The sequence below is a fragment of the Bradyrhizobium sp. STM 3566 genome (assembly GCF_045571445.1).
GTDB classification, from domain to species: Bacteria; Pseudomonadota; Alphaproteobacteria; order Rhizobiales; family Xanthobacteraceae; genus Bradyrhizobium; species Bradyrhizobium vignae.
Window position 1 is genome coordinate 6747060 of record NZ_CP120692.1, and the last position, 458453, is coordinate 7205512.

At 63.0% G+C, this 458453-nt stretch carries 422 protein-coding genes, 1 tRNA gene, 1 other RNA gene and 9 pseudogenes (2 of these 433 cut by a window edge); 174 read left to right on the top strand and 259 right to left on the bottom strand.

Annotated features, from left to right (window positions below; translation table 11 throughout):
* The 9 genes from P6U27_RS32035 to P6U27_RS32075 form a co-directional block, all read left to right on the top strand.
* Positions 1–670, top strand: the final stretch of a protein-coding gene (locus P6U27_RS32035) for an HrpF/NolX family T3SS translocon protein (protein ID WP_407194519.1). The gene continues 1034 nt to the left of window position 1, outside the view; 670 of the gene's 1704 nt are visible here — the last part of the coding sequence; the start codon falls outside the window, past its left edge; it ends in the stop codon at positions 668–670.
* 869 nt (positions 671–1539) lie between these two features.
* Positions 1540–1836 carry a hypothetical protein gene (locus P6U27_RS32040; protein WP_160118921.1) on the top strand — a complete coding sequence of 99 codons (297 nt, stop codon included), beginning with the start codon at positions 1540–1542 and terminating at the stop codon, positions 1834–1836.
* A 71-nt stretch (positions 1837–1907) separates the two neighbouring features.
* A complete protein-coding gene (locus tag P6U27_RS32045; RefSeq protein ID WP_122405452.1) occupies positions 1908–2141 on the top strand; it encodes a nodulation protein NopA in 234 nt (77 codons plus the stop codon).
* 115 nt (positions 2142–2256) lie between these two features.
* Positions 2257–3147: a hypothetical protein gene (locus P6U27_RS32050; RefSeq protein ID WP_209294978.1), complete on the top strand. Its 891-nt coding sequence runs from the start codon at positions 2257–2259 to the stop codon at positions 3145–3147.
* A 33-nt stretch (positions 3148–3180) separates the two neighbouring features.
* The gene (locus tag P6U27_RS32055) at positions 3181–3720 is read left to right on the top strand and encodes a hypothetical protein (protein ID WP_122405454.1); all 540 of its coding nucleotides are present in this window, start codon (positions 3181–3183) and stop codon (positions 3718–3720) included.
* Positions 3721–3722: 2 nt separating this feature from the next.
* A complete protein-coding gene (locus P6U27_RS32060; protein ID WP_122405455.1) occupies positions 3723–4145 on the top strand; it encodes a histidine kinase in 423 nt (140 codons plus the stop codon).
* An 8-nt stretch (positions 4146–4153) separates the two neighbouring features.
* Positions 4154–6271, top strand: a complete 2118-nt coding sequence (gene sctV, locus P6U27_RS32065; protein ID WP_407193295.1) for a type III secretion system export apparatus subunit SctV — start codon at positions 4154–4156, stop codon at positions 6269–6271.
* A 217-nt stretch (positions 6272–6488) separates the two neighbouring features.
* On the top strand, positions 6489–6917 hold the full coding sequence (locus tag P6U27_RS32070) for a tetratricopeptide repeat protein (protein WP_244607815.1): 429 nt from the start codon (positions 6489–6491) through the stop codon (positions 6915–6917).
* A gap of 798 nt (positions 6918–7715) precedes the next feature.
* Positions 7716–8000: a hypothetical protein gene (locus P6U27_RS32075; RefSeq protein ID WP_407193296.1), complete on the top strand. Its 285-nt coding sequence runs from the start codon at positions 7716–7718 to the stop codon at positions 7998–8000.
* A 498-nt stretch (positions 8001–8498) separates the two neighbouring features.
* Here the strand turns inward: P6U27_RS32075 and P6U27_RS32080 are convergent, their stop codons facing one another.
* The gene (locus P6U27_RS32080; RefSeq protein WP_122405457.1) at positions 8499–8684 is read right to left on the bottom strand and encodes a hypothetical protein; all 186 of its coding nucleotides are present in this window, start codon (positions 8682–8684) and stop codon (positions 8499–8501) included.
* Between the two features lie 1184 nt (positions 8685–9868).
* Here P6U27_RS32080 and P6U27_RS32085 point away from each other — a divergent pair.
* The 11 genes and pseudogenes from P6U27_RS32085 (at position 9869) to P6U27_RS32135 (ending at position 24099) form a co-directional block, all read left to right on the top strand.
* Positions 9869–10579: a hypothetical protein gene (locus tag P6U27_RS32085; RefSeq protein ID WP_407193297.1), complete on the top strand. Its 711-nt coding sequence runs from the start codon at positions 9869–9871 to the stop codon at positions 10577–10579.
* A 427-nt stretch (positions 10580–11006) separates the two neighbouring features.
* Positions 11007–12353 carry a M16 family metallopeptidase gene (locus P6U27_RS32090; protein WP_407194520.1) on the top strand — a complete coding sequence of 449 codons (1347 nt, stop codon included), beginning with the start codon at positions 11007–11009 and terminating at the stop codon, positions 12351–12353.
* Positions 12353–13786, top strand: coding sequence for a M16 family metallopeptidase (locus P6U27_RS32095; protein WP_407193298.1), 1434 nt, complete (start codon positions 12353–12355; stop codon positions 13784–13786). The genes P6U27_RS32090 and P6U27_RS32095 overlap by 1 nt, the downstream gene beginning before the upstream one ends.
* A 511-nt stretch (positions 13787–14297) precedes the next feature.
* Positions 14298–15497 (top strand): IS256 family transposase, encoded by a 1200-nt coding sequence (locus P6U27_RS32100; protein ID WP_407121051.1) that lies wholly within the window; start codon positions 14298–14300, stop codon positions 15495–15497.
* A 12-nt stretch (positions 15498–15509) separates the two neighbouring features.
* Positions 15510–15764 (top strand): hypothetical protein, encoded by a 255-nt coding sequence (locus P6U27_RS32105; RefSeq protein WP_407193299.1) that lies wholly within the window; start codon positions 15510–15512, stop codon positions 15762–15764.
* Between the two features lie 665 nt (positions 15765–16429).
* Positions 16430–17179 (top strand): hypothetical protein, encoded by a 750-nt coding sequence (locus P6U27_RS32110; protein WP_122405458.1) that lies wholly within the window; start codon positions 16430–16432, stop codon positions 17177–17179.
* 60 nt (positions 17180–17239) lie between these two features.
* Positions 17240–17959, top strand: coding sequence for a hypothetical protein (locus tag P6U27_RS32115; protein WP_407193300.1), 720 nt, complete (start codon positions 17240–17242; stop codon positions 17957–17959).
* 2142 nt (positions 17960–20101) lie between these two features.
* Positions 20102–21156: pseudogene (locus P6U27_RS32120) on the top strand (cytochrome-c peroxidase).
* Between the two features lie 564 nt (positions 21157–21720).
* Positions 21721–22209: a hypothetical protein gene (locus P6U27_RS32125; protein ID WP_407193301.1), complete on the top strand. Its 489-nt coding sequence runs from the start codon at positions 21721–21723 to the stop codon at positions 22207–22209.
* A 13-nt stretch (positions 22210–22222) separates the two neighbouring features.
* Positions 22223–23368 (top strand): molybdenum ABC transporter ATP-binding protein, encoded by a 1146-nt coding sequence (modC, locus tag P6U27_RS32130; RefSeq protein WP_407193302.1) that lies wholly within the window; start codon positions 22223–22225, stop codon positions 23366–23368.
* Positions 23341–24099 (top strand): DUF2478 domain-containing protein, encoded by a 759-nt coding sequence (locus P6U27_RS32135; RefSeq protein ID WP_407120880.1) that lies wholly within the window; start codon positions 23341–23343, stop codon positions 24097–24099. The genes modC and P6U27_RS32135 overlap by 28 nt, the downstream gene beginning before the upstream one ends.
* Before the next feature lie 105 nt (positions 24100–24204).
* Here the strand turns inward: P6U27_RS32135 and P6U27_RS32140 are convergent, their stop codons facing one another.
* The gene (locus P6U27_RS32140; protein ID WP_407193303.1) at positions 24205–27273 is read right to left on the bottom strand and encodes a Ulp1 family isopeptidase; all 3069 of its coding nucleotides are present in this window, start codon (positions 27271–27273) and stop codon (positions 24205–24207) included.
* 1126 nt (positions 27274–28399) lie between these two features.
* Here P6U27_RS32140 and P6U27_RS32145 point away from each other — a divergent pair.
* Both P6U27_RS32145 and P6U27_RS32150 read left to right on the top strand, forming a co-directional pair.
* Positions 28400–28954 (top strand): peroxiredoxin, encoded by a 555-nt coding sequence (locus P6U27_RS32145; RefSeq protein WP_122405463.1) that lies wholly within the window; start codon positions 28400–28402, stop codon positions 28952–28954.
* A gap of 6 nt (positions 28955–28960) precedes the next feature.
* Positions 28961–29509, top strand: coding sequence for a carboxymuconolactone decarboxylase family protein (locus P6U27_RS32150; protein WP_407193304.1), 549 nt, complete (start codon positions 28961–28963; stop codon positions 29507–29509).
* Between the two features lie 196 nt (positions 29510–29705).
* Here the strand turns inward: P6U27_RS32150 and P6U27_RS32155 are convergent, their stop codons facing one another.
* From P6U27_RS32155 to nifH, 7 genes are all read right to left on the bottom strand, one after another.
* Complete coding sequence (locus P6U27_RS32155; protein WP_122405465.1) at positions 29706–30002, bottom strand: ferredoxin family protein; 297 nt, start codon at positions 30000–30002, stop codon at positions 29706–29708.
* 38 nt (positions 30003–30040) lie between these two features.
* The gene (locus tag P6U27_RS32160; RefSeq protein ID WP_407193305.1) at positions 30041–31348 is read right to left on the bottom strand and encodes an FAD-dependent oxidoreductase; all 1308 of its coding nucleotides are present in this window, start codon (positions 31346–31348) and stop codon (positions 30041–30043) included.
* 11 nt (positions 31349–31359) lie between these two features.
* Positions 31360–32469 (bottom strand): electron transfer flavoprotein subunit alpha/FixB family protein, encoded by a 1110-nt coding sequence (locus tag P6U27_RS32165; RefSeq protein WP_122405466.1) that lies wholly within the window; start codon positions 32467–32469, stop codon positions 31360–31362.
* A 990-nt stretch (positions 32470–33459) separates the two neighbouring features.
* On the bottom strand, positions 33460–33801 hold the full coding sequence (gene nifW, locus P6U27_RS32170; RefSeq protein WP_122405467.1) for a nitrogenase stabilizing/protective protein NifW: 342 nt from the start codon (positions 33799–33801) through the stop codon (positions 33460–33462).
* Positions 33802–34260: 459 nt separating this feature from the next.
* Complete coding sequence (nifV, locus tag P6U27_RS32175; protein WP_407193306.1) at positions 34261–35451, bottom strand: homocitrate synthase; 1191 nt, start codon at positions 35449–35451, stop codon at positions 34261–34263.
* A 296-nt stretch (positions 35452–35747) separates the two neighbouring features.
* Positions 35748–36536: a nitrogen fixation protein NifQ gene (locus P6U27_RS32180; RefSeq protein WP_407193307.1), complete on the bottom strand. Its 789-nt coding sequence runs from the start codon at positions 36534–36536 to the stop codon at positions 35748–35750.
* Between the two features lie 145 nt (positions 36537–36681).
* A complete protein-coding gene (gene nifH / locus P6U27_RS32185) occupies positions 36682–37566 on the bottom strand; it encodes a nitrogenase iron protein (protein WP_122406910.1) in 885 nt (294 codons plus the stop codon).
* 546 nt (positions 37567–38112) lie between these two features.
* On the opposite strand from nifH, the gene P6U27_RS32190 reads away from it, so the two are divergent.
* Positions 38113–38520, top strand: coding sequence for an arsenate reductase family protein (locus P6U27_RS32190; RefSeq protein ID WP_407193308.1), 408 nt, complete (start codon positions 38113–38115; stop codon positions 38518–38520).
* Positions 38521–38965: 445 nt separating this feature from the next.
* On the top strand, positions 38966–39709 hold the full coding sequence (locus P6U27_RS32195) for an OmpW/AlkL family protein (protein ID WP_407193309.1): 744 nt from the start codon (positions 38966–38968) through the stop codon (positions 39707–39709).
* Between the two features lie 445 nt (positions 39710–40154).
* On the opposite strand, the gene P6U27_RS32200 is transcribed toward P6U27_RS32195, so the two are convergent.
* The 14 genes from P6U27_RS32200 to P6U27_RS32265 form a co-directional block, all read right to left on the bottom strand.
* Positions 40155–40502, bottom strand: coding sequence for a ferredoxin (locus P6U27_RS32200; protein ID WP_209294984.1), 348 nt, complete (start codon positions 40500–40502; stop codon positions 40155–40157).
* A gap of 230 nt (positions 40503–40732) precedes the next feature.
* A complete protein-coding gene (locus tag P6U27_RS32205) occupies positions 40733–41107 on the bottom strand; it encodes a hypothetical protein (protein ID WP_407193310.1) in 375 nt (124 codons plus the stop codon).
* A gap of 819 nt (positions 41108–41926) precedes the next feature.
* Complete coding sequence (locus P6U27_RS32210; RefSeq protein WP_407193311.1) at positions 41927–42247, bottom strand: Rieske (2Fe-2S) protein; 321 nt, start codon at positions 42245–42247, stop codon at positions 41927–41929.
* 809 nt (positions 42248–43056) lie between these two features.
* A complete protein-coding gene (locus tag P6U27_RS32215; protein ID WP_122406911.1) occupies positions 43057–43416 on the bottom strand; it encodes a DUF3024 domain-containing protein in 360 nt (119 codons plus the stop codon).
* A gap of 15 nt (positions 43417–43431) precedes the next feature.
* Positions 43432–43671, bottom strand: a complete 240-nt coding sequence (locus P6U27_RS32220; RefSeq protein ID WP_122405474.1) for a nitrogen fixation protein NifZ — start codon at positions 43669–43671, stop codon at positions 43432–43434.
* Entirely contained in the window at positions 43668–43982 is a 315-nt protein-coding gene (locus P6U27_RS32225) for a nitrogen fixation protein NifZ (protein WP_407194521.1), read from the bottom strand. Before P6U27_RS32225 ends, P6U27_RS32220 begins: the two co-directional genes overlap by 4 nt.
* Positions 43983–44007: 25 nt before the next feature.
* Positions 44008–44244: a hypothetical protein gene (locus P6U27_RS32230; protein WP_407193312.1), complete on the bottom strand. Its 237-nt coding sequence runs from the start codon at positions 44242–44244 to the stop codon at positions 44008–44010.
* A 34-nt stretch (positions 44245–44278) separates the two neighbouring features.
* On the bottom strand, positions 44279–44503 hold the full coding sequence (locus tag P6U27_RS32235) for a 4Fe-4S binding protein (RefSeq protein WP_407193313.1): 225 nt from the start codon (positions 44501–44503) through the stop codon (positions 44279–44281).
* 10 nt (positions 44504–44513) lie between these two features.
* Positions 44514–46061 carry a nitrogenase cofactor biosynthesis protein NifB gene (nifB, locus tag P6U27_RS32240; RefSeq protein ID WP_407193314.1) on the bottom strand — a complete coding sequence of 516 codons (1548 nt, stop codon included), beginning with the start codon at positions 46059–46061 and terminating at the stop codon, positions 44514–44516.
* A gap of 602 nt (positions 46062–46663) precedes the next feature.
* Positions 46664–46867 (bottom strand): hypothetical protein, encoded by a 204-nt coding sequence (locus P6U27_RS32245; protein ID WP_407120856.1) that lies wholly within the window; start codon positions 46865–46867, stop codon positions 46664–46666.
* Positions 46864–47085 carry a putative nitrogen fixation protein NifT gene (gene nifT / locus P6U27_RS32250; RefSeq protein ID WP_122405479.1) on the bottom strand — a complete coding sequence of 74 codons (222 nt, stop codon included), beginning with the start codon at positions 47083–47085 and terminating at the stop codon, positions 46864–46866. Before nifT ends, P6U27_RS32245 begins: the two co-directional genes overlap by 4 nt.
* A gap of 5 nt (positions 47086–47090) precedes the next feature.
* Positions 47091–48248 carry a cysteine desulfurase NifS gene (gene nifS, locus P6U27_RS32255; protein WP_407193315.1) on the bottom strand — a complete coding sequence of 386 codons (1158 nt, stop codon included), beginning with the start codon at positions 48246–48248 and terminating at the stop codon, positions 47091–47093.
* 112 nt (positions 48249–48360) lie between these two features.
* Positions 48361–48507: a NifU family protein gene (locus tag P6U27_RS32260; RefSeq protein ID WP_407193316.1), complete on the bottom strand. Its 147-nt coding sequence runs from the start codon at positions 48505–48507 to the stop codon at positions 48361–48363.
* 79 nt (positions 48508–48586) lie between these two features.
* Complete coding sequence (locus P6U27_RS32265) at positions 48587–48907, bottom strand: iron-sulfur cluster assembly accessory protein (protein WP_122405481.1); 321 nt, start codon at positions 48905–48907, stop codon at positions 48587–48589.
* A 267-nt stretch (positions 48908–49174) separates the two neighbouring features.
* Between P6U27_RS32265 and P6U27_RS32270 the strand changes: the two genes are divergently transcribed.
* Positions 49175–49765 carry a hypothetical protein gene (locus P6U27_RS32270; protein ID WP_122405482.1) on the top strand — a complete coding sequence of 197 codons (591 nt, stop codon included), beginning with the start codon at positions 49175–49177 and terminating at the stop codon, positions 49763–49765.
* Between the two features lie 9 nt (positions 49766–49774).
* On the opposite strand, the gene P6U27_RS32275 is transcribed toward P6U27_RS32270, so the two are convergent.
* Positions 49775–50170: a Rieske (2Fe-2S) protein gene (locus P6U27_RS32275; protein ID WP_407120853.1), complete on the bottom strand. Its 396-nt coding sequence runs from the start codon at positions 50168–50170 to the stop codon at positions 49775–49777.
* Between the two features lie 503 nt (positions 50171–50673).
* Positions 50674–51297, bottom strand: a complete 624-nt coding sequence (locus P6U27_RS32280; RefSeq protein WP_245162785.1) for a host specificity protein — start codon at positions 51295–51297, stop codon at positions 50674–50676.
* 621 nt (positions 51298–51918) lie between these two features.
* On the opposite strand from P6U27_RS32280, the gene P6U27_RS32285 reads away from it, so the two are divergent.
* The gene (locus P6U27_RS32285; RefSeq protein WP_122405485.1) at positions 51919–52131 is read left to right on the top strand and encodes a hypothetical protein; all 213 of its coding nucleotides are present in this window, start codon (positions 51919–51921) and stop codon (positions 52129–52131) included.
* A 149-nt stretch (positions 52132–52280) separates the two neighbouring features.
* Here P6U27_RS32285 and P6U27_RS32290 read toward each other — a convergent pair whose 3' ends face one another.
* Complete coding sequence (locus P6U27_RS32290) at positions 52281–52553, bottom strand: helix-turn-helix domain-containing protein (RefSeq protein WP_122405486.1); 273 nt, start codon at positions 52551–52553, stop codon at positions 52281–52283.
* A 233-nt stretch (positions 52554–52786) separates the two neighbouring features.
* On the opposite strand from P6U27_RS32290, the gene hemN reads away from it, so the two are divergent.
* Complete coding sequence (hemN, locus tag P6U27_RS32295; RefSeq protein ID WP_407193317.1) at positions 52787–54139, top strand: oxygen-independent coproporphyrinogen III oxidase; 1353 nt, start codon at positions 52787–52789, stop codon at positions 54137–54139.
* Positions 54140–54237: 98 nt separating this feature from the next.
* Here the strand turns inward: hemN and P6U27_RS32300 are convergent, their stop codons facing one another.
* The 11 genes from P6U27_RS32300 to P6U27_RS32350 form a co-directional block, all read right to left on the bottom strand.
* A complete protein-coding gene (locus P6U27_RS32300; RefSeq protein WP_407193318.1) occupies positions 54238–54690 on the bottom strand; it encodes a hypothetical protein in 453 nt (150 codons plus the stop codon).
* Positions 54691–54755: 65 nt separating this feature from the next.
* Positions 54756–54965, bottom strand: a complete 210-nt coding sequence (gene ccoS, locus P6U27_RS32305) for a cbb3-type cytochrome oxidase assembly protein CcoS (RefSeq protein WP_122405488.1) — start codon at positions 54963–54965, stop codon at positions 54756–54758.
* On the bottom strand, positions 54956–57154 hold the full coding sequence (locus P6U27_RS32310) for a cation-translocating P-type ATPase (protein WP_407193319.1): 2199 nt from the start codon (positions 57152–57154) through the stop codon (positions 54956–54958). Before P6U27_RS32310 ends, ccoS begins: the two co-directional genes overlap by 10 nt.
* 11 nt (positions 57155–57165) lie before the next feature.
* On the bottom strand, positions 57166–57651 hold the full coding sequence (locus P6U27_RS32315) for a FixH family protein (RefSeq protein WP_407193320.1): 486 nt from the start codon (positions 57649–57651) through the stop codon (positions 57166–57168).
* A 17-nt stretch (positions 57652–57668) separates the two neighbouring features.
* Positions 57669–59135 carry a cytochrome c oxidase accessory protein CcoG gene (gene ccoG / locus P6U27_RS32320; protein WP_407193321.1) on the bottom strand — a complete coding sequence of 489 codons (1467 nt, stop codon included), beginning with the start codon at positions 59133–59135 and terminating at the stop codon, positions 57669–57671.
* A gap of 109 nt (positions 59136–59244) precedes the next feature.
* Positions 59245–60120, bottom strand: a complete 876-nt coding sequence (gene ccoP, locus P6U27_RS32325) for a cytochrome-c oxidase, cbb3-type subunit III (RefSeq protein ID WP_407193322.1) — start codon at positions 60118–60120, stop codon at positions 59245–59247.
* Between the two features lie 5 nt (positions 60121–60125).
* Complete coding sequence (locus tag P6U27_RS32330; RefSeq protein WP_129143753.1) at positions 60126–60290, bottom strand: cbb3-type cytochrome c oxidase subunit 3; 165 nt, start codon at positions 60288–60290, stop codon at positions 60126–60128.
* A gap of 13 nt (positions 60291–60303) precedes the next feature.
* Complete coding sequence (gene ccoO / locus P6U27_RS32335; RefSeq protein ID WP_407193323.1) at positions 60304–61038, bottom strand: cytochrome-c oxidase, cbb3-type subunit II; 735 nt, start codon at positions 61036–61038, stop codon at positions 60304–60306.
* An 11-nt stretch (positions 61039–61049) separates the two neighbouring features.
* Positions 61050–62699 (bottom strand): cytochrome-c oxidase, cbb3-type subunit I, encoded by a 1650-nt coding sequence (gene ccoN / locus P6U27_RS32340; protein ID WP_407193324.1) that lies wholly within the window; start codon positions 62697–62699, stop codon positions 61050–61052.
* Between the two features lie 353 nt (positions 62700–63052).
* Complete coding sequence (locus P6U27_RS32345) at positions 63053–63478, bottom strand: HPP family protein (RefSeq protein WP_407193325.1); 426 nt, start codon at positions 63476–63478, stop codon at positions 63053–63055.
* Positions 63479–63513: 35 nt separating this feature from the next.
* Positions 63514–64347 carry a universal stress protein gene (locus tag P6U27_RS32350; protein WP_407193326.1) on the bottom strand — a complete coding sequence of 278 codons (834 nt, stop codon included), beginning with the start codon at positions 64345–64347 and terminating at the stop codon, positions 63514–63516.
* A 204-nt stretch (positions 64348–64551) separates the two neighbouring features.
* On the opposite strand from P6U27_RS32350, the gene fixL reads away from it, so the two are divergent.
* From fixL to P6U27_RS32370, 4 genes are all read left to right on the top strand, one after another.
* Positions 64552–66069, top strand: coding sequence for a sensor protein FixL (gene fixL, locus P6U27_RS32355; protein ID WP_407193327.1), 1518 nt, complete (start codon positions 64552–64554; stop codon positions 66067–66069).
* Between the two features lie 3 nt (positions 66070–66072).
* Positions 66073–66690: a response regulator FixJ gene (gene fixJ, locus P6U27_RS32360; protein ID WP_407193328.1), complete on the top strand. Its 618-nt coding sequence runs from the start codon at positions 66073–66075 to the stop codon at positions 66688–66690.
* A 60-nt stretch (positions 66691–66750) separates the two neighbouring features.
* The gene (locus tag P6U27_RS32365) at positions 66751–67185 is read left to right on the top strand and encodes a response regulator (protein WP_407193329.1); all 435 of its coding nucleotides are present in this window, start codon (positions 66751–66753) and stop codon (positions 67183–67185) included.
* Between the two features lie 258 nt (positions 67186–67443).
* On the top strand, positions 67444–68145 hold the full coding sequence (locus P6U27_RS32370) for a helix-turn-helix domain-containing protein (protein ID WP_407193330.1): 702 nt from the start codon (positions 67444–67446) through the stop codon (positions 68143–68145).
* A gap of 319 nt (positions 68146–68464) precedes the next feature.
* On the opposite strand, the gene fdxB is transcribed toward P6U27_RS32370, so the two are convergent.
* The 30 genes and pseudogenes from fdxB to P6U27_RS32520 form a co-directional block, all read right to left on the bottom strand.
* The gene (fdxB, locus tag P6U27_RS32375; RefSeq protein WP_407193331.1) at positions 68465–68761 is read right to left on the bottom strand and encodes a ferredoxin III, nif-specific; all 297 of its coding nucleotides are present in this window, start codon (positions 68759–68761) and stop codon (positions 68465–68467) included.
* Between the two features lie 11 nt (positions 68762–68772).
* A complete protein-coding gene (locus P6U27_RS32380) occupies positions 68773–68973 on the bottom strand; it encodes a CCE_0567 family metalloprotein (protein WP_122405503.1) in 201 nt (66 codons plus the stop codon).
* On the bottom strand, positions 68970–69446 hold the full coding sequence (locus P6U27_RS32385; protein ID WP_209295008.1) for a NifX-associated nitrogen fixation protein: 477 nt from the start codon (positions 69444–69446) through the stop codon (positions 68970–68972). The genes P6U27_RS32380 and P6U27_RS32385 overlap by 4 nt, the downstream gene beginning before the upstream one ends.
* 6 nt (positions 69447–69452) lie before the next feature.
* Complete coding sequence (nifX, locus tag P6U27_RS32390) at positions 69453–69848, bottom strand: nitrogen fixation protein NifX (protein WP_122405505.1); 396 nt, start codon at positions 69846–69848, stop codon at positions 69453–69455.
* Positions 69845–71254 (bottom strand): nitrogenase iron-molybdenum cofactor biosynthesis protein NifN, encoded by a 1410-nt coding sequence (nifN, locus tag P6U27_RS32395; RefSeq protein ID WP_407193332.1) that lies wholly within the window; start codon positions 71252–71254, stop codon positions 69845–69847. The genes nifX and nifN overlap by 4 nt, the downstream gene beginning before the upstream one ends.
* Positions 71255–71263: 9 nt before the next feature.
* Positions 71264–72910 carry a nitrogenase iron-molybdenum cofactor biosynthesis protein NifE gene (gene nifE / locus P6U27_RS32400; RefSeq protein ID WP_407193333.1) on the bottom strand — a complete coding sequence of 549 codons (1647 nt, stop codon included), beginning with the start codon at positions 72908–72910 and terminating at the stop codon, positions 71264–71266.
* A 96-nt stretch (positions 72911–73006) separates the two neighbouring features.
* Positions 73007–74563: a nitrogenase molybdenum-iron protein subunit beta gene (gene nifK, locus P6U27_RS32405; RefSeq protein ID WP_407193334.1), complete on the bottom strand. Its 1557-nt coding sequence runs from the start codon at positions 74561–74563 to the stop codon at positions 73007–73009.
* A gap of 66 nt (positions 74564–74629) precedes the next feature.
* Complete coding sequence (gene nifD / locus P6U27_RS32410; RefSeq protein WP_407194522.1) at positions 74630–76132, bottom strand: nitrogenase molybdenum-iron protein alpha chain; 1503 nt, start codon at positions 76130–76132, stop codon at positions 74630–74632.
* A 462-nt stretch (positions 76133–76594) separates the two neighbouring features.
* On the bottom strand, positions 76595–77842 hold the full coding sequence (locus P6U27_RS32415; protein WP_407193335.1) for a cysteine desulfurase: 1248 nt from the start codon (positions 77840–77842) through the stop codon (positions 76595–76597).
* Positions 77839–79161, bottom strand: coding sequence for a Fe-S cluster assembly protein SufD (sufD, locus tag P6U27_RS32420; protein WP_407193336.1), 1323 nt, complete (start codon positions 79159–79161; stop codon positions 77839–77841). Before sufD ends, P6U27_RS32415 begins: the two co-directional genes overlap by 4 nt.
* A gap of 19 nt (positions 79162–79180) precedes the next feature.
* A complete protein-coding gene (gene sufC, locus P6U27_RS32425; RefSeq protein WP_407193337.1) occupies positions 79181–79933 on the bottom strand; it encodes a Fe-S cluster assembly ATPase SufC in 753 nt (250 codons plus the stop codon).
* A 62-nt stretch (positions 79934–79995) separates the two neighbouring features.
* On the bottom strand, positions 79996–81492 hold the full coding sequence (sufB, locus tag P6U27_RS32430) for a Fe-S cluster assembly protein SufB (protein ID WP_407193338.1): 1497 nt from the start codon (positions 81490–81492) through the stop codon (positions 79996–79998).
* Between the two features lie 194 nt (positions 81493–81686).
* Complete coding sequence (locus tag P6U27_RS32435; RefSeq protein WP_122405514.1) at positions 81687–81881, bottom strand: 4Fe-4S binding protein; 195 nt, start codon at positions 81879–81881, stop codon at positions 81687–81689.
* A gap of 660 nt (positions 81882–82541) precedes the next feature.
* Complete coding sequence (gene ald / locus P6U27_RS32440) at positions 82542–83654, bottom strand: alanine dehydrogenase (protein WP_209296496.1); 1113 nt, start codon at positions 83652–83654, stop codon at positions 82542–82544.
* Positions 83655–84044: 390 nt separating this feature from the next.
* Positions 84045–85091: a hydrogenase expression/formation protein HypE gene (gene hypE, locus P6U27_RS32445; RefSeq protein WP_407193339.1), complete on the bottom strand. Its 1047-nt coding sequence runs from the start codon at positions 85089–85091 to the stop codon at positions 84045–84047.
* Positions 85088–86230 carry a hydrogenase formation protein HypD gene (hypD, locus tag P6U27_RS32450; protein ID WP_407193340.1) on the bottom strand — a complete coding sequence of 381 codons (1143 nt, stop codon included), beginning with the start codon at positions 86228–86230 and terminating at the stop codon, positions 85088–85090. Before hypD ends, hypE begins: the two co-directional genes overlap by 4 nt.
* Positions 86231–86232: 2 nt before the next feature.
* Entirely contained in the window at positions 86233–86460 is a 228-nt protein-coding gene (locus P6U27_RS32455) for a HypC/HybG/HupF family hydrogenase formation chaperone (RefSeq protein WP_407193341.1), read from the bottom strand.
* A 1-nt stretch (position 86461) separates the two neighbouring features.
* Positions 86462–88714 carry a carbamoyltransferase HypF gene (hypF, locus tag P6U27_RS32460; protein ID WP_407193342.1) on the bottom strand — a complete coding sequence of 751 codons (2253 nt, stop codon included), beginning with the start codon at positions 88712–88714 and terminating at the stop codon, positions 86462–86464.
* Positions 88711–89667, bottom strand: coding sequence for a hydrogenase nickel incorporation protein HypB (gene hypB / locus P6U27_RS32465; RefSeq protein WP_407194523.1), 957 nt, complete (start codon positions 89665–89667; stop codon positions 88711–88713). Before hypB ends, hypF begins: the two co-directional genes overlap by 4 nt.
* Positions 89667–90008: a hydrogenase maturation nickel metallochaperone HypA gene (gene hypA / locus P6U27_RS32470; protein ID WP_407193343.1), complete on the bottom strand. Its 342-nt coding sequence runs from the start codon at positions 90006–90008 to the stop codon at positions 89667–89669. The genes hypB and hypA overlap by 1 nt, the downstream gene beginning before the upstream one ends.
* Positions 90001–91095 carry a hypothetical protein gene (locus tag P6U27_RS32475; protein WP_407193344.1) on the bottom strand — a complete coding sequence of 365 codons (1095 nt, stop codon included), beginning with the start codon at positions 91093–91095 and terminating at the stop codon, positions 90001–90003. The genes hypA and P6U27_RS32475 overlap by 8 nt, the downstream gene beginning before the upstream one ends.
* A gap of 100 nt (positions 91096–91195) precedes the next feature.
* Positions 91196–92059 (bottom strand): hydrogenase expression/formation protein, encoded by an 864-nt coding sequence (locus P6U27_RS32480; protein WP_407193345.1) that lies wholly within the window; start codon positions 92057–92059, stop codon positions 91196–91198.
* Positions 92056–92502, bottom strand: coding sequence for a hypothetical protein (locus tag P6U27_RS32485; RefSeq protein ID WP_407193346.1), 447 nt, complete (start codon positions 92500–92502; stop codon positions 92056–92058). The genes P6U27_RS32480 and P6U27_RS32485 overlap by 4 nt, the downstream gene beginning before the upstream one ends.
* A gap of 189 nt (positions 92503–92691) precedes the next feature.
* Entirely contained in the window at positions 92692–92982 is a 291-nt protein-coding gene (locus P6U27_RS32490; RefSeq protein ID WP_407194524.1) for a HypC/HybG/HupF family hydrogenase formation chaperone, read from the bottom strand.
* Between the two features lie 16 nt (positions 92983–92998).
* Positions 92999–93574 (bottom strand): HyaD/HybD family hydrogenase maturation endopeptidase, encoded by a 576-nt coding sequence (locus tag P6U27_RS32495; protein ID WP_407193347.1) that lies wholly within the window; start codon positions 93572–93574, stop codon positions 92999–93001.
* Between the two features lie 11 nt (positions 93575–93585).
* A pseudogene (cybH, locus tag P6U27_RS32500) lies at positions 93586–94295 on the bottom strand (Ni/Fe-hydrogenase, b-type cytochrome subunit).
* 4 nt (positions 94296–94299) lie between these two features.
* Complete coding sequence (locus P6U27_RS32505; protein WP_407193348.1) at positions 94300–96090, bottom strand: nickel-dependent hydrogenase large subunit; 1791 nt, start codon at positions 96088–96090, stop codon at positions 94300–94302.
* Between the two features lie 13 nt (positions 96091–96103).
* Complete coding sequence (locus P6U27_RS32510; RefSeq protein WP_209296513.1) at positions 96104–97204, bottom strand: hydrogenase small subunit; 1101 nt, start codon at positions 97202–97204, stop codon at positions 96104–96106.
* An 827-nt stretch (positions 97205–98031) separates the two neighbouring features.
* Positions 98032–99294 carry a serine hydrolase domain-containing protein gene (locus P6U27_RS32515; RefSeq protein WP_407193349.1) on the bottom strand — a complete coding sequence of 421 codons (1263 nt, stop codon included), beginning with the start codon at positions 99292–99294 and terminating at the stop codon, positions 98032–98034.
* Positions 99295–99372: 78 nt separating this feature from the next.
* Positions 99373–100062 carry a molybdenum ABC transporter permease gene (locus tag P6U27_RS32520; protein WP_162500643.1) on the bottom strand — a complete coding sequence of 230 codons (690 nt, stop codon included), beginning with the start codon at positions 100060–100062 and terminating at the stop codon, positions 99373–99375.
* Between the two features lie 1175 nt (positions 100063–101237).
* Here P6U27_RS32520 and dctA (P6U27_RS32525) point away from each other — a divergent pair.
* The 4 genes from dctA (P6U27_RS32525) to P6U27_RS32540 all read left to right on the top strand — a co-directional run bounded on the left by dctA (P6U27_RS32525) (position 101238) and on the right by P6U27_RS32540 (position 107463).
* The gene (dctA, locus tag P6U27_RS32525; RefSeq protein ID WP_209296506.1) at positions 101238–102548 is read left to right on the top strand and encodes a C4-dicarboxylate transporter DctA; all 1311 of its coding nucleotides are present in this window, start codon (positions 101238–101240) and stop codon (positions 102546–102548) included.
* A 1090-nt stretch (positions 102549–103638) separates the two neighbouring features.
* On the top strand, positions 103639–106314 hold the full coding sequence (locus P6U27_RS32530; RefSeq protein ID WP_407193350.1) for a PAS domain S-box protein: 2676 nt from the start codon (positions 103639–103641) through the stop codon (positions 106312–106314).
* Positions 106311–106991, top strand: coding sequence for a response regulator transcription factor (locus P6U27_RS32535; RefSeq protein WP_407193351.1), 681 nt, complete (start codon positions 106311–106313; stop codon positions 106989–106991). The genes P6U27_RS32530 and P6U27_RS32535 overlap by 4 nt, the downstream gene beginning before the upstream one ends.
* A gap of 46 nt (positions 106992–107037) precedes the next feature.
* Positions 107038–107463: a response regulator transcription factor gene (locus tag P6U27_RS32540; protein ID WP_129143786.1), complete on the top strand. Its 426-nt coding sequence runs from the start codon at positions 107038–107040 to the stop codon at positions 107461–107463.
* Between the two features lie 129 nt (positions 107464–107592).
* On the opposite strand, the gene P6U27_RS32545 is transcribed toward P6U27_RS32540, so the two are convergent.
* Together P6U27_RS32545 and glmS are read right to left on the bottom strand one after the other, a co-directional pair.
* On the bottom strand, positions 107593–108183 hold the full coding sequence (locus tag P6U27_RS32545) for a hypothetical protein (RefSeq protein ID WP_407193352.1): 591 nt from the start codon (positions 108181–108183) through the stop codon (positions 107593–107595).
* A gap of 609 nt (positions 108184–108792) precedes the next feature.
* Positions 108793–110619, bottom strand: a complete 1827-nt coding sequence (glmS, locus tag P6U27_RS32550) for a glutamine--fructose-6-phosphate transaminase (isomerizing) (protein ID WP_122406917.1) — start codon at positions 110617–110619, stop codon at positions 108793–108795.
* A 993-nt stretch (positions 110620–111612) separates the two neighbouring features.
* Here glmS and gmd point away from each other — a divergent pair.
* Both gmd and P6U27_RS32560 read left to right on the top strand, forming a co-directional pair.
* Positions 111613–112698, top strand: coding sequence for a GDP-mannose 4,6-dehydratase (gene gmd / locus P6U27_RS32555; RefSeq protein ID WP_407193353.1), 1086 nt, complete (start codon positions 111613–111615; stop codon positions 112696–112698).
* A complete protein-coding gene (locus tag P6U27_RS32560; RefSeq protein ID WP_407193354.1) occupies positions 112679–113638 on the top strand; it encodes a GDP-L-fucose synthase family protein in 960 nt (319 codons plus the stop codon). The genes gmd and P6U27_RS32560 overlap by 20 nt, the downstream gene beginning before the upstream one ends.
* A 294-nt stretch (positions 113639–113932) precedes the next feature.
* Here the strand turns inward: P6U27_RS32560 and P6U27_RS32565 are convergent, their stop codons facing one another.
* The 3 genes and pseudogenes from P6U27_RS32565 to P6U27_RS32575 all read right to left on the bottom strand — a co-directional run.
* A complete protein-coding gene (locus tag P6U27_RS32565) occupies positions 113933–115099 on the bottom strand; it encodes an MFS transporter (RefSeq protein ID WP_162500435.1) in 1167 nt (388 codons plus the stop codon).
* 982 nt (positions 115100–116081) lie between these two features.
* Positions 116082–119186 carry an efflux RND transporter permease subunit gene (locus tag P6U27_RS32570; protein WP_407194525.1) on the bottom strand — a complete coding sequence of 1035 codons (3105 nt, stop codon included), beginning with the start codon at positions 119184–119186 and terminating at the stop codon, positions 116082–116084.
* Between the two features lie 517 nt (positions 119187–119703).
* Positions 119704–119892: pseudogene (locus P6U27_RS32575) on the bottom strand (integrase core domain-containing protein); the annotation flags it as partial.
* A gap of 940 nt (positions 119893–120832) precedes the next feature.
* On the opposite strand from P6U27_RS32575, the pseudogene P6U27_RS32580 reads away from it, so the two are divergent.
* Together P6U27_RS32580 and P6U27_RS32585 are read left to right on the top strand one after the other, a co-directional pair.
* A pseudogene (locus P6U27_RS32580) lies at positions 120833–121091 on the top strand (integrase core domain-containing protein); the annotation flags it as partial.
* Positions 121092–121469: 378 nt separating this feature from the next.
* Positions 121470–123128, top strand: a complete 1659-nt coding sequence (locus tag P6U27_RS32585; RefSeq protein WP_407194526.1) for a recombinase family protein — start codon at positions 121470–121472, stop codon at positions 123126–123128.
* Here the strand turns inward: P6U27_RS32585 and P6U27_RS32590 are convergent.
* The 4 genes from P6U27_RS32590 to mnmA form a co-directional block, all read right to left on the bottom strand.
* Positions 123085–123161: transfer RNA gene (locus P6U27_RS32590), tRNA-Met, on the bottom strand. The two genes, P6U27_RS32585 and P6U27_RS32590, sit on opposite strands and share 44 nt — an antisense overlap.
* A 218-nt stretch (positions 123162–123379) precedes the next feature.
* Positions 123380–123736: a hypothetical protein gene (locus P6U27_RS32595; protein WP_122405536.1), complete on the bottom strand. Its 357-nt coding sequence runs from the start codon at positions 123734–123736 to the stop codon at positions 123380–123382.
* Between the two features lie 46 nt (positions 123737–123782).
* The gene (locus P6U27_RS32600) at positions 123783–124421 is read right to left on the bottom strand and encodes a class I SAM-dependent methyltransferase (RefSeq protein WP_122405537.1); all 639 of its coding nucleotides are present in this window, start codon (positions 124419–124421) and stop codon (positions 123783–123785) included.
* A 210-nt stretch (positions 124422–124631) separates the two neighbouring features.
* Positions 124632–125813: a tRNA 2-thiouridine(34) synthase MnmA gene (mnmA, locus tag P6U27_RS32605; RefSeq protein ID WP_407194527.1), complete on the bottom strand. Its 1182-nt coding sequence runs from the start codon at positions 125811–125813 to the stop codon at positions 124632–124634.
* Positions 125814–126163: 350 nt separating this feature from the next.
* On the opposite strand from mnmA, the gene P6U27_RS32610 reads away from it, so the two are divergent.
* The 9 genes and pseudogenes from P6U27_RS32610 (at position 126164) to P6U27_RS32650 (ending at position 135876) form a co-directional block, all read left to right on the top strand.
* Complete coding sequence (locus P6U27_RS32610) at positions 126164–127807, top strand: flagellar hook-length control protein FliK (protein WP_122405539.1); 1644 nt, start codon at positions 126164–126166, stop codon at positions 127805–127807.
* Positions 127808–127820: 13 nt separating this feature from the next.
* Complete coding sequence (locus tag P6U27_RS32615; protein WP_407193355.1) at positions 127821–128525, top strand: flagellar hook assembly protein FlgD; 705 nt, start codon at positions 127821–127823, stop codon at positions 128523–128525.
* 371 nt (positions 128526–128896) lie between these two features.
* Positions 128897–129172: a DUF1153 domain-containing protein gene (locus tag P6U27_RS32620; protein ID WP_002714638.1), complete on the top strand. Its 276-nt coding sequence runs from the start codon at positions 128897–128899 to the stop codon at positions 129170–129172.
* Positions 129173–129352: 180 nt separating this feature from the next.
* A complete protein-coding gene (gene fliF, locus P6U27_RS32625) occupies positions 129353–130966 on the top strand; it encodes a flagellar basal-body MS-ring/collar protein FliF (RefSeq protein ID WP_129144637.1) in 1614 nt (537 codons plus the stop codon).
* Positions 130967–130995: 29 nt separating this feature from the next.
* Positions 130996–132090, top strand: a complete 1095-nt coding sequence (fliG, locus tag P6U27_RS32630) for a flagellar motor switch protein FliG (RefSeq protein WP_122405542.1) — start codon at positions 130996–130998, stop codon at positions 132088–132090.
* On the top strand, positions 132090–132713 hold the full coding sequence (locus P6U27_RS32635; RefSeq protein ID WP_122405543.1) for a FliH/SctL family protein: 624 nt from the start codon (positions 132090–132092) through the stop codon (positions 132711–132713). The genes fliG and P6U27_RS32635 overlap by 1 nt, the downstream gene beginning before the upstream one ends.
* A gap of 3 nt (positions 132714–132716) precedes the next feature.
* Positions 132717–133067, top strand: a complete 351-nt coding sequence (gene fliN, locus P6U27_RS32640) for a flagellar motor switch protein FliN (RefSeq protein WP_122405544.1) — start codon at positions 132717–132719, stop codon at positions 133065–133067.
* Positions 133068–133118: 51 nt separating this feature from the next.
* On the top strand, positions 133119–134504 hold the full coding sequence (locus P6U27_RS32645) for a sigma-54-dependent Fis family transcriptional regulator (protein WP_122405545.1): 1386 nt from the start codon (positions 133119–133121) through the stop codon (positions 134502–134504).
* A gap of 223 nt (positions 134505–134727) precedes the next feature.
* Positions 134728–135876, top strand: a pseudogene (locus tag P6U27_RS32650) (M20 family metallopeptidase).
* Positions 135877–135963: 87 nt separating this feature from the next.
* On the opposite strand, the gene P6U27_RS32655 reads toward P6U27_RS32650, so the two are convergent.
* The 11 genes from P6U27_RS32655 to P6U27_RS32705 form a co-directional block, all read right to left on the bottom strand.
* A complete protein-coding gene (locus tag P6U27_RS32655) occupies positions 135964–136119 on the bottom strand; it encodes a hypothetical protein (RefSeq protein WP_164937050.1) in 156 nt (51 codons plus the stop codon).
* Between the two features lie 97 nt (positions 136120–136216).
* Complete coding sequence (locus tag P6U27_RS32660) at positions 136217–136798, bottom strand: flavin reductase family protein (RefSeq protein ID WP_122405547.1); 582 nt, start codon at positions 136796–136798, stop codon at positions 136217–136219.
* 32 nt (positions 136799–136830) lie between these two features.
* Positions 136831–137667 (bottom strand): ATP-binding cassette domain-containing protein, encoded by an 837-nt coding sequence (locus tag P6U27_RS32665; protein ID WP_122405548.1) that lies wholly within the window; start codon positions 137665–137667, stop codon positions 136831–136833.
* A 20-nt stretch (positions 137668–137687) separates the two neighbouring features.
* Entirely contained in the window at positions 137688–138494 is an 807-nt protein-coding gene (locus P6U27_RS32670; protein ID WP_129144635.1) for an ABC transporter permease subunit, read from the bottom strand.
* On the bottom strand, positions 138491–139657 hold the full coding sequence (ssuD, locus tag P6U27_RS32675; RefSeq protein WP_122406921.1) for an FMNH2-dependent alkanesulfonate monooxygenase: 1167 nt from the start codon (positions 139655–139657) through the stop codon (positions 138491–138493). Before ssuD ends, P6U27_RS32670 begins: the two co-directional genes overlap by 4 nt.
* Positions 139658–139665: 8 nt before the next feature.
* Positions 139666–140619, bottom strand: coding sequence for a sulfonate ABC transporter substrate-binding protein (locus P6U27_RS32680; protein WP_407193356.1), 954 nt, complete (start codon positions 140617–140619; stop codon positions 139666–139668).
* Between the two features lie 38 nt (positions 140620–140657).
* Positions 140658–141608 (bottom strand): sulfonate ABC transporter substrate-binding protein, encoded by a 951-nt coding sequence (locus P6U27_RS32685; protein ID WP_407193357.1) that lies wholly within the window; start codon positions 141606–141608, stop codon positions 140658–140660.
* Between the two features lie 540 nt (positions 141609–142148).
* Complete coding sequence (locus P6U27_RS32690; protein WP_407120799.1) at positions 142149–143315, bottom strand: cytochrome P450; 1167 nt, start codon at positions 143313–143315, stop codon at positions 142149–142151.
* A 126-nt stretch (positions 143316–143441) separates the two neighbouring features.
* Positions 143442–144248 carry an ABC transporter permease gene (locus P6U27_RS32695; RefSeq protein WP_407193358.1) on the bottom strand — a complete coding sequence of 269 codons (807 nt, stop codon included), beginning with the start codon at positions 144246–144248 and terminating at the stop codon, positions 143442–143444.
* Positions 144245–144841 carry an ATP-binding cassette domain-containing protein gene (locus P6U27_RS32700; RefSeq protein ID WP_129144634.1) on the bottom strand — a complete coding sequence of 199 codons (597 nt, stop codon included), beginning with the start codon at positions 144839–144841 and terminating at the stop codon, positions 144245–144247. Before P6U27_RS32700 ends, P6U27_RS32695 begins: the two co-directional genes overlap by 4 nt.
* 3 nt (positions 144842–144844) lie before the next feature.
* Positions 144845–145879 carry a Cj0069 family protein gene (locus P6U27_RS32705; RefSeq protein WP_407193359.1) on the bottom strand — a complete coding sequence of 345 codons (1035 nt, stop codon included), beginning with the start codon at positions 145877–145879 and terminating at the stop codon, positions 144845–144847.
* Between the two features lie 325 nt (positions 145880–146204).
* On the opposite strand from P6U27_RS32705, the gene P6U27_RS32710 reads away from it, so the two are divergent.
* Both P6U27_RS32710 and P6U27_RS32715 read left to right on the top strand, forming a co-directional pair.
* Complete coding sequence (locus tag P6U27_RS32710) at positions 146205–147386, top strand: YncE family protein (protein WP_164937049.1); 1182 nt, start codon at positions 146205–146207, stop codon at positions 147384–147386.
* Between the two features lie 22 nt (positions 147387–147408).
* Positions 147409–148221 carry a hypothetical protein gene (locus P6U27_RS32715; RefSeq protein WP_245509576.1) on the top strand — a complete coding sequence of 271 codons (813 nt, stop codon included), beginning with the start codon at positions 147409–147411 and terminating at the stop codon, positions 148219–148221.
* Positions 148222–148354: 133 nt separating this feature from the next.
* Here the strand turns inward: P6U27_RS32715 and P6U27_RS32720 are convergent, their stop codons facing one another.
* The 4 genes from P6U27_RS32720 to P6U27_RS32735 form a co-directional block, all read right to left on the bottom strand.
* Positions 148355–149215 carry a L,D-transpeptidase gene (locus P6U27_RS32720; RefSeq protein ID WP_162500436.1) on the bottom strand — a complete coding sequence of 287 codons (861 nt, stop codon included), beginning with the start codon at positions 149213–149215 and terminating at the stop codon, positions 148355–148357.
* A gap of 118 nt (positions 149216–149333) precedes the next feature.
* Positions 149334–150116 (bottom strand): helix-turn-helix transcriptional regulator, encoded by a 783-nt coding sequence (locus P6U27_RS32725; RefSeq protein WP_407193360.1) that lies wholly within the window; start codon positions 150114–150116, stop codon positions 149334–149336.
* 141 nt (positions 150117–150257) lie between these two features.
* Positions 150258–150752, bottom strand: a complete 495-nt coding sequence (locus P6U27_RS32730) for a septal ring lytic transglycosylase RlpA family protein (RefSeq protein WP_407193361.1) — start codon at positions 150750–150752, stop codon at positions 150258–150260.
* A 215-nt stretch (positions 150753–150967) separates the two neighbouring features.
* On the bottom strand, positions 150968–152173 hold the full coding sequence (locus P6U27_RS32735; protein ID WP_407193362.1) for an LLM class flavin-dependent oxidoreductase: 1206 nt from the start codon (positions 152171–152173) through the stop codon (positions 150968–150970).
* Positions 152174–152551: 378 nt separating this feature from the next.
* Here P6U27_RS32735 and P6U27_RS32740 point away from each other — a divergent pair, with 378 nt between their 5' ends.
* Positions 152552–153667 carry an ATP-dependent RecD-like DNA helicase gene (locus P6U27_RS32740; protein WP_162500438.1) on the top strand — a complete coding sequence of 372 codons (1116 nt, stop codon included), beginning with the start codon at positions 152552–152554 and terminating at the stop codon, positions 153665–153667.
* 51 nt (positions 153668–153718) lie between these two features.
* On the opposite strand, the pseudogene P6U27_RS32745 reads toward P6U27_RS32740, so the two are convergent.
* Positions 153719–153832 (bottom strand): annotated as a pseudogene (locus P6U27_RS32745) (tetratricopeptide repeat protein); the annotation flags it as partial.
* Between the two features lie 150 nt (positions 153833–153982).
* On the opposite strand from P6U27_RS32745, the gene msrA reads away from it, so the two are divergent.
* The 4 genes from msrA (at position 153983) to P6U27_RS32765 (ending at position 155915) form a co-directional block, all read left to right on the top strand.
* Positions 153983–154687, top strand: coding sequence for a peptide-methionine (S)-S-oxide reductase MsrA (msrA, locus tag P6U27_RS32750; protein WP_122405558.1), 705 nt, complete (start codon positions 153983–153985; stop codon positions 154685–154687).
* Positions 154688–154716: 29 nt separating this feature from the next.
* Positions 154717–155136, top strand: coding sequence for a peptide-methionine (R)-S-oxide reductase MsrB (msrB, locus tag P6U27_RS32755; RefSeq protein WP_122405559.1), 420 nt, complete (start codon positions 154717–154719; stop codon positions 155134–155136).
* A 107-nt stretch (positions 155137–155243) separates the two neighbouring features.
* On the top strand, positions 155244–155408 hold the full coding sequence (locus tag P6U27_RS32760) for a DUF3309 family protein (protein WP_162500439.1): 165 nt from the start codon (positions 155244–155246) through the stop codon (positions 155406–155408).
* A 213-nt stretch (positions 155409–155621) separates the two neighbouring features.
* A complete protein-coding gene (locus P6U27_RS32765) occupies positions 155622–155915 on the top strand; it encodes a hypothetical protein (protein WP_174221610.1) in 294 nt (97 codons plus the stop codon).
* A 196-nt stretch (positions 155916–156111) separates the two neighbouring features.
* Here P6U27_RS32765 and P6U27_RS32770 read toward each other — a convergent pair whose 3' ends face one another.
* Both P6U27_RS32770 and P6U27_RS32775 read right to left on the bottom strand, forming a co-directional pair.
* Positions 156112–156654 (bottom strand): DUF4112 domain-containing protein, encoded by a 543-nt coding sequence (locus tag P6U27_RS32770; protein ID WP_129144628.1) that lies wholly within the window; start codon positions 156652–156654, stop codon positions 156112–156114.
* Between the two features lie 58 nt (positions 156655–156712).
* On the bottom strand, positions 156713–157138 hold the full coding sequence (locus tag P6U27_RS32775; RefSeq protein ID WP_122405563.1) for a DUF5413 family protein: 426 nt from the start codon (positions 157136–157138) through the stop codon (positions 156713–156715).
* A 145-nt stretch (positions 157139–157283) separates the two neighbouring features.
* Here P6U27_RS32775 and P6U27_RS32780 point away from each other — a divergent pair, with 145 nt between their 5' ends.
* From P6U27_RS32780 to P6U27_RS32790, 3 genes are all read left to right on the top strand, one after another.
* Positions 157284–157526, top strand: a complete 243-nt coding sequence (locus tag P6U27_RS32780; protein WP_162500440.1) for a cysteine rich repeat-containing protein — start codon at positions 157284–157286, stop codon at positions 157524–157526.
* A gap of 38 nt (positions 157527–157564) precedes the next feature.
* A complete protein-coding gene (locus P6U27_RS32785; protein WP_162500441.1) occupies positions 157565–157771 on the top strand; it encodes a hypothetical protein in 207 nt (68 codons plus the stop codon).
* 246 nt (positions 157772–158017) lie between these two features.
* The gene (locus P6U27_RS32790) at positions 158018–158290 is read left to right on the top strand and encodes a hypothetical protein (protein WP_312016176.1); all 273 of its coding nucleotides are present in this window, start codon (positions 158018–158020) and stop codon (positions 158288–158290) included.
* Positions 158291–158363: 73 nt separating this feature from the next.
* On the opposite strand, the gene P6U27_RS32795 is transcribed toward P6U27_RS32790, so the two are convergent.
* The 3 genes from P6U27_RS32795 to P6U27_RS32805 form a co-directional block, all read right to left on the bottom strand.
* Positions 158364–159968, bottom strand: a complete 1605-nt coding sequence (locus tag P6U27_RS32795) for a hypothetical protein (RefSeq protein WP_129144627.1) — start codon at positions 159966–159968, stop codon at positions 158364–158366.
* A 37-nt stretch (positions 159969–160005) separates the two neighbouring features.
* Entirely contained in the window at positions 160006–161298 is a 1293-nt protein-coding gene (locus tag P6U27_RS32800; protein WP_122405567.1) for an adenylosuccinate synthase, read from the bottom strand.
* A gap of 155 nt (positions 161299–161453) precedes the next feature.
* On the bottom strand, positions 161454–161591 hold the full coding sequence (locus P6U27_RS32805) for a hypothetical protein (protein WP_160118923.1): 138 nt from the start codon (positions 161589–161591) through the stop codon (positions 161454–161456).
* Between the two features lie 133 nt (positions 161592–161724).
* On the opposite strand from P6U27_RS32805, the gene P6U27_RS32810 reads away from it, so the two are divergent.
* Entirely contained in the window at positions 161725–162657 is a 933-nt protein-coding gene (locus P6U27_RS32810; RefSeq protein WP_129144626.1) for a DMT family transporter, read from the top strand.
* Between the two features lie 91 nt (positions 162658–162748).
* On the opposite strand, the gene P6U27_RS32815 is transcribed toward P6U27_RS32810, so the two are convergent.
* Positions 162749–163138, bottom strand: coding sequence for a DUF1330 domain-containing protein (locus tag P6U27_RS32815; protein ID WP_174221651.1), 390 nt, complete (start codon positions 163136–163138; stop codon positions 162749–162751).
* A gap of 105 nt (positions 163139–163243) precedes the next feature.
* Here P6U27_RS32815 and P6U27_RS32820 point away from each other — a divergent pair, with 105 nt between their 5' ends.
* Both P6U27_RS32820 and P6U27_RS32825 read left to right on the top strand, forming a co-directional pair.
* Positions 163244–164179: a DMT family transporter gene (locus P6U27_RS32820; RefSeq protein WP_162500443.1), complete on the top strand. Its 936-nt coding sequence runs from the start codon at positions 163244–163246 to the stop codon at positions 164177–164179.
* A 232-nt stretch (positions 164180–164411) separates the two neighbouring features.
* A pseudogene (locus P6U27_RS32825) lies at positions 164412–165388 on the top strand (Bug family tripartite tricarboxylate transporter substrate binding protein).
* A 212-nt stretch (positions 165389–165600) separates the two neighbouring features.
* Here the strand turns inward: P6U27_RS32825 and P6U27_RS32830 are convergent.
* The gene (locus tag P6U27_RS32830) at positions 165601–167286 is read right to left on the bottom strand and encodes a methyl-accepting chemotaxis protein (RefSeq protein ID WP_407193363.1); all 1686 of its coding nucleotides are present in this window, start codon (positions 167284–167286) and stop codon (positions 165601–165603) included.
* Positions 167287–167538: 252 nt separating this feature from the next.
* Between P6U27_RS32830 and P6U27_RS32835 the strand changes: the two genes are divergently transcribed.
* The 5 genes from P6U27_RS32835 (at position 167539) to P6U27_RS32855 (ending at position 173488) form a co-directional block, all read left to right on the top strand.
* Positions 167539–168582 carry a C-terminal binding protein gene (locus P6U27_RS32835; protein WP_122405573.1) on the top strand — a complete coding sequence of 348 codons (1044 nt, stop codon included), beginning with the start codon at positions 167539–167541 and terminating at the stop codon, positions 168580–168582.
* Positions 168583–168669: 87 nt separating this feature from the next.
* Positions 168670–170019, top strand: coding sequence for an ABC transporter substrate-binding protein (locus P6U27_RS32840; RefSeq protein WP_129144625.1), 1350 nt, complete (start codon positions 168670–168672; stop codon positions 170017–170019).
* A 133-nt stretch (positions 170020–170152) separates the two neighbouring features.
* On the top strand, positions 170153–171109 hold the full coding sequence (locus P6U27_RS32845; RefSeq protein WP_122405575.1) for a carbohydrate ABC transporter permease: 957 nt from the start codon (positions 170153–170155) through the stop codon (positions 171107–171109).
* Positions 171102–172001, top strand: a complete 900-nt coding sequence (locus P6U27_RS32850) for a carbohydrate ABC transporter permease (RefSeq protein ID WP_129144624.1) — start codon at positions 171102–171104, stop codon at positions 171999–172001. The genes P6U27_RS32845 and P6U27_RS32850 overlap by 8 nt, the downstream gene beginning before the upstream one ends.
* Positions 172002–172132: 131 nt before the next feature.
* On the top strand, positions 172133–173488 hold the full coding sequence (locus P6U27_RS32855; protein WP_129144623.1) for an esterase-like activity of phytase family protein: 1356 nt from the start codon (positions 172133–172135) through the stop codon (positions 173486–173488).
* Positions 173489–173915: 427 nt separating this feature from the next.
* Here the strand turns inward: P6U27_RS32855 and P6U27_RS32860 are convergent, their stop codons facing one another.
* Together P6U27_RS32860 and P6U27_RS32865 are read right to left on the bottom strand one after the other, a co-directional pair.
* Positions 173916–175595, bottom strand: coding sequence for a mucoidy inhibitor MuiA family protein (locus P6U27_RS32860; protein WP_407193364.1), 1680 nt, complete (start codon positions 175593–175595; stop codon positions 173916–173918).
* Positions 175596–175753: 158 nt separating this feature from the next.
* Positions 175754–176362, bottom strand: a complete 609-nt coding sequence (locus P6U27_RS32865) for a response regulator transcription factor (protein WP_174221652.1) — start codon at positions 176360–176362, stop codon at positions 175754–175756.
* Between the two features lie 217 nt (positions 176363–176579).
* Here P6U27_RS32865 and P6U27_RS32870 point away from each other — a divergent pair, with 217 nt between their 5' ends.
* Positions 176580–177608: an AraC family transcriptional regulator gene (locus P6U27_RS32870; RefSeq protein ID WP_129144622.1), complete on the top strand. Its 1029-nt coding sequence runs from the start codon at positions 176580–176582 to the stop codon at positions 177606–177608.
* 259 nt (positions 177609–177867) lie between these two features.
* On the opposite strand, the gene P6U27_RS32875 is transcribed toward P6U27_RS32870, so the two are convergent.
* Together P6U27_RS32875 and P6U27_RS32880 are read right to left on the bottom strand one after the other, a co-directional pair.
* On the bottom strand, positions 177868–178518 hold the full coding sequence (locus P6U27_RS32875; protein ID WP_122405581.1) for a CoA transferase subunit B: 651 nt from the start codon (positions 178516–178518) through the stop codon (positions 177868–177870).
* Between the two features lie 67 nt (positions 178519–178585).
* Positions 178586–179293 carry a CoA transferase subunit A gene (locus P6U27_RS32880; protein WP_122405582.1) on the bottom strand — a complete coding sequence of 236 codons (708 nt, stop codon included), beginning with the start codon at positions 179291–179293 and terminating at the stop codon, positions 178586–178588.
* A gap of 272 nt (positions 179294–179565) precedes the next feature.
* Here P6U27_RS32880 and P6U27_RS32885 point away from each other — a divergent pair, with 272 nt between their 5' ends.
* Positions 179566–181494: an AsmA family protein gene (locus P6U27_RS32885; protein ID WP_209295134.1), complete on the top strand. Its 1929-nt coding sequence runs from the start codon at positions 179566–179568 to the stop codon at positions 181492–181494.
* A gap of 84 nt (positions 181495–181578) precedes the next feature.
* Here the strand turns inward: P6U27_RS32885 and dctA (P6U27_RS32890) are convergent, their stop codons facing one another.
* Both dctA (P6U27_RS32890) and P6U27_RS32895 read right to left on the bottom strand, forming a co-directional pair.
* Positions 181579–182964, bottom strand: a complete 1386-nt coding sequence (gene dctA, locus P6U27_RS32890) for a C4-dicarboxylate transporter DctA (protein WP_129144620.1) — start codon at positions 182962–182964, stop codon at positions 181579–181581.
* A 54-nt stretch (positions 182965–183018) separates the two neighbouring features.
* Positions 183019–184092 (bottom strand): 4-oxalomesaconate tautomerase, encoded by a 1074-nt coding sequence (locus P6U27_RS32895; RefSeq protein ID WP_407193365.1) that lies wholly within the window; start codon positions 184090–184092, stop codon positions 183019–183021.
* A 121-nt stretch (positions 184093–184213) separates the two neighbouring features.
* Here P6U27_RS32895 and P6U27_RS32900 point away from each other — a divergent pair, with 121 nt between their 5' ends.
* The 4 genes from P6U27_RS32900 (at position 184214) to P6U27_RS32915 (ending at position 188573) form a co-directional block, all read left to right on the top strand.
* Positions 184214–185194 (top strand): LysR family transcriptional regulator, encoded by a 981-nt coding sequence (locus P6U27_RS32900; protein WP_129144618.1) that lies wholly within the window; start codon positions 184214–184216, stop codon positions 185192–185194.
* Between the two features lie 182 nt (positions 185195–185376).
* Positions 185377–186762, top strand: coding sequence for an ABC transporter substrate-binding protein (locus P6U27_RS32905; protein WP_122405586.1), 1386 nt, complete (start codon positions 185377–185379; stop codon positions 186760–186762).
* Positions 186763–186852: 90 nt separating this feature from the next.
* Positions 186853–187725, top strand: a complete 873-nt coding sequence (locus tag P6U27_RS32910; RefSeq protein WP_122405587.1) for a carbohydrate ABC transporter permease — start codon at positions 186853–186855, stop codon at positions 187723–187725.
* Positions 187722–188573 carry a carbohydrate ABC transporter permease gene (locus P6U27_RS32915; RefSeq protein ID WP_122405588.1) on the top strand — a complete coding sequence of 284 codons (852 nt, stop codon included), beginning with the start codon at positions 187722–187724 and terminating at the stop codon, positions 188571–188573. Before P6U27_RS32910 ends, P6U27_RS32915 begins: the two co-directional genes overlap by 4 nt.
* Positions 188574–188797: 224 nt before the next feature.
* On the opposite strand, the gene P6U27_RS32920 is transcribed toward P6U27_RS32915, so the two are convergent.
* From P6U27_RS32920 to P6U27_RS32930, 3 genes are read right to left on the bottom strand one after another with little or no spacing between them, the layout of a single operon-like run.
* A complete protein-coding gene (locus tag P6U27_RS32920) occupies positions 188798–189610 on the bottom strand; it encodes an ABC transporter permease (protein ID WP_129144617.1) in 813 nt (270 codons plus the stop codon).
* Between the two features lie 4 nt (positions 189611–189614).
* Positions 189615–190529, bottom strand: coding sequence for an ABC transporter permease (locus tag P6U27_RS32925; RefSeq protein WP_129144616.1), 915 nt, complete (start codon positions 190527–190529; stop codon positions 189615–189617).
* Positions 190526–191698, bottom strand: a complete 1173-nt coding sequence (locus P6U27_RS32930) for an ABC transporter ATP-binding protein (protein ID WP_129144640.1) — start codon at positions 191696–191698, stop codon at positions 190526–190528. Before P6U27_RS32930 ends, P6U27_RS32925 begins: the two co-directional genes overlap by 4 nt.
* A gap of 124 nt (positions 191699–191822) precedes the next feature.
* Here P6U27_RS32930 and P6U27_RS32935 point away from each other — a divergent pair, with 124 nt between their 5' ends.
* Positions 191823–192038: a hypothetical protein gene (locus P6U27_RS32935; RefSeq protein ID WP_129144615.1), complete on the top strand. Its 216-nt coding sequence runs from the start codon at positions 191823–191825 to the stop codon at positions 192036–192038.
* On the opposite strand, the gene P6U27_RS32940 is transcribed toward P6U27_RS32935, so the two are convergent.
* Positions 192035–193495 carry a glycerol-3-phosphate dehydrogenase gene (locus tag P6U27_RS32940; RefSeq protein ID WP_129144614.1) on the bottom strand — a complete coding sequence of 487 codons (1461 nt, stop codon included), beginning with the start codon at positions 193493–193495 and terminating at the stop codon, positions 192035–192037. The genes P6U27_RS32935 and P6U27_RS32940 overlap by 4 nt on opposite strands.
* Before the next feature lie 39 nt (positions 193496–193534).
* On the bottom strand, positions 193535–196222 hold the full coding sequence (locus P6U27_RS32945; protein WP_122405594.1) for an EAL domain-containing protein: 2688 nt from the start codon (positions 196220–196222) through the stop codon (positions 193535–193537).
* 202 nt (positions 196223–196424) lie between these two features.
* Here P6U27_RS32945 and P6U27_RS32950 point away from each other — a divergent pair, with 202 nt between their 5' ends.
* Complete coding sequence (locus P6U27_RS32950; protein WP_122405595.1) at positions 196425–197528, top strand: NAD(P)/FAD-dependent oxidoreductase; 1104 nt, start codon at positions 196425–196427, stop codon at positions 197526–197528.
* A 166-nt stretch (positions 197529–197694) separates the two neighbouring features.
* Here the strand turns inward: P6U27_RS32950 and P6U27_RS32955 are convergent, their stop codons facing one another.
* Positions 197695–197874, bottom strand: a complete 180-nt coding sequence (locus P6U27_RS32955) for a YdcH family protein (protein WP_025034152.1) — start codon at positions 197872–197874, stop codon at positions 197695–197697.
* A gap of 328 nt (positions 197875–198202) precedes the next feature.
* Between P6U27_RS32955 and P6U27_RS32960 the strand changes: the two genes are divergently transcribed.
* The 3 genes from P6U27_RS32960 (at position 198203) to P6U27_RS32970 (ending at position 199018) form a co-directional block, all read left to right on the top strand.
* A complete protein-coding gene (locus P6U27_RS32960; RefSeq protein WP_008546179.1) occupies positions 198203–198409 on the top strand; it encodes a YdcH family protein in 207 nt (68 codons plus the stop codon).
* A 129-nt stretch (positions 198410–198538) separates the two neighbouring features.
* Positions 198539–198745, top strand: a complete 207-nt coding sequence (locus P6U27_RS32965) for a hypothetical protein (RefSeq protein ID WP_122405596.1) — start codon at positions 198539–198541, stop codon at positions 198743–198745.
* A 21-nt stretch (positions 198746–198766) separates the two neighbouring features.
* Positions 198767–199018: a hypothetical protein gene (locus P6U27_RS32970; protein WP_129144613.1), complete on the top strand. Its 252-nt coding sequence runs from the start codon at positions 198767–198769 to the stop codon at positions 199016–199018.
* On the opposite strand, the gene P6U27_RS32975 is transcribed toward P6U27_RS32970, so the two are convergent.
* Positions 199015–199746 (bottom strand): GGDEF domain-containing protein, encoded by a 732-nt coding sequence (locus P6U27_RS32975; RefSeq protein ID WP_162500444.1) that lies wholly within the window; start codon positions 199744–199746, stop codon positions 199015–199017. The genes P6U27_RS32970 and P6U27_RS32975 overlap by 4 nt on opposite strands.
* A gap of 142 nt (positions 199747–199888) precedes the next feature.
* On the opposite strand from P6U27_RS32975, the gene purE reads away from it, so the two are divergent.
* Positions 199889–200377, top strand: a complete 489-nt coding sequence (purE, locus tag P6U27_RS32980; RefSeq protein WP_122405599.1) for a 5-(carboxyamino)imidazole ribonucleotide mutase — start codon at positions 199889–199891, stop codon at positions 200375–200377.
* Positions 200374–201480, top strand: coding sequence for a 5-(carboxyamino)imidazole ribonucleotide synthase (locus tag P6U27_RS32985; protein WP_129144612.1), 1107 nt, complete (start codon positions 200374–200376; stop codon positions 201478–201480). The genes purE and P6U27_RS32985 overlap by 4 nt, the downstream gene beginning before the upstream one ends.
* A gap of 39 nt (positions 201481–201519) precedes the next feature.
* Here the strand turns inward: P6U27_RS32985 and aqpZ are convergent, their stop codons facing one another.
* Positions 201520–202242, bottom strand: a complete 723-nt coding sequence (gene aqpZ, locus P6U27_RS32990; RefSeq protein WP_129144611.1) for an aquaporin Z — start codon at positions 202240–202242, stop codon at positions 201520–201522.
* A gap of 262 nt (positions 202243–202504) precedes the next feature.
* Here aqpZ and rpsU point away from each other — a divergent pair, with 262 nt between their 5' ends.
* Both rpsU and P6U27_RS33000 read left to right on the top strand, forming a co-directional pair.
* Positions 202505–202801, top strand: a complete 297-nt coding sequence (gene rpsU / locus P6U27_RS32995) for a 30S ribosomal protein S21 (protein ID WP_027573137.1) — start codon at positions 202505–202507, stop codon at positions 202799–202801.
* Between the two features lie 223 nt (positions 202802–203024).
* On the top strand, positions 203025–203675 hold the full coding sequence (locus P6U27_RS33000) for a tetratricopeptide repeat protein (RefSeq protein WP_122405602.1): 651 nt from the start codon (positions 203025–203027) through the stop codon (positions 203673–203675).
* A gap of 26 nt (positions 203676–203701) precedes the next feature.
* On the opposite strand, the gene P6U27_RS33005 is transcribed toward P6U27_RS33000, so the two are convergent.
* The 10 genes from P6U27_RS33005 to P6U27_RS33050 all read right to left on the bottom strand — a co-directional run bounded on the left by P6U27_RS33005 (position 203702) and on the right by P6U27_RS33050 (position 213904).
* The gene (locus P6U27_RS33005; RefSeq protein WP_129144610.1) at positions 203702–204616 is read right to left on the bottom strand and encodes a hypothetical protein; all 915 of its coding nucleotides are present in this window, start codon (positions 204614–204616) and stop codon (positions 203702–203704) included.
* 91 nt (positions 204617–204707) lie between these two features.
* Positions 204708–204992, bottom strand: a complete 285-nt coding sequence (locus P6U27_RS33010) for a cupin domain-containing protein (protein WP_129144609.1) — start codon at positions 204990–204992, stop codon at positions 204708–204710.
* Between the two features lie 12 nt (positions 204993–205004).
* On the bottom strand, positions 205005–206102 hold the full coding sequence (locus tag P6U27_RS33015) for a calcium:proton antiporter (RefSeq protein WP_129144608.1): 1098 nt from the start codon (positions 206100–206102) through the stop codon (positions 205005–205007).
* 49 nt (positions 206103–206151) lie between these two features.
* Positions 206152–207486, bottom strand: coding sequence for a sodium:proton antiporter (locus P6U27_RS33020; RefSeq protein WP_407194528.1), 1335 nt, complete (start codon positions 207484–207486; stop codon positions 206152–206154).
* Between the two features lie 97 nt (positions 207487–207583).
* The gene (locus P6U27_RS33025) at positions 207584–208381 is read right to left on the bottom strand and encodes an alpha/beta hydrolase (protein WP_129144639.1); all 798 of its coding nucleotides are present in this window, start codon (positions 208379–208381) and stop codon (positions 207584–207586) included.
* A gap of 147 nt (positions 208382–208528) precedes the next feature.
* Positions 208529–209926, bottom strand: a complete 1398-nt coding sequence (locus P6U27_RS33030) for an NAD(P)(+) transhydrogenase (Re/Si-specific) subunit beta (protein ID WP_164937303.1) — start codon at positions 209924–209926, stop codon at positions 208529–208531.
* A gap of 39 nt (positions 209927–209965) precedes the next feature.
* Positions 209966–210283: a proton-translocating transhydrogenase family protein gene (locus tag P6U27_RS33035; RefSeq protein ID WP_091888212.1), complete on the bottom strand. Its 318-nt coding sequence runs from the start codon at positions 210281–210283 to the stop codon at positions 209966–209968.
* A gap of 11 nt (positions 210284–210294) precedes the next feature.
* A complete protein-coding gene (locus P6U27_RS33040) occupies positions 210295–211422 on the bottom strand; it encodes a Re/Si-specific NAD(P)(+) transhydrogenase subunit alpha (RefSeq protein WP_209295118.1) in 1128 nt (375 codons plus the stop codon).
* A 140-nt stretch (positions 211423–211562) separates the two neighbouring features.
* Entirely contained in the window at positions 211563–211715 is a 153-nt protein-coding gene (locus P6U27_RS33045) for an aa3-type cytochrome c oxidase subunit IV (protein WP_122405609.1), read from the bottom strand.
* A gap of 206 nt (positions 211716–211921) precedes the next feature.
* A complete protein-coding gene (locus tag P6U27_RS33050; protein ID WP_407193366.1) occupies positions 211922–213904 on the bottom strand; it encodes a M3 family oligoendopeptidase in 1983 nt (660 codons plus the stop codon).
* A gap of 127 nt (positions 213905–214031) precedes the next feature.
* On the opposite strand from P6U27_RS33050, the gene P6U27_RS33055 reads away from it, so the two are divergent.
* From P6U27_RS33055 to P6U27_RS33065, 3 genes are all read left to right on the top strand, one after another.
* On the top strand, positions 214032–215525 hold the full coding sequence (locus P6U27_RS33055; RefSeq protein WP_122405611.1) for a sigma-54 dependent transcriptional regulator: 1494 nt from the start codon (positions 214032–214034) through the stop codon (positions 215523–215525).
* A gap of 350 nt (positions 215526–215875) precedes the next feature.
* The gene (locus P6U27_RS33060; RefSeq protein WP_129144372.1) at positions 215876–218104 is read left to right on the top strand and encodes a murein L,D-transpeptidase; all 2229 of its coding nucleotides are present in this window, start codon (positions 215876–215878) and stop codon (positions 218102–218104) included.
* A gap of 285 nt (positions 218105–218389) precedes the next feature.
* Positions 218390–220009 carry a DUF882 domain-containing protein gene (locus P6U27_RS33065; protein WP_312016175.1) on the top strand — a complete coding sequence of 540 codons (1620 nt, stop codon included), beginning with the start codon at positions 218390–218392 and terminating at the stop codon, positions 220007–220009.
* 126 nt (positions 220010–220135) lie between these two features.
* On the opposite strand, the gene P6U27_RS33070 is transcribed toward P6U27_RS33065, so the two are convergent.
* From P6U27_RS33070 to P6U27_RS33085, 4 genes are all read right to left on the bottom strand, one after another.
* The gene (locus tag P6U27_RS33070; RefSeq protein WP_122405614.1) at positions 220136–220561 is read right to left on the bottom strand and encodes a DUF1801 domain-containing protein; all 426 of its coding nucleotides are present in this window, start codon (positions 220559–220561) and stop codon (positions 220136–220138) included.
* A 47-nt stretch (positions 220562–220608) separates the two neighbouring features.
* Entirely contained in the window at positions 220609–222375 is a 1767-nt protein-coding gene (locus P6U27_RS33075; RefSeq protein ID WP_129144374.1) for an adenylate/guanylate cyclase domain-containing protein, read from the bottom strand.
* An 85-nt stretch (positions 222376–222460) separates the two neighbouring features.
* Positions 222461–222733 carry a DUF2312 domain-containing protein gene (locus P6U27_RS33080; protein ID WP_018641571.1) on the bottom strand — a complete coding sequence of 91 codons (273 nt, stop codon included), beginning with the start codon at positions 222731–222733 and terminating at the stop codon, positions 222461–222463.
* A 194-nt stretch (positions 222734–222927) separates the two neighbouring features.
* Positions 222928–223233 (bottom strand): DUF1244 domain-containing protein, encoded by a 306-nt coding sequence (locus P6U27_RS33085; RefSeq protein WP_122405616.1) that lies wholly within the window; start codon positions 223231–223233, stop codon positions 222928–222930.
* A gap of 167 nt (positions 223234–223400) precedes the next feature.
* Here P6U27_RS33085 and P6U27_RS33090 point away from each other — a divergent pair, with 167 nt between their 5' ends.
* Entirely contained in the window at positions 223401–223994 is a 594-nt protein-coding gene (locus tag P6U27_RS33090) for a DUF1036 domain-containing protein (RefSeq protein WP_122405617.1), read from the top strand.
* Positions 223991–225427 carry a pyruvate kinase gene (gene pyk, locus P6U27_RS33095; RefSeq protein WP_122405618.1) on the top strand — a complete coding sequence of 479 codons (1437 nt, stop codon included), beginning with the start codon at positions 223991–223993 and terminating at the stop codon, positions 225425–225427. Before P6U27_RS33090 ends, pyk begins: the two co-directional genes overlap by 4 nt.
* Positions 225428–225579: 152 nt before the next feature.
* Here pyk and P6U27_RS33100 read toward each other — a convergent pair whose 3' ends face one another.
* On the bottom strand, positions 225580–226260 hold the full coding sequence (locus tag P6U27_RS33100) for a TetR/AcrR family transcriptional regulator (RefSeq protein WP_122405619.1): 681 nt from the start codon (positions 226258–226260) through the stop codon (positions 225580–225582).
* A 265-nt stretch (positions 226261–226525) separates the two neighbouring features.
* Here P6U27_RS33100 and P6U27_RS33105 point away from each other — a divergent pair, with 265 nt between their 5' ends.
* Positions 226526–227509, top strand: coding sequence for a phosphatase PAP2 family protein (locus tag P6U27_RS33105; RefSeq protein WP_129144375.1), 984 nt, complete (start codon positions 226526–226528; stop codon positions 227507–227509).
* Positions 227510–227622: 113 nt separating this feature from the next.
* Here the strand turns inward: P6U27_RS33105 and P6U27_RS33110 are convergent, their stop codons facing one another.
* Complete coding sequence (locus tag P6U27_RS33110; RefSeq protein WP_122405621.1) at positions 227623–227787, bottom strand: Flp family type IVb pilin; 165 nt, start codon at positions 227785–227787, stop codon at positions 227623–227625.
* Between the two features lie 302 nt (positions 227788–228089).
* Here P6U27_RS33110 and P6U27_RS33115 point away from each other — a divergent pair, with 302 nt between their 5' ends.
* From P6U27_RS33115 to P6U27_RS33130, 4 genes are all read left to right on the top strand, one after another.
* Entirely contained in the window at positions 228090–229580 is a 1491-nt protein-coding gene (locus P6U27_RS33115) for a hypothetical protein (protein WP_407193367.1), read from the top strand.
* Between the two features lie 104 nt (positions 229581–229684).
* A complete protein-coding gene (locus tag P6U27_RS33120) occupies positions 229685–230413 on the top strand; it encodes a hypothetical protein (RefSeq protein ID WP_407193368.1) in 729 nt (242 codons plus the stop codon).
* The gene (locus tag P6U27_RS33125) at positions 230329–231189 is read left to right on the top strand and encodes a hypothetical protein (RefSeq protein WP_407193369.1); all 861 of its coding nucleotides are present in this window, start codon (positions 230329–230331) and stop codon (positions 231187–231189) included. Before P6U27_RS33120 ends, P6U27_RS33125 begins: the two co-directional genes overlap by 85 nt.
* A gap of 64 nt (positions 231190–231253) precedes the next feature.
* Positions 231254–232249 (top strand): glycosyltransferase family 2 protein, encoded by a 996-nt coding sequence (locus tag P6U27_RS33130; protein WP_122405623.1) that lies wholly within the window; start codon positions 231254–231256, stop codon positions 232247–232249.
* Between the two features lie 119 nt (positions 232250–232368).
* Here the strand turns inward: P6U27_RS33130 and P6U27_RS33135 are convergent, their stop codons facing one another.
* The 11 genes from P6U27_RS33135 to tolQ form a co-directional block, all read right to left on the bottom strand.
* The gene (locus P6U27_RS33135; protein ID WP_407193370.1) at positions 232369–233814 is read right to left on the bottom strand and encodes a hypothetical protein; all 1446 of its coding nucleotides are present in this window, start codon (positions 233812–233814) and stop codon (positions 232369–232371) included.
* A gap of 186 nt (positions 233815–234000) precedes the next feature.
* Positions 234001–235923: an ATP-dependent zinc metalloprotease FtsH gene (gene ftsH, locus P6U27_RS33140; RefSeq protein WP_027573106.1), complete on the bottom strand. Its 1923-nt coding sequence runs from the start codon at positions 235921–235923 to the stop codon at positions 234001–234003.
* Positions 235924–236201: 278 nt separating this feature from the next.
* On the bottom strand, positions 236202–237260 hold the full coding sequence (gene tilS / locus P6U27_RS33145) for a tRNA lysidine(34) synthetase TilS (protein WP_407120775.1): 1059 nt from the start codon (positions 237258–237260) through the stop codon (positions 236202–236204).
* Between the two features lie 77 nt (positions 237261–237337).
* On the bottom strand, positions 237338–238411 hold the full coding sequence (ybgF, locus tag P6U27_RS33150) for a tol-pal system protein YbgF (protein WP_407193371.1): 1074 nt from the start codon (positions 238409–238411) through the stop codon (positions 237338–237340).
* A gap of 187 nt (positions 238412–238598) precedes the next feature.
* Entirely contained in the window at positions 238599–239087 is a 489-nt protein-coding gene (gene pal / locus P6U27_RS33155) for a peptidoglycan-associated lipoprotein Pal (protein WP_018641585.1), read from the bottom strand.
* Positions 239088–239431: 344 nt separating this feature from the next.
* Positions 239432–240196: an N-acyl amino acid synthase FeeM domain-containing protein gene (locus P6U27_RS33160; protein WP_209295110.1), complete on the bottom strand. Its 765-nt coding sequence runs from the start codon at positions 240194–240196 to the stop codon at positions 239432–239434.
* Positions 240197–240358: 162 nt separating this feature from the next.
* Positions 240359–242686: a bifunctional diguanylate cyclase/phosphodiesterase gene (locus P6U27_RS33165; protein ID WP_122405629.1), complete on the bottom strand. Its 2328-nt coding sequence runs from the start codon at positions 242684–242686 to the stop codon at positions 240359–240361.
* Between the two features lie 256 nt (positions 242687–242942).
* Positions 242943–244304 carry a Tol-Pal system beta propeller repeat protein TolB gene (gene tolB, locus P6U27_RS33170; protein ID WP_174221611.1) on the bottom strand — a complete coding sequence of 454 codons (1362 nt, stop codon included), beginning with the start codon at positions 244302–244304 and terminating at the stop codon, positions 242943–242945.
* Between the two features lie 23 nt (positions 244305–244327).
* Entirely contained in the window at positions 244328–245287 is a 960-nt protein-coding gene (locus P6U27_RS33175; protein ID WP_122405630.1) for a protein TolA, read from the bottom strand.
* Positions 245288–245291: 4 nt separating this feature from the next.
* Complete coding sequence (gene tolR / locus P6U27_RS33180; protein ID WP_122405631.1) at positions 245292–245744, bottom strand: protein TolR; 453 nt, start codon at positions 245742–245744, stop codon at positions 245292–245294.
* Between the two features lie 43 nt (positions 245745–245787).
* The gene (tolQ, locus tag P6U27_RS33185; protein WP_122405632.1) at positions 245788–246504 is read right to left on the bottom strand and encodes a protein TolQ; all 717 of its coding nucleotides are present in this window, start codon (positions 246502–246504) and stop codon (positions 245788–245790) included.
* A 473-nt stretch (positions 246505–246977) separates the two neighbouring features.
* Here tolQ and P6U27_RS33190 point away from each other — a divergent pair, with 473 nt between their 5' ends.
* Complete coding sequence (locus tag P6U27_RS33190) at positions 246978–247496, top strand: DUF2231 domain-containing protein (RefSeq protein ID WP_407193372.1); 519 nt, start codon at positions 246978–246980, stop codon at positions 247494–247496.
* Positions 247497–247609: 113 nt separating this feature from the next.
* Here the strand turns inward: P6U27_RS33190 and P6U27_RS33195 are convergent, their stop codons facing one another.
* From P6U27_RS33195 to P6U27_RS33215, 5 genes are all read right to left on the bottom strand, one after another.
* Positions 247610–248377: a serine acetyltransferase gene (locus tag P6U27_RS33195; protein WP_407193373.1), complete on the bottom strand. Its 768-nt coding sequence runs from the start codon at positions 248375–248377 to the stop codon at positions 247610–247612.
* Between the two features lie 221 nt (positions 248378–248598).
* Positions 248599–249090 (bottom strand): DUF2852 domain-containing protein, encoded by a 492-nt coding sequence (locus tag P6U27_RS33200; protein WP_129144384.1) that lies wholly within the window; start codon positions 249088–249090, stop codon positions 248599–248601.
* Positions 249091–249211: 121 nt separating this feature from the next.
* Positions 249212–249952, bottom strand: a complete 741-nt coding sequence (locus P6U27_RS33205; RefSeq protein WP_122405636.1) for a TetR/AcrR family transcriptional regulator — start codon at positions 249950–249952, stop codon at positions 249212–249214.
* Positions 249953–250146: 194 nt separating this feature from the next.
* Positions 250147–250512, bottom strand: coding sequence for a YciI family protein (locus tag P6U27_RS33210; RefSeq protein WP_122405637.1), 366 nt, complete (start codon positions 250510–250512; stop codon positions 250147–250149).
* Between the two features lie 74 nt (positions 250513–250586).
* Positions 250587–250991 (bottom strand): YciI family protein, encoded by a 405-nt coding sequence (locus P6U27_RS33215; RefSeq protein ID WP_122405638.1) that lies wholly within the window; start codon positions 250989–250991, stop codon positions 250587–250589.
* Between the two features lie 326 nt (positions 250992–251317).
* Here P6U27_RS33215 and P6U27_RS33220 point away from each other — a divergent pair, with 326 nt between their 5' ends.
* The 3 genes from P6U27_RS33220 to P6U27_RS33230 all read left to right on the top strand — a co-directional run bounded on the left by P6U27_RS33220 (position 251318) and on the right by P6U27_RS33230 (position 253432).
* Positions 251318–252106, top strand: a complete 789-nt coding sequence (locus P6U27_RS33220) for an SDR family NAD(P)-dependent oxidoreductase (protein WP_122405639.1) — start codon at positions 251318–251320, stop codon at positions 252104–252106.
* Between the two features lie 8 nt (positions 252107–252114).
* Positions 252115–252552: a hypothetical protein gene (locus P6U27_RS33225; protein ID WP_122405640.1), complete on the top strand. Its 438-nt coding sequence runs from the start codon at positions 252115–252117 to the stop codon at positions 252550–252552.
* 532 nt (positions 252553–253084) lie between these two features.
* Complete coding sequence (locus tag P6U27_RS33230) at positions 253085–253432, top strand: hypothetical protein (protein WP_407120766.1); 348 nt, start codon at positions 253085–253087, stop codon at positions 253430–253432.
* 107 nt (positions 253433–253539) lie between these two features.
* On the opposite strand, the gene P6U27_RS33235 is transcribed toward P6U27_RS33230, so the two are convergent.
* From P6U27_RS33235 to P6U27_RS33250, 4 genes are all read right to left on the bottom strand, one after another.
* A complete protein-coding gene (locus tag P6U27_RS33235) occupies positions 253540–253953 on the bottom strand; it encodes a VOC family protein (RefSeq protein WP_407193374.1) in 414 nt (137 codons plus the stop codon).
* A 33-nt stretch (positions 253954–253986) separates the two neighbouring features.
* Complete coding sequence (locus P6U27_RS33240) at positions 253987–254526, bottom strand: SRPBCC family protein (RefSeq protein WP_129144388.1); 540 nt, start codon at positions 254524–254526, stop codon at positions 253987–253989.
* 158 nt (positions 254527–254684) lie between these two features.
* Positions 254685–255971 carry an RNA polymerase sigma factor gene (locus P6U27_RS33245; protein ID WP_407193375.1) on the bottom strand — a complete coding sequence of 429 codons (1287 nt, stop codon included), beginning with the start codon at positions 255969–255971 and terminating at the stop codon, positions 254685–254687.
* On the bottom strand, positions 255968–256336 hold the full coding sequence (locus P6U27_RS33250) for a YciI family protein (RefSeq protein ID WP_024337611.1): 369 nt from the start codon (positions 256334–256336) through the stop codon (positions 255968–255970). Before P6U27_RS33250 ends, P6U27_RS33245 begins: the two co-directional genes overlap by 4 nt.
* A gap of 141 nt (positions 256337–256477) precedes the next feature.
* Between P6U27_RS33250 and P6U27_RS33255 the strand changes: the two genes are divergently transcribed.
* Together P6U27_RS33255 and P6U27_RS33260 are read left to right on the top strand one after the other, a co-directional pair.
* Positions 256478–257443 carry a 2-hydroxyacid dehydrogenase gene (locus P6U27_RS33255; protein WP_407193376.1) on the top strand — a complete coding sequence of 322 codons (966 nt, stop codon included), beginning with the start codon at positions 256478–256480 and terminating at the stop codon, positions 257441–257443.
* Between the two features lie 179 nt (positions 257444–257622).
* Complete coding sequence (locus tag P6U27_RS33260) at positions 257623–257811, top strand: hypothetical protein (protein WP_407193377.1); 189 nt, start codon at positions 257623–257625, stop codon at positions 257809–257811.
* Between the two features lie 32 nt (positions 257812–257843).
* On the opposite strand, the gene P6U27_RS33265 is transcribed toward P6U27_RS33260, so the two are convergent.
* Positions 257844–258506, bottom strand: a complete 663-nt coding sequence (locus tag P6U27_RS33265) for a TetR/AcrR family transcriptional regulator (protein WP_129144389.1) — start codon at positions 258504–258506, stop codon at positions 257844–257846.
* A gap of 106 nt (positions 258507–258612) precedes the next feature.
* Between P6U27_RS33265 and P6U27_RS33270 the strand changes: the two genes are divergently transcribed.
* On the top strand, positions 258613–259257 hold the full coding sequence (locus P6U27_RS33270; protein ID WP_129144390.1) for a glutathione binding-like protein: 645 nt from the start codon (positions 258613–258615) through the stop codon (positions 259255–259257).
* A gap of 118 nt (positions 259258–259375) precedes the next feature.
* Here the strand turns inward: P6U27_RS33270 and P6U27_RS33275 are convergent, their stop codons facing one another.
* The 5 genes from P6U27_RS33275 to P6U27_RS33295 all read right to left on the bottom strand — a co-directional run bounded on the left by P6U27_RS33275 (position 259376) and on the right by P6U27_RS33295 (position 266369).
* Positions 259376–261034 (bottom strand): hydantoinase B/oxoprolinase family protein, encoded by a 1659-nt coding sequence (locus P6U27_RS33275; RefSeq protein ID WP_407193378.1) that lies wholly within the window; start codon positions 261032–261034, stop codon positions 259376–259378.
* 2 nt (positions 261035–261036) lie between these two features.
* Positions 261037–263121, bottom strand: a complete 2085-nt coding sequence (locus P6U27_RS33280; protein ID WP_407193379.1) for a hydantoinase/oxoprolinase family protein — start codon at positions 263119–263121, stop codon at positions 261037–261039.
* Positions 263122–263263: 142 nt separating this feature from the next.
* Positions 263264–264070, bottom strand: a complete 807-nt coding sequence (locus P6U27_RS33285; protein ID WP_122405650.1) for an NAD-dependent protein deacetylase — start codon at positions 264068–264070, stop codon at positions 263264–263266.
* A 69-nt stretch (positions 264071–264139) separates the two neighbouring features.
* Positions 264140–264976, bottom strand: coding sequence for an SDR family oxidoreductase (locus tag P6U27_RS33290; RefSeq protein WP_407193380.1), 837 nt, complete (start codon positions 264974–264976; stop codon positions 264140–264142).
* A 73-nt stretch (positions 264977–265049) separates the two neighbouring features.
* Complete coding sequence (locus P6U27_RS33295; RefSeq protein WP_407193381.1) at positions 265050–266369, bottom strand: solute carrier family 23 protein; 1320 nt, start codon at positions 266367–266369, stop codon at positions 265050–265052.
* Positions 266370–266492: 123 nt separating this feature from the next.
* On the opposite strand from P6U27_RS33295, the gene P6U27_RS33300 reads away from it, so the two are divergent.
* A complete protein-coding gene (locus P6U27_RS33300) occupies positions 266493–267821 on the top strand; it encodes a dicarboxylate/amino acid:cation symporter (protein WP_407193382.1) in 1329 nt (442 codons plus the stop codon).
* Between the two features lie 234 nt (positions 267822–268055).
* Here the strand turns inward: P6U27_RS33300 and P6U27_RS33305 are convergent, their stop codons facing one another.
* The 9 genes from P6U27_RS33305 to P6U27_RS33345 are packed head-to-tail and all read right to left on the bottom strand — an operon-like array spanning position 268056 to position 276200.
* Positions 268056–268403, bottom strand: a complete 348-nt coding sequence (locus P6U27_RS33305) for a RidA family protein (RefSeq protein ID WP_122405654.1) — start codon at positions 268401–268403, stop codon at positions 268056–268058.
* 15 nt (positions 268404–268418) lie between these two features.
* On the bottom strand, positions 268419–269540 hold the full coding sequence (locus P6U27_RS33310; RefSeq protein WP_407193383.1) for an NAD(P)/FAD-dependent oxidoreductase: 1122 nt from the start codon (positions 269538–269540) through the stop codon (positions 268419–268421).
* Positions 269537–270955, bottom strand: a complete 1419-nt coding sequence (locus P6U27_RS33315) for an NAD(P)/FAD-dependent oxidoreductase (protein WP_129144396.1) — start codon at positions 270953–270955, stop codon at positions 269537–269539. Before P6U27_RS33315 ends, P6U27_RS33310 begins: the two co-directional genes overlap by 4 nt.
* Positions 270952–271248 carry a (2Fe-2S)-binding protein gene (locus tag P6U27_RS33320; RefSeq protein WP_407193384.1) on the bottom strand — a complete coding sequence of 99 codons (297 nt, stop codon included), beginning with the start codon at positions 271246–271248 and terminating at the stop codon, positions 270952–270954. Before P6U27_RS33320 ends, P6U27_RS33315 begins: the two co-directional genes overlap by 4 nt.
* 28 nt (positions 271249–271276) lie before the next feature.
* Positions 271277–272413, bottom strand: a complete 1137-nt coding sequence (locus P6U27_RS33325) for an NAD(P)/FAD-dependent oxidoreductase (RefSeq protein ID WP_407193385.1) — start codon at positions 272411–272413, stop codon at positions 271277–271279.
* Positions 272414–272421: 8 nt separating this feature from the next.
* Positions 272422–273228, bottom strand: coding sequence for an ABC transporter permease (locus P6U27_RS33330; RefSeq protein ID WP_122405659.1), 807 nt, complete (start codon positions 273226–273228; stop codon positions 272422–272424).
* Positions 273225–274100, bottom strand: a complete 876-nt coding sequence (locus tag P6U27_RS33335) for an ABC transporter permease (protein ID WP_122405660.1) — start codon at positions 274098–274100, stop codon at positions 273225–273227. The genes P6U27_RS33330 and P6U27_RS33335 overlap by 4 nt, the downstream gene beginning before the upstream one ends.
* A complete protein-coding gene (locus P6U27_RS33340) occupies positions 274097–275137 on the bottom strand; it encodes an ABC transporter ATP-binding protein (RefSeq protein WP_407193386.1) in 1041 nt (346 codons plus the stop codon). Before P6U27_RS33340 ends, P6U27_RS33335 begins: the two co-directional genes overlap by 4 nt.
* Positions 275138–275165: 28 nt before the next feature.
* On the bottom strand, positions 275166–276200 hold the full coding sequence (locus P6U27_RS33345; RefSeq protein WP_407193387.1) for an ABC transporter substrate-binding protein: 1035 nt from the start codon (positions 276198–276200) through the stop codon (positions 275166–275168).
* Positions 276201–276472: 272 nt separating this feature from the next.
* On the opposite strand from P6U27_RS33345, the gene P6U27_RS33350 reads away from it, so the two are divergent.
* A complete protein-coding gene (locus tag P6U27_RS33350) occupies positions 276473–277396 on the top strand; it encodes a LysR substrate-binding domain-containing protein (protein ID WP_407193388.1) in 924 nt (307 codons plus the stop codon).
* On the opposite strand, the gene P6U27_RS33355 is transcribed toward P6U27_RS33350, so the two are convergent.
* The 9 genes and pseudogenes from P6U27_RS33355 to P6U27_RS33395 form a co-directional block, all read right to left on the bottom strand.
* Entirely contained in the window at positions 277386–278759 is a 1374-nt protein-coding gene (locus tag P6U27_RS33355; RefSeq protein WP_407193389.1) for an amidohydrolase family protein, read from the bottom strand. The genes P6U27_RS33350 and P6U27_RS33355 overlap by 11 nt on opposite strands.
* Positions 278756–280339 (bottom strand): ABC transporter substrate-binding protein, encoded by a 1584-nt coding sequence (locus P6U27_RS33360; RefSeq protein ID WP_122405665.1) that lies wholly within the window; start codon positions 280337–280339, stop codon positions 278756–278758. The genes P6U27_RS33355 and P6U27_RS33360 overlap by 4 nt, the downstream gene beginning before the upstream one ends.
* Before the next feature lie 23 nt (positions 280340–280362).
* A pseudogene (locus P6U27_RS33365) lies at positions 280363–281020 on the bottom strand (aspartate/glutamate racemase family protein).
* 8 nt (positions 281021–281028) lie between these two features.
* Positions 281029–281913, bottom strand: coding sequence for a polysaccharide deacetylase (locus P6U27_RS33370; protein WP_122405667.1), 885 nt, complete (start codon positions 281911–281913; stop codon positions 281029–281031).
* Complete coding sequence (locus P6U27_RS33375) at positions 281900–282715, bottom strand: ABC transporter substrate-binding protein (RefSeq protein WP_407193390.1); 816 nt, start codon at positions 282713–282715, stop codon at positions 281900–281902. The genes P6U27_RS33370 and P6U27_RS33375 overlap by 14 nt, the downstream gene beginning before the upstream one ends.
* Positions 282716–282731: 16 nt before the next feature.
* Positions 282732–283496: an amino acid ABC transporter ATP-binding protein gene (locus tag P6U27_RS33380; protein ID WP_209295090.1), complete on the bottom strand. Its 765-nt coding sequence runs from the start codon at positions 283494–283496 to the stop codon at positions 282732–282734.
* Positions 283493–284350, bottom strand: a complete 858-nt coding sequence (locus tag P6U27_RS33385; protein ID WP_162500446.1) for an amino acid ABC transporter permease — start codon at positions 284348–284350, stop codon at positions 283493–283495. Before P6U27_RS33385 ends, P6U27_RS33380 begins: the two co-directional genes overlap by 4 nt.
* Positions 284347–285174, bottom strand: a complete 828-nt coding sequence (locus P6U27_RS33390; protein WP_407193391.1) for an ABC transporter substrate-binding protein — start codon at positions 285172–285174, stop codon at positions 284347–284349. The genes P6U27_RS33385 and P6U27_RS33390 overlap by 4 nt, the downstream gene beginning before the upstream one ends.
* 50 nt (positions 285175–285224) lie before the next feature.
* Positions 285225–286148: an N-carbamoyl-D-amino-acid hydrolase gene (locus P6U27_RS33395; protein WP_407194529.1), complete on the bottom strand. Its 924-nt coding sequence runs from the start codon at positions 286146–286148 to the stop codon at positions 285225–285227.
* Between the two features lie 184 nt (positions 286149–286332).
* Between P6U27_RS33395 and P6U27_RS33400 the strand changes: the two genes are divergently transcribed.
* Positions 286333–287259 carry a LysR family transcriptional regulator gene (locus P6U27_RS33400; RefSeq protein WP_407120743.1) on the top strand — a complete coding sequence of 309 codons (927 nt, stop codon included), beginning with the start codon at positions 286333–286335 and terminating at the stop codon, positions 287257–287259.
* Between the two features lie 39 nt (positions 287260–287298).
* Positions 287299–288018 carry a type 1 glutamine amidotransferase gene (locus P6U27_RS33405; RefSeq protein ID WP_122405673.1) on the top strand — a complete coding sequence of 240 codons (720 nt, stop codon included), beginning with the start codon at positions 287299–287301 and terminating at the stop codon, positions 288016–288018.
* 121 nt (positions 288019–288139) lie between these two features.
* On the opposite strand, the gene P6U27_RS33410 is transcribed toward P6U27_RS33405, so the two are convergent.
* The 8 genes from P6U27_RS33410 to P6U27_RS33445 all read right to left on the bottom strand — a co-directional run bounded on the left by P6U27_RS33410 (position 288140) and on the right by P6U27_RS33445 (position 293887).
* A complete protein-coding gene (locus P6U27_RS33410) occupies positions 288140–288607 on the bottom strand; it encodes a DUF1348 family protein (RefSeq protein WP_407193392.1) in 468 nt (155 codons plus the stop codon).
* 95 nt (positions 288608–288702) lie between these two features.
* Positions 288703–289152: a tol-pal system-associated acyl-CoA thioesterase gene (gene ybgC, locus P6U27_RS33415; RefSeq protein ID WP_027577544.1), complete on the bottom strand. Its 450-nt coding sequence runs from the start codon at positions 289150–289152 to the stop codon at positions 288703–288705.
* Between the two features lie 68 nt (positions 289153–289220).
* A complete protein-coding gene (locus P6U27_RS33420; protein ID WP_129144406.1) occupies positions 289221–290141 on the bottom strand; it encodes a metallophosphoesterase in 921 nt (306 codons plus the stop codon).
* Positions 290142–290270: 129 nt separating this feature from the next.
* A complete protein-coding gene (gene ruvB / locus P6U27_RS33425; protein ID WP_407193393.1) occupies positions 290271–291323 on the bottom strand; it encodes a Holliday junction branch migration DNA helicase RuvB in 1053 nt (350 codons plus the stop codon).
* Complete coding sequence (locus P6U27_RS33430) at positions 291320–291784, bottom strand: hypothetical protein (protein ID WP_129144408.1); 465 nt, start codon at positions 291782–291784, stop codon at positions 291320–291322. Before P6U27_RS33430 ends, ruvB begins: the two co-directional genes overlap by 4 nt.
* Positions 291781–292398 (bottom strand): Holliday junction branch migration protein RuvA, encoded by a 618-nt coding sequence (gene ruvA, locus P6U27_RS33435; RefSeq protein WP_407193394.1) that lies wholly within the window; start codon positions 292396–292398, stop codon positions 291781–291783. Before ruvA ends, P6U27_RS33430 begins: the two co-directional genes overlap by 4 nt.
* Positions 292395–292922 (bottom strand): crossover junction endodeoxyribonuclease RuvC, encoded by a 528-nt coding sequence (gene ruvC, locus P6U27_RS33440; RefSeq protein WP_407120738.1) that lies wholly within the window; start codon positions 292920–292922, stop codon positions 292395–292397. The genes ruvA and ruvC overlap by 4 nt, the downstream gene beginning before the upstream one ends.
* 218 nt (positions 292923–293140) lie before the next feature.
* Entirely contained in the window at positions 293141–293887 is a 747-nt protein-coding gene (locus P6U27_RS33445) for a YebC/PmpR family DNA-binding transcriptional regulator (protein ID WP_407193395.1), read from the bottom strand.
* Between the two features lie 219 nt (positions 293888–294106).
* Between P6U27_RS33445 and P6U27_RS33450 the strand changes: the two genes are divergently transcribed.
* Complete coding sequence (locus P6U27_RS33450; protein WP_407193396.1) at positions 294107–295855, top strand: methyl-accepting chemotaxis protein; 1749 nt, start codon at positions 294107–294109, stop codon at positions 295853–295855.
* A 269-nt stretch (positions 295856–296124) separates the two neighbouring features.
* Here the strand turns inward: P6U27_RS33450 and P6U27_RS33455 are convergent, their stop codons facing one another.
* The 3 genes from P6U27_RS33455 to P6U27_RS33465 form a co-directional block, all read right to left on the bottom strand.
* Positions 296125–296508, bottom strand: a complete 384-nt coding sequence (locus P6U27_RS33455; RefSeq protein ID WP_407193397.1) for a DUF5131 family protein — start codon at positions 296506–296508, stop codon at positions 296125–296127.
* 27 nt (positions 296509–296535) lie between these two features.
* Positions 296536–297297, bottom strand: a complete 762-nt coding sequence (locus P6U27_RS33460; RefSeq protein ID WP_129144410.1) for an outer membrane protein — start codon at positions 297295–297297, stop codon at positions 296536–296538.
* A 754-nt stretch (positions 297298–298051) separates the two neighbouring features.
* Positions 298052–298579, bottom strand: coding sequence for a Spy/CpxP family protein refolding chaperone (locus tag P6U27_RS33465; protein ID WP_122405684.1), 528 nt, complete (start codon positions 298577–298579; stop codon positions 298052–298054).
* A gap of 512 nt (positions 298580–299091) precedes the next feature.
* On the opposite strand from P6U27_RS33465, the gene P6U27_RS33470 reads away from it, so the two are divergent.
* Genes P6U27_RS33470 through P6U27_RS33480 form a run of 3 tightly spaced genes read left to right on the top strand, consistent with a single transcriptional unit; the run spans position 299092 to position 303073 of the window.
* Positions 299092–299556 carry a (2Fe-2S)-binding protein gene (locus P6U27_RS33470; protein ID WP_174221612.1) on the top strand — a complete coding sequence of 155 codons (465 nt, stop codon included), beginning with the start codon at positions 299092–299094 and terminating at the stop codon, positions 299554–299556.
* Between the two features lie 8 nt (positions 299557–299564).
* Entirely contained in the window at positions 299565–301733 is a 2169-nt protein-coding gene (locus P6U27_RS33475; RefSeq protein WP_407193398.1) for a molybdopterin cofactor-binding domain-containing protein, read from the top strand.
* Positions 301730–303073 (top strand): c-type cytochrome, encoded by a 1344-nt coding sequence (locus P6U27_RS33480; RefSeq protein ID WP_407193399.1) that lies wholly within the window; start codon positions 301730–301732, stop codon positions 303071–303073. The genes P6U27_RS33475 and P6U27_RS33480 overlap by 4 nt, the downstream gene beginning before the upstream one ends.
* Positions 303074–303127: 54 nt before the next feature.
* Here P6U27_RS33480 and P6U27_RS33485 read toward each other — a convergent pair whose 3' ends face one another.
* From P6U27_RS33485 to P6U27_RS33505, 5 genes are all read right to left on the bottom strand, one after another.
* Positions 303128–303952 (bottom strand): TIGR00282 family metallophosphoesterase, encoded by an 825-nt coding sequence (locus P6U27_RS33485; protein WP_407193400.1) that lies wholly within the window; start codon positions 303950–303952, stop codon positions 303128–303130.
* Entirely contained in the window at positions 303930–304526 is a 597-nt protein-coding gene (locus tag P6U27_RS33490; protein ID WP_407193401.1) for a 5-formyltetrahydrofolate cyclo-ligase, read from the bottom strand. Before P6U27_RS33490 ends, P6U27_RS33485 begins: the two co-directional genes overlap by 23 nt.
* Before the next feature lie 222 nt (positions 304527–304748).
* Positions 304749–304909: non-coding RNA, 6S RNA (gene ssrS / locus P6U27_RS33495), on the bottom strand.
* 333 nt (positions 304910–305242) lie between these two features.
* Complete coding sequence (locus P6U27_RS33500; protein ID WP_061025095.1) at positions 305243–305626, bottom strand: cell division protein ZapA; 384 nt, start codon at positions 305624–305626, stop codon at positions 305243–305245.
* Positions 305623–305943, bottom strand: coding sequence for a DUF4164 domain-containing protein (locus P6U27_RS33505; RefSeq protein ID WP_164937020.1), 321 nt, complete (start codon positions 305941–305943; stop codon positions 305623–305625). Before P6U27_RS33505 ends, P6U27_RS33500 begins: the two co-directional genes overlap by 4 nt.
* A 404-nt stretch (positions 305944–306347) precedes the next feature.
* On the opposite strand from P6U27_RS33505, the gene tkt reads away from it, so the two are divergent.
* The 8 genes from tkt to P6U27_RS33545 all read left to right on the top strand — a co-directional run bounded on the left by tkt (position 306348) and on the right by P6U27_RS33545 (position 315895).
* Positions 306348–308363 carry a transketolase gene (tkt, locus tag P6U27_RS33510; protein ID WP_407193402.1) on the top strand — a complete coding sequence of 672 codons (2016 nt, stop codon included), beginning with the start codon at positions 306348–306350 and terminating at the stop codon, positions 308361–308363.
* A 150-nt stretch (positions 308364–308513) separates the two neighbouring features.
* Positions 308514–309521 carry a type I glyceraldehyde-3-phosphate dehydrogenase gene (gene gap / locus P6U27_RS33515; RefSeq protein ID WP_122405691.1) on the top strand — a complete coding sequence of 336 codons (1008 nt, stop codon included), beginning with the start codon at positions 308514–308516 and terminating at the stop codon, positions 309519–309521.
* A 150-nt stretch (positions 309522–309671) separates the two neighbouring features.
* Positions 309672–310868, top strand: coding sequence for a phosphoglycerate kinase (locus P6U27_RS33520; RefSeq protein ID WP_122405692.1), 1197 nt, complete (start codon positions 309672–309674; stop codon positions 310866–310868).
* A gap of 39 nt (positions 310869–310907) precedes the next feature.
* Complete coding sequence (gene fba, locus P6U27_RS33525; protein ID WP_122405693.1) at positions 310908–311975, top strand: class II fructose-bisphosphate aldolase; 1068 nt, start codon at positions 310908–310910, stop codon at positions 311973–311975.
* A 240-nt stretch (positions 311976–312215) separates the two neighbouring features.
* The gene (locus P6U27_RS33530) at positions 312216–313241 is read left to right on the top strand and encodes a class I fructose-bisphosphate aldolase (protein WP_129144413.1); all 1026 of its coding nucleotides are present in this window, start codon (positions 312216–312218) and stop codon (positions 313239–313241) included.
* A gap of 3 nt (positions 313242–313244) precedes the next feature.
* Complete coding sequence (locus P6U27_RS33535) at positions 313245–313934, top strand: thiamine phosphate synthase (RefSeq protein WP_129144414.1); 690 nt, start codon at positions 313245–313247, stop codon at positions 313932–313934.
* An 8-nt stretch (positions 313935–313942) separates the two neighbouring features.
* Complete coding sequence (locus tag P6U27_RS33540; protein WP_129144415.1) at positions 313943–315019, top strand: tetratricopeptide repeat protein; 1077 nt, start codon at positions 313943–313945, stop codon at positions 315017–315019.
* Positions 315020–315103: 84 nt separating this feature from the next.
* A complete protein-coding gene (locus P6U27_RS33545; protein WP_122405697.1) occupies positions 315104–315895 on the top strand; it encodes an inositol monophosphatase family protein in 792 nt (263 codons plus the stop codon).
* Between the two features lie 136 nt (positions 315896–316031).
* Here the strand turns inward: P6U27_RS33545 and P6U27_RS33550 are convergent, their stop codons facing one another.
* Together P6U27_RS33550 and P6U27_RS33555 are read right to left on the bottom strand one after the other, a co-directional pair.
* Positions 316032–319184: a multidrug efflux RND transporter permease subunit gene (locus P6U27_RS33550; protein ID WP_407193403.1), complete on the bottom strand. Its 3153-nt coding sequence runs from the start codon at positions 319182–319184 to the stop codon at positions 316032–316034.
* Between the two features lie 219 nt (positions 319185–319403).
* Positions 319404–320597 carry an efflux RND transporter periplasmic adaptor subunit gene (locus tag P6U27_RS33555; protein WP_122405699.1) on the bottom strand — a complete coding sequence of 398 codons (1194 nt, stop codon included), beginning with the start codon at positions 320595–320597 and terminating at the stop codon, positions 319404–319406.
* Positions 320598–320937: 340 nt separating this feature from the next.
* Between P6U27_RS33555 and P6U27_RS33560 the strand changes: the two genes are divergently transcribed.
* From P6U27_RS33560 to P6U27_RS33570, 3 genes are all read left to right on the top strand, one after another.
* A complete protein-coding gene (locus P6U27_RS33560) occupies positions 320938–321954 on the top strand; it encodes a flagellar motor protein MotA (protein WP_129144418.1) in 1017 nt (338 codons plus the stop codon).
* Between the two features lie 150 nt (positions 321955–322104).
* Complete coding sequence (locus P6U27_RS33565) at positions 322105–323133, top strand: peptidoglycan -binding protein (protein WP_122405701.1); 1029 nt, start codon at positions 322105–322107, stop codon at positions 323131–323133.
* The gene (locus tag P6U27_RS33570) at positions 323133–323582 is read left to right on the top strand and encodes a GNAT family N-acetyltransferase (protein ID WP_129144419.1); all 450 of its coding nucleotides are present in this window, start codon (positions 323133–323135) and stop codon (positions 323580–323582) included. Before P6U27_RS33565 ends, P6U27_RS33570 begins: the two co-directional genes overlap by 1 nt.
* A 68-nt stretch (positions 323583–323650) precedes the next feature.
* On the opposite strand, the gene P6U27_RS33575 is transcribed toward P6U27_RS33570, so the two are convergent.
* On the bottom strand, positions 323651–325501 hold the full coding sequence (locus tag P6U27_RS33575) for an ABC transporter ATP-binding protein/permease (protein WP_209295083.1): 1851 nt from the start codon (positions 325499–325501) through the stop codon (positions 323651–323653).
* Positions 325502–325698: 197 nt separating this feature from the next.
* Here P6U27_RS33575 and rpmE point away from each other — a divergent pair, with 197 nt between their 5' ends.
* Entirely contained in the window at positions 325699–325926 is a 228-nt protein-coding gene (gene rpmE, locus P6U27_RS33580; protein WP_027573780.1) for a 50S ribosomal protein L31, read from the top strand.
* A 166-nt stretch (positions 325927–326092) separates the two neighbouring features.
* On the opposite strand, the gene P6U27_RS33585 is transcribed toward rpmE, so the two are convergent.
* Together P6U27_RS33585 and P6U27_RS33590 are read right to left on the bottom strand one after the other, a co-directional pair.
* Positions 326093–326602, bottom strand: coding sequence for a DUF1465 family protein (locus P6U27_RS33585; protein WP_407193404.1), 510 nt, complete (start codon positions 326600–326602; stop codon positions 326093–326095).
* A gap of 492 nt (positions 326603–327094) precedes the next feature.
* Positions 327095–327286 carry a DUF1192 domain-containing protein gene (locus tag P6U27_RS33590; protein WP_209295081.1) on the bottom strand — a complete coding sequence of 64 codons (192 nt, stop codon included), beginning with the start codon at positions 327284–327286 and terminating at the stop codon, positions 327095–327097.
* A gap of 111 nt (positions 327287–327397) precedes the next feature.
* On the opposite strand from P6U27_RS33590, the gene P6U27_RS33595 reads away from it, so the two are divergent.
* Both P6U27_RS33595 and P6U27_RS33600 read left to right on the top strand, forming a co-directional pair.
* The gene (locus P6U27_RS33595) at positions 327398–328396 is read left to right on the top strand and encodes an NAD(P)H-quinone oxidoreductase (protein ID WP_407120727.1); all 999 of its coding nucleotides are present in this window, start codon (positions 327398–327400) and stop codon (positions 328394–328396) included.
* 154 nt (positions 328397–328550) lie between these two features.
* A complete protein-coding gene (locus P6U27_RS33600) occupies positions 328551–331427 on the top strand; it encodes an EAL domain-containing protein (RefSeq protein WP_162500451.1) in 2877 nt (958 codons plus the stop codon).
* 269 nt (positions 331428–331696) lie between these two features.
* On the opposite strand, the gene P6U27_RS33605 is transcribed toward P6U27_RS33600, so the two are convergent.
* A complete protein-coding gene (locus P6U27_RS33605) occupies positions 331697–331960 on the bottom strand; it encodes a hypothetical protein (RefSeq protein ID WP_162500452.1) in 264 nt (87 codons plus the stop codon).
* 142 nt (positions 331961–332102) lie between these two features.
* On the opposite strand from P6U27_RS33605, the gene P6U27_RS33610 reads away from it, so the two are divergent.
* A complete protein-coding gene (locus tag P6U27_RS33610) occupies positions 332103–333599 on the top strand; it encodes a sensor domain-containing diguanylate cyclase (protein ID WP_129144422.1) in 1497 nt (498 codons plus the stop codon).
* A 108-nt stretch (positions 333600–333707) separates the two neighbouring features.
* Here the strand turns inward: P6U27_RS33610 and P6U27_RS33615 are convergent, their stop codons facing one another.
* A complete protein-coding gene (locus tag P6U27_RS33615) occupies positions 333708–334583 on the bottom strand; it encodes a UTP--glucose-1-phosphate uridylyltransferase (protein WP_122405707.1) in 876 nt (291 codons plus the stop codon).
* A gap of 202 nt (positions 334584–334785) precedes the next feature.
* Here P6U27_RS33615 and P6U27_RS33620 point away from each other — a divergent pair, with 202 nt between their 5' ends.
* Positions 334786–336165: a lytic murein transglycosylase gene (locus P6U27_RS33620; RefSeq protein ID WP_245162817.1), complete on the top strand. Its 1380-nt coding sequence runs from the start codon at positions 334786–334788 to the stop codon at positions 336163–336165.
* Positions 336166–336334: 169 nt separating this feature from the next.
* Positions 336335–338047 (top strand): SGNH family hydrolase, encoded by a 1713-nt coding sequence (locus tag P6U27_RS33625; RefSeq protein ID WP_122405708.1) that lies wholly within the window; start codon positions 336335–336337, stop codon positions 338045–338047.
* Positions 338048–338152: 105 nt separating this feature from the next.
* Here the strand turns inward: P6U27_RS33625 and P6U27_RS33630 are convergent, their stop codons facing one another.
* Both P6U27_RS33630 and P6U27_RS33635 read right to left on the bottom strand, forming a co-directional pair.
* A complete protein-coding gene (locus P6U27_RS33630; RefSeq protein ID WP_122405709.1) occupies positions 338153–338527 on the bottom strand; it encodes a CsbD family protein in 375 nt (124 codons plus the stop codon).
* Between the two features lie 64 nt (positions 338528–338591).
* Complete coding sequence (locus P6U27_RS33635) at positions 338592–339329, bottom strand: SDR family NAD(P)-dependent oxidoreductase (protein WP_122405710.1); 738 nt, start codon at positions 339327–339329, stop codon at positions 338592–338594.
* Positions 339330–339424: 95 nt separating this feature from the next.
* Between P6U27_RS33635 and P6U27_RS33640 the strand changes: the two genes are divergently transcribed.
* Both P6U27_RS33640 and P6U27_RS33645 read left to right on the top strand, forming a co-directional pair.
* Entirely contained in the window at positions 339425–340204 is a 780-nt protein-coding gene (locus tag P6U27_RS33640; RefSeq protein WP_164937019.1) for an SDR family NAD(P)-dependent oxidoreductase, read from the top strand.
* A gap of 201 nt (positions 340205–340405) precedes the next feature.
* The gene (locus P6U27_RS33645) at positions 340406–341293 is read left to right on the top strand and encodes a TauD/TfdA family dioxygenase (protein WP_129144424.1); all 888 of its coding nucleotides are present in this window, start codon (positions 340406–340408) and stop codon (positions 341291–341293) included.
* A gap of 350 nt (positions 341294–341643) precedes the next feature.
* Here the strand turns inward: P6U27_RS33645 and P6U27_RS33650 are convergent, their stop codons facing one another.
* Positions 341644–342288 carry a YqgE/AlgH family protein gene (locus P6U27_RS33650; protein WP_129146431.1) on the bottom strand — a complete coding sequence of 215 codons (645 nt, stop codon included), beginning with the start codon at positions 342286–342288 and terminating at the stop codon, positions 341644–341646.
* Between the two features lie 142 nt (positions 342289–342430).
* Between P6U27_RS33650 and P6U27_RS33655 the strand changes: the two genes are divergently transcribed.
* The 3 genes from P6U27_RS33655 to P6U27_RS33665 all read left to right on the top strand — a co-directional run bounded on the left by P6U27_RS33655 (position 342431) and on the right by P6U27_RS33665 (position 345927).
* Entirely contained in the window at positions 342431–343270 is an 840-nt protein-coding gene (locus P6U27_RS33655; protein ID WP_122405714.1) for a protein-disulfide reductase DsbD domain-containing protein, read from the top strand.
* A gap of 278 nt (positions 343271–343548) precedes the next feature.
* Positions 343549–344916, top strand: coding sequence for a flippase (locus P6U27_RS33660; protein ID WP_164937298.1), 1368 nt, complete (start codon positions 343549–343551; stop codon positions 344914–344916).
* 186 nt (positions 344917–345102) lie between these two features.
* Complete coding sequence (locus tag P6U27_RS33665; protein WP_122405716.1) at positions 345103–345927, top strand: sulfite exporter TauE/SafE family protein; 825 nt, start codon at positions 345103–345105, stop codon at positions 345925–345927.
* Between the two features lie 96 nt (positions 345928–346023).
* Here the strand turns inward: P6U27_RS33665 and P6U27_RS33670 are convergent, their stop codons facing one another.
* The 13 genes from P6U27_RS33670 to cysG all read right to left on the bottom strand — a co-directional run bounded on the left by P6U27_RS33670 (position 346024) and on the right by cysG (position 358671).
* The gene (locus tag P6U27_RS33670) at positions 346024–347145 is read right to left on the bottom strand and encodes an IS481 family transposase (protein WP_407193405.1); all 1122 of its coding nucleotides are present in this window, start codon (positions 347143–347145) and stop codon (positions 346024–346026) included.
* A 202-nt stretch (positions 347146–347347) separates the two neighbouring features.
* Complete coding sequence (locus P6U27_RS33675) at positions 347348–348136, bottom strand: 3-hydroxybutyrate dehydrogenase (protein ID WP_129145022.1); 789 nt, start codon at positions 348134–348136, stop codon at positions 347348–347350.
* Position 348137: 1 nt separating this feature from the next.
* Positions 348138–349313, bottom strand: coding sequence for a patatin-like phospholipase family protein (locus P6U27_RS33680; RefSeq protein WP_122405718.1), 1176 nt, complete (start codon positions 349311–349313; stop codon positions 348138–348140).
* 77 nt (positions 349314–349390) lie between these two features.
* Complete coding sequence (locus P6U27_RS33685) at positions 349391–349894, bottom strand: CAP domain-containing protein (RefSeq protein WP_122405719.1); 504 nt, start codon at positions 349892–349894, stop codon at positions 349391–349393.
* A 195-nt stretch (positions 349895–350089) separates the two neighbouring features.
* The gene (locus P6U27_RS33690; protein ID WP_122405720.1) at positions 350090–351124 is read right to left on the bottom strand and encodes a sulfate/molybdate ABC transporter ATP-binding protein; all 1035 of its coding nucleotides are present in this window, start codon (positions 351122–351124) and stop codon (positions 350090–350092) included.
* The gene (cysW, locus tag P6U27_RS33695; protein WP_122405721.1) at positions 351114–352037 is read right to left on the bottom strand and encodes a sulfate ABC transporter permease subunit CysW; all 924 of its coding nucleotides are present in this window, start codon (positions 352035–352037) and stop codon (positions 351114–351116) included. Before cysW ends, P6U27_RS33690 begins: the two co-directional genes overlap by 11 nt.
* Before the next feature lie 9 nt (positions 352038–352046).
* Entirely contained in the window at positions 352047–352832 is a 786-nt protein-coding gene (gene cysT, locus P6U27_RS33700; RefSeq protein ID WP_244608058.1) for a sulfate ABC transporter permease subunit CysT, read from the bottom strand.
* An 88-nt stretch (positions 352833–352920) separates the two neighbouring features.
* Positions 352921–353922 (bottom strand): sulfate ABC transporter substrate-binding protein, encoded by a 1002-nt coding sequence (locus P6U27_RS33705; RefSeq protein WP_162500455.1) that lies wholly within the window; start codon positions 353920–353922, stop codon positions 352921–352923.
* A 123-nt stretch (positions 353923–354045) separates the two neighbouring features.
* Positions 354046–354768, bottom strand: a complete 723-nt coding sequence (locus tag P6U27_RS33710; RefSeq protein WP_129145020.1) for a phosphoadenylyl-sulfate reductase — start codon at positions 354766–354768, stop codon at positions 354046–354048.
* On the bottom strand, positions 354765–355280 hold the full coding sequence (locus tag P6U27_RS33715) for a DUF934 domain-containing protein (RefSeq protein ID WP_122405725.1): 516 nt from the start codon (positions 355278–355280) through the stop codon (positions 354765–354767). Before P6U27_RS33715 ends, P6U27_RS33710 begins: the two co-directional genes overlap by 4 nt.
* Positions 355267–356922, bottom strand: coding sequence for a nitrite/sulfite reductase (locus P6U27_RS33720; protein ID WP_122405726.1), 1656 nt, complete (start codon positions 356920–356922; stop codon positions 355267–355269). Before P6U27_RS33720 ends, P6U27_RS33715 begins: the two co-directional genes overlap by 14 nt.
* Before the next feature lie 10 nt (positions 356923–356932).
* On the bottom strand, positions 356933–357250 hold the full coding sequence (locus P6U27_RS33725) for a DUF2849 domain-containing protein (protein WP_122405727.1): 318 nt from the start codon (positions 357248–357250) through the stop codon (positions 356933–356935).
* Positions 357247–358671 carry a siroheme synthase CysG gene (gene cysG / locus P6U27_RS33730; protein WP_407193406.1) on the bottom strand — a complete coding sequence of 475 codons (1425 nt, stop codon included), beginning with the start codon at positions 358669–358671 and terminating at the stop codon, positions 357247–357249. The genes P6U27_RS33725 and cysG overlap by 4 nt, the downstream gene beginning before the upstream one ends.
* Positions 358672–358915: 244 nt before the next feature.
* On the opposite strand from cysG, the gene cysD reads away from it, so the two are divergent.
* The 4 genes from cysD to P6U27_RS33750 all read left to right on the top strand — a co-directional run bounded on the left by cysD (position 358916) and on the right by P6U27_RS33750 (position 364539).
* Positions 358916–359710, top strand: coding sequence for a sulfate adenylyltransferase subunit CysD (gene cysD / locus P6U27_RS33735; protein ID WP_122406936.1), 795 nt, complete (start codon positions 358916–358918; stop codon positions 359708–359710).
* A gap of 22 nt (positions 359711–359732) precedes the next feature.
* Positions 359733–361649, top strand: coding sequence for an adenylyl-sulfate kinase (gene cysC / locus P6U27_RS33740; RefSeq protein WP_407120719.1), 1917 nt, complete (start codon positions 359733–359735; stop codon positions 361647–361649).
* A gap of 397 nt (positions 361650–362046) precedes the next feature.
* Positions 362047–364212 (top strand): malate synthase G, encoded by a 2166-nt coding sequence (locus P6U27_RS33745; protein ID WP_209295702.1) that lies wholly within the window; start codon positions 362047–362049, stop codon positions 364210–364212.
* Positions 364213–364338: 126 nt separating this feature from the next.
* Positions 364339–364539, top strand: a complete 201-nt coding sequence (locus P6U27_RS33750) for a CsbD family protein (RefSeq protein WP_162500456.1) — start codon at positions 364339–364341, stop codon at positions 364537–364539.
* A 146-nt stretch (positions 364540–364685) separates the two neighbouring features.
* Here the strand turns inward: P6U27_RS33750 and P6U27_RS33755 are convergent, their stop codons facing one another.
* Positions 364686–364841 (bottom strand): Thivi_2564 family membrane protein, encoded by a 156-nt coding sequence (locus P6U27_RS33755; protein WP_008546817.1) that lies wholly within the window; start codon positions 364839–364841, stop codon positions 364686–364688.
* 170 nt (positions 364842–365011) lie between these two features.
* Here P6U27_RS33755 and P6U27_RS33760 point away from each other — a divergent pair, with 170 nt between their 5' ends.
* On the top strand, positions 365012–365464 hold the full coding sequence (locus P6U27_RS33760; RefSeq protein WP_407120718.1) for a hypothetical protein: 453 nt from the start codon (positions 365012–365014) through the stop codon (positions 365462–365464).
* Between the two features lie 154 nt (positions 365465–365618).
* On the opposite strand, the gene P6U27_RS33765 is transcribed toward P6U27_RS33760, so the two are convergent.
* A complete protein-coding gene (locus P6U27_RS33765; protein WP_129145014.1) occupies positions 365619–366260 on the bottom strand; it encodes a DUF2865 domain-containing protein in 642 nt (213 codons plus the stop codon).
* Between the two features lie 16 nt (positions 366261–366276).
* A complete protein-coding gene (locus tag P6U27_RS33770; protein WP_209295700.1) occupies positions 366277–367074 on the bottom strand; it encodes a L,D-transpeptidase in 798 nt (265 codons plus the stop codon).
* A 208-nt stretch (positions 367075–367282) separates the two neighbouring features.
* Between P6U27_RS33770 and P6U27_RS33775 the strand changes: the two genes are divergently transcribed.
* The 5 genes from P6U27_RS33775 (at position 367283) to P6U27_RS33795 (ending at position 371508) form a co-directional block, all read left to right on the top strand.
* Positions 367283–368395 (top strand): AI-2E family transporter, encoded by a 1113-nt coding sequence (locus P6U27_RS33775; protein ID WP_164937102.1) that lies wholly within the window; start codon positions 367283–367285, stop codon positions 368393–368395.
* A 78-nt stretch (positions 368396–368473) separates the two neighbouring features.
* Positions 368474–368845 (top strand): YqjD family protein, encoded by a 372-nt coding sequence (locus tag P6U27_RS33780; RefSeq protein ID WP_407193407.1) that lies wholly within the window; start codon positions 368474–368476, stop codon positions 368843–368845.
* Positions 368846–368930: 85 nt separating this feature from the next.
* Positions 368931–369386 (top strand): hypothetical protein, encoded by a 456-nt coding sequence (locus P6U27_RS33785; protein ID WP_164937101.1) that lies wholly within the window; start codon positions 368931–368933, stop codon positions 369384–369386.
* Positions 369387–369573: 187 nt separating this feature from the next.
* Positions 369574–370716 (top strand): OpgC domain-containing protein, encoded by a 1143-nt coding sequence (locus tag P6U27_RS33790; protein ID WP_122405736.1) that lies wholly within the window; start codon positions 369574–369576, stop codon positions 370714–370716.
* 183 nt (positions 370717–370899) lie between these two features.
* Positions 370900–371508, top strand: coding sequence for a TetR/AcrR family transcriptional regulator (locus P6U27_RS33795; protein ID WP_162500651.1), 609 nt, complete (start codon positions 370900–370902; stop codon positions 371506–371508).
* Here P6U27_RS33795 and P6U27_RS33800 read toward each other — a convergent pair.
* The 15 genes from P6U27_RS33800 to urtA all read right to left on the bottom strand — a co-directional run bounded on the left by P6U27_RS33800 (position 371505) and on the right by urtA (position 385531).
* A complete protein-coding gene (locus P6U27_RS33800) occupies positions 371505–373163 on the bottom strand; it encodes an HWE histidine kinase domain-containing protein (RefSeq protein WP_129145011.1) in 1659 nt (552 codons plus the stop codon). The genes P6U27_RS33795 and P6U27_RS33800 overlap by 4 nt on opposite strands.
* A 300-nt stretch (positions 373164–373463) precedes the next feature.
* Positions 373464–374087: an urease accessory protein UreG gene (ureG, locus tag P6U27_RS33805; RefSeq protein WP_122405738.1), complete on the bottom strand. Its 624-nt coding sequence runs from the start codon at positions 374085–374087 to the stop codon at positions 373464–373466.
* A gap of 39 nt (positions 374088–374126) precedes the next feature.
* The gene (locus P6U27_RS33810) at positions 374127–374855 is read right to left on the bottom strand and encodes an urease accessory protein UreF (RefSeq protein WP_129145023.1); all 729 of its coding nucleotides are present in this window, start codon (positions 374853–374855) and stop codon (positions 374127–374129) included.
* The gene (locus tag P6U27_RS33815; protein ID WP_122405740.1) at positions 374836–375459 is read right to left on the bottom strand and encodes an urease accessory protein UreE; all 624 of its coding nucleotides are present in this window, start codon (positions 375457–375459) and stop codon (positions 374836–374838) included. The genes P6U27_RS33810 and P6U27_RS33815 overlap by 20 nt, the downstream gene beginning before the upstream one ends.
* Before the next feature lie 13 nt (positions 375460–375472).
* Positions 375473–375772 (bottom strand): putative quinol monooxygenase, encoded by a 300-nt coding sequence (locus P6U27_RS33820; protein ID WP_122405741.1) that lies wholly within the window; start codon positions 375770–375772, stop codon positions 375473–375475.
* Between the two features lie 142 nt (positions 375773–375914).
* The gene (gene ureC, locus P6U27_RS33825; RefSeq protein ID WP_129145010.1) at positions 375915–377630 is read right to left on the bottom strand and encodes an urease subunit alpha; all 1716 of its coding nucleotides are present in this window, start codon (positions 377628–377630) and stop codon (positions 375915–375917) included.
* 34 nt (positions 377631–377664) lie between these two features.
* On the bottom strand, positions 377665–378204 hold the full coding sequence (locus tag P6U27_RS33830) for an HD domain-containing protein (protein WP_122406939.1): 540 nt from the start codon (positions 378202–378204) through the stop codon (positions 377665–377667).
* Between the two features lie 57 nt (positions 378205–378261).
* Positions 378262–378567, bottom strand: a complete 306-nt coding sequence (locus tag P6U27_RS33835) for an urease subunit beta (RefSeq protein WP_129145009.1) — start codon at positions 378565–378567, stop codon at positions 378262–378264.
* A gap of 110 nt (positions 378568–378677) precedes the next feature.
* A complete protein-coding gene (locus tag P6U27_RS33840; protein ID WP_027553946.1) occupies positions 378678–378980 on the bottom strand; it encodes an urease subunit gamma in 303 nt (100 codons plus the stop codon).
* Positions 378981–379020: 40 nt separating this feature from the next.
* Positions 379021–379851, bottom strand: coding sequence for an urease accessory protein UreD (locus tag P6U27_RS33845; protein ID WP_129145008.1), 831 nt, complete (start codon positions 379849–379851; stop codon positions 379021–379023).
* A gap of 31 nt (positions 379852–379882) precedes the next feature.
* Entirely contained in the window at positions 379883–380578 is a 696-nt protein-coding gene (gene urtE, locus P6U27_RS33850) for an urea ABC transporter ATP-binding subunit UrtE (protein ID WP_091881260.1), read from the bottom strand.
* 3 nt (positions 380579–380581) lie between these two features.
* A complete protein-coding gene (urtD, locus tag P6U27_RS33855) occupies positions 380582–381343 on the bottom strand; it encodes an urea ABC transporter ATP-binding protein UrtD (protein ID WP_129145007.1) in 762 nt (253 codons plus the stop codon).
* Between the two features lie 5 nt (positions 381344–381348).
* Complete coding sequence (gene urtC / locus P6U27_RS33860) at positions 381349–382515, bottom strand: urea ABC transporter permease subunit UrtC (protein WP_122405747.1); 1167 nt, start codon at positions 382513–382515, stop codon at positions 381349–381351.
* Entirely contained in the window at positions 382512–384119 is a 1608-nt protein-coding gene (gene urtB / locus P6U27_RS33865; protein WP_122405748.1) for an urea ABC transporter permease subunit UrtB, read from the bottom strand. The genes urtC and urtB overlap by 4 nt, the downstream gene beginning before the upstream one ends.
* An 83-nt stretch (positions 384120–384202) precedes the next feature.
* Positions 384203–385531, bottom strand: coding sequence for an urea ABC transporter substrate-binding protein (gene urtA / locus P6U27_RS33870; RefSeq protein WP_122405749.1), 1329 nt, complete (start codon positions 385529–385531; stop codon positions 384203–384205).
* A gap of 479 nt (positions 385532–386010) precedes the next feature.
* Between urtA and P6U27_RS33875 the strand changes: the two genes are divergently transcribed.
* The 3 genes from P6U27_RS33875 to P6U27_RS33885 all read left to right on the top strand — a co-directional run bounded on the left by P6U27_RS33875 (position 386011) and on the right by P6U27_RS33885 (position 388385).
* Entirely contained in the window at positions 386011–387594 is a 1584-nt protein-coding gene (locus tag P6U27_RS33875; RefSeq protein ID WP_129145006.1) for a DEAD/DEAH box helicase, read from the top strand.
* A 23-nt stretch (positions 387595–387617) separates the two neighbouring features.
* Positions 387618–387905: a translation initiation factor IF-1 gene (gene infA, locus P6U27_RS33880; RefSeq protein WP_024340539.1), complete on the top strand. Its 288-nt coding sequence runs from the start codon at positions 387618–387620 to the stop codon at positions 387903–387905.
* Positions 387906–388172: 267 nt separating this feature from the next.
* Positions 388173–388385: a cold-shock protein gene (locus P6U27_RS33885; protein ID WP_122405751.1), complete on the top strand. Its 213-nt coding sequence runs from the start codon at positions 388173–388175 to the stop codon at positions 388383–388385.
* A 111-nt stretch (positions 388386–388496) separates the two neighbouring features.
* Here P6U27_RS33885 and P6U27_RS33890 read toward each other — a convergent pair whose 3' ends face one another.
* From P6U27_RS33890 to P6U27_RS33905, 4 genes are all read right to left on the bottom strand, one after another.
* The gene (locus P6U27_RS33890) at positions 388497–389111 is read right to left on the bottom strand and encodes a TadE/TadG family type IV pilus assembly protein (protein ID WP_407193408.1); all 615 of its coding nucleotides are present in this window, start codon (positions 389109–389111) and stop codon (positions 388497–388499) included.
* Between the two features lie 23 nt (positions 389112–389134).
* Positions 389135–389719 carry a TadE/TadG family type IV pilus assembly protein gene (locus tag P6U27_RS33895; RefSeq protein ID WP_122405753.1) on the bottom strand — a complete coding sequence of 195 codons (585 nt, stop codon included), beginning with the start codon at positions 389717–389719 and terminating at the stop codon, positions 389135–389137.
* 202 nt (positions 389720–389921) lie between these two features.
* Positions 389922–390425 carry a pilus assembly protein N-terminal domain-containing protein gene (locus P6U27_RS33900; RefSeq protein WP_122405754.1) on the bottom strand — a complete coding sequence of 168 codons (504 nt, stop codon included), beginning with the start codon at positions 390423–390425 and terminating at the stop codon, positions 389922–389924.
* A gap of 156 nt (positions 390426–390581) precedes the next feature.
* Entirely contained in the window at positions 390582–391409 is an 828-nt protein-coding gene (locus tag P6U27_RS33905; protein WP_122405755.1) for a sterol desaturase family protein, read from the bottom strand.
* Between the two features lie 267 nt (positions 391410–391676).
* Here P6U27_RS33905 and P6U27_RS33910 point away from each other — a divergent pair, with 267 nt between their 5' ends.
* The 10 genes from P6U27_RS33910 (at position 391677) to P6U27_RS33955 (ending at position 400594) form a co-directional block, all read left to right on the top strand.
* The gene (locus P6U27_RS33910; protein ID WP_122405756.1) at positions 391677–391841 is read left to right on the top strand and encodes a Flp family type IVb pilin; all 165 of its coding nucleotides are present in this window, start codon (positions 391677–391679) and stop codon (positions 391839–391841) included.
* Between the two features lie 75 nt (positions 391842–391916).
* Positions 391917–392057, top strand: a complete 141-nt coding sequence (locus tag P6U27_RS33915; protein WP_407194552.1) for a hypothetical protein — start codon at positions 391917–391919, stop codon at positions 392055–392057.
* A gap of 121 nt (positions 392058–392178) precedes the next feature.
* Entirely contained in the window at positions 392179–392703 is a 525-nt protein-coding gene (locus tag P6U27_RS33920; RefSeq protein WP_122405757.1) for a prepilin peptidase, read from the top strand.
* A gap of 129 nt (positions 392704–392832) precedes the next feature.
* A complete protein-coding gene (cpaB, locus tag P6U27_RS33925) occupies positions 392833–393630 on the top strand; it encodes a Flp pilus assembly protein CpaB (RefSeq protein ID WP_407193409.1) in 798 nt (265 codons plus the stop codon).
* A gap of 11 nt (positions 393631–393641) precedes the next feature.
* Positions 393642–395105 (top strand): type II and III secretion system protein family protein, encoded by a 1464-nt coding sequence (locus P6U27_RS33930; RefSeq protein ID WP_162500652.1) that lies wholly within the window; start codon positions 393642–393644, stop codon positions 395103–395105.
* Between the two features lie 20 nt (positions 395106–395125).
* Complete coding sequence (locus P6U27_RS33935) at positions 395126–395860, top strand: CpaD family pilus assembly protein (RefSeq protein WP_407193410.1); 735 nt, start codon at positions 395126–395128, stop codon at positions 395858–395860.
* On the top strand, positions 395857–397125 hold the full coding sequence (locus tag P6U27_RS33940) for an AAA family ATPase (protein WP_122405761.1): 1269 nt from the start codon (positions 395857–395859) through the stop codon (positions 397123–397125). Before P6U27_RS33935 ends, P6U27_RS33940 begins: the two co-directional genes overlap by 4 nt.
* Positions 397126–397146: 21 nt before the next feature.
* Positions 397147–398616 carry a CpaF family protein gene (locus tag P6U27_RS33945; protein WP_122405762.1) on the top strand — a complete coding sequence of 490 codons (1470 nt, stop codon included), beginning with the start codon at positions 397147–397149 and terminating at the stop codon, positions 398614–398616.
* 16 nt (positions 398617–398632) lie between these two features.
* Positions 398633–399610, top strand: coding sequence for a type II secretion system F family protein (locus P6U27_RS33950; RefSeq protein ID WP_122406940.1), 978 nt, complete (start codon positions 398633–398635; stop codon positions 399608–399610).
* Between the two features lie 9 nt (positions 399611–399619).
* A complete protein-coding gene (locus tag P6U27_RS33955) occupies positions 399620–400594 on the top strand; it encodes a type II secretion system F family protein (protein ID WP_129145004.1) in 975 nt (324 codons plus the stop codon).
* Positions 400595–400650: 56 nt separating this feature from the next.
* On the opposite strand, the gene P6U27_RS33960 is transcribed toward P6U27_RS33955, so the two are convergent.
* The 4 genes from P6U27_RS33960 to P6U27_RS33975 all read right to left on the bottom strand — a co-directional run bounded on the left by P6U27_RS33960 (position 400651) and on the right by P6U27_RS33975 (position 403556).
* Positions 400651–401478: a tetratricopeptide repeat protein gene (locus tag P6U27_RS33960; RefSeq protein WP_129145003.1), complete on the bottom strand. Its 828-nt coding sequence runs from the start codon at positions 401476–401478 to the stop codon at positions 400651–400653.
* Positions 401479–401590: 112 nt separating this feature from the next.
* Complete coding sequence (locus P6U27_RS33965) at positions 401591–401989, bottom strand: hypothetical protein (protein ID WP_245509615.1); 399 nt, start codon at positions 401987–401989, stop codon at positions 401591–401593.
* Positions 401970–403070, bottom strand: a complete 1101-nt coding sequence (locus P6U27_RS33970) for a metallophosphoesterase (RefSeq protein WP_245509614.1) — start codon at positions 403068–403070, stop codon at positions 401970–401972. The genes P6U27_RS33965 and P6U27_RS33970 overlap by 20 nt, the downstream gene beginning before the upstream one ends.
* 282 nt (positions 403071–403352) lie before the next feature.
* Entirely contained in the window at positions 403353–403556 is a 204-nt protein-coding gene (locus tag P6U27_RS33975; RefSeq protein ID WP_122405766.1) for a hypothetical protein, read from the bottom strand.
* 201 nt (positions 403557–403757) lie between these two features.
* On the opposite strand from P6U27_RS33975, the gene P6U27_RS33980 reads away from it, so the two are divergent.
* Both P6U27_RS33980 and P6U27_RS33985 read left to right on the top strand, forming a co-directional pair.
* Complete coding sequence (locus P6U27_RS33980; RefSeq protein WP_129145002.1) at positions 403758–405131, top strand: M17 family metallopeptidase; 1374 nt, start codon at positions 403758–403760, stop codon at positions 405129–405131.
* Positions 405124–405978, top strand: a complete 855-nt coding sequence (locus P6U27_RS33985; protein ID WP_129145001.1) for a C40 family peptidase — start codon at positions 405124–405126, stop codon at positions 405976–405978. Before P6U27_RS33980 ends, P6U27_RS33985 begins: the two co-directional genes overlap by 8 nt.
* 127 nt (positions 405979–406105) lie before the next feature.
* Here P6U27_RS33985 and P6U27_RS33990 read toward each other — a convergent pair whose 3' ends face one another.
* The 6 genes from P6U27_RS33990 to P6U27_RS34015 all read right to left on the bottom strand — a co-directional run bounded on the left by P6U27_RS33990 (position 406106) and on the right by P6U27_RS34015 (position 414602).
* Positions 406106–407743: an ABC transporter ATP-binding protein gene (locus P6U27_RS33990; RefSeq protein WP_162500460.1), complete on the bottom strand. Its 1638-nt coding sequence runs from the start codon at positions 407741–407743 to the stop codon at positions 406106–406108.
* Positions 407744–407747: 4 nt separating this feature from the next.
* The gene (locus tag P6U27_RS33995) at positions 407748–408926 is read right to left on the bottom strand and encodes an ABC transporter permease (protein ID WP_122405769.1); all 1179 of its coding nucleotides are present in this window, start codon (positions 408924–408926) and stop codon (positions 407748–407750) included.
* Complete coding sequence (locus P6U27_RS34000; protein ID WP_122405770.1) at positions 408926–410035, bottom strand: microcin C ABC transporter permease YejB; 1110 nt, start codon at positions 410033–410035, stop codon at positions 408926–408928. Before P6U27_RS34000 ends, P6U27_RS33995 begins: the two co-directional genes overlap by 1 nt.
* 2 nt (positions 410036–410037) lie before the next feature.
* Positions 410038–411924, bottom strand: a complete 1887-nt coding sequence (locus P6U27_RS34005; RefSeq protein WP_407193411.1) for an extracellular solute-binding protein — start codon at positions 411922–411924, stop codon at positions 410038–410040.
* 14 nt (positions 411925–411938) lie between these two features.
* Positions 411939–413837, bottom strand: a complete 1899-nt coding sequence (locus P6U27_RS34010) for an extracellular solute-binding protein (RefSeq protein WP_129144999.1) — start codon at positions 413835–413837, stop codon at positions 411939–411941.
* 210 nt (positions 413838–414047) lie between these two features.
* Positions 414048–414602 (bottom strand): cytochrome c family protein, encoded by a 555-nt coding sequence (locus P6U27_RS34015; RefSeq protein WP_122405773.1) that lies wholly within the window; start codon positions 414600–414602, stop codon positions 414048–414050.
* A gap of 235 nt (positions 414603–414837) precedes the next feature.
* Here P6U27_RS34015 and P6U27_RS34020 point away from each other — a divergent pair, with 235 nt between their 5' ends.
* Entirely contained in the window at positions 414838–415578 is a 741-nt protein-coding gene (locus P6U27_RS34020; RefSeq protein ID WP_122405774.1) for a 3-deoxy-manno-octulosonate cytidylyltransferase, read from the top strand.
* Between the two features lie 21 nt (positions 415579–415599).
* Entirely contained in the window at positions 415600–416457 is an 858-nt protein-coding gene (locus tag P6U27_RS34025; RefSeq protein WP_122405775.1) for a prephenate dehydratase, read from the top strand.
* Positions 416458–416561: 104 nt separating this feature from the next.
* Here the strand turns inward: P6U27_RS34025 and P6U27_RS34030 are convergent, their stop codons facing one another.
* Complete coding sequence (locus P6U27_RS34030) at positions 416562–417587, bottom strand: LLM class flavin-dependent oxidoreductase (RefSeq protein WP_129144997.1); 1026 nt, start codon at positions 417585–417587, stop codon at positions 416562–416564.
* A 397-nt stretch (positions 417588–417984) separates the two neighbouring features.
* Between P6U27_RS34030 and metF the strand changes: the two genes are divergently transcribed.
* Positions 417985–418905: a methylenetetrahydrofolate reductase [NAD(P)H] gene (gene metF / locus P6U27_RS34035; protein WP_164937098.1), complete on the top strand. Its 921-nt coding sequence runs from the start codon at positions 417985–417987 to the stop codon at positions 418903–418905.
* A 6-nt stretch (positions 418906–418911) separates the two neighbouring features.
* A complete protein-coding gene (gene metH, locus P6U27_RS34040) occupies positions 418912–422763 on the top strand; it encodes a methionine synthase (RefSeq protein ID WP_129144995.1) in 3852 nt (1283 codons plus the stop codon).
* A 325-nt stretch (positions 422764–423088) separates the two neighbouring features.
* On the opposite strand, the gene P6U27_RS34045 is transcribed toward metH, so the two are convergent.
* From P6U27_RS34045 to P6U27_RS34060, 4 genes and pseudogenes are all read right to left on the bottom strand, one after another.
* Complete coding sequence (locus P6U27_RS34045) at positions 423089–423718, bottom strand: glutathione S-transferase family protein (protein ID WP_122405778.1); 630 nt, start codon at positions 423716–423718, stop codon at positions 423089–423091.
* Between the two features lie 347 nt (positions 423719–424065).
* Positions 424066–424659 carry an N-acetyltransferase gene (locus tag P6U27_RS34050; protein WP_122405779.1) on the bottom strand — a complete coding sequence of 198 codons (594 nt, stop codon included), beginning with the start codon at positions 424657–424659 and terminating at the stop codon, positions 424066–424068.
* A 250-nt stretch (positions 424660–424909) separates the two neighbouring features.
* Positions 424910–426415, bottom strand: a complete 1506-nt coding sequence (glpK, locus tag P6U27_RS34055) for a glycerol kinase GlpK (protein WP_122405780.1) — start codon at positions 426413–426415, stop codon at positions 424910–424912.
* A gap of 113 nt (positions 426416–426528) precedes the next feature.
* Positions 426529–427610, bottom strand: a pseudogene (locus P6U27_RS34060) (ISAs1 family transposase).
* Between P6U27_RS34060 and P6U27_RS34065 the strand changes: the two are divergent.
* Positions 427603–428151: an endonuclease domain-containing protein gene (locus P6U27_RS34065; protein WP_244607825.1), complete on the top strand. Its 549-nt coding sequence runs from the start codon at positions 427603–427605 to the stop codon at positions 428149–428151. The pseudogene P6U27_RS34060 and the gene P6U27_RS34065 sit on opposite strands and share 8 nt — an antisense overlap.
* 99 nt (positions 428152–428250) lie before the next feature.
* On the opposite strand, the gene P6U27_RS34070 is transcribed toward P6U27_RS34065, so the two are convergent.
* The 6 genes from P6U27_RS34070 to P6U27_RS34095 form a co-directional block, all read right to left on the bottom strand.
* On the bottom strand, positions 428251–429024 hold the full coding sequence (locus P6U27_RS34070) for an SDR family NAD(P)-dependent oxidoreductase (protein WP_122405783.1): 774 nt from the start codon (positions 429022–429024) through the stop codon (positions 428251–428253).
* Positions 429025–429155: 131 nt separating this feature from the next.
* Positions 429156–430298: a pimeloyl-CoA dehydrogenase small subunit gene (gene pimD / locus P6U27_RS34075; protein WP_122405784.1), complete on the bottom strand. Its 1143-nt coding sequence runs from the start codon at positions 430296–430298 to the stop codon at positions 429156–429158.
* Positions 430299–430433: 135 nt separating this feature from the next.
* Positions 430434–431624 carry a pimeloyl-CoA dehydrogenase large subunit gene (gene pimC, locus P6U27_RS34080; RefSeq protein ID WP_122405785.1) on the bottom strand — a complete coding sequence of 397 codons (1191 nt, stop codon included), beginning with the start codon at positions 431622–431624 and terminating at the stop codon, positions 430434–430436.
* Positions 431625–431758: 134 nt separating this feature from the next.
* The gene (locus tag P6U27_RS34085) at positions 431759–432946 is read right to left on the bottom strand and encodes an acetyl-CoA C-acyltransferase (RefSeq protein ID WP_129142676.1); all 1188 of its coding nucleotides are present in this window, start codon (positions 432944–432946) and stop codon (positions 431759–431761) included.
* Positions 432943–434625, bottom strand: a complete 1683-nt coding sequence (pimA, locus tag P6U27_RS34090) for a dicarboxylate--CoA ligase PimA (protein WP_129142677.1) — start codon at positions 434623–434625, stop codon at positions 432943–432945. Before pimA ends, P6U27_RS34085 begins: the two co-directional genes overlap by 4 nt.
* Positions 434626–434750: 125 nt before the next feature.
* Positions 434751–436847 carry a 3-hydroxyacyl-CoA dehydrogenase NAD-binding domain-containing protein gene (locus P6U27_RS34095; RefSeq protein WP_129142678.1) on the bottom strand — a complete coding sequence of 699 codons (2097 nt, stop codon included), beginning with the start codon at positions 436845–436847 and terminating at the stop codon, positions 434751–434753.
* A 130-nt stretch (positions 436848–436977) separates the two neighbouring features.
* Here P6U27_RS34095 and P6U27_RS34100 point away from each other — a divergent pair, with 130 nt between their 5' ends.
* The 10 genes from P6U27_RS34100 to P6U27_RS34145 all read left to right on the top strand — a co-directional run bounded on the left by P6U27_RS34100 (position 436978) and on the right by P6U27_RS34145 (position 448525).
* A complete protein-coding gene (locus P6U27_RS34100) occupies positions 436978–437844 on the top strand; it encodes an IclR family transcriptional regulator (RefSeq protein WP_162500653.1) in 867 nt (288 codons plus the stop codon).
* Positions 437845–437910: 66 nt separating this feature from the next.
* A complete protein-coding gene (locus tag P6U27_RS34105; RefSeq protein WP_122405789.1) occupies positions 437911–438708 on the top strand; it encodes an ABC transporter ATP-binding protein in 798 nt (265 codons plus the stop codon).
* Positions 438705–439418: an ABC transporter ATP-binding protein gene (locus P6U27_RS34110; RefSeq protein WP_122405790.1), complete on the top strand. Its 714-nt coding sequence runs from the start codon at positions 438705–438707 to the stop codon at positions 439416–439418. The genes P6U27_RS34105 and P6U27_RS34110 overlap by 4 nt, the downstream gene beginning before the upstream one ends.
* A 232-nt stretch (positions 439419–439650) precedes the next feature.
* The gene (locus tag P6U27_RS34115; protein ID WP_122405791.1) at positions 439651–440529 is read left to right on the top strand and encodes a branched-chain amino acid ABC transporter permease; all 879 of its coding nucleotides are present in this window, start codon (positions 439651–439653) and stop codon (positions 440527–440529) included.
* Positions 440530–440531: 2 nt separating this feature from the next.
* Complete coding sequence (locus tag P6U27_RS34120) at positions 440532–441551, top strand: branched-chain amino acid ABC transporter permease (RefSeq protein ID WP_122405792.1); 1020 nt, start codon at positions 440532–440534, stop codon at positions 441549–441551.
* A gap of 37 nt (positions 441552–441588) precedes the next feature.
* Complete coding sequence (locus tag P6U27_RS34125) at positions 441589–442824, top strand: ABC transporter substrate-binding protein (RefSeq protein ID WP_164936772.1); 1236 nt, start codon at positions 441589–441591, stop codon at positions 442822–442824.
* Between the two features lie 119 nt (positions 442825–442943).
* The gene (locus P6U27_RS34130; protein WP_129142679.1) at positions 442944–444170 is read left to right on the top strand and encodes an ABC transporter substrate-binding protein; all 1227 of its coding nucleotides are present in this window, start codon (positions 442944–442946) and stop codon (positions 444168–444170) included.
* A 264-nt stretch (positions 444171–444434) separates the two neighbouring features.
* Positions 444435–445661, top strand: coding sequence for an ABC transporter substrate-binding protein (locus tag P6U27_RS34135; protein ID WP_407193412.1), 1227 nt, complete (start codon positions 444435–444437; stop codon positions 445659–445661).
* Positions 445662–445827: 166 nt separating this feature from the next.
* Positions 445828–447057, top strand: a complete 1230-nt coding sequence (locus P6U27_RS34140) for an ABC transporter substrate-binding protein (RefSeq protein WP_407193413.1) — start codon at positions 445828–445830, stop codon at positions 447055–447057.
* 184 nt (positions 447058–447241) lie between these two features.
* On the top strand, positions 447242–448525 hold the full coding sequence (locus tag P6U27_RS34145; protein WP_129142682.1) for a glycerate kinase: 1284 nt from the start codon (positions 447242–447244) through the stop codon (positions 448523–448525).
* Positions 448526–448655: 130 nt separating this feature from the next.
* Here the strand turns inward: P6U27_RS34145 and P6U27_RS34150 are convergent, their stop codons facing one another.
* A complete protein-coding gene (locus P6U27_RS34150) occupies positions 448656–449177 on the bottom strand; it encodes a MarR family winged helix-turn-helix transcriptional regulator (protein ID WP_122405797.1) in 522 nt (173 codons plus the stop codon).
* A 173-nt stretch (positions 449178–449350) separates the two neighbouring features.
* On the opposite strand from P6U27_RS34150, the gene P6U27_RS34155 reads away from it, so the two are divergent.
* Genes P6U27_RS34155 through P6U27_RS34165 form a run of 3 tightly spaced genes read left to right on the top strand, consistent with a single transcriptional unit; the run spans position 449351 to position 452894 of the window.
* Positions 449351–450391 carry a branched-chain amino acid ABC transporter permease gene (locus tag P6U27_RS34155; protein WP_162500463.1) on the top strand — a complete coding sequence of 347 codons (1041 nt, stop codon included), beginning with the start codon at positions 449351–449353 and terminating at the stop codon, positions 450389–450391.
* A gap of 5 nt (positions 450392–450396) precedes the next feature.
* The gene (locus tag P6U27_RS34160) at positions 450397–452166 is read left to right on the top strand and encodes an ABC transporter permease subunit (protein WP_122405798.1); all 1770 of its coding nucleotides are present in this window, start codon (positions 450397–450399) and stop codon (positions 452164–452166) included.
* Positions 452163–452894: an ABC transporter ATP-binding protein gene (locus P6U27_RS34165; RefSeq protein ID WP_129142683.1), complete on the top strand. Its 732-nt coding sequence runs from the start codon at positions 452163–452165 to the stop codon at positions 452892–452894. The genes P6U27_RS34160 and P6U27_RS34165 overlap by 4 nt, the downstream gene beginning before the upstream one ends.
* A 53-nt stretch (positions 452895–452947) precedes the next feature.
* Here the strand turns inward: P6U27_RS34165 and P6U27_RS34170 are convergent, their stop codons facing one another.
* On the bottom strand, positions 452948–453580 hold the full coding sequence (locus P6U27_RS34170) for a pyridoxamine 5'-phosphate oxidase family protein (RefSeq protein WP_129142684.1): 633 nt from the start codon (positions 453578–453580) through the stop codon (positions 452948–452950).
* A 120-nt stretch (positions 453581–453700) separates the two neighbouring features.
* Here P6U27_RS34170 and P6U27_RS34175 point away from each other — a divergent pair, with 120 nt between their 5' ends.
* A complete protein-coding gene (locus P6U27_RS34175; protein WP_129142685.1) occupies positions 453701–454585 on the top strand; it encodes a LysR family transcriptional regulator in 885 nt (294 codons plus the stop codon).
* Between the two features lie 53 nt (positions 454586–454638).
* Here the strand turns inward: P6U27_RS34175 and P6U27_RS34180 are convergent, their stop codons facing one another.
* Positions 454639–455058, bottom strand: coding sequence for a PaaI family thioesterase (locus tag P6U27_RS34180; protein WP_122405802.1), 420 nt, complete (start codon positions 455056–455058; stop codon positions 454639–454641).
* Positions 455059–455287: 229 nt separating this feature from the next.
* On the opposite strand from P6U27_RS34180, the gene P6U27_RS34185 reads away from it, so the two are divergent.
* Entirely contained in the window at positions 455288–456484 is a 1197-nt protein-coding gene (locus tag P6U27_RS34185; RefSeq protein ID WP_129146477.1) for an IS256 family transposase, read from the top strand.
* A gap of 290 nt (positions 456485–456774) precedes the next feature.
* Here P6U27_RS34185 and pobA read toward each other — a convergent pair whose 3' ends face one another.
* The gene (gene pobA, locus P6U27_RS34190) at positions 456775–457944 is read right to left on the bottom strand and encodes a 4-hydroxybenzoate 3-monooxygenase (RefSeq protein WP_129142686.1); all 1170 of its coding nucleotides are present in this window, start codon (positions 457942–457944) and stop codon (positions 456775–456777) included.
* 264 nt (positions 457945–458208) lie between these two features.
* Here pobA and P6U27_RS34195 point away from each other — a divergent pair, with 264 nt between their 5' ends.
* On the top strand, positions 458209–458453 hold the start of the coding sequence (locus P6U27_RS34195; RefSeq protein ID WP_129142687.1) for a TRAP transporter substrate-binding protein. It continues 772 nt past the right edge of the window; 245 of the gene's 1017 nt are visible here — the first part of the coding sequence; it begins with the start codon at positions 458209–458211; its stop codon lies off the right edge, out of view.

Sequence of the window (458453 nt, forward strand, 5' to 3'; positions counted from 1 at the left end):
TACGGGCTACAAAACCCACCATAAGTTCTTCGACTTCGGCGGCGGGCATACGGTCGATTCCGGCAACATCAGCAACAGCGACTTCAACCAGTTCTTCAACAACATGTCGGGTGCGAACCGCACCGTCCACCAAGTGAAGACGCATGCCGTCCGAACGCCTGCCGAGCAGGACGCGGTCGCGGACATGACGATGGGCGTGGCAGACCAGCCCGACATCAAGTCTCCCAAAAAGAACGGTGGCGCCTTTATGCACGCACTTAATGACGTGCTCAAAGTTGGCTCTAAGGTATTCGACTGGGCCGCGACAGCAGTCGGTGTACTTGGCTTCATTCCAGGTTTGGGTGAATTGGCCGATCTGGCGTCAATGGTGCTCGAAGCCGAGGCGCAAGCTGCAAATCTTCTTCACACTGCCATCAGTGGCGGCAACATAAAGCAAGCGCTGGAAGAAGCCGGGCTGAGCCTTGCGGCACAGGCGGTGGGCTGCATCGCCGGACCTGAGGTCAAATTAGCAATGCGAGAAGGCTTGGTGAAGCAGGCAATTCAAGAAGCCGCGACGGCCGGCATCAACCTGCCGGTTTCGGTGGCCCAGTCCTACGCGCAGGATTATTTGAATAACCTGAAGGCTCGCATCGAGTCCGAGCGCTTGCAAGCTGCAGGCGCCTACGCCTAGGCGGAGCGACGCTATCCTCTCAGGATCACGCTGGAAACTGAGCTTGCGCGACCTCCGCGCGGTTGGGCCTCTCTGCCGAGCAGTAGGTCGCGCAAGCTCCACCAGCATACTTGAGACCGCCCCGAATCCGAGGAACTTATTTCGGCCCTTCGCTGCGCACAAGCTATGTTGGCCGACACGATCGTCAGGCTGCCGCGGTGATGTTCCAGTGACTGCATACGCCGCCTGTCAACATCGCGATGCATTAACAATACCCGACAGACCGGCCACAGCCGCGGAGCCTGCCGGTTGCGCAAGAATCGAGAGCACATTGGTCCAGAGCGGTAGAGAAGGGCTCTTTCTCGAATAGCGGGCTCCTGCTCGGTCTCCGTGAAAGTGGGTCGCGATTGAAGGATCTGCCATGGGCCCGCCGGGGCCGATGGACCGCTCTGGCCGCTGAATCGGCCGTCACTCTGGCTTTCAGCCTCGCTTCCGACGACGTCAAGCTCCGTGCAGCATCGCCTGACCGCAAGCAAATTGTCGAAAGAGCTCGGAGGCATCGCAAGAGACATGAGCCCGAGATTGCAGCACGTTCAGCCCAAAACGCTTTTAAAGTGGTGGCTTTGATATTTCGCCAATTGAACGCTTTCGAAGATGAGCAACGTGCTCACCCGATCAAGCTCCACAAACGATTGTTTGTCTTAACCATCTGATCTCCAGCTTTCGCCGGCTACCTTTCAAATACGGTCTGCTGGTGAACCGTTTAGTGACGATCCACCATCGGCTCATTGTATTTTCTACGACTCGTCAGCTTGTCGAAAGCTAATCCTTGCAGAGTGGAGGGTGGAAACTGCCTCGATTGGCACATCGAATTGACATAGGAGAACCCGATGCGCGTTACGAGCTCTAGCGCCGCTGGGCACGTTGATGCTGACCTCCATGCGGCTGGCGGCAAAAGCGGCGGCAAAAAAGGATCTCACAAGCCTGGCGAGCGCGACGATCATGGCCGATCGCCTGATGCAAACATTCCCGTAAACGGCGGCGCGTCCACTCCGGGCGGTAACTCGCATGAAGCCGCTATGCAGCAAGCGTTCAACGTCGCTCTGGGAGCCGTTGCTCTCCAATTTGTGAATAGTGCAATGAGCCATTTCGACGATGTCATGGCCGAGACAGAGGAGGATTCCTGACGTCGCATGTTGCGACGCTAGGAAATAGGAGCCGCACGTGGCGGCGAAATTGAACACACAGGAGAAATAGGATGACTAAGAATGTTGGTGCGTCTCATACCTCGGCTGCAGGTGGAGCAGCCGGCACCGCTACTGCTGCAGCAGCTTCCACGGCTGCTGAAGCTGCTGGAGAGGCGGCATTCCAACGGCAAATCGCCGCTCTGACTTTGACCAGCACAAAGGCTGCTGAGAGGGATGTGGAACTTCGCGTCGTCTCGACCGAGCTCTCGACCGTCAAAAAAGCGGCCGATGAGCGGGTGCAGTAAGGGATGAGGTGGGGCGACGTCGCCCCACCACTTTCCCCGGCTGCTTAGTCTGTGAAGTCGCAACGGGCCGTACGGTTTTGCCGTACGGTCCCATTCGCTATTCAGGAAACCGACCGTGAATGAACCAAATTGCCTGCATTTCGAAGTGCTGTCGGGGTGTTATTCCGGGCTGACAAGTAAAGTGGGGATCGGACCGTGTCTGATTGGCAGCAGCCTCGATGCAGACTTAATCTTCGTCGAACAAGGCCTCGAACCGCACCATTTCCGTATCACCCCGCATTCCAATTCAATCGAGATCGAGGCCCTTGCGAGGGACGTCAGGATCGAGGGGCACGAGACTGTTTTAGCGAATGAGCCCATTGTTGTCCCTCTTCCTGTCGTTTTGCATGCCGGGGCGATGTCCATGCGCTGGACGATCGAGGACTACAAACAAGCTGGCTCCATCGACCGCCGGCGTATATCGCTCGCCGTTCTCACTTTTGTCCTGATCAGCTCTGCCGCGGTTGGCGCAGTCTCATCCAGTTTTGTCCAGACCGACGCCACAGTGGCGTCAAGTCCGTCGTCCCCTGCTACAGCCATTGCACCCAAGCTGGCGCTCAGCGCTCCTGATGCCCTGGCCACCGATGCAGCTGCCGAGCGGCTGCAAGAGGAAGTTGACAGAGCGGGCCTTGTCGGCATCAAGGTCGCCTCTGGGGCGGGCGTCGTCACCGCCGACGGCACCGTTACGCCCGCCTCGCTGGCCACATGGCGAGACGTCCAGCAGCGGTTTGATCAAAATAGCAATGGCGCTTATACGCTCGTCAATGCGGTCGCCATCAAGGTTGAGAAGACGCCCCCCGCAATTGAGGTCCAAGCTGTTTGGCGCGGGAGCGAACCCTATATTGTCATTGCTGGTCAAAAGTATTTCGTCGGCGCGCTCTTGAGCAATGGATGGACCGTCTGCGGGATTGAGGAAGGGCGTGTTCTGCTGAGCCGGGATGGTCGGCTTGCCACCCTACCCTATTAGCGCTTTTGGCCGCATGTAAGGAAGCAAAGTGCCATGACTAGGCTGCCCCCGAATCCCGTCAAGCCTGGCACCTCTTTTCAGGAGCCAAACGTCGATCATCATGCATCTGCCACCACGCCGGTTAGTTCTCGAGCCAAGTCCATCGGGATTGATCGGACCCGTGGCAATGATACCAAGAGCCACACCTCAATTTCTCGCCACAGCGACGTGCTGGATCCGTTGGTCGACGCCACGATCGAGAGCGCGCTCGAGCTCAGTTCGATCGATGCAGTCTCGCGCGTCAATCTCGACGAGGCGCGCGCCCCGCCCGGTCAGGTCGAGCCAGGCTCGGAACTCGCTTGGCTTAATGAGCCCAATCTCGCGCACGGTCTACTCTCCTTCGTGACGCCGCGCTTACGCCATTCGCATGTTCTGCGTCCAGAGCAACACGGCCTTCTTCTGGAGCGTTTGGCTGATACGCTATCAGCCGCGCCAGAGGATTTGGTGTCACGTGAAGGGGCCGCACTTCTGCAACTGGAGCTGCAGCGATTAATCCTGTTTCGCCAGAGTCACAACGGCTTGATCAAAGGCTAGCGATGGCCGGGCCAGACAAAGTGCAACACTTCACATCTACACAGCGCGTTTCCGAAGCCGGCGCTGTCGAACTGATCTCCGGGCCGGAGCGAGATTTGCTCTGCGTGCTTTCTTATGTCTACCTTGCGTGCGGACAGAGCGCCAAGAGCCTGGCTCTATTGCGGCTGGTCGCTCACGAACAGTCCCAAGACATCGGCCTGCTCCGCATCCTGGCCTACGCTCTCATCTCGGAGCGTCGCGGTGACGAAGCACTGTCGGTATTGGATAAGCTTGACAAACTGGATGACGAGCCGTCTTCGTGTCTGCCCTTGATGCTGATGCGCAGCCACGCCCTGCGTCACGCCGGCCGCATGACCGAAGCGCAAGCCGTCTTCAAACGCTATGTTTTGTTGCGGGGCAGCACAGCTGCAATCGAACAACAATAAGGCTTCTCATGGCCAACCTTCTACGAACTCTCATCACGCGCGCGCCGGCTCATCCGGATTTGATGGTCGCGTTGATGCTTCTTCTGGCGATCGGAATGATGATCATGCCGATCCCGATCATAGTGATCGATATGCTGATCGGCTTCAATCTGGGGTTTGCCATATTGCTGTTGATGGTCGCCCTGTATCTCAACACGCCGCTCGACTTTTCGTCCCTACCGGGCGTCATCCTGATCTCCACCGTCTTTCGTCTCGCTCTTACCGTTGCAACGACGCGACTCATCCTAGCCGAGGGCGATGCCGGCAGCATCATCCATACGTTCGGCGATTTCGTCATATCCGGCAACATCGCCGTCGGCATTGTCATATTCCTGATCGTGACCATGGTGCAGTTCATGGTTCTCGCCAAGGGCGCCGAACGGGTGGCGGAGGTATCGGCGCGCTTCACGCTCGATGCGCTGCCGGGAAAGCAGATGGCGATTGATGCGGAGCTGCGCAACGGCCATATCGATCAGCACGAAGCCCGCAGCCGGCGCGGCGCGCTGGAGCGAGAGAGCCAACTGCACGGCGCGATGGACGGCGCTATGAAATTCGTGAAGGGCGATGCCATAGCCGGACTCATAATCATCTGCATCAATATGCTGGGTGGCATCACGATCGGATCGCTCTCCAAGGGCATGTCCCTCGAGGAGGCGATGCATCAATACACCATCCTGACGATCGGTGATGCGCTCATTTCGCAGATTCCGGCCCTGCTGCTGTCAATTACCGCAGCAACCATTGTTACTCGTGTCAACGGTCCTTCCAAACTCAATCTCGGCGCTGATATCGTCAACCAACTTACAGCCAGCACGCAAGCGCTACGCTTGGCGTCCTGTGTCTTGCTTGTGATGGGGCTCGTTCCTGGCTTCCCTTTGCCCCCCTTTGTCATACTGGCCGCGCTCTTCTCCGCCGCCAGCTTTCTCAAGGTTAGCGTGCAAGAGGGCAAGACCGCTCCCAAAGCCGGCGCCGGTCCCACCGGTTCGGCTCCCGCTTCCGCACAGGGTCAGAAGCAAGCCGTGCCCGCGGAGGCACTTCCAATTACGCTGTTGCTAGCGCCGAGCCTGATGCAAGCAATCGACGTAGGGGAACTCGAGCAGTGCGTCGCTCGGGTTTCGGCACTGGTTTCAGCTGATCTTGGCATCACAATTCCACGCATTCCCGCCCAAAGCGCAAAGCACCTGGCCCAATCGCAATTCCGGGTGGATGTCGAAGGAGTGCCCGTGGAAGAGGGCGCCATTGACCCTACACAACTCTTACTTAATGACGACGTGGCGAACATTGATTTGAGCGGGATCCCCTTTTGGCACGACCCAGACACGAATCGGATCTGGATCAAACAAACCCATGCGCCTGCTCTCAAAGCTGCCGGAATAGGGCACCACCGTCCGAGCGAAGTCATCGCCTTGCGCGTCCAGTCAACGTTGACACGCTATGCACAGCGCCTGGTGGGCATTCAGGAAACGCGTCAGTTGCTTGGCCGGATGGAGCAGGAATATGCCGATCTGGTGAAAGAGGTGCTGCGCACGACACCGATCCCTCGCATTGCGGATGTCCTACGTCGCTTGCTGGACGAGGGCATCCCGATCCGGAACACCCGTTTGGTTTTGGAAGCGCTTGCAGAATGGAGCGAACGGGAACAAAATGCCGTACTGCTCACGGAATATGTGCGCTCCGCTCTGAAGCGGCAGATCTGTCACCGCTACGCCAACGCCCATCGTGTTGTGGCGGCTTTTATCATTGAGCGCGAGACCGAGGATATCGTGCGCAGTGCGGTGCGCGACACCGCTGTCGGCCCCTATCTCGTTTTGGAGGATCGGCAAAGCGAGATGCTGCTTTCACAATTTCGCCAGATCCATTCAAGCATCGCACGCAGTCAGAACCAGCCAGTTATCCTGGGCTCGATGGATATCCGGCGCTTCGTCCGCGGCTTTCTCACCCGGAATGGAATAGACCTACCTGTTCTCTCCTATCAGGATCTCGCTTCGGATTTCACCGTCCAGCCGATTGGCTCCGTCAAACTTGCGCCCGGCAAGGACAACACTCCTACAGGCGGCCATCGTGACCTCCTCCCTGCGGCCGGCTGACGAGCACGGGTTTAGGGTCGTGAGGTCGCTTATGAATTCATGTAAGATTAACGTTCTGCGGCGCTGGTGTAACTTTCGTCGCCATTCGTGCTCGGCCTTTCTCCCCATGCTTGCTATTGTGCTGCTCGCGGGTTGCGTTAACTCGCACAAGTCGGGTCTTTCACAGCAGCCGGCGTCTACGGCAGAGTTGGTCGGGGCCAAGGAGGTCGATCCAGCTATGCGCGAGCGCATCGCTCACGCTCTCGGCCAGGATGCTGACGAGAAGGCTTTGCGCGATGCGCTGAAGCAACGACCGGACAATGTTGATGCCGCGATTCCTCTTGCGCGGGCTTTGCTGGCACGCAAATGCCCGAATGATGCGCTTGATGTGCTCGATGGGATCTTATTGGCAGCCCCTGGCGACCTGCGCGCATTGAATGCCAAAGCGGTTGTTCTCGATCACGAGGGCCGACATCGGGAGGCCCAAGAACTCTATCGCCAAGCTCTCGCGGTGGAACCCGCAAACCCGATGCTGCGCAATAACTTCAAACTGTCCCTCGCCCTTGAAGGTAAGATTGGCGGCGCCAACCCTGCACCGCAGGCGGACGGCCGGCACTTCGCGGCGCTATCTCGAACGAGCCAATGCGGGAGCGGATCGGAATGGTGACGTCTTGATGCTTAGCTGTCAGCATGCCGACAGCTAGGCTTACCATCAACGCGGAACACTCAATCGGCGGCGGGCCCCCGCGACCTCGTCGGTACAACTGGCAGGCTTCATGTTTCAGCGCACCGGCAATTTATCCGATACACAATGCGCTTCCGAGGCCAATGAAATGAGAACGAGCGCGACTAACGACCGGTACTACGCGCATCGCCAACGATTCGCCGGATATACTCTCCTCCCTGAACTCGGCGCCATCGAGTTTCTCCTCTGATCATTTTTCGACTGAAGTCCCGCCATACGCGCTGGTTGACGAGCCGACCGGTGGTTGAGATCTCAAGATCTTCATTCGAGAACAAGCTGGCAGAGTTTTATGGCGGAGACATAGAGCATATTGCTGCGAATCCGCAGCGATACTCTAGCTCGGCTGTCCCGAAAGGCTCAACGCACGGCGGACATTGCGTTTTGCTTCGGCACGAACTCTGGTTCAGAGAAAGCGCGATATTTCAGCTATCAGCTCGCGAACAAGAGCGCCGGGCTCCTGAGAACGAAAGCCGGAGGTCGCCCCAGTGAGCTGTTCAAGCGCAAGAATGATTGACGCGAACAATTTCCTGGGTGAGATGAACTCACCTCAATAATAGATTTCCGGGCTACTCATCCGGTTGTCGATAACACGGGCGATCTCTTGCTTTAACATCAGCCCCGGATCGATGCCAACGAACCGCTCGTCCTCTCTCAGTCTTTCAATCCGGAAGCGGAAGCCCGCGCAGCAGCGTTTGGCTTGTTGAGGTAAGTGACTCGATCATGGTGCTTGATGCGACCAAGCACGAGGACAAATGGAACAACAAAGGATGCAAATTGCAACGAGCGGGTAAACCGCCTTTGTATCTTGCCGCAACTGAAGACAATAGCGGCGATGCCAAGTGTACCGAAAGTGCAGCAAAGCCCACGAACGATCCGTATGATGATGACAATGATTTATGTAGAGCGTACAGCCTCTACATGAAGATAGCCCACCTCATTGACCAGATTGACTTTGGCGAGGTCAGCCTCGCATCTCACGCACTTCGCCATATAACTCTTGAATGATTTCTGCATCCGCAAGGATGGCGGAATCCCGCTTTTGATAAGCCGGAGTTTCCGTTTTCCTTGCGCGGCGCAACATCGGATCTTGCGGCTGACCAGCGCGCGCCGACATTCATCAGGCGATCACACATCTGAGCTCCCGGCGCTAGCAGATTTACTCGGCATGCCCCTCTTACGTCGGCTTTAGGGCTTAATGTTTGCATGGCACCGCGACGCACGGTGCCGAACCAAGGACTCCTTCTTGCCGAAAGCGAAGGCATCATCTCTCCGTGCAACGGAACGGCGCCCTTGGCACAGCGTCGGCGAGGGCGGAAGCAATAGAGCTAAGCTATCCGGTGGCTGGACGAGGGCCCGGGATGTGCTGGCGGAGATGATGAAGCTGTTTGGGCGTTCTATTCGAAGCTCCCGCCGATCAATTCCCAGCGCGGCCGCTTGCGCGACTGGATCGTTTGGCCGACCTATTGGCCAGACGGTGGGTTCTTTTCATCGTCGAGCGCGCAATCAAGCAGGACGTGCAGCAGAACAACTGAAGTATCTCTCGATCTCCGCGATCGCGCGTTCCTCCCACTCTGCAGCCTGCGCTAGCAATGAGTCCCGTTGGATTGGCCGAAATGCGGCGGACTGACGGCACAACGAAGCTATCGCGCGATAGCGGCGCACGTTTTCCATGACGGCCGGTCCGGTCATGTGTGGATCTCCTCCCCTGCTATCCCGGGCAAGAACTTGCTCGAAAACCGTTTTCGATCCGTTAGCAGTCGGAGTGGAGGCCGTGAATAGTTGGCAGAACCTTGCCGGCATGACGGAGGCCGATAATGAATGTCTTCCACAAGGAGCACATCCACATAAAACCCGGCTCGGCAGTGCTCCATCCGGGCGCTTCTGCACCCCGTTGGCTCAGTTTATTGGTTGGATAGCGGAGTTAGCAACAGCTAGCGCGAGAGAGGCACGTTTCGGCCTGCAATCTCAATCAGGATGACTGTGAACTGGCCTGTCTTTGGAATCCTCACTAACTCGTTTGAGCAATCCGTTTATTGGTGATTTGAAGGACAGAGAGCCGGTGCTTTGTCGCCATCCTTTGGCAGCAAACGGCACGCAACTGTGACTTCCTCCGTCTCATCGAAGCTAGCGAGATTGAGCAGTTGTTTACCTCGCCGGTCGACACCGAGGTGCTGCTTAGCGACGGATTCTCTCAATCGCGCAACCCTATGCAATCTAGCGTAAGTATCGCATAACGTTCCGCGTCTCTTCCGTAGCTCCGTTTACTTGACTTAGCGGTGCGCTTGCGCGGCCGGAGTGCACGGGGGTTTCACCGAGAATTTAGCGGAATCGAGGAAGGCGAGAGATACTCATCGATACTCATGGGAAGTCGTATCGCCGCAACTGCTGAAAATTAAAGGGCTATGGGAACGAGGCTAACGTTCGGGATCCACTGGGACACAGACTACCACCATTGGTCCACCCCGATTGATGCCGGGGCTTTCCATCGGATGCCACGTGTGCCGCTAATTGTGCTTCAAAACGTGCCGCAGTCCTACCCCTCAATATGCGGCAATATGCGGCGTCGTGGATCTGCTGAAACTATCGTGCCTTCAGCATGGCGGCCCGCCAGAACGCCCCTCGCGAGGTCAAGGAGCCCGTTTTAGACCCGCAACTAGCAATGACAAGCGTCCCTGGTCTTGCCGCCGTGTGGATCACAAAAGGCTACTGCGCCATTCAAGGGGACGCTTCAGCCAGCCGAAAGACCTCTGGCCATCAGCCTACCAAAACAAGGAGACGACGGGCTCTTGTTTGTAGCATATGCTCTGCGAGCGTACGGATGACAACAATTGTGGGCCGGCGCGCTCGCATCCTACGGGTTTAGGGGCACTCGGATGATTACGCCGTTTCGACGGAACTGGAGTCCAAAAGAATTATTCAATACTCTTACGCCAGCGATGTTTGCCGCCGAGCCGTCGGCTGTCCGCGCACGTTGGGACAAATTGTGGCCTGATCTGTACACCGAATATGACGCCCGGTACTTGAAACAAGAATTAGTGGCGAGAGATCTTATCGCTTCCGATGAAGCTGCTGCATTCTTTAACGCCTGGGCGGTTGACGAAGAGCGGCACACCGACGGATTTATTCGGATCATTGAACTTGTCGCCAATGGATCCGAAAGGACTCTTCGGGAGAGATTGGAGGCTCGATCTCATGATTTTGGGCTGATCGTTGAACACCTGAAGGACGAATTTTCCGTGATGGTTATGATCGCTTTTGATGAAATGTGCACTTGCCGCGCCTATGCAGCAGAAAAGCCGTTTTATGACGCCCTTGGGAACAACACGTTCCATCATTGGCTGCGGGAGATAATTGCCGACGAGGCGGTCCACTCGATGAACGCCGTTAATGTTATCCGCTCGCGCTATCGCGATCGCATTGGCCAAGTCGGCACAATTCTTGATAACCTAATCCGCGCGGCCGATACTCTACGCTATTCTGGCACCTTCGTCCTAGACTACTTCGGCGCAGTGTACTCCACGGAGCTGCTCGCCGACTCCCGCCTCGCTACCATGAGAAATATTGCTAAGCCACTCACCGTGTAGAGCGAGATCTGTAACTACGCGCTTGTGGAAAGTTGCACCGACATCATACCACCCTCGCCTCCCCTTTCTGCAAGTTGCCATCTGTCAGTTGGCGCCAAAGTATGGTGTCGGGTCATACGTAAATGTAGTGTTCACGTCAGGTCGACGGCTCACCTTCTGCCAGGATGGTACGCGCCAGTTCTGTTTTGTGTCCGGTTGACGTGCGCGCGGCCGTGAGGACGCCCCTCCGCCAATTTGGTCCGCTCTTTGCTCTGTTGTTTGGGGAACGACGCGCGGCGAAGCGCTTTGTCGGATTTGTCCACCATGAACGTGGATCAGTATGGAAGATGCCATGAAGAACCGGATTTCGGCCGCTGCCGAGGCAGGAGATGTCACCGCTAATGCCTCCGGCTCGAGAACGCCCACCGCGCCGGCGCTCGAGCACAGAATGGATGATGACTTATATCTACCTGAAGAGGAGAGCGACTTTGCCGACAGGGTCAGATCGGATCGACCAGCTAGCTTCACGCTTCAGAACGGCCTCCAGGTGCTCGTGATCCCAGATCATCGCACACCCGTTGTGACTCAGATGATCTGGTATAAAGTCGGTTCCGCCGACGAGCCGCCTGGCAAATCGGGGCTTGCGCATTTCCTCGAACACCTGATGTTCAAGGGCACCTCCAAACATCCCGCGAATGAATTCTCCAAGGCCGTCTTGCGCGCCGGCGGCAATCAGAACGCCTTCACCGGGCTCGACTACACCAGCTACTTCCAGCACGTGCCGCGCGAGCATCTCGGCAAGATGATGGAATTTGAAGCCGACCGCATGACCGGCCTCATTCTCAAAGATGAGGACGTGCTTTGCGAGCGCGACGTCGTGCTGGAGGAATTCAACATGAGAGTCGCCAACACTCCACGTGAACGTCTCGCCGAGCAGATGATGGCGGCGCTTTACCTCAACCACCCCTACGGTCGCCCTATTATCGGGTGGCGCCACGAAATTGAAAAGCTTACCCGGGAGGACGCGCTTAACTTCTACAAGCGCTTCTATGCACCGAACAACGCGATCGTGATTGTCGCTGGCGACGTCACCCCCAAAGAAATCCGCTCGATGGTGACCGAGACATTTGGTGGCATCCCCACGCAAACATCGATTCCCCTGGAACGCCTGCGGCCGCAGGAGCCGACGCCAGCAGCGCGGCGCATAGTAACGTTCGCCCACGCCCTCGTCGAGCAGCCGGCCCTGCACCGCTATTATCTTGTAGCACCGGCTCGAGCCGCGGCCGGCGGCGAAGGTCCAGTGCTTGACGTACTCGAGCAGTTGATGGGCGGCGGCGTCAACTCATATCTCTATCGTTCGCTGGTGGTCGAACAGCAACTCGCGGTCACCGCCAGCGCGAGCTACCATTCTGCCGCGCTCGATCCCTCACTATTCGCGATTTCCGCCCTGCCAAAACCCGGCGTCAGACTGAGCCAGATCGAGCGCTCCATCGACGACGTAATAGCCGAAATTGCGGGTAATCTCGCGAGCACCGAAGATCTCGAGAGGGTCAAGACGCGCCTGATCGCGCAGGTAACCTACACACAGGACAATCATGAAATGCTCGCGCGCTGGTATGGCCGCGGCCTGACGACGGGACTATCCGTCGACGATATTCGGGGCTGGCCGGACCGCATCCGCGCGGTCGGTGCACAGCAGGTGTGCGAGGCGGCGCGGAAATGGCTCGACAAGAAACGGTCGGTGACCGGCTATCTCATCAAAGAGTCCACCCCAAAACACGGGGAGACGCTCTAATGATTTATCCTTGCACACGACGTGAGATCCTTCTCGGGGGAGCCTCGCTCTCAGTCGCCATGCTCGCTTCGGCAAATTCCCTCGCCACCACGAGGACGCTTGCCCGCACCGCGATCAAGCGCCTGGTTTCGTCTTGCGGTATAGAAGCCTGGTTCGTGCAGGATTCCACGGTCCCGTTGATCGCGATGGAATTTGCCCTCACCGGCGGCGCGACTCAGGACCCGGCTCAAAAACCTGGCGTAAGCCACATGGTTGCTGGCCTAATTAAGGAAGGATCTGCCGGACTTGACTTCAAGACCTTTCATGAGCGGCTCGACAATCGTGCGATTGATCTGCATTTTCACTCGACTCATGATCACTTCCGCGGCTCCTTGCGCACCCTGGAGGACAATGCAGACGAAGCCTTCGACCTTTTGCGGATGGCGCTAACCTCGCCCCGTTTCGACGCGGCCGATGTCGAACGGATCCGTGCCGCTGTGCTTGCACGCCTTAGGCACGAGTCAACCGATCCTTCGTCTCTGGCCGGTCGCAAGTTCCTCGAAGTCGCCTTTAGCGACCATGCTTATGCTCGCCCAGCCGGCGGCTCTCTGGAAAGCGTGCCGAAGATCGCGGCCGCGGATCTCAAGAGATATGTCCGACGCGTGATCGCAAAAGACACGCTCAAAATCGCGGTGGTCGGCGACATCGATCCAGGGGTCCTCTGCAAACTGCTCGACAAGACCTTTGGCAGTCTGCCGACCAAGTCGGAAGCGACGCCGGTTCCCGAAGTCGTCGCAGCAAGGCAGCCGCGGCGAGTCTTTATTCCGCTCGACGTGCCACAGACAGTTGTGACTTTTGGCGGTCCAGCCGTCCGTCGCAGCGAGCCCGATTTCATGGCCGCCTATGTCGTCAACCACATCCTCGGCGGCGCCGGCCTGACGTCGCGCCTGTTCCGCGAAGTCCGCGAAAAGCGCGGCCTGGCCTATTCGATTCGTGAGAACCTGGTCTGGTTGGATCATTCAGCCGTGTTTCTCGGCAATAGTGGCACCTGCACCCATCGCGCCCACCAAACGGTCGAAGAAATCGAGAAGCAGGTCCGCCACATCGCCGAGGAAGGACCGACACAGCAGGAACTCAATGATGCAAAGTCCTACCTGAAGGGCTCGCAAATGCTGGCTCTCAACACATCGTCAAAGCTTGCGCGAACGCTGTTGCAGCATCAGCTCGACAAGTTGACCATGGACTATTTCGAAAAGCACAACGGCGCGGTCGATGCTGTGACCTTGGACGACGCCAAAAGAGCAGCACAACGGCTGTGGGGCGCGGGTCTGCTCACAATTATCGTCGGCCGCTCCCCAAAGGACGCAGCGCAGCCGACCACCATGCCATCGGCGACTACACCCTCGTCAGGCGCCCAGCAGCTAGGCGCCGCCCCGACGGCGCTACCGAATTGACTCTTCGAGCAGCTCAGGCGCTTAGAAGCGTTTAGCTATTGCGCGCAAAGTAAGTCTAGCCACGCGCCTTTGGCCCGCGGCGATATTCGCTCGTGGACTGTTGCCGTGCGGTCTTTCAAGCGCAGTTTTGCTCAATCGCGTTGCCGCCGCAGTCGCGTTCCGTTGTCCTCGAGCTGCGTTAAGCCGACAGGCTGGCGTACCGTGGCGCCAGCAGATCGATGCCCCTCCAGTGCAAACTTTGGGGATCTGGCAACACTTCGGCGGTTGCCCATGAGGACAAGAATGGCGTAGCTTTACGCCTAGCCCGAATATGCAGACCAACTATCTAAAGCGCGAGCGACCGGAACACACGAGGGTCGTGTCCCGAGGAGTGGTGTAGCTGATTAGCAAAGCCGCTCGCGAAGCGCGCCCTCAATAGCGCCGTAGCGAGCGAGCGGCTTTGCGGGTGGTCACCGATGATTCGTCGGTAAGGTTTGGATTGCGACAGCCAACCTGATTCGAGGAACCACCGATGACCGACGACATGATGAACCTGCGCACGCTCGTAGAGAAGACCCCCGATGCAGATCTCTTGCGCGAGATGATCGGCTTTGCCGCCCACCGGCTGATGGAGCTGGAGGTCGAGGGCCTGACCGGGGCCGCGTACGGCGAGAAGAGCCAGGAACGGCAGGTCCAGCGCAACGGCTACCGCGACCGGAGCTGGGAGACCCGCGCCGGCACCGTCGAGCTGCGCATTCCCAAGCTGCGCAAAGGCTCCTACTTCCCGGGCTTCCTCGAGCCGCGGCGGATGGCCGAGAAGGCGCTCACCGCCGTGGTGCAGGAGGCCTACGTGCAGGGCGTCTCCACCCGCTCGGTCGACGATCTGGTGCAGGCGATGGGCATGAGCGGGATCTCCAAGAGCCAGGTGTCGCGGCTGTGCGGCGAGATCGACGACAAGGTGAAGGCCTTCCTCAACCGCCCGATCGAGGGCGACTGGCCCTATCTGTGGATCGACGCGACCTACGTGAAGGTGCGCCAGAACGGGCGCATCGTCTCGGTCGCGGTGATCATCGCGGTGGGAGTCAACAGCGATGGCCGCCGCGAGGTGCTCGGCATGGATATCGGTCCGTCAGAGGCCGAGACGTTCTGGACGGCGTTCCTGCGCAAGCTGGCGCGGCGGGGCCTGCGCGGCGTCAAGCTCGTCGTCTCCGACGCCCATGAGGGCATCAAGGCGACCGTCAGCAAGGTGCTCAACGCCTCTTGGCAACGCTGCCGCGTGCACTTCATGCGCAACGCGCTGGCGCATGCTGGCAAGAGCGGCCGGCGCGTCGTCTCCGCCTTCATCGCCACCGCCTTTGCCCAGGACGACGCCGAGGCAGCACGGGCGCAATGGCGGCGCATCGCCGACCAGCTCCGCCCCAAGCTGCCGAAGCTCGCCGCCTTCCTCGACGAGGCCGAGACCGACGTGCTGGCCTATATGAGCTTCCCGGCCGCGCACCGCGCCAAGCTGCACTCGACCAATCCGCTCGAACGGGTCAACGGCGAGATCAAGCGCCGAACCGAAGTGGTTGGCATCTTCCCGAATGAGGACGCCATCACTCGCCTGATCGGTGCCATCCTGCTCGAACAGAACGACGAGTGGACGGTTCAACGCGGCCGCTACATGACACTGGAAACCATCGCCCCGTTGGGCGATGATCCCGCCGTCAGCTTCCCGGCAATCGCCAGCTGACCGATCCGGCCCATGCCGGCGAACGTGGTGACCCGCACTCAGCTACACCACGCCTCGGGACACGATCCACACGAGAACTGGACGCGCACCTCGCATTCCATGTCAACCGGTCTTGCCCAGCAAATTAAAAGGCTGACCACAGTGGGCGCTTTAAAACGTGACGAGAGCGCATGCAGCCAGGCCATCCTTCATTACCTGCTCTGGGCCGTACCACGCATCGCCGTCGGCGAAGAAGAATGCCGGTCCCGGGACGCCGGCTTCTTTTGACGCAGCGTCCTCGGTGTCGCTTTGTACCGATGTTGCTCCATCGGGCTTCGTCCCGCTCACCCTTCGATCTCCACTCAATGACACGATAATCTCGCCTCAGCTTGAACAGATGCATGCTTGCCATTTGCGTTAGCAACCCGTTTCAGCACTGGCATGTCTCAATATTCTTCAGCAGAGTGAGACATCGGCCGTTCACGCTCATATCACTACTTGTCTGCCGAACAAAATCGGTCTGAACCACCACCTTTGATCATTTGCCAAACCATGCGGACAGCGTAGCCCGACTCCATTGCGCTTCCCCGAGCACGGAATCTGACGCTACGTAAGATTCGGTCGCTTCATGCCAATCTAGATATCGGCGCAATAGACCTGGCAATCGCAACGACCACCACAGTTCAGATCGTTGGTCTTGGCGGCGCGCATTCTAGCCGCTTACAAACCTCACGTAGATCACCGGTACAAGTGATTTACTCCCCATCTCTGCCTGCATCGTCGTTGCCGATCCAAGGACGCCACTCACCATAATGTTGAAAATGTGCATCGGTTGCAGAGCTCTCGCGTCAAAGGCTCATTGCCCCTTCTTTCTGCCATGTTCACACCCAAAGCAGGGACGCGCCGGTTGCGCAATTTGCGCGCGGCAATAGCGCGTGTCTCAGGAGATTTCCATGGTGAAGCCAGTTGTAATTGTGGTAGGTGCGGACAAGGGAGGAGTCGGCAAAACGACCGTATCACGAACGCTGCTGGACTACTTCAGCGTCAACAACGTGCAAACACGCGCGTTCGACACGGAGGCGCCGCGGGGAACGCTGAAGCGCTTTTATCCCGAGATCACTGAGATCGTTGACATGACGGCGACGGCGGACCAGATGAAGATCTTCGATACGCTGAACTCCGGGCTGTCAGTCACCGTTATTGATGCCCGGGCAGGCTTACTGTCCTCTGCGCTGGCTTCCTTGCGCGACATCGGATTTTTGGAGTCGGCGCGGTCTGGCCAGATAACATTCGCCGTGTTCCATATCCTGGGATCGTCCATCGCTTCGCTAGACGAAATCGCGGAGACCGCGACCTTCATGAGCGGCGCAAAGTACTACCTGGTCAAGAACTTCATCAACGACACTCAATTCTTCCAGTGGGATCAAGCGACCTACAACTCCTACTTTCACCGCATCAAACATGCGACTGAATTGGTCATACCGAAGCTTAACGAGATGGCCTATGAGCAGGTGGAAGTCGCATCCGTGCCATTCATTGACTTCGTCGCAAACAAGGGGCGGAACGATGAACCGGCGAACAACTCCTTCGTGCTGCGCGGCTATGTCCGGCACTGGCTGTCAAATGTCTGGAGCGAATTTGATCGCATCAACTTGACGGAATTGGCCGGAGCCAAGTCCGCCACCCGGGCCGGCGAAAAGTAGTCGCATATTCGGCGAGCTCAGGTCTGGCCCACGTACGAAACGTAAATTGATCTGCTGGCTATGTTAGCAACCCCCATCTACATCATTTGCTCTCCTAGCCCGCAGGTCGGTAAAACTCTCATCGCTCGGGCGATGAGCGAGTTTTTGCTGCTGAAAAACGGCACAGTGCTGTCGTTTGATGTCAATTTGAAAGAGCCGTCGTTACTCGACTACCTCCCCAACATCACGGAGACCGCGGATGTAATCGATACTCATGGCAAGATGCAGCTGATGGACCCTCTCATTATCCACGACCAGGTAGCCAAGGTAATCGATCTCGGCTTTCACGCCTTCGACGAATTCTTCAGGATGTGCGAAGAGATCGGCTTCATAAAGGAGACGGCGCGCTGCTATGTCGCTCCCATCATTCTCTTCGTCGCCGGCGCTGACCGCATCTCCTATCGCGGTTATGAAATGCTGCGGCGGCGAATTCCGCCGGCGTCGCTGATCACCGTCCACAATGAATTCGTGCTGCGTGGCGGACTACCTGAAGCGATGGATGGCGAGCGGGTGCTTCGGATTCCCGCGCTTCCGCTATTTCTCAAGAGATATATAGACCGGCTTAGCTTTTCCTTCACTGGATATCTGCGTAGCGAGAATGACTGGTCCACCGAGCTGCATCAATGGATCCGGCGGAACTACAGCATGTTCCGCGATCTGGATTCGAGTGTGATGCTGCGAAAGGCCTATCGATCTCGGGGCACGGATATCGACAGCCTACGTTGCACAAGGGCTACTTGAGACTTCGATCTGCTCGCCATCTACTGGTTCAGCCCATGAGTAGCTCTTCGATGGCGCTCTCAAGGGTCGCGAACGCATGATTTGCGGTATACGACTCTTCAGTGGACGCGCATCTTTGCTCGCCGAAAGAACGGACGGGAAAGTCGCAAGTCCTCGGATGCAATTATTCGGCAGGAATGCGGAGCCAAGGAATGGCCGCTCCATGACCATCGCTATGCTTGATACTCCAGGGACGAAGCCTCTCTGATGACCTCAATTGACGATACATTAACTGAGATCAGATCGCTTCGGAACGAAATCTGGCGCTGCCGGCGATTCCTTAAAACGGACCTGCCTGGCGCGGAGCGCATGGCCGTTGAGAAGCGTCTTCTTGAACAGCTTTCTGCCTTTGAACGGCTCTTGTCCACGGCGTTTCCTCTGACCTTGCGCCCCAAAGTGTATTCGACCAAGAGCACCACAATCGGGCCAAGCGCCCCCTGAAAGGCCCATGAGAACGGCGCATCCATTCGGGAACGCGATGGACGGCTAACAAAAGAGGTTTTCTAGCTCTATCGGTAGTTTGAGCCCGGCTGTCGAGGGCAGGCTCATCCCAGCTGAGATCTGGGGAAGACCGCGATCGAACTAACCTGCAACAGCAACATTCCTGGCGATCTTTGGCAGATATAGCCGAGTTAGCGACCTGACGGAAAATACCTAGTTCCCGAGCACAACGCTATGGCTTGATGGGCCGCACGGATTCCTGCAGATGTCCGGCCGTAACCACCACAGTTTACGCAGGTTCTCCTTCCGACCATTACAGCAAGCCGATGGCCATCTCTCGACGGCCTCGAAGTGGGCGAATGGCTGCAGCACTGAATAGAGCGCAACTGCTGCAGTACAAAATCGCCCTTCAGAGCGCGTTACGACCTCGTAACACGCGTGGACGCACATCGATCGCTGATCGAGGCCAATCGATTCACGGAGCTCAGTCCCCCTGATAGATGAACTGCAGCTCAGCAGGATGATGCTTCTGCCGCCCAGCTGACCAGACTGCGGCGCCCGTCAGCCTAAGGCTCGTCATTGTCGCCCGATTTCTGAAAGCTACGGCTCGGACGCCTCACTCTCGAGGTAGGACGACTGGAATCCTGTTGAGACGCCGTCTCGGTCCCTCGTTTCTCTCCGCCGCAATCGGGATCATGCAGCGGCATTCGCGGCGCAAGTTCTTGAAGTTGTCCCTAAGACAAAACATGGCTACGACCACATCGCTACGCCCTGTAAAGCGGTCACAGAAGCGCATCACGTCTGGTCGGCACGACGTCAAGACTTCCTCGGCCTGCCGATCTCGCGCACAAGCTTGTCCTGCGCACCACATGGCTGTGATCGCGATCACGATCGGAGCGAGAGCGGCTGCACACCGGGGCGCCTTGCTGACCCAGCTCATTCGCCGCTCTTGATTCACCAAACCTGCCTTAAGTCGCATATCCTTCATTGTTATTCTTTGGCCCGCGAGCGCATTCTGTTTACCGGATTGGGCGGTCTCCGATCGTCGTCCTGCCCCACGCAACACGCTCATTGCGAAGACCGAGATACAACAGAGATTCGGCGTTTAGCGCTGGTGTGGCGATGCTGGCTCCCAATATGGTGTTATGCTTCGCAATGCCTACAACCTGACGCTACGGACGATTCAAGCACTTTGAGCGTCTGGCATGCGTAAATACGTCCTAAGACCCACATTGCGAGCAGTAGGACGAACTCCCGACCACTGCACGCTTGACCGACAGCCCGCGGGTCGGAACGCCACCGATTTTGGTGGATGACGCTCAGCCTAGTGTTGGGGGCCGACATCGAGACGATCAGCGACAAGTGCGTCGGCGCAGCTCGCTTTGTTCGCGGTCTCAACCAGCCGACCTGCAGAGTCAAAGAGTGCAGTACGATTGAATTTCCGAGAAGCACGAAGTTTGGACCGACAGGCCAGGATGCCGTGGCTGGATGGTGGTTGTCGCAACTGTCACGTCCGGAGCGTCAGCCTGGGTGCCGCCTAGTCCATCATTCGGAAAAGACTATTCGTCGTTGACTGCACAGTCTTTCTGAGGACGAGCGCGGACCGAGCGCTGCGTTCACGATCCCCCGATCTAGGAGGAAAGCAAGACTTCACATGAGGAAATTAGCGGCGAGCTTACCAGGGCCGGCAGGTTAAGTGTTGTGGCCTCAGCCATTCTGGCTTCCCGAGCAGCAGGTGCCAGTGAGGATCTGATGAGCGCCGCCAAGCAGATTTTCAAGCCGATTCCCTCAATCGCCCCAGCGGTGAAGGACAATCCTATCACCCATGAAAAGGTCACACTTGGCAAATCCTTGTTTGTCGATCCGAGGCTATCGGCGAGCGGGGTTATTAGCTGCAACACGTGTCATAACCTTGGGGTGGGCGGGTAGATGCCGGCCCGACGTCGATTGGTCATCGCTGGCAGCTGGGGTCACGTCGTGCGCCAACAGTCTATAACGCGGTCTTCAACGTGGCGCAGTTCTGGGATGGGCGCGGCGGATCTTAAGGCGCAAGCCGCAGGCCCTGTCCAGGCCAGTGTCGAAATGAATGCGACGCCCGATCGCGTGCTCAGAACATTGAATTCAATGACCGATTATGTCGTTATGTTCGGCAAGGCTTTTCCCAACGATGCGGTGCCAGTTACGCTTGAAAAGTTCGCCAAGGCCATCGAGGCTTTCGAGGCGGCTTTGATTACTCCCGCCGCCCCCTTCGATCAGTACCTCGAAGGCGACGAATATGCTCTCAGCGATCAGCAGAAAGCCGGGCTAAAGCTATGCATCGAAAAGGGCTGTTCCTGTTGCCACAACGGAATCAACATCGGTGGACAGGATTTCTTCCCGTTCGGCGCGATTAAAAGGCCAGCTGAAAGCCTGCTTCCGAGGGAGGACAAGGGTCGTTTTGCCGTCACCAGGGATCTTGGCGATGAGTATGTTTCCGCTCAGCCCCGTTGCGTAACGTCGCATTGCGCCCGCCCTACTTTCATTCTGGTCAGGTTTGGAGTCTTAAACAAGCGGTTGGCGTGATGAGTGAGGTTCAGCTTGGCGCAAAGCTCAGCGATGAAGAAACTGACGAGATTGTCGCCTTTCTGAATTCGCTCACCGGGCAGCTGCCAGTGATCGAGTATCCGATACTGCCCATGCGCACCATTGCAACGCCAAAGCCCTCCTTAGACAAATAGGCCTTCATGATGGTGGCACGCTAGGCGGTCCACGCTGGAGCATTCAGCAGGCTCCGATTGCAAGTCTCGAGCCCCAACCCGTTCCTCGCCGACGAAAGGGTTCGTGAGGGTTCGATCAAATCATCCATCTTGGGCAGCTCAATCCTGGGCCGCGTCGCGATGCAACGAAGGGCAGCGCCCTGAAATGGCCCGCAACCGGTGCTGCGAGGAAGACGCTCTGCCTAGCTCGCGAGCATCGCATATCACCTCACATCAGCCCCTTTTTCCAATGGACTTATGCGTCAGTTACAAGTTTTACGGCGGCATGTTCGCCAAAGCACCATCCCAAATCCACGGGGCGGGATCATCCTCAGCCTCCATCTGGTAGCTCCTGAATGTGCGCTTGGTGACGCGAGCGTCCCAAGTCCTACAATAAGATACGGCGATTGAAGACGCGGAGTGGAGACCGATACAAAGTCTCCCTTGCTGCAAGACGCGCAGATATTCCTTGAAACGGCACGCGGATTGCTGGGTGGATCAGCCAGTCGCCGCAAAGGAAGCCGTCGCGGCGTAGCCGGAGTTCCAGTGAAGTTTATCCGATTCATCTTGATCGACCTGGCTATGATGCTGCTCGCACCCGGGAATGCAGAAGCCATGACCCTGGCTCACGGCGCACACTTCAAATCGGCTGGCAAAGCCGTGGGATCCTTGATGCCGATTTCCGGCTCCGAGCCAGTATTCAGCTCTGGCCTGAGCGGGCATTTTGAGCGCCAAACCTCTCAAGCCGCGCAATTTGGACATTCAGCAGAAGCGCCCGCGCGGGCCGAACAGGCTGAAAACCTCGCGCTAATGGACAGGCGCTTTGCCTCTCATTGGCAAGCGTACTGGGCAGCGTCCGACCGTCACGATCTTCGCAGCGCGGAGATGCTCAAGAAGCCGCTGATCGTAACACAGATCTGCAGTCCTCCGCCGCACCTTATGCCCTCACGCGAGCAGAGACGCCGTGCTGGAGCGGCACAGGCTGGATTATCTGAGGCATGGCCATCATCTCTATTGCAGCGATTGTGCTCGTGACTCGGATAGGAACATGCAGCACAGGCGCAGGTTCATGAGAGAAGGAAAAACGGGCTGTATTGAGGTTGCGTTCAACGGCTCTCTCGCAAACATTCCGTTAGATGCGCAATTCAGCCTGCCAGCCAAGGGCGTCACAGCGATTTTTGGTCCGCCCGGGTGCGGCAAGACCACACTCGCGCGCTGCATCGCTGGCGTGCAGCACGTGCCGACTGGATTTTGTGCCGTCGATGGAGAGATTTGGCAGGACGAGACGACGTTTCGACCGCCTCATCTGCGTCCCGTCGCATATGTATTCCGACCACAAATTCCTCTTTCTCATTGGTCTGTACGGCGCACCCTACTATACAAGGCGTCAAAATCGACACCAACACTCATCGATTTTGATGGAGTGGTCGACTTGCTCGAGTTGTCGCCGCTGCTCGAGCGTTCGCCGTCACATCTTTCCGCGGCCGAACGACAGCGACTTGCCCTTGGCAGCGCGCTGTTGGGCCAGCCTCAGCTACTTTTGCTAGACGATCCACTCATTGTGCTCGACCGCTCCGCCAAATGCGAGATCCTGCCATTTCTCGAGCGCATGCGGGAAAAGCTCTCATTGCCGATGATCTACATCACCCATGATATCGCTGATATCGAGCGTTTTGCCGATCATCTTGTCATGATGAAAGATGGCCTCGTGACTGCGGCCGGGCCGCTCAATGTTGTTCAGAGCGGTCCGGTGCTTGCCAGGCGCGGCGAAGCGGCAGTCTGCCTTGATACATTGGTCGGCGGCTATGACGGACGCTACGGGCTGATCATGCTCCGCCTCGACGGAGCACGCCTTCTGGTACCTGGATTGCCGCTTAGACCGGGCGCGAAGCTGCGTCTGCGCATCGCAGCCGGCGACGTCAACATTGCGTGCGAGCCACGACGTGCAAGCTCGATCCTCAATGTATTTCCGGCACGCATCAAAGCCTCTCTGCCGTTCGGAGAGGCGGAGGTCACCTTGGTGCTGGCTCTTGAAACTGGCCGTTCTGGCGTGCCGCTTTTGGCGCGCATCACGCGCCGCTCCTTTGATGCGCTGCGGCTCAGCAATGGAGCGGACGTCTTTGCGGAGGTCGCGCGCGCCGTTCCGCTCGGGCTGCCGAGCAGTGATTGCAAAGCACTGCCACGATCCGCATGAGAGCGTTCGACAGCTATGCCCGACACGAGAAACACATCAACAGGAACCCGGTCGTGATTGTTAATCTGGATGATATAGATTCGAAAAGTGTGGCGGCCATTCTCTACCGCCCAAAAGACGATGTGGATAGGCTACTCGCCGATTTCGCTCAGGATATCGCGCAGCAAGGCGTACGCATCGGCGGCATCGTGCAGCGACACGCGAGGTGCGCAAATGGCACGCATGTCATGCTCGCAATCGACGTTACCACAGGACAAGAGATCTCGATTTCCCAACCACTTGGCAGCGGAGCTATGTCCTGTAATCTCGATGCAAATGGGCTTGCCGAGGCCGCAGCTGTCGTTTCCCGGGCACTTCGCAACAAGATCGATCTTCTTGTCATCAACAAATTCGCGAAACAGGAAGCCGCTGGCCGGGGTCTGCGCACCGAATTCGTTGACGCGATCACCCGAGGCGTACCAGTCCTGACAGCCGTTCCGAAAAAATGCCTTGCCGACTGGCGAACCTTCACCGCGGGCGTTGGCACGCTGCTGCCTTGTGATCGTCAATCCTTGGAGCAGTGGTGGCGCGAGATCTCAACGCGCCCGGCGCGCAGCGGGGCGTTCAGCCCCGGCTGCGGTCACTTGGGGACGATGATACCGGATCGCTTGATGACGACAGTGACACTGTCGTCCACGCCGTCTCCGAAATCGCCCATCAGGCTCTTTCGCCGCCTCCGAAAACAGCCTTAGCTCTTGCGTCCGCTCCCACGCTCTGCGCCACCGCGATGCCTTGCGAACGTGCCGATTGCGGACCTTCTATGGCGAGAGTTCAACCAGCTGCCCGTTCGGCCGATATCAATCCCTCAGTCGGTTCTGCAGTGCCTGCCGGTCGACGACGAGATTGCTTAGGTTCAGGTCTGGCTGACGTCTTCCCGCTAAGCGCCTGGCCAGCGCCCGCGTACCGTCGAGCACAAAGACCCCGCAATCGTAGCCGTTCCTCTGCTGGCGTATGGGGGCGTTTTGCAGGTTGTCTCCGGCTCCCACTCGCGCTGCGAGCATTGCTGCGGGTCTGTCATTGCGTCCCCGGGCGGAGTCGTAGTGGTAGGCGACCGGATTGTTGCGATCGCGGCGGTCCACCAGCAGCAACGACCAATGCGACCCGCGGTCATCGAGGTCCATGGTGCTGGCGTCATTCACCGGTAAGAACAGAAAGTCGGCTGTGTCGTTACCATTGGGATCATCGACAATCTGATGGAATGCGGATAGCGCGGCGGCGTTGGTACCCTGGCCCACCCGAAAGGCGGTGAGAGGATCTGCAAACCGGGTCCGGGCGGCAAGATTTGGATTGCTCGCCCACAACTCCTGGGCCAGGAGTTCGTAGTCCCGCTGGATATGCTCGTCGCCCAGCCAGTCCCTGGCTCCGAGCACCCGCCCGCTGCGGTCGCCGGCAGGGGCACTCGCAGCCGAACCGCCGACCCTGGCCTTAGGAGCCGAGGATGGGCCACCATGATGGATCAGCTGAGCGTCGCGGCGTCCTCGCGGACCCAACGTGATGGAGTAGGTCTCCCCGTTGATGGAGACCGGCTGGGGAGCCATTCGCGAACTTGGTAACAGCATTTTATTGTCCAGTACATCGAGCAGGAAATCCGGCACCGGCTGTGAGCCATGCTGCCAATCCTCGCCGACGAGATATCCGATATCCTCCAGCTCTTGAGGTACGCCTGATGGCCCGATGAAGAACGGAGGTCTGCCGGCAGGGCTCTGCACCGGCCCTGACTGGGCATCGTCACGCATGTCCTGCGGTGTGGACGGCAGGTCAACCAAAGAACCGAGACCCCGATAGATGTCTGAGGACCGAGCTGGCTCACCGTTCGGCGTTGGAAAGTCGAAATAGGTCGGCAGTTGTGGAGACCAAGTCGAGCTCGACCCAGCCGGCTCCAGCAAGCCGGCCTGCCCAAACCGGGCTACTATCGGCGGCCACTCACTTTCGGACGGCGGCGTCGGCAAATCTCGCATCCAGGTCGGGATGGAGGTTGAGTCCGAGCCTGCTCTTTGCTGAGGAGAGGGTACACCCAGCGCTCTGTTTGCCTCGACGACTTGCACATACTGCCTGAGCTTCTTGAGAGTCACGCCAGATTTCCCTTTGGCATCGGCGTAAGCCCGGTAGTCGGCATCCAGCGAGCGTTGCTGCTCATTGTTGCCGTTGATTCGGCTCGCGATGCTCTCCCTACCCTCTGTGCGGAGCCAGTCACTGAACTTGCGTTGCGCCGAGGCCGTACCTTGAATGGTTTTTCTCCTGTGCTGGGAACCCGGGTCGAGCTTGCTCAGCTCTTCGTTGGCGAGGCCCTCAATGAGGCGGGCGTCGTCCTCGTAAGGGCGAAATCCTTGTTGGGGCTCGAGACCTAGGTACTCTCTAAATGGATCGAGTGGGGCCGTCCGCTTTGTGGCCTTACTGAACGCCGCATAATCTGCGTTCAATGACGATTGCTGCGCAGGATTGCCGCCGATTCGGTCCATGATGCTCGGCCTGCCCTCCCTTTGAAGCCAATCACTAAAGGAGCGTAGCCGGGAAACCATCGTCGAAACGGCGGCTTTCTCTTTTTTGGTCGCGTCAGATCCAAGCTTGGACAGAGCGTCGGTCAAGAAGTCATCGATCGTGGAGATGTCCTCCGGATGAGCCGACAATGTTTCGCGCCCCATCAGGCGGGCCCCGGCACCGACAGCTTGGAGCCCGTCAGCCCCGATCCTGCGCAGGTGAGACAGTGCCGCGCTAAGGCGGTCACGATCATCACCACCAGCTTCGACGTATTCGTCGATGTCGGCGGCTAGCGACCTTGGTTCATTGAACGCCCGAAGAGCCAATGGCCCCTTATTCTGGGCTCGGAGCCAACGAGCGAACGTGTTGAGCGCCTGCACATTGGACTTGAGCGTAGCAGCCGGGACCTTTCCAGTCCCGCGGCCTCTGGTACCATCGGGAGTAATTCTGTAGTCTTTGACGTTTTCCACGAACTGGCGGATCATCCGCTCGTCCTGGGGATGCATCGGTTGCTCTCGCGTGGTCACAAAAGCTGGGGCCGGAATGGGATTTCCAGCCTGGAAATTTCGGAGTGTCTCCAATGCTCCACCCACATAGTTCCTGCTATTGGCGCTCGCCACCTTCATAAACTCATCTTTATAGGCGGCTAGCCGATCAGCATTGCCAAGCAAGTCCTTCAGCGTGATCCCTTTGGGTCGGAGGAACTCGCTGAACATTCGAAGAGCAGTCACGTAGTTCTCGATGGTCTTGGTCTTCCGGTTCGCGCTACCCAATGCCGTCTTGAACTCTTCAATCAGCTCCAGGTCCTCCTCGGACGGTCGACTGCGCTTTGCGAAATCCATGCGGAGCTCTGAATAGACGGCGTCGGAGGACGAGCCGCCGGACGACTTCTCCCGGCGACTTCCTCCAAACACCTTGCCGAGCCCTGATTTGACCCGCGAGAACAGTCCACGGGACTTGCTCTCCTTGGTCCGCGCCTCCGGTTGTAGTTCCGACGACGCTGTGTAGCGCATGCTGCTGAATGGCCTGTCCCGCAAGTCAGATTGGTAATCGCTTGCGGCCGAGCCAAGATGAGCGTGCGGAACATCGACGCTGTAACGCGTGCTGCTGAAGGAACTGTCCCGCAGGTTGGACCTGGGCGGCATCCGCATCGAACCACCGATATCCGGACGGTCGATATTTTCGTGCGACCGGAGAGCTGGAGCCTCGGGCGAACTCGACTCGGACGAACTCTCCTCAGCGGAGCGGAGTTGCAGCTCACCCAACTGCTGCTCGAAGCCAGCTTGATCTGGAGGCTCAGCATCGGCCTCTTGCCGCGCACGCTGCAGCTCTTGTTGCTCGGCGTACCAGCGCATCCAATAGTTCGGATCGTTATATCCCGGCTCCATACCACTCTCCTTAGATGACATAACTCTTCATAGTCGCCCCGGAGTCACGCTCCGGTGCACCGACCACAGATACTCCAGCTTAAAGAAGCCGGCCGACGAGACCGATGCCTGAACAAAAGAGACCCCCAGCGCACGCCTCTCCGAACTCGCGCATTACTCACACCTGCCCAGCATTGCGTGCTGCTGCAGAGCGCCCGCTCCTGATTGGCCTCGCTAATAACTGAAAACGGTCCGAGAGAGACGAAGGCCAACTTGCCTCATACGAAGAGCAACGACCTCGCGTACTACTCCAGGGCGAGGTCGCCTGCGGCGCATCGGGGTCGAAATTGAGCTGATCCATTGCGTTGGAAGATCTGCCGGAATTTGATGCTTGCGACTGAGCTTTTTGCTCTCACTCAATTCTTCACGCCAATGCCCTCACATCCGCAACAAACCGGGCCATGCCTGCATAGTTACCTACCCGACACCTAAGATCTTCAGACAGTGAGCTCTCTCCTCGTGATGATGAGGCTTCAGAGTGATCGCCGCATGTATGATCCAGACTGTACAACCTGACGCTACGTAGAGTTCAAGCCCCCATCGGCACCGACGAGGAGCCTGGTTGGCTCTCAAACATTTCAGGATCCGGAAAAGCCTCGAGCCTGCCGGCCGCTTCAGCGCCTCAATGAGCGAAGCGCCGTAGCCTATGATTACTCGCGCCTTGCTCAGCAACGGCGAGCATCTGGACTTACAAGCCAAATGTTGTCGCGGCGTTACAGCCGCTCTTGTTTGCTCCAGATGCTGCGAACCTCGCGCTTCGTCAGGTTCAGTATTTCCATTAGATCTCGGCAGGTCGAAAGTCATTCATCACATTGATGGCGCGATGAGGCAGTTTGCTCTGAGGGACGCAGAATGGGCTTCGACCAGACCCTTGCAGGGAACATCTCAGCCGGTCGCGCGAAGCAAGGCTGTTTTCATGAGCCTTGCAAGGAAGCGCTTGGCTACAGATTTTTCTCTGATCGATGCTCCCAGCGCGCGGGCACGCCTGTATCAAAGGCCGCTGGACTCCACTCCTGAGAACGGATGGCACATAGCTTGCTTCAACAGTGAAGCCACCATGTACAGAGAGCAAATTTGTGAGGACAGCATGCTCGGAGTTGGAAGTCAGTTGCCGCCGTTCGAAATCACAGGCGTGAAGCCCGGTTTTCAAGCGCAGGAAGAAGGAGGACAGAGTGCATTCGAAACGTTGACCGAAGCGAGCTTTCCAGGAAAATGGAAGATCATCTTCTTCTATCCCAAGGATTTTACCTTCGTCTGCCCGACAGAGATCGCTGAGTTTGCCCGGCTTTCCAAGGAATTCGCCGACCGCGATGCGGTTGTACTGGGTGGTTCGACTGACAATGAGTTCTGCAAGCTCGCTTGGCGGCGTTCACATGTCGACCTGCACAAACTGCCAATCTGGCAGTTTGCCGACACAAAGGGAACGCTCGTCGATGGTCTTGGCGTGCGTTCACCCGAAGGGGTTGCCTATCGTTACACCTTTATTGTTGACCCCCAAAATACGATCCAGCACGTCTATGCGACCAATCTCAGTGTCGGGCGCAGTCCTAAGGACACGCTCCGCGTTCTGGACGCGCTGCAAACCGATGAGCTCTGTCCCTGCAACCGCGAGATCGGCGGCGAAACCTTGAAGGTTGCTTGAGGCAGCATGTCTTCGATCGAACAACTAAGCGACAGGATTCCCGAGTTCGCGAAGGATGTCAGGCTTAATTTGACCTCCTTGGTGGCCGATGAGACGCTTCCGCCGCAGCGAAAATACGGGCTGCTGCTGGCGAGCGCGATTGCCACCCGCAATGCAGCCCTGATTGCCACGATGGAATCGGCTGCGTCCGCTGTGATGACATCCGCGGCGATTGCCGCAGCGAAATCCGCAGCCTCCCTGATGGCAATGAACAACGTCTACTACCGCTTCGCCCATCTCGTTTCCAACCCGGAATACAAGACGATGCCGCCACGGCTGCGTATGAACGTCATCGGCAATCCCGGCGTGGACAAGTCCGACTTTGAGCTGTGGTCGCTTGCCGTCTCCGCCATAAACGGCTGCGGTGCCTGCCTCGATGCCCATGAGAAGACACTGAGAGCCGCGGGCGTCAATTCCGAAGCGATCCAGACTGCCGTGCGCTTTGCCGCGATCATGCAGTCAGTGGCGATCGCAATCGAGGCCGCTGGGCCCAACTCCTCTCAGGCGAGGGGTTGATCCTTCCTCTAGCATCCAATCGCTGGTTGTGGCGCCATTCAGTGACGCCACAACCACTCTGCAATTCATGTCTTGCGCAGCGTCCCCACGAAAGAGTGGCTTGCTCGAGTTCCAGGAGCCGTGCAAGGGAGGCGCCACAGATGCGGTGAGACCCTATCGCCTAACGCCGGCCGCACCACCGCCCTTAATTCCACCATCATCCAAACTTGAACAGCACTCCATATCCGCCGCGCGGATGGGTCCATTGGATGTCGCCGGTGGGCTCGGCGATCACGCGGCAGGTGCCGCACTCGATGCAGCCGTCAACTGTTATCTCGACCTGGCCGTCGTCGTTGAGCTCATAGCATCGCGCGGGGCAGGCTTTCAGGAGTGCAAGTAGCTGCGGCGATGGCGTGGTGTGCGCACGGACCTTGACGTGAGGGTTACCGATATCGACAAGATAGCGGTTGTAATACAGCTTGTCCTCGACGCGCACTGGGGGTTCGGCATTCATGCATTTATCTTCCATTGTTGAGCTTCATACTGTCGCGGTCAACGCCAGGCCCGAGCAAAACGACAAGCATCGCCAAACAGACCTGTCCATGACCGCGCCTTGACAAAGGATTTCAGGGTCGCCTTCTCCTTCTCAGCCTTGGGCGTACCATCGACGCGCACAAAGTTTTGCATCGCCTTGGAGATGAGCTGCGGATAGGTGAGAAAAAAGTTTTGTGACTGTGTATGCATTAGGGGCGGCAAATCCTTGTACTTCTTTAGATCTTTGATGACGAAGGAGTCGTCTAGCATCTTCTTGTAGATCGACAGATTTGTTGCAGTCATCTGCTCGCCGCGCGACTTCACCAGACCTATTGCTTCTGCGGCGATGCGCCCGGAAGTCATCGCGAGATTGGAGCCCTCACGATGAATGGCATTGTTAAGTTGGGCCGCATCGCCCACCACGACCCAGCCTTCCCCATAAAGCTGCGGGATCGACTTGTACCCGCCTTCAGGAATGAGATGAGCCGAATACTCCTTGACTTCGGACCCTGCTATCAGGGGCGCCACAGAGGGATGGCTCTTGAATTGATCGAGAAGGCCGTAGGGTGTCTGGCCCGTGCGCTGGAAGTCGGCGACGAGACAACCGATGCCGAGCGAAATGCACTCTTTGTTGGCATAGATGAAACCCATACCCGTCATGCCGCGGGAAATGGTACCGGCCGCCTCGATCACGACGCCTTCATCGCCCTTGAGATTGAAGCGCGCTTCGATAGTCTCGCGAGGCAAGAAGTGCATCTCCTTCACCGCGAGCGCAACGTTATCGGGTGTCGGCCGCGCGCGCAGGCCCGCGCGCGTCCCGAGCAGGCCATTGACCCCCTCGGCCAGCACGACGACATCGGCATGTATTTCGCCGTCGCGGCGATCTGTACGAACGCCGACGATCCTTTCACGCTCATCCCGTACGAGGTCAGTGACGGTCGTCTCGCACAGCACGGTCGCGCCGGCCTCCCGCACCTTGGAAGAGAACCATTTGTCAAACTGGGCGCGTATAATCGTGTATCGGTTCGGCCGTTCCTCATTGAAGTCGTCTGAACGGTAATGCATGCCGACATGGGAGCGATCGTCCATGATCCAGAACCGCTGCTCAATCAGATGACGCTCGAGCGGCGCCTCCTCTCGAAACTCGGGGATCAGCTTTTCCATCATGTCGGCATAAAGGATGGCGCCCTGCACATTCTTCGATCCTGGATATTCGCCCCGCTCGAGCTGCAGCACCTTCATGCCGCGTTTGGCCATAGTCAATGCCGCCGCGTTGCCGGCCATACCCGCTCCGACCACGATCGCATCGAATCTCTCTTCAATCATCTTCATCTCCTCTAGACCGCGATCCGGGCCCGCGAATTCGGCAAAAGCCGGGCGCGAAATGCGGAGGTCAGCGCCGGTAGCAATTGGATGGCGTCACTGACGATCGCGAGATGGGCGAAGTCGAAGATCGGAGCGTTCTTATCAGTGTTGACGGCGACGATCAGATCAGCGCCCTCCACGCCAACCCGGTGCTGGATCGCACCGGAAATGCCGGCGGCGATATAGAGCTTTGGCCGGATGGTTTTGCCCGTCTGGCCGATTTGCCGGTCAGACGTAACCCACCCTTTTTGTACCAGAGGACGCGAGCAGCCATATTCAGCGCCAAGCAGAGTTGCGAGCTCGCGGACCAGCTGAAAGTTCTCAGGCGATCCCAGTCCCAGGCCGCCCGCAACCACGACATCGGCATAGGCCAGATTGGATGTTTCTGCATCGCGGTCGGGTAGGAACGACAATACTTTTGTGACAATATCATCTTCGAGAAGGCCGAGCGGATGGACGATGATACGAGCGGCATCGCGTACGACGCGCTCAGGCATCGGCATGACTCGCGGGCGGACGGTTGCCATCTGGGGACGATAGTTCAAGGTATAGATCGTGCAGAGCAGCGAGCCGCCAAAGGTCGGACGCGTGGCCGCGAGCGAACCATCGGCGTCGACGTCCAGCGCCGTGCAGTCGGCAGTGAGTCCCGTCGACAGAGTCGTCGCCACGGAACCTGCGAGATCACGACCGAGCGTGGTCGCCCCCAACAGCAGGATCTCGGGCTTGTAGGTGTTGACGAGTTCGGTTAGCGCCTTGGTATAGGATTCGTTGCGGTAATCCGACAAAACATTGTCGCTCACGATATAAGCCAGATCGGCGCCATAGCAAAAGGCGTCAAGCGCGGCGTTACGTGTGTGCTGCCCCTCTGGACCGATAACGACAGCGGCAAGATTTACCTTTAGCCTGTCAGCAAGCTTGCGCCCCGCTCCCATGAGCTCCCAGGAAACCGGATGCACCTGGCCGCGCTCCAACTCGACAAAGACCCAGACGTGCTTGTACGCCTTAAAGTGCTCCGGCAGTTCTTTTTTGGATGCTGCGCGGCCGGTCCCCGCAGGCATGGCCGTTCTGGTGGCATTGCTCATACTCTAAATTCCCCCAAAGATAGGCGCGCCAGCGCCACAGGTTTACTTTTTAGCTTCGTTGACTGAGGATCACTTTTGGTCAGCAAGGGGCCGGCTGCTCTGCCCCGTCTGCTTGGTCCGATCGGCCGCACAACAAGAGGCGCCGTCGCGACAGACGTACCGGTCCGGCCGGATTTGGAGAGGTCCTCCAAACTGGACGCTTGCGCGCCAGGTTCGACAAGCGCCACCGCAGCGGCCAGGGCGCCGCGGGCTCTGACCGGTCGCTTCCATGCCTGAGTTGGTAAGTCCGTTCGCTGCGCAATACCTGCGCCTCACTTTCGGCCCAGCGGCTCCGCATTGACGGTGACAACGAGGGCAATCCCGGCCACGCACCTGTCACGCAATCCATGGCGAGCCTCCAGCATCGAAGACCCCCATTGGCCGACGCTGGCCCTCTCCCTGACGCATGTTGCTATCCGTCATAGAATGGATACGAATCTGAGCGGAATCAGGGATCGATTTGATGCGCACGATGCTGTGCACACCCTCTGCAGGTGTAGCGCGAAGAGGCAACTTATCCATTGACCACCATCTCACCGTCGACACGCAGCTTCGGTCGCATCAAACACCGTTTCGAACCGACCAAGCGATCGTAGGCCACGAGATGATGGTGAAGCGCTCGGCAGGCACTAAAAGCAGCATCATTTCGTCTTTCTTCAATCTCATCTCGGACGACTACCATCTGTCGGCATCGATGATCGGATTGGCAGGACAACAGCAAGTGTCGTACCAGTTGCAAAAACCACTGAAGGTCGGTCAAACGTACCGGTTTGGCAGACACTTGAAATGGCCGCTGTACCGTAGACACGACCGGTCCACACATGGGTCGGGAATACGACAGGCACCGCTTGGGTCACGGCCGCAGAGAGTTGACCCAGATGAAACGAAAGCCCCACATCGGGCTGTCACGGCGCCCCGACGGACAAACCTTGCTTGCAGTGGAGCGCGAGATCACTTCAGCTCGCTCAACGGGACGAAGGCCGCGGGCTTGTTAGGGTCTGCGACGGCATCCTTCAAAACCTTGAACACTCGCTGGTCGATCGGTGTCGATGCCACGAAATCGGCATAGGCCTGCTCGAGCATCGCCTTGCACCGAGCTCTGATTTCCGGCTCTGCGGCACCAGTAAATTGTTCTTTGGCAAAATACTGTCCCATGCGTTTTAAGATGTGAAGGCGCGCGACGTTCACGATTTTAGGGTCGTAATCGACGCCAAGCAGCGAAAAGAAATCCTCTGCCGATGAGGCCTTGCTGAGCCGATCCAGGATACCGGCTGCGGGGGATGAGTTTATCATCAAAAATTCTCCTTCGGATTAGCTCTGGACGGCCAATGAGATGGCCTGGCGCCTGTTGAGTGCTGCCGTCGTGCCTCGCACAGCTGGTGCGCATCGCCATAGCGTGACTGCGGAAAGCCATGCCCTCAACTTCCCGGCCCAGATCGGCAGGTCCGTCGGTGACATAGTCAGTCCCGATGAAGTTCCGAGATTAATGGCCAAACCGCGATCGGAGCTGACGCTCGCCGGACCGGAAATCAGTCGCGCGAGAAGACGCCGATTGGCAGTCCGCGGACGGCTCGCCATTGGGTAGGAGATCACAGCACGTATGGCGGAACGGCAAGTAAGATCTGGAGGTAAGATCGCGCCGGGGATCTGACGCTCGCCAGTTGGACGCCGTTCGCCCATCAGCGACATCGGACACCATCCTTGCGGCGCAGCCGGTTGCGAATCGTCGACGCAAACGCTGGACACGGCTTTTCACGTGGGGCGCGATGCCAGGCATCCGCACACGTCGTGCCAGATCGCCGCGATGGTTTCACGCTCGACCGGCAGCTTGTGCTCGATAGCATATTTGCGGACTTGCAACAGGATCTGTCTGACTTGATCCGCGCTGGCGTCGAGCTGCAGTTCATCGAGTAACGCGCTGATCGCAGCAACTCCGGAATGCTTGCCGATCACAAAACGGTTGCAGCGACCAAGCAAAACGGGATCGAGCGATTGATAGGTGCGTTGATCCTTCAAAAGGGCAGCGACATGAATGCCTGATTCGTGCGTAAATACATGCTCTCCGACAATCGCTTTGTTCGTAGGAATAGCACGTGCGGCCGCGGCTGCTACCACCGCGGCAACGTGTTCGAGCTCCGGGAGTATGATGCCGGTCTCCCACCCGTAGAGCTGCTTGAGTGCGACCGCGATTTCCTCGAGCGGTGCATTTCCGGCCCGCTCGCCCAGCCCCATGACGGTCACTGAGGCGTGGCTCGCGCCAGCCTTGATGGCGGAGAGCGTGTTGGCGGTTGCGAGCCCGAGATCATCGTGACCGTGAAATTCGAGTTCGAGATCGGTGGACGCACGCAAATTCCTGACCAGCGCGTAGGTTGCGTCAGGATCGAGCACGCTTAGCGTATCCGCAATACGAAAGCGACGCGCGCCCGCGGCTTTTGCAATTGCCATCAGCCTGATCAGAAACTCGATGTCGGCGCGGGAGGCATCCTCACCACCGACGGCGACCTCAAGGCCGCGCTCACAGGCACATCCTACCACTCGCTTCACCCGCTCCAGCGCCTGGTCGCGAGGACAACCTAGCTTGGCCGCGATCTGGACATCGGAGGTCGGGATCGACAAATTGATCATGGATACCTTTGCTTCAATCGCCGCCTCGACATCGGACTCGCGCATTCGGCACCAGCCTATGGTGGTCAGCGGAAGATCTGCTTCGACAATGGCGCGAATGGCCTCGATCTCGTCGTTGCCCATTGCCGGCGTTCCCGCCTCGATCTCCGTGACACCGGCCCGCGCCAGCGCCTGCGCGATTGCCAGCTTTTCCTCTGTGGTGAACGCAACGCCAGGTGCCTGCTCGCCGTCGCGCAATGTCGTGTCGTTGAGCACGGTGGGCTTGGCGCGCACTTGGTCGGACCAAGACGTTTTGGCGGCGGTGCTGGCGGCAATCACGCGAGAGCTCCTCATAGTTTGACCTACGACGCTTCAGCAACCAGCATGCCAGCCCGCCGTCCCAGGCAACCCGTTGGGAACTCTACCGCTTCCGTCCTCGACTTTCTTCAGCATACAGATTGTTGCAAATGCGACAGGCTCGTGAAGCGGATGGCTTGCCTGTTGCTGCGCCGAATTCAAACGTTAATGCAATTGTCGCGCGCCAGGATGTGAGAATTGTCGCGGAGTGCTTGGGGCCCGCCGCCGCCTTGCATACATGGTCACTCGCTCGCATCGAAACCGCATCAACCGCGTCCTCACTCTCGCGCGCGGCTTACCTCCGGCGAGTCTCTCTCAGATGACGGAGCGATAGCGGAGCCTTGTGGCAGTTCGGATGGCCAGTCGCCGGCAACGAACGGCCGAGCGGCCTGCAACAGAAAGTCGCGCCGGCGCTCGGCCATCCGGCTCTCACCGCTTTCTTCGCCGAAGCAGAGATTGAAGTCCTGACATTGATTGCACACGGGTGTCGTGCACATCACAAGGCCTTCATTTTCGCAAAGCATGCGGTAGAAGAAGCGCTTCCAGCGCATATTGTTGACATTGCGCGCGGCGAGCGGCGCGAAATGGCGGCTCAGCAGACGAGATAGTTCGCCACGATTGCGCAAGCCGAGAGCTTCCCACAGGTGGTCTGGCTCAATGGCACGGCGCGCGATCATCGCAGCCAGCCAGCGCCCGATATTTCCTTCCGTCGAGCGTTGATTGAGCAAGAGATCGCGCAGCATTGCGATCTCGTCGTCCTCTTCGCACTTGAAAGCCGAGAGCTGCTCCGCGAGCTTAATCTCAAGCGCAGGAAAGTACTGCTCCAGCAAGGCCGCCAGTTCAAGGCCGGACAGGCCAGCCTTTTCGGGAAGGAAGCCACCATCCATTGTGGCAGCCGCCAGGATCGACGCCAGGACATGGCGATCGAGATTGCTCTCAAGGGCAATGTCGGCGTCTGCAGGAGGCACACCGGTGAGCAGGCGGTAGGTTGCAATTCCCCTATGCACCTGGCTGCTCGCATCAATGGCGCAAGCAGCCATCAACGGGAGGAAGTGCGCTTCGGACATGATTTTTTTGGGTTTCCACAGTAGTCAGATTTGCGCTGCCGCATATTTTTGATCAGGGTCGATCCGTAGAATGCCGGCCTCCCGGGATCGACGGGGGGAGACCGGCATCCGTCGCGCGCCTTCACAAGGCCGCGACTCGCGACTTTTACGAGACCGCCAGCTCAGCGGCGGTCTTGCCGATGATGGATTCGTCCACGGGCTTCATAATGCCATGCTCCATCAGCATGTCCTCGAGTTCGTCCATAGAGATTGGAGTCGGGATAATGCCTTTGCCGCCATTGTTGTGAACCTTGGTCGCAAGATTGCGATAGTGATCGGCCTGCTTGGAATCGGGTGCATACTCGAGCACCGTCATGCGGCGTAGCTCGGCATGCTGCACCACGTTGTCGCGCGGCACGAAGTAGATCAGCTGAGTCCCTAGCTTCTTGGCCAACGCTTCCGCCAGTTCTAGCTCCTTGTCGGTCTGCCGCTCGTTGCAGATCAGACCGCCCAGCCGAACGCCGCCAGAGTTCGCGTATTTCAGGATGCCCTTGGAAATGTTGTTCGCGGCATACATCGCCATCATTTCACCTGACATCACGATGTAGATTTCCTGTGCCTTGTTCTCGCGGATTGGCATCGCAAAGCCACCGCAGACGACGTCACCGAGCACGTCGTATGAAACATAGTCAATGTTTTCGTAGGCGCCGTTCTCCTCCAGGAAATTGATCGAGGTGATGACGCCGCGGCCGGCGCAGCCGACACCCGGCTCAGGACCGCCGGACTCCACGCAGCGAATGTCCTTGTAGCCGATCTTCATTACGTCCTCGAGCTCGAGGTCCTCCACGCTGCCGGCGTTCGCCGCAAGGCTCAAAATCGTGTCTTGCGCCTTAGCGTGCAGAATCAGACGGGTCGAGTCCGCTTTTGGGTCGCACCCTACAATCAGAATTTTCTGACCCATCTCGGCCAGCGCCGCCAGCGTGTTCTGCGAAGTGGTCGACTTGCCGATGCCGCCCTTTCCGTAGAACGCGATTTGTCTCAGTGAAGACATGTTGCTCTCCATCAACCGATTTACCAAACGTTTCGCGCTTCTTGCACGCAAACTTGTTTCTCTCTCAGAAACGGGGCACACGGGTTCAAGGGAAGGAGCGCATCGCTCGTCTTACGCGTCGACGTGCACTCAGCCCTCACTCAGTGTTGCTGCCGCTTATCAGCAACCGCCGTGCCAACGCTTGCCCGTGCGTCCTAAGCTTCTGATTACGTTTCTAAAACAGGCGGCCGGTGAGTGAGGCTCTGGGCGTTTTCGATCTGCGTGGCTGTCAGAAAACTAACAACGACCACAACCATCAACCCGAAAAGCAGATTTAGCGTGACCTGTTCCGATGGCTTAAGGTACGGAACGGAACTTGCTCCGGCTTGAGGACACTGAATATGCCGCTCGGACTGGAAACCTGGCGCACCAGCGGCAAGAGTTGCATATACGGTACGGCGCTTGGCCCGCCCGCATTTGAGATGATCGGCTATAAACTCGGATCAACTCTCGAGAGTAGCACCCCCATGCCAATCGTTCAGCTCAACGCACCTACATAGGTATGTCATGGCGACAATCATCTTTTATCAGAAGCCCGGCTGCGCCACCAACGCGCGTCAGATTCGAGCGCTGAAGTCCGCCGGCCACGACGTGATCGCCCGAGACATCTTGAAACAGCCATGGGATACGGAGGATTTGCGCGGCTTCTTCGGCAACATGCCCGTCGACTTCTGGTTCAACCGAGCTGCGCCCCGTATTAAGTCAGGCGAAGTCAATCCAGATACTATCGACGCGGCAAGCGCACTCACATTGATGGTGGGCGATCCGCTCCTGATACGACGACCGCTGATCGATGTAGGCGGGGCACGATGTGCTGGACATGAGCCCTTGCTGTCCCTGCTTGGCCGCACGTCGCAAGATGATCTGGAGGGATGCTTACACGACGCAAACCGCACGCGTTGCCCGCGGACGTGAGAAAACAGCGGACCGTACCTCCAGCACATCAAGCGAGGCGAAAGATGACGTTTCCACCTTCCGACCTACGCGGGAAATAGGCGACGAGGCCTTCGCTGACACGGGCCTGCGCGAGTGACTGCTCTGTAACGGGCATCCTCGAATGCCGTTCTTCTCACCGTTCCAGTGGGTGAGAGGCCGCAGCAGTTACGCCCCTTTATCACGCATGAACTCCGCGGCCTGGGTTGGATCAGAGCAGCGATCAGAGACGTGGTTTTTTGAAGAGATCTGTCTCTCTTGAACTGAATAAGAATGAGAACAGACCACCACCCTTCGCGGGCGTGATCCTTAAGCAACTTAGCGACATAATTGCCTTATGGCCGCTCCCATTTTGATCGACGTCAAATCCTCCCTCACCCGCCCTGTGTGACAGAGATCTCGCGCGGCTCTTCGCGCGGACTTTGGAATGGAGAATTCGATGAGAACAAGGACAGTTACGACGATAGCATCGCTGCTCGCCTTAGCGACCTCGTTGGCCAGCATCCCGGTACAGGCTGCGGATCTGGCTCGGGCGCCGATCTACTATAAAGCGCCTCCGATTGAACCCTCTAATCCATGGATGATCCGCCTGCGCGTGCTTGGCGTTTTGCCAGCTACCGCAGGCAGCACGGTCAACGTCGCCGGGGCGCCCTCGCTGTCCTCACCAACTTCTGGGCTATCAATCAGCGATCAAGCCATACCCGAGCTCGACATCACCTACTTCTTCACAAAGAACGTTGCCGCCGAACTCATTCTCGGCGTGACCAGCCATCACATCAGCGGCAATGGCGCGCTCACTGGCCTCGATATCGGCAAAGCCTGGCTGTTGCCGCCAACACTGACCCTGCAATATCACTTCACCGATTTCGGCGCGCTCAAGCCCTATATCGGCGCGGGCATCAACTACACCGCATTCTTCAATCAATCGGCAGCCAATACGTCTCTCGCCGGTCTTGCAGTGACGGATTTGCGCATCAGCAACCAGTTCGGCGCGGCGGTCCAATTCGGTTTCGATTACATGCTTGATCGTAACTGGGGCCTCAACTTTGACGTGAAGAAGCTGTGGCTGCGGCCAGAGTACTCCGCGATCGTAAACAATGCGATTGCCGTCACCGGGCGTGCCAACATCGACCCATGGCTCGTCAGCGGCGGCGTCACATACAAGTTCTAGCGCTAGAACAGGATCAAAACGGGGAGTCCGTTTGATGACGGGAGACGCGGCGATCTCATCGAGCGCGTCCCCTAGCCTTACCGCAGTGCAAGCAGAACGAGATGACGCGTCAAGAATGCGTCATCTCGCGAGATGCGGAGAGCTATTCGCAGCGCTGCTCTCTGTGAGCTACGGATCGTGCAGTATGGAGTGACCGTACACGACCAGATCGACCCAGCATATGTTCATATTCTTACTGGTCGCGCGTTGCAAAGGCGCCATTTGCAGATTGCGCCGGAGAAGAATGGCGGCACGCGGCGGCAACTTGAATGACTTGCTGTTCTCACATCCGAAGCGTGATGGTTACGCTCAACCCTCAGACGATCTGAGTTCCGAGCCGCCAGCTCATCGTCGGACAGGCCGTCGATGCTTGTTTGCCCGGGCAAGTGGCAGCTAATCGACGCCTCTAGCTTCGCTTCAGCACCATCACAAGGCGGTCGACACGTTTGCCCTGCTTGAGGTGGTAGTTTACGATTTCGTCAACATCCTCAGGCGTGGTCGCGCGGTACCACACTCCATCGGGATAGACGACCATCAAGGGACCAGAGTTACAAAAGCCAAGGCAGCCTGCCATCGTGAAGCCAATATCGTTGAGACCTTGCGCTTCGATCGCCTTGGCCATCCGATCCCATAGGGCTTGCGCGCCGGAGGCGCCACAGCTGCCGTGCGGATGAGTTGGCGGACGCTGCGTGTTGCAGGCAAAGACATGATGCCTATAAAGCTGAGGAAGCTCGAATTCGGTTTCTGAGTTCATGCGCCTGCCTCTCCTGAGTCAATGGGCTTCATCTGAAAAGAGCCTGGGTTGCGAGCACATCGCCCCCACAATTCTAACAGCGCATCAAGCAATCGATGCTAACATTTCCACTCGCGCTTGAGAAAGCAGGCGAAATGGGTGGGCGCCATCGTGATTGTCGTCGCTAGATCAGTGATAGATATTCTCGCGACCAGAGGAGCCCCCTTGATCAGTTCCAACCTCTTCTGCCCTCATTCCGGTCTTTCCGCTCCGGCATCACTGTCCAACTTCTCCAAAGCAAGTTGCGCACCAGATGCGTAACTTTCGTTTTCTGCAACGATCCCTTGCTTTGCGCGACTCACAATTGTTGCGAAGGTTGCGACAATGTCGTTCGCTTCTGTTTCTGACACGACAAACCTCACATAGCGTTTGACCTCCCGCTTCAACCTTCCGTGCGCAGAATAACCTTGAAGCTCGGGTACTCTATCTAGCTCTTGCGCTATCATATCTTGGAACGAGCAGCGATCTTCATGACCGTCGAGCAGTCTAGCGAGAAGCTCGAAGATGGTGTGGTGAATCGAGCACGTGTTCTGCCATTGCTGACCGCATTGACCGGCGCGGGTCACAGCATCTTTTTCGCCCTGAAGCTAGACGCTGCGTTCGGCCGCTGCCTACCTGTCGTTTGCTCAACAGATGCCGTCTGTCCCGAGAGTCGCCGAGCCACCTTTGCGGCAGCAGACCAAGCCGGTCGCAATCAATGCTAGACCCGCAACACAGCGGCCCGCTATTGGGACCACGCTTCACACGATACGCGTCAAGACGAGCGTGCAGTGGAAAGTGCGAAACAACGAGCACGGCCCATTAATGCATTTGCTCCTAACGAGCCCTAACTGACGATGGTGGCGCCATTCGCTAAGAGCGTCCCACGAACCGACGTTTGGCACGCCAGTTGCAGCGCAGGCAATAAAGCCAGCTGTACCGGCCGGCCTTCTGACACAGGATCGTCGTTCCTCATCCCCAGACGATCCTGTCAGTCTGGGTCCCGCCATCTCCAAGCCCAGACGATGCCCTCGGCGAACTTCCAGCCGCCGGGGGCATTTCCCGCTCAAACATATCAGCGGCGGTAGCAAGCATGTCCCGCCTGCCGGCTCGATTTGGCGAGCCAGCGCAGGAGCAGCTCTTTGGTGCTACGGAGGTTAAAGGCTGTGACACGCATCTAACAGCGCTCACGAGCACAATGGCCTCATTCGAGGGCAAAGCGCCTCAGGCAGCTCGAGCACAATAAAGCGCTAGGCCCGTTAGTCCGGGTGGATCGTGATATCCATGGTTTCGTCGCTGTCTCCGAAGGGGTCGGCAAACCGATCGTCCTTGAGCAGCTTGACGCCGCACAGGCAAACATCACCTTCGATCACGGCGAGCGCTACCGGGTCAAGCGATTGTCCATCTCAGGGGCCGTCGATGCACACCCCAGTTTCGATCTCGAATCTTGCACCGTGCCAGCCGCAGCGGAGAAAGGAACGGTCCGCCGAGAAACACGCACCGCAGCCGATGTTCAGCCAGACACTCTCATGCGGACAACGATTGACGTAACCGAAATAGTCATTGCCGAAGGTGCGCACCACAATAAAACGGCCGGCGCTCGCCCCATCATCAATCTGCGACAGGCTAACGCTCACTGCCCCACTCCGCTCGATGGCATCGGCCTGGCAGACGACAAAAACCTCGGTGCGACCGCTCATCACATTGCCGATTATAGGTTCGCTCATCCCGGCCTCGCAGTTTGCTGCTTGAAGGCTTCAATCGCAGCCCGGGTCAGCTGAAAAATCCCACGGCCACGAGCGAGCGGCCGAAACGCCGAGCTGGCATGGGCGTTGAGGACATCAAACCACTGGTTCGGCGTGAGCTTCGCCGGACGCTCGCTGATTTGGATCACCCTCCCGTTGGGAGCGAAGCGGACGTGGATGATGACTTGTTGCGAGTTCATAGCGATCCCCTATTTTTGCTAACTCTAATGATCTTGAGTGGTCACCGAGAATCTCAACTGTGATGTGCTTGGTTTCCTGCACCTTGGCGCGTGGGCCTCTAGCCGCGGCTTGGACCCGGCGCCTCCTCTACTATCGATCAGTCCTTCTTCGCGCTCGCCTGGAGCTTTCTCTTGCGGTGTTAAGTCGAGTGCATCCGCCCGCTGGAGAATTGCTGCGAACACAGCAGCGTCTCCACGCCGAGAGCTCGGCGGCGGTGATATCGGAATCGGACAGTGGAATGAATGATGTATTCTCCTCCACAGTGTGCGCGCCATCAAGCCGATACTCTGCTGGCTCAGTGCTCACCGCCCAAAATTCCTTTCGGCCAACACGATGTCGATCGCCCGTATCGGATCGGCCGTAATCTGCACGCAGCGATCCGATCCATCGACCAGATGAAGGTCGAAAACGCGCATACTGCCGGAACGGCGGATTCGCCAAATCCGAGGCATAAAGCCGCGCCCAAGCAAGCTGCCAGCCGCTCGACTTCGATCAATTCCTCCGCGGTAAGCGCGATCGTGGTTCCTCTATGACTCGTCAAAGACGGTTCGTCATTGCCAGAACAGACGCTCCGGATCCGCATTCAACTCGTCGATTGCAGAGGTCAACCGATGGTAAAGGCTGTAAAATTCCCAGATTCCTCGCGCATGATTCTTACGAAACAGCTTCCAGATCCCGCTCACGCCATCATAAAGAAGCAGCGCGACATCGATGAGAGCGCCATCCTTGGCGATGTTGCGCGAGCAACAGGGGCTCTCGACGAGGTAGCCGCCCCTCACCGGCGTCACGTAGGGCGAGACGTAGAGATAGCGTTTGCGCGAGCTTAAGCCGTGCTCGATCCGCTTGCGATCGAGCTCGTTGGGGTGAGGCACCAGCCCGGCCTTTGCCTTTCTCATCAGCGCAGCATTCATGGCGAAAGCCTCCATTCAAAGCACTGTAATTTCTTCTTCAAGACAGCCGATGAGCAGCTGATCACCAAAATCGACAATGTAGATCGGCACGTTCGCTTCCGTATGGATCGCGACGTTGATGATCTCACCGATCGCTCCGGCGGCGAGCAAGACTCCATCGGGCTTCGTATCGGGAAATGAGTCGTCGTTGATGAGGTCGACTGCGGTCTTGACCCGCTGTCCCCGCCGATATTTCGGAGAGCCGCGCTGCGTCATGACTCCTCCGGCAATGGCAGATCATCGACCTCCTCGCAGGCGTCCGCCGGCTCTAGTTCCTTGCGTTTCATGCCAACGCGGTAACCGCTTTCCAGATATTCGACGCCGTAGATGTAGAATTGCTGCAGGAATGTGCCGATCGAGACGACGTAACCCACCTCTCCCTTCTTCACTAACACGTCGCCAATCTCCTTGCCGCGATAGGTGCCATCATTGCGGATGGTGCGATTGGCTCGCACCTTTTGGCCAAAGCTGAAGACAGGCGGCTCGCTGAGCTCGACGACGTCGCTGTCGCGAACGATGCTGTTCATGTGCCGCGCCTCATGCATCGCTCCTTCAGAGATGCGGGGGCCGCCTCGCCCAGGCGAGATCCTGGATCACGTCATCCTCCCGCGGCATCGCGAAGCGCCTTCGGATCGCCGCGCGGAATGAAATGCCCACCAGGGCGTTGTTGCCGACCAGCAACAGCACGCCGGAGGGCAATCCAGCACGGTCCTCGTGCGTGATGGAGGACCGAACGTCGTCTACGCCGGCGCCAACGCGCAGCACGAAGCTTACAACGCTTTTCAGCACCACTGGTTGGCATGCCGATCATGGGGTTCACGCTTTAGGCTGGCGCCTGGTAGCGAGGCACAGATGTGTCAACCACGCAGGTATTGTCGACTGGACAGGCGGCGACACATTGCGGCTCGTCGAAATGGCCAACACATTCAGTGCATTTCGCCGCTTCAATGACAAAGCTCCCCCCTTTTTCCGAGATAGCAACGTTCGGGCATAGGGGTTCGCAGGCTGAGCAGCTCGTACACTGCGAGGTGATGATCTTAAATGGCACATATTTCCCCTTACGCTGCAGAGATCAGAGATCCTTGCGGGAGCGCGGCGCCTCCTCGCCGCACGTGCTGGAACTCCCCGCGCTTCACCTTGTCCAGATAGGATTTGAACCAGGCGATCGCCGACTTCTCAATGAACTCATGGGCGTATTGATCGACCGGCTCGATCCCCGCCTTGATCAGATTGCTTTTCGGGCAGCCGCCGATCTTAGACACGAAGACCGCGTGGCAGTCATGGATGCCGCGCATGATGGCGGAAAGCCTGTCCTCCTCGCCATAACCGCCCTGGCAATAAACGTCCACACGGCGGTGCCCGACGAATTTGGCACCGGATGTAGAAAGTTCGTAAACCTGGAATTCCTTTGCATGCCCAAAGTGCTCGTTGATCAACCCCGAGCCCTTGGTTGCGACGGCCACTAGAAGAGTAATCGCGCTCATCTCTCCGGCAAATTCCGCAAGCTCCTTTTGAGCGGCCGCTACTTTGGCGGCACGCTCATCCTCTACCCTGCCCTGATATGCCTCGCGCATCTCCAAATCATATTGGACGTCCATTCTCATGACCTGATCCGTGGTGAACTCTGCGCTGCGATCTTCCCCGAGTAGGCCAACCGCATCGGCGCGGCACTGGCGACAATGCCGCATCATTTTTATCTCTCCTTCGCAAGCATCTTGCAGCGCCTTCAACTCCTGCGCCGTCGGTCCGCGCTGACCGTTGAGGCCAAATACTGTGCCGTGCTCGGGCGCGGAGATCAGGGGCATGATATTGTGAAGGAAGGCACCGCGCGACTTGACCGCCTTGTTGACCTCGACGAGGTGGTCGTCGTTGATGTTTGGAATCATCACCGAATTGACCTTGCACAGGATACCCCGTTCGCTAAGCATCTCGAGGCCCTGCAGCTGGCGATCGGTCAGTATCTTTGCCGCGTCGATGCCGGTGTAGCGCTTGTGGTTGAAGAAGATCCACGGATAGATCTTGGCGCCGATTTCGGGATCGACCATGTTGATGGTGACGGTGACGTGGTCAATTTTGGACCTGGCGATGGTATCAATATGGTCTGGCAGAGCCAATCCGTTGGTTGACAGGCACAGTTTGATGTCGGGGGCGGCCTTGGCGACCAGCTCGAACGTCTTGAACGTCTTTGCTGGATTGGCGAGGGGATCGCCGGGACCAGCGATGCCAAGCACTGTCATCTGCGGAATTCTAGTCGCGACCGCGAGCACTTTTCTTACCGCCTGCTCAGGAGTGAGCTTCTCGCTCACCACGCCCGGACGCGATTCATTAGCGCAGTCGTATTTTCGGTTGCAGTAATTGCACTGGATGTTGCAGGCAGGCGCGACCGCAACATGCATGCGGGCGTAATGATGATGCGCTTCTTCGCTGTAGCAGGGATGGTTCTTAACCTTTTGCCAAATTTCGGACGGCAGATCGCGTTGACCTGCCTGCGAGCCGCAGCTCGCCTGCCCGGTCTTGGCAGAAGCGCGGCAGCCGGCGGACTGCATAATCGTGCCGCTATCCACTCCAGCTTTGACAGGCTTTCCGCGTTCGACGACCGCGTTCATTTTCGTTTTTCCCTGCAGGCATCATCGACCACCCAGGACCATCCGTGAGCGAGCCTCAAGAACCTGGTTAGCAACTTGCATGCCATGGCGGAGACGATGAAATTGCAGCCATGCGCCAACGAGTTAGCGGAAGCGATCGTCGCTAGCGCATAGAAGAACAGCAATGATGCGCTTGTTAGCGATGCGACAGATACGTCATTATTCTCACGCAGAGCTCCATGGCTTGCGCGTTCATTCTCACGCAGCTCGCCAGAACTCCATCTGAACGGGTTTTCTCGCGTTGGGCTCTCACAATATGCCGATACGAGGCGGGAATCCGGGGCTTTCCAATGCCACCAATGGTGAGCAGTATCTCAAGCGCGCAAGGGAGCCCATTCGCAAGCGGTGTCAGACTGTGCAGCACCGTCGCCCAGCTCCCAGCCATGGCACCGGCGACTCTTGGCCAACCGCATCGTAAACGCGATGCCAGCGATTCTCGCCAATGCCGACGCGGGTGATACCCTGTACTTCGCCCCAGCGTCGGCTCGACTGCCGAGCAAAGGCCTGTGTCATCGATGCCGTCACGGCGGGTTGACGTTTGCTGCCGACGCCTAGGCTTGGCTCTAGCCGGCCGCGGCAACGCAAACCTTATTGGCGAAGAAGCCGGCAAACGCCTCTGGTGTGGTCGGCACATCGGGCTTGGACAATTCGGCGCGGCCAGGACTGAGATTGGAAGCAATGCTCGAAGCCCTCAGGCCGGCAGCGACGTCCACGAGCGCCTTTGCATCGGCCCTATCGACGAACTCGATCTGCGGAGGCGCCTTCACGAACCGTCCCCGTTCTCTCCCCGTTTTTTAGCGTTGATTGTGATCGGTAACGGGGTGTCGCTCGCCATCTCGGGCAAATCGAGCACCCAGCCATTAGCCACTTTGATCCAGCCGCCCCACAGTGTCTCGTACTCGGATTCTACGATTGGCTCTTCGAGATCCTTTTTTGGCACGTAGATCGACAGGCCCTCCGGAGACCGGCGGATCATGATTTTCACGACATCTACTCCCTGACTGTGACGCGGGAGATGGCGCGCATGCGAGCCACGATGTCTGACACCGCGCACACCACCTCATCGACCTCCGCAAAGGAGGTTTCACGCGACAGAGAAAAGCGAATGGCGCCGTGCATCCGCCACCGCGGCAGCTGCATGGCACGCAGAACATGCGATGGCTGCATGGAGCCGGAGCTGCAGGCTGATCCTAGCGACACAGCGATGCCCGTCCGATCGAGATGGTGGGCGATGGCTTCGCCTTCGAGATGGTCGAAGGCAATATTGGCCGTGTTCGCCAACCGATTGCTGGTGTCGCCGAGCACAACGCACTCGCCATTTTTCAAGATTCCCTGCTCAAGACGGTCGCGCAACGCGGCAATGCGATCGCGCTCGGGTTCAAGCCGCTCCGCCGCAAGCTCGGCGGCTTTTCCCAGGCCGACAATGCCGGGAATATTCTCAGTCCCGCCTCGGCGCCCTCGTTCCTGTGATCCGCCGCAGATCAGCGGCCGGAATTCTGTCCCTTTGCGCAAATATAGCGCGCCGATCCCCTTGGGGCCGTGCAGTTTGTGCCCGGATAGCGACAGCATGTCGATCGCACTGTCCTTCAGGTTCACGCACACCTTACCGATGGCCTGCACCGCATCAGTGTGAAACAGCGCGCCCGCCTCCCGAGTCAACTCGGCTAGAAGCTCCACAGGAAAGATCGTTCCTGTCTCGTTGTTGGCCCACATAACCGAGGCAATCGCTGTGCGTGGCCCGAGTGCGCAGCGAAACGCCTCGATGTCGAGCCGGCCGCGGGAATCTACGGGTATGATGTGCGTCTTGACTCCTGTTGTCGCCAATTGCTCGGTTAGCGCAAGAACGGCGGAGTGCTCTACCGAGGTGGTGACGATCTCGTCGCGATCTTCCTGTGTCGCAAGCGCAGAGAGGATGGCGGCATTATTGCCCTCGGTCCCTCCCGAGGTGAAAACGATTTCATGATCGTATGCGTTCCCTAGCAGGATACGCAAGCTACGCCGGGCCTGCCTCACAGCGACTGCGACCTCGCTGCCAAAGGCATGCGTGGACGAGGCATTGCCGAATTGCTCGGTGAAGAAAGGCAACATGGCTTGCACGACGGATGGATCAGTTCGAGTCGTTGCATTATTATCGAGGTAAATCAGCATTCGATTTCGCTCAATCCACTGCCTCGCCTGCAGCCGCGACGGGGATCAGGCGCACCAATTCGCCAAGTTTTCGACAAGCCGCGCCTGAATGCCTTTCCTCATGCTCGAAAGCTTACAGCAACGTGCGGGCAGTGGACATCCTGAACATGACCCTGCTGCCATCGATCCCGATCAGGTGACAGTCGCCACCATCGCGTCGCAGATTGGGGCGAATCTCGTTCGATGGCGCCGCGAATGCGACGCTCTCGGTCTGTCGCAATGGGCGACGATTGCCTCAGTTGTTTCGGTTCGGCCGGCATGCTTCTATGTCCTCCTCATCAGCTGAACGATTTGTTTCATCAGCTGAACGATTTTCCGCATGAGCAGTTCGCAGTGGCGTTCGGGTTGTGAAACGTAAAGCCAGAACTCTCCAGTGCCATCACGAAATCGATGGTCGTGCCGATCAGATGCTCACGGCTCTTGTTATCGACGAACACTTTCAGCCCATCGCAGTCGATCACGGTGTCGTCAGGCTTCGGTTCTTCGACCAGACCCATCTTGTATTTGAATCCATTGCAACCGCCCGCTTCGATCATGACGCGCAGACCGCCGGTCGGATGGGTCGACGATGAAATCGCGCTCTTGATTGCGTTCACTGCGCTATCCGTCAGGTTGATCACGGCTTTCCCTCATCAGCTTCGATCTAGCTGCTAAGGGCAAGCCACGTGCCAGCGCGCAGACGCTTGATGATGCTCACTTTTTTGGATTGCGCCTGTTGGCGTTGAAACCGGTGTCGGGTTCCCGACAGGCTCCCTGAGTGTTAGCAGCCACTGACGCGTTTTCTTCTAAGCTGCGGCGAAAGCCGCTACGCATGCGACGGCAAGCAATTTGCATCGCATCTGGCACCGGCCAAGGCGTCGGAAGAGTTTAGATCGAGGAAGACTTTAATGACTGCAATCGAGAACACCGCACTCGGCAGACTTGAGAAGGAGGGCCGCCTGCTCAATGCCGTACTCAAAGGCGGGACTACCAAGCCGGGCCGGTTCGGCTTTCGCGGCGACGTGGCACTAAAATTCCAGACTCAGGTTGCGGACGAGAAACGGCCGCCAGACTATTCGATTGAGCAGGTGTTGACGATCGCACAGGACGGCGAACGCACTATTCCGGTGCTGGCCGGCTATCTGCATTCCTTCGCCTATCTTGCTGACGTCGCGAGCGTCCTTGACGGCGCCTTAAGCCCAACCGGCAGCTACTTCATCTTCTGCAACAACATTGATTTACTGGCGAAGTACCGAGTGAAGTTCGGTGATATTAGCTTCCACGTCCTACCGTGCGATGAATCCACGGTTTGGAAGGAGATGATGGACCTGGTCGGGCTCAACAAGGACGACATCAAGAAGCTCGATCCGGGCGGCAAGCTTGATTACCTCCTCGATGCCGCAAAGGATCTCGACCTGTCCTATGAGGAGATCTCGTACGACGAAGGGCTAAAGAGGATGGAGCCCGTGAAAAACCGCAACGAGAATCGGCCGGTCTGAGCGCCGTCTTCACTTGTTGGCCGATGCATCGTCTTCGACAAGATGCACACCAACGACGCAGATATCACCGTCCAGAACAGCCAACGCGATCGGCGTGAGCGTTCTACCTTGACATGGACCTTCGACGCACAGGCCGGTGCCGAGTTCGAAGGTCGAACCATGCTTGCCGCACATCAGCCGGATACCGTATGGATCAAGGAATACGTTCCGCTCCCAGTCCAAATTGACGCCGTTGTGCGGGCATTTATTGACGTAGCCAAGCACCTTTTTGCCCCAGCGCACCACAATGATGGACCACGGCCGGTGATTGCCGTGATCGTCGACGACCATCAGGTGGAATCCCTTGGCCTGGCGGCTCGAAATGTCGTTAAAGCTGCAGATCGCGTAGATGGGATTTGGCTTCATTTATCGCCCATTGATTGCAAGACCCTTTTCATTGTCGCTATGCAATCAACCTGCAAGAACCGTACAAGTGCCGGTCTGATAGTGTCTGTTGTAATCCAACGCGCAAGCGAGCCCTTGCTGGCTCGCCCAATTACCCGCCGCATCATTCAGACTAATCAGTTCGACAATTTAGGCCTTGCTGCCGTTTCCATGCAGGCCGTGCAGCTGCAGCTTTCGGGTCCAAGCCCTCTGCACTATTTGTCGGACAGCTGCCCGCGGTGGCTGGTCGTTGCTGCTCGTTGCTGCTCGTTGTGGCCACTCCGTAGGGAGCCCCCGTTGCGCCACCTCGGATCGCGCATCCGACCGCAGCTTCGTAAGCGCCTTCGGAGAAGGTTGTTGAACGGACGTTTCAGCCGGCGAGGGCGACGCAGCAAGCGCGCGCCCCTTTGAAGCAAGCCGTTGAGCTCGGGATAGAACGGTCAAATGTCCGTCATTTCAGGCCCGATGCTGCTATTGCAGCCAATTTACTCCATGTGCATCCCTCTAAGAGCGCGCTCCAAGTAAAATGAAGGGTCATCGTCCGACGAATCCGTTTCGTAGCTTCTCTGAGGACCGACATCACTGCCCCCATCTTTGGAAAGATACTTCGTAGGCTTGCCTACCCGCTGCCACTCGTCGTTCTCGTTCTTCGTCCACACATCGGGGCGTTGGTGAGGATCAAGCACCCAGTGGTTACGACCCACGGGAACAAAACCCATGTCTGCTAGACGAGGTTCCATGCCAGCTAGGGCTGGCCGCGACAAGATCAGCGGATGGTCCCCGTCCTCTCGCAGTTGATGTTCTAGCAAGATATCGCCAGCGTTCTCGACAAGCGGATGAGTCACCCTAAGATCTACCACGGATGTGATATCGTTGCGCCCAAACTGCTGCTGAAAATGGTCTCCTTTAATCCGAGCCGGGCCTCCTGCTCTTAGAAGCCCGACAATTTCGTCGCCCAACCGGTAGCTGTAAAATCGTGCTGGCTTATTTGGATCATCGTAGGTGTTGGCGTAACTTCCAGCAACCGTCGCTGCGCGCTCAGCCTTCTGGGAGACGAAGTCCGAGTACTCTTCTGGGTTCTCGCTGATGTGCCTGATATCATTGCGCAAGAATCTCTCAACTCCGCGCAAGAAGGACTCTCGGTCGATCTCTCTGATGGGCGGTTCGGAAACGAGAGAGTATGACGCCGCTGGTTCGGACGACGACCCACCTCGCTCCATTGCTGCAACTGTTTCCGCAAACCGTGGACTATCTCCCGCTTCTGACGAATCGTCAGTTTGGTTACCGGTAGTGAACTGGCTGGATGAGCCAACGCTTCTGCCATACATGAGAGCGCTCTCCTATCGGCAAGGTTGCACACAATTGAGCTCGTGCCGTGCGAGCTCTGCCGACTAGGATAAAATTCCTAGCTGACCACAACCTGACCAAAGCACTCTGCGCGCTTCGGCGTGACTACCCGACGCACTCTGCGCGTGAGTTACAGATACTCGCTGCGACAAGCCGCGATCTGCACAGCATCCACTCGGATCAAATCGCCCGACCCGAACGCTCGACACACCTTGTGGCTGCGCCTCTTGACCAGCGAGACAGAAAGTGCCGCGGACTTCGTCAAGTTGCACGATGTGTCAGAGAGTCAAATCAACCGAGCGACGGTGAATGATCGTCTCCTCGAATCTCCGGCCTTCATCTACTAACCCAAACAATGGCGCCGAGAGCGCGAAAGAGACATCATGGCCCACTACATCGTCCGGTTCTTCAAGACCCTTACCGGAGATCAGGGACAAGCCCGTGAGGCCTGCCGGCGCGTTATTGACATCAATGCGTGTAACGCGACCGAAGCAGCATCCCTTGCCAAACGGCAGTTCTGCGAGCTCCGGGAGATCCGAGAGTGGTCGCTGCTCGCGGACCGGATCGACGTCGGCCTGCCGATTTTCCCCTCATGAGGTGATGGCCCGCCAGGCGCCGGCATACTCTTCAGCTATTTGATAGGTCCGACTGCTCTCCCAGGCTGAGCCGGCGCAGTTTGCCTCCTAAACAGCACAATTGCATGGCCAAAGCTTGCCGCGCGCTGGTGAGTGCCCCGAGCAGGACGTCAGGCCGCAGGTCGCTGGCTGCGGTGGATAGCCAAAGCAAGCCTCAGAAGGAGGACAATCGAGACGTTGCCCTTCCCGCTCTCGATCTGAGCGATGTATCGCTCCGAAATGCCAGACCTGCGGGCGAGCTCCCGACGCGACATGCGGCAATGCATGCGCGAGCGGCGCACACGGTCGCCGAGTTCGAGCAGGAATTCGGTCTCGGAGCATGGCGGCTCAGCATTCCCACCGGGCAACGCTTCGCCCGCGAACTCGACGACCTCTTCCAGCATTTTTTTGTCCTCTCTTCCCGAACCTAAGACTATGGCTGGTCTTCAGGTCTCTCATTGACATCGATCAAATAGCCGGCTCGCTATCGAGCTCTCGCAGCTGATTGCGGTGCTCCTTCGGAATGAAGCGAATCTTCTCCGGAAAACATAAAGTTCCAATACGGCAGTTGGATTGAGCCAGAGCAAGGTCGTCTGGGCACCGCTGCGTTAGCTAGTCCGGAGATGGAGGACCGCACATGCGACCCGACTTAGTGCAATCCTATGGCAACGACAGCCTCCCTCGGTATACGAGCTATCCAACCGCCCCGCACTTCTCGCCCGAGATTTGCGAAGTCGATTATCGAAAATGGCTCAAATCCGTGCCGCTCCAGCAGCCGGCTTCGCTTTACCTGCATGTGCCATTTTGCCGCTCGATGTGCTGGTACTGCGGATGCCATACCTTCGTAACGAAGCACGATGAGCCAATCGCCCTCTATGCCTCTGGTCTGCGCCGCGAGGCGCAGCTTACCGCTGAGGCGATCGGGCAGAGGCTGCCGGTCTCTCACATCCACTTTGGCGGCGGTACGCCGACCGTCATGCGACCGGAGACGTTCGCGGAACTGGTCGATCTCTTGCGGTCTTCGTTTCTCGTCCTTCCCGATGCCGAAATCGCCATCGAGATAGATCCTCGCACCCTGACTAAGCCGATGACGGAGGCCCTTGCCTCCTGCGGTGTCAACCGCGCGAGCCTGGGTGTTCAGAGCTTCGACCCAGCCGTCCAGCAGGCCATCAACCGGCATCAGACTTTCGATCAGACCGCGACCTCCGTCGAGCGGTTACGCCGGCAGAGCATCGGCCGGATCAACTTTGACCTTCTCTATGGCCTCCCCCTGCAGACGGTGGAATCCTGCCTGGATACCGTTCGCAAATGTCTCGAGCTGCGCCCTCATCGCTTTTCGGTCTTCGGCTACGCCCATGTTCCATCATTCAAGAAGCATCAGCGAACGATCTCCGATGACTCGCTCCCAGACAGTCTCGAGCGACACCTCCAGTCAGAGACCATTGCTCAAGCCTTGCTTGATGCGGGGTACGTGCGCATCGGCCTCGATCACTTCGCGCTTGCCAACGACAGCCTTGTCGCCGCAGGCCGGAAAGGCAGATTGCGACGGAATTTCCAGGGTTACACCGACGACACCGCAGACACGCTCATCGGTCTCGGCACCAGCGCCATCGGCCGCATGTCTCAGGGCTTCGTGCAGAACGTCGTTCCCATACGCGATTATCTGGCCCGCATTGCCGAGGAACGCCTCGCCACGACGAAAGGCTACGTGCTTACCGACGAAGACCGATTCCGCGCCGCTATTATCGAGCGAATCATGTGCGATCTTGCGGTTGATCTCCGCCAAGTATCGCGTCTGCATGGCCGCGACCAGGAGTCCGCCGTAGTTGATCGCGCTCGGATTGATAGTCTCATCGCTCATGGCGCCGTGACAATGACCACGGACGGCCTATCAGTGAACGCCGGGGCAGAATTCTTGGTGAGGAGCGTGGCTTCGGCCTTCGACGCCCACCTTGTGCATTCCGCAGCCACTCATAGCCGTGCAGTCTAACCTCAGGGCTCCTCACGAGGCTCGCTACCATGAGACAATGGAAGAGGCTGGGCTCTTCCCGGCTGCCTTCACGCCCGCCAAGGCCATCGTCAAAGCAATCAGCAGCAGGCAGGCCCGCGAAGAAAGTCGACCGCCTGGGGTATTAGAGATTCCTTTCTGAGCGCATCGATCGTATAAGCGTTCGGGCAGTACTCTGGATATTGCAAAGCCGCCGTTCCTGCCCTCGTCTCACGATTGCATCGCGGCTTTGATGCACAAAGTGCGCACACCATTGTCAAGTCATGCAGCACGCCTGGCTGCTTGCGCGCAATCGACCTTTCATCAATCCCGAACACATCGAGCAGCCGTGACAATTCCTTGGCACCGTGCCGGCCATGAGCAATGAGGGCTTCGAGCTCAGCTCGCTGGACGCGAAGGTCGCGCGCAATGGACTCGATCTCGGAGGCACTGAGTGCACGGATGTCGGCGGATTCGCGAAATCGTTCGAACCAATCCGCAATCCTTCCCAACAAGCAGCCCGCGATCGACGCTGATTTAGTGATCGATGTCATGGCAACCTCACGAACTTTAATAGACGCAATATTCTACCGCGGAGCGGCGCCTGCATTGCGCCAGGTCAAATGGGGCGCAGTTCACCACCGCCAGCTGCTGTCGAACGGACCTTGGGCTGGAGCGATGGCGACTCAATAGCGTCCTCAGCAATCGCGCGCCAAGCGGCCCCGTCGAGATCGTCAAACTGACCACTCTTCAACGACCATAGGAATGCCAGTAGCCCGATCACGCCAAGCAGCAATGCCAGCGGGACGAGGAACACGATCACTTCCATAGCTCATTCTCCCGTCGCAGACGGCGTCCGCGTAGCGAGTTCAGCATGACGAGGATCGATGAGCTGCTCATCGCTGCCGCCGCAATCAACGGCGTGAGAATCCCGCTGATCGCGACCGGAACGGCCAGGACGTTGTAGCCGATCGCGAGCCAGAGATTTTGCCGCATCAAATGCAAGGCCTTGTGCGAGGCATCAATGGCTGCAACGACCGGGACCAAGGGACGGCCCAGGAAGACGAGATCGGCCGTGGCCTGGCTCAGATGTGCGGCCGAGATCGGCGACATCGAGACATGAGCCGCGGCGAGCGAGGGCGCATCATTCATGCCGTCGCCGACCATCAGCACCTTTGCGCCGCGCTGTTTCAGTGCCTCGATCCGGGCGATCTTGTCGGCCGGCGTGTCGCCGGCGCGCCATTCGGGGATGCCAAGCGCATCGGCCGCCGCGCGCACCGCAGGTTCGCGGTCGCCGGAAAGGATCTCGACACCGATGTTGCGCGCCTTCAGCGCTGCCACGACCGACTTCGCGTCCGGGCGCAAGCCCTGGCGCACCGACAGGATGAACTTCTCGCCGCTCTTGGCGAAGGCGACGATGGAGGCTTCGGGATCGACCATGGCCTTGTCGACCAGCGCCTCCGCGCCGCAGAAGGACGGGCGGCCGAGACGAACTTCCTCGCCGTCGACCGTCGCACGAACGCCCTGCCCGGCCTCTTCCACCGCACCGACGATCGGCGATGTGGCGCCGGCGGCTTGCGCGATCGCGGCCGCCACCGGATGATGGCTCGACAGCGCCAGGCGGCCGGCGAGCGCGAAGATGTCGACGGGAATCGCGGCCGCGTTGATCACTTCGAGATCGGGCAGCGTCAGAGTACCTGTCTTGTCGAAGATGACGTGGTCGGCCTCCGCCAGCCGCTCGATGGAATCGCCAGCATTGAGCAGCACGCCCGCCCTGAACATCGCGCCCGAGGCCACGGTCTGCACCGTCGGAATGGCAAGGCCCAGCGCACAGGGACAGGTAATGATGAGCACGGCAACGCCGGTGACGACGGCATCGTGCCAGCTCGCACCAAGCGCGACCCAGACGAGAACGGTCAGAAGCGCGGTCGCATGCACCACCGGCGCGTAGAGCCGCGAGGCCCGGTCGGCGAGCCGCATGTAACGCGAACGGGCCTGGAGCGCATTGTCGAGCAGCCGCGTGATCTCGGCCAGCAGCGTCGCCTCCGAGGCCGCCGAGACCCGCACCCGCAGCGTGCCGGAGATGTTCATCGAGCCTGCATAAACCGGCGTGCCTTGCTCGGCCGTGACATAAAGCGTTTCGCCCGTAATCAGGCTCTGGTCGATCTCGGAACGGCCCTCGATCACGGTGCCGTCGACTGCACAGCGCTCGCCCGGCCGCAGCAGCACGATGTCGCCGGGATGGATCGCCGCCACGGGCACCTGTGATATCTCGGCGGCCCCGACGAACTTCGCCGCGGTCTCCGCCTTGAGCGCGGCGAGATTGCCGGCGACCGCGCGGGTCCGCCGCCGCATGTTCTGGTCGAGGAAGCGGCCGACCAGGAGGAAGGTGAGCAGCATGATCGCCGCATCGAAATAGGCGTGCTCGGCGTGGTGGATGGTCTCGACCACGGACATGCCGAGCGCAAGGATCACGCCGATCGAGATCGGCACGTCCATGTTGGTGGTCTTGGCCGACAGCGCGCGCCAGGCCGAGCGGAAGAACGGCTGGCCGGCATAGGCCGCGGCGGGTAATGCGATCAGCGCCGACAGCCAGTGGAAGAAGTCGCGCTGCTCGGGCAGCATGTCCGAGACGTTGCCCGACCACACCGGGATCGAGAGCATCATCACGTTCATGGTGGCGAACGCTGCCACGCCGAGGCAGCGCAGCAGGAAGCGGGATTCGGCGACCTCGCTCGCCTCCGCGCTCTCGGTCTCGAACGGATAGGCTTTGTAGCCGAGCTCCTCGAGCCGATCGATGAAGCGGGCGGGATCGAGCGTGCCGGCTTTCCATTCCAGCGCGACGCGGCGGTCGGTGAGATTGACCCGCGCCAGCGTGACGTCGGGCATGGCCGACAGGCCGCGCTCGATCTTTGCCATGCAGCCGGCGCAGTGAACGCCGTCGACCGCGAGATCGATGTGCTGGACGCCCTCCCCCGCGCTGCGGACGTAGTGCGAGAAATCCCGCGTGACGTGCATGACGAAGTTCCTCAGTTCAGGATCACGCGGTTGCGCGACAGGAAGACGCGCTGCCCCCGTGCCTCACCTTCGATCACGAGGTCCCACTGCCCCGGCGCGACCGCTGCGGCATTGCCGCGATAGAGACCGGTGCCGGCTTCGCCGAGCTCGACCGACAGATCGGCCCGCTTGTCGGTCGGCCGCTCCAGACGGCCGGCGAATTTCAATCCGGTCATGGGCTGGCCCTTCGCATCGCGCGCCTCGAGCTGGATCACGGCGCCGCCGTCGGCGCGGCGCTCGATATGGGCGTTGACCTGCCATTTTCGCGCGGCCTGATCGTGCGCCGCCGAGATCTCGCGGTCATAGGTGAGGCCTGCGGCATAGGGACTGTCGACATCGGTGCCGGGCAGCGTCGCGATCGCGAGCTTCATCATGGTGACGTTCACGCCGATCACGACGCCGAAGAAGGCGACGAGCATCAGGAACACCTTGGTTCCGGTCAGCGGTTTGGATGCCATGGCAGAACTCCTGAGCCTCAAGGCGAGACGAAGTTGTCGGTCGTGCTCGCGGCCACGCCAAGCCCGATATCCATGACGTGGAAATGGACGGGAATCGACTTCTCCGGATTATTCTCCGCCGGCGCGGTGACGAGCAGCCGCAGCTCGCTCGTCGTATCGCGCGGGATCACGATCATCGGCCTGTCGGGCGTCACGGAATCGACCCCGACGACGTGCAGGGTCGCGTTGACGGGACCGTTCGCGTCGATCGCGATGACGCGGGCATAGCCGCTCTTGTTGAGCAGCCGCATGGTGTAGGCATTGCGGATCGAGCCGTCGCTGAGCTTGACCGCGACCGGATTGCGGTCGTGCAGCACATTGACGTCGAGCAGGCTCCGAGTCGCCAGGGTGTAGATCATGAAGCCGCCGACGGCCGCGATGATCGCGCCGTAGACGATGGTGCGGGCCCGGACGATACGGTAGATCGGCGCCTTGCCTTCCTGGCGGCGGTGGATGTTGATGTCGTTGTCGTAGCCGATCAGCCGCTTCGGCCGGCCGATCTTTGTCATTACGCTGTCGCAGGCGTCGATGCAGAGGCCGCACTGGATGCATTCCATCTGGGGTCCGTTGCGGATGTCGATGCCGGTGGGACAGACCGCGACGCACTGATAGCAATCGACGCAATCGCCGACCTGCTGGCCCAGTGCGCGCAGTTCGGCTGCCTTCTTGACCGACGTGCGCTTCTCGCCGCGATCGTAGCGGTAGGTGACGTTCAGCGCCCATTCGTCGGTAAGGGCAGCCTGCATGCGCGGCCACGGGCACATATAGGTGCAGACCTGCTCGCGCATGTAGCCGGCCAGCAGATAGGTCGTCGCGGTGAGGATGCCGATCCAGATATAGGCAATCATCGGCCCCTGGAAGGTGACGAGCTCCTTCACCAGCGTCGGCGCGTCGTTGAAATAGAGCACCCAGGCGCCGCCGGTCCACCAGGCGATCAGGAGCCAGATCGAATGCTTGAGCACGATCTCGGAGATGCGCTCGAGCTTCATCGGATCGGTCGAGGAATCCTTTTTCATGCGCTCGCGCCGGTCGCCCTCGATCAGACGCTCGACCGCGTAGAACACGTCGGTCCAGACCGTCTGCGGGCAGAGATAGCCGCACCAGATCCGCCCGCCGATGGAGTTCATCAGGAACAGCGCCACCGCCGCGACGATGAGCAGGCCGGTGAAGTAGTAGACCTCCTGCGGCCACAGCTCGATGAAGAAGAAGTAGAAGCGGCTGTTGGGAAGGTCGATCAGCACGGCCTGGCTGGGCGCGCCGAGGCCGCGATTCCAGCGCACGAAGGGAAGGAAATAGTAGACGCCGAGGCAGAACGCCATCAGGCCCCATTTGATCCGGCGGAAGGTGCCGGAGACGCTCTGGGGATAGACCTTCTTGCGGGCTGCGTAGAGTGGCCCGTAGTCGTTATCCGATATGAGGTCTTTGGGGTTCACGGTCTTGTTCATCGCCAACGGCTTTCGAGAGGTGCGATTGAACCTAGACCGGACATCGTCGCGCCAGTTGATCCAGCGCAAACGGAGGCACTTCTGTTCGCCTCCGTTTGCGGCCGGTCTGCTATTTTCCGCCACCGAGCGAGTGGACGTACACGGCCATCGCCTTGATGGTGGCGAGATCGAGCCGCCCTTCCCAGGCCGGCATGACACCGGCGCGGCCCTGGCTGATGGTCTCGATCAAGATCGCCTCGTCCGAGCCGTAGAGCCAGATCTTGTCAGTCAGATCAGGTGCGCCCAGCTCCTGGTTGCCCTTGCCGCCATCGCCATGACAGGCGACGCAATTCTCGGCGAAGATCTTCTGGCCCCTGGCGGGGTCATATCCCGTCCGCATCGAGAGGCCCGACAGCGCCCGGACGTAATTTGCGACCGTGACGATCTCGTCCGGCTTGAGCACGCCGTCCTTGCCGAAGGCGAGCATCTGGCCTTCATGGGCCTTGGCGTGACCGGAACGCGCGCCGAACTGGATGGTCTGCATGATCTGGTCGAGCGTGCCGCCCCACAGCCAGTCGTCGTCGTTCAGGTTCGGGTACCCCTTGGCGCCGGCCGCGCCGGAGCCGTGACAGGGCGCACAATTATCGCCGAATACGGTCTTACCCTTGGCGCGGGCGAGCGCCAGCAGGGCCGGATCCTTCTCGATGTCGGCGAGCGAGGCCGCGCCCAGCGCCACCATCTTGTCGCCGCGGATCTTCTCGAGATTGGCGAGCTCGACGGCGACGTCGGCGCGCGAGGAGTAGCCGAACACGCCGGTCGTGTTGCTGGAGATCAGCGGCCAGGCCGGATAGACGATCCAGTAACCGATCGCCCAGAAGATGGTGAGATAGAAGGTGATCATCCACCAGCGCGGCAGCGGCGTGTTGAGCTCCTTGATGCCGTCCCATTCGTGTCCGGTCGTGGACTTGCCGGAGAGGGAATCGATGTCGCTATGATGATCGGTCATGGTCTCTACTCCTCCCGCAACGGCAGGCGTGCCGCCTCGTCGAACGTAGCCTTGTTACGGGGCCAGAATGCGTAGGCGATGATCGCGAGAAAGATCACGACGAACACCGGCGTCCAGATCGTGGTCACCAGACCGGACGCGAGATTGTCGAGTGTCAGGATGGCTTTCATAGTTGATGCCTTCTCAGCGAAGATTGACTTTCTCGTTGTAGATCTTGAAATCGACCAGCGTGCCGAGCATCTGCAGGTACGCGATCAGCGCGTCCATCTCGGTCGGTGTGCCAGGCTTGCCGTCGAAATTGCGCACGACAGCCTTGAGGTAGCGCTTGCTGAAGGCATCCGCGCCGGAATTGTCGGGATCGGCCTGGGCCTTCAGATCGGCCCCAGCGTTGGCGATCTGGTCGTCGGTATACGGCACGCCCACCGTGCGCAGCGTACGCATGTGGTCGGCGATGGCGTCAGGGTCGACCTCACTGGCGCTGAGGAACGGATAGCCGGGCATCACCGACTGCGGCACGATCGCGCGCGGATTGGTCAGATGGGTGACATGCCAGTCGTCGGAATATTTGGCGCCGACGCGGGCAAGGTCCGGCCCCGTGCGCTTTGAGCCCCACTGGAACGGGTGGTCGTACATGCTCTCGGCCGCGAGCGAGAAATGGCCGTAACGCTCGACCTCGTCGCGCAGCGGCCGGATCATCTGCGAATGGCAGAGATAGCAGCCTTCGCGGACGTAGACGTTCCGCCCGGCGAGCTCCAGCGGCGTGTAGGGCCTCACCCCATCGACCTTCTCGATCGTGCTCTTGAGGTAGAACAACGGGGTGATCTCGATGAGACCGCCGATCGCGATCACCACCAGGATTGCGACGACCAGGATGATCGAGTTCTTCTCAAAGGCTTGGTGGCGCGTCCAGAACGACATTGTCTTGCTCCTCACTCCGCCGGCTGAAGAGCGACGGGCATCTGGACTTCCTGCTCGCCGACGCGAACCGTCATCCAGAGATTGTAGGCCATAATCAGCGAGCCGATCAGGAACAGCGCGCCGCCGGCGGCACGGATAACGTAGAAGGGATGCATCGCCTCGACGGTCTCGATGAAGGAATATTCGAGGAAGCCAAGCGAGGTGTAGGCGCGCCACATCAGGCCCTGGAGGATACCGGACACCCACATCGCGGAGATGTAGAGCACGATGCCGAGGGTTGCGATCCAGAAGTGCCAGTTGACGAGCTTCAGGCTGTAGAGTCCCTTCCGATTCCAGGCCCACGGCACCAGGCAGTACAGCGCGCCGAAGGAGACGAAGCCCACCCAGCCGAGCGCGCCGGAATGCACGTGGCCGATGGTCCAGTCGGTGTAGTGGCTGAGCGAGTTGACCACCTTGATTGACATCATCGGGCCTTCGAAGGTCGACATGCCGTAGAAGGCGACGGAGACGACCAGCATGCGCAGCACGGGGTCGGTGCGCAGCTTGTCCCAGGCGCCCGACAGCGTCATCAGGCCGTTGATCATGCCGCCCCAGGAGGGCATCCACAGCATGATCGAGAAGGTCATGCCCAGCGTCTGCGTCCAGTCCGGCAGCGCCGTGTAGTGCAGATGGTGCGGACCGGCCCAGATGTAGAGGAAGATCAGCGCCCAGAAGTGGATGATCGAGAGGCGGTAGGAATAGATCGGCCGCTCGGCGCGCTTGGGGATGAAATAGTACATGATCGCGAGGAAGCCGGCGGTCAGGAAGAATCCCACCGCGTTGTGGCCGTACCACCACTGGAACATGGCGTCCTGGATGCCGCCCCAGGCGACGTAGGACTTCGAGCCGAACACCGAGACGGGCAGCGGGGGATTGTTGCCGAGATGCAGAACCGCAATCGTCACGATGAAGGCGAGGAAGAACCAGTTCGCGACGAAGATGTGCGGTTCCTGGCGCTTGATGACGGTGACGAGGAAGACGAGCAGATAGACCACCCAGACGATGGTCAGCCACAGGTCCGAGTACCATTCCGGCTCGGCGTATTCCTTGCCTTGCGTGACGCCGAGCAGATAGCCGGTACCGGCGATTAGGATGAAAAAGTTGTAGCCGAGCACGACGAACCAGGGGGCGAGCTCGCCAGCGAGGCGCACGCGGCACGACTTCTGCACCACATAGAACGAGGTCGCGATCAGCACGTTGCCGCCGAAGGCGAAGATCACCGCCGAGGTGTGCAGCGGCCGCAGCCGGCCGAACTGGATCCAGGGCAGGTCGAAGTTGAGCGCCGGCCAGGCCAGCTCCGAGGCGATGATGAGACCGACCAGGAAGCCGGCAATGCCCCAGAACATCGCCATGAAAGACGAGAACTTGATCGGGCCCATATTATAGTTGGGCCAACCGTTGATCTCGGCCGGCGGCAGCGCCGCCGGGCGATCGAGGTAACGGTTGATGATGCAGAACACCGCAGCCGCGCTCGCCGCCGCACCAAGCGCGGCGTGGAAGGCGAAGGGCGCATCGAGGGCCTTGGCCGAGGCGACCACGCACAGGAAGGCAGTGACTGCGAACACCACAGCCAATCCGCTTTCACCGATGGTCATGGATTTGGAGATGGAGGGCTGGCTCATGGATTCTCTCTGAAAGAACACAGCGCCAGAAACCACGTTCGCCATCGCGGGGAATTGATTGAAATCAAGATGGATGGATTTCTGTTAATGTGAGGCCGATGCGTCACGACTTGAAATGCCCTTGTTCCCTTGTGCGCAGGGCGATCGCATATGGTCCGTATGCGGCCTGAACGCGCGCCTCGTCCTTCGAGACGACCGCCGCGCGTCTCCTCAGGATGAGGCTCAGCGCCGTCTTGCGCGCTCTTGAAAGTTCCGACGCGTACTCCACCGTCATCCTGAGGGCCGCCAAGGCGGGCGTCTCGAAGGATGCGTTAGAGTGGGCAACAAAAGGAATAGCCCGATCTGCGTCCCTATCAGTCGCTCGCCGTCGCCTTGAGCGCTGCGATGACGTCCTCGCGGGCGATGATGCCGACCAGCTTCTGCGCGGCATTCAGCACGATGATGCTCCGGATGCGGTGCTCGACCATGATCTGGAGCACGCGAGTCAGACGCGTGTCGGCGCTGACATAGATGAACTCGGGCGTCATGACGTCGCCGACCTTGCGGCCCATCAGCTCGTGATAGCGCGGCAGCATCTGGGCCGGTGTGAAGGCGAAGCACTTGAGGATGTCGAACTTGGTGACGATGCCGACGACCTGCCCGTCGTCCTCGACCGGGTAGGAGTTGAAATCGTCGCGTTCGAACATCTCGCTGAGCGCGAGCATGTCGAGGTCGCGCCTCACCGTCGTGACGTCGCGCGTCATGTAGCCGTCGACGGTCTGTTCCAGAAATTTGTACACGGCGCGTCCTCCTCGATGACCTTTGCGGCCGGCCGTCAGTGCGACAGCAGCACGCTCCGCGCGGATTGCGTGACCAGATGCTGGGTGACGCCGCCAAGGATCAGTTCGCGAAATCTCGAATGACCATAGGCGCCCGCAACGATCAGGCCGGCACCGAGGTCACCGGCGACTCTCTCCAACTGCGCGGCGGCGGATTCGTTCGGCGCGCCCTCGCAGATGCGCGCCGTCGCGGTGATGCCGTGACGGGCGAGCCAGTCGGCAACGTCGGTGACGCCGGCCGTCGCGACCGACCGCTCGTCGCCCTGCTCCAGAATCATGGCAATGGTGACGTCTCTCGCTTTGCGCAACAGCGGCAGCGCGTCGGCCACCGCGCGCCGCGCCTCTGGCGTATCTTTCCACGCCACCAGCACGTTGCGCAGGTCGAGCCAGTTGACGGTGTCGGGAACAACGAGAAGCGGACGACCGACCTGCATGACGAGGTCCTTGGGACTTGCGCGCGCGAAGGCGTCGGAGAAGGCCGGGCTGCGTGCGCCGCTGACGACGATGTCGGCACAGCGCGCCTGCGCCAGGACGAACCGCGCCGGAAAATCCAGTGCGCTGCGCCACTCCGCATGTCCGCTGCGATTCTTCGTGGCGGCGCGGAACTCCGCTTCCAGCCCGGCCAAACGCCACTTGATGGACGCTTCGCCTTCATCAATCAGCCCCTGCGCCTCCGCGCTGTCGGTGAAATAGAGCGGCGGGGCGAACTGCGCGGCTGCAACGCCGACAATGGCGGCTTCGAATCGTTCAGCGAGCTCGCCCGCGACCTCTAGACGCGGCTCGTTCGGCTGATCGAGCGCCAGGCTGACCATCACGGTCGCGTATGTCATCGGGATGCTCCGAAAAGGCAATGACCGCGGCGAAATCTAGCCGCGTTGGCGCCCGGCGGGATGAGATAGATCAAATCGCCGGGCGGCGTGTCGCGGGCATCGCCAATGGAAACAGACATCGGAACTTGCCTCCGGCCCGGCCTTGGGCGAAATTGCCGCCAGGGTTGCGGCACCACGCCCGCCGCACGGAAATGGGAGCCCCGGTTGCCGTCGACCCGAGTCACGCATCCGCCGGACGATAGCCGCGGTGAGCATTTCCGGGTCCGGATCGAAGGGTTCGGCGTCGGCACCTGGGATTTCGACCTGGCCACGCGGGATTTGGAATGGTCTGATACTGCGCGGACCCTGCTCGGTGTCGCGGAAGGCGAACAGCCGAGCTATGAGTCGTTCCTGTCACGCATCGAACCCGAAGACCGCGCACGCGTCGAGAGCGCGATCAGGCGCGTCTCCGAACGCGGCGGCGGCCTCGACGTGTCGTTCAAGGTGGCTGGCGCCTCCCGCGCGGGACAGTGGATCCGCGCCCGGGCCGCCGTGATCCGGGACGAGACCGGTACCGCCCGCCATCTGAGCGGGATATTCCTTGACGTCAACGAGGAGAAGCATCTCGAGGCAGCCCTGCGCGCCCAGGAGAATCATCTGCGCTCGATTCTCGAAACGGTGCCGGACGCCATGATCGTCATCGATTCGCGCGGCATCATGGAGCTGTTCAGCAGCGCAGCCGAGCGATTGTTCGGCTACAGCAAGCAGGAAGCCATCGGCCAGAACGTCAGCATCCTGATGCCGGAGCCGGACAAGTCACGTCACGACGGCTATCTGGAGCGCTATCTCAAGACCAATGACCCGCACATCATCGGCATTGGCCGCATCGTGACCGGCAAGCGCCGCGACGGCACGACCTTTCCGATGCACCTTTCGGTCGGGCAAACGCAGCGCGGCGGTGAGCTTTATTTCACCGGCTTCGTCCGCGACCTCACCGAGCATCAGCAGACCCAGGCCCGGCTCCAGGAATTGCAGTCCGAGCTCGTCCATGTCTCGCGGCTGACCGCGATGGGCGAGATGGCCTCGGCCCTGGCGCATGAGCTGAACCAGCCGCTGGCGGCGATCAGCAATTACATGAAGGGATCGCGACGCCTCCTGGCCGGAAGCCAGGACCCGAACACGCCGAAGATCGAGAGTGCATTGGACCGCGCCGCCGAACAGGCCTTGCGCGCCGGCCAGATCATCCGACGCCTGCGCGACTTCGTCTCTCGCCGCGAATCCGAGAAGCGGGTCGAAAGCCTCTCCAAGCTGATCGAGGAAGCCGGCGCGCTCGGACTTGCTGGCGCGCGCGAACAGAACGTGCAGCTCCGCTTCATCATCGATCCGAGCTCTGATCTCGTCCTCGCCGACCGCGTGCAGATCCAGCAGGTGCTTGTCAATCTATTCCGCAACGCGCTGGAAGCGATGGGGCAGTCTCAGCGACGAGAGCTCGTCGTCACCAATCGGCGCGTTGGTAACGAGATGATCGAGGTGGAAGTGTCGGATACCGGCTCCGGCTTCAGGGACGATGTCATTCCAAACCTGTTTCAGACCTTCTTCACCACCAAAGAGACCGGCATGGGTGTGGGATTGTCGATCAGCCGCTCGATCATCGAGGCTCACGGCGGCCGCATGGTCGCCGAAAGCAACGCGTCGGGCGGCGCAACATTCCGCTTCACCTTGCCGACAGCCGACGAGACCTGAGCCATGACGACCAAGGGACATGTTTACGTCATCGACGACGACGAGGCGATGCGGGACTCGCTCAACTTCCTGCTGGAGTCCTCGGGCTTTGCCGTCACGTTGTTCGACAACGCGCAGGGCTTCCTCGACGCCCTGCCCGGCCTTGGCTTCGGCTGCGTCGTGTCCGACATCAGGATGCCGGGCCTCGACGGAATTGAGCTCTTGAAGCTGATGAAGGCGCAGCAATCGTCGTTTCCGATCCTGATCATGACCGGCCACGGCGATGTGCCGCTCGCGGTCGAGGCGATGAAGCTACGGGCTGTCGACTTCTTGGAAAAACCGTTCGAGGACGACCGACTCACCGCGATGATCGAGACCGCCATCCGCCAGGCCGAGCCGGCCGCCAAGAACGACGCCATCGCGCAGGACATCGCCGCCCGTGTCGCCTCCTTGAGCCCGCGGGAGCGCCAAGTGATGGAAGGCTTGGTCGCGGGCCTCTCGAACAAGCTGATCGCCCGCGACTATGACATCAGCCCGCGCACCATCGAGGTCTACCGGGCCAATGTGATGACTAAGATGCAGGCGGGCAGCTTGTCGGAACTGGTGCGACTCGCCATGCGCGCCGGGATCGTGAAGGATTAAGGCAAACCGTCTTGAGGTAGGTCAACACGGGCCCATTTCTCGTGTGCTAAACCAAGCACAATGAGCGAGATCGGTTCCCATCGTAATCGGCTGATAATGGAGGCACCCGGACAGCCGGTTGTCTACGTCGTCGACGACGATGATGCCGTGCTCCGATCGCTGCGCTTCCTATTGGAGACCGACGGCTTCGCGGTGCGAACTTTCCGGAACGCCACGGCGCTGCTAAGTGCTATGAACAAGCCTGGCGCTGACTGCTACGTGATCGACTACAAGATGCCGGATATCAACGGCCTTGAGCTCGCCGACCGGCTGCGCCAGTCGTACGGCGAAACCCCCGTGATCCTGATCACGGGCTATCCGGACGAAAATATCTCGCCTCGAGCCGCTGCCGCCGGCGTCACGGACGTGATCTTGAAGCCCCTTCTGGCGGAAAACCTGGTCAAGCGCATCCGCCACGCGATCCAGAGCAGACGTGGAAACTCGGTGCGGCGCTAGACCGCGCTCCCTGTGCGGCGAACCTAGCTGGGGGATCGCAAAAATCCAGATCGGTTCGCAGCACGCTCTTGGGCCAAGATTGGTCATACAGGCAACACTCCAAGTTGGGGCTGCTATCTGGTCGCCCTCGAGCGGTATCTGACCCTGCAAGTGACCTACGGAGTTCTACGTAAGGGTACGCCCTTAAGATATCACGCGAACTTTTCAACCGACCCGGCACGGCGTAGGAACTCCGTCATCACAACGGAGATGGTGCGGATGCTGACCCAAACGATTAATACCCAGGCAATCAACACGCAAGTTCGTGGCAAGATTGGCTCGGCACTTCCCGCATCTGACCAGTTTGTCGCCATCGCCGACCATGTCGGACTGATCGCCACCGAATTGTCGTACCGCAAGGACGAGGAGATCTATGGCGAGGACGAGCCGGCCGAATACGTCTACCAGGTCGTGTCAGGTGCGGTCCGCACTTACAAGCTCCTCTCAGACGGCCGCCGCCAGATCGGCGCCTTCCACCTCCCCGGCGACGTGTTCGGCCTCGAATCCGGCGCCAGCCACCGCCTTACCGCTGAAGCCATCATCGAGACCAATGTGCGCGTGGTAAATCGCGCGAGCCTGGAGAAGGTCGCCGGCATCGACGTGCACGTTGCCCGCAAGCTCTGGGCCATGACCTCCGGCCAGCTGCGCCACGCTGAAGACCACATGCTGCTGCTGGGACGCAAGACCGCGATGGAGCGGGTCGCAACCTTCCTGCTCGAAATGGATCGTCGCCTTGCAGTAGCCGGCATGATGGCACTGCCGATGTGCCGCCGCGACATCGGAGACTATCTGGGCCTCACGCTCGAAACCGTCTCGCGCGCGCTCTCGCAGCTTCACTCAAAGGGCATTCTCGGCTTTTCCGGCGCACGGCAGATCGAGCTTCGCAACCGGCAGCGCCTGCGCAATATCGACGCCTTGTAGTGGCTACCTGCCTTTGAACTATGCTCTTCAGATTCCATCGTGACGGGCACTTCGATCCACTTGGTCCTGCGCTAGACGCAGCTCGCCTTCTACGAATAGGCGCATCTTGGAGACGAGTGGTTTGTGAGCAACGCCTATTGTATCGGCATAGCATAGCCGGCGCCCAACCATCACCGGCAATGCTTGCGCTTTAGTTATTCGATGTCTAATCGAGACCGCTCTGAACGCGCCGTCCTCACGTTGAGTTCACCTGATCAAAATGGCATCTTTCCTCACCTATATCTTATCTCGCCTGCCGCGACAGGACGAGTGCGTTCGCTCACGCTGCTTCCGGTACGGCTGAAGCGTGAGTCTGGCAGTTGGCCGGGCAAACCCTGGCGCATGCACCGCACCCAATGCAAGCACCTTGATCATTCAGAACCATAGTCTTCTTTTCGATCTCATCGTCGTCGTCATCGAGGTTGACAAATTCACCATCCTCGCTGACTCCTTTCAAAGTCATGACATCTCGGCCGCACACTTTGAAACAGCGGCCACAGCCGATGCACTTCTTGGCATCGATCGAGGTCAGGTATTGTGGCGTCCAGTCGCGTCCGTCTCGTGTTTGAAACGACATGCATTGCCCCTTTATGTATTTTCCAGCGCCTTCAAGTCGAGGCTCTTGCGCTCAAGTTCGGCATAAGCATCGTACGCCTTCTGCGCCACCACCATGATCGAGGTCCAGTTAATGGGCAATTCTTCCGAAAGATCGTGCAGATCCATCTTGGCCTGCGTCGCCTTGGCGGACACCTTCCTTAGTTCGGCCTTCAGTGTTTCACGATCTTTCATGAGTATCCCCAATGGTTCGCCACGTCTGGAAATTTCCGAATCAGGGCGATTCCGTCGCTGACATATTTGTCGCCCGCCTCCGCGAGCTTTGCCAAGTTATCGAAGCCGAAGCGATGTCCATCCCGAAGCTGCTTATTTACGACGATCAGCCGCCCGGAGATCAGCACCACGCGGCCCACGCCTTCATATTGCAGGTTCAGAATCGGCTGGATCAACACGCCGGTCGCCCTCTCGATCGAGAGGGCGACCGCATGGAAGAACAGCTCAAGGCGCCGCAGCGTATCGGGATCAGGATCACCGATAATCGGCAATGCGCGCCCCTTCTCTCCGTCCAGAATATAGGGTTCGAGCAGATCTAGATCGCTCTTTGCCTTCAAGGCTCCATTGATACCGTGAACGCGCCAAATCTTAATTAACTCCTTTAGGAACGGCGCGTCGACGGCGCTGCCTTTCTGCTCTCGTTTTGTGGTCATATCACCTCATTCGTCGAAGTCGAACGTACGCCGTCGGTCCTTTGCCATAGCCTTGCGTAGCCAGGGAGGTGGCGTGCCCTTCAGGACGCGCTCGAGTTTTTCGAGCAACACCAGAATGCTTTCGGGCTTATTCACCTTGATAGGATGGATCTTGTTGGCCACCACTCGCGCAGCCCCGGCACCGCCAATGGCAGCGACGTAAAGAATCGCGCAATCCTTGATCGCCTCGATTTTCGGCGCCAACTTATCGTCGTTGCCGTCTTCCTTAAGGTCGCCCTCAAACTCAATCGCTTTGAGAAACACGTGCCCGCCAGGGGCGACATCGTAAATCGCGATATTCTTTGCCCAACCAAAATGGGCATCGACTCGTCTCAGATCTTGAGTGGCAAACGCGACCTTCATGCAATTGACCTCCCGGCCGCGCCGGTGGAGCTGCGATTGCCTGAGCATCGCGGCAGTCCGGCCGCAGTCCGCCATGTATCGGGCGAAGGCTGATCGTTCTCCTCGCGGTGCGCGATCACGAGGTTGGCGATCTCGAAGATCAGATTGCGGGTACCACGATAGCCCACGGACAGTTGGTGTCCCGCACCAAGTCGATCGAACATCGGAAAACCCGTACGATAGAAGGGCAATTTCAGCCGAGCCGCCGCTTGCCTGCCATGCGAATGGGTGATCAGCAGATCGCAATGGTTTGTCTTGGCAAGCGCTTCCAGATCCTCGAGATCGCCAATGAGGACCTCCTTGGTCTTGATCCGCTCGATCACCTCCGACTGAGTGGTCGTCACGGCCGCGGTCACCTGCGCGCCCATGTCATGCAGCATGCCGGACAGATCGAACAGAAGATCTGGCTCAGCGCCGATAGCAATTTTGCGACCGCCAATATGGAAGTGCGCATCCAGCATTGCATCGGCGAGTTGACTGCGCTGACGCCGATATGTTAAGGGTATGGGGCGGCCGCTGATCTCGCTCAAGAACATCATGAATTCGTCGTTCGGACCGAGACCACACAGCCGCTCGAACACACGAAAAGGCACGCCGGTCTTGACCTGCATGACCTCTGCCGCACGCTGCATCTGCGCCCCGATTGCAATCGTCCATCCGGCGCGGCCCATGCTCGCAATTTCGTCGACGCCGATGCCGCCGATGGTCGTTGGCGTAAACTCATCGGGGATATGCCCATCGAGCGATCCCGCCAGGTCAGGCAGGAAGGACGGGCACAAGCCAAAATCCTCCACTATGACGCGGAGTTCATCAAGATCGCCGGGCGTGAGGTGACATCCCGGCAGAACATTCACTTTCGATGGATCCCGCAGCCCATTGGCACTGGGCCCTTCCACCAGCACGTCCACAATGCGCTCCACAGCCTTCTCCCAGCCGTCCTGGAACGCGCCCTTGAAATCAGGCGTCGAGACATAGACCAGTGGCAAGTTTGCGAGTTGCGGATGCTTGCCCCGGATTAGCTTGAGGTAGGCATCCACATCGTCGCCGTTGGTCTCAGTGACACCGGTCGAGCAGATTCCGATGATCTTTGGCTTGGCACGGCTGTAGATGTTCAGTATCGCCTGCTCAAGATTCTCATAACCGCCGAGCACGGTCGCGACCTCGCTCATCGCGGTGGTCTGCAGCGGTACTGCCTCTTTGAAATGCCGTACAAAGAGCGTGAGCCCGAAGGATGTGCATCCCTGGGAGCCGTGCAGAAGCGGCATCGCCCCACGCAGGCCCATGAAGGCGAATGCGCCGCCGATCGGCTGACTCATCTTCAGCGGGTTGACAGCGCAGGCTTTCGTCGGCGCCGTGACAATGGCCATGACGCCTCCTTATTCTGCGGCCTGTCGCATGGCAGATGGCTCGGACACCAAGATCCCTTCGGTGCGTCTTTGGCAGCAGTCACCGACCGCATTGGTATGCTCTCTGACCGCTGCGACGCTCCTCAGGCCGTGCGCGTAGATTGCATCCTCAAACGCGCCCAGATCGACCGTGTTACACACGCAGTTTTTCCTCGCGTGGCGCGTGGTTTCGGCGAACGCCGGATCGCAGGCGATCGCGGCGACCGGCGATTGCATCTGCTCCACTGCCTTTGCCAATGGCTCCCATGGTGCGGGTCGACGTAGCTGCTCCCACATGGGATTGGAGAGCGATTTGTCGATCTCCTCCACCAGCTTGACCATTCCGACATAGCCCATATAGGCGTGGCAACGCTCCTGATTGATATCGAGCCAGGGCATCGCCGCTTTCAGCGCGACGAACTGCGACTTGCCGCCCGATAGCATGATGTCCGCTTCTGCGTCCTTCAACATCTTGTACATTTCGCGCGGCGTCATATCCTCGATCATGTGGGCGTCCCGCCCCATGAGCTCCTTGATGCGCTCCTTGTCTTTCGTGGTTGATTTCTTGACGCTGGTTCCGACTAACTCGAGCCCGGCTTCCTGGAGTGCCGCAACGACCGACCATGACTTGACGCCGCCGGTAATCAACAAGGCCTTCTTGCCTTCAAATCGAGGCTTGTACGGCTCTATCGCAGCCCAGGCTCGCGCTTCCTCGCGCGCGATCACCGCTTCAGTGCGTCCGAGCAGATCTGTCGGCGCGCCGCGTTCAACCAATAAGCGGGCAAGCTGACGCAACGATTTGCTCGAATCTTGAATACTGTAGAACGACCCCTCGAAGAACGGGATCCCGTAGCGTTGCTCCATCTTGCGTGCGAGGTTGATCATGGACTTCGAGCAGACCAACATCGCCGCCCGCGCGCGATGAGATGAAGCGACTTCCCGATATTTGCCATCGCCGGAGATGCAGGAGAGAATCCGCACTCCAAGCTCGTCTAGCAATGGCTTTACTTGCCAGAGCTCTCCCGAAAGATTGTATTCCCCGATCAGGTTGATATCGTACGGCGTAGTGTAATCCGGCTCTTGCGTCCCAATCACGTAGTCGAGCAACGCCTCGCCGGCGAGCTTGTTACCGAGGTTCTTCGAGCCGACAAAGCCTGGGGAATTGATCGGGATCACCGGCTTTGTGAACCTTTGAGATGCTGCCTTGCAGACTGCGTTGATGTCGTCGCCGATCATCGCCGGGATGCAGGTTTGATAAACGAAGATGGCGGGCGGGTCGCACTTGTCGATGATCTCCTTGATCGCTTTGCAGAGCCGCTTCTCGCCTCCGAATACAATATCGGTTTCGCTCAAATCGGTTGTGAATGAGGTGCGCCACAGATTCGAGCCGGACGACGCCGCGCCGCGATTGTCCCAGGAATTACCTTCGCACGCGATCGGACCATGCACCAAGTGAGCGACATCGGTGAACGGCTGCAGCGCAACCTTCGCGCCATCGAAAGCACAGCCGCCGGCAGCGCTACCTGGCTGCAGTTGCTTGGTGCATCCGTTCTTGCGTTCAGCCTCCGACTTACTGCCGTTCTTGGCGCAGCCAGGCTCGTCGAACATATTCCGGACCGTGGCCGCTAGTGAACTCATCCCTTTTTCCTCTCAGCGCGGGCTAATTGCATGGTCGACCGTCATGTGCTTGTGCCATCGTCGAGTGCTTGGGCGATGGCACGGCACGGGCGCTCATCAGCGAATGATGTCGAAGCTGGAGTCAGTTTTGCCAAGAACGTTCGTCTTCTTGTCGATCTCATCGAAGATCTTGTCCAAGATCTTCACCAAAACGTTCAGGCCGCCCTGGTACCCCCATAGGGGGGAGCGGTGATGGTGATGCCGATCAAAAATCGGAAAGCCGATGCGGATCAGTGGCGTTCCAGTATCGCGCTCCAGATACTTGCCATAGGTGTTGCCAATTAGAAAATCGACCGGCTCGGTGAACAGGAGTGAGCGCATGTGCCAGAGGTCTCGGCCCGGATAGGCTTGGCAGTCCTGCCCAAATGGCGAGCTTGCAAGCAGCACCTGCATTTTCTCGTGCCAGGCCTTGTTGCCATTGGTGGACAGCACATGTGTCGGTTCGGCGCCAAGTTCGAGCAGAAACGCAGCCAACCCGTAGCAAAGATCGGGATCGCCATAGATCGCGAACTTCTTGCCATGGATATGCGCGCTAGAATCAGCGATGGCGTCGACCAGACGGCCACGTTCTCGCGCGAGTTGCTCGGGAATCTCCTTGCCGCTGATGCGTGACAGCGCGACGATAAAGTCATCCGTCGCGGATAGGCCCACCGGGTAGTTGAACGATGCGACATCCTGCCCGTGCTCAGCCACGAATGGCAGCGTTTTTTCGGTGCACCACTGCTGCATGGAGATTGTCGCCTTGGCGTGAATCGCGCTGGCCGCATCCTCCAGCGTCGTACCGCCGTCATACATCCGAAATTCGCCGTCGGTCGGAGTATCGAAGACTTCAGAATTATCCGCCAGAATCGTGTGCTGGATGCCCATCAACGCCAAGATGCGCTTGATCTCGCGAAGGTTTCCGACGGTATAGCCATCGAACCCACCAATGATGTTGATCGCCCCGTTCTGCTTGCGCTCCAGCTTCGGCGCAGTTCCGGCCTTACCGTCCCAAAAATGCTCAAGAATGCCCTTGAGCGCATTGTCATAACCGGTGACGTGGCTGCCGACGAACGCCGGCGTATGGGCGAATGGCACATCGAAGTCGGCCGGAACTGAGCCTTTTTCTTTCGACGTCTTGATGAAGGCGTTGAGGTCATCGCCAATCACCTCGGCCATGCAGGTCGTCGAGACCGCAATCATTTTGGGTTTGTACATGTTGTAGCTGTTCGCGAGCCCGTCGATCATGTTGTTCAGGCCGCCGAATACAGCAGCGTCTTCCGTCATCGACGAAGAGACGCAGGAAGACGGCTCCTTGAAGTGCCGCGACAGATGGCTGCGGTAATAAGCCACGCAGCCTTGCGAGCCGTGGACGAAGGGCAGCGTGCCCTCAAAGCCAACAGAGGCGAATACGGCGCCAAGCGGCTGGCATGCCTTGGCCGGATTGACCGCGAGTGCCTCTCGCGCAAAGTTCTTTTCGCGATATTCGGCCGTTTTCGTCCATTCCTTAATGCGTTCGACCTCGGCGGGATCGCGAGGATTCTCGAACATCTTCTTCTTGGCCAGCATCTGCTGGTATTCTGGACCGCGGAACAGCTCGAGGTGATCGAGCACGTGTTCGGCACTCTGCGCCATTGTTGAAATCCGTCACTATCGAGATTGGTGTCGCCCCGGCTTTCCCACAGAGCGAGATGAGTTGGTTTATTCTGCAGCCAGGAGTTTGGCCCTCGAAGCTTCCTTCCAAGGGGCCTTCGTTTTCTTCCAGACCGGCGAGTTGATCGCCATGTCCATGTCACGTGCGAAGATCGCAAAGCCGTCATAGCCGTGATATGGGCCCGAATAGTCCCAGGAGTGCATCTGCCGGAACGGCACACCCATTTTTTGAAAAACGTATTTTTCCTTGATGCCCGAGCCGACGAGGTCAGGCTGGAGCTTCTCGACGAAGCGCTCGAACTCATAGCCATTGACGTCATCGTAGATGAGCGTGCCGTCCTTTACGTAGTGCTGAGCTGTGCGCTGATAGTCGTCGTTGTGACCGAACTCGTATCCGGTGCCAATGACTTCCATCCCGAGATCCTCGTATGCGCCAATCACATGACGCGGACGGAGCCCGCCGACGTACAGCATCACCGTCTTGCCCTCCAGGCGCGGGCGATATTTTGCGATCACAGCGTTCACCAGCGGTTGGTACTTTTCAATCACCCGCTCGGCGCCTTCCTTGATCTTGTCGTCGAAATAGCCCGCAATCCTGCGCAGAGACTCTGCGATCTTTGAAGGTCCAAAGAAGTTGTACTCGCACCAGGGGATGCCGAACTTCTCTTCCATGTGGCGCGAGATGTAGTTCATGGAACGATAGCAATGCAGAATGTTGAGCTTTGCCTTCGGCGTTGCCTCGAGCTCAGCCAGTGAACCGTCGCCGGACCACTGCGCGATCACCCGCAGGCCCATCTCCTCCAGCAGAATTCGCGATGACCAGGCGTCGCCGCCGATATTGTAGTCTCCGATGATCGCAACATCGTACGGCGTCGGCTCAAATTTTGGTTTGCCATCGGACTCGACCTGGTCAAAAATCCAATCGCGCACCGCGTCGTTGGCAATGTGATGGCCTAGTGACTGCGACACGCCCCGAAAGCCCTCACAGCGGACCGGCACGATGGTCTTGCCGCCATATTCCTTAGATTTCGCTCTCGACACGGCCTCAATGTCGTCACCGATCAATCCGATCGGGCATTCCGATTGGATCGTGATGCCGTTGTTGAGCGGAAACAGCTCCTGGATTTCGTCAAGAATTTTGACCAGCTTCTTGTCGCCGCCGAATACGATATCCTTTTCCTGGAAGTCGGAGGTGAACTGAAGGGTCACGAAGCTATCGATGCCCGTCGTGCCAACGTAATAATTGCGTCGCGATCCCCACGAATACTGACCGCAGCCGACCGGGCCATGGCTGATATGGACCATGTCCTTGATCGGTCCCCAGACCACCCCCTTTGACCCTGCATAGGCGCAGCCTCTGATCGTCATCACGCCAGGTATGGATTTGATGTTGGACTTCACCCCGCAATCCGACTTGCCGGCTTGGTGAACGTTGAGGTGCTTGGCACGCCGTTTCGCGGTTTTCTCCGGATAGACCTTCAGCACCTCCTGGATCAGCTCTTTGTTGCGAGCCCTGATTTCTGCGATGCTCTGGGTCGAGGCGAGACTCATCTGATGTCCTTCAAAGGTTAGCTGTTGCGACGGCGACTTCTTGACCAAGACTTTTGCAACCAGCATGCCAGCGTCTCGTGAGCGCAAAAAAACAGAGCAATCAAAATCGCTTAGCGCGCCTCGTGCGGTGACGGGGGGATTTGTTGCGAACCCGACATCACGCTTTGGGCAGAAATCTCTTGGTTTGGCCCTGTTCGAAATGGAACAGGGCTGGTTAGCTATGAAATTGCCCGCCAATTCTCGCGCGTGCCCGCGATGGCAGCACTCCTGCGATCGCGCTCGCCGAAGGCGCCGCACAGCAAGACCGGCCGCAGGGACGGCTGGCCGACACAGGCCTGCCGATGCTATCTATTCTTGCTGCGACCTACAGGTCCTTACCTGCCGCGATGACAATAAGGTGCATGACCTCATCCTCAGACTCAATGCGAGCTGCCTTGCCACCTGGACATCGTAGGCTCGCCGTCAGGAGAACAGCTGCCGCGCCTTGATAAGCGCACGCACGAGCACATCAATCTCATCACGTGTATTGTAAAGTCCGAGTGACGCACGGCACGTCGCCAGCACGCCGAAGCGCTTGAGCAGCGGCATCGCACAATGGGTCCCCGCCCGCACCGCTACACCGGCGCGGTCGATGACGGTTGCAATATCGTGCGCATGCGCACCCTTCATATCAAATGAAATGATCGGTCCTTTGTCGACCGGGGTCCCGATCATGCGCACGAAATTGATCTCCGCCAATCTCTCCTGCGCGTAAGCGAGCAGTACGCTCTCGTGCCTGCGGATCTGCACCTTGCCTATTGAATTGATGTAATCGATAGCCGCGCCTAGCCCGATGGCTTCGACGATCGGCGGCGTACCCGCTTCAAAGCGATGAGGCGGATCGCCATAAATGACGCCGGAACGCGAGACCTCGCGGATCATCTCCCCGCCCCCATTGAAGGGCGGCATCGATGCCAGATGTTCAGACTTGCCGTAAAGCACACCGATCCCAGTCGGACCATAGAGTTTGTGGCCCGTCATGACGTAGAAATCGCAATCTATATCGCAGACATCGGCGCTCAGATGGACGCATCCTTGCGAGCCGTCGACCAGCACTGGGATACCACGAGCGTGCGCGATGCTCACCACGTCTTTTACGGGCAATACCGTGCCGAGCACGTTCGACATTTGTGTGATTGCAACCATCTTGGTGCGCGGGGTCAGCAGTCGCTCAAAATCATCGAGCAAGAGGTTTCCGTCATCATCCACTGGCGCCCATTTGATCACTGCACCGAGTCGTTCCCTGAGAAGGTGCCATGGCACAATGTTCGAGTGGTGTTCCATGATCGAGAGAACGATCTCATCACCTGGAGTAATGCGTTCGCGGCCAAAAGTCTGCGCGACTAGATTGATTGCCTCCGTGGCGCTCCGGGTGAAGATGATCTCTTCATTTAGACGCGCGTTCACAAACCGCGCCACCTTGGTACGGGCGCCTTCATACGCCTCGGTCGCCGCGTTAGCGAGGTAGTGCAAGCCGCGATGAACGTTGGCGTATTCGCTGGAGTACACCTGCATCATACGGTCAAGAACCTCGTTGGGCTTTTGCGCGGATGCAGCGTTATCGAGGTAAACAAGTGGCTTGCCGTACACCGTCATGGCGAGCGCAGGAAAGTCCGTACGCACACGGTTCACCTCGTAACTGCCATCGCTCACGGCCGGATGTGCGCTCATCGCCGCGCCTGCAGCCAGCGTTCAGTTTCTACTGTCACAAAATCGCGCAGATTCTCGGACGTGATCCCCTCAATCGCCTCACCAATGAACGCTTTAATCAGCAACATCTGCGCATCTTTCTCGGATAGCCCCCGAGCGCGCAGATAGAACAAGAGAGTGTCATCCAGCGCACCCGATGTCGCTCCGTGGCTACAGACCACGTCGTCAGCTAAGATTTCAAGTTCCGGCTTGTTGTCGGCCTCGGCCTGGTCGGAGAGGAGCAATGCTCGGCTGGTCAGGGTGGCATCCGTCTTCCGGGCGGCGGGACGAACGACGATTCGGCCCTGAAACACCGAACGGCCGCAATCGTCGATAACCGCGCGGAACTTCTCCCGACTGGTGCAATGTGGCACAGCGTGGTCGACCACGATCGTTGTGTCCGCGTGGAGCTTGTCCCTGACGAGATTAACGCCATTCGCCGAGAGCTTGGTTCCTTCGCCGGTCAGCGTTATGAATCCCTGATAGCGGCTGATGGAGCCGCTACAGGTCATGCTGAAGAGGTCGAGCTTAGCCCTTGCGCCGACGGCGATGATTGCCGACGAGATGTTCACGGCGTCTGAGGCAGCGGCTGCCACCCGGATATACGAAAGGCTTGCCTCGTCACCAACCAGGGCGATCATCGCATCGTTGGCTTGATAGCCGCTCGCGCCTTCAGCCGGGACGAAACTTTCCACGATGGCCGCATGCGCTTCTTTTCCGAGCTGCAGATAGGAGCGTGTATAGGTGGACACCGACGAGCCGGTTGCGACATGAACGATTTGAATTGGACGCTTCACCGCATTGCCGTCGTTGACCGTAATCACCAGACCATCCGTCGCCATTGCGGCATTGAGCGAGATCGCCGAATCGCTCGTCGTGGACAGCACCAGACCGGCCATAGCCCCAGTGGCCGAATCCTCCAGAACCTCCCGCAGCGACCGAACAACGACTCCATTTTCTACCCTGCCGACATCGGATAGCTCCGGCGCGAATATGCCATTTACCAAAACGAGTTTGACCGCCTGATCGGCAGCCACTTGCTTGGCCGACACCTTTGCGCGCACCAGCGCCTCCGCGTCCGGTCGCGGAGCGAGTGGCAGCACCTCGCCGATCAGGGCGCGCAGATCAGTGTATTTCCAATCCTCCATGCGCCGATGCGGGAGGCCGGCGCGCTTGTAGACGTCGAATGCCCTCGCCCGGATTTGGGCGACAAGGCCTACACCAGGCAGCCGTCCACGCGCCGCAGCGAAAACATCGCCCGTTGCGCGTTCGGCGTCGGCTTTGGCCAAAACCTGCTTCATCGGGGACTCCCTAAGGCCGTCAGGCCGCGTCTTCAAATTGGGCATAGCCGCAAGCCTCGAGCTCCAGCGCGAGTTCCTTGCCACCGCTCTTCCTGATCCGACCTCTCGACATCACGTGCACAATGTCTGGCACGATATGGTCGAGAAGCCGCCGATAGTGCGTGATCACGATCATTGCTCGTTCCGGCGAACGCAAGGCGTTGATGCCGCTGGCGACGGTACGCAGCGCGTCGATGTCGAGGCCGGAATCGATCTCGTCAAGGAGACACAGACTCGGCTCGAACAATGCCATTTGCAAGATTTCATTGCGCTTCTTCTCGCCGCCGGAGAAGCCGACATTGACGCCGCGCTTGAGCATGTCCTGCGGGATATTCAGCGACCCGGCGACCTCGCGGACTCTTTTCAGAAACTCGGGGGTGGAGAATTCCTGTTGGCCGCGCGCCTTGCGCTGGGCGTTAAGTGCCGCCCGCAGGAAGTTCGTGGTGGTCACACCGGGGATGTCGACCGGATACTGAAAGGCCAGGAACACGCCCTTGGCAGCGCGTTCATTTGGCTCCATCCGCAAGAGGTTCTCGCCCCTGAACAAGACTTGCCCGCCAGTGATCTCATAGCCCGGCTTGCCGGCGATGACGTGCGAGAGCGTCGATTTGCCGGAGCCATTCGGCCCCATGATCGCGTGCACCTCACCCGCATTGACGTTAAGATGCAGGCCGCGAATGATTTCGCGGTTTTCGACACCAACATGCAAATCTCGGATTTCGAGTAACGCCATTCTGATCTGATCCCTGAAACGCGTCATCTGGCGAGCCGCATTCGAGGCGGCTCGCGGGGTGTTTATCCGACAGATCCGTCGAGCGAGATCGAGATCAGCTTCTGCGCTTCCACCGCGAACTCCATCGGCAGTTTTTGCAGAACTTGCTTGGCGAAGCCGTTGACGACGAGGCCGACAGCCTCTTCCTGGCTGAGGCCGCGCTGGATGCAGTAGAACAGCACGTCCTCGGAGATCTTCGAGGTCGTCGCCTCGTGCTCGAACGTTGCCGAGGAGTTCTTGGCCTCGATGTAGGGCACGGTGTGCGCGCCGCATTTGTCGCCGATCAGCAGCGAGTCGCAGGCGGTGAAGTTGCGCGCGCCGGTCGCCTTGCGATGCGCGGTGACGAGACCGCGATAGGTGTTCTGCGACTTGCCGGCGGCGATGCCCTTGGAGATGATGCGGCTCGACGTGTTCTTGCCGAGATGGATCATCTTGGTGCCGGAATCGACCTGCTGGAATCCGTTCGAGATCGCGATCGAGTAGAACTCGCCGCGGGAGTTGTCGCCGCGCAGGATGCAGCTCGGATATTTCCAGGTGATCGCAGATCCCGTTTCGACCTGGGTCCACGAGATCTTCGAATGGGCGCCGCGGCAGTCGCCACGCTTGGTGACGAAATTGTAGATGCCGCCCTTGCCTTCCGAATTGCCGGGGTACCAGTTCTGCACCGTCGAATATTTGATCTCGGCATCGTCGAGCGCGACGAGCTCGACCACGGCGGCGTGCAGCTGGTTCTCGTCGCGCTGCGGCGCGGTGCAGCCTTCGAGATAGGAGACGTAGGAGCCCTTGTCGGCGATGATCAGCGTGCGCTCGAACTGGCCGGTATTGCGCTCGTTGATGCGGAAATAGGTCGACAGCTCCATCGGGCAGCGCACCCCCGGCGGCACGTAGACGAACGAGCCGTCGGAGAACACCGCCGAATTCAAGGTCGCGTAGAAATTGTCGGAGGTCGGGACAACCGAGCCGAGATATTTCTGCACCAGTTCCGGGTGCTCGCGGATCGCCTCCGAGATCGGCATGAAGATCACGCCGGCCTTCTTCAGCTCGGCCTTGAAGGTGGTCGCAACCGAGACCGAATCGAAGACGGCATCGACCGCGATCTTGCGCTGCGCCGGATCCTGCTCGCCCACCTTGGGCTCGATACCCTCGAGCATCGCGACTTCCCGCAGGGGAATGCCGAGCTTCTCGTAGGTCTTCAGGATCTCCGGATCGATCTCGTCGAGCGAGGTGACCGTCTTCTTCGGTTTCGGTGCCGCATAATAGTGGATGTCCTGGAAGTCGATCTTGGGATAGTCGACGCGCGCCCAGGTCGGCTCCGTCATGGTCAGCCAGCGCCGATAGGCCTCCAGCCGCCACTGCAGCATCCAGGCTGGTTCACTCTTCTTTGCGGAGATAAAGCGGACGGTGTCTTCCGACAGCCCTTTCGGAGCCTTGTCGGACTCGATCAGTGTCTCAAAGCCATATCGATACTGATCGACGTCGATGCGCCGGACGCGCTCGATCGTCTCTTGTACAGCTACCATTGCCCGCTCCGTCGGCGCAACGACAACTCCCGCCGGTGAGGGTTCCGCCGCGATCTTTCTGAGTGGATCGCGCAAGGCGCCGCCGACGCGGGGCCAGCGAGTGAGAGAAACAGAAGACGAGTCCAATAGGCGACGGCTGTCCATACCGTCTTCATAACGTTTCGCGCAGGAGCTCCTCTCATCGGCAACTCCACCTATGCCGGCACGCAGGTGTCGGGCACCGGGCAAACGACGGCGCATTGCGGCACGTCAAAGTGCCCCTCACATTGGGTACACTGGGTCGGATTGATCACATATATGTCGTTCTTCAGGCTGATCGCGGCATTGGGACATTCGAACTCACATGCACCGCAGACCGTGCACTGGGATGCGATTATCTTGTAGGCCATCACTGCGATTCCATGAGCGAAAGTTGCGGGACAGTTTGTTGGCCTTCAAGTCTTGTGCCAGGGTTAAAATTGATTTTGTTTGAGCTATTTTCTACTGACGCAAGTCGCCGCCTCGACTGCGTGTCGCGAATCCTACAACGCGCATGACAGTCGCTTGTGGGGTTGCGCATCTCATGGCAGTCAGCGATTAGGTGAACTGCGTTCGCCAGCGTCAGGGAACGATCTGCGACCCTTCCTAAGGCCGCCATGCCGCGGCAATGATGGATGCGCCGCGCGACTTCCAAACGTTCTCCGCCGGTGTGTCAGGTCGACCCGCCGCCGCATCTTAATGGTTCCACTCACCGGGGCGGCGGCGGCTTCATCGACAACACCACGACAACAATGCGCGCATTCATCGCCTGCCGGTCGGCGTCTCCAACCGCGGGACGCATTCTCAATTGCCTTGGATTACCTGGCAAAAACCGGCATTCATATGCGCTGTATGGAATTGTCTCGCGTCGTGCGGGGACTAAAGCCAGGCGCGCTCGTCTGGTGATCCTCCGCTTCGCTTCGCGTTGGAAATAAATGCCGCCGCCGGTCGGCAGATCGATGGAGCAAAAAAAAGCCACCCCGAAGGGTGGCTTAAGTCAGGGAGGAAAATGCCCATAAGGGCCTCTGGGATCAGGCCGCAGCCTGTTCGATCGGTGAGAAGGGCAGTCCGAGGCTTTCGGCGACCGCTTTGTAAGTTAGCCGGCCCCGATGGACGTTGAGGCCTGCGCGCAAATGCGGATTCTCGAGCACGGCGGAAAAGCCCTTGTTGGCCAGAGCCAAGCCAAACGGGAGGGTCGCGTTATTCAGTGCCTGGCTCGAGGTTAGCGGCACGGCCCCGGGCATATTGGCCACGCAATAATGAATGATGCCATCCACTTCGTAAGTAGGTTCAGCGTGAGTGGTTGGGTGCGACGTCTCAAAGCAGCCACCCTGATCGATAGCGACGTCCACAAGCACCGCCCTCTTGCGCATCGAGCTAAGCATGCTCCGGCGGACCAACTTCGGCGCGCTCGCACCCGGAACGAGCACCGCACCAATCACCACATCCGCCGCAAATACCTCTTCCTCCACGGAGTCGAGAGTCGAAAACCTGGTGCGAACGCGTCCTTCGAATAGCTCGTCCAACTCGCGGAGCCGGAGTATCGAACGGTCGATGATGGTCACCTCTGCGCCCAGACCAACCGCCATGCGTGCCGCGTGCGTACCAACGACGCCACCTCCGATCACCACGATCCGGGCAGGCTGAACACCGGGCACCCCACCGATCAACAGCCCTCGTCCGCCTGCACTCCGCTTCAGGGCGCTACCAGCCGCTTCGATCGCAAGCCTACCCGCGACCTCGCTCATCGGCGCGAGCAGCGGAAGACCACCATGCGCATCTGTTACGGTCTCATAGGCGATCGCAGTGCATCCAGATTTCAGGAGGCCCTTGGCCTGATCCAGGTCGGGGGCAAGATGCAGATAAGTGAACAGGATTTGGTTTTCCCGCAGCTGACACCACTCGGACGGCTGAGGTTCCTTAACCTTTACGATCATCTCGCTCGAGGCGAATACCTCAGCTGCGGAAGTTAGAATCGTTCCACCAGCATTGCGATAATCGTCGTCGGTTGCACCAATGCCAGCGCCGGCATTGGTCTCGATCATCACGCTATGGCCTGCCGCCACGTATTCGCGGACAGCTCCCGGGGTAAGGCCCACGCGATATTCGTGCACCTTGATTTCCTTGGGGACTCCGACCTTCATTTAAAAACTCCCTGCCTGGAGCGCCTTTCTAATCGGAAGCGAGCAGCGATATTGCGACCCAGCCATCAAAATGGCGCAGAAATTCAACGATATTTGACAAGCTTCGCAGGATTTCAAAGCCATGGGTACCGAGCGGGTCGTGTCACCATGCTCCCTGAGCTTTACCGTCGAAACTGCGCGATGGCGCTGAATCGTCTCGAACTTCGTTCTCGGCTCGTGGAAAAGCTAACAAGCGAAACTCAGCACGCCTAAAGAGCGAAGTCGCAGTCTGCCGGTTGGGCAGATTGCCGATAGAAGGGATAGTTTCCGTCAGCTACTGGGTGATGGGTAACGGCTCATGACCATTGATCATAAACTTGGTTTCCGAAAGCTGGACGATGCGCAGCGCGTTCAACAGATGCGAGGCAATTGTTCGCCCCACAACCAATCGACCATTCGTCGACCGCCGAAACCGGTCGCCATCTGCACAAACTTCCGTTCGTCAGCCACCGCTTCGCCGATATCAGCTGCCTCGGCCCCGAGCGGGTGCGCCTTCATGGCTGCAAGCACCGCATCGGCCAAATCAGGCGCGACGATCGCAACGAGCTTGCCTTCGTTGGCGACATGGATCGGATCGAGTCCAAGGAGTTCGCAGATAGCCGCGACCGCCGGCTTCACCGGAATGGATGCTTCCTGCAGACGGAACCCGAGCCCGGATTGATGCGCAATCTCGTTGAGGGTCGCGGCAAGCCCACCGCGCGTCGGGTCGCGCATCACCCGGATGCCGCTACCGCCGGCGGCAACCATGCAAGCTACGAGGTTATGCAACGCGGCGGAATCCGAGACGACCTCGGTCTGAAAAGCGAGGTTCTGACGTTTTGACATGATCGCCACCCCATGATCACCGAGGCTACCGGACACAAGCACACGATCCCCGACCCTTGCCTTGTCGGCGGAGAGATCGAGCCCATCGGCCACAATCCCGATCCCGGTCGTAGAGATGAACAGACCATCCGCCTTGCCGCGCTCGACGACCTTGGTGTCTCCGGCAATGATGTGAACGCCGGCCCTGCGTGCTGCGGCACCCATGGAATCCGCGATCGCCTTCAGATCAGAAAACGGGAAGCCCTCCTCGATGATAAAACTCGCGGACAGATAGAGGGGATGCGCGCCGGACATCGCGACGTCATTGATCGTGCCGTGCACAGCCAATGACCCGATATTACCGCCGGGAAAGAACAGCGGCGAGACCACATAGCCGTCGGTCGTCATCACCATCCTGCCTGCGGCAACGTCAAACGCGGACTGATCGTTGCAGCGGGCGAGCCATTCATTACCAAAGGCTTGGTGAAAAAGGCCGGAGATCAGCTGCGCCATGGCACGGCCCCCCGATCCGTGGGAAAGATCAACGCGTCCGTTCTCGATGTCGAGCTTGCGTTGATAGCCCTTTGCGCTCATGACAGCCGCCTCAACGGTTCATCGCGAACTCGGCCATAGGTCCAATACGCCGCACAAGCGCCTTCCGATGATACCATGCAGGACCCTATGGGAGTTTCCGGCGTGCAGACGGTTCCAAACAGCTTGCAGTCGACCGGCCGCTTGGCGCCACGCAGGATCGCGCAGCACTCGCACGCCGGATTGTCTGCGACACGCAGATCGTGGATCGCAAAACGCGTCTCAGCGTCGAACTGCGCGTAAGACCGTTTTAGCTTCAGTCCGCTGTTGGGTACGACTCCGAGACCGCGCCATTCAAACTGCTCGCGCAGTTCGAATATCTGCGATACCTCCTCCTTGGCGCGCCGATTGCCTTCACGCGTCACCGCCCGACTGTATTGGTTCTCCACCTCGTAGCGATCTTCGTTCACCTGCCGCACCAGCATCAGGATCGCCTGCATCACATCGAGCGGTTCAAATCCCGCGATCACGATCGACTTGCCAAATTGTTCTGCCAGAGACTCGTAAGGCTGCGTACCAATAATGGTGCTGACATGTGCAGGCCCGATGAAGCCGTCAATTGGAACCCCGCCGATGTCGCGGATTTTGGGGTTCTCGAGAATGCTGTGCATCGCAGAGGGTGTAAGCACGTGGTTGCAGAACACGCTGAGGCCCTTCAGCCGTTTCTTCTCGGCAATTCGGATCATCACGGCCGTCGGGGGCGTCGTGGTCTCAAATCCGATGGCAAAGAAGACCACCTCGCGGCTCGGCGCCTGTTCGGCGAGCCGGATAGCGTCGAGCGTCGAGTAGACCATCCGAATGTCGCCGCCGAGCGCTTTAGCTCGCAACAGCGACTGTCCGTGCGACCCAGGCGCGCGCATCAGGTCGCCGTAAACGCACAGAGTGACCTCAGGTCGGTCGACAAGCCGGATCGCCATATCGATTCGACTGGCGGGCAGAACGCAGACGGGACAACCGGGCCCGTGGATCATGCGGACGTTCGCGGGCAGCAGATCCTCCAGGGCATAGCGGGAGATCGCATGAGTGTGTCCGCCGCAGAATTCCATGAAACGATAGTCTCTTTGCGAATTGACCTCGAGGCCAATCGCACGCGCAATGCCCTGCGCGATGGCCTTGTCGCGAAATTCGTCGGCATATTTCATGATCAGCGTTCCCCTGCGCTGCCTAGCTCCTGCAGCAGCTCCAGCGTGCGCTTGGCTTCCGCCGGATCAATCTTGGCAAGCGCATAGCCGACATGGACAAGGACGCAATCGCCGACCTTGAGCTCGTCGAGGAGAGCAATCGATATCTCCAGGCTGATGCCATCGATGGACACTATGGCCATATCGTTGGGAAGAATTTTCGCAATCTTTGCCGGAACCGAAAGGCACATATCAGGCTGTTCCCCCCTTGGCGGACGACTGTTGAGTTATCTGCAGAGCGGCAATCCAAGCCTGGCCAAGGCTCAAACCGCCATCATTGGGCGGCACCCGCCGTGGCATGAGCGGGGTAACGCCGGCAGCGATGCAACCGCGCGGGATTTCATCCGCTAGCGCCGCGTTCAGGAAGCAGCCGCCGCTCAGAACGACGGTATTAACGCCCGTTGTCTGGGCAGACCGCGTGACCCAGTCAACGCAGGCAGCGGCGAAGGTGCCATGAAACAGCCCGGCGCCGCCCACCGCGTCAATGTCATCTCCAATCAGCCGCGCAAAGAGCGGACGAAGTGACAGCACGCCGCCATCGATCGTCCAGCCGCCTTCGAGAATCGCGGTCCGCCGCACCAGTGCCTCGAGCTTCATCGCCGCTTCGCCCTCATAGGTCTGCAAACTCGCAATCCCCAGCAGCGCCGCTGCCGCGTCGAACAACCGGCCCGCACTGGTCGTGGTGGCCCCGCCCGGCTGATCGAGCAAGGCCGACACAGATCCGGCCTGTCGTTGCGCCGTAAAGCGCAGCCCGATTTCGTTACCCCGGCCGACCAAGTGCAATACTGCGCTGCCCATGCGCCACGGCTCGCGGGCTGCACGATCTCCACCAGGCATTTGCAGGGGCGCCAAGTGCCCGATGCGTCGGCACCTAGTCCCTTCGCACAACAATAGCTCGCCACCCCAGTTACCGCCCTCTGAGCCAAGACCATGGCCATCGAGCACGAGGGCAAGCGCAGGTCCCGCATGGCCATACTCGGCGATCACTGCGGCAGCGTGTGCGTGGTGATGCTGGACAGCGACTAGCTCGCGGCCATTTGCTTCCGCAAACCGGGTAGAAGCCATATCGGGATGCAGATCATGGGCGATGGCAACAGGCTCCACATCAAGGCTCGATGTGAGATGTCGGATCGTCTCCTCGAACGCACAGATGCCTTCGGGCGTATGCAGATCGCCGATATGCTGAGAGACAAACGCTTGGTTGTCCCGCGTGATGGTGATGGTCGATTTCAGTGCGCCGCCGACGGCGAGCACGGGCGGCACAGACTTCGCAAGCCTGATCGGTTCGGGAACATAGCCACGGGCTCGACGAATGAATTGCGGCTGGCCAGCCACCACCGACACAACCGAGTCATCAGCACGCGTCAGTATATCGCGATCATGGGTCACGACAAGGTCGGAGATCCCGTTGAGCCGCCGCAGCGCCTGCGCGTTGTCGATCAGGAGCGGTTCGCCGCAAAGATTGGCACTGGTGGCGACGATGACCGGGCCGGTCCCCGCACATGCTCTTGCCGAGCGAAGCGCATAAAGGATGAGGTGATGCAGCGGCGCTACGGGCAGCATAACACCCACACGCGATAAGCCAGGAGCTATGGCGGGTGCCAGATTGTTGCGCGAAGGCAGAAGGACGATGGGACGTGCTACGGATTGGAGCAGCGCAAGCTCGGGTGCGTTCGCCTTCGCGATGTCGCTGACGCGGTCTACGGAATCGACCATGACCGCGAACGGCTTCTGAAGGCGCTGCTTTCTCCTGCGCAAACGCTGCACGGCATCCTGGTTACGCGCATCGCAAAGAAGCTGGTATCCGCCCAGCCCCTTTATCGCCACGATTTGCCCTCCCGCGATTGCAGCGACAATGGCGCTGATCGCATGGCTGAGCCGAGGCCCACATGTCGGACACGCGATCGCCTCCGCATGAAACCTGCGGCTCGCCGGATCGGCATATTCGGCCGCGCAAGCGGCGCACAGCCTAAAAGCCCTCATCACGGTGTTGCGGCGGTCGTACGGAAGCCGTTCGGCGATGGTGTAGCGAGGGCCGCAATGGCAGCAACTGATGAAGGGGTAAAGGTAGTGACGGTTTTCTGGATCGAACAGCTCATTGAGGCATTGCTGGCAGACGGCGGCATCACGGGCAATCTGCGTTGACAACTTGCCGCCTTCGCTCGTGCCGATCGAAAAGTCTTTCGCCCCCAGCGCTGCAGTCTCCCGAACGCAGATGTGGTCGATGCGTGCCAATGGAGGCGCCTCGAGCGGCAACGTTGCCACAAACTCCGACGCGCGGCGGCCCTCGACCTCGATCGTAACGCCCTCCGGGCCATTGATGACAAAGCCCGCCAATCCGTGGCGCTTGGCGAGTCCATAGACGTAAGGACGAAACCCGACCCCTTGCACTGTCCCACTCACGCGCACGCGCAGCCGCGTTCCGCAGGTGGTTGCGGCGCTCATCGCCTTGTGTCCTCTATGGAGCGCCTCTGATGCCCCGCCTGCCTATCGATCCAGGCGTAGAGCGCGCCAAACCCCTCGCCTGTGCGAGCCGAAACGACAAGCACCTCGATCTTTGGATTGACTCGTCTGGCGTATTCGATCGTCTTGCCGAAATCGAAATCAAGCAGCGGAGCCAGATCGATCTTGTTGATCACCATGAGCGAAGACGCGGCAAACGTATCAGGATATTTGAGCGGCTTGTCTTCACCTTCGGTAATCGACAGCATTACGATCTTGCAGGCCTCGCCAAGATCAAAGGCGGCGGGACAGATCAGATTGCCGACGTTTTCGATGAAGAGAATACCACCCGTGAGCTGCGGCAAACGGCGATAGGCCTCGCCAATCATCGCCGCATCGAGATGGCAACCCTTGCCGGTGTTAACTTGGATGGCTGGCACGCCGGCGGCCCGAATGCGTTCGGCATCGTTCGAGGTCTGCTGGTCGCCCTCGATGACCCCGACTGGCCGGCTGCGCTTGAGCTCAGACACGGCGCGGACGAGCAGCGTCGTTTTACCTGCACCAGGACTGGACAAAAGATTAAATACAAACAGGTCATCGGCGACGAAGAACGCGCGGTTGTCCGCGGCAATCCCATCATTCTTGGCAAGAATATCGCGCTCGATCTGAATGATCCGTTCCCGCCTCATGCCGGCGACCTTCAAGCCAGCCGGCTCGGCGCCGCTCAGAAGCGCCTGCCCGCCATGAGCCTGGTGATGGGCAGAGCAGCGGTGACGACTATGACTATCGCCAGCATGGTTTAAACGCTGAAGGCCTTGCTCGCCATGCGGACGGGCATAATGGTGATCGCAATAGACCTGCACATGGGCATCGTATCGCTCATGTCTCTCCACATCATGCGCCTTGGCGCGTTTGGTTGACGGCGACCCTTCGTTGCAGCCGCAAACGGTACACATCAATCGATCTCCAGTTCTTTCACGCGCATCTGTTCGCCCGCGGTTACCTGCAACTGATAGCTGCCGCAGCAAGGACAGCACTCATCGCGTCGCCCAATCTCGACGCTCTTCGAACAGCTCATGCACCAAGCAACGCCTGGCAATTCAACGATATTAAGGACTGCACCTTCGGCAACCGTCCGCGTTGCAACGGCAGCAAAGCAGAACCTGAGCGCTTCAGGCGCGGCATGACTCAGCGCACCCATCTCTAGACAGACACTCCGCACCCGCGAAAACGATCGGTGACGTACCTCCTCCTCGACGATTTGAATGACGCCAAGACAAATCGCCATTTCATGCATGGCCAACTTCGCGAAAATTTAGAGTGAACCCGACGCACGGATCGAGCGATGCAATCAGCGCATGGACTGCATCCCGACGTCGTCTAGCCGTCAGCACCGCGCCCTGCAGGCTGCGGACAAGCGGTCCGCACGGATGGAAATTCCATTCCGTCGGCGCAAGGAATTCGAAGCGGGATATCCGGCCCTGAGGATCAAGCTCAACCGCGTGGTAGAGACGCCCCCTGGCGCACTCGACCGCGGCCGCCGCACGGCCGAATCCTAACTTATATCTTTCGACAATCCCATGCTCCGCCGAGTCAATCTGAGCACCGGCCTTGAGCCAGGCACATAGCCGCAGGGTTTCAGCAATTCTGGCAACCAGCCGCTCGGCCGCACCGGAGGGGCTCGGCGGGAGCCGATCACGCGTCATTTGGCGCGCCCATGGACCCGTCTCGGGCACATGTCCGTCAAGATCCGGACGATAGCAAAATGGCGCGCCATCGACGAGCAGCCGTTTGATGATGTCGAGGTCGTCAGCAACGGACAGGAACGAGTGCTCCGCTGGAATTGGCTTCAGGCCGATCTCATCAAGCGCTGCAATACGAAGCGCCAATGGGCTACCGGACCTCACCGCGCCCCCGTCATCCGGCATGCCGAGCGCGTTCAGCGCAGCCACGATCCGTGCTGTTGCTTCGCATTGGGCAGAGCCCCAGGGTGACTGTGCGCAGCCAAGAAGTGCTGACATTCCCCGCATCAGGGAACGGATTGCCGCCGCACCGGCGATGTCTTGCGCAAGATGTCCAACAAACAGGCCGCGTAGCAAATCCGCAATGCGCTCAATAACGATAAGCGCAATACGACGCTGTTTTGTTGCGCGAGTGATCGCTTCGTCGCGCGCCGTCTCGACCGCGGACAGTAGTGCAATTTGCTGTGCAGCGGCACACAATGCGAAGAGCCGCGGCAGCACGTTGAGCAGCGACGAGGCTTGTTTGCCAGCGAACAGCCGTGCCAGCGGAGGCCGGACTCGCGGCAGGATCTCGATCGCGGCGACTACGTCGGAAGCTAGCGATACGGTGACATCGATCTTGTTGCCGGCAGCGAGGCTCATGCGCACCGCTCCACCAACATCCTGCGCCACGTAAGCCGGCGGTCGCTGCGCCCGCGCCATCTAGGGAATCTCACCGGACGGCGAGCGCTCTCCAAGCTCTTCATGTGAAGTACGCCTCAATAATTTCCTGCATGCGCTCGGCAGAGTCCTGGAAATCCTCGTCGGCAGCCAACGCAACAATTGGAACGTCGCCGATCTCCAACGTATCAAGGATGATATTGTCCGTAGAATTGAAGAACTGCACCGACCAGACGTTCCTGATCCCGGTCGCCTGCACACGGCACGTGCTGTAGCCGCGAAAGATGAGTTGGACCGGACCATTGCCCAGGCTTTGCTGCAGGAATGCTAGGTCGATAACGCTCATCGGCAGCAAGGTGAGATTGATGACATGCGCGCGCATGCCAAAGCGCCAGCCGCGGGCCCGCTCGCGTATTTCGGCGAGCACCGGTTGCACGTTCATTGCGCCCACCGGCGCCGGGCCGATCGCAAGATCGACGGACGTCAGGTCAGTTGCAGCGCGCCGGACAATCTGCGGGATCGCTCCGACCTCAAGATATTCGCGCGCTGGCCCGCTTCCGATGCGCACGCGCCAAATTCCTGCAAGCACGGACTCACGGATTTGCGCCAAAGAGCCATCTGGCAGCGCAACCACGCCGGCGACCTCACCTGCGCCGAGCACTTCGGCTATCAGCTTGCGCTCGGGATCGCTGAGATTAGCGAGGCCGTACAGTTGCGTCCGAGCGCCGCTTCTCTGCCTGGCGACGGCAGCAGCGGCGTTCGATAGTACCGCGGTGGCATTCGGATAGGTCCTTGCAAGCTCGTTGCCGTCGCGCCAGGCTCGCTTGGCGAGCGCACGCGCACTCGTCAACCCGCTGTAGAATACATCGAGACTTCTAGTGCCCGTGGCAAGGTCATTCGCCGCCCCGTCGGCGCCATCGGATATAACGCGGATCGCTGTTTTCATAATGCGATGATCCGTTGGCTGGATCGAGAGGCAATGCACTTGCCGACACAAGCGCTGCCGGCGTGTGGCCGAACCATCGGTACCGAAATGCGATCGATCGCGATGAAACGGACCGGCCTCCTGCCGATCAGGCGGAGTGTATCGTGCCGTTGGCCGAGGATCAGCGTCGACGGGGCTCGTAGGCCGAGCCACTCAACCAGTTCGCCACCTACGCCGCGCGCAGGCACTGCACCTTGCCTGCGCCGCCGAAACGAATTGACCATCTCAGGAAGTAAGAATGCGACGTGGATGATCCGGAGCAAATATAGGGGATCGGCCACCGGCAGCGGCATCACGGCCGCCCTCACGGGAGCGTTCGCGACCAGGCGCGCATCGACGCTGACGCCCTCCACGTCGAATGGAGCGGGTCGCGCCAGACCATGCTGCGTCGGCTGCAACTTCATCACACGCCTTCCCTGACAATGTTCGGTTCCGCTAGCAGGGTAATAGCAAGGGGTATGCCAATCACTTTCTGTCCGCGTCTCGCGCTCGAACCAGCGGGTCGAGGCGCCTGACATTTTCGATGCAAAGGTACGTGCGACTGGGATACGATTTGTGAGAAGCCTGGTCGGCGCAACTGGCGAGCGGAACTACTAGCGCAGGTGCTCCGGCAATTGCGGCTCATGAGCGATCAAGTCCGCAAAGAAGCGATCGCAGTCCTGGCCGTTGAGGCTGGCCTCAAGCCCCTCAAGTGCCTCCGAGATCAGCCTTGCTTCATTTTCGTCCAAAAGCCGCACCGCGCTGTCGATATGAACGAGCACCTTGGCGCCGGCCGAGGCGTCGGAGAGCAGCATGACCGAGACGCGCCGCTGTTCATCGCCATACTCGCACAGCGCTGTGATGCCGTCGGTCTCGATAATCGTCATTGGCAATCCAAGGCACATGATCAGTCGGCGCCAGCTAAGCCCCCATCTCATAGTTTGCATCGTCGATATTGTTCGCCAACAGCCGTTCTGATGCAGGCAGCGGCGAGGTCCGCGGCTTTGCCGGCGATTCCCACTGCGCCAGGAGTTTGCAAGCCAGTTCAATCGCAGGCGCAATCTGAAGGCGTACCGGGGCGGTCAGCGGACCGCCCCAATTCTCCAGGTCCAGCGGCTGACAGCCGATGAGAGCGAGCTCCCGCGGGCACCGACCAAGCAGGTCAGCCGCACTCAAGACCTCCTGAAAGCCGGTCTGATGCAGGCTCACCTTCTTGGCGGCGGTAAATTTTGGCACTTCGTCATCGCGCACAAGCTTCAACTGCCCCGGCAGCAATCCATAGTCGATGGCATCGAACACGATCAGGCAATCGGCCTGCTCAAGAAAACTGACGAGGTAGAGCCCCTGTGTGCCGCCATCGAGGACGGTTACGTTGTCATCGATGGCGTAGCGGCGGTGAAACTCCTCGACCACCCTTACGCCGAATCCCTCATCCGCCCACAGGATATTGCCGATGCCGAGCACCAGGATCCTTTTCTTGTCTTCCGGATTCAGCATCCGCTTCCCAGTCAATCGCGAAACCCGCGCTCACCCGATATCACAGAAGCGATGCTCCGGCGCGACATGCGTCTTCCCGGACCACCGCGTAGATATGGACCAGCGCAAAGGCCACGATCACCCACAGGCCGAGATGATGCCAGGTATGGACGTCCTGGCTGTTCGGCCAAATTGAAAAGACCCAGCCGAACAGCTTGTACTGCCAGCTGTCAGTACCGGCACCTTGCCCATAAAGTGCAAAGCCTGTGATGACCATGAACGTGATCGTCTGCGTAAACATGAAGAACATCGCGAGCTGAGCAAGACGGTTGTGCCCGATGCTCCTTTCGGACTCAACTGTAAGGAACGCATACCAGCGAATCTCGTGGTACACCTCGCGCCAAAAGCACTTGCGCCAGAGCGGCACCCAAAAGATCTGCATGGCACGCGCGTTTCCGATTAACGCCCAATAGATCCGCAGAAGAAAGCCGATACTGAGCACATATCCCGCCGAGAAATGAGCAAAGCGGATATAGCCGAACAGGAAATTGCCGCTTGCCTCTCCCGACATCGCCGGTGTCCCGGCTCCAATGAGATGGCCGGTTAAACTCAGCATCAGAATGGCCGCCGCATTAACCCAATGCCACAGTCGCACCGGCGCGTAAGCGAAGGCAGCGCCGATGCTCCGTTCAGTGGGTTCCGCATCGACGGCGGCAAGGAGCTTCCGAGCTCTGTCCAGCATGTCGTTAACGAACATTGATTGAGGCCACTTCCTGGCCGTCAGGACTCATCACGTGGGTCGAGCAAGCCAAGCACGGATCAAAGGAATGGATCGTGCGCAAGATCTCCAGGGGCCGCTGTGGATCGACCATCGGGGTACCGATCAAGGAGGCTTCAAAAGCGCCAATATTGCCCTTGGCATCGCGAGGAGATCCGTTCCACGTCGTCGGCACGACACATTGATAATTGTCGATCTTGGCGCCCTTGATCTTGATCCAGTGCCCAAGCGCACCGCGCGGGGCTTCACTGAACCCGTAGCCCTTGGCCTCCTTGTGCCAGCTTTCCGGCTTCCACCTGCTGACATCGGCAGTTGCCGTATTGCCTGCCTTGATGTGCATTACCAGCTTATCCTGGAAATAACGCATCTGATGCGCCGCCCACTGGCATTCGAGCGCCCGCGCCGCAGTGCGGCCAAGCGTCGAGAACAGCGCAGTCAGGGGAAGATTGAGCCCCTTGAGCAGTCTCTCGGCCGGCTCCTTGAACCCAGCTTTGCCTTGCGCATAACCGATGATGTATCGCGCCAACGGCCCGACTTCCACCGCGTGGCCGCGCCAGCGCGGCGCTTTGATCCAGGAATACTTGCCGCCTTCGTCGAGCTCCTTAATATCTGTCTTGCTGCCTTTGAGTTTTGGCCCAAGTTCAAAACGCGGCTCGGTGATACCGTCCCAGGGATGCAGTCCACAGCAATCACTTGGATATTTATACCATGAATGCGCGACGAATTCCTGGATCTGCTCGGGATCACCATGGTCGATCGGCAGTATCTCGTTCAGATTGCCCCCAAGAATGACCCCGCGCGGCAGCTTAAAGCTTTTGGCGGAACAGTCATTTGCGTTTTCGGGGATGTCGCCATACGACATCACGTTCTTGCTCGAAAGTCCGCCGCCATGGAGCCAGTCCTTATAGAACGAGCAGATCGCGACAATGTCGGGCAGATAGACGTGTTCGACAAACTCGATCGAACGGTCGATGATCGAGGAGACGATGTTCAGTCGCTCCATATTGATCGCACCCACCGCACCAGTTCCGTCGATATTGATCGCACAGGGCACGCCGCCGACCAGCCAGTTCGGATGCGGGTTCTTACCACCATAGATAGCTTGGATCTTGACGATCTCCTTCTGGAAGTCCAGCGCTTCCAGATAATGCGCTACAGCCATGAGGTTGGCTTCCGGTGGCAGCTTGTAGGCCGGATGCCCCCAATAGCCATTCTTGAACGGACCATGTTGCCCTGATCCGAAGAATTTGGTGAGCCGGATCTGCAAATCCTTAAAATAGCCAGGGGACGACAGCGGCCAGGGCGAGATAGACTGCGCGAGCGCGGAGGTCGACTTCGGATCGGCCTTGAGCGCGGAGACCACGTCGACCCAATCCAGTGCGTGCAGGTGATAGAAATGTACGAGGTGATCATGCACGAGCAGGCACAGCTGCATGATGTTGCGGATCGAATTGGCATTCTCCGGAATCGCAATTCCTAGTGCATTTTCAACCGCGCGCACGGAGGTGAGCGCATGGGTGCCGGTGCAGACCCCGCAAATCCGCTCGGTGAACGCCCAGGCGTCTCTAGGATCGCGCCCGCGCAGGATGACTTCGATACCACGCCACATCGTCCCGCTCGAGACCGCATTGCGGATCACATTGTCGGAATCGAGATTGGCTTCGACACGCAGGTGGCCTTCGATCCGCGTCAACGGATCGATGACGATTCGCCTGCCTGAACGATCAAGATTGAACCCATTCGGTGTCTGGACGGCCACCGTCGCCCCCTCCTCAACTCGGTTTGCTTTTGTGGGGTGCGCGATCCGGCTTGTGGGTCATCCGCTTCACGGCCGTGATCGCCGCATGTGCAGCGACGGTTAGCCCAACTACGCCGGCAGCGGCCATGCCGATCTGGTCGGCGTTCTCCTCGATCCCGAACTGCTTGATGGTTGTGAGTCGGTCGTAAAATGACCCCTTATCCCAGAAGCCGTCTTCGGAGCAGCCAAAGCAGCCATGGCCGGATTGAATCGGAAATGAAACGCCGCCGTTCCACCGAAGGGCCGAACAGGCATTGTAGGTGGTTGGCCCCTTGCAGCCCATCTTGTACAGGCAATAGCCCTTGCGTGCGTACTCATCGTCCCACTCTTCGACGAATTGGCCAGCGTCGAAATGGGAACGCCGATAGCACTTGTCGTGAATGCGCTCGGAATAGAACATACTTGGACGCCCTTGGCGATCGAGCTCCGGAAGCTTTCCGAACGTGGTGATGAAAGTCACGAGGCCACTCATGACCTCCGCGATAGGCGGGCACCCAGGCACCTTGATGATCGGCTTGTTCGTGATCACCTTATCGATCGGCGCCGCGCCAGTCGGATTGGGCTTGGCCGCTTGCACGCATCCCCAAGACGCACACGTACCCCAAGCGATGATGGCCATGGACTCTTCCGCCATGGACCTGAGCTTTTCAACGAACGGCTTGCCGCCGTCAATGCAGAACATGCCACCCTCGTTCAGCGGTGGATTGCCTTCGACGGCGAGCACATACCTGCCTTTGTACTTGGCACGAGTTTCCTCCAAGATGGCTTCGGCCTGGTGTCCCGCCGCCGCCATGATCGTATCGTCATAGTCGAGCGAAATCATCGACAGCAGCGCGTCCTTGATCAAGGGATGGGCCGAGCGGATAAAACTTTCCGAGCAGCAGGTACACTCGAGCCCGTGCAGCCAAATGACGGGCAAACGCGGTTTGGTCTCCAGGGCATTGGCAATACTGCTTGCGGCGAGCGGACCAAGCCCCAAGCTCGCGGCAGTCAAACTGCAGAATTTGTGGAAACTACGACGCGTCATACCCTGACGTCTGATCACGCTGTAGAACGTTTCCGTTGCACCACTCATGAAGCGTTCCATGTGAGTTGTCTTCGGCCGTAACGAATTACTGACGTTCAGCAAGAAACAAGCCACCGAAGCGAAACACTTGACAGATACCATGTCACCGCTTCGGGATTTGCGGACTGTCGAAAGCAGCCAGCGAGCCACAAGCTGCGCGATTGATCTGTCATGCCAATGGTGTCCGGTTTTGGACGTCCATGTGAGCACTTCAACAGAGCAGCACGATGTTTCACCACTGCACGGCGACTACGTCTTGCTCCCGTTTGCATGACCGCGACACTCACGTGTTATGCCGGTTGTTCAATGGAATTGGTGCAGTTGACGGGCACCGAACTGCCCCCCCAGTGTTAATCAGACTTGCCGATTGTTGACCAAAGGGGCGTTAATCCGCTCATAGTCGCAACTGCGCAAGCAGCCCGTACCAAAGCGTCTGTCGATAGACGAAGAGAAGCAGCAATGTGAGTCGGACACCGCCCTCGCTTTTTTGGTCTGATCGATCCAGTCTGCCTTTAATTCAAAGCGCCTTGCCGCACGGCATCGCTGCAGGATCGTAAGCGAGAGCCTGGACGTTCGGAGCTATCACAGGAGCGTTCATCGCGCGAGCCGATCGACAGCAATGCGCGATCGTCTTGGCGCATCGCGACGGCAAACCCGCTTGCAAGAGCTTCTTCGGGACAGCGAAGCCGATCTCGTTGTTGAAGCACTGGCGCCATCCGCGCCAACGCGGATAGCAGGTAACGGCGCCGACTTTCAATCGAATTGATGCGCAGTAGCAGCACTGTCTGACGACCACCCCAAAAAATTGTTGGCCGAGCCTTTCGGCCGAAAGCGGATTATCGGATTATTGCAGCATAGACGATATATTGGACTTGTTCGCGGTAATACTTCCGGATTTCTCCGGGCGCTGCCGTTCCGACCACCACGACGAGACGCTCCTTTGGGTCGCAGAAAAATTGTGTCCCGTAGGCGCCAGTCCAAGTGAACTCACCTGGATTGCCCGGAACCGCCGAGAGACCCTCGTTTATGCGTACAGCTACTCCGAGCCCGAAGCCGAAGCCGGCACGGTGCGCCTCCACATTGGCCACCTTATTTTTGATCTCTGCCCCGAGATGGTCGGAAATCATGTGGCGCACCGTCTTCGGACCGAGAATGCGCTGCCCATCGAGCTCCCCGCCGTTGAGCAGCATTTGTCCAAAGCGCACGTAGTCACCGACTGTCGCAAATGCGCAGGCTCCCCCGCAGTCAAACTTCGTCGAACTTTCGAGGAGCTCGATGTCCTGTGGCTTTCCCGTAAGCGGGTCGGCTGGAAATGGATGAGCGAGGCGTTCGCGTTGCGATTCAGACAAATGGAAAGTGGCATCCTGCATTTCGATGGGCGTCCACAGATTTCTGGCCAGATAGTCGCCCAATCGCTGTTCGCTGACCTGTTCCACGACAGCTCCCAGCACATCGGTCGAGAAGCCGTATTCGAATTCCGTCCCCGGTTGGTGCGCTAGCGGCAGCTTAGTAATTGCTTCGATGAACGCCTGCTTATCGCCCCTTAGTGGCGGAGCGGCGAAATCGGGATAGAGACGCGCCACTTGGTCTGAGCTGTCGGGGGGCACGCCATAGGTGAGCCCGGATGTGTGGCGATAGAGATCGTGGATGTAGATCGGAGAACTCTGCGTTTGAAATTCCAATGAGCCGTCATGCTGTGGCACTCCCACCTTCATGTTTGCGAATTCCGGGTAATAATCCGCAAGCCTGGCCCGTAGAGGCAGGCGGCCTTGCTCCATGAGGATAAGTCCCGCAACGGCCACCATCGGCTTGGTCATAGACGCAAGTGCGAACATCGCGTCGAGCCGCATCGACTTTCCTTTTGCAGGATCGAGTTGCCCGTACGCCTTGTAGTGAATCAGCTTGCCGTCCCTGGCGATTGCAACCACCGCACCCGGCACGCGTTTACTAGCGATTTCGCGAGCGAAGAACTTGTCGAGCTTGGCGAGGCGCTGCTGAGAAACGCCGACGTCATGGGCCGTCGCTTCGGGCAGAGGCGCGGAGTGCACTGAATTGAAGCCGATTCCAGCAGCCGCTACGGCCATAACAAACTTGTTCATTGTAGCCTCGCAAGGATTGATGGATCCGGCTTGCATTACTGCTGCTCGGGCGTGATCGGATATGTCCGGCCGGCTAACCTAAGACGGCTCGGTGCCTCTCCTGGCACAGTGTCTGTCGATGAGGGATAAGGTGAAGATTGCCGCAAAGGCGAACATCACCATACCGCCGGCAAGCACACTTGCCTCGCGCCAGCGCGATGCTTGGACGTAGTCTACCACGTAGGCTGACAAAACCTTGGTGCGCCCAGGAATGTTGCCGCCGATCATCATCACGACGCCAAATGTGCCAATCGTATGAGAAAAGCCAACCACGGCGGCTTTAACGAATTCCAATCGCGCCAGCGGCCCCCTGATGGTAATGAGGGCATACAATGACGAAACGCGCCCCGTAGTTTCCATCTGGTGATCTCCTATCGCAACAAAGGCGTTACGGATCGGCTGCACCACCAACGGCAGCGCCGAGAGGACCGATCCGATCACGATTCCCGCGAAGGTAAAAGCGAGCGTGCGCTCGCCCCACAAAGAGGCGAGAACGCCACCCGGTCCGTTTGGGCCGAGCAACACGAGTAAGCAAAAGCCGAGAGCCGTCGGCGGTAGCACTAGCGGCAGCGCGATCATCGTCGTCACCGCCTCGCTCAAAAGAGTCTTTGAGCGCGCTAGCCACCAAGCGAGGGGCACACCAATCACGAGGAGGATCACGGTTGTTACGCTGGCGAGCTCAATCGTGAGCGCAACGGATTGCGCAATCTCTGCCGAAAAGACATCCATATGCGTCAGCCCAAAAATGAAAGTAGGTCGGCTTACGGGCCCAGTGATCGCCTGCATGTCCGGCTCGCCCAGGTATGTGGCGCGGATCGCCTTTTAGTCGCGCCGCACTTCATGGCGGCCGTCACATTCACGCGCGTCGTTTCTACGAGCAAGAGCAGCGTCGCAAGTCTCATCGGCAACTCCTGTGACAGGGCCGCTTCCATCCATCTGACGGCGGCACCTCCTCGTTGAAATCAGCAATTCCTGTGCCGCGTGCGAACTATGGGACGCGCTATGCGCAACATGGAGGAAATTCGCATAGACGTTCGACGTCGCTGTGGCGTGGACCTAACGCCATGTCAGATTTCTGGCATCTCTGTTGCCGAGCAGACAGCGACGGCCGCGCAACGGAACGGCAGAATTTGACGCCGCCAGAGATGCCTATTTGGTTTGTCGGTCGCTCAAACGCCGCACTCGCTGCCGGTAATAGAACGGATCGCAGGAATCCTGCCCTTTGGCAGCAACGCGAACGATCTAGCTGAGTAATCATCGTGACGGTGCTTCTGCGACGCGGCAAAAGGCGCTGAGGGGCCAACAGCGAAGGCCGTCTCTCGACCAACCTGCCTAATGCGTATCGTTAGCGCAGACCTGGAGACAAATGCCTCGTGCACGAACGAGCTTTGCCGCTAGTGACAAGGCAGTGCATCGATTCAAGATTATTGCCGCGCAATCGAGCTCCTAAACCAGGCTTCCATCGCGTGGATGAGTACAATCCAAACTATCAATTTTACCAATGTCATCTACTGTTGCATCCATCTCAGCAGTTGGCGCATATCGATAACGCTCGGGCTTCCATCCCGAGACGGGACTCCGCTAATGCGCTCAGCCGATCAAGTTACGCGTCTCACTGCAACTTTTTGTTCGACCTTGCGAACGCGGGCCGAGCACTCAAACCGATGCAGCCCAGAGACAGACGGTTTGTCCGAGACTCTTAATCGGGCGCACTTTGGGCAACTGGTGCATATCTTGCTTAACGAGAAAGGATAACGCAACTAAACGCCTGCCTTTGGAACGACGCACCGGCTCTCGGAACCGTCTTCAATCGGACACGGCTAAAAACGATGAGTCTCGTATGACGCTGTCGTCTCTCAATGACGCGGCGGCTCACATTCGAGTATATTCGGGAAGGAAGCGTCATGACCACCATGGCAACTGCGGCGCCCGCACGCGCGTCGCAAGCTTGGTATAAGATTCTCTACGTGCAGGTGCTGATCGCGATCTTAATTGGCGCTATGGTCGGTTGCCTATGGCCGTCTGTAGCGACCAACGACTGGGTCAAGGCGCTCGGTGACGGGTTTATCAAGCTTATCAAGATGGTGATCGCGCCGATCATTTTCTGCACCGTCACATCTGGTATTGCGCATATTCAGGATGCAAAGAAAGTCGGGCGCGTCGGCGTCAAGGCGCTGGTCTATTTCGAGATCGTCTCCAGCTTTGCCTTGGTGTTGGGCCTTCTTATGGGCAATCTGGTCCAAATCGGTCATGGCCTTGCGGTGAAGCCGGATGCTGCGGCGGTCGCCAATTACGTCAAGCAGGCGGAAGCCTCGAAGACCGTCGATTTCTTTCTCAACATCATTCCCGATAGCGTGGTCGGCGCCTTCGCTCGTGGCGATGTTCTGCAGGTTCTCCTGTTCGCGATCCTATTCGGCTTTTCGCTGATGGCGTTAGGAAGCCGTGGGGAGCGGCTGCGAGGCATGATTGACGACGTCGCGCACGCGGTGTTCGGCGTGATCGCTATCATCATGAAAGCGGCCCCGATCGGCGCTTTCGGCGCCATGGCCTTCACTATCGGCAAATTCGGGCCGGCAGCACTCGGCAATTTGATCGGCCTGATCGCGCTGTTTTACGCGACGGCGGCGTTATTTGTCGTGGTGGTGCTCGGTTTGATCGCGCGCCTCGTTGGCTTTTCAATCTTCAAGTTCATTGCCTATATCAAAGACGAGATTCTAATCGTGCTCGGCACATCGTCCTCTGAAAGCGCGCTGCCGCAATTAATGGAGAAGCTCGAACGGCTGGGCTGCTCGAAGCCCGTGGTCGGCCTGGTGGTGCCAACTGGCTACTCTTTCAACCTGGACGGCACCAATATATACATGACACTTGCGACATTGTTCATTGCCCAGGCACTCGGGGTGGACCTCACCTTTAGCCAGCAGCTCACGATCCTGCTCGTGGCGATGCTAACGTCGAAGGGAGCAAGCGGCGTCACCGGCGCGGGCTTCATCACGCTTGCTGCGACGTTGTCGGTGGTCAACCCAGCGCTGGTGCCGGGCATGGCAATCGTATTTTCGATCGACAAGTTCATGAGCGAGGTGCGCGCCCTTACAAACATCACCGGCAATGGCATCGCCGCCGTGTTCGTATCCTGGTGGGAAGACGAGCTCGAGCACGCGACGCTGCAGGCGCGGCTCAACGAGCCCACTGCTTCCACCACTATCGACACACGATGAGATAGGCCCCGTAACTTAACAGCCGCCGTTCGAAGACGCACCGAATACAAGCGCAGCCACATTTCTCGTTATTCGAATCGACACAGCCGACTTGAGACGAGCCCAAACTTTCACGCGCGATATCCGGTGCGCAGCCCCTTGCCCCGCGTCGGCCCCCGGCAGCCGCCCTGAAAAGATGCCAGCCGAGCAAAACAGTAGGAGCTTTCAAGCGTCATTTTCAATCGCGTCTTGCGCCTTCACGTCTTGCGCCTTCAAGCCCCCGGACATCTGAACGCCTGCCGTGCAACATAACAGGACTGCGACAGAACGTGTCCAGCCTGACGGACGTAGGTGCTGCTCCGCCTACAATTGCCCATGTGCGCGCTCTGCGCTTGCCTCGTCCGACCGACGACTTGGTAGAGATCTTGCTGCCCCAACTCGTCATCCCTTGTCACGGTCCGCGCTGCCGCATTAGATCGTGATGCTGTGATCAGCACTGATTAGATGGCATCTCGGCGGAGGCGTGGCGTCCTAAACGGCTAGTGTCGGTTCGGCGTCGCTGCGCGAGCTCGTTTCGGGCCAACCACTCGGAGACAAGTCCTCCGCACCCAGGCGTGACGGCCTTAGGAGATACAAGCAGTCGCGTAGCTTCGCCTTCGTATCTCGGCACAGTGCCATTGCGCTTTCTTCCGCATGACCGATCGTACCGGCGCGATGAGTGGTCGGGCAGCTTATCTCTGTTCTTTCCGGTTCGACTAGGCGCGCCTGATTATTCCGGCTCAAAGTCTTGACTGAACTGCAGCCGCTGTCCTCGTGCGGCTGGCGTAAGGGAATTGTCCTCGGCAGCAGCCTCGAGCGCCTGCGCGGAGTAATAGGCAGCGGGGGGCAGACATCTGAGCTTCGATTGCAGCCGTGTCAGCTCGCCATATTGAAAGGTTTAGGACAACTATACGTAGGTCTGTGATGCATTTTTTCTCCGCGCGTGCTCTGCTTAGCACGAAGCAATCGATCTCGGAAGCGCTCGCCAGCGAGTGCTGGTGCCGAGTATTGCCCTATTTTTGCCTAAAACGTTATAGCTCTCCCGCCGGAGAACAGGCCGGACGGTATCAGAATGCGTAGCCAAATCAGCAGTTTAGAACGTTCAGCCCTTCAGTTTACCTTCGGCAGCATAACGCTTGCCGTGGTAACATTGGCCTACTTGTACCTTCACGCGCATTTCGCCGCGACGGCGTTCGCCTATTTGTTAGTGGTATTGCTGCTTTCGTTGATGGGCAGCTTCATCGCGTCGTCTGCGCTTTGCATCGTAGCCATCGCTGCTCTCGCTTACTGCTTTGCGCCGCCGGCGTTCAGCCTGCGAATCGATGACCCCCAAGATCTGCCGGTGGTTGTTGCATTCTTTATTGCCTCGATTGTGGGAGCGCACCTGATCGAAAAGCTGCGCCAGGAAAGAGAGGCTGCGCGTGTGGTTGCGGCCAAGCTTCAGCGGAGTGCGGCCGATTTGGAGGATCGCGAAAAACGGTGGCGCGCCATCTTCGAGCACAATCCGGCCATGTACTTCATGGTCGATGAAGCCGGCACTGTCCTCAACGTCAATACGCTCGGCGCAACACAACTCGGCTATGCTCGTGCTGAACTGATCGGTCGATCCGTGCTGGACGTATTTCTCGAGGAGGATCGCGCGTTCGTTCGCGAATGCGTTCGGACGTGCCTTGAGGATGTCGGACAAACGCGAACGTGGGACGTCCAGAAAGTCAGGAAGGGCGGCTCGGTGTTGTGGGTACGTGAAAAAGCCAAAGCCATGCTCTGGGGCGATGAGCAGCCCATTGTCCTTATCGCCTGCGAAGATATCACGGAGCGAAGGCGGACCGAACTTGCCCTGCAGCGGAGCGAAGCACATTTGGCCCAGGCGCAGGAGTTGAGTCACACAGGCAGCTTCAGCTGGAACCCCACTACGGGCGAGGCCTTCTGGTCAAAGGAAACATTTCGGATTTTCCAATTAGATCCTGAGACAGTGCCGCCGGGGCCGCAGCTCGTCGTTGAGCGCACTCATCCAGATGATAGGGCTTCGGTTAAGGAAATTATCGATCGCGCGATGCGAGAGCTGAGTGATTTCGAGCACGAATACCGGCTTCTGCTACCGGACGGCTCGGTAAAGCACATCCATGCGCAGGCACGAGCGACGAGAACAGCCTCTGGTGACATCGAGTTTGTTGGGGCAGCTACGGATATTACGGCCGCGAGGCGAGCAGAACAGCAGCTGCGCCGCAGCGAGGCCTATCTGGCCGAGGCCCAGCATCTCAGCCACACGGGCAGCTGGTCCTGGGACGTCTACGGTCTAGATTTCATATATCGGTCCGCCGAGGTCGATCGTCTGTTTGGCTTTAGCCCACAAGAGCCGGTATCGATCGAGACCATTCGATCGCGCATCCATCCGGAGGACTTGCCGCGGCTACAGGAGGTGCAGCGCCAGGCGATTGAACACAAGGAGCGGCGGTTCGAATATGATTTTCGTATCCTTCTACCAGATGGCGGGATAAGACGCATACACTCCGTTGCGCACGTGGTGGTTGGCAGCGATGGCAACGTCAGCGAGCTGATCGGAACACATATGGATGTGACCGAGCAACACGCAGCTAGGGAACGCCTGGAAAACACACTTGCCGCGCTGCGCGAAAGCGAACAGCGCTTTCGCGACTACGCCGAAACAGCTTCCGATTGGCTCTGGGAGACCGGGCCGGATCATCAGGTCACTCGCTTATCCGAGCACACCAGCGCTGCGGGAATTTTGGCGACAGGATTGATGGGCCTGCTTCGCTGGGACATTGCGTGCGACGTCGAAGAGGAACCCGAGAAGTGGCGGCAGCATCAGGCGACGTTGGAGGCCCATCTTCCGTTTCGGGATCTCGTCTACCGCACCGTGAATCGGACAGGTTCTCCGATCTACGTCCGCACGAGTGGCAAGCCTTTTTTCGATGGAAAGGGCAATTTTCTCGGCTACCGTGGCGTCAGCACTGACATCACCGCTACCATTCGCGCCGATCAAGCCGAACAAGAACTACGAAAGGCACAGTCGGAGCTCGCGCATGTGACGCGCGTAACGACTTTAGGAGAGCTGACAACCTCCATCGCCCACGAAATAAACCAGCCACTCGCCGCTATTATCAGCAACGCCGATGCGTGCCTCGGTTGGATGGGGCGGGAAGCGCCTAATCTTTCCGCAGCACGCTCTTCGGTGGAGTGGATCATCGAAGACGCAATCCGGGCAAGCGAGGTGATCCGTCGTATTCGCGCGCTCGCGAAGAAGGGCGAGATTGAGATGGTGCCGCTCGATATCAATGAGGTCGTTAAGGACGTCATTGCGCTGGTAACACGAGAGCTGGTGAGCCACCGAGTGACGTTACGGACCGAGTTGACGGCAGGGCTGCCTAGGATCGTCGGCGATCGGATTCAGCTACAACAGGTCATCATCAATCTGGTGATGAACGGAATCGAAGCCATGGACGCAGTTACAGACAGGGCGCGCGAACTGCTGATTCAATCATCGAAGGACGATGCGGGGCACGTCCACCTTGCCGTGACCGATTGCGGCGTCGGCATCGCCGAGAACGACGCGGACCGCGTCTTGGATCCCTTCTTCACCACCAAATCGACTGGCCTTGGAATGGGTCTTTCGATCTGCCGGTCGATCGTGGAAGCTCATGGAGGACGACTGTCAATGGTCCACAAAAGTGGACCGGGCGCGACCTTCCAGTTTGCCTTACCGCAGCATAAGGAGGCCGTCTCGTGACAGCACGATTTGACGCGCTTGAAGGCAGCAATGCCGAGGCCTCGACGAAGGCGACCGTCTTCGTCGTCGAGGATGACATCTCAATGCGTCGCTCGCTTACGAACCTTTTTCAATCGGTAGGGTTAGACGTCATTGCATTCGGATCGGCCCGCGAAATGCTGCAGAGCACAATTCCGGACGTTATTAGCTGTCTAGTTCTTGATGTCCGGCTGCCAGGCTTGAGCGGTCTTGACTTCCAGACTGAGCTAGCGAGGTTGAACATACATATTCCGATCATTTTCATCACCGGTCATGGCGACATTCCAATGACTGTCAGGGCCATGAAGGAGGGAGCGGTCGATTTTCTCAGCAAACCGTTTCGCGATCAGGAACTGCTTGATGCCGTGGTTGCGGCGACCGAACGCGATCGCAAAAGACGGGAGGCTCAGCAGACGGTCGCGAATCTGCAGTCTTTATTTGAGACCTTAAGCCCGCGCGAGCAGGCGGTGATGAAACTGGTCGCTGCCGGCCTGATGAACAAGCAGGTCGCCGCCGAGCTTGGGCTCGCCGAGATTACGGTCAAGATCTACCGGGGACACGTAATGAGAAAGATGCGTGCACGCTCGCTGGCCGACCTGATCAGAATGACTGAGACGCTGGGAATTCGCACTAATCGTCCTGAGCAAACCCAAGTATGATTTTACAATTTCATCAGTCGAGCCCACTTTTCGCGCAAGGTGGCTAATGCTTGCAGCCGCTATTCCCGCTTCAGGAGGGCTCGTCTTGTCCACGTCTTTGATTTCCGTCGTTGACGACGACGCCTCAGTCCGTGCTGCGACAGAGAATCTTTTGAAATCGCGTGGCTACATCGCCCAAATATTTGCGTCCGCCGAGGAACTCCTGAGGTCCCCGCAATTGGACGAGACATCCTGTGTCATTACCGATATGCAGATGTCGGCTATGAGCGGCCTGGAGCTGTTGGCAGAGATGCGGACACGTGGTTACGACGCACCATTCATTTTCATTACCGCTTTTCCCAACGACCGCGTGCGCGCGTCAGCGCTGGGCGCCGGAGCGATTGGCTTCCTCGCCAAACCCTTTGCCGGACAAGCGTTAATCGAGTGCCTCGACACCGCACTGAACGCGTATGACGGCCGAAGCGGCATCTGACGCAATCAAGCTGTGGCTTGAATTGATGTCCGATCTAAACGCTCCGCACGTCGATCTCGCCACCGATCAACCTCTTCGCAGTCAAACACGCCACTTGCTCTAAAACTCGGGCGAGGGCCGCAAGGCACGCTAGCTCGGCTCATTCTGTAGGTCGACTTCAAACGTAATGCTCTCCAAAGGCAATCGACGGCCCTGAGCACTTCTTAACTCCTCTGGATCGAAGCTACATACTCCATTGGAGAGTGGAGCTGGCGCGAGAGCGCTCGGCGAGGCAAGAGATGGGTTGCCCCTAAAGAGACCAGTTCCTTCGATAACGGAAAACCGACTCTCTGCATGAAGCCACACGTTGTGTAACTCGGTCCCGTTGTCGGCTTCCTCCAAACAATAAATTAAGGAGCCACGTTGGATGGCCACCTTGCCGGCCAAATTGCGAATTTGTGGATGGCCGTATGCGCGACGCACTTGCATTGGCAGCCATAGTTTGACGCGATCTCCCTGCCGCCACGTTCGGCGAATGTGTAAATAGCCCTTGCGCGGCTCGCAATTCACAAGCTCGCCGTTCAGGCTCGTCTCCGGCGCGCTGCACCACTCCGGCAGGCGCAGGGCGCGCGTGTGGGCGATTGGCGGCACAGATTCGACGGTAATTTCCACCTCGTCTCTCCAGGGATAGCTGCCGCTTATGGCCAAGCGCAGAGCATGTCCGTCGACGGATATTGCCATCCTTTTACCAACGTAGAGAATCCATTTGATGACACACAGCAGCTGGGAAGGCCGCGGTGGCGCGTATGGTCCAACCGGATTGCGTAAGCCGCTGCTACGCGCGATCTAAACAAACTGAACTGCTAATCCTAAGCCATCGTCCCCGGGGATCGAAGTGCATGCTCAACTTGCCCGCCATGGGGCGGATGCTGGCAATCGGGAAAGGTAAGTTGTCGCGCGTGTGCGCTGCCAGCGAATAAGCGGCCCGAAGTCTATGTGTGCACTGACTTGCTCGTCGGCTTCAGCAAGGCGGGAGGATGAGTTAAAGAGTATCTGTTTTGCACCGAGCTTCAGGCTAATTGGCCCTGCAAAGCAGATAGCAGGCTGGGTAACCGAAAGCCGACCTGGAGCTCCCAATTGTCCGCAATTCCCACTTGTTCTCGACTGCTCCGCTCGAGCGACAGGAAGGTAAGGCTCCCTCCTATTGACGTTAGTTGGTTGCCGGTGGTGACGCGAGCAGGACTAACTCTGCTCATCGAGCTGGATCGCGGTCTATGATTGACCTGTCTTAGCTGGGATTGTTCTCCTTGAGCTCGCCCAAGGCATTAGTGCAGACATAACACTGCCGCCTTATTCCACAGTCACCGATTTTGCTAGATTACGCGGCTGATCCACGTCCGCGCCCCTTACGAGAGCGGTATGGTAAGCCAAGAGCTGAACGGGAATGGCATAGACCATCGGCGTAAAGCTTGCGACCATCTCCGGCAGAACAATGGTCATGAGTGTGTCCACTGCCGCTTCCAAAGCACCCCTCGAATCGGTGATCAGGATGATCTTGCCGCCCCGAGCCGCCACTTCTTGCATATTCGAGACGGTCTTCTCGAAGACCTCGTCATAAGGCGCGATCACCACCACAGGCATTGCCTCATCTATCAGTGCGATCGGTCCGTGCTTGAGCTCGCCGGCGGCATAGCCTTCTGAGTGGATATAGGCAACTTCCTTCAGCTTGAGTGCGCCCTCCAAGGCTAAGGGGGCCGATGTGCCACGACCGAGATAGAGCACGTCTCTTGTATCGGCGATATAACGCGCGAGCTTCTCGATCTGCGGCTCGATCAACAGCGCCGCAGCAATCAACCGCGGCACTTCGATAAGCTCACGCACAAGGTTCGATTCGTCGATCTCAGACAGCTTACCGCGCTCTCTTCCCGCTGCCACGGCAAGCGCGGCCAATACCATTAGCTGGCAGACGAACGCCTTGGTCGAGGCGACGCCGATTTCCGGCCCCGCGAGCGTCGGCAGAACGGATTCGCTCTCCCGCGCAATCGTCGACGTGGGGACGTTGACCACAGATATCGTGTGCACGCCCTGCTCCTTGGCGTATCGCAGGGCAGCTAGCGTGTCAGCGGTTTCGCCCGACTGCGAGATGACGATCGCGAGATCGCCCCGGCGCAAAGGCGCCTCCCTGTAGCGGAACTCGGACGCCACATCGATCTCAACAGGTAAGCGCGCCAGCCGCTCAAACCAGTATTTGGCGATGTGTCCGGCATAGCTTGCAGTGCCGCACGCGGTAATTGAGATGCGCTGTATGGATTTAAAATCGAACGGCAATGTAAGCGGCAGGGCGACGCGCTTGGCCGCGATGTCGAGATAATGCGCCAATGTCTTGCCGGCCACCGTCGACTGCTCGTGGATTTCCTTCGCCATGAAGTGGCGATAATTCGATTTGTCTACAAGCAGCGACGATACGCCAGACTTTGATGTTTCCCGCTGGACGACAGATCCGTCTGAGCTATAAATCACACACATCGTGCGCGTAAGCACTGCCCAGTCGCCGTCCTCAAGATAGGTGATGGTGTCGGTCAAAGGCGCGAGCGCAATCGCGTCCGATCCTAGATACACTTCGCCGTTACCATGTCCAATCGCAAGGGGCGACCCCTTACGCGCACCGATCAAAAGGTCATCGTGGGCCTTGAAAAGGAATGCCAGTGCGAAGGCACCGCGCAGCCGCGGCAGCGATGCTTGTACCGCATCCTGCGGCGAGTAGCCCTTCTGGAGATAAGATTCGACGAGATGCGCCACCACCTCCGTGTCTGTCTCTGAGTTAAAATGGGCCCCATTCCGCTCCAGTTCGGCTCGCAGCTCGCGGAAATTCTCAATGATCCCATTATGAACGACCGCGACGTTCTCCGTCGCATGCGGGTGAGCATTGCTCTCAGTCGGCCTTCCATGTGTCGCCCAGCGGGTATGACCGATGCCGGTATGACCCGACGGAGGACAATAGCGCAGCTGCTCCTCAAGGTTTCTCAGCTTACCTTCAGCGCGGCGGCGCTCGATACGGAGACCTTCGAGAGTCGCGAGGCCTGCGGAGTCGTACCCGCGATATTCCAATCGCTTGAGCGACGCGACCAACTGCCCAACGACCGGTCCGCGCCCCAGAATGCCAACAATTCCACACATATCGATCAATGCAGCCCAAGTTAAGGATTCCGACGTCCTCTACAGGAACTCGGTCATGAAATTCGCTTGTCCCATGCTAACGGTGTCAAGTTCGGGATCTTTCGAGGCCGCCTGTATCGCCGCCGCATTCACAAGCGTGAGTTAGATCTCTTTCAGCCCTATCGCTTCGCCCGGCTACATCCCGCTTTTGGCCGCCGATCGAGTTCAAACCGCGCAGCAGCTCTAACTTGAATTGTCCTGTCTTAGTGGAGACATTTTTCCGGCGCGGATTTAAGAGACTTATCATACTCGAACCGAGGCAACTTACGCTCGGTCAAGGTTAAAGGATTGGCGTCGAAGCTCCATTGTACGAAGGTAAGCTCTCGGCATCAAAACGTTCGACGATCTATACCAACGTTTGCTACTGGTCTCGCGTCGACCGTCCACTGCCTGCCGCGAGTTGGTTATTGGCAACGGCGCTTTGTGAGTGGACCTGCAGACTTCGTATTCTGTTCGGCAGTTAACAGCGCTTTGTAGACTGCGGCTCTATGGGCAGGCTTGTCTGTGTGCTGGCTTGCATGCCGTCATTCCAACAAATGCATTGACGAATGCGGCCTCAGCACGTCGCGCTCTCTCCCGCCATGACGAGACCACGCGAATGCGCACATGCGCCCGCGGATAGATAAGGAGCACGGACCTCACTTTGATCTCATTGGAAAGATTGCCCGAGGGCAAGCGCGCCCAGGGCGTAATGGCGTTTTGCCATCCATCTCGCCTGCTAAGTATCGCGTCGCTGGGGTTAGTGAGATTCATCTTTGAAGCCCAAGCCTCCTCCAGTCCAAATATAAATCAATGTATATAGTGTGCATTCCTGCATGATGTGTATGACTGGAGCTAACGATCGCTTTCCTTTAATGGCGGGTGGGAGCGCGCGTGCGCATCTAGATTTTTCGAGAAACGGCTTCGCAATGGTGTTTCAGAGCGAGGCTCTTTGCGGCGCAACTAAGGGAGACCATGGCGGCTCAGGAGTCAAAGGGGCGCGTTGCGCTGATGACGGGCGTCACCGGCCAGGACGGCGCCTATCTCGCCGAACATCTGCTGTCGCTCGGCTACGTCGTGCACGGCATCAAACGGCGCTCGTCCTCATTCAACACCGCGCGTGTCGACCATCTCTACCAGGACCCGCATGTCGGCGAGGTTCCATTCCTGATGCACTATGGCGACATGACGGATTCGACAAATTTGATCCGCCTGGTGCAGCAGATCCGGCCGACCGAGATCTACAATCTCGCAGCTCAAAGCCACGTCGCCGTCAGCTTCGAGAGCCCCGAATACACCGCCAATGCCGATGCGACCGGCGTGCTGCGGCTCCTGGAAGCGATCCGCATCCTCGGCATGGAGAAGGAGACGCGGTTCTACCAGGCCTCGACCTCCGAGCTCTACGGCCTCGTGCAGGAGATCCCGCAGAAGGAGACGACGCCGTTTTATCCGCGTTCGCCCTATGGCGTCGCCAAGCTCTACGGCTATTGGATCACCGTGAACTACCGCGAAGCCTATGGCATGTTCGCGTCCAACGGCATCCTGTTCAATCACGAGAGTCCGATTCGCGGCGAGACGTTCGTGACCCGCAAGATCACCCGTGGCGTCGCGCGCATCGAGGTCGGTCTCGAACAGACGCTCTATCTCGGCAATCTCGAGGCCAAGCGCGACTGGGGTCACGCGAAAGACTATGTAGAGGGCATGCATATGATCCTCCAGGCCGACAAGCCGGACGATTTTGTGCTCGCCACCGGCGAGACGCGATCGGTGCGTGAGATGGTCGAGCTTGCCTTCGCGCAGGTCGGCCGCCGCATCGAATGGCGCGGCAAGGGCGTCGATGAGATCGGTATCGATGCCAAGAGCGGCAAGACCGTGGTGAAGATCGATCCGACCTATTTCCGGCCGACCGAGGTCGATCTCCTGGTCGGCGACGCCAGCAAGGCGCGCGAGAAGCTCGGCTGGAAGCCGAAGCGGACCTTTGCCCAGCTCGTCGAGGAGATGATGGCGAGCGATCTCGCCGAGGCGAAACGGGACGCGGTCCATGGCAAGCGCAGCGTTTGAGCTGACTGGCAAGAGCGTCTACGTCGCGGGCCATCGGGGCATGGTGGGCAGCGCGCTGGTGCGCCGGCTGGCGCGCGAGAACGTCAAGATCATCACGGTGGACCGGCGTGAGGTCGACCTCTGCAACCAGGCCGCCGTGTTCGAGTGGTTCGCGCGGGTGCGGCCGCAGGTCGTATTCCTCGCCGCCGCGAAGGTCGGCGGCATCGTCGCCAACGACACGCTGCGCGCCGAGTTCATCTACGACAACATCACGATCGCGGCGAACGTGATCCAGGCCGCGCAGCAAAGCGGCGCCGAGAAGCTGATGTTACTCGGCTCCTCCTGCATCTATCCGAAGCTCGCGCCGCAGCCCCTGCGCGAGGACTCGGTGCTGACAGGCCCGCTGGAGCCGACCAACGAGCCCTATGCGATCGCCAAGATCGCCGGCATCAAGATGGCGGAGGCCTATCGCAGCCAGTATGGCAGCGACTTCATCAGCGTGATGCCGACCAATCTCTACGGTCCCGGCGACAATTATCACCCGGAGTATAGTCACGTGGTCGCCGCCCTGATCCGCCGCTTCCACGAGGCGAAGCTCGCGGGCTCGAAGAGCGTGGTGGTCTGGGGCACCGGCACGCCGCGCCGCGAGTTCCTCTATGTCGACGACATGGCCGACGCCTGCGTGCACCTGATGAAGACCTATTCCGGAGCGGAACTGATCAATATCGGCACCGGCGAGGACATCACCATCGCCGAGTTAGCACTCATGGTCGCGGCTGCGATCGGTTTTGGCGGCGAGATCAGCTTCGACACGTCCCGCCCTGACGGCACACCGCGCAAGCTGCTCGACGTACAGCGGCTGTCCGGGCTCGGCTGGCGCGCCACGACCTCACTTGAGGACGGCATTCGGCTGGCATACCGGGCGTATCGCGCCGACAGCGATGCACTGGCACCAGAGTGATCGGTTCCCCCATAACGAGCCAATCCAAGCTACCAATCGGCAGTGAATGTCTAGCCTAGTGAACTTGCCGCTCACGTACGACCTACTTTGCTTCGCAATTGATAAGCGTTCATTGTCAACAACCGGGCTCAGTCCGACAAGACCCCCGAGTCACGCGCCGTATCCCACTTCCAGGAAAAGGAGAGTGACCATGGTCGAAACCTGCCGCCACCAACTTGAGAGCTCATCGACTCTAAGCCCCTAAACGCCGGCCGTGGAATGTCGTTAGCCGGAATTTTCCTTCCGACCAACGAGTTAACGATGGTCTGTCATTATTATTCTCGCCGACAGCGTAACGATGCACATGAGCGCGCCTAACATCCCGAACGCCAAAGGTAAGCCAAAGATGTAGGCGACGAGCCCAACGCCGGCGGGTCCGACGAGTATACCCGCATAGCCCCCTGTCGTGATGACCGCGATCGCAAGGCCTACTGGCATCACTTTCTGTTTGCCGGCGCACCGACACAGTACGGGTACGACATTTGATATACCTAATCCAATAAGCAGGAACCCCGCCATACCAATTAAGGCAAATGGCGCGGCCATCACAGCCAAGAAGCCTGTCACGATAGGCAGAGTCCCCAGCATCAATGTGGCACGGTCGCCGATTCGTGCCACCACGGCATCTCCGCTGAGACGTCCTACGGCCATTGCGATTGAGAAGAGCATACAACCAACGCCCCCGTGCGCCTCCGCGACAAGATCTCGTTCAACGAGAAGCAAAGCGCTCCAATCGAGGATTGCACCTTCGACAAGAAAGGTGATAGCCGCGAGCACAGCTATTAGCAACACACTGCGATGGGGTAAGATAAATAATGGGTCCTTCTGTCCCGAACCCGTCGCGAGCAACCCCGGCCAGGCTGATACAATCGCGATCGTCATTAACGCGGAACAGACCAACGTCGAAAAAGACGGGCCAAGCTGCAGCGACAGGAACGAGGTCGCGGCGGCAGAGCCGGTGAATTCCCCAATGCTGTAGTGGGCGTGGAAGCCAGACATCAATGGACGCCCCGTGGCGCGCTCCAATTCAATCGCATGAATGTTCATGGCTACATCGATCGAACCGAGTGAACCGCCGAAAGCAAACAGCGTAGCACCGAGCCTGACAGGTGTGTCGGCAATTGCAAGGCACGGCAGCATTATCGCGAGTCCAAGTCCACCCGCGAGGATAATGGGCTTGCTGCCGTACCGCGCACTCGACACGCTGGTCAAAACCATTGCGATAACGGATCCCGTTCCGAGACAGAGCAGTAGATGACCAAGCATGCGGTCATCCACCGCGAGCCGCTGCTTGGCGAGTGGCACCAAAGGCGCCCAGGCCGCGAGGCCGAACCCGGCAACAAAGAATGCGAGCCGTGTCCCAAGCAGGCCCGCATACCAATTAGCAGACAGTATCACGGGCTCTCCTGAGAGAACGGGCATGCGAGCGCGACGCTCCTCATCCTGCGTGCGCCGCCTGCAAACGGCTATCGACAATGCCTCAAGTTGACATTCTCTATCCCTGCAAATGCAATGCCGTCGCAAACTGGACTACGTGACTGGGCGAGTGCCAACTAGGCGGCAATCATCGAGCCCGTAGATACGGTGTTTCGGCTGTCCCTTCCCGGATGGATTAGCCATGCGAGGGGTGATGACAGTTCTCGCTGGTCTGCGACAACGGAGGCGCAACGCTCAGGATGGCTTTGTCGCAAAGCCTACAAACCCTGGAAGGCCAACGGCGCCCGCGCCACAAATGTACTTGGCATGAAACCCGTCGTAGGTTTTCCGACAGCTTCTGCAAAATCGGCAGCTCTCATCGCGAGTAATCGCGTTGACTCACTAAGTCGACCGCCATCGCACGCAGGCTGTCAATGTCAGCCAAAACAATTTTGATATTCGAATATTCCTTGTTTGCTGCTCCCCGCACCGCGCCTGCTGCGCAAGGCCTGGCCTTCAGATTGACGAGGGGGACGTTGACGAAAACTTCAATGATGACCTGCGTCGGTCATGTATAGAGGGCTCCTGACGACGACCGTTCTCGATCCGTTCGTCCAGAGAATTGAACTCAATCAATCCTAAGGCGGTTCAAACCAGCGGTATCTTTTTTCAGATAGCAATGCAACGCGGTCGGGCGGAAGCAATTAGTTGTCCCTCAAAAGCCCTTGACACAAGAGGCAACGCCATCTTCTTTCAGGAGACCATGAATTCTCTTCTCATCGGCGAGGTCGCGCTTTTGCGTTCCGCTGCCGTGAAGTCCCGTGCAATTCACCTTAGCGGAGCAGCCGCGGATCACCGGACGTGTTCTCAACCGGGCAACTGATGATCGCCAAGCTCGGCAGCACGGGCGTGACGATCTCAATGCGTAGGGAGCGCACCGCAGGCTGCTTCGCTCGCTACACTGAGCCAACCCGGATTGATTTTATCATCATTGCTTGGCCATCTGGGCATCAGCAGCGCCGGTGGGGTTGAGCTCGGTGCCAAACTTCGCGCGGCCGGAGCTCGCATCGGCACGATGATCGGACGCGATCGCGACATAGACCGCCGGCAGCACGAAGAGCGTGAACAGCGTACCCACGGACATGCCCGCGACGAGCACGAGTCCGATCGAGAAGCGACTCGCCGCGCCAGCTCCCGTTGCGGTCATCAAGGGTATGAAGCCCGCGACCATCGCCGCAGTTGTCATCAAGATTGGACGCAGTCGGACGCGCGCCGCCATCTCAATAGCCGAGCGACGGTCAAGTCTCTCCCTGAGCTGCAGCTCATTGGCGAACTCAACCATTAGGATGCCGTGCTTGGAAATCAACCCGACCAGTGTCAACAGTCCCACCTGGGTGTAGATGTTCATCGTCGCCCAGCCAAAGAATGGCGGAATCAAGGCGCCGACGATTGCCATCGGCACGCTGATTAGGATGATGAGGGGATCGCGCAGACTTTCGAACTGTGCCGCAAGCACCAAGAATATGATTATGAGTGCAAATGCAAAGGCAATGGCCAGTTGGTTGCCCTCGTGCACATATTGGCGCGCCTCGGCGAGGAAATCGTGGCTGAAACCTGCGGGCAGTTTCTTCGCCTCCGCTTCGAGGAAGTCCACAGCCTGACCGATCGTGACGCCGGGCATCGGCACGGCCTGAAAGGTCGCGCAGTTGAGCTGGTTGTAGTGGGTGAGCGCGTTCGGATCGACCGCAGTCTCGATGGAGACTACTGTCGACAGCGGGAGCATCGACCCCGCCGCAGTTTTCACATAATAGCTCCCGATTGCTTGCGGCACCAAGCGTTCCTCGCGTGGCACCTGCGGGATCACCTGGTAGGAGCGGCCCTGCAAATTGAAGCGGTTGACGTAGTTTCCGCCAAGTAAGGTGGCGAGCGCGTTTCCGATGGTCTGCATGGTGATACCAAGCTCGTTGGCCTTGGATCGATCAACCTTGATTCGTACCACCGGCTGGTTGAATTCGAGGTCGGAGTCGCTCACCACGAACAGACCGCTCTTCCGCGCGGCTTCCTTCAGCTTCGACATCTGCTCGTAGACGGATTGGAAGTCGAGCGTCGAATTGATCACCATCTGCACTGGTAAGCCATCCGAGCCGCCGGGAAGTGGCGGCAAGCTAAAGGCAAACGCGTTGATGCCTTCGATTTTGGACAGCTCGGCCTGGACAAGGGACTTTAGCACGATCGATGATCGCTTGCGCTCGTCCCATGACTTGAGCAACATGCCGGCCATGCCACTCTGCTGGCCGCCAACGCCATTGAGCACAAAACTTAAATCCGTCTCTGGAAATTTCTGCAACGCGTGTTCGAGCTTGGTGCCGTAATAGTCGAGGTAGTCGATATTGGCGTATTTCGGCGCCTTGGTTACAGCGAATACGATACCTTGATCCTCCTCAGGTGCGAGCTCCTTGGAAGTATTCATATAGAGAAAGGCGACAAGGCCCAGCATGGTCAGCGCAAACAGGCCGGTAATCGGACGATAGTCGAGCGAGCGGTCAAGCTTGCCACCGTACCATCGTGTCATGGTGCTGAACCCGCGGTTCACAATGCTTGCAAACCGCCCCCCCTCAGCGCGCCTGAGAAAGACCGAGCACATCATCGGCGACAGCGTCAAAGCGATCACGCCCGACACGATCACCGCTCCCGCTAGCGTAAATGCGAACTCGCGGAACAGCGCACCAGTGAGGCCACCGAGAAACCCAATTGGGGCATATACGGCGGCTAAGGTAATCGTCATGGAGACAACGGGGCCGACGATCTCGCGCGCGCCCCTTATAGCAGCCTGTAGAGGCGGCGCACCGTCTTCTAAATGGCGATGAATGTTCTCCACCACAACGATCGCGTCATCAACCACGAGACCGATTGCGAGAACCATTGCAAGAAAAGTTAGGAGATTGAATGAAAACCCCAGCGCCAGCATCATGCTGCAGACACCAACGAGCGAGAACGGAATAGTGACCACAGGAATGATGACAGACCGCAGCGAGGCCAGGAACAGGAAGATTACCACCACCACGATCACGATGGCCTCGATGAGCGTCTTCTCCACTTCATCGAGCGACGATTGAATGAATTTGGTGGAGTCATAGGCCACTTTCATCTTCAGTGACGGCGGCAGGTTGCGCTCCATTTCTGGAAACAGCGCCCGAACGCCTCGCGCTATGTTTAGCGGATTGCCTTGCGGGCTTGCTCGAACGCCGACAAAGACCGCGTGCTCGCCGTTCATCGCGACGCTAGTGTCTGTAGTCTGCGCGGCAAGCTCGACTACCGCAATGTCCTCCATGCGCACAAAGCCACCGTCATTGGATTTGACGATCATGCGCTTGAAGTCATCCACACTCCGCAGATCCGTGTTTGCAGTGACATCGGAGATAGTGAAATGACCCTTGGTCTGGCCCGCCGCGGCCTGGAAGTTGTTAGCGGCGATTGCAGCCGAAACTTCAGCCGGCGACACGCCGTACCCTGCCATTTTCGCGCTATCGAGCCATAGCCGCATCGCAAAACTCTGGCCGCCCAGAATGTCTGCCGCTGCGACGCCGTCGACGGTTGACATAACAGGTTGCACAACGCGCGAGAGGTAGTCGGAGATCGCACTGGTCGCCAGTTCCTCGCTGGAAAAGGCGATATACATGACAGCGGTGGCCTGACCGGTCGACTTACTGACGACCGGATCGTTTGATTCCTTCGGGATTAGGTATTTGACTGAGTTGATCTTCGAGAGCACCTCGGTGAGCGCTTCGTTGGGATCGCAATTGAGCTTGATGTAGACTTGGATCGTGGAGGTACCGAGCACCGATGAGGAACTAATGTAGTCGACGCCCTCGGCGGAAGCGACTGCCTGCTCTAGCGGAGTGGTGATGAACCCCTGGATCATGTCGGCAGAGGCCCCAGGATAGGAAGTCGTGATATTGACGACCGTATTAGATAGCTTGGGATATTGCCGGATCGGCAGGACGGCGGCCGCGCGAAAGCCGATCAGTAAGATCAGGCAACTGACGATGATAGACAATACCGGACGTTTGATGAAAAGCTCGGTAAATGCCATCTCGATTCGCATTTCAAAAGGGGGAGGCAAATTCGCCGCAACTCGTAAAGCGGCAATGATGACCAATGCGGGGGCTGTGCTAGAGCCCCCGTATGAGGGACGTGCTGTTCGCTACTCTAAGGGCTCGCGAGCGCGGACGCCTTATCCTTCGCTTCCATCTTCGTCGCTCGAGTGAATGCTATTCCGTTGCTCTGATATGGCAGATCGCGATCTCGATGGTGGGCACTTTGTATCAAGCCCCTGTCTTCTTGCGTGCTATCGACCAAAGGTCCGACACCTGATCAAGCGCTCATAGCAATGCATCAGTTCAGGTTGCACTGACTCGCAGACCGAATGATCCAGGTTCGACATCGAAAGTACAAGCGATCTGACGCCTGCTCAACTCTACAAAGGTAAATGGGTGATATAGCTTGAGGTGAAAAGCACTATACCAACGTTTGTCGAATTGGTTCGCTGATCGCCATTGCGCAAGTCGTGATGTTGCAGGACACAAAGTTCTCGGCCCCACGATATTCCGTGTGGAGCCATCGGCATAGCGCAGCGCCAGATCCCGTCGCGGATTGCAGGTGACGGCGAACTCGGATGGTGTGTTTTCCATCCGAGCTGCGAGGGGTCGCGTATCGTTGTGGTCGGCCCGCCAATGTCCGAGTTCGACCCTGGCCTGGGCCAGCGAAGTGAACAGGGTCGCGTTCAAAAATTCCTCTTTGCTCCCAAGTGGCTCAAATTCTCAAGGGCTACCAAGTTTTATCTTCGAGAAGTAACGAAGGGCACCTACCAAAATCGGTTGGTCCCGTCCTCATCGGCGACTCTCTAAGCTGGGTCTTTGCCTTGAAGAAATTGGAGACACCAGCATGTCCAGACACGTGCGCGTTGCATGAACAAGAATGATAGGCCAAACACACATTAGAGACGCAAGGATGTGGGCGGAGTAAATCCAGACTGAGCGCGATAGAAGCAGTCCGTTGGAAAGATTATCCGAGACCTCAAAAACGCGACAGGAAGTACCGAAGAATGGGGGAGGGTCATCCCCTTGGCGGAGACAATTGCATCAAGACAACAGCGGACGGAATTCAGCCAGGCAATGCCCTTTTCTTCCTGGGTGTTGCTGGTGATTTCGGAAGCAGTGCGGACGCGACTCGGCGTCGCTTGGTTGCGCTGGAGCAGACGCTGTCCCTACCCCGCCCGCACTGCCAGTTGAACTTAGCAGAACTTGACCCAGCGCTTGTCCCGCACGCATACACAGGGGCAGCGCTGTCCCTCCAACCCAGCTAGTTGCTCCAAACTCAGCTTCAACCGGTGGCAAGAAGCTGATCGGGAGCTTATCAGCTCGCAAAAAGAGCAAAATCGAGAGAACGAGAAGTAATTCGTGAGTTAGAAGCGGTGCGAACGCGGCTCGGCGCCTTTCGGTGGGGGGCATCATTAGGCACTATTTTGCCGCAGTGCAATGAGCTTAACGGAAGCGTGACTCGGCACACGGTGGTCCTTCAGCTCATGCGCTGTCTCTGCCACGCCCCGTTAAACCCAACGAATCTTTTATCGAGGCTAGCTTACCGAAAGCTGACAGAGCTGCGCAGCAATTTGCAAAACGAAAGGCCCAGGATTGGCCATTCGAACCCGAATACGTCGCGCCGCTTATTCGACACCAGGAAAACGGGATCGAACATCAGCAGACCAAGATCAAGCGTCCTTGGACCAATGGTCAGGTCGAGCGCATGAACCGCACGATCAAGTAAGCGACCGTCCAACGCTACCATTACGATCTACACGATCAGCTCGAAGCTCACCTACGCGCGGCGGCTGAAGACCGGCTTCACACCCTACGAATACATCTGCAAAAGCTGGACGTCCCAGCCAGAGCGATTCAAACTCAACCTGCTCCAGCAAATGCCGGGACTAAAGACCTAGAGCTCTGGCGAGGCCCGGAGTTTCCACTCAGGTATGCGCTAGATGGAGAGGGTGCGCACCTTCCCAGCGGTATCAATTCCGCACAAGCAAAGCCATTGGCTCCTCTCTTTTTCTTCGCCTGGGCATCCGATTGCACGACGAGCTCACAGGGCCCGTTGCACTTAGTTTTCATCCGAGCAGGATGCTCGAAATGATCAGCTCCCCCAACGTCTTGTCCATTGGCCCCAGCGCAGGTGCGTGCACCTGGTTGAGCTGCGCGATGGCTTAAAGGTTCGATCGTGCGGGATGTCAATCGCAACTTTTCGTTGCATACGAATCCAGACAAGGCGATCTTACGTCTCGCGCGAGTACTTGCGCGTGTGGCCGCGAGGGAAGATCATGAAAGACAGCTCACCGATGGAAGCGATAAGGAAAAGGGCGACGATCTATGCTCGATTCTCAACCGATCTACAGAACGAGAGATCGATTGAGGATCAGCTTTCACTTTGTCAGAGCTATGCCGAGCGCGAATGCTTGACTGTTGTCAGTACCCATGAAGATCGGGCTCGTTCAGGTGGGTCTGTCATGGGCCGCGAAGGCCTTTTGCGGATGTTGGACCAAGCGCGGGAGAAATCCTTTGACGTGGTGATCGTCGAAGCGCTCGATCGCCTCTCTCGCGACATGGAAGATCTCGCTGGCATTCATAAGCGGCTGTCATTTCTCGGGATCGAGATCCGGGCGGTTCACGAAGGCGTCGTTAACACGGTGCTGGTCGGCCTTCGCGGCCTGGTCGGGCAACTCTATCGCGAGGACAACGCTCACAAAGTGCGTCGTGGCCAAGCAGGGCGGGTCAAGCAAGGTTTGGCGGGAGGTGGCCTGACATACGGATACGCCGCTGTCGCGGGAAAAAGCGGCGAACGGGTAGTCCTCGAGGCCGAGGCACAAGTGATCCGGCGCATCTTTCAGGAATACGTGGACGGTCGAACGCCTCGCGAGATCGCACACGATCTCAACAAGGAAAGGGTATCACCTCCGCGAGGGCGCGCATGGAATGCTTCAACTATCAATGGCAACGTTGAGCGCGGCGCCGGAATTCTGCAGAACGAGCTTTATGTAGGACGCCTCATCTGGAATAAGGTCAGGATGGTGAAAGATCCCGACTCGGGAAAGCGCCTGTCACGACCTAATCCGAAGAGTGACTGGCAGGTTGCTGAAGTGCCGCATCTTGCGATTGTCAATCCAGAACTATTCACTGCTGCCCAGCAACGCAAAGGGGAGCGCAGCCACGGCCACCCCAGCCATCAACGTCGGGCCCGTCGGATGCTATCTGGCTTACTCCGTTGCGGTTCATGCGGCTCGGGTATGGCAACGAATGGGCGCGACAAATCGGGGCGCGTGCGTATTCGCTGCTCGGCATCGACAGAGAGCGGCACATGTCCTGATGGCAAGACTTTCTATTTGGACACAGTCGAGAGTGCGGTTCTCAGTGGGTTAAAGGCCGAATTGCGCGCGCCGAAGGTTATTTCGGAATACGTACGCACGTATCTCGAGGAGCGGAAGCGCCTCGCGGCTTCATCCAATGCAAAACGGCACCGCCTAGAGCAGCAGCTTGGGGAACTAAACCGGGAAATCGAACGACTGGTGGATGCGATCGCAAAAGGACATGGCGATCCATCCGTTCTCGGGCCGCGATCGACGGCCTTAGATGCCCAACGAAGGCGGATATCTGAGGAGTTGCAGAGTGAACCGCTCGCCCCGAAGGAAGTCGCGCTGCATCCGGCCATCCTCAAACGATACGAGGAGCAGCTCGGCCGGCTTGAAGAAGCGCTAGCAAAAGGTGCTAGTGCGGGCGACGGAGAGGCCGTCGAAGCCATCAGAGACCTGGTCGACACAGTCACTGTGTTCCGCGATAAAGCCCGGCCCGGTGGTGTAGCCGTGGAGATAGCAGGCCGGCTAAATGCCCTGCTTGGGGAAAAGGCCTATCCCAACCAAGTCAAAGGAGTGTGGGGAAAGGTGGTAGCGGGGGAGGGACTCGAACCCCCGACCCCAGGATTATGATTCCCGTGCTCTAACCAGCTGAGCTACCCCGCCACAGGGATCGCGGCGGCGAATAAGGCCGATCTCGCGAACGCGCGGCATATAAGGAAGGGGGCGGCGGGCTGTCAAGCAAAGTAGCCGGCGAGGCCGGCTGATTTAGCGATCGAATTCGCTTGTTTCAGGCTTCAGACTCGCGCTGAGTCCCCTCACCCGAAATCTGTGCAGGATTTCGGCCTCTCCCCGCGCGCGGGGAGAGGCAAAGGACGAGACCCCTATTTCGGTCTCACATTGGGGTCGCCACCGGGGCTGCCGGGGGGCGGGATCACCGGGGTATTGGCGCCGGTGTCGGGGGCCGGGGCGTGCATCTCGGGGTCGATGCCGGAGGGCGGGCAAAGCACGCCCTCCGATTTGGCCAGCTTGTCTCCGAGCGGTTCCCGGGACTGGCCGGTGGTGGTGCCGTCGGACTGGCGATTCGGACGGTCCTGCGGGGTGCAACCCGTCGCATGTTGCGGGGATGGCGGCGCGGTCTGTTGCTGCGGCGTCGCCGGGGCGGGCGGGGCCTGCGCGATCGCAGCGCCTGAAGCGGCGATCAGGAGGCCGACCAGAATGATGTTTGATGTCGTGCGCATGAGAGAAAAACGCGCGCGGTGGGCGGGCTGTTCCGCTCCCAGAACATTACGATTTGCGGTAGCGGATCAGCGAGAAGTGGCCCATCGGCGGCATGGGGCGGCGCTCGGTGAGGGTGATGCCGCCGTGCTTGGCGGCCCAGCCCTCGAGGCGGGCCCACGGGAATTCCGGGCGCCAGCCGAGGCGGCGGGCAATGGGGGCAAAGGCGAGCTCGAACAATTTTCGAGGGCCGTCTTCGGCGCCGATGTGGTTGACGAGGATCAGCTCGCCGCCGCGCTTGAGCACGCGCACGAACTCGTCGAGCGTGCCTTCGGGATCGGGCACGGCGGTGATGACATATTGCGCGACCACCGCGTCGAAGGCGTTGTCGGGGAAGGCGAGGTTCTTCGCATCCATCACCGAGAGCACTTCGACATTGGAGAGGCGCAGCGCGCGCACGCGCGCCTGCGCCTTGCGCAGCATCGGCTCGGAGATGTCGACGCCGCAGATCTTCGTGGTGCGCGCGTAGTCCGATAGCGACAGCCCGGTGCCGACGCCGACGTCGAGGATGCGGCCGCCGATGCGGTCGGCTTCCGCAATGGTCGACTGCCGGCCGGCGTCGAACACCTTGCCGAACACGAGATCATAGACCGGTGCCCAGCGGCCATAGGCCCTCTCGACCCCGGCCCGCGAGATGTCTGCTGCCATGCCCCCTGCCCTTCTTTACCTCTCCCGGAGGGAGAGGTCGGATCGCATCGACGATGCGATCCGGGTGAGGGGTTGCGGTCTGAATGACAGCTGCGGCCCCTCACCCGGATTGCACGGGACGATGCTTCGCATCGCCAGGCGCAATCCGACCTCTCCCCGTCGGGGAGAGGTAAACCCAGCCCAATCAGTTGCGCTAGATTTCGTCATCCCTCAGCCGCGGACTGCTTCCACCAGTGGCCTCGCTGCATCGTTCGTGACCTTCGCCGCGGCGCTCTGGATAAAGCCGCCGCCGAGCACGCGGGCCTGGCCGCCAGGTGCGTCGTAGAACACGCAGGCCTGTCCCGGCGAGACGCCTTCCTCGCCGGCAACGAGCTCGACCTCGTAATGGCCATTGCCGCCGCGCAGCCACGCTGCCTGGGGGCTGCGGGTCGAGCGCACGCGTACGAACATTTCGAGGCCGCCGCCGATGGCGCGGTCGATGTCGCCGCCGCCGATCCAATTGACGTCGCGCAAGCTGATGCGGTGCATCTTCAGCGCATCGCGCGGGCCGACGACGACGCGGCGGTGCGCTGCATCCAGCCGCACCACGAACAACGGCGAGCCGGAGGCGATGCCAAGGCCGCGGCGCTGGCCGACGGTGAAATTGGCGATGCCGTGATGCTGACCGAGCACGCGTCCATCGAGATCGACGATGTCGCCGGGATCCATCGCATTCGGGCGCAGGCGCGTGATGATGTCGGTGTAACGGCCCGTCGGCACGAAGCAGATGTCCTGGCTGTCGTGCTTGTCGGCGACCGCGAGCCCAAAGCGTCGCGCGAGCTCGCGCGTCTCGGGCTTGGTCATGTCGCCGAGCGGAAAACGCAGGAAGTCGAGCTGCTCCTGCGTGGTCGCGAACAGGAAATAGCTCTGGTCGCGGTCGCTGTCTGCCGCGCAAACCAGCGCGCGCGAGCCGTCGCGCTGACGGCGCGAGGCGACGTAATGGCCGGTGGCGAGCGCCTGGGCGCCAAGCTCGCGCGCGGTCTTCAGGAGGTCGCGGAATTTGACGCTGCGGTTGCACTCGATGCAGGGCACCGGCGTCTCGCCAAGAGCATAGGAGTCGGCGAAATTGTCGATGACGGACTCGCGGAAGCGGTCCTCGTAATCGAGCACGTAATGGGGAATGCCGAGCTTGGCGGCGACGTCGCGGGCGTCGTGGATGTCCTGGCCGGCGCAGCAGGCGCCCTTGCGGTGGGTAGCCGCGCCATGGTCGTAAAGCTGCAGCGTTATGCCGACGACGTCGTAGCCCTCAGCCTTCAGCAGCGCAGCCGTCGTCGAGGAATCGACACCGCCCGACATGGCGACGACGACTCTTGTGTCCTCGGGACGGCCGTCGAGATCCAGACTATTGAGCATGGGCCCTAAAGCGTTGTGACGGCGGCGTAGCGCGATCCGCGATTGCTGTGCCTTCTCGCGGGACATCGGCAATCCCCCGGAACTTTAGTTCCCGAAGAGCACGACTGCCCAAGTCGAAAGCGGTTGAGAGTAACCTCTTTAATATAGGCGGCATTCCGGTGAAGCAATCACGCGGGCAGCCGGCTTTGGGCAATTCTTGCCGAGGCGGCAGAAATGGCGGGGCCGCAGAGCGCTGCCCGGCTGCCGCCGCAAATCGTCAAAATGTTGATTTTGCTAGATAAACTGACGCGAAGAGACGCTGGCCCGCTCCTTGCTACCACTTGTCCGAAGTTGCTTCCAAGGGGTTGCCTGTGGTTGGTCGTACGTCAGATGTCGTGGCAAGCGCGCAAGTCCAAAACGCGCAGCAAAAACCTGCCCGCTCACAGGCGCCGAAGGACGCGTCCGCGACAGACTCCTTCGGCTCGCTGGTCGACAGCAACACCCAGGCGATCAGCAACAATGCGCAGGCGCAGGACAGCGCGCCGCGCCGGAGCGATTCCGCGTCATCCTCGACTGCATCCGACCGGAGTTCACGCGACACCTCGTCCACGGACCAGCCTGCGCAGAGCAAGGCGAGCGACGATACCGATACGCCCGCGCCGGCGAAGAATGACAAGAGCGATGCGACCAGCGATCCGGCCAAGGACGCGGGCAAGGACGCCGGCAAGATCAAGAACAAGTCCGAGACATCGGACGCCAAACCGGCGGACAAATCCGACGAGAAGGCCGACAAGACCGAGGGCACCGACGCCCTCACCGCCGCGGCCGATGCGGCTGCCGCCGTGGCGGCCGATGCGGCGCAGACTGCCCTGCCCGATCCCAGCGTCGTCGTTGCCGCGCCGGTCGTCCCAGTCGATCCGAATGCGGCTGCGAGCCAGGCCGGCGATGCCGCCGCCTCACCGTTGACGATCGCCGCGGCAGGTCTAGCCGCCAGTGCCTCCACTGCGGCGCAGATCGCCGGCACCAAGACCGATACCGCCACCGCCGGCGACAAGAGCGCCAAGGCTGCAGGTGCCAAGGCTGCAGGTACCAAGACTGCAGGCGCCGAGGTCGATGCCGGCACCACGACGGCGCTCGGCGAGATCGCGACCGGCACGAGCGAGGCCGCCGCGACCGATGCCAAGGCCAATGGCGGGCTGATCGCCGTCGTCAGCCAGGGCACGCCAAAAACCTCGTTCAAGGCCGCCGCCACCGCGCAGGCTCAGACCGACGTCTCGAATATCGGCCAGGACGCCGGCAAGGCGAACGCCGCGACGACGCAGGCTCCGGCAACAGCGACCGTGACCGCCTCGCATGCCCAAGGCGTCAAGCCACAGGCAGATGGCGGAGCGACCGACGCGAAGGCAGGTCCCGCCGATCCGACACAAGGCGCGCCGGCCGCGCCCGCGCATGCGGGCACGCAAGCCGCTGCCGCCCCGACGGACACCAGCGCACAAGCCGCTTCCGCCGTACAGGCGCCGCTGACCAACACGACCTCGGCTGCCACGGCATCGACCGCGACGCTCACCGCGACCGCGGCGACCCACACCGCCGTGCCGATCAGCGGCGTGCCGATCGAGATCGCAGCCGCCATTCGCGCCGGCAAATCCCGGTTTGATATCAGCCTCGACCCGGCCGAGCTCGGCCGCATCGACGTGCGCATCAATGTCGACCGCAACGGCCAGGTTACCTCGCACCTCACCGTGGAGAAGCCGGAGACGCTGCAAATGCTGCGTCAGGATGCGCCGCAATTGCAGCGCGCGCTCGACGATGCCGGCTTCAAGACCGGCAACAACGGGCTGTCCTTCAGTCTGCGCGACCAGAATTCATCGGGACAGCAGTCCGGCCAAAACAACGACAATGGCAATGCCCGCCGGCTGATCATCAGCGAGGACGACAGCGTTCCCGCGGCGCCCGTCGGGCGCGGCTATGGCCGCATGCTCGGATCGAGCGGCGGCGTCGACATCAGAGTGTGAGGAGTATTCGACAATGACCACCACGAATGCCGCCACCGCCCCGACGCCCGTCTCCGGGACGACCGACATCCCGAAATCCTCGTCGAGTTCGTCGATGAGCTCGACCACGGGGTCGACGCTCGCCGGCAATTTCCAGACCTTCCTGACGCTGCTGACGACGCAGCTGCAGAACCAGAACCCGCTCGATCCGCTCGACACCAACCAGTTCACCCAACAGCTGGTGCAGTTCGCCGGCGTCGAGCAGCAACTCAAGACCAACGATTCGCTGTCGCAGCTCGTCACCCTGCAGCAGACCACGCAGGCGACCCAGGCGCTGGGCTTCGTCGGCAAGACCGCCCTGGTCGACGGCTCGACCGCGACGATGAAGAACTCGTCGGCGACCTGGCATCTCAACGTGCCCAGCGACTCCACTGTCGAGATCACCATCGCCAATTCCAGCGGCCAGACCGTGTTCACCGGCAAATACACTGCCGCCGCCGGCACCGACATCCCCTTCACCTGGAACGGCATGGGCAATGACGGCACGCAATGGCCCGACGGCAAGTACACGATCTCGGCCACGGGCAAGGACATTGCGAACGACAATGTCGGCATCGCCGCGCAGGTGCAGGGCGTGGTGTCGTCGGTCGACCTGACCCAGTCGCCGCCGCTGCTCACCATCGACGGCGCCAGCTACACGCTGAGCCAGGTCAAGAGCATCATCGCGAGCAGCAATTGAGGCTCGTAACACCTCTCCCCGACGGGGAGAGGTCGGATTGCGCAGCAGTCCGGGTGAGGAGCCGCAGCGTCCGGTGAGAGCGTAACCCCTCACCCGGATCGCATCTTCGGATGCGATCCGACCTCTCCCTCCGGCCCTCCGGGAGAGGTGGATCAGAGTTCCGGGCTCGCGCCGAGCCCGCAAAAGCCGTTCGGCGTTAGTAAAGTATTTACCTTCTGCATTGCCCGGCCGGCCTTTCAGCGCGCCGGGCCGGCCGCGTTCCCGCAAGTTTCAACGAGAATTGTATTGAAGCCTTAGGCTTAGCGGATTTTTAAGCCGCGAGGCGTAGGGTTACGGCGTGAGTTCAGTGGTTGAGAGTTTGTGAGTACGCCATGACAGAACCCCATCGCCCGAGGGTAAAATACGTCATCGGGCCGGACGGCAGTCCGTTGACGATCGCGGATCTGCCTGCACCCGGCACCAAACGCTGGGTCATCCGCCGCAAGGCCGAAGTCGTCGCCGCTGTCCGTGGCGGACTTCTCTCCCTCGAGGAGGCCTGCAGCCGTTATACCCTGACGGTCGACGAATTCCTCTCCTGGCAGTTTTCCATCGACCAGCACGGTCTGGCGGGTCTTCGCACCACCCGCATCCAGCAATATCGCCAGTAAGCGATCCGGAAATCTGCGGCTTTCGACGAAAATCGGCCTCGCCCTGCGAGGCCGATTTTTTTCATGAGGCAGTTTTGTCCGACCTCTTAATCTTCGTTAACCATATGGAAACCATCACCTAGGCAATAATTGCCCAGTCGGCCTTTCCGGTGAAAGCAGCCGAATCTGTGGGGCGGTTGCTTGCAAGGGCTTGCGGACTTTCTGAAGAGTATCGGTGCCGCCCGGTTCGGGGCGATGATCGCGGTCACTGCCGCGCTCATCGGCTTCTTTGCCTTCGTCATCATGCGCGTCACCACGCCGCAGATGACGACGCTGTTCACCGATCTGTCCGTCGAGGATTCCTCCAGCATCATCAAAGACCTGGAACGCCAGGGCATCCAGTTCGAAATCCGCAATGAGGGCTCCATCATCATGGTGCCCAAGGACAAGGTCACCCGGCTGCGGATGAAGCTCGCCGAGGGCGGCCTGCCCAAGGGCGGCGGTGTCGGCTACGAGGTGTTCGACAAGTCCGACGCCCTCGGCACCACCTCTTTCGTCCAGAACATCAATCACCTGCGCGCGCTGGAAGGCGAACTCGCCCGCACCATCCGCGCCATCGACCGCATCCAGGCCGCCCGCGTCCATCTGGTGCTGCCCGAGCGCCCTCTGTTTGCGCGCGAGGCGCCGGAGCCGTCGGCCTCGATCGTGGTGCGCGTCCGCGGCTCGCTGGAAGCCCAGCAGATCCGCGCCATCCGCCACCTCGTCGCCTCCGCCGTCAACGGACTGAAGCCGCAGCGGGTCTCGATCGTCGATGAGGCCGGCCAGCTGCTCGCCGATGGCGCGGCGACCGATCCGGAACAGGCGGTCGGCGACGAGCGCCGCATCGCCTTCGAAAAGCGGATGCGCAAGCAGGTCGAGGACATCGTCTCCTCCGTGGTCGGCTCGGGCCGCGCCCGGGTGCAGCTCTCCGCCGATTTCGACTTCAACAAGATCACCCAGACCTCGGACAAGTTCGACCCCGAAGGCCGCGTGCTGCGCTCGAGCCAGACCCGCGAAGAGCAGAGCATGACGGCCGACAACAACGGCCAGGTCACCGTGAACAACGAGCTGCCCGGCAACCAGCAGAACAACGGCGTCGCGGCCAAGGACCAGAGCAAGAAGACCGAGGAGACCAACAATTACGAGATCTCCCGCACCACCAAGACCGAGGTGACCGAGGCCGGCCGGGTCAACCGCATCTCGGTCGCGGTGCTGGTCGACGGCATCTACACCAAGAACGACAAGGGCGAGCTGGCCTATCAGGACCGCACCAAGGAGCAGCTCGACCGCATCGCTGCGCTGGTGCGCTCGGCGATCGGCTTCGACCAGAAGCGCGGCGACCAGGTCGAGGTTGTCAACCTGCGCTTCGCCGACGCCCCCTCCACCGCCCCGATCGGTGAACCCTCAGGCTTCCTCGGCATGCTGCAGTTCACGAAGGACGATGTCATGTACTTCGTCGAGCTCGGCGTGATGATGCTGCTCGGCCTCGTCGTCCTGTTCCTGGTGATCCGCCCGCTGGTCAAGCGCATCCTGGCCTCCGACGAGGTCGCCGCCGCCATCTCCGGCGTGCTGACGGGCCCAGCCGCCTCGGAAGAGGCAGCACCGGCAGCTGGCCAGCCGCTGCTGCCGAGCGGCGCCGCCAGCGCCATCGACGTCGCCACCATCCAGGGCCAGGTCCACGCCCAGTCCGTTCATCGCGTCGGCGAACTCGCCGAGCGCAACCCCAACGAAACCGTCGCCATCATCCGCCAGTGGCTGACCGAGCCAGCCAAGTAACAGCCAAGCGAATCAAGAAGTGATCTGACATGGCCGCCTCTTTGCAAAACGCCAACTCCAACGACATCACCAGCGTGATCTCAACGCTCGGTCAGCGCGCCGGCAACCGCGCGGGCGGCGCCAAGACCGAAGGTCTGACCGGGCCGAAGCGCGCCGCGATCCTGATGCTGGCGCTCGGCGAGCAATATGGCGGCAAGATCTGGTCGCTGCTCGACGACGACGAGGTGCGCCAGCTCTCGCTGGAGATGTCGACGCTCGGCACGGTCGAGGTCGACACCGTCGAGGACATGCTGCTCGAATTCGTCTCGCGCATGTCGGCTTCGGGCGCGCTGATGGGCAATTTCGACGCCACCGAGCGCCTGCTCCAGCAATACCTGCCGCCGGAGCGCGTCAACGGCATCATGGACGAGATCCGCGGTCCCGCGGGGCGTAACATGTGGGAGAAGCTCTCCAACGTGCAGGAGGAGGTTCTCGCCAACTATCTCAAGAACGAATACCCGCAGACCATCGCGGTGGTGCTGTCGAAGCTGAAGCCGGAGCATGCCGCCCGGGTGCTCGCCATCCTGCCCGAGGAGCTCGCGCTCGACGTCGTCAACCGCATGCTGAAGATGGAAGCGGTGCAGAAGGAGGTGATCGAGAGCGTGGAAAAAACGCTGCGGACCGAATTCATGTCCAACCTGTCGCAGACCCGCCGCCGCGACGCCCACGAGGTGATGGCGGAGATCTTCAACAACTTCGACCGCCAGACCGAGACCCGCTTCATCACCTCGCTGGAAGAGGACAACCGCGAATCCGCCGAGCGCATCAAGGCGCTGATGTTCACCTTCGACGACCTCGTGAAGCTCGATTCCGGCTCCGCCCAGACCCTGATGCGCAACGTCGACAAGGACAAGCTCGGCGTCGCGCTCAAGAGCGCGAACGAGGACGTCCGCAACTTCTTCTTCGGCAACATGTCCTCGCGCGCGGCCAAGATGCTCCAGGACGACATGGCGGCGATGGGCCCGGTCCGACTTCGCGACGTCGACGAGGCCCAGGCGCTGCTGGTCAACCTCGCCAAGGACCTCGCCGCCAAGGGCGAGATCATGCTGACCAAGAACCGCGCCGACGACGAGCTGGTGTACTGATGGCCGCTCCGGCAAAATTCTTGTTCGACACCGACTTCGCGGCCCCCGAGCGGTCGACGCACGAGAAAGCCGCGACCGCAGCCGAGATCGCCCAGAAGGTCGCGGAAGCCGAGGCGCGCGCCTATCAGGACGGCTTTGCCGCCGGCCAGCGCGAAGCCAAGGCCGAGAGCGACCGCCGCGTCGCACTCGCCATGGAAGAAATCAACATCTCAATTCGGGGCGTCGCCTCGGGCATCGGCAGCATCGAGACCAAGATGGAGACCGAGGCGGTCGAGGTCGCCGTCGCGGTGGCGCGCAAGCTGTGCGCCGATCTCATCGCGGCCGAGCCGCTCGGCGAGGTCATCGCGCTGGTCAAGGACTGCTTCTCGCATCTGGTCGCGACGCCGCATCTCGTCGTCCGCATCAACGATTCGCTCTACGACAGCGCACGCGAGAAGATCGAGCGGCTCGCCAAGCAGAGCGGCTTCGAGGGCCGGCTGGTGATCCTGGCCGAGCCGGACATTGCCACCGGCGACTGCCGGATCGAATGGGCCGATGGCGGCGTCGTGCTGGAGCGCGGCGCCATCGCGGCCAAGATCGATGAAATGGTCGGACGCTATATCGCGTCCCGCAGGGGGAGCTAAACCATGAGCGACACTGACGGACAGGTCCCGCTGCCCGATCTCAATGGGCCGATGCCGCCTGCCGGCACCGACATCGGCTACAACGAGGACGAATATGCGGCGCGCGCGGCCGCCGACCTCGAAGCGGTGTTCGACGTTCCCGTGCAGGTCTCGGCCGTGCTCGGCCGCTCCAAGATGGACGTCGGCGAGCTCCTGAAGCTCGGACCGGGCACCGTGCTCGAGCTGGACCGCCGCGTCGGCGAAGCCATCGACATCTACGTCAACAACAAGCTGGTCGCCCGCGGCGAAGTCGTCCTGGTCGAGGACAAGCTCGGCGTAACCATGACGGAAATCATCAAGGCCGAACGCGGCTAACACACAAGGACATGACGCGCGGCAGCGCGGACAGACGGACAGGAGACTGACATGCGGCTTCTCATCGTTGGCACATTGAAGGGCCAGCTCACCACCGCCACCAAGATCGCGATGGAGAACGGCGCCACCGTGACCCATGCCGAAGATCACGAGCAGGCGATGCGCGTGCTGCGTGGCGGCAAGGGCGCCGACCTCCTGCTCGTCGATGTCGCGCTCGACATCCGCGACCTCGCGCTGCGGCTCGAGGCCGAGCACATCCACGCTCCGATCGTCGCCTGCGGCATCACCAACGACGCCCGCGCCGCCGTCGCCGCGATCCACGCGGGGGCCAAGGAATACATCCCTTTGCCGCCGGATCCGGAGCTGATTGCCGCGGTGCTGGCTGCCGTCGCCAACGATTCCCGCGAGCTGGTCTATCGTGACGAAGCGATGGCAAAGGTGATCAAGCTCGCCCAGCAGATCGCGGGCTCCGACGCCTCGGTGATGATCACCGGCGAATCCGGCACGGGCAAGGAAGTGCTGGCCCGCTACGTTCACTCCCGCTCGGCCCGCGCCAAGCGGCCCTTCATCTCGATCAACTGCGCCGCGATCCCCGAGCATCTCCTGGAGTCCGAGCTGTTCGGCCACGAGAAGGGCGCCTTCACCGGCGCGGTCGCGCGTCGTATCGGCAAGTTCGAGGAAGCGACCGGCGGCACGCTGCTGCTCGACGAAATCTCGGAGATGGACGTCCGCCTGCAATCGAAACTGCTGCGCGCCATCCAGGAGCGCGTGATCGATCGCGTCGGTGGCACCAAGCCGGTGCCGGTCGACATCCGCATCGTCGCGACCTCGAACCGCAACCTGGCGGAGGCCGTGCGCGAAGGCACGTTCCGCGAAGACCTGCTGTTCCGCCTCAACGTGGTCAATTTGAAGATCCCGCCGCTGCGCGAGCGACCGGCCGACATCCTGGAGCTCGCCCAGCATTTCGTGAAGAAATACGCCGACGCCAACGGCGTGCCGCTGCGCCCGATCTCGGCGGAAGCCCGCCGCGTGCTCTCCACCAACCGCTGGCAGGGCAACGTCCGCGAGCTCGAAAACACCATGCACCGCGCCGTGCTGATGGCGCAGGGCGACGAGATCGGACCCGACGCGATCATCACTCCGGACGGCGACCGTCTCGATCTCGCCAGGACGCCTCCGGCCGTGGCGCATGCGACCATGGCCGCCGAGCAGGTGACGCGCGCGCTCGTGGGCCGCACCGTTGCCGACGTCGAACGCGACTTGATCTTGGAGACGCTGAAGCACTGCCTCGGCAACCGCACCCATGCCGCCAACATCCTCGGCATCTCGATCCGCACGCTACGCAACAAGCTCAACGAATACGCCGACGGCGGCATCCCGATCCCCCCTGCGGGAACGCCGGGTGAGTATCCGCGGATGCCGATGGTGGGGGCGTGACCGGCTACGATCGTCGAGAGGATACGAATGCCCGGGCTGGTCCCGGGCATTTTGTTTCGTGCGTCCACCGGGAAGGTCTCGTAGATGGGGGAGCGGGCGGCCTGGTTGGTCGGCCCGTTACCCCATCTACGGGAGCTGAACACATGGCCGCACCGCATCCGGCGACTATGTCAGGCGTGCGCCAGGCCCTATAACCCCGCTCGACAACCACGCGAGGGACCACATGTCTGAAGCTCAAATCACGCAATGGCTGGCGTCGCAGAAGCAGGCCATGATCGACCTGCTGCGCGACGTCGTGAACATCGATTCCGGGTCCTAGGACAAGGAAGGCGTCGATGCGGTCGGGGCACGATTCGAGCGGCATTTTGCCGAGCATGGCATTCCTTTTCGGCGCGAGGAAAACGACAGCTTCGGCGATGCGATCCATGCCGAGGTGGCCAAGCACGGCAGCAACGAGAAGCCGGTGCTGTTGATGGGACATCGCGACACCGTGTTCGGCAAGGGCGAGGCTGGACGGCGTCCGTTCACGATCCGAGATGGCCGCGCCTATGGACCTGGTGTCGCCGACATGAAGTCCGGCCTCGTCATGAACGTGTTCGTCGCAACAGCCTTCCACAAATTCGGCGGCGCACCGCATCCGATCAAGGTGCTGATCACCTCGGACGAGGAGATCGGCTCGCCTTCCTCCCGGCCCGTGATCGAACGCGAGGGACGCGCCGCGCGCGCCGTGTTCAATTCCGAGCCTGGCCGTCCCACCGGGAATGTGGTCACAGGACGTAAAGGCGGCATCTTCATGCATCTCGCCATCACCGGCAAGGCCGCGCATTCCGGCGCGAACTTCGCTGCCGGCGTCAGCGCGATCGGCGAGCTCGCGCACAAGATCGTACAGATCCACGCGCTGACCAATCTGGACAAGGGCATCACGCTCAATGTCGGCCTCGTCTCGGGCGGTCAGTCCGTCAACACGACGGCGCCTTACGCCGAGGGCCAGATCGACCTGCGCTACGTCGATCCGGCAGATCGGGCGACCGTGATGGCCGCGATCGAAAACATCGCCGCGACGTCGTACGTGCCGGGCACGAGCGCGACGCTCACCATCAAGGGCGAGTTCGTGCCGGTGGTGCAGAGCGCGGAGTCGAAGGCGCTGTTCGAGAACTACCAGGCCGCGGCAAGACAGGTCGGCCTCACCACGCTGCAGGGCGAGTTCTCCGGCGGCTGCGCCGATTCCGGCTTCACCGCCGCAGTCGGCACGCCGACCATCTGCGGCCTCGGCCCGGTCGGCGGGCTCGCGCACACGCCGGAGGAATATCTAGATATCGACAGCATCGTCCCGCGTGCGCAGGCGCTGGCACTGGCGATTTTGCGGGGGTAGCCGTTGCGCGCTCGCTCGTCATGCCCGGCTTGATCCGGGCGTGACGGTCGAGAGAGCCGCGCGCCACATTCGCCGCGCGCGGTCACCTCACGAATAACTCGGCGCGTCGGGCTTGCGGAAGATGTGAATGGGATCGCCCGGCACGATCGGCTGGCCCGAGAACATCGTGTAAGCGTAGAGCGCGAGATAGACGATCGCGAGCGCACCAATGGCGTAGAAGAACCAGGTCGCCACGCGCTTCATTGTCCCGCTCCATTGCCGTCCCGATGCGGAAGGCTCTGGGCGCTTCTAGAGCGGTGTCAGGGAAAAGGCCAGCCTCTGCGCCGACAGCCCGCGGCGATCAAATGCCGCGCCGGCTGCGTGCGGGAAGGCTGACATCTGCGAGCCTGGCCGCATCTTCGTCCTGATCGACCGCCACATATTGGCCGTGCCAATAGGCCAGTGCAGCGGTGCGAGCCGAGCTCCTGATGTTCCTGACCTGTCCGATGACGATGCCGTGCGAATGGCGTTCGACGATCTCCTCGACTTCGCAATCGAAGGCCGAGAGCGCGCCGACCAGGAGCGGGACACCCGAGACCGCCGTCACCCACTGACTGCCCGCGAATCGATCGGCACCCTTGAACCCACCCTTGCCGGCAAAGCGCTCGGCAACATCGAGCTGGTCGGCATTGAGGATGTTCACGCCGAAGGCACCATGCCGCTTAATCAGCGGGAAGGACGAGGCGTCGCGATTGATGCTGACCAGCAGCGTCGGCGGCTCGACCGACAGTGACGTCACCGAGGTCACGGTCATGCCGGTGATATCCTTGCCCCGCCCCGCGGTGATGATGCTGACGCCGCCGGTGAGGTGGCGCATGGCGCCGCGGAAATCGGCGGGCGAAACGGGGATTTCAGTCATGAGATCGCGGGGCACTACATTCATGGCATTGCTCCCCGAAATGGGGTTCCCTCTATTTAGGTACGATCGTCCGCCGACAAAAGGTGGCTCAGAATCGAGCCTTCGAGGCCGGCCAGCTCGGCCGAACCACGCTGGCGCGGCCTGCCTGCATTAACCACGACATCGTGGGCGATGCGGCCGTCCTCGATCACCAGCACCCGGTCCGCCAGCGCCACCGCCTCGGAGACGTCGTGGGTCACCAGGATCGCGGTAAAGCCCTGGTCGCGCCAGACCCGCTCCAGGAGGCGCTGCATCGAGATCCGGGTCAGCGCGTCCAGGGCGCCGAGCGGCTCGTCGAAGGCGAGCACGCGCGGGCGGGACACCAGCGCGCGCGCAAGCGCGACGCGCTGCTTCTGGCCGCCCGAGAGCAGCGAAGGCCACTGGTCGCGTTTGTCGGCGAGGCCGACCTCGGTCAGCGCCTTCTCGGCGCGGGCATGCGCATCCTTCGACGCACGGTCGCGGCCGAGGCCGACCTCGACATTGGCCAGCACGCGCGCCCAGGGGAGCAGCCGCGGCTCCTGGAACATCACGCGGATGTCTTCGGGCTGGATGTCCTGGCCGAAGCTGATGCTCCCGGCATCGATTTTTTCCAGACCAGCGATGAGGCGCAGCAGGGTGCTCTTGCCGCAGCCGCTCTTGCCGACGATCGCGACGAACTGGCCAGCGGGAATGTGAAGATCAATGCCGCGCAGCACCTCGTTATCGCCGAAGGATTTGCGCAAGCCCCGGATGCTGAGCGGCAGGCCGCTGGTGTGAACAGGGCGCTCTTCGCGCACCACGCGGGCATGTGGCGCGAAATTGGAGCGGCTGGCGAGCTCGGTCTCGGAAAGGGAGGTGCGAAGCGCTGTCTGCATGTGAGTCCCAGTGTTTCTGCTCAACGTTTCTGGAAGGCGGGGTGCCAGGCGAGCGTCGCCCGCTCCAGCAGGCGGGAGGCGCTGTCGGCGAGCTTGCCGAGCAGGGCGTAGATCAGGATCGAGAGCACGACGACGTCGATCAGCATGAACTCGCGCGCCTGCATCGCCATGTAGCCGAGGCCTGACGAGGCCGCGATCGTTTCCGCGACGATCAGCGTCAGCCACATGATGCCGAGCGCGAAGCGGATGCCGACGAAGATCGAGGGCAGCGCGCCCGGGAAGATGACGCGGCGGAACAGTTCGCCATCGGTCATGCCGTAGATGCGACCCATCTCGATCAGCTGCGGATCGACGGTGCGGATGCCGTGCAGCGTGTTGAGGTAGATCGGGAAGAACACGCCCAGCGCCACCAGGAAGAGCTTGGCGCTCTCGTCGATGCCGAACCACAGGATGACCAGCGGGATCAGCGCCAGATGCGGCACGTTGCGCACCATCTGCAGCGTGGTGTCAGTGAGCTTGGCCGAGAGCTGCGACAGGCCGTTGGCGAGGCCGAAGGCGAAGCCGATGCTGCCGCCGATCAAAAAGCCGACCGAGGCGCGCCAGAACGAGACCCAGATGTTGCGGACGAGCTCGCCGGAGAGCAGCAGCTTCCAGCCGGCCAGCGCGACGTCGCTAGGCGCAGGCAGCACGCGCGTCGGCACGAAGCCGGTGACGCAGGCGATTTGCCAGATCGCGATGACGGCGAGCGGCAGGATCCACTGGATCAGGCCGTCCACGCGCGGCAGGCGGATGCTGCGGGGAAGCGAGATGCTGTCGATGAGGCTCATGATTGCGACACCCGATGCTGCGGACGGAAATCGCTGCCGACGGTCTCGCCGAAGGGGCCGCCGTTGAAATGCAGCCTGGTCACGTTGCCGGGCTGATCCAGCGCGAGCAGCGGAAACACCAGCTCGGCGAAGCGATAGGCTTCCTCCAAATGCGGGTAGCCCGACATGATGAAGGTATCGATGCCGAGGTCCTGATACTCCCGAATGCGCGCCGCCACCGTCTGGGCGTCTCCGACCAGCGCCGTGCCGGCGCCGCCGCGCACGAGGCCGACACCGGCCCACAGGTTCGGGGCGATCTCGAGCTTGTCGCGCTTGCCGCCATGAAGCTGCGCCATGCGCTGCTGACCGACCGAGTCCATGCGGGCAAAGTTCTTCTGCGCCAGCGCGATGGTGTCGTCGCTCATGTGCTTGATCAATTCGTTGGCGGCGCGCCAAGCCTCCTCATTGGTCTCGCGGACAATCACATGAAGGCGGATGCCGAATGACAGCTTGCGGCCACGCGCGGCCGCGACCTCCCTCACCTTCGCGATCTTCTCGGCGACCAGCGCCGGCGGCTCGCCCCAGGTGAGATATTTGTCGACGGTGTCGACCGCGACGTCGATGCCCGCATCGGACGAGCCGCCGAAATAGAGCGGCGGCCGCGGCGACTGCACCGGCGGGAACAGCAACTTGCCGCCTTCGACATGGATGTGCTTGCCTTCGACGTTCACGGTCTTGCCGGCAAGCAGGTCGCTGTAGACGCCCAGGAACTCGCGGGTGACCTCGTAACGCTCGTCGTGAGCGAGGAAGATGCCGTCGCCTTTGTTCTCGACGGGATCGCCGCCCGTGACCACGTTGACGAGAAGCCGGCCATTGGTGACACGGTCGAGCGTCGCGGTCATGCGCGCCGCGACACTCGGTGACTGCAGGCCGGGGCGCACGGCCACGAGATAGCGCAGGCGCTCGGTGAACGGCGCGACTGAGGAAGCGACGATCCAGGAATCCTCGCAGGACCGCCCCGTCGGCAGCAGCACGCCGAAATAGCCGAGCTGGTCCGCGGCCTGCGCGATCTGGCGCAGATAGTTGAAGTTGACCTCGCGCCCGCCGATGCCGGTGCCGAGATAGCGGCCGTCACCGTGCGTCGGCAGGAACCAGAGGATGTTGGCGCTTGCTTGCTTACTCATGACTGTGCTCACGAACCTGACTTCCGAGCCACGTCGGAAATCTTGATGGATTTGGGAATCAAGCCCAGCGCGAAGAATGCGTCGGCAACCTGCTGTTGGTCGGCGATGACAGCGTCGGTGATCGGCTTGATGCCGTAGGCCTGCCGCTTCAGCGCCACCTCGACCACGGGGACCGAAAGACCGATCGACGGCGCGAGCTGCTCGGCCACCGCATGGATGTCGCCCTTGGCCCAATCGTCGACCGTGCTGAGCTCGGCTAACACGGCCTCGACGATCTTCGGGTTGGCTTCGAGGAATTTCTTGGAGGAGAAGTAGAACTGGTAGTTGGCAACGGTGCCGGTGCCGTCGGCCAGCGTGCGCGCGCCGGTGGCCGCTTCCGCCGCCGCCTGGAACGGATCCCAGATCACCCAGGCATCGACAGCGCCGCGCTCGAAGGCGGCACGGGCGTCGGCCGGCGCGAGAAATACCGGCTCGATCTCCGAGTATTTGACGCCGGCCTTCTCCAGCGCCTTGACCAGCAGATAATGGACGTTGGAGCCCTTGTTGAGCGCGACCTTCTTGCCCTTGAGATCAGTGACCGACTTCAGCGGGCTGTCCTTCGGCACCAGGATCGCCTCGCCCTTCGGCGCCGGCGGCTCATAGGCGACATACTGGATCGGCGCGCCGGCGGCCTGCGCGAAGATCGGCGGGGCTTCGCCGGTGTTGCCGAAATCGATCGCGCCGACATTGAGCGCTTCGAGCAGAGGCGGCCCGGACGGAAACTCGGTCCACACCACCTTGTAGCCATCGGCAGCGAGCTTCGGCTCCAGCGTGCCCTTGCTCTTGAGCAGCACCAGCTTGCCGTATTTCTGGTAGCCGATGCGGACCACCTTGTCCTGACCGTAGGAGGTGCCGACAGCGGCCGCGACGATGCCGATCGACAGCACGATGGCTGCGATCAAGCGTTGAACGATACGCTTCATGTTCAGACCTTTTTGGATGGGAAGATCGGTCGGCACGATCAGGCCGCCGGGTTGCGCCAGACGATGTCGCGGATCACGATCGGCCTGGGGATCAGGCCGAGCTTGTGGAAGCGGTCGGCGACGCCCTGCTGGGTCGCGATGATGTCGTCGGTGACGGGGCCGACCACGAAGTTCGCGCGATTGGCGGCGACGGTCTGGATATCCAGCGGGAGGCCGGTGATCGCCGCGAGCGATTTGGCGACTTCGTCGCGATGCTGTTCGGCCCACTTGCCGGCCGCGGTGGTCACATCGACGATCTGCTGCAAGATCGCGCCGTGATTCTTCGCGAACTCGCGATTGGCGATGTAGAAGGAATTGGTCTTGGTGACCTCACGCGCATTGATCAGGATGCGGCCGTTCTGCTTGGTCTCGCCGATCGCGAAATAGGGATCCCAGATCGCCCAGGCCTCGATGCTGCCATTGGCGAAGGCGGGGCCGGCATCCGGCGGCGTCAGGTAGACCGGTGTGATGTCGGCATAGGTGAGACCGGCCTTCTCCAGCGTCTGCACCACGACGTTGTGGGCGCTGGAGCCCTTGGTGAAGCCGATGCGCTTGCCCTTGAGGTCGGCGATGTCGCGAATCGGCGATTCCTTGGGCACCAGGATGCCCTGGCCGTTGGTGATGGGCTGGCCGGCGGCGTAGACGATCGCCGCGCCCGCGGCCTGGGCAAATACCGGCGGGGAATCGCCGACCGCGCCGAAATCGACGCTGCCGACGTTCATCGCCTCCATCATCGGGGGACCGGAGGAGAACTCGATCCATTTCACCTCGATGCCTTGCGGCGAGAAATGTTTTTCCAGCGCGGCCTGCTGGCGCGTGATGACCAGCACGCCGGTCTTCTGATAGCCGATACGAATTTCCTTCACCGCGCCTTGCGCGATGGCGGGTGACGCGAAGACAGCGGCGGCCGCTGTTCCAATCGACAGTTTCAGAAAGTCCCGACGCTGCATTCCACACTCCCGGCCGCACGCGGCCGTCATTCGTCTGCGTTCGGGAATGATGGTGCGCCTTATCGGACGTGTCGAGACGCGCGGAAAAATAGCGATGCGAGCACTGCGTGTGCGGCGGACCGCATGATTAATCTTTCAAGCGGTCGCGAGGATTCAGACGGAATTTTCCGCACGCGAATGTGAGAGCCGCTCGGATTCCGTCCGAGCCCAGACGACCGGAGAATAAAAAGTCGGAAAACAACCCCATGCACCGTAGACGGGGCGTGCGAAAACAACGACTTACGCATTATCCGAAGTTCGTTTGACTCGTCGGGCAAAACAGGAGCAGAATGGCATCATCGCGGACTGGGGCTGGAGTGACGCAAGGCCCCTCCACCACCTCGCTGTCATTCCCCGCCTTGTGCGCAATTGCGCACTGGGGAATCCAGTACGCCGCGGCCCATCGATTCAGCCACGACTGCCTCGGAGTACTGGATCGCCGGTCAAGCCGGGCGATGACACCGAACGTGTGACGGGTCACGTGCCACAAGCACCACCGGCCTAATGCAACCACATCACCGGCAGATTCTGCAGCCCCCTGAACGCCCAGCCGCCGATTCGCACCGGCTCGTCGTCGGCAATCTCGATGCGCTTTGCACGCGCGAACAATGTCGGCAGCGCGACGTCGGCGATCATCGCGCGCGAGGCGAAGGCGCCGGCGCAGAAATGCGGGCCGGCGCCGAAGGCGACGCTCTTGGTGGTGTCGCGACGCACGTCGAACTGATCGGCGCGGTCAAAATGCTTCTCGTCGCGGTTGGCGGAGCCGAACATCAGGAACACGCGCTCGTCGAGCTCGAACGACACATCGCGAATGGTCCAGGGCTTGGCAATGCGGCGGGGCGACATGCCGATCGGCGAGATCCAGCGGGCATATTCCTCGAAGGCCTGCAGCCAGGACACTTCACCGCGCAGGACCAGATCGAGCTGCTCGGGATGGGTGAGCAGCGCCCATACCGTGCCGGCGATCGCCTTGCGCGGCTCGTTCTGGCCACCCGATATCGCGAGCTTGACATTGGCGCGCACGCTCTCCATCGGCATGCCCGAGGCGAGCAGCACGCCCAAAATGCTCTGGTCGGGATGCTTGCGCATGACCGGCAGGATGTCGTCGATCGCGGCATCGATGCCCGCTGTCGCGGCGTGACAGCGTGCCTCGACCGCGGGATCGCCGGCGTAATTGGCGATGCCCTCGATCATGCCCTGCGACCACGCATCCATGTCCTCAAAGCCGATATTGGTGAGGCCGGTGATCGACTTCAGGCATTCGCCGGAAAACGGCAGCGCGAAGTCGCGCATGAAATCGATCCGCCCCGGCACGATGGCGTCGAGGATGCGATCGGCATGGGCCTGGAACTGCGCAGTCCAGTGCGCCTTCACCGTCTTCGGCGACACCGTCGGAAACATCGCACGGCGCTCGACCAGGTGCGCCTCGCCGTCCTTGCGCATCATGTTGTGGCCCATCAGCCGGTTCATCAGACCGGCCGGCTGGTGCGAGGAGAACACGTCGATCTGCTTCTCGGAGATCGAGATGTCGTCGCGGCTCGTCAGCAGCGTCGAGCCGAGCTGCGGCACGAACGCGATCGGCGCCTCCTTCCGCATCCTGGCGAGCATCGGATAGGGATCTGCCCAGAATGCGGCGGGGTCGATCTCGATGCGCGGCGCCGTGCTCAAGCTTCGCTCCCTTGTTGTGTCCTCAAAGCCGAGGCTAGCGCCTTAGGGGGCCGCCGTCTGTCCCCAGCGATTGGGACGGGCGGCTTCGGGACGAGCCTGCATCGATCGCAACCAAAGGAGAAACAGTTAAACTGAGCTTTCGGCCGCAATTCGATCGAGACGTAATCGATGTCGATGGTCGGTCAGCAGATGTGCGCCACCCAAGACGGCGGCCAGCGTTCCCAGCCCGGTCCCACCGGCGATCAGGAACATGATCAGCAGTTGATATTTTGCTGCATCGACCGGTTCGACGCCCGCAAGGATCTGGCCAGTCATCATCCCCGGCAAGGAAACAAGGCCGATCGCCGCCATGCTGTTAATGATTGGCATGAAACCGCTTCTTAGGGCGTCTCGTATGACTGGCAGCACGGCCTGGTACCGGGTGCTCCCCAGCGCAAGACAGGCTTCGACCGCGGCTCTCTCACGCACCAAGCCATTTGTCAGCACATCCAAGCCCAAGCTTACCCCGGTCATGGTGTTGCCAAGGATCATTCCCAACAGGGGCAGCGCATAGCGCGGATGATACCAGGGATCCGGCCGCAGCTCCGTCAACAGCGCAAAGATCGTAACCGTACCGGCTGCGAGCAGCGTGCATCCCGCGCCCAGGCCGTAGCTCAAAATGCCTGGCAAGCGCCGCTTCTGCCTCGCGACGATTTCCCGTGAGGCGAAGAGAACCATGATGAAGGCCGTGAGGGCGGTCCAAAGCGGCGAAACCGCGGCAAACAGGAACGTCAGTACGTAACCAACGAGGACGAGCTGGAGCACCATCCGCAGGGCTGCGATGGCCAGTTGTCTTTCAAGCTTGAGGCGCAAAACAATCGAGAGGGCGCCGTCCATGACGACGAGGAGCGCGGGCACGATCAAATCACCGTAGGCCAATTGAATGTAAGTCACGACCGATCTTCCCCGAGCACGCCGACGGCACTCATCACCAGGACCCTGGACCCGACGCGACGGGCTTGGGCGTTGTCGTGCGTGCTCCAAATGACGCTCGTTCCATTCGAAATACGTTCAGCGATCAAGGATTCCACGATCGCGGTCGAGGCCGCGTCGAGTGCCGAAGTCGGCTCGTCCAGGAGAAGAACCCGCGATCGCAGCATCAGGGCCCGCGCAAGTGCCAGCCGCTGTTTCTCTCCGGTGGAAAGTCGCTGGATCGACCAAGATCCGCAACCGGGCGGCAATCCCAATCGTTCGACCAGCGGCAATGCATCATTCCAGTCGTTGAAGTGCCCTTGCACCGTATCCGACCACCAGCCTGGCTCCGCAGCGAGGTAGGTCACTCGTTTCCGCCAGACGGGGGCGGGCATGGCCTCCTTCAGCGTTCCGTCCAGTTTGACTGTTCCTTCGTTTGGATCGAGATCTGCGATGGAGCGAAGCAGCAGAGTCTTCCCGGCGCCGGACGGTCCTTGCAGGGCGATGCATTCCCCGTCATGCAAGTCGAATGAGACGCAGATGTGCAAGCGCTTGAGCGCGTCGACCGTCAGCATGTGTCAAAGCTTGTCCCGCAGCCGGTCGGCAACCCGCCTGGCGATCTCCGCCGGCGCCTCGTCCGGGTAAGGATACACGGAGCTGACGTTGATCTCGCCCAGCACGTAGCTGTCGCTCCCGTCCCTCTGCACCGGGCCAAGCATGAAGTCGGCGTCCCAGATCATGGGCAGGTCACCTCGCGCAACATCGAGCGACGAGGTGAGCTGCGGCGTCCACTCGTCTTCCATCAACCGACGCAACCGCTGGAAGCGCGGGTCTGCGTTGGATGTGTACAGCCGCGGTCCAGCCTCTGAACGCGCGGCGGGCGAGTCGACCAGGGCTTTGACTTTGTGGTGGCCGAAACCGGCGCAGCGATCGCCTGCCATATAGCAGCGCACGACACCTTCGCCCAAGCGAGGCAGGTATGGTTGATCGACCACGCTGCCGTTTTCGAAGTATTCGGCGCAGCGGCGGAGAAACTCGTCAAGCGTCAATTCCTCGGATGCGTCCTTGGTCGCGTCCAGCACCCTCAGCATGGCAGAAGTCGGCAGCTTCTCGACCTTCCAAACGCCCTGGCCGCCATTGCCCCGGCTGCGCTTGATCACACGTGGACCGGTGACGAGCCGCTCAGGCAGTTCGTCGCGCATCGCCTCGACGGTTTGATACAGCGCCGTGTCGCTTCCCCAGCCCATCGAGCGGGTACGATAGAGCACCTCCTTGGTGCCCATCTTGAGGATGACGTCCGGATGAGCGCTGACCCACACGCCGCGCGCGGCGACGTCGCGCAGCAAGGCGTCAAGACCGGCGCGGGTTCGGCCGTCCTGGATTGGGTTGACCCAGACGAGCACGCCGTCGACCGCGAGCAGCTGTTCGCGGACCTCCTCGGCGAAACTTTCATCGTAGATCACAGGGCGCGCATCGATGCCGAAGGCAGCGAGCGCGTCGAAGACCTGCACGAAGCGGCTGTTCTGCGCGGTCGCGTCCCGTCGGGCGGAAGCATCGCCCCGCGAGAGAATGGCTACGGAATGTCGGAGAGGGGAACGACGTTCGGTGTCCATGCGCGAGCTCCACGTGGTGCGTGCTGCGCAGAGCTTGGACCGAAGTCTCTAGGGGGGTCTGCTTTCCCCCTTGGGAACACTCTACGGGAGAACGTCTGGATCTTTCAAGACGACGGGTCGGGATTTCGAGTGCTGGACCGCAACTCGGGTCGCATCGCAGGAGCGGTTGGAACCAGGGAAATCTTGGTGACGTTTCCGGCGCGATCCGAGCTCGAGCGGGTTGACAGCCTCCTCATCAGGGGTTCTATTCCGGGCTCGGGGATCTGCGATCTCCCCGCGAGGCGACATGCCCAAGTATCGCGTCCTTAGTCACCGAGGGCGCCGCATGTCTTCAGCATACACCTCCATTTCGCCCGACAAACCGTCTCGATTGGTCGGCACGGCAGCTGCACCGGCGCTGAGCGAAGGAGCGGCGTGGCACCGATGCAGCGACATCGCCACCGAGGACAACGGACGCGGCCGCACGGTGTGGGTCACGCAAGCTCGTCTCAGGATCAAAGGCATCGCCTCCGTATCGCTCAAGATACTGGTCGCGACATTGGCCAGCGTCTTGCTCGCCGGCGTTCCGGCAGGCGCTGAATCGCAAGACGGCGGGCCCTTGCAGTTGGAAGCCAAAATATTGCTCGGCCACGTGCGGGGCCGGATCGATCACATGGCGGTCGATCTGAAGCGTCAACGTCTGTTCATAGCTGAGCTTGGCAACGACAGCGTCGGTATCGTCGATCTCGCCAATCGCAGCGTGATTCACACGATCTCCGGATTGAAGGAGCCGCAAGGCGTCGGCTATGAGCCAACGACCGACACTGTCTTCGTTGCCAACGCCAAGGACGGTACGGTCAAGCTGTTTGACGGCAACGACTACAGGGCGGCGGGGCAAATCGAACTCGGAAGAGATGCCGACAACATCCGCATCGACGTCGCCGCGCGGGTCGTGATTGTCGGCTACGGCAAGGGCTCTTTGGGCTACATCGATCCGGTGACCCGCAGCAAGGTCCGGAGCTCGCCGCTAAAGGCTCACCCCGAGAGCTTTCAGCTCGATCCCGACACGAATCGAATTTTCATCAACCTTCCCGGCGCTCACGCCGTGGCCGTGGTGGATGGAAAATCCGGCAGGCAGCTCGCCAACTGGCCCGTGGAGAAGAGCGGAAACTATGCGATGGCGATCGACCGCGAGCGAAATGCGCTTCTTATCGCGTTCCGCGAACCGCCCGAACTCGGAGTCCTCGAGTTGAGCGGCGGCAAGTCCGTCGCGACCGTCGAGACATGCAGGGACGTTGACGATCTCTTTGTCGATGCCAGGCGCAAGCGCATCTATGTCAGTTGCGGCCAGGGCTTTGTCGACGTCCTCGAGGCAAATGGCGCCGCGTATCGACAAATAGCTCGCGTTCCGACCGTCGCCGGAGCGCGGACGTCGCTGTTCGTTCCGGAGATGGATCGGCTGATCGTGGCCGTCCGAGAGAGCCTCGCCGGGCCAGCGGCGATATGGATATTGAGACCAAGACCTTGACGTATGCGGGTGGGAGGTCGCCATGTCCAAGCGACGTCGTCATTGTGCGAGCATTCCGCAAGAGCTTGTGAAGGGCTGCATCGCGGCGTTGTGCTTCGTGGCATGGTCCCGGCCCGTGCTGGCCTATCGTCCATTCGACGGCACCGATGCCGCGGTCGCGGCGAAGGGCGAAGTCGAAATCGAGCTGCAGCCTGCCGGACGCCTGCGCGATGAGAGCGGGGCGAGCCTGATCGCGCCGGGCACGGTCATCAACTATGGACTGACCGCGGATTGGGAGGCCGTGCTCGAAGGGATCGGCCAGACGCCGCTCTCGCCGCCTGGAGCAACGAACCTCACGGCTGCGGGCGCATTCCTGAAGCACGTCGTGGTTCCCGGCAGCCTCCAGGACAAGACGGGGCCGAGCATTGCGACGGAGTTCGGTGTCCTGCTTCCCGACAGCACCGGCAATTCGGGCGTCGGTGCCAGCCTGGCCGGCATCGTCTCGCAACGCTGGGACTGGGGAACGATCCATTTGAACGTCGAGACGGTGCTGACCCGAAACCATCATGCCGACGTCTTCGTCGGTGCGATCCTCGAAGGTCCGTCGACCTGGACGGTCCGGCCCGTCGCCGAGGTCTTCTACGAAAACGAGTTCGGAAAGGCGGAGACGCTATCGGGACTGGTCGGCTTGATCTACCGGGTTCGCGACAATCTCAGTTTCGACATCGCCGTCCGTCACGCACTGACGAACCATCATCCAGTGAACGAAATTCGCGCCGGCCTGACATTCGGCTTCCCGCTGTCGTCAATCGTGAGCCACGCCGCACACCGGGACGCGTTGCCGGGCCTGCGTTGAAGCTCCAACGATTCCAGGCGATCAGGGTGAGCCCGCCAGTCGCGGCTTACCGTTTCGCGAGCGCTGTACGTGTCGACGTGCTCGCTACGGTCGCGATTGCCTTCGCTTTCCTACGCGTAGACGGAGGACCGAGTTACCGGGCCTCGGCGATCTTCGGTTCAGGTGACAGCATCTGCGCGTTGGCTGCCGAGGTCCGGTTGGACGACGCCGGGTCGGGCGATCGGGAGGCGGCGTCGGCCGGCGCTCCCTGGGACGGCCTGCGGGCAGCATTTGCCGGAAGCACGATCACTTTCGCTCCGACCTTCACCCGCTCATAGAGATCCACGACGTCCTCGTTGGTCAACCGGATACAGCCGGACGAAACCCGCTTGCCGATCGTATCGGGCTTGTTGGTGCCATGAATTCTATATTCGGTCTCGCCCAGATACATCGCGCGCGCGCCGAGCGGGTTGCCGGGACCGCCTGCCATGAACCGCGGCAGATAAGGCTGACGCGAGACCATCTCCGCAGGCGGATGCCAATCCGGCCATTCGGCTTTACGGGCCACGGTCTGCTCACCGGACCATGTGAAACCTTCGCGGCCGACGCCGATGCCATAGCGCATTGCCTGCCTGTCGTTCAGGACGAAATAGAGGAACGTGTTTCCGGTGTCGATGATCACGGTGCCCGGCGCCTGGTGACTGGCGTAGTCGACCACCTGCCGAACCAATGCTCCGGGAACGTCAGCGTCGGCTTTTGGTGGTTCGACCAGCGGCGCCGCGGCCGGAATCGGTGCCGGAGCCGGCACGGATGCATGAACTGGAGGTGCCACGTAAACCGGAGTTGACGATGCCTTGGCTTCCTGTGCGGACGGCTTGCGGACCGGTTGCACGCTCGCCGGGCGATACAGCAGACCGTACCCCAATGCGGCGACAGCCACGGCGCCGATTGCGACTCTCGCGGCCATAGGTATTGCGAGGGCCTCTGCCTTTCTGCGTTTGGCCCGCTTGCTCATGTCTTTCCCCAGGTCACCATGCCTGGAAGAGGTACCCAGCAAAATTTAAGAAACTTCGAAGCGATATCGCCCAAGCCGGAACCGTCAGAGATGGTTAACGCCGAACTAGTTCGGCAACTCAGTTGAGGCCGTGAGGCGCCGAGAGCAGCCGCAGCACGATTGCGAACAGCTCGTTCTGCGAGGAGATACCGAGCCGCTCATAGGCGCGCTTGCGGTAGGTCAGCGTCGAATGCAGGCTGATGCGGAGCGCTTGCGAGATCGCTTCGGAGCTGAAGCCTGCGAGGATGCGGCGGCAGACGTCCTGCTCGCGCGGCGTGAGAGCGGAGAGCGGCGGGCGGGTCGCGAACAGTGCGGCGAGAGACTGATCCGGTGTTGCCGCCTCCTGAAAATGGCGGGCGACGCTTGCCGCGATCGCCGGCGCGATGGCCTCAAGCCGCTCACGCTGCGCGGCACTGAAACGTCCCTGCGCGGCGATGCGGTAGAAATTGACGTAGAAGCAGGTGTCGCCGGTCCAGATCGCGGTCGCGCATTTGTCGACGATGCCGGAATCCTGGAAGAAGATCTTGCGGTAACGCGCGCCGTACATGCGCGGCGCGAACTGAGGCAGCACGATCGGCGCGCTGCCCTCGGCTTCGAACAATGCCTCGCGGTTGGGATCGGATTCGTGGAACTGGCCGGCATAGGCCGCCCCGAGATCGCCACCGATCGGGATGTTGCCGGCATCGAGCAGGCAGCGCGCGGCACCGGCCCGGCTCAGCGCGAACACCATGCAGTGACCGACCTCTGCCTGCCGGCGCAGCGTGTCGATCAGGACTTTTGGGAAATCGGGCCGGCCGATGGCGAGCACCGCGGACGTGACATCGCCAGGTACCGGATTTGCGGGCACCGCCTGAGATTGCATCGTTTCCTCCGCAAGATCTTGTTTTGCGGGAGGATAGCAGCAAGGTGATTTCGGCGGAAGGCAGAGACCTTTCAGCCCCCCGATCGTCATCTGAGCAGTTCAAGCGACGAGTTCGGCTTGTCATTCAACCGCGTGCGACGTTCAGCCCACCGGCCCCAAAGGCCAATCGCCCCCTGAGAGCGGGCTGACTCTCACGTCCTTGATGACTCCGCGCTCAAGGCTCGGATCGAAATGGCGCATCGTGCGCTCGTTGAAGTCGATGATGCGGCCGGGCCTGAGTGGACCCACGTCATTGATCTTGACGATCACCTTCTTGCCTGCGGCCTCGACGAGGGCATATTTCGGCCTCGCGCCAAATTGGACCCCACCAAATTTCTTTCGCAGGCTCGTCTTGATCGCAGCCGTCCAGGCAGAGGGATCATAACGCTCGCCGGAGGCTGTGCGCGGTCCGCCCTCCTCCTTGCCCGGCTTGAATGGATTGTACATGGATGCAGCGCCGACGACCGCATCCCTGGAGGCGGCATCGGCGACGGCGTTTGAGTGGACCCCACGCGTTTCACATCTAGCAACGGTAACAGACACGGCAAGCGCAACCAGGGCGCCGCAAAGTGCGGCGCTCGAGCGGGACGTCATCATAACTCCTGTGATTTTTCGTCGTCCGGTTCCCGGCCCCGCAAACGCGGGCAAGCGAACGCGAATGCGTTCATGATGCTTGCGCCGATGTTTTGCGGATTCGCGCCAACCCCTTGGCTATGGAACCGGTGTGCGAACCAGGGCGGTTCCCACGCAGTGTTTTAAGTTGTCACCGACTAAGACAGAGATTGCGTCAGCAACATGACTTAACGGACAGCCTAGCCCGCCGCGGCGTTCACCGGGGCGACATTGATCGCGAGCTTGCCGTATCGATCCGTAAAAGCCCGGGTGTCGATCTCTTCCAGCTTGATCTCGCCGCTCATCACGCCTTGCTTCCAGGCCGCTTGCGCCGGATCGTTCTGGAACTCGGGCATCACCTCGCGGCCGAACAGCTCGAGCGATTCGCAGATGTGCTCGTGCCTGTTCTTGCCGGCCTGGTTGAGCAGGATCACCTGGTCGATATGCGACGACTGGAAGCGCTTCAGCTTCCTGCGGATGGTCTCCGGCGAGCCGATCAGGCCGCCGCGCAGCGCCGCCTCCTGCGCCTCGGGGTTGTCGCGCTTCCACTTGTTGTACTCGTCCCACATGTTGACGGTGTAGGGCGCGGGACGCTGGCGGTTCTGCGCGGCGCCGTAGAAGCGCAGTGCGAACTGGAAGAAGGTGGCACCCTCGGCGCGGGCGCGCGCCTCCTCGTCCGTCTTGGCGCACATGAAGAACGAGACCAGCGCCATGTTCGGATTGAGCTCGTAGTCGGCGAGCTTGTGCAGCCGCTTGGTCATCGCGTTGTAATAGGCGTGCACCCAGGCATGCGCGGCATCGGCGCTGACGAACTGGAAGCCGAGCGCGCCGAAGCCGTGGCGGCCGGCGCGCTCGATGGTCGGCAGCTGCGAGCAGGCCATCCAGAGCGGCGGGTGCGGCTTCTGCACCGGCTTCGGCACGACGTTACGCAACGGGATGTCGAAATACTTGCCGTGATGCTCGCTGCCGGCATCCTTGAACATCGGAAAGATCGCGGCGACCGCCTCCTCGAACACCTCCTTCTTGGTCTCCATGTCGCGGCCGAACGGCTCGAGCTCGGTAATGGATGCGCTCTCGCCCATGCCGAACTCGCAGCGGCCGTTGCTGAGCAGATCCAGCACCGCAACGCGCTCGGCGACGCGCGCCGGGTGATTGGTGGTGAGCTGGAGAATGCCGTGGCCGAGCCTGATCTTCTGCGTGCGCTGGCTCGCCGCGGCGAGGAAGGATTCCGGCGAAGGCGAATGCGAATATTCCTCGAGGAAGTGATGCTCGACCACCCAGGCATGGTCGTAACTGAGCTTGTCGGCGAGCTCCATCTGCGACAGCGCGTTCTGGTAGAGGGCGAGCTCGTCGCCGGCCACCCAGGGCCGTGGCAATTGCAGCTCGTAGAAGATGCCGAACTTCATGGCGTCGCTCTCCCGCATTCTTGTCGTTGAGGTCATCTTAATAGGCGAGGCGGCGCTGTCCACGGCGTTGCAATTTCGCCGCGCGGGAGAACGATTCCGAGCCTGGCATAGCAGCACTCTTCCTGTTGGCTGTCGGGCCGCCGCGTGCTGGAGCACTGACATTCCGGCACCGTGACGCCGCGTGGCCGAGTTGTTCAGAGCTTTCCCCGAGGGCGTGTGCTTGATGCATCCGGACGACGCGCAGGAGGGCCCGCCAGAGGCGGGCGTCTCGAAGGATGGACCGCAGAGAAACGGCCTGCCCTGCGCTTGAACCGGCGCGACGAATGGTTAGTTTTGAGGATTGCGAATCGCCGCCTTTCGCCCTTCATCAAGACAGACATGGCCACTTTCACCCCGCATCAGGATGCCGCTCTGAAGGCCGTCGGCGACTGGCTCAAGGCCAAGCCGGGCCGGGGCGGCACGCCGCCGATCTTCCGCCTGTTCGGCTTCGCCGGCACCGGCAAGACCACGCTGGCGCGGCACATCGCCGATGGCGTCGATGGCGAGGTGAAGTTCGCCGCGTTCACCGGCAAGGCGGCGCTCGTCATGCGCAACAAGGGCTGCGACGGCGCCTCCACCATCCACTCGCTGATCTACCGTGCCCGGGAATCCGGCGAGGAGCAGCCGAGCTTCGAGCTGTGGGACGACGCGCCGGCCTCCAAGGCGAAGCTGATCGTAATCGACGAATGCTCGATGGTCGACGCCGAACTGGGGCGCGACCTGATGTCGTTCGACTGTCCCCTCCTGGTGCTGGGCGATCCCGCGCAGCTGCCGCCGATCCAGGGCGGCGGCTTCTTCACCAATTCGGAGCCCGACGCGATGCTGACCGAGGTGCACCGCCAGGCTCAGGACGATCCGATCGTGCGGATGTCGATGGACGTGCGCGAGGGACGCGAGCTCGACATCGGCCGCTATGGCGAGAGCGAGGTCGTCTCGCGCAAGGAGCTCGACCCCGACCGCGTCATGGGCGCCGACCAGATCCTGGTCGGCCGCAACAACACCCGACGCGCCTACAACATGCGGGTCCGCCAGCGCCAGAACATCGAGGACCAGTTTCCAGTCGCGGGCGACAAGCTGGTGTGCCTGCGCAACAACCGCAAGAAAGGCCTGTTCAACGGCGGCCTGTGGCGCGTCAAGTCGCGCAACACCTCGCGCTCGAAGTCGCGCATCCTCTCCATGCGGCTGTCGCCGGACGAGGATTTCGGCCACAAGGTGACGAAAGTCTCGGTGCGCGCCGATTGCTTCGAGGGCGGCATCGAGCAGATCGCCTGGGAGCAGCGCAAGCCCTACGACGAGTTCGACTACGGCTACGTGCTGACCGTGCACAAATCGCAGGGCTCGCAATGGGACGACGTCGTGCTGTTCGATGAGAGCTTTGCGTTTCAGGAGTCCAGGGCGCGGTGGCTGTACACGGGGATCACGCGGGCGGCGAAAAGGCTGAGCATCGTAGTTTAGAACCGCTGCGAGGGCCTGGTCGAATTTACGCATCATGCCGTAGGTGACTCAGCGGTTGCCGGCGATCTGCGGCGCGGACGGATCGATCTTCTCGGCCTCGGCGAAATCCGCGATTGCACCGTCGAAATCCTTCATCAGCGTTCGCGCGCGGGCGCGATTGGTCCAGGCGCCGGTCTTCACGGCCTCGTGTCCACCCCGCCGTAACAATCACCGGCGGTGCCCGTATCTCGGATGATGCGAAAACACCCCCCCGGGCAGACTGTTCGCCCGGTCGCGACCGCCCTAGACTGTCAGCCCTTCCGAAAGAGGATTGCCATGCGCCGAACCGCACTCGCCTCCCTGCTCGCCGCAACCACCGCCCTGACGCTGGCTTTCACCATGCCGTCCCGGGCCGCGGAGGATGCGGTCGTGATCCCCGCCCCCGCCGTGGACGCGGCGCCCGCGAGCGGCATCCAGACCGCCGTGCTCGCCGGCGGCTGCTTCTGGGGCGTGCAAGGCGTCTTCCAGCACACCGCAGGCGTCGTCAACGCCGTCTCCGGCTATGCCGGCGGCACCAAGGCGACCGCCGATTACCAGACGGTCTCGAGCGGCCGCACCGGCCACGCCGAGTCGGTCGAGATCAAGTACGACCCGAAGAAGATCTCCTACGGCAAGATCCTCCAGATCTACTTCTCGGTGGTGCACGACCCGACCCAGCTCAATCGCCAGGGCCCTGACGTCGGCCCGCAATATCGCTCCGCGATCTTCACCACTTCCGACGAGCAGAAGAAGGTGGCGGAGGCCTATATCGCGCAGCTCAACAGTGCGAAGGTCTTCAACAAGCCGATCGTGACCAAGATCGGCGCGCTCGAGGCATTCTATCCGGCGGAGGCTTACCACCAGGACTATCTGACGCTGCACCCGAACCAGCCCTATATCGCCTACAACGACATCCCGAAGGTCGAGAACCTGAAAAAGCTGTTCGCGGACAATTACATTGAGAAGCCGACGCTGGTGAATGCCAGCAAGGCCACCAACTGATCGCGAGATCACCAGAAAACGGGAGACCCATGCCCGACACCAAGACGAAAACCACCGACGACAAGGTCATCAAGAGCGAAGAGCAGTGGCGGCGCGAATTGACGCCGATGCAATACGCCGTGCTGCGCGAGAAGGCGACCGAGCGTCCCTTCTCCGGCGAATATGAGCACGAAGAGCGTGCCGGCACCTACGTCTGCGCCGGCTGCGGCAATGTGCTGTTCGAATCCGACGCCAAGTTCGATTCCGGTTGTGGCTGGCCGAGCTTCACCCAGCCCGCGGTCGAGAGCCATATCGACGAGGAACGGGATACGAGTCACGGCATGATCCGCACCGAAGTGCTCTGCTCCAAATGCAGCGGTCATCTCGGCCACGTCTTTCCCGACGGCCCCGGGCCGACCGGTCTGCGCTACTGCATCAACTCGGCGGCGCTGAAGCTGGAGCCGAAATAAACGCCGCGCGCGCCGGGTTCCCCCGTGGAACCCGGCGGCGTGATGTGCTTTTCTCCTCTGGCGGTGCGGCCGATCATCGCATCTCGGCGACTGCCAGGGAGGATGCCATGACGCTTGGGACCATCCTGATCATCCTGGTGATCATCTATCTGGTCGGCGGCCTGTCCGGCCGGTTCGGCGGCTACGGCTATGGCCTCGGCCATTCCGGCATGGGCATCGGCGGGGTCGTTCTCGTGGTGCTGATCGTGCTACTGCTTCTTGGCAAGATTTAAACCATTTAACACATTGATATTACTCGATTTATTCCGGCTGCGGAGCTGCCATGCGTGGATTCATCATCTCGCATCGCGGGGGTCGCATTTCTGTCAAATCGGCTTATATTAGTGGGCGAAAATGACATGCGGCGGGCCCGCTCGATTGCGGCCCCTGCCCTCCCCAAACCCCACGCGCTTAAAGCCCCAGAGAAGATCACGAGGTCTTTGACCATGCGTCCAATGCGTCCGTTCAACTTCAACACCTCCGCCGAACTCTTCCCCGCCGCGATCCGCAAGAAGAAGCGTGCAGGCTTCACCTATCGGCGGTTCGGCACTGCGGCCGAGGCCGTGCAGTTCGCGATGGAGCAGTTGCCGACGGACTCGCTGAACGGCGCCTATCTCCAGGTCGAGGAAGCGCGCTTCGACCAGAACGGCATTCGCTCGCTGTACGAGAGCGATGCCTTCCCGCTGCCCCGTCGGCCCAAGCCGGCTCCGGCTGCGGAGACTGACGCCGACGCGGCGTAAGCTTTTCGTAAAAACCTTCGATGTGCGCAAAAGGCGCGGTGACCGAGAGGTCATCGCGCCTTTTGCGTTTTGGGTTCTCCCTCTCCCGCTTGTGGAAGCGAGGCGACGACTCTCGTGCCCCGGACGCAGCGCAGCGCTGAAGGAGCGCTGCGCTGCGTCCGGGACACGAGAGCAAGGCAGAGGAACTAGAGAGACGCTACATCCGCGGCTGCTTCTCCAGCCAGCGGCGCAAGAGACGGACGTTGCGCATGTTGGCTCGGAACATCACGTCGAAGGCATCGCCCGCGAACGGGACCAGGCCGACCACGCCGTCGACCGCGACATTGCCGAGCATGCGCGCGGTGATGTACCAGGGCGCTCCCAGCGCGCGGGCCTCGCGCACGAGCCACAGCGAGATCGCGGTGGTGATGATGTCGCCGACGACGGGGATCAGTCCGATCAGCCCGTCGATGCCGTAGCGGATGTTGGTGCCGGGCAGGATGAAGGCGACGTCGAGCAGCTTTGCGATCGCCTCGAAACGCGCGATCCGCTGCTCGCGTGTCAGATTGCCGAACGGGCTCGCTTGCCCGAATTCGAAGCGAAACTCGCGAAACCCCTGCTCCAGGCTTTCCGGCCTGATCTCGTGGCCCTCCTGGTCGATGATCGGCCCGCGCGCCTCATGGCGAGAAAAGGTCGCGCGCGAGCTGCTGCCCGTACGGGATTTGCGCGGAGCAAGGATGTCGTCCTCGGACATGATCATGGCTTTCGGTGAACGCGCCAGCGCGGCGGAGGTTGCTGCCGCGACCTGACGCGGCGCATCAGGTCGACGCCGCCGCCGCTCGCGGCTCCTCGATATAGCGATGCACGAGCCAGGACGACATCACCGCCGGCACGAACCCGACGAGGCCATACAGGATGAACTGCACCGCGCCCGAATCCGGTCCGCGCGAGCTGTAGGTGAGCGAGGCCAGAGCGAAGGCGAACAGGCCGACCAGGAGCATCCGCAAACCCGGGCCGATCCGGCGAATGTGGATCAGGATGTCGTCGACCGCGCCGATCATCAGTGAGGGCAGGAAGCCGAACAGATAGCTGTATTGCAGGGTCTTGAAAAACACGACGAACAGCTTGCCGACCTCGCCGAGACTGGTCTGGGCCCAATAGCCGGACTGGTAGGTCGTCGTCAGCAGCAGCAGGAACCCGCCGACGAACGGGCCAACCAGGGCAAACACCAGATAGCGTTTCATCCAACAACCCTCACACTTCGCCAGCGTTATAACAGCGCCGCGGGAACCTTGAACAGCCGGGGCGCGGGCGCGGCCTAGGGGAACAAGTGGCAGGACGACGAGTTCAGACAGGACCAGAATTTTCCCTGGCGGATTGGAGGGGCCGATGGCCCGCAAACTTCTCCTGGCGACGATCGCGCTGGCAGCCTTGAGCGGCCTGTCCGACGTGCCCGCTCTTGCGCAAGACCATATGGGCACGCCGCAGGAGCAGAAGGCCTGCTCGCGGGACGCCTCGCGCTTCTGCCGCAAGGATCTCGGCAATGACGGCGCGGTGCAGAGCTGCCTGCAAGCCAACCGATCCAAATTGTCGCGCGCTTGCAGCAAGGTCTTTCAGAGCCACGGCATGTGAGGACCGAACCCCATCCCCCGCGAACGGAGTGTGAAGCCATGTTGCGCGACGAACAACTCTCGATCCTGCGGGACATCAGCCAATCCGTTGCGTTTGCCGACGACCGGCAGGGCATGGTGGGGCAGCTTATCGCCGAGGGCTACGTGATGAAGGACGGCGATCTGTTCGAGCTCACGGCCAAGGGCGTCACCGCCATCGAGGAACACGCCGCCGCTCTCGGCGGGATCGATGCGGAACAGATCTGATCGCGCGCGACGTGACTCGCGCGCAACAATTGCGAATTCCTTTGCGCTGACCATTGCAGGTCCGTGACAATGGCGCATACTTCGCTCGGGCGGCGTAGCACTTTCGATTCGAACATCAAGTAATCGAGCGACCACATGCGGGATCAAGATCCCGGCGTGAAGGCTGTGACGTGCGGCAGATCAAGCCGCGTGCGGCGCCCCAAAACCAAGCGGCTCAAGCCCAGGGGAACTCGGGGACCATCCTTCATGACACGCTATCAGACCATCGCTTCGCTGTTCGCACTCGCCAGCACCTTCGCACTCCAGACATCACCCAGTCTCGCCTTCTCGCAGGAAGCCCAGCAGATGTGCTCGGCTGACGCCATGCGGCTGTGCTCCAGCGAGATTCCCGACATCCCGCGGATCACCGCCTGCATGGTCAGGAACAAGGCCCATGTCAGCCCCGGCTGCCGCGCCGTGATGGACCGCGAGCACGCAGCCGCCGCAGCAGCGCGCAAGCGGGAAGCCGCGGCGCAGTAGCCGGCTCAACCTTGGTTGAATGATCGTCGCGAGAGGACTCGCTTCACCTCTCCCGTAGTGAGAGGTGAAGAGTTCAGTCGCCCCACTGGGCGAAGGCGTCGTTGAAGGCGCGCTCGCCGGGGGCGCCCTTCTCGATGGCGATGATGGCGCGGCGCTGGTCGGCGTAGACCAAGGGCACGTCGAACCAGGAGCGCTCCTTCAGGAGCTGCACGTTGCGGCTGCGGTCGGCGTCGACGTTGGAGAGGCCGACCAGGAAGAAGCCGTCGGTGACCTTGACCGCGAGGCCAGCGAGAGGCGTGCCGCGCGCCTGCTCGTTCGACTTCATCAGGATGCCCGGCACGTTGGAGACGCTGCCGCCGGGAAAATCCTGCGGCAGGATGAAGGTCAGCTCCGCGGTGTGGCTCGCCGGCAGCGAGGAGTCGGTGTTGCGGCGGAACGACATCGTCATCTTGAACTTGCGGTCGGGGATCTCGATGTCGGCGCGCACGGCAACGTCGGCCTTCTGGTTGCCGGAGGCCTTGATCGGCTCGAGCCGCCACACCACCGAGCCGACATACTGCTTGCCCTTCGGGTCGGACGGATCCGCGTCATAGAGCACGGCCCTCTGCGCCACCGGTGCGACCGGCTGGTCGCTGGGCTGGCCGACGCGATCGGGAATCTTTGGCTTGCTCTGCGGCTGCGAGGCATCCTTTGGCGCCTCCACCACCTGCGTCGCCGACGGCTTGAACAGATTGGTGGCGGTCTGCACCAGCTGCTTGCCCCAGAGAATGCCGGCCCCGACCAGAATCAGCACGATGCCGACGGCGATCGCGCTCTTGAACGGAAAGCCCGAGCGGGTGCGGGCGCGCTTCTTGGCGTCGCGGTCGGGCGCGATACGCGGACGCGGCGACGGCGGCGCGTAGCGCTCGGCCTCCTCGATCGATTCGTCGTAGGAATAGGGCGCCTCGGACTCGCCGGCGCGGTTTTCCAGGCTCGGCTCCAGCCGGTCGAATTCCGGCGAGGGCGAGGGCACGTTGGCATAGGTGCGCCGCGCGGCGCGGCTGGCCTGCGCGGCAGCGCCGCCGAGATCATTGGCATCGGCCGTGATGTCGCGGAAGCCGCGCACGCCGGGCGACGGCGGCAGCGGCGGTGGCGGTCCCGCGTCGGGCGGACGGCGCGCACCTTGGCGATCGCGCCCGGCCGGCGGCTCCGGCGTCGGCGGCGGGGCGGCGGGTCCTCCCTGGCGCGGGGCGTCGAAACGGGGAGCGCGCGGCGGACGCGGGGCCTCCCCCTGATCATCGACGTTGAAGGACGGGCGGTCGGCCCGCGGCGGCGTCGGGGCCGGACGCGTGCGCGGCGGAGCCGCAGCCGGGTTGCCCTCGGTGGCACGGGTGCTGGCGCGGCGGAAGGCATCGCCACTGCCGCCAGGGCGCCCCGCCCCACCTGCCCCACCTGCCCCACCTGGGCGCGAGGCCTCGCGGGCACGCTGGGCGGCCTCCGATTCGACCTTGCGGACGGCCTCTTCCAGCGACAGCCGTTCGCGCGTGATCTCGGATTCGGAAAGCGGCGGCTGCACGCTGCGCAGCTGGGCGATCAGGGCCGTGCGCGCCCGTTCATAGAGCGCGCGACGGCTTTCGCCGGGAGCGTTGGGGTCCAGGGCGGCAATAGCGCGGGCGATCAGCGGGTAGTAATCAGCCATTTCTACTCAACTATACGCGCGTCCCGGTAAGATATCGTTAAGCCTCAAACGGATTTTGCACCAGGATAGTATCTTCGCGTTCGGGGCTGGTGGAAAGCAGCGCGACCGGGCACCCAACCAATTCCTCGATCCGCCGGACATATTTGATGGCCTGGGCCGGGAGGTCGGCCCAGGACCGCGCACTGGCGGTCGGCTCCTTCCAGCCCTCGATGGTCTCGTAGATCGGCTCGACCCGGCTTTGCGCGCCCTCGCCGGCCGGGAAATGGTCGATCTCCTTGCCGTCGAGCTTGTAGCCGGTACAGACCTCGATCGAATCGAAGCCGTCGAGGATGTCGAGCTTGGTCAGCGCGAGGCCATTGATGCCGCAGGTCCGGACCGCCTGGCGGACCAGCACGGCGTCGAACCAGCCGCAGCGGCGCGGACGGCCGGTATTGGTTCCGAACTCGCGGCCGCGCTCGCCGATCTTACGGCCGATGTCGTTGTCCTGCTCGGTCGGGAACGGGCCCTGGCCGACGCGGGTCGTATAGGCCTTGCACAGGCCGAGCACGTAGCCGACCGCGCCAGGCCCGAGGCCGGCGCCGGTCGCGGCCTGCGCCGCCACCGTGTTGGACGAGGTGACGTAAGGATAGGTGCCGTGATCGACATCGAGCAGCGCGCCTTGCGCGCCCTCGAACAGCATGCGTTTGCCGGCGCGCCTCTCGATGTCGAGCAGCCGCCACACCGTCTCGGCATAGGGCAGCAGCTGCGGCGCAAGCGCGGTCAGCTCCTTCAGGATCTCCTTGCCGTCGAACTCCGGCAGATTGAGGCCACGGCGCAGTGCATTGTGGTGAGCCAGGAGCCGGTCGATCTTGTGCGGGAGCGTATCGAGGTCGGCGAGATCCATCAGGCGGATGGCGCGGCGGCCGACCTTGTCTTCATAGGCCGGGCCAATGCCGCGGCGGGTGGTGCCGATCGCGGTCGCGGCGCTGGCGGATTCGCGGTGCGCATCGAGCTCGCGGTGCAGCGGCAGGATCAGCGTGACGTTCTCGGCGATGCGCAAATTGTCCGGAGAGACCGCCACGCCCTGGGCCCTGAGCTTGGTGACCTCGTCGAGGAACGCGGCAGGATCGAACACGACGCCATTGCCGATCACCGACAGCTTGCCCTCGCGCAGGACGCCGGAGGGCAGGAGCGCGAGCTTGTAGGTCTTGCCGTTGATCACCAGCGTGTGGCCGGCGTTATGACCGCCCTGGAAGCGCACGACGATATCCGCCTGCTCCGACAACCAGTCGACGATCTTGCCCTTTCCTTCGTCGCCCCACTGGGCGCCGACGACGACAACATTGGCCATGCGCGGGTAATCCTTCGAAGATTTCTCTGTAAGTGGCATGATCCGAACGGAAAACCGGGACCCACTCTTCCGGGATCATGCCTGCGCCCAGCCCAATTCCCGGCCGAGGCCGGTCGCACGCGAGGCTGCCCAACCGGATAAAGGAAGCGGCCCCTCTAGGCAAGCAAGAACGGGGCTTTTTTCGGGCCCAGCGCGCGCTCCAAGCCTTTGATATCGCCGAAAAATCCAGAAACCTTCGCAGCCGGCGCGCTGGCTTCGACCAAAGCCTGAGAGGCCGCCTCCGCCGCCAGCATGGTCGCGATGCGTCCGCCCCCGTTGATGCAACCTCGTTTTCCGTGTCTTTGGATGCTGCCGGGTGATCAGCCGGCCCGGATCCCGCCGGGCCGGAGGGCTCGGCGTACTCCACGCGGGGCCCGCATCATCACAATGTCCGCCACCGGCCAGACCACGAGCGCGGAAACATCCGGCCACAGCTGGGTCGCCAACCAGCCTTATCTGCTGCTCAGCATCACGGCGCTGTGCTGGGCCGGCAACGCCATCGTCGGGCGGCTCGCCGCCGGCCACATTCCGCCGGTCACGCTGTCGTTCCTGCGCTGGTTCTTCGCCTTCCTGCTGGTGCTGCCGTTCGCCTGGAAGCACCTCGTGCAGGACTGGCCGGCCATCCGCGGCAAGCTCGGCCTGATGGTCACGCTCTCGATCACCGGCATCGGCGCCTTCAACACGCTGCAATATTGGGCGCTGGAGCATACCCAGGCGCTCAACACGCTGCTGCTGCAGTCGGCCGCGCCACTGCTGGTGGCGCTGTGGTCGCTGGTCATCCTCGGCATCCGGCTCACCGCGGCACAGGCTTTCGGCGTGCTGCTGTCGATGTGCGGCGTGCTGACCATCCTGCTGCACGGCGATTTCACCACGCTGTCGAGCATCGACTTCAACAAGGGCGACCTGATCTTCCTCCTCGCGCTCCTGATCTTCGCGCTCTATTCGGTGCTGTCACTGAAGCGGCCGCCGATGCACGGCCTCTCGTTCCTCGCCTTCACCTTCGGCTGCGGCGCCGCCTGTCTCGTTCCGCTGGAGATCTGGGAACTGTCCGCGCGTCCGGTCATGAAGCTCGACGGGCCGAACCTCTTGACCCTGTTCTACGTCGCCGTTTTCCCCTCGGCGCTCGCCTATCTCTGCTTCAATCGCGGCGTGCGGCTGATCGGCGCCAATCGCGCCGCGCCGTTCTTCCACGTCGTGCCGGTGTTCGGTTCGATCATGGCGATGGCATTTCTGGGCGAACACCCGCAGGCGTTCCACTTCATCGGCTTCGCGCTGGTGCTGGCGGGCGTGTTCGCGGCCTCGAGGAAGCAGGCGGCGTAGGCGCCACCAGGAGCGCGGCTCTGCACTTCCTTCCCCCTTGTTGTCCTTGTTGTGGGAGAGGGGAAAAGTGCACGCCGCGTGACAGGTATGCCTATTTGGGCCTGAACTTGCTGTACGCTTCACTTGTCGCGATGATGACGTGCTCGGCGCAGGCGTTGACGCGATGGGGATCGGCTTCACGCTCGTAGGCTTCCGACGTCATCATGTCGAGAAAGGCCGCGACGGACGGGTAATAGACCAGCGCGACGAAGTCCCACTGGTTACCCTGATGCGGGCCGAGCGCGACCGCCTTCGCTTCACCGGTCCAAAGCAGAGTGCCGCCGCGCGCCCTGATCATCGGCACCGTGATCGCGCTGTAGCGCAGATACGCGTCCCATCCGGACCCATCGCCGTCGCGCGAGCGCGCGTGGAAGCGCATCAGGTTCAGCATCACCACCGGCGCATTCGGTTCGAGCTTCTCCAGGCCCTCGATGTTCAACATATTAACCGCCAACGGCACCTCCTCAGCTCATGCGCGCATTGTAGCATTGCGGCCCTGTGACTTGTGTCATCTCGGCGATCCGGCGCAAGCTTGCATGCAACGCCCATGACGATCGCTTCGCCCGCAACACCGACCGCCAGTCCGGCCAGCCGGCTCAACAACCAGCCTTATCTGCTGCTCAGTCTGAGCTCGCTGTTCTGGGCCGGCAACATCGTGCTCGCCCGCCATGTCGGCGCGCATGTGCCGCCGCTGACGATGACCACGATCCGCTGGTTCGGCGTGTTCCTGATCCTGTTGCCGTTCGCCTGGCCGCATCTGAAGCGCGACTGGCCTGCCTTGCGCAAGAGCCTGCCCTTGATGCTGTTCCTGTCGCTGGTCGGCTTTGCCTTCAACAATGCGATCTCGTACTGGGCGATGCAATACACAGAGGCGCTGAACGCGCTGCTGATCCAATCGGCAGGGCCGCTGTTCGTGGCACTGTGGTCGCTGGTGCTGTTCGGCGTGCGGCTGACCGGAGCGCAGCTCGGCGGCATCGCGATCTCGCTGGCCGGCGTGCTGATCATCATCCTGCGCGGCGACCTCGCCGCGCTCGCGAGCATCAGCTTCAACAGGGGCGACATCATGTTCGCCTCCTCGCTGGTGGCGTTCGGCCTCTACTCCGCCTTCATCCCGCGGCGGCCGAAGATCCATCAGCTCTCCTTCCTGGCCTTCACCACCTGCTGCGGCGCGACCATGCTGCTTCCCACCGCGATCTGGGAGGCGGCGAGCGGCCGCGTGCTGCACTTCGACGGGATGACGCTGGCGACGCTGGGCTACATCCTGATCTTTCCCTCCACCCTCGCCTACCTCTTCTTCAATCGCGGCGTGGCGCTGATCGGCCCGAACCGCGCCTCGCCGTTCTTCCATCTCGTGCCGGTGTTCGGCTCGGCGATGGCGATCCTGCTGCTGGGCGAAAAGCTCCAGCCGTTCCACCTGATCGGCTATGCGCTGGTGCTCGCCGGCGTCGTGCTCGCATCGCGCCAGGGCTCGGCGGCGAAGTAATTCCGTGTGACGGACGGGCGCGTGCGATCTCGTGTCCGGACAAGATGCAGCGCCTAAGCGCTGCATCGCGGAGCCGGGATCCAGTGTGCCGCGAATGTGGGCCCCGGATCGGCAGCGCATCACGCCGCGAAAGCGGCGCGCTGCAGTGCGCCCGGGGCACGCAACTCCCGTCTTCCGATTTCAGCAAACAGACGCTAGTTTCCCGCCAACGAAAAAGAGGGAACGACCACATATGCTTTCAGGGCTGATTCGAAACCTGCGCACCATCGGCGCGGCCGCACTTTGCCTCGCCGCAGCTTCCACGGCTCAGGCCGACACTTATCCCAGCCGCAACATCACGCTGGTCTTGCCGTTCGCGGCCGGCAGCGGCACCGACACCACGACGCGCCTGATCTCGCAGCATCTGTCGCAGGCGCTCGGCGTCGGCATCGTCATCGAGAACAAGGCGGGTGCCAACGGCATGCTCGCCGCGACCTACGTCGCGAAAGCCGCCCCCGACGGATACACGCTGCTGGTGACGACCAACACCACGCATTCGGCCAACCCCTATCTGCTCAAGAGTCTCACTTACGATCCGGTCAAGGATTTTACCCCGATCGCCCGTACCGGCGATCTGCCCTTTATGCTGGTCATCAATCCGGAAGTGCCGGCCAAGTCCGTCGCCGAGCTCATCGCTTATGGCAAGGCCAATCCCGGGAAGCTGAGCTACGCCTCGGGCTCGTCGTCGGCGATCGTGTCGGGTGCGACCTTCGCGCACAATGCCGGGCTCGACCTCTTGCACGTGCCCTACAAGAGCTCGCCGCCGGCGCTCAACGACGTCATTGGCGGCCGCGTCTCGATGATGTTCGTGGAATCCTGACCGGCCTGCCCCATGTCAACGGCAACGCCCTGCGCGCGCTCGCCGTCACCACCAAGGAGCGCTCGCCGCTGGTGCCACACCTGCCCTCGATGCAGGAGGCGGGCGTGCCGGATTTCGACATCTCGTCCTGGCAGGGCTATTTCGGCCCCGCCGGCATGCCGAAGGAGATCGTGACGCGGCTCAACACCGAGATCCGCAAGATCGTCGAGAAGCCGGAAATCAAGGCGCAGCTCGCCACACTCGGCATGGACGCCTTCTCCGGCACGCCGGAGGAGCTCGGCACCTTCGTCAATGAGCAGCTCGTGCTGTGGGAGAAGCTGATCACCAACGCGAAGATCGAAAAGCAGTAGGATCAGTCCCCGTGTTCCGGACAAGATGCAGCGCGTCCGCGATGCATCGCAGAGCCGGGACCCCGACCGCCGCATGCCCCCGGCTCAGCAGCGCATCGCTGAAGGAGCGCTGCGCTGCGTCCGGAGCACGAGACCTCCGCATTCTCCGTCATGGCCGGGCTTGTCCCGGGCAGACGGCGGAGCAGATCGAAGCGTCGGTGCACGCGCGAAAACTACGCCGCGCGCACCTTGGCGAGGAAGTTGTCGACGGCGGTGCGCAGCGCGCCGGATTGGTTGTCCAGTTCGCGGGCATTGGAGAGCACGTCGGTGGCGGCACTGCCGGTCGCTTCCGCGGCCGAGGTGACACTGCCAATATGGGCGTTGATTTCGCTCGAACCGGCCGCGACCGACTGGATGTTGCGCGCGATCTCGCGGGTCGCCTCGCCCTGCTGCTCGATCGATGCGGAAATGCCGGCCGTGATCTCGCTCATCTCGGCGATCGTCTGGGTGATGCCGGAGATGGCCGCGACCGCGTCGCTGGTCGAGGTCTGCATCGCAGCGACCTGGGCGGAAATCTCCTCGGTCGCCTTCGCGGTCTGATTGGCGAGCGCCTTGACCTCGGAGGCGACCACGGCGAAGCCGCGGCCGGACTCGCCGGCTCGGGCGGCCTCGATGGTAGCGTTGAGCGCGAGCAGGTTGGTCTGCGCCGCGATCGAGTGGATCAGCTTGACGACCTCGCCGATCTTCTCGGCGCCGGAGGAGAGCACCTGAACGGTGGCGTTGGTACGCTCGGCGTCATTGACGGCACGGCTCGCCACTTCGGTCGAGCGCGTGACCTGGCGGGAGATTTCCGCAACCGAGCTCGACAGCTCTTCGGCGGCCGCCGCGACCGTCCCGACATTGCCGGAAGCCTTTTGCGAGGCAGCGGCGACCGTTGCCGCACGCGAGGAGGCATCGCTGGCAGTGGCCGTCATCGATTGCGCCGTCGTCTGCATGCCCGCCGCGGCCGAGGAGACCGAGCGGACGATGCCGTTGACGCTGCGTTCGAAGTCGTTGGCGATGTCCTCCATCGCGCTGCGACGTTCCGCCGCGGCGCGCTCCTTGGCATCGGCTTCGGCTCGCTCGATCTCGCGGATGCGGACTGCATTGTCCTTGAAGATCTGTACGGTCGAAGCCATCTCACCGACCTCATCGCCGCGACCGACACCGGGGATGTCGCCTTCGAGCTTGCCGTCGGCGAGATCCTTCATGCGCATGCCGAGCAGCGCCAGCGGACGGCTGATGCTGCATCCGATCATCCAGGCGACGCTGCCGGCAACGATGACGATGCCGAGCATGGCAAGGCCGAGCAGCCAGTAGGCCGGCCCCATCTTCTCGTCGATGTCATCGAGATAGGCACCCGTGCCCAGATACATGTCGAAGCCGGGGATGGCGACCGCGTAACCGAGCTTGCGGATCGGCTTTGGCTGTCCGGGTTTCACATACTCATAGAAGAGCAGGAGTTCGCCGTTGGCCTTGACGCCGTCCATGATCTCGCGGGACAGCTTGCGGCCATTCGTCTCCACGTCCATGCGGTTCTGGCCGATCTGCTTCGGATCCGGCGCGAGCTGCGTGATGCCGTCATAGGTGGTGCCGAACAGATAGCCGGACCCCTTGTCGTAAGTCATCGCGTTGCCGTAGCGGCGCAGGTCCGCGAGCGCGGCGTCCTTGGTCATCTCGCCGGCATTGACCCGCTTCATCAGCGTCGCGGCGTAGTTGCGGGCCAGCTCGACGATTGCCTTGGTCTGGTCGACGCGCGCATTCACCATTTCGCGCTTCATCAGATAGCCGGCGAGAACACCGGAGGCGCAAAGGCCGAACAAGGTGACGCCGACAAGAATGCCCAGCTTGGGGGCGATCTTCAGATTGCTCAACTTCACAGGTTAGCTCCGGCAAAAGTGGGACACGGGCACGCGACCAGATCGATCATAATCGAATCAATTTTTAGTGGCCGAGCCCTTAGCAAGTTACTTACGTGCCTCCGTAGAAGCCCGGACCGCGCGCGGAAAATCGGAAATATACCTCGCTCACGACAACCGCGAATTGTACGCACCGGCCGCGATTTCGCGTAAAAGACGCAAAGGCCCGCCACGAAGGCGGGTCACAACAAGAAACCAAATCGGGAGCAGGACATGCCGAAATACAGGGTGGTGACGCCGAAGGGTGCGAGCTTCACCGTTGCGGGCAGCGATTATTCCTATGAGCGCGAGGCGCTCGATCCGATCGATGCCGAGATCGTCGAGGCGCCGGCCGACGAGGCCGGGTTCATCGCCGCCGCCAAGAATGCCGACGCCATCTATGCCAAGGGCATCCCGATCACCAAATCGATCATCGACGCGCTGGAGAGCTGCAAGGTCATCACGCTCGGCTCGGTCGGTGTCGACAGTGTCGACGTCAAGGCCGCCACCGCCCGCGGAATTCCCGTCACCAACATCCCCGACACCTTCATCGAGGAGGTCGCCGACCACGCCATGATGCTGCTGCTCGCGGGCTTCCGCCGCCTGGTCGAGCAGGACCGCATGGTGCGCGACGGCCGCTGGGCCGAGGGCCGGCCGGCACTGCTCAAGATCCCGCGGCTGATGGGCCAGACGCTCGGCTTCATCTCGTTCGGCCGCGTGGCGCGGGCGGTTGCGAAACGCGCCGCGCCGTTCGGCCTGCGCATGATGGCCTATGATCCCTTCATCCAGGAAACGCTGATGTACGACCACGGCGTGATGCCGGCGACGCTGAACGAGGTGCTGTCGCAATCCGACTTCGTCTCGATGCACGCGCCGGCGAGGCCCGAGGTGCATCACATGCTGACCGAAAAGCACTTCCGGCAGATGAAGAAGGGCTCGATCTTCATCAACACCGGGCGCGGTGCCACCGTGGACGAGGAGAGCCTGATCAAGGCGCTGCAAGAGGGCTGGATCGCGCATGCCGCCCTCGACGTGCTGGAGAAGGAGCCCCCCTCGCACAACAATCCCCTGCTCGGCATGGAGAACGTGACGCTGACAGCCCACGTCGCCTCGGCCTCGGCACGGTTTGACGAAGCGCGCAAGCGCCGGGTGGGCTACGAATTGTCACTGGTGCTTCAGGGCATGTGGCCGGTAAGCTGCGTCAATCCGTCGGTGCTGCAGAACACCGCACTCCGCCGCTGGCAGCCCGTCAGCATGGACCGCGGACCGAACAGCTAGACGGGCCGGCGTAAAACGCGCCGACGACCGAAACGGCCCTTCACCGGCGATCAACGCCGGGAAGGGAACATCATAGGGAGGTTACTGATGAGGAACGACATCACACGTCGTGATGCCTTGGCGCTGGGCCTGTCCGCTGCAACGCTCGCGGCCACCGGTGCTGCAGCGCAAACACCACCATCAACGATCAAGGCCGCCGACGTTCCGGCGCCCAAGCTGCCGATCGAGAAGGGCGCATCCTTACGCATGCTGCGGCCCGTACGTTTCGTCCAGGCGGATGAGGATGTATTCCGCGCGAATGCAGCGAAGTTCACCAAGGAGACCGGCGTTGAGGTGAAGGTCGACTTCGTCGGCTGGGAAGACATCAACCAGCAGACCGCGGTGACCGCCAATTCCGGCGCCGGTCCTGACATCATCATCGGCTTCTCCGATGCGCCGCACATCTATATCGACAAGCTGATCGAGCTGACCGACATCGCGGACTATGTCGGCAAGAAGTATGGCGGCTGGCTGCCGCTGGCGCAACGCTACGGCAAGAAGAACAAGAGCGAGACCTGGATCGGGCTGCCGTTCGGCGCCACCGCGGGGCCCCTGATCTACCGCAAGTCGGTCCTGCAATCGGTCGGCTTCGACAAGGTGCCGGAAGACCATGCCGGAATCGTCGACCTGTGCCAAAAGCTGCACAAGGCCGGCAAGCCGGCCGGTTTCGCGCTCGGCAACGCCAAGGGTGACGGCAACGGTTTTGCGAACTGGGCGCTGTGGTCACACAATGCCGCCCTGCTCGACGAAGAGGGCAACCTCACCATCAACAGCAAGGAGACCATCGCCGCGCTGAACTGGGTCAAGCAGTTGTACCCGACCTTCATCGCCGGCACGACGTCGTGGAACGACGTCAGCAACAACCGCGCCTACTCCTCGCAGGAGATTTCCCTGACCGCCAACGGCGTGTCGCTGTACTTCTCATTGAAGAACGATCCTGCCACCAAGGCGATCGCCGAGGATAGCGAACATCAGCTGCTGCCGAAGGGCCTGGCCAAGGTCTCGCCGATGGCGGGCCTGACCCTGAACGCGATGGTGTTCAAGCACAGCCAGTACCCCAACGCCGCCAAGGCCTTCCTGCAATACATGCTGGAAAAGGACCAGTACGAGCCGTGGCTCAATGCCAATTCCGGCTACTGGGCCCAGCCGCTCGCGGCCTATGCCGAGGCCGCCGTTTGGTCGCAGGATCCCAAAGTGAAGCTGTTCAAGGACACGATGAACAGCACCTATTACGACGGCTACAAGGGCCCGATCTCGACGGCGACGGGGGCGGTCAGCGCAGACTACGTGCTGATTCAGATGTTCTCGTCGGTCGCGACCGGCGCGGCCACGCCAGAGGCCGCGGCCGCGGAAGCCGAGCAGCGCTGCAAGCGGTACTTCCGGCGGCAAAACCGTTAGGCAGCTGAGCGATCGTCATTGCGAGCGAAGCGAAGCAATCCGGAGCGCGTCCGCGGAGACAGTCTGGATTGCTTCGACGCTTCGCTCCTCGCAATGGCGGTGGGATGACGTTCAACGACAGGACAAAAAGCTGATGTCCGTGACCACCCTCCCCTCTCCCGCGCTGGCCCAGCGGCAACCGAACTGGCTGGTGCGATTGTTCGACTACAAGCCGTTCCTGATCATGATGTGTCTGGCACCTGCGATCGGGCTGCTTACGGTCTTCCTCACCTATCCACTCGGCCTCGGTATCTGGCTCGCCTTCACCGACACCACGATCGGCCAGCGTGGCAGCTACGTCGGACTCGAGAACTTCCAGTATCTGCTCACCGATTCCCTGTGGTGGAACGCGGTGTTCTACAGCGTGGTCTACACGGCCATCGCGACGTTCGGGAAATTCGCACTCGGCTTCTGGCTCGCGCTGCTGCTCAACAACCATTTTCCGTTCAAGAGCGTGCTGCGCGCGATCATCCTGCTGCCGTGGATCGTGCCGACCGTGCTGTCGGCGCTGGCGTTCTGGTGGATCTACGATCCGCAATTCTCGATCATCTCCTACCTGCTGGTCGACGTGCTGCATTGGCGCAGCGACAACATCGACTTCCTCGGCTCGCCCTGGCCGGCGCGCTTCTCGCTGATCGCCGCCAATATCTGGCGCGGCATTCCCTTCGTCGCGATCTCGCTGCTGGCGGGGCTGCAGACCATCTCGCCCTCGCTCTACGAGGCTGCGATGCTCGACGGCGCCAGCGCCTGGCAGCGATTCCGCTACATCACCTTTCCGATGATGATGCCGATCCTCGCCATCGTCATGACTTTCTCGATCATCTTCACATTCACCGACTTCCAGCTGGTCTACGCCATCACCCGTGGCGGGCCCGGCAACTCGACTCATCTGCTGGCGACGCTGGCGTTCCAGCGCGGCATCGCCGGCGGCGAGCTCGGTGAAGGTGCCGCGATCGCGGTGTCGATGATCCCGTTCCTGGTGTTCGCGACGCTGTTCTCCTATTTCGGCCTGGCCCGCCGCAAGTGGCAGCAGGGAGAGAGCAATGACTGATACTGTCGCGCAAGCCGCTGTCGCCGACGCGAAGGCAGCGCCCGACACGATGGCCTGGGATTCCGGGCTGCGGCGGCTGATGATGATCTATCTGCCGCTCGGCTGCTTCGTGCTGATCCTGCTGTTCCCGTTCTACTGGATGGCGATCACCTCGTTCAAGCCGAACGCGGAGTTGATGAATTACAAGGAGCACAATCCGTTCTGGATTTCCTCGCCGACGCTGGCGCACATCAAGCACCTGCTGTTCAACACCGCTTATCCGCATTGGCTGTGGACGACGATGCTGGTCGCGATCGGGGCGACCACGCTGTCGCTGATCGCGAGCACGCTGGCGGCCTACGCCATCGAACGCCTGCGTTTCCGCGGCAGTCCTTATGTCGGCCTCGGCATCTATCTCGCCTATCTCGTGCCGCCGTCGATCCTGTTCATTCCGCTCGCCACCGTGGTGGTGCAGTTCGGCCTGTTCGATTCGCCGCTGGCCCTGATCCTGGTCTATCCGACCTTCCTGGTGCCGTTCTGCACCTGGCTCCTGATCGGCTATTTCAAGTCGATCCCTTATGAGCTCGAGGAGTGTGCGCTGGTGGACGGCGCGACGCGGCTGCAGATCCTGCGCCGGATTACGCTGCCGCTTGCGGTGCCCGGGCTGATCTCGGCCGGCATCTTCTCCTTCACGCTGTCCTGGAACGAGTTCATCTACGCACTCGCCTTCATCCAGAGCGGCGCCAACAAGACCGTACCGGTCGCGATCCTGACCGAGCTCGTCACCGGCGACGTCTACCAATGGGGCGCGCTGATGGCGGGATCACTGCTCGGCTCGCTGCCGGTTGCGATCTTCTACTCGTTGTTCGTGGACTATTACGTGTCCTCGCTGACCGGCGCGGTGAAGGAGTAGCCTCGCTCTCTCGCCCTGCCTCTCCCCGTTGTTGCGGGGAGAGGCGAAGAGGGCTGCGGCCTTTGGCCCGGCTTCACAATACTGCAACATGCGATCCGCATAAGGCGTGCGTCCGCCAACAGGAGACGCACATGCGCGCGACTTTTCTCAGCTCCGTCGCAACGATCATTCTCACCGTAAGCACCGCGCTCGCGCAGAGCGAGGGCGAATTCCCGGCCAAGCTCGCCGGCCACGTGGTGATGCCGGCCGCCACCTTCATCGATGCTCCGGCCGATGCCCCCACCGATCTCAAGACCTCCGGCAAATACACCACTGGCAAGCGGGTCGACGCGCTTGGCACTGTCATGGGCAAGTCCTATGAGCGACCGACCGGCGTGTCGTTGCCGTTCAAGGGCCAGCCACTCCAGGGCCATTCCGGCATCAAGACCATGCCCGACGGCAGCTTCTGGGTCATCACCGATAACGGTATGGGTGCGCGCGCCAACTCGCCGGATTCGATGCTGTACCTCAACCGCCACAAGATGGATTGGGCGAACGGCAAGATCGAGCGGCTGGAGACCATCTTCCTGCATGATCCCGACAAGAAGGTGCCGTTCCGCATCGTCCATGAGGACACCGAGAAGCGCTATCTCACCGGCTCCGATTTCGACACCGAGGGTTTCCAGATCATCGGCGACACTTTCTGGATCGGCGACGAGTTCGGCCCCTACGTCCTGAAGGCCGATAAATCGGGCAAGATCCTCGCGGTTTTCGAGACCCTCGCCGACGGCAAGCCGGTGCGCTCGCCGGACAACTGGGCCGTCGCGACGCCCGGCGCACCCGGCGCAACCTACACCAACGTCAATCTCCGCCGCTCCAAGGGTTTTGAGGGCTTCGCCTCGTCGAAGGACGGCAAGTTCATCTACGGCTTGCTCGAAGGACCGCTGTGGGATGCGGAGAAGAAGGACTGGGAGAAGGTCGACGGCAAGGAAGCCTCGCGGATCCTCGAATTCGACGTCGCCGCGGAGAAATTCACCGGCCGCTACTGGCAGTACGTGTTCGAGCAGAACGGCAACGCCATCGGCGACTTCAACATGATCGATCAGGCCTCCGGCCTCGTCATCGAGCGCGACAACGGCGAAGGCACCGCCGACAAGGCGTGCCCGCAGGGTACGCGCGGCGAGAATTGCTTCCCGGATCTTGCCAAGTTCAAGCGCATCTACAAGATCGAGCTCACCGACGCCAATGTCGGCAAGCCCGTGCGCAAGATCGGCTATATCGACCTGATGAAGATCAGGGATCCCGACAAGAAGGCGAAGAAGCCGCTCAACGACGGCGTCTACACCTTCCCGTTCTTCACCATCGAGAACGTCGATCGCGTCGACGACACGCATATCATTGTCGGCAACGACAATAACCTGCCGTTCTCCTCCAGCCGCGATCCCAACAAGGCCGACGACAACGAGTTCGTGCTGCTCGAGGTCGCGGATTTCCTGAAGGCGAAGTAAAGCTCTCTCCCTCTTCCCGCTTGCGGGGAGAGGGTTGCAAATGACAGAGATGCTCATCCTCCGCCATTGTAGCGCAGCGAAGCAATCCAGAATTTTTCCACGGAGACAGTCTGGATTTGCTTCGCTGCGCTCGCAATGACGAGGATAGAACTTCGGTCCTCGATGAGGTAGCGGAGACGGCCCGGGCACGGTCTCTCCCGTAGACGGGGCTTGCGGGGGAGCGTTGGGAGAGGGTGTCTCCAAAACGGGACAATCCCCTAAAGCGCGATGAGATTTGGATGAATCGTCATCGCGCTTTAGCTTGTTGTTTACGCATGATCTTTCCGGAAAACCGCTTCGCACTTTTCCGGATGATGCTTTAGAGGAGTGAGCCCTCACCCCAGCCCGCAAGCGGGAGAGGGAGCGCACTTCGTTCGCGGCTGGCAATCTACCCCGCCGGCACGATCACCATGCTCTTGTCCTTCGGCCAGCGGACGCGCCAGGCGAAGTTGATGTCCCTGATCTCGCCGGGCTTGGCGTCGAACGACCATTCCAGCACGCCGCGCTTGTCGCGGATGTTGGTTGCGGTCGGCTGCGTGCTCGAGGGCAGCATCTCGACCATGATGTCCTCGTTCTCGCTGACCGGCAACTGGTCTTCGATCGCGATCTTGATCGGGAAGTCGTGACCGTTGCGGATCGTGGTCTTGAACGCGCGCTCGTCGGTCTTCGACGTCGTCACGAGCAAGCCGGCCGAGCCCTCGTTGCGCTTGAGCACCGTGCGCTCGATTCTCACCTTGTCGTCGGCGCCGAAGCCGAGCCGCACGATGTCGTCCTTGGCGGACGCCGTGATCTTGCCACGGCCGACGAAGACGCCGTCGCGATAGATCGCGACCTTGCCGGGCAGAAGCGTCGTGTCGTCCGTCTGCTTGAAGCTGGCTTCGAGGAAGGCGGTGGGATCGATCACCGGCGCCGCGCGCACGGCGAGATCGGCGGGCACATTCACCGAAGCGATACGCAAGCTCTTGGCGCCCTCGGCAGCGCCGAGGCTGACGCGGCCGGGAATTTTGAAGGTGGCCTGGAAGTCGCCGATCTCGGCGACGGCCTGCTGCTCGTCGGCGCGCTCGCGCGGCTCGGCCGCTTCTGCGATCTTGGCCATGGCCGGTGATTGCGCCTGACGCGTCATCGGTGCAGGCCGCGCCAGATCCGAGGCCGTGCCGAGCGCCAGCGGCTTCGGCACTTGCGGATATTGCGCCACCAGCGAGCTCAGCTCCGGCGCGCTGCCGCCGCGGCCGAGACGCACGGTGGAGACGCCGAGCGTCACGTTCGACCAGTCCTCGCCGGTCGACTGCGTGACCTCGGCGCGACGGACGAGTTCGAGTTGCGGCTTGCGATCCCTAGCGCCGGTGTCGAGCCGGGCATCGTAGAGCGGCACCCAGCGCGCGTTGCGCACGGTGTAGGTCACGCGCAGCGTCGCCTTGGTCGCGGCGGCCGATGCCACGTCGATCCGCACCTCCAGCATGCTGGGCGGCTTGGCCGAGCGCTCGGCTTCCAATTCGGCGATCTGGCGATCGATCTCGCGCTGTTTTCGCGTGGCATCGCGAATTGCGGTGTCCGCGGTCGCGATCTCCTCGGCAACCGCCGCAAAGGCCGCGCGCCATTCGGTAATCGGGCGCGCCTCGCCCTTCTCGCCGAGGCCGGCCGGCGAGGCTTCGGCAAAGTGCTGCGCAAACTTGCGCCGCGCGTTGGCCGAGTCGATCGCACCCTGCAGGTCGGCCCGTTGATCCCTCAGTGCTTCGATGCGCTTGTCCAGCCCGGAGAGGTTCGCGGGCGGTGCGGCCTTCGGCGGCCGCGCATCGATCGCGCCGATGGTGAGCTTGGCGCCCGCCTCGCCCTCAACGCGGAGGGAAGACGGATCGAGCGAGAGCGGAAAGTCCTTGGCGACCAGCGTCGAATCACCGGAGGCGAGGTCCAACGAAATGACACGGGTGACGGTGGCGCCGTCCGGATAGACGGTGACCGTCTCGATCGTCGACGTGGCGTCCACGTTGGCCGCCCATGACGGCGACGCAATGGCCGTGGTCACCAGGACCAGGCCCGTGGTTGCCAAGTCTCTTGCGGTGATGCGCATGAAGTCCCTCCTGCCTATCGCCGCGCCGCCAGCCGGACGCGCGCGATGAAATGCCTCGCCATCGTGGTTGGACGCGGCAGGGAAGGAACCGGTTCGATTGGGGTTTCCGCGGGCGCCGACGCGGCGGCACCATGGCCGCTGAACGCTTTGAAGTCCCTTTAGGCCTGGGTCGGCGCGCCCTGGCCGAAGATGCGCCGGAGCAGATCGGTCACGTTGCGGGCGCCGGCCTTCTTCAGGATGCTGGCGCGATAACCTTCGACCGTCCGGGCGCTCAGATGCATCCGCCGGGCGATCTCCTTGTTGGTGAGACCAACGGCGAGATGCTCGAGCACGTCGCCTTCGCGCTCGGTCAGGGGCTCGCAACCGGGCAGCCAGCATTGCCGGATCGCTGCGGGCTGGGCGAACTCATCGATGGCGGCATCAATCCGGCCGACGACGTCGTGGGTGCGGAACGGCTTTTCGATGAAGTCGGCCGCGCCGCTCTTGATGGCGTCGACCGCCATGGCAATGCTGCCGTTCGCGGAGGTCACCAGTACCGGCGCCATGCAGTTCTCGCCGCGCAGCCGCTTGAGCACCTCGAGGCCAGAGTGATCGGACGGCAGCTCCAGCAGCACGCAGGCCGGCATCCGCGCCTTTGCTGCAGACAAGAGAGACGCACCGTCGGCGAAACAGATCACCTCATAGGCGTTCTGTTGGAGCGCGGTCGAAAGTTGTTCGCGGGAGGCAGCGTCGGTATCGACGACGAATATCTCACCCTTGGAAAGCATGTTTCCCGGCACGATCCCGATCCAGCAATGTCCTGGTCAAATGGCCCGAGACGGTAGCCGGCTCCATCGCCCTGCCGCACCGTCGTCAACACGGCATTCACGCCCGTGCTTCGGTCTTCCCCTATGTATGTTCCGTCCCGTTCCTGGATTTGACTGACCGGGACAGAAATTTTACATTTCGGGACATCCTTGGGAATGGCTGGCAGGAACGGTTCGCATGACCGACCTCATTCGCAGCTCAAGCCTGAGTTATTATCCGGAGGTTGCCCGGTCAGTCGGGCTCGACCCCATGCAGATGATGCGCAAGGCGAGGCTGCCGCCAGCCTGCCTCGACAAGCCCGACACGCCCATTGCCGTCGCCGCCCTGCGCCGTCTGCTCGAATTGTCGGCGGAGGCGTCCGGCTCCGAAGATTTCGGCTTGCGTCTCGCCGAGCGCGGCGGCCTGATCAATTTCGGCGCGGTCAGCCTGATCGTGCGCGAACAAGCGACCGTCGGTGAGGCCATCGATGCGTTCTCGCGCTTCATCCATATCCATGACGATGGCATGCGACTGGACGTTGCGCGCGGCAAGCAGACCGTGACCGTCGCGATGCATCTGCGTGGCCGGCACCCGAGCGCGTCGCGCCAGTCGATCGACATGGCGCTCGGCAGCGTCCACCGCATCATCCAGTCGCTGTTCGGTCACGACTGGCGGCCGCAGGAGGTGCACCTGCATTATCCACCGCCGCACGACCGCAAGCGCTACCGCGAATTCTTCGGCTGCCGCGTGGTCTTCAACGCGAAGCATGACGCGATCCTGTTGTCGGCGCACGATCTGGGACGCCGGATCCCGAGCGCGCATCCACTGATCGCGAATTACCTACGCAAGCGGATCGAGGCGATTGAAACACGGCCCGCAAGCTGGGAGCAGAAGGTCGACGAGGTCGTACGCCTCCTGCTCGCCGGCGGCGACTGCACGGTCGAGCGCGTCGCCGAGCATCTTGCCTGCACCCGCCGCACCATCCACCGCCGCCTCGCCGCATCGGGCACCAGCTTCTCGGCCATCCTGGATGCGCAACGCGCCGATCTCGTGACCCGGCTGATCGACGACCCCGGCCGGCCGCTGACGGACATCGCGGTGCAGCTTGGCTTCTCCGCGCAGAGCGCCATGGCGCGCTGGTTCCGCGGCCGGTTCGGCTGCACCATCACCGACTGGCGCAAGGGCGTGCGGCCTCTCACCGTGCCGCCCTCGGCGACTGCAGCTTGAGTTCAGCGAGCCGGCGCCGGCACGCCCATCGTGGCGACGGCGCGCCAGCGTGAATCCGGCAAAAGCTTGTCGCAGCGCAAACACTCTTATCGTGATCGGCGCACACTGCACCCGTCATCAAAACCTTTTCAGATGAAGGATGCTTCCGACGTTGACCCGCAGAGCCGCATTGATCAGCGCCGCCCCTGAATCTCTTCGGGACGCGCAGACCGTATCGTCATGCGCGCCCCCTTCGCGAAGCCTCAGGTGTTCTGAAGCCTCAGGTGTTCTTCAGCGCGATGCGGAATTCGGCTTCGGTCTTGGCCTTGACCTCGTCGAGCGAGACGCCGTCGGCAAGTTCGATCAGCGCCATGCCGCCGTCGCCGTGCTTGTCGATGGTGAAGACGGCAAGATCCGTGACGACCATGTCGACCACGCGTTCGCCGGTCAGCGGCAAGTTGCACTTCTTCAGCAGCTTCGGACCATCCTTGGCGGAATGCTCCATCACCACGACGACGCGCTTGACGCCAGCGACGAGATCCATCGCGCCGCCCATGCCTTTGACCATCTTGCCCGGGATCATCCAGTTGGCGAGATCGCCGTTCTGAGCCACCTGCATGGCGCCGAGGATCGAGAGATCCATGTGGCCGCCGCGGATCATGCCGAAGGAATCCGCGCTGGAGAAATAGGACGTCGAGGGCAGCTCGCTCACGGTCTGCTTGCCGGCATTGATGAGATCGGCGTCTTCCTCGCCCTCATAGGGGAACGGGCCCATGCCGAGCATGCCGTTCTCGCTCTGCAAGGAGACGTCCATGCCGTCAGGGATGTAGTTCGAGACCAGCGTCGGGATGCCGATGCCGAGATTGACGTAGTAACCGTCACGCAATTCCTTCGCGGCGCGCGCAGCCATCTGTTCACGGGTCCAGGCCATCTTGGTCTCCTGTCGATTCTTTAGTGGCGCATGATCTGATCGGAAAACCGGCTTCCACTTTTCCGGATCATGCGCTGGGGCGCGGGCGGGTGTTGCGGAATTCGATGCGCTTCTTGGCCGTACCGACCTCGACGATGCGCTTCACGAAGATGCCGGGCGTATGGATGTGGTCGGGATTGAGTTCACCGGCCGGAACCAGATGCTCGACCTCGGCCACGGTGATCTTGGCGGCGGTCGCCATCATCGGGTTAAAATTGCGCGCGGTCTTGCGGTAGATGAGGTTGCCGGCGGTGTCGCCCTTCCAGGCGTGCACGATGGCGAGGTCGGCGAACAGACCGCGCTCCATCAGATATTTCTCGCCGTCGAACTCCTTCACTTCCTTGCCTTCGGCGATCAGCGTGCCGACGCCGGTCTTGGTGTAGAAGGCCGGGATGCCGGCGCCGCCGGCGCGGATGCGCTCGGCCAGCGTGCCCTGCGGGTTGAATTCGAGCTCCAGCTCGCCGGCGAGGAATTGCTGGGCGAACAGCTTGTTCTCGCCGACATAGGACGAGATCATCTTCTTGATCTGGCGGGTTTCGAGAAGGCGGCTGAGGCCGATGCCGTCGACGCCGGCATTGTTGGAGACCACCGTCAGGCCCTTGACGCCGGACTCCCGGATCGCGTCCGACAGCTCCTCGGCGATGCCGCAGAGGCCGAAGCCGCCCGACATGATCATCATGTTGTCTTTTAGAATGCCTGACAGCGCCGACTTGGCGTCGGGATAGACCTTATTCATGCAAAAAACCTCGACTGAACCTTCGGCTTGCAGGCGTCGCGCCTTATTGGCGGCGATTATTAGGCGAAATCGTCCGAAGCCGTCAATGATACGGGGTTCTCCGCTCCGCCGCTGGGTGATAGAAGCTGCCCACGCCGTGGGCATAACCGTGCCGCGGCCTTGAAAGCGTCAAGAAAACCCATCAAGTTGCGGGGGTTGGGCGTGGGCGCGCAGGTTTCCCGGCCCGCCCTTCTGGCTCCAGCGACCAACCCGATCAGGACATGCCATTGACCATGGCCCAAGGAATGAAGCGCCTCGGGACGCCGATCGCGGCGCTGCTCGGCGTCGCGCTGATCGCCCTGATCGCGACCTCCTGGCTCATCAACCGCGACGCGCTGCGCAGGGCGGTCGAAACGCAGATCCGCGACGTCACCGGGCTCGAGCTCAGCGTCGCGGGCAGCATCGACATCTCGGTGCTGCCGGCGAGCTACATCTCCTTCCACGACGTCGGCCTCAAGGGCGGCGGCACCAGCGCTCCCGCGCTCCAGGTCGAGGTGCTCACCGCGAATTTGCGGCTGCTGCCGCTGCTGCTGCAACGATTCGAGATCGCCGACCTGATGCTCCTGCGGCCACGCATCCACGTCAGCCTCAAACCGGACGGCGAGAGCAACTGGACGCCCTTCATCCAGACCATCGCACGCACCATGAAGCCCGGGGCGGAGAACCAGGTCTCGTTCTCCGAAATCCGCATCCAGGACGGCGTGCTCGACTACGAGGACCCCGCCACGCATGCCACCGAGAAGCTCGAGGACATCGACCTGTCGCTGGCCTGGCCTTCGATCTCGCGCTCCTTTGCTGCGACCGGACAGTTCGACTGGCGCGGCGAGCGCGTCGACGGCTCGATCAGCTTCTCCGATTTCGTTGCCGCCCTCTCCGGCGACCGGTCCGGCCTGAAGGCGCGAATCGCCAGCGCGCCGGTCAAGCTCGCCTTCGACGGCAGCGTCGCCAATCGCACCAGCCCGATGATGGAAGGCACGCTCACGGTCGACAGCCCGTCCCTGCGCAACGCGCTGCGCTGGACCGGGCAGCCGCAGCCCGGCAGCGGCGGCTTCGGCCGCTTCGCGCTGAAGGCGCGCGCCAACGTCGTCGGCGCCTCGATCGCGCTCACCAATGTCAATGTCGAGCTCGACGGCAATGCCGCCGAGGGCGTCATGACCTACGCCAACAACGGCCGGCAGACGCTGCAGGCGACGCTCGCCGCCGACGCGCTCGACTTCACGCCCTATATCTCGACGTTCCGCCTGCTCGCGAGCGGCGCGCGCGACTGGAACAGGCAGCTGTTCGATCTCAATGGATTGTCGACCACCGACCTCGACATGCGCCTGTCGGCTGCAAGGCTGACGGTCGGGCCGACGAAGCTCGGCCGCACCGCGATCGGCGCCAATTTGCGCAACGGCACGCTGGCGCTCTCCGTCGGCGAGGCGCAGGTCTATGGCGGGATCGCAAAGGGCTCGTTCGGTATCGCGCGGTCCGACACCGTCGCCGACATCAAGGCGCAATTCCAGTTCACCGACGTCGATCTCCAGGCCTGCGCCACCGAACTGTTCGGTCTCAACAAGCTGTCAGGCCGCGGCAACATCAACGTCTCGCTGCTCGCCTCCGGATCGAGCCCGTTCGGCCTCGTGCAGTCACTCGACGGAAGCGCCACCGTGACCGGGCATGACGGTGCGATCTCGGGCTTCAACGCCGAGCAGCTCCTGAAGCGGCTGGAGCGGCGGCCGCTGTCGGGCGGCGGCAATTTCCGCAGCGGCTCGACGCCCTACGACAATCTCACCATCGCCGTGAAATTCTCCGACGGGATCGCCACCGCCGAGGACATCCGCGTCGAGGGGCCGGCGACGAAGATCACGCTCACCGGCACCGCCTCGGTGCCGGCACGCGAATACGACATGAAGGGCGTGGCGAGCCTCAACGGCGCGTCGGGGTTCGAACTGCCCTTCGTGGTGCAGGGCCCCTGGGACGATCCGCTGATCTTCCCGGATCCGGAAAGCCTGATCCGCCGCTCGCCGGCCTCCGCGCCGCTGCTCGACATGCTGAAGGACCGCAAGGGGGGTGACGCCGTGCGCTCCGCAATCGAGCGCATCACCGGCACCGGAAAGCGTCCCGCACCGGCGGAATCGCCGACGGCGGAGAACGCCAAAGAGAGCGCCAAGTCCAACTAACGCGCTCTGTCGGGTTCGGCACTTCAGCGCCACGGGCTCGATTGCTTGATTGGACATTGCGAGCGGCTCGATCGCAACGTGCCGTCAAGCGGCCGATTGCGTGGTCGCGATCCAGCTTTTATCCTCCCGCACCGCCGTTGCCTCGCCGGTCTTCATTCCTGCCGCGGGCGTGAGAGTGCTGCCTTGTCCCAGCTCACGGGCCAACACCTCGCGATCACAGGCGTCCTCCCACAGCGAAATGGTAATGGATGCGACACAGTTGCTGATCATGCTGGTCAGCGCCCGCGCCTCCGACATGAAGCGGTCGATGCCGACGAGCAGCGCCACGCCGGTCACGGGCAGATCCGGCATGACAGAGAGGGTGGCGACAAGCGCGACGAAGCCGCTGCCGGTGACACCGGCGGCCCCTTTGGACGTCAGCAGCATCAGTCCGAGCATTGCTGCGATCTGCCCCCACGACAGGTGAATGTCACAGGCTTGCGCGATGAAGATGGACGCCAGGGTGAGATAAATGGCGCTGCCGTCCAAATTGAAGGAATAGCCCATCGGCAACACGAGCCCCGACACGCCTTTCCGGCATCCAAGCTGCTCCAGCTTGCGCAGCGCTCCAGGCAGCGCCGGCTCCGACGACGACGTGCCGAGCACGATCAGCAGCTCTTCCTTGAAGTAGCGGATCGTCTTCCACAGGCTGAAGCCGTTCAGCCGCGCCAGCGCACCCAGCACGACCACCACGAAGACGGAGCAAGCGATATAGAAGGTCAGGATCAGCAGTCCGAGCGACCCGATCGAACGGATGCCGTAGCGGCCCACGGTGAACGCCATGGCGCCGAAGGCGCCGAGCGGGGCGAGCTTCATGATGAAGCCGAAAGACACAAACAGCACCTGTGAGAACGAGGCGACTGCCTTCGTCACCACGACACCCCCATCGCCGGCACGGCTGAGGCCAAAGGCGATCAGGATGGAGATCAGCAGGACCGGCAGCACCTCACCATCGGCGAACGCTCCAAAGAACGAATGCGGGATGATGTGCAGCATGAAGTCCGCGAATCCGGTCGCACCGGCCTGCTTGGTGAATTTCGCGGCCACCGATGGGTCCAGCGTATTGACCGCAACATGCATGCCGGCGCCCGGTTGGATCAGGGACACTGCGATCAGCCCGGCCAGCAAAGCGAGCCCGGTCAGCAGGTAGAACAGCGCCATGGATTTCACCAACGTGCGGCCGACCTCGCGGGAATCGCTGATGCTGTTGATGCCGCTGACGATGGTGCAGAACACGATCGGCGCGATCATCATCTTGACGAGCTTGACGAAGCCGTCGCCAAAGGGCTTCAGCGCGGCGCCAAATTCAGGCCAGAAATGGCCCGTGAGGACACCCAGCATGAGGCCGATCAGCACCTGGACATAGAGAATCCGGTAGAATGGCTTTCCCGCCTCGGTGCTCGGATGCCCAACCGGTGCTTCCTTTTGCATTCTCGTTTCTCCCATGGCTCTGATTGTTCTTGATGGTTTCGGAAGCGGCGGGCTTCAGGCCGCCAGCACCGAATGAGTCACGTGCGACCGACGGGCAAAGACGTGGCCCTCAAAGATTCGCCGAGCTGTTCGCAGCACCCGTGCAACCGGGCCGGGCTCCAGCCTGACCACGAGCTGGCCGGAAGGATGGGCAAGCGTGATCGGCACCGGCGGCGCCAGTGATCCGACCATCTCTGCCGCGATCGTTCCAGGCGTGACGCACGCCGTCGCGATCGCGACGGCGCCGGTCACCGCCAGCGCGTTGTGACAGTCATGCGGCATGAAGTACCTGACGTTCAACGTCGCCTCCCTCGCGGGCGCAATCAGAACCGGTTTCGGGATCACCATCGTTGCGGGATCCGGAAAGCCCATCCGGCGCCCCGCCTCGATGCGCAAGTCTTCAAGACGCGCGCGAAAGCGGCCGTCGATGAAGTCAGAGGGCGCCTCACTGCCGGTCCATCCCAGATCCGCCGCGCGGACCAACATGACGGGCATCGCCGCGTCGAGGCAGGTCACATCGATCCCTTCGATGCGGTCGACCGGACGTCCCGTCGGCAGCAGGCGGCCAGTGCGTGCACCGGCCGCGTTGGGGAACGACAGTTCGATCGGCGCGGCCGTCCCCGGAACACCGTCGATCCGCGCCTCGCCGTCGTAGGTCACGCGTCCTGCGGGTGTCGGAACGGTCGCGTCAATGAACTTGCCGGTATTGACGTTGTGGATGCGCACATGGGTGCGATCTGCCGCGGCGGCGACCAGTCCGGCTTCAATTGCGAACGGCCCCACAGCCGCCAGCATGTTCCCGCAATTCGGCGAGGTATCGACGATCCCCTCTCGAACCCGCACCTGGGCAAACAGGTAATCGACATCGGCGCCGGCCACCGTTGCCGGTCCGACGATCGCGACCTTGTTGATGACGGCATTGCCGCCGCCGATCCCATCGATTCCAAGGTCGTGTCCTCCTCCCATCACGGACAGCAGGACCGCGTCGCGGAGTTTGGGGTCGGCCGGAAGATCACGGGCCAGGAAAAACGGCCCGCGTGAGGTTCCCCCACGCATGACCACACAGGGAATGGCAATCTGATCGTTCATGGAGCTCTTCCGTTTGGCGACATCTTCGCGCGAGCCAGAGCATCCTCCGGCAGAACTCTTTTGTGAAATGCAAATATCTGAGGTATTATTCCGGTTATCGATATAATTGGAGGCTGCCGCCATGAACGCAGAACTGCTCGACCTCAAGGCGTTCATCACCGTGGCGGAGACGGGAAGCTTCGTCCGCACCGCGAGGGCGCTGAACCTGTCGCAGCCGGCGCTGAGCCGACGCATTCAGAAACTGGAAGAAGGCCTCGGTGCGCCGTTGCTCGAACGGTCGACGCGCCACGTCAATCTCACCATGACCGGCCGCGACTTCCTGCCGAAGGTGCGCCGCCTCATCGACGAGTTCGAGACCTCGGTGCTCGCCATCCACGATATCGGCGCGCGCAGTTCAGGCCTCGTCTCGGTGGCTGCGGTGCCGACGGCGGTGTTCTACTTCCTGCCGCGTGCGATCGGCCGATTTGCCGAAGCGTATCCGCGCATTCGCATCCGGATTCTGGACATCGGTGCCAACGAGGGATTGGAAGCGGTCGCACGCGGAGAAGCCGATTTCGGCATCAACTTCATCGGCGCTTCGCATGCGGAAATCGAATTCGAGAAACTGGTCGAGGATCCTTTCGTCCTGGCCTGCCGCCATGACCATCCGCTGGCATCGCGCAAACAGGTCAGCTGGTCGGAAATCGTGTCGCACCGGGTCATCACGGTCGGTCGCAACAGCGGCAATCGCGCGCTGATCGACAATGCGCTGGCGCGACATGGCCTGCAGCTGAACTGGTCCTATGAAGTCGCCCACCTCTCCGGTTCGCTCGGCCTGGTCGAAGCGGGACTTGGCATCGCCGTGCTGCCGAGGCTCGCGACGCCGGCGGCCGGCCACCCCATCATTCACACGGTTCGGTTGGTCGAGCCGGAGGTGTCGCGGACGATCGGAATCGTGCGCAGGCATGGGGCGACACTATCTCCTCATGCCAGCCAATTTCTCAAGATGCTGCTCGAGGCATGGCGCTCGCCTTCCCGGACGAGCGGACAAGGCAGGCCACGATCCCGATCCGCTGACACGAGCCCGAATGCCGCTTCGACCGGCCTCAAAGGGAAACGATGACAAGGCCACGAGGCGAATTGATTGGCATGCATTGATGCGAGCTTTGGATCAATGCGCGAATTCGCCACAGCCCCTCCACCCCCAGGACATTGGTCTGACAAGAAGTCGCTAGATCGGAGGACGGCCATGCGCTAGTGTTTTATACGACCGGTTAAAACACCGGCCGTTTGAGGGAGAAAAACGTGAAATCCAAGGTTATTGGCGCAGTATCATTGGCGGTCGCTGCGGTTGGGCTGTTTGCCGCCACTGCACCCGCCTTTGCGCAGCAGAAGACGATCACGGTCTGGTGGGGCAAGGGCTTCTATCGTTCCGAAGACGACGCGCTGCTGGAGACGATCAAGAAATTCGAAGCCAAGACCGGCATCAAGGTCGAATTGTCGCAATACGCGATCCAGGACATGATCCCGAAGACGGTCGCAGCGCTCGATGCCGGCACCGTTCCCGATGTGGCTTATTCCGATTCCTATGACGTGCAGGCGCAGGGCAAGTGGGCCTATGAGGGCAAGCTCGAGGACCTCACGGACATCATGGAGCCGATCAAAGACCGGTTCGTGCAGAACACGCTCGATGCGTCGATCCTCTACAATGATGTCACCAAGAAGAAGGCCTATTATGGCTTCCCGCTGAAGCAGCAGAGCATGCACGTCCAGATCTGGAACGACATGCTGGAGAAGGCCGGCTTCAAGCAGAGCGATATCCCGAACGACTGGACGGGTTATTGGACGTTCTGGTGCGACAAGGTGCAGCCGGCGATCCGCAAGGCCACCGGCCAGCGCATCTACGCCGTGGGCCAGCCGATGGGCGTGGAATCCACCGACGCCTTCCAGTCCTTCTACACCTTCATGGATGCCTACCACGTCAAGCTGGTCGACGACGACGGCAAGCTGCTGGTCGATGATCCCAAGGTCCGCGACGGCCTGATCAAGGCGATGAAGGACTATACCGACACCTACATCAAGGGCTGCACCCCGCCGTCCTCGACCACCTGGAAGGATCCCGACAACAACGTCGCCTTCCACAACAAGACGATCGTGATGACCCACAACTTCACGATCTCGATCGCTGCGAAATGGTACGAGGATTCCCAGAATCAGAACCTCACGCCGGAACAGCGCGAGGCCGGCAAGAAGGCTTATGAGCAGGACATCATCACGGCGTCCTTCCCGAAGGCGCCGGATGGTTCGACCATCAAGTACCGCTCCGACGTCAAGACCGGTCTGATCTTCACCGCGGCCAAGAACAAAGCCGAGGCCAAGCAGTTCATCAGCTTCCTGCTCCAGGAAGAGAACGTCCGTCCCTATATCGAGGGTGCGCTCGGCCGCTGGTTCCCGGTGACGAAGGAAAGCCAGGAAAGCCCGTTCTGGCAGGCTGACAAGCACCGCAAGGCCGTCTACACGCAGTTCAAGGGCGGCACCGCGGCGTTCGACTTCACCAAGAACTGGAAGTTCACGATTCTCAACAACGAGAACGTGTGGGCGAAGGCGATGAACCGCGTCGTCAGCGAGAAGGTTCCGGTCGACAAGGCTGTCGACGAACTGATCGCCCGCATCAAGCAGGTTGCAGGTTAGTCATCGGCCCCTCTCCCCGCGTTGCAGGGAGAGGTATAAGAACAATACCGGCCGCGTTTCGCGGCCGGCTTCTCTTTGAAGAGTCCGAAAATGGCAATCACGCTCTCTGGCGATCAGGCAATTCCCGGCCCGCCCCTGTCGTCGCGGCTGAGCCCGGCGCAGGTCTGGGGCATCATCCTGCTCGCGCCCTATCTGCTCGTTTTCCTGGCCTTCGTCGTCTATCCCGTCGGCTACGGCTTGTGGCTGGCACGCGCGCCGGAAAACTACGTCGCGCTCTACAACGATCCGATCTTCGCGCGCGCCGCGGTCAACACGCTGATCTTCCTGGTCATCGGCATTAACATCAAGATGCTGATCGCGCTGTTCCTGTCCGGCTTCTTCGCGCAGCAGCGCACCTGGATCAAATGGCTCTCGGTGATCTTCATCCTGCCCTGGGCGGTGCCGTCGATCCCCACCATTTTGTCGGTGCGCTTCATGCTCAATCCCGAGTGGGGCATGATCAACCATTTCATCTTCTCTCTTACCGGCGATGACGGCCCGAACTGGCTGAACGATCCGACAGTGGCGCTGAGCATGGCGATCGCCGTGCACATCTGGAAATCGCTGCCGTTCTGGACGTTGATCCTGATCACCGGACGCCTTGCGATCTCGCACGATCTGTTCGAGGCCGCCGAAGTGGACGGCGCCAGCTGGTGGCAGAAGTTCCGCTACATCACCTGGCCGTCGATGCAGACGCTGTACGTGACCTGCACGCTGCTCTCGATGATCTGGACGCTGGGCGATTTCAACAGCGTCTACCTGCTCACCGGCGGTGGCCCGGCCGACCTCACGCACGTGCTGTCGACGCTCGGCATCCGCTATCTCCGGCTCGACCAGCTCTCGCTCGCGATGGCCTCCATCGTCTGTGCGATGCCGTTCGTCCTGCCGCTCGTGTACTTCATGATGAAACGGTTGTCGCGATGAAGCTTCCCTCTCTCCGTGACGTCGCGACGGAAGCGCGGCTGCTCCTGATCGGCATTCCCGTCTTCCTGTGGACGATGATCCCGATCTATCACATGTTCCTGTTCGCGATCTCCCCGAAGGAGGACGCGTTCTCGGGCAAGCTGTGGCCGGACCATCCGACGCTGCACAACTTCGAGATCGTGTTCAAGCAGCAGCACTATTTCCTGCGCGACTTCTACGTCCAGTTCTGGAATTCGACGCTGATCGCGGCATCCGTCGGCGTGCTGACGCTGTTCATCGCCACGGCCGCGGCGTTCTCGATCTCGCGGCTGAAGGTGCCGGGCGGACGCATGGTGCTGAACCTCGCGCTCTTCACCTACTTCATCCCGGCGGCGTTCCTCGCGGTGCCGATGTATCGCACCATGGGCAATTACGGCCTGCTCAACAATCACTGGTCGCTGATCCTGGCCATGGTGACGATCGCCTCGCCTTACGCGATCTGGGTGCTCAAGCAGGCCTCCGACAAGCTGCCGGTGGAGCTGGACGAGGCCGCGGTGATGGACGGTGCCACGACGCTGCAGATCTTCCGACTGGTCTATCTGCCGCTGATGATGCCCTCGCTGGTCGCGATCGGCACCTATGCGGTGCTGCTGGCCTGGAACGAATATCTCTACGCGTTCCTGCTGCTCTCGAACGATCGCGAGATCACGCTCCCCGTCGCGCTCGGCAACTTCCTCGCCGCGGACGACTCGCCGTGGGAGCTGTTGATGACGACCGGCTTCATCTACGCGCTGCCGCCGGCCGCGGTCTACTACGCCTTCCGCCGCTACATGGTGGGCGGGCTCACGGCGGGTGCGGTGAAGTCCTGAGTGCGTATCGAGGCGGCTTCGGTTCACCTCCCCCCGGCGGAGAGAGGTCGGATTGCTTCGGCGCGCAATTGCGCGCCTGAGCAATCCGGGTGAGGGGCCGCAGCGATCAGCGAGACCTCAAGCCCTCACCCGGATCGCATCTTTGATGCGATCCGACCTCTCCCGTCGGGAGAGGTGATCTGCCTCCTCGGCTCGCATCGTTTCAAGCAAAAACTCATCCTGCTCTAAAGCGGTGCCGCGCTCTCGCCCTGCGAGCTCGACAGCTTCGAGGCGAGCGAGGCAATGACGATGACGACCGCGATCAGGGCGATCACCAGCGTACAGATCGCGTTGATCTCAGGCTTCACACCGAGCCGCACCTCCGAATAGATGCGGATCGGCAGCGTCGCCGAGCCGGGGCCGGTGGTGAAGCTCGCGATGACGAGATCGTCCAGCGAGAGCGTGAAGGCGAGCATCCAGCCTGCGACGATCGCAGGCGCGATCAGCGGCAGGGTGACGGCCATAAACGCCCGAACCGGGTTGCAGCCGAGGTCCATCGCGGCCTCCTCCAGCGAACGATCGAGCGAGCCGAGTCGGGACTGCACGACCACCGCGACGAAGCACATCGTCAGCGTGGTGTGGGCGATCGTCACCGTCCAGAAGCCGCGCTCGGCGTTCAGCGCGACGAACAGCAAGAGCAGCGACAATCCGGTGATCACCTCCGGCATCACCAGCGGCGCATAGAGCATGCCGGAAAACAGCGTGCGGCCGCGGAAGCGTTCACCGCGCGACAGCGCCACCGCCGCGAGCGTGCCGAGCAGCGTGGCGATCGTCGCGGAGGAGACCGCGACCCGCAGGCTCATCCAGGCCGCCTCGATCATGGCGCGGTCCTTGAAGAACTCGCGGTACCAGCGCAGCGACCACCCGCCCCACACCGTCACCAGCCGGGAGGCGTTGAAGGAATAGAGAACGAGGATGAGAATCGGCAAATAGAGAAACGCCAGGCCCAGCGCCAGCGACGCGATGTTGAAGCGTGATAGGCGCGAAACCTTGCGCATCGTCTCAGCGCCTCTGTTCCAGCTGCCGCTTCTGCAGCCGCTCGTACAGCAGCAGCGGCAGCAGCAGCACGACCAGCAGCACGATGGCCGCGGCGGAGGCGACCGGCCAGTCCTTGTTGGTGAAGAATTCCAGCCACAGGGTCTGGCCGATCATCAGCGCATTGGAGCCGGCCAGGAGATCAGGGATCACGAACTCGCCGACGATCGGGATGAAGCACAGCAGCACGCCGGCCCCGACGCCGGGCAGCGACAGCGGAAAGGTGACGAGCCAGAACACATGCCAGGGCGGCGCGCCGAGATCGGAGGCCGCCTCCTCCAGCGCCGGCTCCATCTTGGCGAGCGTGGCGTAGAGCGGCAGGATCATGAACGGCAGATAGGAATAGACGATGCCGATATACATCGCGGTGTCGGTGGAGAGCCACACCACGGGCTGGCTGACCAGATGCAGCGCCAGCAGGATCTGGTTGAGCAGGCCATCATGCTGGAGGATGTTGATCCAGGCATAGATGCGGATCAGGAACGAGGTCCAGAACGGCACGATCACCAGCACCATCGCCACCGCCTGCCAGCGTTTTGGCAATCGCGCCATGCCATAGGCGATGGGATAGCCGAACAGCAGCAACAGTGCAGTCGCGGTCACGGCGACGGTGAGGCTGCGGACATAAGCAAAGACATAGATGTCGTCGGAACCGAGCAGCCTGAAATTGTCGATCGACAGCGCGGCTAAGGCGGCCTTGAGCGCTTCCCATCCCGCCGTCAGGTCGAACACGGGCTCATAGGGCGGCTGCGCGATCGCGGTCTGCGACAGGCTGATCTTGAGGACGAAGGCGAACGGCACCAGGAAGAACAGCGCCATCCAGACATAGGGTGCGATCGCAGCGAAGCGCGCCGGCCGCGCGAAGATGCGGCGGGAGCTCATGACGGCAGCACCACGCAATCGTCGGGCGTGAACCAGGCGACGACATGCTGGTTGAGGCTGTAGGCATCGACGTCGAGGCGCGCGCTGTTGACGACCGAAGCCTGCAGCATCCCGCCGGAATCGAGCTTCACCTTGTAGGTGGTGGTGCCGCCGAGATAGCAGATGTCGGCGATGACGCCGTCCAGCAGGTTGATCGCCGTCTCACGGCCCGCCTCGCTCACTGGGGCGCGACGCGACAGCTTGACCTTCTCGGGGCGGATCGCGACCGCGAATTTTCCCGTGCCGAGCGGTTCGCGCGGCTCGGCGACCACCAGCGCACCCGCATCACGCGTGCCGATGACCAGACGATGACCGTCGCGCAATTTTGTCTCACCGTCGAACAGATTGATGTCGCCGACGAACTCGGCGATCCAGCGCGAGCGTGGTGCCTCATAGAGCTCGCGAGGACTAGCCACCTGCGCGAGCTTGCCGGCCTTCATCACGCCGATCCGGCTCGCCATCGTCATCGCTTCTTCCTGGTCGTGGGTAACGATGATGAAGGTCATGCCGAGCCGGCGCTGCAGCTCCATCAGCTCACCTTGCGTGCTCTCGCGCAGCTTCTTGTCGAGGGCCGCAAGCGGCTCGTCGAGCAACAGGAGTTGCGGCCGGCGCGCCAGGGCGCGGGCGAGCGCCACGCGCTGGCGCTGGCCGCCGGAGAGCTGGTCCGGCTTGCGTTTCTCCAGGCCCTCGAGCTTCACCAGAGCGACCATTTCCGCGACGCGGGTGGCGATCTCGGCGCGCGCCATGCCGGCACGCTTGAGGCCGAAGGCGATGTTGTCGCGCACCGACAAATGCGGAAACAGCGCATAGTTCTGGAACATCATGTTGATCGGACGCTCGTGGGGTAGCGCCTGCGCGATATCCTTGCCGCCGAGCAGGATGTGTCCCTCGTCCGGCGCCTCGAAGCCCGCCAGCATGCGCAGCAGCGTGGTCTTGCCGCAGCCGCTCGGCCCCAGCAGCGCGAAGAATTCGCCGGACTTGATGTCGAGCGACACGCCGTCCACGGCCCGGAACGTTCCAAAGCGCTTGGCCACGCCCTCGATGCGCAGCAACGGCTGGCCCGCCGCGGGAAGCGCATCTCCGCCAGTCACATCCGCTTGAACATCCCTTCCGGGCAGCTCTTCCGCCATGATCCCTGCCAACCCCGATTCCGCCGCACGCTAGCGGTCGATCGTGTTTAGCTCAACCGGTTCAGGGCGGATGACCGGAAATTGGCCTTCATGCGACGCGCGTCAAAGGGCGTATGATCAGGACATGACCAAGTTGCCGGATCAGGCCCTGGAGATCGCACGCAGTCTGCCCGCAGACGCGCAGGACGATATTGCCCGCATCGTACTCCAGCTTGCCGGTACCGATGCAGCGCCTCCTGTCATCCTGTCGGATGACGAGAGAACGGCAATTGCCGCATATGCCATCCGCCATGGGGCTCGCGATCCCGGAGGGATGCCGGGTGCGCGAGGTCCCGCCTAAGTCAAATCCGCCATGAACGCCGCCAGCGCCTCACAGTCCGCCGCAGGCATTGTCAGGCCCAGCTTGGAACGGCGCCACAGAACGTCATCCGGAAAACGCGCCCATTCGCGGGTCACGAGATAGCGCACCTCGGCGCCGGTCAGTCGGGGACCGAAAGCCGGACCAAGCTCTTCGCGTGTCCTTGCTTCGCCGAGCACGGCCGACAATCCCGAGCCGTAGGCCGCAACCAGGCGCTGGGCTTCCGACTCCGGCAGAAAGCGCCAGCGGTCGCGCGCAAGCTCGACCTCGGTGTCAAAACGATCCCAGGCGAAATCTCCGCCGGGCAACGCCGCACCCGCGGTCCAGGGCGGCGACATCGGATAGAACGGGGTCAGCTTCGTCACCGCCCACTCCGCGCGCAAGCGCGAGGTGGTGACGTCGCCGCCGAACATCGTGAGCAGCGGCGCCTTGCCCCGGCGCGCGTGGAACAGCGTCGTCTCGTCGCGGCCGCGCGCGGACGCCAGCGTCAGGTTGACGCCCGAGACCGTGCGGACCACGTCGATCGGGGCGACGCGCTCGCGGAAATAGCGGCTGACGGCCTCGCAGAGATAGCTGATGTCGGCTCCTCGCATCGCAACGATGGCGGGATCGCCCGTGAAGGCGTGCGTGACCGTGCCGATCAGCGTGAAATCGCGCTCGAAGGGCCGGGCGAAGATCAGCTGTCCATCATTGTTCTGGAAGACGTAGACGTTTTCAGAATCGAACAGCCTGGGCACGATGATCTGGCTCATCTGAGTAGCCGCCATCACCGGCTGCGGCTGCCGCAGCACGGTCTCCGCGACCATCGAGGTCCAGCCGCCGGTCGCGTTGGCCAGCGCCCGCGCCGTGACGGTACGGCGGTGTCCGCGATCGACCACCGCGAGGCGCCAGATCTCGCTTCGGTCGGCACGGACGCAGCGCGCCCCGGTCCGGATCGCAGCGCCACGCTCGGCGGCATCCAGGGCCGTGAGCACGACAAGACGGGAATCGTCGACCACGCAGTCCGAATATTCGAACGCCGTGCCGAACGGACGTTTCAGCGCGTTGCCCACCGGATGATGCGTGATGTCGAGGGTCGTCGATCCGGGCAGGCCGTTCCGGCTGGCGAGGCTGTCATAGAGGAACAGGCCAGCGCGCAGCAGCCACGGTGGACGCTCGTCCGCATGGGCCGGAATCACGAAGCGCATCGGCCGGACCAGGTGCGGCGCGATGGCGAGCCAGATCCGGCGCTCGGCGAGCGCTCGGCGCACCCGCCAGAAGCCACGGCGCTCCAGCACCGCGAGATCGCCATGGATCAGCCGCGGTGTCGCCGACGACGCGGCGCCGGCGAGATCACCCTGCTCGAACAGAATCACGCGCAGGCCGCGGCCAGCCGCATCGCGCGCGAGGCTGACACCGTTCAGGCCGCCGCCGATGATCGCAAGATCGTAGTCCGCCATGAGGCCGTCGAATGGGAGCGTTGGTAGCGCTCAGCATCACTAGCCGGTCTTGAGCGCGAGCTCCATGACCTCGGCGCGGCCGACGAGATCGGCATATTTCCCGATCGGCAGCGGCTTGCCGAGCAGATAGCCCTGCACGCCGTCGCAGCCCTCCTTGGCGAGGAAGGCGAGTTGCTCCACCGTCTCGACGCCCTCGGCGATGATCGACATTTCGAGGCCGTGGCCGAGGTCGATAACGGCACGCACGATCGCCGCTGATTGCGGGTTGCGGCCGAGATTGATGATGAAGGCGCGGTCGATCTTGATCTTGTCGAACGGGAACGCCTGGAGGTAGCTCAGCGAGGAGTAACCGCTGCCGAAATCGTCCATGGAGATGCGCACGCCGAGCGCCTTGAGGCGGCGCAGCAGCGCAAGGCCCCGATCGAAATCCTCGATCAGCACACCCTCGGTGATCTCGAGTTCGAGCCGGCCCGGTGCAAGGCCCGTCTCGATCAGGATCGAATGGACGAGGCCAACCACGTCACCGTGCATGAACTGCGCCGGCGACAAATTGACCGCGACCTGCAGCGGCTTCGGCCAGGACGCCGCCTCGCGACAGGCCTCGCGCAGGATCCACTCGCCCATCTCGACGATCAGGCCGCTCTCCTCAGCGATCGGGATGAATTCGGCCGGCGAGACCTGACCGCGGACCGGATGCTGCCAGCGCGCCAGCGCCTCGAAGCCGATGATCTCGCTCTCGGCGACGCTGTGGCGGGCGGCCCCCTGCGGCTGGAAGGCGAGCGAGAGCTCGCCGTTCTTGATCGCCATCGAAAGATCCTGGTGCAGCACGCGGCGATTGCGGATCTGCTGGTCCATCTCCGGCTGGTAGAGGCTGATCGTGCCGCGCGACTTCTGCTTGGCGCGGAACAGCGCGGCGCCGGCGTTGGCGAGCAGCGAGGCGCCATCCGTGCCGTTGTGCGGGAAGATCGACATGCCGGTGGTGACGCCGGCACGGACCGGCCGGCCATCGATCTGGAACTCCTCCGCGACGGCTTCGCCGATCTGCTGCGCCAGCGCGAGCCCCGCTTGCGGCTGCTTGCCGTCGATGATGAGACCGAACTCGTCGCCGGACAGGCGCGCCACCACGCCGCCGCGGGCGGAGTCCTGGAGCCGCTGGGCCACCTCGATCAGGAGCTTGTCGCCGAGCGCATGGCCGAAGACGTCGTTGACCTCCTTGAGCCCGTCGAGGTCGACGCAGAGCACGGCGAACTCCTCGCCGGTGCCTTCGCAGGCCTCGATCATCTGAGTCAGCGCCTGCAGGAAGGCGGCGCGGTTCGGCAGATCGGTGAGACCGTCGTGATAGGCCATGTGCGCCATGCGCGACTCGGTCTGCCGGCGATCCGTGACGTCCTCGTGGGTCTTGATCAGATATTGCGGTTCGCCGGCGTCGCTGAGCACGGTGGCGCGGCGGGTCAGGAACAGCCGCAGACCGTCCTTGGTGGAGATCGGATGCTCCTCGGTGATCATCCCGCGTTTCTTGATCGCGGCCTCGTCGCGCGCGATGATCAGCTTCGCTTCCTTGGCGTTGAAGATGTCGGAGGCGGTCAGGCCGGTGGCTTCCTCGCGCCTGCGGTTGAGGATCGTCTCCGCGCTGCGGTTGGCGAGCAGATAGCGGCCGTCCTTGACCTGCTCCACGATCAGCGCGACCGGAATATTGTCGACCACGAGCTCGAGGAACTTCTTGGTGCTCTCCAGCTCCTTCGACAGCGAGCGGCGGTCGGTGATGTCCTCGAACACGATGAGCAGGAATTCGGGCTTGTCGCTCTCGTTGCGGACCACGATCCGGATCGAAGCGACCATGCGCCGTTCTTCGCCCCGCTCGAGCTCGAATTCGTTGCGGAACTCGCCGTCCGGCGAATTGAGCGCCGCCCGGTCGGTCGCCTCGATCGTGGCTGCCGAGACCGGCGCAAACAACTCGCGCGCATTCTTGCCGACGACATGATCCCGCGAGAACCCCCAGAACCGCTCGCAGGCGCTATTGGCGAAAATGTAGCGGCCGTCCTCGATGTTCTTCGCCGCGACGCAGGCCGGCACGTTGTCCAGCACCGTCTCCAGGAACTGCTTGGTCGAGGCGAGCTGCCGTGACAGCCTCCGCTGCTCGCTGACGTCCAGATGCGTCGCAACCGAGCCGCCATTCGGCAGCACGAAATATTTCACCAGGATGGCCCGCCCGTCGGGCAGTTCGGTGATCAGACCATTAGGGCTTGCCGCCTTCTCGTAGAACTCGTTGTCAGAGACGCCGCCGAGGACGCCCCGCTTGCGCCTCAGCTCGAGGATATCATGGGCGGTCATGCCGGTCCAAAGGTCGGAGCGGGTCAGGCCGTAAATATCGAGATAGCGGTCGTTGCAGAAGATGATGCGCCGCTGCGCATCCGTCATCACCACGCCCTGGTTGAGATTGTTCAGGGCCGACGAGATGAAGGCATTGCGCCGCAACTGCAAACGCCGGGTCTGACGCAGCGAGGAATGGATCCACAGCGCGATCGCGCCGAGGAACGCGCAGATGACGATGCCCGCGATCAGGGCTTCCCAGATCACGTTGGGATCAAGCTTGGTGAGATCGCCCGGAACGGTGAACCCGTCCGAAGCCGCAAAGGCGCGCACAGGCGCGGCCGCGCCGGCCAGGCACATGACGGCCTGCACAGCAATCGGAAGCGTGCTGCCCACGTGCCAGTTCTTCTCAGCCATCAGCCACCCGCGATTTCAACGTCGGATTGTCTGGCCTCGCGGGTTTGGATCGGGTAAACGCTTGTACCCACAATAGAAAAATGTGACGCGAAATACGGCAATTGCCCTGACATGATAAATGCTTTCTTAACGGAAAATTCCCCTGCGCCGCCGCTTCCAGGCCTGACGCCACCGGCGCTTCCAGCGGACATCCTGCGCAACCATGGATAGGGTCGACTGCGTCGTCATCGGAGCCGGCGTGATCGGTCTCGCGGTGGCCCGAAAGCTCGCGCAGACCGGGCGCGAGGTGATCGTGCTCGAGGAAGCCGAGGCCATTGGGACCATCACCTCCTCGCGCAACAGCGAGGTGATCCATGCCGGCATCTACTACCGCGCCGGAAGCTGGATGGCGCGCATGTGCGTTGCCGGCAAGCACGCGCTCTACCGCTACTGCGCCGACCGCGGCATCCCTCACAAGAATTGCGGCAAGCTGATCGTCGCGACCAGCCCGAAGGAGACCGAGAAGCTGCAATCGATCAAGGCGCATGCCGAAGCCAACGGCGTGCTCGACATGCAGCTGCTTTCGGGCGAGGCCGCACGCGCGCTGGAGCCGGCGCTCGCCTGCGACGCCGCGCTGCTGTCGCCGTCAACCGGCATCATCGACAGCCACGCCTACATGCTCTCGCTGCGCGGCGAGGCCGAGGACGCCGGCGCCGCCTTCGCGTTTCACACCCCGCTGATCCGCGCCAAGGCGGCGGCCGGTGTCATCGAGATCGATGCCGGCGGCGAGGCACCGATGACTCTGCAATGCGACCTTCTCGTCAACGCTGCCGGCCTCTCGGCGACGAATGTGGCGCGCAACATCGACGGCATGCCGCTGGACCGGATTCCGCCGGCCTACCTCGCCAAGGGAAACTACTTCAGCTGCAACGCCAAGGCGCCGTTCTCGCGCCTGATCTATCCGGTGCCCGAACCCGGCGGATTGGGCGTGCACCTGACGCTGGATATGGCAGGGCAGGCCCGCTTCGGGCCTGACGTCGAGTGGATCGAAACGATCAACTACGAGGTCGATCCTTCACGCGCCGAGCGCTTCTACCCGGCGATCCGCAAATACTGGCCGACACTGCCCGATGGCGCGCTGATGCCGAGCTATTCGGGCATCCGCCCGAAGATCGTGCCGCCGGCCGTGGCCACGCAGGATTTTTTGATGCAAGGCCCGCACGATCACGGCGTCGCAGGGTTGATCAATCTGTTCGGCATCGAATCGCCGGGATTGACGTCGTCGCTCGCGATCGCCGATCACGTCGCCGAGCTCGCAGGCATCTAGAGCGTCTTCGTGCGAAGTGGATACCAGTTCGCGTCAGGGCAACGCGTCCAAACAAAGACCAGCGCCGTGCAAAGATCTTGCACGGCGTGCACCCTGCAGCAGGGATGAGCACGAATGCTCTCACCCCTGCGAAGGATGTGATCAACTCTGCGGTGTTACGGGGTTACTAGTGGAGCGTGTCGCCTTGCTTCAGACGCTCGATCTGGTCCTTGACCATCAACTTCCGGCGCTTCAACTCAACAATTTGCAGGTCGTCTGTTGAAAGGTGCACAAGAGCTTCGTGCAATTCGTTTTCGAGAAGTTTGTGCTTCCGTTCCAATTCAACAAGATGTGCCTGAATTGTCATTCGAAACCTCCTCGGTAGGGTTGAACCTCAGGATTCGATCCGGACAGCCAAGTCTACATCACCGATTCGTCCTGTCGATGGGTATCCGTTGTCGCGCCGTCATTTTTGAAAGTTCATATGTAAGGAAGCGTGACCAAGGGAACCACGCGGGAAAAATCCATGATATCAATGCAGCTGCGCAAGGCCACAGCTCCTCGCAGAAATATGTTGCGGGAGATCGGCGAGCGAGGGTCGCAGATCGCTTGCGATCACGCCGCGCAAGGACGATAATTTCCACAGGGCATCCACAGCCCAGATTCACGGCTATCGGTTTTCGGCCACCGCAGACATGACCAATGAAGATGAGCGTGAGCTCGAAGCCGAGCTCACCCGGTTGCAGCAGGAACACCGAGATCTCGATGCGGCGATCGATGCGTTGCATCAATCGCCCGCGCCCGACCTATTGCGGTTACAGCGGCTCAAGAAGCGCAAGCTGTTGTTGCGCGACCGCATCGCGTTCATCGAAGACCAGATTACCCCCGACATCATCGCCTGAGCCTAAGCCGGTCTTTCGCGGCGCTCGCCGCAGCTGAATCCACTTGACTCAAAAAGAACAAAATAGGAACATTCGAAGGATCCCAGCGGCCCCAGGAAAATGCAAAGACAAGGCACAAGGACAACGCAGATGTCGGCAACGCCTCTTCTCGACAACAGCCATTATGAACAGGCCTGCGATCAGGCGATCGCGATGTGCGACGGCAATCTGCGCAGCACCATCAAGGCGCTGATCATGGCCAACGAATATCTGGAAGCCGAGCTGGAGGAATTGCAGGCGGCGATTTCGGCCGGCTGCATTCCGGAAACCTCGCGGAGCAAGAGCAGCGCCGCCTGAGTTCATCATTGGAGCAACGCCATGTCAGATGTGACCTACTACGTTGCAATGCCCTTCTTGATCGATGCCGACGGCTCGCCGGTCGCGGGCGCCGCGGAGGAGTGTCAGTCCTCGACGGCGGCGCTACGACGCGCAGAGATTCTCGCGCGCGGCGCCGGCCATATCGGCGCGATCGCGTTCAGCCGCAGCGGCGATCCCATGACCGGCGAGTTCGGTGACGCGACGCTGCTGCGCAAATTCGGCAACGTGCCCGAAGATCTTGCGACCCTCTAACGCTCGCCGCTGGCCAGCCTGATCCGCGGCTCGTGCCGGCGGTGCGCCTTGCGGACGTACATGGCGGCATCGGCCTCCTCCAGGGCGCGGCCTGCGTCGGAGTGGGGACCGAGCAACGCGACGCCGGCAGAGGCGCCTGCGGTCACGTGCTGCCCGCGGAAGACGAAGGACAATTCGTCGATCGCCTGCTCCAAGGCCGTGGCCTTCGCCTTGGCATCGGTCTCGCTGAGATTCCAGAGCAGCAGCGCGAACTCGTCGCCCCCGAGCCGGCCGACCACGTCGGAGGCGCGCACCTGTCGCGTCAGCGTGGCGACAATCGCCTTGAGCACCTCGTCGCCGGCGGCATGGCCGAAGGAATCGTTGATCGGCTTCAGCCGGTCGACGTCGAGCACGATCAGCGCCCCGCTGGCGCGGTAGCGCTTCATATAGGCGATGGCGCGCGCGAGCTCGCGCTCGAAGCCGCGCCGGTTGTGAATTTCGAGCAGGAAATCGGTGTCGGCCGCAGCTTCCAGCTCCGCGACCCGGCGCTGCGCTTCCTTGAGCTTGGCCCGCAAGCCCCGGATCGTCGCCCTGACGTTGTCTCTGGCTCCGTCATCATCCAACGCGGCGCGCCGCGACGGCTTCGCCCGACGCTTGGTCGGCCGTTTGGGGGCGGCATTGGATCGGCCGGCGCTGGTCTTCCGGCCCTCTTTGGCCTTCGCGGCGCTAGCCCTTTTTGGTTTCTTCATGGGCATCCTGCTCAATGAAGGCTTGCGGGGATTCACCAAGACAGGATAGTGGATTCCCTTCTCCTTGCCACCGCCTTGCGAGCCGCCGGCCGGAACCTTTAATCTGGCCTATCTTTCTGTTTTTCCGGGCACATTTGATGTCATGACCGCGCCGATCGCCATCATCATGGGAAGCCAGTCGGACTGGGACACGATGCGGCATGCCGCCGACACGCTTGACGCGCTCGGCATTGCCGCCGACAGCCGCGTCGTCTCGGCCCACCGCACTCCCGACCGGCTGTTTGCTTTCGCCAAGGGCGCCAAGGCCGCGGGTTACAAGGTCATCATCGCCGGCGCCGGTGGCGCCGCACATCTGCCCGGCATGGCGGCGGCGCTGACGGAACTCCCGGTATTCGGCGTTCCCGTCGAATCCAAGACGCTGAAGGGCGTCGATTCGCTCTATTCGATCGTCCAGATGCCAGCGGGCATCCCGGTCGGCACCCTCGCCATCGGCAAGGCTGGCGCGATCAACGCCGCGCTGCTGGCAGCCGCCGTGCTGGCATTGTCCGACCCGGCCTTGTCCGATCGCCTCGCCGCCTGGCGCAAGGCTCAAACTGAGGCGGTCGCCGAGCGCCCGGAGGACAAGGCGTGACCGACACCAGGCACGTGAAGCTGAAGCCCGGTGACACCATCGGAATCCTCGGCGGCGGACAATTGGGCCGGATGCTGGCCATGGCCGCGGCCCGGCTCGGCCTGCGCTGTCAGGTGTTCTCGCCCGATCCGGATTCGCCGGCCTTCGACGTCGTGCTGAACGCGACCTGCGCCGAATACGCCGATGTCGAAGCGCTCGAGCTGTTCGCGAGCGACGTCGATGTCATCACCTACGAATTCGAGAACGTGCCTGCCGCCGCCGCGATGGTGCTGGACGCGCGCCGCCCGGTGCTGCCCAATCGCAGGATCCTCGAGACCACCCAGGACCGGCTCGCCGAGAAGGATTTCGTGACGAAGCTCGGCATCGGCACTGCGGCCTATGCCGACGTCACCTCCGTCTCCTCGCTACGCGAGGCGATCCTGAGAATCGGCCTCCCGGCCGTGGTGAAAACCCGCCGCTTCGGCTATGACGGCAAGGGCCAGGCCATCATCCGCGAGGGCGACGACATCGCCAAGGTGTGGACCAGTCTCGGCACCAAATCGGCGATCCTGGAGGCCTTCGTGCCGTTCGAGCGCGAGATCTCCGTGATCGCTGCACGGTCGGCCACAGGCCAGGTCGAGTGCTTCGACGTCACCGAGAACGAACACCGCGACCACATTCTGAAAATCTCCCGCGCACCGGCACCGATCCCGGACGCTCTCGCCGATGAAGCGCGCAGCGTCGCGACCAAAATCGCAAACGCGCTCGATTATGTCGGCGTGCTCGCCGTCGAGATGTTCGTGCTCGCCAATGGCACCGGAGCGAAGGTACTGGTCAACGAGATCGCCCCGCGCGTGCACAATTCCGGACACTGGACGCTCGACGGCGCTTCGGTCTCGCAATTCGAGCAGCACATCCGCGCGATCGCCGGCTGGCCGCTCGGCAAGCCGGTGCGCCATGGCGAGGTCGTCACCATGACCAACCTGATTGGGGACGAGATCAAAGATTACGAGAAGTGGCTCACCGTGCCGGGCGCCACCGTCCACATCTACGGCAAGGGCGCGCCGCGTCCCGGCCGCAAGATGGGTCACGTCACCGAAGTGCGCCCCACCATCGGCAAGTAACGGGACCGCAGCTTCGACCTGCGATCCCGCTCTTTGCGATCACGCGGTCTTCACGCCCGCGACGACGCCGGTAGGCTCCTCGCTGAGCCAGCGATAGATCACCCCACCCAGAGCGCCGCCGATCAGCGGTGCAACCCAGAACAGCCAGAGTTGCGACAGCGCCCAGCCGCCGACGAACAGTGCCGGGCCGGTGCTGCGCGCCGGGTTCACCGACGTGTTGGTGACGGGAATGCTGACGAGATGGATCATCACCAGCGCGAGCCCGATCGCGAGCGGTGCGAAACCCGCCGGCGCGCGGCCGTGGGTGGCACCCATGATGATGAACAGGAACATCATGGTCATCACCGCCTCGGTGAGGAAGCACGCGATCATGCTGTACTGGCCGGGCGAATGCGCATCATAGCCGTTGGAGGCGAAGCCCTTGCCGACATCGAATCCGGGCGCTCCGCTCGCGATGACGTACAGCAGCCACGCGGCGACGATCGCACCCGCCACCTGGGCGATCACGTAGGGCAGGATCTGACCCGCCGGAAAGCGGCCACCGGCGGCGAGACCGACCGTGACAGCCGGGTTGAGATGGCAGCCCGAGATGTGGCCGATCGCATAAGCCATGGTGACGACGCTCAGGCCGAACGCGAGGGAGACACCGACCAGGCCGATGCCGACCTGGGGGAAGCCGGCGGCGATGACCGCGCTCCCGCAGCCTGCGAAAGTGAGCCAGAAGGTGCCGATGCCCTCGGCGGCGTATTTTTTCATGTCCATGGACAGTCCCCTCATTTCAAAGAGGCCGGAACAAAGCCCCGGTCACAGCCCCCCAAATGGCGCCAAATCTCCAAAATCGGGGCCGCATGGAGGTATTTTCGCCGCATTTAATGGCCGAACTTGGCCCGAAAACCCGCTTGGCCGGTGGACATCTCTGGTTTTGTCTGATACATCCCCGCGCTCAAGGTTAAGGGCGCCGGGCTTTTGCCATCCCCTTTGACTTACCAGAATTCAAATCCGATCCACCTGAAGAGGATGCCGCGTGCAGGTTCTCGTTCGCGATAACAATGTCGATCAAGCCCTCAAGGCGCTGAAGAAGAAGATGCAGCGCGAGGGAATTTTCCGCGAGATGAAGCTCCGCGGTCATTACGAGAAGCCCTCCGAGAAGAAGGCCCGCGAAAAGGCCGAAGCCGTGCGCCGTGCGCGCAAGCTGGCCCGCAAGAAGCTGCAGCGCGAAGGCTTGCTGCCGATGAAGCCGAAGCCGGTGTTCGGCGCCGGCCCGGGCGGTGATCGCGGCGCTCGTGGCGGCGCCGGTGCAGGCCCGCGCGGCCCGCGCTGATTTGCCGAACCTGTAAGACCTCAGTTTTCGATGACGCGGGCCCTTGGCCCGCGTCATTGTTTGTGAGCGGTGCCTTTCCGGGACGGGCACTACCGATGCGGCGCTAAAGCGCGATGAGACTGGGACGAATTATCATCGCGCTTTGGTTTTGTTCGAGCATGATCTCTTCGGAAAACAGCTTCAGACTTTTTCCGGAGCATGCTCTAGCGCGAGCGAACCGTAGATGGCCTCTCCCTTCCCCGAGCGTGGCTTGCCGCGGCTACGCCAGATCTGGCGGCAGCCGTTCGCGCTGGCCGTGATGGGGATTGCGCTCTGCGGCTGCTCCTTCGATCTCGGATCGCTACTCCCCGAGAAGGACAAGCCGCAAGAAGCACCCAAGACGGCCGCGCCCACCGAGAGCGCGGTGAGCGCCGGCAACATCGCCGAAGCTCAGGCCCATACCGCAAAGGCCCAGTCGCTGGCGAAGTCAGGCGAGACCGCGGCAGCGCTCGACGAGTTCAATCGCGCGGTCGGGCTCGACCCCTACAATGCGCAGGCGCTTTATGGCCGCGCGCTGATCTACCAGGGCAAGAACCAGCACGACTTCGCGATCGCCGATTTCAGCGCTGCGAGCGGGCTCAACCCGCAAAAGGCCGAGCCGCTGCTCGGCCGCGCCAACAGCTATCTTGCGCTCGGCAAGAACAAGGAGGCCGCAGCCGATCTCGATGAAGCCTCCGAGGCCGATCCGCACAACGCCCAGGTCTGGACCACGCGCGGACAGGCCTATGAGCGGCTGGGCGACAGGGCCAAGGCGGCGGCGTCCTACACCAAGGCGGTCGCGCTGCGTCCACGCGATGACGCCGCCCGCAGCGGCCTCGCCCGCGTCGGCGGCTGACGGTTTGGCGCAACGCGGAGCGCAGCTCAGTCGGGGGTAGCGCTCTTCGGCAGAACGGCGTTGAACATCGACTTCATGCCCGACAGCATCTCGTCGGCGACATTGGTCTTCTTCGGCCGCGGCATGGAGGCGCCAGCGTCGGCACGCAGATCGAGCGGTGGCGCGATGACCGGCACGGGAATGTCAGCCGGCGGCGTCACCCGATTCGGATCGTCGCTGCTGACCGAGGCCGTGTAGGGCGGATTGGAGCCACCATTGCCATAGGCCTCAGATGAGGGCGTCGATACAGTGATCGGCGGCGGCAGCGGACGAACCGGGGCCGGCTCCATGCTGACGACCCGCGGAGCCTCCGGCGTGCGGGTGGCTTCCCGCACCACGGGCTCTGCCGGCCGCTCGGCTTGCTTGGTCTCCGACGAGCGAACCTCGGCGGGCCTGGTTTCGGAAGATCTGGCCTCAGCGGCCTTGCCCTCAGGCGACTTGCGCAGGCGCTCGATCGCGGCACGCGCGAGATCGTTGGCGTCGGGGGTGGCGGCTGGAGAAGCCGCAGTCGCGGCAGAATTGGCCTCAACCACGGGAGCAGAGGCAGCCGGAGCGGACTTGGCCGCGGCCTTGTCGCGCGGACGGCCGCGCGGGCTGATTTCGGCGGGAGCCACGTCTGCGGCCTTGGTCTCGACAGGCGCCTGATGATCGGCAGGCTTCTCGGCCGCCGCCTTGTCCGTGACGTTCTTCTCGGAGATGCCCTTGGCTTTGACGCCGGGGGCAGGAAGGTTGGCGGTATCGGTGGGCTTGTCACTGCCGGTCTTGGCAGGCGCGACCGCGGCGGCTGGAGTGTCGGCCGCCGGCTTGGCGTTGATGTAATGATTAACGATGTAGGCCCCGATGATCGTCGCGAGCACCGAGGGGAAAATATCCATCGAAATTTTTGCGAGGTATTTCAGCATTCCGACCACTCCCCGCGCGATCTGATGCGGGAACTTTAGGGCATTGTGAGGGATCAACTGCGACGGATCGATGGCAAACGGTCGCGCCAACTCAACGTTTTAGCTCGACTTCAACGAACACGATCTCAGTTGAGGTTTCGTTAAGTACGTCATGTTGGACGCCCGCCTTGCGGAAGTAGGATTTTCCGGCGGCGAGTTGCGCCTTGGACCGTTCGCCATTGGGCGCCACGATGGTCATCTCGCCGGCGACCACGGGCACGATCACATAGTCCATGCCGTGGGTGTGATGGCCGGTCGCGCTGCCAGGCGGAAGGCGCCATTCCGTGACCCGGACCTCTTCGTTGTCGACCTGAACCTCGGACCTGGCGGCAAGCATCTGGAGTTCCTTTTACGGCACGAAAACCATGAACACGTAGACGGCAAATACCACCATATGGACCAGGCCGAACAGGACATTGGTCCTGCCCGTGCCGAAGGTCAGCATGCTCAGGAAGAAGGTCAGCAGCAAAAGCACGCTGCCCTGGGCGCTGAGGCCGAGTTCGAGCTCCTTGTCGAGCGCGTAGGTGGCGACGCCGACGGCGGGGATGGTCAGGCCGATGGTCGCCAGCGACGAGCCGAGCGCGAGATTGATGCTCTTCTGGAGGTCGTTCTTGCGGGCCGCCGCAATGGCCGCGACACCCTCGGGCATCAGGATCAGCAGCGCGACCAGAAGGCCGGCGAAGGCCGGCGGCGCGCCGATCCTGGCGCCGACGGCATCAACCACCAGCGAGAATTTCTTGGCCAGCAGCACGACTGCCAGCAGCGAGACCAGGAGCAGCGCCACGGTGAGCCCGAACATCCCGGCCGACAGGTGCCCCTCCCCGCCCTCGCCCTCCGTCCGTTCATGAACGAAGTAATCCTTGTGCAGGACGATCTGGGTGTAGAGAAAGACCCCATACAGCGCGAGCGTGACGACATCGACGAAGCCGAGCTGGACCGAGGAATAGACCGGGCCAGGTGTGGTGATGGTGTAGTTCGGCAGGATCAACGTGATGGTCGCGAGCGCGAACAGCACGCTGAGATAGACGTTGGCGCCGGAGAGCTGAAAACCCTGCTCGCGATAGCGCAGGCCGCCGATCAAAATGCAGAGGCCGACGAGGCCGTTGCAGACGATCATGACCACGGCGAACACGGTGTCGCGGGCCAGTTCCGGCGCAGGCTTGTCGCCCAGCATGATCGTGGTGATCAGCACCACCTCGATGATGGTCACCGAGAGCGTCAGCACCAGCGTGCCATAGGGTTCGCCGACCCGCTCCGCGATCACTTCGGCATGATGAACAGCGGCGAACACCGTGCCGAACAGGATAACCAGAAGGACGATGGCGAAGAGAAGCCCGCCAAACGACAGCGTGAACACATAACCGGTCGCGCTGACGGCTGCGAACAACAGCACGGCGAGCGCGGGGAAGATCCAGGCCGACCGGGGCATCGGACTATATGCGCTCATCCACCGCTTCCAGTTGCTTGAATGAGCAGTATCAAATCAGGCGCGAGATTCAATGCCACTGCAGGATCGGGGCGACCGGCAGGAACGTCAGCAGCAGGAACAGCGGGACCAGCACGGCGCCCGCGCGCAGGAGATAGCCGAAGAAGCTCGGCATCTCGACGCCATTCTCGCTGGCAATGCTGCTCACCATGAAGTTCGGCGCGTTGCCGATATAGGTGAGCGCACCCATGTAGACCGCCCCCATGGAGATCGACGCGAGCGTGCCCGAGAGCTCATGCATCAGCACCCGCGGGTCGCCACCGGCGAGCTCGAAGAACAACAGATATGTCGGCGCATTGTCGAGGAACGCGGACATCAGGCCGGTGAACCAGAAATAGGCGGCCTCGCGTGGTGCGCCGTTCGGCTCCGTCACGGCCGACAGCAGCCAGGCGAACGCACCGTCATGGCCGGCCTTGAGCATGGCAATGACCGGGATGATGGCGACGAAGATCCCTGCGAACAGCTTGGCGACCTCGCGGATCGGCTCCCAGGTGAAGCCGTTGGCTTGCCTGTGCTCGTCGGGCGTCAGCCACACCGAGAGCGCCGCGATCACCAGCAGCACCAGATTGCGGACGACATCCTCCAGCTCCAGCTTGGTGCCGAGAATGTCGAAGGCGATGGCCGGCTTCCAGAGCGCCGAGGCGAGCAGGCTGGCGACGATGGCCGCGATCAGCAGCAAATTGAGCAGCCCGCGGACGCGGACCGGCTGTGCCGGGCCGGTGTCATCGAGCGGCGGCTCGCTCCGGAAGCGCCAGACGTCGACAGCGACGAAGATCGCGAGCAGCAGCCCGGCCACGATCACGGTCTGCAACCAGATGGTCCGCGTGGTCCAGAAGAAGTCGACGCCGTGCAGGAAGCCGACGAAGAGCGGGGGATCGCCAAGTGGGCTCATCGCGCCGCCGACATTGGCAACGAGGATGATGAACAAGATGACGACGTGGGTGTTGTGGCGCCGCAGCCGGTTGGCGCGGAGCAAGGGGCGAATCAGAATCATCGCGGCACCCGTGGTGCCGACGACGCTCGCCCCGAACGTGCCGAGTGCAAGGATGCCCAAATTGCTTGCCGGCGTCGCCTTGATGTCCCCTGTGATGAGGATGCCACCGGCCACGACGTAGAGCGAGAACAGCAGCACGATGAAGCCGAGATATTCGGCGAGCATGGCATGAACGAGCGCCGCCAGCGTCGCCATGCCGCCGGCAAAGAAGACGAGCGAGGCGAGCGCCAGCAGCGCCCAAGCCGCGGCGATCTTGCCGTAATGATGGTGCCAGAATTTCGCAAAAAGCAGCGGCCCAAAGGCGATCGACAGCAGCAAGCCGGCAAAGGGCAGCGCATAGGGCCAGCGCATCGCCGCACCATCGAGCCCCGTCGCCGCCAGCGCATTCTGCGGCAGAAGCGTCAGGCAGAAGACAGCGAGTACGAGAACGCAACGTTGCACTAAGCTGTCAGCCGCCAATGAACCCTCTCGCCGTTTCGATCGCGCCATATTGATCGAGATTGTCGTGCCCGCCGCCCACCATGCGAACGAACCGCTTGGGCTCATGGGCGAGTGCGAACAGACGCTCTCCGAAGATGATCGAAATGGCAAGGTCGTTAGTGCCATGCATGACAAGCAGCGGCACCGTGACGCGCGCCATGCGCCGGTCCGAATGGAACGGATCGCGCATCAGAAGGCGGACCGGCACGAACCAGAACGACGAAGCCGCAACGTCGACGGTCGATGTATAAGGCGCCTCCAGGATGAGCTTCCCAACGCGATGTTCCGAGGCGATGGCAACCGCCACGCCCGTCCCCAGAGAGAAGCCCCACGCGACGATTCGTTCCGCTGCATAGCGCGCAGCGGTGAAGGCGTAAGCGGCCGCAGCGTCGTACAGCAGCCCCTGCTCGCTCGGCATCCCGCTCGAGCCCGCATAGCCGCGATAGGACAGGGCAACGAGGCCGGTGCCGTCGGCGGTCATCGCCTTGAAACGGCTGATGCGGCCGGCGAGAAAATCGCCATTACCCGGGAAGTACAGGATCACGGAATGGCCGGGCTTGGCCGGCACGTGCCAGAGGATGACTCTCTCACCGTCCGACGTGGTCAGGACATGCTCTTCCGCCTCGGGAAGGCCGGCGGCATCGGGAGCGGTGCGGCCGACGGGCGGGATCGGAAACAGCATCTCGCGCTGGCGGACATACAGCACGAGGAGACCGGCGCAATAGACGGTCACGAGCACAATGGCGATCCACTTGACGATGGTCATCATTGCACGGCCCGCCCTCGGGTTGAGACCAGGGCTTGCGACGGCTCCGCAGCAAGGCAGCTGCACGCCACCTTGTGGGCAGCGCCATTTGACGCGCCGCTCGCGCATGGCTTTGGGCCGCCCCGGATGGGACGGTCCCTTCCGCGATTACATCGCCTTGACGATGTTCTCGGTGACCTTCTTGGCGTCGCCGAGCAGCATCATGGTGTTGTCGCGATAGAATAGCGGGTTGTCGATGCCGGCATAGCCGGAGGCCAGCGAGCGCTTGATGAACATCACCGTACCGGCCTTCCAGACCTGGAGCACCGGCATGCCGTAGATCGGAGAGGACTTATCCTCTTCCGCAGCCGGATTGGTGACATCGTTGGCGCCGATCACGAAGGCGATGTCGGCCTGCGCGAACTCGGAGTTGATGTCCTCGAGCTCGAACACCTCGTCATAGGGCACGTTGGCTTCGGCGAGCAGCACGTTCATGTGGCCCGGCATGCGGCCGGCGACCGGGTGAATGGCGTATTTCACCTCGACGCCTTCCTTCTTCAAGACATCGGCCATTTCGCGCAGCGCGTGCTGAGCCTGCGCCACCGCCATGCCGTAGCCGGGCACGATGATGACCTTGGAGGCGTTCTTCATGATGAAGGCGGCGTCGTCCGCCGAACCGAGCTTGGCCGGCTTCTGCTCGCCCGTACCGCCGCCGGCGGCAGCGGTCTCGCCGCCGAAGCCGCCGAGGATGACCGAGATGAACGACCGGTTCATCGCGTGGCACATGATGTAGGACAGGATCGCGCCCGACGAGCCGACCAGCGCGCCGGTGATGATCAGCGCGGAGTTGCCGAGCGTGAAGCCGATGCCGGCCGCGGCCCAGCCGGAGTAGGAGTTCAGCATCGAGATCACGACCGGCATGTCGGCGCCGCCGATCGGGATGATCATGAGCACGCCGAGCAAGAGTGCCAGGATGACGTTCAGCCAGAAGAACACCGGGCTGCCGGTCATCACGAGGCCGACGATGCACACGACGAGCGCAATCGCGAGCGCGATGTTGATGAGGTGCCGCGCCGGCAGGATGATCGGCGCACCGCTCATGCGGGCAGACAGCTTCAGGAAGGCGATCACCGAGCCGGTGAAGGTCAGCGCGCCGATGGCGACGCCGAGCGACATCTCGACCAGGCTCTGGGTGTGGATGTGCCCGGGCGTACCGATATCGAAGGCTTCGGGCGCATAATATGCTCCCGCCGCGACCAGCACCGCGGCCATGCCGACCAGCGAGTGGAAGGCGGCGACCAGCTCCGGCATCGAGGTCATCGGCACGCGCCGCGCGATCACCGCGCCGATGCCCCCGCCGATCGCGACGGCGAGGATGACCAGCACCCAGGCGAGGCCATCCGCCGGCGGATGATTGGCCAGCGTGGTGGCGACCGCGATCGCCATGCCGATCATGCCGAACAGATTGCCCTGGCGCGACGATGCCGGGCTCGACAGCCCGCGCAGCGACAGGATGAACAGCACCCCCGCCACGAGATACAAGAATGCAGAGAGATTGGCGCTCATCTCAGGTCCCCATTGATCCCTTCAGCCCGAGGTGGCCGCTTACTTCGACTTCTTCTTGTACATCGCCAGCATGCGCTGGGTGACAAGGAAGCCGCCAAAAATGTTCACGCAGGCGAAGATGAGCGCGACGAAGCCGAAGCCGCGCGCCCAGCCCGAGCCGCTCGAAACCATGCCGACGCCGACCGCGAGCAGCGCGCCGACCACAATCACCGAGGAGATCGCGTTGGTCACGCTCATCAGCGGCGTGTGCAGCGCCGGCGTCACCGACCACACCACGAAATAGCCGACGAAGACGGCGAGGACGAAGATCGACAGCCGGAAGATGAAGGGATCGACGACCTGTGCAACATGCTCCATGACGGCTCTCCTTAAACCTTCGGCTGGAAGTTCGGGTGGATCACGGCACCGTCTTTCGTCAGCGCGGTCGCCTTGACGAGCTCGTCGTCCCAGTTCACGGCGAGCTGCTTCTCCTTCTTGTCGACCATGGTCTCGATGAAGGAGAACAGATTGCGGGCATAGAGGCTGGAAGCCGAGGCCGCGACGCGGCCGGCGACGTTGGTGTAGCCGACGATCTTGATGCCATCGAGATCGACGACCTCGCCGGCCTTGACGCCTTCGACATTGCCGCCGCGCTCGACGGCGAGATCGACCAGCACCGAGCCCGGCTTCATCGACCTGACCATGTCGGCACTGACGAGCTTCGGCGCCGGGCGGCCCGGGATCAGCGCGGTGGTGATCACGATGTCCTGCTTCTTGATGTGCTCGGCGGTGAGCGCGGCCTGCTTGGCCTGGTATTCCCTGGACATTTCCTTGGCGTAGCCGCCGGCCGTCTGCGCGTTCTTGAACTCCTCGTCCTCGACGGCGAGGAATTTCGCACCGAGCGATTCCACCTGCTCCTTGGTCGCGGGCCGGACGTCGGTTGCGGTGACCACCGCGCCGAGGCGGCGCGCGGTCGCGATCGCCTGGAGGCCGGCGACGCCGACGCCCATCACGAACACCTTCGCCGCGGGCACGGTGCCGGCCGCGGTCATCATCATCGGGAAGGCGCGGCCGAACGCCTCGGCGCCCTCGATCACGGCGCGGTAGCCCGCAAGGTTGGCCTGCGAGGACAGCACGTCCATCACCTGCGCGCGGGTGATGCGCGGCATCAATTCCATCGCGAAGGCAGCAACGCCGGCATCGGCCATAGCCCTCAGCGCAGCCTCGTTGCCATAGGGATCCATGATGGCGATGACGAGCGCGCCGCGCTTGTACTGCGAAAGCTCGGACGCCTCCGGGCGTTTCACCTTGATGATGATATCCGCGTCCTTGAGCGCATCGGCGCTGACGGTGGCACCGGCGGCGGTGAACTCGGAATCCGGCAGGCCCGACTTGATACCGGCACCCGGCTCGACAGCAACCTCGGCGCCCAGCGCCTTGAACTTCTTCACCGTATCGGGCGAAGCAGCGACCCGCGGCTCGAGCGGATCGATTTCCTTGGCAACGGCGATCTTCATAGCTCCTCCGGCGGCGCGGGACAGCGCACGCGCAAACTAAGCGTTACTCCCGCGGCGTTCGATACCGGTTCTGGGACCGGTTTGTATGCAAGTTTTCTGAGCAGCAGCTGCCGTTGGCGTGTGCAGCTGCCGAAGACGGGTCAGGTGAGGAAGATCGCCATCAGGATCACGATGAGCGCGACCGAAGCCGTGCCGTACTTCACCAGCTTGATGAAGCCCTCATAGGTCTGCTCGTGCGAAACGTAGTCGTTGCCGTCGGCGGTGCTGTACGCAACTTCGCTATGATCTGCCATGGATGTCCCCAGTCGAAAGTCGAATTCTTCGGCTGGGATACCTTAAACCGTCGGACAGGGCAACGGCACGGAGGGGCGGTTTTCCAGCAAATAGGCTCATTTGGAATCCCGATTATCGCGGATCCAAAGCGCTCGCTTGCCTTTGCTGAACCGCGGTTCAACGGATACCCGGCGCCGCCCCTGCCCTGAATTCGGGCACCCTCTCCTCAGCCCATTGCCTCCAGCTCGTCGATCATGCCGGCGATGACCGAGAGACCGCCATCCCAGAACTTGGGGTCCTTGGCGTCCAACCCGAACGGGCGCAGCAGCTCGGAATAGTGCTTGGTGCCGCCGGCGGCGAGCATGTCGAGATAGCGCTCCGCAAAGCCTTCGGCCGCGTTCTCGTAGACCGCATAAAGCGAGTTCACGAGACAGTCGCCGAAGGCGTAGGCGTAGACGTAGAATGGTGAGTGGATGAAGTGCGGGATGTACATCCAGTAGTTCTCGTAGCCCGCCTTGATCTCGATCGCCGGACCGAGGCTCTCCCCCTGCACCGACAGCCAGATCTCGCCGAGCCGGGTCGCGGTGAGCTCGCCGTTCTTGCGCTCGGTGTGGACCGCACGCTCGAAGGAATAGAACGCGATCTGCCGCACCACGGTGTTGATCATGTCCTCGACCTTGCCGGCGAGCAGCGCCTGTCGCTGCTTTGCGTTCCTGGTCTGGGCAAGGAGACGCTTGAAGGTGAGCATCTCGCCGAACACGCTCGCAGTTTCGGCCAGCGTCAGTGGCGTCGGCGCCATCAGCGCGCCGTTCTTTGCCGCCAGCACCTGATGGACGCCATGGCCGAGCTCGTGGGCGAGCGTCATCACGTCGCGCGGCTTGCCCTGGTAGTTCATCAGCACGTAGGGGTGTGCCGACGGCGTGGTGGGATGCGAGAACGCCCCCGGCACCTTGCCCGGCCGCACCGGCGCGTCAATCCAGCGGTCCGTGAAGAAGCGCTCGGCGATATCGGCCATCTCAGACGAGAAGCCGCGATAGGCCGTCAGCACCATGCTTCGCGCCTCCGGCCAGGCGATAACGTCGGTCGCCGCGAACGGCAGCGGCGCGTTGCGGTCCCAATAGGCCAGCCGCTTCTTGCCGAACCACTTCGCCTTGAGCGCGTAATAGCGATGCGACAGCTTTGGATAGGCTGCGCGCACCGAGGCGACCAGCGCGTCGACGACCTCGCGCTCGACGCGGTTGTTCAGATGGCGGGAATCCGCGACGTCCTTGAAACCGCGCCAGCGGTCGGAGATGTCCTTGTCCTTGGCAAGCGTGTTGGTGATCAGCGCAAAGGTGCGTTCATTGGCCTTGAAGGTTTTCGCCAGCGCCTCCGCCGCGCTCTTGCGCTTTAAGCCGTCGCGGTCCTGCAGCAGATTGAGCGTCGGCTCGATCGCGAGCTCCTTGGAGCCGACCTTGAAGCGCAGGCCCGAGATGGTCTGATCGAACAGCCGGTTGAAGGCGGAATAGCCGGTCTGTGCCTTCTCCAGGAAGAGCTGCTCGAGCTTGTCATCGAGCTGGTAGGGCTTTTCCTTGCGCAGATCCTCGATCCAGGGACGATAGTGCGCGAGCTCGGTGGCCTGCATCGCGCGATTCAAAATATCGTCATCGATCCGATTGAGCTCGAGCGCGAAGAACAACAGATGCGTGGACGCCGCCGTCAGGCGCTCGGACACGTCGCCGTAAAACTTTGAAATCGCAGGGTCCACGCTGTCGCCGGCATGCACGAGGCCGGCATAGGAACCGAGGCGGCCGGCGAGATCGTCGATCGCCTCATAGCGTCGCACCGCCTCGGCGAGCCATTTTCCGCCATTTTCGTTTGCTGTCCCTGTCGCCAGCTTGCCCTTGTAGTCCGTCTCGAAGGCAACGCAGTCGGCGTCCAACGTTTCGAGATCGCGCGCCACTTCCGGCGCATCGATCCCGGAATAGAGATCGGCCAGGTTCCACTCCGGAAGCTTGCCGGTCTTGCTCGCAGCCTTGGAGGGTTTTGTCTTGGCGGCAGATGTCTTGGCGACAGATGTCTTGGCGGCAGATGTCTTAGCGGCAGATGTCTTAGCGGCAGATGTCTTGGCGGCGGTGGTCTTGGTGGCGGGCTTGCGGAGGGCAGACTTTGTGAGAGCGGTCTTCGTGAGAGCGGTCTTCGTGAGAGCGGTCTTGGAGCGCGAATTCATTGTGTGGGAAACCTGTGTTCAACAATCGCGGCGGCGGGCGGGGGCATCAAGGTTTAAGCGTGCGTTAATCGGCTTCGGCCAGAGTGCCCCGATTCGAGACAGATAGTAGTAGCGTGCGGGGAACACCATGGCTGCCAGTATTTTGATCGCCGACGACGACGCTGTAGCCCGCCGGCTGGTCGAGAACATGGTGCAGAAATGCGGCTATGAGACGGTCGTCGTGGACTCCGGCGACGCCGCAATCGCCGCCCTCACCGCGCCCGATGCACCGGCCATCGACGCCGTCATCCTCGATCTCGTGATGCCCGGCCTCGACGGCATGGGCGTATTGGCGAAGATCCGCGAAGCGGGCCTGAGCATCCCCGTCATCGTGCAGACCGCCCATGGCGGCATCGACAACGTGATCTCGGCGATGCGGGCGGGCGCGGCCGATTTCGTCGTCAAGCCGGTCGGCGTGGAGCGGCTCCAGGTGTCCTTGCGCAACGCGCTCAACACGTCGGCGCTCAAAGGCGAATTGCAGCGTATCCGTCACAGCCGCGAAGGCCGGCTGACCTTCTCGGACATCATCACGCGCTCGGAGGCCATGACGGGCGTGATGCGAGCCGCACAGAAGGCGGCAAACTCCGCGATCCCCGTGCTGATCGAGGGCGAGTCCGGCGTGGGCAAGGAGATGTTTGCGCGCGCTATCCATGGCAGCGGCGAGCGCAAGGCCAAGCCGTTCGTCGCGGTCAATTGCGGCGCGATTCCCGACAATCTCGTCGAGTCCATCCTGTTCGGCCACGAGAAGGGCGCCTTCACCGGCGCCACCGAGCGGCACATGGGCAAGTTTGTCGAGGCCCATGGCGGCACGCTGTTTCTGGATGAAGTCAGCGAGCTGCCGCTGACCGCGCAAGTGAAGCTGCTGCGCGCGCTCCAGGAAGGAGCCGTGGAGGCAGTCGGCGGCCGCAAGCCGGTCAAGGTCGACGTCCGCATCATCTCGGCCACCAATCGCAAGCTGCTGGAGCGGGTGAAGCAGGGACATTTCCGGGAAGACCTGTTCTATCGCCTGCACGTGCTGCCGCTGACGATCCCTTCGCTGCGCGCCCGCCGTGAGGATATCCCGCATCTGCTCAGACATTTCATCGCGCGCTTTGCCGCCGAGGAGAACCGCCCCATCACCGGCATCAGCGGCGAGGCCGTGGCTCAGCTTGCCCAGCTCGACTGGCCCGGCAACATCCGCCAGCTCGAGAACGCGGTCTACCGCGCGGTGGTGATGAGCGACGCCGACCAGCTCGGCCTCGGCGATTTCCCCCTGCTCGCCTCCCAGGCGCATCCCATCACGGATATTCCGACCGCGCCGCTGATGCTCGAGCCCCCAATGCCTTCTGTGGTCTCAGGTAGTGAAATACCAATCGCTCCGCTCCCCGCCGTAGGAACTCTCGCCCTGCTCACCGCGACGGGGGATGTCCGCTCGCTGGAAGACATGGAGAACGAGATCATCCGCTTCGCGATCTCGCACTATCGCGGCCAGATGTCCGAAGTGGCTCGCCGGCTCAAAATCGGCCGGTCAACGCTGTACCGCAAACTCGACGAGGCGGGGGTTCCCGGACATGGCGGCAAAAGCGGTGAGGAGACGCACTGAGCCCAGTGCGAACGGCGGTTCGCGCAACGGCGCGAGACGGCCGTAAGCCGTTCGCATGACGACAGAATTCGACTGCGATTTGAACCGTGACCTGGAAGTGACAGACAGAGGGAAAAGCGCGTGGCAGAAGCGCACAATCCGTTGCCAAGAGGCTCCGTTGAAGTCAGTTTGTCGTGAGTTGTTCCCGGTAGCGCTGGCTGCAAAATCGGGGCCTGTATATCGTCTGCGTAGGAATCGTTGCGTGCAGGCGTGCAACTTTCGAGAGGCCGGCGCGGTTTAGCCGAAACTCACCAATAGGCGATAACGAAGCTGTTCCACGAGGGGACAGCTCACCCGAGGGGTGCGACACAATGCGTGACTGTTTGAACCACCGTGCGGGCTTTGACCGTGTCTTGATGACGGTCGCGGCGACCTTCCTCACGGTGTCGGCCAGCTCGGCCCTGGCGCAGGATCAGGCGCGCAGCAGCGCAGCAGAGCTTGCGATCGAAGCTGCGATCCCGCGCCCCGAGCCGGCCAACGTCCCGCCTCCGACTGCGGCCGACATCAAGCTCGACAGCACCGCCACAGTGCAGGACTCCAGCAAGGAAACTGCGAGGGAGTCGATTAAGGCGGACGCCGCGCCGGCACCGGACAAGGTCGAGACCAAGCCGTCCGACGTCGCCACCACGCCCGCGCCCGAAGCGCCGAAGAGCGAGACGGCGAAGACCGAGCCCGCCAAGACCGAGCCTGCCAAGACCGAGCCCGCCAAAACCGAGCCCGCCAAGGCTGACACCGCCACCGTCACGCCGGCCGCTCCCACGGCACCTGCTGCCGCAGCGGCTCCCGCCGCTGAGCCCGTGAAGGCAGCGAGCAACGTGCCCGCCGCCGACCAGCCGGTCGCGGACAAGCTCAAGGACGTCATCGGCGCCAAGGCCTCGCGCTATTTCGACCACAAGAACGAGCGCGCGGCGGTCGAGAAGTTTTACGGCGCCCGCGATTTCGCGCCGGTCTGGACCCAAGGCGGCGCCCTGACCGCCGCGGCCAAGGGCGTGATCGCGCGGCTGAAGGACGCGGCGTCCGACGGCCTCAATCCCGCCGACTATCCGGTGCCGGATTTCGCCGCCGCCACCACCCCCGATGCGCTGGCGGATGCCGAGCTCAAGCTCACCGCCAGCATGTTCGACTATGCGCGCCATGCCCAGAGCGGCCGCATGCACTGGTCGCAAGTCAGCGCCGACATCCTCTATCCCGAGCATCCGGTCGATCCGAGCGAGGTGCTGACCAAGGTCACGACCGCGGCGGATGCCTCCGCGGCGCTCGACAGCTACAACCCGCCGCACAAGCTCTACAAGGCGCTGAAGGCCAAGCTCGCCGAGCTGCGCGGCCAGGGCAATGGCCCGGTGATCGAGATCGCCGAGGGCCCTTCGCTGAAATACACCCCGGCCGGCAAGAAGCAGGCTGAGGTGGTGGTGGAAGATCCGCGCGTGCCGCAGCTCCGCGCCAAGCTCGGTATCACCGAGAACGCCAGCGACACCCGCTATGACGCAGCGGTCGCAGACGCCGTGCGCAAATTCCAGAGCGGCGCCGAGATGAAGCCGACCGGCATTCTCGACGACAAGACGGTCAAGGCGCTCAACACCCCGAAGCGCGATAAGCAGATCGACACCGTGCTGGTGAACATGGAGCGCTGGCGCTGGCTGCCGCGCGATCTCGGCGCGCCTTCACTGGGCGATGCCTATGTCATCCTCAACATTCCCGACTACACGCTGAAAGTGATGCAGCACGGCCAGCAGGTCTGGACCACCCGCGTCGTCACCGGCAAGCCGGGGCAGCACGCCACCCCGCTGCTGACCGAGACGATGAAGTACATCACGGTCAACCCGACCTGGAACGTGCCGCCGTCGATCGTCTACAACGAATATCTGCCGGCGCTTCAGCAGGACCCGACCGTGCTCCAGCGCATGGGCCTCAAGCTCGAACAGAACCGCGACGGCTCGGTGCACATCTCGCAGCCGCCGGGTGAAGCCAACGCGCTCGGCCGCATCCGCTTCAACTTCCCGAACAAGTTCCTGGTCTATCAGCACGACACGCCGGACAAGAACCTGTTCGCCAAGGAAGACCGCGCCTTCAGCCATGGCTGCATGCGAGTGCAGAATCCGGATCAATACGCGTCCGTGCTGCTCAACATCACCATGCCGAGCGAGAAGTACACGCCCGAGCGCGTGCGCAGCATGTATGGCAAGAGCGAGATCGACCTGAAATTCCCGACGCCGATCCCGGTCAACATCACCTATCAGACCGCGTTCGTGGACGATGCCGGCAAGCTGCAATTCCGCAAGGACGTTTACGGCCGCGACGCGACCATGCTCAACATCCTGAAGAACAACCGCGGCAAGGACCTCGAGGCCGTCGTGGCCCATTCTCAGCCGAGCTATTCCCGCCCGGCGACGACGCTGCCATCAGGGGTCGCGGTGGCCAACAATGGCGGCGGCTTCGGCTCGTCTGGACCAAACTTCTTCGAGCGGCTGTTCGGAGCGCCGGCCTCGACCCAACCGCCAGCGCCAGTCGGCCGTCGTCCGCAGCGGGTGTTTACCCGCTGAGCCCGGCTCAGCGCCTGGTTCACAAGAATTCTGCAATGAAATCAGCGGCCCTGTCCTCTGGATGGGGCCGTTTAACGTTAACCATTCTCCAACCTGCGTTCGGGCAGCGGGCGTTTTTTTGCCACAGTCAACCGTTTAGGATCGTAGTCTGGCTTGGTTTGGGGGCGGGAAGGTCAACCTCGAATTAACCTTCTCGCTTTAAGAAAGCGTTCATCCTCTTTCGCGCTGCTAACGGGGTTGGCGGGAGAGTCCATTTGAACGCTCGTCGACTGGGTGGGCTCATACGTGCTGACTGGTTTCGCACGCCAATTCGCTGTGCTGTCGTTGTCCCATGCGGGCGTGAAGGCCGGATCCCGGATCGGCCTCGCGGCTGCATTGCTGCTTGCGGCCGCCGGTTCGGTTCATGATGCCGCCGCGCTGAACGAGACCAAGACGCTCTCCTTCCACCATACCCATTCCGGCGAAGATCTCACCGTCACCTTCAAGCGCGACGGGCGCTACGACGAAGCGGCGCTGAAGCAGCTCAACCACTTCCTGCGCGACTGGCGCACCCAGGAGGAGACGGTGATGGACCGTCGCCTCTTCGACATCCTCTGGGAAGTCTATCGCGACGTCGACGGCAAGCAGCCGATCCAGATCATCTCCTCCTATCGCTCTCCCGCCACCAACGCCATGCTCCGCCGCCGCTCATCCGGTGTGGCGCGCTTCAGCCAGCACATGCTGGGACATGCGATGGACTTCTACATCCCGGGCGTGCCGCTGGAGCAGATCCGCTTCGCCGGCCTGCGCCTGCAGCGCGGCGGCGTCGGCTTCTACCCGACCTCCGGCTCGCCTTTCGTGCACCTCGACACCGGCAGCATCCGGCACTGGCCGCGCATGACGCATGACCAGCTCGCGCGCGTGTTCCCGGACGGCAAGACGGTGCATCTGCCAACCGACGGCACGCCGCTCAAGGGCTATGAGCTCGCCAAGGCCGAGATCGAGCGGCGCGGCAGCGGCGACGATGCCGGCAGCAAACCGAATTTCTTCGCCGCCTTGTTCAAGGGCAAGTCGGCAGCTCCAGCCGCCAGCGACGAGGATGACGAGGGCGCGCCCGCCCCGGCCGCGAAGCCGGCGGTGCCGACCGTCGTCGCAGCCGCCGCTAAGCCCGCCGAGCCGGTGCCGACGCCGCGCGCCAAGCCGCAGATCGGCGCAACCCTCCAGCTTGCTTCGGCCGATGCGCAGATCGTTGCGCCGCCCAAGCCGAAGGCCGGGCCCGTGGCTGACAAGCCGCCGACTGGCAAGCCTGTTGACGGAAAGCCGGAGACCCCGGCCGACATCATCAATGCCCGCGGCTTCTGGGATGATGTCCCGGCTGCGCCGCAGCAGGCCACGCCAGCGCAGGTCGCAGCACTGAAGGCTCGCCAGGCACTCGCCGCCACCACCGATCCGCAACCAACCGCGAGCGTGTCCAACGCAGCCTTCCAGGCCCTGGCTTACGCGCCCGCGGCCTCCCCCGTCGATCGCGCCAATGTCGTCGCCGCCTCCGCGCCGATCCCGCGCACGGCCCGCCCCGCCGCGACGTCCCGCAGCGTGGCTCAGGCGACGGAGATCAACACGGTGGTCGGCAAGAGCATCGACGGCAGGATCGCAACCGCGACCCGCCTCTCCGCAGCCAAGGGCGAGAGCGTCTGGCTCAAGATCCTGATGCTATCGCCGAGCGCCAGCCGCGCCATGTCGGTGACGCTGATGGGCGAACTCGATTTGGCTGCGCTGCGCGGCTATTTCGTCAAGCCGAAGGCCGTGATCGCGATGGGCTTCTCCGACGACCCGATGCAGGGCCTGTCCTGCGACAATTTCTCCGGCAGCGCGACCGCAAAGCTCGAGACGACCTCGTTCGTCGTGCGCACCGCCGCGCTGCGCTGATCGCCCTTACTATTTTCAAGAAATCAATCTCGTAGCCCGGATGGAGCGAAGCGCAACCCGGGAAAGCGGCGCGTGCTGCGCGAGACCCCGGATTTCGCTGCGCTCCACCAGGGCTACAAGTCCGCCTTATCGCGCTTTTTTGCCCCGCCGATCCAGATGATAGGTCAGCGCCAGCGACAAGCAGACGGCGAGCTCCCGCTTCGGCAATTTGCCCGCAACCGGCAGCAGCAACGCCCTGGTCTGCCGGTACTCGAACTGATCTGGAAAGCGCTCGCGAAAGGTGTCGACCAGTGTCGTCTTGCAGTTGAACAGAATGGCGGCGTGATCGGAATCCTTCAGGCGGCCGAGCCTGATCGTTGAGCCGCTGCCTGTCTCTTCGGTCAGATAGGCGGGCTCGCCCCATTTCAGCGTTTCGCTGAGCCGGCCGACCTCCTCATGCGCCGCGGCGGTCGCAAAGATCAGATCGCGCACCTGAAGGAGCCGCCGGCGCATTGGCGCCGGAAAGGCGTCGAAGGCGCGGCTCACCTCGCGCCGCAATATCGGCTCGGTCACAGTCTCACTCTCGATGGATCGGCAATCGGTCTCCGCCGTGCGCCAGATCAAGGAGGCAGGCCTGCCCGGAGGAGGCCTGCCTCATAGCGCTGACGATCGACCTCCCGCTTATAATGCTGGGTGGAAAGATGATTGGCGACGGAAAATGCCGGCTCACGCTTGAGAACTTCGGCCGCGTGCGCGCCGGCAGCCACGGCATTGCCCATCTGCGCGAAGATCCCGGCGAGGAACGCATGATGGGTGTGATCGGGGCGTGAGATCCGCGAGAGGGCTTCGGCGGCTTCGGCGTATTTCTCGGCACAGTAATAGGCGCGCCCGAGATGGCTCCAGAATCGTTCCGGGTGATACGGGTTGAGCCGCATCGCCTTCTTGATCCAGTCGATCCCCTCCTCCGGTCTTCCCAGCCAGGTCAGCAGTTCGCCCTGCTGCACCACTACGAGGTCATAATTCGGGTTGAGCGCGAGCGCGCGTTCCTGATGGTAAGTGGCCTTATCATGGTCGTCGCGATTCAGATTGAGTGCCGCGAGGATGCGGTGGACGTCGGCGTCATTGTCGTCGAGAACCAGCGCGGTTTCCAGCTCTGAAGCCACCTGCTGGAAGGTGGCGTCGCGATCCGCGCACCAATTATAGACCCAGGTCTGGCCCAGAACGCACGCCTTCCACGCATGCGCGTGCGCATAGCTCGCGTCGAGTTCGAGCGCCCGGTCGAGCAGAAGTTGCGCCCGCGCATTGTCTTCGCGATTGGAGCGATGATGCAAGACCTTCGCGGCCAGCACGCATTCGTAGGCCGCCATGTTGTCCGTCGGCTTGCGGTTCGCGCGATCGTGCGTCGCCGCCTCGACGCGGCCGGGCAACGTGGCGGCGATCGCCCGGGTCATCTCGTCCTGGATGGCGAAGATGTCCTTGAGCTCGCCATCGTAACGCTCGGCCCAAATGTGCCGATCCGTCTCCGCATCGATCAGCTGCACGGTGACGCGGACGCGATCCCCGGCCTTTCGCACGCTTCCCTCGATGACGTAGTCGACACCGAATTCGCGGCCAACATCCTGTACCTTGACCGACTTTCCCTTGTACACGAAGGTCGAGTTGCGCGAGATCACCAGCAGATCGTGGAAGCGTGAAAGCTCGGTGATGATGTCCTCGGTGAGACCGTCGGCGAAGAACTCCTGCTCCGGATCGCCGCTCATATTGGCGAACGGCAGCACGGCGATCGACGGCTTCTTCGACTTGCCAGTCGGCTTTGCGGCGGCCGTCGCACCGACTGGCGTGCTTGCCGGCACATCCTCCAATCGGATCCGGTAGACGCGGATGGCGCGCGCGATGTTCTTGACGTTCTGCTCGCCGATGTCCTCGAATGCGACGCCATCGAGGCGCTCGCCGAGCTGGTCGCGAACCGCGCTGGAGATGCAGATGCCTCCGGGCTCGGCGAGCGTCTCCAGCCGCGCCGCGACGTTGACGCCATCGCCGAAAATGTCGTTCTGATCGACGATGACATCGCCGAGATTGATGCCGATGCGGAACTGTATCCACCGCGGCGGCGGCACATCCGCGTTGCGCCGCGCCATGCGATGCTGAACCTCAGCGGCACACAGCACGGCATCGACGACGCTGTGGAATTCGACCAGCAAGCCGTCGCCGGTCGTCTTGATGATACGACCGCGATTCTTGGTAATAGCGGGATCGATGAGTTCGACCCGATGGGTCTTGAGGCGCGCAAGTGTGCCGGCCTCGTCGACCTCCATCAGTCGGCTGAAGCCGACCATGTCTGCGGCGAGAACTGCGGCAAGCCTGCGCTCTGGTCCCGGCACATCCATCGCTCGGTCCCTTCACCGAGCACTCTAGCAGATGACGAGATTTCGCCCAAGCTTGGTGCGCTGCAACGCCTCTAGACAAAACGCCTCAGAGCATCCCCAGCGCCTGCATGTAGGTCTCGAGAATGGTCTCGGCCTCCGCGCGCTCGTTGGGGTCCTGCTTGCGCAGGCGCACGATGGTGCGCAGCGCCTTGACGTCGTAGCCGTTGCCCTTGCTCTCGGCATAGACGTCGCGGATGTCGTCGGAGATCGCCTTCTTCTCTTCCTCCAGCCGCTCGATGCGCTCGATGATGGATTTGAGCTGGTCCTTGGCAAATTTCGTCGCGGGCTCGTCGTCGCGGACGGCGGCGGAGGTGGCCATCTTGGTACTCCCAATGGAACTGGCAAAACGAGGTGACGCCGGCATCCCTCACCGCGCGTGCTGGGTAGACCCTTAGGGTCGGCGCTCCCAGCGTTCAAGCAAGCATCGCGCTCGTCCACAGCGCGCCCACACCTTCCTGCGCCGACGCGAAGAAAGCTGTTGTGTGGTGCGACTCAGAGCGGCGCGACGAGGCGTCAGTGCCCGTTGGGATGGACCTTCTTCATCGCCTCGAGCTGCTCGGGCGTGGCCGTGCCCTGGTACTTTGCCTTCCAGGTCTCGTAGGGCATGCCGTAGATGGCCTCCCGGCTCTCGTCCTTGCTCAGGGGCACGCCCTGGGCGTCCGCGGCATCCTTGAGCCAGTTGGAGAGGCAGTTGCGGCAGAAGCCGGCCAGATTCATCAGGTCGATGTTCTGGACGTCCGTCCGGCTCCGCAAATGCTCGACCAGGCGCCGGAAAGCGGCCGCCTCGAGCTCCGTTCTGGTTTTGTCGTCGATTGCCATGGCTGTCTTCCCTAAGGCCCGTCCCGATGGCGGTCACCCTTACGGGATCAGGTGGGTCCTGTCACAGATTTTGCCATATCGCGGCGCAAACGGGCCACAGCCCGGCTAAGGGGCAGTTCCCCGGCCCTACGCCAAATCGTCAATGATCTGGTATAGCTTCCGCGACAATGATTGCCGAATCTCCCCGCTTCCCGCTTCGCCTGCTCGCCCGGTTGGTCCCGGTGCTGATGGTTGCCCTGCTGTGCCTCTGGGCCAGACCGGCCTCCGCCGATTTCCGCCTCTGCAACAACACTTCGAGCCGGGTTGGCATTGCGCTCGGCTACAAGGACGCCGAGGGCTGGACCACCGAGGGCTGGTGGAACATCTCGTCGCGTTCCTGTGAGACGCTGCTGCGAGGCACGCTGGTCGCTCGCTACTACTACATCTACGCCGTCGATTATGACCGCGGCGGCGAGTGGTCCGGCCAGGCCTTCATGTGCTCGCGCGACAAGGAGTTCACCATCCGCGGCACCGAGGACTGCCTGGCGCGCGGCTATGACCGAACCGGCTATTTCGAGGTCGACACCGGTGAGCAGCGGGCCTGGACGGTGCAGCTGACCGACGCCAACGAACAGCCGGCGCAGCAACGCGTACCTGGCCTGCCCGGGCCGGTGGGCCCGGGCGGCGTTCCGGGTTTGCCCAATAGTCCGCCCGGTGGTACGCCCCCCGCCGCGCCCGGCCTTCCGCCGGCGCCCCCGCCCCCGTCTGGAAATAAGCCATGAGGCGTCTTCGCCGTATCAAGATTCTCGCGACCCTGGGCCCCGCCTCTTCAGACCTCGCGATGATCCGCCGCCTGTTCGAGGCCGGCGCCGACCTGTTCCGCATCAACATGAGCCACACCCCGCATGACAAGATGCGGGAGCTGGTGGCGACGATCCGCAACGTCGAGAGCAGCTATGGCCGGCCGATCGGCATCCTGGTCGATCTTCAGGGACCGAAGCTGAGACTGGGCGCCTTCGCCGACGGCGCGGTCCAGCTCCAGAACGGGCAGACCTTCACGCTGGATTCCGACAAGACGCCCGGCGATGCCACGCGCGTCCACCTCCCGCATCCGGAGATCCTGGCCGCACTGCGGCCGGGCCATGCGCTGCTGCTCGACGACGGCAAGGTGCGGCTGATCGCGGAGGAGACCTCGAAAGAGCATGCGGTGACCCGCGTCGTGGTCGGCGGCAAGATGAGCGACCGCAAGGGCGTCAGCCTGCCCGACACCGACCTGCCGGTCTCGGCGATGACGCCGAAGGACCGCGCCGACCTCGAGGCGGCCCTCGTCACCGGCGTCGACTGGATCGCGCTGTCCTTCGTGCAGCGCGCCGAGGACGTGCTCGAGGCCAAGAGGATGATCCGCGGCCGCGCCGCGGTCATGGCCAAGATCGAGAAGCCGCAGGCGATCGACCGCCTCGCCGACATCATCGAGGCATCGGATGCGCTGATGGTGGCGCGCGGCGACCTCGGCGTCGAGCTGCCGCTCGAGCGCGTGCCGAGCCTGCAGAAGCAGATGACGCGGATGGCGCGCCGCGCCGGCAAGCCGGTGGTGATCGCGACCCAGATGCTGGAATCGATGATTCAGTCGCCGGTGCCGACCCGCGCCGAGGTCTCGGACGTCGCCACCGCCGTCTATGAGGGCGCCGACGCCATCATGCTGTCGGCGGAATCGGCGGCCGGCAAATTCCCGGTCGAGGCGGTCTCGACCATGAACCGCATCGGCGAGGAGGTCGAGCGCGACCCGACCTACCGCTCGGTGATCATGGCCCAGCGGCCGGACCCCGAATCGACCGTCGGCGACGCCATCGCAGACGCCGCGCGCGTGATGGCGGAAACCCTGGACCTGCCCGCTTTGATCTGCTGGACCTCATCGGGCTCGACCGCCGTGCGGGTCGCACGCGAGCGGCCCAAGCCGCCGATCGTGGCGATCACGCCGAACATCACGGCGGGGCGCCGCCTCGCGGTGGTGTGGGGCGTGCATTGCGTCGTGGCGGAGGACGCGCGCGACCAGGACGACATGGTGGGCCGCGCCGGCCAGATTGCGTTCCGCGATGGCTTCGTCCGCGCGGGCCAGCGCGTGATCATCGTCGCCGGCGTGCCGCTCGGCATTCCCGGCACCACCAACATGGTGCGCATCGCCTCGGTCGGCCCCGGGGGCGACGCGGATATGTAAGCCCGCCAGCGCGGCCAAAACTAAAAAGTCGAAAAACAACCCCATGCACAGTAGCCTGGCCGGACTGGCGGGCTCGCTGGGATTTCACGAAAAGGCACGCTCAGGCAATGACCTGAGCGCGATCAGGGCGCCGCCTCGACCGCGGCGCGATTTTACGCCCCAACCAGCGCCTTCGTCGTCGGCAGTAGCGTCTGCTGCACCACCAGGCCGCGGGCGCGGGCGTCCATGACGCCGACGGCGCGCAGCGCCAGCAGCGTCACGGTCTGCACCGCATCGCGCATCTTGACGGGATCTCCGAGATTGTCGGGCGCAAGCGGCCCGACCAGAGCCTCATGCAGCGCCCCCAGCAGCGCGGTGGCGGCGAGCGCAGTGTCCTGCGCCGGCAGGTGACCGGCCCGCACGGCGGCGTCGATGCGGCTCGCGATCTCGCCGGCGATCTCGCGTCGGCTGGCCAGCCTGGAGGCGCTGACATCGACATCGACGGGCTCGGCCAGGATGCCCCAGGCCAGCCGCCGCTGCGACAGCGTATGGACCGCCACGGTGGTCACGGCGGCCGCCAGCGCCGAGGACGGTCCTGGAGCGGCATCGGCCGCCCGGCGGATCGCCGCGAGCTCGTCGCGAGAGACCTCGGCAATGAGTTCGGAGATCAGCTCGGCCTTGGAGGGAAAGTAACGGTACACCGTGCCGGCTGCGACATTGGCCCGGACCGCGACCGGCGCGATCTGCACCGCCGCCATTCCGCCTTCCGCCGCTGCTTCCCGCGCCGCCGCAAGAATCGCGCTGCGCCGCGCCGCAAGGCGCTTCACCACTTGATGCGTCCGCCGATAAACCATGGCGCGCTTCCTGTCCCACACGCCAGCCACACGCCCTGCGGCCGAACGCTTCGTCACGTCAAAAGATGCAAATCGCCCCGCAAGGACTGAACAACTATTCAGAGTGAATGACAAGATGGGAAATGCGTGGAGCGTCTCTCAAGGAGGCGGGACTTCACCCCAAAATAACGGCGACTTGGTTGGTGACGGCTAACCACGATTGTTACCGCGATCTTAAGACTGCGCCGCGACTGTACGGGATACTGCGATCTCACCTCGGTGCAGCATGGTCGACACGGACGCCCGGACCGCCTGGCAGCTTTTCCATCTGAACTGGCTTCCGATCGCGGCCATGGCCGGACTGCTGGCGATCGGCCTGCCTTGGGCAGACCTGAGCCTCGAGCCGGTTGCTTACGGCGTGACGTTGGCGATCGCCGCATTCCTGCTCGCGGTCGCCTATGGCCATCGGATCGTCAAAGCGGAGCTTGCGGATCCGAAGCTGGTGTTTTCGCTCGGTGCGATCGGGCAGGTCATTCTCACCTGCGCCATCGTCGGACCGCTCAGCTACGTCGCGGGCAAGCTGAACTGGCCGCTCCAGGACCAGGCGCTGCTTGCGATCGACCGCGCGCTCGGTCTCGATCCCGAAGCGATCGCGCGATACGTCAACGATCATCCCTGGCTCGCGACCATCTTCGCGCGCGGCTACGGGCTGATCAAGCTGCCGCTGCTCGGCGTTCCCGTCGTGCTGGCGTTGACGGGCCGCTATGTGCGCCTTCAATCGTTCATGCTTGCGACGAGCCTCGCGCTTGCGGTGACCATCGCAATCTCCGCCGTGGTGCCGGCGATCGGCACCTATTACGCGCTGCAACTGCCTGCCGCGCATCTGCCTGAAATCAACACCGCCGTTTACGCCGGGCAGTTGCGCGACATTCTCGCACTTCGTGACGGCAGCCTGCACGAGCTCCGCCTGTTCTTCCTCTCCGGCATCGTCTCGTTTCCAAGCTTTCACGCCGCCTCCGCGGTGCTCTATATGTGGGCGCTGTGGCCGGTGCGCGGCATCGGCATCATCGCAGCCGCCCTGAACCTCCTGATGATCGCGTCGACGCCGGTGATCGGCGCGCACTACGTCATTGACGTCGTCGGCGGCATCGCCGTCGCTGCAGCATCGATCTGGGCGGTGAAGCTCTTTGTTCGTTGGCTGCACGGCGCGTCACGGATTTCCGGCGCGCCTGCCGCGTCGGCGGTCTGGCAGGTCGGCCTCGCCGAATGACGCTGCACCAGCCGTCACCACAGTTTGCGTAGCGGCAGCGACTTTGAATCATTCGCCAAAAAGAAAAGAGCCCCGTCCAGGACGGGGCTCTCGAAACTCGATGGTCCGCCAGCTTACTTCAGGCTGGACTGGATCGAGGTGAACTTGGTGTTCAGCGTGCCGCCGAGCTGGTTGACGACGGTGATGATCGCCAGCGCGATGCCGGCAGCGATCAGGCCGTATTCAATGGCGGTGGCGCCGGATTCATCCTTCACGAAACGCGCAACGAGGTTCTTCATAGAGTGCTCCAAATGAGTACACGAGGCTTACAACTGATCCGGTCTTTTCGGCTTCCCAGCGCCGCCCGACCATGGAACCGAACCTAGAGGCAAAGAATTGCGCCGCAGTTAATTCGACTGCGTAAACACCGAGCGGTTTGCGTGTATTCGCCGATGGTAAATCGAAATCCAAAACAGTCCATTAAATCGTCGAGACTTTGAATCTGCCTGGCGCAGCCGGTTTACCCGAAGTTATGAGCGCCCATGCTCCAATGTCGTCCGCTCGGTCAGCTCGACAAGAACAAGCAGGACAACGAGGCGGCATGTCCCTCTCCTTCGCCAACAGCATCGCCGTGCAGAGCCGCACGCGGGCCCTGGTGCCGCTGTGCGTCGGCGCCGTCGCCTATCTGTTCTTCCTTTTTCTCGGCGATAGCCTGCTTCAGGATTCCGACTCGTTCTGGCAGATCAAGATCGGGCAATGGATCCTCGATCACGGCGCCATGCCGACCACCGACTTCTATTCCTTCACGCGAATGGGCGCGCCGTGGATATCGACGTCGTGGCTGTCGCAGGTCGCGTTCGCCTTCTCCCATGCGCAATGGGGCTGGGCAGGTCCCGTCATCCTCACCGCAGTCGCTCTCGCGCTCGCGGTCGCAATCTTCGTCCATCTGCTCGACGCGCAGATCGAGGCACCGCGCGCGGTACTGTTCGCGACGCTGGCGCTGCTGCTGTCGATCCATCACGTGCTGGCACGTCCGCATATTCTGGCGCTGCCCGTCATGGTGGCGTGGGTCGGCTTGTTGATGGCAGCTGCCGATCGCAAGAGCGCGCCGTCCTGGACCTGGCTGCCGCTGATGGCGCTCTGGGCGAACCTGCATGGCGGCTTCGTGCTGGGCCTCGCGCTGATCGGTCCGATCTCGCTCGAAGCGGTCGAGCACGCCGAGAAGGGACGGCGTCTTTCGCTGTTCATGCGCTGGGTGCTGTTCGGAATCGGCGCGCTGACCGCGAGCTGCTGCACGCCGTACGGATGGCGGACGCTGCAGGGCGCGAGCAACGTCCTCAGACTCGGCGAGCTGCTGTCGCTGATCTGCGAATGGATGCCGTCGAACTTCGCCACGTTCACCCCGTTCGAGGGCGCCCTGCTCGCCCTGATCGCATTCGGCTATTATCGCGGCCTGGTGCTGTCGGCGCCCCGGATCTTCCTGATCCTGTTCCTGACCTGGAGCGCGCTGACCCATGTCAGGAGCATCGAGGCATTTGCGTTCCTGGTGCCGCTGGTGCTGGCAAGGCCGCTCGGCGAGATGTTCCCGCGCCGGACGCCTGACGCCACCGGTGCCGACCGCTGGCCGGCCCGCACTGTCACCGCGCTTGCCGCGCTGATGATCGTGGCGGCAGGCTGGACGTCGACGTCGCTCTATATGGGGCATCACCGCTTCACCTTCACGATGAGGCAGACGCCGGTTGCGGCGGTCGACCTGCTCGAGCGACGCAAGGTACAGCGCATCTTCAACGCCTACCAGTTCGGCGGCTATCTGATCTCGCGCGATATTCCCGTTTTCGTCGACGGCCGCGCCGAACTGTATGGCGAGAAGTTCGTCATGGACTTCTTCGAGGCGACGGAAGGCAGGAAGCCCGAGCTGCTGCCGCGCCTTCTGGACGAGTACAAGATCGACGCGACGCTATTGGTCGCCGACGCGCCGGGGCCGCAGATCCTCGACCAGCTCAAGGGCTGGAAGCGGATCTACGCGGACGACATCGCCGTCATCCACGTGCGCGACACCGCAGACGGCGCGGCGGCGGCGCCTTCGAAGTGAGGACCTGCTCCAGCGCTCGTCTCCGGGCTCAGCTGCTCCATCAGATGGTTCCCACCAGCCAGCCGCCCCCGAAAAATCCGGCGCGTCCCGACCCGGACCGAATCGTGGCGACCATCGTTCTTGCGCTGCTGGCGGCGGTCTCGTTTCTCCCGGTGCTCCTGACACCCATTCCCGCGATGGTCGATTATCCCAATCACCTCGCGCGCATGTACGTCCTGAGCCAGAACGGCACACCGGGTGCCAATCCGTATTACGAGGTGACGTGGGCCTTCTATCCCAACCTCGGAATGGACCTGATGGTCCCGCAGCTGGCGCGGCTGATGAGCGTCGAGGACGCCACTCGGCTGTTTCTCCTGCTGAGCCAGGTCCTGATCGTCACCGGCGCGCTTCTGCTCGAATGGGTCCGGAAAAAGCGCATCCATCTCGCCGGCTTCGCCGCGCTCGCTTTCCTCTATTGCCTGCCGTTCAGCTGGGGTTTTGTGAATTTCGAGTTCGGGATCGGTCTCGCGCTCTGGGGCATGGCCGTCTACCTGATGCTGGCCGAAAGCGCCTGGCCGCTGCGCTTCGCCGCCCATTCGGCCTTCGTCGCCGCGCTCTATGTGGGGCATTTCTTTTCGCTCGGCGTCTACGGCGCAGTGCTGGGCCTTGTCGAGCTGTCGCGCATCCGCCAAGGGCAGACCACGCATCCCGTCGTGGCCGCGCGGCTCGGCGCGCTGGCCCTGCCGGCGCGCTTGCGCTGCTTTCGATCATGCATGTCACGGCAGGCGCGATCGGAAGCCAAGGCAACGATTGGTTCCTCGCATTCAAGCCGGTCTGGCCGCTCCGCATCATGAACGGCTACAATCTGACGGCCGCGGCGGTGACCGGGCTGACGATGATGACCGCGCTGCTGTTCGCCGCAAGGCGCGGCGTTCTCAGGCTCGAGCCGCCCGGGATCTGGATCGCGCTCGGTCTTGCGCTCCTGTACGTGGCCATTCCCTCCAGGCTGCTCGGGACCTCGTTTGCCGACCTCCGCGTGATTCCTGCTGCGGGGCTGATCCTGCCGGCGTTCTGCTCGCTGTCGTTACCGAGCCGGGCGTGGAGAATGGGCGCGCTCGCTGCGATCAGCGGCATCACACTGATCAATCTCGCCGTTGTCTTCACAGTGTGGCTGCCCTACCGCGCTGACTACGCAGCCACCATCGAGTCGTTCCGCAAGATCGAACGCGGCTCGCGCGTTCTCGTCAGCAATGCGGACGAAGCTGGCGATCCGCCCTTCGCCGACCTCACTGCGTATCCGATGTATTATGCGCCAACGCTGGCGGTGCACTATGCCAACGCCTTCGTGCCCAATCTCTTCACGGAAGCGGGCAAGCAACCTGTTCGGGCCGTCGAGGCCGTGCGCCAGCTCGCCACTCCGGATGGCGGACTGGTGTCCTCAGGCCTGCTCACCGCGATTGCAACGGGCCGCCCGCCGGCGGACTCGCCGCGCTTTGTCCTCACCTGGTACCGGGATTTCGACTACCTCTATGTGCTGGGACCGCGGGCCGCAAATCCGCTGCCGGATCTGCTGGAGATATTGGAGACCTCGGATCGGTTTGTCCTCTACAGGATTCGCCGCAAGTCCTGAGAAAGGCGACCTTAACCACCTGCTCATAGACTTGCGCCCCTCCAACCCAGCGGGACTCCTTCGCATGGCGGCCAATTCCAGATCGATCCGCTACAGCCTCGTCATTCCCGTATTCAACGAGGAAGCGGTGCTGCCGGTCCTGCTGCGCCGGCTCGACCAGGTCATGTCCAAGCTCGACGGGCCGGCGGAAGCGATCTTCGTCGACGACGGCAGCAGCGATTCCAGCTCGATCGTGCTGCGAGCGCTCGCCGTGCGCGACACGCGCTTTCGCTACCTCGGCCTGTCGCGCAACTTCGGCCATCAGATCGCCATCACCGCCGGCATGGACGCCGCGCAAGGCGACGCCATCATCGTCATGGACGCCGATCTGCAGGACCCGCCCGAGGTGATCGAGCAGTTGATCGCAAAGTGGAAGGAGGGCAACGACATCGTCCACGCCCGCCGCCTCTCGCGCGAGGGCGAAAGCCGCTTCAAGCGCGCGACCGCGCATCTGTTCTACCGGCTGCTCGGCAGGATGTCCTCCGTCGGCATCCCTGCGGATGTCGGCGACTTCCGCTTGATCGACCGCAAGGTGCTCGACGCGCTCAGGCAGATGCCGGAGCAGGATCGCTTCGTGCGCGGCATGATCGCCTGGCTCGGCTTCCGGCAGGCCGAGGTCGCCTTCCACCGCCTCGAGCGCGCCGCGGGCGAAACCAAATACCCGCTGTTCAAGATGATCCGCCTGGCGGTGAACGCCGCGCTCGGCTTTTCCGATCTGCCGCTGCGGCTGGCGATCTGGTGCGGCTTGACGGTCTCGGCCCTTGCGCTGCTCTACGGCGGCTGGGTGATTCTGTTGTGGCTCAGCAAGGACAGCCATCTCGTGACCGGCTGGTCTTCGACGATCGTCCTCATGTCGCTGCTGTGCGGCATCAACATGCTGATGACGGGCATCGTTGGGCTCTATGTCGGCCGCATCCATGCCGAGGTGAAACGCCGCCCGCTCTACGTGGTGCAGGCACGAATCGGCTTCGATCGCGACGCGACGGCGTCGACACAGGCGATCCACACCATCAACGAGTGACCCGGCGCACGAGCGAGCTCTTCCCGCCGCTCACTTCGAACCTGAATTGGCACGCGTCCCTCGAAGAGGTCTTCGGCAGCGGGTCGATCGAGGGCCGATGTGTCGCCTTGGCGCCCGACTTATTGTCGCGGCGTATCTCGCCGCTTGTGAACGACCGCCACATCGTCGCTGTAGACGCGCTGCCACTGCGGCAGTCGGTCGAGCATCGCTATCGCGGGCGTTTGCGGTGCGAGCAGTGTCGCGTCGATGTTGTATTCGTCGAGCAATCTGAGGAAATCTCCGAGGTCGATCAGCGCCAGGGCGCGATTGTAGCGGTCGATGAACGGCCCGCCGTACAGTTCGGAGCGGCCATCGATAAAGGTGGGAATGCCGGCAAAGATCAAATAGCCGCCGAAGGCGTAATCGTTGAGCACGCGTCCCGTCCCGGCCAGGTCGGCCTGAGCGATGGCAGCCTGCGGGGTGATGGCCGGAGCCGGCCGGATGTCCCGCGCCAGCGCCGCCCCGCTCATCGCGACCAAGACACCGAGCGCGGCCAGATTGAGGCCGCGCGAGCGGCCGGCCGCATCGATCCCGGTCGGTCCGCCGAACGTCCGCCCCAGCGGGGCCGCCAGATAAAGCGGCGCCAGCATGCCCAGCAAATCCGCATTGCGGATTTGCGCCAGCGCGAAATGGAGCAAGCCGATCACCACCAGGACCCGAACGACCGGCAGTGTCACGCCGCGCGAGAGCGCAAAGATGCCAGCCAGCAGCAGCAATTCGAAGCCACCGCTATGGCTGAAATCCTGCGGCCGCCATTCCGAGATCCAGGCGAGCGCGGGACCTGCGGCCAGCGTCGTCAGCGGCATCAACAATGGTTCCGGCCCCTTCGGCGTCAGGCAGGACGCTACGACCGCCAGTGCCGTGAATGGCAGCCACCGCAGCAACACGTGCAGCCATTCGCTTCGCTTCTCACGCAGCAGCGCCTCGAGCACCGCCGGGCCAATCAGCCCAAGCGCCAGCACGCCGCTGCCGTGCAGATTGGCCCACAGCACCAGCAGCGGCAGAGCCCAATATGGCGGAGGCGAGCTGCGATCCATGCAGCGCACCAGGGCAGCCGCCCAGATCACCATCACCGGCAACACGAGGACGTGCGGCCGCGCCAGCATGTGCGGCGCCAGCAGGACGATGGCCGCGATCACCATCAGCACAGTCAGGGCCGGGGAAAGCTCCCGCAGCAGGAAGAACGTGAGCAGGCCAAAGGCGAGCGCGATCGCCGCAGCCGCGATCGCGACGACGGCCGGCCAGCCGGCCAGCGCGTAGACGGCGGCATAGATGACCTCGGACAGCCATTCGAAGGTGATCCAGGGCGCGCCGTGCTTCGAAAAGGAAAACAGGTCGCTCGTCGGCAAGGTGCCGTGCGCGATGATCCAGCGTCCGAGCTCGATGTGGGAATAGCTGTCGGGATCGCCGAGCAATCGCGGGCCGAGCGCCAGCAACACGGTGTAGAGGCTGAGCCCCACGGCCCAGGGGAGCACGGCACGTGCCGAAAACGGTTGAACCGCGCTGTAGACGGCTTGATCAGTCATAGCGGGCCAAAATAGGCCGCAAGCGTTAAGTTCTTCTTTAGTGTTTGGCGCATTTGCCCCGAGCACGGTGCGCTTCTGCCCCCCGCTTCAGGCCTCACACGCTGGCTTGCTGCGCCCAGCGGGCTACCCAACAAAAAAAGCGCGGCGTTTCCGCCGCGTTCTTCATTTCGATCTGCCGCTTCTCGATCAGGCCTGCGGCTGTGGCTCGAGGCCAGGATCCGGATCCGGACGCGGGCGCGGCTTGCCGGCCGGGGGCACGGCGGAGGCGCGCGGCGTGGTCGGCTCGAGCACGGACTCGCGGTTCGGCTTCTTGCCCCTGAGCAAGTCGACGATCTCCTCGCCGGTCAGCGTCTCGAACTCGAGCAGGCCCTTGGCCAGCGTCTCGAGATCGGCGCGCTTCTCGGTGAGGATGCGGGTCGCTTCCTTGTAGCCTTCCTCGACCAGGCGTTTGATCTCGGAATCGATCTTCTGAACGGTGGCTTCGGATGCGTTCTGCGTGCGCGACACCGACATGCCGAGGAAGACCTCGTCCTGGTTCTCGCCATAGGAGACGGTGCCGAGTTCCTCCGACAGGCCCCAGCGCGTCACCATCATGCGGGCAAGGCGCGTGGCCTGCTCGATGTCGGAGGCGGCGCCCGAGGTCACCTTCTCGCGGCCGAAGATCAGCTCTTCGGCGACGCGGCCGCCCATCATGATGGCAAGGCGCGAGGTCATCTGCTCCAGCGACATCGACAGCTTGTCGCGCTCGGGCAGCTGCATGACCATACCGAGCGCACGGCCGCGCGGAATGATGGTCGCCTTGTGGATCGGATCGGTCGCGGGCACGTTGAGACCGACGATGGCGTGGCCGCCCTCGTGATAGGCCGTCAAGAGCTTCTCTTCTTCGGTCATGACGAGCGACTTGCGCTCGGCGCCCATCATCACCTTGTCCTTGGCCTCCTCGAACTCGGCCTGCGTCACCATCCGTTTGTTGCGGCGGGCGGCGGTGAGCGCAGCCTCGTTGACGAGGTTCATCAGGTCGGCGCCGGAGAAGCCCGGCGTGCCGCGCGCGATGGTCTTGAGGTTGATATCGGGGGCCAGCGGCACCTTGCGGACGTGAACCTTGAGGATCTGCTCGCGGCCGACGACATCGGGATTGGGCACAACGACCTGGCGGTCGAAGCGGCCCGGCCGCAGCAGCGCGGGATCGAGCACGTCAGGACGGTTGGTCGCGGCGATCAGGATCACGCCCTCGTTGGCCTCGAAGCCGTCCATCTCGACCAGCAGCTGGTTCAGCGTCTGCTCGCGCTCGTCGTTGCCGCCGCCGAGGCCGGCGCCGCGGTGACGACCGACAGCGTCGATCTCGTCGATGAAGATGATGCAGGGCGCGTTCTTCTTGGCCTGCTCGAACATGTCGCGGACGCGGCTCGCGCCGACGCCGACGAACATCTCGACGAAATCCGAACCGGAAATGGTGAAGAACGGCACGTTGGCTTCACCCGCGACCGCACGCGCGATCAGGGTCTTACCGGTGCCGGGCGGGCCGACCAGCAGCACGCCGCGCGGGATGCGGCCGCCGAGGCGCTGGAATTTGCCGGGGTCGCGCAGGAATTCGACGATCTCCTGCAGATCCTGCTTGGCCTCATCCACGCCGGCGACGTCCTCGAAGGTGACGCGGCCATGCGCTTCGGTCAGCATCTTCGCGCGCGACTTGCCGAAGCCCATCGCCTTGCCGGCGCCGCCCTGCATCTGCCGCGACAGGAAGATCCAGACGCCGATCAGCGCGATGAAGGGCAGCCAGGAGACCAGCAGCGAGACGAACCAGGGCACGTTGTCGCCCGGCGGCTTCGCGGTGATCTGCACCTTGCTGTCGTAGAGCCGCTTCACCAGCGTCGGATCGTTCGGCGCATAGGTCTGGAAGCTCGAGCCGTTGGTGAAGGTGCCGTGGATGTCCGGGCCCTGGATCACGACGTCGCGGACATTGCCGCGATCAACTTCGCTCAGCAGCTGGGAGAAGGCGATGTCCTGCGAGGACGCCCGCTGACCCGGATTCTGGAAGAGCGTGAACAACGCCAACAGCAGCAAAACAATGATGACCCAGAGGGCGAAATTGCGCAGATTGGCGTTCATCGATCTTCCTTCGTGGTCGCGCGGATCGCGGCCTGGTCCTTCAGGAGCTACTTGGGCAAGCTAGAGAAAATCCCCAAGGAATCCTCTCGGTTAGACGCATACAATTTAGGTGCCGTCCGGGTCGCTGCCAAGGGAATGAGATGGGACTATTTAGCCCATCTTAGAGCGATTCCCGCTGAAATAATGGCGCCCGGAGCGGGGTTTTTCCTGCCTGGTTAAGGTGTTCTGATGGCGCGGGGCCGAAATGGCTGGTGTCATGATCCGCCCCAGTCCCGAGCTCACCCACTCCCACGGCGCCTTGCCGGCGCCGGTGCGATTTGGATACGCCCGCCGGCGAGGCTGATCAAGGCTCCCGCGAGGGTTTGCTTCAGGACCGGCCGGCCAGTGGCGCGGGCATCGAGACTTGCGGCAATGGCCTCGTCCAATGCGGACAGCAGGGTTTCGACCTTGCCGAGTTCCGCCGGTCCTTCATGTCCGAGCGCATTGATGGCCCGCAGCAGGAGCCGCAGCCGGACCTCCTCCGGCAGGGCGGCAAAGGCCGAGGCCTCGAAGCTTCGGACGTCCGCCTGCGGCGCACCGCCGCGATCCCGCAGACGGAGGAAGCGCTCGGCGCCGTCGGCCAGCACCTCGACCGCCGCATTTGCCCGCGCCAGCCTTGCCGCGAGCCGCGCCAGATTGCGGGCATCGCCGCCCTCGGCCGCGAGAAGCGGCAGCAGCGCGCGCAGCCGCGGCCGGGTGAAGGCAGTGTCGCGGTTGGTGGGGTCCTCGACAAAGCCGACCTTCGCCCGCCTCAAGGTCGCGATCAGCTGCGATTTCGGAACATCGAGCAGCGGACGCGCCAGCACGATTCCGTCGCGCTCACTGAGGGGCGCCATGGCCGACAGCCCGGCCAGCCCGCTGCCGCGGAAGAGGCGCATCAACAGGGTCTCGGCCTGGTCGTCGCGGGTGTGGGCCGTCAGCACATGGCTCGCACCGGCGGCACGTGCGGCCTCTGCGAGCAGGCGGTAACGGGCCTCGCGCGCAGCGGCAGGCAGGCCCGTCTTCGGCTTTGCGCCACGCCAGCGCAGGGTCCGATGCGGCAATCCGAGCTGGTTCGCGAGCCGCTTGACCTCGCGTGCCTCGCGGGCTGCCTCGGGGCGCAGGCCGTGGTCGACGGTGACGACGGTGAGTTGCGGGCCGCGCGCGAGGCTGCGCTGCCAGCGGGCGGCAAGCCACATCAGCGCGACCGAGTCGGGCCCGCCGGAGACCGCGAGCACCAGCGCCGGCGCAGCCTTCAGGCCGGCGAAGAGCCGCCTCGCCTCGCGCGCCGAGATGGGAGAATTGTCGTCGTCTGACATGACGCGGCCCTGACAGTCGCCGGCGGATGGTTCCGATGTCTAGCGCAGCACCATCCGCGTTGTCAGGACCCCGGACGTCAGCACTTCACCCGCTTCTGTTCGCGGTCGACCGCGGCTTTGACGCCGGCGGAGGCACGCGGATATTTGCGGCCGATCTCGCCGAAGGCGGCGCAGGCGGCCTCCTTCTCCTTCAGCGCGGCGAGGGACTGGCCGAGCCGCAGCAGCGCATCCGGCGCCTTGGCCGATTTTTCGTATTTGGTGGTCACGGCGAGGAAGGCCTCCGCGGAGTCGCGATATTGCTGGCGCTGGAAGTAGCTCTCGCCGAGCCAGTATTGCGCGTCTCCGACGAGCGGGTCGCTCGGAAATTTCTGCGCAAAGTTCTTCATGGTCTGCTCGGCAAGCGCATAGTCCTTGCGCTGCATGTAGCCGATGCCGAGGTCGAACTCGTCGCGCGCCGTCGCCGAGGGCGGTAGCGTCGTCAGGCCAGTGCCGCCCGATGGCGCGGGATAGCCGGGTTGGGCCGGCGGATAGCCGGGCTGTGCGGCTGGCGGCACACCTTGCTGGTAGCGGGGGCTGGTATTGGCGAGATCGAGCGGCTCGCCGGCGCCACGGCCGCCGGGTGCCCCGCTCGGAGTTCCTGCCGGCATCGGCTGCTGGCCGCCGCCGAGCGCGCGCGGTGCGCCCGGCGCATTCGGGTTCTGGCTCGGGTCGAAGGCATCGCCGCGGCGGCGCGTGCCGGGTGCGCCGGGCGCCGGCTGCTCCTGAACGATCGGCGCGGGCGCGGCGATCTGCGGCTGCTCGTAGGTCGGCTGCACGGCCGGCTGTTGCGGCGGCTGGCGATAGCCGGGCGCAATCTGACTTGGTGCCACCTGCGCGGGCGGCATCGCCGCGACGGTGGGTGCCTGTCCGGGCGCGCCTTGCGCGCCGCCCTCGAGCGCCCGCAGCCGCTCTTCGAGCTGCCGGTTGCGGTATTGCAGCTCCTCGTTCTGGCCGGTGAGCTGGCGCAGCTGGTTCTCCAGCCGCTCGATCCGCATCTCCGGGTCGGCATCATCCGACTGCGCGAAGACCGATTGCGCAAGTGCGGGCGACCCCAAAGAAAGCAGCGCGGCGGTCGCCACGGTGCCGGTAAAGACCTTAAATCTGGATGACATCTTGCCCTGACGACAAAAGCGAATGGCCTGCGACGGAACATTCGACGCGCCACACATTGAAGTGGAGTACGCCAAAAATGTGACTGGTACCAAGGGGTTTTAAGTCACAGAATGCTGAAACGAAACCGGCGCCCGAGAGGGCGCCGGCATCATCCAATTCCGAAGCTGAACGGCACCTGACCGGACGTCAGGAGCTCGCGTTCAAGACAGTGACGGCGCGGCGGTTCTGCGACCAGCAGGAGATGTCGTTACAGACGGCCACCGGCCGCTCCTTGCCGTAGGAGATCGTGCGCATGCGATTCGGATCGATGCCGCGCGAGGCGAGGAACGAGCGCACCGACTGGGCACGGCGGGCGCCGAGCGCGATGTTGTATTCGCGGGTGCCGCGCTCGTCGGCATGACCTTCGATGGTGAAGCTGTAGCGCGGATAGGTCTGGAGCCACTGCGCCTGCTTCTCCAGGGTCACGATCGCCTGCGGGGTCAGATCAGTCTGGTCGCTTTCGAAGAACACGCGGTCGCCCACGTTGACGACGAAATCCTGCTGGCTGCCGGGCGTCGCCGCATTGGCCATCGCATCCGTCGCAGCATTCTTGTTGGCGCAGGCGCCCATCGACAGCGCGACGGCGAGCACCGCGGCCAGCTTCAATCCCTGGAGGATACGCATAGGATGTTTCATTCCGGAGCCTCCACGCTCACGTTAGTCCACTGCTGTCCGGTCTACAGGGGGTTGGTTAAGCGAACGTTCCGTCAACCTTGACGGAACCTTGCCACAGCCGGTCAAATGCCCCCAACCGGCGAAAAGCAACCGGCATGGTTAATGAGTTGTAAATGTGGCGCGAGGGTGAAGGCAAGCCGCGTCGGTCGGCAAACCCGCCGGCTTTTGCTGTAAATTTGGGCCGAATCGAAGGTGTGGATGGTCCTAAAGCATGATCCGGAAAAGTGCGAAGCGGTTTTCCGGAAAGATCATGCGTAAACAACAAGCTAAAGCGCGATGACGATTCATCCAAATCTCATCGCGCTTTAGCAGGCGGAGCCGAATGCTGGGGCCGTCACATCCAGGTTCCGCGGCGAGGTCAGCAGCACCGGCCGCGTGGCAGCCGGCCGCGAGGTGCTGCGCTCAAACAGCATGCGCCGCTCAAACGCACTGGAGCGCATGATCGGAAAGCGTGCCAGCACCTTATCCCGCTGCCGCCGGACGTCGGTGGCCATCAGGACCGCCTTTTTGGTGGGCCAGCCCGGAAAGCCCCGCGGCTCCGGTGAAATGGTCTCATGCAGGAAAATGCGACGGTAAAATGCCTGATGATCGGTCCGGATCATGGCAAGCCCGGTGTCGGCATTGAAATGATCGCACGCGACAAAGGCCAGGCGGACCGTCAGGTAGGGCAACTCGGGGAAGCGATGGTGCTTGTCGGGATCTGCAACAAGCCGGCACGGATCGACAAAGACCTCGCCGCGATCGAGGCGGGGATGCAGGATGTCGCCGAACACCTCGGTGGTATAGGACATCCGCCATTCCGACGTCAGAAGATGGATACGGACGGAGCTGCAAAGCTCTCCATCAACATAAATCCCGAAATTCCAGGTGTTGGGCGATTCGTCGAAGCGATCGCTGACGCGCAGTGAAGCGGACGGCTCGATCAGACCGGCCTGCAGATAGGCGCGGTAGCGCATCAAATACAGGTTGTCCTTGTCCTCGGGAGTCTCGATCAGTCGGTAATCGATACGGTCAAACAACGCGGCCCCTCGGGGAAGGAGCGCCGGGGTCGGTTCGGCTCCGGACTTCATCTGCTACCTCAAAACTCCAAGCAACTTCCGCGAGTAGCAGCAGATTAATGGTTCCTTAACGAAATTGCAAAGCTTTAGAACTGTTAGGGTTAACCTTTGCGGGTCCGCAAGATTACGGAGCAAGCGCGAGCCGATTGCGATGAAGGAGCCGCCGGAAAAGGATCAGGCCGATCGCGACGACACGAGGGCGAGCTGGTCGTCAGGCATACGACGGCCATGCGAGGCGTTGAGCAATTGGCGGATTCGCACCGCCGGAACGGGCCGGCTGAACAGGTAACCCTGCCCTTCGGTCACGGTGCCGTCGGCGCTGATCAGCTCGAGCTGCTCGTTGGTCTCGATACCCTCGACCACGACGGACATCCCGAGGTCGGCGGACAGCCGCGCGACGCCGCGCAGCAGCGTCAACGGCCGGTCGGCATCGATGCCTTCGAGGAAGGAGCGGTCGATCTTCACTTTCTGCATCGGGAAATTGTGCAGGTAGCTGAGGCTGGAGTAGCCGGTGCCGAAATCATCGAGCGAGATGCGCACGCCGAGCGCGTGCAGTTGCGACAGGATGTCGTGCGTGAGCTGGGTATTGCGCAGCAGCGAGGACTCGGTGATCTCGATCTCCAGTCGATGCGCCGGCAAGCCCGACACTTCGAGCGCGTAGCGGATTTCGCTCAAGACATCGCGCTGGTGGAATTGCTGCGGCGAGAAGTTGACGGCGACGCTGACGCTCTCCGGCCACTTCATGCATTCCATGCAGGCGCGGCGCAGGATCCAGCGGCCGAGATCGACGATCAGGCCCATGTCCTCGGCGACCGGGATGATATCGACCGGCGAAACCGTGCCGCGCACCGGATGATTCCAGCGCAGCAGCGCCTCACAGGTGGTGATCTTGCCGGACTTCAGATTGACCAGCGGCTGGAAGAACAGCTCGAATTCCTCGTTGGCGAGCGCCTTGCGCAGGTCGAGCTCGAGGATGCGGCGCGCCTCGACGGTCGCCGCCATCTCGTCGCGGAAGAAACAGAACGTGCCGCGGCCGTCGGCCTTGGCGCGATACAGCGCCATGTCGGCGTTCTTGAGCAGCGTATCGGCGCTGGTGCCGTCCGGCGAGGTCAGTGCGATGCCGACGCTGGCGCCGATCTCGACCAGGTGATTGTCGATGCGATACCGCTCGCTCAACCGCTCGACGATGCGGCGGGCGAGCGCTGCGGCGTCCTCGGGCGTGTTGAGGTTCTGCTGGAACACGACGAACTCGTCGCCGCCGAACCGGGCGACGAAATCCTCGGGGCGCAGCATCTCGCGCAGGCGGTTGGCGACGGCGCACAGGAGCTGGTCGCCGCAGGGATGGCCCAGCGTGTCGTTGACCTGCTTGAACTGGTCGAGGTCGATGAACAGCAGCGCGGAGAGCTGCCCCGCGTCGTGCGAGACAGCCAGCAGGTGCTCGATTTCGTCGCGAAAATTGACCCTGTTCGGCAGGGCCGTGAGGTCATCATAGCGCGCGAGGTGACTGATCTTGGCTTCGGCATTGCGCCGCTCCGTAATATCCTCGAGCAGCAGCACCGCTCCTCCGTCCGCCATCGGCTGAACGGTCCAGGACAGCGACCGATTTCGCTCGATGTTCGTATCGACGGTGATGATCTCATTCTCCCGCGAACTCTCGAGGCCAGCGATGATCTGCTCGCCGTTCGCAGCCGAGATGGCCCCGGCTTTGACACAGGCGGCGATGATGTCGCGTGCGCTGGCGCCGCTCTGCGGCAGATTATCGGGCAGGCTCATCATCGCGGCGAAACGGTGATTCATCACCGCGAGCTGCCCATCGAGGTGGAACATGCAAAGCCCGTGCGGCATGTTGTTCAGGGCAGTATCGAACTGACCCGCGAGCGCCGACTCGCGCTCACGCGCCACCACGGCTCCCATGAATATCCTGTGGAGGTTGGCCGAGAGCTGCATGATCGCGAGCAGGAAGGCAGCACTCACAACGGCCATTGCGATATAGTAGGGCGTGCCGCGCCACGCCAATGCCAAGACCGCCGGGGTGAAGATGAGCACCGCCTGAAAATGGAAGATCGACGGTCGTCCATACGCCCTTCCCGCTCCCCCTGCGGCAATGCCTGTAGTGACCGACAGAGCAATCATATGTGAGACCGCGTCGTCGGTAGCGAGCAGGGTCGTGCCGCACCAGGTGCCAATCGCAGCGGCCTGAATCATCGCCCCGATTTGATAGCGCGTCTGCCAGCGTTTGGCCGCCTCGGCGGTCACGTTCGACTTGCGCGCCTGATAGCGGCGCAAATCGATCGCCCGCACCGACCCGGCCAAGACGAGAAACGCCACACACGCCCAAACGAGGGGCTCGCCCGTCTTCAGTGCCGTCAGCGCAGCACCGATCGATACGAAGATGAGCCCGGCCAGCAGTGGTCCCGGCGCTTCAAAGAGCGAATCGATCTGCGCTGCCGGGTTGACCGGCGGCGGCTGCCCCTGCTCTCCGCTCTGGCTTGCGAACTGCATTTGGTTTGTACGCGCGTCCTGTTCGGCGCGTAGTCTTACCGAGCCGAGATGAAGCTTTCCTGAGGGAACATCGTTAAAGCCGAGTTGTTTTTCGGCAATAGCGAAGCGATTTCTTCTTACATATCAAGCAGCTAGGCAAGCCTTGCCGGGCACAAGGTGAAGGAAGTCTTGCCCTTCGCAACGAACGCGGAAAAATCGGCGCGCTTTTTCGAAAACATCGCGCGTCTGAACACGCGATGCTTCAACTGCGATGTTGTCAGCCCGACGTGGAGGACAGCAGCGGCGACCATGCCGGGTCGGAGGCGAAGCCCGGTGTCGGCACCTTCAGCTCGTTGCGGCCGGAGATGTCGACGGTGTAGAGCGAAGGCCCGCTGTTGCCGCCGGGATCGCGGAAGAACATCAGCACGCGGCCGTTCGGCGAGAAGGTCGGACCTTCATTGTGGAAGCCGGAGGTGAGCAGCCGCTCGCCGGAGCCGTCCGGCTTCATGACGCCGATCGAGAACTGCCCGCCGCCTTGCCTGGTGAAGGCGATGTAATCGCCCTTCGGCGACCACACCGGTGTCGAATAGCTGGCGTTGGTGTCATCCTTGGAGAAGGAGATGCGCTGCGCCTGTCCTCCGCCTGCCGCCATCACATAGATCTGCGACCTGCCGCCACGATCGGACTCGAAGCAGATACGGCTGCCGTCCGGTGAGTAAGACGGAGACGTGTCGATCGCCGGCGTGTCGGTGAGACGCGTGGTCGAGCGCGAGCGCAGATCCATCACGAACAGGTTGGAATTGCCGCCCTGTTGCAGGCTCATGATGACGCGCTGGCCGTCCGGCGAGAAGCGCGGCGCAAAGGTCATGCCGGGGAAGTTACCGACGATCTCGCGCTGGCCAGTCTCGATGTTGAAGAGATAGACCTTCGGATCGCCCTGGCCGAACTCCATGTAGGTGATCTCTTGCGAATTCGGCGAGAAGCGCGGCGTCAGCACGAGGTCGGAGCCGCGGGTCAGGTAGCGCACATTGGCGCCGTCCTGGTCCATCATGGCAAGCCGCTTGACGCGGCGCTCCTTCGATCCGGTCTCGTCAACGAACACGACGCGGCTGTCGAAATACCCCTTCTCGCCGGTCATACGCTCGTAGATCTGGTCGGAGATGATGTGGGCGATGCGGCGCCAATATTCCGGCGACGTGAAATATTGCTGTCCCGCGAGCTGCTGGCCGGTGACCACGTCCCACAGGCGGAATTCGGCCTTGAGGCGGCCGTCCGGCTGCCGCGTCATGCGGCCGGTGACGAGGGCCTGCGCGTTGATGGTCTTCCAGTTCTGGAATTGCGGTGCGACGTCGATGTTGCTGATGCGCTCGATGAAGGCGGCCTGATCGATCGGCGCGAACAGGCCCGAGCGCTTCAGGTTGTTGGTGATGACCTGCGTGACGCCGTTGCCGACGTCGCCGTCGGACGGGGAGCCTGGCACGAAGCCGGAGATCGCGATCGGGATCGGCTGGAATTCGGTGGGATCGATGCGAAGCCGCGGCTGACTCTGGGCGAAGGCGTGGCCGCCCCCGAGCATGGCAAGCGCCGATCCGGTGACGGTCATAAAACGGCGGCGGGTGATCGATCGGGCGTCATTCATTGCAAAATTCTTTTGTTCGGATGTCACAACATATCTTTCAGACCGAAGGTCATCGGAATGAGCTTCCAGCTCTCATACTGCTGCTTCGGCATGAACGAATAGACCTGGCACTGCACGATGGCGCGCTTGGCGCTCTCGGCAACCGCCTGAGCGATCGACCGCGACGGTCCCCTCACCGCGACGACGATGGGCTCGGATGCGAGCGATCCGTCGATCTTCATGGGAATGTCGATGTCGGCTTCGTATTGATCGGCGTCCTGCCCATTATAGGTGGGCGTGAAGCAGCGCTTGACCGCGCCCTGGAATGCACCGCGCCAGGTCGCGACATTGTTGGCGGCCGTCCCAGTCGCCGCCCCCAGAGAGGCCGACGCATTCAGCGCCGTGCCGGCAAGTTCGTGCCGGGTCGCGGCGCGCTTGTCGAGATCGCGCTGGATCTGCGCGGGATCGAAGGTGCGCTCCTTCGGCTTCGGCTGCTGCTGCGGCTGCACTGCCGCGACCTTCTGCTCCACGGGCTTGGGCGGCGGCTTCTTGGTCTCCAGCTTCTTCTGGAGCTCGGCGATCGGATCTTCCTTGGCCGGATCAGGCTTCTTTTCCTGCGGCTTCGGCTCTTCCTTCGGCTTGGCCTCGGCGACGGGCTTCGGCGGCTCGGGCTTCTTCTCCACCGGCTTCTCGACCGGCTTCGGCGGCGGCTCCGGCTGCGAATTGGTCTTGATCAGCTCTTTCTTCTCGGTGACCTTGCCGACCGCGTCTTCCTCCGGCTTGGCTTCCGCGATCTTCTCGACCTTGGGCTTCGGCTCTTCTTTCTTGCCGGTTTTCTGTCCCGCCATCATCTTGGCGAGCTGATCGGTGGAGATGATGTCGACCGGAAGCGACTCCTCCGGCGCGATGTAGGCCTTGCTGCTAAAGGTAAGGAGGCCCCATCCCAGCACCAGGACATGGAGGGCAATCGACGCAACGAGTGTCTTGTCGACGTTCACCTTCACGGCTTCAAGATCCCTGATCCGCTTCCGTGACGAGGGCCAGCTTCTTGAATCCGGCGCCGGACAACAGGCCCATCACCTTGGCCACCGTGCCGTAATCCGCCTTCTTGTCGGCGCGCAGATAGATGCGCTCCTCGAGCCCGCCGCGCGCGTCCGTGATCGCCTTCAGCTTGGGTATCAGCTCGTTGATCGCGATCTCGGCATCGTTGATGAACACCTTGCCCTTGATGTCGACCGACATCTGGATCGGCTTCTGGTCGTTGTTTTCGAGGCTCTTGGCCTGAGTCTGGGGCAGGTCGAGCGGCACGCCGACCGTCAACATCGGCGCGGACACCATGAAGATGATGAGCAGCACCAGCATCACGTCGACCATCGGCGTGACGTTGATCTCGGCCACGACCGGCTTGCGCCGGCCGCGGCGTCCACCGCCGCCGGACGAACTCGCAACGTTCATGGCCATGATCGCGTGCCCAAATTGCCCTTCACACTATACATGCCGTCCTTCAGCCCCGCTCGTCGATCTGACGGGACAAGATGGCTGAAAATTCATCAGCGAAGCCCTCCAGCCGCTGAGCCTGACGGTTCACCTCGGACGTGAACTTATTGTAGAAAATAGTGGCAGGAATGGCGGCGATAAGGCCGACTGCGGTCGCAAACAGCGCCTCGGCGATACCGGGGGCGACGACTGCCAGGGAGGTATTTTTCGACGCCGCGATGGACTGGAAGCTCGACATGATGCCCCAGACCGTGCCGAACAGGCCGACGAAAGGGCCGGCAGAGCCGACGGTCGCCAGCACCAGCAGGCGCCGTTCCAGGCGCTCGACTTCGCGCGCGATCGAGACGTTCATCACCTTGTCGATGCGCATCTGGAGCCCCGCGACCGAGCGGGCATGGCTCTCGAAGGAACGCTTCCACTCGCGCATCGCCGCCACGAAGCAGGCCGCCATGGAATGCGTCGGCTTGGCCGACAGCGTGCGATAGAGCTCCTCGATCGACTCGCCGGACCAGAACGCCTGCTCGAACCGGTCCATCGACCGCCGGGTGCGCGCGTAAAGAAAGACCTTGTCGATGGCGATCGCCCAGACCCAGACCGAGCAGGACAGAAGTCCCAGCATCACCGCTTTCACGATCCAGTGAGCCTGCCAGAACAGCGCAATCAGCGACACGTCGGCGGAGGCAGCAACCGGAAGGGCTGACTGAGCCACGTCGGCCGGATTCATAAGCAGTATCCTCTCAAGGCGATCGTTACCTAATGTCATTCGGCCAGCAAATCGCTGCCTGTATTCCCCAACAGCCGCGCTAGTACCGGCGCGCGGGCCAGCAAGCCCGCTCAAAGCCTTGTCTTTCTGAGGTGCAGGGCTGGTCCAAAGGCTCGTCCAAAGCCGGCCGCCTGCATTCCCCGCCAAGATGTCAAAACTAAGGGCCTCGACACGGCTTCGGGCGCGACTGTCCGCTCTTACCAGAGCCCGGCGATAGTTAATGCGGGGTTACCGGCCACGAATTTGGCTGCCGGAAAGGCAGGCAGCGCAGGGGGATGGCGGCGGGCGGCCATGGCTCGTGTCCGGACGCACCGCATCGTCGAAGCGACGCTGCGCTGCGTCCGAGGGCATAAGTTCCACGCGCACGTGCAACCGAGGGAACCTCCCTCGCCCCGGAATATTGTCCGGAAAATGACTTTCGGCGAGCCCCTGCCATGACCATCAACCCAAAGACGACCGCCGCCATCGGCGATCACCCGCTCCACCCCATGCTCATCCCGTTCCCCGTCGCGTTCCTGGTCGGCGCGCCCATTGCCGATCTGGCCTTCATCGGAACCGGCGACGCCTTCTGGGCGCGCGCCGCGATGTGGCTGATCGGCGCCGGCATCGTCATGGCGCTGGTTGCCGCCGTAGCCGGATTTACGGACTTCCTGAGCGAGCCGCGCATCCGCAGTCTCAATGACGCCTGGTACCACATGGTCGGCAATCTCACGGCCGTCGTGCTGGCACTGGTCAATTTCTATCTTCGCTACGCGCAAGGTGCGGAGGCTGCGATCAAGCCGTGGGGCGTGGTGCTTTCACTGATCGTGGTCGGCATCCTGCTGTTCACGGGATGGAAGGGGTGGGAGATGGTCTACCGGCATCACGTCGCCGTGCTGGATGCACCGGGCCAGACCAGCTCGGAGCCGGTCACGCCGCCTCATGGCGGCGAAAGCCACCGCCGCGCCGCCTAAAGCGCGATGAGATTTGGATGAATCGTCATCGCGCTTCAGCTTGTTGTTTACGCATGATCTTTCCGGAAAACCGCTTCGCACTTTTCCGGATCATGCTTTAAGCGAAGGACGTCTCAGGCGGCCAAGGCGGACTCGGGGCAGTTGGTCAGTCGCGCAGGATTGCCGACCGCCGTGCAGCCAGCGGGGACGTCGCTCGTCACGACAGTGCCGGCGCCGATTTTTGCGAGATCGCCGATGCTGATGTCGCCGAGGATGCTTGCGCCCGCGCCGATGTAGACGCCGCAGCCGATGCGCGGCGAGCGCGCCGGCAGTTCGCTGCTGCGGCCGATGCTGACGTTCTGAAGGATGGTGACGTCGTCGCCGACGACGACGTCGGCGCCGATCACGATGCCGGTGGCGTGATCGAGATACACGGCGGACCCGATGCTGGCCGTCGGATGAATACTGACCTGGAGCAGGTTCGACGCCTCGTTCTGAAACAGCAGCGCGGCATCGCGATGATCATGGCGCCAGAGCCAGTTCGAAACGCGCCAGGCCCGCAGCGCGATGTACCCCTTGTAATGAAGCAGTGGCGGCAGCAGGTCGGCGACGGCGGGGTCGCGGCGCGCGATGGCCAAGAGGTCTCGGCCGGCCGCTTCGATCAAGTCCGGCTCGCCCCGAAAGGCGGCGCGGCAAAAAGCCATGAAGCGCATGCGCTCCGTGGCATTGCTCGCAAGCCGCCTCCCGATGAGATCGGCCAGGGCCGCGGCGAAATCATCATGAGCGAGAATGGCACCGGCGACGGCTTTGCCGAAAACAGGATCGGCATTGGCCGAGCGCTGCGCCTCGTCGCGAACCTTTTGCCAAAGGCCGTCGCTACCCGCCATCGCAGCTTCCGCCATCGTCGCTCCGCTCGCCTGTGCCGTGACGGCGAATATAGGCGGTCCACATCGAGGCGCCAGTCTCGCCTCCGCGACGTGCTTGCTGTCGGCCGCGGGGCCTGACGATCGAGGCGCTGTACAAGCCAAACCGCCCGCCTGCGGGTCACGCAGACGGGCGGCTCGGGGCCATCAGGACTTTGGGGGCATGCGCCTGAAGGCTTTGAGAGGTGCGAACCTTCAGATCAGCCTTGCTGCTGGTCGGTCGGCGGCGGGGTCGGACGTGTCCGGTGCTGCGCCATGAACTGGTCGAACTCTTCCTTGTCCTTGGCGTGGCGCAGACGGGTCAGGAAATCCTTGAACTCGCGCTGCTCTTCCTCGAGGCGCTGCAGCGTCTCGGCGCGATATTCGTCGAAGGCGCGGTTGCCGGAGGACGGCGGGCCGAAGCCAAAGCCGAAGCCGCGGCGCTCCATGCGGTCACGCATGCGATCCATCTTGTACTGCATCCGCTCCATCTTGTTCTGCCAGCGATCCTGATGGCTCCAGCACGACATTCTTCTGCTCCCTAGTGTGAAAAAGAGAAGGGCAAGTCCGATCGGCCACCAAATGATGAAGCCGAGAATGGTCACGGCGATCCAGCCGGGATGCCAGGGCGTATCGAGCATTCCGGGACGCTCGTACTGTTGGTATTGGTCCGAAGGGCCGCGCCATCGATTGACATCAGCGGTGTAGGCCATTTCCCATCTCCATCACGGCATCCGCGCCGTTGTGAATGTAAATAACATTTACATAGCTAGACCATCCCGCGATTTTGTCAAGCTGGCCGCAAGACACGCCCGCGTGATTATTTGCGCAATCTTATTTCGGCTTGCCCCAGGGGCCGCCGGGCGGGACTCCCGAACCGGAGGGAGCCTCCGGCGGCACCGGCGGCGGCTCGGCACTCTTGCCGGCCGGACGGCGGTCAATCGGGAAGCCGAGCCCGCGCAGATAGATCAGCACCTCGGCCTCCAGCAGCTCGTCCGGCGACATCGGCAGCTTCCGCCGCGCTGCATCGCCACGCGAGAACAGCGAGGCGACGCCATGCGACATCGACCAGATGTGCAGCGCCATCATCATCGCCGGCGGACGGGGAGTGCCGGGCGGCGTGAGCGCGGCGAGGCGCTCGGCGGCGGCACGGATGATGTTGAAGGCCCGTTCACTGGCCGCCTGGAGCGCGGGATTGGCATCGACCGGCACGCCCGATTCGAACATCGCATTGTAGAAGGCGGGCTCCTCGCGGGCGAAGGCGAGATAGGCCTTGCCGACACGTTCGAACGCGGTGACCGTGTCGGGCCGCCCGTCATCCCAAGCCGCGGACAGGCGCGCCTCGAACTGCTCGAATCCACGCTGGGCGATCGAGGACAACAGCTCGTCACGGTCGCGGAAATGCCGATAGGGCGCCGCTGCGCTGACGCCGGCCATGCGCGCGGCATCGGCAAAGGTGAAGCCCGCCGCGCCCTTCTCGGCGATGAGGCCGAGAGCGGCCTGCAACAGGGCCTCCTTCAGATTGCCGTGGTGATAGCCGCGCTCGGCGCGGCGCTGCTCCTTGCGCCAGCTCATGTGAACGACCTTTACATGAGCCGGGCGTGAAGGTCACTAGCGGCGATGAGGCAGAATTAACTCCGTATTCTCCGCAGTCATTCCGGGACGGCTCGAAGAGCCGGACCCGGAATCTCGAGATTCCGGATCCGATGCTTCGCATCGCCCGGAATGACTGCAGGACCCCAACGGCCCCGCAAAGACCTCACCCGAAGCTACATCTGCGGAATGGGCAGCACCGGCATCACTTCGATCGCCTCGCCCGGAAAGATCGCGAAATGCGGATGGTTCTCGAACAGCTTGGCAGCTTCCTCTTGCGATGCGGCGCGCACTACGGTGAAACCGGTGAGCGCGTTGCTGATCTCGGTGATGCCATTCGCGTCGATCCTGCGGGTCTTGCCGAGCGGGCCGCCCAGATCGACGATGACCGACTTGTGCTTCTCGACCCAGCCGTGCCAGGCAGCCATGCCCTCCTGCTCCTTCGCCTTTCGCTCGGCCTCGGGCAGCGCGCGCCAGGCCGCCATTTTCGACCCGGTCATGCTGCCGAGATAGACGGCGAGGAATTTGTGTTCGGTGCTCATCGGCCTCTCCTCTGTTGATCGATTGATCTGTTGATCGGTTGACGACAGCCGCGATCTCATCGCGGCCGCGGTGGTTACTTCTTCAGTTCCTCCAAACCGGCGGCGGCCTGCTGCACGTCGGGCGGAAAATCGCTCATCTCCTGTACCTGCCGGATCTCGATGATTTCGTTCGGCGAAGCCGGGCACTTCTTCGCCCAGGCGATCGCCTCCTCGCGCGAGGCGACCTCGATCATCCAATAGCCGCCCAGGACTTCCTTGGCTTCCACGAAGGGCCCGTCGGTCACGACAGGCACGCCGGTCGCGAACGAGACGCGCGCGCCCATCGAGGGCGGATGCAGGCCGTCGAGCGTGATCAGCACGCCGGCATCCTTCAGCGCCTCGTTGTAGCGCATCATCGCGGCAACCCGCTCGGGATCGAGCTGCACGTCCGGCGGCGCGTTCTCGTAGCCAAGCGGAATCATCAGCATCATGAATCGCATGAGGTTTCCTTGCTTTCACTGTCGGGGCGAGCAGCGGCGGGGCCACGCCCTCACTTTCCAAGACGAATGAACTGTCAGGGAACCGACATGGATGACGAAAATTATCTGGCAGCTCGGCGCGCGGCGCCAGCTCGCCGTGCAAGGCGCGGCGAGCCTCCAAGGATGAAGCGGCCCGACGCAGCCGGGCCTTTGCCCTTGCCGCTGAAGAAGCGGCGGCCCCAGGCTGACGGAGATGGACTGGCGCTCTTCTTACCGCAACGGAAGCGAAGTAAAAGGCGCTGGCCGCCCGTGCGGCTTCCGTTTCCGCCAGAAGGACAGATCAGCCAATGCCGCAAGCCGCGCAAAAAGTCGCCCTCGTCACCGGAGCCGCACGCGGCATCGGGCTTGCGACCGCGAAGAAGTTCCTTTCCGAGGGCTGGCGCGTGGCGCTGCTCGATATCGAGGGCGACCTGCTCGGCCCCGCGATCGCCGACATCGGCCAAAACGAGGCGACGCTGGCGCTGACCTGCGATGTCTCCGACGCAGCCGCAGTCAGCGCTGCAATGACGACGATGGAGCGGCGGTTCGGCCGGTTGGATGCGCTGGTCAACAACGCCGGCATCGCGGTGTTCGCGCCGCTGATGGAGACGTCGGAGGCTGACTGGCGCCGCGTGCTCGAGGTCAACCTCACCGGACCGTTCCTCTGCACCAAGGCGGCGGTGCCGCTGATGCGTGACGGCAATGGCGGCGCCATCGTCAACATCACCTCGATCTCGGCCGTGCGTGCTTCGACGCTGCGTTCGGCCTACGGCACCAGCAAGGCGGGCCTTGCGCACCTCACCAAGCAGCTCGCGGTCGAGCTCGCTTCCCTCAACATCCGCGTCAACGCGGTTGCGCCGGGACCGGTCGACACAGCGATGGCGAAGCAGGTGCACACCAAGGAGATCCGCGCCGATTACCACGATGCCATCCCGCTCAACCGCTACGGCCTGGAGGAGGAACTCGCGGAAGCGATCTACTTTCTGTGCTCGGAACGCGCCAGCTACATCACCGGCCAAATTTTGGCCGTCGATGGCGGTTTCGATGCGGCAGGTATCGGCCTGCCGACGCTGCGCGGCCAGCGCCGCAACGGGTAGGAGTGCTCATGCAACGCGCCGCGTTCGTCACCATCACGATGCTCGCGGCCGTGTTGATCGCGGCGACACCGGCGCGAGCCGAGATCCGCATCATCCAGTCCCCAGGCGGACAGGTCGGGCCCTTCCTCGATCTGTTCGAGAAAGTGCGCGAGAGCGGCGAGCGCGTGGTGATCGATGGTCCCTGCCTGTCCGCCTGCACGCTGGTGCTCAGCATCGTCCCAGGCGAGCGCATCTGCGTCACCAAGCGCGCGGTGCTCGGGTTCCACGCCGCGCGCTCGGTGGACCGGCGCGGACATTTCTATGCCGAGCCGGAGGCATCGGTCGCGGTGCTTGCCGCCTATCCCGGCCCGGTGCGCGACTGGATCAGCCGCCGTGGCGGCCTCACCTCGCGGTTGCTCCTGTTGAAGGGACGTGATCTCGCCGCGATCTATCCGCGTTGTCGCTGATGAAAGCCGGCAGCCGCCAGGCGCGTGACGTGAATGAGCGCTGGGAACCGCATCACATCGAAGGCGATTTGCCTGGCTGGTTCGAGGCCATACGCCATGTTACCTGCGCTCGCATCCAGCGTGCGCACGGGTGATCTGCGCCATCAGGCGCTGGCTACGTTCAGAAAAGAGTCTGTATCACCGGCACCAGCTTTGCGCTGGCGCAGATGAGCATTCCCCAAAGAGCAAAATTGATCTGTAGCGCCGCCGCCATCGGTCGCTCCCTTGCAAGTGACGTCCATCCCAGTTTGTAGCTTTTATGAATCACCAATAGCGATTCTGGCGTGCAGATCACAGCCCAATATTGCGCCAATTGTTGTGCGATGCAGTTGGTTTCACGAAGCGGCCTCACTGCGCCCGCAAAGTGATGCGAAAGCAGGAGTCACATTCGTCCATGCCGGCAGATTTGTTTTTGCTTTGAGTTCCATCGAACTGACGTGGTGCGTGTGTCTCACCCGCATTCTGCGCGTCCCATACGTAGCGAAGGCCTGGCATGATTCGATACGGCTTCATCTTGCTCACTTTTTGCACAGCGCTGCTCGGAGGCGCAGGCGCTCCAGCGCAGGAACGTCGCCCCATCGCATGGGATGGTCTTGGCAAGGATCCGAACCGTCCTCACGTCGCGAAGCGGGGCGTCACGGACCACGCACTCACGGCAAGTGATCCCAATCAGGAGCGGGAAAGGGTACTCGGTACTTTGCGTCCATATTCCGAGGCATGGTGGGCGGTCCATGACGAAATACAGGCGGAGAACGACAGGCAGCTCGGCAGCAAGCTCGTGATCTGTCCTCGTTGCCTGGAGCCTTCGCCGCGCGAGGACGTCACCGGGTCGATCCGGTGAGAGGACAGACGGCCGATCGGCGCCGTAACGAGTCCATGCATATCCCTCTCCCGCAGCATCGAGAGAGGGGACCGCAACTCAACGGATCGCGCGCGCGGTCGCGCCCGTCACATTCCCTCCGCCGGGCAGTTCACCATCCAGGGAATGCCGAACTTGTCGACGCACATGCCAAAGCCCTTGGCCCAGAAGGTCTTGCTGAAGGGCATGGTGAGGCTGCCCCCGTCGGCCAGCGCGTTGAACTTGCGCTCGGCATCCGCGAGATCCGTGATCGTGAGGGAAATCGAGAAGCCCTGCGGCTTCTGAAAATGCTCGGGCGGCGCGTCGGAGGCCATCAATACGCTGCCGTCGGGCAGCGACATGCGCGCATGCATGATCATCTTCTCGCGGCCGGGTGCCGCGGGCATGTCCGGCGGCGCCTCCGAGGCCCGCATCATTGCATCGATCTTGCCGCCGAGAACCTTTGCGTAGTAGTTGAACGCCGCTTCGCAGGTGTCCTGATAGAACAGATACGGATTGAGCATCGTTTCTCTCCTCTTCTTCGTTCGCAGTGAGACCTATTGCTTCTCGGTGAGCTTCTTCAGGCCGGCGAGGCCCGCTTCGAAATCCTTGCCGATCATGCTGTCCATGTTGATGAAGACCTGCATCAGCTTGGACAGGAACGGGGCCGGACCGTACATCGCCCATGTGACGAGTGTGGCATCGCCTTGCGGCACAAAGGTGAACTCGGCGACATTGTGCCCTTCAAATGGCCGCTCGAAATCCAGCTTGATGCGGAGCTTCGAGGGCCCGTTCGCCTCCAGGATCTCCATGTGGCCGGCACCGACATTGTTGTTGCCGTCCCAGGCATAGGTCGCCCCCTTCCCCGCCGCGGTTCCGCCGAACGTCCGCTTCATGGCGGGATCGCGTCCCTCATAGGGCGACCAGGCGGTCCAACGGCGGAAATCGGCAACCAGTGGATAAATCGCATCGGCCCGCGCCTTCACGGCGAGGCTGCGCTCGACGCGGAATGTGTCAGGCTTGGTGAGGGCGAAGACGAGAATGCCTGCGATTCCGATCGCGAGCACGACGGCAATGATGGCAACGGCTCTCAGCATGAATGGCTCCTTGGATACCGGATTAAGACGAAAGGGCGCGGCAGGGGCCGACAGGAGCCGATGAGATTTTTCTTGCCCGTCATTCCGGGATGGTCCGAAGGACCAAATCTCGAGATTCCGGGTTCGCCCTCCGGGCGCCCCGGAATGACCGTGAGACATCATTTCGCCTTGGCGCTCTCCTTCGGCTTCGGCTGGCTGTCCCGGATCAGGCGATCGAGATGCATGCGGATGTGGGCGGCTTCGGCCGATGTATTGGCGAGCGCGATGGCGCGGTCGAAGGCGATGCGGGCTTCGTCGTTGCGGCCGAGCTGCATCAGGAAGGCGCCGCGCACGCCGTAGAAATGGAAGTAGTTGGCGAGCTTCGGCGCCAGCGGCTCGATCAGGTCGAGCGCAGCCTGGGGCCCGCGCACCTTCGAGACCGCGACCGCGCGGTTGAGTGTCACCACCGGCGAGGGCTGCACCACTTCGAGCGCCCCATAGAGCAGATCGATCTGGGTCCAGTCGGTCTCCCCCGGCGTCGCTGCGCGCGCATGCAGCGCGGCGATGGCGGCCTGGATCTGGTAGGGTCCGCTGCGGCGGTGGCGCATCGTCTTGTCGATCAGCGCGAGGCCTTCTGCAATCATGGTGCCGTTCCACAAGGAACGATCCTGATCGTCCAGCAGGATCAGCGATCCGTCCTCGGCAAAGCGCGCGGCGCTGCGCGCATGTTGCAAGAGAATCAGCGCCGTCAGGCCCATGATCTCCGGCTCGCTCGGAAACAGCCGCAGCAGCAACCGCGCCAGCCGGATCGCCTCCTCGCACAGCGGCTTCCTGATTTCGGCGGTGTCGCCACTCGCCGAATAGCCTTCGTTGAAGATCAGGTAGATCATCGCCGCGACTCCGGCGAGCCGTTCGGAGCGCTCGACCGCGCCGGGCGCCTCGAACGGCGTCCCGGCCTCGGCGACCTTCGCCTTGGCGCGCGTGATGCGCTGCTCCATCGCGGCTTCCGAGACCAGGAACGCGCGCGCGATCTGCTTCACCGTGAGGCCGGAGACGATGCGCAACGCCAGCGCGATCTGCTGCGTCGCCGGCAGCCCTGGATGGCAGCAGATGAACATCAGCCGCAAAATGTCGTCGCGATAGTGTGAGCCGTCGAGCCGCTCGGCGAGCGCGCCCTCGGCGTCGTCGAGATCGGAGATCGCCTGGTCGTCCTCGGGCAGCGGCTGTTGCTTGCGCGCGCGCCGCACCTCGTCGATTGCGACGTTGCGGCCGACCATGATCAGCCAGGCCGCGGGATCGCGCGGCGGCCCGTTCTGCGGCCAGGTTTTCAGCGCGCGCAGGCAGGCGTTCTGAAACGCCTCCTCTGCGGTATCAAGATCGCGGAAATAGCGCAGCAGCGCGCCCACCGCCTGGGGTCGCGCCGAGGTCAGCGCAGTCTCGATCCAAGCGGTGTCGGCATCGCTCACGTCAGGTTTCCTCCGGGCCGGAAGACGCCGACGGGACGCACCTCGTAGGCGCCGCCGGGATTGGCGGCTCCAAGCTCACGCGCGACGTCGAGCGCGTCGTCGAGATTCTTGCAGTCGACGATGTAGAAGCCGAGCAGCTGCTCCTTGGTCTCGGCATAGGGACCGTCGAGCACCAGTGGCGGATCCTCCTTGCGCAGCGTCGCCGCCGCGGTCGTCGGCAACAGCCGCGCCACCGGCCCGAGCCGGCCCTGTTTGGTGAGCTTCTCCTGAACCACGGCGAGCTTCTTCATCACGGCCTCGTCCTGGTCCTTGCTCCAGGAGCCGACGAAGTCCTCATCGTGATAGCAAAGAATGGCGTAAAGCATGGCCGGCACTTTCCTCGTCTGTTCTGAAGACGCGCCAATATGCCCCGCCCCGACAGGGCTGCGGAAAAAATTTGCAAGAAAAATCCGGCAGATCGTGCCAAGGAGGGTCCTTCATCAAGCGGAACCGACGAGGCACTTCGAATGACCCTGGGCACACTGGCCGTCCTCATCAACAGCACACAGCAGAACTGGCTGCCGGAGCGCTGGAAGGCCCGGTTCGAAGCGGTCTGCGGCGACCGCCGCGTGGTGCTGCTGCCGGACGCCGGGCTCGATCCGGCGGAGGTGCACTATGCGGCGGTGTGGAAGCCGGTGCCGGGCGATCTCGGTGCGTTCCCCAATCTTCGGGCCATCTTCAATCTCGGCGCGGGCGTTGATGCGCTGATGGCGGACAGGAGCCTGCCCGATGTGCCGCTGGTGCGCGTCGCCGTGCCCGATCTCACCAATCGCATGACCGAATATGTCGTCCTGCACGTGCTGATGCATCACCGCCAGGAGCTTTACCTCAGGCAATCGCAGCGCGAGAAACGCTGGGAACCAAAATATCAGTGGCCGGCAAGCGCGATCACGGTCGGCGTCATGGGATTGGGCACACTGGGGGCCGATGCGGCCGACGTGCTGCGGCGGCTCGGCTTCCGTGTCGCCGGCTGGAGCCGCAGCCCGCGGACGATCGACGGCGTGGTGTGCTTCCACGGCGCTGCGCAGATCGACGCGTTTCTGCGCACGACCGACATTCTGGTCTGCCTGCTCCCGCTGACGCCTGACACAAACGGCATCCTCAAGCGCGACCTCTTCACAAGGCTCCACCGCAACAGCCCGCTCGGCGCGCCCGTGCTGATCAATGCCGGCCGCGGTGGTCTGCAGAACGAATCGGACATTCTCGCCTGTCTCGACGACGGCACGCTGGGCGCCGCCTCGCTCGACGTCTTCGTGCAGGAGCCGCAGCCGAAGGACAGCCCGTTCTGGACCCATCCCAAGGTGGTGTTGACGCCACACAATGCCGCCGACACCGATGCGGACGCGATCTCGGCCTATGTCGCCGAGCAGATCGCGCGGTTCGAGGCCGGCGGCGCACTGGAGAACGTGGTGGACCGGGTCAGGGGGTATTGAGGCCGGCGGAGAGGCGTACGACCGTCTCGTAGTCGCGGTCGTCCCCACATGCTCGGACCGATCAGGGACTTTTCCGGCAAGCCGCTCGGCGCCGTCGAGCTCGTGATGGACAATGCCGATTACGAGGCCTCGGCCGACCGTGCCTGGTGGCTTTCAATCGGCATCGCCGCGCTGGGCTCGTGCGCGCGACAGAAGAGATCGGCGCGCAGGTCATTGCCGTGCAAGGCGAGACATCAGGCGCCGACGGCATCGCAGCCACGGGTGCGGCCGCGGAGGAAGTGCTGGGCTCGACCATCGAGCTGTCGAAGCAGTCGCAGCGGCTGCGCGACGAGGTCGATCTTTTTCTTGCGCAGATCCGCGCGGCGTAGCTGGCAATTGCGCGCAGGGGCCGGGACGACAGCTAGGACTTGGCTCCCACCATCACATCGATCGCGCCCTTCACGATCGCCTCGAGCTCCTTGCGCGGGACGCGCGCGCGCGAGCGGATGGCGATGGTGTGGATGGTGGCGGAGGCGATCTGTGCCAGCGCGACTGGATCGGCGCTCTCTCGCAACTCGCCTTTCTCCTTGGCGCGGCGGAAGCAACTGGCAAAAGCCTTGTCGAGTCCGGTGAGACCGTCGAGCACCATGGCGCGGATCTCGGGATCGCCAACGGCCTCGGACGCCGCGGTCACGACCGTGAAGCAGCCGCGCGGGCCGGTGTCACCGGACAGATAGATGTCCAGCGCGGACGCGTAGATGCGCTCCAGCCGCTGCCGCAGCGGCATCTCCTGGCGAAAAATCTCGACCATGGAAGCGCCGGCCTCCTCGCGATAGCGCTGGTAGCTCTTGATGTAGAGCTCGCGCTTGTCGCCGAAGGCGCCGTAAAGGCTCGGCCGGTTCATGCCGGTCGCTTCACTGAGATCGTCGAGCGAGGTGGCCGCGAAGCCTTGCTTGCGGAACAGATCGAGCGCCTTGCCGAGCGCGACATCGGGCTCGTAGGCGCGGGGACGGCCTCGGCGCTTAGGTTCGCCGCGGCGCTCGGGCTCATTGGCAGCAGCTGGCGGCTTCGATTTTTGTACCATTTCGCAAAATAATCCTTGACCACGCCCATATTATGCAAGATGGTACAAAAATCAATCTGGCCAGGTTGAGCGACACCCAAAGAGGAATTGCCCAAGGAGGCTACAGATGGATCTCTATTTCTCGCCGCTCGCCTGCTCGATGGCGACACGCGTCGCGCTGTATGAAGCCGGCGCCGAGGCGAACTATCTCGAAGTCGATCCACCCACCAAGAAGGTGCTGAACGACGGCTCCGACTTCCGTACCATCAATCCGATCGGGCTCGTGCCGACGCTGCGCACCGACGAAGGCGTGGTGCTGACCGAGAACGCCGCGATCCTGCAATATGTCGCGGACCGTTTTCCGCAGTCCGGCCTCGGCACCGCAACGGGCATCGAGCGCACGCGGCTGCATCAATGGCTCTGCTTCATCGGCACCGAGCTGCACAAGGGCCTCTTCATTCCCGTGCTCGACCGCAAAGCACCGCAGGAGACAAAGGCCTATGCGCTCGAGAAGTACCTGTCGCGGCTCGATTATCTCGACAATCACCTGAAGGGGCGCGACTTCCTGCTCGACCATTTCAGCGTGGCCGATGCCTATCTCGTCACGGTCATCAACTGGACCATGGCGACGCCGCCGATCGAGCTCGCGAAATGGCCGAACGTGAAGGCGTACTACGAGCGGCTGCGCCAGCGACCTTCGATTGCTAGGGCGATCGCGGAGGAGTTCGAGCTGTACAAGGCCGAGCAGGCGCGGAAGAAGGCGGCGGCGTAAGGCTCGGAAATGGAAACGCCGTCCCGGCCGTGCAGCCGGGGCGGCGCAAAACATTATCCGTACAGCACCCGCGGCAGGAATTGCTCCCCTCCTTTCGCTAGCCAGACGCCGAATGGCGTCACCGCGCGTATCCATAAACTGAAGCCGCATTGTCGGCAGATACGAGCCCGCTTTCGATGTCGTCCTCGATGGCCGCCCGATCGCGCTCGGTTGGCGCACCGATGCCGGCGCCGCCGGGCGTCAGCACCACGAGGCGATCATCCGGAGGCACCTGCTGAAAGCCCTTGCCGCGCAGCTTCTTCCCGGATTTCAGGCCGACATAACCAGCCTCGCCGTCCCGGCCGCCATCGCGCCCGCGCGGCGGATGATCGATGCGGTCGAACGCAGCGAGAATGTCGAACGGCGCATCGACGCCGCTGCCGACCTCGATGATCTGGCCGAGGCCGCCGCGGGTGCGCCCTGCCCCGCCGGAATCCGGGCGCAGCTCCTTGCGCCAGAAGATCAGCGGCGTCTGCGTTTCCGCGATCTCGACCGGCGTGCCGCGCACGCCGCTTGGGTAAGCGGTTGCCGACAAACCATCTTTACCGAAGCGCGCGCCGGTGCCGCCATTGGAGGTGACCGCCATGGAGAACCCGTAATTGCCGCCGACGCCGCTTCGCGTCTGCCCGCGCACGTTGAGATTCCACAGGCACGACGTACCCTCCGCCGGCACGCGCTCGGGAATGATCTGGCGCAGGCAGCCGAACACGACGTCTGGCAGCATCTGGCCGATGACGTGGCGCGAGGCGACCGGCGCCGGCTTCGGCGCATTGAGGATCGCGCCCGCCGGCGCCGACACCGTCAGCGGCGAGAGCGAGCCGGCATTGTTGGGGATTTGTGAGGCGACGACGCAGCCGAGGCCGAACACGGTGTAGGCGGTGCTGTAGGACAAAGGCACGTTGATGCCGAACTCCGAGGCCGCGGAGGTACCGTCGAAATCGACGTGAATGCCTTCGTCCGAGATCGTCAGCGTCGCGGCCAGCGTCACCGGCTCATCATAGCCGTCAACCACCATGGCGTTGCGCCAGCTGCCCTTCGGCAGCTTGGCGATCTCGGCCAGCACGGCCTCGCGCGAGCGATCGCAGATGTAGTCGCCGAGCTCGTCGAGCGTGTCGATGCCAAACTCGTTCATCATCTCGACCAGACGCTCGCAGCCGACGTCGTTGCAGCCGGCGAGCGAATAGGTATCGCCTTCGGTGTCGATCGGCAGCCGCGTGTTGGTGCGGATCATCGCCATCAGCGTCTCGTTGACGACGCCCTGGTCGATCAGCTTCAGCATGGGGATGTAGAGCCCCTCCATGAACACGTCGGTGGCGTCAGGCCCGAAGCCGATGCCGCCGATGTCCATGAGATGGCTGGTGCAGGAGAACAGCGCGACGACCTTGCCGTCCTTGAAGCAGGGCGTCGTCACCACGAAGTCGTTGAGATGGCCGGTGCCCATCCAGGGATCGTTGGTGATGTAGGCATCGCCCTGCTTCATCGTCGCGATCGGAAAGTGAGCAATGAAATGCTTGACCGATTCCGCCATCGAGTTGACGTGGCCGGGCGTACCGGTCACCGCCTGCGCCAGCATCCGCCCGCTGAGGTCGAACACGCCGGCCGAGAGGTCGCCGCATTCGCGCACAATCGGGCTGAACGCGGTACGGAGCAGCACCTGCGCCTGCTCCTCGACCACGGCGATCAGCCGGTGCCACATGATCTGGAGATCGATCAGGCTCGCGCCATTTGCCTTGCTCATGGTCAGGCCGTCTTTCGTTCCATGACGATGCTGCCGGCACCGTCGATATGCGCGTCGAAACTGGTGGAGACGAAGGTCGAGGTTTCGTCCTCCGCGATCACCGCGGGACCGGCAATGGTCGCGCCCGGCGCCATGTCCTCGCGGCGATAGAGCGGGATCTCGATCACTGCGCCCGCCCGGCCGTCGAAGAACTTTCGGCTGCCGGATGCCTTGGCCGCGGGCTTGCGCGCGACGGAAGCGGCGGCGGGCGGGTTGCGCGCCTCGGTGGTGGCGAGCACCGACCAGCTCAACACCTCGATCGCAGCGCCCGGGATCGGCCGCTCGAACATTGCGGAATAATCCGTCTCGAACTTCTGCCGCAGACCGGCGAGATCGGCCGTCATCAGCCGCCGGTTCGGCAGCTCGACCGTGATCTCGTGGCCCTGGCCGACATAGCGCATGAAGGCCGCGCGGCGCTCGCGCACCGGCGCACCGGCGGCGCCGGGCTCGACCAGCGCACGCGCCTCATTCGCCATTTCCTGCAAGAGATTGGAGACCGCCTCGGTGTCGAAATCATCGAGGCGGACATGCCGGCTGCGCACCAACTCATAGGCGATGGGCGCGGCGAGGAAACCGACGGCCGAGCCGACGCCGGCATTCGAGGGCACGATCACGCGGGAGACGCCGATCTTCTCGGCGACCCGCGCCGCATGCAGCGGCGCGGCACCGCCGAACGCGATCAGCGTGTGCTGGCCGACCACGGCGCCGCGCTCGACCGCATGCACGCGCGCCGCGCTCGCCATGTTCTCGCAGACGACCTCGTGCACGGCATAGGCGGCCGTCTCCGCCGACAGGCCGAGCGGCGCACCGACATCGCGCAGCAACGCCTGCTTCGAAAGCTCCGGATCGAGCTTGATCGTGCCGGCTGCAAACGCATCAGGATCGATCATGCCGAGCGCGACGTCCGCATCCGTCACCGCCGGGCGCTGGCCGCCGCGGCCGTAGCAGGCAGGCCCCGGCTCGGAGGAAGCACTCTCCGGACCCACGGTGACGCGCTTCATCGCGTCGACATGCGCGATCGAGCCGCCGCCGGCGCCGATCTCGACCATCTCGATCACGGGAATCCTTACCGGCAGGCCGGAGCCTTTGAGGAAGCGCGCGGCGCGATCGACCTCGAACACGCGCGAGGTCTCCGGCTGGTATTTTTCGATCAGGCAGATCTTTGCCGTGGTGCCGCCCATGTCGAAGGACAGCACCTTGCTCTCCCCGAGCCGCGCCGCGATCTGTGCCGCGAAGATCGCGCCGCCAGCCGGACCGGATTCGACGAGACGAACGGGAAAGCGCCGCGCCGTCTCGATCGAGGTCACGCCGCCGCCCGACGTGACGAGATAGATCGCGCCGCGAAACTGCTCGACCTGCAGGGCATCGGCCATGCGGGCGAGATAGCCGTCGATCAACGGTTGCACATAGGCGTTGGCGACCGCGGTGGAGGTGCGTTCATATTCGCGGATCTCCGGACACACGGCCGATGACACCGTCACCGAAATGCCGGGCATCTCCTCCCCGATGATCGCGGCCGCGCGCCGCTCGTGCTCGGGGTTGGCATAGGAGTGCAGAAAGGCGATCGCGACGCTCTCGACGCCCAGCTCACGCAATTTCGGCGCGAGCGCGCGCACGGCAGTCTCGTCCAGCGGGAGACGGACGGCGCCATGGGCGTCGATGCGCTCTGGCACGGTGAAGCGCAGGGAACGGGGCGCCAGCGGCTTCGGCTTGTCGATGCTGAGATCATATTGGTCGTAGCGGCTTTCGGTGCCGATATCGAGCACATCACGGAAGCCCTCGGTCGCGATCAGCGCCGTCTTGGCCCCGCGGCGCTCGATGATGGCATTGGTCGCGAGCGTGGTGCCGTGAATGAAGACGTCGATGTCGCTGATATGCGCACGCGCATCAGTGAGGATGAGGCGGATGCCGTCCAGCACCGCCCGCTCGGGGCGCTGCGGCGTCGTCAGCACCTTGCGCGTCTTGCGGTCCTGTCCCACGTCCAGCACGATGTCCGTGAACGTGCCACCGATATCCACGGCAAGCCGCACCTCGGCTCCCTCAAGCATTCCAAATTCTCCGTGCTGATCGTCAAGACCGGGTTTCGAAAACGCAGCAATTTCCGTGCCGTGAGTCATGTCGGCAACGCTGTGCCCGGCCATTCTGCGCGGCACCTATACAATAGGCAAGGCGTGTGCGCCGCTGGTGCGATCAGAGCAGGAATGCAAGCGCTGACTCGCAGCGCTCCTCGACCTTCAGCGTCAGGAGATCGTCGGCGCGGGTGCGGCCGAGATTGACCGCGGCGATCGGGATATTACCGCGCGCGGCGGCCTGGACGAAGCGGAAGCCGGAATAGACCATTAGCGAGGAGCCGACGACGAGCATGGCGTCGGCCTCTGCCAGATGGTCCTGCGCGGTGGCAACGACGTCGCGGGGGACGTTCTCGCCGAAGAACACGACGTCGGGCTTGAGGATGCCGCCGCAGGCTTCGCAGGCAGGCACCTGGAACGACGAGAAATCCTCGTGCTCCAGATCGGCATCGCCATCAGGTGCATCGGCGGCATCGAGCGTCAGCCACGCCGCGTTCGCGCGACCAAGCGCATGTTGAAACTCGTCGCGCGGTGTCTTGCGGCCGCAGGCCATGCAGCGGACAAGATCGAGCCGACCGTGCAGGTCGATGACCTGCCGATGGCCGGCCGATTGATGCAGCCGGTCGACATTCTGGGTCAGCAGCATCCCGCACCGGCCTTTCGCCTCGAGCCGGGCCAGCGCACGGTGCGCATCGTTCGGCTTCGCCTGACCGAACCGCCGCCAGCCGACCAGGCTGCGCGCCCAATAGCGCCGGCGCGTATGCTCGTCCGACATGAAGGCCTGGAAGTTGACCGGCTGGGTCCGCTTCCAGTTGCCTTGGCCGTCGCGATAGTCGGGAATGCCTGAATTGGTGCTGCAGCCGGCGCCGGTCAGCACGAACAGACGTTCGTGCCGGCCGATGAAATCCTGGAGTGGGGAATCTGCCATGGCGCAGATGTAGTCTGCGCCGGCGGATTCTGCCAGATGCCGCGCGGCTCCCCGCCTGCCGGGCCCGACTTAGCTCGCCCAGTTCTCGCGAAACTCCGGAAACAGCGTGACACCTCCGCAGGCGTAGATGGTCTGCCCGGTGATGTAGCTGGCATCATCGGAAGCGAGGAAGGCAAACACGGCGGCGATCTCTTCTGGTGTCCCCACGCGGCCCAATGGAATGTGGCTGGTCACGACGCCGCGCTTTTCCGGATCGCCAGTCCAGGCCGCGTTGATCGGTGTGTCGATCGCCCCTGGACCAACGGCATTGACCCGAATGCCCCGGCCGGCGAATTCCAGCGCCAGCGTGCGCGTCAGATTGGCCATGCCGCCCTTGCTGATGGAATAAGCGAGATAGCCGGGCTTTGGGATGATCTGGTGGACGCTGGAGCAGTTGATGATGCTGCCGCCTCCGCCGCGCGCGACGAAATGCGCCAGCGCCTTCTGCGCGCAGAGCACGGCGCCGTTGAGGTTGACGTCGATGATGCGGCGATAGGTTTCGACGTCGAGCGCCTCGCTCGGCGACTCTCGCTGGAAGCCGGCATTGTTGACGAGACAGTCGAGGCGCTTCCAGCGTGCGAGGACCGTTTCGAACATCGCAGCGATATCCTCTTCCTTACCGACATCGGCCTTGACGATGATGTGATCGAGCCTGCCGTGACCGCGGTCGCTCGATGCCGTTCGCGCAATGGCGAGCGTCTCCTCGGCCCTCCCAGGGTGATCGAAATAGTTGATGGCGACGGTCGCGCCTTCCTGCGCCAGGCGGATGGCCACGGCGCGGCCGATGCCTTGCGAGGCGCCGGTCACCAGGGCGTTTTGGCCGACGAGGCGCGATGGAAAGGAAGTTGAGCGTTCGGTTTGCGGCATGTGTTCTCTCCGGAATGAATCATCATGGATGGAACCGGCGTTTTGTTCCATCCCTTCGGCATATCGCCGGGATTCACGCGGCGCGCTGCGCCGGCGCCGAAGTCAGGATCTGATAAAGGATGATGGCCCCGAAGGTCGCGGTGCCGATCCCGCCGATCGTGAACGCGCCGAATTTCAGCGTGAGATCACCGGCACCCGCGGTCAGCGCCACGGCAACGGTGATCAGGTTTGCAGGATTGGCGAAGTCGACCTTGTTCTCGATCCAGATTCGGCCCGCCATCGCCGCGATCAACCCGAACAGCACGATCGAGACGCCGCCGATGACTGCGCCGGGGATCGACAGGATCAACGCACCGAATTTCGGCGAGAAGCCGAGCAGGATCGACACAATGGCTGCGAAGGCAAACAGCAAGGTCGAATAGACCTTCGTCGCCGCCATGACGCCGATGTTCTCGGCATAGGTGGTGACCCCGGTGCCGCCGCCGCAGGCTGCAACGATGGTCGCGAGGCTGTCGGCGAACAGGGCGCGGCCGAGAAAGGCGTCGAGGCTCCGGCCCGTCATGGCGCCGACGGCCTTGATATGCCCGAGATTCTCGGCGACGAGAATGACGGCAACCGGCGCGATGAGGAAGATTGCATCGGCATGGAAGCTCGGCGCAGTGAAGTTCGGCATCCCCAGCCACGGCGCGGCCGAGAGTTGCGCGAAGTCGATCGGCTTGCCGAAGCCGAGGCCGTTCGCGAACAGCAAGTACAGGAGATATCCACCGATTGCACCGACGATGATCGGCAGGCGGCGCCACAGGCCTGGCGCGGCAACGGCAACCACGCCGATGATCAGGACGGTCGCGAGCCCGATCCAGGTGTCGAACGCATTGGCGCTCACCGCCTTGACCGCCACGGGCGCGAGGTTGAGGCCGATCGCGGCGACCACGGCGCCGGTGACGGCGGGCGGCAGCAGCCTCTCGATCCAACCGACGCCGGACCACATCACGATCAGCGAAATCAGACCGTACAGGACCCCGGCGCCGACGATGCCGCCGAGTGCAACCGGCAGGTTCGGGTTCGGCCCCTGCCCGGCATAGCCGGTGGCCGCGATGACGACGGCGATGAACGCGAAGCTCGAGCCGAGATAGCTCGGCACGCGCCCCGCGACGATGACGAAGAAGATCAGCGTGCCGACGCCGGAGAACAGCACCGCAACGTTGGGATCGAACCCCATCAGCAACGGCGCGATGATCGTCGATCCCGACATCGCGACGCAATGCTGCAAACCGGAAACGATGGTCTGGCCCCAGGACAGCCGCTCCTCCGGCATGATCACGCCAGAGGTCTTGAGTCTCCAGCGCGGAAAATAGCCCTGTGCCTGCTCGTCCGAGTCTGTTGCGATCGTCATGTTCCCCCCGTTGCGGTCCAGCGATCGATGTTCGTGCGATCCGACAAAAATGTGATTGTCGCTTCTGCGGCGCCCATCACATGATGAAATCATGCAAGATCAATAAGTTCCCGGGCCTACATTATGACACAAGTCGCGATCCAGCCAGCCATCCGCCGCCGGCACCAGCCCTGGTACAAGATCCTTTACGTCCAGGTGCTGATCGCGATCGTGCTCGGCGTGCTGATCGGCTACTTCTATCCCGATCTCGGCAAAGCCTTGAAGCCGCTTGGCGACGGCTTCATCGCGCTGATCAAGATGATGATCGCGCCTGTCATCTTCTGCACCGTGGTGCACGGCATCTCCTCGATGGGCGACCTCAAGCGTGTCGGCCGGGTCGGATTGAAGTCGCTGATCTATTTCGAGACGGTCTCGACCGTCGCGCTCGCGGTTGGCCTGCTGGTCGGCGAGATCCTCCAGCCCGGACACGGCTTCAACATCGATCCCGCCACCATCGACCCGGGATCAGTGGCGACCTACGTCACCAAGGCCAAGGAGGAGGGCATCGTCGCCCATCTGATGGCGATCATTCCCGAGAGCTATCTGGGCGCCATCGCACGCGGCGACCTCTTGCAGGTGCTGCTGATCTCGATTCTCTCCGGCTTCGCCATCGCCTTCCTCGGTAAGGCCGGCGAGCCCATTGCGGACGCGATCGACAAGGCCGCAAAAATGTTCTTCGGCATCATTCGCATCATCGTGCGCGTCGCGCCGATCGGCGCCTTCGGCGCGATGGCGTTCACCGTGGGGGCCTACGGACTCGGCTCGCTGCTCAATCTCGCCGCGCTGATCGGCACGTTCTATCTCACCAGCATCCTGTTCGTCCTGATCGTGCTGGGTGCGATCGCGCGGCTGGCAGGCTTCTCGATCCTGCGCTTCATCGCCTATATCAAGGACGAGCTCTTGATCGTGCTGGGCACCTCGTCCTCGGAGACGGTACTGCCGCAGATGATCCAGAAGATGGAGCATCTCGGCGCCTCGCGCTCGGTGGTCGGCCTCGTGATCCCGACCGGCTACAGCTTCAACCTCGACGGCACCAACATCTACATGACACTGGCGACGCTGTTCCTGGCGCAGGCCACCAACACGCATCTGACCATCTGGCAGGAGCTCGGCATCCTCGGCATCGCCATGATCACCTCGAAGGGCGCTTCGGGCGTCACCGGCGCAGGCTTCATCACGCTCGCCGCGACGCTCTCGATCGTGCCTGATATTCCCATCCAGTCGATCGCGATCCTGGTCGGCATCGACAAGTTCATGAGCGAATGCCGCGCGCTGACCAATCTGATCGGCAACGGCGTCGCCTGCGTCGTCATCAGCATCTCCGAAGGCGAGCTCGACCGCGAGGCGCTGCACGAGACCATGGCTCATCCGCTGGAGATCGGCGAGACGTTGGAACCGGGTGGAGGTGCATAGCACGACGTCCGGTTCCGATGCGGTAGTTTCCCGGAATGGAAAAGCGGTGAGATACGCGTCACAACAACGGCGTTGGGATCACCGATTGATAGTCAATCTTTCAGCCCGACGCGCTGGGTGCAGGCGTCGGGCTTTTGAAAATCTTCCAGGACTGCGCGGCAGAAGTGCAGGATCAAGCCGCAGCTTGAGGAGACGACAGCGCGGCGAGCGCTGACGTCCCATTGGTCGATGCGATCAGCCCTTGAGCGCGGTGACCACCACCTCGATCAGCGCGCCGCCGCCGAGATCGGCGACGCCGACGGTGGCGCGGGTCGGCAGATTATCGCCGAAGAACTCGGTCCAGGCTGCGTCCATCTCCTTCTTCTTGGAGAGATCGGTGACGAAGATCGAGGCACTGACGACGCGGCTCTTGTCGGTGCCGGCTTCCTTCAGATAGCCGGCGATCTTGCCGAGGATATTGCGGGTCTGGTCGCCCATCGAGACCGAGGTGTCGTCGGCGATGGTGCCGCCGAGAAAGACGAAGCCATTGGCCTCGACGGCGCGATGCATGATGGGCGTGCGGATGCCGCGGGTGATGCTCATGATGTCCTCTTGTTGCTAGTGCGTGGAAGGATGGAAGCGGTCGATGCCGAGATCGCTGACGCGGGTCTGGGTGCCGCCGCTCACGATCAGCTCCGCCATGACGGCGCCGGCACCGGGGCCGAGCTGAAAACCGTGCAGCGAGAAACCGAACTGGTGATAGAGGCCCTTGTGGCGGCTGCTAGGCCCGAACACGGGGATGTCGTCCTTCATCTTCGCCTCGATGCCGGCCCAGGCGCGGACGATGGTCGCGCTGCGCATCACCGGGAACAGCTCGAACACGGTCTGCGCGCTGGTCGCAAGACTCTTCCAGTCCAGCACGGTCTCGTTGCGGTCCTGGTACGGCGTCGCGAGGTGGCCGCCGCCGATCAGCACCGTACCGTTCTTGAACTGCTTGAAGGAGAGCTTGCGCCCGCGCAGGATCACGACGGGGTCGATGAAGTGGGGCACGCGCGAGGTGATCATCAGCATCGGCGCCACGGTCTCGACCGGCACCGGCTCGCCGAGATCAGCCGCGATCTTGCCGGCCCAGGCGCCGGCAGCGTTGACCAGCACCGGCGCGGCAAAGCTCTCCGAACCGACATCGACGTGCCAGAGGCCGTCACGATGTCGGATGTTGGTAGCGGCGACGCCCTCGCGCACGGTCGCACCTGACTGCTCAGCCTTGCGACGGAACGCCGTCGTCGTCTGCGCCGGATTGGCCGCGCCGTCACGACGCGAGATCACGCCGCCGGGACAGGTCTCGGCCACCGCGGGCACCAGCCGGCGCAATTCCGCCGCATCGATCAGCTCTTCATGAGTGAAGCCAAGCGCATTGAGCTCGGCGACGCGGGTGCGGCAGACCGCGAGCTCGTCCTCGTTCTCGGCAACCAGCACCTGGCCGTAGCTCTCGAAACTGCAATCGTCGTCGACGAGCTCCGAAATCTTCTCCCAGATCGCCATCGAACGGATCGACAGCGGAATCTCAGGGATGTGCCGTGCAAGCTGGCGGACGCCGCCGGCATTGACGCCGGAAGCGTGGCGGCCGGCATAGTCCTTCTCGATCAGCACCGGCTTCATGCCGGCAAGGCACAGGTGCAGCGCGGTCGAGCATCCGTGGATGCCGCCGCCGATGACGATCGCATCCGCGTTTTTGCTCATCCGCGCACCACGGCCTTGACGTCGGCCTCGCTCTTCGGAACGGCGGCGAGCTCGGCGAGCGTGATCGGCTTCACCGGCGCGCGCAGCCGATAATAGCCGATCTCCTGCGGGGTCTTGCCGCGCGCCTGCGCCATCAGCTCGGTGACGGTGAGGCCGCAGAGCCGGCCCTGGCACGGGCCCATGCCGGTGCGGCGATAGGCCTTGAGCTGGTTCGGCCCGGTCGCGCCGATCGCCACGGAATCCAGAACGTCCTTTGCCGTCACCTCCTCGCAGCGGCAGACGATGGTGTCGTCAGAGGGAATGCGGAACTGCGGCGCGGGACGGAACAGCGTGTCGAGGAACAAGCGGCCACGCTCGGCCTTCGCGAGCTCGGCACGGAGCGTCGCCGTTGCGGGGAGTTTGGCGGCAGAAGCGGGCGCCAACGCTTCGACCGCGGCGCGCGCGGCAATACGACCGCGCACCACGGCTGCATTGGCACCCCCAATGCCTGCGCCGTCACCGGCGATCGCGATGCCGGCGACTGAGGAATTGCCACTCGCATCCAGTACCGGCGACCAGCACAATTGAAGGTCGTCCCAGCGATGCTCGATGCCGGCCGCCATCGCCAGGTTGACGTTCGGCACGACGCCCTGATGCAGCAGCAACAGATCCGCAGGAATGGTCTCGCGCTTGCCGCCGGCGACATAGCTGACGCTCGCGAGCTGGCCGTCGCCAGCCGCGGCAAGCTCGGTGAGGCCGGAGACGACCTGCACCTTGGCCTTCACCTCGCGCATCATCGACAGGCCCTTGGCGAAATAGGGCGAGGTCAGGAATGCAAAGGCATGCGGCAGCGCCGCGAAGTAGTTGCCGCGCTCGGTGGTGTCGAGGATGCGATCGATGCGACCGCCGAGGCGCAGGATCTGCGCGGCGAGCAGCCAGAGCAGCGGGCCCTGCCCTGCGATCACGGTGCGGCCATCGGGCACCATCGCCGAGGACTTCAGCATGGTCTGCGCGGCACCCGCGGTCATCACGCCCGGCAGCGTCCAGCCGGGAATCGGGAACGGCCGCTCCAGCGCGCCGGTCGCAAGGATCACGCGCTTGGCCTTGATGAAGGCGGAGGCGCCGCCGATCGAGACGGCGATCTCGAGATTGCGGTCGAGACTCCAGACCGTGGCACGCTGGATCACTTCCGCATTGCTGGCGCGCAGCGTCTGCACGAGATCGGCACCGACCCAATAATCGGCGCCGAGCTGATCGCGCTCGGTCACCGGCGTGGAAGAGATGGCGCGGAACACCTGGCCGCCGGGGCCGATGTTCTCGTCGAGCAGCAGCGTCGACAGGCCGGCCTCGGCGGAGGTCGCGGCAGCAGCAAGACCCGCCGGCCCCGCGCCGATCACCACGACGTCGTAGTCTTCGCGCCTGGGAGCCACAGTCATTTTCCGATCTCCCGCTTGCCCTTCTGAATCTCGATCTGCATGCCCTCGGCGACGGGCACGAGGCAGCCCTGTCGATTGCCGAAGCCATCGATGGTGACGAGACAGTCGAAGCACACGCCCATCATGCAATAAGGCAGGCGCGGCGCGCCGCTCACCGCAGTCGAGCGCCGCGCATCGCGGCCCGAGGCCAGCAGCGCGGCGGAGACGGTGTCACCCTGACGCGCCGCGACGGCAACGCCGTCGACGAAGATCTGCACCTGCGGCCGCTTGTCCTGTTCGGATCGTCTAAACATGGGGATGCCTCTTGGCTCCTTGATATCTCTAATAACCGCTGCTGTTCGCCGCGCCAGCGCCACCGAAACGGCTGGCCGAGAACGCCCCGACCAGCTCCGGCTCGAGCGCGCCCTGCGCCACCATGCGCGCGATCTCGAAGGCGTGGTTGGAGGCGAGCGTCACGCCGGAATGGCAGCAGGCGACGAAGGCGCCGGGATGCGTCTCCGACTGGTCGTAGATCGGAAAGCCGTCCTGCGGCATGACGCGAATGCCGGACCAGCTCCTGACCACGTTGAGCCGCGCCAGATGCGGGAACATGCGCTGGGCGCGATCGGCCATGACGCCGCTGATCGAAGGCTTCAGCACGCGATCATCCAGCTCATCCTCCTTGCTGTCGCCGATCATCACCGTGCCCTCGTCGGTCTGGCGGATCGTGGTCAGCGGATGCGGCAGGAACGGCATGGTGCGCTCGGTCACGACGATCTGGCCGCGAGTCGGCCCCATCGGCGCGTAGAGACCGACCATCGGTGCGAGTGTCTGGTTCGCATTGCCGGCGGCGAGCACGATCTTGGCGGCACGCAGCTCGCCCTTGGGCGTCGTCAGGCGGAATTCGCCGCCGCTCTTGCTGATCGCCGAGACCGGCCGCTCCGGAAAATAATCGATGCCGAACGCCCTGAAGCCGGTGTGGAAGGCGCGGAAGGTGCGCAGCGAATTGACGTGGCCGTCGAGCGGACAATAGCTGCCGCCGGAGACCTCGGGCCCGATCAGCGGCAGCGTCTTCTTGATCTCGGAGGGCCGCAACATCTCCATCTTGTAGTCGGCAGCGCCGACCTGGTTGTGCATGCGCTTGACGAGCTCGGCGCGCTGGCCGAATTCGTCCTCGCCGAGGGTGAGATGAAAACCGCCATTCTGCTGGAGGCAGACGTCGAGGCCGGTCTGTTGCTTCAGCTCGGAGGCAAGCCGGCCCCATGCCTGCGAGGCCTGCACGGTCCAGACCGTATAGGCGGGCATGCCGAGACCCTTGCTCTGCACCCATACCAGCGCGAAGTTCGCGCGCGAAGCACGCTTGGTGATGTCGCCTTCGTCGAGCACGGCGACGCTCTTGCCGAGGCGGCCGAGGCCCCAGGCAATGGCGGAGCCGAGCAGTCCGCCGCCGACGACGGCGACGTCGTAATCCGTTCGCATGGGTTCTCCTATCGTCCCGTGTCGCCCTTGCCGGCGAGCACGCGGTCGAGCCCGTAGAAGCGGTCGAGCAGAATGAGGGCGGTCATGGTGATCGCGATCACGCAGGCCGAGACCGACGTCACCAGCGGATCGATGTTGTCCTGGATATAAAGGAACATGCGCACCGGCAACGTCTCGGTGCCGGGCGCGGCGAGGAAGACGGTCATGGTGAGATCGTCAAAGGACTGGATGAAGGCGAGCGCCCAGCCGCTGATCACGCCGGGCAGGATCAACGGCAAGGTGACGCGGCGGAACAGCGTCCAGCTGCCCGCACCGAGTGAGACCGCAGCCATTTCGACCGAGCGATCCATGCCGGTGGCCGCCGCCAGTGTCAGCCGCAGCGCGAATGGAAACACGATGATGACATGCGCGATGATCAGCGCGGCAAAGCTGCCGCCGAGACCGGCTGACGTAAAGAATCTCAGGAAAGCGATGCCGAGTACGACATGCGGGATCATCAGCGGCGACAGGAAGAGAGCTGCGAGCACATCGCGGCCACGGAAGCGATAGCGCGCGATCGCGAGCGCGGCAGGCACTGCGAACAGCAACGCGACCAAGGACGATAGCGCTCCGAGGCCGAGGCTGACCCAGAAGGCATGGATGAATTCGGGGTAGTTCGCGATCGTCCTGAACCAGCGCAGCGAAAAACCATTGGTCGGCAGCGACAGAAAACCTTCGGGCGTGAAGGCGACGAGGCAGACCACGAGGATCGGCGCCACCATGACGATGACGAAGATGGTGTGGAAGATCAGCGCCAGCGGGCCATTCCGTCTCATCGGAACACCTCCGCGTAGCGCCGCTCGATCAGCGCGTTGCTGCCGACGACGATCAGCACCAGCGCCACCAGCAGCAGCGTCGCGACCGCCGCCCCCAGCGGCCAGTTCAGCGTGTTGAGGAACTCGTCATAGGCCAGCGTCGCCGCGACCTTGAGCCGGCGGCCGCCGATGATCGCAGGCGTCGCAAAGGCGCTGGCCGAGAGCGAGAACACGATGATCGCGCCCGACAGCACGCCCGGCATGATCTGCGGCATGATGATGCGGCGGATGATGGTCGCAGGGCTGGCGCCGAGCGACATCGCGGCATTCTCGATCTGCGGATCGAGCCGCTGCAGGGCCGCCCACACCGAGAGCACCATGAACGGCATCATGACGTGGGCGAGCGCGACGACCATTCCGGTCTCGGTGAACATGAAGGGAATTGGCGAGCGGATCGCGCCAAGCGACATCAGCAGCTTGTTGACGAGGCCGTTGTTACCGCCGAACAGCAGCGCCCAGCCGAGCGTGCGCGCGACGACGGAGATCAGCAGTGGTCCGAGAATGACCAGCAGGAAGAAGCTCTTCCAGCGACCGCTCATGCGGTTGAGGATGTAGGCTTCGGGTGCGCCCAGCAATGCAGTGAGCAGCGTGGTCAGGATCGCGATGCGAAACGTCCGCCAGAACATTTCGGCGTAATAGGGATCGGTCGCGATCTCGTGCCAGTTCTTGAGGATGAAGACCGGTTCGATGCCCTTGTACTGGCCCCAATCGTGGAACGACAGCATTACCGTCATGGCCAGCGGGATCAGCAGCACGCCGACGAACAGCATCAAGGCGGGCGCCGTCAGCGCCCACGGCGCACGCGCGCTGCGTTCCTCGGCGGCCATGCTCATGCGACCGCCCTCGCACGCACGCTCATGTCTTCCGGACGCCAGGACAGGCGAACGGCCTCGCCTTCGGCAGGCTGCGCCTGGCCGTCATTCTGGCGGATCACGATGGCTGGGCCGCATTCGCTCTCGCACTGGAACAGCCAGTGATTGCCCTGGAAGATGCGCGTGACGATCTTGGCGGTGAGGCCCGCATCGCCAAAGCCGATACGCTCGGGGCGAATGCTGACGGTCACAGCACCGTTGAGGCCAGCCGGCGCCGGTGCGCTCCAGGAGCCCGCCACCAGCTTCGCGGCCGCGGCAGTCCGATCGATCATCGCGGCAAAATCGTTGGTCTTGCCGAGGAATTGCGAGACAAAGGCCGAGGCCGGCTTCTCATAGGTTTCCTGCGGCGTGCCGATCTGCTCGATCTTGCCCTGGCTCATCACCACGATGCGGTCCGACAGCGACATCGCCTCGTTCTGGTCGTGGGTGACGAGAATCGTGGTGGTGCCGATGGTGCGCTGGATCTGGCGCAGCTCGATCTGCATCTCCTCGCGCAGCTTTGCGTCGAGATTCGACAGCGGCTCGTCGAGCAGCAGCACGCTCGGCTTGATCACCAGCGCCCGCGCCAGCGCCACGCGCTGCTGCTGGCCACCCGACATGCGGCGCGGATGGCGGTCCTCGTAACCGGCGAGCCCCACCATCGCGAGCGCGGCGCGGACGCGCTCGGTCCGCTCATTGCGCGATACGTTGCGCATCTCCAGGCCGAAGGCGACGTTCTCCGCCGCGGTCATGTGCGGAAACAGCGCGTAGCTCTGGAACACGATGCCGAGACCACGCTTGGCCGGATGGACCGCGGTCAGGTCCTTGCCCTCGAGGCGGATCGCGCCGCGTGTCGGATCGAGGAAGCCCGCGATCATCTGCAACGTCGTGGTCTTGCCGCAGCCGGACGGGCCGAGGAAGGAGATGAACTCCCCCTTCCCCACCGACAGGCTGAAGTCCTCGACCACAGTCTGCGTGCCGAACTGCTTTGCGACCCGATCGAGCTCGAGATAGGCCATGACGCTGTCTCCGCTGCCGACGATCAGATCAGCGCTCGACCTCGCGATTCCAGCGCTTGGTCCACTCCTCGCGCTTCTCGTTGATGACGGTCCAGTCCGGATTATAGAGCTTGGCCGCGCGCTCGCCGATCGGCGCCATCTTGCCGAGCTCCGGCGGGATCACCAGCGATTTCAGCACTGGGCCGTAGCCATAGTCCTTCAGCATCACGAGCTGGATCTTGGGATCGAGCAGCATCTTGACGAAGCTCGCCGCCAGCGTCGAAGCATTGGGCTTGTTGATCGGACACGCCGTCGTCAGCAGGGTCGCCGCGCCCTCCTTGGGATAGACAAAGTCGACGGGAAAACCGGTATTGGCAAAGCTCTGCACGCGGCCGGTGCCCCACACCGCGATCACGGCCTGGCCGGACTGGAACAGCTCGGTCATCTTGCCGGGTGACGGCTCATAGGCGAGCACGTTCGGATTGATCTGTTCCTTGAAGATCTTGAATCCGGAATCGACGTTGGTCTCGCCGCCGCCGTTCATCTTCGACAGCATCACCAGCGCTTCGAGACCATAGGTGTTGTTGATCGGCGGGATCACGAGCTGCTTTGCGTATTTCGTGTCCTTCAGGTCGTTCCACGAGGTCGGCGGCGCCCAGCCTTTCTCCTTGAACACTTTGGTGTTGTACATCAACCCGGTCGCGACGATGCCGATGGCGACCGCACGATCGTCCTTGAAGCGCGCGGTGTCGTAGAGATCGGCGGGCAGGCCGTCGAGCTTGCCGCAAAAGCCGAGCTGGATCGCCTGGTACATCGGGCCGTCGTCGACGATGGCGACGTCGATCTGCTGGTTGCCCTTCTGCGCCTGGAGCTTGGCCAGCGTGTCCGTGGAATTGCCGGCGACGTATTCGACCTTGACGCCGTTCTCCTTCTCGAAGGCCGGGATCACCTCGTCTCGAATGGTCTTCTCGAACGAGCCGCCGTAGCCGGCGACATAGAGCGTTTTCTGCTGGGCCGAGGCGACCGACGGGGCGGCAATGAGCGCCGCGATGCTGACCGCTGTCAGAAGGCGAAGAGTCTTCATTTGGACCGATCTCCAATACCGGAATGAGGTGACGTGCCGACGAGTCTCGCTGGCTGAAGCGCCTGCCGCATTTCCTTCCGCACCAATCCGTTTCCGATCAGGGCTCCGGCCCCCATTCGGCGGGTCTTGGCGCGATCTGGAGGTTTGAACCCCTCCAATCTGCCGAAAAAGCGGGCTGTCTCCAGTCCTGATGAAAAAGATCGCAACCTATACTTCCATCGTCCAATGAATAATGGCACCCTTTGCATGCCGAAATATTATGAAGGGATGGGATGGCGCGGATCAATTCGCGGCAGGTCGAGGCCTTCCGGGCGACGATGCTGACCGGCAGTGTCACCGAGGCGGCGAAGCTGATGGTGGTGACCCAGCCGGCGGTGAGCCGGCTGCTGCGCGACCTCCAGGCACTGCTCAAGATGGAGCTGTTCGAGCGGCGCGGCACCGGCCTGGTGCCGACTGCCGCGGCGATGGCGCTCTATACCGAGGTCGAGCGCTCCTTCGTCGGCCTCGAGCGCATCACGGCGGCAGCCGAGGAAATCCGCGGCCGCCGCACCGGCTCGCTGCGCATAGCCGCGCTGCCGGCGCTGGCAAACGGCTACTTGCCACGCCTTGCCGGGCACTTCCTGATGGAGCGGCCCAACCTCAACCTCGCCTTCTTCGGCGTGATCTCGCCGATCGTGGTCGATTGGGTGCTGAACAACCAATGCGACATCGGCTTTGCCGAAGTGCCGATCGCCCATTCCGGCCTGCCGAGCCAGCGGCTGCCGGCATTGGCGCGCGTCGCGGTGCTGCCGACCGGTCATCGCCTGGCCGAGAAAGCGGTGCTGGAGCCGCGCGATTTCGAGGGCGAGACCTTCATCTCGCTGTCGACGGGATCGTCGAGCCGGCATCTCGTCGATCAGGTCTTCCACCGCCACGACGTCCGCCGCGTGCTCAGGGTCGAGACCACGCTGTCGGAGATCATGTGCGGCATGGTCTCGTCAGGGCTCGGGGTCTCGATCTGCGATCCTTTCACCGCGCAGGAGTTTGCAACGCGCGGCGTCGTCGTGCGCCGCTTCCTGCCGCGCATCGACTTCGAATTCTCGGCGGTCTTTCCGGCGCAGCGCAGCCCGTCGCCGGTCGCGCTGGATCTGGTCGAGACCATGCGCAAGGCGTTGATGGAGTTCGAGGACCAGGGCGAGACAGTGGTCAGCCGTTGAACGCCGCCTGCGCCTCCGGCAAATCCCAGATCTTGCCGATTGCGGCGGTGCCCGCCGCAATGATCGCCGCCTCGTCGGCGCCGAGATGGCATCCCTCGTCGACCAGCACGCGGCCATCGACCATGACCTGATCGATATTGGCACGGTTGGCGAGCGCGATCAGCGCGCGGCGCGGATCGAACAGCGGCTGAAGATGCGGATGGGTGAGATCGACCACGGTAAGATCGGCGGTCGCGCCCGGCTCGATGCGGCCGAGGTCCGGCCGCTTGATGACGTCGGCGGCCACCGCCGTGTTCGCCTCGATCAACTCGGGTGAGTTCGCGACGTCAGGACGCGCCGAGGTGATCTTGGAGATCAGCGAGGCCGCATTGAGCTCGCCGAGCAGATCCATGTTGTAGCCGTCGGTGCCTACCACGGTGCGTACGCCGTGCTCGGCGAAGCGGCTGAAGGCGGCGGTGATGCCGGCGCGCGCAAACACGCGCGGGCAGTTCAGCACGGTCATGCCGCGCGCGGCCATCAGCTTGAGATCGTCGTCGCTGCTGAACATGCAGTGCGCGGCCATGAGGTCGGGCGCCAGCAGGCCGAGCCAGTCCAGATATTCTGCCGGCGTGCGGCCGCCGTAACGCTTGCCGATGGTCTCGACCTCGGCGCGGCTCTGCGCCATGTGCGTCGTGATGGGTACACCGAGCTCGCGCGCCCGCGCCGCGCAGGCCTTCAGGAGATCGGGGCCGCAGGTGTCGGTCGCATGCGGGCTCATGGCGAGGCCAATGCGGCCGTCGCCGCGATTGTTCCAGCGTTGGTAGAGCGCATCCCACGTCGCCATGTCGGCGGCGCCGTCGTCGCCGGAATAACGAACCACGCCATCAGCGCCGGCCTTGGCATCCGAGGTCGAGAACAGATAGGGCGCCCCGTAGAAGCGGATGCCCATCTCCTCCGCCGCGTCGAACATCTCGGGGATCGAATTGCGGAACGGCTCCATCACCGTGGTGGCGCCGCCCTTGAGCAGCTGGAGGATGCCGAGCCGGGCCACCGCCATGCGCTCTTCCGCCGACAAGATATCGGCGCCGCGCTTGGTCAGCGGCAGCAGCACCGTATAGACGATGCTCTGGTTGTTCTTGCGGCCGTTGCCGTCCTCGGTGTGGCTGCGCGCCACGGCTTCCGAGAAGCAGTGATTGTGCAGATTCAGCAGGCCCGGCAGCACGAAGCGGCCGGGGCGGTCATAGACCTGGTCCGCGCGCGGTTTGTCGCGCGTGACCGCGGCGATTGTCTTGCCTTCGACCAGGACCCAATGGTCGCGCAAGACATCCTGCGCGCCGTCTTTGCGCGACAACACATAGCTGCCGAAGATTGCTGTGGTGCTCATGCAGGGCGTACGTTCCAGAACACGGCGGTGCCGTCGAGAATGCCGGTGATGGCCTTGCGATAGGCGGTCGGCTGCTTGTACAGGCCGATCGGAATATAGGGGATTTCCTCGAACGCGACCGCCTGAATCTCGCGGCAGATGCGCTGCTGCTCGGCGAGCTCGGAGGCCGCCAGCCACTGGCTGCGCAACGCGCCCATCTTCGTGCTCGCATACCAGCCGGCGACCTTGCCTTCGCCACGGATGTTGGTGTTGCCGGCCGGGTTGAGCCAGTCGATGCCCTGCCAGTTGCCGACCGCTGCGCTCCAGCCGCCCTGTCCGATCGGGTCCTTCTTCAGCTGGCGCTGCAGCACGACGGCAAAATCGAGCCCGGCATATTCGACGTTCATGCCGGCCTTGCGCAAGCTGTCCACCGCGATCTCGCCGAGCGGCTTTTGCGCCAGCGAGTTGGTGGGGACGAGCAGCACGATCTTCTCGCCGTTATAGCCGGCGGCCTTGAGGTCGGCCTTGACCTTTTCGTAGTTGCGCGGGCCGCGGAACACGTCGAGGCCGACATCGCTCGCCATCGGTGTGCCTGGGGCAAAATAGCCGATCGGCGAGACCTGGAACGCCGGATCGGTGCCGGCGACAGCGGTCATGAAGGCGGACTGGTCGATCGCACCCAGCAGCGCGCGGCGAATGGCGGGATTGTCGAACGGCGGCTGCAGATGATTGAGGCGCAGCATGCAGGCGTAGCCACGGGGATCGAGAATGCGGGTCTCGATGTCGCCGGCGGCCCTGATCACCGGCAAGAGATCATGCGGCGTGGTCTCCTGCCAGTCCTGCTCGCCGGTCTGGAGTGCGGCGACGCCGGTGCCGGCGTCGGGCGTGGTGGTCCAGACCACGCGATCGTAATGCACGATCTTCGGACCCGCGGTCCAATCCGGCTTGCCGTCGGTGCGCGGCTGGTAGCGCTCGAACTTGGCATAAGCGTTGCGCGCGCCCTGCACGCGCTCGTCGGCGAGATAGCGGAACGGGCCGCTGCCGACGACCTCGGTGAGCGGCTTGAACGGATCCTGGCTCGCCAGCCGTTCCGGCATCATGAAGCAGGCATTGATCGCGGCCTTGCCGAGCGCCTGCGGCAGCAGCGGGAATGGACGCTTCAGACGGAAGCGGATGGTGCGGTCGTCGGCGGCCGACAGCTCATTGGTTGCCTCCATCAGCTCGCCGCCAAAGCCATCGCGCGCCGCCCAGCGGCGGATGCTGGCGACGCAGTCGCGCGCGAGCACGCGCTCGCCGTCATGCCAGAACAGGCCGTCGCGCAAGGTGAGATCCCACTGAAGTTGGTCGCCGGAGACGACATGGCCCGACAGCATCTGCGGCGAAACCTGGAGCGATGAGCTCATGCCATAGAGCGTGTCATAGACCATGAAGCCGTGGTTACGCGACACCTGCGCGGTCGAGTAGATGGGATCCACGAAGGCGAGATCGATCACCGGGATGAAGCGCAGCGTGGATTGAGATTCGGCGCGGACGATGCCCGGCAGCGACAGCGCCGGCATGGCTACGGCGGCCTTGAGGAGCGAACGGCGAGAGATAGGCATCACAAAGGGCTCCTGACCGGATCTTACGTGTTCAACAAGACCGCCCCGATCGCGGCCGCGACCGCCTGCTGCGCCGGCTCGACCACGGGCACGCCGATCGCATCCGCAATCGCCGCGCGATGCGAGGCCATGCCGGCGCAGCCCATCACCACAACATCGGCGCGACATTGGGTGACCAGCGCGCGGCCGGCTTCGATCAGCCGCCCGCGGATGTCGGCGCCTGCCGTCTCCGCTGCGCTCGCGCCGACGGACCAGCTTCCGGCATAGCGACCATCGACGCCCATCACCCGCACCATGCGCTGCTGGCGGCGAGATGCTCGACGGCGACAGTGCGATCACGCCGAAGCGTTCGCCCAGCATCAGAGCACGAAAGATGCCGCATTCGGCAATGCCGAGTACCGGCCGTCCACCGGCCGCCTCACGCACCGCATGCAGGCCGGGATCGCTGAAGCAGGCGAGCACGAACGCATCCGCATCGTGGCGCGTCACGCGGTTCACCAGCGGCATGACGATGCTGTCGGCATCGCGCTGCGAGCTGATGCCCGGCGGACCCTCGGCAAGTCCGATCACTTCGATGTCGGGCCCGCCGGCGATCCGCAGCGGCGCCACTGCATCGTCGATCGCCGCCGTCACGGACGCCGAGGAGTTGGGGTTGATGACGAGGATGCGGCGGCGGGTCATGGCACTGTTCAGCGGCTGCCGGCTTCGTGGCGTAGGAAGTTCTCCGCGATCTTCTCGCCGGTGGTGATCCAGACATCCGGGCACGACTTCACGTAAGTCAGGAACTCGCGCAGCAGCCGCAGCCGCATCGGACGGCCGCTGCATTGCGGGTGCAGCACCGTCGTCACCATCGCGCCCCAGTCGCGGACCTCGTCGAGCTCGTCCTTCCACATTGAGAGCACATGCTCTTTTGGGAAGATCGAGCGCGGACTGAAGCGTGCCGAGAGGCCATGCATCCAGTCGTCATAGCTCGCGGTGACCGGCAGCTCGATCGTGCCGGGCTTGCCGTCGGCAAGACGATGGCGATAGGGCCGCACGTCATCGCGGAACGATGAGGTGTAGACGATGCCGTGGCGCACCAGCGCGACGCGCAGCTCCTCGGTGAACTCGCCGTAAGGGGCGCGATAGCCGGTCGGTTTGACGCCGAGCCGGCGCTTCAGCGCCTCGAAGCCGCGCTCCAGCTCTTCCTCGATCCAGGGATCACCGGGATCGGGCAGCAGATGGTGGTAGCCGTGATGGCCGATCTCGTGGCCGGCCTTCAGAATCGATTCGGCCATCGCCGGATGCGCATCGACCGACCAACCCGTGACGAAGAAGGTCGCCTTGAGATCGAGCTGGTCGAGCAGCTCCAGCAGCTTCGGCGTGCCGACGCGCGCCTCATAGCCCCCATAGCTCATGGTGATGAGCCGCTGCGCGTGACCTGCGTCCTTGCTGGTCCAGGCGCTCTCGGCGTCGACGTCGAACGACAGGAACATCGCGGATGTGTACGGCTTCGGCCATGGATAGTTTGGCGCGGGATCCGCGGTGTTGGCCGGAACGAGCGGGATGCTCTCGAGTGCCTTACTGTCCAGCATTGATGGTCGCCTTCTCTATTGCGTTGTCGCTCAGTTTCCACTTCGTCAGCAGGGTCTTATAGGTGCCGTCCGCGATCAGCGCATCGACGGCTTCGAGCATGGCCTGCTGAAGGGCCTTTTCCTTGACCGGCAGCGCGATGCCCGTGAACTGCGTCGCGAAGGGATCGCCGACCGGCGCATAGGTGCCCGGCTCGAGATCCATCAGATAGGGCAGCGTCTCGTTGCCCTGCACGGCGGCGTCGATACGGCCCTGCCTGAGCTGGTTACGCGCATCGGCCGAGCCGTCGGTGCCGACGAACTGGACCGGGTTGCTGCCGCAGTTCTTCTGGCTCCACTTGCCGATCTCAGCGGGAAACATGGTCCGGCGGCTGGCGCCGACCTTCTTGCCGCAGAGCGCAGCCATGTCCTTGAACTCGGACGCACGGGACTGCTGCACGAAGAATTTTGGACCGCTGCGCAAATAATCGACGAAGGACGCGATCTCGTGCCGGCTCGCATAGTCGGTGAAACCCGACAGGATGGCATCCACCCGTCCCGTCGAAATCGACGGCATGAATTCGGCAAAGCTGGTCTCGGTCCACTCGATCTTGACGCCGAGCTTGCGGCCGATCGCCTCGCCGAGATCGATATCGAATCCGGACAGCGCGTTGGTGGCGGGATCGCGGAACTCCATCGGCGGATAGTTCGGCACCAGCGCCACCTTGAGGCTGCCGCGCTTGACGATGTCGGGCGGCAACTCGATCGCCATCACCGATGCACTCATGGCGCCCAGGAATGCCGCCGCAAGCAAAAGTCTCTTCATCACCACGCCCCCTATTTCAGATTACAGCCGACAGAAATGCCTTGGTGCGCTCCTCGCGCGGCGCACCCAACACGTCCGAGGCGCGGCCCTGCTCGACGATCGCGCCCTGGTCCATGTAGACGACGCGGTCCGCGACCTCGCGGGCGAAGCCGAGCTCGTGCGTCACCACCATCATGGTCATGCCGCTCTTCGCCAGCTCCTTCATCACCGCGAGCACCTCGCCGACGAGCTCGGGATCGAGCGCGCTGGTGGGTTCGTCGAACAGCATCAGCATCGGCTTCATGGCGAGCGCGCGCGCAATCGCCACGCGTTGCTGCTGGCCGCCGGAGAGCTGTGCCGGATACGAGTCCGCCTTGGCTGCCAGCCCGACGCGCCGGAGCAGTTCGAGTGCCTCGGCACGTACCTCATCGGCTTTGCGCCCCTGAACCTGGGTCGGACCTTCTGTGATGTTCTCCAGCGCGGTCTTGTGCGGAAACAGGTTGAAGCGCTGGAACACCATGCCGGTCTTCAGCCGCTGCCGCCCGATCTGTTGCTCGCTCAGTCGATGCAGCCGCCCGCCGTGCTCGCGCACGCCCAGAAGCTCGCCGTCGAGCCAGATGCCGCCGGCATCGATCGTGGTGAGCTGGTTGATGCAGCGGAGCAGCGTGGTCTTGCCCGATCCGGAGGCGCCGATCAGGCACATCACTTCGCCGGGCCAGACGTCGAGCGAAACGTTCTTGAGAGCCTGGAACTCTCCAAAGCTCTTGCTGACGGAGCGGATCGCGACGAGGGGCTTTGTCATCGCGCCGGCCGCAATGTGCCGCGCGCAAAGCGGCGTTCGAGCAGCATCTGCAACGGGGTCAGGATCGAGACCACAAGCAGGTACCACAGCCCGGCGACGATCAGGAGCTCGATGACGCGGGAGTTGGCGTAGTAGATGTTCTCGGCGTTGTGCAGCAGCTCCGGATATTGGATGACGCTCGCCAGCGAGGTCGCCTTCACCATGCCGATGAACTCGTTGCCGAGCGGCGGGATCACCACGCGCATCGCCTGCGGCAGCACGATCCGGCGCAGCGCGCGCAGCCGTCCCATGCCGATCGCCTGCGCCGCTTCGTACTGACCGACATCAACCGACAGCATGCCGGCGCGCATCACCTCGGAGGTGTAGGCGCCCTGGTTGATGCCGAGCCCGAGCAACGCGGCGAGGAACGGCGTCATGACGTCGACGGCCCGCGCGGACCACAGACCAGGAATTCCGATCGTTGGAAACACCAGCGCGAGGTTGAACCACAGCAGCAGTTGCAGGATCAGCGGCGTGCCGCGGAACAGCCAGGTGTAGCCGGCAGCAACGGACTTCAGCACCGGATTGGGCGACAGCCGCATGATCGCGACGACGATGCCGAGAAAAATGCCGAGCATCATCGCCAGCACGGCCATCACCATGGTGTTGACGATGCCTTCGAGGATGACCTTCACGGTCAGGAAGCGGCCGACATAGGACCATTCGATCTGACCGTTCGCAAACGCGCGCGCGATCGCCGCGAGCACGAGGACGATCAGGGCCGCGCTGAGCCAGCGGAACCAGTGCGGCTCGCGCGCGATCCGCATGCCCGACAGATCGGGAAATCCCTCCGCGAGTGCCGGCGCCGGCTTCATTGCGGCGCCGCGTTCAGCATGGGCTGGGCCACCGCATTGGCCCCGAGGCCCCATTTGTCGAGAATGGCCTTGTAGGAGCCGTCGGCGATCATGGCGGCGAGCTTCTCCGTCACCACCTCGCGCAAGGCGGCATCGTCTTTGCGGAACATGATGCCTTGGTAGCCTTTTGCAAGCGCCTCGCCGACGATGCGGTATTTGCCGGGCTCCTGGGATTGCGCATAGGGCAGCGTCTCGCTGCCCTGCACGGCGGCGTCGATGCGGCCCTGCTTGAGCTGGTTGCGGACGTCGATCGAGTTCTCGCCGGGGACGTACTGGATCGCCGGCTTGCCGGCCGGCTCGCAATTCTGCTTGCTCCACTTCTCGATCTCGACCGGGAAGCTGGTGCTGCGGGTGGTGCCGACCTTCTTGCCGCACAGATCGGTCGCATCCTTGACCGGACTGTCCGCCATCGCGAAGAACTGCGGGCCGGTCGCGAGGTAGTCGACGAAATCGGCGGTCTCGCGCCGCGAGGCGCGATCGGAGATGCCGGAGATGATGAAATCGGCGCGCTTGGTCTGAAGCGAAGGAATCAGCTCGGCGAACGGCGTCTCACTCCAGACGATCTTGAGGCCGCCGAGCCGCTTGGCGAGCTCATTGGCGAGATCGATGTCGAGCCCGACCAGCTCGCCCGTCGCGGGATCGCGATATTCCATCGGCGCGTAGGTGGAGTTGACCGTGAGCTTCAACGCGCCCGCCTGCTTGATCTCCGCCGGCAGCTCGGCGGCTCGTGCAGAGGTCACCGCAGCCAGCGTGGCAACAGCGAGAGAAAATGAGAGGCGTGTCATGTCAGCTCCTTTGCCCATGTCAGCTCCGTTGCCAGCGCCGTGCCACTTGCTCAGTCGGCATCGAGAACGGCCGGCTCGATCACGCCAGCGCGTTCGGTGATCACCCTGTATTGCTCGGGCCGCCGGTGGGCGGCGAAGTTGAACATCTTGTCCTTGCCCTGACGGCAGAGATCGAGATCGATGTCGGCGACGATCACCTCGTCGGCCAGCGTCTGCGCCTGCGCGACGATGCGCCCATTGGGATCGACGATGCAGGAGCCGCCGATCAGGCCGGAGCCATCCTCCTCGCCCGCTTTCGCCACCGAGATCGCCCAGGTCGCATTCATGTAGGCATTGGCCTGCGTCACGAGCGTGGAATGGAACGTGCGCAAGGAAGCGTCTTCGGTGATGCCGCCGTTCGGATCATAGGCCGCCGAATTGTAGCCGACGCAGACGAGCTCGACGCCTTGCAGGCCGAGCACGCGCCAGGATTCCGGCCAGCGTCGATCGTTGCAGATCATCATGCCCATGATGGCGTGGGCCCACGCCGACCCGGCACGGAAGGCGGGGAAGCCGAGGTCGCCATATTCAAAATAGCGCTTCTCGAGCTGCTGGTAGCGCGCGCCCTCGCGAGGCTCGACCGAGCCCGGCAAATGCACCTTGCGATAGCGGCCGAGAATCTCGCCGTCGCGATCGACCAGGATAGAGCAATTGTAGCGCCGACCGTCCGGGGTCAGCTCGGCATAGCCGACATAGAAGCCGACGCGGAGCATACGTGCGCGGTCGAACAGCTTTGCCACCGCCGCGTTCGGCATGCTGCGCTCGAAATACCGGTCGAGCGCCTCGCCTTCGAGCAGCCAGCGCGGAAAGAAGGTCGTGAAGGCAAGCTCCGGAAACACCACGAGGCTGGCGCCACGGCCGGCGGCCTCCTCCAGAAGCGCGAGCATTCGCGCCAGCGTGTGCTCGCGAGGATCTGCTTTTTGCGTCGGCCCCATTTGGGCTGCGGCGGCGCGAAGGACACGAACCAAGATTGCCTCCAATCTATGCGCAGTGCTGCCTCAATGGGCGAGTGAACCCTTTGATGCGATGCGCAAATCCGCTGCCATTACGAGTGAGCGGGGCTGCAAAATCAATTCGCTCTGCTATGATCTTTTGGCCCTGAGTATAACCGGCAGTGATATGAACCTGCGTCAGCTCGAGATTCTCCGTGCCGTCATCCGCCACCGCACCACGGTTGCGGCGGCGGACGAACTGGCGCTGTCGCAGCCCGCGGTCAGCAATGCGCTGAAAACGATGGAAGCGCAGGCGGGCTTCGCGCTGTTCGAGCGCGTCAACAACCGGCTGTTTCCGACCGCGGAAGCGATGGCGCTCTACAAGGAGAGCGAGGCGATCTTCGCGCTGCACGCCAAGCTCGAAAACCGTGTGCGCGATCTGCGCGAGAACCGCTCCGGGCATCTCGCCATCGTCGCGACGCCGCCGCTCGCCTACAGCATCATTCCCTCGGCAATGTCAGGGTTCCTGCGCCGCCGCCCGGAGACGCGCATGTTCTTCGACGTGCGCCGCTACGAGGGCATCATCGAGGGCGTGCTCAGCCGTGTCGCCGAACTCGGCTTCGCGCTCGGGCTGACGCATCATCCCGGCATCGCGCACGAGGTGGTCCACACCGGCGAGATGGTCTGCGTGCTGCCGCCGCAGCACCCGCTCGCCGACAGGCCGGTGATCTCGGCTGCGGACCTCTCCGGCCTGCCCTTCATCGGCCTCGAGCGCGGCACGCGGCTGGGCGAAGCCGTGCGCGACAGCTTTGCCCGCGCCGGCGCGCCGTTCCAGCCGAGCGTGGAGGTGCGCTATTGCAACACGGCCTGCGTGCTCGCGGCCGCGGGCGTCGGCGCTGCGGTGGTCGATCCCTTTTCGCCGCGGCAGAACGGCGGGAGCGGCCTCGTCGTCCGTCCGTTCACTCCGACGACGCAGGCGGTCGCCTATATGCTATGGTCGGAAGCCGAACCGCTGTCGCGTCTGGCGAAGGCCTTTCTCAACGAGGTCCGCAAGGAGAGTGCACTGCTGGAGCGCACAGCGCCTCACCAGCAACATGGGACAGAAAGCAACTGAGCTTGCGATCACACGCGCAACGTTTCAGCCTGGGGGCATATGGCACGCATCACGATCATCGAGACCGGGCAGGTACCGCCGAAATATCGCGAGCACCACGGTTCGTTTCCGGACATGTTCGAACGCATGATCCGTGCCGAGGATTCGACGGCGACGGTCGAGGTCGTCAGTATTCCGAACGGCGATGCGCTTCCCGATCCGAGCAAGCTCGAGGCCGTCCTGATCACCGGCGCTGCGGCCGGCGTCTATGACGGGCTCGACTGGATCGCGCCGCTGGAAGATTTCGTGCGCACGGCTTACGCCAACAAGACACCGATGGTCGGCGTCTGCTTCGGCCATCAGCTGATCGCGCAGGCGCTGGGCGGCACCGTGCGCAAATCCGAGAAGGGCTGGGGCATCGGGCGGCACGTCTATCAGGTGCTGCCGGAAAACGGCGTCATCGATGGCGAAGCAGTCGCGATCGCCGCCTCACATCAGGATCAGGTGATCGAGCCGCCAAACGACGCGCTGACGATCCTCTCGTCCGACTTCACCCCGCATGCTGGCCTGCTCTATGCCAACGGCACGACGCTGACAGTGCAGCCGCATCCGGAATTCGATGTAGCGTTCGCGGAAGTTTGCTGCGAACTGCGCGAAGGGAAAGCGCCGGATGATGTCGTCGCGACGGCGCGGGCGTCGCTGGCGGAGCCGATGGACAGCGCGAAGCTCGGTGGGGCGATTACGAGGTTTCTGGCACGCAAACCGATCTCCTCAGCCTGAGGAGCGCGCTCTCGCGCGTGTCTCGAAGGATGGAGGCCCCTGCTGCACCAGCGGGGCCTGCATGGTTCGAGACGCCGCTTCGCGGCTCCTCACCGTGAGGATTGAGAGTTGCCTGCGCGGCTCAGAACGGATCCGTCCCCAGCCCCGGCACATCGGCCGGCCGCGGTCCCGGCGCCGCCCAGTGAAACCGGCGATCCTTCTCTGCAATCACGATGTCGTTGTTCGAAGCCTCGCGCCGCTTCATCAGGCCGTGCTCGTCGAACTCCCACTGCTCGTTGCCGTAGGAGCGATACCACTGGCCGCTTGCATCGTGCCATTCGTACTGGAAGCGCACCGCGATGCGGTTGCCGTCGAAGGCCCAGAGATCCTTGATCAGACGGTAGTCCTGCTCCTTCTCCCATTTGCGGGTGAGAAAGGCGACGATGGCTTCGCGGCCCTGAAAAACTTCCGAACGATTGCGCCAGCGGCTGTCCTCGGTATAGGCGAGCGACACGCGCATGGGATCGCGTGAATTCCAGGCGTCCTCGGCCATGCGGGCCTTTTGCGCGGCAGTCTCGCGGGTGAAGGGTGGAAGCGGCGGGCGCGACATAATGGCCTCATCGGTTGATCGGGGGCCGAGAATTTATCGCCGCATTTGGCGGAGTCGATAGGCCATCACAAATCAGGCGATCAATTATCGGGCGATCAGGAAATCAAATCGGCTTTCATCAGCGTCCGGATCGACTTCGGGATCGGCTGGGCGCGGCCACCGCTGATGAAGGCGACGCGGACCTCGGCTTTCACCAACACGTCGTTGCCGCGTCGCACCTCCTGCGCCAGCATGATGGAGGCGCCCTTCACCGCGATCGGCCAGGTCACGACATCGAGCACGTCGTCCATCCGCGCGGGCTTCAAAAAGTCCAGATGCATCGAGCGCACCACGAAGGCGAAACCGGCGCCTTCCGTCTCGGTCTGCTCGAACAGCGCCTGCTGCTCGGCGCCCATCAGCCTGAGGTGATTGGTGCGTCCGCGCTCCATGTAGCGCAGATAATTGGCGTGATAGACGATGCCGGAAAAATCCGTGTCCTCGTAGTAGACACGGACTTGCATGTGGTGGCGGCCGTCGCGGATCTCGCCGTCGAGATGGGCAGTCACGTCGCGAGCCTCTTCGCTTGTCGCTGTCGGCCCCGTTTTGCGCAAAAACCGAGGTCCGCGCAAGCGTGTCAGGACACGACCGGCACAGTCCGCCCCAGCGTCACCTCGACGATCTCCGGCGGCACGCCGACACGAACGGGCATGATGCTGCAACCGAGGCCGCCGGAGATGATGACGTCGCATTTCAGCCTGAGATGACCATAGGCAAGCCGGATGCCCTGCTGCTTTGGAACGGCCGGCGACCAGCCGAGCAGGCGAACCTGACCGCCATGGGTGTGGCCGGACAGTTGCAGCGCAACGCGCGCGGGCACGCGCGGCGCGATGTTGGGCTCATGCGCGAGCAGGATGATGGGCGCATCGTCCGTGACCTTGGCGAGCGTCGCATTGAGATCGTCGGCACCGAAGCGCACCATGCTCCGGAAACGTCGCGCCGGCAGGAAGGCGAGTTGATCGCCGAGGCCGGCGAGCCAGAACGAGCGGCCGTCCTTGGTGAGGCGCACGACATCGTTCTCGTAGACGGGGATGCCGGCCGCCTCCAGTGCACGATGCGCGACGGTCGCCCCCTGCCCGGCCCGCTGCACCGTCCCGTCGTCCCAATAATCGTGGTTGCCCATGACGGCATGGACGCCGAGCGGCGCCTTGAGGCCCGCCAGCACCCTCGCCCATTCGCTCGACGGGATGATGCGCGTGACCTGATGCAGGCCGGCCACGTAGTCGCCGAGCAGCACGATGAGGTCGGGCTTCAGCGCGTTGGTGCGATCGACGATAGCCGCGATCCGGTCCAGCGGCATCCAGGGATCGCAGGCATGGATGTCGGCGACGACGGCGATCTTCAGCGGAAGATCCGCCGGCCACTGCCGCGGCGTCGGATGATAGCGGGTGACGCGGAGCCGCAGCATCGGCTCGACACCGACGCCATAGGCCGCGGTCGAGACGCCGAGGGCGGACAGGCCGCCGATGGAACGGATGAGATGACGGCGCGTGATCATGGAAGCTCGATGGTGATGCGGCGTCTTGACGATATCTGATTGGAGCGGAATTGGGGTGCGTTCGTGCAGATCGTCTGCACGAGATTACCGGAAGTTCATCAAAGCCGGAACGGCGGACGCTTCAGCAGGTCACTCGTCGCCGTCATCCGTGCCGAACAGGCCGAACTGCGCCGCCGCATCGCGCGAGGGTTCGGCGATGCCGAGATGGCGGAAGGCGTGCGAGGTCAGCAGCCGGCCGCGCGGCGTGCGCTGCAGATAGCCGCACTGGATCAGATAGGGCTCGATGATGTCCTCGATGGCATCGCGCGGCTCCGACAAGGCCGCGGCCATGGTCTCGACGCCGACGGGGCCGCCGCCATAGTTGAGAGCGATGGTCGAGAGATAGCGCCGATCCATGGCGTCGAGCCCTGCGGCATCGACCTCGAGCGCGCTGAGCGCGTGATCGGCGATCTTGCGATCGATCTTATCGGCATCGGCCGCGGAGGCGAAATCGCGCACGCGACGCAGCAGGCGGCCGGCGATGCGCGGCGTGCCGCGGGCGCGGCGCGCGATCTCGTTGGCGCCGTCCGCGCTCATGCCGACATTGAGCACACGCGCGCCGCGGCTGACGATGCTCTCGAGTTCTTCAATGGTGTAGAAATTGAGCCGGATCGGAATGCCGAAGCGGTCGCGCAAGGGATTGGTGAGAAGGCCTGCGCGCGTGGTGGCACCGACCAGCGTGAACTTCGACAGCTCGATCTTCACCGAGCGCGCCGCCGGGCCCTCGCCGATGATGAGGTCGAGCTGAAAGTCCTCCATCGCGGGATAGAGCACCTCTTCCACCGCGGGGCTGAGGCGATGGATCTCGTCGATGAAGAGCACGTCACGCTCTTCGAGATTGGTGAGGAGCGCGGCGAGGTCGCCGGCCTTGGCGATCACCGGGCCGGACGTCGCGCGGAAACCGACGCCGAGCTCCTTGGCCACGATCTGCGCCAGCGTGGTCTTGCCGAGACCGGGGGGACCTACGAACAGCACATGATCGAGCGCCTCGCCGCGCTTGCGCGCCGCCTCGATGAAGATCGACAGGTTCTTGCGCGCCTGCTGCTGGCCGACGAAATCGGACAGCGATTGCGGCCGCAGCGCGGTGTCGCCGACATCGTCGCTGCGGCGCTCGGGCGTGACCATGCGGGGGGGAGTGGTCATGCGGAAGTCCTGCACAGTCGCTTGTCGATAAGAAGGGCAGCTTGAGCACCTGCAAAGAAGATCAAACTTACCACAAGCAAGACAAATGCCTCAGCCGGTTCACTCAGTGTTCTTCCAACAGAGCCAATCACCAGCGCCGAAAGCAAGCTTGCAACGAGAACGTTCCACCAGACAACGGAGCCTCGGATTTGCAGGAAGATTGCAACCATCAAGGCCACAACGGCCGCGGGCAAGAACAAGCCTTTCACCGCAAACCAGCTGAATCCGATCAGGTCGCGCGAGACCGAAAAGCATCGAATGACACGACTAAGAAAACAACCTGATGCCGAAAACGCCAGCATTGCAAGATACCCGGCAAAAAGTGTTCCGCAGAAGACGACGACGAACATACGGCCGAGGCGCCGCAAATGCTGGCGTGCCGCACCTTGACCCCACTCGGAGAGGCGCCGGCCGTTGTTCACTTGGCCAGTTCCTTCAAACCCAATCGAATGAGCTGCGCCGTCTCGGCGCCCTCACCTGCGCTGCGCGAGGCCGATGCAATCGCGGCGGCGGCTTGCGGCTGCCCGTAGCCGAGATTGACCAGCGCGGAGATCGCATCCGCCACCGGGCGCGGCGCGCGCTGATCGTCGACGGCGCCGGCAAGATGCACGACGTGCGGATCGACATTGGCGAAGGCCGGCGCCTTGTCCTTCAATTCGGTGACGATGCGCTCGGCGACCTTGGGGCCGACGCCGGGCGTGCGCGCCACCGCAGCCTTGTCGCGCAGTGCGATGGCGTTGGCGAGATCGGCAGGCGACAGCGTGCCGAGCACCGCGAGCGCGACCTTGGCACCGACGCCCTGAACGGTCTGGAGCAGGCGAAACCATTCGCGCTCCTGGTCGGTGCGGAAGCCGAACAACTTGATCTGGTCCTCGCGGACATAGGTCTCGATCGACAGCACGGCGGCCTCACCCGACGACGGCAGATGCTGCAGCGTCCGCGACGAGCAGTGCACCTGATAGCCGACGCCGCCGACGTCGAGGATGACGAAGTCCTCGCCGTAGGAATCGATCAGGCCCTTGAGCTTGCCGATCATATCCCCACCACCTTCAGCCTAAGCGCCGCGCTCTGGCGGTGATGGGCGTGGGTGATGGCGATGGCGAGCGCGTCGGCAGCGTCCGCGGACGGCGGCTCGGCTTTCGGCAGCAAAATCTTCAACATCATCGCGATCTGGGCCTTCTCGGCGTGGCCGGCGCCGACCACCGTCTTCTTGACCTGGTTGGGCGCGTATTCGGCGACACTGATGCCGAACATTGCGGGCGCCAGCATGGCGACGCCGCGGGCCTGGCCGAGCTTCAGCGTCGCGACGCCGTCCTTGTTCACGAAGGTCTGCTCGACCGCGGCTTCCATCGGCTGGTGATCGGATAGAACGGCCGCCAGGCCTTCATGGATCGCGAGCAGCCGACCCGACAGCGGCAGATTGTCCGGCGGTTCCACCGAGCCGCAGGCGACGTAGATCAGGCGATTGCCCTCGGCCTCGATCACGCCCCAGCCGGTGCGGCGCAGGCCGGGGTCGATGCCGATGATGCGAACGGGGCCACGAATCGGGAGCTCGGTCATGGGCCAGTGATAGCGGCTGGCCGGACTGAGGGAAACAGAAACAGAACGGAAGTAACAGGGGAAGTGGGGCAGGAGCTGCCCACCACAGGGCATGCCGTCATACCCCGCGAAAGCGGGGTATCCAGTACGCCGCGGCTGGTCCGGATCTCGCAGGCGTCTCCGGAATACTGGGTCGCCCGGTCAAGCCAGGCGACGACAGTGGAATTCGGAGCTGGCTATCAGCCACCCATCTTCGCCATCAGCGCGTCCGACACCTCGAAATTGGCGTAGACGTTCTGGACGTCGTCGTGCTCGTTGAGCAGGTCCATCAGCTTGAGCAGCTTCTCGCCGGTTTCGTCGTCGACCGTAACAGTGTTCTGCGGCTTCCAGATCAGCGCGGCCTTGCGCGGCTCGCCGAACTTGGCTTCCAGCGCCTTGGCGACGTCGCGATAGCTTTCAGTCGAGGCGTAGATCTCGTGGCCGCCCTCGCCGGAAACCACGTCATCTGCGCCGGCCTCGATCGCGGCGTCCAGCACCGCGTCGTCGGAGGCGACGCTGCGGTCGTATTCGATGATGCCGGTGCGGTCGAACATGAAGGACACCGAGCCGGTCTCGCCGAGATTGCCGCCGGACTTGGTGAAGAAGGAGCGGATGTCGGAGGCGGCGCGGTTGCGGTTGTCTGTGAGCGCCTCGACGATGACGGCGACGCCGCCGGGGCCGTAACCCTCGTAGCGGATCTCGTCATAGTTCTCGCCCTCGCTGCCGATCGCCTTCTTGATGGCACGCTCGATATTGTCCTTCGGCATGTTCTCCTGGCGCGCCGCGATCACGGCGGCACGCAGGCGCGGGTTCATGGCGGGGTCGGGCGTACCCAATTTGGCGGCGACGGTGATTTCCCGCGCCAGCTTGCCGAAGATCTTCGACTTCTGGGCATCCTGCCGCCCCTTGCGGTGCATGATGTTCTTGAATTGGGAATGTCCGGCCATGCGTGGTCTCTTCAGGAATCGTCAGCCAAGGGTGAGCGTTGGAAGCGCGGCCTTATAGGCTGCCAACCCACCGGAATCAAAGGGCTCTGGTTGTCTCAAGGTAGCACTGTAGAGGTAGCCGCCGTAATGGTTCGTGCCTAAACATCGGGCATCGTTAACCCTGATTTCATTCCGGCCTGCAAAAATAGCCTCCGCCCGTTCCCCGACAAGAGAGACGTGATGGCGTTCGGACTATTTCGGAGGCGTCTGCCTGACATCGCTGCGCCCGTGGCAGCTCCGCAGGCCGCGCGGCCGGTGGCCCATTCCGAGCCCGCCCCGGCCAGCGAGGGCGATTCCGCCAGGGAAATCCTGGAACTGCTGGAACTCGAGCTCGGCGCCATGATTCGCCAGCTCGAGCGCGCCGCCAATTCCGTGGCCGGCGGCGCCGAGGCGACCGCCGCGACGCTCGCCGCCATTCGCAACCGCACCGACGCCCTGACCGGCCGCACCAATGCGGCGCAGTCGACCGCCTCCACCTTCGCCCATGCCGCCGACAAGTTCACCCAGTCCGCGCACGGCATCGGCGCGCAGGTCCGCGAAGCCGGCATGCTCGCCGACGAGGCCAGCGCCGCGGCGCAGGAAGCGCGCGCCAACGTCGATCGCTTGCGCGAATCCTCCGCCGCCATCGGCAATGTCGTCAATCTGATCGCGCAGATCGCGCGGCAGACCACGCTGCTCGCGCTCAACTCGACGATCGAGGCCGCGCGCGCCGGCGACGCCGGCAGGGGTTTTGCGGTCGTCGCCACCGAGGTCAAGGCGCTCGCAGTGCAGACGCAAGGCGCCACGGAAGAGATCACCCGGAAGATCGACGCGCTGCAGCGCGACGCCGCCGGCTCTGCGGATGCCGTGCATCGCATTTCGCAGGCGATCGAGGCGATCCGCCCGGTGTTCGACACCGTCAACGGCGCGGTCGCCGAACAGACTGCCACCACGAGCGAAGTCTCCGGCAACGCCGCCAGCGCCTCGGAGTTCATCATCTCGGTCGGCGAGAGCGCGGCCGAGATCGATGCCGCGACCAAGGCGGCCGAGACCCATGGGGAGAGCGTCGCCAGTGCCGGCAAGGCCGTCACCACATTTGCTCGGAAGCTGAAATCGCGCTGCGCCGTGCTGCTGCGTCAGAGCGAGCACGACGACCGCCGCAAGAGCGAGCGGCTGCCCTGTCACCTCAAGTTCGAGACCACGCGCGGCGTGATGCCGGTCTATGAGATCGCGATGGAAGGCGTGCTGATCGGCGGTCCGGACGCTGGCCGGCTAGCACCGCAAGCGATGATCGAAGGCAGCCTCGAAGACATCGGCGCCTGCCGCCTGCGCGTGGTCGCACAATCCAGCGCCGGCGCCCGCGCGCAATTCGTCGGTCCCAACGCCGCGCTCAACGAGAAGATCGAGGATAAGCTCTGGTCGATCCATGAGGAGAATACGGAGTTCGTCACCCGTGCCATGGAGGCGGGCAATGCGCTGACTAAAATATTCGAGGAGGCGGTTGCGCGCGGCGAGGTCAAGATGGAGGACCTCTTCGACACCGACTATGTGGAGATCGCCGGCACCAATCCGCAGCAATACCGCACGAAATATCTCGACTGGGCCGACCGCGCGCTGCCGCCGTTTCAGGACGCCTTCCTCGCCAAGGACCCGCGCATGGCGTTCTGCGCCATGGTCGACCGCAACGGCTTCCTGCCGGTGCACAACAAGATCTATTCGCATCCGCAGCGGCCGGGCGACGTCGCCTGGAACACCGCCAACAGCCGCAACCGGCGCATCTTCAACGATCCGGCGGGGTTGGCTGCGGCGCACAACCAGCGCTCGTACCTGGTCCAGAGCTACGCCCGCGACATGGGCAACGGGAGCACGGTCATGATGCGCGAGATCGACGTGCCGATCCGCGTCAAGGGACGGCACTGGGGCGGATTCCGCACGGCTTACAAGCTGTAGCGCCCGCTCTCCTGCCTGGGCAGGCACTGGGGCGCCTTCCGGATGGGTTTCCGGCAGGGCTGACGGGCGCTCCTGCGGCCCATGAATCAAAAACCTGAAAAACAACCCCATGCACAGTAGCCGGGGTGTGCGAAATCAATGGCTTATGCAGGCAAGCCGTGGCGCGCTTTGACTCGTCGGGCAAAACAGGGGCATTAATGCTATTATTCCGAAGTTGCCACCTCGTCCCTTCTCCCTTGTGGGAGAAGGTGCTGCATGAAATCATCTTATCAGAGGCTTAGTTTACGGGCGTCTCGATAGTGTCCCAAGCGGCATCTCATCGAAGGTGCGCCCCCGATACTGCCCTGCCAGTACGGTTCTTGCGAACGCCGCCCCATTGTTTGAAAAAAATGCCGCGCCGCTTCGCGACACGCGCTCTCGATCTCACGGACCCACTCCTCCGCCATTGGTCGGGAACGTGGTCCACTTTCACCTCGAACGATTGCCCATTGGATGCCCGTCACAAATCTCGGCGATATCGCTGGTCTCGAATGCGGCGTTGATGCGTTCCGCAATCGCTCGGCGGTTCGTTCGAGATGATCTGATAGATCGCTTCGCAATCTTTTCGGACATCCGCATGCAACAAAAAGGCCGGGCAAACCTGCCCGGCCCATCTGCTGGAAAAAGCGTCGAGAAGAAGGTCAGTATTTGGCCGCGACCGGAGGATAGCCGTAGCCGCCGAAGCGGTAGTTAAACCGCACAGTGACCATATCCACGTCCTGGCTAATCCGATCGTTGAGTACGGCCGCAAGGCGCGGATCGGCGACGGAGAAGGAGTTATTGGCGTGTCCCATCCACAGATGGTCGTATTCAAGACCGACCGACCAGTTCGGTGCGAAACCATACTCCCAGCCGACACCCAGGGCGCCGCCCCAGCGCGTGTTATCTGCCGAGACCAGCCCGATCCCGGTGGTGTTGTCGAAGATTGTAAAGCGGTTTCTGGTCACGGCCGCGCCGCCCTTCACGTAGAACAGTGAGGCGTTCCATGCCCAACCGAGTTGGCCCGTGAAGAGGCCGATGGCGTCGGTCTTCACCGTGGTTGAAAGCGTCGGATTGAACAGGCTGACACGGGTGTTGCTGAGGTCGGCCCAATCGCCCTGTGCCTCCAATCCGAACACAAACTGATTGGTCTGCCAGCGATATCCGATCTGCCCGCCGACAACCCCTCCGGAACGGTCACGGCAACCGCTTGCGACTGTTCCTGCGAGCGTGACGAAATCCACGCAATTGTGGCTTTGGCCCCACCCGCCGTTGGCGCCGATGTAGAAACCGGTCCAATCATAGATCGGCGCGACCGGGGGCGGCGCCTTGACGTAAGGTTTAGCAGCCAGATCAGCCGCCGACGCGGGCGCGGCCATGCCCACGGCCAGCAAGGCCACGGTGCTCAGCAAAAACTTCTTCATTGTCATTGCTCCATCCCGTCGTTTCGGTCTGAAACGACCGCGAGTTACTTGTTGCGGCATTCCGACCTGAACGTAGCTGATTTGATGAGCATGCGATGTATCGGGGCGGCAACACTCGAAGTTTCGATTTTGGCCAGCGCGCGGTTTACGGGAGGTACGATTATGCGCCTTCCAGTTGTGGCAGAAGTGCTGACCAATCGGATGCACTGAGCCCTTCTGTTTTCAGTATGATTGTTGGCAAACGCAGAGACCGACAGGCTTGTTGTCGGCACTCAAGATGAGCGAGCCTAAAGCGCGATGGGAATCACCATCGCGCTTCAGGTTATTGTTTGAGCATGATCTTTTCGGAAAACCGCTGCACACTTTTCCGGATCATGCTTTAGGGCCTTCGGTGCCCAGATTTGGCTCGCAAGAGCGGCACTGTTGTCGAAGTCGGCCTTCGCACAACAGGCATTACAGTGCTGTTCGATGGCGCCACAAGACCAACTGTCCTGCACCGAAATCATATAGCTCCTTTCTCGGAGTAGACTTCCGGTCTGCGCTCCACTTCGGACATGTCCCTGCTGCGCCCAAACGGTCGCGATGGGCACAGATCCGGAGTTCCGAAACGGCTTTGCCATGGGCTGGCGAACGCTTCGGCTTCGCCAAACCCTGGGGGATGTCGGCCTTGCACAAAAGCAGACATCGCCGCTGCTGCCGTATAATGGGCGGAGCACACGCGGCTATTTAAGCCGAAGCATCGAACTACTTTGCTTCAGTCCTCGTTCTCCTGAAACTGCGCACGGCGCCGGTCCACGACGTTGCTCATATCGTGGATTACAAAGATCGCGAGCGCCGCCATGCGCCGCCTCTGTTCTTGGCTAAGCGTACCGTAGAGTGGCTGCCACGCCTCGGCGAGCTTATCCAAATCGGCTGAACGTTGAGCCAATGCTTGCGAGCGTTGTTGCAAAAAGGCGATGGGGTCACGATTGCGCATGAGTTCGACACGGCTTTCGTTGGCCGCTCTACCCACTGTTTCCTGGATTTTTGCAATACGGGCTCTCCGATCCTCCGCATTGGCACGAATGGCGCTCTCTACGGGCGGCCAAAGCTTTTCCTGGTCAGGTGTCAACTGCAACGCGGCCTTCACCAGATCAACCCTCATATCCGTAAGTGTATTCTGGTCGGTTGCATTTAACCGTTCCGGTATCGCAGGAGAGGAGGTTTGCGAGGATTGTGCGTTGGCAATCGAGGAGGCAGCAAGGAAGAGCGCGGTTGTTCCGATCACTACTGTCTTCAACATGGCAATCTCCCAGGTAGGTTACGCCCCCAGGCTCCGTGGCAGAAATGATCACGCACTGCGAGGTCGCTTTGAGCTATATCAAAGGATCGAGCAGGTTTGACGGCGACCGCCGCTGTTCAGCGAGCGCAACCGTCCAACTTCCAGCTCTTTGCTTTCAACTTGCTGGAAGTGCCTCAAGGGGGCCAAAGGGGAGAGGGCACAGCAATGGGCCGCCCGACTTTCCCAATCGCACGATTTTCGTCATCGCATGATTTTGCGCATTCGCACGACGATCTGCGGCGTTAGACCACGCAGGCGACGAAAATGCATCGAAATATGACGATTATCATATCAAATAGCCTGGAATAGCTGCAGCGGTCGCCGCACAAATTCGTGAATGTCATGGTCTGCCGCTTCGACCGCCCAAATATGCATTGCTGCGAATTTGGAAGCTTCATCGCGTCGCATCGATATGATTAGGGTCACGCGCAAATCGCCGACGCCGTAAGCGCTCGTCGAGCAAGGGGATGCACATGGCAACAACACTCTCTATCAACGGCGAAACGAAATCGTTCGACGCGCCACCCGACATGCCGCTGCTGTGGGTGCTGCGCGACATCCTCGGCATGACCGGCACCAAGTTCGGCTGCGGCATCGCGCAATGCGGCGCCTGCACGGTGCATATCGACGGCAAGGCGGTGCGCTCCTGCGTGTTGCCGGTGAGCGCGGTCGAGAACCGCAATGTGACCACCATCGAGCATGTCGGCAGCACGCCGGCGGGCGCGAAGGTGCAGAAGGCCTGGCTCGAGGCCGAAGTGATCCAGTGCGGTTACTGCCAGTCCGGCCAGATCATGGCGGCCGCGGCGCTGCTGGCGGCAACGCCGAATCCTGACGATTCCGATATCGACGCCGCGATGGCCGGCAACATCTGCCGCTGCGGCACCTATGTGCGCATCCGCGAGGCCATCAAGCAGGCCGCCAACGGCCGCCAGTCCTGAGGTTCGCCATGAATGCACACAAAAGCCTCTCCCGCCGCTCGCTGCTGACCGGCGGTCTCGCAGGCGGCTTCCTGCTCGCCTTCCATCTGCCGCTGCGCGCCGCAATCAACGAGCCGGTGCAGCCGCTCGACAACACCCAGGGAAAGTTCGCGCCCAACGCCTTCATCAGCATCGACGAGACCGGCCGCACGGTGCTGATCATGCCGCAGGTCGAGATGGGCCAGGGCACGTACACGTCGATCTCCGCGGTACTCGCCGAGGAGCTGGATGCCGACTGGAGCAAGGTCGAGGTGCAGCACGCCCCGCCGAATGACAAGCTCTACGGCAATCCCACCTTCGGCCTGCAAGTCACCGGCAACTCCAACTCGATCCGCGCCTGGTGGCTGCCGCTGCGCAAGGCCGGCGCGACCGCGCGCGCGATGCTGGTGCAGGCCGCAGCCGCCCAATGGGGCGTCGAGCCTGCAAGCTGCAGCGCGTCGAAGGGCGAGGTCGCGCATGACGCGAGCGGCCGCAAGCTCGGCTATGGCGAACTGGCGCTTGCCGCGCAGTCCCAGACGCTTCCGAAAGATGTCGCAATCAAGGATCCCAAGGACTTCGTCCTCATCGGTCAGCCGTTGAAGCGGCTCGATACGCCGGACAAGGTCAACGGCAAGGCGCTCTACGGCATCGACGCGATCCTCCCCGGCATGAAGATCGCCGCGATCGCCAATTGCCCGGTATTTGGTGGCAAGGTCGGCAAGGTCGACGACAGCGCCGCGACGAAAGTCGCCGGCGTGCGCAAGGTCGTCGTACTCGATGACGCAGTCGCCGTGATCGGCGATCACATGTGGGCGGCAAAGAAAGGTCTCGAAGCGCTCAAGATCGAGTGGAACGAGGGGCCGAACGCTGAGATCTCCACCAAGGACATCTGGGACGACCTGCGCAAGGCCAGCCAGAAAGACGGCGCGATCGCCAGATCCGACGGCGACATCGCCAAGGCGCTGGCGAGCGGCGACAAGTTCGAAGCGGCTTACGAGCTGCCGTTCCTGGCGCATGCCTCGATGGAGCCGATCAACGCCACGGTGCACGTGAAGCCCGACTCCTGCGAGATCTGGACCGGCACGCAGATCATGACGCGCGTGCAGTCGGAGGCGGCGAAGGCCGCGGGGCTGCCGGTCGACAAGGTCATCGTCAACAACCATCTGCTCGGCGGCGGCTTCGGCCGCAAGCTCGAGCCGGACGTGGTTGTCGCGGCGGTCAAGATCGCAAAACAGGTCGACTACCCCGTGAAGGTGGTGTGGACCCGCGAGGAGGACATCCAGCACGACGTCTACCGCCCGGTCTATCGCGATCAGATCACGGCGTCGCTGGTCGACGGCAAGGTCTCGGGGTGGAAGTACAAGGTCGCCGGCTCCGCCGTGCTGGCGCGCTGGCTGCCGCCGGCGTTCCAGAAGGGCATCGATATCGATGCAGTCGACGCTGCCGTCGATGCGCCCTACGACTTCGCCAACTTCCACGTCGAATATGTCCGTGCCGAACCGCTGTCGGTGCCGACAGGCTTCTGGCGCGGCGTCGGCCCGAACAATAATGTGTTCGCGGTCGAATGCGCGATGGACGAGCTCGCGCGCAAGGCGGGCAAGGACCCCATTGAATTCCGCAAGTCCATGCTGACGAAAAACCCGCGCATGCTGGCGGTGCTCGACCAGGTCGCGGAGAAATCCGGCTGGGGCCAACCGCTGCCTCCGCGCGTCGGCCGCGGCGTCTGCGTGCAGCCCTCATTCGCAAGCTTCATCGCGACGGTGGTCGAGGCCGAGATCGACGACATCGGCGAGATCACGCTCCGCCGCGTCACGTCGGTGGTCGACACCGGTATCGCGGTCAACCCCGATACGGTGAAGGCGCAGATCGAGGGCGGCTTGATCTTCGGCCTCACCGCCGCACTCTATGGCGAGATCACCATCGACAAGGGCCGCGTGCAGCAGTCGAACTTCCACGACTACCGCATGATGCGCATCAACGAGACGCCGAAGATCGAGGTGATCGTCGTCAAGAGCGGCGAGGCGCCGGGCGGCATCGGCGAGGCCGGCGTCAATGCCGGACCACCGGCGTTGCGCAACGCGATTTATGCGGCAACCGGTGTGGCGCTGCGGCGCCTGCCAATCGATCGGAAACTGCTGGCTGCGGGGAAGAAGGCATGAGCGGCAAGATGCGTATCCTCACGAGCCTGGTCGTGATCGCCATCGTCGCGGTGGCGCTCGGCGTCTGGATCATCCGCGGGCCCGGCCCGCTCGACTTTGCAGGCGGCACCAAGGTGGCGCTGGCGGACTACCGCGCCGGCAAGCCGACGGGCGTGCCGGCCAAGCTCGAGAAGGCAAGCCTGGCCGAACGCGGTGAGTATCTTGCAAAGGCGGCCGACTGCATGGTCTGCCACACCAAGCCGGGCGAGAAGGAGTATTCCGGCGGGCTCGCCTTCAAGCTGCCGTTCGGCACGCTCTATTCGACCAACATCACGCCGGACAAGGACACCGGCATCGGCAATTACAGCGATCAGGATTTCCTGAACGCGGTCCAGCACGGCAAGCGCCGTGACGGCGCGCGGCTCTATCCGGCGATGCCGTACACGTCCTACACCTTCATGACCGACGAGGACGTGCTGGCGGTGAAGGCCTATCTGTTCAGCCTGCCGGCGGTGCGCGCCAAGGCGCCCGAGAACACGCTGTCCTTCCCGTTCAACCAGCGCTGGGCTATGATGTTCTGGTCGGCGGTGTTCAATCCGGATACGCGCTTTGCGCCTGACACCTCGAAGAGCCCGGAGTGGAACAGAGGTGCGTATCTCGCCGAGGCGCTGGCGCATTGCGGCGAATGCCACACCCCGCGCAATCTCGGCTTTGCCCTCGACAACCGCAGGAAGTTCGCCGGCGCGATCACGGCGGGCTGGCGCGCCTTCAACATTTCTTCCGACAAAGCGACCGGTCTCGGCAACTGGAGCGATCAGGATCTGATCTCGTATCTGTCGCTCGGCCATGCACCGGGCCACGGCTCGGCTTCGGGTCCGATGGGTGAAGCGGTCGACCACAGTTTCAGCCGGTTCACGCCCGAAGACATCAGCAGCATCGTTGCCTACTTGCGCAGCGTGCCGCCGCAGCCCTCGTCCGACCTGCCGGCCACCACGGCGCCCGTCGCCCCCGCCTCGCACCGCGACGGCGTCACCGCGGACGCGCGCGGCAAGAAGATGTTCGCCAGCGCCTGCGCCAGCTGTCACGGCTGGAGCGGCGAGAGCCCGGTCTCGCCGATGGCGACGCTGACCGGCACCTGGGCCGTCAACGATCCCGCGGCCATCAACGTCGCGCAGATCGTGATCTCGGGCACCAAGCGGCATACGCCCGACGGTGCACTGTCGATGCCCGCGTTCGGCAATGCGTATAGCGACGACGAGATCGCGGCGGTGGCGAACTACGTCACGGCGCGGTTCGGTGCGAAGGGCTCGAAGCTGACGGCGAAGGACGTGGCGGAGTTGCGGGGTCAGACGGCGGAGTAGCGCGCCGCTCTTACCCTCCCCTGGAGGGTGGCAGGGGCGATTGCTGCATGACCGTCAGCTCAACCAGAACTTCGGCGTCGCGGGCTCCAGCCTTCCGCCCACACGCACCGGCGCGATCCTGAGCGCGAGACCCGTTGCATCGTCCGTCTCGACCGCAACGGCGCTGAGCGTTGCAGCGCCTGCGGCCGGCTCGAAGCGCCCCGACGGAATCCCCGTGGTGAACCGGCGCAGCGGCTCTTCCTTCTGCATGCCGATGATGGAGTCGTAATCGCCGGTCATGCCGGCGTCGGTCATGTAGGCGGTGCCGCCTGACAGGATCTGGTGGTCGGCGGTCGGGACATGCGTGTGGGTGCCGACGACGAGGCTGGCGCGACCGTCGCAGAAGAAGCCGATGCCCTGTTTCTCGCTGCTCGCCTCGCAATGGAAGTCGACGACGATGGCGTCGGCGGCGACACCGAGCGGGCAGGCTCCCAATTCGCGCTCGAGCGCGGCGAAGGGATCGTCGAACGGGGTCATGAAGACGCGGCCCAACGCGTTGACGACGAGTGCATGCTTGCCGTTCTTGGTCTCGACCAAGGCGGCGCCGCGGCCGGGCGTGCCGCGCGGATAGTTCGCGGGCCGCACCAGGCGGTCGGCGCGCTCGATGAAGACGAGCGCCTCGCGCTGATCCCAGGAATGATTGCCGAGCGTCACCGCGTCGGCGCCGGCCTCGAGAAACTCCTGGTAGATCGCTTCCGTGATGCCGAAGCCGCCGGCCGAATTCTCGCCGTTGACCACGACGAAATCGAGCGACCAGTCCTTGACCATGCCGGGCAGATATTCGGAGACGGCCTCGCGCCCGCTGCGGCCGACGACGTCACCCACGAAGAGAATGCGCAACTTCAGAACTCCGGAAATCGAACACGTCCGATTCCGTTAGCACATAATCCAGCGCGACGTCGTGGGATAGTGCCGGAACCGTCTCGATCTCCTGTGCTGCAAACGCAAGGCCGATGCCGACGATGTGCTTGGCTTTCCTCAGATGCGCGAAGGTGAAATCGTAATGCCCCGCGCCATAGCCGATGCGATGGCCGAGGCGGTCGAAGGCGGCGAGCGGCGTCAGCATGATATCGGGGACGACCTCGGCCGCTGCAGGCGACGGCTCGGGAATGCCGAGCGGGCCGAGCATCAGGCGATCGTTCGGATGGAAGAGGCGGAAGATCAGCGACTGGCCGCGCGCAGTGACGCAAGGCAGCGCCAGCCTCGCGCCCTCCTCCGCGAGCTTGGTCAAAAGCGGCATCGGATCGATCTCGCTGCGGATCGGCGAATAGCCGGAGACGATGCTGCCCGGCAGCAGCTTGAACGGCAGCCCGCGCTTGGCGAGCTTTGCGGCGGCGGCAGTGCGCTTCTTCTCGCTCAGCGCATCGCGCTTGGCGAGGGCTTTGGCGCGGAGCTCGGATTTCGAGTTGGACATGTGCTGGTCCCCCAAAGTCATCACCCGCCTTGTGCGCCATTGCGCACTGGAGCAGGCGATCCAGTATTCCAGAGCCGGTGGTGATTCACACAAAGGCCGCGGCGTACTGGATGCCCCGCCCCCGTACGCAATTGCGCACCAGGCGGAGCATGACACCTGTTGAACCGGCCGCAGTCGTTTCAACAAGCACAAATCAAGCAGACAACAAATCAAGCAGACAAGTGCGAAGCCGCGTACGCCGTTGAAGCACTCGATCCCGGAGTTCCCTACGAAAGTAGGTGGGCACCATATGTCCGGGCCCACGGGCCCGGCCAGGGACAGTTCCCTAAAGGATCGATAAGGCCCCGGGGATATATGGCTCCTGACGCACGTCGCAGCCTCGCTCAGGCAATCTAACAACGATACTGACGAATCGCCAGCCCGAGTCGCGGCTGGTTCGCAACTCCTTGCGCGAGAGGTCGACGCGCGAAGCGCGGCGGGTGAGGGCTCTCTCCTCCTGGGGGTTCTCGCCCAGCGGAAACACCCTCTCCGCAACCCTCCCCCGCGAGCGCAGGGCTATCGCATCTGAGATCCTTTCCCTGCGGCCATCCTTCGAGACGCCCGCCTTAGGCGGGCTCTCGAAGGACGAGGCGTGCGCGCAGGCTGCAGCCACGACCCATATGCGATAGCCCTGCCCGCGAGCTGGGGAGGGAGCGCACCGGTCGCGTGGCTCTCGCCTACCCGATCGCAATCCCGTTGCCGACGGTGCGGTTCAGCACCTGGGTCGACTTCTCGATGCGTTCGGCGGCGGCGTTCAGTGCGTTGACCACGGCGGTCTGCGTCATCCTGGCGCGCTCGACGGCGGCGTTGCGGAAATCCCGGAGCTCGGTCAGCTCCTGCTCGAGGGTTCGGACACGGTTGCTGGTGTCGATCAATTCGTCACACACGGTCAGCGCCGCCATCACGGTGAGCCGCGCATCGCCGATCTCGCCGAATTTTCCGCGCAGCGACTGGATGCGTGTCTCCAGGGTTTCGGCGAGCTTGAGCAGCCGCACCTCCTGGCCCTCCTCGCAGGCCATGCGGTATTGCCGGCCGTTGATGGTGACGTTGATGTGGCTCATCCGTCCTCTCCGGTATCGAGCACCGAGCGTATCGTGACGATTGCGGAATCCAGCCGGTCAGAGATCTCGCGATTGGCGCGCTCGAGCTTGCGCGCCTTCACCAGTGCGCCGTCGAGCTCGTCGGCAAGGCGCGAGCGATCCGCGCCGAGCGCCTGAATCCGCGCCGCGAGCTCGTTCTCGTCGCGATCGGCATCGCGCCGCCGCTCCACCGCACTTTCGAGCGCGTCGAGCGCCGCCGTGAGCCGGCGGGTCGCAATCTCGATCTCGACGGCAGATGACTCCGTCATGGCGGAACTGTTTGATACGCGATCGTTCATGCAGTCAGCGGCGGAACCTGGCGGCCTTTGCCCAGTGGCCTTTCCCTGGAGCTTGCCGTCCGGCAAAAGACTCGGTTCGGCAAGCGGTTAGAAGCAGAAATTTACGTGGCAGGAAAGCCCAGCGCAACGCCGCCGCAAAGCTATGCACCGATAGATGGGATCCGGCATCCCGGCCTACCGGTTCCCGTGTGCATGATCTTTCGGAAAAACGGTTCCCACTTTCCGGATCATGCCTTGATAATACCTGGATGATACTTGGGCGATTTTTCGCGCTCGGAACGCGCTTGATTGCCTTGGACTCCCGGAACCGAGATGCTATCCAGCCCCAGCTCCCGTGACCGCCAGTCTCGATCCAGCGCGGCGCACACGGCCATCAAGCACCTCATTCCAGACGGATTTTCACCATGATGCAGCTCGATGCCACCCGTATGGCCCATACGCAGGTCGACCACACCCGCATGGCCAACGCGATCCGCGGCCTTTCGATGGACGCTGTCGAGAAGGCCAAATCGGGCCATCCCGGCCTGCCGATGGGTGCCGCCGACATCGCCACCGTGCTGTTCACGCAGTTCCTGAAATTCGATGCCGCCGCGCCAGCCTGGCCTGACCGCGACCGCTTCGTGCTCTCGGCCGGCCACGGCTCGATGCTGCTCTATTCGCTGCTGTATCTCACCGGCAATACCGAGATGACGCTGGACCAGATCAAGCAGTTTCGCCAGGTCAACTCGCTCACTCCCGGCCACCCCGAGAATTTCCGCACCAAAGGCATCGAAACCACCACGGGACCGCTCGGCCAGGGCATCTCGACTGCAGTCGGCATGGCGCTCGCCGAGAAGATGCTCGCCGCCGAGTTCGGCAAGAAGATCGTCGACCACCATACCTATGTGCTCGCATCCGACGGCGACCTGATGGAAGGCGTGTCGCAGGAAGCGATCGCGATGGCCGGGCATTGGAAGCTCAACAAGCTGATCGTGCTCTACGACGACAACGGCATCTCGATCGATGGCCCAACCTCGATCGCGGATTCCGTCGACCAGGTGAAGCGCTTCAAAGCGGCGGGCTGGGCGGCCGAGAAGATCGACGGTCAGGACCAGGCCGCGATCGCCGACGCCATCACGCGCGCCAGGAAATCGAACAAGCCGACGCTGATTGCCTGCCGCACCACCATCGGTTTCGGCGCGCCGCACAAGGCCGGCACCGCGAAGGTGCATGGCGAGGCGCTCGGGGCCGACGAGCTCAAGGCCGCCAAGGAAAATCTCGGCATCTCGCTCGAGCCGTTCTCCGTGCCTGACGACGTGCTGAAGGCCTGGCGCGCAGCCGGCAGCCGCGGCGCTGTGGCGCGGCAGGAATGGGAAGGACGGATCAGTGAGCTCGGCAGCCGCAAGCGTGCCGAGTTCGAGCGCCGCCTGCGACATGAGCGTCCGGCGTCGCTCGCAAAGGCGCTGCGCGCGCACAAGAAGGAATTGCTCGAGAAGCCGCTGACGGCGGCAACCCGCAAATCATCGGAAGCCGCGATCGAGGCGATCGCCGCCGCGATGCCGATGGAATTCCTGGCCGGCTCCGCCGATCTCACCGGCTCCAACAACAACAAAGCGAAATCGGCGACTGCCTTCTCGGCCAAGACGCCGAAGGGCCGCTTCATCCATTACGGCATCCGCGAGCACGGCATGGCGGCTGCGATGAACGGCATCTTCCTGCACGGCGGCTTCGCGCCGAACGGCGCGACGTTTCTGGTATTCACCGACTACGCCCGTCCCGCGATGCGCCTTGCCGCGCTGATGGGTGCCGGCGTCGTCTACGTGATGACTCACGACTCCATCGGCCTCGGCGAGGACGGCCCGACCCATCAGCCGGTCGAGCATCTCGCCGCGCTTCGCGCCATTCCCAACATGCGCGTGTTCCGTCCCTGCGATGCCATCGAGGTCGCCGAGTGCTGGGAGCTCGCGCTCAACCGCGTGGACGGACCGACCGTGCTGGCGCTGACGCGGCAGAACCTGCCGCAGCTGCGTACCACCGCACCGAACGACAATCCCTGTGCGGCCGGCGCCTATGAGCTCGTCCCAGCCCAGGCCGAAGCCAAGGTGACGCTGTTCGCTTCCGGCTCCGAGGTCGAGATCGCGGTGGCTGCCCAAAAACAGCTCACGGAACGCGGCATCGCGTCACGCGTTGTCTCTGTTCCTTCGCTCGAGCTGTTGTTAGCGCAACCAGAGGCGAAACGCGCCGCAATCATCGGCAACGCGCCGGTCAAGATTGCGATCGAGGCCGCCGTGCGCTGGGGCTGGGATGCCGTGATCGGCCAGGACGGCGAGTTCATCGGCATGCATTCCTTCGGCGAAAGCGGTCCTGCCAAGGAGCTTTACAAGCATTTCGGCATTACCGCCGAGGCCGCGGTTAACGCTGTGCTGAAGCGCGTTTCCTGAGAGTTGAGCTTGCCGCAAAAAAGGACTACGTAATCTCCCATATGATCAAGCACCGCCCGGCCGAACCGGGCGTCCGCCCCTAAAAAACCCTCGCAAGCGCGCCAAGCGCGCGTTGTGCGGGATGACAACGGTCATTGAAGGAGACGAAACATGGCAGTCCGCGTCGGAATTAACGGTTTTGGCCGCATCGGCCGCAACGTCCTGCGGGCTATCGCCGAGTCAGGCCGCAAGGACATCGAGGTCGTCGGCATCAACGATCTCGGCCCGGTCGAGACCAACGCCCATCTCCTCCGCTACGACAGCGTCCATGGCCGTTTCCCCGGCACCGTCACCGTCGAGGGCGACTCCATCAGCCTCGGCAGCGGCAAGATCAAGGTGACCGCCGAGCGCGATCCTTCGAAGCTGCCGTGGAAGGATCTCGGCGTCGACATCGCGCTGGAATGCACCGGCATCTTCACCTCGAAGGACAAGGCTTCCGCGCATCTGACCGCCGGCGCCAAGCGTGTGCTGGTCTCCGCGCCCGCCGACGGCGCCGACGCCACCATCGTCTACGGCGTCAATCACGAGACGCTGACCAGGGATCACCTCGTCGTCTCCAACGGAAGCTGCACCACCAACTGCCTCGCGCCGGTCGCCAAGGTGCTGAACGATCTCGTCGGCATCGAGACCGGCTTCATGACCACGATCCACGCTTACACCGGCGACCAGCCGACGCTGGACACGCTGCACAAGGATCTCTACCGCGGCCGCGCCGCGGCGATGTCGATGATCCCGACCTCGACCGGCGCTGCGAAGGCGATCGGCCTCGTGCTGCCGGAACTCAAGGGCAAGCTCGACGGCGTCGCGATCCGCGTGCCGACCCCGAACGTCTCGGTCGTCGACCTCAAGATCGTCGCCAAGCGCGCCACCGACGCCAAGGAAGTCAACGCGGCGATGAAGCGCGCCAGCGAGCAGCAGCTCAAGGGCATCCTCGGCTACACCAACGCGCCGAACGTCTCGATCGACTTCAACCACGACCCGCACTCCTCGACCTTCCACGAGGACCAGACCAAGGTGCAGAACGGCACGCTGGTGCGCGTGATGTCCTGGTACGACAACGAGTGGGGGTTCTCGAACCGCATGGCGGACACCGCCGTCGCGATGAGCAAGGTGATCTGAGGACGCTCCATGTCCCGGACGCGATGCAGCGTGAAACGCTGCTTCACAGATCCGGGACCCATCTCAACCGCGGGACTCGCCGCAACGTGGGTCCCGGTTCTGCACAGCAGCGCTGCGCGCCGCGGTGCGTCCGGGACAAGGGCCTCTCAGATGACCAACAAATTCCGCACCCTCGACGACGTCGACGTGAAGGGCAAGCGCGTCTTGCTGCGCGTCGATCTCAACGTGCCCATGGAGAACGGGCGCGTCACCGATGCCACGCGGCTCGAGCGCGTTGCGCCGACCATCAGCGAAATCTCGGACAAGGGCGGCAAGGTCATCCTGCTCGCGCATTTCGGCCGGCCGAAGGGACGCGATGCCAAGGACTCGCTCAAGCCGGTTGCCGAAGCGCTGTCCAAGGTGGTGAAAAAACCCGTCGCCTTCGCCGACGATTGCATCGGCGAGCCCGCAGCACAGGCGGTGGCCGGCCTGAAGGACGGCGACATCCTGTGTCTCGAAAACACCCGCTTCCACAAGGAAGAGGAAAAGAACGATCCTGCCTTCGTCGCGGAGCTCGCCAAGCTCGGCGACATCTGGGTCAATGACGCCTTCTCGGCCGCACACCGCGCCCACGCCTCGACCGAAGGCCTCGGTCACAAGCTGCCCGCCTATGCAGGCCGCACCATGCAGGCCGAGCTCGATGCGCTGGAGAAGGCGCTGGGGTCGCCGACCAAGCCTGTGATCGCGATCATCGGCGGCGCAAAAGTCTCGACCAAGATCGACCTGCTGGAAAACCTCGTCACCAAGGTCGATGCGCTCGTGATCGGCGGCGGCATGGCCAACACCTTCCTGCACGCGCAGGGCGTTGCGATCGGCAAGTCGCTGGCCGAGAAGGACCTCGCGCCGACCGCGCTGCGTATCCTGGAGAAGGCGAACGCCGCCAACTGCGCCATCATCCTTCCCGTCGACGCCACCGTCGCCTACCATTTCGCCGCCAACGCGCCCGCGCATGCCTATGGGCTCGACGCGATCCCCGCCGACGGCATGATCCTCGACGTCGGCCCACAATCGGTCGCGCGCGTCCACGCCGCGATCGACGATGCGGCGACGCTGGTCTGGAACGGACCGCTCGGGGCCTTCGAGCTGCAGCCGTTCGACCGCGGCACGGTCGCGGCCGCCAAGCACGCCGCCGAGCGCACCAAGGCCAAGAAGCTGATCTCGATCGCGGGCGGCGGCGACACCGTCGCGGCGCTCAACCAGGCCCATGTGGCCGGTGACTTCACCTATGTCTCCACCGCCGGTGGCGCGTTCCTTGAATGGATGGAAGGCAAGCCCCTGCCCGGCGTCGAAGTTCTGCGCACCAAGTAATCAAGCGGCCTTGCAGGCCCCAACGGGAGAAAAAGACAGATGGCTCGGATCACGTTACGTCAACTGCTCGACCATGCGGCGGAGAACGATTACGGCGTACCGGCCTTCAACATCAACAACATGGAGCAGGCGCTGGCGATCATGGACGCGGCCAACCAGGTCGATGCGCCCGTCATCATCCAGGCCTCGCGCGGCGCGCGCTCCTACGCCAACGACGTCATGCTCAAGCACATGATGGACGCGGTGACCGAGATCTATCCGCACATTCCTGTCTGCGTGCATCTCGACCACGGCAACGAGCCCGCGACCTGCATGACCGCGATCCAGGCCGGCTTCACCTCCGTGATGATGGACGGCTCGCTCAAGGCCGACGGCAAGACCCCCGGCGACTGGGGCTACAATGTCGGTGTCACCAAGACCGTGACCGACATGGCCCATCTCGGCGGCATCTCCGTCGAGGGTGAACTCGGCGTGCTCGGCTCGCTCGAGACCGGCATGGGTGACAAGGAAGACGGCCACGGCGCCGAAGGCAAGCTCAGCCACGACCAGCTCCTGACCAACCCGGACGAGGCCGTGAAGTTCGTCAAGGAGACCAAGGTCGACGCGCTCGCGATCGCGATGGGGACGTCCCACGGTGCCTACAAATTTACCCGCAAGCCCGACGGCGACATCCTCGCCATGAACGTGATCGAGGAGATCCACCGCAAGCTGCCGAACACGCATCTCGTCATGCACGGCTCCTCGTCAGTGCCGCAGGAGCTGCAGGACATCATCAACGCCTATGGCGGCAAGATGAAGCCGACCTGGGGCGTACCTGTCAGCGAGATCCAGCGCGGCATCAAGAACGGCGTGCGCAAGATCAACATCGACACCGACAATCGCATGGCGATGACCGGCCAGATCCGGAAAGTGCTCAAGGACAGCCCGGAAGAGTTCGATCCGCGCAAGTACCTGAAGCCGGCGATGGAAGCCATGACCAAGCTGTGCAAGCAGCGCCTGCAGGAGTTCAACACGGCGGGCCAGGCCTCCAAGATCAAGAAGGTGCTGACCACCGCCGAGATGGCCAAGCGCTACGCCAAGGGCGAGCTCGATCCCCGCGTCGCGTAAGCGATCGCGAAGGTGGCGTAAGCCGTTTCAAGCCCATTCCCGGGTTTCCGGGACGCGCGAAGCGTGGGCCCGGAATCCATAACCACAGCCTGGGGTTATGGATTCCGGGCCTGCGCCTTTCGGCGCATCCCGGAATGGCAGAAAGCCCCTTTACCCTGCGACGAACGTTAACTCGGCAATTGCCCGAGAACGGTCTATTTTCGCGGGCAAGGGCAGAATCGTTTTTGGGAGGACCTCTCGATGAATCTGACTGAGCTCAACCGGATCGCGACCGCCATGGTCGCCCCCGGCAAGGGTATCCTTGCCGCCGACGAATCCTCCGGCACCATCAAGAAGCGGTTTGATGCCATCGGCGTGGAATCGACGGAAGAGAACCGCCGCGACTATCGCGAGATGCTGTTTCGCTCCAAGGACGCCATGAGCCAATACATCTCCGGTGTCATCCTCTATGACGAGACGATCTGGCAGGATGCCAAGGACGGCACGCCGCTGATCAAGCTGATCGAGCAGAGCGGGGCCATTCCCGGCATCAAGGTCGACGAGGGCACGCAAGCCCTGCCGATGTGCCCGGGCGAGCTCGTGACCGTCGGGCTCGACAAGCTCGCCGAGCGCCTGAAGAAATACTATGAGCGCGGCGCGCGCTTCGCCAAATGGCGCGCGGTGATCGACATCGGCAGCGGCATCCCCTCGATGACCGCGATCAACGTCAACGCCCACGCGCTGGCGCGCTACGCCGCGCTGTGCCAAACCGCGCAGATCGTGCCGATCGTCGAGCCGGAGGTGCTGATGGACGGCGACCACGACATCGATCGCTGCTATGAGGTGACGCAACGCGTGCTCGACAACACGTTCCAGGAGCTGCGCGTGCAGCGCGTGGCGCTCGAAGGCATGGTGCTGAAGCCGAACATGGCGATCTCAGGCAAGAAATGTCCCAAGCAGGCCTCTGTGGAAGAGGTCGCGGAGAAGACGATACGGCTGCTGAAGGCCTGCGTGCCCGCGGCGGTGCCCGGCATCGCCTTCCTTTCCGGCGGCCAGTCCGACGAGGAGGCAACCGCGCATCTCAACGCGATGCACAAGCTCGGCCCGCTGCCCTGGGGCCTGACCTTCTCCTACGGCCGCGCGCTGCAGGCCGCGCCGCAGAAGGCCTGGTCGGGCAAAGCCGAGAATGTCGCGGCCGGCCAGCGCGCCTTCAGCCATCGCGCCCGGATGAACGGCCTTGCGTCCAAGGGCAAATGGCAAAGCAGCCTGGAACAGAAGGCAGCCTAGATCTTGTCGAACAAACCGCCTCCGCCGCGCCCGGCGCCGCGTCTCTACCTCGCGACGCCTGTGGTCGATGATCCAGCTGCGCTGGTCGCCGAGCTGCCGGCCCTGCTCGCCTCCGCCGATGTCGCCGCCGTGCTGCTGCGGCTGAAGGAGACCGATCAGCGCACCATGATCTCGCGCATCAAGGTGTTGGCGCCGCCGGTGCAGAAGGCAGGCGCAGCGCTCCTCGTCGATGGTCATCCTGAAATCGTCGCGCGCGGCGGCGCCGATGGCGCGCATCTCTCCGGGATCGCCGCCCTGGAGGAGGCGATGCCCTCGCTCAAGCCCGATCGCATCGCGGGCGTCGGAGGACTTGCCACGCGCCACGATTCCATGAGCGCGGGCGAGATCGGCGCCGACTATGTTCTGTTCGGCGAGCCCGACAAAAACGGCCAGCGCCCGTCATCCCAGGCCATTGCCGAACGGCTGGACTGGTGGGCCGAGCTGTTCGAGCCGCCCTGCGTCGGCTTTGCCATTTCGCTGGACGAGGCGCACGATTTCGCCGCCAGCGGCGCCGATTTCGTGCTGGTCGGCGACTTCATCTGGGCCGATCCCCGCGGGCCCAAGGCCGCGCTGATCGACGTCGATGCTGCGATCAAGAAGGCCCATGCGACGGCGCCGGCCGGCCAAGATCCTGCGAGTCAGGAGCACGGCTAGCGCCCGACATGAAGCTCCCATGCATCACCATGCTGGCCACGCTGCTGCTCACAGCGTCCGCGGCCGCACAGCTCCAGATCACGCCGCCGGCCACAACGCCGAGCGCACCCGCCGAAAAACCGAAGCCGAAACCGCACACGATCACCAAGAAGAAGGAGGCCGCGCCCGCGCCGAAGCCTTCGGCCTCTCCCAAGCCGTCGCCCTCACCCCAGCCGGCCGCGACCGTGATCCCGGCGCCGCCCAACGACGACCCCAATGTGGATCTGGTGTTCGGCGCCTATCAGCGCGGCCAGTACAAGACGGCCTTCGAGCTCGCCACCGGCCGCGCACAAGCCGGCGATCCCAAGGCGATGACCATGCTCGGCGAGCTCTATTCCAACGCCATGGGCATCCGGCGCGACTACGCCAAGGCAGCCGAATGGTACAAGCGCGCGGCGGATGCCGGCGACCGCGAGGCGATGTTCGCGCTCGCCATGCTGCGCATTTCGGGTCGCGGCGGTCCGGTCGACAAGAACGAGGCGGTCAAGTTGATGGCCTCTGCCGCCAAGCTCGGCGAGCCCAAGGCGGCCTACAACCTCGCCTTGCTCTATCTGGACGGCCAGACGCTGCCGCAGGACGTCCGGCGCTCAGCGGAGCTGCTGCGCCAGGCCGCCGACGCCGGCCTGCCCGAGGCGCAATACGCACTCGCGACCTTCTACAAGGAAGGCACCGGCGTGCCGAAGGACCCGGAACGCGCGGTGCGGCTGCTCCAGGCTGCCTCGCTCGCCGACAATGTCGATGCCGAGGTCGAATATGCGATCGCGATGTTCAACGGCACCGGCACACCGAAGAACCAGCCGGCTGCCGTCGCGTTGCTCCGCAAGGCCTCCCGGCAAGGCAACGCGATCGCGCAGAACCGGCTGGCATGGGTGCTGATCAACGGCGTGGGCACCCCCATGGACAAGGTCGAGGGCTTCAAATGGCACCTGGTGGCCAAAACGGGCGGCAAGGGCGACCCTGAGCTCGACAAGCAGTTCTCTGAACTGCCGGCTGAGGACCGCGCCAAGGCCGAGGCTGCCGCCAGGAAATGGCTCGGGACCAAATGACTTGACGTTGGCGTCCTCGCAGGGCACCCCATCCCTCAAACAGGTGCGGTTCTGCGCCATTTCCCCGATCTAGACCGAAAGCTCATGCTGTATTCCGCCACTATCAACGTCATGGTCAAGGCGGCGCGCCGCGCCGGCCGCAGCCTCAAGCGCGATCTCGGCGAGATCGAGCATCTCCAGGTCTCGCTGAAGGGGCCAGCGAATTTCGTCTCGCTTGCCGACAAGCGCGCCGAGGAGATCCTCTATCAGGATCTCGCCAAGGCCCGGCCCGGCTACGGCTTCATCGGCGAAGAGGGCGGCACGCGCGAGGGCACTGACAAGAGCCACACCTGGATCGTCGATCCGCTCGACGGCACCACCAACTTCCTGCACGGCATCCCGCAATTTGCGATCTCGATCGGCCTCGCGCGCGAGGGCACCGTGATCGCCGGCGTGATCTACAACCCCGCCAATGACGAGCTCTACATCGCCGAGCGCGGCAAGGGCGCCTTCCTCAACGACCAGCGCTTGCGCGTCGCCGGCCGCCGCCAGCTGAATGAATGCGTGGTGGCCTGCGGCCTGCCCCATATCGGCCGCGGCGACCATGAGGAATTCCGCCGCGAGATGACCGCGATCCAGAACCGCGTCGCGGGACTCCGCCGCTTCGGCGCGGCCGCCCTCGACCTCGCCTTCGTCGCGGCGGGGCGCCTCGACGGCTATTGGGAGCGGAATTTGTCGCCCTGGGACATCGCGGCCGGGCAGATCATGGTCAAGGAAGCCGGTGGCACGGTGAGCGACATCGACACGCCGGGCGATGCGCTGGCGACGGGTCACGTCGTGTGCGGCAATGAGTTCGTGCACGGGGAGTTGGTGAAGATTTTGCGGAAGCCGGCGTAAGGCAGAAGCTCGCTCACCCACTTCGCTGTCATCACCCGCGAAAGCGGGTGATCCAGTATTCCAGAGACCTCAGTTTGATACGGGACAGGCCGCGGCGTACTGGATGCCCCGCCTGCGCGGGGCATGACAATGTGCCTTACGGCTTCACCGGCGCCGGCGGTCCATACGCCTCGCCTTCCTTCGCCGCCTGCGGCTCCCGATCTCCGCCCAGCACGCGCTGCACCGAGACGAAGAACACCGGCACCATCAGCAGTGCCAGGATCACCACCGCGATCATGCCGCCCATCACGACGCTGCCGAGCGCCTGCTGGCTGGCGCCACCGGCGCCGTGGGCGATGGCCATCGGCAGCACGCCGCAGATGAAGGCGAGGCCGGTCATCAGGATCGGGCGGAAGCGCAGGCGGCAGGCTTCGATGGTGGCTTCGACCAGCGGCTTGCCCTCTTTCCGCAGATCCTTGGCGAACTCGATGATCAGGATCGCGTCCTTGGCCGCAAGGCCGATGATCGTGATCAGGCCGACGGTGAAGTAGACGTCGTTGGGCAGGCTCCGCAGCGTCGCTGCGGCGACCGCGCCGACGATACCCAGCGGCACGGTGAGCAGCACCGCCAGCGGAATGGTCCAGCTCTCGTACAGCGCGGCGAGGCACAGGAACACCACAAACACGGAGAGCGCGAGCAGGAACGGCGCCTGCGAGCCGGAGAGCTTCTCCTGGAGCGACTGTCCGGTCCATTCATAGCCGAAGCCACGCGGCAATCTGTCGGCGAGCCGCTCCATCTCGGCGATCGCATCGCCCGAGGTGAAGCCGGGTCTGGCTTCGCCTGAGATGCGCACCGCCGGATAGTAGTTGAAGCCGGCGATCTGCGTCGGCCCGCGTGCCCATTCCACCGTGGCAAAGGACGAGAACGGCACCAGCTGGCCGCGGCTGTTCTTGACGTTGTAGTTGAGGATGTCCTCGGTCCGCATGCGGTCGCGGGCGTCGGCCTGCACCACGACGCGCTGCATGCGGCCGCGGTTCGGGAAATCGTTGATGTAGTTCGAGCCGAGATTGGTCGAGATCGTGTTGTTGATGTCCTCGAAGGTGACGCCGAAGGCGCCGGCCTTCTCGCGATCGATCATGAGATTGACCACGCCGGCCTCGGGCAGGCCTTCGATATAGACCTTCTGCAGCACCGGGCTCGCATTGGCCTCCGCGATCAGCTGGTCGGCGGCGCGCATCAATTGCTGATAGCCCTTCTGGCCGCGGTCCTGGAGACGGAACGAGAAGCCGGAGGAGTTGCCGAGATTGTCGATCGGCGGCGGCTGCAGCGCGGAGATCTTGGCATCGCGGATCGAGGACAGGTCGCGGTTGATGTCGTTGACGATCGCCGAGGCGGAATCCTTCGACCCGCGCTCCGACCAATCCTTTAGCGTGATGAACGCCTGCGCGGTGTTCATGCCCTGGCCGGAGAAACTGAAGCCGGTGAGGAAGGTGACATCCTTCACGCCCGGCCGTGCGGCGAGATATTTCTCGACCTTCTCGATCACCGCCTCGGTGCGGGCATAGGACGAATCCGACGGCGTCTGCACGTCGGTGGTGACGAAGCCCTGGTCGTCGACGGGCAGGAAGCCGCCGGGCAGATTGACGAAGGCCCAGGATAGGCCGACCAGCAGCGCGGCATAGACCAGCATCAAACGGCCGGTGCGCTTCAGCGAGAAGCCGACAGTGCGCGAATAGCGCTCCTTGCCGCCTTCGAGCATGCGGTTGAACCAGCCGAACACGCCCCGCCTCGCATGACCGTGCCCGGCCGCAACGGGCTTGAGCAGGGTGGCGCACAGCGCCGGCGTCAGCGACAGCGCCAGGAAGGCGGAGAAGCCGATCGCCGCGACCATGGTGACCGAGAACTGGCGGTAGATGATGCCGACCGAGCCCGGGAAGAACGCCATCGGCACGAACACCGCCATCAGCACCAAGGTGATGCCGATGATGGCGCCGGTGATCTGCGACATCGCTTTCCGCGTCGCTTCCTTCGGCGAGAGACCTTCCTCGGCCATGATGCGCTCGACGTTCTCGACCACGACGATGGCGTCGTCGACGAGGATGCCGACCGCAAGCACCATGCCGAACATCGAGAGCATGTTGATGGAGTAGCCGGCGAGGAGCAGCGTGGAACAAGCCCCTAACAGCGCTACCGGCACCACGATGGTCGGAATGATGGTGTAGCGGATATTCTGCAGGAACAGGAACATCACCACGAACACCAGCACCACGGCCTCGACCAGCGTCGACAGCACCTTCTTGATCGAGGCCTCGACCACGGGCGTGATGCTGTAGGGGATCTCGTAGGTGATGTTGGCCGGGAAGAAGCGCGACAGCTCCTTCATCTTGGCTTCGACCGCGCTCGCGGTCGCCAGCGCGTTGCCGGTCGGCGACATCAGCACGGAGAGACCGGCGGTCGGCTTGCCGTTGAGGCGGGTGTTGAACTGGTAGCTGAGGCCGCCGACCTCGATGCGTGCAACGTCGCGCAGGCGTACGGTCGAACCGTCGGCATTGGCGCGCAGGATGATGGCGCCGAACTCCTCCGGGGAGGAGAGCTGACCCTTGACCAGCACCAGTGCGGAGGTGCGCTGGCTCGACGTCGACGGCTCGGCACCAAGGCTGCCCGAGGCGACCTGCGCGTTCTGCGCGGCGATCGCCTTGTTGACGTCGTCGGCTGTCAGCCCATAGCCGACGAGCTTGGCCGGATCGACCCAGACGCGAAGCGAGCGCTCGGTCGAATACAGCGTGGCGCGCCCGACGCCGGGAATGCGGCGGATCTCGCCGAGCACGTTGCGGATCATGAAGTCGCCGAGGCCGACCTCATCCAAGCTGCCGTCGGTCGAGTTCAGCGTGATGATCTGAAGCACCGCGCTGGAGGCTTCCTCGATCAGGATGCCCTGCTGCATCACTGCGCGCGGCAGGCGCGCCTCGACGCGCTTGATGCGGTTTTGCACCTCCACCGAGGCGGCGCTGGTATCGGTACCCGGCTGGAAGTTCGCGATGATCTCGACCTGGCCGAGCGAGTCGCTGGTCGATTCGAAGTTGAGGATGTTGGCGGCGCCGTTGAGCTCTTCCTCGATCAGCCGCGTGACGCTGTTGTAGAGGTTTTCGGGCGAGGCGCCGGGATAGCTGGTCGAGACCGAGATCGAGGGCGGCGCGATGATCGGATATTGCGCGATCGGCAGCAGCGGCACCGCGATCGCACCGATCAAGCAGATGAACAGCGCGACCACCCAGGCGAAGATCGGCCTGTCGATGAAGAAGCTCGGCATTTGCCGCTTTACCCTCGTTGTTTCGTTCGGGCTTGATGAAGTTAGGTTCGGCCGGTTGTCCGAGGTCGGCTTGCACCTCGCGATGCGAAGCATCGTCCAGAGCAATCCGGGTGAGGGGCCGCAACGCTCCGTGAAACTGAAACCCCTCACCCGGATCGCATCTTTCGATACGATCCGACCTCTCCCTACGGGAGAGGTGTTCTGAGTGGCGCTGGCGCGTTACCGCGTGAGCTTAAGGGCGTGCCTGTTGTCCGCGGTTGCCTCCGCTTCCGACCAGGATTGCGGCTTGACCCTGTCGCCGGCCGCGAACTTCTGGAAGCCCTCGACCACGACCTTGTCGCCGGCCTTCAGGCCTTCGGTGATGAACCAGAGTCCGTCCTGCACCGACCCGGTTCGCACCGGCTGCACCGCGATATGGTTGTCGTCCTTGACCACGAACACCTCGCTGCCGCCGCCGCCATTGCGCTGGATCGCCTGCTGCGGCACCGCGATCGCGTCGGAATCGAGGCCCTGGTCGATACGGACCCGGACATACATGCCCGGCAGCAGTTCGCGCTTGGGATTGGGGAACTCGCCGCGCAACGTCACCTGCCCGGTATGGGCATCGACCTTGGCGTCGGAGAACAGCAGCTTGCCGTCGAGCGAGTATATGGTGTTGTCGTCGAGCACCAGGCGCACCTTGGCGGCATCCGCCGCAATGCGCTCGAGGTCGCCGGTCTCGAAGGCACGGCGGAGCTGGTTGAGCTCGGTCACCGACTGGGTGAAGTCGGCATAGATCGGATCGAGCTGCTGGATGGTGGCGAGATTGGTTTCGTTCTGCACGACGAGCGCGCCCTCGCTGACCAGCGCCGCACCCACCACGCCGTCGATCGGCGCGCGCACGGTCGCGTAGTCGAGATTGAGCTTTGCGCGCGCAAGCTCGGCCTTGCGTCCCTCGACCTCGGCCTGAGCCTGGCGTTCGGCGGCGATGGCCTTCTCGTTCTCGGCCTCCGGCGCGGCGCGATCCTTGGTGAGCGCAGCAATGCGGCGTGCCTGCTGGTGCGCCTGCATCGCGGCGGCTTCGGCCTTGGCAAGCGCGGCCTCGCTCGCCATCACCTCGACCTCGAACGGACGCGGATCGATGCGGTAGAGCGGATCACCCGCCTTCACCTCGCTGCCCTGGCGGAACAGACGCTCGACCACGATGCCGGACACGCGCGGCCGCACGTCGGAGACCCGCGTCGGTGCGATGCGGCCCGGCAGCTCACGCACCACGGCGCGCGGCTGCGGCTTGACGACGACGATGCTGACGTCAGGGTCGGGCGGCTGGGCGGCGGACACGGCGGAGCTGGATTCCTCGCAAGCGCCCAGCAGCGGCGCAAGGGCCGCGAGCATCATTGCAACGCATGCCGATCGCGCACGAAGTCCTGACATGAAGTGGGGTGCCCCGGTGTTGTTGAAACTGATCACGCTCCGCGCGGGCCCGTTCTGGGTCGCGGCGCGCGGCCGATGCCGTCAAAATAGAATGGCGGTGCTGCGACGCAACGCATGCCGCGGGCGGCTCATTGTCACACGGCATATCCCGTTGAGTTCAGATGGCTTTTGCAGACTCACCCGATTGTGAGTCGAGTTCCATCGCGGCGTGCTGCGACGGAACAGCGCAATCAGGCGGCGGACAAGCTGTCCCCGAAATCGGCGCATCCGGCGCTTTTTTTGGGCTGGCGCTGTGCCATAGTGCGCCCCGCAATCAAGCTTCGTAACGGATGATACAGGCATGCGGTCTGGCACTTCCCGCTCCACCATGGATATCGAGTACACCAAACTGTCCTCGCCGAGCGTCTTCCTGGTGCGGATGCTGGTCTTCCTGGTGCTGTGCACGCTGGTGGGCGTGGTGCTCTACAAGCAGATCATCCAGGCCTTCTTTGCCAATCCCGGGCTCAATGCCCTGATCGGGGCGGTGCTGTTCATCGGCATCGTGCTGGCCTTCCGCCAGGTGATCCGGCTCTACCCCGAAGTCTCCTGGGTCAATAATTTCCGTATCGCCGATCCTGGCCTTGCCCCGGCCCGCCACCCCAAGCTGCTGGCGCCGATGGCGGCGATCCTGGGCGGCGAGCGCTTTGGGCGGATGACCATCACCCAGACCACGATGCGGCACCTGCTCGATTCGATCGCGACCCGGCTGGACGAAGCCCGCGATATCTCGCGCTACATGACCGGCCTCTTGGTCTTCCTCGGCCTGCTCGGCACTTTCTGGGGCCTGATCGAGACGGTCGGCTCGGTGGGCAAGGTGATCGACGGGCTCAAGGTCGGCGGCGATGCCGCCTCCCTGTTCGACACCCTCAAGGAGGGCCTCGCCGCCCCGCTCGGCGGCATGGGCATCTCGTTCTCCAGCTCGCTGTTCGGCCTTGCCGGCTCGCTGATCCTCGGCTTCCTCGATCTGCAATCGAGCCAGGCGCAGAACCGCTTCTACACCGACCTGGAAGACTGGCTCGCCACCACCGTGCGCGAGTATGGCAAGGACGAAGTGGCGGCCGCGGCCGGCGGCGGTGGCGTGGCCAGCGGCGAACTCCAGGCCGCCGTCGAGCGGCTGCGCTCCGTGCTCGAGGAAGGCAGCGCCAACCGCGGCACCACGGCGGCGATGGCGAGCCTTGCCGAAGCGATCCAGGCGCTGGTCTCGCACATGCGCACCGAGCAACAGATGATCCGCGAATGGGCCGACGGCCAGGGCGAGCAGAACCGCGAGATCCGACGCCTCTTGGAGCGCATCGCGCGGCAGCCGGAGAAGAGTTAGCAGCAATGGAGAGCGCGTGCCCCGGACGCAGCGCAGCACGCAGTGATACGCTGCCGAGCCGGGGCCCTCAACCAGCGCTGGATCCCGGCTCAGCGGCGCACCGGCAAGGCGCTGCACCGCGTCCGGGACACGAGAGAAACGGAGACGGAAATGGCTCTAGCGCGCGGCCGCCGCAGCGAAGGCGCATTCAACTACTGGCCCGGCTTCGTCGACGCACTGTCGACGCTGGTGCTGTCGATCGTGTTCCTGCTGTCGGTGTTCCTGGTGGTGCAGTTCTTCCTCTCGCAGGAGGTCACCGGCAAGGACAAGGCGCTGGAGCAGCTCAACGCCAAGATCGCCCAGCTCAACGAGCTGTTGTCGCTGGAGAAGCTCGGCAAGCTCTCGCTCGACGACCAGGTGTCGCAACTGAAAGCGGGCCTCGCCTCGGCCGAGTCCGAGCGCGACCGCATCAAGGGTCTCTATGAGGGCTTAGCCGCCGCCGGCAGCGACGCGCAGGGCAAGACCGCCGAGCTCGGCAAGGCGCTGGAGTCGGAGAAGGCTGTCTCGGCGCGAGCGCTGGCGCAGATCGAGGTGCTGAACCAGCAGATCAGCGCGCTGCGCCGGCAATTGGCGGCGCTGGAAGAGGCGTTGGATGCCAGCGAGAAGCGCGACAAGGAATCGCAAAGCCGCATTGCCGATCTGGGCTCCCGCTTGAACGTTGCATTGGCGCAGCGCGTGCAGGAATTGTCGCGCTATCGCTCGGAATTCTTCGGCCGGCTGCGCGCCATCCTCGGCAACCGCCCCGATATCCGCATCGTCGGCGACCGCTTCGTGTTCCAGTCCGAAGTGTTCTTCGACACCGGCCAGGCGACGCTGCTGCCCGAGGGGCGCGCCGAGCTCGACACCCTGGCCACCGCGCTGATCGACCTCGACAAGAAGATCCCGAGCGAGATTCCCTGGGTGCTGCGCGTCGACGGCCATACCGATGTGCGTCCGGTCAACGGTCCGAACTTCAAGTCGAACTGGGACCTGTCCGCGGCCCGCTCCATCTCGGTGGTGCAATATCTGATCTCGCTCGGCGTGCCGGCCCAGCGCCTCGTCGCCGCCGGCTTCGGCGAATTCCAGCCGCTCGATACCGGCAACACCGAGGAGGCCTATAAGCGCAACCGCCGCATCGAGCTGAAGCTGACGGAGCGGTAGTGAGCGCGTTCCACCTCCGCCCCTACCGCACTGAGGACGAAGCCGCTGCGATCGATCTCTGGCATCGCACCTGGCAGCAGGCTTATCCGCAGATCGACTTCGCCGCGCGGCTGGACTGGTGGCGCGAGCGCTGGCGCAAGGATCTGGTGCCGAAGGCCCAGGTCGTGGTGGCGGAACAGGACGGCGCGCCGATCGGTTTCGTCACCATCGACGGCGAAGGCTATCTCGATCAGCTCGTGGTCGATCCCGTCCATTGGGGTTCGGACGCAGCAAGGCTGCTGGTGGATGAGGCCAAGCGGCTGTCGCCGTCGGCCGTCACGCTGCTCGTCAACAAGGACAATGCCCGCGCCATACGCTTCTACGAGCGCAACGGCTTTGCCCATGCCGGCGACGACGTGAACCCGACCTCGGGCCGGCCGGTGCTGAAGATGGTATGGAAGCCCTGCTAGGGGTTTGCTGCCGCCACCCTCCCCCGCCTTCGCGGGAGATGACAGCTGTCGTGGTGAAACGGTCAGGCTCACGCCCCCTCGAACTGCAACCGCGCCAGCCGCGCATAGAGCCCGTTGGCCGCCACGAGCTCGGCATGCGTGCCCTGCTCGACGATCCGGCCCTGGTCCATCACCAGGATGCGGTCGCAGGAGAGCACGGTGGCGAGGCGATGCGCGATCACCAGCGTGGTGCGGTGGCGCATCAATTCTTCCAACGCGGTCTGCACCAGCGTCTCGCTTTCGGCATCGAGCGCGGAGGTGGCTTCATCCAGCAGCAAGAGCGGCGCATCGCGCAGGATGGCGCGGGCGATCGCGATGCGCTGGCGCTGGCCGCCTGACAACGTCACGCCGCGCTCGCCGAGCGCCGTCTCGAAACCTTCGGGCAGGCGGCGGATGAACTCGGCGGCGTGGGCGAGCTCGGCGGCGCGCTCGACCTCGGCATCGGTCGCATCGGGCCGGCCGAACCGGATGTTCTCGCGGGCGCTGGCCGCGAACACCACCGATTCCTGCGGCACCAGCGCGATGCGGGCGCGGAAATCACGGGGGGCGGCGGATTTGACCGGGACGCCGTCGAGCGCGATCGTCCCGCTGCGGGGATCGTAGAAGCGCAGCAGCAGATGAAAGATCGTGCTCTTGCCGGCGCCGGAAGGACCGACGATCGCGACCTTCTCGCCGGGCCGCACGGTGAACGACACCGCGTCCAGCACCTTGACGTCGGACCGCGCCGGATAGGCGAAGCTGACCCGATCGAAGCCGACCTCGCCGCGCGCCGGCAGCGGCAGCGCAAGCGGCGCCGCGGGCGCGGTGATCTCGGGCTTTACATGCAAAATCTCGAACAGGCGCTCGGCCGCGCCCGAAGCCGCCGAGACCTCGCCCCAGACCTCGCTGAGCTGGCCGAGGCCCGCTGCCGCGAACACGGCGTAAAGCACGAACTGACCGAGCCGGCCCGGCGTGATGGCGCCGGTAAGCACGTCATGCGAGCCGATCCAGAGGATCGCGACCACGCTTGCGAACACGATGAAGATGATGATGGCCGTGAGCACGGCGCGGGCCTGGGTCGAGGTTCGCGCGGCTTCATAGGCCTGCTCGACCTCGCCGCCGAAACGCGTCTCGGCAAACCGCTCGCTGGTATAGGCCTGCACGGTACGGATCGCACCGACCAGCTCGCCCGCATAGGCGGAGGCCTCGGCGAGCGTGTCCTGCGCATTGCGCGACAAGCGCCGCACCCAGCGGCCGAATGCGACCAGCGGCAGCACGATCAAAGGTATCGCCAGCAGCACGAAGCCCGACAGCTTCGGGCTGGTGATCACCATCATCACGGCGGCACCGAGGAACATCATCAGGTTGCGCAGCGCGATCGACACGGAGGCGCCGACGGCGGACTTGATCTGCGTGGTGTCGGCGGTGAGGCGCGAGATCAGCTCGCCGCTGCGCGCCGAATCGAAGAAGGCGGGTGAGAGCGACAGCAGATGGGCGAAGACGTCGCGGCGCAAATCGGCGACGATGCGCTCGCCGATCGTCATCACGAGGTAGTAGCGGGCGGCGCTCGCGAACGCGAGCACGCCGACGACCGCGAGCATGACCGAGAAGTAGCTGTTGATCAGCTCGATGCCCTCGGGCGTCAGGCCGAAATCGATCATCCTGCGCACCGCGACCGGCACCAGCAGCGTCGTCAGTGCTGCGATCGTGAGCGCAACGAAGGCCAGCGCCGCCCGGCCGCGATAGCGGCTCACATAAGGCGCGAGCGCAAGCAGCGGCCGTAGCTTCGCGCGTCCCTTGGCGGGCTGTTCGATCAGCTCGGCCTCGATCGAGGGGATGTCCGCGGAGTTCATTGCAGGCCGTTCGACTTCGTGGTCATCAAGCCGTTCCACTGCGCTCATGATATCCGACCTATTGCATTGCTTTGCTCCCAATAGGCCGGTGTGGTGGTAGTGGCAAATCCGGGAAGTCCCTTAGGGGCAAACCCGGTCCAGCCGCCCGGGATGGCTTGTTTTGCTGGGTTTCGTGAGGTATAGAGCCGCCCAAATCCGTCATTCGCTAGCCACCAGAACAGGCGCCGGGCGCCGAGGAATTTGCCATGAAAGCCGAAATTCATCCGAATTATCATACGATTAAGGTCGTGATGACCGACGGAACCGAGTACCTGACCCGCTCGACCTGGGGCAAGGAAGGCGACACGCTGAACCTCGACATCGACCCGAAGTCGCACCCGGCCTGGACCGGCGGCTCCGCGCAGATCATGGATCGCGGCGGCCGCGTCTCGCGCTTCCAGAAGAAGTTTTCGGGCTTCCTCAAAAAGGATTGATCCGGCCGCAAGGCTGAGACGAAAAACGCCCCTGGGAGACCAGGGGCGTTTTTGTTTTGGGGCTACCGTCATTGCGAGGAACGCTTGCGACGAAGCAAATCCAGACTGCCCCTGCAGCGGGATTTCTGGATTGCTTCGCTTCGCTCGCAATGACGGCAGATGGGCCTTACCGCTCGAACGCGGCCTTCAGCGCGTTGAGGTGCGGCACCAGCGGGTTGCCGATCGCGGAGTGTTCCGCCGGCGGGGTGTGGATGGTGGTGTCGAGGCGGCGCACACGGGACTGCAGGCTCATCGAGCGATGGATCAGGTCCAGGAGCTGTGCGGGCAGCTTCTCGATGGTGTCGGCGGGGCCGGGATCGGCAGCGGTGAGCTTGACCTTGGTCTTCTCGCGGTTGGCCTGCACCAGCGTCATCTCGCCTTCCTTCACCGCGCGGTGCAGCAGCAGCCAGGAAGCGAGCTGCATCAGGCGCGTGGTGAGACGCATGCTCTCGGTCGCATAGGTGAGGCTGACGGCGCGGTCGAGCGCCTTGGCCTCGATGCGGCCTGCGCCGTCGAGATAGGCGGCGGTTTCCTCGACGAGATCCATGCCTTCACGGAACAGGTTGCCGAACGCCGCAGAATTGGTGAACCTCTCGCTGAGTTGAACGAGAGCGCCCTCGGCCTGCAAACGTTCCATGGTTAACGCCTCTTACGCAACTGTTTGACTGTCCGGCTTGGGCGCCGGCTTATGATGAACAAATCATTGCGCGGGCGGAGCGCGGAGTCCAGTGACAAGCGCGGATATGGTTTCCGCGGGTCATCCTTTGGAATTCAACCGGGAATAGACGCAAAACAAAAAAGAGCCGCCGGAGACCGGCGGCTTTGAAAGTTGATAACAGGGAGGCGTCAAACAGAGTGGACAGGAGCCACTCGGTGTCCAAACAAGGACAGTTCCGGTCATAAACCCGAAAGCTTAATCTGAAGTAAACGAGCTAATTTTTTGAGAGTTCGTTAGCCATGTCGGCCAGTGGCCGAGCCGCCGACGTGCCCCGGACGCAGTGCAGCACGAAGTGCTGCGCTGCTGAGCCTGGGCCCAGTCCTTTGGCTGAGATGTTTGGCGAGGCATGGGTCCCGGCTCTGCGGAGCAGCGCGATGCGCTGCACCGTGTCCGGGACACGAGAGGAGAGTCCTACGACTTGAAGAAACTGTTCGCCGCATCGCGCGAGGCGCGTTTCTTGGTGGCAGCTTCTTCCAATCTTGCGATCTCGGTCTTGAGCAGCGCGACGCGCTCCGTCAGTTCCTCGGCCGACAAGAGTGAGAGATCCTGGCCGATTTCGTGGGGGACCTTCTTGCGCGGACGGTCGTCGTCTTCGATCGGCATGTCGTTCCTCCTGCATTCGCGCTGGACCATGGCCGAGATGGTTGCCAGCTTGGATGGCGCTGGCTAAGCAAGGGCCTCGTTTCCTCCTGCACCTTTGCTCAAGGACACATCATGGACAAGCTGCCCGCGCAAATGACCGTGGTCGCCATCTCCAAGCCCGGCGGACCGGAGGTGCTGGTGCCCGAACAACGCGCCGTGCCGCAGCCGGGTCCTGACGAGATCCTGGTCAAGGTCGAAGCGGCCGGCGTCAACCGGCCCGACGTCGCGCAGCGCTCCGGCGCCTATCCGCCGCCGCCCGGCGCCAGCGACCTGCCCGGCCTCGAGATCGCGGGTGAAGTCGTCGCGGTCGGCAGCAACGCCAAGCGGCACAAGATCGGCGACAAGGTGATGTCGCTGGTCGCCGGCGGCGGCTATGCGCAGTATTGCATCGCGCAGGACGCCCAGGCCATGAGCGTGCCGCCGGCACTGTCGATGAAGGAAGCCGGCGCGCTGCCGGAAACCCTGATGACGGTCTGGCACAACGTGTTCGAGCGTGGCGGCCTCAAGGCCGGCGAGACCCTGCTGATCCATGGCGGCTCCTCCGGCATCGGCACCATGGCGATCCAGCTTGCGAAAGCATTCGGCGCGAAGGTGTTCGTCACTGTGGGATCGCAGGACAAGATCGACGCCTGCCTCAAGCTGGGGGCCGACCGCGCCATCAACTACAAGACCGAAGATTTCGTCGCCGTGGTCAAGGCGGAGACCAACAACGTCGGCGTCAACCTGATCCTCGACATGGTCGCCGGCGACTATGTCGATCGCAACTATGATGCCGCCGCGGTCGACGGCCGCATCGTCCAGATCGCGACCCTGAACGGCCCCAAGGTCAGCGTCAATATCGCCAAGCTCATGGTCAAGCGCCTGACTCATACCGGCTCGACGCTGCGCCCCCGTAGTAATGCGGACAAGGCGGCAATGGTGGCCGCGATCGAGCAGAAAGTGATGCCGCTTTTGCGCGAAGGCCGCATCAAGCCGGTGATGGACAGCAGTTTCCCGCTGGAAAAGGCGGCGGACGCCCACCGGCGCATGGAGACGAGCGCACATATTGGCAAAATTGTGTTGGAGGCCTAGGCCGCCGGCCCACCAAAGCAGGCCGGAAACCCTTTGATTTTCCTCGCTTTCGTGGCATCTATCGCGACGCACCGAACCACCTCGGTCCGGTCTGAAATCGCCTTTTAGATTCGCCTTGCACTAAAGAGTTTGCGTCGAACGCGGAGAGCTGACCTTGCGTCTGATCAGGTGCCTCGCGCCCATCGCGCTGGGCCTCATGATTCTTGTCGCCGCGTATCCCGCGCGTGCGCTCGACGCCGTCAGCGTCCGTAGCGACGCGCCCGCGATCGACCTCACCGGCGTGCTCGAGCATCAGCGCAGTGATGCCGATCGCATCCAGGTCTCCACGGCGCCCGGTACCGACGGCATCGTCCGCCGCATCGAGGTGCGCGCCCGCGAAGGCGGCCAGAACTGGGTGGTGTTCGCGCTCGCCAACAACACCGACGACCAGCTCGACCGCCTGATCGTCGCCCCGCATTACCGCATCGTCTCCTCAGGATTGCTGTGGCCCGATCTCGGGCTATCACGGATCGCGACCATCACGCCTTCGATCGGTGACCGGCCCGAACGTCAGGAAAGCGCCACCGCCGACGTGTTCCGCATCACGCTCGACCCGGGCGCCGTCGTCACTTTCGTCGCCGAGCTGCGCACCGACAAGCTGCCGCAACTCTATCTGTGGGAGCCGGAAGCCTACAAGGACAAGGTCAACTCCTTCACGCTCTACCAGGGCATCGTGATCGGCATCTCCGGTCTGTTGGCTCTCGTGCTCACCATTCTGTTCGTGGTGAAGGGCAGCATCATGTTCCCGGCGGCCGCGGCGCTGGCCTGGGCGGTGCTGGTCTATATCGGGGTCGATTTCGGCTTCTGGGGCAAGGTGCTCGACATGTCGAACAACGCCGAGCGCATCTGGCGCGCGGCGGGTGAGGCGATCCTGGCGGCGACACTGCTGGTGTTCCTGTTTGCCTATCTCAACCTCAGTCGATGGCATGTGCGCTATTCGCACATCACGGTCGGCTGGCTGGCGTTCCTCGGGTCTCTCGTCGCACTCGCCTTGTTCGATCCGGCCGTCGCCTCCGGCATCGCGCGCATCTCGCTGGTGCTGATCGCCTTCGCCGGCTTTTCGCTGATCGTCTATCTCTCCACCCACGGCTTCGACCGCGCCGTGCTGCTAATCCCGACCTGGTTCCTCCTCGTGGTCTGGGTGGTCGCAGCCGGCATGACGGTCGCCGGCTCCGTCACCAACGACATCGTCGGCCCTGCCCTGCTCGGCGGCCTCGTGCTGATCGTGATGCTGATCGGCTTCACGGTGATGCAGCACGCCTTTGCCGGCGGCGGCGCCACCACCGGCGTCGTCTCCGACATCGAGCGCCGTGCGCTGGCGCTGGCCGGCTCCGGCGACCTGATCTGGGACTGGGACGTCTCCGCTGACAAGGTCTTCACCAGCCCCGAGACCGAAGCCCTGCTCGGCCTCAAGCGCGGCACGCTGGAAGGGCCCGCAGCCTCGTGGCTCGAGGTGCTGCATCCGCTCGACCAGGACCGTTTCCGCGCTGCGCTCGACAGCGTGCTCGACCAACGCCGCGGCCGCCTGGTGCAGGATTTCCGCCTGCGCACGCCGGACGGCCATTTCATGTGGTTCGCGCTGAAGGCCCGCCCCGTCGTCGGCTCCGATGGTGAAGTCTCGCGCGTGGTCGGCACCCTCACCGACGTCACCGAGCTGCGCAACGCCGAAGAACGCCTGCTGCACGATTCCGTGCATGACAACCTCACCGGCCTGCCCAACCGAAAACTGTTCATGGACCGGCTCGGCGCGGTCGCAAACTTCGCCAAGACCGTACCGACGCTGCGGCCGACGCTGATGGTGATCGACCTCGACCGCTTCAAGCAGGTCAACGATTCCGTCGGGATTGCGGTCGGCGATTCCATCCTGCTGACCCTCGCCCGTCGTCTCACCCGCATCCTCAAGCCGCAGGACACGCTGGCGCGGCTCGCCGGCGACCAGTTCGGCCTGATCCTGCTGTCGGAGCAGGATCCGGCGCGGATCACCAATTTCGCCGAGACCATCCGCAAGACCATCCGCGCGCCGATCGCCTTCAACGATCGCGAGATATTCCTCACGGCATCGATCGGCCTTGCGCTCTCCGATCCGCAGGTTCAGCTGACGGACGAGATCATCAAGGACGCCGAGCTTGCGATGTATCATTCCAAGCGCATCGGAGGCGACCGCATCGACGTCTACAAGCCGGCGATGCGTGCGCGGAAGACGGATCGCCTGACGCTGGAGAGCGAATTGCGCCGCGCCATCGAGCGGCAGGAGATCACCATTCTGTACCAGCCGATCGTGCGGCTGGAGGATCGCTCGATCGCCGGCTTCGAGGCCTTGGCGCGCTGGGACCACCCGAAGCTCGGCCGCATGGCGCCGTCGGAGTTCATCACCATCGCCGAAGAGACCGGGCTGATCGTCGACCTCGGCATGTTCGTGCTCGACCAGACCGCAAAGCAGCTCTCGGTTTGGCAGCGCGCGATGCGCTCGCGCGAGCCGATCTTCGCCTCCGTCAACGTCTCCTCACGGCAGCTGTTGCGCCACGACCTCATCCACGACGTCCGCACCGTGCTGTCGCGCTCCTCGGTGGCGCGCGGCACGCTGAAGCTGGAATTGACGGAATCGCTGGTGATGGAGAATCCGGAGCACGCGGCGCAGATGCTGACGCGGATCCGCGAGCTCGGCACCGGGCTGTCGCTCGACGATTTCGGCACCGGCCACTCGTCGCTGGCCTATCTCCAGCGCTTCCCGTTCGACACCATCAAGATCGACCAGTCCTTCGTGCGCACCACCAGCCGCGGCACCCGCCCGGTGATCCTGAAGTCGATCATTGCGCTCGCGCACGATCTCGGCATGGACGTGGTGGCCGAAGGCGCCGAGACCGATTCCGACGCCGTCGAGCTCTACCAGATGGGCTGCGAATACGCGCAAGGCTTTGCCTTCGGCGAGCCGATGGACGCGGACGCCGCAATGCGCCTCTTGACGGAAGTGCGGCTGGAAGCGGCGAGCTAGATTCTCTTACCCTGCCCACAAGGCAGGGGAATCGCATATGAGTCGTGGCGGCCTGAGCGCACGTCTCGTCCTTGGAGACGGCGCTTACGCGCCTCCTGATCAGGATGAGGCTAGTCAGCATCAGGGCCCGTTGAAACTGCTGCCGCGCAATGCGTCCTCATCCCGAGGAACCCGCCCAAAGCGGGCGTCTCGAAGGATGGCAACAGCAAATGCTCTCAAATGCGATAGCCCTGCCGCCCTCCAGGGAGGGTGGCAGCGTGCCGCACGCGCTACCGCCGCCGGTCGCTCTTCTGCTTCCTGAACCGCACGCTCTGGCCATCAGGCATCCGCATCGCCACGAAGCCGGCGGCGAGGCAGGCTTCGCGTTGCGGCATCTGGATGTCGGGGCTGCGCAAGCTGTCCCACCAGGAGGCACGATGCGCTGCGCGCGGCAGTGCCGCGCCGATGATCTCCTCGATCTGCTCGAAGCTCAGCACGAACTCGTCCTGCTTCTGCCGCATCAGATAATCGCGCAACGCGTGGTAGTCGTTCACAATCGTCCTCTCGTCCCGCTCACATGCGGCTGCCCAAAACCGTGCGCCGCATACACCGATTCTTAACTCATTGCGGCAGCGCCGTCCTGCCTTAAACACTGCTCAAGCTTTCGGGCGCATCCACTAGTGCCAGGAGCGAACAATGTTGTCTGGATGGCGCGACGTCACGGCCCGCCAGCCGTGGCGGATTTCGGCGAAGCTGCTGATCATCTCGTCCGTGGTGACGGTGATCGGCTTCTCCGCCATTTGCGCCAACGTGATGCTGGACATGCGCCGCGGCGAGGAGGCGCTCGCCCACCAGACGCTGGAGAACCTCGCGACGACCATCGAGTCCGACATCAGCCGCAACATCGAGATCTACGACCTGTCGCTGAAGGCGGTCGCCGCCAACATGCTGCTGCCCGAGCTCGCGACGGTCTCCAAGCCGATCCGTCAACTGATCCTGTTCGACCATGCGGCCACCGCCAGGCATTTCGGCGCCATCCAGGTATTCGATGCCGAGGGCCGGCTGACCATCGACGCCTCCACGCTCGATCCCCTCCCCGACAACCGCAGCGAGGAGGACTACTTCAGGGTTCATCGCGACAATTCGGAGCTCGGGCTCTTCATCAGCCGCCCGATGCTGTTTCGCGGCGCCTATTCCATCGTGCTGAGCCGGCGCATCAGTGACGGTGACGGCGGCTTCATGGGCGTCGTCGCAGGCTCGATCCGCTTCAGCTATTTCCACGAATTGTTCGAGCGTCTGAACCTCGATCCCGACGACACCATCACCGTGCTCAAGCGCGACCGCACCATCATGATGCGGCGGCCGTTCGATCTCGACATCATCGGCACGAACCTGAACGACCGCCAGAACTGGAAGGCCGACAATCTCCCGGCCGGCGCCTCGTATTCGGGACAGGGCCCGGTCGATGCGACGCTGCGGCTCTATGTCCGCAGCAGCAACGGTGGACCGCTGTTCGTGGTGGCGGGCAAACCCCTGGCCGCAGTGTTCGCGCTCTGGGAGAAGGAGGCGCTCCGCATCGGCGTCGTGGTGCTGGCGCTCGCGCTGTTCGTGCTGGGATCGACGCTGGTGCTCGCGCGCGAGATCGGCCGGCGCGCCGATGCCGAGCGCAAGCTCGAGGAGATGGCGACGACGGACGCGCTCACGGGCCTGAAGAACCGCCGCAAATTCGATTCCGTCATCGACGCCGAATGGCGACGCGCCATGCGCCAGAAGGCACCGATCGCGCTGTTGATGATCGATGCCGATCATTTCAAGGCCTACAACGACACGTTCGGCCATCAGGCCGGCGACCAGGTGCTGGTGGGCATCGCCATCTGCATTTCCGATTCGGTGAGCCGCGCCGGCGACTGCGCCGCGCGTTATGGCGGCGAGGAATTCGCCGTGCTGCTGCCGAACACCTCGGCTGCCGATGCCTTCAAAGTGGCCGAAACGATCCGCCTCAAGGTGCAGGGCTGGTCCGACGATCAGGCAAGCACAACTGTCTCCTGCGGCATCGCCGGTCTCGTCCCTGCCGCCGGCATGGACTGGTCGGTCCTCGTTGCCGCCGCCGACAAGGCGCTCTATGCCGCCAAAGCCGGTGGGCGCAACCAGTCCGTGGTCGCGAGCCTGCCGAAGCTGTCGCTGGTGGCGTGAGGCGCTCTCCCCCCGTCATTGCGAGGAGCTCTTGCGACGAAGCAAATCCAGACTTTCTCCGCGGAAAGATTCTGGATTGCTTCGCTTCGCTCGCAATGACGGCGGGAGCTACTGCCCCAGATACTTCTTCATCTCGGCGATCAGGCCGTCGCGCAATTCCGGGCGCTTCATGCCGTAGGCGATGTTGGCGCGCAGGAAGCCGGGCTTGGAGCCGCAATCGTGGCGCTCGCCCTCGAACTCGACGCCGTAGAATTTCTGCGTCTTGGCAAGTCCGATCATGGCGTCGGTGAGCTGGATCTCGCCGCCGGCGCCGCGCTCCTGGGTCTCCAGGATCTTGAAGATCTCGGGCTGGAGGATGTAACGGCCGGTGATCGAGAGGTTGGAGGGCGCCGTGCCCTTGGCCGGCTTCTCGACCATGCCGTCGACCTCGAACATCTTGCCATTGCGCTTGCCGACGCCGCAGATGCCGTATTGATGGGTCAGGTGATCGGGCACCGCCTCGACCGCGATCAGATTGGATTTCTCGCCAAGCGAGGATGCCATCTCGATCATCTGCTTCAGGCAGCCGGGCGTGTTGAGCACGAGCTCGTCGGGCAGCACGACCGCGAACGGCTCGTCACCGACGATGTCGCGCGCGCACCAGACGGCGTGGCCGAGACCGAGCGGCGCCTGCTGGCGGGTGAAGCTGACGGCACCGGCGTCGGGCTGGTTCTGCGCCAGGATGTCCTGCTCGGCCTTCTTGCCGCGCGCGGCCAGCGTCGCGTCGAGCTCGAACATCCGGTCGAAATGATCCTCGATGACGCTCTTGTTGCGGCCGGTAACGAAGATGAAGTGCTCGATGCCGGCTTCCTTCGCTTCGTCGTAGACGTACTGGATCAGGGGCTTGTCGACGATGGTCAGCATTTCCTTCGGCATCGCCTTGGTGGCAGGCAGGACGCGGGTGCCGAGGCCGGCGACTGGGAATACAGCTTTGCGAATTTTCATGTGATCGATCGAATACCTGAGGACGTGAACGGAGCAATGGCATCTTGCTAGCCTGTTTGCAGCCGCCAACAAAGGCGGATGTGGGGCCTCGCCCCGACAGAGTTAAGAAAAAGGCCGCCACCAAAATTTCACCTTTGTTAAGCTATTGGCAACGCTAACCAGGCCTCCTGTGGCGGATTTTCGGGCCGACGGGTGGGACATGATGCAATCAGTGGCAGGACGGGTTGGATTCCTGGCCGGGACAGCGATGATCGCGGCAGCTTTGCTGATGCCGGCATGCGCGCACGCCCAGGCGCAGAACGGCCTGTCCAATCTGTTCGGCGGCATCTTCTCCGGCCAGAATTCGGCGCCAACGCAAGCAGCGCCCGGCGGCGCGCAGACGGGAGCGTTGCCTTGGAGCGGCGAGGACGGCGCCTCCGGCCATCCGCTGATGACGGCTGCCGCGATCCGCGAGGCCGCCGGCAACTTCGACAATTGCGTCGCGGCGATGTGGCCTGATGCCGCACGGCGCGGCATCACCCAGGAGAATTTTGAGCGCTTCACCGCCGGGCTCTCTCCTGACCTGCGCATCATGGACCTCATGGACTCGCAGCCGGAGTTCACCAAATCGATCTGGGACTATCTCGACATCCTGGTGAACGACAACCGCCTCGCCAAGGGCCGCGAGATCCTCGCCAAATACAAGGCGCAGTTCGACGCCACCGAAAAGGCCACCGGCGTCGACCGCTACATCATCGCCTCGATCTGGGGCATCGAATCCAACTACTCGACGCAGATGGGCGACCGCAGCGTGCTGCAATCGACCGCGACGCTCGCCTGCATCGGACGCCGCCAGGCCTATTTCAAAGATGAGTTCCTCTCCGCATTGGAGATCCTCAACCGCGGCGATCTGCGCCCGGAGCAGATGCGCGGCTCCTGGGCCGGCGCCTTCGGTCCGACCCAGTTCATGCCGACCGCGTTCAAGCGTTTTGCGGTCGACGGCGATGGAGATGGACGGCGCGACGTCGTCGACAATCCGGCCGACCTGATTGCATCGACTGCCAACAATCTGAAGAAGGATGGCTGGCAGCCCGGCCAGACCTGGGGCTTCGAGGTCGTGGTGCCCGAAGGATTCAACTACATGCTGGCCGACCGCGCCAAGGCGATGCCGATCGCGCAATGGGAGAAGCTCGGGCTCAGGCGGGCGAATAACCAGCCCTTCCCGCATCCGGCGGAGAAAGCCTACCTGCTGGCGCCGGCAGGCGCGCAGGGGCCAGGCTTCCTGATGCTGCAGAACTACCGCGTCATCATGAAGTACAATCCGGCCGAAGCCTATGCGCTGGCGATCGGCCATTTCGCCGACCGTCTGCGCGGCGGGCAGCCCTTCGTGCAGCCCTGGCCGCGCCAGGAGCGCGAGCTGTCGCGGACCGAGCGGCTGGAACTGCAGCAGCTCTTGGCCCAGCGCGGCTTCTACAAGGGCACTCCGGACGGCCAGTTCGGCAGCCAGACACGGGAAGCCCTGCGCAACTTCCAGGCCTCGATCGGGATGCCCGCCGACGGATTTGCCTCGTCCGACGTGCTGGACCGGCTGCGCGGGCGGTAAAATCGCGCCGAAAGTAACCCTGAACGGGGATTTTGGCCGGCAGCTTTAACGGAGCCGGCTGTTCCCCGGTGTATGGGACAAGAATCTGCGATGGAATTTGCCCGTTTGGCGCCTGATTCCGTTATTATGTCGAGCTACTCCTATCCCCATTGCGCGTGCCCGAGATCGCATGTCGAAGAAGTCCCTGTTCAAGGCGCTGACCGAGACCGGCCCGTTGATCGCGCTGGGGACGGCGCTTGCGATCCTGGTCTCGGTCGCAGGACCTGCCTCGGCACAGTTCTTCAACTTCCCCGGCTTCGGCGGCCCGCCGCAACGTTCGGCCCCACCGCCCCGGGGCGGCGGAGGTGGCGGCTGGTTCGGCGGCGATTTCTTCGCGCCGTTCCAACAGCCGCCGCCGCAGGCACCGCGCCAGGATTTTTCGCGCGCGCCGGCACCAGCCAAGCGCGACACGATTCCTGAGAAGAACGTGCTGGTGATCGGCGACGCCATGGCCGACTGGCTCGCCTATGGCCTCGAAGACGCCTACGCCGAGCAGCCCGACATGGGCGTGATCCGCAAGCACAAGACCACGTCCGGCCTCATCAAGTATCAGCCGAAGGGCGAGCCCGCGGACTGGGCGGCCGCAGCCAAGGGCATTCTCGAGACCGAGAAGCCCGACGTGATCGTCGTCATGCTCGGCCTCAACGACCGCATCGCGATCCGCGAGCCCGCCGCCGACAAGTCGGACAAGGCTTCAGACAAGGACAAGAAGAACGACAAGGGCGCGCGCGCCAAGCAACCGGCCAAGCCCGGCGACGCCAGGCCCGGCGACGCCAAGCCCGACACCGCCGCCAAGCCTGACGATAAGCCTGCCGATGCCGACCTGCCGCAGGACGACGCCGACAATGCCGACACGCCGGCGGCCGCGCCGGAGAAGACTGCGCGCAATCCCAATGGCCTGTACGAATTCCGCGACGAGCGCTGGGTCGAACTCTACGGCAAGAAGATCGAGGAGCTCGCGGGCGTCCTCAAGGCCAAGGGCGTGCCGGTCCTTTGGGTCGGCCTCCCCGCAGTTCGCGGACCGAAGGGCACCGCGGACACGCTGTTCCTGGATTCGCTGTACCGTGAGGGCGCGGCCAAGGCCGGCATAACCTATGTCGACGTGTGGGACGGCTTCGTCGACGAAGCCGGCCGCTTCCTGCAGAAGGGCCCGGATTTCGAAGGCCAGATCCGTCAGCTCCGCAGCTCCGACGGCGTGTATTTCACCAAGGCCGGCGCGCGCAAGCTGGCGCACTATGTCGAGCGCGAGATCACGCGCCTGCTTGCGGGGCGCTCCGGCCCGATCACGCTGCCGAGCGAGCCTGCGACCCCCGATACCAGCGCCGAGCCGGGCAAGCCTGCACCGCGCCCGCTGGCCGGGCCGATCGTGCCGCTGGTTGCAGCCTCGATTTCGACCGATCAATTGCTGGGCGGGCCAGGCACGCGTCCCGCTGCCGTCGATGCGCTCGCTGCGAAGACCATGGTGAAGGGTGAGCCGCTGGCCGCGCCGGCCGGCCGCGCCGACGATTATGTCTGGCCGCGCCGGGAAGTCGGCCGCGAGCAGGCCAAGGGCGATACGCCGGTGGCCGCAACGACGCCCGACGGCGGCGCCGCCTCTCCCAATGCATCAGGGGCGGCCGCGGCGATCGCTCCGCCAAAGCTCGCGCCGAAAAAGCCGCAGGTCCCGCCGCAGCAGCCGGCGCAGGCAACGCCCTCATTCCGGGATTTCTTCGGCTTCGGCTCTCCGCAACCTCCGCCGCCGCGTCAATTGACGCCAGCCCCAGGGCCGCGCAATCCGAACTCAAATCCAGCAATCCCGCGCCCGCCGGGCAACGTCGGGCGATCGGCGGAGATGTTCCGGTAGGCTTCTGAGCTGCGGTCTCGTGTCCCGGACGCAACGGCGTCGAAGACGCGCGTGAACGCGCTGACGGTGCTACGCTGCGTCCGGGGCACGATGATCGGCTGTCGCTCAACCGTAATAGCGCCAACGCGGCGGCGGGCGGCGCGCGGGGCGCGACATCAGAAGCGCCAGCGCGAAGCCGATGCCGCCAGCAACCAGCAGCGCGCCAAGCGGGTTGTCGTGCACCTTCTGCGCGATGGCTTTCGAGCCGTCGCGGAAGCTCTCGCCACTGTTCTCATAGGCGTCCTTGGCATAGCTCGCGGCGGTGTCCGTGGCATCGCGCACCGCATCCTTCGCCTGGCCGTAGAGATTCTGCACCGTGCCCGCGGCTTCCCGTGCCTTGCCTGAGGCCTGCGTTTTCGCGTCTCCCGCCATCTCGCCGACGGTGCCTTCCACGCCCCCCGCCATTTCCTTGGCTGATCCAACGATCCGATCCGCGTCCATGATAATCCTCCTCGGTGATCAGCCGAAGTAACCGATCAAAAGCAGCGCGGTTCCTTGCGATTGCCTACAGAATGAGCCCGCCATCGACGACCAGCGTCTGGCCGATGATGTAGGACGACAGCGGCGAGGCCAGGAACAGCGCGGCACCCGCCATGTCGGCCGGCGTGCCCAATCGCCGCAGCGGGATGCGGGCGAGCGCGCCCTCCAGGCGTTTCGGATTGTCGGTCGTGACCTTCGTCATCTTGGTGTCGACGAGCCCGGGCGCGATGCCGTTGACGCGGATGCCGTCCTCGGCCCAGGCCTCGCCCAGCGTGCGCGTCAGTCCGACTGCACCGGTCTTCGATGCATTGTAGGCGGGATTGCCCATGGTGGAATGATAGGCCGCGGTCGAGGACACGATGATGAGCGACCCCTTGGAATCCCGCAACATGGAATGAAAGCGGCTCGCGCAGGCCATCAGACTCATCAGATTGACCTCGACCACCTTGCGAAAGCCGGCCATCTCGAACTCGCCGCGGCGATAGAGCACCGCGCCCTGCGCGAGCACGAGGATGTCGAGCCGGTCGAACAACGGCTTGAACGCCTCGATCGCGGCGGCATTGCTGACGTCGAGTTGCGCGTAAGCGAGGCCGGTGAGATCGGAGCCTTCTTCAGCTGAATATTCCGTTGCGCGAGCGCGCGTGCCGCAAACGGCAACAGTTGCGCCCTTGGTACGAAAAGCCTGCGCGATGCCGTTGCCGATGCCGCTGGAACCGCCGACCACCAGTACCTGCTTGCCTGAGAAATCGAGCTCGTTCGCCATTCTCGGCCTCCCCTTTGTCTTGCTTGTTTGACCTGTCTGCGGATCGATGCCAGCCTTGTCAATCAACAAGAACAAGCCCCGCGCGAGGAAACAGCATGTCCGACTTTAGGGAGCTCAGCCGGTCCGTGAGGGGCCTCACCGTTCTCGTCACCGGCGCGGCCAGCGGCATGGGGCGCGCGACGGCGCGCGTGTTCGCCGCCGAGGGTGCGAATGTTGCCGCCACGGATTTCGACGAGCAAGGTGCGCATGCGGTCGCCAAGGAGATTGCAGCGAGCGGTGGCGCTGCAAGGGCCTGGAGGCTCGACGTCGCCGACGGCGGCGAGATCAAGCGCGTGGTCGGTGATGTCGCGGCGCATTTCGGCGGGCTCGACATCGTCGTCAACAATGCCGGCATCTCCGTGCGTGTCGCGATCGACGACGAGGCCTATGAGGACGCCTGGGCCAGGGGCATCGCCGTGATGTTGACGGCGCATCCGCGCATCATTCGCGCGGCGCTGCCCTACCTGCGCAAGTCGAAGAGCCCGCGCATCGTCAACATCGCCTCGACCGAGGCGCTCGGCGCCACCGCATTGCACAGCCCCTATTCGGCAGCGAAGGGTGGCGTCGTGAGCCTCACCCGCTCGCTGGCGGTGGAGCTTGGACGCGAGGGCATCACCGTCAACTGCATCTGCCCGGGTCCGATCCGCACCGCCATCACCGATCGCATCCCGGAGGAGCACAAGACCATCTACGCCAAGCGCCGTACTGCGCTCGGCCGTTACGGCGATCCCGAAGAGGTCGCGCATATGACGCTGAGCCTGTGCCTACCGGCAGCGTCGTTCCTCACCGGTGCGGTGATCCCGGTCGATGGCGGGCTGATGGCGCGGAATGCGTGAGAGGCATCGAAGGTGCGTACCGGATTTCGCTGCGCGCAATCCGGGACTCTCACCTCGCGGAAAGACTTCCCGAATTACGCTGCCGCTCTATCCGTGCTACGGGCAGCCATGCGCTGCGAGCGTTGACAACGCCTGTTGCGGGAGTAGCTTTTTCGCCAACAGAGCGGGACCAACCGCTCGCAATCCGCGGGAGAAAACGCCATGACCATCGCCATCCGGCAGCTTCAGAAGCATTTTGTCGGCGAGGTTTCCGGCCTCGACCTGCGAAAGCCTCTCACACCGGATGAGGCGCGCGAGGTCGAGGCGGCTATGGACAAATATGCGGTGCTGGTTTTCCATGACCAGGACATCACCGACGAGCAGCAGATGGCCTTCGCGCTGAATTTCGGCCGGCGCGAGGACGCGCGCGGCGGCACCGTGACCAAGGAGAAGGACTACCGGCTGCAATCCGGCCTGAACGACGTCTCCAATCTCGGCAAGGACGGCAAGCCGCTGCCGAAAGACAGCCGCACGCATCTGTTCAACCTCGGCAATTGCCTCTGGCATTCCGACAGCTCGTTCCGCCCCATCCCGGCAAAATTCTCGCTGCTGTCGGCACGCGTGGTGAACCCGAAAGGCGGCAACACCGAATTCGCCGACATGCGTGCGGCCTATGATGCGCTCGACGACGAGATCAAGGCGGAGATCGAGGACCTCGTCTGCGAGCACTCGCTGATGTATTCGCGCGGATCGCTCGGCTTCACCGAATACACCGACGAAGAGAAGGAGATGTTCAAGCCGGTGCTGCAGCGGCTGGTACGGACCCATCCCGTGCATCGCCGCAAATCGCTGTATCTCTCATCGCATGCCGGCAAGGTCGTCGGCATGAGCGTGCCGGAGGGACGCCTCCTGCTGCGCGATCTCAACGAGCACGCGACGCAGCCGGAGTTCGTCTACGTCCATAAATGGAAGCTGCATGACCTCGTGATGTGGGACAACCGTCAGACCATGCATCGCGTTCGCCGCTACGACCAGTCGCAGCCCCGCGACATGCGCCGCGCGACGGTGGCGGGGACCGAGCCGACGGTGCAGCAGCAGGCGGCGGAGTAGGGGTCAATCACCACTGCACAGCGCTACTCAGCCCTGGTGTCATCGCCCGGCTTGCCGCCTTCGCTGAAGCTTCGGCGGCCGAGCACCCCTGTAGGCCCGGCGTAGCCTAAAGCAAAGCGCGATGAGATTTGGATGAATCGTCATCGCGCTTTAGCTTGTTGTTCACGCATGATCTTTCCGGAAAACCGCTTCGCACTTTTCCGGATCATGCTTTAGCGGAGCCGGGACCGGGCGATCCAGTACACCGGGAGGGTTGTGATAGAAGATAAGCCGCGGCGTACTGGATGCCCCGATCAAGCCGGGGCATGACAGCCGAGGGTGACGCGCAACAGCAGAAGGTGTCGCGCCAGCTACGCGTGCCCCGCTTCGTTCGAGAGCATGCCTGGATCGATGCCGATCTTCTGCAAAGCGCGATTGTATTTGTCGTCGACGTCGTCGCCGAAAATCAGATCCGTATCCGCATCGCAATGCAGCCAGCCGTTGCTCTGGATCTCCGTCTCGAGCTGGCCCGGCGCCCAGCCGGCATAGCCGAGCGCGAGGATGGCGTGCTTGGGGCCGGAGCCATTGGCGATCGCGCGCAGGATGTCGACGGTCGCGGTGAGGCAGACGCCGTCATCGATCCGCAGCGTCGCATTCTCGATGTAGAAGTCGCTGGAATGCAGCACGAAGCCGCGGCCGGTATCGACCGGCCCGCCGCGCAGCACCTTCATGCTTTCGGCATTCTCCGGCAGCTTGATGTGGTCGCCCTTCTTGATGATCCCGAGCTGCTCCAACAGCTCGGGGAAGTCGATGCTGCCGGCCGGGTGGTTCACGATGATGCCCATCGCGCCCTCGGCGGAATGAGCGCAGAGATAGATCACCGAGCGCTCGAAGCGGGGATCGCCCATCACGGGCATCGCGATCAGGAGCCGGCCGTCGAGATAACCGGCCGAATTGGGCAGCGGGGGGCCCGAGCTGCGGGTGCCTTCGCCCGTCCTCTTGCCAGTGGGAGCCATCGGTGAAGCACTCCGGTTTCAATTCCTATCCTGATGTCGGACCTAGCCGCTGTCAAATCAAGGCTTGCGGCGATTGGATTCGAGTGCATCCATCACAAGCAATTCAATGGTTTGGCCTGGGACGACCCTGTAAAGACGTGCCATGCTCACAAGAGTTCCCCTGCGTGCGGCGATTGGCGTCGCGACAACCCTGCTCGCCTCGTCGTTCGCCATCGCAGCCCGCGCCGATGACGCTTCGCCGTGGCAGCGCGACGGACATTCCGCAGTGCGGCTGCTGGCGGGATCGCGCAGCGGCGCGGTCCTGCTGGGCGGTATCGCGTTCCAGCTCCAGCCGGGATGGAAGACCTACTGGCGTACCCCCGGCGATTCCGGCGTTCCACCCCGGTTCGACTTCTCGAAATCCGACAATGTCGAAGCGGTGACGATCATGTGGCCGGCGCCGCTGAAATTCGACGACGGCGCGGGCGGCCATTCGATCGGGTATCACGACCAGATCGTACTGCCCCTGCGTATCGTCGCCAAATCGGCCGACAAGCCGGTGACGCTGCGCGCCGAGATCAATTACGCGGTGTGCGAGAAACTCTGCATTCCCGTCGAGGCCAACGCCGAGCTCGGCTTCAACAGCGTCGCCTCGACCGAGGATGCGAACCTGCGCGCGGCGCTCGACACCGTGCCGAAGCCCGCCAATATCGGCGACCCCAATCCGCTCACCATCCGCGACGTCAAGCGTGACGGGCCGAAGAACGTCGTGGTCGACGTGGTTGCGCCCGACAGCCGCAACGTCAATCTGTTCGTGGAAGGGCCGACGCCGGACTGGGCGCTGCCGATTCCGGCGCCGGTGCAGCCCAGCCCGCCTGGGGTGATGCGGTTTACGTTCGAACTCGACGGTCTGCCGCCGGGCGCCAAGCCCGAGGGCGCCGCGCTGAAGTTCACGCTGGTCGGGCCGGACAAGGCGTACGAGTTCAATACGAATCTGGAGTGAAGAGTCGTCCCGGCAACGGTCAGGACGGCGGCGAGCGAGTTGCGCTGCTCTCGCCCACTCTCAGCTGTCGTCCCGGACAAGCGCGCCCCAGGCGCGCGCCGAGACTCGGAGTTAGCAGCTCGCGCTCCAACTTCTCCCTGGGGCTATGGGCTCCGGATCGGTGCTTCGCTTGTCCCGGACGACACCGAGGATGGGACGGCCACCCAACCAAATCTTAACGAATGGTTGCTAAGTCCCAACCCTGTAGCGCGTGCTGAACGCGCTTGGGGATTTTCGAATTGGCCGTGACGGATGCACAACCCGCAACGACCGGAGCGGCCGGCCTGATCGCGCGGCTGCGGGCTAAGCTCGCGGGCGGATCGAGCGAGGCGTCGCTGACGCGGCGGCTCGCCGGCACCATCTTCGTCATCCGCGTCATCAGCGCCGGGCTTGCCTATGTCTCGCAGGTGCTGCTGGCGCGCTGGATGGGCACGTCCGACTACGGCATCTATGTCTATGTCTGGACCTGGGTGCTGCTACTTGGCAGCATGATGGATTTCGGCATCTCGGCCTCCGCGCAAAAGATCATCCCGGAGTACCGGACTAGCGGCGAGCATGCGCTGCTGCGCGGCTTCCTCTCCGGCAGCCGCTGGCTGACCTTTGCCGTATCCACCCTGGTGTCGCTCGGCCTCGTCGCCATCGTCAAGCTGCTGTCGCCCTGGATCGATCCGGCCGAGGTGCTGCCGCTCTATATCGGCTGCATGACGCTGCCGGCTTTCGTGGTCGCCAACACCCAGGACGGCATCGCGCGCTCGCACGACTGGATGCAGCTCGGCCTGATGCCGCAATTCATCATCCGTCAGGCCCTGATCATCGGCATCACGGCCGGCGCGTTCGTGCTCGGTTATCACCTCGGCGCGGTCGCTGCGATGGTGGCGAGCGCCGCCGCGGTCTGGATCGCGATGACCGGGCAGATGGTGGCGCTGAACCGCAAGCTCGCCGATCACATCGAGCCGGGCCGGAAGGCCTATGACGTCAGGGGCTGGCTCGCCGTGTCGCTGCCGATCCTGTTGGTGGAGAGCTTCTACCTGCTCTTGTCCTACACCGACGTGCTGGTGCTGCAGCAGTTCCGCCCGTCCGACGAGGTCGGCGTCTATTTCGCCGTGGTGAAGACGCTGGCGCTGGTCTCGTTCATCCATTACGCGATGTCGGCGACGACGGCGCACCGATTTGCGGAATACAATGCGCTCGGAGACAAGGCGCGCCTGTCGGCCTATGTGGCGCATGCCATCAACTGGACGTTCTGGCCGTCGCTGGCCGCGACCATCGTACTGCTCGCGCTCGGCAAGCCGCTGCTCTGGCTGTTCGGGCCGCAATTCACGGTCGGCTACGACATCATGTTCATCGCTGCGATCGGCCTCGTGGTGCGCGCCGCGATCGGCCCGGTCGAGCGCCTGCTCAACATGCTCGGCCAGCAGAAGATCTGCGCGCTGGCTTATGCGCTGGCCTTCGTGATGAACGTTGCGCTCTGCGTGATCCTGGTGCCGCGCTTCGGCGGTCACGGCGCGGCGGCCGCGACCTCGATCTCGCTGAGCTTCGAGACGGTGCTCTTGTTCTGGATCGTGCGGCAGCGACTGGGACTGCACGTGCTGGCGTTTGGTAAATAGCTCCGCCTGCCCTGCCGCTTGAGAAACGCCCATGGCGTGAAAAGCCCGGCAACGAGGCAAAACGACTACCCGCCCCCGGTCGGCAGCATGATTTTTCTTATTCCTCCTAAGTAGTTGCGCCCCAGGGAAAGTTTATTCTACGTCATATTGCTCAACCGACGAGATAAACCCAACATTCCCCGGACCATGATCGATCCACTCTACGTCGCCTCCGGATTTGGTGTCGGCCTGCTCGTCGGCATGACCGGCGTAGGCGGCGGCTCGTTGATGACACCGCTGCTGATCCTGTTGTTCGGCGTCCATCCATCCACTGCCGTCGGGACGGACCTGCTCTATGCCGCCGCGACCAAGACCGGCGGCAGCATCGTGCATGGCTGGTCGCGCAGCGTGCACTGGCCGGCGGTACTGCGGCTGGCCTGCGGCAGCATTCCGGCGAGCGCGCTGACGCTGCTGGTGCTGTGGAAGCTCGACCCCAGAAGCGACACCGAGCGCAGCCTGGTCAACGTGGTGCTGTGCTTTGCACTGCTGCTGACCGCCACGTCGCTGATCTTCCGTAAGGCGCTCATGGAGCGCTACCGCAAGAGCCTGGAGCGGGTCGACGAGCGCACCACCGCGGTCGCGACCGTCGTCACCGGTATCGTGCTCGGCGCGCTGGTCTCGATCTCCTCCGTCGGCGCCGGCGCGGTCGGCGTCACCGTCTTGCTGCTGCTCTATCCGCGCCTGCCGATGGCGAGCATCGTCGGCTCGGACATCGCCCATGCCGTGCCGCTGACGCTGGTCGCGGGCGTCGGGCACTGGGCGCTCGGCGACGTCGACTGGGGCCTGATGGGCGTGCTGCTGATGGGCTCGCTGCCCGGCATCGTCGTCGGCAGTTATAGTGCAACGCGCGTGCCCGAACCGGTACTGCGCTTGACCCTCGCCAGCGTGCTGTTCGTGGTCGCCGGCAAGATCATGTTCGCGGAGCTGAATTTGTCGTCGGCGATCGTGACGGCGCTGGCGTGGAGCCACTAGCGAAGGACGGACATCGTTCCGTCTCGCTGTCCTCGCCCGGCTTGATGTTCAGCCCGGGGACATGACCGACGGGTGTTCGGGGACATAGCCGACACATCATCCGCTCGCCAAGTCGATGATAGCGACTTGGTGGGCGGCAAAGAAGATCCCGTATTGCGCATCGTTTGCCGAGGGGCGGATGGCGAGGCGCTCGCCACGGAAGGCCTGTGGCACTTTCCAAAGACGTCCCTTGAAGCTGACATAGGCTTTGGTCGTGGAGACGCGGCGCACGATCTCATGGCTGTCGTATTCGACCTGTGGCAATCGATCGGGCATTGGTCGCTGGCTGGGCCGATATCGACTGGCCGGGACCTGTTGTCCGAGCGCCTCGTGTGGCCGTTCGAAGTTGTAGACTTCCCGCCAGGCGTCGAAGGCACGCTGCGTCTCTGCGAGATCGCGGAACTGTCGCAGTGCGAACACCTCAGCCGCGAGGGTGCGGTGGAATCGTTCATTCTTGCCGCGGCTTTGCGGGTGATATGGGCGGCTGTGGATGACGGCGACGCCAAGCTTGAGCAGCCACACCGAGAACCGTGTCCATCGCTCGCCGGAAGGATCACCCCAGGGCGAACCATTGTCGACGAAGAAAGCCTCCGGGAGCCCGTAGTGGCGAAAGGTCTTCTCCAAGCGGCTGCGCACGGTATCTGTGCGTTGATCGGCACAGGCCTGCAGGCACAGATCATAGCGGGAGTGGTCATCCACCACCGTCAGAGGATGGCACTGGCTATCATTGCCGAGCCGAACCCAGCCTTTGAAGTCCATCTGCCACAACAGATTGGGAGCCGGCATCTCGAAACGCTGGCTTGCCGTCGGCCCGCCGATCGGAGGCTTGATGCGGCCAGACCGACGCAAGATCTGATGAACTGTTGAGACTGCTGGCGAACGCAAGCCATTGCGCTCCAGGCAGTGAGCTATCTTGCGAGCTCCCCATGCCGGATGGGCATCGCGTACCGCGAGAATACGTGCCTCAAGCTCGCAATCGGTCTGTCCCGGGCTCGCATGCGGTCGGCGCGAGCGGTCGTCGACATTCTGATCCGCTTGCCATCGTGCAAGCCATTTGTAGCCCGTGTCGGGATGGATATTGAACCGCCGGCAGAGCTCCCGCCGGTTCGCTCCCTCCTGCATCGCAAGCCGCACGAACTCCCGCCGCTGATCCATCACCGACACCTCTCGCCAGGGCATGGACTTGGCCTCCTTTACTGCCAAATCCCTGCACTATGATGTGTCGGCTATGTCCCCGAACACCCGTCGGTCATGTCCCCGGGCTGAACACTTGACCGGGCGATCCAGTATTCAGAGACGGCTGTGGTTGAGCCGAGAGGCCGCGGCGTACTGGATGCCCCGCCTGCGCGGGGCATGACATCGGCAAGACAAGTCGGTGCCGCTACTCCGCGGTCCAGCCGCCGTCGATCGACAGGTTGGTGCCGGTGATCTGCGCGGCGTCGTCGCTGCACAGGAACAGAGCGAGGGCTGCGACCTGCTCGGAGGTGACGAACTCCTTCGTCGGCTGGGCATCGAGCAGCACGTCGTTGATGACCTGCTCCCGTGTCAGATTGCGCGCCTTCATGGTGTCGGGGATCTGCTTCTCGACGAGCGGCGTCCAGACGTAGCCGGGACTGATGCAGTTGCAGGTGATCTTGTGGGTCGCGACCTCCAGCGCCACGGTCTTGGTGAGGCCGGCGATGCCGTGCTTGGCCGAAACATAGGCCGACTTGAACGGCGAGGCGACCAGCGAATGTGCCGACGCCGTGTTGATGATGCGACCCCAGCCCTTCTTCTTCATGCTGGGGATTGCGGCGCGGATGGCATGGAAGGCCGAGGACAGGTTGATGGCGATGATCTGGTCCCACTTCTCGAGCGGGAATTCCTCGATCGGCGACACGAACTGGATGCCGGCATTGTTGACGAGGATGTCGACCGAGCCGAACGTCTTCTCGCCGAGCGCGATCATCCCGGCGATCTCGGCCGGCTTGGTCATGTCGGCAGGCGAGTAGATTGCCTTGACCTTGAAGTCGGATTCGATCTTGGCGCGTTCCTTCTCGATGTCCTCGGGCGAGCCGAAGCCGTTGATGACGACGTTGGCTCCGGCGGCGGCGAAGGCGCGCGCATAAGCGAGTCCGATGCCGCTGGTCGATCCGGTCACGACAGCGTTCTTCCCTGACAGACTACCCATTCTATTCGCTCCTTTTTGCCGGGGGCGCGGTGACGTCCCCCGTGAGATCGTAGGTCACCATGGTCTCGCCGGACTGCGGCCGCTCCAGCCAATCCTTGTGACGCATCGACAGATGCACGTCGCGCACGCCGGCCTCCCAATGCTCGACCATGGCGACGTGCGAGAAATCGTAATCCTTGGACGAGGATTCGTAGTTCTTGCTGCGATAGATCAGATGCACCACGGTGACGGTGCTTTCACGCGACACTTTCGCCAGGAATTCGACGGAAGGATCATTCTTGAGATAGTCCGGCAATTTGCCGATCAGGTCGCGCACGGCCCTGCGCGCGTTGTGCAGCTGCTTGTTCTTGTCGGTGTTCATCCGCGTGCGGCTCGAATAGCGGATATCCTTCTCGCGCTCGGCGGCCTCAAGCAGCGAATTCGGCAGGTCGCCGCGCGCGGAAAACAAGTCGACCTGGAAGATCAGCATGTCGCGTTCGACCCCGGCATCGAGCACGTAGTCGAGCGGGGTGTTGGAGGCGATACCGCCGTCCCAATAATGCTCGCCGTCGATGACCACGGAGGGAAAGCCGGGCGGCAGCGCGCCCGAGGCCATGATGTGCTCGGGGCCGATCTTCTTGCCGAGCTTCTTGAACTCGTAATTGTCGAAATATTTGAAGTTGCCCGAGGTGACGCCGACCGCGCCGACCGACAGCCGCGTCTCCAGATCGTTGATGCGATCGAAATCGACGAGACGCTCCAGCGTCTTCTTGAGCGGCGAGGTGTCGTAATAGCTCTCCGCTTCGGGATGTCCCGGCGGCCAGAGGGGCGCCGGCGGAATGCGCGGCGTGAAGAAACCGGGCACGCCGAACGTCGCGATCAGCGCAGCGCTGGTCGAGTTGAACAGCTCGCGGCTGTGGTCGCTCTTGCCGACCGGCTTCCACGGCACGGGCGCAGAGACCATTTCCCAGAATTCCTTCAGCCGCTTGACGCGGGTGTGGCCCTCGTTGCCGGCGATGATGGCAGCGTTGACCGCGCCGATCGAGATGCCGGCGACCCATTCCGGCTCGAAGCCGTAGCCGCACAGTGCCTGGTAGGCGCCGGCCTGATAGGAGCCGAGCGCGCCGCCGCCCTGGAGGACCAGGACGCGTTGCGCATTGGCGGGGACGCTGGTGGATTCCGGACTATGATCGATCATGCGGAAACAATAGCAAATGGAGCACCACCGTGGCGACACTCCGCCGCGACGTCAATGCATCCCGGATCAAGTCTGGCTTATCGGGGCTCCGTCGAGGCCAGGATCATGGTCCAGAACACCTTGTATTTGGTGCCGGGAGCATAGCTCGCCGCGATGCCTAATTTTGTGACACCGCCCTTGAGCATGTTGGCGCGGTGAGGCGGCGAGTCGCGCCAGCCGGAAAACGCTTCCGCCAGCGTATGATAGCCGGCCGAGATGTTCTCGACCGCCACGGTCGCGGGATAACCGCCGGCGGCAAGGCGCTTGGCCAAGGGCGCACGGACGTCGTGGTCCATCTTGTTGGCCGCGGCCATGGCCTGGGATTGGGATTCGGCAAGCCGCATCAGGTCGGCGTCGACCACGACCGCGCCGAGCATGTTGTTCTGCCGGTATTGCGAGATCATCACCGCGGCGGCCTGTGCATCGAGCTTGGAGCCCGGCACCGCCATGTCGGTATACATCGACGGCTCCTGGACCGGTGCTTCGTTGCCGGCACAGCCGGCGAGCAGCAAAGTGATGAGAATTGCGGCCGCAGCGCGCATTTTTAGAAGCCCCCAAATGAGGGGCCGTTGTTGCATACCAACAGTGGCTGAAAGGTGAATTTTGAGGAAAATCGTAGCTGTCATTCCGGGGCGATGCGAAGCATCGAACTATGGTGCGTAATTGCGCACCTGAGAATCTCGCGCCAAAACCTCGGGATTCCGGTTTCGCGCTGGCGCGCGCCCGGAACGACGGGATTAGCCCGCAAAGATCCGGTAACGGCGAGGTTCCAGGCCGATCGTGTCGCCGGCGCGCAGCTCCTTGTCGCGCGGCGCGTCGATCTCGATGGTTTCGCCGCCTGACAGGGCGACCTCGGCGCGCTGCACGGGACCGAAATTGCGGACGTGCTGCACGGCACCCTCGAAGGCGCCGCTGCCGGGCGGACCGACCAGCATGTCATGTCGCCGCACGAACAGTCGTGACGCGCCAGGCACCAATCCATCCGCTGCGAGCTTGAGCGGCTGCTCGCCGAGCCTGATAACACCGTCCGCGACCTGAACCGGCAGCTCGATGCATTCGCCGATGAAGCCGTGGACGAAGGCGGTCGCCGGCGTCTCGTAGACGTCATCGGGCGAGCCGATCTGCTCGATCCTGCCCTTGTCCATCACCACGACGCGGTTGGCGACTTCCAGGGCTTCCTCCTGGTCGTGGGTGACGAAGATCGAGGTGACGTTGATCTCGTGGTGCAGCGAGCGCAGCCATTTGCGCAGCTCTTTCCGCACCTTGGCATCGAGCGCACCGAAGGGCTCGTCGAGCAGGAGGATGCGCGGCTCGATCGCGAGCGCGCGGGCGAGCGCGATGCGCTGGCGCTGGCCGCCGGAGAGCTGGCTCGGATAGCGGTCCGCGAGCCAGTCGAGCTGGACGAGGTCGAGCAGCTCTTTTACGCGCGCACGGATGCTCGCTTCGTCCTTTCGGACTGCGCGCGGCTGCACGCGCAGGCCGAACGCTACGTTCTCGAACACGGTCATGTGGCGGAACAGCGCGTAGTGCTGGAACACGAATCCGACATGCCGCTCGCGCGCGCCCTGCGCCAGCGCGTCCTCGCCGTTGAACGAGACCTCGCCCGAATCGGGCCAGTCGAGGCCGGCGATGATCCGCAGCAAGGTGGTCTTGCCGGAGCCGGAGGGACCGAGCAGCGCCAGCAATTCGCCGTTGTCGACCTTGAGGTCGACGCCATCCAGCGCGGCAAAGCTGCCGAACTTCTTGACGAGATTTCTGACTTCAATGGTCACTGGCGTCTTCTCCTTCGTCGAGATGACGTTCGAGAACGGTTTTTACGATCAGCGTGATCAGCGCGAGCATCGCCAGCAGCGAGGCGATCGCGAAGGCGGCGACGAACTGGTACTCGTTGTAAAGAATCTCGACCAGCAGCGGCATGGTGTTGGTCTCGCCGCGGATGTGGCCGGAGACGACGGAGACCGCGCCGAACTCGCCCATCGCGCGGGCGTTGCAGAGCAGGACGCCGTAGAGCACGCCCCATTTGATGTTGGGCAGGGTGACGCGGAAGAAGGTCTGCAAGCCCGAGGCACCGAGCGAGATCGCAGCCTCCTCCTCCTGCGTGCCCTGCTCCTGCATCAACGGGATCAGCGCCCGCGCCACGAACGGGAAGGTCACGAAGGTGGTGGCGAGCGCGATGCCTGGCACCGCGAACAGGATCTGGATGTCGTGATCGCGCAGCCAGGTGCCGAAATAGCCCTGCGCGCCGAACAGCAGCACGAAGACGAGGCCCGAGATCACCGGGCTGACCGAGAACGGCAGGTCGATCAGCGTGATCAGGAAGGTCTTGCCCTTGAAGTCGAACTTGGCGATGGCCCAGGCGGCGACGAGGCCAAACACCAGATTGAGGCCGACCGAGATCGCCGCGACAATCAATGTCAGCTCGATCGCCGCCATCGCCTCCGGCTCGGCGAGCGCGGCGAAATAGGCGAGGAGGCCGCGCGAGAACGCCTGCGCGAACACGACGACGAGTGGCAGCACGACGAAGACGGTGAGAAACATCACCGCCAGCGCAATGATGACGATGCGTACCGCGCGCGGCTCTGTGCGGAGGTTGTCGCGGGCCGCCGCCGCATGCGCGCGCGCCTTTGCACGTGCCTTGGCCTCGGAGGCCGAGAGCGACACGGAATCTGCGATCTGCATCGTCATGATCCGCCCTCAGCGTGCCGGGATCCGGCTCTGCGCCCAGCGCTGGAGCCGGTTGACGGCGAAGATGATGACGAAGGAGACGACGAGCATGACCACCGCGATGGCGGTCGCATCGGCGTAGCGGAATTCGGAGAGCCGGATCACGATCAGGAGCGGCGCGATCTCGGAGACGTTGGGCAGATTGCCGGCGATGAAGATGACCGAGCCATATTCGCCGACCGCGCGGGCGAAGGCGAGCGCGAGGCCGGTGAGCAGCGCCGGTGCGAGCGACGGCAGGATCACGCGCACGATGGTCTGCCAGCGGCTGGCGCCGAGACTGCCCGCAGCCTCCTCGATCTCTGGGTCGAGATCCTGGAGCACCGGCTGCACCGTGCGCACTACGAAGGGAATGCCGATGAAGATCATGGCGACGAAGATGCCGACCGGGGTGAACGCCACCTTGATGCCGAGTGCTGCGAGCGGCGCGCCCAGCCAGCCCTTCTCGGCGAACAGCGCGGTCAGCGCGACGCCGGCGACCGCCGTGGGCAGCGCGAAAGGCACGTCGACGATGGCATCGAAGATGCGCCGGCCGGGAAAGCGGTAGCGGACCAGTGCCCAGACGATGATGCTGCCCATCACCAGATTGACGCAGGCCGCCGCGAAAGCGAGCCCAAACGACACGCGGAGCGCGTTCAGGGTGCGGCGACTGGAGAGAATGTTCCAGAACTGCTCGGGACTGAGCTCGAGCGATCTCAGGAACAGGCCGGCGAGCGGAATCAGGATAATGACGGATAGCCAGGAAAGCGTCAGTCCCATGGTGAGACCGAAGCCCGGCAATGTCCGACGTCGTGCAACGACTGCGCTCACCCGGCCCCCTGCTAAAGCCACCTACAACAGCGCGCGATCAGTTCTTGTAAATCTGATCGAAGACGCCGCCGTCGGCAAAATGTTCCCGCTGTGCCTTCGTCCAGCCGCCGAAGACGTCGTCGATCGTGAACAGTTCGACCTTGGCGAAGGCATTCTCATACTTTTTGGCGATCTCCGCATCGCGCGGACGGTAGAAGTTGCGCGCGGCGATCTCCTGCCCCTCCTTGGTGTACCAATATTGGAGGTAGGCGTCGGCGGCATTACGGGTGCCTTTTTTATCGGCAACCTTGTCGACGATGGCGACCGGCGGCTCGGCGAGGATCGATTGCGGCGGCGCCACGATCTCGAACTTGTTCGCGCCGAACTCTTTCAGGGCGAGGTACGCCTCGTTCTCCCAGGCGAGCAGCACGTCGCCGACGCCGCGCTCGACGAAAGTCACGGTCGCACCGCGCGCACCGGTATCGAGCACCGGCACCTGCTGATACAGCTTGCCGATGAACTCCTTGGCCTTGTCGGCCGAGCCGTATTTCTTCTGCGCAAAGCCCCAGGCCGCAAGATAGTTCCAGCGCGCGCCGCCTGATGTCTTCGGGTTCGGCGTGATCACCGCGACGCCCGGCTTGAGCAGGTCGTCCCAATCCTTGATGCCCTTGGGATTGCCCTTGCGGACCAGGAACACGATAGTCGACGTATAGGGTGACGAATTCTGCGGCAGCCGCTTCTGCCAGTCGGCGGCGGTGAGGCCCTTGCCGGCGATTGCGTCGATGTCATAGGCGAGTGCCAGCGTCACCACGTCAGCCTGCAACCCGTCGATCACCGCGCGCGCCTGCGACCCGCTGCCGCCATGCGACTGCTTGATCTCGACGCTCTTGCCGGTTTCCTTCCGATAGGCGTTCGCGAACGCCTTGTTGAACTCGACATACAGCTCGCGTGTCGGATCGTACGACACATTCAACAGATTGATATCGGCGGCGAGAGCCGAGCTTGCCAAGAAACCCGTTGCGAGCAGTCCTGCCACGAGCGGAACGATACGGCGCATCATGTCCATCTCCATTCACCTCGACGACATCGGCGTCATCGATGGCAGGCATAACTCGGGGCGAAACGCTCTTAAGTCAACGGAACCGGATTTTCTTGTTCGCAGCGTGGCAGCGTGACTGTGCTATCAAACCTTCATCGTGTGGATGCCGCATTCCGTCTTGGCGCGGCCGCGCCAGCGACCGGCGCGTGCATCCTCGCCTTCAGCCGTTCTACTGGTGCAAGGCATACACCCAACCGACAGGAATCCGGAGGCGGCCAACGGATGACGCGGCAATTTGGCGCGGGTGAAGATCGCCTCGATCTCCTCGCGCGAGACATTGGCGAAGGGATTGAACTTCAACCGCGCGCCATCGTCCTCGACGACCGGAATGTCGGCGCGCGCATTGCCCTGGAACCGCTTGCGGCCGTTGAGCCAGGCATCGAACGGTTTCAGCGCGCGCGCCAGCGGCTCAACCTTGCGGATGCGGCAGCAGGCGTCGGGATCGGAGAACCAGAGGTCGCGGTCGGGATCTTCGCGCGACAGCGTCTCCTCGGCGGGCTTGATCGAGCGGACGTCCTTCAGGCCCAGCGTCGCAATCAGCGTATCGCGATAGGCCAGCGTCTCCTCGAACAACCAGCCGGTGTCGAGAAAGATCACGGGGATCGCAGGATCGACATCCGCCATCACCTTCAAGAGCGTCGCCGATTCCGTGCCGAAGGAGGACACGAGCGCGAGCTTCTCGCGCCCGACCGTCTTCAGTGCCGAGGCGATGATCTCCTCGGGCGAAGCATCGCGCAAGGCACGATCGAGCTCTTCCGCCGAAGGCAACGCGGACATGGACGAGAGCTGGGGTGCGATCACGTTCACGTGCCGACACCTTCGGAGTGACGCAGCTGCATGCGCCGGTGCAGCGCCGTGATGCGGCCGTCGCCGGTCGGCTGGTAGAACACCGAATAGCGCTTCGCGGTCTGCATGAACGCTTCCGCGTCGGCCTGCTTCTTGACCTCGAAGGCATCGAAGCCGGCACGCAGCATGAACACGAACTGGTCGCGCAGCACTTGGCCGGTCGCACGCAACTCGCCGCGATAGTTATAGCGTTCGCGCAGCAGCCGCGCCTGGCTGTAGGCGCGTCCGTCGCGGAAGGTCGGGAACACCAGCGCAACGGCCGCGACCTTGCCGAGATAGGGCACGAGCTCGGCGATGTCGCGATTGTTGGGCCAGATCACACCGACCTTGCCGGCACGCTCGAGCAAGCCCTCGGCCTCGCCCAGGAAGCGCTCGGCCGGCACCAGGATGTCACCGCCCTCGGGCAGCGGCGTGTCGACGGCGAGCTTGACGAAGCCGTCGTCGACGATCTTTCCGCCATTAACGAGTGGCATACACGCGCTCCTTGAAGGGTTCGACGCCGAGGCGCTTCACCGTATCCATGAACAATTCTTCGGGCCGCTCGCGCAGCGCCAGATAAGCTTCCACGATGTCCTCGACGACATCGGCGACCTCGTCGAACTTGACGCCTGGACCGATCAGGGTGCCGAGCGCGGCGTTCTCGTCGGCACGGCCACCGATGGTGATCTGGTAGACCTCCTCGCCGTTCTTCTCCACGCCGAGAATGCCGATATGGCCGACATGGTGATGGCCGCAGGCATTGATGCAGCCGGAGATGTTGATGTGGAGACGGCCGATCAGGTTGGCCAGCTCGTGATTGGCGAAGCGCCGCGTCAGTTCCTGCGCGATCGGGATCGAGCGCGCGTTCGCCAGCGAGCAATAGTCGAGTCCTGGGCAGGCGATGATGTCGGTGATCAGGTTGACATTGGGCGTCGCGAGGCCAAGCTTGTCGAGCGCCTTCCACAGCGCCGGCAGATCGCGCTTGGCGACATGCGGCAGCGCCAGGTTCTGCTCGTGGCCGACACGAATCTCCCCAAAGGAGTATTTATCGGCGAGATCGGCCAGCGCATCCATCTGCTCGGCCGTGGCATCGCCGGGCGGCCCGCCGGTCGGCTTCAGCGAGATCGTGACGATCGAGTAGCCCTGCACCTTGTGCGGGGCGACCGAGTTCTTGCGCCACGCCTCGAACTCGGGATCGGCTGCGGCCTGGCGCAGCTCGTCCGGCATGTGCGGCAGCTTCTCGTAGGGAGGATAGGTGAAGCGCGAGCGGATGTCCTCGATCACCTCGTCGTCGATCTGGAGCGAGGAGTTGCGGATCTGCTGCCACTCGTCCTCGACCTCGCGCGAGAATTTTTCGATGCCGAGCTCGTGCACCAGGATCTTGATGCGCGCCTTGTAGATGTTGTCGCGGCGGCCGTACTGGTTGTAGACGCGTAAAATAGCCTCGATATAGCTGAGGATGTCGCGGCCATGCACGAAGTGCTTGATGGTCTTGGCGATGAACGGCGTGCGGCCGAGACCGCCACCGACCAGCACCTCGAAGCCGGTCTCGCCCTTCTCGTTCTTGATCAAACGGAGGCCGATGTCGTGGATCTTGATCGCGGCGCGGTCGTGGTCCGACGCGGTGATCGCGATCTTGAACTTGCGGGGCAGGAACGAGAATTCCGGATGCAGCGTGGTGTGCTGGCGAATCAGCTCCGACCAGATGCGGGGATCCTCGATCTCGCCCGGCGCGACGCCGGCCCACTGGTCCGAGGTGACGTTGCGCATGTTGTTGCCGGAAGTCTGCATCGCATGGATGCCGACCTTGGCAAGATCAGCCAGCGCGTCCGGCAGCTCGGCGAGCTTGATCCAGTTGAACTGGATGTTCTGCCGCGTGGTGAAATGGCCGTAGCCGCGATCATATTTGCGCGCGACGTGCGCGAGCGCCCGCAGCTGGTTCGTGGCCAGCGTGCCGTAGGGGATCGCGACGCGGAACATGTAGGCGTGGAGTTGTAGATAGACGCCGTTCTGCAATCGCAGGATCTTGAACTCGTCCTCGGTGAGCTCGCCGGAGAGGCGGCGCTTCACCTGGTCGCGGAACTCCGAGACGCGCTCGTTGACGAGCGTGCGGTCGATTTCGTCGTAAGCGTACATAGAGAATGCCTTAAACCTGGGCCGGCTGCCCGATCGTGACGCCGGTGCGGCGGATCTGTTCGCGCAGATTGCCCGGCAGGATCTTGCCGTCGTCGCCGACCTGCACGGGCGCGATATAGGGACCGATAGCACCGACGTCATCGGCCACGGCTTCCGCAAGCAACGCCTTGGCCTCGTCGGAGTTGCGCACGATCGCGGCTTCCGAAAGGTCCGCGGACCAGCCCTTGGCAGCGGTGCGATAGACCACGATGCCGTCCCAGGTGCGGTTGGCGGTCACGATCGAGGGGCCGGCGATCTTGATCTTCTTCTGTTCAAGCGGAGAGGTCATTCGGCTGCATCCAAGAGGTCAGAGATGATTTGCTTTGGGGTTTGGCGGCGAAGCGAGCCGGCATGCCGGACCACGTCGCCGATGATGAGGATGGCGGGACCGCCATGAATCCGCCGCACGAGCTCGGGCAGGTCGCGCAGCGTACCGATCGCACTTTGCGCATCCGGCCGCGTGACACGGGCGAACACGCCGACCGGCGTCTCCGGTGAGCGGCCCGACGCGAACAGGCCCGCGCGCACGGCCGGCGCTGCGGTCATGCCCATGTAGACGACGACGGTCATCCTGGTGTCGGTCAGCGTCGACCAGTCCACGGCTTCGGCATCGCGCGCCTTGTGCGCGGTGAGGAAGGTGATGCGGTTCGCTTCGTGAGGATAGGTCAGCGGCACCTCGAAATCGGCGGCAGCACCGATTCCTGCGGTGATACCAGGAATGATCGAATAGGCGACGCCGGCGGCGCGCAGCGCTTCGACCTCTTCGCCGCCGCGGCCGAACACGAAGGGATCGCCGCCCTTCAGCCGCACCACACGCTGGCCGGCTTGCGCGGCTTCGATCATGCGCTTGTTGATGGCGTCCTGACCGATGCCGGGCTTGCCGACGCGGCGGCCGACCGCAACGCGCGTGGTGTCGCGACGGATGCGGTCGAGGATTTCGGGCGAGACCAGCTCGTCGTGGAAGACGATGTCCGCGTCCTGAAGTGCGCGCAGTGCCTTGATGGTGAGAAGGTCAGGGTCGCCGGGACCGGCGCCGACAAGCGCCACCGAGCCCTCCGGCTGGTCGGCGCGCGCGAATGCGGAGGGATCAGAAATAGCACCGAGTGCCGCGTCCGCCTCGGCGTTGCGGCCGGCGAGCACGGCAGCGCCGATCGGGCCGTCGATCACGCGCTCCCAAAAGCGGCGGCGCAGCGGAAACTCGGCAATGCGTTCGTTGATGGACTTGCGGAAGGTGCCGATGAACTCGGCGAGCTCGCCGATGCGCGCCGGCAGGAGCGCCTCGATCTTCTCGCGCACGCGCCGCGCCACCACGGGCGAGGTGCCGCCGGTGCCGACCGCGACCACGACGTCGCCGCGGTCGACGATGGCCGGGAAGATGAAACTGGAGTGCTCGAGATCGTCCATGACGTTGACGGGCAGACCAAGCGCCTTGGCACGGACCGACATGGCGACGCCGACGTCGCCCGCACCCGCGCACACGATGGCGATGACGCCGGAGAGATCAGCAGTCAGCGGATCGCCGGCTGCGATTTCGACGCGCGTCGCGTCCTCGGAGCCGAGGCCAAAATCCTGATTGCCGTCGATCGCATGCACGCGGATGCGCGCACCGGCAGCGGCGAGCACGCGCAGCTTGGCGCGCAAAAGCTCACCCGCGCCGATGAGGACCACCGGACCGGCCTTCAGATCGAGAAACACCGGCAAGAACCGCATGCGATACTCGCTTCCCCACAAACGGGGTTGACTGGAATTATTTTCTATATATGTCTCGCTACGAGCGCGCAAAGAGAAAATTTTTTCTTCTCTTCGGCGCTGCAACTATAGAATTTTCGCCTCCAAACGCAAAGTGGCAGAGATGCATCTTCTCAAGGACGATTCCGCTGCTGATCGACTGAGCAATCCGGCGCTCGCCGAGCGCGTGCGCACGCAAGAATTTTCTGCCAAGCTTGCTCCAAGCATGGACCATCTCGATCAGCTCGAAGCGCAGAGCATCTACATCTTGCGCGAGGCGTTTGCCCGGCTGAAGAAGATTGCGCTCTTGTGGTCGCTCGGCAAGGACTCGAACGTCATGATCTGGCTGGCACGCAAGGCGTTCTTCGGCCGCATGCCGTTTCCGGCACTCCATGTCGACACTGGCAAGAAATTTCCGGAGATGTATCGCTTCCGCGATCATTACGGCAAAGAGTGGGATCTCGACCTGCGTGTCGAGCCCTGCCCGCCGATCGATGCCGTCGACCCGACACTGCCGCCAGCCGCCCGTTCCGCCGCGCGCAAGACCGAGGGCCTCAAGATGGCGCTCGCCAAATATGGCTTCGACGGCCTGATCGCCGGCATCCGCCGCGACGAGGAGGCGACGCGCGCCAAGGAGCGCGTGTTCTCGCCGCGCGGGCTCGAGGGTAACTGGGACGTGCGCGATCAGCCGCCGGAGTTCTGGGATCACTTCAACGCCTCGCCGCCGCAAGGAGCGCACTTACGCATCCATCCGATCCTGCATTGGACCGAGGCCGACATCTGGGCCTACACCAAGCGCGAGAACATCCCGATCATCCCGCTGTATCTCGCCAAGGACGGCAAGCGCTATCGCTCGCTCGGCGATCAGGACATCACCAATCCGGTCGCTTCGACCGCATCGAGCATCGACGAGATCCTGATCGAGCTCGAACAGACCAAGGTGCCGGAGCGCTCGGGGCGCGCGCTCGACCACGAGACCGAGGACGCTTTCGAGCGCCTTCGCGTCGCCGGCTATCTCTGATTCCCAAGGACGCGAGCGTCGCATGAACATGATCGTCACCACGGCTTCGCCGGCCACTCCGAACGGCACCACGCGTCCGCAAGTGCGCATCGTCATCGTCGGCCATGTCGATCACGGCAAGTCGACGCTGGTCGGCCGCCTCCTGCACGAGACCGGCAGCCTGCCCGAGGGCAAGCTCGAGATGCTCAAAGCCGTCAGCGCGCGGCGCGGCATGCCGTTCGAATGGTCGTTCCTGCTCGACGCGCTGCAGACCGAGCGTGACCAGGGCATCACCATCGACACCACGCAGATCCGCTTCCGCACCAATTCGCGCGACATCGTGCTGATCGATGCACCCGGCCACGCCGAATTCCTGCGCAACATGATCACCGGGGCGTCGCAGGCCGACGGCGCCGTGCTGATCATCGATGCGCTCGAAGGCGTGCGCGACCAGACCAGGCGGCACGGCTATCTGCTGCATCTGCTTGGCGTGAAGCAGGTCGCGGTCGTCGTCAACAAGATGGACCGGGTCGATTTCTCGGCCGATCGCTTCAAGGAGATCAGCGACGAGATCTCCGCGCATCTCAGCGGCCTCGGCGTGACGCCGACCGCCGTGATCCCGATTTCCGCACGCGACGGCGATGGCGTCGCCGAGCGCACCGACCGCATCGACTGGTACAAGGGTCCGACGGTGGTCGAGGCGCTTGATCGGCTCGAACCGGCACGGGCGCTGGAAGCGTTGGCGCTGCGCCTGCCTGTGCAGGCGATCTACAAGTTCGACGACCGCCGTATCGTGGCGGGCCGCATCGAGTCCGGCAGCCTGATTGCCGGCGACGAGATCGTGATCATGCCGGCGGGCAAGATCGCGAAAATCAAGACGGTCGAGAGCTGGCCGGTGACACCACTCGCAGGACGGCATGGCGCCGGCCGCTCGGTCGGCATCACCCTCGACCGCGAATTGTTCATCGAGCGTGGCGACATCATCGCGCATGCGGGCAGTGCTCCGCGCGAGACGCGCCGCCTGCGCGCGCGGATCTTCTGGCTGCACGACAAGCCGCTCGCCAAGGGCGACCAGCTGCTGGTGCGCTGCGGGCCGAAGGAAAGCCGCGCCACCGTCGTCGCGATCGAGAAGGCCGTCGATCCCGGCGAGTTGTCGAGCACCGAGAACAAGGCGATCGGCCGTAACCATGTCGGCGAGATCGACATTTCTCTGTCGAACCCGATTGCCACAGATCCCTATACGGAGAATCCACGCACCGGCCGTCTCGTGATCGAGGTGTCCGGGCGCATCGCCGGCGGCGGCCTCGTGCTGTCGGTCGATGCCGGCCAACGCGCCATGCCTGTCGACATCGTGCCGGTGGAATCGGCGCTGCGGCCCGACGAGCGCTCCGCGCGCTATCGCCACAACGGTGCCGTGGTCTGGCTCACCGGCCTGCCGGCCTCCGGCAAGTCGACGCTGGCGCGGGCGCTGGAGCGGCGTCTGTTCACCAATGGCGGCTCGCCGATCCTGCTCGACGGCGACACGCTGCGCGCCGGGCTCAACAACGATCTCGGCTTCTCCGCCGCCGATCGCAGCGAGAATATCCGCCGCCTCGCCGAGGTCGCGACGCATCTCGCCCGCAACGGCCACATCGCGATCGTCGCGGCGGTCTCGCCCGCGCGCGAGGATCGCGCCGCCGCGCGCCGCATCGCCGACACCGCGTTCCGCGAGATCCATGTCGCGACGCCGGCCGAAGTTTGCGAGGAGCGCGATCCCAAGGGCCACTACAAGAAGGCACGCGCCGGCGCGCTGGCATCGTTCACCGGCATCGGCAACGACTATGAGGCACCCCAGGCCGCCGAGCTCGTGATCGACACGTCGAAGCGGACGGTGACCGAGGCGGCGGACGAGATCGAGCACATGCTGAAGACGACCGGCGTCCTGTTCGACGAAGTCGTGGACCTCGCTGCGAATATTTGAGTCCGCCCTAAAGCGCGATGGGATCAGGATGAATCACCATCGCGCTTCAGGTTATTGTTTGAGCATGATCTTTTCGGAAAACCGCTGCACACTTTTCCGGATCATGCTTTAGTCCCCGCTGTCGTCGCCCGGCTTGCCCGGGCGACCCAGTATTGAAGAGACAGCGTTGGGATACGGAGAAGCTGCGGCGTACTGGATTCCCCGCTTTCGCGGGGAATGACACCGGTGCGTGGGGCCTTCTCCCCCTCTTCTTGACATTTTGACAAGCCCCTGGGGGTCTTCTCACCGCCCCGATTTTGGGGCTAATAGGTCCCGAAAGCTGCCCTTCGTGGGCGCATTTTGCTGCTGTCGGGTCAAAAGCAGCCAAAAACAGCCATTTCCAACAAGAAAGCCCATCATGAAACGCGTCGACGTCCACGGATTGAAGATCGCTCCCGTCCTGTTTGACTTCATCGCCAAGGAAGCGGCCCCGAAAACGGGGATCGCGCCGGATGCGTTCTGGGCCGGGGTGGCCGCCATCATCAACGAGCTGGGCCCCAAGAACCGCGAACTGCTTGCTTTCCGCGACACGCTGCAGGCCAAGATCGATGACTGGCACCGCGCCAACAAGGGCAAGGCGTTCGACCTCGACGCCTACACCGCCTTCCTGAAGGAGATCGGCTATCTCGTCCCGGAGCCGCCGACTCAGAAGGTCGAGACCGCCAATGTCGACGAGGAGATCGGCAAGATCTGCGGCCCGCAGCTCGTCGTTCCCCTCACCAATGCGCGCTATGCGCTGAATGCGGCGAATGCACGCTGGGGCTCGCTCTACGACGCCTTCTACGGCACCGATGCGATCCCTCACGACCCCTCCGAAAGCGGCAAGGGTTACAACAAGGCGCGCGGCGACAAGGTGATCGCCAAGGCCAAGGCGTTCCTCGATACCGCCGTGCCGCTCGCGACCGGTAGCCACACCGACGTCAGCGCCTATAGCGTGGTCGCGGGCCAGCTTGCGGTGAAGCTCAAGAGCGGCAACGCCACCGCGCTGAAGAACGCCGCGCAGTTCGCGGGCTTCCAGGGCGATGCCGCCGCGCCGTCAGCTGTGCTGCTGGTCAACAACGGCCTGCATGTCGAGGTGAAGATCGATCGCAGCAGCGCGATCGGCAAGGACGATCCGGCCGGCGTCGCCGACATGATCTTGGAGGCCGCCGTCTCGACCATCCTCGACATGGAGGACTCGGTCGCCGCGGTCGACGCCGAGGACAAGGTGCTGGTCTACCGCAACACGCTCGGCCTGATGAACGGCACGCTGTCGGCCGATTTCGAGAAGGGCGGCAAGACGCTGACGCGTTCGCTCAATGCCGACCGCGTCTACAAGACGCCTGACGGCAAGGGCGAGCTCAAGCTGCACGGCCGCAGCCTGCTGCTGATGCGCAATTGCGGTCACCACATGTTCACCGATGCGGTGCTGGACGAGAAGGGCGAGGAGGTCCCCGAAGGCCTGCTCGATGCCGCAGTGTCGGGCCTGCTCGCCATTCACGACCTCAAGGGCAACTCCAAGGTCAGGAACAGCCGCACGGGATCCGCCTATATCGTCAAGCCGAAGATGCATGGTCCCGACGAGGTGTCGCTCACCTGCGAGATCTTCGACCGCGTCGAGAAGATGCTCGGCCTGCCCGAGAACACGCTCAAGGTCGGCATCATGGACGAGGAGCGGCGCACCACCGTCAACCTCAAGGCCTGCATCCAGCGCGCCTCCAAGCGCATCATGTTCATCAACACCGGCTTCCTCGACCGCACCGGCGACGAGATCCACACCTCGATGGAAGCGGGCCCGATGATCCGCAAGAACGAGATGAAGGCGCAGGCCTGGATCAAGGCGTACGAGGACTGGAATGTCGACATGGGTCTGATCGACGGTCTGCCCGGCCACGCCCAGATCGGCAAGGGCATGTGGGCCGCGCCCGACAAGATGGCGGACATGCTGGCGCAGAAACTCGCTCACCCGCAGGCCGGCGCCACCACCGCCTGGGTCCCCTCGCCGACCGCGGCGACGCTGCACGCGCTGCACTACCACCAGGTCAACGTCATCGCGCGCCAGGAGGAGCTGACCAAGGGCGGTCCGCGCGCAAAACTCTCCGACATCCTCACCATTCCGGTGTCGAAGTCGAACTGGGCGCCGGACGACGTCAGGCAGGAGATTGACAACAACTGCCAAGGCATTCTCGGCTATGTCGTGCGCTGGATCGACCAAGGCGTCGGCTGCTCCAAGGTGCCCGACATCCACGATGTCGGCCTGATGGAAGACCGCGCTACCTTGCGCATCTCCAGCCAGCATCTCGCCAACTGGCTGCACCAGGGCGTGATCACCGAGGCCCAGGTGATGGAATCGCTCAAGCGCATGGCCGTCGTGGTCGACAAGCAGAATTCGGGCGATCCGATCTACAAGCCGATGGCGCCCGCCTTCGACGGCGTCGCCTTCAAGGCGGCCTGCGACCTCATTTTCAAGGGCCGCGAGCAGCCGAATGGCTACACCGAATACATCCTCACCGCGCGCCGCCGGGAGGCGAAAGCGCTCGGCTGAGCCATCTCACTGAATGACAAAAGCCCCGGCGTGAGCCGGGGTTTTTTGTCGCGTGAAACGTCGTGGCGGGCCCGGAACGCCTGCGCACGCCTAGCGTTGTCGGGCCATCAACCACGGGAGATGGTCATGGACTGGAATCGCATCGAAGGAAACTGGAAGCAGTTCAAGGGATCGGCCAAGGAGAAATGGGGCAAGCTCACTGACGACGATCTCCGATTGATCGAGGGCCGCCGCGAGCAGCTCGAGGGCCGGCTCCAGGAACGCTACGGCAAGGCCAAGGACCAGGTTCGCAAAGACGTCGACGACTGGCTGAAGTCGCTACACTGACACAGCATGACGAAGCCCCGGCTCACACCGGGGCTTATCGTTCGAGGAAGCGCAGCCCGGACGGAGCAGAAGCGTAATCCGGGACCCTCGCAGCATGAGGCATGACCCGGATTTCGCTTTAAGCTCCATTCGGGCTCCGCGTCTCGTTAGAACACCGCGAGATATTTCAGCAGCGACACGATACCGATGATGATGACGATCACGCGCGCGATCTGTTTGGCGCGACCATCCATCGGCAGCATGTTGATGAGATAAAGCACCAGAATGACGACGAGAAAGGTGACGAGTACACCGACCAGCATCGCTGGCTCCCCCTTCAGGCAAGTTGCTGACGTTGTCCTAACGCTCGCAGAGCGCGCCGGTTCCATCCTGGCAACCTATTGAAATCTTTTGTATTTCTGTCGGCAGCGCGATTCCGCCTGTAATTGTACGGCACTATTGCTGTCTAAGTTTTTTAGCCTTTTGAGGCCAAATGCGATTCGAGCGTCTGCCGCTGGCCGACGCCTTTGCTGCATACATCCCTTTGGTCGCTCGAAGTTCGAACGTCTCCACGCTGCTGAAAGCGGTGATCCTGTCCACCGCACTCGTCGTCGTGATCGGCTTCTCGATCAGTGCATGGAATTCATGGTGCCGGCTTCAGCAGGCGAACCGGATCCTCGCGGTAGCAGCGACCTCCGCCAATGTGTTCAAGGCGATGGCGAACATCCGCTCCGACCGATCGACCAGCAACCGTCAGCTGACCTCCGACATCCAGATGGACAAGGACATCGAGACATACATCCGCGGCATCCGCGACGAGCTGATGCCCGCCCTGGCACGTGCGAAGGGTACGCCGGCGCAACACGATCGGTGTCCTCCCGGACAAGCGCAGCTTCCGGCGACGCGTAGCGTTGTCTCGAGCGGAGCGCCGATCTGGGAGCCATAGCGGACAATTGGCGCGCGAGCTGGCAACTCCGAGGCTTTGCCGAACCACGCCCTGTGGCTATGGGTCCCCGATCTGCGCGCGCTTTGGCGCGCTTGTCCGGGACGACAAGCCTTGCAAGGCTGCTAGCGCGGCAACTTAGCCAACGCCCGCGTCCCTACTCCTTCGCCACCACCGGGACCTGGCGGAACTTGGCGCGCACCGACGCCGGCAACGGCGAAAAATTCATCGCGACGCCGCGGCCGTCGTTGGCATTGCGGCTGGCGACCACGAGGCCGCCGGCACCCGCGACGATGTCACCCTTGCGCAGGGTGGGGTCGTCTTCGACCTTGACCTGGGCGAGACCGACCGGGTCCTTGCCGTTGCAGGTGCAGCCCGCGACGATCTCGTTGCGATAGCGGAACGCGTTCGGCAGGTCGGAATAGGACTTTCCAGTCTCCGTCATGGCGTCGTCGATATTGCTGCCGTAGACCAGCGAGGTTTCGGACGCCGGGCAGAAGCTCTTGCAGGACTGCGCCTTGCTCTCGGCGTCGCTTCCCTGTGCCGGGAAATAGCGGCCGTCGCAGCCGCGCACGCAATAGGCCGTGCCGCCGCCATAGGAGGCCCGTTGGCGCGGCGCGTCATAGCGCGGCATGTCGTCGGTCGGGAACGGCATCCGGATCTCCGGCGGCGGCCGCATCCGGAAGCCGCCGAACAATGCCGAGAAGAAATCCTCCGCATGCGCCGACACCAGACCAGCGGAGACGGCGATCAAGATCACCGTAACGCCAACCACTTTGCCAACCAGGCGTCTGCTCATAGGACCTCGCTCATGCTTAGTTGACGGCCGATGTCGTGATGTTCAACGCCTGCCTGCCCGACGGCAACGTCGTCGCGGCCGGACGCTTGCGCACGGGGTCGACGGCCTTGTCGCCTCCCTTATCGCCTCCCTTGGCCATCAAGGGAGCGTTTTTCGGCAGCACCACGACCTTGGTGCCGACATTGACGCGATTGAACAGGTCGATGACGTCCTCGTTGGTCAAGCGGATGCAGCCGGACGAAACGAACTTGCCGATGGTCGAGGGATCGTTGGTGCCGTGGATACGGTATTGGCTCGAGCCGAGATACATCGCACGCGCACCGAGCGGGTTGCCGGGGCCGCCGGCGACGAAGCGCGGCAGATAGGGCTGACGCGCGATCATTTCGGCCGGCGGATACCAGTCCGGCCACTCGGCCTTCCGGCTGACGCTCTGCACGCCGGACCAGGTAAAACCTTCGCGGCCGACGCCGACGCCGTAGCGGATCGCGCGGCCATTGCCGAGAACGTAATAGAGATAGGTATTGTTGGTATCGATGACGATGGTACCGGCCGGCTCGCTCCTGTCGAAGCTGACGATCTGCTTGCGCAGCCGATCGGGCAATTGGGCGTCCTCGCCGGCGGCCTGCGGCGTCTCGTTGAAGCCGTCATGAGAGTAACCCTGGTCCTGCGGGTACGCCCACGGCTGGATTCGCGCGTAGCCGAACGTTTGCGCGCTCGCCGTCCCGAAGGGCACTGCGAGCAGAGCGGTTGCGAAAACGAATGCGGTAACGGCGCGCGGCGAGAAGCTGCGACGGACTGCAAACAACTTTTTCATGTGCTGCCCCGTTGGATATGTGCATCAGGGTGATGCGCTGCCCAACAAACTCCGCCGGCTGGATCGAAGTTCCGGCGCAGCATGCGGCAGCGACGTCACAGTCAAGCGAGCGGCTATTCACGAAGGCGCGATGGAACCGGCACGCCGTCCACGCGTTGTGAGGTCGTCAATGGGCGCGCGGATCGCGTTTCCGTGCGGGAGAGATATTGTGCGCGTCCTTCCCAGTGAACGCCTGATTTCCGGCAACAGCGAGAGCGAACCGCTTCCCGACAGCCACGGTGAGCTGCCGCCAGTCATCCGCCGCACCGAGTTCATCGCTTTCGCACTCGCAGGCCTCCTGCTGATTGCGGTCGCCACAGTGCTCTATGCCGGAAAAGCATTCTTCCTGCCCGTGGTGATGGCCTTCGTGATCGGCACCATGCTGTCCCCGGCGGCGAGCTTGCTCGAGCGATGCAAGGTGCCGCGCGCGCTCGCAGCCGTCCTGATCGTGGTCGCTGGGACTGCGGTGGTCGCGTTCGTCTTCGCGCTGATCGCCTCGCCGATTATGGAGTGGAGCACGCGCCTGCCGGAGCTCGGCGCGCAGCTGAGGGACAAGCTGCACGTGTTCGACCGGCCGCTGGCGCTGTGGCGCGAGCTGCAAGGCATGGTCGGCGGGTCGGAGCAATTCCCTAACTTTCAGATTCCGAAGTTCGAGTGGGTGCAACCAACGCTGGAATTCCTGTCACCGACCTTTACCGAATTTGTGCTGTTCTTCGTCACCCTCATTCTGTTCATCGCAAGCTGGCGCGACCTGCGGCGGGCCATGATCATGACCTTCAGTGACCATGACGCGCGGCTGCGCACGCTGCGGATCCTCAACGAGATCGAGGTCCATCTCGGCAACTATCTCCTGACCGTGACCGTCATCAACATCGGTGTGGGCGTTGGCACCGGCCTCATCTGCGCGCTCACCGGAATGCCCAATCCCGCCGGGCTCGGCGCGCTGGCGGCAACGCTCAATTTCATCCCGATCATCGGGCCTGTGGCGATGTTCGCGGTGCTGGTCGTCGTCGGGCTGGTCGCCTTCCCGACCATCGGCGGCGGCCTGATGGCCGCGCTCGCCTTCAGCGGCCTCACCTTCCTGGAGGGACACTTCGTCACCCCGACCATCATCGGCCGGCGGCTGGCGCTGAACGCGCTTGCGGTTCTGCTTGCGCTCGCATTCTGGACCTGGATGTGGGGCCCGATGGGCGCATTCCTGTCGTCGCCGCTCCTGATCGTTGGTCTGATCCTCAAGGAGCATCTGTTGCCGGCCGATTCGCCGCAGCTGCCGCAGGCCTGAGCGGTTTCAGCGAACGGAACTTACCCGTCGACGAAACGTTCTCCGCACATCTCAGCCGTCAACAGTTTGGAGCTCCCGATGTCCACGAGCAATGCCGAAGCCGGGATGAGAGACTGGACCGACAAAGCCACCAGAGAACGCCTCGAGAAGGATGTAGCAGCCGTGAAAAGCGATATCGCCGCCCTCACCGAGCAGATCACCGACGCACTCAATACCTTCGCCAATTCCACTAGCAGGCAGGCTCGCCGCGGCTACCGCCAGGCGCGCGAGAACATGGATTCCACGATCGACGACATGTCGGAGCGCGGCAGCGCGATGATGGAGGCAGCACAGGACGCCTATGGCTCGATCGAGGAGAGGCTGGAAGAGGCGATCACACAGCGGCCGCTCGCGACCGTCGGACTCGCGCTCGGCATTGGTTTCCTGATCGGCGTCGCCTGGCGCCGGTAGGTTTGCGGAACGGAGCTCGAGATGGCAGCGCCGCCGGTGCCGGCGTGTGGCGGTTCGGCTTGTGGGGGATTTGAGGAGCAAGGCCATGTTTCAGCGCATCATCGACGGGATCAGTGCATCCACCGGCACGACTGTTCGGCTGACCTCCCTTGCCGCAGGCGCGGCGTTCGCGCTGTTGGTGACGACATGCTTCCTTTGCGCCGCCGCCTTCATCTCGGTGCTGCAGAAATATGGCCCGGTGCAGGCCTGTCTTACCGGCGCCGGCATCTTCTTCCTGCTGACCCTCGCCGCGGCAGGGTCCTATTGGGGCTACAAGCGCGAGGTGAAGAAGCGTGCCCAGATCGCGGCCGAGCGGGCCGCGAAGTCGGCGGCGCAGAGCATGCTTGCAGATCCGATGCTCCTCGCCACCGGACTTCAGATCGTTCGCGCCATCGGGATCAAGCGGCTGTTGCCGATCCTGGCAATTGGCGGTGTCGCCCTCGGTATCCTGGCGAGCCGCGCCGGTGCATCCGAGGAGGTGTCGGCCGAACCTGCCGAGTGACGGTCAGAATGGGTTAGAAAATTTCGTCGCAGGTCCTGCGAGCGCATCCATCTGAAATCGACTCAGGCGACGCCGCGCAATTTTGCGCCGTCCGGCACGAGTGCCTGCCGTTCACGGAAACGCTACTCGGATGGGCAGACGGTTGCCGGTAAAAGCATCACCCTGATTCCCAAAGCTATTTTACTCAATGAAACCGTCCGTCAAGGCGAACCTCGCCGCATTCCAGCACGACGCCAGGCTCTATTTGACGCTCGGCATCGCCAATTGGTCGGTGTTCGTCGACCACATTCCGCACAACGTCGTCAACCTTCTGACGCTGCGCAACTTCGGCTTCAGCGGCGCGGCCGATCTCTTCGTGTTCGTGGTGGGCTACGGCGTTGCCATCATCCATGGCAGGATGGCGCTGGAGCGCGGCTACGTGGTCGCGGCGACGCGGATCTTTCGCCGCGTCTGGCGGCTCTACGCTGCCTATGTCGTGCTGTTCGTGATCTATATCGACACCATCGCCTATGTCGCCTCGCAATCGATGGCGCCGGAGATCATCCACGAGTACAACATCTCGGGGATTCTCGAGCACCCGCTGCGCATCCTGATCCGTGGTCTCGTGCTCCAGGAAGAGCCGCTGAACCTCGACCTGCTGCAGTTGATGATCCCGCTGATGACGTTCTTTCCGCTCGTGCTGTGGGGCCTGCTGCGATGGCCGAACCTGACGCTGGCGGCATCAATCGCGCTGTACGTCGCCGCTCGCTGGTTCGACTGGAACTTTCGGGTCTATCCGGACCAGGAATGGACCTTCAATCCGCTGTGCTGGCAGATGCTGATGGTGCTGGGCGGCTGGTTTGCCGTCACAGGCGCATCGGGGCGCATGCTGCGCGGCATGATCTGGCTGCGGATCCTCGCAGGCGCGTACCTCGTCCTCGCGATGGCGGTTACCCTGATGCGCCATTCGCCGGCGCTGTCAGCCTACCTGCCCGATTTGCTGCTCAACAACATCGCGCCGACCGACAAGGAAAATCTCGCACCCTATCGCGTGCTCCACTTCCTCGCCCTCGCGCTCGTCGCCACCCATCTCATTCCGGCCGATCATCCTGGCCTGCAACTGAAGCCGCTTCAGGCGGTCATCAGATGCGGTGAGGAATGGCTTGCCGTGTTCTGCGTCGGCGTGTTCCTGTCCTTCGCCGGCCATCTGATCCTGATCACCGGCCCCAATCTGATCGTGATGCAGATCGTCGTGAGCCTTGCGGGCTTCGCCGCGATGACCGCACTCGCCTATTACATCACCTGGTCGAAGCGGCAGGACCTGCCCGCGGCCCTGCGGCAACAGGCCTAAAGCATGATCCGGAAAAGTGCGAAGCGGTTTTCCGGAAAGATCATGCGTAAACAACAAGCTAAAGCGCGATGACGATTCATCCAAATCTCATCGCGCTTTAGAAGAAGAATCGTGCGATTCTGCTAGGCCGAAGGCGGCGGCTGCGCTATGCCGGAACTCTGCGTGAGGAGACCGGGCGTGGCGATGGGGAAAGGCGGGGGTGACGAGGCTGACAGCGCGCCCCGGCGCGGCCGGCCAAGGTCGATCGAGACCAGCAACGCCATTCTCGAAAGTGCCTATGCGCTGATGGCCTCCACCGGCCTTGCCGCCACCACCATCGACGCGGTCGCGCGGCACTCCGGGGTCTCCAAGATGACGATCTACAAATGGTGGCCGTCCCGCGAGGCGCTTTTGATCGACGCCTTTCTTCACCACGCCGCGCAGATGCTGCCCCTGCCCCCGGCAAGCTCCGGCAGCCCCGCGGCGCGCGCGCGCCGCCATGCGGCCGCTTATGCCGAGGCACTCCAGGGCGAGTTCGGCAGGGTCCAGCTCGCTGTCATCTCCGAATGCATCTCCAAGACCGGCTCGGCGGAGCTGTTCTACGCGCGCTATCTGCAATTCCGCCGCGACCTGCTGGTCGAGATGATCGCCGCGGGCCAGAAGGATGGCAGCATTCTGGCCGAAGGGCTTCCTGAGGATCTCTACGACGCGATCTATGGCAGCCTGTTCTATCGCTACGTCTTCGGCATCGCGCCGGTCACGCCGGCTTACGCACGTAACCTCGTCAACCTCGTGTTGCGGCCGAAGGGTTAGCTGCGCACAGGCCTGACCGGCGCCGAGATCTTGTCGGTGCGGTCGCGCTCGGTCATGTCGACCACCGTCTCCATCGGCGCGGTCAATTCGTAGACGTAGGAGACGTCTGTGAAGAAGCGCTTGGCGGTGCCCCCTAACGCCTCGGGTGCGACGCGGTCGAGCAGGATCAGGCCGAAATCGGAATCGGGCCGGCGCGTCGCCTCGCTGGTGTTGAACTCCTCCCAGCGGAAACGGAACACCTCGTCGCCCTCCTCGCCTGTCACCGTCCAGGTGGCGGTGATGTGAGGATGCTTTCCAACCAGCGACAGACCCTCGTCGGAATGCGAGGCAAGCTCGAAGAACAGCAGCGAGAGGCTTTGCGCCGCGCGTGCGCTGACCGCGATATCAGGACCGGTGACGGCGATGCGGTCGGCATGCGGGATGGCGCGCGCCTCGAACAGGCCCTTCAGCTTGACACCCTGCCACTGGCTCTCGCTGAGCAGCGAGACCACGTTGGACATGGCGTGGATGCGTCCGATCAAGAGCTCGCGCGCGATGTCGATGTCCGAGCCATGGCGCAAGGTGCGCGTCACGATCGACTGGATCACCGCGAGGATGTTCTTGACGCGATGGTTGAGCTCGTCGATGACGGCGGTCAGCCGGCGCTCGAAGCCGATTCTGACCTGGATCTCCCGGCTGAGCCGCAGATTGTTGTAGGCGACATAACCGAACAGGCCGCACACCATTGCCGTGATCGCAAAGCCGATCGCCGCCACGATGATCGCGGTCTGCTCGGCGCGGCGCATCGAGTTGGTCTTCGCGTAATAGCCGAGCTGCCAATCACGGCCGCCGAAGCTCACCGTGCGCGTCGCCGAGGGCGCCGGTCCGTCCGCCACCATGCGTGTCGAGACCACACCCTGATCGTTGGCGATCAGTTCGCCGCCTTCCTTGCGCGGATCCCTAAGCGCGACCGCGAACAACGACATGTCATCATTGGTCAGCATCAGCGAGGCGAGCTCGTAGGAAAACGTGACGAACCCGGCCGGCTCCATCGCTCCCTCGGGAATGACGGGCGCAGCCACGATGATGCCGATCGCGCCGTTCCCGCCGACCAACGGCACCGGATCGGAGGCAACCGACTTCTTCTCGGCGCGCGCGCGCGTCAGCATCGCGCTGCGAACCGGATCCTGATCGTAGCTGCGGCCGGGCAGCGTCTTGGTCTCGTTGCTGCGTGGCTCGAGGTCCATCAGCACGTCGATCGGCTGAGTGATTTCGGCCGTATTGATCGGCTTGTCGTCATAGGAGCGAAGCTGCGGATTTGGGAAGCCGGCGCCGGCAATGGCGGTCTGCGCGGCCGCAAGCTCGTTCGGCTTCAGCCGGGCGATCCAGCCGGCCACCACGAAATCGGTCTTGAAGGCGTAGATCGCCGAGCGCAGCGGCTCCAGCATGTTCGGCTTGATCACGGATGGCGCGCGGAACAGGCCTGAGGCGACACGCGCGAGCAGCTCCCGCTCGGTGAGGCGGTCCTGAACCAGACTCGCATGAACGTCGATCGCGCGCGCGAGCGCGATCCGATCCAGCGCCAGCTCCTGGTCGTGGACGCGGTAGGCCGCAAGCCCGGAGAGCAAGGCTCCCAGCAGAGCGATGAAGCCGATGATGAAGCCCAGCCTGACCACGCGACTACTCAGGCGAAAGCAGGAGGTCGGCAATAAACATGGAGCATATGAACGCCGCCCGAACGGCCATCTGCCGAAACAGGGTGAACCCCAGTGCCGGAGATAATGGAGGAGGAGGCATCGGTACGCAACTTGGGTCGCCTGAGAAGCTTAATCCGCCCGGCCGATGGTCTGGACGGGATAAATTCGCCCCCGCGCGCCGGAGGTAGTTAATCGCCGTGTCCGAAATTTGTTCCGCGGTTACGGCGTTGCCCCGGGCGTTAACGGCGAAAAACGCCTGCGCCAAGTGGTCGCGTCCGGTCAGCCCTGTCGTTTCAGGCCGCCTTTGGTCTCGATGAAGCCGACGATCCGGTCGAGGCCCTCGCTTTTCTTGAGGTTGGTCATCACGAAAGGACGCTCGCCGCGCATGCGCCTGGCGTCCGTCTCCATCTTCTCCAGGGAGGCGCCGACATGGGGCGCGAGGTCGGTCTTGTTGATGACCAGGAGGTCGGACCGGGTGATGCCGGGGCCGCCCTTGGACGGGATCTTGTCGCCGGCGGCGACGTCGATGACGTAGATCGTGAGGTCGGCCAGCTCCGGAGAAAAAGTGGCAGCGAGGTTGTCGCCGCCGGACTCGATCAGAACGAGATCGAGCCCCGGAAATTTCGCGCGCATGTCCGCGACCGCAGCGAGATTCATCGAGGCATCCTCGCGGATCGCAGTGTGGGGACAGCCGCCGGTCTCGACGCCGGCGATACGGTCCGGCGTCAGCGATCCCGAACGCACCAGGAACTCCGCATCCCATTTGGTGTAGATGTCGTTGGTGATCGCGGCAATGTCATAGCGCTCGCGCATGGTCTTGCAGAGCAGGTCCATCAGCGCGGTCTTGCCCGATCCGACCGGGCCGCCGACGCCGACACGCAAGGGGCCGTGAGATTTCGACATGTAACTCGCTCTCTCTTAATGGGTTAAAGGCCGCACAGGTCACGACCGAAACAGCCGCGTATATTGCGTCTCGTGCCGCAAGCTGGCGAGATCGGCGCGGAAGGTGGCACTGCCGAGATCGTCCAATGTCGCATTCAGCGCACGATTGGCGGTCGCGGCGACGGCGGCTTCCAGCCTCACCAGAACGCGCTGGCTATCGGTCTGGCCGAGCGGAATGAGCCGGCTGGCCGCGGAAATCCAGTTCGAGACCAGCGCATGCAGGAAGGCGTGCAGCGTCGGTGCCAGCGGAACGGCGTGCCTCGCCGCAACAACACCGACGGCGACCGGATAGACCAGCGGCGTGCTGCATGCCGCGATCGTGGCATCCAGCCCGTCGGCATCCCACGCGGCACGGGCGATATCGATGAAGGCGCGGCCCTGCGAGGTCGTCTCCAGCTGCCGCTCGCGCGACGGCACGAAGGCGGCGGCGAGCTCGGCGATCTCGTTCAAAGCCGTCGTCTCGTCCGCTTCCGTGCTGCGATAGGCGTGGACCAGAAACGTCGCGTCACAAAAGCCGGAGCCGTCGCCGAGCATCGCATCGAGCCAATCCGCCAGCGTCGTCACGTCGGTGATGTCGCCCGCCTCGATCGCCCATTCGAGGCCGCTGGAATAGGAAAAACCACCGACCGGGAAGGCCGGCGACAGCCAGGTCATCAGCCGGTACAGCGCCGCCGCCTCACCCTCGGCGAGGTCACCGACGCCGACCGGCTCATTTGTGGTCATGAGCATGGGTGTGGCCGTGGTGATGGTCGGGATGGTCGCAATGCTCGTCGTGGTGATGGTGGTGCTCGTGGCTATGGTCATGCGCGGCACGATCATGATGGTGGTGACCATGGCCGTGATGATCATGGTGATCGTGATGGCCGTGACCGTGGTGCGCATGATCGTCGTGCCCATGGCCGGCATCGGCGTAGGCGCCGCCTTCGGGATCGAACGGCGCCTCGATCTCGATCACGCGCGCACCGAGGCCCTTCACCATGGCCTCGATGACATGGTCGCGACGAACGCGCAGGGCCTTGGCCATGATCTGCGTCGGCAAATGACGGTTGCCGAGATGCCAGCCGACGCGGATGAGGTGATGCGGATCGCGGCCGCGGATCTCCAGCAGCGGCTCCGGCGCCGCCACCACCTCGATCAGTCTTCCGTCCTCCAGCACCAGCGCATCTCCGCCGCGCAGCGCGACGGCGTGCTCCAGATCGAGCAGGAATTCGAGCCCCCGCGTGCCCGTCATCGCCATGCGGCGGCGGTGCCGATCGTCGAAATCGAGCACGACCGTGTCCGCCGGCGCTTCCGTGAAGCGGTGCTGTCCCTTGACCTGCGTCGCCCGGATCATGCGTCTTACCTCGTTACCGTGTCTCGACCTTCTCGGGCGTGATCACCTCGATCTTCGGCGGCGCCGTGAAGCACTTCACCGCGACGCGACCGAAGGTCTTCATGTGCTCCATGGTCCGATGCGGCACGAGCGCCTCGGCATTCTCCCACTGCTCGACGAATACCATCTTGCTGGGATCGGTGACGCTCTCATGCAGATCATAGGCGATGTTGCCGGGCTCTTTCCGCGTTTCCTTGATGCAGGCGGTGGCGGCTGCAATGAATTCGGCGCGCGTCTCGGGCTTGATGGTCAGGGTGGCGACGACGTAGATCACGAGAAATCCTCCCGGCTTTTCTTCTAGAGGTTACGATACCGGGCGGGACATTAGACCAGGCGGGACCGAACGCAAAACGGCAAAAGCCGTCCCCGGACACGCACTCCGAATATACTCGCGGGACATGCGTCGAGGCGCTATTTCAGTACATGAAATATCGCTGCGCCATCGGCAGCACCTCGGCGGGCGCGCAGGTCAACAGCTCGCCATCGGCACGGACCTCGTAGGTCTCCGGATCGACCTCGATATCGGGCGTGGCGTCGTTGTGGATCATGCTCTTCTTGGAGATCTTGCCGCGGGTGTTCTGGACCGCATAGAGCTTCTTCTCGATCCCGAGCTTTCGCGCCAGGCCGCCGGTGACAGCCGCCTTCGAGGTGAAGACGACGGAGGACGCGGTCCTCGCCTTGCCGAAGGCGCCGAACATCGGCTGATAGTGCACCGGTTGCGGCGTCGGGATCGAGGCGTTGGGATCCCCCATGGGCGCAGCCACGATGGTGCCGCCCTTGACGATGCAGTCCGGCTTGACGCCGAAGAAGGCCGGCGACCACAGCACGAGATCGGCGAGCTTGCCCTTCTCGACCGAGCCGATCAGCTTCGACACGCCATGCGCGATCGCGGGGTTGATCGTGTACTTGGCGATGTAGCGCTTGACGCGGAAATTGTCGTTGTCCTTGCCCTTGTCCTGCGGCAGCGAGCCACGCTGCTTCTTCATCTTGTCCGCGGTCTGCCAGGTCCGGATGATGACCTCGCCGAGGCGGCCCATGGCCTGGGAATCCGAGGACATCATCGAGAGCGCGCCGAGGTCGTGCAGGATGTCTTCGGCGGCGATGGTCTCCTTGCGGATACGGCTTTCGGCGAAGGCCAGATCTTCCGCGATCGAGGGATCGAGATGGTGGCACACCATCAGCATGTCCAGATGCTCGTCGATGGTGTTGCGCGTGAACGGCCGCGTCGGGTTGGTCGAGGACGGCAGCACGTTCTTCAAGCCGGCCACCTTGATGATATCGGGGGCGTGGCCGCCGCCGGCGCCCTCGGTATGGAAGGCGTGGATGGTGCGGCCCTTGAACGCCTTGATCGTGTCCTCGACGAAGCCGGATTCGTTCAGCGTGTCGGTGTGGATCATCACCTGGATATCGTGATCGTCGGCCACCGACAGGCAATTGTCGATCGCGGCCGGCGTCGTACCCCAATCCTCGTGCAGCTTCAGCGCGCAGGCACCGGCCTTGATCATCTCGACCAGCGCCGCGGGCCGCGAGGCATTGCCCTTGCCGGAGATGCCGAGATTGACCGGGAAGGCATCGAACGACTGGATCATCCGCGCGATGTGCCAGGGGCCGGGCGTGCAGGTGGTGGCGAAGGTGCCGTGCGACGGGCCGGTGCCGCCGCCCAGCATCGAGGTGACGCCACTCATCAGCGCGTGCTCGATCTGCTGCGGGCAGATGAAATGGATGTGGCTGTCGAAGCCGCCGGCCGTGAGGATCTTTCCTTCGCCCGCGATCACATCCGTGCCCGGACCAATGATGATGGTGACGCCGGGCTGGATGTCGGGATTGCCGGCCTTGCCGATTGCCGAGATCATGCCGTCCTTGATGGCGACGTCGGCTTTCACGATGCCCCAGTGATCGACGATCAGCGTATTGGTGATGACGGTGTCGGCCGCGCCCTGCTTGTTGGTGACCTGCGACTGCCCCATGCCGTCGCGGATCACCTTGCCGCCGCCGAACTTCACCTCCTCGCCGTAGGTGGTGAAATCCTTCTCGACCTCGATGATGAGGTCGGTGTCGGCGAGGCGCACCTTGTCGCCGGTGGTCGGGCCGAACATGTCGGCATAGACGGATCTCTTCATCTTGACGGACATCACAAGCCCCGTTTGCGTTTGAATGTCTGGTGGGTCACAGCAGCGCCCTCGCTGCTTTCACGGCATCGTCGAACTTCGTGTCGAGCCACGCATTGCCGCCACGGCAGCCGGCGACGACCTGCGTGGCCCACGCGACGTAATCGGCGAGATCGTCGCGTTCCTCGGCACTCGGGTCGGTTTGAATGCGCGCCTCTGTGTTGCTGATCTTGTCCGCGATCTTGATCAGCTTGGCGCCAGGGGACTTGTTCGGCGCTTCGAGCACCTGAAGGCGCCGCCGCTCGGCCTTCGGCAAACTCATGTCGTCGGTGCATTCAACGACGAGTGAAGCGACACGCTCCGAAAATATCTGCGCGAGCTCCTCGCGCGTGGTGTCGGTGTCCTCGATCGTATCATGCAGCCAGCCGGCTGCGACCAACTCGGCGTCGGCGCCCTCGGTCGCGGTGGCGAGCAGGTTCGCGACCTCGGCGAGATGGTTGATGTAAGGATCGTTGCCGCGCCCTTTTCGCGCCATGCCGTTATGGCGGCGTGCGGCAAGCTCGGCAGCTTCCGAGACGAGACAAACGGGTGACAGCATGGCAAGGACCTCCATTTCGGTCTCAACCGTGCCGCGCCGCGCTCGTTCCTGTGGAGGTCACAGCTTCCCCATGACGTCGCCGCGGAAGCCGTAGATCGTCTTCTTCCCCGCCATGGCGACGAGTTGCACTTCGCGGGTCTGGCCGGGCTCGAAGCGGACGGCGGTGCCGGCGGCGATGTCGAGGCGCATGCCGCGGGACTTCTTGCGATCGAATTTCAGGGCCGGGTTGGTCTCGAAGAAGTGGTAGTGCGAGCCGACCTGGATCGGCCGGTCGCCAGTGTTGGCGACCGTCAGCGTCACGGTCTTGCGGCCGGCATTGAGCTCGATCTCGCCGTCCTGGATGAAGAGTTCGCCCGGAATCATTCTATCCTCCTCGTCATTCCGGGGCTCGCGAAGCGAGAACACGGATTCTCGAAACCAAAACCTCTGGATTCCGGTTAGCCCTGCGGGGGCCCCGGAATGGTGAATTCTAGTTACCTGATCGGCTCGTGCACGGTGACGAGCTTGGTGCCGTCCGGAAAGGTCGCCTCGACCTGGATGTCATGGATCATCTCGGGGATGCCCGGCATCACCTGGTCGCGGGTCAGGACCTGCGCGCCGGATTGCATCAGTTCGGCGACGGTGCGGCCGTCGCGGGCGCCTTCGAGGATGAAATCGGAGATGATCGCAACCGCTTCGGGATGGTTGAGCTTGACGCCGCGGTCCAGCCTGCGGCGCGCCACGATCGCCGCCATCGAGATCAGAAGCTTGTCCTTTTCGCGGGGAGACAGGTTCATGCGAAATCTCTTCCGTTCAACACGTCAATTCAGCCAATCATCAGTTCAGCCAGAGCCGTGGCAGGGCCGCGCCGGTGCGCGCCAGCGCGGCCATCATGTCGGCGCGCAAGCGCGCCGCATCTTGGGCACAGAAGCGCGCCATTGCAAAGCCATTCCATGCCGAGATTCCGACCTCGCCGGAGCAAGACCCCGACGCTTCCCGAATACGTTCGACCAAGGCCTCGTCACCGGGCACGATCAGGGCCGTGCCAATCGCCGCGCCGCCTCTGGCGACCGCGGATCGCGCGAGCTTTGCGCCGATATCGCCATCGAGCCGGACGGTTTCTGCGAGCACCAGCTTGCCGGCGCGGCGCATCCGCCAGCGGTCCACAAATTCGCCCTGCTCCATCCGCTCGCCCATGGCGGTACGGCCGAATACGACAATCTCGCAAAGCAGAAGCGAGGCAGTCTCGTCGAGCGCGATGTCGAAGCGGCGTTGCACGCGGGCGCGGTCGAACAGAATCGTCTCCTGCGGTAGCCAGGACAAATGCGCGCCTGCGCCGGCCTTGAGCGAGATATTGAGCTGCGCCGCGGGCCCCGGCGCGCGATAGACCTTCTCCGCCGCCGCCGTCGTCAGCGTCAATCGCGCGCGATCCGCCGCCGATATCTCGATGTCGAAGCGATCACCGCCGGCGACTCCGCCGGCGGTGTTGACGAACACGCCGGACAGGCCCTGATCTTCCGGGGAGGGAAAGCGGACACGGAGCGAACCGGATTCATGCAAGGTGCCGCGTCGCGTCACGCCGTCACGTGCGTGCACGTCGAACCGCACCGCGCCGCGGGCGCGATTCGCCTCGAAAACCCCTGACGTGGTTGAAACGTCGCTGCGCATCTGCCTCCCCAGCCGGTCGCGACAGATTGGCTTACAGCGCCATCTGGCGGCTGATCTCGCTCGCGTCGAGATTGGAGCGGTCGCAGGTGAACTTCACCGCGCCGCGATCCATCACGGCAAAACTGTCGCCGAGTTCGCAGGCAAAGTCGAGATATTGTTCGACCAGCACAATGGCGATGTTGCCGAGGTTGCGCAGGTACGAGATGGCGCGGCCGATGTCCTTGATGATCGAGGGTTGGATGCCTTCGGTCGGCTCGTCGAGCAAAAGCAGCTTCGGCCGCATCACCAGCGCGCGGCCGATCGCGAGCTGCTGCTGCTGGCCGCCGGAAAGGTCGCCGCCGCGCCGGCCGAGCATGGATTGCAGCACCGGAAACAGCGAAAACACGTCGTCCGGGATGTGCTTGTCCTCGCGCTTGAGCGGGCCGAAGCCGGTCTTGAGGTTCTCCTCGACCGTCAGCAGCGGAAAGATCTCGCGGCCCTGCGGCACGAAGCCGATACCCTTGCGCGCCCGCTCGTAGGGCTTCAGGCCCGTGATATCATTGCCGTCGAGCACGATCGCGCCCGAGGAGATCGGATATTGCCCGACCATGGCGCGGAGCAGCGAAGTCTTGCCGACGCCGTTGCGCCCGAGCACGCAAGTCACCTTGCCCGGCTCGGCCGAAATCGAGACACCGCGCAGCGCCTGCGCCGCGCCGTAGAACAGGTTGATGTCCTTGACCTCAAGCATGGCTCAGCGTCCCAGATAGACTTCGATGACCCGCTCGTTGGCCGAGACCTGGTCGATGGTACCTTCCGCGAGCACCGTGCCTTCGTGCAGGCAGGTGACCTTGACCCCGAGCTCGCGCACGAAGGTCATGTCGTGCTCGACGACCATCACGGTGTGGGTCTTGTTGATCTCCTTCAGCAGCTCGGCGGTGAGATGCGTCTCGACGTCGGTCATCCCCGCGACGGGTTCATCGACCAGCAGGAGTTTTGGGTCCTGCGCCAGCAGCATGCCGATCTCGAGCCACTGCTTCTGGCCGTGGCTGAGGCTGCCGGCCAGGCGGTTGCGGGCGTCGGTGAGGCGGATCGTCTCCAGCACCTTGTCGATCCGCTCGGATTCCGCCTTGCTGCCGCGCCAGAACAGCGTGCCGCGGACGGAGTGATCGACATTGAGCGCCAGCAGCAGATTGTCCTGCACTGTCTGACTCTCGAACACGGTCGGCTTCTGGAATTTGCGGCCGATGCCGAGCTCGGCGATGCGGGTCTCGTCGAGGCGCGTCAGGTCGGTGACGCCGTCGAACAGCACGGTGCCCTCGTCGGGTTTGGTCTTGCCGGTGATGATGTCCATCATCGTGGTCTTGCCGGCGCCGTTCGGGCCGATGATGGCGCGCATCTCGCCGGGCTCGAGCGTCAGCGACAGATTGTTGATGGCATGGAAGCCGTCGAAGGAGACGTGCACGCCGTCCAGGTAAAGCATTGCGGAGGTCGCGCGGGTATCCATGACGTTCATTGCGCCTACTCCGCCATCTTGGGTTCGACGCCATTTTCGGCCGCGGCGCTCGCAATGGCTGCAGCGGTGCTTTTTTCCCTGGTCGAGGCCCACCAGGCGTTGAAGGTGCCGACGATGCCTTTCGGCAGCAGCAGCGTCACCAGGATGAACAGCGCGCCCAGCATGAACAGCCAGTATGGCGCGAGCACGCCCGAGGTGAAGAATGTCTTGGCGTAGTTGACGACGACGGCGCCGAGCGCGGCGCCGACCAGCGTGCCGCGGCCGCCGACCGCGACCCAGATCACCGCCTCGATCGAATTCCCCGGCGCGAACTCCGAGGGGTTGATGATGCCGACCTGCGGCACGTAGAGCGCACCGGCGACGCCGGCCATGCAGGCCGATACCGTGAACACGAACAGCTTGTAGGATTCGACGCGGTAGCCGAGGAAGCGCGTGCGCGATTCCGCGTCGCGCACCGCGATCAGCACCTTGCCGAGCTTGGACGAGACGATGGCGCGGCAGATCAGGAAGCCGATGATCAGCGCCAGGCAGCTCAGCGCAAACAGCGCGGCACGCGTGCCCTCCGCCTGCACGTTGAAGCCCAAAATGTCCTTGAAGTCGGTCAGGCCGTTGTTGCCGCCGAAGCCGAAATCGTTGCGGAAGAAGGCGAGCAGCAGCGCATAGGTCATCGCCTGCGTGATGATCGAGAGATACACCCCGGTGACGCGGGAGCGGAAGGCGAGCCAGCCGAAGCAGAAGGCGAGCAGGCCGGGCACGACCAGCACCATCAGCGCTGCGAACCAGAACATGTCGAAGCCATACCAGTACCAGGGCAGCTTCTGCCAGTTCAGGAACACCATGAAGTCGGGTAAGATCGGGTTGCCGTAAACGCCGCGGGTGCCGATCTGCCGCATCAGGTACATGCCCATGGCGTAACCACCGAGCGCGAAAAAGGCGCCGTGGCCGAGCGAGAGGATGCCGCAATAGCCCCAGATCAAGTCGATCGCGAGCGCCAGGATCGCGTAGCAGACATATTTGCCCCAGAGCGCGACGAGATAGGTCGGCACCTGCAGGAACGAGCCCGCGGGCAGCAGCAGGTTGGAGAGCGGGATGAGGATGCCGCAGGCCGCGACGATCGCGAGGAAGATCGTCGCGCCGCGGTCCAGCGATCGCGTCAGCATGTGAGGGGTCATGCTTCCACCGCACGGCCCTTGAGCGCGAACAGGCCGCGCGGCCGCTTTTGAATGAACAGGATGATGAGAACCAGGATCGCGATCTTGCCGAGCACCGCGCCGGCGACCGGCTCAAGGAATTTGTTGGCGATGCCGAGCGTGAAGGCGCCCACGAGGGTTCCCCATAGATTACCGACGCCGCCGAACACCACGACCATAAAGCTGTCGATGATGTAGCTCTGGCCGAGATTGGGGCTGACATTGTCGATCTGCGACAGCGCCACGCCGGCGATGCCGGCAATGCCCGAGCCGAGGCCGAAGGTGAGCGCGTCGACGCGCGAGGTGGCGATGCCCATCGAAGCCGCCATGCGGCGGTTCTGCGTCACCGCGCGCATTTCGAGGCCGAGCGCGGTGTAGCGCAGCATCGCGAGCAGGATCGCGAACACGGCGAGCGTGAAGAGAAGGATCCAGAGCCGGTTATAGGTAATGGTGATCTGGCCGAGCTCGAACGCACCGCTCATCCAGGAGGGATTGCCGACCTCGCGGTTGGTCGGACCGAACATGGTGCGCACCGCCTGCTGCAGCACCAGCGACAGGCCCCAGGTCGCGAGCAGCGTCTCCAGCGGCCGGCCGTAGAGGAAGCGGATGATGCTGCGCTCGATCAGCACGCCGATCGCGCCCGCGACGAGGAAGGCGAGCGGCACGGCGATCAGCAGCGAATAGTCGAACAGGCCTGGATAACGGCTGCGGATCACCTCCTGCACCACGAAGGTGGTGTAGGCCCCTAGCATCACCATTTCGCCGTGGGCCATGTTGATGACGCCCATCACGCCGAAGGTGATGGCGAGCCCGATCGCGGCGAGCAGCAGCACCGAGCCGAGCGAGAGCCCGTACCAGGCATTCTGCACCATGGACCAGACCGCGAGCGAGTTCTGGATCGAACCGATCGCGCTCGTGGCGGCCTTGGTGACCGACGCCGGCTGGTCGCCCATGCCGGTAAGCAGCGCCAGCGCCTCCTGGTCGCCGCGCGCCTTGAGGGTTGCCACCGCCTCGAGCTTCTCGACCTCGGTCGCATCGGACTTGAACAGCAGGATCGCCGCGCGGGCCTCACCGAGCGCGGCCTTGACGGATCGGTTGGTTTCCTTGGCGAGCGCGGCATCGACCGCCTCGAGCGCGGTCTCTTCATGCGACTTGAAGACGGATTGCGCAGCCTGCAGGCGCGTCCCGACGTCCGGCGACTGCAGCGTCAGGCTACCGAGCGCGGCATCGACGCTGCGGCGCAGGCGGTTGTTGAGGCGAACCGCGCTCGCGCTGTCGGGAACGCTGGCAACGGTCTCGCCGGTCGCGGCATCGATCGACTTGCCGTCGGTGCCGGTGACGTAAACCTTCTTGCTGTCAGGATCCGCCATGAGGCGGCCGTCCTGGAGCGCGCTGATGATCGGAAAGGCCAGCTTGTTGCCGCTGCCCGCGACCACACCGATCGCCTCTTCCGTGTCGGAAAAATCGTCATTGGCGAATTTGGCGACTGCATCCTCGAACGGACCGGCGAAGGCCGGCAGCGCGAACGCGATCAGCAACAACGAGAGTGCAAGCGAGCAGAGACGGGCAGACAGATGGGCTGGCACTGTGAATGACCCCGGCAGAAATGAGTGGAGAAGGCGGCCGGATCGCCGCCCTCTCCGGTCGTGCAATGGGCGTCAGGTCGGGATCAGGAACCCGAGCCGAGGCACTTGTTGGTCTTGGTGTTGAAGTTGCCGCACTTCTTGCCGACCCAGTCGCCGATCAGGTCCTTGGAGCCCTCGAGCTCCTTCGACCAGGCGTCGCCCGCGACGAGGCCGGGGGTCTTCCAGACCACGTCGAACTGGCCGTTGGCCTTGATCTCACCGATGAACACCGGCTTGGTGATGTGGTGGTTCGGCAGCATCTTCGACACGCCACCGGTCAGGTTCGGCGCCTCGATGCCGGGAAGCGCATCGATCACCTTGTCCGGATCGGTCGACTTCACCTTCTCGACCGCCTTCACCCACATGTTGAAGCCGATCACGTGCGCTTCCATCGGATCGTTGGTCACGCGCTTCGGATTCTTGGTGTAGGCCTGCCAGTCCTTGATGAACTTCTCGTTCGATCCGTCCTTGGTCTTGATCGACTCGAAGTAGTTCCAGGCAGCGAGGTGGCCGACCAGCGGCTTGGTGTCGATGCCGGCGAGCTCTTCCTCACCCACCGAGAACGCGACGACCGGGATATCCTTCGCCTTGATACCCTGGTTGCCGAGCTCCTTGTAGAAGGGAACGTTGGCGTCGCCGTTGATGGTCGAGACCACCGCGGTCTTCTTGCCGGCCGAGCCGAACTTCTTGATGTCGGCCACGATCGTCTGCCAATCGGAATGACCGAACGGCGTGTAGTTGATCATGATGTCTTCCTGGGCGACACCCTTGGACTTCAGATAGGCTTCCAGGATCTTGTTGGTGGTGCGCGGATAGACGTAGTCGGTGCCCGCGAGCACCCAGCGCTTCACCTTCTCTTCCTTCATCAGGTAGTCGACGGCGGGGATCGCCTGCTGGTTCGGCGCGGCACCCGTGTAGAACACGTTGCGCTCGCTCTCCTCGCCCTCGTACTGCACGGGGTAGAACAGGATGTTGTTGAGCTCCTTGAACACCGGCAGCACCGACTTGCGCGACACCGAGGTCCAGCAGCCGAATACGACCGAGACCTTGTCCTTGGTGATCAGCTCGCGCGCCTTTTCGGCGAACAGCGGCCAGTTCGACGCGGGGTCGACGACGACGGCCTCCAGCTTCTTGCCGAGCACGCCGCCCTTCTTGTTCTGCTCGTCGATCAGGAAGAGGATGGTGTCCTTCAGCGTGGTTTCGCTGATCGCCATGGTGCCGGACAGGGAGTGGAGTACACCGACCTTGATGGTGCCGTCCGCGGCCTTCGCGCCAGTCAATGAAGCCAGACCAAGCACCAGTCCGGCCGTCGCGGCGAGCACGCCGCGGCGGCAAAATGACGCCGCGATATCGTGGGTGGATTTGCTAAACATGAGTGTCTCATCTCCCTGACGCAGACGTGAAAACGCTGCGAAACGGCCCCATGGCCGCCTGCGATTAACGGAATCGCAAGAACCATGCCATGGACTGAGCACCCATCAACTCATTGACTCTACTTATAAAATCGCCAGAAATCCAAGTTTCGCCGCAGTCATTCCGCCTAAACTACAGGCAATTTAAATGTATGCGAAAGCGGCATGCAGGCTATTTTCTGAGCAAATTACCAAATCTGGCTAAATTTCCGGCATCACTATTTCTGCGCCGCAACCGCTGTTTGAGACCGAGTTGCCTTGAAAGCGTCTCCTCGATGTTCCATATAAGCGGCGGAGACCTCTTGCGAATCAAGGGGTCGTAGCGAGCCGCGTGTTCTTAAGCCCCTCCGGGCCTCTGGCTTGCCCCATATCACCCAAGCCATCCGACACCCCAAACACGCAGGTGTCTTCTCGACACCCTTTTGCGCGCGCCGCGCTGAATGCGCCGGGCGTCCGCTTTTGACATGGAAAGAACCCCTCTTTTGACTTCCTTTCAGGACTTCGGCCTGGCCGATCCCATTTCCCGTGCCCTCCAAGAAGAAAACTACGTCACCCCGACCCCGATCCAGGCCCAGACCATCCCGCTGGCGCTGACCGGCCGCGACGTCGTGGGTATCGCCCAGACCGGCACCGGCAAGACCGCGTCTTTCGCGCTGCCGATCCTGCATCGCCTGCTCGAGAACCGCATCAAGCCGCAGCCCAAGACAGCACGCGTCCTGGTGCTGTCGCCGACCCGCGAGCTGTCTGGCCAGATCCTTGACAGCTTCAATGCCTATGGCCGCCATATCCGCCTGTCTTCGACGCTCGCCATCGGCGGCGTGCCGATGGGCCGCCAGGTCCGCGCCCTGATGCCGGGCGTAGAGGTACTGGTCGCCACCCCCGGCCGCCTGCTCGACCTCGTGCATAGCAACGGCTTGAGGCTTTCGAGCGTTGAATTCCTCGTACTCGACGAGGCCGACCGCATGCTCGACATGGGTTTCATCAACGACATCCGCAAAATCGTCGCCAAGCTGCCGATCAAGCGGCAGACGCTGTTCTTCTCGGCCACCATGCCCAAGGATATCGCCGAGCTCGCGGACTCCATGCTGCGGGACCCCGCCCGTGTCGCGGTGACCCCAGTGTCTTCGACCGCCGAGCGGATCAACCAGCGTATCCTGCAGGTGGACTTCTCGGCCAAGCCCGCCTTCCTGACCAAGCTGCTGCAAGACGAAACGATCAACCGCGCTCTGGTCTTCACCCGCACCAAGCACGGTGCCGACAAGGTGGTGAAGACGCTGGCCAAGGCCGGCATCGCTGCCAACGCCATCCATGGCAACAAATCGCAGAATCACCGCGAGCGCACGCTCGCCCAGTTCCGCTCGGGCGAGATCCGCACCCTGGTTGCCACCGACATCGCCGCCCGCGGCATCGACGTCGACGGCATCAGCCACGTCATCAATTTCGACCTGCCCAACGTGCCGGAAACTTACGTCCACCGCATCGGCCGCACCGCGCGTGCCGGCGCCGACGGCACCGCGATCTCCCTGGTCGCCGGCGGCGAGGAACTCAGCTATCTCCGCGACATCGAGCGGCTGATCCGCGTGGCCCTGCCGCAGGAGGACCATCGCACCGACGCCGGCCGCCGCGATGCCGGCCCCGCCCCGTCGCAGCAACGACAGGGCCGGCCAGGCGGCCGTCCCGGCCAGCGCCCAAAAGGCGCACGGCATGGCGACGGGCGGCGTGGCGACGAACGGCATGCCGATGGGCGCCACCATAGTGCCGGCAAGCAAGGCGACGGCAGGCACGGTGAAGGCCGGCACGCCGAGGCAAGGCATGCTGACGGACGGCCCGGCAGCGGCCCGAATGCGTCCAAGGGTTCTCGCCGCCGCCGGTCCGGTGGTAAGATGCACTCATCGCCTGTCGACCGTCCGGAACAGCGTTCCGCGCATAGCGCCGGGACGCCTGATGGGATACAAGGCGTTGCCTTTTTGCGCCGCGAGAGTCGGCCAAACAGCCAACCGAACCGCAAACCCTATTCGCACTAGCCGTCCACGACCTGGAGAAATTCATGGCTAAGGAAGAGCTGATCCAGTTCGAAGGACTGGTCACCGAAATCCTCCCCGACGCCCGCTACCGCGTGCAGCTCGACGCCGGACACGAGATCGTTGCCTATACCGCCGGCAAGATGAAGAAGAACCGCATCAAGACGCTCGCGGGCGACCGCGTGACAGTGGAGATGTCGCCGTATGACCTCGAGAAGGGCCGGCTGATTTTCCGCCACAAGGACGAACGCCCCAGCACGGCGGGCGGACCGCCCCGTCCCGGACAGCGTGGCGGCCAGTTCCGCCGCCGCTAGTCGGCTACGGCGCGGGGGCGCGAGATAAAACTCCGACCTGTTTGATGATCTGCCGTTGACATCACGGTGGATCAAAAAATCGTGCACGTCCGGATTGTTTCGGGCCCCTGTTTCCGATAAAATGAATTAATCGATTTTCGGCCGGACGACATTAGCATCCACCGGTACAGCCGGTTCAGACACGCTGACGACCCTTCCAGAAATTCGATCTAACCTGCCCGTGCGAGCGGGCTTCGACATTGTGTTATCTGAGAAGGGACTACCCCCGTGAGCATGGGAACCGTGAAGTGGTTTAACGCAACCAAGGGCTATGGCTTCATTCAGCCCGACGACGGCGGCCAAGACGTGTTCGTCCACATCAGCGCCGTGGAGCGCGCCGGTCTCGGCTCGCTGCGCGAAGGCCAGAAGATCTCCTATGAGATCGTGTCCGACCGCCGCTCCGGCAAGTCGGCGGCGGACAATCTCCGCGCTGCGAGCTGAGCCCGCCGGCCCTGAGCCCCGACCGGCTCGAGCGAGGCAGAGCAAACAAGGCAACTAAAAAAGGCCGTGCGTGACGCACGGCCTTTTTCATTCCAGGGTCGGCTCGCAAATTCAACACGTCGACGGTACGCCGTTGTAAGGCACGCAGGCGACCTGGCGCGGCCGCGTGTAGGAGAGATCGCCCAGCGTTATGCTCGACTTCAACACGTAGCCGACTGCCGGCGTGTAAGTGTAGTTGGCCTCGCTCAGGATGAGATAGCTCGACGGAATCAAGAGCGTCGGGGGAATCATCGTGGTGATCTTGTCCCCGGCCTTCCGAGCCGAGGTCACCAGCGTGGCTTGTGTCGCGCCGCTCGCAATGGTGCCGGCCTTGCTCCACTGGACCGTGGCGATGCTGTTGGCATCGATGTAGATCTGGGAGATCGTGCCCTTCACGAGGGTAGCGTCGTAAGGCATGACGATCGAGATGCTTGCCGTAAACGTGTTCTGCATGTCGGCATCGGCGAGCGTCGTCGACTGCGACGTCAAATCGGACAGTGTCCGTGCAATCAACGTGACTTTGCGGTCGATCGCCACGGCAGACGAAAACTCGACGGTGCCGAAGAACATCACCAGCATCAGCGGTACGATGACCGCGAATTCGGTCGCCGCAAGCGCGCGCTTGTCGGCGACGAAGTCGCGCACGAAGCAACGTGCATTCCTCCAGATATTCGCAATCGCCTGCATCGGTCCGCTCAGATCCATCTGCCTCAGAAGGGTTCGTTCTTGAACGCCACGGTCGCCACCATCAGCCGCTTGTTGCTGCATCCCATGTTGTAGCCGAGGCCGGTGACGAAGAGCGGCCATTGATAGAACAGCCGCACCACGACCACCTGACCGGAAGTTCCGGCATTGTACTGCATGCCGGAGGTGGGATTGAAGTTGCAGGAATTGCCATAGTTGGTGAGGCTTAGCGCGCCGAAGGAACTGGTGCTGACAACGTCGACGTAAAGCTTGCTGCAATCGAACAGCGCCGGAATCTGGCTGCAGACATAGGTCTTGAACGTCGTCTGATCGCAAGCAGAGACCGTGTTGGGGGTGGTCTGACAGGCCGCCACCGAGCCGCCCTGTGCCTGCGCCTGGCCGGTCAGAATCGCGCGCGCCGAGTCCTGCGCGACGGTCTCGAGCACCTGGCTCGAGAAGAACATCAGCGCCGTCTCGATGACGGCGAACAACAGCGCGAAGAACATCGGTGCGACCAGCGCAAACTCGACGGCTGCGGAGCCGCGGCGGTTGCCACGAAACCGGGCCAGCGCTTTCCGGAGCGTGAACCTCGTAGGTGCGGGCGATGGCATAAGGTCAAATTCCCCAGCAACGGGCGATCATCTGCCCGTTCAATAGCGGAAACTGATTGTCTAAATGTTTCAAGCGATCCGCGTCCGGCGGACCGCGCCGTTAGGAATGCGTTAACCTGACGCCAACCGAAGCGCGGAAACGCGCCGCGCGCGAATCCGCAAGCAGCCTGGCGGGGATCCCCCCGGCAGACCCGCCGGTCGGCTAGTTGGGTTTGGCGGCCGCACCGGCACCACCGCCGCTGCTGGCACTGCTGCTGAGCGAGCCGGCCTGGCTCATCGTGTTGTTGAAATAGGTGTCACTGTCGCCGAGCGTCACGCGACGCTGGCAAAGCGGTACGCAGCTGTAGGACTCGCGCTCAATCCCGCGATAGACGGTGACGAGCCGGTCGCTCGGGCCTTCAACCTGGATCTGGCGGTCGACCAGAATCTCGCCGCCCCGGTCGAGCGCGATGAAGTTGGTGGCCCCATAGCCCTTCCCGGTCACGACGATCATGCCGCCCGGCTGGAGCGTGACATCGGCGATCAGGGGATTGCCGACCACGATGGTCGCCACCTTGCCGGGCAGCCGCACCAGCTTGGCCTGATCGACATTGACGGCGATGATGTCGGCGGTAGGCTCGGCAAGGCCAGCGGCCGGCCATGCCAGCACCGCGGCGGCAACCAGAAGACAGACGCGCGCATGACGGCGCAGTAATTCTTTACGCATACTCTTACCCCGGGACGTCACAAACCGGCAGAAGCGATGAGATAACAGCGGAGCCGGTGCCCGACCCGGCCAACCTGCCTCCAATTCGTGAACGTTCCGCAAACTCGCCGACGATTGTTTGAACGGACTGGCGTTTGCGGGCCCCACTGGTCTCTCCTAATGGCGGAACGGATAGGCGAGCTGGCCTCCGATCTCCTTCGGCATGGTCGCTTCGTCCTTGCCGTAATCCTGCGGCAGCCTCCCCTCCGGCATGCGGAAGGTACCGAACAGCACGTCCCAGATCGGAAACGTCCCGGCGAAATTGGTGTCGCCACCCTCTTCGAGCGAAGTGTGGTGCCAACGGTGGAATACCGGCGTCGCCAGCACGTATTTGAACGGTCCGAAGGTCCAGTTCAGGTTGGCGTGCACGAAGGCCGAATGAAAGGTGGTGAACGGGCCGACCCAGATCATGATGTTCGGGGAGATACCGGCCATCAGCAGCACGACGTCGACGCTGATCGTCCCGAGCAAGAGATTGACGGGATGGAAACGGGCCGCGGAGATCCACCCGATCTCCTCCGACGAATGATGGACGGCGTGGTACTTCCAGAAGCCGCCGTCGTGGAAAAGCCGGTGCAGCCAGTACAGCATGAAATCGGATAGCACCAGGAACAGCAGGCCCTGCATCCATAGAGGCAGCTGCGACAGCGGACCGTGGCCATCGTCGTAGAAGGCGATGAGTTCGTCCGCGTCGTGGATGTTGAAGACGACGCCGGCACCGACGATCAGAAGCCCGATCCGCATGGTGCGGGCGAACACCGGAACGAAGAACCAGTAGCAGATGTCGGTGAGAATCTCCCGCTTGCGCCACCACGGCACGCCGGGATTGCAGGCCCAGAAATGCTCCAGCACTGTGAAGATCGCAGCAAGTACGAAGGTGACGGGGATCACCTTCACGATGGTCTCGCCGAGCATCAGGGCAACTTGCATGGGCAGGCTCGACATCGTCGCCTCTCTTGCGAATTCCGGTCCTGCTTAGGCCTACTCCGCGAAATTTAAGGGAGGGTGAAGCCGGCGCCGCGCTGCCGATGCATCCGGAACCGGAACGAATTGCAGCTACCGTCTTAAGGCGAAATTCACTCTGGGCAAAAGCATCGCGCCTGGCGTGGGTTTACCCGATCGAATTAACTCTACCGAAAGAGCTCGGCTCTCATGGTCATCGCGTCAAAGACAGCGCCGAGCGAGGCGATCCCACTAGACGGAGTGTTATTCATGAAGAACGTGATTGCGCGTTTCGCGAAGGATGAATCCGGCGCCACCGCCATCGAGTACGGCCTGATCGCCGCCGGCATCGCGCTGGCCATCATCACCGTCGTCAACCAGCTCGGCGGCACGCTGAACACCAAGTTCACCTCGATCCAGTCCAGCCTGAAGTAAGCAGCCGACGAACGACGGCAAAAGCCCCGGATCTCCGGGGCCTTTGTTTTTTGAAGACGGCGAGTTCCAGTGGCGTTGCGTAAGTACAGAACCGATGCTGCGGTGACGGCGAACGATGCGGGCGCGTCGCAGGCCGGCTCGCCCACTTATTGGGTCTGCCTTGCGCTGCTGCTCGCGACGATCGTACTCGGCGCGCGCATTGCCAGCCTGTTGTGAACTCGCTATCGGCGGGTTCTGCTGTTCAGACCATTGCTGCCGTTGTCGGTTTGTTTAGCACTGCCGGCTAGCATGCGGCGACGCCCGATCCGCGACTAAACCAGGCCTCAAGACGCAGCTCATGATCCTCGACCTTGCGCGCCTTCTGCTCTTCCCGGCCCTGATGGCATTCGCCGCCGCGAGTGATCTATTCACGATGACGATCTCGAACCGCGTCTCGCTGGCGCTGGTGGCGGGCTTCTTCGTGCTCGCCCTCGCCGGTGGCATGGCACCTTACGAGATGCTGAGCCATATCGGCGCCGGTGCGGTTCTGCTGGTCGTGGCCTTCACCTGCTTTGCGATGGGCTGGGTGGGCGGCGGCGATGCCAAAGTCGCGGCGTCCGTCGCGCTCTGGTTCGGCTTTGCACATCTTATGAACTTCCTGCTCTACGCTTCGCTGTTCGGCGGCGCGCTGACGCTGCTCCTGCTCCAGGTCCGGCAATGGCCGCTGCCCTACGGGCTCGCGGCTCAGGCCTGGCTCGCACGGCTGCACGACAAGGAGAGCGGCATTCCTTACGGTATCGCGCTCGCGCTGAGCGCGTTGATGGTCTACCCGGAGACCGAATGGGTGAAGGCGATCGACCTCACTCACCTCGCACTGCGCTGAACGCACCGGGTAAACCCGGCGTTAAGGCGATTTAGATACGCCTCATTAACCATGCTTTGACGAATAGCTGGTCAACTGCCGATCACGGCGGCGGTAGCGTCGCGGCGTATTGTTGGAAAGTTGAAGCGTATGAATAGGGCACGCATTGTCGTCCTGACGGTCGCCATCTGCGCCGGCGGCATCGCCGCGTACCTGGCGAGCGGCACCGACAATTCTGCGCCGCCTCCGCTTCCGGTCGCGCAGCTGCCGACCCTCGACGTCCTCGTCGCCAAGAACGACATCGGCCTCGGCCAGACCGTGAAGCCCGAAGACGTGCAATGGCAGACCTGGCCGGCCGCGACCGCCAGCACCACCTTCATCCGCCGCAACGAGCGCCCCGATGGTGCGACCCAGGTGGCCGGTTCGATCGCGCGGGCTCCGTTCATTCAGGGTGAGCCGATCCGCGACCAGAAACTGGTCAAGGCCGAAGGCTCCGGCTTCATGGCGGCAATCCTGCCCACCGGCATGCGGGCGATCTCGACCGAGATCTCGCCGGAGACCGGCGCAGGCGGGTTCATCCTGCCCAACGACCGTGTCGACGTCCTGCTCACGCGCCGGTCGAAGAACCCGGACCAGGGCAGCGGCGCCCCCGACGTCGTCACCTCCGAGATCATCCTGGCCAATATCCGCGTCCTCGCCATCGACCAGGCGCCCAAGGAGAAGGACGGCCAGAACGCGGTGATCGGCAAGACCGTCACCCTCGAGCTCACTCCCGCGCAGACCGCAACGCTGTCCGCGGCGCGGCAGAGCGGCACGCTGTCACTGGCGCTGCGCAGTATCGTCGACGTCAAGATGAGCGAAATCACGCTCGATGACTCCGCGCAGAAGCGAGAGGGTGTTTCGATCATTCGCTACGGCATTCCAAGTCAGACGGCTAAGGCACGATGAAGACAGTCGATATGAAATGCAGGGCAAATTCGGCGACGATGCGAACCTCGCTGGTCCGCGCCCTGTCGTTTTCGGCCGCCCTCGCGCTGGCGCTCAACCCGGCGGTCGCTGCCGACTACCGCCCCGTGGCTCCGGCCGCGATGGACGGCCAGATCAACGCGCGTTTCCTCTCGCTCGGCGTCGGCAAGTCCATCGTGATCGACCTGCCGCGCGACATCAAGGACGTGCTGGTCGCCGATCCCAAGATCGCCAATGCGGTGGTCCGCTCGGCGCAGCGCGCCTATATCATCGGCGCCGCGGTCGGTCAGACCAACATCGTCTTCTTCGATTCCGCCGGTCAGCAGATTGCGGCCTATGACATCGCGGTCAAGCGCGACCTCAACGGCGTACGGGCCGCGCTGAAGCAGGTCCTGCCCAATGCCGACATCCAGATCGATGGCCTCGGCGATGGTATCGTCCTGACCGGCACGGCTGCCAACCCGATGGAGGCGCAGCAGGCCAACGATCTCGCCGCGCGCCTGGCCGGCGGCCCCGAGAAGGTGGTGAACTCGATCGTGGTGCGCGGCCGCGACCAGATCATGCTCAAGGTGACGGTGGCGGAAGTCCAGCGCAGCATCATCAAGCAGCTCGGCATCGACCTGACCGCCAACCTCAACTACGGCACGTCGGTGGTGAGCTTTTCCAACTCCAATCCGTTCACGGCTCTCGGCAAGAACCTCGTGGACAGCAATAACCTGACCACGAAGTTCGGCGCCGCGCCGTCGGTGCAGGCCACCCTGCGCGCGATGGAAACCGCGGGCGTGATCCGCACGCTGGCCGAGCCGAACCTGACCGCGATCTCCGGCGAGTCGGCGACGTTCATCGCCGGCGGTGAATTCCCGGTCCCGGCAGGCTATGCCTGCGACCCCACCACGCATGTCTGTACCACCCAGATCAGCTTCAAGAAGTTCGGCATCTCCCTGAACTTCACTCCCGTGGTGCTGAGCGAAGGCAAGATCAGCCTGCGGGTGATGACCGAGGTCTCGGAACTGTCGAACGAGAATGCGATCACGCTGTCGCAGGCGGTGACCTCGAATTCGGTGAACTCGCTGACGGTGCCCTCGATCAGGACCCGCCGCGCCGAGACCTCGCTGGAAATTCCCTCCGGCGGCGCGATGGCGATGGCCGGCCTGATCCAGCAGCAGACCAAGCAGGCGATCAGCGGATTGCCGGGACTGATGCAGCTCCCGATCCTGGGCACGCTGTTCCGCAGCCGCGACTTCGTCAACAACGCGACCGAGCTGGTCGTGATCGTGACCCCTTATGTCGTTCGCGCGGTGGCACCAAAGGATCTGTCGCGGCCGGACGACGGCTTCGCACCGCCTGCGGATCCGCAGGCCCAGCTGATCGGCAATATCAACCGGCTCTACGGCGTGCCCGGACGGACCGAACCGGCCAAAAGCTACCGCGGCACCTACGGCTTCATCACCGACTGAGGCGGAACGGGGACTTCACGATGATCACAAGACCACCCCAGCTTCGCAAACGCGCCATCCGCCTCGGTGGCGCGCTCGTCGGCATGGCGCTCGTGCTCGGCGGCTGCCAGCACGACGAGGTCCTCACGGCCTCGATTCCCGACGATTACAAGCAGCGCCACCCGATCGCGGTCGAGGAGCAGAACCGCTCGATCGTCGTCTTCGTCGGCCATGCCCGCGGTGGATTGACCGCCGCCCAGCGCGCCGACGTAATGGGCGTCGCATCGGCATGGTTGCACGAAGGCACCGGCGCCATTCGCATCGACGTGCCCTCCAATACGCCCAATGCTCGTCCGGTTGCCGATACGATGCGTGAGATCCAGGCGATGCTGGCGGCGGCGGGCGTTACGGCACGCGGCGTCAGCGTCCACCCGTATCAACCGGAAGACAAGCGTTTCCTGCCGCCGATCCGGCTGACCTATTCCAAGATCGCGGCGGTCGCCGGCCCCTGCGGCCTGTGGCCGGAGGACATCGGCCCCTCGATGAAGAACAAGCGCTGGTTCGAGAACAAGGATTACTACAATTACGGCTGCGCCTATCAGCGCAACCTCGCGGCCATGGTCGACAATCCGTCGGACCTCGAGCAGCCGCGGCCCGAAACTCCGTCGTATACGGCGCGGCGCATCACCAGCCTGGAGAAGTATCGCAAGGGAACCACGACGGCGACCACCTATCCCGACGCCGACAAGGCCAAACTGAGCGACACCGGCAAATGATCAGCTACGCGCGCCAGACACAAGAAGAGCAGCCGGCAGCAGCTCCTCCGCCGGTCGAGGAGCATATCGCGCCCGCGCCGCGCGTCTCGGTCCAGGCCTTTTGCGAGACCGTGGAGACTGCCGCCGCGGTCCAGTCGGCCGGCGAGGATCGCCGTCTCGGCAAGGCCCATCTGAAAATCCAGATGGGCGGCATGGCGGCCGCGATCGAGGCCTACCGCTCGGCCCCGACGCCGAACGTGATCGTGCTCGAGAGCGACGGCCGCAGCGATCTGTTGGGCGGCCTCGACCAGCTCGCCACCGTCTGCGACGCCGGCACCCGCGTGGTCGTGATCGGCCGCATCAACGACGTCACGCTCTATCGCGAGCTGGTGCGCCGCGGCGTCAGCGATTACGTGCTCGCGCCGGTCGGCGCGATCGATGTCGTGCGCTCGATCTGCAACCTGTTCTCGGCGCCGGAAGCCAAGGCGGTCGGTCGCATCATCGCCGTGGTCGGCGCCAAGGGCGGCGTCGGAGCCTCCACCATCTCCCACAATGTCGCCTGGGCAATCGCACGCGACCTCGCGATGGACGCCGTCGTCGCCGACCTCGACCTCGCCTTCGGCACCGCCGGGCTCGACTACAATCAGGATCCGCCGCAGGGCATTGCCGATGCCGTGTTCTCGCCCGACCGCGTCGATACGGCTTTCATCGACCGCCTGCTGTCGAAATGCACCGACCATCTCAGCCTGCTGGCGGCGCCTGCGACGCTCGACCGGGTCTACGATTTCGGCACCGACGCTTTCGACGCCGTGTTCGACACGCTGCGCTCCACCATGCCCTGCATCGTGCTCGACGTTCCGCATCAATGGTCGGGCTGGACCAAGCGCGCTCTGATCGGAGCGGACGATATCCTGATCGTGGCCGCGCCCGACCTCGCCAATTTGCGCAATACCAAGAACCTGTTCGATCTGTTGAAGGCCGCGCGCCCCAACGACCGGCCGCCGCTCTACTGCCTGAACCAGGTCGGCGTGCCGAAACGGCCCGAAATCGCCGCCGCGGAGTTCGCCAAGGCGATCGAGAGCCAGCCGGTCGTCTCGATTCCCTTCGAGCCGCAGATCTTCGGCTCGGCGGCCAACAACGGCCAGATGATCGCGGAGATATCCGCGAACCACAAGTCGATCGAGATGTTCCTGCAGATCGCCCAGCGTCTGACCGGCCGCAGCGAGACCAAGAAACAAAAGTCGTCCCTGCTTTCACCTCTGATTGAGAAGTTGCGGGGAAGATAAGCCGCCGCATGGAGTTGTTAAGTGTTCGGTAAGCGTAGCGGAACAGACACCGACTTTCGGGCGCCCAAGCCCGGCGCCGTGTCGCTCGAGCCTGCCCAGGCTCAGGCGCCGACGGTGTCGCGCGCTCCGCCTCCGCCGGCCGTCGCCTCGCCGCCGCTTGCCCCTGCCAAGGCCCCGCCGCCTCCGGCCATGGAGAGCCGGCGCTCGGACAATTATTACGAGGTCAAGGCGACCATCTTCGGCGCACTGATCGAGGCCATCGACCTCGCCCAGCTCGCCAAACTCGATTCGGAGTCCGCGCGCGAGGAAATCCGCGACATCGTCAACGAGATCATCGCGATCAAGAACATCGTGATGTCGATCGCCGAGCAGGAGGAGCTGCTCGACGACATCTGCAACGACGTTCTCGGCTACGGCCCGCTCGAACCGCTGTTGTCGCGCGACGACATCGCCGACATCATGGTCAATGGCGCCAACACCGTCTACATCGAGGTCGGCGGCAAGATCCAACGCACTGGCATCCGCTTCCGCGACAACCAACAGCTTCTCAACATCTGCCAGCGCATCGTCAGCCAGGTGGGCCGGCGCGTCGACGAATCCTCGCCGATCTGCGACGCGCGCCTCGCCGACGGCTCTCGCGTCAACGCCATCGTGCCGCCGCTGTCGATCGACGGCCCCGCGCTCACCATCCGCAAATTCAAGAAGGACAAGCTGACGCTGGATCAGCTCGTCAAGTTCGGCGCGATCACGCCCGAAGGCGCCGAGATCCTTCAGATCATCGGCCGCGTTCGCTGCAACGTGCTGATTTCCGGTGGTACCGGCTCGGGCAAGACCACCCTGCTCAACTGCCTCACCAATTACATCGAGCACGACGAGCGCGTCATCACCTGCGAGGACGCCGCCGAGCTCCAGCTTCAACAGCCCCATGTGGTGCGGCTGGAAACCCGCCCGCCCAATATCGAAGGCGAGGGCCAGGTCACAATGCGCGAGTTGGTGCGCAACTGCCTGCGTATGCGGCCCGAACGCATCATCGTCGGCGAGGTTCGCGGACCCGAAGCCTTCGACCTGCTCCAGGCCATGAACACCGGCCATGACGGTTCGATGGGCACGCTGCACGCCAACAACCCGCGCGAGGCGCTGTCGCGCTGCGAATCCATGATCACGATGGGCGGCTTCTCGTTGCCCTCGCGCACCATCCGCGAGATGATCTGCGCCTCGATCGATGTCATCATCCAGGCCGCGCGCCTGCGCGACGGTTCCCGACGCATCACCCACATCACCGAGGTGATGGGCATGGAAGGTGACACCATCATCACCCAAGACATCTTCCTCTACGACATGGTCGGCGAGGACGCCAACGGCAAGATCATCGGCCGCCACCGCTCGACCGGCATCGGCCGTCCGAAGTTCTGGGAACGCGCCCGCTATTACGGCGAGGAGAAGCGCCTTGCCGCGGCGCTCGACGCGGCGGAAGTCGCGCCGAAGACGTGAGCAGGTCAGCACCGCCATGAATATGCAGGTCCTCGCCCTCGCCTTCCTCGCCACCGCAGCGGTCGGTGGCATCGCCTGGGTATTCCTCTATCCGCTGCTGTCCGGAGAACGAAAGGCGGAAAGCCGGCGCGCCTCGGTCGCGCGCGCCGAAGCTCCCACGGCCCGCCAGGCCGAGAAGACCCAACGCTCGCGCCGTGAGCAGGTCGAGACCACGCTCAAGGACCTCGAGGCGCGGCGCGCGCAGGAGAAGAGCGCTCCGCTCAGCGTCCGCCTGTCGCAGGCGGGGCTTGACTGGACGCCGCAGAAATTCTGGACCGTATCCGCCGTCGTGGCGGGTGTATTTTTCGCGGTCGCTCTGTTCGCCGGCGGTGGCCTGATCGGCGCTGCCGGTCTCGCCTTTGCCGGTGGTTTCGGCCTGCCGCGCTGGGCTCTGGGCTTCCTGAAGAAGCGTCGTGAAACCAAGTTCCTGGCTGCACTGCCCGACGCGGTCGACGTGATCGTCCGCGGCATCAAGGCGGGCCTGCCCCTGTTCGAGTCGATCAAGGTCGTGGCCGCGGACTCGCCCGAGCCGCTCCGCAGCGAATTCCTGGCCATCATCGAGACGCAGGCGATCGGGATGCCGCTCGGCGAGGCCTGCGCGCGGCTCTATGAGCGCATGCCGCTTCCGGAGGCCAACTTCTTCGGCATTGTGGTGTCGATCCAGCAGAAGTCGGGCGGCAACCTCTCCGAAGCGCTCGGCAATCTTTCCAAGGTGCTTCGCGACCGCAAGAAGATGAAGGAAAAGATCCAGGCGATGTCGATGGAGGCCAAGGCCTCGGCCGGCATCATCGGCTCGCTGCCGCCGATCGTGATGTTCCTCGTCTACCTCACGACGCCGCAATACATCTCGCTGCTTTGGACTCATCCCACCGGACAGCTGATGCTGGTCGGCTGCGTCGTCTGGATGTCGATCGGCATCATGGTGATGAAGAAGATGATCAATTTCGATTTCTGACGGTGCCGTATGGTCGAATTCCTCGTCTCGAAACTGCACGACGTCCGCTTCATGACCATGCTGCTCGCGGCCATCGCCGCGAGCGCCACCGTCTATACCCTGGTGATGCCGTTGTTCGCCGGCGAGGGCCTCTCCAAGCGGATGAAAGCGGTGGCGAGCGAACGCGAACGCATCCGGCAGCGCGAGCGTGAGCGTCTTCACAAGAACGAAAAGGTCTCGCTTCGCCAGACGCCGAAGCAACTCGTCTCCAAGGTGGTCGAGGACTTCAATCTGACCAAATGGCTCGCGCAGGAGGCTGCGCGAGACAAGCTCATCATGGCAGGTTACCGCGGCCAGGCGCCTTACATCACCTTCCTGTTCGCCCGCATGGTCGCCCCGATCGTGCTCTTGATCGGCTCGGCCCTCTACGTCTTCGTGATCGCGCATATGGAGCAGGCGATGCCGATCAAGATCGGCATCTGCGTCGGCGCGGCCTATCTCGGCCTCCAGTCGCCGATGCTGTTCCTCAGGAATGCAATCTCCAAGCGCCAGCTCTCGATCAAGCGTGCGTTTCCCGACGCGCTCGACCTGCTCCTGATCTGCATCGAATCCGGCATGTCGGTCGAAATGGCGTTCCGCAAGGTTGCGAACGAAATCGTGGGCCAGTCGATCGCGCTGTCGGAGGAGTTCACCCTGACCACGGCCGAATTGTCCTATTTGCAGGATCGCAAGGTCGCTTATGAGAACCTGGCACGTCGCACCGGGCTCGAGGGCGTCAAGTCGGTGTGTCTGGCGCTTCAGCAGGCGGAGCGTTACGGCACCCCGCTCGGCCAGTCGCTGCGCGTCATGGCGCAGGAGAACCGCGACATGCGCATGAACGAGGCAGAGAAGAAGGCCGCCGCTCTGCCGCCGAAGCTGACGGTGCCGATGATCCTGTTCTTCCTGCCGGTGCTGTTCGTGGTCATTCTCGGACCGACCGGCATCAAGATCACAGAGATGCACTGAGCCCGAGCGAACCGCGCCGTTCACCAATCAAGCCGAGATCAGACGGTCGGATCCGATCAGTCGGGCTGGCTCAGCGAGGCAACCGGCGTCCGCTTCGGTGCGCCGCGCGGGGCGTCGCTGCGGCTCAGCATGTCCTTGAGATAGGCGACATTGGCCGCGGCCTGGTCCGGTGGCAGGTCCGCTTTCACGATGGTCTCCGCTTCCGCGAAGCGGCCCTGGAGACCGACGACCAAAGCGAGGTTCTGCCGCACCCGGGCGCTCGCACGCGGCGAGGCGTAGGCCTGCCGCAGCGCCTCTTCGGCCTTCGGCAGGTCTCTCGACAACATGTAGGACAGGCCGAGATTGGAGAGCACGCCGGGATCACCCGGTGCGATCTTCAGCGCGCTCGCGTAATAGGATCGCGCCTCTTCGTGACGGCCCATCTGGTCCAGCGCAGTGCCCTGTACCGAAAGCAGGCGCCAGTCGGGATTGTCGGGCGAATGCGCCTTCGACAGAACGTCGTAAGCCTGCTGGAAATTGCCGTTGTCGGCGAGTGCGCGGCCGTACAGGGCAAGCAGCGCCTTGTTGCCGGGATTGGCGATGGTCGCCTGCTCAAGCACGGCGGCGGCCTGGGCGCGCTGACCGTTGGCACGCAGGGCCTGTCCGTAGGCGAGCGCGGCGTCGGCATCCTTGGGATTGGCGCGGTAGCGCTCGCCATAGACTTCGACCGCACGCGCTGGATCGGTGGGCGCACGATCGGTGGGAACCGCCTCCGCCCGAGGCCCGACCGAGCCGGTCACCTCGGAGAGTTTCGACATGGCCGTGCAGCCGCCGAGTCCCATCGTCACCATCGCGACCAGCGACGTGGAGGCAAGTAGCCGGGTAAGACTGATCCGTTGACGCATGACGCCTTGACTCTCGAGCCGCTTGATCGAGCCGAACGCGTCAGCAATAGAATGTTAACCCTAACGGCCGGTTAACGCCGTCTCGGGCCTACTCCTCTCACGGCGGCGATTGTTACGACGGCACCTCACCGCCGAGATCCAGATCGAGGCCGAGCGTCTTCACCTGTTCGTCCAAGTCCCGCAGCAGTTGCAGTCTCTGCCGCGCCTGCCACTGAACGTCGACGCCCTCGCAGGGCAACCGCGGCACTTGGCGCAGGAAGTCGTCACAGTTGATCAGACCCCTCCCGCAGAGTTCACCGAGCTGAGCGCTATCGATGCCGAGCACCTCGGCGGATTGCTCGACCAATCGGCCGAGCAGCATTCTCACCGCCGCAAGCGTGTCGATGTCAGATCTGGGCGCGGACCTCGCGATCTTGCCTTCGAGCTCAGTCCAGGCATGCGACGAGACGACGTAGGCGTAGAGCGCATCCGCCCAGTTCGGGTCGGCTTCATCATAAAAGCTGCGGCGCATGAACAGCCGGCGGGTGATCGCCCCGCTTCACTGAGGCGGATGAGGCGACCTCGATCGCCGCCTGGACGGCCGGATCACGGGAAAAGTTCCGCGCTGCCGGCAGTCTGATGACGCCGTCAGGCAGGTTCGAATCGAGCAGCGTGAAGGCGGCATCGTTGCGCAGCCTTGAATAGCGGGTGATCGCGAAACGATGTTCCGTGCGCCAGCCACGGGACGCGGGGCCGAAATGGATGAGGTTGAAGCCGGCGGCGTCGCCGGCTTGGCCGGTCGAGGATGGACATGAGAGCACGTAGATCGTGCGCCAGAACGCCTCCCTGCTCTCGCTCGATGTCGCGCGCGGATCGGGGACGGAATAGCGGGTCAGTCCCTCGACGTGGCGATGACCGTGCAGAACCAGATCGACATCGAGCGAGATGGCAGCCTCGAGGAAGGTCGCGGGCGCGGCGAGATACATCAGCGGTTCGTCGGGCACGCCGAGAAAGCGCTTTCCTTCGCCGGTCGCCTGCGGCAGCGGATGATGGTGCAGGGCCAGCACACGGACCAGGTTTTCCGCCGGCTCGGCATAATCGGCGCGCCCCGCAGAACCCATGCTGGCCGCGAGTTCGGCGCTGAGCCGGGCGGACTCTGCGACCATCGCCTTGTAAGTGCTCTCGTCGATCTTGCCGCTCGCGAGCGCCATCAGGCTTGCGCGATTGGAATCGAGCAGCGCCAGCTCGAGGCCTGCCTGCCGGTAATAGACACTCTTCGAGGTTCGTGGCAGATGCAGGTAATCATAGGCGTCGTGACGGCCGGCACGCTGGCTCGGCCGCTTGACATCGTGATTTCCGGCAACGGCCTGGATGTCGGTGAACAGCCCGGTCTGCCGGAAAGTCGCGATCACGGCGAGCGCCTCGTCGAGCGCGCGCGGATTCGGATCGTCCACCAGATCCCCCGTGATCAGCAGGATGCGATCGGGGACATCCGTGACGCCCGTCATCTTTTCGCGAATCGCGGCCCTGAGTGTCTCGACGATCGATAGCAGCCGGCCCGACCCGTCCAGATGCAGGTCGGAAATCTGCACAATGACGAACGATCTATCCATTTTGCGCCGCTCATCTGCAAATGCTGCGCCGCCCAAACGATGAGAGAAATGCTTCGACGAACAGATTCAGGCCGTATCAGCCAAGAACGAACCTGGACAGGTATCAACCGCGTGCCGCCGCGTGTCCGCGTTCGGTGTATGCGGAGCGGACGGCACAATTTTAAATATTCGTCAATAATGCCACAACCACAACGCTAGTAAAGCCCTGCGGCGGTGCTTTTGCGAACGGCAGTCGTCGACGTGAGATACGAGATCCGCCGAGGACGGTTTCGTCTCGCCAGGTCAATATTCGACGGCGAGCCGCTTGCGGATTTCGTCTACGCGCTTGTCGAGCGCGTCGAACCGCGCGTGCACGGAGCGGTCGTGGAGATAGAAGACGTAGCCGCCGGCAAGGAACGCGAAGATCCAATGGTGATGCTCGACATAGCCAAAAATCGCCTCGATGGCCTGGCCGATGAACGTGACCACGCTCCACACGAATTCCATCGCATTTCCTCCCGGCGCTTCCTCATCGGTCGCCGGCGATCTCCACTTCAGGCGGCCGCTCTCCGGAACCTAGCATGGCCTCCCTGCGGCGAGTAGCGGCTCGCTGAACGGTGACGGCAAAGCCGATTGCAGCGGCGGCGAAACTCTGCGAAGTCTGGTCCGTTCGCATGACCCGCTTGATCCGACGATCCGGACCCGCCAATGCCTTCTGTCTTCGAGACCTCACCCACCGCCACCCCGATCACCTTCGTCACCAAGTCGAGCTGGGATCAGGTCGCCGAGACGCTGCCACCGGCGCACCGCCAGTTCGCAAGGGCGAGCGCCTTTGCCGCCAAGCCACGCAGCTATCTGGCGCTGCCCGCGCCGGATGGCGCGATCGCGCAGGTGCTGTTCGGCCTCGAGGACGAGGGCGCCAGATCGCGCGACCTGTTCCGGCCGGGCGCCCTGCCCGGCCTGCTGCCGCCCGGCACCTATCGCTTTGCCAATGCACCGCACGATGCGCGACTGGCGGCGCTCGCCTTCGCACTGGGCTGCTACCGCTTTGCCCGCTACCGCAAGGCTGATCGCCCCGAGGTCCGGCTGGTCCCACCTGATGGTGTCGACCCGGCCGAGATCGAGCGTATTGCCGATGCCGCGATGCTCGCGCGCGACCTCATCAACACGCCGTCCAACGACATGGGCCCGTCGGAGCTCGCGGCGGCCGCGCAGGCGCTCGCGGCCGAGTTCGGGGCAAGCTTCGCCTGCACAATCGGCGAGGATCTGAAGACGAATTTCCCGCTGATCCACGCCGTCGGCATGGCCTCGAGCCGCGCGCCACGGCTGATCGACATCGGCTGGGGCGATCCCGATCATCCCAAGGTGACGCTGGTCGGCAAGGGCGTGTGTTTCGACACCGGCGGCCTCGACCTGAAGCCGTCGAGCGGCATGCTGATCATGAAGAAGGACATGGGCGGCGCCGCCAACGTGCTGGCGCTGGCGCGCATGGTGATGGATGCGAAGCTGAAGGTGCGGCTGCGCGTGCTGATCCCGGCGGTGGAGAATGCGGTCGCCGGAAATGCGTTCCGCCCGCTCGACATTTTTACCTCGCGCAAGGGCATCACGGTCGAGATCGGCAACACGGATGCGGAAGGACGCCTGGTGCTCGCCGATGCGCTGGCGCTGGCCGACGAGGAGAAGCCGGACCTGCTGATCGACCTGGGCACGCTGACCGGCGCGGCGCGCGTCGCGCTGGGGCCGGACCTGCCGCCCTTCTACACCAATGATGAGACGCTGGCCGTCGACGTCGCGCGCTGCGCGGCGAAGGAGAACGATCCGTTGTGGCGCATGCCGCTGTGGCCGCCTTACGATTCCTGGCTGGACTCCAAGACGGCGACCATCACCAATGCGCCGTCGGGCGGCTTTGCCGGCTCGATCACCTGCGCCCTGTTCCTGCAGCGCTTCGTCGAGCACGCCAAGAGCTGGTTGCATGTCGACATCTACGGCTGGACGCCGTCGGCGAAGCCGGCGCGGCCCGAAGGCGGCGAGTGCCAGGCCGCGCGCGCCATCTACGCATTGCTGAGCGAGCGCTATGCGTGATCCAGGACACGATCCAAGGCTGACGCCGGCGCGGGGCGACATCGCCGCGAAATATCTCGAAGGCAAGGTTGCGGCGGAGCGCTTCGTCACCGGCGAAGAATTCGAGGTCATCGACGCGCTCGCGCCGTTACGCGAGCAGCCATCCTCGAATGCGATGCTGATGACGGAGGCGCTGCGGGGCGAGCGCGTCGCGGTCTACGACCGCAACGGCGAAGGCTGGGCCTGGGGCCAGCTCAATGGCGACGGCTATGTCGGCTGGCTGCCCGACGCGGCGCTGTTGAAACCGACGGCCGCGCCGACGCACAAGGTCAGCGCACTCCGGACGTTTGCGTTTCCCGGCCCGTCGATCAAGCTGCCGCCGGCTGCCACGCTGGTCCTGGGATCAAGGCTCACGATCGCGCGCGAGGACGGGGCCTTCGCGGTGACGCGGGACGGAACGTTCTTGCCACGGACTCATCTCGCGCCGCTCGATCATTACGAGCCGGATTTCGTCGCAGTGGCCGAGCGCTTCGTTGGCACACCTTACCTCTGGGGCGGCAAGAGCAGTTTTGGCATCGATTGCTCGGGGCTGGTCCAGGTCTCGCTGGCATCAGCCGGGATCGGCTGCCCGCGCGACAGCGACATGCAGCTCGCCGGTCTCGGCCGTGCGCTGGAGCCGCATGAGCGGAGCAGCCTGCTGCGTGGCGATCTGATCTTCTGGAAGGGCCATGTCGCCATCGTCCGCGACGGCAGCACCATGGTTCACGCCAATGCCCATCACATGGCGACCGTGATCGAACCGATCGAGCCCGCGATTGCGCGGATCAAGCAGGCCGGCAGCGAGGTCGTCGCGATCAAGCGGCTCTGATTGTTCTTGTGATTCCGGGGCACGCGCATCGCGCCTGAACTATGGTGCGCAATTGCGCACCTGAGCACCTCGCACCATAATCTCTGGGTTCCGGGTTCGCGCTGCGCGCGCCCCGGAATCACGAACGCTACGTCGCGACCGCCCCGTTCCCCGCGGTCTCCAGCCGGAACGCGGCCGCGAACAGCGCGCGCGTGTAATCCGTCTTCGGATTCCGAAACAGCTCGGCCGCCTGCCCCTCCTCGACCACCTTGCCGCCGCGCATCACGATGAGATGGCTGGCGAGCGAGGCGACGACGCGTAAGTCGTGCGAGATGAACATGTAGGTGAGGTCGCGCTTGCGCTGGAGCTCGCGCAGCAGATCGACCATCTGCGCCTGGAACAGCATGTCGAGCGCGCTGGTCGGCTCGTCCAGCACGACGAAATCCGGCTCCAGCACCACCGCCCGCGCGATGCTGATGCGCTGGCGCTGGCCACCCGAGAATTCATGCGGATAGCGGAAGCGCGTCTCCGGATCGAGCCCGACATCCTCCAGCGCCTTGACGACGCGTGCCTCGCGCTCCTCACGCGACAGCTTCGGCTGATGCACCGACAGGCCCTCGGCGACGATGTCGGCGACCGACATGCGCGGTGAGAGCGAGCCGAACGGATCCTGGAACACGATCTGCATGTCGCGCCGGAAGGGGCGCATCTCCTTGAAGCGCAGGCCCTGGATGTCCTTGCCTAAGAACACGATACGGCCATTCGAGGAGATCAGCCGCAGCAGTGCGAGCCCCAGCGTGGTCTTGCCCGAGCCGGATTCGCCGACCACCCCGAGCGTCTCGCCCTTACGCACGGCGACGCTGACGCCATCGACTGCCTTGATGTGGCCGACCGTCTTGCGCATCAGGCCGCGCCTGATCGGGAACCAGACTTTGAGATCATCGGCCGACATCACCACCGGCGCACTCGGCTGCGGCGGCGCGGGATCCGGCTTCGGCTCCGCGGCGAGCAGGTCGCGCGTATAGGGATGTTTCGGGGTCTTGAAGACCTGCTCGACCGGCCCCTGTTCGACGATCACGCCGCCCTTCATGACGCACACGGTATCGGCGATGCGGCGGACGATGCCGAGATCGTGGGTGATGAACAAGAGGCTCATGCCGAGCCGCGAACGGATCTCGGCGAGCAGCGCCAGGATCTGCGCCTGCACGGTGACGTCGAGCGCCGTGGTCGGCTCGTCCGCGATCAACAGATCCGGCTCGTTGGCGAGCGCCATCGCGATCATCACGCGCTGGCGCTGACCGCCGGAGAGCTGGTGCGGATAGCTCTTCAGCCGCGTCTCGGGCTCGGGGATGCCGACCTGCGTGAGCAGCTCCAGCGTCCGTCTGCGCGCCTCGGCATTGCTGGTCGGATTATGCAGCTGGATGATCTCGCCAATCTGCGCCTCGATCGTGTGCAACGGATTGAGCGAGGTCATCGGCTCCTGGAAGATGATGGAGATGTCGCTGCCTCTGATCTCCCGCATCTGCCGCTCGGATTGCTCGATCAGCTCCTGCCCCTTGAAACGGATGCTGCCCGAAGGATGGGAGGCGTTCGGGTACGGCAGCAGCTTGAGGATCGAGAGCGCGCTGACCGACTTGCCGGAGCCGGACTCGCCGACCAGCGCGACGCATTCGCCGCGCTTGATCTGGAACGAGACCTTGTCGACCGCGAGCGTGGTGGCGCCGGCCTGATGGAAGGCCACCGAGAGATCGCGCACGCTGAGCAGGGGCTGGTTGATGGCGTCCATGACCTTACCTGAACGTCTTGCGCGGATCGAAGGCGTCGCGCACGGCTTCGCCGATGAAGATCAACAGCGACAGCATGATCGCAACCGAGAAGAAACCTGAGAAGCCGAGCCACGGTGCCTGCACGTTGGCCTTGGCCTGCGACAGCAGCTCGCCGAGCGAAGGTGAGCCCGGTGGCAGGCCGAAGCCGAGGAAATCGAGGGCCGTCAGTGTCATCACCGAGCTCGACACGATGAAGGGCAGGAAGGTCATGGTCGCGACCATCGCGTTCGGCAGCAAGTGACGGAACATGATGACCGGGTTGGACACGCCGAGCGCCCGCGCCGCCTGGATGTATTCGAAATTGCGCCCGCGCAGGAATTCGGCCCGCACCAGACCGACCAACGAGACCCAGGAGAACAGCAGGAGGATTCCGAGCAGCACGAAGAAGCCGGGCACGAGGACCGAGGACAGGATCAGGAGAAGATAGAGCGAGGGAATCGCCGTCCAGATCTCGATGAAGCGCTGGAAGATGAGATCGACCCGGCCGCCGAAATAGCCTTGCACCGCTCCCGCCGCGATGCCGATAACGGACGAAACGATGGTGAGACAAAGGCCGAACAGCACCGAGATGCGGAAGCCATAGATCAATCGCGCCACCACGTCGCGGCCCTGATCGTCGGTGCCGAGCCAGTTGTATTCGAGGTCGCGGCAGCTCTTCAGCCCCTTCTTCTCCACCACCGGCTTGCACTGCTTCTCCGTCAGCATCCAGGTTGGCGGCGACGGTGCCGGTGTCGGCAGGTCGAGATTATGCGTGTCGTAGGAATAGCGGATCAGCGGCCAGACGATGGTGCCGCCCTTGTCCTTGATCAGCTTCTGCAAATAGGGATCGCGGTAGTCCGCCGCCGTCTCGAAATCGCCGCCGAAGGTCGTCTCAGAATAGGTCACGAAGGCCGGCCAATAGAGACGGCCGTCGAATTTGATCAGGAAGGGCCGATCATTGGCGATCAGTTCCGCAAACAGCGAGACCACGAACAAGCCGATGAAAATCCAGAACGACCAATAGCCGCGCCGGTTGGCCTTGAAGTTCTGCCAACGCCGCCTGTTGAGTGGCGAAGGCGCGTAGGGCTTGCGCGTGATCGGTACGACCCCTCCCAGCGGAGACTTGGCCGTGGTCTCGATCGGTGTCGGCGCGGTAATCGTCATCAGACCTCCCGCGCCTCGAAGTCGATCCGAGGGTCGATCCACATATAGGTCAGGTCGGAGATCAAATTGATCACGAGACCGACCAGCGAAAAGATGTAGAGCGTGCCGAACACCACCGGGTAGTCGCGGTTGAGCACGCTCTCGAAGCTGAGCAGCCCGAGCCCATCCAGCGAGAAGATGGTCTCGATCAGCAGCGAGCCGGAAAAAAAGGCGTGGATGAAGGTTCCGGGGAAGCCGGCGATCACGATCAGCATGGCGTTGCGGAAGACGTGGCCATAGAGCACCCGGCTCTCGGTGCAGCCCTTGGCCCGCGCAGTCATGACGTATTGCTTGCGGATCTCGTCCAGGAACGAGTTCTTGGTCAGGAACGTCATGGTGGTGAACGCGCCAAGCCCCATGGCGATCAGCGGCAGCGTCAGGTGCCAGAAGTAATCGAGGATCTTCCAGTACCAGGGAAACTGCGACCAACCGTCCGAGGTCAGTCCGCGTAGCGGGAACCAGTTGAAGAAGGAGCCGCCGGCAAACAGGATGATCAGGAGGATCGCAAACAGGAAACCGGGAATCGCATAGCCGAGCACGAGCACTGTCGATGTCCAGGTGTCGAATCGCGTGCCGTCCTTCACCGCCTTGCGGATGCCGAGTGGAATCGAGATCAGATAGGTCAGAAGCGTCAGCCACAGTCCGAGCGAGATCGAGACGGGCAGCTTCTCCTTAATGAGCTGGAGCACGCTGACGTCGCGGAAATAGCTCTTGCCGAAATCGAAGCGAGCGAAATTCCACACCATCAGCAGGAAGCGTTCCGGTGCCGGCTTGTCGAAGCCGAACTGCACCTCCAGCTTCTTGATGAAATCAGGGTCGAGCCCCTGCGCCCCCCGATATTTCGAATTGATGGCATCGCCGCCGGCACCGACCTGCCCAGGTGCGCGCTGCGCAAAATCGCCGCCGCCCGAAATGCGCGACGTGCCGCCGGTATCGGCGCCTGAGAGTTGCGCGATCACGCGCTCGACCGGGCCGCCCGGCGCGAACTGCACGACGACGAAGGACACGAAGAGGATTCCGAGCAGCGTCGGGATCATCAGGAGGATGCGGCGGGCGATATAGGCGCTCATGGCTATTTTGCCTGCTCGAGCTTGGCCGCCTTGGCGGGTTCATGCCACCAGATGTCGGGCGCGCCGACGCCGTTGGCATAGCGCGGCAATTTCTGCGGATGGCCGAACTGATCCCAATAAGCCAGCCGGTGCGTCTTGTTGTACCATTGCGGCACCCAATAGCGGCCGGCGCGGAACAGACGATCGAACGCGCGGCAGGCGATCGTCAACTCCTCGCGGCTGTCAGCCGCCATGATCTTCTCGATCATTGCATCGATCGCCGGGCTGGCGACGCCCGCGAGATTGTACGAGCCCTTGGTGTTCGCCACCTGCGAGGAGAAGAACGCGCGCATGGCATCGCCTGGCGTCGCCGACATGCTGAAGCGCTGGATGGTCATGTCGAAATCGAAATCTTCCTGGCGCGCCTTGTGTTGCACGGCATCGACGAGACGCACGCTCGCCTCGATGCCGAGCGTCGCCAGATTCTTGATGTAGGGCGCATGGTGCGGCTGGAACGAGGGCTCATCCAGCAGGAACTCGATCCTGAACACCTCGCCATTCGGCAGCACCCGCTTGCCGTCCTTGATCGGCACGCCGGCTTCGTTCAGCAGTTGCTGCGCCTTGCGCAACAGGCTGCGGTCTTGCCCGGAGCCGTCTGACACCGGAGGCGTAAACGGCGCAGCGAACACTTCGTCGGGAACCTGACCGCGGAAGGATTCGAGCAGCTTGAGCTCCTCCTGCGAAGGAGGCCCATCGCCCGCCATGAGGTCCGAGTTCTGGAACGGCGACACGGTACGGGCATAAGCCCCGTACATGATGGTCTTGTTGGTCCATTCGAAATCGAAGGCGTTGATCAGGGCCTCGCGCACGCGCGCGTCCTTGAACTTGTCGCGCCGCGTGTTGATGAACCAGCCTTGCGCGCCGGACGGCGTGTCGTCGGGCACGACCTCCAGCTTGACGCGGCCATCCTTCGCGGCCGGGAAGTCATAGCGTGTCGCCCAGATGCGCGAGGTGAACTCCTCGCGGTAGAGATAGCTCTTGCCGGTGAAACCCTCGAAGGCGACATCGCGGTCGCGATAGAACTCATAGCGCACGACATCGAAATTGTAGGTGCCGCGGCAGGGCGGCAGATCGGCAGCCCACCAGTCCTTCACCCGCTCAAACTCGATATAGCGATTGACCTCGAACTTGCCGACCTTGTACGGACCCGAGCCCAGCGGAGTCTCCAGAGACGATTCATCGAACGGGCGAGACGCGTAGTACGCATTCGAAAAGATCGGAAGCCCGGCGACATAGAGCGGCACGTCGCGGGCGCGTCCCTTGGCAAACGTGACGACGAGCGTCGCATCGTCGAGCGCTTCGGCGCTGACCATGTCGCGCATCTGCACGATGATGAGCGGATGGCCCTTGGTCTTCAGCGCCGTCAGCGAGAACGCCGCATCATGCGCAGTGAGCTTCGTGCCGTCGTGGAATTTCGCCTCGGGCCGCATGGTGAAGCGATAGACCAGCTTGTCCGGCGATATCCGCACGGATTGGGCGGCCAGCCCGTACATCGCATCGGGCTCGTCGTTTGCGCGGACCATCAGCGGTGCAAACGTCATGTCCATGCCCTGCGCGCCGTCGCCCTTCAGGATGAAAGCGTTGAGCGAGTTGAAGGTCTGGTAGGACTGGTTGTACGAGCGCACCGACGGGATCAGCGAGAACGTGCCTCCCTTCGGCGCGTCGACATTGACGTAATCGAAATGATGGAAGTCGGCCGGATATTTGAGATCGCCGAACGCCGAGATGCCGTGCGCCTCGGTCGCCGCTTCCGACGCTCGCGCACTGCGTAGCGGCTGCGCACCCAGCGACGCCCCGAGGGCGCCGCCAACGCCCAAGACCAACACATGGCGGCGTGACATCTGCGTCATGCGGGGGTTGTCCTTCACGACTTCTTTGCGATCCGCGCTGCCTTCTCTGCGTCATACCACCAGATGAACGGGAAGCCGGACAGACCATATCTGGGCAATTCCCCCGGCCGGCCGAAGCGATCCCAGCGCGCGGTGCGCAGCTTTGGATAATTCCACTGCGGCACGACGTAGTGATTCCACAGCAGCACGCGGTCGAGCGCCTTGGTCGCGGCGACGAGATCGTCGCGATCGGTGGCGTAGATGACCCGCTCGATCAGCTTGTCAACCGCCGGATTCTTGATGCCGGCAAGATTGCGCGAGCCGGCGATGTCGGCCGTCTTGGAGGACCAGAATTCGCGCTGCTCATTGCCCGGCGACTGCGATTCGGGCCAGGAGTTGGTGACCATGTCGAAATCCCACTCGCGGGTCCTGTTCTCGTATTGAGTTGGATCGACGGTACGCACGCTGACGGCAATCCCGAGCCGCTCCAGCGAGGGCTTGTAAAACAGCGCGATCCGCTCGAAGCTCGGATCCGAATTCAGCAGTTCCAGAGAGAACTGGGCACCGGTCTTGACGTCGATCAGCCTGCGGTCGCGCACCTCGTAGCCCGCCTCCTTGAAGAGGCGCAGCGCCTCGCGAAGATTGTCGCGCACGGCCTCGGGGCTGCCGCCGACCGGATTGGTGTAGGCGGTGGTGAAGACTTCGGGCGGGACCTGGGCGCGGACGGTCTCGAGGATCTCGAGCTCCTTCCCCTGTGGCAGGCCGGTCGCCATCAGATCTTCGATCCCGTCGAAATAGCTGCTGATGCGCTTGTACTGACCGTAGAAGATCTGCTTGTTCATCTCCTCGAAGTCGAACGCGTAGTTGAGCGCGCGACGCACGCGGGGATCGCTGAACTTGGCGCGGCGCAGGTTCGGCACGAAGGCCTGCATCACGCCCGAGCTGCGATTGGGGAATTCCTCGAGGATCACGCGCTTTTCGGTCACCGCCGGGAAATCGTAGGCTGTCGCCCAGTTCTTCGCGCTGTTCTCGGTGCGCCAATCGACCTGGTCGGCCTTGAAGGCCTCGATCGCGACAGTGGCGTCGCGGAAGTATTCGTAGCGCAGCTCGTCGAAATTGTTGCGGCCGACATTGGCAGGCAGATCGCCGCCCCAATAGTCCTTGACGCGCTCCAGCGCGATCGATCGTCCTGCAACGAATTCCTTGACCCGGTAAGGGCCGGAACCGAGCGGCACTTCGAGCGTCGTGGCGGAAACGTCGCGCTTGCGGCCCTGCGCGTCCGTCCCCTCCCACCAATGCTTCGGCAAGACAATAAGCTGTCCCACGATCTGCGGCAGTTCACGGTTGCCGGGTGCGTCGAAGACGAACCGCACCTCGCGCTCGCCGACCTTCTCGGCCTTTACCACATGGCTGTAGTACGCCGAGTACATCGGATGGTGCTTCTTGAAGGAATCGAGCGAGAAGATCACGTCATCCGGCGTCACGGGCTTGCCGTCATGCCATTTGGCTTGCGGCCGCAAGCGATAGGTGACGAAGGAGAAGTCATCGGGGTGGCTGACCGCTTCCGCCAGCGCGCCGTATTCGGTCGAGACCTCGTCAAGCGAGGGCGTCGTGAGGGATTCGTAGATGAAGGCGATCGCACCGGCCACCTGCCCCTTCACACCCGATACGACGATGTTGAAATTGTCGAATGTGCCGACGGCGATCTGGCGCGCCACGCCACCCTTGGGCGCGTCCGGATTGACGTAGTCGAAGCGCTTGAAATCGGCGGGGTACTTTACCTTTCCGAACAGCGACAGCGCATGGCGCCAGGGCAGCTCAGCTGCTGATTGCGCATGCGCCGAGCCGACGGCAACGCCCGCGACGGAACCAAGGGCGGGAAGCGCTGCGGCAGCAGTGCCGGTGAGCAGGAGATCGCGTCGGGTAATGGCCAAATCAACATCCCTGTCTTGAAGGAGGCTACTCCTTTAAGTTCCCAATATAGGCGAGGTTTCGACGGAATATGTTGCTTTTTCCTCATCTTGGAAGCCCCGACGACCCATCGCATGCGGCCAAACGCCCCGATAACGTCGTCGCGAGGTCCGGATAAGGAAACGGCCAGGCTTTTCAGCCCGGCCGCACATTCCGAATGAGTTCTGGAGGCCTTACTTCGACGCGGTCGGCAGCGACTGAGGATGGTCCGACAGCGAGTTCAGATAGGCAATGACGTCGGCGCGCTCGGAGTCCTTCGGAATGCCGGCGAAGCCCATCGCGGTGCCCGGAATGAAGCCCTTCGGGTTGGCAATGAACTTGTTGAGATCGTCGAAGGTCCAGGTGCCACCCTTGGCCTTCATGGCGGCCGAGAAGTTGAAGCCGCGGCCTTCGCCCTTCGGCTCGCCGACAACGCCATAGAGGTTCGGACCGACCCGATTCGGGCCACCCTTCTCGAATGTGTGGCAGGCGCCGCATTTCTTGGCGGCGGCAGCGCCCTTCTCGACGGAGGCAGTCTGGAGCAGCTTTTCGATCGGCTCGGAGGACGCTGCGGCGGCGGCACCACCTTCCTTGCCGTGGCCGGCATCTTCCTTCACCGCGATCTCAAAGCCCGGCTTTTCCGGCATCTTGGGGGAGAATAGCGCCTGGGCGGTGAAGCTCGTCACCAGCAGAACGAGACAGGTGCCGAGCACGGCACCGAGAATCTTATTGAGTTCAAAAGAGTCCATTTCCGGCCAGGCCCCACCGCAAGAAGGAAACAGCGGCCCGGATGGCCGCCAGGACGAGCCTCGGGAGAATCAAAACGTTCCTTATTGTTTCCCCGAGTTTTGTCATTGAGATATCGGTTTGCCCGGGGTCTGGCAACCCGTATAAGCGACCCGGCTTTCAGCCCGTCCCCACTCCATTTCTCGGCGCGGAAAACGCCCGGTTTCCAGGCTCTCGACCCCGGACCTTTGAACCCAAATGACCGATCCTCGCATCCTGGTGCTGATCCCGGCCCGCATGGCCGCCACCCGCCTGCCCGGCAAGCCGCTCGCCGATATCGCGGGTCTGCCGATGATCGTGCACGTGCTGCGCCGTGCCGAGGCCGCGGCAATCGGCCGGGTCGCGGTCGCCACCGACACCGACGAGATCGCCTCGGTAGTGACCGCCCATGGCGGCGAGGCCGTGATGACCCGCGCCGACCACCCCTCCGGCTCGGACCGCATTCACGAGGCCATGCAAAAGCTCGATCCTGAGGGCAAGGCCGAGATCGTGATCAATCTCCAGGGTGATTTCCCGACCATCACGCCGGCAACGATCCGCGAGGTGCTGCCGCCCTTCGACGACCCCGCGGTCGACATCGTCACATTGGCCTCGCAGATCCACACCGAGGAGGAGGACCTCGCCCCGAGCGTGGTGAAGGCTATCGGTTCGCCGATCGGGCCGAAGCGGTTGCGGGCACTTTATTTCACCCGCGCCACAGCTCCTTACGGCAACGGACCGCGATACCACCATATCGGCCTTTACGCCTATCGCCGCGCCGCGCTGGAGCGGTTCGTGTCGCTGCCGCCTTCGCCCCTGGAACGCCAGGAGAGCCTGGAACAGCTGCGGGCGGTGGAGGCCGGCATGCGCATCGACATCATGATCGTCGACAGCGTCCCCCGGGGCGTCGATACGCCGCCCGATCTCGAAACCGCGCGCAGCATCCTTTCCAAATCCTGAGCCGCTGCTACAAGGCCGACCATGAGCAAGATGAAGATCGCATTCCAGGGCGAGCCCGGAGCCAATTCCCACATCGCCATCGTCGAGGCCTATCCCGACGCCGAGCCGATGCCCTGCGCCACCTTCGAGGACGCGCTGTCGGCGATCTCCTCGGGCGAGGCCGATCTCGGCATGATTCCGATCGAGAATTCGGTCGCGGGCCGCGTTGCCGACATCCATCATCTCTTGCCGGCCTCCGGACTTTTCATCATCGGCGAATGGTTTCTGCCGGTCCGGCATCAGCTGATGGCGGTGAAGGGCACCAAGCTCGAAGACATCAAGAGCGTCGAGAGCCACGTGCATGCGCTCGGCCAGTGCCGGCGCATCATCCGCAAACTCGGCATCAAGCCGATCGTGCACGCCGACACCGCCGGCAGTGCCCGCGATATCTCCGAGCGCAAGGACAAGACCGTCGCTGCGATCGCCTCGCGCCTGGCCGCCAAGATCTACGGCCTCGACATCCTTGCCGACGACATCGAGGACGAGGCCCACAACACCACGCGCTTCGTGGTGCTGGCGCGCGAGCCGAAATGGGCGCCCCAAGGCACCGGCCCGCTCGTCACCACTTTTGTGTTCCGCGTGCGCAATTTGCCGGCGGCGCTCTACAAGGCGCTCGGCGGGTTCGCCACCAACGGCGTCAACATGACCAAGCTCGAGAGCTACATGGTCGACGGCAATTTCTTCGCCACGCAGTTTTATGCCGACGTCGACGGCCACCCCGATGACAAGGGCCTCGCCTTCGCGATCGAGGAGCTGAAATTCTTCTCGCGCGAATTCCGCATCGTCGGCGTGTATCCGGGACATCCGTTCCGGGCGACATTCAGCGAGACGCAGGATTGAAGCTGTCGTTCCGGGGCACGCCAAGCGTGAACTATGGTGCGCACTTGCGCACCTGGGAACCTCGAGATTCCGGGCTCGATGCTTCGCATCGCCCGGAATGACGATCAATCGCTTAAGCCACTTGTCCTACCAAGCCCGAACGCCTCCGCCAGCAGCGAATACGATTTCTTTCGCGCCTCGTGGTCGTACACTGCGGTGATCACCATCAGTTCGTCCGGCTTGCTCGCGTAGATCAGCGGCTGCAGCTTCTTCTGCACCGTCGCGGGGCTGCCGACGAACAGGCGCGAGCGGTTGCGCAGGATCGAGGTGCGCTCGGCGTCCGTATACGGATAGGCCATCGCCTCCTCGACGCTCGGCAGCGGCAGATATTGACCACGGTCACGGCGAAGGCGGTTGAGGTCGAAGGAAGAGGCGAGCCTTTCGGCCTCCTCGTCCGTATCGGCCGCGATGACAGCAACCGCGAGGATCGCATGCGGCGCCGCGCGCCAGGCTGAGGGCTGGAAACGGTTGCGGTAATGTACCATCGCATCGATTGCGTCGTGGGAGGCGAAATGATGGGCAAAGGCGAAGCCCATGCCGACCTGGGCGGCCAATTCCGAGGAATAATCGCTGGAGCCAAGCAGCCAGATCGGCGGCAGCCTGGTATCGTCGGGCATCGCAACGACGCTGTTGTAGGGGTGCCCAGCGGGGAATTCGCGGGTCTCCCACAGGATCAGCTCGTGCAGCCGCTCCAGGAAATCGTCGCCCTCGCGACGGTCGAGCCGGCTCCTGAGCGCGTAGGCTGTGGCGCCATCGGTGCCCGGCGCACGGCCGAGACCGAGATCGATCCGGCCGGGAAACAGCGCCTCCAGCATCTTGAAGCGCTCGGCCACGACCAGCGGCGCGTGGTTGGGCAGCATCACGCCGCCGGAGCCAACCCGGATGTGCTTCGTCACCGCCGCGATCTGCCCGATCATCACATCGGGCGCGGGGCTCGCGACGGACGCGAGGTTGTGATGCTCGGCGAGCCAGTAGCGGACATAGCCGAGCCCATCGACGTGGCGCGCCAGGTCGATGCTGTTGCGCAGCGCCGCGGCAGGCTTGGTGCCGGTGGTGACCACGGAGAGGTCGAGGACTGAGAGCGGGATCATGGCGGCTTAAGGTAATGGACGTCCGCGCAGCGGCAATGGGCCAGCTCCGCAGGTCAGATGCGTGCCAGCGGAGCGCTCGTCACGCCCGACCGAGCGGAAGGGTGGGATTGAGACAGCTACAATGACGCAATGCTGGCGCCGCCCACGTAGGAGAGAGGCGCTTAACGTCGATCAGACCCCAGCCAATGCACTGATTTGTAATAGAAATATTTTTTGCGCCGACTTCCCACTCAGATCGATCAACGTTCAATAATTCGTCAATTCCTGGCCCAAGTGGGCCACTTCCCATCCCTGATGGGCTGTCGATCCAACGGACTTTGCCCTATCTTAGGCCTCCCCGAGCTGGATGCCGCTGCTGGCCGCTGTGGCTGAGCGAGACCCTGGAGTGAGTGGTGCCATGACTGACGCGACGACGCCTGGCCAAGCCAATGGGCAAGACGGGCACCTGAAGCGGCCTGCGATTTCCTTCGAGTTCTTTCCGCCCAAGACCGAGGAGATGGAGCGCAATCTCTGGGAGACCATCAAGCGGCTCGCCCCGCTCGAGCCGAAATTCGTCTCGGTGACCTACGGCGCCGGCGGCTCGACCCGCGAGCGGACCCATTCGACCATTGCGCGCATCCTCAAAGAAACCGCGCTGCTGCCGGCGGCGCACCTGACCTGCGTCGGCGCCTCGCGCGGCGAGATCGACGCGATCGTCGACCGCTATCACGAGGTCGGCGTGCGTCACATCGTGGCCTTGCGCGGTGACCCCGTCGGCGGCATCGGAACACCCTATTCCAGCCATCCCGACGGCTATCAGAGCTCGGCCGACCTCGTCGCGGGAATCAAGAAGCGGCACGGCGATATCGAGGTGTCGGTATCCGCCTATCCCGAGAAGCACCCCGAGGCGCGCGACTTCGATGCCGATATCGACACGCTGAAGGCCAAGGTCGACGCCGGCGCGACGCGCGCGATCACCCAGGTGTTCTTCGATAACGACTTTTACTTCCGCTATCTCGACCGCGTTCGCGCGCGCGGGATCAACATTCCGATCGTGCCGGGCATCATGCCCATGCACAATTTCAAGCAGGCGCGCAATTTCGTCACCCGGAACGGCACCACCGTGCCCGACTGGCTCGCCGCGAAGTTCGAGGGCCTCGATGACGACGCCGAGACCCGCAAGCTGGTGGCGGCGACCGTCGTCGCCGGCCAGGTGCAGAAGCTCGCCAAGCACGGTGTCGATACCTTCCACTTCTACACCATGAACCGCGCCGATCTCGTGTTCGCGATCAGCCATTTGCTCGGCATCCGTGCCAAGACCGCCCAGAAGGCAGCGTAAGAGAAAATGACCTTACCCGTTTCCGCCAAGCGAACTGCCCTGCTGAACGCCGCACGCGAGCGCATCCTCGTGCTCGACGGGGCCATGGGCACGATGATCCAGAATCTGCAGCTCGACGAGGCCGCCTTCCGCGGCGAGCGCTTCAAGAATTTCCATCGCGACCTTCGCGGCAACAACGATCTGTTGATCCTGACCCAGCCGCAGGCGATCGAGGACATCCACGCCGCCTATTTGCGTGCCGGCGCCGACATCGTCGCGACCAACACCTTCTCGACGACCTCGATCGCGCAGGCCGATTATGACCTCACCGACATTGTCTATGAGATGGCGCGCGAAGGCGCCCGCCTCGCCGGCAATGCCGCCCGCCGCGTCGAGGCCGAGGACGGCAAGCCGCGCTTCGTTGCAGGTGCCATCGGCCCCACCAACCGCACCGCCTCGATCTCGCCCGACGTGTCCAATCCGGGCTACCGCGCCGTCACCTTCGACGATTTGCGCAAATCCTACGGCGAGCAGATCCGCGGCCTGATCGACGGCGGCGTCGACCTCCTGCTGGTCGAGACCATCTTCGACACGCTCAACGCCAAGGCGGCGCTCTATGCGATCGCCGAGATCACCGAAGGGCTCGGCATCGACATGCCCGTGATGGTGTCGGGCACCATCACCGACAAGTCCGGCCGGCTGCTGTCGGGACAGATGCCGGAAGCGTTCTGGAATTCGGTGCGGCACGCCAAGCCCATCACCATCGGCTTCAACTGCGCGCTGGGCGCCGAAGACCTGCGCGCGCACATCGCCGATATCGGCCGCGTCGCCGATACGCTCGTGTGCGCCTATCCCAATGCCGGCCTGCCCAACGAGTTCGGCCAGTATGACGAGACGCCCGAATACATGGCGCGGCTGATCGGCGAGTTCGCGCGCGATGGCCTCGTCAACATCGTCGGCGGCTGCTGCGGCACCACGCCAGACCATATCGCCGCGATCGCCGCCGCGGTGGCCCCGCACAAGCCTCGCATCGTGCCCGAGATCGCGCCGCGCCTGCGGCTCTCCGGCCTCGAGCCGTTCGTGCTGACGGACGCGATCCCCTTCGTCAATGTCGGCGAGCGCACCAACGTCACGGGGTCGGCGCGCTTCCGCAAGCTGATCACCGCCGGGGACTACGCCGCCGCGCTCCAGGTCGCGCGCGATCAGGTCGAGAACGGCGCGGTAGTCATCGACGTCAACATGGACGAAGGCCTGCTCGACTCCGAAGCCGCCATGGTGACCTTCCTCAATCTCGTCGCGGCCGAGCCGGACATCGCGCGCGTGCCGATCATGATCGATTCCTCGAAATTCTCCGTGATCGAGGCCGGCCTGAAATGCGTGCAGGGCAAGCCGGTCGTCAACTCGATCTCGATGAAGGAAGGCGAGGAGAAGTTCATCCACGAGGCGAGGATCGCCCGCCGCCACGGCGCGGCCGTCGTGGTGATGGCATTCGACGAGGTCGGCCAGGCCGACACGTTCGCGCGCAAGACCGAGATCTGCAAGCGCGCCTACGACATCCTGGTGAACAAGGTCGGCTTCCCGCCTGAGGACATCATCTTCGATCCGAACATTTTTGCGATCGCGACCGGCATCGAGGAGCACAACAATTACGGCGTCGACTTCATCGAGGCGACGCGCTGGATCCGCCAGAACCTGCCGGGCGCGCATGTCTCGGGCGGCGTCTCCAATTTGTCCTTCTCGTTCCGCGGCAACGAGCCGGTGCGCGAGGCCATGCACTCGGTGTTCCTGTATCACGCCATCAAGGCCGGCATGGACATGGGCATCGTCAATGCCGGGCAGATGATCGTCTATGACGATATCGATCCGGAGCTGCGGCAGACTTGCGAGGACGTCGTCCTCAACCGCGATCCCGGCGCCTCCGAGCGTCTGCTGGCGCTCGCGGAGAAATTCCGCGGCAAGAAGTCGGAAACCAAGGAAGCCGATCTCGCCTGGCGCGAATGGCCGGTGGAGAAGCGCCTGTCGCATTCACTGGTGCACGGCATCACCGAATTCATCGAGCAGGACACCGAGGAGGCCCGCAAGAATTCCTCGCGCCCGCTCGATGTCATCGAGGGACCGCTGATGGCCGGCATGAACGTGGTCGGCGACCTCTTCGGCGACGGCAAGATGTTCCTGCCGCAGGTGGTGAAGTCCGCGCGCGTGATGAAGCAGGCCGTCGCTTATCTCATGCCGTTCATGGAGGAAGAAAAGGCGCGCAACCTCGCCAGCGGCATCGGCACCGAAGGCTCCTCGTCGGCCGGCAAGATCGTGCTCGCGACCGTCAAGGGCGACGTCCACGACATCGGCAAGAACATCGTCGGCATCGTGCTCCAGTGCAACAATTTCGAGGTCATCGATCTCGGCGTGATGGTGCCGGCGGCGAAGATCGTCGAGACCGTGAAGGCGGAGAAGGCCGACATCGTCGGGCTGTCAGGCCTGATCACGCCCTCGCTCGACGAGATGGCGTTCTTCGCCGGCGAGTTGCAGCGCGAAGGCTTGAAGCTGCCGCTGTTGATCGGCGGCGCCACGACGAGCCGCGTGCATACGGCTGTCAAGATCGATCCGAGCTATCGCGCCGGTCCCGTCGTCCACGTCAACGACGCCAGCCGCGCGGTCGGCGTCGCCTCTGCGCTGCTCTCGCCGGAGAAGCGCGAGACCTATGCCGCCGAAGTGCGGGCCGAATACGCCAAGATCTCGGAGGCGCATCTGCGCGCGCAGGCCGACAAGAAGCGCCTGAAGCTCAGCGACGCCCGTGCCAACCGCGTGCCGGTCGACTTCGTCGCGAACAAGCCGGTGAAGCCGACCTTCCTCGGCACTCGCAGCTTCGACGAATACGACCTCGCCGAGCTCGTGCCCTACATCGACTGGACGCCGTTCTTCCAGACCTGGGAGCTCGCGGGACGCTTCCCCGCCATCCTCGATGACGCCAAGGTCGGCGAGGTCGCGCGCTCGCTCTACGACGATGCGCGCAAGATGCTCGACACCATCGTCAAGGAGAAATGGTTCCGGGCCCGCGCCACGATCGGCTTCTGGCCGGCGAATGCGCAAGGCGACGACATCGTGCTTTATGCCGATGAAAGCCGGACCAAGAGCATCGCGACGCTGCACACGCTGCGCCAGCAGCTCGAGAAGCGCGAGGGCCGCTTCAATGCGGCGCTCGCCGACTTCATCGCGCCCGCCGGCGTTCCCGACTATATCGGCGGCTTCGTCGTCACCGCCGGGATCGGCGAGGATGCGGTCGCCGACCGCTTCAGAAGCGCGAATGACGATTATTCCTCGATCCTGTGCAAGGCGCTGGCCGACCGCCTCGCCGAAGCCTTTGCCGAGCGCATGCATGCCCGCGTGCGCCGCGAGTTCTGGGCCTATGCGCCGAACGAGGCGCTCACCAACGAGGAACTGATCCTCGAAAAGTATCAGGGCATCCGCCCCGCGCCCGGCTATCCCGCCCAGCCCGATCACACCGAGAAGTCAACGCTGTTCGCGCTGCTCGATGCGGAAGCCACCGCCGGCGTGAAGCTGACCGAGAGCTTTGCGATGTGGCCGGGCTCGTCCGTGTCCGGGCTCTATTTCGCCAGCCCTGCGAGCTATTATTTCGGCGTCGGCAAGATCGAGCGCGATCAGGTCGAGGACTACGCGGCACGCAAGGGCATGAGCGTCGCGGAAGCCGAGCGCTGGCTCGCGCCGGTGCTGAACTACATCCCGTCGCAGGAGGGAACAGACAAGGCCTTCCCGGCCAAGCCGGCGAACGACGAGATGCCGAAAGACCTCGCCTCGCATCCGCCGGGCTGCACCTGCGCGGTGCACCTCGTCTGGCAGAAGAAGCGCGCGGGGGCCGGATAAGCGCGCCTAAAAACAAAAAATGAGAAAACAACCCCATGCACAGTAGCGATGGGGTTGAAAAGGTTGCGCAATTTCGGTCTTGCCGAAAACGGGTTGCGACGTCGGGCAAAACAGGGGTAATATTCCATCATCAGCTGCAGTGCCGGCCTTCGCACTCCGGCGGATGGGAGCGCCCCTCACCCTGCTCTCGGTCTCGTGCCCCGGACGCTGCGCAGCGCGAAGCGATGCGCTGCAGAGCCGCGGTCCCACGTCTCCAGCGACGCGTGCCGCCTGGGTCCCGGCGCAGCGTTGCACGCTGCGCCGCAGAGCGGGACACGAGCCCGCCTCATCCCTTCGGCGGCGCCAATGGCTGCACGATCTCCTTGAACGGGGCCAGTGCCTCGCAACGCTCGCTATGTGCCGCGAGCGCCGGGTACCGCGCAGGCTCGAACAGCTGCGGGTGTGCCTCGCGGGTGAAGCGGACGACGCAGGCGACCGCGATGTCGGCATGGCCGATGCGCATCCCCAGCCAGTACGGCGTCGTCACCTTGGCGCGCTCGGCTTCGAGCACGGCAAGCACGTCCGCGATCTGCGCCTGGCAACGCTCGACCCACAGCGCGAGCTGCTCCTTCCGCAGCACGCGCTCGTAGAGCAGGCTGACCGCCTTGTCGCCGAGACCGGAGGCGAGCGCGCAGATGCGCAAATGCTTGCGGCGATCGGTGCTGCCGCGCGGCAGCATCGCCTTCTCGGGTCCGACGAGATCGTCGAGATAATCGAGGATGATCATGCTTTCGATCAGCGCCTCGCCGTCGTCGAGCACCAGGGTCGGCACGCGGCGCAGCGGATTGTAGGGCGCGATCCTGTCGGCATCGCCGAAGGTCGACCACGGTCTGTGCTCGAAGGCGAGCCCGTAAAGCCGCAGCGCGATCGCGACGCGGCGGACGAAGGGGGAATCATATTGGCCGATCAGGAACATGGTTCTCGCTCTTCTCGATCATTGGACAAGGCAGGGCCGGCCAGTCTCCACGACCAGGTCGATGCGGCGCAACAAATATATCGGAAATGGAGCATTGCGCCGGCCGCAATGACGCGGCGACGGCCTCATGCGCTCCACGCTCATAGGCCGTCCTGGATCGCGCGCTTGATCGGAGCGATCGCGGTCTCGTTGCGCCTATACATCGTCCACTGCTTGATCCATTTGGCTCGCACCAGCTTCGCAGCGGTCAGCACCCGCATGTGCTCGCCGCTACCAAGACCACCGCGATCCAATCAGCGAATTATTGAACATCGACAGCAATGACGGAGGAGGAGGCGGCCGGGGCTCTACTCGATGATCGGCACATGCTTCGCCGCCGTCCGCGGCGCGGTGCCGTCGAGGCGTGGGTCGTCGGCGATCTCGATCTGGCGGCGGAAGGGGCGAAAGCCGGACCGTTGGTAGAACGCGAGCGCGGAGGGATGATCGAGCGTGCAGGTGTGGACCCAGACGCGGCGGAGGTCGCGTGACCAGGCAAGCTCCAGCGCGCGGTTCATCAGGAAGCGGGCGGCGCCAGTGCCGATCAAGGGGGCGGTGACGCCGAAATAGACCAGCTCGCATTGGCCGGGCTCGCGGAAGTCCAGTTCGAGCAGGCCTTCATCGCGGCCGTCGACGGCCAAGGCATAGACCTCGATGCCCGGCGCGTGGATGATTGCGGCGAGCTCCATGTCGGTCATGCGTGCGCGCGAGAACCACAGCCAGTCCTCGCCGACGCGGCGGTGGAGATCGCGGTACCAGGGAAGCGGCGGAGCTTCGACCTTGCGCAAGCTCCATGCGCCGGGCGGATCGTCGCGGCGCGCGGGAGGTGCGGTCATCTCCAGATGGGTCACGACGGCGGCGATCTTGCCGGCGGGCACGTCGGAATATCCGTCGGGGAGGATCATGGTTCGTTGCTTCCCTTCGTAATGGGCTAGCGGGCGGTATCTTTTGAGGAAAGACAGCAGCGCCGCACTCCGTCATTGCGAGCCAACGGGTCCGCGCATAGCGCGGCCCGACGACAGGCTCCGCGAAGCAACCCAGAATCTTTTGCGAGGAGGCAGTCTGGATTGCTTCGTCGCAAGAGCTCCTCGCAATGACGACGTGAAGGCAGTTGCGCGCGCCTCGCGGCATCGAGCTGCGAGGCTGTGTCTACGCCTACCCCTCCCCCTCATCGCTCGCCAGCACGCCCTTCACCGCCCTCGCCCATCCCGCGAGCTTCCGCTGCCGCGTCGCCTCGCTCATGTTCGGCTTGAAGCGGTGTTCGAGGCGCCAGTTGTCGGCGAATTTGGTCGGCTCGGGATAGACGTCCGCATTGAGGCCGGCGAGGTAGGCGGCGCCCAGCGCCGTGGTCTCCTGGATCACGGGGCGATCGACCGGCGCGTCCAGGAGATCGGCGAGGCGCTGCATGGTCCAGTCGGAGGCGGTCATGCCGCCGTCGACGCGCAGCACGACGCTGGCGGTTTCCGAGCTCGGCCAGTCCGCGCGCATCGCGGCCCAGAGGTCGAAGGTCTGGTAACAAACACTCTCCAGCGCGGCGTGGGCGAGCTCGGCAGGGCCGGTGTTGCGGGTGAGGCCGAACAGCGCGCCGCGCACGCGCGGATTCCAATAGGGCGCGCCCATGCCGACGAATGCGGGGACGAGATAGACGCTCTGCATGGAGTCCGACTGATCGGCGAGAGGTCCGGTCTCGGCGGCGTGCTTGATGATGCCGAGGCCGTCGCGCAGCCATTGCACGGCGGAGCCGGCGACGAAGATCGAGCCTTCGAGCGCGTAGGTGCGTTTTCCCTCGAGCTGATAGGCGACGGTGGTGAGCAGCTTGTTCTTGGAGGCGACCGGCGTGGTGCCGGTGTTGAGCAAGGCAAAACAGCCCGTGCCGTAAGTGGATTTCATCATGCCCGGGCGGAAACAGGCCTGGCCGATAGTTGCGGCCTGCTGGTCGCCGGCAATGCCGGCAATTGCGATCGGTCCGCCGAACAAATCCGGGGTGCTCTCGCCGAAGCGGGCGGAGGAATCCTTCACCTCGGGCAGCATCGAGCGCGGCACGCCGATGATCTCGAGGAGCTCGTCGTCCCACTGGCCGGTATGGATGTTGAACAGCAGCGTGCGCGAAGCATTGGTGGCGTCGGTGGCGTGCACCTTGCCGCCGGTGAGGCGCCAGAGCAGGTAGCAATCGACGGTGCCGAACATCAGCTCACCGCGCGCGGCGCGTGCCCGTGCGCCGGGGACGTGGTCGAGGATCCAGGCGACCTTGGTGCCGGAGAAGTAGGGATCGATGATCAGGCCAGTCTTCTCAGAGATCACGGGCTCATGGCCGTCGGCCTTGAGCTTGGCGCAGATGTCGGCGGTGCGGCGGTCTTGCCAGACGATGGCTCGGTGCACGGCTTGGCCCGTGGCACGATCCCACACCACGGTGGTCTCGCGCTGGTTGGTGATGCCGATCGCGGCGATGTCTTTCGCGCTGATGCCGGCGTGCTCGATGGCCTCGCGGCAGACCATCACGGTCGAGGTCCAGATGTCCTCCGGCTCGTGCTCGACCCAGCCCGAGGCCGGGAAATGCTGCGGAAACTCGGCTTGCGCCTTCGCCGCAATGGAAATATCGCCGCGAAACACGATCGCGCGCGAAGAGGTGGTGCCCTGGTCGATGGCGAGGACGAAAGACATGGAAGTTAACCTTGGCGTTTTCCCAGAGAGGAGTCGTTGTGTCGCGCCAAAGGGAGCGGATTAGGACGGCAAGGTCAAGGTAGGTCTCGCTTACCCTCCCCTGGAGGGTAGGGCTATCGCATATGGGCGAGGGCGGAGAGAAGGAAGTCATTATTCCATCTGGCTTGGAGCATTTTGTGGCTGATGCGGGCAGGACCGGGCGTTGCCTGCAGGGTATTGATGGCCAGCTTGCGGATGAGGGCGAGATTTTCGGCGGCGTGATCCTTGCGGCTGCGGCAGGCATCCTCGTCGAACAGGACGTCGAGGACCCAGTGCAGGTTGTTCTCGATGCTCCAGTGGGCACGCACGACCTCGAGCAGCTTTTTGGCCGACAGCAAGCGCGAGGCGAGGAAGTATCGGACCGTGTGTTTGACAGCCTTGCCAGAGTTGGCGCGCCAACTGTCGATGCGACCGACTGCGGCGATAGCGGGGAAGTCGTATTGCTTCGCCAACTGAGGAGCCGGCGCGACGATGGCCTGCCGGCGCTCGGCGCGACCGTGGGCAGTGGCTCTTCGTTGACTCGCTCGCGCGGGCTTTCGGGCTGTATCGACCAACGTCTTGGCGGCCTTGAAGAGCCGGCCACGGTTACTCTTGATGGCCAACACGTAGTGCCCCTTCCGGTCGAGGATGGCCTGCGCGGTATCGGGCCGGCAATGCAAGGCGTCGGCGGTGACAAGAGCCCCGTCCAGATCGAGCAGGGCGAGAACTTCGAGAGCCCCGGCAACCTCGTTGCGGTTGGGAGCCTTTCTCTGAGCCAGCGCCATGCGAGTGCCTGCGGCCCAGACATTGACCATATGCAGCGGCGTGGCCTGCCGGCCCCGCGTGTAGGCCCCGCGCAGCGCCTTGCCGTCGATGCTGACCACCCCTTGATGCCGAAGCTCTTGCTGAACTTGCGCAAAACCGCTTCCAGCCCCTTCGGATCCAGCGCACGGAAGACGTTGCTGAACGTATCGTGGCTCGGAATGCCGTGCCTGAGCTCCAGGAAGCGCCGCAACAGCTCCTCGCGGCCTTGGCCAAAGAACTCGAACTCGGTGCAGGTCTTGGCGCCAGCCAGCGTCGCCGCCAAGGCGATGACGAGGATCTCCACAAGATCATGTCGGGTGTTGCTGGCGCGCGGGTCCTTGAGCGGTCGAAACAGGCGCTTGAGCTTGCGCATTCAGGTCTCCCTCTGGAATCGAGAGACACCCAAAGAATCCAGTTCCAACCGCTTGGCAACACCCTGCCAGCACCATATGCGATTCCCCTACCTGGAGGGGGAGGGTCGCTCGCGCCTAGCGCGAGCGGGGTGGGGTGAAGCCACAGCAATGGTGTCAACATCAATCCGACGCGCGGCCGCGAAGAAGCTGAGAGCCAACACCACGCCGCACGAGCGGATGTTATGGCGTGCGCTGAAGGAGCTCCCGCTCCAAGGCTCACACTTCCGCCGCCAAGCTCCAATTGGTCCTTACATTGTCGACTTCTTCTGTCCAGCCAAGCGCCTCATCATCGAGCTCGATGGCGGCCACCACAATGAAGACGATACGGCCGCACGCGACTTCGAACGTCAACGCTGGCTTGAGAACGAAGGCTATCGAGTCATCCGATTCTGGAATTCGGAGATCACGAGTGATCTGACCGCCGTTCTCGAATGCATCTATGTCGAGCTGTACGGATCGCGCGAGGCAGAGACGACACCCTTGAAGCACCGCCGAACGTAGCGGCTCGCGCGGCCCTTCTCTTACCCTCCCCTGGAGGGGTCCCCTCCAGGGGAGGGTGAAGTGAAGCGCCAGTTCAATACAATTGCAAGTGGTCAAACCCTACACCGCCGCCGTCGTCACTCCGCCGTCGATGACGATGGTCTGCCCGGTCATGAAGCTCGAGGCGTCGGAGGCGAGATAGGCGACGGCGCCGGCAATTTCGTGGGGTTCGCCGATGCGGCGGAGCGGCGTGGTGGCGGTGCGGCGCTTCAGGTTGGCTTCGTCTTCCCAGAGGGCGCGGGCGAAATCGGTCTTGACGAGGCCGGGCGCGATGCAGTTGACGCGGACGCCTTTCGGGCCCCATTCGCCGGCGAGCGAACGGCACAGTGCGAAGTCCGCGGCTTTGGAGATGCCGTAGGCGCCGATCACGGTCGAGCCGCGCAAGCCCCCGATCGAGGAGATGATGATCACGGAGCCGCCTCCGCGCTCGGCCATTTGCGGGATCGCCAGCGCGGAGAGCCAGATGTTGCTCTTGACGTTGCTTCCCATGATCTTGTCGAAGGCTTCATCGGTGATGTCGAGCAGCGGGCCGTAATAGGGATTCACCGCGGCGTTGCAGACGAGGATATCGATCTTTCCGTAATGCCTGGTCGCGCCTGCAATCAGCGCCTCGACCTCGTTCTTGCGCGCGATGTTGCAGGGGATGACGAGGGCATCGCCGCCGGCAGCAATGATGCCGTCGGCGACCTCCTTGCAGGGCTCAAGCTTGCGCGAGGAAACCACGACCTTGGCGCCGAGCTTCGCCAGGAGTTCAGCAGAGCAGCGGCCGATGCCGCGGCTGGAGCCGGTGACGACCGCGACTTTGCCGGTGAGATCGAACGGGGTGTTTTTCATTGTCGTTGCCTCGATGCTTCAACGGCCTCCGTCATTGCGAGGAGCTCTTGCGACGAAGCAATCCAGACTGCCTCAACGGAAAGATCCTGGATTGCTTCGCTTCGCTCGCAGTGACGTGACGGTGGTGATACTCAGATCAACCCGCCCGCGTCCGCGACGCGGCGCTGGTGGTAGTCGGTGTCGCCGAACGTGTTCTCGATCATGGTGAGGCGCTTGAAGTAGTGGCCGATCTTCGCCTCCATGGTCATGCCGATGCCGCCGTGGAGCTGGATCGACTGCTGGCCGACGAATTTGGCGGACTTGCCGATCTGCACCTTGGCCGCGGCGATCGCGTTGGACCGCTCCTTGGCGTTCTCGAAATCGTTCGCCATGGTCGCGAACATCGACATCGAGCGTGCCTGCTCGGCGGCGACGAACATGTCGGAGGCGCGGTGCTGGAGCGACTGGAACGAGCCGATCGCGACGCCGAACTGTTTTCTGGTCTTGATGTACTCGACGGTGGTCTTGAGCGATTCATCCATCAGGCCGACCGCCTCGGCACAGAGTGCGACGCGGGCGTCATCGACCACGCGCTCGATCAGTGCGAGCGAATCCTCGGGGTTGCCGAGCACGGCATCCGGGCCGACCTCGACACCGGTGAAGGTGATGTCGGCGGCGTGCAGGCCGTCCTGCGTCGGATAGCCCTTCCTGGCGACGCCCTTGGCATTCGCCGGGACCAGGAACACGCCGATGCCGGTCTTGTCGCGGCGGTCACCCCTGGTGCGGGCGGTGACGACAAGCGTGTCGGCATTCTCGCCATTGAGCACGACGAATTTTTCGCCGTCGATGATCCAGCCATCGCCCTTCTTCTTCGCGGTCGTGGTGACGTCGAACAGATCGTAGCGCGAGTTCTTCTCGAGCTGCGCGAAGGCCAGCGTCTTGCTGCCGTCGATGATCCCGGGCACGTGCGCGGCCCTCTGCGCATCGGTGCCGGCATGGCGCAGGAAGCCGCCGCCGATCACGACCGTGGCGAGATACGGCTCCAGCACCAGCGCCTTGCCGAGCGCCTCCATCACGATCATGGTCTCGACGCCGCCGCCGCCAAAGCCGCCGTCGGCCTCGCTGAAGGGCAGGCCGAGCAGGCCCTGCTCGGCGAGCTTGAGCCAGACGGTCTTGCTCCAGCCGCCCTTCTCCGCCATGTACTTCTTACGGCTCTCGAAATCGTAGGAATCGGTCAAGAGGCCGTCGATGCTTTCCTTGAGAAGCCGCTGCTCCTCGTTCAAATCAAAATCCATGTTTCTCTACTCTCCCGGTATCTGATGTCGTCATGCCCGGCCTTGTGCCGGGCATCCACGTTTCTCCGTGCCGCTAGGCGTGGATGGCCGGGTCAAGCCCGGCCATGACGTCGAGTGCATGGCGACGAGTTGCAATCACAGCCCCAGCACCGCCTTGGCGATGATGTTGCGCTGGATCTCGTTGGAGCCGCCGTAGATCGAGACCTTGCGATTGTTGAAGTAGCTCGGCGCGATCTGGGCGGTCCAGTCCATGGCTTCGTTCGAGCCGTCGTCGCCGTGCACGTCGTAAGGCGCGGCGAACGGGCCGATTACTTCCATCAAGAGCTCGGTGGTGGTCTGCTGGATCTCGGAGCCCTTGATCTTCAGCACGGACGAGGCCGGATTGGGCTTGCCCTTGCCGTGCTTGCCTTCGTCGGCGACGACGCGCAGCTGCGTCAGCTCGAGCGCCTTCAGCTCGATCTCGCAGGCCGACAGCTTCTCGCGGAAGGCCGGGTCCTGGATGATCGGCTTGCCGCCGGATTCGACCTTGGAGGCGAGATCCTTGATGCGGCGGATGCGCTCCTTGGAGACGCCGACCCGCGCGATGCCGGTGCGCTCGTTGCCGAGCAGGAACTTGGCGTAGTCCCAGCCCTTGTTCTCCTCGCCGATCAGGTTCTCGATCGGGACTTCCACGTCGTCGAAGAACACCTCGTTGACCTCATGGCCGCCGTCGATAGTCTGGATCGGACGCACGGTGACGCCCTTCGACTTCATCGAGAACACGATGAAGGAGATGCCCATCTGCTTCTTCGCGGAGGGGTCGGTGCGGCAGAGGCAGAAGATCATGTCGGCGTGCTGGGCCAGCGTGGTCCAGGTCTTCTGGCCGTTGATGATCCACTTGTCGCCCTTGCGCTCGGCTTTCGTCTTCAGCGAAGCGAGGTCGGAGCCGGAGCCGGGCTCCGAAAAGCCCTGGCACCACCAGTCGTCGACATTGGCGATGCGCGGCAGATACTTCTTCTTCTGCTCCTCGTTGCCGAAGGTGTAGATGACGGGGCCGACCATGCTGACGCCGAAGGCGAGCGGCTGCGGCGCGGGATGCGCCTGAAGCTCCTCGTTGAAGATGTAGTGCTGCACGGCGGTCCACCCGGTGCCGCCATATTCCTTGGGCCAGTGGCTGACGCCCCAGCCTTTCTTGTTGAGGATGCGCCACCACGTCACCATCTCGTCCTTGGTGAGATGCCGGCCCTCGACCAGCTTGCGCCGCGTATCCGGCGGCACGTTGTCGCGGAAGAACTGCCGCACTTCCTCGCGAAACGCCTGCTCTTCTTTCGTGAATGCGAGATCCATCGGATCCTCCTGTGAACGTTATTCCCTATTCGTCATTCCGGGCGCGCGAAGCGCGAACCCGCAAATCTCGAAATTTTGGCTCGAGGTTCCGGGTTCATTCGCGTGCCGCGAATGCCCGGGAACGACGGGGCCCGTTACTGCAGCACCTCGAACAGCCCGGCAGCGCCCATGCCGCCACCGACGCACATGGTGACGACCGCATATTTGGCCTTGCGGCGGCGGCCTTCGATCAAAGCGTGGCCGGTGAGGCGCGCGCCCGACATGCCGTAGGGATGGCCGACCGAGATCGCGCCGCCATTGACGTTGATCTTGTCGGGATCGATGCCGAGCTTGTCGCGGCAATACAGCACCTGCACCGCGAAGGCTTCGTTGAGCTCCCAGAGGCCGATGTCGTCGACGGTGAGACCGTGGCGCTTCAAAAGGCGCGGCACGGCGAAGACCGGGCCGATGCCCATCTCGTCCGGCTCGCAACCGGCGGAGACGAAACCGCGGAAGATGCCGAGCGGCGCAAGGCCGCGCTTGGCGGCTTCCTTGTCGCTCATGATGACGGAGGCGCTGGCGCCGTCGGAGAGCTGGCTGGCATTGCCGGCGGTGATGGTGAAGCCCTCGCCGCGCACCGGCTTGAGACCGGCGAGGCCCTCGATCGTGGTCTCGGGGCGCGGGCCTTCGTCCTGCGACAGCGTGACCTCCTTCATCGACACGGCGCCGGTTGCCTTGTCGGTGACCGCCATCTGCGTCGTGATCGGCGCGATCTCCTCCTTGAACTTGCCGCCCTGCTGGGCCGCAGCGGTGCGGCGCTGGCTCTCCAGCGAATATTCGTCCTGGCGTTCGCGCGAGATGCCGTAGCGCTTGGCGACGACCTCAGCGGTGTCGATCATGGGCATGTAGACCTCGCCCTTGATCTTGAGCAGCGCCGGATCCTGGGCGTGGAAGCCGTTCATCTTGTCGTTCTGCACGAGCGAGATCGACTCGCCACCGCCGCCGACCGCGATCTCGACGCCGTCGAAGATCACCGAACGCGCGGCGAGCGCGATGGCCTGCAGGCCCGAGGCGCATTGCCGGTCGATGGTGGTGCCGGCGACGGTGACGGGCAGACCGGCGCGGAGCAGCGCCTTGCGCGCGATGTTGCCGCCGGTCGCGCCCTGCTGGAGGGCTGCGCCCATCACGACGTCCTCGATCTCCTTCGGGTCGACTTTTGCGCGCGCGACCGCTTCGCCGATGGCGTGGCCGAGCAGGGTTGCGCCCTCGGTGGCGTTGAGCGCGCCGCGATAGGCCTTGCCGATCGGGGTGCGGGCAGTGGAAACGATGACGGCGTCGGTCAAGAACGACCTCCTGATGCGGTTTTGGTGGATTGTGACGGTTTCTGCTGCTGGCGCAATTCGTGGCGCGACAATTTTCCGACCGGCGTGCGCGGCAGATCGTCGACGAACTCGACCGCGGCCGGCAGTTCGTGCTTGCCGAGCTTGCCGGCGAGCTGCGCGCGCAATTCGTCCAGCGAGAACGGCTTTGCGTCCGGCTTGAGCTTGATGAAGGCCTTCGCGGCCTCGCCGCGATACTGGTCGGGAATGCCGAGCACGATCACCTCGTGCACGCCCGGAATGGTGTAGATCGCCTGCTCGATCATCTGCGGATAGACGTTGAAGCCGCCGGAGATGATCATGTCCTTCTTGCGATCGACCAGGAAGAAATAGCCGTCGGTGTCGACATAGCCGATGTCGCCGGTGAGGAAGCGGCCGTCGACGAAGGCCTCAGCGGATCCCTCCGGCTTGTTCCAGTAGCCCTTGGTGACGTTCGGGCCCTTGATGCGGATCTCGCCGACTTCGCCCGGCGGCAGCACGCGTTTGGGATCGTCGAGCGCGACGACGTCGAGCTCGATGCCGGGCAGCATCAGGCCGATCGAGCCGGGCTTGTCCGGGCCGGCGGGCGGGTGGCCGGTGCCGGGCGAGCAGGTCTCGGTCATGCCCCAGCCGCTGCGCAGCTTCTTGCCGATCTTGCGCTCGAAGAAGCTCGCGATCTCCACCGGCAGCGGCGCGCCGCCGGAGCCGATGGTGACAAGCGAGGAGAAGTCGCGCTTGTCGAGATCGGGGAGCGCGGCGATCGCGATCCACATCGTCGGCACGCCCGGAAAATAAGTCGCGCGTTTCACCTCGATATCGCGCATCACGGCCTCGACGTCGAAGCGCTGATGCAGCGAGATCAGGTTGCCGCGGCGAAGCGAGGACAAGAGCACGACGGTGAGCGCGTAGATGTGGAACAGCGGCAGCACGCAGATCACGCGCTCGATCACGTCGCCGCGGGCGGCGCGCGCTGGCTTGCCCCAGACGTCGTAGATCGACACCGCCGCGGTGAGATTGCCGTGGGTCAGCATCGCGCCCTTGGGCAGGCCGGTGGTGCCGCCGGTATATTGCAGCAGCGCCACGTCGTCGGCCGTCACGGACGGCCACTGGGCCGGTGCGGTCGCGCCCTCGACAAAGGTCTTGAAGGTGACGATGCGGGGATCATCGGGAATCGCCGCCTGCGGCGTGCCGACCTTGCCCCAATGATCGTCCTCGCAGACGACGAGGCGATCGATCAGACCCTTCTCCAAAAATTTCAGCGCGGTCGGCAGCAGCGCCTGGAGATTCGAGGTCACGAGCACGCGCGAGCCGGAGTCGGAGACCTTGTGGGTCAGCGCGATCTCACCGTCGAGCGGCGACAGATGCGCGACGCGGCTGCCTGCCTTCAGCGCGCCGAAGAAATTGATGGGGTGGTCGGGCGTGTTGCCGAGGAACAACGCCACCGACGTGCCCTTGCCGCAGCCGGCCCGCAAGAACGCCGCGGCGGCGCGATCCACCATCGCGGCAAGCTCGGTGTAGGTCATGGGCCGGTCGCGAAACTCGATCGCAGTGCGCGGGCCGTAATCGGCGGCGGCTTTCGACAAGAGGTCGGGCAGCGTGCCCTGGACGATGGTGTCGTCCCACCGCACGCCCTCGGGATAAAACTGTTCGCCGGGATGGATCATTGCTTCTCTAAACCACGCAGACCGTCATTCCGGGCGGCTCGAAGAGCCGAACCCGGAATCTCGGGATTCTCAGGTGCGCAGCTGCGCACCATAGTTCGCCCTTCGGGCAGGGGCAGCAGCGGCCATCACGCCGCCTTCGACGCCGCCGCGAGCGAGGCGAACGTCTTGCCCTCCGCCGCGAGCCTCTTCAGCAGCGGCGCGGGCTCGAGGCTGGGGTCGTTGGTCTCTTTGGCATAGAAGGCGAGACGGTCGGCGATGTGCTTGAGGCCGACGGTGTCGGCCCAGTACATCGGGCCGCCGCGATAGATCGGCCAGCCGTAGCCGTAGAGCCAGACCACGTCGATATCGGAGGGGCGCGCCGCGATGCCCTCTTCGAGGATCTTCGCGCCCTCGTTGATCATCGGGTACATCATGCGCTCGAGGATCTCCTCGTCGCTGACGACGCGCTTCTTGCGGCCGAGGCGGAGAAGCGTCTCGTCGATCAGCTTCTCGACCTCCGGGTCGGGCAGCGGCGCGCGGGAGCCGGCTTCGTACTTGTAGTAGCCCTTGCCGGTCTTCTGGCCGAAGCGGCCGGCTTCGCACAGCGCGTCCGCGATCTCCGACTTGATGCCGCGGTCTTTCCGCGAGCGCCAGCCGATATCGAGGCCGGCGAGATCGCCCATCGCGAACGGTCCCATCGGCATGCCGAACTTGGTGACGACCGCGTCGACCTGCTGCGGCAGGGCGCCCTCGAACAGGAGCTTCTCGGCCTGCTTGCCGCGCTGCGCCAGCATGCGGTTGCCGACGAAGCCATCGCAGACGCCGACAACGGCCGGCACCTTGGCGATCTTGCGCGCGATCGTGACGGCCGTCACGAGAGCATCCGGCGCGGTCTTGTCGGCGCGGACGATCTCGCACAGCTTCATGACGTTGGCCGGCGAGAAGAAGTGCATGCCGAGCACGTCCTGCGGACGCTTGGTCGACTTGGCGATCTCGTCGATGTTCAGGTACGAGGTGTTGGAGGCGAGCACGGCGCCGGGCTTGGCGTACTGGTCGAGCTTGCCGAACACCTCCTTTTTCACTGCCATGGTCTCGAACACGGCCTCGATGACGAGATCGGCATCGCCGACATTCTCGATGCCGACCTTGCCGTCGATCAGCGCCATGCGCTTGGCGGGCGCATCGGCCGGAATGCCGCCGCGCGCAGCGGTCGCTTCCCAGTTCTTCTGCATCACGCCCATGCCGCGCTTGAGCTGCTCCTCGCCGGTCTCGATCAGGGTGACCGGAATACCGGCATTGGCAAAGGACATCGCGATACCGCCGCCCATGGTGCCGGCGCCGAGAATGGCAACACGGTTGACCGGACGCGGCTTGGTGCCTTCAGGGACGCCCGCGATCTTGTTGGCTTCGCGCTCGGCGAAGAACGCGTAGCGCTGCGCCTTGGACTGATCGCTGGCGACGAGCTTGAGGAAGCCTTCGCGCTCCTTCTTCAGACCTTCGTCGAAGGGCAGGTCGATGGCATAGCCGACGGCGTCGGCGGCCGCGAACGGCGCCTCCAGGCCGCGCGACTTCTTGGTCATGGCGGCAACCGCATTGGTGAAGATCGAGCGGTCGGCCTTGGCGGCCGCGAGCTTGGAATCGTCGTCGCGCAGCCGACGCAACGGACGCTTCTCGGCGATGAGCTTGCGCACGAAGGCTTCGCCGCCGGACGCTGGTCCTTCGACGATCTCCTCGATCAAGCCGTTCTTCAGCGCTTCCGCCGCACCGATCGGGTCGCCGCCGACGATCATCTTGACGGCGAGCTCGGGCCCGACCGCGCGCGGCAGGCGCTGGGTGCCGCCGGCGCCGGGCAACAGGCCGAGCTTCACCTCGGGCAGGCCGAGCTTGGCTTCTTTCACCGCCACGCGGAAATGGCAGGCGAGCGCGACCTCGAGACCGCCGCCGAGCGCAGTGCCGTGGATAGCCGCAACGACCGGCTTGGGCGAATTCTCGATCTCGGACAGCACGTCGTTGAGCGCGGGCGGCTTCGGCGGCTTGCCGAACTCGGTGATGTCGGCACCGGCGATGAAGGTGCGGCCGGCGCAGGTCAGCACGATGCCCTTGATGGCGGGATCGGCGATTGCGGCCTTGATGCACTCGAGGATACCACCGCGGACTGCGGCACTCAGCGCATTGACCGGCGGACTGTTGACCGTGACGATCCCGACTTCGTCATGACGCTCAAGCTTGACCACTTCGCTCACGGTGTCCCTCCTTGGTGGGGATTTACTTTTGTTCGATTTCGCGGTGCGGAATTTAATTCCGCATCTTGACGGCAGGGTTATTTTGAAGCACGGACGTTGTCAACGACTCCGCGCAAGAAGCAGATCAGGGATGAAGCGTACAGGAAAGAAGGCTGCGACCGATCGGAATTTCGTCGTCGCGCTTTCCCGCGGACTGGATGTATTGCGCGCGTTCCAACCCAATGACGGCCTGCTCGGCAATCAGGAGATTGCGGCCCGCACCAAGCTGCCCAAGCCGACCGTGTCGCGGCTGACCTACACGTTGACCAAGCTCGGTTATCTGACGCCGGTTCCCCGGTTCGAGAAGTACCAGCTCGCCCCTGCAGCGATGTCCCTCGGCTATGCGGCATTAGCCAATCTGGGCGTTCGGCATTTGTCCGAGCCGTTCCGCGAGGAAGTGATGCGCGCGACCGGCGGCGCCGTCGCCGTCGGCGGCCGCGATCGTCACAGCATGATCTATTTCGGGCAAAGTCGCGGCAGCGAGACGGTCGGTGTTCAACTTGACGTCGGCTCGCGCGTGCCGATTGCAACTACCGCGATGGGGCGCGCCTATTACTGGGCCCTCGACGACGAGGGTCGCGCTGAAGTGTCGCGCATTCTGCGCGAACATTACGGCAGCCGCTGGCCGAAGATGCGCGACGGCTTGGAGCGGTCCGGCGAGATCATAGCGAAGTATGGCTTCGCCATTTCGGTCGGAGACTGGCACGACGACATCGGCGCCGCCGGAGTGGCGCTCAAGCTCAACGACGGAACCGGACCTTACGCATTCAATTGCGGCGCGCCAGCATTCCGTTTCACGGAAGAGCGTTTGATCAACGACATTGGACCGCGTCTGCTTGCGATGGTAAGGAACATCGAAGCGGCGCTCGGGGGTCTGATGCCGCATTCCAAAAAAGACATCAGCAAAAAGCTGAAATCAGGAGGAAAAGTTGCGCGTGTGGCCGAGGGATTCAGATAGCCTTTGTCGTCACCGGGAGCGGTTCGCATCGCCCCATCGCTCACTGAAGAACGTGAGCGAGACGAGATGACGCAGGCACAGCTCGCGCGGGGGACATCGCCCCTGCTCGCAGTTCGCGACGTCAGCGTCGTGTTCGGCGGCATCGTTGCGCTCAACGGTGTGTCCTTCGACATGCACAAGGGCCAGATCCTCGGATTGATCGGGCCCAACGGCGCCGGCAAGACCACGCTGTTCAACTGCCTCAGCCGGCTCTACCAGCCGTCGTCCGGCGACATTCTGATGGAAGGCGTGAGCATCCTGTCGCGGCCACCGCACCGGATCGCCGAGATCGGCATCGGCCGCACCTTCCAGAACGTGGCGCTGTTCCCGAATCTGTCGGTGATGGACAACGTCCGCGTCGGCGCGCATTCGAAGACCTCCAGCGACATCATCAGCGACTCCTTAAGGCTGGCCTGGGTCCGGCGCAGCGAGACCGAGGTCAACAAGAAGGTGCACGAGATCCTCGCCTATCTCGATCTCGAGGACGTCGCCCACACCGTGGTGTCAGGCCTGCCCTTCGGCACGCAGAAGCGGGTCGAGCTGGCGCGTGCGCTGGCCGCCGACCCGAAGATCCTGCTGCTCGACGAGCCGGCGGGCGGTCTCAATCATGAGGAGGTCTATGTGCTGGGCGACCTCATCCGCCGCATCCGCGATGAGCGCCACATGACCGTGCTGCTGGTCGAGCACCACATGGGCCTCGTGATGTCGATCGCCGACCACGTGGTCGCGCTCAATTTCGGCAAGAAGCTCGCGGAAGGCACCCCCGCCCAGGTGCAGGCGGACCCCCACGTCATCAAGGCCTATCTCGGGAGCAAAGACCAATGACGACACTGCTCAACGTCAAGGATCTGCGCGCCTATTACGGTCAGGTCCAGGCGCTCCATGGCCTGTCCTTCTCGCTCAACGAGGGATCGCTGACGACGCTGCTCGGGGCCAACGGCGCCGGCAAGACCACGACGCTGCGCGCGATCTGCAACATGGTGCGCTCGACCGGCGCGATCGAGTTCGACGGCAAGCCGCTGAACAACCGCTCGACCGAGAACATCGTGCGGTACGGCATTGCCCATGTGCCGCAGGGCCGCGGCACCTTCACCAACATGACCGTGGAGGAGAACCTCCAGCTCGGGGCGATCACCCGCAAGGACAGCGCCGGCATCGTCTCCGACATCGAGCGCATGTATGCGCATTTCCCAGTCTTGAAGCAGCGCCACACCCAGCAGGCCGGCACGCTGTCCGGCGGCGAGCAGCAGATGCTGGCGGTCGCTCGGGCGCTGATGCTGCGGCCGCGCCTGATGCTGCTGGACGAGCCCTCCTTCGGGCTCGCGCCGCTGGTGGTGCGCGATCTGTTCGGCATCCTCGGCAAGATCAACCGCGAGGACAAGGTGTCGATCCTGGTGGTCGAGCAGAACGCCCAGCTCGCGCTCGAGCTCGCCGATCAGGCCTATGTGATCGAGACCGGGCGCATCGTGATGTCGGGCAAGGCCAAGGACATCGCGAACAACGAAGAAATCCGCAAATCCTATCTGGGTTATTGAGGTGGGTGCATCGATGGAATCGATCTATCCGCGCGCTCGCTACACCTCTCCCGAAGGGAGAGGTCGATTTGCGAAAGCAAATCGGGTGAGGGGTTACGGTCTCTCGTTGGAGCGGCGCCCCCTCACCCGGATTGCTTCGCAATCCGACCTCTCCCCGCTGGGAAGAGGTGTCGTCGCCGACGCCGTTCTCGCTCAATCCCAACTCGCAGCGCTATAGGGGAGCCCGAGGTCCATGGAGCTTTTCACCAACCAGGTCCTGGCCGGCATCGCCACCGGCGCGATCTATGCCTGCATGGCGCTCGCCGTGGTCATGATCTACCAGGCGATCGACCATCTCAATTTCGCGCAAGGCGAGATGGCGATGTTCTCGACCTTCATCTCCTGGCAGTTGATGCAGTGGGGCGTGTCCTACTGGGCTGCCTTCATCATTACGCTGGCATTTTCCTTTGTCGCCGGCATCGCGATCGAGCGCATCCTGTTCAAGCCGCTCGCCAAGGCACCGGTGCTGACCAACGTCGCCGGCTTCATCGCCCTGTTTGCGATCATCAACTCCTCGGCCGGCCTGATCTGGGACTTCACCATCAAGCAATATCCGACCCCGTTCGGCTCCGCGCCGTTCCTGGGCAGCCAGCTGATCTCCACCCACCAGGCCGGCATGATCGGCGTCACCGTACTGCTGCTGCTCGGCCTCTATTTCTTCTTCCAGTACACCAGGATCGGCCTCGCCATGCGCGCCGCCGCCTCGGTGCCTGAATCGGCCCGCCTCGTCGGCATCAACACGAGCTGGATGATCGCGCTCGGCTGGGGCATGGCGACCGCGATCGGCTCGATCGCCGGCATGCTGATCGCTCCCGTCGTGTTCCTCGAGCCGAACATGATGGGCGGCGTCCTGATCTACGGCTTCGCCGCGGCGGTGCTCGGCGGATTGTCGAGCCCGTTCGGCGCCGTGGTCGGCGGCTTCCTGGTCGGCGTCTTCGAGAATCTCGCCGGCACCTACATCCCAGGGGTCGGCAACGAGCTGAAACTTCCGATCGCGCTCGCGCTGATCATTTCCGTCCTGGTCGTCAAACCCGCTGGCCTGTTCGGCCGGCACATCGTCAAGCGAGTTTGATCATGAGCGCTGCAGAAGAAGTCGTCGCCGAAGGCCACGAAGCTGTCGAGGCGGTTCCGAAGCGGGCCATGACGCTGGGCACCGGCACCTCGCTGCTGGTGCTGGCGGCGCTGCTGATCGTGCCGGTGTTCGTCAAGAACTTCATCATCTTCCAGATGACGATGCTCCTGATCTACGGGCTCGCGGTGCTGGCGCTGAACATCCTGACCGGCGGAAGCGGCCAGTTCTCGCTCGGCCAGAGCGCGTTCTACGCCGTCGGCGCCTATACCTCGGCGGTGCTGATGGAGCACGCCAACATCAACTACGCGCTGACCATTCCGATTTCCGCCGCGGTCTGCTTCGCATTCGGCTACCTGTTCGGCAAGCCGGCGCTGCGGCTGTCGGGCGTCTATCTCGCGCTCGCGACCTTCGCACTCGCCACCGCGATGCCACAGCTGTTGAAACTGAACTTCCTCGAGCACTGGACCGGCGGCGTGCAAGGCCTCGTCGTCACCAAGCCGGACGCACCGTTCGGCCTGCCGATGTCGCAGGACATGTGGCTGTACTACTTCACGCTCGTCGTGACCGTCGCGATCTACATCTTCTCGGTGAACCTGCTGCGCTCCCGCTCCGGCCGCGCCTTCATGGCGATCCGCGACAACGAGATCGCGGCCTCCTCGATGGGTGTCAACGTCGCGCTCTACAAGACGCTCGCTTTCGGAGTGTCCGCCGGCATCACCGGCGTTGCCGGCTCGCTTGGCGCCATCGCCGTGCAATTCGTCGCGCCCGACAGCTACACCATCACGCTTGCGATCTCGCTGTTCCTCGGCATGGTCGTCGGCGGCGTCGGCTGGCTGCCCGGCTCGTTCGTCGGCGCGGCCTTCATCATCTTCGTGCCAAACATGGCGGAAAGCATCTCCAAGGGCCTTTCCGGCGCGGTGTTCGGGGTGCTGTTGTTCCTCGTCATCTACCTCGTGCCGCACGGCGCAAGACAGGCCGCAATCCTGGGCCAGCAACTCGCTGGCAAGCTCAGGAAGAACTGAAAACTCTCAAGGACCGTCGTTAACCAAGGAGACCCAATTGCTTTTCGGAAGAACACTGCGATCCGCCGCGCTGGTCACGGCAACGGCGGCCATCACTCTCACCTCCGGCGCTGCACTCGCCCAAAAGAAATACGACACCGGCGCGTCCGATACCGAGATCAAGATCGGCAACATCATGCCGTACAGCGGTCCGGCGTCGGCCTACGGCATCATCGGCAAGACCGAAGAAGCCTATTTCAAGATGATCAACGACAAGGGCGGCATCAACGGCCGCAAGATCAATTTCGTGACCTATGACGACGGCTATTCGCCGCCGAAAGCCGTCGAGCAGGTCCGCAAGCTGGTCGAGAGCGACGAGGTGCTGACCGTCTTCAATCCGCTCGGCACGCCCTCGAACACGGCGATCCAGAAATACCTCAACGCCAAGAAGATCCCGCAGCTCTTCGTCGCCACCGGCGCCACCAAGTGGAACGATCCGAAGAACTTCCCCTGGACCATGGGCTGGCAGCCCTCCTACCAGAGCGAAGCGCACATCTACGCGAAATGGCTGATGAAGGAGAAGCCCGATGCCAAGGTCGCGATCCTCTATCAGAACGACGATTTCGGCAAAGACTACCTCAAGGGCACCAAGGACGGGCTCGGCGCCAAGGCCTCTTCCATGATCATCATGGAAGAGAGCTATGAGGTCTCCGAGCCGTCGATCGACGGCCACATCGTCAAGATCAAGGCGGCCAATCCCGACGTGCTGCTGATCTATGCGACGCCGAAGTTCGCGGCCCAGACCATCAAGAAGACCGCCGAGCTCAGCTGGAAGCCGCTCCAGATCCTCACCAACGTGTCGATCTCGGTCGGCAGCGTGATGAAGCCGGCCGGCTTCGAGAGCGCGCAGGGCGTGCTGTCGGCGGCCTATGCCAAGGATTCGACGGATCCGCAGTGGGTCAACGATCCCGGCATGAAGAGGTGGAACGAGTTCGTCGACAAGTACATGCCGGGTGCCGACAAGTCCGACACCAGCATGGTCTATGGCTACGGCGCCGCGTCGACGCTGGCCAAGGTGCTGGAAATGTGCGGTGACGACCTCACCCGCACCAACCTCATGAAGCAGGCGGCGAGCCTGAAGGACTTTGCGCCGGATACCCTGCTGCCCGGCGTCAAGATCAACACCAGCGCCACCGATTTCGCTCCGATCGCGCAGCTCCAGATGATGCGCTTCAAGGGCGAGAGGTGGGAACTGTTCGGCGAGATCATCAGCGGCGACGTCGCCTCCGAATGACACGCTGATGCAACAATTCAGCGCGAAGAGCCCCCGCGGGCAACTGCGGGGGCTTTTTGTTGACGTCTGGCCGCAATCTTGTTCAATGCGGCGCCGATCCAGCTCGGGGTAGGAGAACAATGACTGCCGTTCGTTTTCAGGTTGCGACGCTCTGGGTCGCATTTGCGTTGTGCACTGCAATGAGCAGCGAAGTGCTGGCGCAGAAAAAATATGACAGCGGAGCTTCGGATACCGAGATCAAGATCGGTAATATCATGCCCTATAGCGGTCCGGCCTCCGCCTATGCCGCTATCGGCAAGGCCGAAGAAGCCTATTTCAACAAGATCAATGCCGAGGGCGGCATCAACGGCCGCAAGATCAAATTCATCTCCTATGACGACGCCTATTCGCCGCCGAAAACGGTCGAGCAGGCGCGCAAGCTGGTCGAGAGCGACGGGGTGCTCTTGATCTTCGGCTCGCTCGGAACCTCCACCAACAGCGCCATCCGCAAATACATGAACGAGAAGAAGGTGCCGCAATTGTTCGTAGCGAGCGGTGCGTCGAAATGGAACGAGCCCAAGCAATATCCATGGACCATGGGCTGGCAGCCCTCCTACCAGAGCGAAGCGCGCATCTACGCCAAGTACATCATGAAGGAGAGGCCGCAGGCGAAGATCGGCGTGCTCTACCAGAACGACGATTTCGGCAAGGACTATCTGAAGGGACTCAAAGACGGCCTCGGCGCCAAGGCTTCGATGATCGTGCTGGAAGAGGCCTACAACACCTCGGAGCCGGCGGTCGACGAGCACGTCGTCAAGTTGAAAGCCTCCGGTGCCGACGTCTTCATCAGCATCACCACACCGAAATTCACGGCGCAAGGAATCAAGAAGGCCGCGGAGATCAACTGGCATCCGGTCCAGATCATCTCCAACGTCTCGACCTCGGTCGGCGGCGTGATCGAACCGGCGGGGTTCGAGATCTCGCAAGGCATCCTGTCGGCGAGCTACACCAAGGACGGCTCCGATCCGCAGTGGGATGCCGATGACGGCATGAAGAAATTCTACAACTTCCTCGCCCAATACGACCCCAAGGCCAACAAGCTCGATGCCGGCGTCGCGTTCGGCTATGCCGCCGCGCAGACCATGGTGAAGGTGCTGCAGATGTGCGGCAACGATCTCACCCGCGAGAACGTCATGAAGCAGGCCGCCAGCCTGAAGGACTTCGCACCCGACACGCTGCTGCCCGGCATCAAGATCAATACCGCGCCGGACAATTTCGCCCCGATCGAACAGCTCCAGATGATGCGGTTCAAGGGCCGGAAATGGGAGCTGTTCGGCGACATCATCTCGAGCGAGCTCGGACAATAGAGCCGTCGCGAGCAGCCGCAATTTGGAGTTAATTAGATCGGAGTGACGCAACTCCAGGTTCGCGCGATCGCGGGCGCGGCAGTACTGCCGCATGGAAATATTCCGCACCGCATCGATCAAATCACGCTCTCGACGATGGTTTCGCCGGGGGCGTTTTTCTTGCTGGGTGCGGGAGAAGGGTATTCAATGTGAGCCGGAGCGGCACGAGACGAGCGCTCCCAATCAAGAACAAGCGACACATTCAACAGACCCAGGGAGATCGAGATGCCTGCAATGCATGTGCGTTTGGGGGCCCTTGCGGCTGCCCTCGCGCTGTCTGCCGCTCTGTCCACCGTAGCGTCAGCGCAGAAGAAATACGATACCGGCGCATCGGACACCGCAATCAAGATCGGCAACATCATGCCCTATAGCGGACCGGCCTCCGCTTACGGCGTGATCGGCAAGACGGAAGAAGCCTATTTCCGCAAGATCAACGCTGAAGGCGGCATCAACGGTCGCAAGATCAACTTCATCAGCTATGACGATGCCTACTCGCCGCCGAAGACGGTGGAGCAGGCCCGCAAGCTCGTCGAGAGCGACGAGGTTCTGCTGATCTTCAACTCGCTCGGCACGCCGCCCAACTCGGCGATCCAGAAATACATGAACTCCAAGAAGGTGCCGCAGCTCTTCGTCGCCACCGGCGCGACCAAGTGGAACGATCCGAAAGATTTCCCCTGGACCATGGGCTGGCAGCCCAACTACCAGAGCGAATCGCAGATTTACGCAAAGTACATCCTGAAGAACCATCCCGACGCCAAGATCGGCGTGCTCTACCAGAACGACGATTACGGCAAGGACTATCTGAAAGGCTTCAAGGACGGACTTGGGACCAAGGCCTCGATGATCATCATCGAGGACAGCTATGAAGTCTCCGAGCCGACCATCGACTCGCACATCGTCAGGCTGAAGTCGTCCGGCGCGGACGTGTTCTTCAACATCACGACGCCGAAATTCGCGGCGCAGGCGATCAAGAAGAATGCGGAGATCGGCTGGAAGCCGCTCCATTTCCTCAACAACGTGTCGGCGTCGATCGGCAGTGTGATCAAGCCGGCAGGCTTCGAGAACGCGCAGGACATCATCTCCTCGCAATATTTCAAGGATCCCACCGATCCGCAGTGGAAGAACGATCCCGCGATGAAGGCCTGGAACGAGTTCCTGGACAAATACTATCCCGAGGCCAACCGGGCCGACGCCTCGGTGATGTACGGCTTCATCGTGTCCCAGGGTCTCGTGCAGGTGCTGAAGGCCTGCGGCGACGATCTGACGCGTGAGAACGTGATGAAGCACGCGGCCAGCCTGAAGGATTTCGAACCGCTCGGCCTGCTGCCGGGCGTCAAGGTTAACACCAGCCCCACCGACTTTGCTCCGATCTCCCAGTTGCAGCTCATCCGCTTCAAGGGGGAAGCCTGGGAGCGGTTCGGCGACGTTCTCAGCAGCGACGTCGGAGGCTAGGGGATCGACAGGCGCGAATAACGACTAAAGACGCAGCCCCCGCGGCCAAGTCGCAGGGGCTTTTCCTTGAAGCTTTCGGGCAAATCGTATTGAATTGCGGTCGCGCCACCAAAAAACCCGAGACAAGAAAAGGGACGCACACACCAAGAAAAACAGGGAGATTGGAATGCCTGCTGTCACCGGCAAGCTTGCGGCCGCATCATTGGCGCTCGCGCTCATCGCGGCCTCGGCCTCAACTGCATCAGCCCAGAAGAAATACGATACCGGCGCGACCGGCACCGAGATCAAGATCGGCAACATCATGCCCTACAGCGGACCGGCCTCCGCCTATGGCATCATCGGACGCACCGAAGCCGCCTATTTCAAGAAGGTCAACGACGAGGGCGGCATCAACGCCCGCAAGATCAACTTCATCAGCTATGACGATGCGTACTCGCCGCCGAAGACGGTGGAGCAGGCCCGCAAGCTGGTCGAGAGCGACGAAGTGCTGCTGATCTTCAACTCGCTCGGCACACCGTCGAACTCGGCGATCCAGAAATACATGAACTCGAAGAAGGTGCCGCAGCTGTTCGTCGCCACCGGCGCCACCAAGTGGAACGATCCGAAAGATTTCCCCTGGACCATGGGCTGGCAGCCCAACTACCAGAGCGAGACGCAGATCTATGCGAAGTACATCCTGAAGGAGATGCCGAACGCGAAGATCGCCGTCCTGTTCCAGAACGACGATTACGGCAAGGACTATCTCAAGGGCCTGAAGGATGGCCTCGGCGCCAAGGCCGCCAGCATGATCGTGGCCGAGGAAAGCTACGAGACGTCCGAACCGACGATCGACAACCACATCGTCAAGCTGAAGGCCACCGGCGCCGATATCTTCGTCAACATCACCACGCCGAAATTCGCGGCGCAGGCGATCAAGAAGAACGCCGAGATCGGATGGAAGCCGATCCACTTCCTCAACAACGTCTCCGCCTCGGTCGGCAGCGTGATCAAGCCCGCCGGCTTCGAGAACGCGCAAGGCATCATCTCGGCGGCCTATCTGAAAGACACCACCGATGCGCAATGGGCCAACGACGCCGGGATGAAGGCATTTCTCGATTTCATGACGAAGTACTTCCCCGAAGGCGACAAGACGGACAACGGCACGATCGTCGGCTACGGCGTCGCGCAGACGCTGGTCCAGGTGCTGAAGAACTGCGGTGACGATCTCACGCGCGCGAATGTGATGAAACAAGCCGCGAGCCTGAAGGACTTCCGCACCGAGGTGCTGCTACCCGGCATCAAGATCAACACGTCGGCGACCGACTTCGCCCCGATCAGCTCACTGCAGCTGCAACGCTTCAAGGGCGAGCGATGGGAACTGTTCGGCGACGTGATCGACGCGGAAGCCGGCGGCTAGCGCGAAACACACGACGAGCCCCCCGCGAGACGATCGCAGGGGGCTTTGCTTGCGCGTGGATTATGATCACGCGATTGCACAATCGAATAATGGTAAAGGCCGCTTACGCTTTGCCGCACGATGCGGTAGGCAGATGGCCGGCGACCTTGTCGCCGCCACCTCAGTCTGCTCAAGGCCATCGTCCATGACCGACCGCCGTCCTTTGCTCCGCGCGCTCTACGACGCCGCCGTCGCCGCCGCCCATCCCGACGTGGTGCTGGCCCCTCATTTGCGGCCTGCCCCCAAGGGACGCGTGATCTGTCTTGCCGCCGGCAAGGGCGCCGGCGCGATGGCCGCGGCGGCGGAGCGGCACTATCTCGATACGCTCAAGCTCGCGCCGGAGCGGCTGGTCGGCATCGCCACCACGCGCCACGGCTACGGCGTGCCGACGCGCCGCATCCGCGTGGTCGAGGCCGGTCATCCCGTGCCCGACGAGGCCGGCCTGAAGGGCGCCGCCGACACGCTGGCGCTCGCCGGCGAGGCCGGGCCCGACGATCTCTTGCTGGTCCTGCTCACCGGCGGCGGCTCGGCGAACTGGATCGCGCCGGTGGAAGGCATCAGCTTCGCGCAGAAGCAGGCGGTCAACAAGGCGCTGCTGCGCTCGGGTGCGCCGATCGGCGAGATGAATGTCGTGCGCAAGCACCTGTCGCGCATCAAAGGCGGCCGGCTGGCGCGCGCCGGCAGGAATGCCGCCGAGATCGTCACGCTCGCGATCTCGGACGTGCCGCACGACGAGCCCTCCGCGATCGCCTCCGGCCCCACCGTGCCCGACGCGACGACGCTGGCGGATGCGCTCGCGATCGTGGCCAAGTACAGGCTCGACATCGACGATGCGGTGCGCCGCGCGCTCGACGATCCCAATAACGAGAGCTGCAAGCCGGGTGACGCGGCGTTTGCGCGCGCGCATTTCGAGCTGATCGCGCGGCCCAAGCAATCGCTGGACGCCGCGGTGAAGCTCGCGCGCCAGTCCGGCTACGAGACCATCGATCTCGGCGCAGATCTCGAAGGCGAGGCCCGCGAGGTCGCCGCCGATCATGCCAGGCTGGCGCTGCAAGCCCGCGCCCAGGGCAAGCGCGTCGCGATCCTCTCCGGCGGCGAGCTCACGGTGACCGTGCGCGGCCATGGCCGCGGCGGACCGAACCAGGAATACGCGCTGGCGCTCGCCGAGCTGCTCCAGGATACGCCGGACATTTCGGCGCTCGCCGGCGATACCGACGGCGCCGATGGTGGTGCCGGCCACCCCACCGACCCCGCCGGCGCGCTGATCGACGCAGCGACGTTTGCGAAGATGAAGGCGCTGGCGCTTCAGCCGCAGGCCTATCTCGACAACAACGACGCGACGACGTTCTTCGAGGCCACGGGGGATCTGCTGCAGCCGGGGCCGACGCTGACCAATGTGAATGATATCCGCGTGATCCTGGTGGATTGAGGCGCGAAAGCGGGGAATCCAGTACGCCGCGGCTTATCGACAAATCACAACCGTCTCGGAGTACTGGATCGCCCGCCTTCGCGGGCGATGACGGCAGAGAGTGAGGATCCACCGCCGGTAGCCGCGGGGCTCAAAACTCGTTCGCGATCTTCGCGAGCATCGCGATCAGGGCCTCGCGGTTGGCCTGGCCGAGCAGATCGTTCAACCGGGCCTCGTGCTTGGTGGCAACGAGCTTTTTCGCGCGCGCCAGCACGGCCTTGCCCTTGTCGGTCAGGACCAGGATGTGCGAGCGGCGGTCGTTGGTGGAGCGGATCCGCGCGCAGAGGTCGCGGCTCTCCAAATTGTCGAGCATCGCCACGAAATTCGGCCTGAGGATGCCGAGGGTGGAGGCGATCTCGGTCTGGTTCCGGCCGGGGTTCTTCTCGACCAGCAGCAGCACCGAGAACTGCGCCGGCGTCAGCTGCAGCGAGGCCATGCAGCGCAGAAAGTTCTCGAATACCTTGAGCTGCGCCCGCTTCAGGACATAGCCAAGCTGTTCGGATAGCTCGCCGAGCTGGAGAGCTTCGCTCTGCGGCTCGGCCGCATCCTTGCGGCCCTTGGCCGCGTCAGCCGGCTTTTCGGAGGTCTTTTCAGCGGTTTTGGAAACGGTCATCGCCTCGTGCTCGTAATCCCGCTAAATTCGGGAGGGGTCGCTTCCCACTCTTGATGTTATATTTGATAATTGTTATGGACCATATCAAATATCGCATGCGTTTTTCAATGGCTGTGAGCGGACCGTCCACCGCAATCGAGAGGACCGGTCCGGATTAGGGGGAGCGTCCGGTCTTGAATACCACCATCATGCTGTTCCTGGTGCAGGACGGCATCACCAATGGCGCAATCTATGCGCTGCTCGGCCTGGCGCTGGTGCTGGTGTTCGCCGTCACCCGCGTCATCCTCATTCCCCAGGGCGAATTCGTCACCTACGGCGCGCTGACCTATGCCTCGCTGGCGGCGGGCCAAATGCCGGGCACGGCCAAGCTCGCGCTCGCGCTCGGCATCGGCGCCTTCGCCTTCGACCTGTTCGTGGCGCGCAGGGCGCTGCATGCGCGGCTGGTGGTTCGCAGCTTCATCACCAACATCGTGCTGCCTTCCATCGTGCTGGCGCTGACCCTCTACTTCGCCGCGCAGAAGCCGCCGGTGCCGGTCTGCATCGCGCTGTCGCTGGTGATCGTGGCGATGATCGGACTCTATCTCTACCGCATCGCGTTCCAGCCGCTGGCGCACACCTCCGTGCTGGTGCTGCTGATCGCCTCGGTGGGCGTGCATCTCGCGCTACAGGGCCTCGGCCTGCTGTTCTTCGGCGCCGAAGGCCAACGCGGACCTGCCGTGCTGTCCGGCGCCTTTACTGCCGGCGCGCTGCGCTTCACCGGCCAGAGCATCACCGTCTACGCCATCACCATCGCCTTCATCGTCGCCCTCTGGCTGTTCTTCGGCCTGACGCTCTACGGCAAGGCGCTGCGCGCGACCGCGGTGAACCGGCTGGGCGCGCGGCTTGCGGGCATCCGCACCACGCTGTCGGGGCAGATCGCCTTCCTGCTGGCCTCGGTCATCGGCGCGCTGTCAGGCATCATGATCGTGCCGATCACGACGCTCTACTACGATTCGGGCTTCCTGATCGGCCTGAAGGGTTTCGTCGCCGCGATCATCGGCGGGCTGGTCAGCTATCCCCTCACCGCCGCCGCGGCGCTGGTGGTCGGCATCGTCGAGGCGTTCTCGTCCTTCTATGCCTCCAACTACAAGGAGGTGATCGTCTTCATGCTGCTGATCCCCGTGCTGCTGCTGCGCTCGCTCGCCGCTCCCGCAGTCGAGGAAGAGAAGGACTGACGCGCATGCAGAGCCGGCTTCCCATTCTCGTTTTTGCAGCTCTCATGGCGGCGATCCCGTTCGTCCCCGGCATGCCGCCGTTCTGGATCGTGCTGCTCGACAATATCGGTCTCGCGGCGCTGGTCGCGATGGGTCTCGTGCTGCTGACCGGCGTCGGCGGCCTCACCTCGTTCGGGCAAGCCGCCTTCGTCGGCTTCGGCGCCTACACCACCGCGGTGCTGTCGACGGCCTACGGCCTGTCGCCGTGGCTGACGCTGCCGCTGTCGCTCGTGGTCAGCGGATCGCTGGCGGTGCTGCTCGGGTTGATCACGGTCCGCCTCTCCGGCCATTATCTGCCGCTCGGCACGCTCGCCTGGGGGCTTGGCCTGTTCTATCTCTTCAGCAAGCTGGAATTCTTAGGGAGAAACGACGGCATCTCGGCCATCCCGCCGCTGTCGATCGGTGCGTTCAAGATGCTCTCGCCCGGCTCGATCTACTACGCGATCTGGGTCGCGGTGATCGTCTCGGCGCTGCTGACGATGAACCTGCTGGACTCCCGCACCGGCCGCGCCATTCGCGCGCTCAGGCGCGGCCATGTCGCGGCCGAGGCGTTCGGCGTGCACACGCCGCGGGCCAAGCTCCTGGTGTTCATCCATGCCGCGGTGCTCGCGGGGCTTTCGGGGTGGCTCTACGCGCATCTTCAGCGCGCGGTGAACCCGACGCCGTTCGGCGCACAGGCCGGCATCGAATATCTCTTCATCGCGGTGGTCGGCGGCGCCGGGTATGTCTGGGGCGGCGTGCTCGGCGCGGCGATCGTCGTGGTGCTGAAAGAGGTGCTGCAAAGCTATCTGCCGCTGATCCTGCCCGGCTCCGGCCAGGTCGAGACCATCGTGTTCGGCATCATGCTGGTGGCGCTGCTGCAGCTCGCGCCCGGCGGCCTGTGGCCCTGGCTGATATCGTTCCTGCCCGAGCGCACGGGTGGCAGGAAGCCTGACACCTCGCTGAAGCTGGAACATCGCGCCCGCACGGTTGGCGAGTCCGGCGTCCTGCTTCAGGTGGAGAAAGCGCGAAAACAGTTCGGCGGCGTGGTCGCGGTCAACAACGTCTCCTTCGACGTCCAGGCCCGCGAGATCGTCGCGCTGATCGGTCCGAACGGCGCCGGCAAGAGCACGACGTTCAACCTGATCACCGGCGTGCTGTCGGCGACATCGGGCTCGATCTCGGTGCTCGGCAGGAAGGTTGACAACGCGCCGCCGCAGGAGATCGTCAAGCTCGGCATCAGCAGGACCTTCCAGCACGTCAAGCTGGTCCCCGACATGACCGTGCTGGAGAACGTCGCGATCGGCGCGCATCTGCGCGGCCATTCCGGTCCGATCTCCTCGATGCTGCGGCTCGACCGCGCTGATGAGGCCAAGCTGCTCGCGGAAGCCGCGCGCCAGATCGAGCGCGTCGGCCTCGCCGAGCAGATGCACCAGCTTGCCGGCAGCCTCTCGCTCGGCCAGCAGCGCATCGTCGAGATCGCCCGCGCGTTGTGTGTCGATCCGATGCTGCTGTTGCTCGACGAGCCGGCCGCGGGCCTCCGCCACATGGAGAAGCAGCGCCTCGCAACGCTGCTTCGTGACTTGCGTGACGGCGGGATGAGCGTGCTGCTGGTCGAGCACGACATGGGTTTTGTGATGAACCTCGCCGACCGCATCGTGGTGCTCGATTTCGGCACCAAGATCGCCGAGGGCACGCCCGCCACGATCAAGACCAATCCCGAAGTGATCAAGGCCTATCTCGGAGTGGCGGCATGAGCGCGCTGTTGTCCGTCACCGATGCGCATGTCGCCTATGGCAAGGTCGAGGCCGTGCGCTCGGTCTCGCTCGAGGTCGGCACCAACGAGATCGTCACCATCGTCGGCGCCAATGGCGCCGGCAAGACCACGCTGTTGTCGGCCATCATGGGCATCCTGCCGCTGAAGGGCCGCGTCACCTTTGCCGGCCAGGATCTCGCCCGGCTCGACATCGAGGACCGCGTCGCGATGGGCCTCGGTCTCGTCCCGGAGCACCGCGAATTGTTCGTGACCATGAATGTCGAGGACAATCTCGAGCTGGGCGCCTTCCGCATCGAGCGGAGCCGGGCGAGGTCCTCGATCGAGCGGATCTATGCGCTGTTTCCGCGGCTCAAGGAGCGCCGCAAGCAGCTCGCCGGCACCTTGTCCGGCGGCGAGCAGCAGATGCTCGCGATGGGCCGGGCGCTGATGGGCGAGCCGAAGCTCTTGATGCTGGATGAACCGAGCCTCGGCCTCGCGCCGATCATCGTCGCCGACATCTTCCGCATCGTCACCGAGCTGCGCGCCAGCGGCGTTTCCGTGCTGCTGGTCGAGCAGAACGCCCAGGCCGCACTGAAGATCGCGGACCAGGCCTATGTGATGGAGCTCGGCGAGTTCGTGCTCAGCGGCAAGGCCAGCGACATCGCCGCGAACGAGCGCGTGGCGGCGAGCTATCTCGGCTTCCAGCACGAGGGCACGAGCGTGTTGTGACTCTTACCCTCCCCTGGAGGGGCCCTGGAGGGGGAGGGTAAGTAAGCACGGCGTTACGACGCTCCCGTCCCCTTCTCCCCCTTCAGCGCCGCGACCTCCGCCTCAAGCTCCGCGATCCGCTGGTCTCTTGCCGCCAAAGCCGCCGCGACATCGGCGGCATCGAACTTCTGCGGGATGTGCTGCGGGCAGTTGGTGTCCCAGGCGGCGATCTTGAACAGGATGACCTGCTCCGGCCGCGCGCGATAGCCCTTCGGCATCAGCGACGTGGTCAACGCTTCGTCGTCCTCGACGACGCGCGCCTCGCCCCAGATCTTCACGCGGCGGCGATGGGCGTAGTCCATCACGAAGATATAGGCCTTGGGATTCTCCGAGAGATTGCCCTGGGTGATGAACTGGCGGTTGCCGGCATAGTCGGCGAATGCCAGCGTCTGCTTGTCCAGCACCTTGAGAAAGCCCTTGGGCCCGCCGCGGTGCTGGATATAGGGCTGGCCCTCGGCTGAGGCGGTGGCGAAGTAGAAGCTGTTGGCGTCGGCCAGGAACGCGGCGAGGTTATCGTCGACCTCGGTGCGCCAGCCACGCTGCTCGCTATCCGCATAGGCCTCACGCGAGCCCTTGCGGGCCTGGATCGCCTTCACCGCCGGCGAGAAGGCGACGTCGCTGGCATAGGTGTGGGCTGCGGTGGTCATCGGAACCTCTCCTAAAATTCCGGCGCATCTCTGCGTCTTCGTCGATCAAGATGGAGCTTCCGCCGACTAGAACAATCTAGCCGCTTGACACTTCATCATTGCGGCATATGCAATAATGCCATGGACCGCCTCGACGCCATGCACGTCTTCGTCACTGTCGCCGATCTGCGCGGCTTTGCGCCGGCGGCACGCAAGCTGCGCCTGTCGCCGTCGGTGGTGACACGGATGATCGCGGCGCTGGAGGAGCATCTCGGCGCCCGCCTGCTGCAGCGGACCACGCGCCAAGTGACGCTGACCGACGTCGGCGCGCGCTACCTGGAGCGCGCGCGGCGCATCCTCGCCGATGTCGAGGAGGCCGACGGCTCGGCGCGGCAGGAGCGCAACCGGCCGACTGGGCGATTGGTTGTGTCGGCGCCGGTCGGCTTCGGCCGGCTGCATGTCGGGCCGGTCATGACCGCCTATCTCAAACGCTACCCTGAGGTCGCCGCCGAGCTCAGGCTCTCCGATCACCTGGTCAATCTCGTGGAAGACGCCGTCGATGCCGCGGTGCGGATCGGCCATCTCGCCGATTCCTCGCTGGTGGCGCGCCAGGTCGGCGAGATGCGGCGGATCGTGGTGGCCGCGCCCAGCTATCTGAAGCGCCATGGCGAGCCGAAGACGCCGGAGGCGCTGCGCGAACATCAGACCATCCAGTTCGGCCCGTCCGCCAGCTGGCACTTCGTGCAGGACGGCCGCGACATCGAGGTGACGCCGTCGCCGCGCTTCACCAGCAACAGCGCCGACGCCGCCCTGCAATATGCCGAGGCCGGCGGCGGCGTGACGCGGGTGCTGGCCTATCAGGCGGCCGAGGGGCTGAAGCGCGGGCGCTTGAAGGTCGTGCTGGCGAAATACGAACAGCCGGCGCTGCCGATCCACATCGTCTATCCAACCTCGCGCCTGCTCTCGGCCAAGGTGCGCGCGTTCATCGATCTCGTGGTGGAGACGGCGGAGTGGCGGTTTGGGTAAGGCGTGTCCCGGACAAGCGCGCAGCGGCGCAGAGTCGGGACACGAGAGCGCGGCTACCCCTTCTTCGGCACGACGCGAAACGTGCCGCTGGCGCGCGCGATCACGGCGTCGTCGGCCTTGATCAGGCACTGCGCGAAGCAGATCGTATTGCCGGTCTTGATTGCGTCGCCCTCGACCGCGAGCCACTGGCCGATCTCGGCCGCGCCGACATAGTCGACCGAGAGCGAGATGGTGACGAAGGACGTCGTCCAGTTCGTCGCGTGGGCGCAGCTGTAGCCCATGGCGGCGTCTGCAAGCGCCGCGATCAGCCCACCATGGATCAGTCCGCGCGCGTTGGTGTGCGGCATTGCCAGGCGCAGCCCCACCGTGACGCCTTTCTCGGTCTTCTTCGAATAGAGCGGCTCCCAGGGATCGGTGAGCGGCGCCTTGCGGAAATGCGGCTCGAAGCCGGCGGGGATGTCAGTGGAGGTCATGGCTGTCTCGCGTGTCGTTGGCTGCCGCCATTGAACGCGATGTGAATGACGGTTTCACCGCCTACAAAGTTTTAAACGGGATTTGCGCGTGTGTTTGAAATGGGCGACGCTGTCGCAAAATCTCAAGCGGTAGTGTGCGGGAGGTTCTGCAAAAGCTGAGAGGCTGAAGCGGTCATGGTAAGTCCGGTGATTGCGAAGATCACCGCTCGTAGAGGAGCTTGGACCCGCCATGACCGTGACGAAGATTAGGACGGATGTCTCTGCAGTCAAAGAGTTGTTGAGGTCGGACAAGGAGTTCCTGAAGCCGCTGATCCAGGGTGCGGTGCAGGACATTCTCGAAGCCGAGATGACGGAGACGCTGGGTGCGGAGAAAGGGGAGCGCAGCGAGGGGCGGCTTGGCTATCGCTCCGGCTACTATTCCCGCTCGCTGATCACCCGGGTCGGCAAGATCGAGCTGAAGGTGCCGCAGGACAGGCAGGGACGGTTCTCGACCGAGCTGTTCGAGCGCTACCAGCGCTCGGAGAAGGCGCTGGTGGCGGCCTTGGCCGAGATGTACGTGCAAGGGGTCTCGACCCGGAAGGTGAAGCAGGTCACCGAGGAGCTGGTGGGCCATGCCTTCTCGGCCTCGGCGATCAGCGCGATCAACAAGCGGCTGGATGCGTCGCTGAAGGCGTTCTGCGAGCGCAAGCTCAAGGAGCCGTTCCCTTATCTGATCCTGGACGCCCGTTACGAGCGCGTCAGGGACGATGGCATCATCGCGAGCCAGGCGGTGCTGATCGCGATCGGGGTCGACTGGGAGGGCCGGCGTCAGGTGCTCGCGGTTGATCTCGCCAACCGGGAGAGCCGATCGAGCTGGAAGGAGTTTTTGGAAGGCCTGAAGGCCCGCGGCCTGCATGGCGTCGAGTTCGTCGTTTCCGATGATCATCCGGGCTTGAAGAAGGCCATTCCCGAAGTTCTCACCGGCGTGTTCTGGCAGCGCTGTTATGTGCACTTCCTCAGGAACGCGCTCGACTATGTGCCTCGGAAGGTCGATGACGATTGCCTGCTGGAGCTCAGATGGATGTACGACCGGCGCGACCTCTCGGAGGTCCGGCGCGATCTGGCCGCCTGGCTCGGCAAATGGGGCGGCAAGTACCCCAAGCTCACCGGCTGGGTGGAAGAGAACATCGAGGAGACGCTCACCTACTTCCGCCTGCCGCTGGCGCACCGCAAACACATGAAGTCGACCAATATGCTGGAGAGACTCAACGAGGAGATCCGGCGGCGCACCTACGTGGTGCGGATCTTCCCCAATGCCGAGAGCTGCTTGCGGCTGGTGCGCGCCTTGACCGTCGAGCGTCACGAGACCTGGCTCGAGGATCATCGCTATCTCAACATGGACCTGCTCAAGGAACACAAGAAGGAGGCGTTACGCCAGGCGGCCTGACGATGCTCAGGCCCACCAAGGGGATGCACGCCACCCCTCTCCGCCGCCGTCGCTCGCCAGCGCTGCGCTTTTGGGCAAGCGAGCGACGGCGGCTCCGAGGGGATGGCTCGGCCGGACCCCATGATCAATTTTGCTGAACTTGACGCACAGAACTATCTCAAGACTGTCATCACCCGCGAAAGCGGGTGATCCAGTATTCCAGAGGCGGCGCGTCGACACCGAGAGGCCGCGGCGTACTGGATGCCCCGATCAAGCCGGGACATGACACCTATTGTGGGGCGGGCACCGTCTCAAAACGGCAGTCCCACGTAGTTCTCCGACAGCGAAGTCATCGCGGCCTTGGACTGCGTGACATAGTCGAGCTCGGCGAGCTGGATGCGGGCGCCGATGGTGCCGGTGTCGGGGAATTTGTGCAGCATCGAGGTCATCCACCACGAGAAGCGCACGGCTTTCCAGACGCGGGCCAGCGCCTTGGTGGAATAGGCGTCGATGCCGGCGCTGGATTTCTCGTCGTAGAACTCGCGCAAGGCGCTCGACAGATAATGCGCGTCGCTGGCGGCGAGATTCAATCCCTTTGCGCCGGTCGGCGGCACGATGTGGGCGGCATCGCCACACAGGAACATTTTGCCGAAGCGCATCGGCTCGGCGACGAAGCTGCGCAAGGGCGCGATGCTCTTCTCGATCGAGGGTCCCGTGACCAGGCTATCGGCCGCCTCCTGATCGAGCCGGCGTCTCAATTCGTCCCAGAAGCGGTCGTCCGGCCATTGATCGACATGATCGTCGAGCGCGCACTGCACATAGTAGCGGCTGCGTTTGGTCGAGCGCATGGTGCACAGCGCAAAGCCGCGGGCGTGGTTGGAGTAGATCAGCTCATGGCTGACCGGCGGCGTGTCCGAGAGGATGCCGAGCCAGCCGAACGGATAGACCCGCTCGAATTCTTCGATGGCCGAAGACGGCACGCTGGCGCGGCTGACGCCGTGGAAGCCATCGCAGCCGGCGATGAAATCGCAATCGAGCGTATGGGTGACGCCGTCCTTGACGTAGGTCACGCGCGGGTGACTGCCGTCGAAATCATGCGGCTGCACGTCCTTGGCCTCATAGACCGAGACGAGACCCGCAGCCTTCCGCGCATTCATCAGGTCGCGCGTGACCTCGGTCTGGCCGTAGATCATCACCGTCTTGCCGGTCGCGCCCTTCATGTCGATGCGGTGACGGCTGCCGGAAAAGGCGAGCTCGATGCCTTCATGCACCAGGCCTTCGGCATGGGCCCGCGCCCCAGCGCCGACCTGATCGAGCAGTGCGACGGTTCCTTCTTCCAGGAGACCTGCGCGAATGCGGCCGAGCACATAGTCCGGGCTCTGCCGCTCCAGGATGACGTTGTCTATGCCGTATGTGTGCAGAAGTTGCCCAAGCAACAATCCGGCCGGCCCGGCCCCGATGATTGCGACTTTTGTCCGCAATACTTGCTCCTCCCGATGCTGTAGGCTTCGTCGCGGCCTGCTTGTGGCGAAGGCCCGCAGACGATAATTATATCATATAACGGTCTGGCAAAAGGGGAGCGTTCGTCGTCCGAGCAGCGACAAACCCATGCAACATGGCTGACGTAGATGGCGCGGCAAGGCGCGCGTCAGTTCCGGCTTGAACGTGCCGGGCGATTAGATAACATGTTAATTAACGAGACCGGGCCATCGAAGCCCGCCGTCGAAAACAGGGAGAGACGCGTGATGAAAAAAGCCTGTCTGGCGTTGCTGCTGGCAGCAAGCGTGAGCCCAGCGCTCGCGCAGGACAAGACCTTCGACCTGAAGGTCTCGCACTGGGTGCCGGCGTCGCACCCGCTGCAGAAATCGCTGGAAGACTGGGTGGCCGCGGTGAACAAGGATTCCGGCGGGACCATTACCGGCAAGGTGTTTCCGGCCCAGCAGCTCGGTAAGGCGTTCGACCATTACGACATGGCGCGCGACGGCATCGC

What these genes read in the sequence shown, in the direction of transcription:
- P6U27_RS32040 (WP_160118921.1), top strand. Translation starts at nt 1,540, where the DNA reads ATGCGCGTTACGAGCTCTAGCGCCGCTGGGCACGTTGATGCTGACCTC.
- P6U27_RS32045 (WP_122405452.1), top strand. Translation starts at nt 1,908, where the DNA reads ATGACTAAGAATGTTGGTGCGTCTCATACCTCGGCTGCAGGTGGAGCA.
- P6U27_RS32055 (WP_122405454.1), top strand. Translation starts at nt 3,181, where the DNA reads ATGACTAGGCTGCCCCCGAATCCCGTCAAGCCTGGCACCTCTTTTCAG.
- P6U27_RS32060 (WP_122405455.1), top strand. Translation starts at nt 3,723, where the DNA reads ATGGCCGGGCCAGACAAAGTGCAACACTTCACATCTACACAGCGCGTT.
- sctV (WP_407193295.1), top strand. Translation starts at nt 4,154, where the DNA reads ATGGCCAACCTTCTACGAACTCTCATCACGCGCGCGCCGGCTCATCCG.
- P6U27_RS32070 (WP_244607815.1), top strand. Translation starts at nt 6,489, where the DNA reads ATGCGCGAGCGCATCGCTCACGCTCTCGGCCAGGATGCTGACGAGAAG.
- P6U27_RS32075 (WP_407193296.1), top strand. Translation starts at nt 7,716, where the DNA reads ATGGTGCTTGATGCGACCAAGCACGAGGACAAATGGAACAACAAAGGA.
- P6U27_RS32080 (WP_122405457.1), bottom strand. Translation starts at nt 8,684, where the DNA reads ATGACCGGACCGGCCGTCATGGAAAACGTGCGCCGCTATCGCGCGATA.
- P6U27_RS32085 (WP_407193297.1), top strand. Translation starts at nt 9,869, where the DNA reads ATGATTACGCCGTTTCGACGGAACTGGAGTCCAAAAGAATTATTCAAT.
- P6U27_RS32090 (WP_407194520.1), top strand. Translation starts at nt 11,007, where the DNA reads ATGGATGATGACTTATATCTACCTGAAGAGGAGAGCGACTTTGCCGAC.
- P6U27_RS32095 (WP_407193298.1), top strand. Translation starts at nt 12,353, where the DNA reads ATGATTTATCCTTGCACACGACGTGAGATCCTTCTCGGGGGAGCCTCG.
- P6U27_RS32100 (WP_407121051.1), top strand. Translation starts at nt 14,298, where the DNA reads ATGACCGACGACATGATGAACCTGCGCACGCTCGTAGAGAAGACCCCC.
- P6U27_RS32105 (WP_407193299.1), top strand. Translation starts at nt 15,510, where the DNA reads ATGCCGGCGAACGTGGTGACCCGCACTCAGCTACACCACGCCTCGGGA.
- P6U27_RS32110 (WP_122405458.1), top strand. Translation starts at nt 16,430, where the DNA reads ATGGTGAAGCCAGTTGTAATTGTGGTAGGTGCGGACAAGGGAGGAGTC.
- P6U27_RS32115 (WP_407193300.1), top strand. Translation starts at nt 17,240, where the DNA reads ATGTTAGCAACCCCCATCTACATCATTTGCTCTCCTAGCCCGCAGGTC.
- modC (WP_407193302.1), top strand. Translation starts at nt 22,223, where the DNA reads ATGCAGCACAGGCGCAGGTTCATGAGAGAAGGAAAAACGGGCTGTATT.
- P6U27_RS32140 (WP_407193303.1), bottom strand. Translation starts at nt 27,273, where the DNA reads ATGGAGCCGGGATATAACGATCCGAACTATTGGATGCGCTGGTACGCC.
- P6U27_RS32145 (WP_122405463.1), top strand. Translation starts at nt 28,400, where the DNA reads ATGCTCGGAGTTGGAAGTCAGTTGCCGCCGTTCGAAATCACAGGCGTG.
- P6U27_RS32150 (WP_407193304.1), top strand. Translation starts at nt 28,961, where the DNA reads ATGTCTTCGATCGAACAACTAAGCGACAGGATTCCCGAGTTCGCGAAG.
- P6U27_RS32155 (WP_122405465.1), bottom strand. Translation starts at nt 30,002, where the DNA reads ATGAATGCCGAACCCCCAGTGCGCGTCGAGGACAAGCTGTATTACAAC.
- P6U27_RS32160 (WP_407193305.1), bottom strand. Translation starts at nt 31,348, where the DNA reads ATGATTGAAGAGAGATTCGATGCGATCGTGGTCGGAGCGGGTATGGCC.
- P6U27_RS32165 (WP_122405466.1), bottom strand. Translation starts at nt 32,469, where the DNA reads ATGAGCAATGCCACCAGAACGGCCATGCCTGCGGGGACCGGCCGCGCA.
- nifW (WP_122405467.1), bottom strand. Translation starts at nt 33,801, where the DNA reads ATGATAAACTCATCCCCCGCAGCCGGTATCCTGGATCGGCTCAGCAAG.
- P6U27_RS32180 (WP_407193307.1), bottom strand. Translation starts at nt 36,536, where the DNA reads ATGTCCGAAGCGCACTTCCTCCCGTTGATGGCTGCTTGCGCCATTGAT.
- nifH (WP_122406910.1), bottom strand. Translation starts at nt 37,566, where the DNA reads ATGTCTTCACTGAGACAAATCGCGTTCTACGGAAAGGGCGGCATCGGC.
- P6U27_RS32190 (WP_407193308.1), top strand. Translation starts at nt 38,113, where the DNA reads ATGGCGACAATCATCTTTTATCAGAAGCCCGGCTGCGCCACCAACGCG.
- P6U27_RS32195 (WP_407193309.1), top strand. Translation starts at nt 38,966, where the DNA reads ATGGAGAATTCGATGAGAACAAGGACAGTTACGACGATAGCATCGCTG.
- P6U27_RS32200 (WP_209294984.1), bottom strand. Translation starts at nt 40,502, where the DNA reads ATGAACTCAGAAACCGAATTCGAGCTTCCTCAGCTTTATAGGCATCAT.
- P6U27_RS32210 (WP_407193311.1), bottom strand. Translation starts at nt 42,247, where the DNA reads ATGAGCGAACCTATAATCGGCAATGTGATGAGCGGTCGCACCGAGGTT.
- P6U27_RS32215 (WP_122406911.1), bottom strand. Translation starts at nt 43,416, where the DNA reads ATGAATGCTGCGCTGATGAGAAAGGCAAAGGCCGGGCTGGTGCCTCAC.
- P6U27_RS32220 (WP_122405474.1), bottom strand. Translation starts at nt 43,671, where the DNA reads ATGACGCAGCGCGGCTCTCCGAAATATCGGCGGGGACAGCGGGTCAAG.
- P6U27_RS32225 (WP_407194521.1), bottom strand. Translation starts at nt 43,982, where the DNA reads ATGAACAGCATCGTTCGCGACAGCGACGTCGTCGAGCTCAGCGAGCCG.
- nifB (WP_407193314.1), bottom strand. Translation starts at nt 46,061, where the DNA reads ATGAACGCGGTCGTCGAACGCGGAAAGCCTGTCAAAGCTGGAGTGGAT.
- nifS (WP_407193315.1), bottom strand. Translation starts at nt 48,248, where the DNA reads ATGCTGATTTACCTCGATAATAATGCAACGACTCGAACTGATCCATCC.
- P6U27_RS32270 (WP_122405482.1), top strand. Translation starts at nt 49,175, where the DNA reads ATGACTGCAATCGAGAACACCGCACTCGGCAGACTTGAGAAGGAGGGC.
- P6U27_RS32275 (WP_407120853.1), bottom strand. Translation starts at nt 50,170, where the DNA reads ATGAAGCCAAATCCCATCTACGCGATCTGCAGCTTTAACGACATTTCG.
- P6U27_RS32285 (WP_122405485.1), top strand. Translation starts at nt 51,919, where the DNA reads ATGGCCCACTACATCGTCCGGTTCTTCAAGACCCTTACCGGAGATCAG.
- P6U27_RS32290 (WP_122405486.1), bottom strand. Translation starts at nt 52,553, where the DNA reads ATGCTGGAAGAGGTCGTCGAGTTCGCGGGCGAAGCGTTGCCCGGTGGG.
- hemN (WP_407193317.1), top strand. Translation starts at nt 52,787, where the DNA reads ATGCGACCCGACTTAGTGCAATCCTATGGCAACGACAGCCTCCCTCGG.
- P6U27_RS32300 (WP_407193318.1), bottom strand. Translation starts at nt 54,690, where the DNA reads ATGACATCGATCACTAAATCAGCGTCGATCGCGGGCTGCTTGTTGGGA.
- ccoS (WP_122405488.1), bottom strand. Translation starts at nt 54,965, where the DNA reads ATGGAAGTGATCGTGTTCCTCGTCCCGCTGGCATTGCTGCTTGGCGTG.
- P6U27_RS32310 (WP_407193319.1), bottom strand. Translation starts at nt 57,154, where the DNA reads ATGCACGTCACGCGGGATTTCTCGCACTACGTCCGCAGCGCGGGGGAG.
- P6U27_RS32315 (WP_407193320.1), bottom strand. Translation starts at nt 57,651, where the DNA reads ATGGCATCCAAACCGCTGACCGGAACCAAGGTGTTCCTGATGCTCGTC.
- ccoG (WP_407193321.1), bottom strand. Translation starts at nt 59,135, where the DNA reads ATGAACAAGACCGTGAACCCCAAAGACCTCATATCGGATAACGACTAC.
- ccoP (WP_407193322.1), bottom strand. Translation starts at nt 60,120, where the DNA reads ATGACCGATCATCATAGCGACATCGATTCCCTCTCCGGCAAGTCCACG.
- P6U27_RS32330 (WP_129143753.1), bottom strand. Translation starts at nt 60,290, where the DNA reads ATGAAAGCCATCCTGACACTCGACAATCTCGCGTCCGGTCTGGTGACC.
- ccoO (WP_407193323.1), bottom strand. Translation starts at nt 61,038, where the DNA reads ATGTCGTTCTGGACGCGCCACCAAGCCTTTGAGAAGAACTCGATCATC.
- ccoN (WP_407193324.1), bottom strand. Translation starts at nt 62,699, where the DNA reads ATGAGCCAGCCCTCCATCTCCAAATCCATGACCATCGGTGAAAGCGGA.
- P6U27_RS32350 (WP_407193326.1), bottom strand. Translation starts at nt 64,347, where the DNA reads ATGACATACGCGACCGTGATGGTCAGCCTGGCGCTCGATCAGCCGAAC.
- fixJ (WP_407193328.1), top strand. Translation starts at nt 66,073, where the DNA reads ATGACGACCAAGGGACATGTTTACGTCATCGACGACGACGAGGCGATG.
- P6U27_RS32365 (WP_407193329.1), top strand. Translation starts at nt 66,751, where the DNA reads ATGAGCGAGATCGGTTCCCATCGTAATCGGCTGATAATGGAGGCACCC.
- P6U27_RS32370 (WP_407193330.1), top strand. Translation starts at nt 67,444, where the DNA reads ATGCTGACCCAAACGATTAATACCCAGGCAATCAACACGCAAGTTCGT.
- fdxB (WP_407193331.1), bottom strand. Translation starts at nt 68,761, where the DNA reads ATGTCGTTTCAAACACGAGACGGACGCGACTGGACGCCACAATACCTG.
- P6U27_RS32380 (WP_122405503.1), bottom strand. Translation starts at nt 68,973, where the DNA reads ATGAAAGATCGTGAAACACTGAAGGCCGAACTAAGGAAGGTGTCCGCC.
- P6U27_RS32385 (WP_209295008.1), bottom strand. Translation starts at nt 69,446, where the DNA reads ATGACCACAAAACGAGAGCAGAAAGGCAGCGCCGTCGACGCGCCGTTC.
- nifX (WP_122405505.1), bottom strand. Translation starts at nt 69,848, where the DNA reads ATGAAGGTCGCGTTTGCCACTCAAGATCTGAGACGAGTCGATGCCCAT.
- nifN (WP_407193332.1), bottom strand. Translation starts at nt 71,254, where the DNA reads ATGGCCATTGTCACGGCGCCGACGAAAGCCTGCGCTGTCAACCCGCTG.
- nifE (WP_407193333.1), bottom strand. Translation starts at nt 72,910, where the DNA reads ATGAGTTCACTAGCGGCCACGGTCCGGAATATGTTCGACGAGCCTGGC.
- nifK (WP_407193334.1), bottom strand. Translation starts at nt 74,563, where the DNA reads ATGGCGCAGAGTGCCGAACACGTGCTCGATCACCTCGAGCTGTTCCGC.
- nifD (WP_407194522.1), bottom strand. Translation starts at nt 76,132, where the DNA reads ATGAGTCTCGCCTCGACCCAGAGCATCGCAGAAATCAGGGCTCGCAAC.
- P6U27_RS32415 (WP_407193335.1), bottom strand. Translation starts at nt 77,842, where the DNA reads ATGAGCGCACATCCGGCCGTGAGCGATGGCAGTTACGAGGTGAACCGT.
- sufD (WP_407193336.1), bottom strand. Translation starts at nt 79,161, where the DNA reads ATGAAGCAGGTTTTGGCCAAAGCCGACGCCGAACGCGCAACGGGCGAT.
- sufC (WP_407193337.1), bottom strand. Translation starts at nt 79,933, where the DNA reads ATGGCGTTACTCGAAATCCGAGATTTGCATGTTGGTGTCGAAAACCGC.
- sufB (WP_407193338.1), bottom strand. Translation starts at nt 81,492, where the DNA reads ATGGTAGCTGTACAAGAGACGATCGAGCGCGTCCGGCGCATCGACGTC.
- P6U27_RS32435 (WP_122405514.1), bottom strand. Translation starts at nt 81,881, where the DNA reads ATGGCCTACAAGATAATCGCATCCCAGTGCACGGTCTGCGGTGCATGT.
- ald (WP_209296496.1), bottom strand. Translation starts at nt 83,654, where the DNA reads ATGAAGGTCGGAGTCCCCAAGGAAATCAAGGTGCACGAATATCGCGTG.
- hypE (WP_407193339.1), bottom strand. Translation starts at nt 85,091, where the DNA reads ATGAGCGCAAAGGGCTATCAACGCAAGCTCGACATCGAGAACGGACGC.
- hypD (WP_407193340.1), bottom strand. Translation starts at nt 86,230, where the DNA reads ATGAAATATGCCGACGAATTTCGCGACAAGGCCATCGCGCAGGGCATT.
- P6U27_RS32455 (WP_407193341.1), bottom strand. Translation starts at nt 86,460, where the DNA reads ATGTGCCTTTCGGTTCCGGCAAAGATTGCGAAAATTCTTCCCAACGAT.
- hypF (WP_407193342.1), bottom strand. Translation starts at nt 88,714, where the DNA reads ATGAGCGCCGCAACCACCTGCGGAACGCGGCTGCGCGTGCGCGTGAGT.
- hypB (WP_407194523.1), bottom strand. Translation starts at nt 89,667, where the DNA reads ATGTGTACCGTTTGCGGCTGCAACGAAGGGTCGCCGTCAACCAAACGC.
- hypA (WP_407193343.1), bottom strand. Translation starts at nt 90,008, where the DNA reads ATGCATGAAATGGCGATTTGTCTTGGCGTCATTCAAATCGTCGAGGAG.
- P6U27_RS32475 (WP_407193344.1), bottom strand. Translation starts at nt 91,095, where the DNA reads ATGAGCCTCGCTGCCGGCAACAAGATCGATGTCACCGTATCGCTAGCT.
- P6U27_RS32480 (WP_407193345.1), bottom strand. Translation starts at nt 92,059, where the DNA reads ATGAAAACAGCGATCCGCGTTATATCCGATGGCGCCGACGGGGCGGCG.
- P6U27_RS32485 (WP_407193346.1), bottom strand. Translation starts at nt 92,502, where the DNA reads ATGAAGTTGCAGCCGACGCAGCATGGTCTGGCGCGACCCGCTCCATTC.
- P6U27_RS32490 (WP_407194524.1), bottom strand. Translation starts at nt 92,982, where the DNA reads ATGTGCCTTGGATTGCCAATGACGATTATCGAGACCGACGGCATCACA.
- P6U27_RS32495 (WP_407193347.1), bottom strand. Translation starts at nt 93,574, where the DNA reads ATGCTGAATCCGGAAGACAAGAAAAGGATCCTGGTGCTCGGCATCGGC.
- P6U27_RS32510 (WP_209296513.1), bottom strand. Translation starts at nt 97,204, where the DNA reads ATGAGTGGTGCAACGGAAACGTTCTACAGCGTGATCAGACGTCAGGGT.
- P6U27_RS32515 (WP_407193349.1), bottom strand. Translation starts at nt 99,294, where the DNA reads ATGAACAAGTTTGTTATGGCCGTAGCGGCTGCTGGAATCGGCTTCAAT.
- P6U27_RS32520 (WP_162500643.1), bottom strand. Translation starts at nt 100,062, where the DNA reads ATGGATGTCTTTTCGGCAGAGATTGCGCAATCCGTTGCGCTCACGATT.
- dctA (WP_209296506.1), top strand. Translation starts at nt 101,238, where the DNA reads ATGACCACCATGGCAACTGCGGCGCCCGCACGCGCGTCGCAAGCTTGG.
- P6U27_RS32530 (WP_407193350.1), top strand. Translation starts at nt 103,639, where the DNA reads ATGCGTAGCCAAATCAGCAGTTTAGAACGTTCAGCCCTTCAGTTTACC.
- P6U27_RS32540 (WP_129143786.1), top strand. Translation starts at nt 107,038, where the DNA reads ATGCTTGCAGCCGCTATTCCCGCTTCAGGAGGGCTCGTCTTGTCCACG.
- P6U27_RS32545 (WP_407193352.1), bottom strand. Translation starts at nt 108,183, where the DNA reads ATGGCAATATCCGTCGACGGACATGCTCTGCGCTTGGCCATAAGCGGC.
- glmS (WP_122406917.1), bottom strand. Translation starts at nt 110,619, where the DNA reads ATGTGTGGAATTGTTGGCATTCTGGGGCGCGGACCGGTCGTTGGGCAG.
- gmd (WP_407193353.1), top strand. Translation starts at nt 111,613, where the DNA reads ATGGCGGCTCAGGAGTCAAAGGGGCGCGTTGCGCTGATGACGGGCGTC.
- P6U27_RS32560 (WP_407193354.1), top strand. Translation starts at nt 112,679, where the DNA reads ATGGCAAGCGCAGCGTTTGAGCTGACTGGCAAGAGCGTCTACGTCGCG.
- P6U27_RS32565 (WP_162500435.1), bottom strand. Translation starts at nt 115,099, where the DNA reads ATGCCCGTTCTCTCAGGAGAGCCCGTGATACTGTCTGCTAATTGGTAT.
- P6U27_RS32570 (WP_407194525.1), bottom strand. Translation starts at nt 119,186, where the DNA reads ATGGCATTTACCGAGCTTTTCATCAAACGTCCGGTATTGTCTATCATC.
- P6U27_RS32585 (WP_407194526.1), top strand. Translation starts at nt 121,470, where the DNA reads ATGAAAGACAGCTCACCGATGGAAGCGATAAGGAAAAGGGCGACGATC.
- P6U27_RS32595 (WP_122405536.1), bottom strand. Translation starts at nt 123,736, where the DNA reads ATGCGCACGACATCAAACATCATTCTGGTCGGCCTCCTGATCGCCGCT.
- P6U27_RS32600 (WP_122405537.1), bottom strand. Translation starts at nt 124,421, where the DNA reads ATGGCAGCAGACATCTCGCGGGCCGGGGTCGAGAGGGCCTATGGCCGC.
- mnmA (WP_407194527.1), bottom strand. Translation starts at nt 125,813, where the DNA reads ATGCTCAATAGTCTGGATCTCGACGGCCGTCCCGAGGACACAAGAGTC.
- P6U27_RS32615 (WP_407193355.1), top strand. Translation starts at nt 127,821, where the DNA reads ATGACCACCACGAATGCCGCCACCGCCCCGACGCCCGTCTCCGGGACG.
- P6U27_RS32620 (WP_002714638.1), top strand. Translation starts at nt 128,897, where the DNA reads ATGACAGAACCCCATCGCCCGAGGGTAAAATACGTCATCGGGCCGGAC.
- fliG (WP_122405542.1), top strand. Translation starts at nt 130,996, where the DNA reads ATGGCCGCCTCTTTGCAAAACGCCAACTCCAACGACATCACCAGCGTG.
- P6U27_RS32635 (WP_122405543.1), top strand. Translation starts at nt 132,090, where the DNA reads ATGGCCGCTCCGGCAAAATTCTTGTTCGACACCGACTTCGCGGCCCCC.
- fliN (WP_122405544.1), top strand. Translation starts at nt 132,717, where the DNA reads ATGAGCGACACTGACGGACAGGTCCCGCTGCCCGATCTCAATGGGCCG.
- P6U27_RS32645 (WP_122405545.1), top strand. Translation starts at nt 133,119, where the DNA reads ATGCGGCTTCTCATCGTTGGCACATTGAAGGGCCAGCTCACCACCGCC.
- P6U27_RS32655 (WP_164937050.1), bottom strand. Translation starts at nt 136,119, where the DNA reads ATGAAGCGCGTGGCGACCTGGTTCTTCTACGCCATTGGTGCGCTCGCG.
- P6U27_RS32660 (WP_122405547.1), bottom strand. Translation starts at nt 136,798, where the DNA reads ATGAATGTAGTGCCCCGCGATCTCATGACTGAAATCCCCGTTTCGCCC.
- P6U27_RS32665 (WP_122405548.1), bottom strand. Translation starts at nt 137,667, where the DNA reads ATGCAGACAGCGCTTCGCACCTCCCTTTCCGAGACCGAGCTCGCCAGC.
- P6U27_RS32670 (WP_129144635.1), bottom strand. Translation starts at nt 138,494, where the DNA reads ATGAGCCTCATCGACAGCATCTCGCTTCCCCGCAGCATCCGCCTGCCG.
- ssuD (WP_122406921.1), bottom strand. Translation starts at nt 139,657, where the DNA reads ATGAGTAAGCAAGCAAGCGCCAACATCCTCTGGTTCCTGCCGACGCAC.
- P6U27_RS32680 (WP_407193356.1), bottom strand. Translation starts at nt 140,619, where the DNA reads ATGAAGCGTATCGTTCAACGCTTGATCGCAGCCATCGTGCTGTCGATC.
- P6U27_RS32685 (WP_407193357.1), bottom strand. Translation starts at nt 141,608, where the DNA reads ATGCAGCGTCGGGACTTTCTGAAACTGTCGATTGGAACAGCGGCCGCC.
- P6U27_RS32700 (WP_129144634.1), bottom strand. Translation starts at nt 144,841, where the DNA reads ATGCTGACGGTCGACGCGCTCAAGCGCTTGCACATCTGCGTCTCATTC.
- P6U27_RS32705 (WP_407193359.1), bottom strand. Translation starts at nt 145,879, where the DNA reads ATGGACACCGAACGTCGTTCCCCTCTCCGACATTCCGTAGCCATTCTC.
- P6U27_RS32710 (WP_164937049.1), top strand. Translation starts at nt 146,205, where the DNA reads ATGTCTTCAGCATACACCTCCATTTCGCCCGACAAACCGTCTCGATTG.
- P6U27_RS32715 (WP_245509576.1), top strand. Translation starts at nt 147,409, where the DNA reads ATGTCCAAGCGACGTCGTCATTGTGCGAGCATTCCGCAAGAGCTTGTG.
- P6U27_RS32720 (WP_162500436.1), bottom strand. Translation starts at nt 149,215, where the DNA reads ATGAGCAAGCGGGCCAAACGCAGAAAGGCAGAGGCCCTCGCAATACCT.
- P6U27_RS32725 (WP_407193360.1), bottom strand. Translation starts at nt 150,116, where the DNA reads ATGCAATCTCAGGCGGTGCCCGCAAATCCGGTACCTGGCGATGTCACG.
- P6U27_RS32730 (WP_407193361.1), bottom strand. Translation starts at nt 150,752, where the DNA reads ATGATGACGTCCCGCTCGAGCGCCGCACTTTGCGGCGCCCTGGTTGCG.
- P6U27_RS32735 (WP_407193362.1), bottom strand. Translation starts at nt 152,173, where the DNA reads ATGAAGTTCGGCATCTTCTACGAGCTGCAATTGCCACGGCCCTGGGTG.
- P6U27_RS32740 (WP_162500438.1), top strand. Translation starts at nt 152,552, where the DNA reads ATGGCCACTTTCACCCCGCATCAGGATGCCGCTCTGAAGGCCGTCGGC.
- msrA (WP_122405558.1), top strand. Translation starts at nt 153,983, where the DNA reads ATGCGCCGAACCGCACTCGCCTCCCTGCTCGCCGCAACCACCGCCCTG.
- msrB (WP_122405559.1), top strand. Translation starts at nt 154,717, where the DNA reads ATGCCCGACACCAAGACGAAAACCACCGACGACAAGGTCATCAAGAGC.
- P6U27_RS32760 (WP_162500439.1), top strand. Translation starts at nt 155,244, where the DNA reads ATGACGCTTGGGACCATCCTGATCATCCTGGTGATCATCTATCTGGTC.
- P6U27_RS32765 (WP_174221610.1), top strand. Translation starts at nt 155,622, where the DNA reads ATGCGTCCAATGCGTCCGTTCAACTTCAACACCTCCGCCGAACTCTTC.
- P6U27_RS32770 (WP_129144628.1), bottom strand. Translation starts at nt 156,654, where the DNA reads ATGATCATGTCCGAGGACGACATCCTTGCTCCGCGCAAATCCCGTACG.
- P6U27_RS32775 (WP_122405563.1), bottom strand. Translation starts at nt 157,138, where the DNA reads ATGAAACGCTATCTGGTGTTTGCCCTGGTTGGCCCGTTCGTCGGCGGG.
- P6U27_RS32780 (WP_162500440.1), top strand. Translation starts at nt 157,284, where the DNA reads ATGGCCCGCAAACTTCTCCTGGCGACGATCGCGCTGGCAGCCTTGAGC.
- P6U27_RS32785 (WP_162500441.1), top strand. Translation starts at nt 157,565, where the DNA reads ATGTTGCGCGACGAACAACTCTCGATCCTGCGGGACATCAGCCAATCC.
- P6U27_RS32790 (WP_312016176.1), top strand. Translation starts at nt 158,018, where the DNA reads ATGACACGCTATCAGACCATCGCTTCGCTGTTCGCACTCGCCAGCACC.
- P6U27_RS32795 (WP_129144627.1), bottom strand. Translation starts at nt 159,968, where the DNA reads ATGGCTGATTACTACCCGCTGATCGCCCGCGCTATTGCCGCCCTGGAC.
- P6U27_RS32800 (WP_122405567.1), bottom strand. Translation starts at nt 161,298, where the DNA reads ATGGCCAATGTTGTCGTCGTCGGCGCCCAGTGGGGCGACGAAGGAAAG.
- P6U27_RS32805 (WP_160118923.1), bottom strand. Translation starts at nt 161,591, where the DNA reads ATGCTGGCGGCGGAGGCGGCCTCTCAGGCTTTGGTCGAAGCCAGCGCG.
- P6U27_RS32810 (WP_129144626.1), top strand. Translation starts at nt 161,725, where the DNA reads ATGTCCGCCACCGGCCAGACCACGAGCGCGGAAACATCCGGCCACAGC.
- P6U27_RS32815 (WP_174221651.1), bottom strand. Translation starts at nt 163,138, where the DNA reads ATGTTGAACATCGAGGGCCTGGAGAAGCTCGAACCGAATGCGCCGGTG.
- P6U27_RS32820 (WP_162500443.1), top strand. Translation starts at nt 163,244, where the DNA reads ATGACGATCGCTTCGCCCGCAACACCGACCGCCAGTCCGGCCAGCCGG.
- P6U27_RS32835 (WP_122405573.1), top strand. Translation starts at nt 167,539, where the DNA reads ATGCCGAAATACAGGGTGGTGACGCCGAAGGGTGCGAGCTTCACCGTT.
- P6U27_RS32840 (WP_129144625.1), top strand. Translation starts at nt 168,670, where the DNA reads ATGAGGAACGACATCACACGTCGTGATGCCTTGGCGCTGGGCCTGTCC.
- P6U27_RS32845 (WP_122405575.1), top strand. Translation starts at nt 170,153, where the DNA reads ATGTCCGTGACCACCCTCCCCTCTCCCGCGCTGGCCCAGCGGCAACCG.
- P6U27_RS32850 (WP_129144624.1), top strand. Translation starts at nt 171,102, where the DNA reads ATGACTGATACTGTCGCGCAAGCCGCTGTCGCCGACGCGAAGGCAGCG.
- P6U27_RS32855 (WP_129144623.1), top strand. Translation starts at nt 172,133, where the DNA reads ATGCGCGCGACTTTTCTCAGCTCCGTCGCAACGATCATTCTCACCGTA.
- P6U27_RS32860 (WP_407193364.1), bottom strand. Translation starts at nt 175,595, where the DNA reads ATGCGCATCACCGCAAGAGACTTGGCAACCACGGGCCTGGTCCTGGTG.
- P6U27_RS32865 (WP_174221652.1), bottom strand. Translation starts at nt 176,362, where the DNA reads ATGCTTTCCAAGGGTGAGATATTCGTCGTCGATACCGACGCTGCCTCC.
- P6U27_RS32870 (WP_129144622.1), top strand. Translation starts at nt 176,580, where the DNA reads ATGACCGACCTCATTCGCAGCTCAAGCCTGAGTTATTATCCGGAGGTT.
- P6U27_RS32875 (WP_122405581.1), bottom strand. Translation starts at nt 178,518, where the DNA reads ATGGCCTGGACCCGTGAACAGATGGCTGCGCGCGCCGCGAAGGAATTG.
- P6U27_RS32880 (WP_122405582.1), bottom strand. Translation starts at nt 179,293, where the DNA reads ATGAATAAGGTCTATCCCGACGCCAAGTCGGCGCTGTCAGGCATTCTA.
- P6U27_RS32885 (WP_209295134.1), top strand. Translation starts at nt 179,566, where the DNA reads ATGGCCCAAGGAATGAAGCGCCTCGGGACGCCGATCGCGGCGCTGCTC.
- dctA (WP_129144620.1), bottom strand. Translation starts at nt 182,964, where the DNA reads ATGCAAAAGGAAGCACCGGTTGGGCATCCGAGCACCGAGGCGGGAAAG.
- P6U27_RS32895 (WP_407193365.1), bottom strand. Translation starts at nt 184,092, where the DNA reads ATGAACGATCAGATTGCCATTCCCTGTGTGGTCATGCGTGGGGGAACC.
- P6U27_RS32900 (WP_129144618.1), top strand. Translation starts at nt 184,214, where the DNA reads ATGAACGCAGAACTGCTCGACCTCAAGGCGTTCATCACCGTGGCGGAG.
- P6U27_RS32910 (WP_122405587.1), top strand. Translation starts at nt 186,853, where the DNA reads ATGGCAATCACGCTCTCTGGCGATCAGGCAATTCCCGGCCCGCCCCTG.
- P6U27_RS32915 (WP_122405588.1), top strand. Translation starts at nt 187,722, where the DNA reads ATGAAGCTTCCCTCTCTCCGTGACGTCGCGACGGAAGCGCGGCTGCTC.
- P6U27_RS32920 (WP_129144617.1), bottom strand. Translation starts at nt 189,610, where the DNA reads ATGCGCAAGGTTTCGCGCCTATCACGCTTCAACATCGCGTCGCTGGCG.
- P6U27_RS32925 (WP_129144616.1), bottom strand. Translation starts at nt 190,529, where the DNA reads ATGAGCTCCCGCCGCATCTTCGCGCGGCCGGCGCGCTTCGCTGCGATC.
- P6U27_RS32930 (WP_129144640.1), bottom strand. Translation starts at nt 191,698, where the DNA reads ATGGCGGAAGAGCTGCCCGGAAGGGATGTTCAAGCGGATGTGACTGGC.
- P6U27_RS32935 (WP_129144615.1), top strand. Translation starts at nt 191,823, where the DNA reads ATGACCAAGTTGCCGGATCAGGCCCTGGAGATCGCACGCAGTCTGCCC.
- P6U27_RS32940 (WP_129144614.1), bottom strand. Translation starts at nt 193,495, where the DNA reads ATGGCGGACTACGATCTTGCGATCATCGGCGGCGGCCTGAACGGTGTC.
- P6U27_RS32945 (WP_122405594.1), bottom strand. Translation starts at nt 196,222, where the DNA reads ATGGCTGAGAAGAACTGGCACGTGGGCAGCACGCTTCCGATTGCTGTG.
- P6U27_RS32950 (WP_122405595.1), top strand. Translation starts at nt 196,425, where the DNA reads ATGGATAGGGTCGACTGCGTCGTCATCGGAGCCGGCGTGATCGGTCTC.
- P6U27_RS32955 (WP_025034152.1), bottom strand. Translation starts at nt 197,874, where the DNA reads ATGACAATTCAGGCACATCTTGTTGAATTGGAACGGAAGCACAAACTT.
- P6U27_RS32960 (WP_008546179.1), top strand. Translation starts at nt 198,203, where the DNA reads ATGACCAATGAAGATGAGCGTGAGCTCGAAGCCGAGCTCACCCGGTTG.
- P6U27_RS32965 (WP_122405596.1), top strand. Translation starts at nt 198,539, where the DNA reads ATGTCGGCAACGCCTCTTCTCGACAACAGCCATTATGAACAGGCCTGC.
- P6U27_RS32970 (WP_129144613.1), top strand. Translation starts at nt 198,767, where the DNA reads ATGTCAGATGTGACCTACTACGTTGCAATGCCCTTCTTGATCGATGCC.
- P6U27_RS32975 (WP_162500444.1), bottom strand. Translation starts at nt 199,746, where the DNA reads ATGAAGAAACCAAAAAGGGCTAGCGCCGCGAAGGCCAAAGAGGGCCGG.
- purE (WP_122405599.1), top strand. Translation starts at nt 199,889, where the DNA reads ATGACCGCGCCGATCGCCATCATCATGGGAAGCCAGTCGGACTGGGAC.
- aqpZ (WP_129144611.1), bottom strand. Translation starts at nt 202,242, where the DNA reads ATGGACATGAAAAAATACGCCGCCGAGGGCATCGGCACCTTCTGGCTC.
- P6U27_RS33000 (WP_122405602.1), top strand. Translation starts at nt 203,025, where the DNA reads ATGGCCTCTCCCTTCCCCGAGCGTGGCTTGCCGCGGCTACGCCAGATC.
- P6U27_RS33005 (WP_129144610.1), bottom strand. Translation starts at nt 204,616, where the DNA reads ATGCTGAAATACCTCGCAAAAATTTCGATGGATATTTTCCCCTCGGTG.
- P6U27_RS33010 (WP_129144609.1), bottom strand. Translation starts at nt 204,992, where the DNA reads ATGCTTGCCGCCAGGTCCGAGGTTCAGGTCGACAACGAAGAGGTCCGG.
- P6U27_RS33015 (WP_129144608.1), bottom strand. Translation starts at nt 206,102, where the DNA reads ATGAGCGCATATAGTCCGATGCCCCGGTCGGCCTGGATCTTCCCCGCG.
- P6U27_RS33020 (WP_407194528.1), bottom strand. Translation starts at nt 207,486, where the DNA reads ATGCGCTGGCCCTATGCGCTGCCCTTTGCCGGCTTGCTGCTGTCGATC.
- P6U27_RS33025 (WP_129144639.1), bottom strand. Translation starts at nt 208,381, where the DNA reads ATGACCATCGTCAAGTGGATCGCCATTGTGCTCGTGACCGTCTATTGC.
- P6U27_RS33030 (WP_164937303.1), bottom strand. Translation starts at nt 209,926, where the DNA reads ATGAGCGCCAATCTCTCTGCATTCTTGTATCTCGTGGCGGGGGTGCTG.
- P6U27_RS33035 (WP_091888212.1), bottom strand. Translation starts at nt 210,283, where the DNA reads ATGGAGCATGTTGCACAGGTCGTCGATCCCTTCATCTTCCGGCTGTCG.
- P6U27_RS33040 (WP_209295118.1), bottom strand. Translation starts at nt 211,422, where the DNA reads ATGAAGATCGCCGTTGCCAAGGAAATCGATCCGCTCGAGCCGCGGGTC.
- P6U27_RS33045 (WP_122405609.1), bottom strand. Translation starts at nt 211,715, where the DNA reads ATGGCAGATCATAGCGAAGTTGCGTACAGCACCGCCGACGGCAACGAC.
- P6U27_RS33050 (WP_407193366.1), bottom strand. Translation starts at nt 213,904, where the DNA reads ATGAATTCGCGCTCCAAGACCGCTCTCACGAAGACCGCTCTCACGAAG.
- P6U27_RS33055 (WP_122405611.1), top strand. Translation starts at nt 214,032, where the DNA reads ATGGCTGCCAGTATTTTGATCGCCGACGACGACGCTGTAGCCCGCCGG.
- P6U27_RS33060 (WP_129144372.1), top strand. Translation starts at nt 215,876, where the DNA reads ATGCGTGACTGTTTGAACCACCGTGCGGGCTTTGACCGTGTCTTGATG.
- P6U27_RS33075 (WP_129144374.1), bottom strand. Translation starts at nt 222,375, where the DNA reads ATGGATGTGCCGGGACCAGAGCGCAGGCTTGCCGCAGTTCTCGCCGCA.
- P6U27_RS33080 (WP_018641571.1), bottom strand. Translation starts at nt 222,733, where the DNA reads ATGGCCACCTCCGCCGCCGTCCGCGACGACGAGCCCGCGACGAAATTT.
- P6U27_RS33085 (WP_122405616.1), bottom strand. Translation starts at nt 223,233, where the DNA reads ATGGCAATCGACGACAAAACCAGAACGGAGCTCGAGGCGGCCGCTTTC.
- P6U27_RS33090 (WP_122405617.1), top strand. Translation starts at nt 223,401, where the DNA reads ATGATTGCCGAATCTCCCCGCTTCCCGCTTCGCCTGCTCGCCCGGTTG.
- pyk (WP_122405618.1), top strand. Translation starts at nt 223,991, where the DNA reads ATGAGGCGTCTTCGCCGTATCAAGATTCTCGCGACCCTGGGCCCCGCC.
- P6U27_RS33100 (WP_122405619.1), bottom strand. Translation starts at nt 226,260, where the DNA reads ATGGTTTATCGGCGGACGCATCAAGTGGTGAAGCGCCTTGCGGCGCGG.
- P6U27_RS33105 (WP_129144375.1), top strand. Translation starts at nt 226,526, where the DNA reads ATGGTCGACACGGACGCCCGGACCGCCTGGCAGCTTTTCCATCTGAAC.
- P6U27_RS33110 (WP_122405621.1), bottom strand. Translation starts at nt 227,787, where the DNA reads ATGAAGAACCTCGTTGCGCGTTTCGTGAAGGATGAATCCGGCGCCACC.
- P6U27_RS33115 (WP_407193367.1), top strand. Translation starts at nt 228,090, where the DNA reads ATGTCCCTCTCCTTCGCCAACAGCATCGCCGTGCAGAGCCGCACGCGG.
- P6U27_RS33125 (WP_407193369.1), top strand. Translation starts at nt 230,329, where the DNA reads ATGCATGTCACGGCAGGCGCGATCGGAAGCCAAGGCAACGATTGGTTC.
- P6U27_RS33130 (WP_122405623.1), top strand. Translation starts at nt 231,254, where the DNA reads ATGGCGGCCAATTCCAGATCGATCCGCTACAGCCTCGTCATTCCCGTA.
- P6U27_RS33135 (WP_407193370.1), bottom strand. Translation starts at nt 233,814, where the DNA reads ATGACTGATCAAGCCGTCTACAGCGCGGTTCAACCGTTTTCGGCACGT.
- ftsH (WP_027573106.1), bottom strand. Translation starts at nt 235,923, where the DNA reads ATGAACGCCAATCTGCGCAATTTCGCCCTCTGGGTCATCATTGTTTTG.
- tilS (WP_407120775.1), bottom strand. Translation starts at nt 237,260, where the DNA reads ATGTCAGACGACGACAATTCTCCCATCTCGGCGCGCGAGGCGAGGCGG.
- ybgF (WP_407193371.1), bottom strand. Translation starts at nt 238,411, where the DNA reads ATGTCATCCAGATTTAAGGTCTTTACCGGCACCGTGGCGACCGCCGCG.
- pal (WP_018641585.1), bottom strand. Translation starts at nt 239,087, where the DNA reads ATGAAACATCCTATGCGTATCCTCCAGGGATTGAAGCTGGCCGCGGTG.
- P6U27_RS33160 (WP_209295110.1), bottom strand. Translation starts at nt 240,196, where the DNA reads ATGAAGTCCGGAGCCGAACCGACCCCGGCGCTCCTTCCCCGAGGGGCC.
- P6U27_RS33165 (WP_122405629.1), bottom strand. Translation starts at nt 242,686, where the DNA reads ATGCAGTTCGCAAGCCAGAGCGGAGAGCAGGGGCAGCCGCCGCCGGTC.
- tolB (WP_174221611.1), bottom strand. Translation starts at nt 244,304, where the DNA reads ATGAATGACGCCCGATCGATCACCCGCCGCCGTTTTATGACCGTCACC.
- tolR (WP_122405631.1), bottom strand. Translation starts at nt 245,744, where the DNA reads ATGGCCATGAACGTTGCGAGTTCGTCCGGCGGCGGTGGACGCCGCGGC.
- tolQ (WP_122405632.1), bottom strand. Translation starts at nt 246,504, where the DNA reads ATGAATCCGGCCGACGTGGCTCAGTCAGCCCTTCCGGTTGCTGCCTCC.
- P6U27_RS33190 (WP_407193372.1), top strand. Translation starts at nt 246,978, where the DNA reads ATGACCATCAACCCAAAGACGACCGCCGCCATCGGCGATCACCCGCTC.
- P6U27_RS33195 (WP_407193373.1), bottom strand. Translation starts at nt 248,377, where the DNA reads ATGGCGGAAGCTGCGATGGCGGGTAGCGACGGCCTTTGGCAAAAGGTT.
- P6U27_RS33200 (WP_129144384.1), bottom strand. Translation starts at nt 249,090, where the DNA reads ATGGCCTACACCGCTGATGTCAATCGATGGCGCGGCCCTTCGGACCAA.
- P6U27_RS33205 (WP_122405636.1), bottom strand. Translation starts at nt 249,952, where the DNA reads ATGAGCTGGCGCAAGGAGCAGCGCCGCGCCGAGCGCGGCTATCACCAC.
- P6U27_RS33210 (WP_122405637.1), bottom strand. Translation starts at nt 250,512, where the DNA reads ATGAGCACCGAACACAAATTCCTCGCCGTCTATCTCGGCAGCATGACC.
- P6U27_RS33215 (WP_122405638.1), bottom strand. Translation starts at nt 250,991, where the DNA reads ATGCGATTCATGATGCTGATGATTCCGCTTGGCTACGAGAACGCGCCG.
- P6U27_RS33220 (WP_122405639.1), top strand. Translation starts at nt 251,318, where the DNA reads ATGCCGCAAGCCGCGCAAAAAGTCGCCCTCGTCACCGGAGCCGCACGC.
- P6U27_RS33225 (WP_122405640.1), top strand. Translation starts at nt 252,115, where the DNA reads ATGCAACGCGCCGCGTTCGTCACCATCACGATGCTCGCGGCCGTGTTG.
- P6U27_RS33230 (WP_407120766.1), top strand. Translation starts at nt 253,085, where the DNA reads ATGATTCGATACGGCTTCATCTTGCTCACTTTTTGCACAGCGCTGCTC.
- P6U27_RS33235 (WP_407193374.1), bottom strand. Translation starts at nt 253,953, where the DNA reads ATGCTCAATCCGTATCTGTTCTATCAGGACACCTGCGAAGCGGCGTTC.
- P6U27_RS33240 (WP_129144388.1), bottom strand. Translation starts at nt 254,526, where the DNA reads ATGCTGAGAGCCGTTGCCATCATTGCCGTCGTGCTCGCGATCGGAATC.
- P6U27_RS33250 (WP_024337611.1), bottom strand. Translation starts at nt 256,336, where the DNA reads ATGCTTTACGCCATTCTTTGCTATCACGATGAGGACTTCGTCGGCTCC.
- P6U27_RS33255 (WP_407193376.1), top strand. Translation starts at nt 256,478, where the DNA reads ATGACCCTGGGCACACTGGCCGTCCTCATCAACAGCACACAGCAGAAC.
- P6U27_RS33265 (WP_129144389.1), bottom strand. Translation starts at nt 258,506, where the DNA reads ATGGTACAAAAATCGAAGCCGCCAGCTGCTGCCAATGAGCCCGAGCGC.
- P6U27_RS33270 (WP_129144390.1), top strand. Translation starts at nt 258,613, where the DNA reads ATGGATCTCTATTTCTCGCCGCTCGCCTGCTCGATGGCGACACGCGTC.
- P6U27_RS33275 (WP_407193378.1), bottom strand. Translation starts at nt 261,034, where the DNA reads ATGAGCAAGGCAAATGGCGCGAGCCTGATCGATCTCCAGATCATGTGG.
- P6U27_RS33280 (WP_407193379.1), bottom strand. Translation starts at nt 263,121, where the DNA reads ATGCTTGAGGGAGCCGAGGTGCGGCTTGCCGTGGATATCGGTGGCACG.
- P6U27_RS33285 (WP_122405650.1), bottom strand. Translation starts at nt 264,070, where the DNA reads ATGGCAGATTCCCCACTCCAGGATTTCATCGGCCGGCACGAACGTCTG.
- P6U27_RS33290 (WP_407193380.1), bottom strand. Translation starts at nt 264,976, where the DNA reads ATGCCGCAAACCGAACGCTCAACTTCCTTTCCATCGCGCCTCGTCGGC.
- P6U27_RS33295 (WP_407193381.1), bottom strand. Translation starts at nt 266,369, where the DNA reads ATGACGATCGCAACAGACTCGGACGAGCAGGCACAGGGCTATTTTCCG.
- P6U27_RS33300 (WP_407193382.1), top strand. Translation starts at nt 266,493, where the DNA reads ATGACACAAGTCGCGATCCAGCCAGCCATCCGCCGCCGGCACCAGCCC.
- P6U27_RS33305 (WP_122405654.1), bottom strand. Translation starts at nt 268,403, where the DNA reads ATGAGCATCACCCGCGGCATCCGCACGCCCATCATGCATCGCGCCGTC.
- P6U27_RS33310 (WP_407193383.1), bottom strand. Translation starts at nt 269,540, where the DNA reads ATGAGCAAAAACGCGGATGCGATCGTCATCGGCGGCGGCATCCACGGA.
- P6U27_RS33315 (WP_129144396.1), bottom strand. Translation starts at nt 270,955, where the DNA reads ATGACTGTGGCTCCCAGGCGCGAAGACTACGACGTCGTGGTGATCGGC.
- P6U27_RS33320 (WP_407193384.1), bottom strand. Translation starts at nt 271,248, where the DNA reads ATGTTTAGACGATCCGAACAGGACAAGCGGCCGCAGGTGCAGATCTTC.
- P6U27_RS33325 (WP_407193385.1), bottom strand. Translation starts at nt 272,413, where the DNA reads ATGCGAACGGATTACGACGTCGCCGTCGTCGGCGGCGGACTGCTCGGC.
- P6U27_RS33330 (WP_122405659.1), bottom strand. Translation starts at nt 273,228, where the DNA reads ATGAGACGGAATGGCCCGCTGGCGCTGATCTTCCACACCATCTTCGTC.
- P6U27_RS33335 (WP_122405660.1), bottom strand. Translation starts at nt 274,100, where the DNA reads ATGAGCATGGCCGCCGAGGAACGCAGCGCGCGTGCGCCGTGGGCGCTG.
- P6U27_RS33340 (WP_407193386.1), bottom strand. Translation starts at nt 275,137, where the DNA reads ATGGCCTATCTCGAGCTCGATCGGGTCGCAAAGCAGTTCGGCACGCAG.
- P6U27_RS33345 (WP_407193387.1), bottom strand. Translation starts at nt 276,200, where the DNA reads ATGAAGACTCTTCGCCTTCTGACAGCGGTCAGCATCGCGGCGCTCATT.
- P6U27_RS33350 (WP_407193388.1), top strand. Translation starts at nt 276,473, where the DNA reads ATGGCGCGGATCAATTCGCGGCAGGTCGAGGCCTTCCGGGCGACGATG.
- P6U27_RS33355 (WP_407193389.1), bottom strand. Translation starts at nt 278,759, where the DNA reads ATGAGCACCACAGCAATCTTCGGCAGCTATGTGTTGTCGCGCAAAGAC.
- P6U27_RS33360 (WP_122405665.1), bottom strand. Translation starts at nt 280,339, where the DNA reads ATGCCTATCTCTCGCCGTTCGCTCCTCAAGGCCGCCGTAGCCATGCCG.
- P6U27_RS33370 (WP_122405667.1), bottom strand. Translation starts at nt 281,913, where the DNA reads ATGCTGGACAGTAAGGCACTCGAGAGCATCCCGCTCGTTCCGGCCAAC.
- P6U27_RS33375 (WP_407193390.1), bottom strand. Translation starts at nt 282,715, where the DNA reads ATGAAGAGACTTTTGCTTGCGGCGGCATTCCTGGGCGCCATGAGTGCA.
- P6U27_RS33380 (WP_209295090.1), bottom strand. Translation starts at nt 283,496, where the DNA reads ATGACAAAGCCCCTCGTCGCGATCCGCTCCGTCAGCAAGAGCTTTGGA.
- P6U27_RS33385 (WP_162500446.1), bottom strand. Translation starts at nt 284,350, where the DNA reads ATGAAGCCGGCGCCGGCACTCGCGGAGGGATTTCCCGATCTGTCGGGC.
- P6U27_RS33390 (WP_407193391.1), bottom strand. Translation starts at nt 285,174, where the DNA reads ATGACACGCCTCTCATTTTCTCTCGCTGTTGCCACGCTGGCTGCGGTG.
- P6U27_RS33395 (WP_407194529.1), bottom strand. Translation starts at nt 286,148, where the DNA reads ATGGGGCCGACGCAAAAAGCAGATCCTCGCGAGCACACGCTGGCGCGA.
- P6U27_RS33400 (WP_407120743.1), top strand. Translation starts at nt 286,333, where the DNA reads ATGAACCTGCGTCAGCTCGAGATTCTCCGTGCCGTCATCCGCCACCGC.
- P6U27_RS33405 (WP_122405673.1), top strand. Translation starts at nt 287,299, where the DNA reads ATGGCACGCATCACGATCATCGAGACCGGGCAGGTACCGCCGAAATAT.
- P6U27_RS33410 (WP_407193392.1), bottom strand. Translation starts at nt 288,607, where the DNA reads ATGTCGCGCCCGCCGCTTCCACCCTTCACCCGCGAGACTGCCGCGCAA.
- P6U27_RS33420 (WP_129144406.1), bottom strand. Translation starts at nt 290,141, where the DNA reads ATGATCACGCGCCGTCATCTCATCCGTTCCATCGGCGGCCTGTCCGCC.
- ruvB (WP_407193393.1), bottom strand. Translation starts at nt 291,323, where the DNA reads ATGACCACTCCCCCCCGCATGGTCACGCCCGAGCGCCGCAGCGACGAT.
- ruvA (WP_407193394.1), bottom strand. Translation starts at nt 292,398, where the DNA reads ATGATCGGCAAGCTCAAGGGCCTGATCGATTCCTACGGCGAGGACTTC.
- ruvC (WP_407120738.1), bottom strand. Translation starts at nt 292,922, where the DNA reads ATGACCGAGCTCCCGATTCGTGGCCCCGTTCGCATCATCGGCATCGAC.
- P6U27_RS33445 (WP_407193395.1), bottom strand. Translation starts at nt 293,887, where the DNA reads ATGGCCGGACATTCCCAATTCAAGAACATCATGCACCGCAAGGGGCGG.
- P6U27_RS33450 (WP_407193396.1), top strand. Translation starts at nt 294,107, where the DNA reads ATGGCGTTCGGACTATTTCGGAGGCGTCTGCCTGACATCGCTGCGCCC.
- P6U27_RS33455 (WP_407193397.1), bottom strand. Translation starts at nt 296,508, where the DNA reads ATGGGCCGGGCAGGTTTGCCCGGCCTTTTTGTTGCATGCGGATGTCCG.
- P6U27_RS33460 (WP_129144410.1), bottom strand. Translation starts at nt 297,297, where the DNA reads ATGAAGAAGTTTTTGCTGAGCACCGTGGCCTTGCTGGCCGTGGGCATG.
- P6U27_RS33465 (WP_122405684.1), bottom strand. Translation starts at nt 298,579, where the DNA reads ATGTTGAAGACAGTAGTGATCGGAACAACCGCGCTCTTCCTTGCTGCC.
- P6U27_RS33470 (WP_174221612.1), top strand. Translation starts at nt 299,092, where the DNA reads ATGGCAACAACACTCTCTATCAACGGCGAAACGAAATCGTTCGACGCG.
- P6U27_RS33475 (WP_407193398.1), top strand. Translation starts at nt 299,565, where the DNA reads ATGAATGCACACAAAAGCCTCTCCCGCCGCTCGCTGCTGACCGGCGGT.
- P6U27_RS33480 (WP_407193399.1), top strand. Translation starts at nt 301,730, where the DNA reads ATGAGCGGCAAGATGCGTATCCTCACGAGCCTGGTCGTGATCGCCATC.
- P6U27_RS33490 (WP_407193401.1), bottom strand. Translation starts at nt 304,526, where the DNA reads ATGTCCAACTCGAAATCCGAGCTCCGCGCCAAAGCCCTCGCCAAGCGC.
- P6U27_RS33500 (WP_061025095.1), bottom strand. Translation starts at nt 305,626, where the DNA reads ATGAGCCACATCAACGTCACCATCAACGGCCGGCAATACCGCATGGCC.
- P6U27_RS33505 (WP_164937020.1), bottom strand. Translation starts at nt 305,943, where the DNA reads ATGAACGATCGCGTATCAAACAGTTCCGCCATGACGGAGTCATCTGCC.
- tkt (WP_407193402.1), top strand. Translation starts at nt 306,348, where the DNA reads ATGATGCAGCTCGATGCCACCCGTATGGCCCATACGCAGGTCGACCAC.
- gap (WP_122405691.1), top strand. Translation starts at nt 308,514, where the DNA reads ATGGCAGTCCGCGTCGGAATTAACGGTTTTGGCCGCATCGGCCGCAAC.
- P6U27_RS33520 (WP_122405692.1), top strand. Translation starts at nt 309,672, where the DNA reads ATGACCAACAAATTCCGCACCCTCGACGACGTCGACGTGAAGGGCAAG.
- fba (WP_122405693.1), top strand. Translation starts at nt 310,908, where the DNA reads ATGGCTCGGATCACGTTACGTCAACTGCTCGACCATGCGGCGGAGAAC.
- P6U27_RS33530 (WP_129144413.1), top strand. Translation starts at nt 312,216, where the DNA reads ATGAATCTGACTGAGCTCAACCGGATCGCGACCGCCATGGTCGCCCCC.
- P6U27_RS33540 (WP_129144415.1), top strand. Translation starts at nt 313,943, where the DNA reads ATGAAGCTCCCATGCATCACCATGCTGGCCACGCTGCTGCTCACAGCG.
- P6U27_RS33545 (WP_122405697.1), top strand. Translation starts at nt 315,104, where the DNA reads ATGCTGTATTCCGCCACTATCAACGTCATGGTCAAGGCGGCGCGCCGC.
- P6U27_RS33550 (WP_407193403.1), bottom strand. Translation starts at nt 319,184, where the DNA reads ATGCCGAGCTTCTTCATCGACAGGCCGATCTTCGCCTGGGTGGTCGCG.
- P6U27_RS33555 (WP_122405699.1), bottom strand. Translation starts at nt 320,597, where the DNA reads ATGTCAGGACTTCGTGCGCGATCGGCATGCGTTGCAATGATGCTCGCG.
- P6U27_RS33560 (WP_129144418.1), top strand. Translation starts at nt 320,938, where the DNA reads ATGCGGTCTGGCACTTCCCGCTCCACCATGGATATCGAGTACACCAAA.
- P6U27_RS33565 (WP_122405701.1), top strand. Translation starts at nt 322,105, where the DNA reads ATGGCTCTAGCGCGCGGCCGCCGCAGCGAAGGCGCATTCAACTACTGG.
- P6U27_RS33575 (WP_209295083.1), bottom strand. Translation starts at nt 325,501, where the DNA reads ATGAGCGCAGTGGAACGGCTTGATGACCACGAAGTCGAACGGCCTGCA.
- rpmE (WP_027573780.1), top strand. Translation starts at nt 325,699, where the DNA reads ATGAAAGCCGAAATTCATCCGAATTATCATACGATTAAGGTCGTGATG.
- P6U27_RS33585 (WP_407193404.1), bottom strand. Translation starts at nt 326,602, where the DNA reads ATGGAACGTTTGCAGGCCGAGGGCGCTCTCGTTCAACTCAGCGAGAGG.
- P6U27_RS33590 (WP_209295081.1), bottom strand. Translation starts at nt 327,286, where the DNA reads ATGCCGATCGAAGACGACGACCGTCCGCGCAAGAAGGTCCCCCACGAA.
- P6U27_RS33595 (WP_407120727.1), top strand. Translation starts at nt 327,398, where the DNA reads ATGGACAAGCTGCCCGCGCAAATGACCGTGGTCGCCATCTCCAAGCCC.
- P6U27_RS33610 (WP_129144422.1), top strand. Translation starts at nt 332,103, where the DNA reads ATGTTGTCTGGATGGCGCGACGTCACGGCCCGCCAGCCGTGGCGGATT.
- P6U27_RS33615 (WP_122405707.1), bottom strand. Translation starts at nt 334,583, where the DNA reads ATGAAAATTCGCAAAGCTGTATTCCCAGTCGCCGGCCTCGGCACCCGC.
- P6U27_RS33620 (WP_245162817.1), top strand. Translation starts at nt 334,786, where the DNA reads ATGCAATCAGTGGCAGGACGGGTTGGATTCCTGGCCGGGACAGCGATG.
- P6U27_RS33625 (WP_122405708.1), top strand. Translation starts at nt 336,335, where the DNA reads ATGTCGAAGAAGTCCCTGTTCAAGGCGCTGACCGAGACCGGCCCGTTG.
- P6U27_RS33630 (WP_122405709.1), bottom strand. Translation starts at nt 338,527, where the DNA reads ATGGACGCGGATCGGATCGTTGGATCAGCCAAGGAAATGGCGGGGGGC.
- P6U27_RS33635 (WP_122405710.1), bottom strand. Translation starts at nt 339,329, where the DNA reads ATGGCGAACGAGCTCGATTTCTCAGGCAAGCAGGTACTGGTGGTCGGC.
- P6U27_RS33640 (WP_164937019.1), top strand. Translation starts at nt 339,425, where the DNA reads ATGTCCGACTTTAGGGAGCTCAGCCGGTCCGTGAGGGGCCTCACCGTT.
- P6U27_RS33645 (WP_129144424.1), top strand. Translation starts at nt 340,406, where the DNA reads ATGACCATCGCCATCCGGCAGCTTCAGAAGCATTTTGTCGGCGAGGTT.
- P6U27_RS33650 (WP_129146431.1), bottom strand. Translation starts at nt 342,288, where the DNA reads ATGGCTCCCACTGGCAAGAGGACGGGCGAAGGCACCCGCAGCTCGGGC.
- P6U27_RS33655 (WP_122405714.1), top strand. Translation starts at nt 342,431, where the DNA reads ATGCTCACAAGAGTTCCCCTGCGTGCGGCGATTGGCGTCGCGACAACC.
- P6U27_RS33665 (WP_122405716.1), top strand. Translation starts at nt 345,103, where the DNA reads ATGATCGATCCACTCTACGTCGCCTCCGGATTTGGTGTCGGCCTGCTC.
- P6U27_RS33670 (WP_407193405.1), bottom strand. Translation starts at nt 347,145, where the DNA reads ATGCCCTGGCGAGAGGTGTCGGTGATGGATCAGCGGCGGGAGTTCGTG.
- P6U27_RS33675 (WP_129145022.1), bottom strand. Translation starts at nt 348,136, where the DNA reads ATGGGTAGTCTGTCAGGGAAGAACGCTGTCGTGACCGGATCGACCAGC.
- P6U27_RS33680 (WP_122405718.1), bottom strand. Translation starts at nt 349,313, where the DNA reads ATGATCGATCATAGTCCGGAATCCACCAGCGTCCCCGCCAATGCGCAA.
- P6U27_RS33685 (WP_122405719.1), bottom strand. Translation starts at nt 349,894, where the DNA reads ATGCGCGCTGCGGCCGCAATTCTCATCACTTTGCTGCTCGCCGGCTGT.
- cysW (WP_122405721.1), bottom strand. Translation starts at nt 352,037, where the DNA reads ATGACGATGCAGATCGCAGATTCCGTGTCGCTCTCGGCCTCCGAGGCC.
- cysT (WP_244608058.1), bottom strand. Translation starts at nt 352,832, where the DNA reads ATGGGACTGACGCTTTCCTGGCTATCCGTCATTATCCTGATTCCGCTC.
- P6U27_RS33705 (WP_162500455.1), bottom strand. Translation starts at nt 353,922, where the DNA reads ATGATGCGCCGTATCGTTCCGCTCGTGGCAGGACTGCTCGCAACGGGT.
- P6U27_RS33715 (WP_122405725.1), bottom strand. Translation starts at nt 355,280, where the DNA reads ATGCCACTCGTTAATGGCGGAAAGATCGTCGACGACGGCTTCGTCAAG.
- P6U27_RS33720 (WP_122405726.1), bottom strand. Translation starts at nt 356,922, where the DNA reads ATGTACGCTTACGACGAAATCGACCGCACGCTCGTCAACGAGCGCGTC.
- P6U27_RS33725 (WP_122405727.1), bottom strand. Translation starts at nt 357,250, where the DNA reads ATGACCTCTCCGCTTGAACAGAAGAAGATCAAGATCGCCGGCCCCTCG.
- cysG (WP_407193406.1), bottom strand. Translation starts at nt 358,671, where the DNA reads ATGCGGTTCTTGCCGGTGTTTCTCGATCTGAAGGCCGGTCCGGTGGTC.
- cysD (WP_122406936.1), top strand. Translation starts at nt 358,916, where the DNA reads ATGGACCATCTCGATCAGCTCGAAGCGCAGAGCATCTACATCTTGCGC.
- cysC (WP_407120719.1), top strand. Translation starts at nt 359,733, where the DNA reads ATGAACATGATCGTCACCACGGCTTCGCCGGCCACTCCGAACGGCACC.
- P6U27_RS33745 (WP_209295702.1), top strand. Translation starts at nt 362,047, where the DNA reads ATGAAACGCGTCGACGTCCACGGATTGAAGATCGCTCCCGTCCTGTTT.
- P6U27_RS33750 (WP_162500456.1), top strand. Translation starts at nt 364,339, where the DNA reads ATGGACTGGAATCGCATCGAAGGAAACTGGAAGCAGTTCAAGGGATCG.
- P6U27_RS33755 (WP_008546817.1), bottom strand. Translation starts at nt 364,841, where the DNA reads ATGCTGGTCGGTGTACTCGTCACCTTTCTCGTCGTCATTCTGGTGCTT.
- P6U27_RS33760 (WP_407120718.1), top strand. Translation starts at nt 365,012, where the DNA reads ATGCGATTCGAGCGTCTGCCGCTGGCCGACGCCTTTGCTGCATACATC.
- P6U27_RS33765 (WP_129145014.1), bottom strand. Translation starts at nt 366,260, where the DNA reads ATGAGCAGACGCCTGGTTGGCAAAGTGGTTGGCGTTACGGTGATCTTG.
- P6U27_RS33770 (WP_209295700.1), bottom strand. Translation starts at nt 367,074, where the DNA reads ATGAAAAAGTTGTTTGCAGTCCGTCGCAGCTTCTCGCCGCGCGCCGTT.
- P6U27_RS33780 (WP_407193407.1), top strand. Translation starts at nt 368,474, where the DNA reads ATGTCCACGAGCAATGCCGAAGCCGGGATGAGAGACTGGACCGACAAA.
- P6U27_RS33785 (WP_164937101.1), top strand. Translation starts at nt 368,931, where the DNA reads ATGTTTCAGCGCATCATCGACGGGATCAGTGCATCCACCGGCACGACT.
- P6U27_RS33790 (WP_122405736.1), top strand. Translation starts at nt 369,574, where the DNA reads ATGAAACCGTCCGTCAAGGCGAACCTCGCCGCATTCCAGCACGACGCC.
- P6U27_RS33795 (WP_162500651.1), top strand. Translation starts at nt 370,900, where the DNA reads ATGGGGAAAGGCGGGGGTGACGAGGCTGACAGCGCGCCCCGGCGCGGC.
- ureG (WP_122405738.1), bottom strand. Translation starts at nt 374,087, where the DNA reads ATGTCGAAATCTCACGGCCCCTTGCGTGTCGGCGTCGGCGGCCCGGTC.
- P6U27_RS33810 (WP_129145023.1), bottom strand. Translation starts at nt 374,855, where the DNA reads ATGCTCATGACCACAAATGAGCCGGTCGGCGTCGGTGACCTCGCCGAG.
- P6U27_RS33815 (WP_122405740.1), bottom strand. Translation starts at nt 375,459, where the DNA reads ATGATCCGGGCGACGCAGGTCAAGGGACAGCACCGCTTCACGGAAGCG.
- ureC (WP_129145010.1), bottom strand. Translation starts at nt 377,630, where the DNA reads ATGTCCGTCAAGATGAAGAGATCCGTCTATGCCGACATGTTCGGCCCG.
- P6U27_RS33830 (WP_122406939.1), bottom strand. Translation starts at nt 378,204, where the DNA reads ATGCTGTCACCCGTTTGTCTCGTCTCGGAAGCTGCCGAGCTTGCCGCA.
- P6U27_RS33835 (WP_129145009.1), bottom strand. Translation starts at nt 378,567, where the DNA reads ATGATTCCGGGCGAACTCTTCATCCAGGACGGCGAGATCGAGCTCAAT.
- P6U27_RS33840 (WP_027553946.1), bottom strand. Translation starts at nt 378,980, where the DNA reads ATGAACCTGTCTCCCCGCGAAAAGGACAAGCTTCTGATCTCGATGGCG.
- P6U27_RS33845 (WP_129145008.1), bottom strand. Translation starts at nt 379,851, where the DNA reads ATGCGCAGCGACGTTTCAACCACGTCAGGGGTTTTCGAGGCGAATCGC.
- urtE (WP_091881260.1), bottom strand. Translation starts at nt 380,578, where the DNA reads ATGCTTGAGGTCAAGGACATCAACCTGTTCTACGGCGCGGCGCAGGCG.
- urtD (WP_129145007.1), bottom strand. Translation starts at nt 381,343, where the DNA reads ATGAACGTCATGGATACCCGCGCGACCTCCGCAATGCTTTACCTGGAC.
- urtC (WP_122405747.1), bottom strand. Translation starts at nt 382,515, where the DNA reads ATGACCCCTCACATGCTGACGCGATCGCTGGACCGCGGCGCGACGATC.
- urtA (WP_122405749.1), bottom strand. Translation starts at nt 385,531, where the DNA reads ATGTTTAGCAAATCCACCCACGATATCGCGGCGTCATTTTGCCGCCGC.
- P6U27_RS33875 (WP_129145006.1), top strand. Translation starts at nt 386,011, where the DNA reads ATGCGCCGGGCGTCCGCTTTTGACATGGAAAGAACCCCTCTTTTGACT.
- infA (WP_024340539.1), top strand. Translation starts at nt 387,618, where the DNA reads ATGGCTAAGGAAGAGCTGATCCAGTTCGAAGGACTGGTCACCGAAATC.
- P6U27_RS33890 (WP_407193408.1), bottom strand. Translation starts at nt 389,111, where the DNA reads ATGCAGGCGATTGCGAATATCTGGAGGAATGCACGTTGCTTCGTGCGC.
- P6U27_RS33895 (WP_122405753.1), bottom strand. Translation starts at nt 389,719, where the DNA reads ATGCCATCGCCCGCACCTACGAGGTTCACGCTCCGGAAAGCGCTGGCC.
- P6U27_RS33900 (WP_122405754.1), bottom strand. Translation starts at nt 390,425, where the DNA reads ATGCGTAAAGAATTACTGCGCCGTCATGCGCGCGTCTGTCTTCTGGTT.
- P6U27_RS33905 (WP_122405755.1), bottom strand. Translation starts at nt 391,409, where the DNA reads ATGTCGAGCCTGCCCATGCAAGTTGCCCTGATGCTCGGCGAGACCATC.
- P6U27_RS33910 (WP_122405756.1), top strand. Translation starts at nt 391,677, where the DNA reads ATGAAGAACGTGATTGCGCGTTTCGCGAAGGATGAATCCGGCGCCACC.
- P6U27_RS33920 (WP_122405757.1), top strand. Translation starts at nt 392,179, where the DNA reads ATGATCCTCGACCTTGCGCGCCTTCTGCTCTTCCCGGCCCTGATGGCA.
- cpaB (WP_407193409.1), top strand. Translation starts at nt 392,833, where the DNA reads ATGAATAGGGCACGCATTGTCGTCCTGACGGTCGCCATCTGCGCCGGC.
- P6U27_RS33930 (WP_162500652.1), top strand. Translation starts at nt 393,642, where the DNA reads ATGAAATGCAGGGCAAATTCGGCGACGATGCGAACCTCGCTGGTCCGC.
- P6U27_RS33935 (WP_407193410.1), top strand. Translation starts at nt 395,126, where the DNA reads ATGATCACAAGACCACCCCAGCTTCGCAAACGCGCCATCCGCCTCGGT.
- P6U27_RS33940 (WP_122405761.1), top strand. Translation starts at nt 395,857, where the DNA reads ATGATCAGCTACGCGCGCCAGACACAAGAAGAGCAGCCGGCAGCAGCT.
- P6U27_RS33950 (WP_122406940.1), top strand. Translation starts at nt 398,633, where the DNA reads ATGAATATGCAGGTCCTCGCCCTCGCCTTCCTCGCCACCGCAGCGGTC.
- P6U27_RS33955 (WP_129145004.1), top strand. Translation starts at nt 399,620, where the DNA reads ATGGTCGAATTCCTCGTCTCGAAACTGCACGACGTCCGCTTCATGACC.
- P6U27_RS33960 (WP_129145003.1), bottom strand. Translation starts at nt 401,478, where the DNA reads ATGCGTCAACGGATCAGTCTTACCCGGCTACTTGCCTCCACGTCGCTG.
- P6U27_RS33965 (WP_245509615.1), bottom strand. Translation starts at nt 401,989, where the DNA reads ATGCGCCGCAGCTTTTATGATGAAGCCGACCCGAACTGGGCGGATGCG.
- P6U27_RS33970 (WP_245509614.1), bottom strand. Translation starts at nt 403,070, where the DNA reads ATGGATAGATCGTTCGTCATTGTGCAGATTTCCGACCTGCATCTGGAC.
- P6U27_RS33975 (WP_122405766.1), bottom strand. Translation starts at nt 403,556, where the DNA reads ATGGAATTCGTGTGGAGCGTGGTCACGTTCATCGGCCAGGCCATCGAG.
- P6U27_RS33980 (WP_129145002.1), top strand. Translation starts at nt 403,758, where the DNA reads ATGCCTTCTGTCTTCGAGACCTCACCCACCGCCACCCCGATCACCTTC.
- P6U27_RS33985 (WP_129145001.1), top strand. Translation starts at nt 405,124, where the DNA reads ATGCGTGATCCAGGACACGATCCAAGGCTGACGCCGGCGCGGGGCGAC.
- P6U27_RS33990 (WP_162500460.1), bottom strand. Translation starts at nt 407,743, where the DNA reads ATGGACGCCATCAACCAGCCCCTGCTCAGCGTGCGCGATCTCTCGGTG.
- P6U27_RS33995 (WP_122405769.1), bottom strand. Translation starts at nt 408,926, where the DNA reads ATGACGATTACCGCGCCGACACCGATCGAGACCACGGCCAAGTCTCCG.
- P6U27_RS34000 (WP_122405770.1), bottom strand. Translation starts at nt 410,035, where the DNA reads ATGAGCGCCTATATCGCCCGCCGCATCCTCCTGATGATCCCGACGCTG.
- P6U27_RS34005 (WP_407193411.1), bottom strand. Translation starts at nt 411,924, where the DNA reads ATGACGCAGATGTCACGCCGCCATGTGTTGGTCTTGGGCGTTGGCGGC.
- P6U27_RS34015 (WP_122405773.1), bottom strand. Translation starts at nt 414,602, where the DNA reads ATGGACTCTTTTGAACTCAATAAGATTCTCGGTGCCGTGCTCGGCACC.
- P6U27_RS34020 (WP_122405774.1), top strand. Translation starts at nt 414,838, where the DNA reads ATGACCGATCCTCGCATCCTGGTGCTGATCCCGGCCCGCATGGCCGCC.
- P6U27_RS34025 (WP_122405775.1), top strand. Translation starts at nt 415,600, where the DNA reads ATGAGCAAGATGAAGATCGCATTCCAGGGCGAGCCCGGAGCCAATTCC.
- P6U27_RS34030 (WP_129144997.1), bottom strand. Translation starts at nt 417,587, where the DNA reads ATGATCCCGCTCTCAGTCCTCGACCTCTCCGTGGTCACCACCGGCACC.
- metF (WP_164937098.1), top strand. Translation starts at nt 417,985, where the DNA reads ATGACTGACGCGACGACGCCTGGCCAAGCCAATGGGCAAGACGGGCAC.
- metH (WP_129144995.1), top strand. Translation starts at nt 418,912, where the DNA reads ATGACCTTACCCGTTTCCGCCAAGCGAACTGCCCTGCTGAACGCCGCA.
- P6U27_RS34045 (WP_122405778.1), bottom strand. Translation starts at nt 423,718, where the DNA reads ATGTTCCTGATCGGCCAATATGATTCCCCCTTCGTCCGCCGCGTCGCG.
- P6U27_RS34050 (WP_122405779.1), bottom strand. Translation starts at nt 424,659, where the DNA reads ATGATCCTCCCCGACGGATATTCCGACGTGCCCGCCGGCAAGATCGCC.
- glpK (WP_122405780.1), bottom strand. Translation starts at nt 426,415, where the DNA reads ATGTCTTTCGTCCTCGCCATCGACCAGGGCACCACCTCTTCGCGCGCG.
- P6U27_RS34070 (WP_122405783.1), bottom strand. Translation starts at nt 429,024, where the DNA reads ATGAAAAACACCCCGTTCGATCTCACCGGCAAAGTCGCGGTCGTCACC.
- pimD (WP_122405784.1), bottom strand. Translation starts at nt 430,298, where the DNA reads ATGGATTTTGATTTGAACGAGGAGCAGCGGCTTCTCAAGGAAAGCATC.
- pimC (WP_122405785.1), bottom strand. Translation starts at nt 431,624, where the DNA reads ATGGATCTCGCATTCACGAAAGAAGAGCAGGCGTTTCGCGAGGAAGTG.
- pimA (WP_129142677.1), bottom strand. Translation starts at nt 434,625, where the DNA reads ATGATCCATCCCGGCGAACAGTTTTATCCCGAGGGCGTGCGGTGGGAC.
- P6U27_RS34100 (WP_162500653.1), top strand. Translation starts at nt 436,978, where the DNA reads ATGAAGCGTACAGGAAAGAAGGCTGCGACCGATCGGAATTTCGTCGTC.
- P6U27_RS34105 (WP_122405789.1), top strand. Translation starts at nt 437,911, where the DNA reads ATGACGCAGGCACAGCTCGCGCGGGGGACATCGCCCCTGCTCGCAGTT.
- P6U27_RS34110 (WP_122405790.1), top strand. Translation starts at nt 438,705, where the DNA reads ATGACGACACTGCTCAACGTCAAGGATCTGCGCGCCTATTACGGTCAG.
- P6U27_RS34115 (WP_122405791.1), top strand. Translation starts at nt 439,651, where the DNA reads ATGGAGCTTTTCACCAACCAGGTCCTGGCCGGCATCGCCACCGGCGCG.
- P6U27_RS34120 (WP_122405792.1), top strand. Translation starts at nt 440,532, where the DNA reads ATGAGCGCTGCAGAAGAAGTCGTCGCCGAAGGCCACGAAGCTGTCGAG.
- P6U27_RS34130 (WP_129142679.1), top strand. Translation starts at nt 442,944, where the DNA reads ATGACTGCCGTTCGTTTTCAGGTTGCGACGCTCTGGGTCGCATTTGCG.
- P6U27_RS34135 (WP_407193412.1), top strand. Translation starts at nt 444,435, where the DNA reads ATGCCTGCAATGCATGTGCGTTTGGGGGCCCTTGCGGCTGCCCTCGCG.
- P6U27_RS34140 (WP_407193413.1), top strand. Translation starts at nt 445,828, where the DNA reads ATGCCTGCTGTCACCGGCAAGCTTGCGGCCGCATCATTGGCGCTCGCG.
- P6U27_RS34145 (WP_129142682.1), top strand. Translation starts at nt 447,242, where the DNA reads ATGACCGACCGCCGTCCTTTGCTCCGCGCGCTCTACGACGCCGCCGTC.
- P6U27_RS34150 (WP_122405797.1), bottom strand. Translation starts at nt 449,177, where the DNA reads ATGACCGTTTCCAAAACCGCTGAAAAGACCTCCGAAAAGCCGGCTGAC.
- P6U27_RS34160 (WP_122405798.1), top strand. Translation starts at nt 450,397, where the DNA reads ATGCAGAGCCGGCTTCCCATTCTCGTTTTTGCAGCTCTCATGGCGGCG.
- P6U27_RS34165 (WP_129142683.1), top strand. Translation starts at nt 452,163, where the DNA reads ATGAGCGCGCTGTTGTCCGTCACCGATGCGCATGTCGCCTATGGCAAG.
- P6U27_RS34170 (WP_129142684.1), bottom strand. Translation starts at nt 453,580, where the DNA reads ATGACCACCGCAGCCCACACCTATGCCAGCGACGTCGCCTTCTCGCCG.
- P6U27_RS34175 (WP_129142685.1), top strand. Translation starts at nt 453,701, where the DNA reads ATGGACCGCCTCGACGCCATGCACGTCTTCGTCACTGTCGCCGATCTG.
- P6U27_RS34180 (WP_122405802.1), bottom strand. Translation starts at nt 455,058, where the DNA reads ATGACCTCCACTGACATCCCCGCCGGCTTCGAGCCGCATTTCCGCAAG.
- P6U27_RS34185 (WP_129146477.1), top strand. Translation starts at nt 455,288, where the DNA reads ATGACCGTGACGAAGATTAGGACGGATGTCTCTGCAGTCAAAGAGTTG.